Genomic DNA, 454,467 nt, shown 5'->3' with positions numbered 1-454,467 from the left:
GCGAGCCCCGTGGCCCAGAAAGTCGCCGTCCTCGGCACAGGAAAGATCGGCGAGGCACTCCTCAGCGGCATGATCCGCGCCGGCTGGTCGGCCGACGACCTGCTGGTCACGGCCCGCCGCCCCGAGCGGGCCGAGGCACTCCACGCCCGCTACGGCGTCGACACCGTCACCAACGTCGAGGCCGCCAAGTCCGCCGACACCCTCATCCTCGCCGTGAAGCCGCAGGACATGGCCGCGCTCCTCGACGAGCTCGCCCCCCATCTGCCTGCCGACAGGCTGGTGATCAGCGCGGCGGCCGGCATCCCCACGGCCTTCTTCGAGGAGAGGCTGCCGGCGGGCGTCCCCGTCGTACGCGTCATGCCCAACACCCCCGTCCTCGTGGACGAGGGCATGTCCGTCATCTCCGCGGGCACCCACGCCACGGAGGACCACCTCCTCCGCACCGAGGCGATCTTCAAGCCGGTCGGCAAGACGCTCCGGGTGCCGGAGTCCCAGCAGGACGCGGCCACCGCCCTCTCCGGCTCCGGCCCCGCGTACTTCTACTTCCTCGTCGAGGCGATGACCGACGCCGGCATCCTCCTCGGCCTCCCCCGGGACAAGGCCCACGACCTCATCGTCCAGGCGGCCATCGGCGCGGCCGTCATGCTGCGCGACAGCGGCGAACACCCGGTCAAGCTCCGCGAGGCCGTCACCTCGCCCGCGGGTACGACGATCAGCGCGATCCGGGAGCTGGAGCGCCACGGCGTACGGGCCGCCCTGATCGCCGCACTCGAAGCGGCTCGCGACCGCAGCAGGGAACTGGCCTCCGGGCAGGCCTGACGGTTCGAGCGGAACGGCCTCGGAGAATCCCTTTCGATCTCCGAGGCCGTTCTTCGTGTATTCAGGCGGGTGGCATCAGACCGATCGCCGCGTACGCCGCGTCGACGGTCGGCCGGGCCACCTGCCGGGCCCGCTCGGCCCCGGCACGGAGAACCGCGTCCACATATCCCGGGTCGGCGCACAATTCCGCGTGCCGTTCCCGCACCGGCCGCAGCAGTTCCAGCACGGCATCGGCGGTGTCCCGTTTGAGAGCGCCGTACGAGTCGTATCGCTCGGCCAGGTCCGCGGGCTTTCCGCCGGTGCACGAAGCGAGGATCTCCAGGAGATTCGCGACCCCGGGCTGCGACTCCCGGTCGTATACGACCGAGCTGCCGCTGTCGGTCACCGCACGCATGATCTTCTTGCGGACGACGTCCGCCTCGTCGAGCAGATAGACGATGCCGCCCGTCTCCGCGTGCGACTTCCCCATCTTCGTGGTGGGGTCCTGGAGGTCCATGACCCGGGCGGCCACCGCCGGGAGTACGGCCTTCGGCACGGTGAAGGTGTGCCCGTACCGGTGGTTGAACCGCACCGCCAGATCCCGGGTGAGTTCCACGTGCTGGGCCTGGTCGTCGCCCACCGGCACCTCGTCGGCCGAATAGGCGAGGATGTCGGCCGCCATCAGCACCGGATACGTCAGCAGCGAGAGCCGCACGCTCCCGCCCGACGCCTGCTCGCGCGCCGACTTCTCCTTGTACTGGATCATCCGGCGCATCTCGCCGTCGGACGCCGTGCACTCCAGTAGATAGGAGAGCCGGGTGTGCTCGTCCACATGGCTCTGCACGAACATCGTGCAGCGGGCCGGCTCCAGCCCCGCGGCGAGGAGAAGGGTCGCGGCCTGTCGGCTGAGCCTCCGGACCCTGGCGGGATCGTGGTCGACGGTCAGGGCGTGCAGGTCCACGACGCAGAAGAGCGCGTCGGCCTTGTGCTGGTCCGTCTCGACCCACTGGCGTACGGCCCCGAGATAGTTGCCCAGGGTGAGATGGCCGGTGGGCTTGATGCCGCTGAAGATCCGTGTCATGGGGTCTTGCCTCCCTTGGAGAGGGACCACCGCCACGGACAGCAAAAAGGCCGCCGAGGCGGCGGCCGTTGGATGCATGCGCAGGAGTAGGGCCGCCGGTCAGGCGGCCCACCACTGCCGAGTGCTGCGGCACGCATGCTGAGTCATGCGCCGACCGTACGCCTGTGAAACCCCCTTGCGCCACGGGTTTGATGCGTCCTACGGGCTCGTGTAGAGTTCTTCGAGTTGCCACGGCGTCCGCGAGGACGGCGAGGCGGCCACTCACGCCACACCGGCGGCAATCTCTACTGCATGATCCCTGAACGGGATGGATTTCGGCGTGCCGAATTCCGGACCGGGTTCCGATTAGGAGCCGCCGGGGAAATACGCTAAAGTAGTGATCACGCCGGAAGGCGCGAGAAACCCCGCTCCAACAGGGGGCCGGAAACGGAATTCGGACCGGAAACGGACCGAGAAACGGATCTGGTAAGGTTGGAAACACGAAATACCGAAGGGAAGCGCCCGGAGGAAAGCCCGAGAGGGTGAGTACAAAGGAAGCGTCCGTTCCTTGAGAACTCAACAGCGTGCCAAAAGTCAACGCCAGACTATAAAATACCCCGTCCCTGGCCTTCTGGTCGGGACGCGGTTCCTTTGAAAAAGTCCTTCCTTAGGGAAGGCACACAGCGAGGACGCTGTGCACGGCCGGGCTTATTCCGCCTGGCTGTGCCGCTCAACGCGAGTGTCGCACCCGATTACGGGTAAACATTCACGGAGAGTTTGATCCTGGCTCAGGACGAACGCTGGCGGCGTGCTTAACACATGCAAGTCGAACGATGAAGCCTTTCGGGGTGGATTAGTGGCGAACGGGTGAGTAACACGTGGGCAATCTGCCCTGCACTCTGGGACAAGCCCTGGAAACGGGGTCTAATACCGGATAATACCTGCCGAGGCATCTCGGTGGGTTGAAAGCTCCGGCGGTGCAGGATGAGCCCGCGGCCTATCAGCTTGTTGGTGGGGTGATGGCCTACCAAGGCGACGACGGGTAGCCGGCCTGAGAGGGCGACCGGCCACACTGGGACTGAGACACGGCCCAGACTCCTACGGGAGGCAGCAGTGGGGAATATTGCACAATGGGCGAAAGCCTGATGCAGCGACGCCGCGTGAGGGATGACGGCCTTCGGGTTGTAAACCTCTTTCAGCAGGGAAGAAGCGCAAGTGACGGTACCTGCAGAAGAAGCGCCGGCTAACTACGTGCCAGCAGCCGCGGTAATACGTAGGGCGCAAGCGTTGTCCGGAATTATTGGGCGTAAAGAGCTCGTAGGCGGCTTGTTGCGTCGGATGTGAAAGCCCGGGGCTTAACCCCGGGTCTGCATTCGATACGGGCAGGCTAGAGTTCGGTAGGGGAGATCGGAATTCCTGGTGTAGCGGTGAAATGCGCAGATATCAGGAGGAACACCGGTGGCGAAGGCGGATCTCTGGGCCGATACTGACGCTGAGGAGCGAAAGCGTGGGGAGCGAACAGGATTAGATACCCTGGTAGTCCACGCCGTAAACGTTGGGAACTAGGTGTGGGCGACATTCCACGTCGTCCGTGCCGCAGCTAACGCATTAAGTTCCCCGCCTGGGGAGTACGGCCGCAAGGCTAAAACTCAAAGGAATTGACGGGGGCCCGCACAAGCAGCGGAGCATGTGGCTTAATTCGACGCAACGCGAAGAACCTTACCAAGGCTTGACATACACCGGAAACGGCCAGAGATGGTCGCCCCCTTGTGGTCGGTGTACAGGTGGTGCATGGCTGTCGTCAGCTCGTGTCGTGAGATGTTGGGTTAAGTCCCGCAACGAGCGCAACCCTTGTTCTGTGTTGCCAGCATGCCCTTCGGGGTGATGGGGACTCACAGGAGACTGCCGGGGTCAACTCGGAGGAAGGTGGGGACGACGTCAAGTCATCATGCCCCTTATGTCTTGGGCTGCACACGTGCTACAATGGCCGGTACAATGAGCTGCGATACCGCGAGGTGGAGCGAATCTCAAAAAGCCGGTCTCAGTTCGGATTGGGGTCTGCAACTCGACCCCATGAAGTTGGAGTTGCTAGTAATCGCAGATCAGCATTGCTGCGGTGAATACGTTCCCGGGCCTTGTACACACCGCCCGTCACGTCACGAAAGTCGGTAACACCCGAAGCCGGTGGCCCAACCCTTGTGGAGGGAGCCGTCGAAGGTGGGACTGGCGATTGGGACGAAGTCGTAACAAGGTAGCCGTACCGGAAGGTGCGGCTGGATCACCTCCTTTCTAAGGAGCATATGGCCGACTGCGAGCGAATGACTCGCACGGTTGCTCATGGGTGGAACGTTGACTATTCGGCACGGTCGGTTGGTGAGTGTTAGTACTGCTTCGGCGTGGAACACACTTTGTCAACTGGTCGGGCCGGGCACGCTGTTGGGTATCTGAGGGTACGGAACTTAGGTTTCGGATCTTCGCGATGCCGGCCCCGGTGAACTCCACTGCAAGGTGGGGGTGATGGGTGGCTGGTCGTTGCTTGAGAACTGCACAGTGGACGCGAGCATCTGTGGCCAAGTTTTTAAGGGCGCACGGTGGATGCCTTGGCACCAGGAACCGATGAAGGACGTGGGAGGCCGCGATAGGCCCCGGGGAGCTGTCAACCGAGCTTTGATCCGGGGGTGTCCGAATGGGGAAACCCGGCAGTCGTCATGGGCTGTCACCCGCTGCTGAACACATAGGCAGTGTGGAGGGAACGCGGGGAAGTGAAACATCTCAGTACCCGCAGGAAGAGAAAACAACCGTGATTCCGGGAGTAGTGGCGAGCGAAACCGGATGAGGCCAAACCGTATGTGTGTGATACCCGGCAGGGGTTGCGCATGCGGGGTTGTGGGATCTCTTTTTCATGGTCTGCCGGCCATGAGACGAGTCAGAAACCGTATGGATAGGCGAAGGACATGCGAAAGGTCCGGCGTAGAGGGTAAGACCCCCGTAGCTGAAATCTGTACGGCTCGTTTAAGAGACACCCAAGTAGCACGGGGCCCGAGAAATCCCGTGTGAATCTGGCGGGACCACCCGTTAAGCCTAAATATTCCCTGGTGACCGATAGCGGATAGTACCGTGAGGGAATGGTGAAAAGTACCGCGGGAGCGGAGTGAAATAGTACCTGAAACCGTGTGCCTACAAGCCGTGGGAGCGTCGCTGTATGTGCTTGCACATGCAGTCGTGACTGCGTGCCTTTTGAAGAATGAGCCTGCGAGTTTGCGGTGTGTTGCGAGGTTAACCCGTGTGGGGAAGCCGTAGCGAAAGCGAGTCCGAATAGGGCGGTTGAGTAGCGCGCCCAAGACCCGAAGCGGAGTGATCTAGCCATGGGCAGGTTGAAGCGGAGGTAAGACTTCGTGGAGGACCGAACCCACCAGGGTTGAAAACCTGGGGGATGACCTGTGGTTAGGGGTGAAAGGCCAATCAAACTCCGTGATAGCTGGTTCTCCCCGAAATGCATTTAGGTGCAGCGTCGTGTGTTTCTTGCCGGAGGTAGAGCACTGGATAGGCGATGGGCCCTACCGGGTTACTGACCTTAGCCAAACTCCGAATGCCGGTAAGTGAGAGCGCGGCAGTGAGACTGTGGGGGATAAGCTCCATGGTCGAGAGGGAAACAGCCCAGAGCATCGACTAAGGCCCCTAAGCGTACGCTAAGTGGGAAAGGATGTGGAGTCGCAGAGACAACCAGGAGGTTGGCTTAGAAGCAGCCACCCTTGAAAGAGTGCGTAATAGCTCACTGGTCAAGTGATTCCGCGCCGACAATGTAGCGGGGCTCAAGCGTACCGCCGAAGTCGTGTCATTCCAGCATGAAGGGCCAACGCCCGCTGGGATGGGTAGGGGAGCGTCGTGTGCCGGGTGAAGCAGCCGCGGAAGCGAGTTGTGGACGGTTCACGAGTGAGAATGCAGGCATGAGTAGCGATACACACGTGGGAAACGTGTGCGCCGATTGACTAAGGGTTCCTGGGTCAAGCTGATCTGCCCAGGGTAAGTCGGGACCTAAGGCGAGGCCGACAGGCGTAGTCGATGGACAACCGGTTGATATTCCGGTACCCGCTTTGAAACGCCCAATATCGAATCAGGCGATGCTAAGTCCGTGAAGCCGCCCTGGACCCTTCGGGGAAAGGGGAGTGGTGGAGCCGACGAACCAGACTTGTAGTAGGTAAGCGATGGGGTGACGCAGGAAGGTAGTCCAGCCCGGGCGGTGGTAGTCCCGGGGTAAGGGTGTAGGGCGTTGTCCAGGCAAATCCGGACAGCATGAAGCCTGAGACCTGATGCCGAGCCGATTGTGGTGAAGTGGATGATCCTATGCTGTCGAGAAAAGCCTCTAGCGAGTTTCATGGCGGCCCGTACCCTAAACCGACTCAGGTGGTCAGGTAGAGAATACCGAGGCGTTCGGGTGAACTATGGTTAAGGAACTCGGCAAAATGCCCCCGTAACTTCGGGAGAAGGGGGGCCATTTCCGGTGATGGAATTTACTTCCTGAGCTGGGGGTGGCCGCAGAGACCAGCGAGAAGCGACTGTTTACTAAAAACACAGGTCCGTGCGAAGCCGTAAGGCGATGTATACGGACTGACGCCTGCCCGGTGCTGGAACGTTAAGGGGACCGGTTAGCTCCATTTCGGTGGGGCGAAGCTGAGAACTTAAGCGCCAGTAAACGGCGGTGGTAACTATAACCATCCTAAGGTAGCGAAATTCCTTGTCGGGTAAGTTCCGACCTGCACGAATGGCGTAACGACTTCTCGACTGTCTCAACCATAGGCCCGGTGAAATTGCACTACGAGTAAAGATGCTCGTTTCGCGCAGCAGGACGGAAAGACCCCGGGACCTTTACTATAGCTTGATATTGGTGTTCGGTTCGGCTTGTGTAGGATAGGTGGGAGACTGTGAAGCGGGCACGCCAGTGTTCGTGGAGTCGTCGTTGAAATACCACTCTGGTCGTGCTGGATGTCTAACCTGGGTCCGTGATCCGGATCAGGGACAGTGTCTGGTGGGTAGTTTAACTGGGGCGGTTGCCTCCTAAAGAGTAACGGAGGCGCCCAAAGGTTCCCTCAGCCTGGTTGGCAATCAGGTGTTGAGTGTAAGTGCACAAGGGAGCTTGACTGTGAGACCGACGGGTCGAGCAGGGACGAAAGTCGGGACTAGTGATCCGGCGGTGGCTTGTGGAAGCGCCGTCGCTCAACGGATAAAAGGTACCCCGGGGATAACAGGCTGATCTTCCCCAAGAGTCCATATCGACGGGATGGTTTGGCACCTCGATGTCGGCTCGTCGCATCCTGGGGCTGGAGTCGGTCCCAAGGGTTGGGCTGTTCGCCCATTAAAGCGGTACGCGAGCTGGGTTTAGAACGTCGTGAGACAGTTCGGTCCCTATCCGCTGTGCGCGTAGGAATATTGAGAAGGGCTGTCCCTAGTACGAGAGGACCGGGACGGACGAACCTCTGGTGTGCCAGTTGTCCTGCCAAGGGCATGGCTGGTTGGCTACGTTCGGGAGGGATAACCGCTGAAAGCATCTAAGCGGGAAGCCTGCTTCGAGATGAGTATTCCCACCCCCTTGAGGGGTTAAGGCTCCCAGTAGACGACTGGGTTGATAGGCCAGGTGTGGAAGACCGGTAACGGTTGGAGCTGACTGGTACTAATAGGCCGAGGGCTTGTCCTCAGTTGCTCGCGTCCACTGTGTAGGTTCTGAAGTAACGACCGTGTTGCTATCCGGTTGGTTAACTTCATAGAGTTTCGGTGGTCATAGCGTTAGGGAAACGCCCGGTTACATTCCGAACCCGGAAGCTAAGCCTTTCAGCGCCGATGGTACTGCATGGGGGACCGTGTGGGAGAGTAGGACGCCGCCGAACAATTTTTAGCCTCAGGCCCTGGGTCATAGACCCGGGGCCTGAGGCATTTTTGCGTTTAAGGTGACGTCATGCGCTATGACCTCGTCATCTTCGACAACGACGGCGTACTCGTCGACAGCGAGCCGATCGCGAACCGGATCCTCGCCGCGTACCTCACCGAGCTGGGGCACACCACCAGCTATGAGGACTCCCTGCGCGACTACATGGGCGCCGCCGTCCATCGCGTCCACGACCTCGTACTGGAGCGGACCGGGCAGCAGCTGCCGGCCGAATTCGACGACACGCTGCACGCCCGCACCTTCGAGGCCTTCGAGCGGGAGCTCCAGCCGATAAAGGGTGCGGTGGAGCTGCTGGAGCAGCTGGTCGCCGAGGGCGTGTCGTACTGCGTCGCGTCGTCCGGTTCGCACGAACGGATTCGCGTCGGGCACCGGCGCACTGGGCTGGACGAGTGGTTCGAGGACGAGTGGATCTTCAGCTCGGACGATGTCGGCAAGGGAAAGCCGGCGCCGGACCTCTTTCTCCACGCAGCCCGCTCCATGGGCGTCGAGCCGGGCCGGTGCGTGGTGATCGAGGACAGCCCGCGGGGTGTCCAGGCCGCGGTCGCCGCGGGAATGGATGTGTACGCGCTGACCTCCCTCACGCCGAAAGACCGGCTGACCGGGGCGACCGGGCGGTTCGAAAGCCTCATGGAGCTACCGCAGCTCCTCGCGTGAAACCGGGGCGCGGCGAATCGTGTGAGCGAGCTACCCAGGGGTAGCCCCGCGCCGTACTCTCATCGGCCATGACGGATGTGCGCTCGCGGCTGAGACACGGCCGGCTGTCCCTGGCGGTCAGCTTCTTCATCCAGGGCGCGGTCTTCGCTCTCCTGGTGACCCGAATACCGGCGATCCAGACCCGATATGGGATATCCGACGGGCTGCTGCCCGTCTTCCTCGCCGCTGTGCCGGTCCTCGCCGGAATGGGGAGCATCGGCACCGAGCGCCTGGTGGTGAGAGTGCGGCCCGGGGTCGTACTCCGCTGGGTGCAGCCCGTGGTCGGCCTCGCTCTGCTCGCGGCAGGCTCGGGCCACGCGTTATGGCAAGTCGCTCTTGCCCTCGGAGTGTTCGGGCTGTCGGTCGGCGGGCTCGACGCCTCGATGAACATGCTCGGGGTGAGCCTTCAGCACGCGTACGGGCGCAGCATCATGCTCGGCTTTCACGCCGCGTACAGCCTCGGAGGCATTGTCGGGGCGACGCTCGCCTGGGTGGGCGCGCACGAGGGGCTTTCACTGGCCGTGCTCTACGGGCCGGTGGTTGCCATGGCGGTGCCGACGGCCCTTGTCGCGAGCCGCTGGTACGCGGACCGGGAGGGCCCGCGCGTTCCGGTCCTCGGCGACGACCGGCTTTCCGGCCGGATCGAGGGGAGCGCCTCCGACCGCGGCATGCGTTTTCTGCTGCCGCTGTGTCTCGTGATGGCGTTCGCCTATATAGGGGACTCCACCGTCTCCAATTGGAGTGCCAAATACCTCCAGGACGTCCTGCACGGTTCCGATCAGGTCTCGACCGTCCCGTACAACGCCTATATGGCGACGACCCTGCTCGGCCGTGCTGTCGGTGATCTCGGCGTGCGGCGTTTCGGGCCTGTGCGGGTGGTGCGGGCGGGGACGCTTGTCGCCGTGTGCGGATTCGGGGTGGTGGCGACGGCGCCCGGGGCGTGGGTCGGGACGGCCGGCTTCACGCTGCTGGGGCTGGGTTTGAGTGTGATCGTTCCGCAGACGTTCGCCGCGGCCGGGAGGAATGCCGAGGAAAGGCTGGGCACCGGGGCGTCCGACAGGGCCGTCGCCCGGCTCAATATCTTTAACTATGTGGGTTTTCTGGTGGGTTCGCCCCTCGTCGGTGCGCTCGGCGAGGTGTGGAGCTATCGGTGGGCCATGGTCGTGCCCATGATTCTGGTGCTTGCTACTTTCCGGTACGCCCCTTCATTCGGCCCCTCGGCAGCCCGCTACGGTGGCGGGCATGAGCGGCCGAGCACAGCTGATGTGGGACGAGGCGGTAACGGGCTATGACTTCGGCCCCGGGCACCCGATGGATCCGGTGCGGCTCGCGCTGACCATGCGCCTGGTCGAGGCGTACGGCCTCGATCGCGAGCTCCGGGTCGTCGCCGCGCCTCCGGCGGGGGAGTCGACGCTGCGGCTGGTCCACCGCGAGGACTACGTCGCGGCCGTGCGGGCGGCGTCGGCCGATCCGGCCTCGGCCGACGGCTCGTACGGGCTGGGCACGGCCGACGACCCGGCGTTCGCGGGGATGCACGAGGCGTCGGCGCTGATCGCGGGCCAGTCGGTGGCCGCGGCGGAGGCGGTCTGGCGCGGGGAGGCGCTGCACGCGGTGAACTTCGCGGGCGGCCTGCACCATGCGATGCCGGGGGCGGCCGCGGGTTTCTGCGTGTACAACGACGCCGCCCTCGCCGTGGCCCGGCTGCTGGAGCTCGGGGCCGAACGGGTCGTGTACGTGGATGTCGACGTGCACCACGGCGACGGGGTGCAGGCGGCGTTCTGGGAGGACCCCCGGGTACTGACGATCTCGCTGCACGAGGATCCCCGCACGCTCTTCCCGCAGACCGGCTGGCCCGGGGAGACGGGGGCCGCCCGGGCGGAGGGCGGCGCGGTGAACGTGGCGCTGCCGGCCGGGACGGGGGACGCGGGGTGGCTGCGGGCCTTCCACGCGGTCGTCCCGCAGCTCGTGGCGGCCTTCCGGCCGCAGGTGCTGGTGACGCAGCACGGGGCGGACACCCACTTCGAGGACCCGCTGGCGCACCTGGCGGTGTCGCTGGACGCGCAGCGGGCGGTGGCGGAGGCGTGCCACGAGCTGGCGCACGCGCACGCGGAGGGGCGGTGGGTGGCCCTGGGCGGCGGGGGCTACGCGGTGGTGGACGTGGTGCCGCGGAGCTGGGCGCATCTGGTGGGCATCGCGGCGGGCCGGCCGGTGGAGCCCGTGTCCGCCGTGCCGGAGGAGTGGCGGGGGGAGGTCTTCCGGCTCACGCGGCAGTCGGGGCCGTCGCGGATGACGGACGGGGTGGTGCCGTCCTGGCGGGACTTCGACTCCGGGTACGACCCCGGGGACCGGGTGGATCAGGCGATTCTGGCTACGCGGCGAGCGGTTTTTCCGGCGCATGGGCTGTTGCCGTAGGGGGTGCGTTGCCGCCTGCGGCGGGAGCTCCCCCAGCTACCGCTGGGAGGTGCCCCCACGGGCTGGATTTCGCGTACCCGGGCCATGAGCACCGCCCGTTACGCCAAGCGTGGGATCCCGTGCCGAAAGGGCGCGGTGTCCTCCGGGGTGCGGCAGCATCGGGGTGTGTTGAGTGCTCGTACCTTGCGTGCGCATTTGCTGGCCGCCCGGCTGGCCGGGACCGTGGCCACGACGCGGGAGCGGAGTCTGGGCCGGTATCGGATGTTCGTGGCCCGGGACCCGCGGGCACTGATCGGCCTTGAGCCCGAACGCGACTGGCCTTTGGGGGACTTGTTACAACTGATGGGTCGAAGGTGTGGAGTTTCGGCCGATCCTGATCACGCGTCAGGACAGGACGTGATCGACCCCGACCGTACGATCGCGGCACTCGATGCCTTCGCCGACCGGCTCGCGACCGTGGCCGCGGCCGGCGCTCCGGTGCTGTTCGGCACCGGTCACCCCCATCGACTCCTGGGCTTCTACGCCGGGTTGGCCGCGGCGCTCTCGGCGGCTGGGTGCAGTGTTCTCACCCCGGCGCAGGGTCGAAGTGTCGACATAACGACCCGGTTCGGGGTACGCACTTACAACCTTGACTACGTTCGAGGAGTCGCGATGGTGCGTGAACCCGGCGCACGGAGGGGCGCAAGTGAGCCGGGCGCACATACGCATTCCCCGCTCCCGCTTCGGCTGGCGCTGGCCTCGGCGATGGACGCAGGAGAACCGCTGCCTGCCCTGGTCGTCGGGGACCACGGCTGGGTCTGCGGGGCAGGTCAGCTGGGCATTGAGGCCATCGGCCTGGCGGACTCGGACGACCCCGCGCCATTCGTCGGAGAGGCCGAGGGGCGGGTGTCCGTCGTCGTTCCGCTTGATGACACTGTGCGGTCTGATTACTACCGACCGCTTACTCGCTATGTACTCAATCGAGCGTGTCTGTCACAGTAGGCGGCCGATGGCTGCTCCTCTTCCCCACTCGCATCACCCGCCCCTAACCTGGGGAGTGAGCGCGCAGCGACGAGGAGTCACCGGAGGGGAAGCCGGTGCGCGTCATGTGCGGAAGGTTCAGGTGTGTCATGGCTGCTGGCGAGAGGCCTCTCAACGAGGTCGTGTTCCTGACCGTGGCGGAAGTCGCCTCGGTGATGCGAGTGTCCAAGATGACCGTGTACCGCTTGGTGCACAGCGGTCATCTGCCGGCGATCCGGGTGGGAAGGTCGTTCCGGGTCCCAGAGCAAGCGGTGCACGAGTACCTCCGAGAGTCCTACGTGGGGGTGGAAACAGCCTGACGGGGACCTCGGATTACGTTGTTCGCCCGGTGCCGGGTAGGCTGGCCCGATGTAGGTCGTGTGGGCTCGGACGCCCCGCACCGAGTGAATCGATGTAAGCGAGGGTAGTCGTGGGCTCTGTTATCAAGAAGCGGCGCAAGCGGATGGCCAAGAAGAAGCACCGCAAGCTTCTCAAGCGCACGCGTGTTCAGCGTCGCAACAAGAAGTAAGCAGCGCCGCTGTGCTCGTCCCGCAGCCCTTCCACCGCTCAGCGGTGGGAGGGCTGCGGTGCGTTGCGGTGAGTAAATCTTTCGCTACGGCTTGAAATGTAGCTCCGCGCATCGGCTGGTCATCACAGCGCAACAACGACCCGCTACGGTGGCCGCGACAGCACCACTGGCAAGGGGCGGGAAGGAAGGCGCTGATCTTGGGCAAGGTCGTGCTCGTCACCGGAGTCGCACGGCAGCTGGGGGGCCGGTTCGTCCGCCGCATCCTGCGCGAGCCCGATGTGGACCGTGTCATCGGGGTGGACGCGGTGACCCCCGAGCGCGGTCTCGGTGGGGCCGATTTCGTACGGGCGGACATCCGCCATCCCGCGATCGCCAAGGTTCTGGCCGAACAGGGCGTCGACACCGTCGTCCACATGGATGTGAACGGCACCCCTCTGGGCAAGCGCGGCAGCCGGGCCACGGTCAAGGAGACCAACGTCATCGGCACCATGCAGCTGCTCGGTGCCTGCCAGAAGACGCCCTCCGTGAAGCGGCTCGTGGTCAAGTCCAGCACGAATGTCTACGGTTCCGCGCCACGCGACCCCGCGATCTTCACCGAGACCACCCCGCCCAAGTCCCTGCCGAGCGGTGGCTTCGCCAAGGACGTCGTCGAGGTCGAGGGGTACGTCCGGGCCTTCGCCCGCCGCCGCCCCGATGTGGCCGTGTGCGTCCTGCGCTTCGCCAACATCCTCGGGCCCCAGGCCGATTCGCCGCTCGCGGAGTACTTCTCCCTGCCCGTCCTGCCGACCGTCCTCGGCTTCGACCCCAGGCTTCAGTTCGTCCACGAGAAGGACGTGATCGAGGTGCTGCTGATCGCCGCGGGGGAGCCCCGCCGGTCCACCTTCAACAGCGGCACCTTCAACATCGCGGGTGACGGCGTGCTGCTGCTGTCCCAGGCCGCCAGGCGCCTCGGGCGCCCCACCCTCCCCTTCTTCCTGCCGACCGTCACCTGGGTCGGCTCCGCGCTGCGCTCGGTCGGCGTGACGGACTTCTCCCCCGAACAGATCCGGCTGCTCACCCATGGGCGCGTCGTCGGCACCACCGAGATGCGCGAGAGACTGGGTTTCGAACCCCGCTACACGACCGCCGGGGCCTTCGCGGACTACGCGAGCAGCCGCGGCCCCGGGCTGCTGCCGCCTGACACCCTCGCCCGTACCGTCGACCGGATCGCCGCGGCCCTGCCTGCCGGCCACGGCCAGAACTGAGGAGCGCACCCACCATGGCGGACGCGAAGGTCATCCCGTTCGGCGAGGAACCGCGGTCCAAGCGGAAGGGCAAGCGGGTGGGCCGTCCCCGTACGAACCGGACGCAGTCGTCGCTCGCGCCCGTACCGCAGCAGCGCGAGGAGGACCCGGCCGTCCCCGAGGAGGACCCGGCGGCGGAGGCGGAGGCCGCGCGGGAGCAGGGCGACGGCTGGGACCGCAGGCTGGCCCACGGGCTGAACTTCCTGCGGCGGCGCATCACCGGCGAGTACGAGGTCGACGACTTCGGCTACGACGAGGAGCTCGCGGACCAGGTGGTGATGTCCGCGCTCCGCCCGTTCTACGAGAAGTACTTCCGGGTGGAGGTGAAGGGGCTGGAGAACATCCCCGACAAGGGCGCGGCCCTGGTCGTCGCCAACCACTCCGGCACCCTGCCGGTCGACGGGCTGATGCTCCAGGTCGCGCTGCACGACCACCACCCGGCCGGGCGGCACATCCGGATGCTCGCCGCCGACCTGGTCTTCGCCCTGCCGGTCATCAACGAGATCTCCCGGAAGCTCGGGCACACGCTCGCCTGCGTGGAGGACGCGGAGAAGCTGCTGGAGCGGGGCGAGGTGGTCGGGGTGATGCCGGAGGGGTTCAAGGGGATCGGGAAGCCCTTCTCCGAGCGCTACAAGCTCCAGCGCTTCGGCCGGGGCGGCTTCGTCTCCACGGCACTGCGTGCCGGGGCGCCGATCGTGCCCTGCTCGATCGTGGGCGCCGAGGAGATCTTCCCGATGGTCGGCAACTCCAGGACGATGGCGCGGCTGCTGGGCATCCCGTACTTCCCGCTGACGCCCACCTTCCCCTGGCTGGGGCCGCTGGGCCTGGTGCCGCTGCCGACGAAGTGGACGATCCAGTTCGGCGAGCCGATCCCGACGGACGGCTATTCGCCGGAGGCCGCGGACGACCCGATGCTGATGTTCAACCTGACCGATCAAGTACGAGAAACGATTCAGCACACGTTGTACAAACAGCTCGTCCAACGCCGTTCGGTGTTTTTCTGAGCTCGTGTTTTTCTGACGCGTTCCGCCGGTCGCTCCGGGAACGACGGCGGCCGGTGTTCTCCCGAGCTCCTCGATGTGCGAGCTCGGTCCGAGGTGAAGAACACCGACCGCCGGGGGCTTTCGCCTTATTTCTCCGTTTCGCTGCGGATTCCGAGGCCCGGGAGGATGTCCGGGAGGAGCGGCGGGATGGTGATGTCCGGCTGCTTGGTCGCCTTGCTGTCCTTGCCGCTGTGGGCCGGGCCGGAGGCGCCGGGGGTCTGCGGGGGCTGGAGCAGGCCCGTGCCCCCGAGGAGCCCCTCGTGCTCCTGGTGGGTGCCGGGGTCCGCCGAGCGCTGCTGACCGCCGCCGCTGCGCTTGCCGTCGGTGGTCGAGGCCGCGGACGGCGGCGTCGCGGGCCGACTGCTCGCCCCGCCGCCGGTGCCGTGCCGGGGGGTGCCGGCCCTGGGCGCCGCGTGCTTGCCCGTGGGAGGGGGCAGCAGGGAGCGCAGCGGGCCGACTTCATCGTCTATGGCCGCGAAGACCGAGCTGACCTGGTTGCTGACATCGGCCAGTTGGGCGGGGAGCTTCTCCCGCAGCTGGCTCCAGCCCTCGCGGTGCAGCGAGGCGAAGGAGTCGAGCCGCTCCATCGGGCCGAGGGAGCCGTCGCGCTTGTAAGCCGCGTGGAGCAGCCGGTGGCCCTCGGAGACGTCGTGGCGCATGCCGAAGAGCGTCTTGCGGATCTCGCTGAGGGCCTCGGTGTCGAGCGGGCCCGAACGGCCGCGCTCCATCAGCCGGCGCGCCTCGTGGAGCCGGGTCGACGCCTGGTCCAGGAAGAGGCCCCCGCGGGCGGAATCACCGTCGGCCATGCCGAGCCTGATGTCCTCCATGCCGCGCTTCAGGCCGTACAGCGAGTCGCCCGGGAGGGCGTTGGAACTCGCCGCCGCGACACCGCCGAAGGCGCCCGCTGCCACACCCACGGTCAGCCCGCCCGCGGCGAGCCCCTTGGACCAGCGGGACCGGGGCTTCAGCCGGCTCAGCGCGCGGTGCGCGCCCCGCCCTCGGGTCCTGCTGCCGCGCGGCTCGGGGACGGCGGCGGCGGATCCTGAAGCGAACTGGCTCTCCATGGCGGCGATCAGCTGCGCCCGCTGCACGGTTTTGATCTCGGGGTCGAGCTCGGGTGCGGGCAGGCCGCCGAGCTCGCTCGCCAGGGCCAGCAGCTTCCCCCGCTCGGCGTCGTCCGCCGATGGGCCGGGCTGTGTGGCCGCCGCGCCCTGGAGTTCCTGGTCCTCCAGGGCATGGGCGAAGGCGTTCGCCCGCCGGTGCGCCGAAACGTTCGCGATCACAGGCGGCACCTCCTCTCGTCATGACGGTCGACTCCCCTCAAGACCGGGAGGGTTGCACGCCTTGGACGCATCCACTCGATCGAGTGAGGGGATACGGGCATGACGTGACCGCAGGGAGTCTGCATCCCGCACAACGACTGGCGCGGCGGCCGGGTTACGCGCCCTCGACGATGTGACCGCTGGTGAGTGAACAGGCGCACAGAGTTAGCGCGCGTCGTCCGGGAGGAGTCGGGCCAGGGTGCGGACCGCGCGGTACTGGAGCGTCTTGATGGCGCCCTCGTTCTTGCCCATGACGCGGGCGGTCTCGGCGACCGAGAGGCCCTGGAGGAAGCGGAGTGTGACGCACTCCTGCTGCTGGGGGTTGAGCTTGCGGACCGCCTCCAGAAGGGCGGCGTTGGAGAGGGATTCGAGGACGGAGTCCTCGGGGCTGCGCTCGACCTCGTTGGCGTCGAGCATCTCGCCGGTGGTCACCTCCAGCCGGAACCGCGACGACTTGAAGTGGTCGGCCACCAGATTGCGGGCGATGGTCACCAGCCAGGCGCCGAAGTCGCGGCCCTGCCAGGTGAAGGTGCCGATCCGGCGCAGGGCGCGCAGGAACGTCTCGCTGGTGAGGTCCTCGGCCGTGGCCCGGCCGCCCACCCGGTAGTAGATATAGCGGTAGACCGTATCGGCGTACTGGTCGTAGAGCCGGCCGAAGGCCTCGGCCTCGCCGGCCTGGGCGCGCTCGACCAGGTCGAGCATCCGGGCGCTGTCGCTGTCGGCGCTGGGGCGGCGGGTGGTGGTGGACGTACCGGCGCCGGCGCCGCGGCGGGCGCGTCTGCCCACCGCCGCCGCGCTGCCCTCGGCGAGGGCGTAGCAGGGGCCGGCGGGGACGGGTGTGGCGAAGGCGGGGACGGCGTACGCGGTGGGGACGAAGCCGCGCAGACGGTCGAGGACCGTTGCGCGCAGCGTAGCCAGGCCCGAGGCGTCAACCCCGACGTGTGGGTACACGGGACTCCCAGAGGCAGAGCTTCCATCACGTGCAGTACGGAACCGTTCACTCGTCGTAGGGACAAGGGGGTACCGGTTTGCGTCTGAGGAGAATAACGCTTCGTACAGGCAGCGCTACACCGAGTTGCTCAAATCACCGTTTCCGTTCGATCTCTTGCCACTTCGGGATCGATCAAATATCGAACCATGAAAGGAAGTTGACCGAATTCGGTAATGGTGTGGCCGAATGGGCAGCGTGTTGTGGCAATCCGGGTGCGGAAGGACTGGCGGGGGCTGTGTGAGGGTATGACGACAGGATTGCCTGAGGGTGACGAACGGTTACGCGCTGTTGCGGGCGCGTCGGAACCGCCCGTACGCCGGTGGCGGGATACACGCGCCGGGTGTTGACGCGGCCGCGCCGGCGCTCCCGGCGGCCGGTGCCCGGCCCCGGGCGCCGTCGGCCGCGGCCCGTGCCGGTGGCGGCAGTTGGCGCCGGGCTCTACGTCAGCGCCGGCGGCGGTGCAGGGCGATCGCCGCGGCCGCGCCGCCCGCCAGGGCGCCCACCCCGGCGGCCGCCGGGATGCCGACCTTGGCCGCCTTGCGGCCCGTACGGTAGTCGCGCAGGCGCCAGCCGCGCTCGCGGGCGAGCTTGCGCAGGCGGCTGTCCGGGTTGACGGCGTAGGGGTGGCCGACGATCGACAGCATCGGGATGTCGTTGGCCGAGTCGCTGTACGCCGCGCAGCGGGCCAGGTCGAGCCCCTCGGCCGCGGCCAGCGCCCGTACGGCCTCGGCCTTCGCGGGGCCGTGCAGCGGCTCGCCGACCAGCTTGCCCGTGTAGACGCCGCCGATCGACTCGGCGACCGTGCCGAGCGCGCCGGTCAGGCCCAGGCGGCGGGCGATGATCGTGGCGGCCTCGATGGGCGCGGCCGTGACCAGCCAGACCTTCTGGCCCGCGTCGAGGTGGGCCTGGGCGAGCGCGCGGGTGCCCGGCCAGATGCGCTCCGCCATGTACTCGTCGTAGATCTCCTCGCCGATGGACATCAGCTCGGAGACGCGGTGGCCCTTGACGATGGACAGGGCGCTGTTGCGGGCGTCCTCGACGTGCTCGGGGTTCTCCGAGCCGACGACGCGGAAGTAGATCTGCTGCCAGACGAAGCGGGCCAGGTCGCGCTTGTGGAAGAAGTGGCGCTTGTAGAGGCCGCGGCCGAAGTGGAAGAGGGACGCGCCCTGCATCACGGTGTTGTCGAGGTCGAAGAAGGCGGCGGCCTTCACATCGCCGACGACGGGGAAATCCGGCTCCGCGGATTCCGCGCCCTCTGTGGTCTCCGCGCTCTCGGCGTTCTCCAGAGCGGTTTTACGGGCTGCCTCCGCCGCGGCCTCGCCTGCCAGCACGCTGCGTGCGGTGGCGGAGCGCTTGCGGGGAGTGATCCATCCCAGTGCGGCCATGCGGGGAGCATAGCCAGTTTGTTCGGGGTAACGCTTCCGGGTGCGCGGCTCTGGGTGCGGGTTGTCCTGCCGCCTGCAGCGGGAGCTCCCCCAGCTACCGCTGGGAGGTGCCCCCAGCGGGCGCGTCCTCAAACGCCGGACGGGCTGAGAGGTCCCCCTCAGCCGCCCAGTGCCTTCCGCAGCCGCGCCGGGTCCACTCGCCAGAAGTCGTGCTGGGCGCCGTCCACCAGGATCACCGGGATCTGTTCCCAGTACTTGCGGTGGAGCTCCTCGTCCTGGGTGATGTCCTTCTTCTCCCAGCGGGCGCCCAGTTCGGCGCAGACCTCGACGATGACCGCCTCGGCCGCGTCGCACAGGTGGCAGCCGGGCTTGCCGACCAGCGTCACCGTGCTGTCGGCGGGGTTCTTGCGGGCGCTACGGCGCAGCAGCGGGCTCATGGAGGCCATTGTGCCCGGTGCGGCAGGGGTCTCGTCCGGACCGATTTGGGTGCCTGGGTCGACTACCATCATGTGGCGATTTGTTGGTGTCCGGGGGTATGGCGATGAGGAGTGAGGGCGCGTGTCGCCGTCGGTGTACCCCTGGTGCCGGTGTGGTTCCCGTGGCGGTCGCCGTGGGGCGGCCGATGGTTCCCGGATCGGGGCGAAACACCGCGTGACGCCGGTCACTTTGCCCGGACAAAGCGGACACCATCTTTGTGCACGCGTTCACAAAGGCATAGCCTGCGGGGGACGGGGCGGTCCTGGGACGAGGCGCCGCCCGCAGCCCCGCTCTACCCGCAGGAGCACCGTGGCAACTGGCCGAACTCACCGACCGGCGACCCGAAGCCGAGGGATTCCCGAGGCCACCGTCGCCCGGCTACCGCTGTATCTGCGTGCACTGACCGCGCTTTCCGAGCGCTCGGTGCCCACGGTCTCCTCCGAGGAACTCGCGACCGCGGCGGGCGTCAACTCCGCCAAGCTGCGCAAGGACTTCAGCTACCTCGGCTCGTACGGCACCCGCGGTGTCGGCTACGACGTCGAGTACCTCGTCTACCAGATCTCCCGTGAGCTCGGCCTGACCCAGGACTGGCCGGTCGTCATCGTCGGCATCGGAAACCTCGGTGCCGCGCTCGCCAACTACGGCGGCTTCGCCTCGCGCGGCTTCCGCGTCGCCGCGCTGATCGACGCCGACCCGGCGATGGCCGGCAAGCCGGTGGCCGGGCTGCCCGTGCGCCACACCGACGAGCTCGAATCGATCATCAGCGACAACGGCGTGTCCATCGGCGTCATCGCGACCCCCGCCGGCGCAGCCCAGCAGGTGTGCGACCGGCTCGTCGCCGCCGGGGTCACCTCGATCCTCAACTTCGCGCCCACGGTCCTGTCCGTGCCGGAGGGCGTCGACGTCCGCAAGGTCGACCTGTCGATCGAACTCCAGATCCTGGCCTTCCACGAGCAGCGCAAGGCGGGCGAGGAGAACGCGCCGTCCCCCGTGCCGCCCCGCTCGGGCGCGGCGGTGCGCGCGGCGTCGGAGAACCGGAAGGGCCCGGACGGGGATGTCCCCGCCGTGATGCCGGCATGAGCCTTCTTGTCGTCGGTCTGAGCCACCGCAGCGCGCCGGTCAGCGTGCTGGAGCGGGCCGCCCTCGCGCGCGAGGCGCAGGCGAAGCTCCTGCACGACACCCTCGCGGCGGAGCCCGCCACGGAGGCGGCCGTGCTCGCCACGTGCAACCGCATCGAGCTGTACGCCGACGTGGACAAGTTCCACGCCGGTGTGGCCGAGCTGTCCACGCTGCTCGCCCGGCACACGGGCGTCGGCCTGGACGAGCTGACCCCGTATCTGTACGTGCACTACGAGGACCGGGCCGTCCACCACCTCTTCTCGGTGGCGTGCGGGCTGGACTCGATGGTCGTCGGCGAGGGCCAGATCCTCGGCCAGATCAAGGACGCGCTCGCGCTCGGCCAGGAGCAGCACACGGCCGGGCGGCTCCTCAACGACCTCTTCCAGCAGGCCCTTCGGGTCGGCAAGCGCGCCCACAGCGAGACGGGCATCGACAAGGCCGGGCAGTCCCTGGTCACCTTCGGCCTGGAGCGGCTCGCCGCCGGCGCGGTCGTGGCCGAGTGGGCGGTGGGCAAGCGCGCCCTCGTCATCGGCGCCGGTTCGATGTCCTCCCTCGCGGCGGCGACCCTCGCCCGTGCGGGCGTCGCGCACGTGGCGATCGCCAACCGCACGGTGGAGCGGGCCCGCCGCCTGGCGCAGATCCTCACCGAGCCCGGTGCCGCCGGCGTCGCCGACGGCTTCACGGCCTCGGCCGTGGAGATGGCCGCCGTGCCCGGCGAACTGGCGCTCGCGGACATCGTGGTGAGCTGCACGGGCGCCATGGGCGTGGTCCTGACGGTCGAGACCGTCCAGGCCGCGCTGGCGTCCCGCGAGGACGCTCTCTGCGCGGTCGATCCCGCCTGCGCGGACGCGGCCGGCACGGTGCTCGCCCTCCTCGACCTCGCCATGCCGCGCGACATCGACGCCGCCGCCCACCGCCTGGACGGCGTACGGCTCGTCGACATCGAGTCGCTGGCCGAGGCGTCCGCCGACGCCCCTATGGCCGCCGACGTCGACCGGGTGCGCGCCATCGTCTCCGACGAGGTCGCCGCCTTCGGCGCCGCGCAGCGGGCCGCGCACATCACGCCCACCGTGGTCGCGCTGCGCACCATGGCGGCGGACGTCGTCGCGAGCGAGATCGCCCGGCTCGACGGCCGGCTGCCCGACCTCGACGACAAGCAGCGCGCGGAGATCACCCAGACCGTGCGCCGGGTCGTCGACAAGCTGCTCCACGCGCCCACCGTGCGCGTCAAGGAGCTTGCCTCCACCCCCGGCGGCGCCGGTTACGCCGACGCGCTGCGGGAGCTCTTCGACCTCGATCCGCAGGCGGTCGCCGCCGTGAGCCGGGCCGATTCACGGGCCGGTACGCACAACACTGCACGGGAGCCGGCATGAACGACACCCCTTCGACGGCGGACGGGGTGACCGCGGAACAGCAGCGCCCGCTGCGTCTCGGCACCCGTCGCAGCAAGCTCGCCATGGCCCAGTCCGGGCAGGTGGCGGAGGCCGTGCGGCAGCTGACCGGCCGCCCGGTCGAGCTGGTCGAGATCACCACGTACGGCGATGTCTCGCGGGAGTCGCTCGCGCAGATCGGCGGGACCGGCGTCTTCGTCTCCGCGCTGCGCGACGCGCTGCTCGCGGGGGAGATCGACCTCGCCGTGCACTCCCTCAAGGACCTGCCGACGGCCCAGCCCGAGGACCTGGTGCTGGCGGCGATCCCGGTCCGCGAGGACCCGCGGGACGTGCTGATCGCGCGGGACGGCCTGACCTTCGAGACCCTGCCGGCCGGAGCCCGGATCGGCACCGGCTCGCCGCGCCGCATGGCCCAGCTCAACGCCTGGGCCCGCGCGCACGGCCGGGAGATCGAGACGGTGCCCATCCGCGGGAACATCGACACCCGGATCGCCTTCGTCGCCGACGGCGAGCTGGACGCCGTGGTGCTGGCCGCCGCCGGGATCTCCCGGCTGGGCCGCTCCGCGGAGATCTCCCAGTACCTGGAGCCCGACACCGTTTTGCCCGCCCCCGGTCAGGGGGCCCTGGCGATCGAGTGCGCCGTGACCAACGCACCGCTCGCCGCCGCGCTCGCCGAGCTCGACGACCCGTACACCCGGGTCGCCGTGACCGCCGAGCGTTCCCTGCTCGCCGCCCTGGAGGCCGGCTGCTCCGCACCTGTGGGTGCGCTGGCCGACCTTTCCCCGAGCTCTCGACTTCGCTCGAGCAGGGGATACCCCAATGCCGCCGAGCAGGTTGTCACCGAAATGCGCCTGCGCGGCGTCGTCGGCTCGACCGACGGCAAGACGCTGGTGCAGCTGTCCATCACCGGTCCCGTGCCGGCGTCCAGCGAGGAAGCCGTGGCCCTGGGCCGCGAGCTGGCCGCAGCGATGCTCGACAAGGGTGCGGCCGGTCTTATGGGGGAGCGAGCACTTTGAACCCCACCGCCCCGAACCACCCCGTGCACGGGCACGTCACCTTCCTCGGTGCCGGCCCCGGAGACCCGGGACTGCTGACGCTGCGCGCCGTGGAGGCACTGGCGGCCGCGGACGTCCTGATTGCCGATCCGCAGGTGCTCGATGTGGTGCGCGCGCACGCGCGCGCCCATGTGGACATGCCTGCCCAGACGGTTACTGACGAGTCATCAAAAACCGTCGGCACCCCGGAAGTACCTGTCCTTCGGGACACCGCCAATCTTGTCATGACGGCCGCGCGCGGCGGCAAGCGGGTCGTCCGTGCCGTCCTCGGCGACCCCGGCCTCGACGGCAACGCCGGTGACGAGATGCTGGCCTGCGCCACCGAGGGCATCACCTTCGAGGTGGTGCCGGGCGTCGCGACGGCCGTGGGCGTGCCCGCCTACGCCGGAGTGCCGCTGCGCGACGGCAAGGGCGCCGACGTGCGCTTCGTGGACGCCCGTACGGCCTCGGCCACCTGCTGGTCCGAGGTCGGCGCGAGCGAGGTCACCGCGGTCGTCTCCACCACCCTCGACTCGGTGGTGGCCGCGGCCGGCGAGCTGGTCTCCGCCGGGCGCAGGCCCGACACCCCGCTGACCGTCACGGTCGCGGGCACGACCACGCGCCAGCGCACCTGGACCGCCACCCTCGGCACGATCGCCCAGGTGCTCAAGGCCGCGAAGGTGCTGCCGTCCCCGGATGGCGGCCAGCCGGTGATAGCCGTGGTCGGCGAGCGCAGCGCGGCCGCGCAGCGCGACCAGCTCTCGTGGTTCGAGTCCAAGCCGCTCTTCGGCTGGAACGTGCTCGTCCCGCGCACCAAGGAGCAGGCCGCGTCGCTCTCCGACCAGCTCCGGTCGTACGGCGCCGTGCCCAGCGAGGTCCCGACCATCGCGGTCGAGCCGCCGCGCACCCCGCAGCAGATGGAGCGCGCGGTCAAGGGCCTGGTCACCGGCCGCTACGAGTGGATCGCCTTCACCTCGGTGAACGCGGTCAAGGCGGTCCGCGAGAAGTTCGAGGAGTACGGGCTCGACGCGCGTGCCTTCGCGGGCATCAAGGTCGCGGCCGTCGGCGAGCAGACCGCGAAGTCCCTCGTCGAGTTCGGTGTGAAGCCCGACCTCGTGCCGAGCGGCGAGCAGTCGGCCGCCGGGCTGCTGGAGGACTGGCCGCCCTACGACCCGGTCTTCGACCCGATCGACCGCGTCTTCCTGCCGCGCGCCGACATCGCCACCGAGACCCTGGTGGCGGGGCTGATCGAGCTGGGCTGGGAGGTCGACGACGTCACGGCCTACCGGACCGTGCGGGCCTCCCCGCCGCCGGCCGAGACCCGTGAGGCGATCAAGGGCGGCGGCTTCGACGCCGTGCTCTTCACCTCGTCGTCCACCGTGCGCAACCTCGTCGGCATCGCCGGCAAGCCGCACAACGTCACCGTCATCGCCTGCATCGGCCCGGCCACCGCGAAGACCGCGGAGGAGCACGGCCTGCGGGTGGACGTGCTGTCGCCCGAGCCCTCGGTGCACAAGCTCGCCGAGGCGCTCGCGGACTTCGGCGCGGCGCGGCGCGATGCCGCCCTGGAGGCCGGCGACCCGGTCACGCGCCCGAGCGAGCGACGGCCCGGATCGCGTAGAAGGGCACGCAGTTGAGCACGTACGGAACCTTCCCCGGGGCCCGTCCCCGGCGGCTGCGGACGACCCCGGCGATGCGCCGCATGGTCGCCGAGCACCGGCTGCACCCGGCCGACCTGATCCTGCCCGCCTTCGTGCGGGAGGGCGTCAGCGAGCCGGTGCCGATCTCGGCCATGCCGGGCGTCGTCCAGCACAGCCGTGACACGCTGCGCCGGGCGGCCGTCGAGGCGCTTCAGGCGGGAGTCTCCGGGATCATGCTCTTCGGCGTGCCCGAGGACGCCAAGAAGGACGCGGCGGGCACCGCCGGGACCGACCCCGACGGCATCCTCCAGGTCGCCATCCGGGACGTGAAGGCCGAGGTCGGCGACGACCTCGTCATCATGTCCGACCTGTGCCTGGACGAGTACACCGACCACGGCCACTGCGGGGTCCTGGACTCCGCGGGCCGGGTGGACAACGACGCGACGCTGGAGCGCTACGCCGAGATGGCACAGGTCCAGGCCGACGCGGGCGTCCACGTGGTGGGCCCGAGCGGCATGATGGACGGCCAGGTCGGCGTCGTCCGCGACGCCCTGGACCAGACCGGCCACGAGGACGTCTCGATCCTCGCCTACACCGCGAAGTACGCCTCCGCGTTCTACGGCCCCTTCCGCGAGGCCGTCGGCTCCTCGCTGCAGGGCGACCGCAAGACGTACCAGCAGGACCCCGCCAACGCCCGGGAGTCCCTGCGCGAGCTGGAGCTCGACCTCGCCGAGGGCGCCGACATGGTCATGGTCAAGCCGGCCCTGCCCTACCTCGACATCCTCGCCAAGGTCGCGGAGTCGGTGGACGTGCCGGTGGCCGCGTACCAGATCAGCGGCGAGTACGCGATGGTCGAGGCGGCCGCGGCCAACGGCTGGATCGACCGCGACCGGGCCATCATGGAGACGCTCACCGGCATCAAGCGGGCGGGCGCGAACATGATCCTCACCTACTGGGCGACGGAGGTCGCACGGCAGCTCTGAGCGGGTACGGCTGTACGGACCGATGGCGGCTTCCCCGGCGGGGAGGCCGCCATCGGCGTTCCCGCCAGGTGGCGACCATTCGCCTCAGAGCTCTACGTTGTAGCCCATATCGCTCACCACTCGGAGGCGTAGATGAGCAACGACCCGGAACTCGCCGACGACTGGGAGTACACCCTCCAGGTCCCCTCCGACCCGATGGCGCCCTGCATCGCGCGGCGCACCCTGCGCACGATCTTCCAGGAGCACGGCTTCGCCGAACTGGCGGACACCGCCGAGCTGTTGACGTCGGAGCTGGTCACCAACTCCTACCGGCACTCGGACGGCCCCGCGTCCGTGCGCGTGCGGCGGGAGGGGGAGCGGGTCCGGGTGACCGTGTGGGACACCAACCCCAAGCTCCCCGGGCTGAGCAGGGTCGCGCTCCCCGACGACGAGGCGGAACAGGGGCGCGGGCTGGGGCTGGTGATGCGGTGCGCCGACAGCTGGGGAGGGTTCGCGCTGCGGAACCAGCCGCAGGGGCTCGTCGGCAAGCTGATCTGGTTCGAACTGGGGGCGGGACGCGTGGCCCCGCCCCCGGTGAGCCCGTGAACTACAGCTGCTCGGGCGTCCGGATGCCCAGCAGGCCCATGCCCTGATGCAGCGTGCGGGCCGTCAGGTCGCACAGGAAGAGGCGGTTCTCGACGTGCTGCGGGGTGTCGGCCTTGAGGACCGGGCACTCGGCGTAGAACGTCGTGTAGAGCGAGGCCAGCTGGTAGAGGTACCCGGCCAGCTTGTGCGGCTCGTAGGAGGCCGTGACCTCGGCGAGGTTCTCCCCGAACTGGTCCAGGTGCATGCCCAGCGCGCGCTCGGCCGCGGCCAGCGCGAGCTCCGGGTGGGCCACCGGCCGGGCCTCGCCCGCCTTGCGCAGGATCGACTGGATCCGGGCGTAGGCGTACTGGAGGTAGACGCTGGTGTCGCCGTTGAGGGACACCATCTGGTCCAGGTCGAACTTGTAGTCGCGGGAGACGGACGTCGACAGGTCCGCGTACTTGACCGCGCCGATGCCGACCTGGGCACCGCGCTCGGCGATCTCCTCCTCGGTGAGGTCCTGGGCCTTCTCCCGCACGACGGCCGTCGCGCGGTCGATCGCCTCGTCGAGCAGGTCGATCAGGCGGACCGTCTCGCCCTCACGGGTCTTGAACGGCTTGCCGTCCTTGCCGAGCACCGTGCCGAAACCGAGCTGGACGGCCTTGACGCCCTCGGGCAGCCAGCCGGCCCGGCGGGCGGTCTCGAAGACCATCTTGAAGTGCAGGGACTGACGGGCGTCCACCACGTACAGCAGGGTGTCGGCCTTGAGGTTGCCCACCCGGTCGCGGATCGCGGACAGGTCGGTCGCCGCGTAGCCGAAGCCGCCGTCGGACTTCTGGACGATCAGCGGGGAGGGCTTGCCGTCCGGGCCCTTGACGTCGTCGAAGAAGACGCACAGCGCGCCGTCGGAACGGACGGCGACACCGGACTCCTCCAGCAGGCGGCAGGTCTCGGCGAGCATGTCGTTGTAACCGGACTCGCCGACGATGTCCTCGTCGCGGATCTCCACGTCGAGCTTGTCGAAGACCGAGTAGAAGTAGATCTTCGACTCGTCGACGAACCGCTGCCACAGCGCGAGGGTCTCCTCGTCACCGGCCTGCAGGTCGACCACCCGGCGCCGGGCGCGGGCCTTGAACTCCTCGTCGGAGTCGAAGAGCGCCCGCGACGCCTTGTACAGCCGGTTGAGGGAGGACATGGCCTCCTCGCCGGAGACCTCGCCCTCGTGGTCCAGCTCGTGCGGGTGCTCGATCAGGTACTGGATGAGCATGCCGAACTGGGTGCCCCAGTCGCCGATGTGGTGCCGGCGCACGACCTTCTCGCCGGAGAACTCCAGGATCCGCACGACCGCGTCGCCGATCACCGAATTGCGCAGGTGGCCGACGTGCATCTCCTTGGCCACGTTCGGCTGGGCGTAGTCGATGACCGTGGTGCCCGGGGCCTGCGCGAACGGCACGCCGAGGCGGTCGTCGGCGGCGCGCTCGGCGAGGGTCTTCAGGATCGCCTCGTCCGTGATCGTGATGTTCAGGAAGCCGGGGCCCGAGACCTCGACGTCCTTGATCAGCTCACCGGCCGGCAGCTGCTCGACGACCTTCGCCGCGAGCTCGCGGGGGTTGCCCCCCAGCTTCTTGGCGAGCGCCAGCATCCCGTTGGCCTGGAAGTCGGCCCGGTCGCTCCGTCGCAGCAGCGGGTCGGCGGCAGCGGCCTCCGGCAGGGCTGCCGAGAGAGCGTCCGCGATGCGCTGGTGGAGCGAGGAAGCGAGGGAAGGGACCGAGGCCATGGGGTGGGTGCCGTTCCGTTAGAGGGCGTTTTTGGTACACCGAGTATCACACGCACCCGTCACCGCCCGGGCGGCCATTTCGGCCGCCCTCACGCCCACCCTTCCGCCCGCCCTTCCGCCGGCCCGGGAGCAACCCCGGAGCCGCCCCCGCCGTCTGGGACAATGGTCATGCCAGGACCGTAAGGAAGGAAGTGCCGTGGCTCAGGCTCAGAGCACCGAGGCCGATTGGGTCTCCCGTTTCGCCGACGAGGTCATTGCCGAAGCGGAGCGCCGTGCCCCCGGCAAACCGATCGTCGTTGCCTCCGGCCTGTCCCCCTCCGGCCCGATCCACCTGGGCAACCTGCGCGAGGTCATGACCCCGCACCTGGTCGCCGACGAGATCCGCCGCCGCGGCCACGAGGTCCGGCATGTGCTGTCCTGGGACGACTACGACCGCTACCGCAAGGTGCCGAACGGCGTCCCCGGTATCGACGACTCCTGGGCCGGGCACATCGGCAAGCCGCTGACCTCGGTCCCGGCCCCGGCCGGCTCGGAGTACCCGAACTGGGCCGAGCACTTCAAGGCCGCCATGGTGGCCGCGCTCGCCGAGCTCGGCATCGAGTACGACCCGATCAGCCAGACCGAGCAGTACACCTCCGGTGTCTACCGCGAGCAGATCCTGCACGCGATGAGGCACCGCGGCGACATCGACGCGGTCCTCGACCAGTACCGGACGAAGGACAAGGCGACCGGCAAGCCGAAGCAGCAGCAGAAGCCGGTCGACGAGGCCGAGCTGGAGGCCGCCGAGGGCTCCGGCGCGGCCGCCGAGGACGACGGCAGCGGCTCCGGCGCGGGCTACTTCCCGTACAAGCCCTACTGCGGCGTCTGCGAGCGCGACCTGACCACGGTCACCGCCTACGACGACGAGACCACCGAGCTGGCCTACACCTGCGTGTGCGGCCACTCCGAGACCGTGCGCTTGAGCGAGTTCAACCGCGGCAAGCTGGTCTGGAAGGTCGACTGGCCGATGCGCTGGGCCTACGAGGGCGTGATCTTCGAGCCCTCCGGCGTCGACCACTCCTCGCCCGGCTCCTCCTTCGTCGTCGGCGGCCAGATCGTCCGCAAGGTCTTCGGCGGCGAGCAGCCGATCGGCCCGATGTACGCCTTCGTCGGCATCAGCGGCATGGCCAAGATGTCCTCCTCCAAGGGCGGCGTCCCCACCCCGGGCGACGCGCTGCAGATCATGGAGGCGCCGCTGCTGCGCTGGCTGTACGCGCGCCGCAGGCCCAACCAGTCCTTCAAGATCGCCTTCGACCAGGAGATCCAGCGGCTCTACGACGAGTGGGACAAGCTGGAGGCCAAGGTCGCGGACGGCAGCGTGCTGCCCGCCGACGCCGCCGCGTACGCCCGTGCCGCGCGCACGGCCTCCGGTGAGCTGCCGCGCACCCCGCGCCCGCTGCCCTACCGCACGCTCGCCTCGGTCGTCGACATCACCGCCGGCCACGACGAGCAGACCCTGCGCATCCTCAGCGACCTCGACCCGGAGAACCCGGTCACCTCGCTGGAGGAGACGCGGCCGCGGCTCGACAGGGCCGAGCACTGGATCAACACCCAGGTCCCGGCGGAGTCCCGCACGGTCGTCCGCTCCGAGCCCGACACCGAGCTGCTCGGCTCGCTGGACGAGCAGGGCCGCGAGTCCCTGCGGCTGCTGCTGGCGGGCCTGGACGAGCACTGGTCGCTGGACGGGCTGACCACGCTCGTCTACGGCGTGCCGAAGGTGCAGGCCGGGCTGGAGCCCGACGCCAAGCCCACCCCGGAGCTGAAGGTCGCCCAGCGCACCTTCTTCGCGCTGCTCTACCACCTGCTGGTCGGCCGTGACACCGGCCCGCGCCTGCCCACGCTGCTGCTGGCCGTGGGCGCGGACCGCGTGCGCAAGCTGCTGTCCGTGTAACACCGCGTACGAACACGACGACGCCGGGCGGGCCCGAGGGATCGGGCCGGCCCGGCGTCGTCGTGTGTCCGGCTACTTCTTGTTCGCGGCCGCGACCGAGGCCACGACCTGCTTCGCCGCGTCCTGGGCGTTCTTCATCAGGTCGCCCGCGTCGGGGTTCTTGGCGCCCTCGAAGCCCGCGCCGGTGTACTTGACGCTGATCACGACGTTGGCGGTGCGGGTCACGACGATCGCGTTGCGGTAGTCGTCGTTGTCCTTGCGGTAGTCGGTGGCGATGCTGTTCGCCTCGTCGCCGATGCCGCCGACCTTCTCGGTCTTGCCGTCCTTGGCGCCGTCCTCGGTGGCCGCCTTGGTCGTGCGCTGGCCGACGTACGTCGCGGCGAGCTTCTCGCCCGAGCCGAGCGTCGGGTCCGCCGAGAAGCGCTTGAGCGAGATCGTCAGACCGCGGTACTGCAGGTCCTTGGGGTCCTCGCCGTTCAGCCCGTTCCAGAAACAGCTGGCGGAGTCGTTGGGGGCGGTCGCGGGGAGCGCCTCGCCCTCCTTCTTCTTCGCCTTCGGCACCAGGCTGTCGACGGTCTTCTCGTCGACGGACTTGCACACCTCGGGCAGCTTGGCGAACGTCGCAGCCTTCACCGAGGCCGAGGGGCTGGGCGTCACCGAGTGGGACGGCGTCGCCGTCGCCTTCTTGGAGCCGGAGTCGCCGCTCGAGCAGCCGGTGGCGACGAGCATCACCGGTACTGCGGCGCAGGCGAGGATTCGGGCGAGTCGCGGGGCTGTTCGGTGCATGGGTCCTTCACTCGGTCGGTGTCGGGGGCGGGTCGTGTGCGGTCCGGGGCGAGCCGTCCGTGGCCGGGTGCCCTGCTCGGCACGGTACGCGGCGGGGGAGCGCCGGTGGCCGAGGCGGGGCGATACTCGCCGGGCTAATTGCCGAAGTGCCCCGCGTCCAGTTCCCTGGCCAGGCCGTGTGCCTTGCCCTGGAGGTCTTCGCTGGTGGGAATGTGCTGCCGGTCGGCCGACCACTGGTCGTAGGCGATGCTCACGAGGATGTTCGCGGACCGGAAGACCACCGCGATGTCCCGGTGCACGCCCGACCCCGTGCTGACCAGCTTGTCGTCGATGAACGCGTCGTCGCCGAGGTCGTCGAGGACGCGGGGGAGGAAGCGGGGGTCGGCGGAGGGGGAGCCCGGGGCGGAGGGGCCCGTGGCGGCGCCGGGGGAGGGCGAGCCGGTGGCGGCGCCGCCCTGCGGGTGCGTGCCCGCGCTCGCGGAGGGCGAGGGCGAGGGGGTGGAGGGGGACGCCGAAGCGGAGGAGCTGGGGATCTTCGCGGCGGTCGCCTGGCGCGCGTAGAGCTCCTGCGCCCGCTCCTCGTCGCTGACCCCCGGCTGGTACGACACCACGCGCTCGAAGTCGACCGACAGGTGCCGGGTGCCCTCCGGGGTCTCCAGCTTCCAGCGGCAGCCGACGCGGCGGTCGGTGTCGTAGGTGATGGCGGCCTGGCCGCGGTAGAGCTTCCGGAGCTCGGGGTCGCTGTCGTCGTCGCCGGCGGGCAGCATGCGGCGCAGGGTGTCCCGGTTCACATAGCCGCAGGGCTCGGGGAGGCTGCGGTATTTGCCCGGTTCCCCGGCCGGGGCCGTCGAACCGGTGCGGCCGGTCTTCGCGTCGTCGCCCCCGCCGTGGCCGCCGGAGGAGCCGCCGCAGGCGGTGACGACCACCGCGAGCAGTGCCGCAGCCAGTGCGGCGGCCGGTGCGTACGCCCTTCGCTGCACTGTCCGTGGCTCCCTTCGCCCTGCGGCTCGTCGCCCTCGCCCGTCGCGCTCACGCGGGTGCTCGCGCGAAAACGGGTTGCCGCCGGGAAGGCGGCGGCTGGAAGGTATGTCTACCGCACGTGCCGCCCGGTCTGCCGGTTCCCTGTCGTGAATCGTCAGATTTGTCCGGCTTTTGCGTTATCTTGCTTTTACGGGGTTATGAGGAAAACGATGTCCTACACCGAGGTACCCGGCGTCCGTGTACCGATCCGCATGTGGGCCGACCCGGCCACGGTCGAGGGCGTTGCCATGCAGCAACTCCGCAACGTCTCCACCCTGCCCTGGATCGAGGGCCTCGCGGTGATGCCGGACGTCCACTTCGGCAAGGGCGCCACGGTCGGCTCGGTGATCGCGATGCGGGGCGCGGTGTGCCCGGCGGCGGTCGGCGTGGACATCGGCTGCGGCATGTCGGCGGTCCGGACGTCCCTGACGGCGGACGACCTCCCGGCGGACCTGTCCCGGCTGCGCTCGAAGATCGAGGCGGCGATCCCGGTGGGCCGGGGGATGCACGACGACCCGGTGGACCCGGGCCGGCTGCACGGCGTGCCGACGGCGGGGTGGGCGGACTTCTGGCGGCGGTTCGGCGGAGTGGCCGAGGCGGTCAAGTTCCGTCAGGACCGCGCGGTGAAGCAGATGGGTTCGCTCGGATCCGGTAACCACTTCATCGAGTTCTGTCTCGACGAGACGGGCGCGGTCTGGCTGATGCTGCACTCCGGCTCCCGGAACATCGGCAAGGAGCTCGCCGAGTACCACATCGGCCAGGCCCGGAAGCTGCCGCACAACCAGGACCTGATCGACCGTGACCTCGCCGTCTTCGTCTCCGACACCCCGCAGATGGCGGCCTACCGGCACGACCTCTTCTGGGCCCAGGAGTACGCGAAGCACAACCGCGAGATCATGATGGCGCTCTTCCAGGACGTGGTCCGCAGGGAGTTCGTGAAGGCGAAGCCGACCTTCGAGCCCGTGATCTCCTGCCACCACAACTACGTGGCGGAGGAGACCTACGACGGCAAGGAGCTGCTGGTCACCCGCAAGGGGGCGATCCGCGCGGGCGAGGGCGACTTCGGCATCATCCCGGGCTCGATGGGCACCGGCTCGTACATCGTGCGCGGCCTCGGCAACGCGGCGTCCTTCAACTCCGCCTCCCACGGCGCGGGCCGCAAGATGAGCCGCAACGCCGCGAAGAAGCGCTTCTCCACCCAGGACCTGGAGGAGCAGACGCGGGGCGTGGAGTGCCGCAAGGACTCCGGCGTCGTGGACGAGATCCCGGGCGCCTACAAGCCGATCGAGAAGGTCATCGAGCAGCAGAAGGACCTGGTCGAGGTCGTCGCCAAGCTCAAGCAGGTCGTCTGCGTCAAGGGCTGAGGCCCGCGGCCCGCGGGGCGCGTCACGCGTCCTGCGGGTACCAGCGCAGCTCCACCGTGTTGCCGTCCGGGTCGAGGACGTAGACGGACTCCGCGTCGCCGCGGGCGCCGTAGCGCTTGCCCGGACCGTCGACGACGGTGAAGGTGCCCGCGTCGATCACCGCCTGCCAGTCCAGCGGCTCCACCACCAGGCAGATGTGGTCGACGTTGGACTCGCCGCGGGCGCGGTCGACCAGGTCGATGATGGTCGTGGCGGAGACGCGCACCGACGGGAAGGGCGCCTTCCCCGCGCGCCACTCCTCGACGCGGACGGGCTCCAGGCCGAGCGGGCCGCAGTAGAAGGCGAGGGCCCGCTCGACGTCGGAGACGTTCAGGACGAGGTGGTCGAAGCCGGTGACGCGCATGGGAGTTCCTTTCGCACGGGCCGTCCCCCGTGGTGGCCGATGTGCCGAAGGTAGCTCCTGATGATCTTCCCCGTCATCGGTCTCCGGTCCTGCGTCCGAGGTCCCGGGCCCGTTCAGCCCTCGCGGTGCACCTTGTGGTTGGCGGCCTGCGCCCGCGGGCGCACGACCAGCAGGTCGATGTTCACGTGCGAGGGGCGGGTGACCGCCCAGGTGATGGTGTCCGCCACGTCCTCGGCCGTCAGCGGCTCGGCGACCCCGGCGTAGACCGCGGCGGCCTTCTCCTCGTCGCCGCGGAAGCGGGTGACGGCGAACCCGTCCGTCTTCACCATGCCCGGGGCGATCTCGACGACCCGCACCGGCTGCCCGCACAGCTCCAGCCGCAGCGTCTCGGCGATGACGTGCGCGCCGTGCTTGGCCGCGACATAGCCGCCGCCGCCCTCGTAGGTGCCGAGCCCGGCGGTGGAGGAGACGATCAGCACGGTGCCGTCCCCGCTCCGCACGAGGCGGGGGAGCAGCGCCTGGGTCAGGTTGAGCACGCCGAGCACGTTGACCTCGTACATCGTGCGCCAGTCCGCGGGGTCGGCGGTCGCGACGGGGTCGGCGCCGAGCGCGCCGCCGGCGTTGTTGACCAGGACGTCGACGGACTCGAAGTCGTCCAGCCGGTCGGCGAAGGCCAGGACGGCCGCGCGGTCGGTGACGTCGAGCTCGTGGGCGACCGCCTCGTGGCCCGCCGCGGTGAGCTCCGCGGCCAGGGCCTCGATACGGTCCTTGCGGCGGGCGGTGAGGACGACGCGGTGGCCCGCGGCGGCCAGCTGCCGGGCGGTGGCGGCACCGATGCCGCTGCTCGCGCCCGTGATGACAGCGGTGCGGGTGCTCATGGTGGGCCTCCTGGAGTGCGGCGTGCGGGATCCGCTCGCAGGATATGCGGGCGCTGTTCGAGCGGCCGTCCCGGCCGGTGCGCGGGCGGCGTCAGCGGCCGCGCGGCGCGTACATGATGATCGCGACCCCGGCGAGGCAGACCAGCGCGCCGGCCACGTCGTAGCGGTCGGGGCGGTAGCCGTCCGCGACCATGCCCCAGGCGAGGGACCCGGCGACGAAGACCCCGCCGTACGCGGCGAGGATGCGGCCGAACTCGGCGTCCGGCTGGAGCGTGGCGACGAAGCCGTACGCGCCGAGGGCGATCACCCCGGCGCCGATCCACGCCCAGCCCCTGTGCTCCCGCACGCCCTGCCAGACGAGCCAGGCGCCGCCGATCTCCAGGAGCGCGGCGACGAGGAAGAGGGCGATGGAGCGGAAGGTGAGCATGGGAGGCACGCTACGTGCCGGGCGGGGCTGTGAGCGCGTCGACCGGAGCCGGCCGGTGGCCCCGCCCTCCCCTGACGGGGGCACCGGCCGGCCCGTCTACGACCACGGGGCGACCGGCAGGGCGGGAGGCGTCCGGCGCGTCCGAGGGAGACGGCGGCCGGGGGCCGGGGCCACGGGCTCACCCTAGGACGGCGGCGGGCTCTCCGGAAGGCGGCCGGGCGGTCTGCCGCACCGGTGGGTGAGGTCTCGGCCATCGGCGGGTACAGACTCTTCGAGAGTCAACCACCGATCGCCGCACCCGAAGGCGGTCTCCGGCGATTTTCATACCTTCGGGAGCCTGAACCGCGTCCTGACCCTTGTGCGGCGGCGGTGGCCCGTATCTTCGTAGCAGCTGCCCCGGACCTTGGTGGCGACGGTGTGCAAGGCCCTGTTTCCCTGCCGCTGTCTCATGCCGTCCACGCAGGGGGAGCACTCGTGACCGAGTGGCAGAGCGCGTCGCGTATCCGTGTGGTGGGCCGGTGGGGTGTGCTGCGGCTGGCCGGTGAGCTCGACATCGAGTCGGTGCCGGAGGTCGAGGCGCTGCTGGTGCGGCTGCTGGCGCTGGAGAAGCCCGTCGTGGTGATGGACCTGCGCGAGGTGACGTTCTTCGACTGCGCGATCCTGGGCGTGATGTGCAGGGCCCGCACCGGAGTGCTCGCGTCGGGCGGCCGGTTCGCGGTGCTGTGCACCCGGCCGTGGGCGCTGAAGGTCATGCGGCTGGCCGATCTGCTGGAGGTCTTCGGACCGGTGGCCTCGCTGATGGATTTGGCCGATCTCGACGCCCTCGACGGCAGTCCCGACCGGGGCTCCCGGGCGTAGGGTGAAGGCGACAGGCCGCCCGTTCCGGGTGGCGTGTGGGGGTTCGGCCCGGGAAGCGGGTGGCATCTGTGGCTACCAGCACGGGCATGGCCCGCGTGCTGCGCGACATGTCCTCACGCTCGGGCCCCGGACTGATCGGCGGGGACCCGGCGGAGTGCGCCCGGGTCCTGGGTGTGGACGGGGTCGCGGTCTCCCTCGCCACGGACGGGTCGCTGAGCGAGCTGGTGTGGTCCTCCCCGGGTGTCAGCGAGCGCCTGGAGGACGAGCAGTACACGCTCGGCGAAGGGCCGGGAGTGGACGCCCTGGGATCCTGTGCGGTGATCGTCGAGCCGGATCTGGGGCGGGTCCGCCCCGACCGGTGGCCCGCGCTGCTCCCGGCACTGACGGGGCTGGGCGTGGACGCCCTCTTCTGCTTCCCCCTGCGGATCGGCGGCGCGTGCCTGGGCGTACTGACCGCGCAGCGGACCGGCGTGGGCCCGCTGACGGCCGTCGCCATGGACGACGCCCTGATCCTCGCCGCGGCGGTGACCGCGGTGGCGCTGGACGGCGGGAAGCACGCCGCGGCGTTCGCCTCCGCCGAGTCCGGCGCCCAGCTGCACCGGGCCGTCGTCCACCAGGCCAGCGGGATGATCAGCGTCCAGGCGCGGGTGACCGTCGCCCAGGCCCTGGTGCTGCTGCGCGCCCACGCCTATCGGCACGAGCTTCCCCTGATGCGGGTCGCGGAGGAAGTCGTGTCCCGCCGATTGAGCTTCCGACACACTGACGACGGGCCGGACCCGTCTTTCGAGAAAAGGGGATGATGGCCATGGCTAGCCAGCAACGCACGCTGGAGATCCTGGTCGAGGCCGTCGATTCGCTGATCGACGACTTCGATCTGATCGAATTCCTGCACCGGCTCGCCGCTCGTTGCGTCGAACTGCTCGACATCGAAGCCGTCGGCGTGATGATCGTGAACCCCTATGGCGAGTTGCAGGTCATCGCCGCTTCGGACGAGCACACCCGGCTGCTGGAGCTGTTCGCGCTGCAGCACGACCAGGGCCCGTGCGTGGAGTGCTACCGCACCGGTCAGGCGCAGCTGGACATCGATCTGTCGTCCCCCCGGGCGACGTCGGATTTCGGGCCCTTCGCGGCCCGCGCCCGCGCGGCGGGTTTCCGTACGACGCACGCCATTCCCATGCGGCTGCGGCATCAGGTCATCGGTGCGCTGAACCTCTTCGACTCCCGTGGCGGGCGGATCTCCGAGCCCGATGTCCAGCTGGCCCAGGCGCTGGCGGACGTGGCCACGATCGCCATCCTGCAGCAGCGCACGATCGAGCAGGGCAACCTCGACAAGGCGCAGTTGCAGGCCGCGCTCCACAGCCGGGTGGTGATCGAGCAGGCCAAGGGTGTGCTGGCCGAGCGCTGGCAGGTGGGCCTGGACGAGGCCTTCGAGAGCCTGCGGAACTATGCCCGCCCGCGGCAGCTGCGGCTGGTGGATCTCGCCCAGGAGGTGGTGCAGGGCAGCCTGGACACCGACCTGATCGCACCGCGCTGACCGTCGGACGGGACCGGGCGGGCCGGAGCGGTCAGGGCCAGACCAGGCAGTACGGCTGGTGGCCGTTCTCGTGCAGGCGGTGGGAGAAGTCCTGCCACTCGCGGAGCAGCTGGTAGACGGTGAACGCGTCCCGCGGGCCGCCGCGGTCGGGGACGGTGGACCAGATGAAGGCGGCGGCGCCCACCGATTCCTCGCCGATTCCGCGCAACGGGTCGACGACGGTCATCGGGAGCTTGACGACGGCGTAGTCGGGGTGGAGAACGACCAGTTCGAGCGGGGGGACCTTGTGCAGGGGTATGCCCTCGATGCCGGTGAGGACCATCGCGGCCATCGTCTCCGGCTTGATCTTGGTGAACATGCCGCCCATGCCGAGCTCGTCACCGCCGAGCTCTTCGGGGCGCATGGAAATGGGAACGTTGGCCGCGGCGGCGCTGTTGGGCGCCCCGAAGTACTTGTAGGTCACCCCCACTCGGCCACCACTCCTGCTGCTTGCCACGCCGTCTTCTTCGCGGCGGCCCCTGTGACGCCCCCCGCGTGACCTCTGGGCTCGCTCGGGCCCCAGGTCATCGGTGCCCTCGCCCAGTCCGCCACCGCGATGCATATCTCCACCCGACCGCTTTTTTACGCAGCACAGCCCCCGCCGCGCAACCCGATCATCGTCTCAGAGACCTCCCCCGTGAACGGCGTGTGAAACGCCCGAAGACGACTCGGTGCGCGGCTCTGAGACCATGGCTAGCGTGAGCTACCCATATGAAGCCCCAGCTTCACTGAGTTGGGGTGGTTAGGGTACCGTTCCCGTGTGACCCACACCACTGAAGCTGGGCACCCGGAGCACGTTGCAGTCGTGCTCCGGGTAGCAGCAGGGTATACCCGTCAGTCGAAGAAGAAATCCGACAAGTCGGAAGCCAGTCCGCAGACGCAGGACAGGGCCACGGAAAAGAAGGCCCGGGACCGCGGCTGTAAATTCGCGGGTCATTATCGCGATATCGGCGTTTCCGGCTACGACTCGAACGCGAAGCGCAAGAATTTCGAGCGGCTTCTGAATGATTGCCGCGCCCGCAAGATCCAAGAAATCATCGTCTTCAACGTCACTCGGTTCTCTCGCCGGGAGCCGAAGGACGCAATCCCCGTAGTCCTTGAGCTTTTCTCGCTCGGGGTCACGATCACCTCCGTTTCGGAGGGGTCGTTCTCGCCGGACAACACGATGGAACTCATCATGTTGATCATGCGGCTCGATGCGGCGCACCAGGACAGCAAGGACAAGAGCGAATCAATCGCTGGCGCCAAGCGTGTGGCCAAGCAATTGGGCGGGTGGACGGGCGGGGCTCTGCCCTACGGGATGGAGAGCTACCCCGTGCCCGAGAAGAGGATGGTGGACGGCAAGGAGGTCGTCGTCACCATCCGCCTACTCCGTCCCGTCCCTGCAAGCGAGGATAGAACGGACCAGGGCAGCGTGATCCTCCGCATGGTGGACCGCGTCTTCGAATTCAAGGACAAGCCTTGGATGGGGAAGAAGAACGCGCATCCGGCTTCGGTAGGCGCTATCGGTACTTGGCTGAACGTGAATCAGGTGCCGAGTCAAAATGGCGGCGCGTGGCGTACGCCCACCGTGAAGCGTGTCCTCTCGGATCCTCGTCTCGCGGGTTTCGCAGCCGATCCGGTGTATCGAAAGGACAGGGAAGGAAACCCCACCCGGACGATTGAGGGCTACAAGATTCTTCGGGATGAGACAGGCGAGCCCATTTCAATCGGGGAAGCACTCATCCCTCCTCCTCGGTGGTTCGAGCTCCAAGTGTGGCTGGATGGGCGAGAAGGCGTGAAGGGGGTGACCTGGAGTGCGTCGTACCTTTTGACGGCCATGGACAAGCTCAAGTGCGAGTGCGGCCGCCCTTTGACCGGCTCGCCGGGCGTCTACAAGTGCAGCCGGGCGTCCGGTGTGGTGGAAGCCGGCAAGCATGAGGGCGGGCTCACCATCAACCAGGCGGAGGTGGACGAGTACGTGGCCCGCCGGATCATGGCCGTCCTCATGACCGCGGAGGGTAAGCCGGAGACTCTCGCCATCATCGCGGAAGCCACCCTCAGGCTGGCGAAGCTCATGGAGCGGCCCGAGATGAGCGGTGAACGTGCCGCACTCACGGGGGAGCGCGCAGAGATCACCAACTCCATCACCCGTCTCTACGACGACCTCAACTCGGGCATCTACGAGGGCAAGATCGGTAGGGCCCGCTTCCTGGCCGACAAGGAGTCGCTGGAGAGCCGCCTCGCAGCGATCGAGCGTCGGATCGAGGACGTGGGCGGACCGGAGGTGCCCGTGCTTCCGATCGAGGAGTGGACCTACACCGAAGACCCGAATGGTGACCCGTTGGGAGAGGGCTCCTGGTGGAAGAACGCCACCGTCGCCGACCGGCGCATGTTGGTCGGGTTGTTCGTGGACGAAGTCCGCGTGAGTAAGGCGGCAGGCAGGGGCGGTAGTCGCCGTACCTGTCGGGCGGAGGAGCGCGTGGAGCTTCGGATGGCAGGGCAGCGGCGGCAAGGGGAGACCACGGCTGCTGCGTAAGGCGCAGAGGAAGCCCCGAGGGGGAATCCTCCTCGGGGCTTTCGCTTGGCCGTCGTGCAGTGCCTTATCCAGATGCCGCTTCGTACCAGGGGCCGAGAACCTTGATGACCGGTTTTCGGTACGACACCCGCGTGCCGCTCCTCGTGGTGCATGTGACGAGTTCCATGCCGAGTTCCGCCAACGCTCGGCGACCGATGCGCTCAAGAGCCGCCGTCACATTTTGCATGGACTCGGCGAGCTTCCAACTCGTCGATCTGTAGAAGAAGAGGCCGAGAGCCGTGGCATCAGCCAGGCGGAACGTGATCACCGAGTTTGGCTGTGGTCCCCGAAATTCCATTGCCGCGGCATTCCGCTCCGCAAAGGTCGGAGGGCAACCGCATGGCGTGCCTCGCTTGTCCGTGGGGCTCAGAAACTCAGCACCGTCACAGTGGTGCACGAGCTGAGAGCTCTTCCACAGCCGCATTTCGGTGGAAACTGCGGTCGGGGTATCCACGACGATCCTCACCTTGTCCGTGTCGGTGAGGATCTCCAGGCAATCCCCGCCATCGGTTCTCCGTCTCTCGGGTTGTCCTCCCATCAGCCGGGATACCGCCTTGGCTATGTCCGGTTCGCTGGTTGTGACACACCAACTCGGGAGCGAGACAGGAAGGTTGTCCACGATGTGGCCCGAGCGGAGTTGGCCTGCGAGGGCATCAGGCACTCAACACCTCGCGGGCGGTCTCGCGGTTGGTGGCGAGGTCTTGGGCGATTCCGGCGGTGATGAGGGCGGCGCCGGGGGTGTGGCCGGAGCCGGTGTAGCGCCAGTGGGTGTCGGTGATCGCGTCTGGGGTGTCGGGGAGTTGGAGTCCGGCGCGTTCGTGGTCGGCTCGTTCGGTGCGCAGGGCTGTGTAGGTGGTGGAGTAGGCGCGGGATTTGGTGAGGATGTGGCCGCGGTAGCCGAGGGTGTGGGCCCAGGAGCGGAGCCGGAGGGGTTCGTACTCGGGCAGGCCGCCGAGGTGCCAGCAGGTGCGGATGAGGGCCCGGACGTGCGGGGTGGCGGGGACGGTCGCGATGTCGTCCCAGGTCAGGAGCCTGTGGTCGGTGCCGGCTGCGGTGTCGCTGGCGCTTTTGGTGACGTACTTGGCGACGTAGGCGGCGACTGCGTCGTCGGCCAGGCCGAGGGTGTTGTCGGTGGCGCGCAGGGGGCGGGCGTCGAGCTCTGTTCCCCAGCGGAGGGCGTGTTCTCCGGCGGCCGGGCTGTACGGGCTGCGGACGACGACGGAGCGGGCCGCGGCATGGACCGCCGTGGTGAGGAGGTCGGTGGTGGCCCAGGGCGGGGGCGGGGTGTCGGGGCCGTGCGGGCCGTCGAGGCGGACGATGGCGTGGACGTGGACGGCGGCGCGTTTCTGGTACTCGGCGACCTTGGCGAAGGAGAGCCGGGCGTGGTCGGGGAAGCGGGACTGCGCCAGCCCTGCGGCCGAGGCGAGGAGGCGTCGTACGGCGCGGGTGAAGCGGTCCCAGAGCTGTCCGGCGTGTGCGTGCCACAGGACGTGGGCGGGGTAGTCGTAGCAGCCGGGACAGAGCGGTTGCCCGACGAGCCGGTCACCGGTGGCATGGATGGCCAGGCAGCCGAGGGGGCGTCCGTGGTCGCATTCGCCTGCATCGCGCCGGGGGCGGCAGCGCTTCCCGTCCGTGGTGGCGTGGTGGACGGGGCCGAAAGACGGGGCGGTGAGGGTGACGAAGAGCCGGGGGTGTTCACGGACCTTGTCGGGGACGGTTTTGCCGCCGGTGAGTCCGGCGCGCACGAGGTGGAAGGTGTCCCCGGCGTGGAGGCGGGAGCACGGGGCGCAGACGCTCTGACGGCGGTTGCGGCAGCGGACCAGGAGCCGTTCGCCGGGTTCGGCGCGGGTGTCGTAGTGGTGGAGGATCTCGCCCGTGGCCGCGTCGCGGGTGGTGGTGGATCCGGTGAGGTGGACCGGGTGGGCGCAGCCGCCGGTGGCGGTGATCTGCTCCAGCCAGCGGGGGAACTGGGGGTCCTGGGCGAGGCGGATGGCGTCGCGGTCGGTGTCGGAGAGCTGACGCAGGCGCGCCGCGCGTTCGAGGGCGGCGCGCCGGTCAGCCGCGGTGGTCGCGGTGATGGTGGTGATCTCCCGGGGTGAGCCGCTCTGACAGCGGCGCGGATGGTGGCTGGTGGTCCGGGGTCGTCCATGGGGTCGTCCTCTCTGTCAGTGGGCGGGTGTTGGGTTCAGCGGGTGGTGCCGGTGCCGCGGCAGCAGCGGCAGCGCCGCCACCGGCCGGAGCGGGTCTTCCGGCGTCGTTCGCCCTTGCAGATGGGGCACCAGACGGGGCGCATGGGCATGCTGGCCTGCCTCTTCAGTGGGTGTGGGTGAAGCCGGACAGGCACCAGGTCACGAAGCTGTTGATCGTGAAGATCACCGGCGTCTGACCCAGGTAGGTGCCGAAGAGACCGATCAGTACGGCTTCCCACCAGCGCACGTCGCGGGAGCGGACGAGGAGGACGGTGATGATCCCGAGCACCACCACCAGCGGGAAGACGGCGGTGTCCTTCACGTGGCTTCACCCACCCCGGCCATCAGCAGCGCCCGCCGCACGCCCAGGAGTTCCGGGGTGAGGTGCATGCAGGACGCCGCGGTCTTGCGGGCGTCTTCCACCGTCGTCAGGTGGGAGCGGGCCCGGCCCCAGCCGCCATCGGCACCGGTACAGACGGCCACGCCCTTCTCCTCCGAGGTGATCGACTGCGCCACGGTCACCGCGTCCTTATTGAGATCACCGAGGGTCATTTCGGCGGTGCCGGGGTCGTTGACGCGGTGGCAGATGCGGCCGGAGAGCTGGGCGCGCAGGGCGGTGACGCCGGGGCCGAGATCGGAGCCGACCCGCTGCCCGGCCACGACCAGATGCAGGCCGAGGGCCGCGCCGAGCTGGGCGATGCGCAGGAGGTGGACGGAGCACTTCTCCGCCTCCGCCTTGGACTCCTTGGTGCCGTCGGAGAGGTAGAGCTCTGCCAGCTCGTCGACGAGGACGACGACGGGCACGGGGCGGAGCTTGTCGGGCAGTTCCCAGATCGAGCGGACCCCTTCGAACCGGCAGATCTCCATGCGCACTTGCATCTCGGCAACGAGCGCGCCGAGCACTGCCACAGCCTCCTTCCGGCAGGTGGTGAGGGCAGAGAGGCGAGGCTCGAACAGGCCGAGCTCCATACCGCCCTTGCAGTCGATCCCGACCAGAGCGACCGGTTGCGGGGCGAGCTTCACCACCAGCCGGGCAAGGAGCGTGGACTTCCCCGACTGGGTCGCGCCGACGATCAGCCAGTGGGGTACCTGGCGCAGGTTCATCACCCACGCCCCGCCGCTCTCCAGGATCCCGATCAGCGCCGACAGCAACGCCGCAGGCGCGTGCGCCAGGCCGGGCCTCTCAAGCGGGTCTCCGGCGGTGGCGGCCAGGGAGACGAGTCCGCGTTCGGGGGAGGTGACACGTACGGCGTGGACGCGCCAGGCGTGGGCCAGGGCGTCCGCCGCCGCGATGAACGGCCCCGGCGTCTGACCCGGATGCAGCCGCACTTCCAGGCTCAGGCCCGTGCGGGTCGCCCTGGGAAACGAGATCCGCGGAGCGACGGGCCGCAGGGCTTCGCCCTTGACGACCAGGTCACCGACCAGGCCGCGGGACGGGCGGGGCGAGACGGCGAGGTCGTTGAGCTGAGCGACCTTGCGCCAGGTCCGCACCACCCGCACGGCGGTGACGGGGTAGCCGGTGAGGTACCAGAACCACACCGGGTGCCGCTCCCGCACATGGGCGCCGGCGACGACGGCCCAGGCGACGGCCGCGAGTAAGAACGCCAGGGTGATGGGTCCCATCAGGCACCACCCGCCCTCGAAGCAGCAGTGGCCGGGGCGGCGGGGGCGGGGGTGATGGCGGCGGCGCGGAAGCTGATGCCGTGCCGGTCGCCCATGGCCCAGGAGAACGCCTCCAGGCCCGTCACCCGCACCTCACCGCCCTCGACGACGCCCTTGGGCTCGCCGGTGACGGAGATTTCGATGACCGAGATCCGGCGGCCTTCCTGCCGGACCGTGACGGCCACGGTGTAGATCGTGTTGCCCTCCTTGTCCTTCTTGACTTCCTTGGTCTCGAAGCCGGTGAGCTTCGGTTCCGGCGCGACAGCGCACCGCAGTACGCCGAGCCGGGAGACATCAACAGGGATGGACTGCATGGGGTGTTGGCCTCCTTGGCCAATCAGACGCCCTCACCATCAGGACGTCACTCGTGCTGACGAGTGACGACTATGCACCTGTTGTATCCAGCGCGCAAGCACTTATGCTGACGAGTGACGTAAGACCAACGGCCCGTTCACGCAAAGGGAGTTCGACAGTGGGAGAGATCCAGCGACCCGGCGCCCTGTACCAGCAGGTCGCCGCCGAGATCCGCAACGCCATCACCGCGGGCGAGATCCCGCCCGGCGCACCCGTCCCCTCCGAGTCCCAGCTCATGGACCGCTACGGGGTCTCCCGTCCGACCGTGCGCAACGCCGTCGCCGCCCTGCGCTCCGAGGGACTGATCGAGGTCATCCACGGCAAGGGCAGCTACGTCCGCGCCCTGCCCGCACCGGTCAACACCATCAACCGGTCCGTCGCCAGCACCGGCCGCACGTTCAGCGTCCTCGGTGACGAGGTGTGGGAGCCGGTCGAGGAACCGGCTGCCTACCGCACCACCGCCACGGCAGTCACCGGCCCCCAACTGGGCCTGGACGAGGGGGAAGCGCTCTTCGCCTGCGACTGGCTACTGATCGACCCCAAGACCGGCACACGCCTCATGCACCGGATCCTGATCCCGTTCGCCACGGCCGAGGGGACGGGGCTGGGTGAGGCCCCGGACAGCCAGCCGACGGAGATCTACGCGGCCCTCGCCAAGGCCGGGCACAAGCTGTGGTGGTCCGAGACCGTCGGCGCCCGCATCCCCAGGCCCGACGAACGCGCCACCCTCCAGCTCACCGACGCCACCGCCGTCCTCCACACCACCCGCATCACCCACGGCATCGACGACCAGGCGCTGCTTCTCGAAGAGCTCCGCGTCAGCGCTGATCGCGCCCAACTCGCCTACCGCATCACGCCGGACAAGGCCCCTGCCCGCCGCGCCCGCGCCTGAGCTTCTTACCCCTCCGCGGGGATGAGACTCACGTGAGTGATGAGCCTATGCCAACTCAGCAGCCCGAGCCCTCGCGAGGTCGTTGCGGCTGGTCAGGGTGTCGGGGTGGGTGTCACCTAGTACCTGCTCGCGCTGAGCGAGGACGGCCTCGTGCAAGGGGATGGCCCGGGCGAGATCCCCGGCATTCCTGTATGCACTTGCGAGGTTGCTGCGGCTGGTCATGGTCTGGGGGTGGGTGTCGCCGAGCACCTGCTCGCACTGGGCAAGTGTGGCCTCGTATAGGGGGATGGCTCGGGCGAGGTTCCCGGCCTCCTCGTACGCACCTGCGAGGTTGTTGCGGCTGGCCAGGGTGTCGGGGTGGGTGTCGCCGAGCACCTGCTCGCGCTGAGCGAGGACGGCCTCGTGCAAGGGGATGGCCCGGGCGAGATCCCCAGACTCCCCGTACGCACCTGCGAGGTTGCTGCGGCTGGACAGAGTGTCAGGGTGGGTGTCGCCGAGCACCTGCTCGCACTGGGCAAGTGTGGCCTCGTACAGGGGGATGGCCCGGGCGGGATCCCCGGCCTCCTGGTACGCGTATGCGAGGTTGTTGCGGCTGGCCAGGGTGTCGGGGTGGGTGTCGCCGAGCACCTGCTCGCGCTGAGCGAGGACGGCCTCGTATAGGGGGATGGCTCGGGCGAGATCCCCGGCATTCCTGTATGCACTTGCGAGGTTGCTGCGGCTGGTCATGGTCTGGGGGTGGGTGTCGCCGAGCACCTGCTCGCACTGGGCAAGTGTGGCCTCGTATAGGGGGATGGCTCGGGCGAGGTTCCCGGCCTCCTCGTACGCACCTGCGAGGTTGTTGCGGCTGGCCAGGGTGTCGGGGTGGGTGTCGCCGAGCACCTGCTCGCGCTGAGCGAGGACGGCCTCGTGCAAGGGGATGGCCCGGGCGAGATCCCCAGACTCCCCGTACGCACCTGCGAGGTTGCTGCGGCTGGACAGAGTGTCAGGGTGGGTGTCGCCGAGCACCTGCTCGCACTGGGCAAGTGTGGCCTCGTACAGGGGGATGGCCCGGGCGGGATCCCCGGCCTCCTGGTACGCGTATGCGAGGTTGTTGCGGCTGGCCAGGGTGTCGGGGTGGGTGTCGCCGAGCACCTGCTCGCGCTGAGCGAGGACGGCCTCGTATAGGGGGATGGCTCGGGCGAGGTTCCCGGCCTCCTCGTACACGTATGCGAGGTTGTTGCGGCTGGTCATGGTCTGGGGGTGGGTGTCGCCGAGCACCTGCTCGCGCTGAGCAAGTGTGGCCTCGTATAGGGGGATGGCTCGGGCGAGGTTCCCGGCCTCCTGGTACGCGTATGCGAGGTTGTTGCGGCTGGTCAGGGTGTCGGGATGGGTGTCACCCAGTACCTGCTCGCACTCGGTCAGGTCCCTCGCGAGCAGTGGGATGGCACGTGCCATCTGCCCGGCTCGCTGTACGTGGTTGTTTGCCGCGGCGAAGAGTTCGAAGGTGTCTTCGGTAGCACTCCCGGTCGGGATGCTGGCGGCGAGCGCTGTGATGTGCGGCAGGAGCCCTTCCCATTGACGTGTGGCTGAAGGCAGGGGCTCGTCGGGCGAAGGCAGGGCGTACAGCAGGGCCTGCTCCGCCGCCGATCTTCCCGGTGGCATCTGGGCGTCGCCTATGGAGAGGTTCGTGCGCAGGACGGCTTGCAGGAGGCGGTGAATGCTGAGTGTGGAGCCTGCGAGGGTGATCATGTTGTAGGAGTGGAGGACGCCGAGTGCGTCGTCCAGGGCGTCCGGGTCCTCCTCGGGAGCGAGTGGGGTCAGGAGAGCGCGGGGAATGCCGTCGGGGGCGAGCCAGGCCATCGCCTCCAGGACTGTCACGGCCAGAGGGTCGCGCTTGGTGATGGCGGTGAGGGACTGGTCCCAGACCCGGGACACCGTGCGTTGGGGGTCGATGCCGTCGGACCTCTTGGACAGCATCCGTGGCAGGGCCTGCCGGTAGGCGGCCATGTCCTTGCCCGTCTGATGGAGATAGGCGCCGGCCTGTTCCAGGGCAAGCGGCAGATAGCCCAGATCCTGCGCAAGGTACTCGGCCTCCTGGCGCTGTCCGGCGCTGGTTTCTTTGCCGTCGTAGGCGAGGGCGCACAAGAGATCGGCGGACGCGGTGGGGCTGAGCAGGTCCAGGGGCAGGGTGGGGGCGATGGTGTGCCAACTGGTGGCCTTCCGGCTGGTGGCCAGGTGGTGCCCGCCGGGCAAGGCTCCGAGATAGGGGCGCAGAGTGTTGGGGTCTTCCACGTTGTCGAAGATCAGCAGCCAGCCCGGATGCCATTGCAGCCACGTCATGGCCCACGCGATGCGTTCCTCCGTGCTTGCACCGTAAGCCCAGTGCGGGCACAGCCGTCCTGCCAAGGCTGAGAGACCGGCCTCGATCAGCTCGGACGATTCGGCGCTGATCCACCACACCAGGGCGTATCTGTGGCGGTAGTGCAGGGCATAGTGCAGGGCCAGGGTGCTCTTCCCAATGCCCCCCAGACCGTGCACCGCAGCTGGCTGCGTCACCGCGGCATCACCCAACGTGCTCAGCATGGAGTGCAGTAGATCCAGCGTGTCATCACGGCCGACGAACACGCCCGACACCGAAGCCGGAAGATTGGCCGTGCCAGGCGGTGCCTCTATCTCCCGCACCCAGCGCACGGCTTCCGGCGGTAGCGTGACAAAGCGCGCATGGTCCCCCGTGACCGCGAGCTCCACCGCAAGCGCCGCAATCGAACCCTTCCCCGACGCTTCAACCCCGGGTTCCCCAGAGGCGTTGGGTACGGTCACGGCCGGATGGTGTTGTGGTCACCGCTGACCGCAGTCGTGATCGTCTGCGCAGCAATGGACCGCTCACCGGACGCCGTCACCGTCACCGGCCCCGTCGGCACCAGCGCGGACAGCTCCTTCAACAGCTCAGCGTCCTCACGCAGCGCCCGCTTGATCTGCTGCCGCAACGCCGCCGCAGCATCCTCATCGCCCGGCTCCGCGGCCACATCCTGCACCGCCGCCTCCAGTGCTGCACGCTCCTGTGCGCCCCGCCGCCGCCAGACCGCATGCAGCACACGCCGCCCGATATTCGCCGTCGCATCGACAGCGGCATCCTCCGCCCGCCCCAACACACCGACCCCATAGGCACCCAGAGCAGCCGTCAGGTACGGCCCCACCTGATCCATCACCGTGACGATCTCAGTATCCATCCCCACACCTCTTTCCTCGCCCGCCGCGGTGCACCGCCTGGCGCACTCACGGTCCCCCGAGCGTATGAACCTGCCAGACCGCCTGACCAGCAAAACGCCAAAACCGCAGCGCCCAGTTCCCAGACGCAACCGCGATCGGTCGAAACCTTCTTCACTTACTCAAGGGCGCGCCTGCGGCGCGCCGGGCGGCCGGGCCGCCCCGGACCGGGCTGCGGCCTGACGGCCGGTCCCGGCCGGGCGCCCCACCGCCCGCAACCCGGCACACCCGCGACCGCACGAAGACCTTCGACGAACGGCTCGCGAGCGGCAGCGCGCGCCCTCGGGTCGTCCGCACCAAACGCCGTCGAGCAGGCGTGGCACCCTTCACGGCACAGACAACGTGGCCAGGCCGAGTGGGCGGTTGCTGGAAGCACACGCGCGCTTGATCGTCCGGCCGCCCCGCCGTCTCGGCTGGCTTTCCGTGGCCGAGGCCCAAGCTGGCCAGCACCGCAGCACCCGTCGACATCCACGACCAGGTCCACCACGGCCGAGGCCCGCAAAGCCCGATCAGCTCGCCTTCCCGAACCGCGCAGCCAGCCGCGTCACCTCCACGGCCGCCGCCGTCGACAGCTCCAGCCGCACCACACCCGAGCCGTCCGCCGCCGAGCCCGCCCGCAACCGCACCCCAGACGCCTCCACGCCAGCCGACACCAGCGCCTGACCGAGCTCCGCCGCCGCGTCGCGCGCCGCAGCCCAGCCCGTCACGTAGTCGACCCCGCGCACCCACAGCGCCGCGTCCGGGTCGAACTCCTCAGCCCCGAACTCCACGTTGCCGATCTCGAACGCCTCATCACCCGGCCCGGACATCAACTCGCCACCCCTCAAAGAATCTTGACTGATTCTGGATCTTGTCGGGGCATCGCACGAACACACGACGAGTGCCCCGGTACCATCGGCACCGGGGTCCTCGAGATCCCTTCCGGACCACCCCCACCTGCCAAGGAATCAGGGGTGGTCCGGTCTCATGTCTGGTGTGTGCGGTCTTGCTCCGGTAACCACCCGGAGCAAGACCGCAGGCGGTGCACGGACAACACCGCCTCCCTCAAGAACGGGCTGACCTGCCAAGCGGTGGAGACCCGTACCGAGGAATCAAGGACGAGGCCGCCATCCCTCCGAGGAATCGGCCACCGCGCCCGGTCTGGTTGCTGCGCGCGGTCCGGCCCCTGGTTCCGTACGTCACCAAGAGGCCGGACCGCTGGCAGCGGCTGGAGCAGGCAACCGCCGCCATCCCCTCCCGGCACGTTTGACGGCGAGCGTCCGCAGCGCGGCGCGTTGGGGGCCGTGCTGCGGGCGTTCCGTGCCGGGGGAGTTGAGGAGGCGCAGGCGTCCTTCCTGCCTGACGACCGCGCCCTACCTATCGAGGCTGACCGGGCCCTGTCCGGGCTGCCGTCAGCGCGCTTCCCGGCGTGACCGCCGCCAAGTGCGCTGAACTCTGGTCACGGCGTTCGCGTTGACCCTTATCGAAGGGCCGGTCTTGAACACCATCACGACCTCGCTGCGCCCGTGGGAGAGGTGGAGCAAGCGGGCTTCCTTCACCTGCCGCTGCTCGTCTCCGACGGTCACCGTGTCGCCGCGCTGGACCATGTACGCCAGCAAGCGCATCACGCCCACCCTTCACGCGGTGCCGTCACCACGGCCCACACCGACTTCCCGACCCCGTTCCGGCCGCTCACGCCCCAGCGGTCCGACAACTTGGCCACCAGGACGAGGCCCCGGCCGCTCTCCATGCCCTGATCGTTGAGCTGAGGGCGCGTGTCGTCGGCGTCGTCAACCTGGATGCGTACTCCGTTGGGCTGAGGGAGGAACTGCGTCTCGATCTCCCGCCCCGGCGGCACGCGGGCGTGGACGACGGCGTTCGTCATCAGCTCGGAGAGCACCAGGAGCGCCGCGTCCTCGATCGCCGCGAGACCCCAATTCGCCAGGGCACTGCCCAGTTCGCCCCGCGCGCGTCTGACGGACATCGGGCGTGGCGACCAACGCCGCACCACAGCCTGCCCGTTCGTAGAAACAACTGTCTGCTCCATGCCTCACAGCGTCGCGGTTGCGCAGGGGCCGCAATAAGGCCCATTGGGATACCCACAGTGGGTAGCATCACCTCAGGCGGCACCGTAGAGACGACCAGTGCAGGTCACCCGACTCGGAGCACCCGCATGCCTCAGCCTTCGCAACCAGTGGGATTACCGGCGCAGTTGCTGTCCAGCCCGGCCATGGTCGCGGCCTGTCGTGAGCGCGACTTCGGGAAGATCTTCAAGCTTGCCAATCGCGCCGGGTTCAACAATGCGCGCATCTCGCGCCTTGTCGACATGACGCAGAGCCGCATCGGCGAGATCATCGTCGGTCCACGCGGGATCAGGGACATGAACGTCATCGAGCGGATCGCCGATGGCCTGCGCATCCCTGGCCACATGCTCGGGCTGGCCCGCCGGGACTGGGAGCCGCCACCTGTCGCCACCCCCTCGTACCGGCCCGCGGGCGTAGCCCTGTCTGCCCCCGCCGACCCGGTCTGTGCGCTCCCCGGCGCGGATCTGGACAGCATCCTTGCCGTGGCCGCCGGTCCCAGGCTCAGCCCGTCCACGGTCCGTGCGCTCCACTCCTCGATCGAGGACTACTGGCGACGCGACGACGAACACGGCGGTGAGACGCTCCGCCCCGCCGTCGTAGGACAGCTGCGCTACGTCGTGGAACTGCTGAAGGAAGCCGGCGAAGGCGAGTACCGCCGCAACCTCTACGGCGTCGCTGCGGAGCTGGCACGGCTGACCGGCTGGACGTACTTCGACGCCCGGCAGTACAGCCAGGCCCGCACCTACTTCGCCGAGGCACTGCAACTGGCCAAGGCCGTCGATGACCGCCCCTTCATGGCCAACGTGCTCTCGTGCATGAGCCTGCAAGCGACCTACGAAGACCGCCCGGCGGACGCGGTCGCGCTCTCGACCGCGGCCCAGGACTGCGCCCGATGGCACGGCGGTACGCCGCGCGTCATGTCGATGCTGTCCATGAGGGAAGCGTTCGCCCACGCGTCCATGAGCGACCGCTCGGCCACCCACGCCGCGATCAAGGACGCGCACAGCCACTTCGAGCGGATCTCCGACGCGGACGACGATCCGTCGTGGGTCACGTACTTCGATGAGCCCAAGCTGATCGTGGACACCGGCATCGCCCACGGTCGACTCGGGGAAGCCGACGCCGCCGAGCCGCTCGTGGCCGAGGCTCTGAGGCGCGGGCACTCGGGCAATCACCGCGGCCGCGCCTTCCACTCGTTCTGGCTGGCGAACATCCAACTGCAACGCGGCAACCTCGACCAGGCGTGCCACACCGCAGGCGGCGCACTGGAGATCGCTTCAGCTGTCGACTCCGAGAGGGTCACAGGGCACCTCCGGGAGTTCCACGAGTTGCTGGTGCCTCACCGGAAGGCGCCCGCGGTCAGGGCGTTCGAGACGCAGATGCGGGCCGCCCTCCGGTGAGGGCCGGTCAGCGAATCGATTCATCCATGAGCACGTAGAGCAGACCGACGAGTGAGCCGCTGCTGACGATCTCGCGACGGTCGATCATGCCGCGCACCTGCTCCAACGGGATCCACTCGATCCGGTCGGACTCGTTCTTCTCTGTCGGCGGCCCGATGTACGTGGCGCCATCGGCCCGGAACACGTGGTGCTGCGAGTCCGTGATCCCGTTCGCGGGCTCGGCGTAGATCAGCGGCTTGATCGGCCCAGGCCGCCAGCCGGTCTCTTCCTCGACCTCGCGAGCGGCAGCCTCTTCGGGGGTCTCTCCCTCTTCGATCAACCCCATGGGCAGCTCCCACGCCCACGCGTCCGTGATGAAGCGGTGGCGCCACATCATCAGGACCTCACGCCGGTCGTTGACCACCGCCGCCACGGCCAGGTGGCGAAGCCGCACCACGTGATGCTCCCAGCGCCGCCCGTCGGGCTGCTCAACATCGACAAGGCACAGGTTCACCCAGGAATTCGTATAGATCTGTCGTTCGCCATAGGTCTTCCACTGCATGCGTGTTGCCCCTCTCGCCGTCAACGCCCAGCATCCCAGAGGCCGGTGCGAGGGTGGAGGAGTGCGATCAACATCGCTGACTGACGATGAGCGCGGCCGGGATATCCGCGGACCCGGTGCTTGATCAAGGGCGCATCAAGCTGTCTGTGCAGACGGTCCCTAATGCGTCAGGGGTGTGCCGGATACCGGGCCGACCCGGCGCAGATAGCCCGGGACGTACCCTGTCGGCATGGCAGATGAGTACGTAGAAGGGGCTCCCGCGCGCGCCCGCGTGGCCAGCCTCTCCGCGTCGCGAGGAGCGGCGTGGGGCGTGGTGGATGCACGCGGCCAGCAGGTGGCTGGGGACGCGGACCAGGGCAAGCAGCGGACGAATGGAGCAGGTCAGTGAACGAGTCTTCGCAGGTCAGCCCCAAACTACCTTTTGCTTATGAAGCCCCAGTCTCGCAGAAGCTCTTCGACCGTGCCGCTGTCGTGACGCCCGGTGGCGTGAACTCTCCCGTGCGTGCCTTCCGCGCCGTGGGCGGTACGCCCCGGTTCATGGTGTCCGGTACGGGTCCGTACCTGACGGATGCCGACGGCCGTGAGTATGTGGACCTCGTGTGTTCGTGGGGGCCGATGATCCTCGGTCACGCGCACCCCGAGGTGATCGCGGCCGTCCAGGACGCCGTCGCGCGCGGCACGTCCTTCGGCACGCCGGGCGAGGGCGAGGTGGCGCTCGCCGAGGAGATCGTCTCCCGGGTCGAGCCCGTGGAGCAGGTGCGCCTGGTGTCGTCCGGCACCGAGGCGACGATGTCGGCCATCCGGCTCGCGCGCGGCTTCACCGGCCGCGCCAAGGTGATCAAGTTCGCGGGCTGCTACCACGGCCACGTGGACGCGCTGCTGGCCGCGGCGGGTTCGGGTCTGGCGACCTTCGGGCTGCCGGACACGCCCGGGGTGACCGGCGCGCAGGCGGGCGACACGATCGTGCTGCCGTACAACGACCTGGAGGCCGTGCACGCCGCCTTCCACGCGCACCCGGGCGAGATCGCCTGTGTGATCACGGAGGCCTCGCCGGGCAACATGGGCGTGGTCCCGCCGAAGCCGGGCTTCAACGCGGGCCTGAAGGCGGCCTGCGCCAAGAACGGCGCGCTGTTCATCTCGGACGAGGTCATGACCGGCTTCCGTACGAGCAGGGCCGGCTGGTACGGCGTCGACGGCGTGCGGCCGGACCTGCTGACCTTCGGCAAGGTCATGGGCGGCGGCTTCCCGGCGGCGGCGTTCGGCGGCCGGGCCGACGTGATGGGCCACCTGGCCCCGGCGGGCCCGGTCTACCAGGCGGGCACGCTCTCCGGTAACCCGGTCGCGACGGCGGCGGGCCTCGCCCAGCTGCGGCTGCTGGACGACGCCGCGTACGAGAAGGTGGACGCGGTCTCCGCGGAGATCGGCGGCCTGGTGACCGCGGCCCTGACCAAGGAGGGCGTGGCGCACCGGCTCCAGACGGCGTCGAACATGTTCTCCGTGTTCTTCACCGACCGCGAGGTCACGGACTACGACCAGGCGAAGGCGCAGCAGTCGTTCCGCTTCAACGCCTTCTTCCACTCGATGCTGGCGCAGGGCGTGTACCTGCCGCCGTCGGCGTTCGAGTCGTGGTTCGTCTCGACGGCTCATGACAGTGCGGCGATCGAGCGGGTCGCGGCGGCGTTGCCGGCCGCGGCGCGGGCGGCCGCCGAGGCGACGGAATGATGGACGGGATGACCACTGGCATGAGCAACGAAGCCGGCAAGGCCAAGGGCGGCGAGATCACCGTCGTGCACCTGATGCGGCACGGCGAGGTCCACAACCCGGAGGGCGTGCTCTACGGGCGCAAGCCGGGCTACCACCTGTCCGAGCTGGGGCTGCGGATGGCCGACCGGGTCGCCGAGCACCTGGCGGGGCGCGATATCACTCATGTGGTCGCCTCCCCGCTGGAGCGCGCGCAGGAGACGGCGCAGCCGATCGCCAAGGCGCACGGTCTGGACCTGGCGACGGACGAGCGGCTGATCGAGGCGGAGAACGTCTTCGAGGGGAAGACGTTCGGCGTCGGCGACGGCGCGCTGAAGAAGCCGGCCAACTGGAAGTACCTGACGAACCCCTTCCGCCCGTCGTGGGGCGAGCCCTATGTCGAGCAGGTCGTGCGGATGATGGGCGCGCTCGGTGCGGCGCGCGACGCGGCGCGCGGTCACGAGGCCGTCTGTGTGAGCCATCAGCTGCCGATCTGGATCGTGCGGAGTTTCGCGGAGCGGCGGCGGCTGTGGCACGACCCGCGTAAACGTCAGTGCACTTTGGCGAGCCTGACGACGTTCACCTTCAGGGGGGACAAAATCGTGTCGGTCGGCTACAGCGAGCCGGCCCGGGATCTGGTCCCGGCGCATCTGCTCGCGGGCGCCAAGCCGGTAAAGGGCGGGGCCAAGGCATTCGGTGCCTGAGCGTAAGGCCGTCCGGAGACCTTGGCGACCACCGGTCTAAAGCCGGGTAAAGCGCTGTAAAGACCGGCGAAATCGCGCAACCGCCGTACTCGACGCGCCGTCTCACGCAATGTCGTTTTATATGGACGACAAGGTGTATGGAGGCGTGGCGAGTACGGACGGAGACGACATGCGCGAGATCAGCCGACGAGGTCTCCTCGGCATGGGAGTGGGCGCGGGAGCGGCCGCCGCGCTGACCGGCGTCGCCGGTTGCTCCGGTCCCACGGGCTCCGAGAAACACGACCCCTCGGCCAAGGCGAGCGAGCGGGCCAAGGCCAGCCCGATCGGCGACGGTTCCACGGCCGACGCCGGGCCGCAGCCCAACCAGCCGCCCAAGCCGGTGCGGCTGGAGCCGGGGCAGAAGCCGCCGCAGTTCGTGATCTTCTCCTGGGACGGCGCGGGCGAGGTCGGCAACGGCCTCTTCCCGCGCTTCCGCAAGCTCGCCCGGGACCACGGCGCGCACATGACCTTCTTCCTGTCCGGGCTGTACTGCCTGCCCGAGTCGAAGAAGGACCTCTACAAACCGCCGAACAACCCGGTGGGCGCCTCCGACATCGGCTACCTCACCGACGAGCACATCAAGGCGACCCTGGAGAACGTGCGCGAGGCCTGGCTCGACGGCCACGAGATCGGCACCCACTTCAACGGGCACTTCTGCTCCGGCTCCGGCTCGGTCGCCCAGTGGACCCCCGAGGACTGGGAGTCGGAGATCGAGCAGGCCGTCTCCTTCGTCACCGAGTGGCGGACGAACACCGGCTTCAAGGATCTGGAACCGCTGCCCTTCGACTACCGCAAGGAACTCTGCGGCAGCCGCACGCCGTGTCTGCTGGGGCAGGACAATCTCCTGCCGACCGCCAAGAAGCTGGGCTGGCGCTACGACGCGAGCAACCCCGGCGGCACCCAGGTGTGGCCCGGCAAAAGGCACGGCATCTGGGACCTTCCGTTGCAGCAGATGCCTTTTCCCGGCCATTCGTTCGAAGTCCTTTCGATGGACTACAACATCCTCGCCAATCAGTCGAAGAACACCACCAGGGGTCCCTCGGAGCACTACGACCACTGGCGCCGCCAGGCCACCGATTCCTATATCGCGGGCTTCGATCGCGCGTACGAAACGAATCGCGCGCCGTTCTATGTCGGCAACCATTTCGAACAGTGGAACGGCGGCATCTATATGGACGCCGTCGAAGAGGCGCTGAAATACATCGCCGACGAGAAGCGCAAGGACGTCCGGCTGCTGTCCTTCCGGCAGTTCGTCGACTGGCTGGACGCCCAGGACCCGGCCGTCCTCAAGAAGCTGGCCCAGTTCGACGTCGGCGAGAAGTGGCACGCCAAGGGCGACTGAACGCCGGCGGGGGAGGGCGGCGGCCGGTGCGGTGCGGGCCGCTCCTCGTTGCGCATACTCGTTAGAGGGGCCCCGGAGGGGGGTGCGGAAGATCCCTAAACGGACCATGCGAAACTTTTCACATGAGTGCCTGCCGCGCCCTTCGACGCCCCGAATCCCGCCGTCGCACCACCCTGCTGGCCGCCTGCACCGCCCTCGCGGCCCTGACCCTGACCGCCTGTGGCTCGGGTGACAACCCGAAGAGCGGGGGTCAGACCCAGTTCGTGCAGGGCACCGGCGGCGTGAGCGTCGTGAACGACAAGGGTGCCCGGCAGAACGCGCCGGACCTCTCCGGCAAGACGCTGGAGGGCAAGGAACTCGACGTCGCCAAGGACTACAAGGGCAAGGTCGTCGTCCTCAACGTCTGGGGCTCCTGGTGCTCCCCCTGCCGTGGCGAGGCGAAGAACCTCGTCACGGTCGCCAACGACTACAAGGACAAGGGCGTCCAGTTCGTGGGCATCAACACCCGCGACACCGACCCCGCCCCGGCCCTGCGGTTCGAGAAGGAGTTCGAGGTCCCGTACCCGAGCCTCTACGACTCCGGCGGCCAGCTGCTGCTCCGCTTCCCCAAGGGCAGCCTCAGCCCCCAGTCGATCCCCTCGACCGTCTTCGTCGACCGCAACGGCAAGATCGCGGCACGGGCGATCAAGGCGCTGACCGAGGACGAGCTGCGCAAGACGCTCGACCCGCTCGTCGCGGAGAAGTGACCCGGTGACCACCGTCACCCTCGCCGCCGCCGTCGGGGAGATGAACCAGACCGTCCTCACCGGCGCGCTGCTGCTCGCCCTGCCCGTCGCCGTACTCGGCGGGCTGGTCTCCTTCTTCTCGCCCTGCGTACTGCCGCTCGTGCCCGGCTACCTCTCCTACGTCACCGGCGTCAGCGGCACGGACATGGCGGAGGCCAAGCGCGGCCGGATGCTCGCCGGGTCGCTGCTCTTCGTGCTCGGCTTCAGCGCGGTCTTCGTCTCCGGCGGCGCGCTGTTCGGCAACTTCGGCCAGGACCTCCAGCACTACCAGGGCACGATCTCCAAGGTCCTCGGGGTCCTCACCATCGTGATGGGCCTCGCCTTCATGGGCCTGCTCTCCCGCTGGGGCCAGCGGGAGTTCCGCTTCCACCGCAAGCCGACGATGGGGCTGGCCGGGGCGCCGCTGCTGGGCGCGATGTTCGGCGTCGGCTGGACGCCCTGCATCGGCCCGACGCTCGCCTCCGTCCAGCTGCTCGCCTTCAACCAGGGCAGCGCCGGGCGTGGCGCGCTGCTGATGTTCGCCTACTGCCTGGGCCTCGGCCTGCCGTTCATACTCGCCGCCCTCGCCTTCCGGCGCGCTCTCGGCGCGTTCGGCTGGATCAAGCGGCACTATGCGTGGGTCATGAGGATCGGCGGCGCCATGCTCATCACGGTCGGCGTGCTGCTGCTCACCGGCGCTTGGGACCACCTGATCGGCATGATGCGCGAGTGGTCGAACTCCTTCGTTCCCGAGGTCTGATCACATGGCTAAGACAGAGACCACCCCCGCCACCGAGGACAAGGACATCGGCGTCGCCGGTTCCCAGCTGTCCACGGCGCCCGCCGAGGACGGCGGCCAGGCGGTACCCGGTTCGTTCGGCGGCGTGCGCCGCCCCGGCGCCCTGGGGTGGCTGGCCTGGTCGGGGCGGGAGGCCGTCGGCTGGGTGCGCTGGTTCTGGCGCCAGCTGACGTCGATGCGGGTCGCGCTGATCCTGCTCTTCCTGCTCTCGCTCGCCACGATCCCCGGCTCGCTCGTCCCCCAGACGAGCGTCGACGCGGTCAAGGCCGAGAACTGGAAGAAGGCGCACGAGACCGTCGCCTCCGTCTACGACAAGCTCGGGCTCTTCCACGTCTACACCTCGGTGTGGTTCTCCGCGATCTACATCCTGCTGTTCACCTCCCTGGTCGGCTGCATCATCCCGCGCACCTGGCAGTTCGTCGGCCAGCTCCGCGGCCGCCCGCCGGGCGCGCCGAAGCGGCTGACCCGGCTGCCCGTCCACACCACGTGGCACACCGAGGCGGAGCCCGAGCAGGTGCTCGCGGCGGCCCGGACGCTGCTCAAGAAGCGGCGCTTCCGCACGGACGCCTCCGGTGACGCAGTGGCCGCCGAGAAGGGCTATCTGCGCGAGGCCGGCAACCTCGTCTTCCACATCGCGCTGATCGTGATGCTCCTGGCCTTCGCGTCCGGGCAGCTGTGGAAGTCCGAGGGCCAGAAGCTGATGGTCGAGGGCGACAAGTTCTCCAACACCCTCACGCAGTACGACGACTTCAAGTCGGGCTCCCTGTTCACCTCGGACGACCTCGGCCCCTTCGGCTTCACGATGGACAGCTTCGAGGGGACGTACGAGCGCACCGGCCCCCAGCGCGGCACGCCGCGGAAGTACGAGGCCGGGGTCACGTACTGGGACGGCGCGGACGGCGCCCCCAAGAAGGCGACGATCAAGGTGAACGAGCCGCTGGAGACGGCGGGCTCGAAGGTCTATCTGATCGGGCACGGCTACGCGCCGGTCGTCACCGTCCGGGACGGCAAGGGCGAGATCGCCTTCCGCGGCGCGGTGGCCTCGCTGCCGCTGGACGCCAACGTCACGGAGTCCACGGTCATCAAGGTGCCGGACACCCGGGACAAGGACGGCAACAAGACCCAGCTCGGCTTCAAGGGCCTCTTCGTGCCGACGCAGGTCCCGGAGATGCCCATGGTCTCGAAGTTCCCCGCGCTGGACAATCCGCGGCTGGTGCTGACCGCCTACCGCGGCAGCCTCGGCATCGACTCCGGCCTGCCGCAGAGCGTCTACCAGCTCGACGTGTCCAAGATGAAGCAGTACAAGAACGGCAAGCGCCCGTTCGCGCAGAACCTCAAGGTCGGCGACACGATGACGCTGCCGGACGGCGCGGGCACGCTCAAGTTCGAGGGCATCAAGCCCTGGGCCACCTTCCAGGTCTCCCAGCAGCCCGGCAACAGCATGGCGCTCGTCGGCGCGGTCGCCGCCCTCGTCGGCGTGGCCGGGTCGCTGTTCATCCAGCGCCGCCGCGTCTGGGTGCGGGCCGTCCGCGGCGCCGACGGACGGACCGTCGTCGAGATGGCGGGCCTCGGCCGCAGCGAGTCCGCGAAGCTGCCCGAGGAGATCGGCGACCTCGCCGGCGCCCTCCAGCCGGACGCCCCGCCCGTGGCCCCGGAAGAACCCACCGAGTCCGCCCAGCCCGAAGATTCCGCTGATCCCTCCGAAGGAGCGCGTGCGTGACCTCGATCGCTGCCGCAGCCAACGAGAACCTGGCGAACATCAGCAATGTGCTGATCTATTCGGCCATGGCCGTCTACACCCTGGCCTTCCTCGCGCACATCGCGGAGTGGGTGTTCGGCAGCCGCAGCGCGGTCGGCCGCACCGCCGCCGCGCTCACCGTCGAGGCGCAGGCCCCGGCCGCCGCGGCCAAGGCCGCGCAGGGCGGCGGCACCGCCGTCCTGGAGCGCCCCAAGGTCGTCACCCGGTCCGCCGTCGGCAGCCGCGACATCCCCGACGGCCCGGGCGCGGCCGGCACCAGCGAGAAGGGCGACGTCTACGGCCGCATCGCCATCTCCCTGACCGTCCTCGCCTTCCTGCTGCACGCGGGCGCCGTCCTCACCCGGGCGCTGTCCGTGGAGCGGGCGCCGTGGGGCAACATGTACGAGTTCTCCACGACCTTCGGCATGGTCGTCGTCGCGGTCTACCTCGGCCTGCTGGTCGCCAAGAAGAACGTGCGCTGGCTCGGCCTCCCGCTGACCACCACGATCCTGCTCGACCTGGGCCTTGCCCTGTCGGTCCTCTACACCGACAGCGACCAGCTGGTGCCCGCCCTCCACTCGTACTGGCTGTGGATCCACGTCTCCTGCGCGATCCTCTCCGGCGCGGCCCTGTGGGTCGGCGCGTGCTCCACGCTGATGTACCTCATCCGTGACGGCTACGAGGCCCGCCTGGTGATCGGCCGGACCGGTGCCGGCCTGGACCGCTACCTCGCCGAGCTGCCGCAGGACCGCAAGTACGCCCGCCTCAAGGCCAAGATCGCCAGGGGCACGGACAACCCGGTCTCCCGGCTGCCCGCCGCCGCCACGCTCGACAAGTTCGCGTACCGCATCAACGCGACCGTCTTCCCGCTGTGGACCTTCACCATCGTCGCGGGCGCCATCTGGGCCGAGGCCGCCTGGGGCCGCTACTGGGGCTGGGACCCCAAGGAGGTCTGGTCCTTCATCACCTGGGTCGCCTACGCCTGCTACCTGCACGCCCGCGCCACCGCCGGGTGGAAGGGCCGCAAGGCCGCGTACATCGCGCTGGCCGCGTTCGCCTGCTACATCTTCAACTACTACGGCGTGAACATCTTCGTCACCGGCAAGCACTCCTACGCCGGCGTCTGACCGCCCTGTACGCGACGGCCCGCCCTCTTCCCGGAGGGCGGGCCGTCGTGCTTGTCAGCGCCGCGGGCGGGTGCCCTTCTCCTGCTGCGGGGGCGTCTGGTGGGCGTCCGGCAGCTTCGGCTTGGGCAGGTGGGCGACGTCCCACTTGGCCTGGGTGAGCTGCTTCGCGGTGTCACGGGGCAGCGCGGGCGGCTTCGACCTCGGCTGACCGAAGCCGAAGGCGGAGGTGAGGTCGCCGAAGGCGCGCCTGCGCCAGGCGCTGATGTTGGGCTCCTCGACGCCCGTCACCCGCTCCAGGAACCGCAGGCAGGAGGTGTGGTCGAAGGCGTCACCGGCGGCCCAGCCGCCCACCGTCCACGGCGAGACGATCAGGCACGGGACGCGGAAGCCGCCGCCGATCGGCAGGCCCCTGACGAACTCGTCCCGGGTCCCCGCGGGCGGCACCGGCGGTGGCACGTGGTCGAAGAGGCCGTCGTTCTCGTCGTAGTTCAGGATGAAGACGGTCTTCGCCCACACCTTGGGGTTGTCGGCGATGGCCTCGATCTTCTTGGCGACGTAGTCCGCGCCCGCGGCCGGGAGGTAGTCCGGGTGCTCGGTCTGGGTGGACGGGGCGATCAGCCAGGAGACGGTGGGCAGCCGGTCGTGGCGTGCGTCGTCCTCGAAGGTGCCCGCGGGCTGCCGGAGCATGCCGCGCTCGTACAGCGGGTTGCCGGGCTTGGCGTCCTTGAACTGCTGGAACTCCTCCAGCAGGTTGCACTCGTAGTTGTCCTGCTCCTGGTAGACGCGCCAGCTGACGCCCGCCTTCTGGAGCCGCTCGGCGTAGGTGGTCCAGCGGTACGGCTTGGGGGCGTCGTTGCTGATCACCGGGCCGCCATGGGTGCCCGCAGGGTCGATGGTGCCCGTCATCCAGTAGAGCCGGTTGGGCCAGGTGGGGCCGAAGACCGAGCAGAAGTAGTTGTCGCAGAGCGTGAAGTTCTCGGCGAGCGCGAACTGGAACGGGATGTCCTCGCGCGTGTGATAGCCCATCACATACGGCCCGTTGACCCCGTCCGCCTTGCGGTGCGCGGGCAGCCAGCGGTCCATCCTCCCGTGGTTCCACGCCTCGTGCTGGACCTCCCACGCGTGGCTGGTGGAGGGGATCGCCTGGGCGCTCGACCTGTGGGTGTCCAGGCGGAACGGCAGCAGGTGCCCGGCGGGGTTCTGCGCGTCCGGCTGGTGGAAGACCGTACGGCCGTCGGGGAGCTTGAGCGCGTCCGGGTCGTCGAAGCCGCGCACACCGTTGAGAGTGCCGAAGTAGTGGTCGAAGGAGCGGTTCTCCTGCATCAGCAGGACCACGTGCTCGATGTCGCCCAGCGAGCCGCGCCGCGCCGGTCCGGCGGCGGCCGCGCGCTGCACACTCGGCGGCAGCAGCGACAGCGCCGCCGCGCCGCCCACCGCCCCCGCCGCCGCACCGAGGAGTCTGCGTCGGGTCATGTCGGGCATGGCGTGCCCCTCTCCCTGGAGTCGCGTGAGGCCACAGTGTGACCCCACAGACTCTCCCGGCACAGGTGTGTCGAGGGCAGGATGAGGCGTGTGAACGGTGCGTCAAATGGCGGTGAAAAGGCACCAGTTGGGAGAAACGGTCATCGTATCCGCGGTGGACTTCCACCCCATCGGGTGATGCGCCGCTAGCCCGTCCGGCAGCGTTTGATCCAGGGCGTCAGCCCTGCGCGCCGCCGCCGTTCTGGTCGTCGCGCCGCAGCGAGCGGAGGAACTCCGGATTGTCGTCCGGCGCCACCCACCGCTGCCCGCCGTCGCGCCCGCCCTGGCGGGGCCGCCCGTCGCCGCGGCGACGGCCCGCGATCACCCAGGCGACCGGCCCGACCAGCACCCCGCCGAAGAGCAGGATGACGATCACCCAGCCGATCTTCGGCAGGCCGCGCACCTCGTCCTCGGGGGTGTTCAGGCAGTCGATGAACGCGTAGATCCACAGGCCCAGGACCAGCAGTGACGGCAGATACCTGAGCATGGTGGCGGGCTCCCCGAGTGCGGCGGTACGGGCCGAACGCGGCCCCCGTGACGGGTCCAGGGTAGTCCGTGCTTGATACTGGAACGCATGGCTTATGACGATCTTCGCTCGTTCCTCCGGGCGCTGGAGCGCGACGGTGACCTCAAGCGCATCAAGGCCGAAGTCGACCCGTACCTGGAAATCGGGGAGATCGTCGACAGGGTGAACAAGGCCGGCGGGCCCGCCCTGCTCTTCGAGAACGTCAAGGGCGCGGCGATGCCGCTCGCCATGAACGTCTTCGGCACCGACCGCCGGCTGCTCAAGGCGCTCGGCCTGAAGTCCTACGACGAGATCAGCGAGAAGATCGGCGGACTGCTCAGGCCCGAGCTGCCGCACGGCTTCGTCGGGATCCGCGAGGCCTTCGGCAAGCTGGGCGCGATGGCCCATGTGCCGCCGCGGAAGGTCAAGGAGGCACCGGTCCAGGAGGTGGTGCTGACCGGCGACGACGTCGACCTCGACAAGCTGCCCGCGCTCTTCACCTGGCCCGAGGACGGCGGCTCCTTCTTCAACCTGGGCCTCACCCACACCAAGCACCCCGAGACCGGCGTCCGCAACCTCGGTCTCTACCGCCTCCAGCGCCACGACAAGCGCACCATCGGGATGCACTGGCAGATCCACAAGGACAGCCGCAACCACTACCAGGTGGCGGCCAAGCGCGGCGAGAAGCTGCCCGTCGCCATCGCCTTCGGCTGCCCCCCGGCCGTGACCTACGCCTCGACCGCGCCGCTCCCCGGCGACATCGACGAATACCTCTTCGCGGGCTTCGTCTCGGGCAAGCGGATCGAGATGGTCGACTGCAAGACCGTGCCGCTCCAGGTCCCGGCGAACGCCGAGGTCGTCATCGAGGGCTGGCTGGAGCCGGGGGAGATGCTCCCGGAGGGCCCCTTCGGCGACCACACCGGCTTCTACACCCCGCAGGAGCCGTTCCCCGCGCTGACCATCGACTGCGTGACGATGCGGTCGCGGCCGCTGCTCCAGTCGATCGTGGTCGGCCGCCCGCCGACCGAGGACGGTCCGCTGGGCCGGGCGACGGAGCGGTTCTTCCTGCCCCTGCTCAAGATCATCGTGCCGGACATCGTGGACTACCACCTGCCGGAGTCGGGCGGCTTCCACAACTGCGCGATCGTCTCGATCGACAAGAAGTACCCCAAGCACGCCCAGAAGGTGATGCACGCCATCTGGGGCGCGCACATGATGTCGCTGACCAAGCTGATCATCGTGGTCGACAGCGACTGCGATGTGCACGACCTGCACGAGGTGTCCTGGCGGGCGCTGGGCAATACCGACTACGCGCGTGACCTCACGGTCGTCGAGGGCCCGGTCGACCATCTCGACCACGCCTCCTACCAGCAGTTCTGGGGTGGCAAGGCGGGCATCGACGCCACCGCGAAGTGGCCCGAGGAGGGCTATACGCGGGACGGGGGCTGGCCGCACATGGTCGAGTCGGATCCGGAAGTCGCCGATCGGGTGACGAAGCGCTGGAAGGAGTACGGACTGTGAGGAACAGTTCCAACATGGGGAGCGGCGGTGCGGATCCGGGGTTTTCCCGCATCCGCGGGGGTGAGCCGGAGTACGGGCTGTGACATCCGCTGAGGGGGTCCTCTCACCCGGACCCGCACCGTCCACCGGCAGGGTCCGCGCGTTCCTGCGCCTCGTGATGATCGAGCACTCGGTCTTCGCGCTGCCCTTCGCTTACATCGCCGCGCTCACCGCGATGTTCAAGGAGTACGGCGACGTCCACTGGACGCGGCTGCTGCTGGTCACCGTCGCCATGGTGGGGCTGCGCACCTTCGCGATGGCCGTCAACCGGATCATCGACCGGGAGATCGACGCCCGCAACGCCCGTACAGCGGGGCGCGAGCTGGTCACCGGCGCCGTCTCCGTACGGACGGCGTGGACGGGCGCGCTGATCGCCGTCGTGATCTTCCTGGGCGCGGCGGCGCTGCTCAACCCGCTGTGCCTGGCGCTCGCGCCGGTCGCCGTGATCCCGATGGTGGTGTACCCCTACGGGAAACGGTTCACCAACTTCCCGCACGCGATCCTCGGCCTGGCGCAGGCCATGGGCCCGGTCGGGGCGTGGCTCGCGGTCACCGGGCAGTGGTCCTGGGACGCGGTGATCCTCGGGCTGGCCGTGGGCATCTGGATCGGCGGCTTCGACCTGATCTACGCGTGCCAGGACGTGCTGGCGGACCGGGTGCACGGAGTGAAGTCCACCCCGGCGCGCTTCGGCGTCCCGGCGGCGCTGCACGGTGCGCGCGTGTGCCACGTCATCACGACGGGCCTGCTCGTCTGGTACGGCCTCGCGATCGACGCGGGTGTCTTCTGGTGGGTGGGTCTCGGCTTCGCCGCGGCGTCGTTCGTCTATGAGCACTCGGTCGTCCGGCCGCACGACCTGTCCCGGCTGAACAGGGCGTTCTTCACGGTCAACGGCGTGATCGGCATCGTGCTCTTCGTCTTCGCGCTGCTGGACCTCGTCAACCTCGGCCTCGGCTGGTAACCCGCCCGGGGGCCTGCGTACGGGCCCGCTGGCCGCGGGGCGACGCGCCGCTGCGGCTAGGCTCAAGACCGTGGAGCCGTACGAAGAGACAGCCGCACACGTCACCCGGGGCCAGGGACGCAGGCCCTGGGTGGTCGGGGTGTCGGGCGCGTCCGGGACGCCGTATGCCGCCGCCGTGGTGCGGGGGCTGCTGGCCGCCGGTGAGGCCGTGGACCTGGTGGTGAGCCGCGCTTCGCGGCTGACGCTGCTGGACGAGACCGGGATCAAGTTCCGGGACGCGCACTGGCGGGAGGATCTGCGCGACTGGCTGGAGCTGGGCGCCGACGGGAAGCCGCACACGTTCGAGGTGGACCTCGCGGACGTGCGGTACTGGCCGGCCGGGGATCTCGCCGCGGGGCCGTCGTCGGGTTCGTACCCGGTCAAGGGGATGCTGATCGTCCCGGCGAGCACGGCCTGTGTGGCCGGGGTGGCGCTGGGGCTCTCGAAGGATCTGCTGCAGCGCGCGGCGAGCGTGATGCTCAAGGAGCGGCGCCGGCTGGTGGTCGCGGTGCGCGAGACGCCGCTGAGCGGTCAGACGCTCAAGCAGCTGGTGGCGCTCGACGAGGCGGGCGCAGTGGTGCTGCCCGCCTCTCCGGCGTTCTACGCGGGTGCGACGCACATCCAGGATCTGGTGGATTTCGTCGCGGGGCGGGTGCTGGATGCGGCAGGTGTGCCGCACCAGCTGTACCGCCGGTGGAAGGGAGAGCTGGGTGAAGCGCGCTCCCGGTCCGGGGGTTAGCGCTTCTTGGCGCGCGCGGTGCGGGCCGCCTTGGCCTCGGCGCGACGCTCGGCGAACTGATGGGCACGCGAGCGGTTGGCCGTGTCCTGCAGCTCGCGCATACGGGCGTAGGCCATCTCGATCGTGTACACGGGAAGATCACTCCTGAAGGATCGTCGTTGATCTAGCAGATCTTGCGAGAAATCACAGGGTGTTGGCCCCTGTATGCCTTAGATTCTACATGCAAAGCGGCGAGTTCGCTCATTATTTGAAAGGTGCCAGGCAATGGACGCGGTGGACAGGCAGCTCATCCAGGCCCTCCGGGAGAACGGCCGGGCGTCGTACGCGGAGCTGGGCCGGCTCGTCGGCCTCTCCGGGCCGAGCGTCACGGACCGGATCAACCGCCTGGAGGCGGCGGGTGTGATCACCGGCTACCGCGCGACCGTCGACGCCACGTCGCTCGGCCTCGGTGTCACGGCGCTGATCGGCATCCAGCTCTCCGACGCGGCGGACCACGAGGACGTGGCGCGGCGCCTGCGGGACCTGGAGGAGATCGAGGACTGCTGGTTCATCGCGGGCGACGACTCGTACATGCTCAAGGTCCGCGTCGGGGACGTGGACGGCCTGGAGCGCACGATCCGACGGCTGTCGGGCACCAAGGGCGTGAGCCGGACGCGCACGACGATCGTGCTGTCCACGAAGTGGGAGAACCGCGTGGGGGAGCTTCCCGAGGAGGCGTAGGGGGTGCCGGGCCGCCGGAGGGCGGGGGAGTAACCTCGGTGAGGTTGCAGAAGCAGATGGGAGAGGCGGACTCGTGGACGCTGGGCTGAAGCGTGAGCTGGAGGAGAAGGTCCACTCGGGTGTGCGGTTGACCCGTGAGGACGGTATCGCCCTCTATGAGTCCGACGACCTGGCGTGGCTGGGCGGGCTCGCCCATGAGGTGCGGACGCGTAAGAACGGTGATGTCGTCCACTTCAACGTCAACCGTCATCTGAACATGACGAATGTGTGTACGGCGTCGTGTGCGTACTGCTCGTTCCAGCGGAAGCCGGGTGAGAAGGACGCGTACACGATGCGGATCGAGGAGGCCGTCCGCCTGGCGAAGGCGATGGAGAACGAGAACCTCACCGAGCTGCACATTGTCAATGGTCTGCATCCGACGCTGCCGTGGCGGTACTACCCGCGTTCGCTGCGTGCGCTGAAGGAGGCGCTGCCGAGCGTCTCGTTGAAGGCGTTCACGGCGACCGAGATCCAGCACTTCGAGAAGATCTCGGGGATGCCGGCGTCGGAGATCCTGGATGAGCTGATCGATGCGGGTCTTGAGTCGCTGACCGGTGGCGGTGCGGAGATCTTCGACTGGGAGGTCCGTCAGCACATCGTCGACCATGACACCCACTGGGAGGACTGGTCGCGCATCCACCGCCTCGCGCATTCCAAGGGGTTGAAGACTCCGTCGACGATGCTGTACGGGCATATCGAGGAGCCCCGGCACCGGGTGGATCATGTGCTGCGGCTGCGTGAGCTGCAGGATGAGACCGGTGGTTTCCAGGTCTTCATCCCGCTGCGCTACCAGCACGACTTCGTGGACATGAAGGACGGCAAGGTCCGTAACCGTCTCCAGGCGCGGACGAGCATGGCGACGGGTGCGGAGGCGCTGAAGACGTTCGCGGTCTCGCGCCTTCTCTTCGACAATGTGCCGCATGTGAAGGTGTTCTGGGTGATGCACGGTGTGCAGACGGCTCAGCTGGCGTTGCAGCACGGTGCGGACGACATGGATGGTTCGGTCGTCGAGTACAAGATCACGCATGATGCGGACAATTACGGTACGCCGAACAAGCTGACGCGTGATGATCTGCTGGATCTGATCCGGGACGCGGGTTTCCGGCCGGTGGAGCGGAACACGCGGTACGAGGTGATCCGTGAGTATCCGGGTCCGGACGCGTCGCTGCGCGAGTCGCCCCAGCCCATGCGCGTCTGATCCGTACAGCTCGGAGAAGGCCCCGGTGGACACCGTCCGCCGGGGCCTTCCCTGTTGCGGCGCCGCAACGCGCAGAGGCCGGCCGGGTGCCCGCGGGCACCCGTGTGGCGGCCGGTGACGACCGCGGCGACATCACGATGTGGCGCCCACTGGACTGATCGCCTTCCGGTCGTGCTTGACTGGAGAGCGACCCTTTCGGTTGTCGTTGAGAAGAAGGTCCCGTCCGTGAGTAGCCAGAAGTTCGCCTCGCTCCGCTATACCGCCCTGCGGTTCGGCTTGCTCATCGCCTGCTTCGCCGTCGTCTGGGTGCTCTGCTCGCTGCACGCCATCCCGCTCGGCGCGAACAATTCGAACCTCATCTGGATGGTGCTGCTCGCGCTCGTCCTCTCCGCCCCGCTGAGCTGGGTGCTGCTGCGCAAGCAGCGTGACGCGATGTCGGAGCAGATCGTGGAGCGCGTGGACCGCGCCAAGGCCCGCTTCGAGGCCAACGCGAGCCAGGAGGACGGGGCGGCCTGAGCCTTCCTTATCCGGACCGATCGCCCTAATCGGGTGTAAGTCTCCTCACATCACCGCAACGCCCCGCCGTGGAGCAGCCGCTCCACGGCGGGGCGTTGACGTTTTCCGCGCCCCTCGAGTCGCCGTGGACCCAAAGAAGACCTTTGAGGCACCCAAAGCGTCAGTGTTAACGTATTGGACATGAAGACAGCAGCAGCGCACCGATCCCCCATGAGCCCCGCGCTCGTGGCGCGCCTGCACGTCGATCTTTGCCGCTGTGTCTCCGCGGCCTGTTGCCGCCGCTGACGTATGTCGACCCGGCCGGAGATCCCGCAGCACGTACGGACCTCCCTGGCGCCCACGCCCTTTTTCTTGACTTCCGGAGCTTCCGTTGTCCTCGACACCCGTGTCGTCCCAGGCGTCCCTGCGCGGGCGCATACCCAAGGTCCCGTTCTGGGGCCAGATCCTGCTCGGTCTCGTGCTCGGCGCCCTCCTCGGCTGGGCCGCCAAGAGCGGTGACATCCACTGGCTGGAGGTCACCCTCGGCAAGATCGGCGACATCTTCGTCCAGTTGCTGATGGTGGTGATCGCCCCGCTGGTGTTCTTCGCCATCCTGGTGTCGATCACCAATCTGCGGAACGTCTCCAACGCCGCCCGGCTGGCGACCCGCACGCTGATGTGGTTCATGATCACGTCGCTGATCGCGGTCGTCATCGGCCTGGCGATCGGCCTGCTCACCGACCCCGGCTCCGGCACCGGCCTCACCGCGGCCGACGGCAAGATGCCCAAGAAGCACGGCTCCTGGCTGGACTTCCTCACCGGGATCATCCCGACCGACGTCATCACGCCGTTCAGCAAGCTCGAAGTCATGCAGATCGTCTTCATGGCCGTGGTCGCGGGCATCGCGATCCTCCAGGTCGGCGCCAAGGCCAAGCCCGTGCTCGACTTCAGCCAGGCCGCCCTGGAGCTGCTCCAGAAGGTGCTCTGGTGGGTCATCCGGCTCGCCCCGCTCGGCAGCCTGGGCCTGGTCGGCACGGCCATCGCCACCTACGGCTGGGACCTGATCGGGAAGTACGCGACGTTCACCGCCGACATCTACGTCGGCTGCGCCATCGTGCTGTTCGGCGTCTACCCGCTGCTGCTGGCCACCGTCGCCAAGGTCAACCCGCTGCAGTTCTTCAAGGGTGCCTGGCCCGCCATTCAGCTGGCTTTCGTCTCCCGCTCCTCCGTGGGCACGATGCCGCTGACGCAGAAGGTCACCGAACGCCTGGGCGTGCCCAAGGAGTACGCGAGCTTCGCGGTGCCCTTCGGGTCGACGACCAAGATGGACGGCTGCGCCTCGATCTACCCGGCGATCGCCGCGATCTTCGTGGCGCAGGTCTTCGATGTGCACCTGGACGTCCGGGACTACATCCTGATCGCCTTCGTCTCCGTCGTCGGCTCCGCGGCCACGGCCGGTCTGACCGGTGCCACCGTGATGCTGACCCTGACGCTCTCGACGCTCGGCCTGCCGATGGAGGGCGTGGGTCTGCTGCTCGCCATCGACCCGATCGTGGACATGATGCGCACCGCGACGAACGTCGCCGGCCAGTCGGTGATCCCGATCATCGTGGCCTCGCGGGAGAAGATCCTCGACCGCGAGGCGTACGACTCGGCGACGGCCTCGCCGCTGGATCAGGTCGAGCAGCCCGCTCCGGTGCCCGTCGCCGCGGCCTGATGAAGGTGGCCTAAACCTTTCGGTCCGGCTGTTTCGGCCGGATCTTCCCTCCTCGGCGTCCCTCCTCCCCGTAACATTACCTGCCGGTAACGTTACGGGGGCGGAGGGACGTTTGTCGTGAATGCTGCACAGATCGACGCTGCTGAGGCCGGAACGAAGCCGAAAGGCAGGATCAAGCGCATGCCGCGCGCGGTGCGCGAGCGCCAGATGCTCGACGCCGCCGTGGAGGTCTTCGCACGCCGTGGCTACCGCGCGGCGTCGATGGACGAGATCGCCGAGGTCGCCGGCGCGTCCAAGCCGCTGGTCTACCTCTATCTGAACTCGAAGGAAGAGCTCTTCAGCGCCTGCATACGGCGCGAGGCCGAGGCGCTGATCCTGGCCGTGCGCGAAGGGGTCGACCCGGACGCGCCCGCCGACCGGCGGCTGTGGAACGGGCTCCGAGGGTTCTTCGCGCACACGGCCGCGCACCCCGACGGCTGGGCCGTCCTGCACTGCCAGGCCCGTACGCACGGGGAGCCGTTCGCGCTCGAAGTGGCCGCGCTGCGGCAGGAGCTCGTCGACGTCGTCACCCAGCTGATCGTGGCGACGGCCGCGGAGAACGGCTGTGACGCCCCGCTGCCCTGGCAGGAGGCGTCCGGGCTGGCCCACGCGCTCGTGGGCGCCGCCGAGTCGCTCGCCGGGTGGACCAATGGCCGCACGGACGTGGCCCCGGCCGAGCGGGACACGGCGGAGACGCTGATGAACTTCGCCTGGGCGGGGCTGGACAACCTGATGAACGGGCGGCGCTGGGCGCCCGCCCGTTCATAGGTTCCGCTCCGCCCCCGTGTGCCGCAGGGCTCAGCGCTCGCCCTTGCGGCGGCGGGCGGCGAGCAGGCCCGCGCCACCGAGGACACCGGCCGCCGCGAGCGCGCCGCCGATCAGCCCGGGGTCGGTGTCCGAACGCTTCTCGGGCGCCTCGCCCGCGGCGACACCGCCCTTGGGCAGCTTCTTGGTGTCCGGCGTCTTGACGGCCGCGTCCTTCGCGGAGGCATCGCGGGCGGCCTCGCCGTTGCGGCTCTTGACGGTGGTCTGGGTGATCTTGCCGGTCTTCTGGTCGAGGGTGACCTTCAGACCGCCGTCGAGGGTGACGGAGGGGGAGCCCGCGGTGAGCGTGCCGAAGGCGAAGCCGTCCGGGCCGGTGACGACGGCCTTGTAGGAGCCGTCGCCGAGCTTGGTGACGACGGCGTACTTCCCGTCGTTCAGCTTCACCGTGCGGGAGGACTCGCCCTTCTTGTCGTCTTTCTTGTCGTCCTGCTTCTTCTTGTCGTCGCCCTGCGTCTTCGCGGTCACGTTCTGGCCGTCGAAGTGCACGTAGATGCCGTCGGTGTAGGTCTGGCCCTTCGAGAGCACCGCGAAGACCTTGCCGCTGCCGATCTCCTTGAGGTACGCCTTGCCGTCCTTGATCTCGGCCTCCATGCCGCCGCCGATGTCGACGGTCTTCCCCGCCGGCTGCGCGCTGCCCGTCGCGCTCGGCGCCGCGTCCGCGGCGAACGCCGCGGTGGGAACCGCTACGGCGCCCGCGAGGACGGTGGTGGCTATGGCGGTGCGAAGTACGGTGCGAGTGGTGGTGTTCATGTGGCTCCGAGCTCCTTACGGAGTTCTGTGTGCCGCCCGTGCGGCGACCCGACACCAAAAAAGTTATTTCGGGCACACCCGTACACGTATCGGCAAAACGGGCAGGGCTGTGCTGGCCGTAAGGACTAGAGAAGGTCTGGAGCGCATGGGCCCCGAGGCGTAGATTGGCCGCGATTTACCGCTGAGCAGGTCCGTTTGCCGGCCAGGAACAGGAGCCGCACGTGTCCGAACCGCACAGCGCAGCCCCCTCCGTACCCCACCCGCCCCGGACGACGCTGGTGCGCGGCGTCGTCCGCGAGGCCGCCGTGCCGCCGCTCGCCCCGCCCGTGTCCAGCGGCTCCCTCGGGGACCTCCCGTTCGACAACGCCGCCGCGGCCCCCGCCGACCCCGTGCTCAGCCGCAGACAGCCCGACGGGACCTGGCGCGACGTCACCGCCGCCACCTTCGCCGCGGAGGTCCTCGCCACCGCCAAGGGCCTGATCGCGCACGGCCTGCGGCCCGGCGACCGGCTCGCCATCATGGCCCGTACGACCTACGAGTGGACGCTCCTGGACTTCGCGGCCTGGGCCGCCGGGCTGGTCGGCGTCCCCGTCTACCCCACCTCCTCCGCCCACCAGGTCCGCTGGATCCTCCGGGACTCCGGGGCCACCGCGTGCGTCGTCGAGGGCGCGGCCCAGGAGCGGCTGGTCGAGGGCGTCCGCGCGGACCTGCCGGACCTGGCCCACCTGTGGCGCTTCGACGCCGGGGCGATCGGCGCGCTCATGGCCGCCGGACGGGAGTTACCCGCCTCGGCCGTCACCGGGGCCCGCGCCACCCGCACCCCCGCGGACGTCGCCACCCTCATCTACACCTCGGGCACCACCGGCCGCCCCAAGGGCTGCGTCCTCACCCACGGCAACTTCTTCACCGAGGCGGACAGCTCCACCGAGCTGCTCCACCCCCTCTTCAAGGCGACCGCCAAGGCCCCGGCCGCCACCCTCCTCTTCCTGCCGCTCTCCCACATCTTCGGGCGGACCGTCGCCGTGGCCTGCATGCGGGCGCGCGTACGGGTGGGCCACGCGCCCTCCATCCGGACCGACGACCTCCTCGCCGACCTCGCGGCCTTCCGGCCGACGTTCCTGCTCGCCATCCCCTATGTCCTGGAGAAGGTCTACAACACCGGCCGCGCCACCGCCGAGCGGCTCGGCCGCGCCGCCTCCTTCGACCGGGCCGCCCGGATCGCCACGCGCTACGGCGAGGCCGAGGAGGCCCGCCGGCACGGCACCGGCCCAGGACCGGGCCCGGCCCTGCGGGCGGCCCGCGCCCTCTACGACCCGCTCGTCTACCGCCGCATCCGGGCCGCGCTCGGCGGCGAGGTCCGCTACGTCCTCAGCGGCGGCTCGCCGCTCGGCCACCGCCTCGCCGCCTTCTGCGCGGGCGCGGGCATCGAGGTCTTCGAGGGCTACGGCCTGACCGAGACCACCGCCGCGGTCACCGTCACCCCGCCGCTGCGCCCTCGCCTCGGCACGGTCGGCTGGCCGCTGCCCGGCAGCGCCGTACGGATAGCCGACGACGGGGAGGTGCTGCTGCGCGGCGGGCAGGTGTTCTCCGGGTACTGGGACGCCGCGCTCGGCGAGGCCGTCCCCGCGTCGCCCGGCGACTGGTTCGCCACCGGCGACCTGGGCGCGCTCGACGAGGACGGCTACCTCACCATCACCGGCCGCAAGAAGGAACTGATCGTCACCTCCGGCGGCAAGAACGTCGCCCCCGCGCCCCTGGAGGACCGGCTGCGGGCGCACCCGCTGGTCGGCCAGTGCGTCGTCCAGGGCGACAACCGCCCCTACATCACGGCGCTGCTGACGCTCGAGGCGGACGGTCTGGCGCACTGGGTGCGGATGCGGGGGAAATCCGCGGTGCCGATGGAGGACCTGGTGCGGGACCCGGAGCTCCTCGCCGAGCTCCAGGGGGCGGTGGACGACGCGAACTCCCTCGTCTCACGGGCGGAGTCGATCCGGCGGTTCGCGGTGCTCCCGGTGGATTTCACGGAGGAGTCGGGGCACTTGACGCCGTCCCTGAAACTTCGCCGGGCGGTGATCGCCCGGGACTTCGTGAGCGAGGTGGAGGCGTTGTACGAGCGCTGACGCGGGCCTTTCCCCAGCCCCGCCCCTTCCCGCAGCGTCTGATGCTCGGCTCCGCCGAGGCCGGGGCTCCGCCCCGGACCCGTGCCCGGGTGCGGCCCGGCGGTTTGTTCCCCACCCCGCCCCTTCCCGAACTGGGGCTTCGCCCCAGACCCCGAAAGCGGCTTCGCCGCTTGTCCTCAATCGCCGGACGGGCTGGAAAATCCAGCCCGTCCGGCGATTGAGGACGCGCCCGCAGGGCGCTGGGGGTCCGGGGTCTCCCCGGTTTCGGGAAGGGGCGGGGCTGGGGAACAAGCCGCCCGCAGGGCCGCACCCGACCGGGGGTCCGGAGCGGAGCTAGCAGTTACTCCCGGCCGGTTCGCCCGCAAAGCGCCGCGCCAGCCAGTTCGCCGCCGGGATCGATTCCGTGATCGCGCCCAGGACATGCTCGCCCAGCGGCAGCGCATGCCACTCCACCGGCACACCCTTCGCGCACCAGTCCGCGCGCAGCTGTTGCCCGATCGCGTACGGGATCAGCTCGTCGATCACCCCGTGATAGAGGTAGACGGGCCGGTCGGGTGCGTGCGAGCCGAGGTTCGAGGCGCGCAGGACGCGCTGCCAGTCCGGCTCGTACAGCGGGTTCCTGACCGTGACGTCGGAGATCCGCTCGAAGAGCCCGGCGGCCGTGTTGGCGGCGACGCAGTTGTTCTTCAGGTAGTCGACGAGGTGCCGCCCCCGGTCGTTGAGGTACGTGTCGAGCCGGAGCTCGGGGTAGGCCGCGTTCTGGCCGATGGCCGCCATGAGGATGAAGCCCGCACCGATGTTGCCGTTGTTGTGGTCGGCGGTCTTGAGCAGGTCGGCGGGGACGCCACCGGTGGCGGTGCCCTTGAGGTTGAGCTCCGGGGCGTACGAGTCGTGCAGTTCGGCGGCCCAGCTGCCGGCGTGGCCGCCCTGGGAGTAGCCCATGACGCCCACGGGCGAGTCCTTGGCGAGCCCCGCCTCCGGCAGGCGCAGCGCGGCGCGCGCCGCGTCGAGGACGGCCTGGCCCTCGGCCCGGCCGACGATGTAGGTGTGGTCGCCGGGCGTGCCCAGCCCTTCGTAGTCGGTGACGGCGACCGCCCAGCCGCGCAGGGTGAGTTGCTGGATGAGGTTGGCCTCCACCGTGGTGCCGTAGGGGAAGCCCGCCGAGGGGGCGCACTTGTCGGCGAGCCCCACGGTGCCCACCGCGTAGGAGACCAGCGGGCGAGGCCCCGTTCTGCCGTCCTGGGGCACGATCACGGTGCCGGAGACGACATTGGGCGCGCCCTTGGCGGTGGTGGAGCGGTAAGTGATGTGCCAGGCCCTGGTGTTGGTGGGCTGGAAGGGCAGCGGGTGGAAGGACGTGGGCGCGGAGCTGAGGACGTCGCCGGGGGCCGCCGCGGCGGGCCCGTCCGCCGCGGCGCCCGTGCCCGAGAGGCCGAGCGAGAAGGCCAGCGCGGCGACCGTGGCGAGGGCGGTGGATCGCAGGTGCATACGGCACTCCTGACTGTCGGTGGTACCGGGCCGGTCGATGCGACCGTAGTGACGCGGGGGTCAGCAAGGCGGTGACCGGGGAGCTCAGCTTTGCTGACCCGGCCGCCCCCGGCGCTCCAGGAGGCGGTACGCGCCGGGGGTGGTGCCCGTCCAGCGGCGGAACGCCCGGTGGAAGGCGGTGTCCTCGGAGAAGCCCAGCCGCGCCGCCAGCTCGGCGATCGGCTCCCGCCCCTCCGCCAGGCTGCGCACCGCGGCCTCCCGCCGGACCTGGTCCTTCAGCTTCCGGTACGAGGTGCCCTCGTCCTTCAGCCGCCGCCGCAGCGTCGCCGGGCTCACCGCCAGCCGGGCCGCTGTCTGCGCCACTTCCGGCAGCCGGACGGTCCGGCCCTCGCGCATCGCCCGCGCGAGCGAGTGCCGCACCTGTTCGGCGACCGTCGTCCCGTACTCGCGGCGGCTGAGCAGGCCGGCGGGCGCGTGCCGGAGCAGGGCCTCCAGGCTCGCCTCGTCCTGTACGACGGGGGCGCCGAGCCAGCAGGGGTCGAACCCGGCGCGGGTGCGGGGCGCGCCGAAGCGGACGGGGCAGCCGAAGAGGAGGTCGTACTCCCGGGCGTACGGCGGGGCGGGGTGGGCGAACTCCGCCCAGCGCAGGGCGATCCGGCGGCCGATCAGCCAGCCGGCCAGCCGGTGCCAGACGACCATCAGGGACTCGGCGAGGAAGCGGCTCTCGGGGATGTCGCGCAGGTCGCTGCGGACCGTGAACACGACTTCCCCGGGCCGGTGTTCGAGCGCGAGGTCGGGGCCGCCGGGGAAGAGGCCGTAGAAGCGGATCCCGCGCTCCATGGCCGTGCCGAGGTCGCGGCAGCCGGCGCAGGCGTAGCACATCATCGCGAACGTGCCGGGTCTGCTGGGGGAGCGGCCGAGCCCGAGGAACTCGTCGCCGGTGGCCCGCCGCAGCTCCTTGATCAGCCGGGTGAACTGCTCGGGGGTGACCCGGGCCCCTTCGTCGGCGAGGACGGGGGGCGGGATCAGCGCGCTGTTCAGCAGGGAAACGGTGTCGATGCCGAGCCGTCGGGCTCCGCCGAGAGCGGCCTTGACGTGGTGCACGGTGATCGTGCGGCTCATGGGATCAATTCAAGCCGGTTCGGGGATTGCGAGCATGCCGAAGACATCAGTGTGAACAGAAACGAAAGAAAAGGTGCAAAAGAAAAGCTGAATCGAAAGAATCAGGGCAGGAGGGTAAAAAGCAGGAGCCCCGTCCGCTTCCGTCGAAACGGAAGCGGACAAGGCTCCTTGGGTACTGCAAGCGACCGCGATCGGTCGGACGGTCAAGCCGTCGGATCAGCAGATCCGAAGACTAGGCCGGGGTGACGTTCTCCGCCTGCGGACCCTTCGGGCCCTGCGTGACGTCGAAGGTGACCTGCTGGTTCTCCTCGAGGGAGCGGAAGCCAGCGGCGTTGATCGCGGAGTAGTGGACGAAGACGTCGGGGCCCCCGCCGTCCTGGGCGATGAAGCCAAAGCCCTTTTCAGCGTTGAACCACTTCACGGTTCCGGTAGCCATAAGCCCTCCTTGGGCCAAAGGGTTGCCCTGCTCCAGAACCTGCGAGAAGTCTGAAAACTACAAAAGCCTGCGGGGTCACATGCTCCGCAGGCTCTGTACTGCAAGGGAAACCAAACTGCAACTTGCGGCGAGCCTAGCACGCGAGGTTCTTGCTGCGAAAGAGTGGAAGATCACGCTGTTGGATGGTTTTCCGGGTGTCGCAGCCGGAAAAGATCGACGGTCGGGCACCTGCCGACAGGCCCCCCGCCACACCCTTCACGGCGGCGCGGGGCTAGCCTCCGGATGTGGACAATTCAGCCTCGGACCGGCGCAGCGGCCGCCCCCGCGTCGGCCATATCCAGTTCCTCAACTGCCTGCCCCTCTACTGGGGGCTCGCCCGCACGGGCACGCTGCTCGACCTGGACCTGACCAAGGACACCCCGGAGAAGCTCAGCGAGCGGCTGGTCCGCGGCGATCTGGACATCGGGCCCGTCACCCTCGTCGAGTTCCTGCGGAACGCCGACGATCTGGTGGCCCTGCCCGACATCGCCGTCGGCTGCGACGGCCCGGTGATGTCCTGCGTGATCGTCTCGCAGGTGCCGCTGGGCGAGCTGGACGGCGCCCGGGTCGCGCTCGGCTCCACCTCGCGCACGTCGGTGCGCCTCGCGCAGCTGCTGCTCGCCGAGCAGTACGGCGTGCGGCCCGACTACTACACCTGCCCGCCCGACCTGAGCCTGATGATGCAGGAGGCGGACGCCGCCGTGCTGATCGGGGACGCCGCGCTGCGGGCCTCGCTGCACGACGCGCCGCGGCTCGGCCTGGAGGTCCACGACCTGGGGCAGATGTGGAAGGACTGGACGGGGCTGCCGTTCGTCTTCGCGGTGTGGGCCGTGCGCAAGGACTACCTGGCCCGCGCGCCGCACATCGTCGCCGACGTCCACGAGGCGTTCCTCGCCTCCCGGGACGTCTCGCTCGAAGAGGTGGGCAAGGTCGCCGAGCAGGCCGCGCGCTGGGAGGCGTTCGACGCGGAGCTGCTGGAGCGCTACTTCACGACCCTCGACTTCCGCTTCGGGCCGGACCAGCTCGCGGGCGTCACCGAGTTCGCCCGCCGCACCGGCCCGACGACGGGCTTCCCCGCCGACGTCCGGGTGGAACTGCTGAAGCCCTGACCCCCGGAATCGGGGTCAGGGCTTCGAAGCGGGTGACGGGCGGCCGGGTCCCGGTGGAACAGCCGGGGCCCGGCGGGCGGGTCAGGAGGAGGGCACGGGGCCTTCCATCTGCTCACTGATCCACTGGATGCTGCCTTCGCCCATGCCTTCCACGTAGGTCTTGGCATTGTGCTCGCCGCCCTGGATCACCTGCAGGCGGGTGTGGATCGGTCCCTTGTTGCCGTACGTCCTGATGAACTGGTCCACCTTCGGGATGACGCTCTTCTCCTTCGTCCCGTACTGGAACGCGAGGTAGACGTCCTGCCCCGGCTTGTTGGCGGCGATCAGCGCCTTGGCCAGCAGCTCGGGGTTGTTCTCGTTCTTCTCCTGCTCGTGGCCCTTCCACAGCGGGGAGTCCGGGACGATGTCCGGGCCGGAGGCGATCACGGCCTTGAACTTGTCCGGGTGCTTGAGCACGGCCTTCAGGCCCGAGAAGCCGCCGGAGGAGGAGCCCATGAACGCCCAGCCGTCGCGCGACTTGATCGTCCGGAAGTTCTGCTTCATCAGGTCCGGGACGTCCTCGGTGAGCCACGTGCCCATCTTCGGCTGGCCGGGGATGTCACTGCCGTCCCAGTAGAGCCCGCCGTCGTCCGGCTTGGGGTTGAGGACCGGCATCGCGAGGAGGAACGGCTTGCTCTTGCCCTCGGAGTACCACTTGGAGATCGACGACTCCAGCTTCAGGCTGTCGTCCATCCAGTAGTTGGCCGGGAAGCCGGGGCCGCCGGGGAGCGCGATCAGCACGGGGAAGCCGCTCTTGGCGAACTTCGGGTCCTCGTACTCCTTGGGCGCCCACACCCAGACCTTGCCCTTGAAGCCGGACTTCTTGCCGTCGTAGGAGACGACGCCGACGTGCGTGCCGTTGCCCAGCGTGCTGGCGATCTTGAAGCCCGCGTCCGGGCCGGTGGGCATCGACACCTTGGAGTTCGCGGGCTGCTCGCCGCCGGTGCCGCCGGCCTGCCCGCCGCCGCTCGGCACCGAGCCGAAGCTGACCGGCTTGCCCTTGTCGGTGAAGGGCGGGATCTCGAAATAGGTCATGACGGGCCAGGCGATCAGCCCGAGCACGGCTATGGACGCCACCACGATGATCCATCGTTTGGCGCGGCCTGCCCGGCGGTGGCCCTGGGACCGGTAGGCCCCATTGGATGAGTGCGTCATCTCGTCGCTCCGGATGATGCTGCTGCCCCGAAGGACATGACGGTTTGTTCCGTCCTGGTGGATGGGTAAATCCGGCTCCGGGGTTCCTGGGACACCCCGTGAATTGAGTCATAGGCTCAAACGCGGGGTCGTCGGTCCCCCACCGGGGGAGGCGAAAGACCCGATGCAGCCACTGCGTGCGGAAGATCCGCAGGTCATCGGCGCGTACCGGCTGCTGGGGCGGCTCGGGGCGGGCGGCATGGGCCTGGTCTACCTGGGGCGCAGCGCCGGCGGCCGCACGGTCGCGGTCAAGGTCGTGCACCCGCACTTCGCCCTCGACGAGCAGTTCCGGGCGCGTTTCCGGCGCGAGGTGGCGGCGGCCCGGCGGGTGGCCGGGGACGCCCGGCCGGACGGACGGCAGTGGACCGCGCCCGTGCTGGACGCCGACCCCGACGCCGCCGTTCCCTGGGTGGCGACCGGCTATGTCGCGGGCCCCTCGCTCACGGAAGCCGTCCTGGAGACCGGCGCCCAGCCGGAGCCGACCGTACGGGCCCTGGGCGCGGGCCTGGCGGAGGCGCTCGCGGCGGTGCACGCGCTGGGCCTGGTCCACCGGGACGTCAAGCCGTCGAACGTGCTGCTCTCCCTGGACGGCCCCCGGCTGATCGACTTCGGCATCGCCCGCGCGTCGGACGCGACGGCGGCCCTCACCGAGACCGGGGTGTCCGTCGGCTCGCCCGGCTACATGGCACCCGAGCAGATCCTCGGGGCGGAGGTGACGGCCGCGGCGGACGTGTTCTCCTACGGGGCGGTCCTCGCCTACGCGGCCACGGGCGAGCCGCCGTTCCCCGGCGACAACTCCGCGGGCCTCCTCTACCGCGTCGTCCACGAGCCGCCGGTGCTCGGCCCGGCCCTCACGGGCGAGCTGCGCCTGCTGATCGAGTCCTGCCTGGCGAAGTCCCCGGCGGACCGCCCCGCCCCGGCGGACCTGGCCCGCCGCCTGGCCCCGGGGGAGGGCGCGCGCGGCCTGGTCCGGAGCGGATGGCTGCCGGCACCACTGCTGGAACGGGTGACGCGCCGGGCGGTGGAGCTCCTGGATCTGGAAGCGGACGGTTTTTCCCCGACCCCGACCCCGACCCCGACCCTTGCCGAGCCGGGGGAGATCCCCCGGCTCCCCTCCGGGCTCGATGCCCCGCACCGTGGCAGCGGCGAGCCGCGCCCGCGCCACCGGCGCCGCACACTCGCCCTCGTCACCGTCGCGCTTGCCGCGACAGCCGCGGCGCTCGTCTACCTGCTGCCCAGCAACGGCAACAGCAAGGCGAGCAGCACGAAGCCCGCCACCTCCGCGACGGGCGGGGCCGCCGCCTCATCCGTACCGAAGGAGTTCCTCGGCACCTGGACCGGTGACATCCGTCAGTCCGACGGCACCCCCAACGGCACGGTGACCGCCGCCGTCTCCGGTGGCGGCACCGGCGCGTACGTGGTCCGCACGACGTACTCCGCGCTGAACGTCCTGGAGTGCCACAGCAAGGCCAAGCTCCTCTCGGCCACCACCACCGAGCTCACCCTGGAAGAGGTCAGCGACGGCACCCCGGCGCTCGGCTGCACGGGCAACACCTCGAAGATCACGTTCACCCTCACCGGCGGCGACCGGCTCGCCTACGCCTCCGAGGACGCGGCCGGGGGCAGGCCCACGGCGACGCTCACCAGGAGCGGGCAGTGACAGGACCGGTGACGGCGGCCGCCATCAGCCGTGTCACAGGGCTGGCGTACGCTGGATCGGTCGTGTCAAACCCCCTCCGAAGGGACGCCCGGTGACCGAGAACGCCGACCTTCAGTCCGTCCTCGACCGTGCCGCTGCCGGTGGCCGGATCTCTCCGGAGGAGGCTCTCGATCTGTATCGCTCCGCGCCGTTGCATGCTCTGGGTGCGGCGGCCGATGCCGTGCGTCGTAGGCGGTATGCGGGTGTGGAGCACATCGCGACGTACATCATCGAGCGGAACATCAATTACACGAACTCGTGTGTGACGGCGTGCAAGTTCTGTGCGTTCTATGCCCCGCCGAAGAGTGACAAGGTGTGGACGCGTGGTCTGGACGACATCCTGCGCCGCTGCGCGGAGACCGTCGAGCTGGGCGGCACCCAGATCATGTTCCAGGGCGGGCACCACCCGGATTACGGCGTGGAGTACTACGAGGAGCACTTCGCGGCGATCAAGAAGGCGTTCCCGCAGCTGGTGATCCACTCCCTGGGTGCGTCCGAGGTGGACCACATGGCGCGGATCTCCGGGGTGAGCGCGGAGGAGGCGATCCGCCGTATCCACGCCGCGGGCCTGGACTCCTTCGCGGGCGCGGGTGCGGAGCTGCTCCCGGCGCGGCCGCGGACGGCGATCGCTCCGCTGAAGGAGTCGGGCGAGCGGTGGCTGGAGATCATGGAGCTCGCCCACGGCCTGGGTGTGGAGTCGACGTCCACGATGCTGATGGGTACGGGTGAGACGAACGCGGAGCGGATCGAGCACCTGCGGATGATCCGTGAGGTGCAGGACCGTACGGGTGGTTTCCGTGCGTTCATTCCGTACACGTACCAGCCGGAGAACAACCATCTGAAGGGCCGTACGCAGGCGACGTTGTTCGAGTACCTGCGGATCATCGCGGTGGCCCGTCTGTTCCTGGACAACGTGGCGCATATCCAGGGGTCGTGGCTGACGACGGGCAAGGAGGTCGGCCAGCTGTCGTTGCACTACGGCGCGGACGACCTGGGTTCGATCATGCTGGAGGAGAACGTCGTCTCCTCGGCGGGTGCGAAGCATCGCTCCAACCGTATGGAGATCATCGACCTCATCCGCAAGGCGGGGCGGGTGCCTGCGCAGCGTGCGACGACGTACGAGCACCTGGTGGTGCATGAGGACCCGGCGGACGACCCGGTCGACGACCGGGTGGTCTCGCACCTGTCGTCCACGGCGATCGAGGGCGGCACCGCACACCCCGAGCTGAAGATCGTCGCGACCAGCTGACCCGCGGTCATGCTGACCATCCACTCCGCCGAGCTGCTGGTCACCGGCCCCGGCGCGGCCCCGCTGCCCGGCGGGGCCGTCGCCGTGGAGGGCGACCGGATCGCGGCCGTCGGGGCGTACGACGACGTGGCCGCCGCGCATCCGCTGGCCCGCACCCGCAGCTGGCCCGGCGTGCTCACGCCCGGGCTCGTCAACACCCAGGCGGCCGCGCTGCTGGAGGCCGCCTACCACCCCGACCCGCGCGAGGCCGCCGAGCTCGGCGAGGAGCCGCTGACCGGGGACCGGCTGACGGCGCTCGGCCTGGACGACGCCCGCTGGGGCGGCTCCGCCCGGCGCGGTGCCCAGCGGATGCTGCGGCACGGCACGACCGCGGTGGTCGGCCCCTTCACCCGGGCGTCCGTGCGGCTGGCCGTGGCGCGGGCGGGGCTGGCCCAGGTGCGGCGCCCCGTGCCACCCGGACCGGCGGGCCTGGACCCGCTGGCCGCCCTGCCCGAAGGCACCGCGCCGGACACGGCGTTCGCGGGCACGCTCGCACCGGGCGCGCGGGCGGACTTCGCGGTCTTCGACGTACGGGACGTCGCCGCGCTCGCGGTGCGGGGCGCGGGGGCCTGTGTGGCCACGGTGCTCGGCGGGCGGCTGGTGTACCGGGCGCGCTGACGCGCGTCAGTGATCCGTAAAAGCGGTTGCGCCGCACGTCAGGGCGGCGTTAACGGACGTGGATCTTCCGTTTTCACCCTTCAGGATGAGAAGCGCGGGGGCGGTGGGACCGGGGGGTTCCCAGCGGTTCCGGGGAGCGGGGGTCCCCGGGAACCACGTCGCCGGCGCAAGCCGCCGGCGAGCCGCCCCCGTCCAGGTTTCCAGGGGCTCCGCCCTGTGCCCGGGTCCGGTGGGCTTTGTTCCCCTGCCCCGCCCCTTCCCGAAACCGGGGAGACCCCGGACCCCCAGCGCCCTGCGGGCGCGTCCTCAATCGCCGGACGGGCTGATTTCAGCCTGTCCGGCGTTTGAGGACAGCGCGCGAAGCGTGCTTCGGGGTCTGGGGCGGAGCCCCAGTTCGGGAAGGGGCGGGGTGGGGAAAAGCCCGCCGCAGGCGGCAACGGACCCGCACCGTGCCCCGCGTGCCCTGCCGGAGGCGGGCGGTGAACAATGGGGTACGTGACCCGAGCATCCCTGGACAAGCAGCCGCACGAAGTCGCCGCGATGTTCGACGACGTGGCGGCGAAATACGACCTGACCAACGACGTGCTGTCGCTCGGCCAGGCCCGCCTGTGGCGCAAGGCCGTCGCACAGGCCGTGAACGCGCGCCCGGGGGAGAAGGTGCTTGACCTCGCGGCCGGTACGGGCACCTCCTCCATGCCGTTCGTCGCGGCGGGCGCGTACGTCGTGCCGTGCGACTTCTCCGTCGGCATGCTGCGCGAGGGCAAGAAGCGCAACCCGTGGCTCCCGCTCACCGCCGGTGACGCGACCCGACTGCCCTTCGCGGACGGCGTGTTCGACGCCGTCACCATTTCCTTCGGGCTGCGCAACGTGCGGGAGACCGACACGGCGCTGCGCGAGATGCTGCGGGTGACCAAGCCCGGCGGGCGCGTGGTGGTCTGTGAGTTCAGCCAGCCGACGTGGGAGCCGTTCCGCACGGTCTACACGGAGTACCTGATGCGCGCCCTGCCGCCGATCGCGCGGGCCGTGAGCAGCAGCCCGGACGCGTACGTCTATCTCGCCGAGTCGATCCGCGAGTGGCCCGACCAGCCGGCGCTGGCGGCGCGGCTGAAGGGCGCGGGCTGGTCGGACGTGGCCTGGCGCAATCTGACGGGCGGCGTGGTGGCCCTGCACCGCGGTACGAAGCGCCTGGGGTGAGCGGTGGGCGGGCAACGCCCGCCCCGGCCGGACGGCTTCCGGCGCCCGGCTCATAGACTCGACGCATCCAACCCTCCGTCGAATCGGGAGAGCCGACCGTGACCGAGTCCCCCACCGCACACACCGCCGACGTGATCGTCGTCGGTGCAGGCCCGGCCGGCTCCACCACCGCGTACCACCTGGCCAAGGCCGGGCTGGACGTGCTGCTGCTGGAGAAGACGTCGTTCCCGCGCGAGAAGGTGTGCGGTGACGGGCTGACGCCGCGCGCCACCAAGCAGCTCGTGTCGATGGGCATCGACATCTCGGAAGAGGCGGGCTGGCTGCGCAACAAGGGCCTGCGCATCATCGGCGGCGGCGTCCGCCTCCAGCTGGACTGGCCGGAACTCGCCTCCTTCCCCGACTACGGACTCGTCCGCAAGCGCGACGACTTCGACGAGCAGCTCGCGCGGAACGCGGAGAAGGCGGGCGCCCGGCTCCACGAGCGGTGCAACGTCGGCGCGCCGATCATCGACGACCGCACGGGCCGGATCACCGGTGTGCACGCCAAGCTCGGCGAGGACAAGACCCCGGTCACCTTCCACGCCCCGCTCGTCGTCGCCGCCGACGGCAACTCCACGCGCCTGTCGCTGGCGATGGGCCTGCACCGGCGCGAGGACCGCCCGATGGGCGTGGCGGTCCGCACGTACTTCACCTCGCCCCGCCACGACGACGACTACCTGGAGTCGTGGCTGGAGCTGTGGGACCGGCGCGGCCCGCAGGACCGGCTGCTGCCCGGCTACGGCTGGATCTTCGGCATGGGCGACGGCACGAGCAACGTCGGCCTCGGCGTCCTCAACACCTCCGACTCCTTCAAGGAGCTGGACTGGCGCGAGGTCCTCAAGGCGTGGTGCGCCTCGATGCCCGAGGACTGGGGCTACACCCCGGAGAACATGACGGGCCCCATCCGTGGCGCCGCCCTCCCGATGGCCTTCAACCGCCAGCCGCACTACACGCGCGGCCTGCTGCTGGTCGGTGACGCGGGCGGGCTGGTCAACCCGTTCAACGGCGAGGGCATCGCCTACGCCATGGAGTCCGGCCAGATCGCCGCGGACGTCATCGTCCAGGCCCACGCCCGCGCCTCGTACGCCCAGCGCGAGCTCGCCCTCCAGCGCTACCCGAAGATCCTCAAGGACACCTACGGCGGCTACTACACGCTCGGCCGCGCCTTCGTGAAGCTCATCGGCAACCCGAAGGTCATGCAGATCGCCACGCAGCGCGGCCTGACGCACCCGATGCTGATGAAGTTCACGCTGAAGATGCTGGCGAACCTGACCGACCCCACGGGCGGCGACGCCATGGACCGGATCATCAACGGCCTGAGCAAGGTGGCCCCGCGTTCATGACGGACGCCGTCATGACGACGCCTGCATGACGGACGCGCTCGTGACAAACGAGTGAGTTTCACCCTTTCGGGTAACTTTCATGCCGTTTCGGCGTGTCCGCTTTGCGGAAGAAATCAGGCAAGCAACCGCCCGCCGTGCGCCACAGCCCCCGTACGGCGGGCGGTCCTTGTACGAGCGACCGGTTATGCGAAAGGGCCGCCTTCCCCGAGCGGTGGGGAGTGGCGGCCCTTCGTCGTGCGTCCGTGTGCGGGAGCGCGCGTCACATGACGCGGACGGCACCCGTGGGCATGTCGTAGCTGAGGTCGCGCTCGACCACACCGGCGCTGGGGTTCTGCGCGCCGATGAACTTGCCGCCGCCGACGTAGACGGCGACGTGGTAGGCGCTGCCCGCGGAGCCCCAGTAGAGGATGTCGCCGGGCTGGAGGTTGCTCAGCGAGACCTGCGTACCGGCGGTCGACTGGTCCTGCGAGACACGCGGCAGGCTGATGCCGATCTGGTTGTACGCGGCCATCACCAGGCCGGAGCAGTCGTACGAGGACGAGCCGGTGGCGCCCATCACGTAGGCCTTGCCCAGCTGCGCCTGGAGGAAGGAGATCAGCGTGGCCGAGCTGCCGGTGCCGGTCGACGTCGAGGAGGACGACGACGCGGCGGAGGCGGCCTCGTCCGAGGAGCCCGTGGCGGACTTGGCGCTGAGGCTCTTGCGCTCGGTGGCGCGGGAGGCGCGGGCCTCGTCCTGCTCGCGCTTCTCCTTCTCCGCGGCGGCCTTCTTCTCCGCGGCGTCGGCGATGCGCTGGGCCTCGTCCTTGGCCTGCTTGGAGGCGTCCTTGGCCGTGTCGTCGGCCTTGTCCTGCTGCGCGCTCTCCTGGTAGCCGAAGGCGGTCTGCTGGGTGGCAGCGGCGCTCTGCGCGATGGAGGAGGAGATCGTCGCGTTGATCGCCGGCATCTCCATCGTGGCCTCGGTGGGCTTCTCGACGGCGGTGGCGGAACCGGCGCCGGCCACGGCCAGGGTGCTGAGGACGCCACCGGCAACACCCGTGCGCACGACCCACGACTGGGTGGCCGTACGGCGGGGCTTCCGGTGGCTGGTTATATGCGCGTTCGGGGACATGGGACAACGGACTATCAGGCCGCGCAGGTTGAGTTCAATAAAAGTGACGTGCGCCACAATTGGCATGCGCGCGCCGAGAATTCGGACATTTGATCACGGTGGAGTCACGGCGTCCCCGGGTGTGCCGGGCGTGAACAGCCGCCTCAGCACGGCGTTTGACCGCCGGGGATGATCGTCGGCGGGCATATCACCTTTACGGCGAGCGTGTCGAGGCTACCCGGGAAAAGCGGACTCCGAACCTCCCGGAGCGTGGCGCAGCTCACGCCCCGGCGGCCTCCGGCCCCGCGCTCGTGAACCGGAGGGCGGAGCGGCGGGCGAGGGGTCCGCCGACTGCCGCCGCCTCAGTGGGCGGTGCTCCTATATCAGTTGGCGATCACTCGCGCCAATTTGTGTGCAGCAGCCATGTCTTGATAGTGCCACCCCCCTCCGACCAGCGCCGGAGCCGTCAATTGTCACCACTCGTGATCACTCGACCGCTTCGTGTACGAAGATCGGCGCTCATCCGACTTGATGATCGTTCGTCAGGTGGTGGAGATCACAAACGCGGTCGCGCACCCCGTGTCGCAGATCACAGACCGGCGGGCATAGGATGCAGTCGACCCGGGCTTGTGAACTGCCTCACATATGGGTGATCTTCGCGGGGATCCCCATGAGGCGGTGAGCCCGCCGGGGTCCGGTCAGCCAGCAGTCAGCGTCGACTGGAAGGAGCGAGGAGCGGTGAACGCCTACGCGCCCATCCTCGTACTGGGAGCCCTCGGGGCAGGCTTCGCGATCTTCTCCGTGGTCATGGCCTCGCTCATCGGGCCCAAGAGGTACAACCGCGCCAAGCTCGAGGCCTACGAATGCGGCATCGAGCCCACCCCGCAGCCCGCCGGGGGCGGGCGCTTCCCGATCAAGTACTACCTGACGGCGATGCTCTTCATCGTCTTCGACATCGAGATCGTCTTCCTCTATCCCTGGGCCGTCACCTTCGACGCCCTGGGGCTGTTCGGGCTCGTCGAGATGCTGCTCTTCGTGCTCACCGTCTTCGTCGCCTACGCCTACGTCTGGCGCCGCGGCGGCCTGGAATGGGACTAGGGGGCACCACACCATGGGACTCGAAGAGAAGCTGCCCAGCGGTTTTTTGCTGACCACCGTCGAACAGGCCGCCGGGTGGGTGCGCAAGGCGTCCGTCTTCCCGGCCACCTTCGGACTGGCCTGCTGCGCCATCGAGATGATGACCACCGGCGCCGGGCGCTACGACCTCGCCCGCTTCGGCATGGAGGTCTTCCGCGGCTCACCGCGCCAGGCGGACCTGATGATCGTGGCCGGCCGGGTCAGCCAGAAGATGGCGCCGGTGCTGCGCCAGGTCTACGACCAGATGCCCAACCCGAAATGGGTGATCTCCATGGGTGTCTGCGCCTCCAGCGGCGGCATGTTCAACAACTACGCGATCGTCCAGGGCGTCGACCACATCGTGCCGGTCGACATCTATCTGCCCGGCTGCCCGCCGCGCCCCGAGATGCTGCTGGACGCGATCTTGAAGCTGCACAAGAAGATCCAGGGCGAGAAGCTCGGCGTGAACCGCGAGGAGGCCGCCCGCGAGGCGGAGGAAGCGGCCCTCAAGGCGCTGCCGCTGATCGAGATGAAGGGTCTGCTGCGGTGAGCGATCCGAAGAACAACGGCACTTCCCGGTCCAACGGGGTCAACCCCGACAAGGACGTCAACGCCCAGAACCTCCCGGGCCAGCGCGGCGACCAGGGCGAGACCATCCGCGTCCAGCGCGGCATGTTCGGCGCTCGCAACGGCGGCGACACCTCCGGCTACGGCGGCCTCGTCCGCACCGTACGGCTGCCGGGCGAGTCCGCCCGCCCGTACGGGGGATGGTTCGACGAGGTGGCCGACGAGCTCGAAGGGGCCCTGGAGGAACAGGGACTCGCCCCGGAGAACGCCATCGAGAAGACCGTCGTCGACCGCGGCGAGCTCACCTTCCACATCGCCCGCGAGCACCTGCCGCGCGTCGCCCGCACCCTCCGCGACGACCCGGCGCTCCGCTTCGAGCTCTGTACCGGCGTCAGCGGCGTCCACTTCCCCGGAGACAAGGGCCGGGAGCTGCACGCGGTCTACCACCTGCGCTCGATCACCCACAACCGGCTGATCCGGCTGGAGGTCGGCGCCCCCGACAGCGACCCGCACGTGCCCTCGATCGTGGACGTCTATCCCACCAACGACTGGCACGAGCGCGAGACGTACGACTTCTTCGGCCTTGTCTTCGACGGCCACCCGGCGCTCACGCGGATCATGATGCCGGACGACTGGCAGGGCTTCCCGCAGCGCAAGGACTACCCCCTCGGCGGCATCCCCGTCGAATACAAGGGCGCCCAGATCCCGGCTCCGGACCAGCGGAGGTCGTACAGCTGATGAGCACTTCCCCTGCGAGCGCGCGCGACACCACCGAAGGCACCGTATATACGGTCACCGGTGGCGACTGGGACGAGATCGCCGCGGCCGCGAAACAGGCCGACGACGAGCGCATCATCGTCAACATGGGCCCCCAGCACCCCTCCACCCATGGAGTGCTCCGGCTGATCCTGGAGATCGACGGCGAGACCGTCACCGAGGCCCGCTGCGGCATCGGCTATCTCCACACCGGCATCGAGAAGAACCTCGAATTCCGGAACTGGACCCAGGGCACCACCTTCGTCACGCGCATGGACTACCTCACCTCCTTCTACAACGAGACGGCGTACTGCCTCGGCGTGGAGCGGCTGCTGGGCATCGAGGAGCAGATCCCGGACCGGGCCACGGTCGTCCGCGTGCTGCTGATGGAGCTGAACCGTCTCTCCTCCCACCTGGTGGCCATCGCCACCGGCGGCATGGAGCTCGGCGCCACCACGATCATGATCTACGGCTTCCGGGACCGCGAGATGATCCTGGACCTCTATGAGCTGATCACCGGCCTGCGGATGAACCACGCGTACGTACGCCCCGGCGGCCTCGCCCAGGACCTGCCGCCCGGAGCGGTGGACGCGGTGCGCGAGTTCGTGAAGAAGATGCGCAGGAACCTCCCCGAGTACGACAAGCTCGCCACCGGCAACCCGATCTTCAAGGCCCGGATGCAGGACGTCGGTTACCTCGACCTCGCCGGGTGCCTCGCGCTCGGCGCGACCGGCCCCATCCTGCGCGCCGCCGGGCTCCCGCACGACCTGCGCAAGGCACAGCCCTACTGCGGCTACGACACCTACGACTTCGAGGTGCCGACCGCCGACACCTGCGACGCGTACGGGCGCTTCCTCATCCGCCTCGAAGAGATGCGGCAGTCCCTGCGGATCGTCGAGCAGTGCCTGGACCGGCTGGCGCCCGGCGCGGTGATGGTCGCCGACAAGAAGATCGCCTGGCCCGCCCAGCTGGCCCTCGGACCGGACGGCCTCGGCAACTCCCTCGACCACATCAAGAAGATCATGGGCACCTCGATGGAGGCCCTGATCCACCACTTCAAGCTGGTGACGGAGGGCTTCCGGGTGCCGCCCGGCCAGGCGTACGCGGCGGTGGAATCCCCCAAGGGCGAGCTCGGCGTGCACGTCGTCAGCGACGGCGGCACCCGCCCCTACCGGGTCCACTTCCGCGACCCTTCCTTCACCAACCTCCAGGCCATGGCGGCGATGTGCGAGGGCGGCCAGGTGGCCGACGTCATCGTCGCCGTCGCGTCCATCGACCCTGTGATGGGAGGCGTCGACCGGTGAGCGATGTTCAGTTGGGGATGCCCCAGCTTCCGGCTCCCGACTACCCCGCCGACGTACGGGCCCGGCTGGAGGCCGATGCGAAGGAGGTGATCGCCCGCTATCCCGACAGCCGCAGCGCCCTGCTGCCGCTGCTGCACCTCGTCCAGGCGGAGGACGGGCATGTCACCCGCACCGGCCTGCGCTTCTGCGCCGAGGTGCTCGAACTGACCGTCGCCGAGGTCACGGCGGTGTCGACCTTCTACTCCATGTACCGCCGCGAGCCGAGCGGGGACTACCAGGTCGGCGTCTGCACCAACACCCTGTGCGCGGTGCTGGGCGGCGACGCCATCTTCGACGCCCTGCGCCGTCACCTGGGCGTCGAGGGCGGCGGCACCACGGACGACGGCAAGGTCACCCTCGAACACATCGAGTGCAACGCGGCCTGCGACTTCGCGCCCGTGGTGATGGTCAACTGGGAGTTCTTCGACAACCAGACCGTCGAGAGCGCCAAGGCCCTCGTCGACGACCTGCGCGCCGGGCGCACCGCCCGGCCGACCCGCGGCGCACCCCTGTGCACCTACAAGGAGACGGCCCGCATCCTGGCCGGCTTCCCCGACCCGCGGCCGGGCGCCGTCGAGGCGAGCGGCGCCGCCGGGCCCGCCACCCTCGCCGGCCTGCGACTGGCCAAGGGCGGGACCCCGGCCGCCCATGTCGGCCCGCCGCGCGGAGCGCCTGCACCGGACGGACCCACGCATGGGCCGGGGCCCGCGGAGCACACCGAGGAGGGGGAGGAATGACCATGGCACCCGCGAACGGTGGGACCCCCCGCCCCACGGCCGGGGGCGGCACCGACCCGGAGAAGCTGCTCTCGCCCGTGCTCAGCGCCTTCTGGGACCAGCCGCGCTCCTGGACGCTGGACACCTATCTGCGCCACGAGGGCTACGCGGGCGCGCGCAAGGCCCTGGCGATGACCCCCGACGACGTGATCGCCTATGTGAAGGACTCCGGGCTGCGCGGCAGAGGCGGCGCGGGCTTCCCCACCGGGATGAAGTGGCAGTTCATCCCCCAGGGCGACGGCAAGCCGCACTACCTCGTCGTCAACGCGGACGAGTCCGAACCGGGCACCTGCAAGGACATCCCCCTCCTCTTCGCCAACCCGCACTCCCTCATCGAGGGCATGCTGATCGCCTGCTACGCGATCCGCTCCAGCCACGCCTTCATCTATCTGCGCGGTGAAACCGTCCCCGTGCTGCGGCGGTTGCACGAGGCCGTGCGCGAGGCGTACGCCGCGGGCTACCTCGGCCGGGACATCCTCGGCAGCGGGCTCGACCTCGACATCACCGTGCACGCGGGGGCGGGCGCCTATATCTGCGGCGAGGAGACGGCCCTCCTCGACTCGCTCGAAGGGCGTCGCGGCCAGCCCCGGCTCAGGCCCCCCTTCCCTGCCGTGGCGGGCCTCTACGCCTGCCCCACTGTGGTGAACAACGTCGAATCCATCGCGTCGGTTCCCGCGATCCTCAACCGCGGTAAGGAATGGTTCCGTTCGATGGGCAGCGAGAAGTCCCCGGGCTTCACGCTCTACTCCCTCAGCGGCCACGTCGCGGGCCCCGGGCAGTACGAGGCGCCGCTCGGCGTCACCCTGCGCCAACTCCTCGACATCAGCGGCGGCATGCGCCCCGGCCACCGGCTCAAGTTCTGGACCCCCGGCGGCTCCTCCACCCCGCTGCTCACCGAGGAGCACCTCGACGTCCCCCTGGACTACGAGGCCGTGGGGGCCGCCGGTTCCATGCTCGGCACCAAGGCACTCCAGTGCTTCGACGAGACGACCTGTGTGGTGCGGGCCGTCACCCGCTGGACCGAGTTCTACGCCCACGAGTCCTGCGGCAAGTGCACGCCCTGCCGCGAAGGCACGTACTGGCTGGTGCAGTTGCTCCGCGACATCGAGGCCGGGCGGGGCCGCATGACGGACCTGGACAAGCTCGCCGACATCGCCGACAACATCAACGGCAAGTCCTTCTGCGCGCTCGGTGACGGCGCCGCGAGTCCGATCTTCTCCTCGCTGAAGTACTTCCGCGCGGAGTACGAACAGCACATCAAGGGGAAGGGCTGCCCCTTCGACCCCGCGAAGTCCACGGCGTGGGCGGACGGGAACCACCAGGAGGTAACCGCATGACCGTCACCACGCCGGCTTCCTCCGGGGGAGGGAACGCGGCGGTGCCCCCGGACGACCTGGTGTCCGTCACCATCGACGGCATCGCGCTCTCCGTGCCCAAGGGGACGCTGGTCATCCGCGCCGCGGAACTGCTCGGCATCGAGATCCCCCGGTTCTGCGACCACCCGCTGCTCGACCCCGCCGGAGCCTGCCGGCAGTGCATCGTCGAGGTCGAGGGCCAGCGCAAGCCGATGGCGTCGTGCACCATCACCTGCACCGACGGCATGGTCGTACGGACCCAGCTCACCTCGCCCGTCGCCGACAAGGCCCAGCGCGGAGTGATGGAGCTGCTGCTCATCAACCACCCGCTCGACTGCCCCGTCTGCGACAAGGGCGGTGAGTGCCCGCTGCAGAACCAGGCGATGTCCGCCGGCCAGGCCGACACCCGCTTCGAGGGCCGCAAGCGCACCTTCGAGAAGCCGGTGCCGATCTCCACCCAGGTCCTCCTCGACCGCGAGCGCTGTGTGCTGTGCGCCCGCTGCACCCGCTTCTCCCAGCAGATCGCGGGCGACCCGATGATCGAGCTGCTGGAGCGGGGCGCGCTCCAGCAGGTGGGCACCGGCGAGGACGTGCCGTTCCAGTCGTACTTCTCCGGCAACACCATCCAGATCTGCCCGGTGGGCGCGCTCACCTCCGCGGCGTACCGATTCCGCTCCCGGCCCTTCGACCTCGTCTCCTCGCCGTCGGTGTGCGAGCACTGCGCGGGCGGCTGCGCGACGCGCACGGACCACCGGCGCGGCAAGGTGCTGCGCCGCCTCGCCGCGAACGACCCCGAGGTCAACGAGGAGTGGATGTGCGACAAGGGCCGCTTCGCGTTCCGCTACGCCCAGCGGCCGGACCGGCTCACCACCCCGCTCGTACGCGGCGCCGACGGCGCCCTGGAGCCCGCGAGCTGGCCGGAGGCGCTGGAGGCCGCGGCCCGCGGACTGGCCGCCGCGCGCGGTCGGACGGGCGTGCTGACGGGCGGGCGGCTGACGGTCGAGGACGCCTACGGCTACGCCAAGTTCGCGCGCGTGGCCCTCGACACGCACGACGTGGACTTCCGGGCGCGGACGCACAGCGCGGAGGAGGCCGACTTCCTCGCGGCGCGGGTCGCCGGACGGGGCCGTGACCTCGACGGCGAAGGCGTCACCTACGAGACGCTGGAGCGGGCGCCCGCCGTGCTGCTCGCCGGGTTCGAGGCGGAGGAGGAGGCGCCCGGGGTCTTCCTGCGGCTGCGCAAGGCGCACCGCACGCACGGCCAGCGCGTCTTCTCCCTGGCCACCCACACAACTGCCGGTCTGCTGAAGGCGGGTGGCACGCTGCTGCCCGCGGCCCCCGGCACCGAGACCGAGTGGCTGCGGGCGCTGGCGGACGCCGTCGGGCTGGACGCGGCCGGGCGGGCGGCGGCCGAGGCGCTGCGCGCGGACGGCTCGGTGATCGTCGTCGGCGAGCGGCTGGCGGCCGTGCCGGGCGCGCTGACCGCGGCCCTCGCGGCCGCGGGCACCACCGGGGCGGGTCTGGTGTGGATCCCGCGCCGGGCGGGCGAGCGGGGCGCGATCGAGGCCGGTGCCCTGCCGGGCCTGCTGCCCGGCGGCCGCCCGGCCACCGACCCCCGGGCCCGGGAGGAGACGGCGGCCGCCTGGGGCGTCACCGACCTGCCGCGCGGCACCGGCCGGGACACCGGCCAGATCGTCGAGGCCGCGGCCACCGGAGAGCTGGGCGCCCTGCTGGTGGGCGGGGTGGAGGTCGCCGACCTGCCCGACCCGGCACGCGCGCGTGCCGCGCTCGACGCCATCGGCTTCCTGGTGAGCCTGGAGCAGCGGCCGAGCGAGGTGACGGAACGGGCCGATGTGGTGCTGCCGGTCGCGGCGGTGGAGGAGAAGGCGGGCACGTTCCTCAACTGGGAGGGCCGTGCCCGTCCCTTCGAGGCCGCGATCAGACGCGATCAGCTGACGCGCAGTCATGTTCCGACGGACGTGCGGGTGCTGCACATGCTGGCCGACGCGATGGGCGTGGCCCTCGCCCTGCCGGACACCGACGCCGCGCGGACGGAGCTGGACCGGCTCGGCGCCTGGGACGGCGCCCACGCGGCCGCCCCCGCCGAGCCCGGCCGCCCGCCGGCGCCGCCCGGCGCCGGCGAGGCCGTGCTCGCGGGCCACCGGCTGCTGCTCGACCGGGGACGGCTCCAGGAGGGCGACGAGGCGCTGGCCGGCACGCGGCACGCGGCGGTCGCCCGGCTCTCCGCCGCGACCGCCGCCGAGGCGGGGGTGCGCGAGGGCGAGCCGCTGGCCGTGACCGGCCCGGCCGGGACCGTACGGCTGCCGCTGCGGATCACCCCCATGCCGGACCGGGTGGTGTGGCTCCCGCTGAACTCCGTGGGCGCCGGGGTCACCGACGGCACCGGCGCCCGCCCCGGCGAGCTCGTGCGCATCGCCGCGGCCGCCGGTGACGGCACCGGAACCGAAGAACCGGAGGCACAGCAGTGAAGGCATACGCACTGGCCGCCGAGGACCTGTCGATGTTCGGCCGGGACCCGTGGTGGCTGATCGTCGTCAAGGCCGTCTTCTGCTTCGCGTTCGTCATGCTGACGGTGCTGTTCTCGATCGTCTGGGAACGCAAGGTCGTCGCGTGGATGCAGCTGCGCATCGGACCCAACCGGCACGGCCCCTGGGGCATGCTCCAGTCCCTCGCGGACGGCATCAAGCTGATGCTCAAGGAGGACGTGGTCGTCAAGCGGGCCGACAAGGTCGTCTACATCCTCGCGCCGGTCGTCGCGGCGATCCCGGCCTTCATGGCGATCGCCGTCATCCCCTTCGGCCCGGCCGGGAACGAGATCTCGATCTTCGGCCACCGCACCACGATGCAGCTCACCGACCTGCCGATCGGCGTGCTCTACATCCTGGCCACCGCGTCGGTCGGCATCTACGGCATCGTGCTGGCGGGCTGGTCCTCCGGCTCGACCTACCCGCTGCTCGGCGGCCTGCGGTCGTGCGCGCAGATGATCTCGTACGAGATCGCGATGGGCGTCTCCTTCGCCGCCGTGTTCCTCTACTCGGGGTCGATGTCGACCTCGACGATCGTCGACGCGCAGCACGACCGGTGGTACGTCCTGCTGCTGCCGGTCTCCTTCCTCATCTACATCGTGGCGATGGTCGGGGAGACCAACCGGGCGCCGTTCGACCTGCCGGAGTCCGAGGGCGACCTGGTCGGCGGCTTCAACACCGAGTACTCCTCCATCAAGTTCGCGATGTTCATGCTCGCCGAGTACGTCAACATGGTCACGGTCTCGGCGGTCGCGGTGACGCTGTTCCTGGGCGGCTGGCGGGCCCCGTACCCCGTCTCGGCGTTCTGGGAGGGGGCGAACCACGGCTGGTGGCCGATGCTGTGGTTCGTCGTCAAGCTCCAGCTGCTGCTGTTCTTCTTCATCTGGCTGCGCGGCACGCTGCCGCGGCTGCGCTACGACCAGTTCATGAAGCTGGGGTGGAAGGTCCTCATCCCCATCTCGATGGTGTGGCTGATGCTCGTGGCCACCGTCCGGGCGATGCGCAACGAGCACTACGACTTCCAGCGCATCGTGCTCTACGTGGGCGGCGCGGTCGTCGCCATCCTGCTGCTGTCCTTCGTGGCCGACATCTTCCGTGACCGCGGCGCCAAGGCGGAGCAGGAGGCGGAAGGCCCGGGCCCGCAGGGCGAGTTCGACCCGATGGCGGGCGGTTTCCCCGTGCCGCCACTGCCCGGCCAGACCCTGCCGCCGGTGCCGCGCCGGCCGTCGCGCCTCGACCGCGAGCTCATTGTCAGTGGCAGCCCCAATACTGTGAGTGACGGTCCCCGAGACGGAAAGGAGGGCGAGGGTGCCTGACTTCCAGAACCCCGTGGCCGGCTTCGGCGTGACCTTCAAGGCCATGTTCAAGAAGCGGCTGACCGAGCAGTATCCGGAGGAGAAGAAGCACACCGCGCCGCGCTTCCACGGCCGCCACCAGCTCAACCGGCACCCGGACGGGCTGGAGAAGTGCATCGGCTGCGAGCTGTGCGCCTGGGCCTGCCCGGCCGACGCGATCTATGTGGAGGGCGCGGACAACACCGACGAGGAGCGTTACTCCCCGGGCGAGCGCTACGGCCGCGTCTACCAGATCAACTACCTTCGCTGCATCCTGTGCGGCCTGTGCGTCGAGGCGTGCCCCACCCGGGCCCTGACCATGACGAACGAGTACGAACTGGCCGACACCAGCCGCGAGTCGCTCATCTACACCAAGGAGGAGCTGCTCGCGGGCCTGGAGGACCGGATGGTCGACACCCCGCACGCGATCTTCCCCGGCATGACCGAGAAGGACTACTACCGCGGCCTGGTGACGGAGGCCGCGCCGGGCACCGTGCGCCAAGTGGCCCTCTCCAAGGGCGAGGAGCCGCCGCAGGACACCGAGCCCGCGGGCGCCGCGGCCTCCACGCCGTCCGGTGAGGGGGAGGCATGAGCACCACCGTCGCCGCAGCGGGCATGACCTCGACCGGTGAGGCCGTGCAGTTCTGGCTGCTGGGCACCGTCGCCGTCGTCGGCGCGCTGTCCACGGTGCTGATGAGGAAGGCCGTCCACAGCGCCCTGTCGCTCGCCGGCACCATGATCGTGCTCGCGGTGTTCTACCTCGCCAACGGCGCCTACTTCCTGGGCGTCGTCCAGGTCGTCGTCTACACCGGCGCGATCATGATGCTCTTCCTCTTCGTGGTCATGCTGGTCGGCGTCACCGCCGCCGACTCCCTCAAGGAGACCATCAGGGGCCAGCGCTGGCTCGCCGGGCTCTGCGCGCTGGGCTTCGGCATCCTGCTGATCGCGGGCATCGCCAACGCCTCCCTGAAGGACTTCACCGGGCTCGGCCAGGCCAACTCCGGCGGCAATGTGCAGGGTCTCGCGGCGCTCATCTTCACCAAGTACGTCTTCGCCTTCGAGATCACCGGCGCGCTGCTGATCACCGCGGCCGTCGGGGCGATGGTCCTCACCCACCGCGAGCGCACCGAGCGGGCCCCCGGCCAGCGCGAGCGCTCCCAGGCGCGGGTCCGGGCGGGCGAGCAGCTGCCGCCGCTGCCCGCCCCCGGCGTCTACGCCCGGCACAACGCCGTGGACGTCCCCGGCCTGCTGCCCGACGGCACCCCCGCCGAGCTCACCGTCAACCCGACGCTGCGCGCCCGCGGCCAGATCCGCGACGTGTCCGGCGAGGCGCTCCAGGAGCTGGCCGCGCTGGAGCAGCGCTCCGCGGAGTGGGTCGAGGGCGGCCGCACCGAGGGCGCGAAGGAGGCCCGCAAGTGAACCCGGTCAACTACCTGTACCTGGCGGCCCTGTTGTTCACCATCGGCGCCGCCGGTGTGCTCATCCGGCGGAACGCGATCGTCATCTTCATGTGCGTCGAGCTGATGCTGAACGCCTGCAACCTGGCGTTCGTCACCTTCGCCCGGCTGCACGGCAATCTGGACGGCCAGATCATCGCCTTCTTCACCATGGTCGTGGCCGCCGCCGAGGTCGTGATCGGCCTCGCGATCATCGTGTCGATCTTCCGCTCCCGCCATTCGGCCTCGGTCGACGACGCCGGCCTGCTGAAGTTGTAAGGGGACGCTGACGTGGAGAACCTCATCGGACTGCTCGTCGCGGCACCCCTGCTGGGCGCGGGCCTGCTGCTGTGCGGCGGCCCCCGTCTGGACCGGGCCGGGCACTGGATCGGCACGCTGCTCGCGGCGGTGTCCTTCGCGCTGGGCGCCGTGCTCTTCGCCGACCTCCTGGGCAGGGGCCGCGAGGACCGCACGCTGACCTCGCACCTGTTCAGCTGGGTGCCGGTCGGCGGCTTCCGCGCGGACGTCGGCTTCCAGCTGGACCAGCTGTCGATGACCTTCGTCCTGCTGATCACGGGGGTGGGCACGCTGATCCACCTCTATTCGGTCGGCTATATGGAGCACGACGAGCGGCGGCGCCGCTTCTTCGGCTATCTGAACCTCTTCCTCGCCGCGATGCTGCTGCTCGTCCTCGCCGACAACTACCTCCTGCTGTACGTGGGATGGGAGGGCGTCGGCCTCGCCTCGTACCTGCTGATCGGCTTCTGGCAGCACAAGCCCAGCGCGGCCACCGCCGCCAAGAAGGCGTTCCTCGTCAACCGCGTCGGCGACATGGGCCTGTCCATCGCGATCATGCTGATGTTCACCACGTTCGGCACCTTCGCCTTCGGCCCGGTCCTCGCGCACGCGACGGACGCGGGGGAGGGCAGGCTGACGGCCATCGGGCTGATGCTGCTGCTCGCCGCGTGCGGCAAGTCCGCCCAGGTGCCGCTGCAGTCCTGGCTCGGCGACGCGATGGAGGGCCCGACCCCGGTCTCGGCCCTCATCCACGCGGCGACGATGGTGACCGCCGGCGTCTATCTGATCACCCGGTCCGGCGCGATCTTCAACGCGGCGCCGGACGCGCAGACCGCGGTCGTCACGGTGGGCGCGGTGACGCTGCTCTTCGGTGCGATCGTCGGTTGTGCGAAGGACGACATCAAGAAGGCGCTGGCCGGCTCGACGATGTCGCAGATCGGCTACATGATCCTCGCCGCCGGTCTCGGCCCGGTCGGCTATGTCTTCGCGATCATGCACCTGGTGACCCACGGCTTCTTCAAGGCGGGGCTCTTCCTCGGCGCCGGGTCGGTGATGCACGGCATGAACGACGAGGTCGACATGCGGCGCTACGGCGGCCTGCGGACGTATATGCCGGTCACCTTCGTCACCTTCGGCCTCGGCTATCTCGCCATCATCGGCTTCCCCGGCCTGTCCGGCTTCTTCTCCAAGGACAAGATCATCGAAGCCGCCTTCGCCAAGGGCGGTACGGAGGGCTGGATCCTCGGCGGCGCGGCGCTGCTGGGCGCGGCCATCACCGCGTACTACATGACGCGCGTGATGGTCCTGACCTTCTTCGGCGAGAAGCGCTGGCAGCCAGATGCGGAGGGCAACGCCCCGCACCCGCACGAGTCGCCCAGGACCATGACGATCCCCATGGTCGTGCTCGCCTTCGGATCGGTCTTCGCCGGTGGGCTGTTCAGCATCAACGACACCTTCCTGAAGTGGCTGGAGCCGGTCACCGGGCACGCGGAGGGGAATTCACCCGTCAGCGCGCTCACCGTCACCATCGGCACCATGGTCGTCCTCGTCCTCGGGGTGGCGCTCGCCTGGGCGCAGTACGGGCGCCGTCCCGTCCCCGTCACGGCGCCCCGGGGGAACCTGCTCACCCGCGCCGCCCGACGGGACCTGCTCCAGGACGACTTCAACCACGTCGTGCTGGTCCGGGGCGGTGAGCACCTCACCCGCAGCCTGGTCTACGCCGACCACACGCTGGTCGACGGCGTCGTCAACGGCACGGCCGCCTCCGTCGGCGGGCTGTCGGGCCGGATGCGCAGGCTCCAGAACGGCTACGCGCGGTCGTACGCGGTCTCGATGTTCGGCGGTGCGGCAGTGCTCATCGCCGCGACCCTGCTGATGAGGGCGGTCTGATCATGTCTTTTCCCCTGCTGACGGTCACGGCCGCGGTGCCCGCGGCCGGCGCGGTCGTGACCGCCGCCGTCCCGGCCGCGCGCCGCACGGCCGCGAAATGGCTCGCGCTGGCCTTCGCGCTGGCCACGCTCGCGCTGGCGGGCGTGCAGCTGGCGCGGTTCGACCCGGACTCCGGGAAGCCGTTCCAGCTGACCGAGTCGCACGCCTGGATCAAGGACTTCGGCGTCCGGTACGACCTGGGGGTCGACGGCATCGCGGTGGTGCTGATCGCCCTGACGGCGCTGCTGATCCCCTTTGTGATGCTGGCCGGCTGGCATGACGCCGACCCGCTCGAAGGACCCGCGCCCAACCGGCGCTGGCGGCCCACCCAGGGCTTCTTCGCGCTGATCCTGATGGTCGAGGCGATGGTGGTGATCTCCTTCGAGGCCACCGACGTCTTCCTCTTCTACATCTTCTTCGAAGCCATGCTGATCCCGATGTACTTCCTCATCGGCGGTTTCGGCGACCGGGCGGGCGGCCGGTCCGAGGAGGAGGCGGCCGCCCAGCGGTCGTACGCGGCGGTGAAGTTCCTGCTCTACAACCTGGCCGGCGGGCTGATCATGATGGCCGCCGTCATCGGGCTCTACGCCGTCACCGCGCACCAGCTCGGCACCGGCACCTTCTCCCTCCAGGAGATCGTCCAGGCGCGGGCGGACGGCAGGCTGCACTTCGCGACCGTCACCGAACGGGCCCTGTTCCTGGGCTTCTTCTTCGCCTTCGCGGTGAAGGCGCCGCTGTGGCCGCTGCACACCTGGCTGCCGGGCGCCATGGGCGAGGCCACCGCGCCCGTCGCCGTGCTGATCACCGCGGTGGTCGACAAGGTCGGCACGTTCGCGATGCTGCGCTTCTGCCTCCAGCTGTTCCCCGAGGCGTCGAAGTGGGCGACGCCGGTGATCATCGTGCTGTCGCTGATCGGCATCCTGTACGGGGCGCTGCTCGCGGTCGGCCAGCGGGACATCAAGCGGCTGATCGCGTACGCGTCGATCTCGCACTTCGGCTTCATCATCCTGGGCATCTTCGCGATGACCACCCAGGGCCAGGGCGGCGCGACGCTCTATATGGTCAACCACGGCATTTCCACGGCCGCGTTGATGCTGGTGGCGGGCTTCCTGATCTCCCGTCGCGGCTCCCGGCTCATCGGCGACTACGGCGGGGTGCAGAAGGTCGCGCCGGTCCTCGCCGGGACGTTCCTGGTGGGCGGTCTGGCCACGCTGTCGCTGCCGGGGCTCGCGCCCTTCGTCTCCGAATTCCTGGTCCTGGTCGGCACGTTCAGCCGCTATCCGGCGGTGGGGATCGTCGCGACGCTGGGCATCGTGCTCGCCGCCCTGTACGTCCTGGTGCTCTACCAGCGCACGATGACCGGCCCGGTGCGGGAGTCCGTGCGCGGCATGCCCGACCTGCGGGTGCGCGAACTGGTCGTCGTAGGCCCGCTGATCGCCCTGCTGATCTTCCTCGGCGTCTATCCCAGGCCGCTGACGCAGATCATCGACCCGGCGGTCGGCCGCACGATGTCGCAGGTCCACAAGACCGACCCCAAGCCCGATGTTCCGACCGCTCCGACGAACGATGTGGAGGCCGCGAAGTGAGTCACGCAGCATTCGTCCACAGCCTGTGGACGATGTCGGCCGACCCGCCGAAGAAGATCCCGGCCCCGCACATCGAGTACGCCCAGCTGTCACCGACGCTGATCGTCCTCGGCGCCGCCGTCCTCGGCATCCTCGTGGAGGCGTTCCTGCCGCGGCGCCTGCGCCATCCCGTGCAGCTGCTGCTGAGCGCGGTCGGCCTGGTCGCAGGGTTCGCCGCCGTCATCGCCCTGGCCGCCGGGGGCTACGGCACCGGCAAGGCGCACATCGCCGCCATGGGCGCCGTCGCCGTCGACGGCCCGGCGCTGTTCCTCCAGGGGACCATTCTCCTGGTCTCGCTGATCGCGGTGTTCACCTTCGCCGAGCGGCGGCTGGACCCGGCGGCGCACGGCAAGCGCGTCGACTCCTTCGCCGCGCAGGGCTCCGCCGTGCCGGGCGGCGCGGCCGAACAGGCCGCCGTCAAGGCGGGGTTCACCACCACCGAGGTCTTCCCGGTCGCGCTCTTCGCGGTCGCGGGCATGCTCGTCTTCCCCGCCGCGAACGACCTGCTGACCCTCTTCATCGCGCTGGAGGTCTTCTCCCTCCCGCTGTACGTGCTGTGCGGGCTCGCCCGCCGCCAGCGGCTGCTGTCCCAGGAGTCCGCGGTCAAGTACTTCCTGCTGGGCGCCTTCTCCTCGGCCTTCCTGCTGTTCGGGGTGGCGCTGCTGTACGGCTACGCGGGCACGGTCACCTACGCCGGCATCGCCGACGTCGTGAACGGCACGGTCCGTACGGTCGACCCCGCCCTCGCGTCGACCACAGGCAACGACGCGCTGCTGCTGATCGGCGGGGCGCTGGTGCTGATGGGGCTGCTCTTCAAGGTGGGCGCGGTGCCCTTCCACATGTGGACCCCCGACGTCTATCAGGGCGCCCCCACGCCGGTGACGGGCTTCATGGCCGCCGCCACCAAGGTCGCCGCCTTCGGCGCGCTGCTGCGGCTGCTGTACGTGGTCCTGCCGGGGCTGCGCTGGGACTGGCGGCCGGTGATGTGGGGCGTCGCGATCGTCACCATGCTGGTGGGCGCGATCGTCGCCGTGACCCAGACGGATGTGAAGCGGCTCCTCGCCTACTCCTCCATCGCGCACGCCGGGTTCATCCTCGCCGGTGTCATCGCCGTCAGCCCGGACGGGGTGTCCTCCGTCCTGTTCTACCTGGCCGCGTACTCCTTCGTGACCCTGGGCGCCTTCGCGGTGGTGACGCTGGTGCGGGACGCGGGCGGCGAGGCGACGCACCTGTCCAAGTGGGCGGGTCTGGGCCGCCGTTCGCCCCTGGTCGCGGCCGTCTTCGCGGTCTTCCTGCTGGCCTTCGCGGGCATCCCGCTGACCAGCGGTTTCACGGGGAAGTTCGCGGTCTTCAAGGCCGCGGCCCAGGGCGGTGCGACGCCGCTGGTCATCGTCGGTGTGCTGTCCTCGGCGATCGCCGCGTTCTTCTACATCCGGGTGATCGTGCTGATGTTCTTCAGCGAGCCGAAGGCCGACGGGCCGACCGTGGCCGTGCCGAGCGCGCTGACCTCCACGGCGATCGCCGTCGGGGTCGCGGTCACGCTCGTCCTCGGTGTCGCCCCGCAGTACTTCCTGGATCTGGCGGGCCAGGCGGGGGTGTTCGTCCGGTAGGCGCGCTGAGCCGTTACGCCGCCCGGTGTCCCGAGAGGGGCACCGGGCGGTTGTGCGTCAGTGGCCGAGCTTGCCCGGCAGGCCCGGCACCTCGGCGGCGGGCTTGCCGTCCGCGCCCACGGTCTTGGTGAGGGTGTCCTCCTTGCCGGAGGCCCACGCCACTGTGAGCGTCTTGGCGTCCACGCTCTTGATGGTGCCCTTGGCGTATTCGGTGCTGCCGTCCTGGCAGTGGGTGATGTTGATGGTGACCGGCTGCGTGGTGTCCACGACCGTGCCGGAGCAGGCCGTCTTCCCGCTCAGCATCACCATGTTCCCGGAGAAGGACATGATCAGCAGGCTCTTGTCCATGAGCTTGCCCTTCGACCAGCCGCCCTTGAGGTCGGCGGCCTTGACGTTGCCGCCCTTGGCGGCGGCCGGGTCGGCGGGCTTGTCCGGCTGGGCGGCCGGCGGCGTGGCGCCGCCGGTCTTCTTGTCCCCGTCGCTCTGGCTGCTGCAACCCGTCATCAGCACAGCGGCGATGAGCGCCGCCCCCGTGATCTGTACTGCCTTGCGCACGTGCGCTCGCTCCTCCGTAGTGGATCTGGACACGACAAATTAGCAGTCCTGTCCCACCGCTCCGGAGCGGCGTCAGCCGCCGTCCGCGGACTGGTCCCGGCGCAGCAGCAGTTCCTCGGGCAGCGTGAGGCACGGGGCGGTGCCGGCGGTCATGGCCCGGGGGTGCGTGCGGGCGCGATCCTGCCGGTGACCTCGCCGAGGCCGATCCGGGCGCCGTCCGGCCCCGGCGCCCAGGCGGTGAGGGTGACCTCGTCGCCGTCCTCCAGCCAGGGGCCCTTGCCCTCGGTGAGCTCCAGCAGGCAGCCGCGCTGGTCGGGGTCGGGGCCGCTGACCGTGCCGGACGCGAAGAGGTCGCCGGTGCGCAACGAGGCGCCGTTGACGGTCATATGGGCGAGCTGCTGGGCCGCCGTCCAGTACATGGAGGCGAAGGGCGGCCGGGAGACGGTCTCCCCGTTGATGGTCACCTCGATGCGCAGGTCGATGCCGCCCGGTTCCGCCGCGGAGTCGTCGAGGTAGGGCAGCAGCGGGTGGGTGCGCTCCGGCGGCGCGGTGCGCGCCTCGTCGAAGGCGTCGAGCGGGGTGATCCACGCCGAGACGGAGGTCGCGAAGGACTTCCCGAGGAAGGGGCCGAGCGGGACGTACTCCCACGCCTGGATGTCGCGCGCCGACCAGTCGTTGACCAGGCACACGCCGAAGACGTGCGCGCGGAAGTCGCCGAGGGCGACAGGGGTGTTCGGCGGCGCGGGCGTGCCGACGACGAAGCCGACCTCGGCCTCGATGTCGAGCCGCGTCGACGGGCCGAACACCGGACCCTCGGGGGTCTTCCGCTGGCCCTGGGGGCGGATCACGGAGGTGCCGGAGACGACGACCGTGCCGGCGCGGCCGTGGTAACCGATCGGCAGGTGCTTCCAGTTGGGCGTCAGCGCGTCGCCGTCGGGCCGGAAGATCCGGCCGACGTTGGTGGCGTGGTGCTCGCTGGCGTAGAAGTCGACGTAGTCGGCGACCTCGAAGGGCAGGTGCAGCGTCACCTCGTCCAGCGGGTGGAAATGCTCCCCGTCCAGCCAGCCGCGGATCTCGGCGCGGACGGCCTGCCACGTGGCGCGGCCCGCCGCCAGCAGCGGGTTGAGCGTCGGCCGGTCCAGCAGCCCGGCGTACGCGGAGCCGTGCGCGGCGGCCGCGGCCGCCGCGTCGAGGACGTACGCGCCGTAGCGGACGCCGACCCGGCGGTGGTCCGGGGCGTCGGGCGTCGTGAAGACGCCGTACGGGAGGGTGGCCGCGCCGAAGGGATCGCCTTCGGGAAGCTCGCGGGGGCTGTGCTGGGGCATGGGACGCTGCCTCGCTCTCTCCTGGACGCCTGGTGACCGTCCGTGCCCACATTACGTGCTGGCGGCCGCCAGGCAAGGGGTGCCCGAGGGGGATCCGGGGGGCGTGCGCGAGGCGCTCGCGGGGGCCGGGCGCGCCCCGTCCGGACCGCCTTGCGCACCGGCTCCGAACACCCGCCCGGGACCTGGTCCGAACCGCTGTCCGACCGCTCACTAAAGGGCGAGCAATGTCCGGTAATTCCTTGCTGGAAGCGGTAATTCCGAAGTAGCGTCCTTAATCGGGTCACGCACAGTGGGGGGCCGCTGCGGCTGAGTGGCCGAGGGGGATGCTGGTGGCGAGCAGGAGTACGCCCATCGCGGCGGACCGGTCCGTTCCGGGGCTCATCGTGAAGATCGGCGATTACCCTCTGCATCATGGCGGGGTCGGCGCGATCCGCAGTCTCGGCAGACTCGGGATCCCGATGTACGCCATCACCGAGGACCGCTGGACCCCCGCCGCCGTATCCCGTTATCTGCACGGTGGTTTCGTCTGGCCCACCACGGGCCGGGAGCGGCCCGAGGAGCTCGTCGAGGGGCTGCTGCGCATCGGGCGGTCCATCGGCCGCCCCGCGGTGCTGCTGCCCACCGACGAGGAGGCGGCCGTCCTGGTCGCCGAGCACGCGGAGCAGCTGTCCGCGAGCTTCCTCTTCCCGCCGGTGGAGCGGGAGTTGCCCCGCAGACTCGCGAGCAAGCAGGGCCTGCACGAGCTCTGCGTGGAGCACGGGGTGCCGTCCCCCGAGGCCCTCTTCCCGTCCTCGTACGAGGAGATCGAGGAGTACGCCGGGCGCGCCCGCTTCCCCCTGGTGGCGAAGAACCGGGAGGCGTTCGAGCGGCGCAGCAGGCCCGCCGTGCACGGGACCACCCGCATCGCCGGCCCCCGCGAACTGCTGGCCCTCGCGCGCGGCTGGGGCCCGTCGCCGGGGGTGATCCTCCAGGAGTACCTGCCCCGCGAGCAGGCCGAGGACTGGATCGTGCACGCGTACTTCGACGCGGAGAGCACCCCCCTCGCGATGTTCACCGGGGTCAAGGTGCGCTCCTGGCCGCCGCACGCGGGCATGACCGCCAACGCCTACGTCGTGGACAACCCCGAACTGGCCGACATGGCCGCGCAGTTCATCAAACAGATCGGCTTCTGCGGAATCATCGACCTCGACTGGCGCTTCGACCGGCGCGACGGCCGCTACAAGCTCCTCGACTTCAACCCCCGGATGGGCGCCCAGTTCCGCCTGTTCGAGAACGAGGCGGGCGTCGACGTCGTCCGGGCCCAGCATCTCGACCTCACCGGCCGCAAGGTCCCCGAGGGCGAGCAGCTCGCGGGGCGCCGGTTCGTCGTCGAGAACATCGACCTGCCGGCCCTCGCCGCCTACCGGCGCAGCGGATACACCACCCCGCACGCGCCCGCACGGGCGAGCGGCACGGAGCTGGCCTGGGTCGCGCGTGACGACATGAAGCCGTTCTTCACCATGCTCGCCCGGTTCGTCAGGCCGGGCGTTCGGCACCTCTGGCAGCTGTGGCGCTCCAGGCGTGCCGCTGCTCTCGTCGAGTAAGCAACGCCCTGGGAGGGGACTCGTGACACTTCCCGTCGTAGTCATCGGGGCAGGTCCGTACGGACTGTCTACCGCTGCCCACCTGAGGGCGCACGGCATAGCGACCCGTGTGTTCGGCTCGCCGATGGTGAGCTGGAGGGCCCACATGCCCGCCGGAATGCTGCTGAAATCCACCCCCGTGGCCTCGAACATCGACGCACCGCAACCGGGCCACACCCTGCTCGACTTCTGCCGCGACGCGGGGGAGCGGCGCTACGAATCGGACTGGGACGCCATCCCGGTCGAGACCTTCGCCCGCTACGGCCTGTGGTTCCAGGAGCGCCTGGTGCCCGATCTGGAGCAGACGCGGGTGGTGTCCGTGGACCGGCGGTCCACGGGCTTCGAGCTGAAGCTGGACTCCGGCGAGCAGTTCGCGGCCCGTGCCGTGGTCGTCGCCACCGGGCTCAGCGGGCTCGCGCGGCTGCCGGCCGAGCTGGCCGCGGCCGTGCCGGACGGCCCGTCGGTGAGCGGCCCGGTCTCGCACAGCTCGCAGCACGACGACCTGTCGCGGTTCGCCGGCCGCGACGTGGTGGTCGTCGGTGCGGGGCAGTCGGCGCTGGAGAGCGCCGTGCTGCTCGCGGAGGGCGGCGCCGCGTCGGTGCGGGTCCTCGCCCGGCGGCGGGGCGCGGTGCGCTTCGGGGCGGCGCCGGACGGGCAGTCGCCGCTGAAGCCGGACACCCCGTTCGGGCGGGCCTGGTCGCTGTACGCGTTCTCGTACCACGCCGACGGATTCCGCCGGCTCCCGGCGCCGACCCGGAAGTACCTCGTCCAGCGGGTGCTCGGGCCGCTCGGCGCCTGGTGGCTGCGGGATCGCTTCATCGGCCGGGTGCAGGTGTCGGAGGGCAAGCGGATCGTCCGGGCCCGGGTGGAGGACGGTCGTCCGGTTCTGCTCCTCGCCGGGCCCGACGGGTCCACCGAGGGGGAGCTCGCCGCCGACCACGTCCTCGCCGCGACCGGCTACCAGGTCGACCTGGCCGCCCTCGACTTCCTCGGCCACGGTCTGCGGACCAGGCTCGCGGTCGGCGCGGGCGGGCCCCGGCTGGGCCCCGGTTACCGCTCGTCGGTCCCGGGCCTGTTCTTCACGGGCCTCCCGGCGGCGGCGAGCTACGGCCCGGTCATGAGGTTCGTCTGCGGCACGGAGTACGCGTCGCCACGGCTGGCGAGGGCGGTGGGCGCGCTGTCGTAGGCCACGCTGTGCCGGACGGACTGGTTCCGCATGCAGCCGGATCCGGTCCGTCCGGCCTTCGGTCAGGGGTTCCGGGGGCTTGCTCCCGGTGGGTGACCAAGCGCATAACGGGGCACACGTCTGGTCGACCGGGAAGGCGCCCACGGTGATCGACAGCCGACCGGATACGCTGACTTTCGGTGGAGACAGCGACACATCGACAATCCCCGTGTTCGCAGGCAGACAGGAGTACCCCTCGTGACCGTCGTCGGGCCTTTTGGGCTGAGCGTGCGGGACCAGGCTCTTGAAGCCGATGTCCAGGCCGGTTTGGCCGCCGTCGAGGAGGGCCTCCTGGAGGCCACCAAGAGCGACGTGCCCTTCATCACCGAGGCGGCCCAGCATCTCGTCCGGGCCGGAGGCAAGCGGTTCCGCCCGCTTCTGGTGATGCTCGCCGCGCAGTTCGGCGACCCGCACGCCCCGGGCATCGTGCCCTCGGCGGTCGTCGTCGAGCTCACCCACCTGGCCACGCTCTACCACGACGACGTCATGGACGAGGCGGACGTGCGGCGCGGCGTCGACAGCGCCAACGCCCGCTGGGGCAACTCCGTGGCCGTCCTCACCGGGGACTTCCTCTTCTCCCGGGCCTCGTACATCCTCGCCGACCTGGGACCGGAGGCCGTCCGCATCCAGGCCGAGGCGTTCGAGCGGCTGGTCACCGGCCAGATCCTGGAGACGGCGGGACCGCGCGACGGCCGCGACCCCATCGAGCACTACCTCGACGTCATGGCGGGCAAGACCGGCTCGCTGATCGCCGTCTCCACCCGCTACGGCGCGATGATGTCCGGCGCCGACGAGCGCACCGTCGACATCCTCACCCACTACGGGGAGCGGCTCGGCATCGCCTTCCAGCTCGCCGACGACGTCCTCGACATCGCCAGCGACTCCCACGAGTCCGGCAAGACGCCCGGCACCGACCTGCGCGAGGGCATCCCCACGCTGCCGGTGCTGCACCTGCGGGCCCAGGCGGCCGCGACCGGCTCGGCGGACGACCTCCAGCTGTGCGAGCTCCTCGACGGCGACCTCACCGACGACACCCTGCACGCCGAGGCACTGCGCCGCCTGCGCGCGCACCCGGCGCTGGAGCAGGCGCGCCGCGACACGGTGCGCTACGCGCAGGAGGCACGGGCGATCCTCGCCCCCCTGCCGGAGTGCTTCGCGAAGGCGGCCCTGGAAAACCTCTGCGACGCGGTCGTGCACCGGGCTGGTTGACCGGCCCTGGGTTGCGGTCCGTTGCCGCCTGCGGCGGGAGCGCCCTTGGGGGTCCCCCCGGACGGAGTCTGGGGGAGCGTCCTCAATCGCCGGACGGGCTGAATTTTGCGCACCCCGGGGGTCCGGGGGCAGAGCCCCCGGTTTCGGGAAGGGGCGGGGCTGGGGAGAAAGCCCGCCGCAGGCGTGACGCCGGGTCATACCCGAGAGGTACGGGAAAGTGCTCCCCGCGGCTGACGCGCGAGCCGGCCGGCTTTGGTGCAATTGACACTGCGCCACCAACCAGCGGCAGGGCCACAATGAAGAAGGCCCGGGGGGCGCCGACGACGGAGGTATGGGCACATGGCACGGATTGAACCGACCCAGGTTGCCGAAGGCCCGGAGGGCCATCGCACACCGGCCCGCCGCAAGGCGGTCCGCTATGCCGTGCCGGTCGCGGTGGCGGGCCTCGCGGCGGCCACGATCGGGCTCGTCCCGGCGCTGGCGAAGAGCGGCGACCCCGATCTGCCGAAGATCAGCGCGGAGGACCTGATAGCCAAGGTCGCCAAGTCGGATGTCCAGCAGATGTCCGGCTCGGTCAAGGTGACCACCGACCTGGGTCTGCCGTCGCTGCCGGGCGGCGCCTCGCTCGGTGCCCTGGGCGCGGGTCACGACGGGAAGAAGGGCGGCGCGGACGTCTCCCCGCAGGCCAAGCTCACCGAGCTCGCCTCGGGTTCGCACACGCTGCGCGTCGCCGTCGACGGCCCCGACAAGCAGCGCGTGTCGATCGTCGAGCCCGCCGCGGAGTACAGCCTGATCCGCAACGGCGACCAGGTCTGGGCGTACGACAGCGGCAGCAACACCGTCCACCACTCGACCGCCCCGCGCGGGAAGGCCGATGCCGGGCAGCACGCCGGCCCGGAGGAGCTGAAGGGCGCGTCGCCGCAGGAGCTGGCCAAGAAGGCCCTCGCCGCCGTGGACGACTCGACGTCGGTGTCGGTCGGCGGCACGGCCAAGGTGGCCGGGCGGGACGCCTATCAGCTGGTCGTCAAGCCGAAGGCCGAGGAGTCGACGGTCGGCTCGGTGCGGATCGCGGTGGACGCCAAGACCGGTGTGCCGCTGAAGTTCACGCTCTCCCCGAAGAGCGGTGGCAAGGCGGCGGTCGACGCGGCCTTCACCAAGGTCGACTTCGCCAAGCCGGGTGCGAGCACCTTCGACTTCACCCCGCCCAAGGGCGCCAAGGTCACCGAGGACAAGGGCGACGGCGCGCAGCGGGACCACAAGGGCGCGCTTCCGGCCACGCCGGGCGAGATGTCGGGCCTCGACGTGGTGGGCAAGAGCTGGACGTCGATCGCCCAGTTCAAGGCGCCCGCGGGCGCGAGCAAGGACTCCAAGGCCAAGGGCGGCGGCCTCGGGAAGAACGCCGGCGGCGCCGGTGCCCTCCTGGACACCCTCGGCACCAAGGTCTCGGGTCCCTTCGGCTCGGGCCATGTCTTCAGCACCCGCCTCGTCAACGTCCTGATGACGGACGACGGCCGGGTGTACGCGGGCGCGGTGACGAAGGAAGCGCTCATCAAGGCGGCGAAGTAGGCACCCTCCTCGGCCGGCCCGGCGAGGCCGGCCGAGGATGTTCCACAAAAGCGTGACGAAGGGGGGAAGGCGGGTGCCAGGGTCTGCCGAGCGTGCGCCCTCCGCTGCCGGTCGGCGCCATCCGGACGCCGCCGTCCACACCCGCGCCCTCACCAAGCGCTACCGCGGCGGCCAGCTCGCCGTGGACGGGCTCGACCTCACCGTGCCGCGCGGGAGCGTCTTCGGGTTCCTCGGGCCCAACGGCTCCGGGAAGACCACCACCATCCGGATGCTCATGGGCCTCATCGAGCCGACCTCGGGCTCGGCCGAGGTGCTGGGGGAGCCGATGCCCCGCGCGGGCCGTCGGGTACTGCCCAGGGTGGGGGCGCTGATCGAGGGGCCCGCGCTCTACGGCTTCCTGTCCGGGCGGGACAACCTCGTACGGTTCGACGCCGCCGACCCGACCGCCGATCCCCGTACCCGGGCCGCCCGGGTGGACGCGGCGCTCGACCGGGTGGGGCTCGTAGCCGCCGCGGGCAAGAAGGCCCGCGCGTACTCCCTGGGCATGAAGCAGCGCCTCGGGCTGGCCGCGGCCCTGCTCCAGCCGCGCGAGCTGCTCGTGCTCGACGAGCCGACCAACGGCCTGGACCCGCAGGGCATGCGGGAGATCCGCACGCTCGTCAGGGAGCTCGCGGCCGACGGCACCACCGTCTTCCTCTCCTCGCACCTCCTCGACGAGATCGAGCAGGTCTGCACCCATGCCGCGGTCATGGCCCAGGGGCGGCTGCTCACCCAGGGCACGGTCGCCGGGCTGGCCTCCTCCACGCGCGGCCGGCTGGCCGTCACCACCCCCGACACCTCGGACGCCGTCCGCGTCCTCAAGGAGCACGGCGTGACCGATCTCGTCGTCGTGGACGACCGCGTCACCGGCGAACTCCCCACCGGGGAGCCGCCCGAGGGCGCCGCACCGCTCGATCTCGCGGACCTCAACGCCGCGCTCGTCCACGCCCGGGTCCGGGTCCGGGCCTTCGGCACCGAACGCGCCTCGCTGGAGGACGCGTTCGTGGCGCTCACCGGGGAGGGTTTCGATGTCGCGGGCTGATGCCGCGGTCACGGGCGGCACCCGGGCCCCGAGCCCGCTGTGGCAGCTGTCCCTCTTCCGCAGCGAGGTGGGCTCGGTGTTCCGGCGGTGGCGGACGGTCGCCCTGCTCGGGGTGCTCGCGGCCGTCCCCGTCCTCGTCGGCATCGCCGTGAAGATCGAGACCAGGGGCGGCGGCACGGTCGGCCACGAGGGTGGCGGGGGCGGCCCGGCGTTCATCAGCCAGGTCACCAACAACGGCCTCTTCCTGGTCTTCACCTCGCTCGCCGCGACCCTGCCGTTCTTCCTGCCGATGGCGATAGGCGTGGTCGCGGGCGACTCCATAGCCGGCGAGGCGAGCTCCGGGACCCTGCGCTATCTCCTCGTCGCACCCGCCGGGCGGACCCGGCTGCTGCTCGCCAAATACGCGTCGACGCTGGTCTTCTGCCTCGCGGCCACCCTGGTCGTCACCGTGTCCGCGCTGGCGGTGGGGGCGCTGCTGTTCCCCTTGGGCGAGGTCACGCTGATCAGCGGGACGAACGTCTCCTTCGGCGAGGGGCTGCTGCGCGCGCTGGCCATCGCGGGGGTCGTCGCGCTGTCGCTGACCGGCGTCGCGGCGGTCGGGCTGTTCGTCTCCACGCTCACCAACAGCGGGATCGCGGCCATGGCCACGACGGTGGGGCTGCTGATCACGGTCCAGATCCTCGACCAGTTCCCGCAGCTGCACGCGGTGCAGCCGTATCTCTTCCCGCACTACTGGCTGAGCTTCGCGGATCTACTGCGGGAGCCGGTGTATTGGGACCAGCTGCTGGACAATTTGCGCCTTCAGGCGCTGTACGCGGCGGTGTTCGGGTCGGCGGCGTGGGCGAGGTTCACGTCGCGGGATGTGACGGCGTAGTTCGGCCGCGGGCCGTCCGCGCCTGCGGCGGGCTTTTTCCCCAGCCCCGCCCCTTCCCGCAGCGTCGATCTGCGGCTCCGCCGCGTGCGGGGGAGACCCCCGGACCCCCAACGCGCTTCGCGCGTTGTCCTCAAACGCCGGACGGGCTGATTGCCGCCCGGCCGACGTTTGAGGCCGCCCGCCACTGGGGGAGCGACGGGCCCGCAGCCGGAGGCTAGAACGTCAGCTTCCACCCGTTGATGTAGCCGACGTCCTGCGCCGCCACATCCTGGACGCGCAGCTTCCACGTCCCGTTCGCCGTCTCGGAAGACGCGTTCACGGAGAACGTCGCATTGACGTCCGCCGCCGAATCATTCGCGCTGGAGTCCTTCAGCCGGTAGGCGCGCCCGCTCGGGCCCACGAGATCCACGGTCAGGTCCCCGCGGTACGTGTGCTTGATGTCGACCCCGGCCTTGAGCGCGGCCGGCGCGTTGCCGGTCACGCCGCTGACGGTGATCGGGGACTCGATCGCCGGACCCGCGTCGGGGATGTCGACCCGGGCCTTGTTCTCGAAGACCTTGCCGCTCGGCGGGGTCGTGGTGCCGCCGCTCAGCGACCAGACGGCACCCGCGATGGCATCGGAGTTGGTGCCGAGCGCGGTGTCGTTCAGGTTGGCGTACGTGTCGCACGAGCGGTGGTAGCAGGCGTCGAACGCCCGGCCCGCGGTGCCGCCCCACTTCTGCGCCTGGTCGGCGGTCTTGATGTAGTCGGCGCCGCTGAAGAGCCCGCCGACGGGTATGCCGGCGTTCTGGAAGGGGGCGTGGTCCGAGCGGCCGTCGCCCTCGTGGTCGACCTCGGTGGCGATGTTCTTCGCCGCGAACCAGTTCTCGAAGAGGCTCTGGAGGCCCGCGTCGTAGCCGTAGACGTAGTAGCCGGGGTTCGGCGAGCCGATCATGTCGAAGTTCAGATAGGCGTCGATCTTCGACCGGTCGGCGGAGGACAGCTTGTCGACGTAGTTCTGCGACCCGACCATGCCGAGTTCCTCGGCGCCCCACCAGCCGAACCGCAGGTGCTTGTCGGGCTTGTAGCCCTCGCGGGCGACGGCGAGGGCGACTTCGAGGACCCCGGCGGAGCCGGAGCCGTTGTCGTTGATGCCGGGGCCCGCGGAGACGGAGTCGAGGTGCGAGCCGGCGAAGACGACGTGGTCGGTGTCGCCGCCGGGCCAGTCGGCGATCAGGTTGTAGCCGGTGGAGCCGTTGGCGCTGAACTGCTGCACGGTGGTGGTGAATCCGGCGGCGTCCAGCTTGCCCTTCACATAGTCGACGGACGCCTTGTAACCGCTGCGGCCGTGCGCGCGGTTGCCGTTGTTGGCGTTGGCTATCGACTGGAGCTGGTTGAGGTGGGCCTTGACGTTGGCCACGGGGATGGCGGGCGCGCCGGCCTTGGTCTTGACGGGGCCCTTGGCGACGGTGGCGGCGGTGGTCCGCGCGGTGGTGGGAACCGCGTGGGCCGCGCCGGAGGCCGTGCCGAGGAGGGTGGCGGTGAGGGCCGCGCCGGTGGCCAGGAGGGCGACGGCGCGGCTTCTTCGGGCAGGTCCGTTGAGTGGTCCGGTGAGTTCAAGCATGGGGGGCTCCCAACTCATTTTGACGTGGCCATGATGTTGGGGGCCCCTGTGAGGTGCGTCAAGGGCGGATTTCGGACGCCGAACACCGGTTTCCGGATATCGGGCGCCGAACTACCGCCCTTGAGCTGTGGCTTCAGGGGTTTCTGTGACGCCTGTGCCCTCTGTGATTTCTGTGTGAACAGCGGCGTCCCGCTCCGTCCGCTCCGCCTTCTGCCGGGCGGCCCGCAGCTCGGCCCGCGCGGTACGGGCCGTACGCAACGCGTCCCAGGTGAGCAGCGCCAGCGCCAGCCAGATCAGGGCGAAGCCCGCCCATCGCTCCGCGGGCATCGTCTCGTGGAAGACCAGCAGCCCCAGGGCGAACTGGAAGACGGGGGCGAGGTACTGCACCATCCCCATCACCGACAGCGGCAGCCGCACGGCCGCGATGCCGAAGCAGACGAGCGGCAGGGCGGTGATCGCGCCGGTGCCCATCAGGAGCAGGGCGTGGCCGGTGCCCTCGCTCGCGTACGTGCTGTGGCCGCTCGAACCCAGGAACAGCAGGAAGCCGAGGGCGGGCAGGAACTGCACCGCCGTCTCGGCCGCCATCGACTCCACGCCGCCCAGCCCGACCTTCTTCTTCACCAGGCCGTAGGTGCTGAACGAGATCGCCAGCGTCAGCGCGATCCACGGCGGCTTCCCGTACGCGACGGCCATCACCACGACCGCCGCCGCGCCGACCCCGACCGCCACCCACTGCAGGGCCCGCAGCCGCTCGCGCAGGACGAGGACGCCGAAGGCGATGCTCACGAGGGGGTTGATGAAGTAGCCCATAGACGTCTCGACGACGTGCCCGGAGTTCACGCCCCAGATGTAGACGCCCCAGTTCACGGAGATCAGGGCCGCGCCGAGCGCGATCATCATCAGCCGCCTGGGCTGCCGGAGCAGCGGGCGTATCCAGTCCCAGCGCCGGGTCGCGGCGAGCACGACGAGCACGGTGGCCAGCGACCACACCATGCGGTGCGCCAGGATCTCGACGGCTCCGGACGGCTCCAGCAGTGGCCAGTAGAGGGGGAAGAGGCCCCAGATCGAGTAGGCGGCGACGCTGCACAGCAGTCCTGTGCGGGTCTCGTTCCTGGGCGGTTGCATGGGGCGGCTCCTGGGGTGCGGGGGTGGCGGCGACGTTGCGAAGGTAGCGCTGCGGGTGCGCCGGTGTCATGGGTGTATCAGATAACGGTCATGACGCGCCCGCGGGGCACCGGCACGGGCCCGCACCCGGCGATCCCTAGTCGCCCACCGAGCGCAGGCGCTCCACCTCCTGGGTCACGTCGAACGGCAGCACCGTCACCGCCACGTTCGGCAACTGCTCCAGCGCCTTGGCCATTTCGTTGCCGCTGTCGGGGTGGAGCAGGAGGCCGAGCGGCGGGGAGTAGGTGCGGCGGGGGATCAGGAGCGTCAGGGCCGTCTCGCCGTCGGCCGTGGTGCGCGCGGCGAGGCCGGCGACCGCGTGCCGCAGCCGGCGGTCCGGGCAGTCGACCAGTTCCAGCGGCACCGTCGTGCCCGGCGTCGCGTCCCACTTCGCGGCCAGCCGCCGCGCCCGCTCCGCGTCGATGACGAAGTGCAGGGCCCGCACCTCGTCCGGCCGCAGCTCGTGCGCGTACCGCAGCGCCTTGACCGTGGCCAGGTCGAGGTAGTCGACGAGGATGTACACCAGGTGTCGCCGCCAGTGCGGCCGGTCCGTGGCGAGGGCGGGGACGTTGCTCAGGGCCTCTTCCTCCTCGCGGTACTGCCGGTTGATGCGGATCAGCGCCCACACGCCCAGCGGGAAGATCACCACGACCAGCCACGCGCCCTCCGTGAACTTGGTGATCGCGAAGATGATCACGACCAGCGCCGAGACCACCGCCGCGACGAGGTTCACCCCCACCTTCCAGTGCCGGTGGGACTCCTCGGGCCGCCGCCAGTAGTGGGCGGTCATCCCGGCGGCCGCCATGGTGAAGCCGGTGAAGACGCCGATGGCGTAGAGCGCGACGAGCTTGTCGACGCTGCCGCGCGTCACGATCAGCAGCGCGAGCGAGACGACGGTGAGGGAGATGATCCCGCCCGAGAAGGCCAGCCGGTGCCCGCGGCGCGTCAACTGGCGCGGCAGGAAGCGGTCTTCGGCGACGAAGCTGGCCAGGAAGGGGAAGCCGGTGAAGGGCGTGTTGGCGCCCGTGTAGAGGATGAGCGCGGTCGCGAGCTGGACGTAGACCAGCCCGGCCGTGCCGAGCCAGCTGTCGCCGAAGACGAGGTGCGCCTCCTGCGCGATGACGGTCGGATTGCCGTCCTGGTAGGGGACCGCGTGGGTGAAGTGGGCGAGGGTGGAGACGCCGAGCACCATGACGCCGAGGACGCAGCTCATCACGGTGAGGGTGCGCCGGGCGTTGCGGCCCTGCGGCCTGCGGAAGGCCGAGACGCTGTTGGAGATCGCCTCCAGGCCGGTCAGCGAGGAGCCGCCGTTCGCGAACGCGCGCAGCACCATGAACAGCGACGCGCCGTAGAGCCAGCCGTGTCCGGCCGTGCCGAGCGGGAGCACCCCGGAGGCGTGCAGGTCGGCGTGGGGGAGCCCGCCGGTCATGGCGCGGATGAGGCCGATGAGCAGTATCAGCGCGACGGCGAGCATGAAGAGGTACGCGGGGGCCGCGAACGCCCGTCCCGCCTCGCGGAGCCCCCGCAGATTCCCGTACATCAGCAGCACCACCACGCCCACGGTGATGGGCACCTTGAGGTGGTCGATGCCGGTGTAGCCGTCGCCTGTGAGGTGGGCGAGGGAGATCAGCGCGTCGGTGCCGGCGGCCGTCTGCACGGCGACGGTGACGATGTAGTCGACGAGGAGCGCGACGGCGGCGATCTGGGCGACGCGCGGCCCGAAGTTCTCCCGGGCGACGACGTACGAGCCGCCGGCGCGGGTGTAGACGGACACGACGTCGCGGTAGGAGAGCGTGAGGAGCAGCAGGACGAGCAGGATCGCGCCGGTCACCGGCATCAGCAGGGTGAACGCGGCGACCCCCACGACGGGCACCAGGATGCGCAGCATCTCCTCGCTGCCGTACGCGGTGGAGGAGATGCAGTCGGAGGCGAGCACGCCCAGGGCCAGGGGGTTGGACAGCGTCTCGTGGGCGAGCTCCTGGGTGACCAGCGGTCGCCCGAGCAGGCGGCACTTGACCCGGTAGGCGAGCCGGTCGGGGACCTCGGGTACGACTTCGGGGTGGTCGGCCATAGCCGTATCTTCGGGGCTCCGCCCCGGGCCCGGACCCTCAAACGCCGGGCGAGCCGAAAGTCGGCCCGCCCGGCGTCAGGTGACGTGCGTCAGCCGACGACGGTCCAGGTGTCGTTCCCGGCCAGCAGCGCGGCGAGGTCGCCCTTGCCCTTCTGCTCCACCGCCGCCTCCAGCTGGTCGGCCATCTGTGTGTCGTAGACCGCCCGTTCGACGTCGCGGAACACGCCGATGGGCGTGTGGTGCAGCGTGTCGGGGTCCGCGAGGCGCGACAGCGCGAACGCCGAGGTCGGGGACGCCGCGTGGGCGTCGTGGACGAGGATGTCGGCCTCGTTGTCGGGCGTGACGTCGACGACGCGGAGGTCGCCGGTGGCGTGGTCGCGGACGACGCCCTTGGCGTCGTCCGTGCCGAAGCGGATGGGCCGGCCGTGTTCGAGGCGGATGACCGCTTCCTGCGCCTGCTGCTTGTCCTTCAGGACCTCGAACGCGCCGTCGTTGAAGATGTTGCAGTTCTGGTAGATCTCCACCAGTGCGGTGCCGGGGTGCTCGGCCGCCTGTCGCAGCACCTCGGTGAGGTGTTTGCGGTCGGAGTCGACGGTGCGGGCCACGAAGGAGGCCTCGGCGCCGATGGCCAGGGAGACCGGGTTGAAGGGCGCGTCGAGGGAGCCCATCGGCGTGGATTTGGTGATCTTGCCGATTTCCGAGGTGGGGGAGTACTGGCCCTTGGTCAGCCCGTAGATCCGGTTGTTGAAGAGGAGGATCTTGAGGTTGACGTTGCGGCGCAGGGCGTGGATGAGGTGGTTGCCGCCGATGGAGAGGGCGTCGCCGTCGCCGGTGACGACCCACACGCTCAGGTCGGGGCGGGAGGAGGCGAGGCCGGTGGCGATGGCGGGGGCGCGGCCGTGGATGGAGTGCATCCCGTAGGTGTTCATGTAGTACGGGAAGCGGGAGGAGCAGCCGATGCCGGAGACGAAGACGATGTTCTCCTTCGCGAGGCCGAGGGAGGGCATGAAGCCCTGGACGGCGGCGAGGACGGCGTAGTCACCGCAGCCGGGACACCAGCGCACTTCCTGGTCGGACTTGAAGTCCTTCATGGTCTGCGCGGCCTCGGCCTTGGGGACCAGTTTGAGCGCCTCAGTCATCGATGGCCTCCTTGAGGGCTCCTGCGAGCTGCTCGGCCTTGAACGGCATGCCGTTGACCTGGTTGTAGGAGCGGGCGTCGACCAGGTACTTCGCGCGGATGAGGGTGGCGAGCTGGCCGAGGTTCATCTCGGGCACGACCACCTTCTCGTAGCCGGCCAGGACCTCGCCCAGGTTCTTCGGGAAGGGGTTGAGGTGGCGCAGGTGGGCCTGCGCGATCGCCACGCCCTCGGCCCGCAGCCGCCGGACGGCCGCGGTGATGGGCCCGTACGTCGAACCCCAGCCCAGCACCAGGGTCCCGGCGCCGTGGGGGTCGTCGACCTCGAGGTCGGGGACGGTGATGTTGTCGATCTTGGCCTGGCGGGTGCGGACCATGAAGTCGTGGTTGGCCGGGTCGTAGGAGATGTTCCCGGTGCCGTCCTGCTTCTCGATGCCGCCGATCCGGTGCTCCAGCCCCGGCGTGCCCGGCACCGCCCACGGGCGCGCCAACGACTGCGCGTCGCGTTTGTACGGCCAGAAGACCTCGGTCCCGTCCGCCAGGGTGTGATTCGGGCCCGTGGCGAACTGCACCCGCAGATCGGGCAGTTCATGCGCCTCCGGCACCCGCCACGGCTCCGAGCCGTTGGCCAGATAGCCGTCCGACAGCAGGAACACCGGCGTCCGGTAGGTGAGCGCGATCCGGGCGGCGTCCAGGGCGGCGTCGAAACAGTCCGCCGGGGTCCGCGGCGCGACCACCGGCACCGGGGCCTCGCCGTTGCGCCCGTACATCGCCTGGAGCAGGTCGGCCTGCTCCGTCTTGGTCGGCAGACCGGTCGAGGGGCCGCCGCGCTGGATGTCCACGATCAGCAACGGGAGTTCGAGGCTCACGGCGAGCCCGATGGTCTCGGACTTCAGCGCCACACCCGGGCCGGAGGTCGTCGTCACCGCGAGCGCGCCGCCGAAGGCCGCGCCGAGTGCGGCGCCGATGCCGGCGATCTCGTCCTCCGCCTGGAACGTGCGCACACCGAAATTCTTGTGCTTCGACAGCTCGTGAAGGATGTCGGAGGCCGGGGTGATGGGGTACGAGCCCAGGTAGAGCGGCAGGTCCGCCTGCCGGCCCGCGGCCACCAGCCCGTACGACAGGGCCAGGTTCCCCGAGATGTTGCGGTACGTACCGGCGGGGAAAGCGGCCGTGGCGGGGGCGACTTCGTAGGAGACCGCGAAGTCCTCGGTGGTCTCGCCGAAGTTCCAGCCCGCCCGGAACGCGGCGACGTTCGCTTCCGCAATGTCCGGCTTCTTCGCGAACTTCCCCCGGAGGAACTTCTCCGTACCCTCGGTGGGCCGGTGGTACATCCACGACAGCAGGCCGAGCGCGAACATGTTCTTGCTCCGCTCCGCCTCCTTCCGCGACAGCCCGAAGTCCTTCAGCGCCTCGATCGTCAGCGTCGTCAGCGGCACGGGGTGGACGCGGTAGGCGTCCAGCGACCCGTCCTCCAAGGGCGACGTCGCGTAACCGACCTTCGCCATCGGGCGCTTGGTGAACTCGTCGGTGTTCACGATGATCTCCGCGCCGCGCGGCACATCGGCGATGTTCGCCTTCAGCGCGGCCGGGTTCATCGCGACCAGCACGTCCGGCGCGTCACCGGGGGTGAGGATGTCGTGGTCGGCGAAGTGCAGCTGGAACGAGGAGACGCCCGGCAGTGTCCCGGCGGGCGCCCTGATCTCCGCGGGGAAGTTCGGCAGCGTGGAAAGGTCGTTCCCGAACGACGCCGTCTCCGACGTGAACCGGTCACCCGTGAGCTGCATACCGTCACCCGAGTCCCCCGCGAACCGGATGATCACCCGCTCCAGCTTCCGCACCGACTTCGCGCCGGGCCCCACGCCGGGAGCACGCTGGGGGCTGAGGTGTGAAGGCTCCTGCTCTGCCGGCTGCTCTGCCGACGGCGGGGCGGCCCCGCTCGGCTGCTCGCCTGGTTCGGCCTGTTCGGCCGGGCTGCTGACCTGGCTGGTCACTGCTTCGGACCTCCCTCGTGGCGGCGGCTCGCACGCGGTGGTGACGGCCGGCGTTCCCACCGCCATCGTACGGGGGTAAGGGTCGCCTACCTGGGATGGATCACAAGATGCCCGCGCCGTACCGTAGTCGCTTTGCACCGGTAAGTGGTTTTTGCGCCACCCCGATGCCTCTTGCGGAGGGGGAGGCTCCGCTGGGTCTTTTGTCCTAGGACCCCCGCCCCGGCGACCGTCTCACCAGGGCGGCTCTCCCCGACCGGACCGTAGCGGGCCCCTCAGGACCGGAGATAGGTCAGCACGGCCAGCACCCTGCGGTGATCCCCGTCACTCGGCGACAGCCCCAGCTTCAGGAAGATGTTGCTGACGTGCTTCTCGACCGCACCGTCGCTGACCACCAACTGCCGTGCCACAGCGGAATTTGTCCTTCCCTCGGCCATCAGGCCCAGGACCTCCCGCTCCCGCGGGGTGAGCCCGGCCAGCACGTCCTGCTTGCGGCTGCGACCGAGCAACTGCGCGACGACCTCGGGGTCCAGAGCGGTACCGCCACGGGCGACGCGGACCACGGCGTCGACGAACTCCCGCACCTCGGCGACCCGGTCCTTCAGCAGATAGCCCACGCCCCGGCTGCTCCCCGCCAGCAGCTCCGTCGCGTACTGCTCCTCCACGTACTGCGAGAGCACGAGCACGCCCAGCCCCGGGTGCGCCTTGCGGAGCTGCACCGCGGCCCGCACGCCCTCGTCGGTGTGGGTCGGCGGCATCCGTACGTCCGCGACCACCACGTCCGGCAGGGCGTTCTCGTCGGCGAGCTCCTTGATGACCTTCAGGAGCGCCTCGGCGTCGCCGACACCGGCGACGACGTCGTGCCCGCGGTCGGTGAGCAGGCGGGTCAGCCCTTCCCGAAGCAGCACCGAATCCTCGGCGATGACGACCCGCACCCTGTCCTCCACGATTCCCTTGCCCCCATGTTTTGTCGCTGCGTTTGCGTCCAGCATCGCAGCATTTCGGCTGGGGGCGCGGGTCCGTTGCGCCTGCGGCGGGCTCTTCCCCTACCCCGCCCCTTCCCGAAACCGGGGCTCCGCCCCGGACCCCGAAGCACGCTTCGCGCGCTGTCCTCAATCGCCGGACGGGCTGGATTTTCCAGCCCGTCCGGCGATTGAGGACGCGCCCGCAGGGCGCTGGGGAACAAAAAGTCAGCCCCGCCAGGGGAGTTCCGCCGTCACCGTCGTCGGCCCGCCCACCGGCGAGTCGACCACCAGCAGTCCGTCCACCGACCCCAGACGTTCGGCCAGGCCCGCCAAGCCGCTGCCGGAAGCCGTCGACGCCCCGCCCCGCCCGTCGTCCCACACCTGAAGCATCACGCGGTTCTCCGAGCGCCACGCGTCGACCCGCGCCGCACGGGCCCCACTGTGCTTGCTGATGTTCTGGAGCAGCTCGGAGACCGTGAAGTAGGCGATGCCCTCGATGGCCTGAGCCGGGCGGGACGTCAGGTCCACCTCCACCTGCACGGGGACCGTGCAGCGCGCGGCCAGCGCCGAGAGGGCCGGGCCCAGGCCGCGGTCGGTGAGGATCGCCGGGTGGATGCCGCGGGCGAGGTCGCGCAGTTCCTGGAGGGCGAGCTTCACCTCGCCGTGCGCCTCGTCGACCATCTTCGCCGCGGCCTCCGGGTCCTCCTCCAGCTTCTCCTTCGCGAGCCCCAGGTCCATGGCCAGGGCCACGAGGCGGGCCTGGGCGCCGTCGTGCAGGTCGCGCTCGATGCGGCGCAGGTCGGCGGCCGCGGTGTCGACGACCACGCCGCGGTCCTCCTCCAGCTCCCACACCCGCGCCGCCAGCCGGGACGGGCCCAGCAGCCCGAGCACCAGCATCCGGTCGCCGAAGGCGAGACCGCGGATGATCCAGGGGGTGATCAGGACGAGGACCAGGCCGACGGCGCAGGTCGCCCCGATCTCGAAGGGGTTGTCGAGGTAGAGGGCGGTGCCGTCGGCGTCGCCGTACACCTGCATGCCCGGCTGGCCCCAGTAGGTGGGGTACATCCACATGTACGCCGGGTACAGGAACAGTGCCCAGCTCACCGCCCACATGGTCAGCGACACCACGAAGGCCGTGATCGCCCAGGGCAGGTGCACCACGCAGTAGAGCAGGTGCCGCCACGACGTACCGCTCTTGAGCAGTGCCCCCGTCCAGGCGAGCGGACCGCTCCGGCCCTTCGGCGGGCGCACCGGCTCCGGCTCGGCCATCTCCATCCGGAGCAGCCCGCGCGCCCGCGCCCGCTCGGCCGCGCCCAGCAGCCGCGACCCGAGGAGCGCCGCGGCCAGTACCGGCACCCCGACGAAGGTGATCAGCAGACCGGCGCCGAGGGACACCATCGTGATCGCGTAGCTGAAGGTCAGGACCGACATCGGGAGGCTGAGCAGGAGATAGAGGAACTCCCGCCAGGTGCGGGCCTCCACGGGCGCGCGCAGCACGGCGGGCACGCGGTGGGTCGCCGCCCGTCCTTCGTCGATGGCCATCTGTGTCGTCCGATCTGCCAGGGCTCTGCTTGACGTACTCCAGCCTCGCGGAGGGCGAGGGCCGGGACCATGGAGCGAGTAGGTGTCCCGGGGTGGGGTTGTCCCTACCTTCGGGGCTCCGGAGGTCACACCGGGGAGCGGTCGCGCCAGGGAAGCTCCGCCGTGACCACCGTCGGCCCGCCCGCCGGCGAGTCCACGACGAACAGTCCGTCGACCGACCCCAGGCGTTCCGCCAGCCCCGCCAGACCGCTGCCGGAGTCCGTCGACGCCCCGCCCCTGCCGTCGTCGCGCACCTGGATGAGCAGCCGGTCCTCCTTGCGCCACAGCTCGACCTCGGCGGTGCGGGCGGCACTGTGCTTGCTGATGTTCTGGAGCAGCTCGGAGACCGTGAAGTACGCGATGCCCTCGATCGCCTGCGCGGGCCGGGCGGCCAGGTCCACTGACACGCTGACCGGCACGGTGCAGCGGGCCGCCACCGACGACAGGGCCGCGTCCAGGCCACGGTCCGTCAGGACGGCCGGGTGGATGCCGCGGGCGAGGTCGCGCAGTTCCTGGAGGGCGAGCTTCACCTCGCCGTGCGCCTCGTCGACCATCTTCGCCGCGGCCTCGGGGTCCTCCAGCACCTTCTCCTTCGCCATGCCAAGACCCATGGCGAGCGCCACGAGGCGGGCCTGGGCGCCGTCGTGCAGGTCGCGCTCGATGCGGCGCAGGTCGGCGGCCGCGGTGTCCACGACGATGCCGCGATCAGACTCCAGCTCGGCGACCCGCCGTTCGAGCTCGCTGGAGGGGGACAGCAGCCCGCGCACCATGGCCCGGTCCGCGTTCGTCAGCAAGCGCGCGAGGTGGCCGAGCACGGGCCAGGCGACGAACAGCGCGCAGAGGGTGACGCCGAAAGTGAGAACGCCCCATGGCAGTCGTATGAACGAGTAGAGCGTGCTCCGCCAGGCCACCGGGTCCTTCACCGCCGCCCACGTCCAGGAGAGGAACCCCCGGTTCCGGGGGTGTCGCGACAGCGGGCTCGGCTCGTCGATCCGCAGGCCCAGCAGCGCCCGGGACCGGCCCCGCTCCATCCGCCCCACCCACCGTGCCCCCAGCAGCCCGAGCGCCAGCAGCGGCAGTCCGATCACGGTGATCGACAGCGCCGCGCCCGCGTACAGCCACAGCGACACATAGACGAACCCGGCGATCCCCACGGGCAGGTTGAGCAGGAGGTGGGCGACTTCCCGCCACGTCCGCGCGCCGAAGGCGAAGCGGGCGGGTGGCAACCGGTCCTGGTCGTGGTCGGTCCCACCGTCACGGAGGGTCGTGGGGCCGGTGCTCCCGGTGGTGCTTCCGGTGGTGCTGTGTGCGGCACTGCTGGCGGTCATACGCCCAGCCTGCCGGGCCGGGCGGGCCGACGCCATGGGGGTCATGGGTGCGCCCGGGTGGGGATAACCCCACCTCCGGCCGGACAGCGCTGCTCGCCGTGACCTTGTCAGGGCCTAGACTCCCGTGCGTAAAGAATCGTCGAAATGTGCTGGACAGGGAGCGAGGGCGGACGTGCCGGAGGCCACCGTGCGCACCGACAGTGCGGGCGTCCCCGACGTCCAGCTGGCTACTGACTACTTCCACAGCTATTCGGTGGTCGGACTGCTCGCCGTCGTCGGCGTGCTCTTCGTCGCCGTCGCGTTCGCGGCCGGACGGCTGCTGCGGCCCGTGGTGCCGACGCCCGAGAAGCTGCTGACGTACGAGTGCGGCGTCGACCCCGTCGGCGAGGGCTGGGCGCACACCCAGATCCGCTACTACGTCTACGCCTTCCTGTATGTGATCTTCGCGGTGGACTCGATCTTCCTGTTCCCCTGGGCGACGGTCTTCGCCGCGCCGGGCTTCGGGGGTGCCACGCTCGTGGAGATGTTCGTCTTCCTCGGCTTCCTCGCCGTGGGTCTGTTGTACGCATGGAAGAAGGGCGTCCTCGAATGGACGTGACACCGGTGGACCTGCCCGAGCCGCGACGGTTGGGCGCCCTGTCCCGGCTCGCGCCCGAACCCATGAAGGTGGTCCTCAACTGGGGCCGCCGCTACAGCCTGTGGGTCTTCAACTTCGGCCTCGCCTGCTGCGCGATCGAATTCATCGCCGCGTCGATGGCCCGGCACGACTTCATCCGCCTCGGCGTCATCCCCTTCGCCCCGGGCCCCCGCCAGGCGGACCTCATGATCGTCTCGGGCACCGTGACGGACAAGATGGCCCCCGCGGTCAAGCGGCTCTACGAGCAGATGCCGGAGCCGAAGTACGTCATCTCCTTCGGCGCGTGCTCCAACTGCGGCGGCCCGTACTGGGACTCGTACGCGGTGACCAAGGGCGTCGACCAGATCATCCCGGTCGACGTCTACGTCCCGGGCTGCCCGCCCCGCCCCGAGGCGCTGCTCCAGGGCATCCTCAAGCTCCAGGAGAAGATCGCGCAGGAGTCCCTGCGCGACCGCTACGCACCCGGCGCGGGCCCGTCGGCGGCGGCGCTGAAGAGCGGCTTGGTGCCTCAGCCTCAACCGGCGGAAGCCGGGGGTACGGAACGATGAGCGAGCCGACGAATCAGGGCGAGGGCGCGCCGGAGGCTGCTGCCGAGACCTCCGGTGCGATCGCCGCCGATGAGGCGGCGGTCGCGTGGCTGCCGCGCGGCGCCGCGGAGTTGTTCGGCGAGGGCGCGAGCGCCGAGGAGGCGTACGGGCTGCTCACCGTCGACGTGCCCGCCACCGCCTGGCTCACCGCCCTCGAAACGGCCCGCACCACGCTGGGCTGCACGTTCTTCGACTGGCTCAGCGCCGTCGACGAGCCCGGTACGGGCTTTTGCGTCTGCGCCCACCTCGTGGCCCTGCCGGGCCCGGAGGGCGGGGTGCGCCGCCTCGTCGTCCGCACCACCGTGCCGCACGACAAGCCGGTGCTGCCGACCGCGATCGGCGTCTACGCCGGTGCGGCGTGGCACGAGCGCGAGACCCACGAGATGTTCGGCGTGGACTTCACGGGGCACCCCCACCTCGTACCGCTGCTGCTCCCCGAGGGCTTCGAGGGGCACCCGCTGCGCAAGGATTTCGTGCTGGCCGCGCGCGTCGCGAAGGCATGGCCCGGGGCGAAGGAACCGGGCGAGTCCGAGGGGGGCGGCCCGAAGCGCCGTCAGATGCTCCCGCCGGGCGTCCCCGACCCCAACGAGTGGGGCCCTCTCAAGGGCCAGCTCCCCCCTGCCCCGGCCCGCCCGGCCCGCGGAGCGCGCGCGGCGGCCGCGGGCGCACCCGCCGCGGGGGACCGCCCCGTACGGCGGGCCCGCAGCGTCGGCGAGGGCTCGGCGAGCCAGGCCGCCGCCCCGGCCCCGCGCCGCACGCGCAGCGTGAGCGAGGGCTCGGCGAGCCAGCAGCCGACGGAGTCGGCGGAGTCGTCTCCGGCGGCGGAGGGGCGCCCGGCTCGCCGCAGCCGCAGCGCGAGCGAAGGCTCCGCGAGCCAGCAGGCCGCCTCCCCGGCTGCGGACCGCCCTGCCCGGCATACGCGCAGCGCGAGCGACGGCTCTGCGAGCCAGGCCGCTCCCGAGCAGCGGACGCACGACGAAACTTCCGGCGCCGAGCAGGCCGCGGCCCAGCCGCAGCCGGCACCACGCTCGTCCGACGCACCGTGGCACCACGCCCGCCCGGCATTCGACGACACGAAGCCGCCGACGGCGGGTGAGTCGTCGGAACCGGACGCGCCGAGCCAAGCGGGCCCTGCGCCCGGTGCCGTCACGCCGACGGCGGCGGGCGAGCCGTCCGAGCCGGATGCCAGGCCGGGCGACGACGCGGAGCCGCCCGGCGCGGCAGCGGCGCCGGGCGTGGGCGGCGCCCCGCCCGAGCCATCCGCGGCAGCGGACGCAGCGGACGACGCGGATGACGCGAAGACGGAAGACCAGGGACCGGACGCGCCGAGCCAAGCAGGCCCTGCGCCCGGTGTCGTGACGCCGCCCGCGGTGGGCGAGCCGTCCGAGCCGCCCGCCGGGCCGGGCGACGACGTGTCGCCGCAGGCTTCCGCCGAGTCGGGCGGTCGCCCCGACGACGCGGAGCCGCCCGGCGCGGCAGCGGCGCCGCCCGCGGGCGGCACCTCGCCCGAGCCATCCGCGGCAGCGGACGCAGCGGACATCGCGGACGACGCGAAGACAGAAGACCAGGGACCGGGCGCGCAGCGCCCCGATACGGCAGGAGGCGAGGCGCAGTGAGTGGCACTCTCGACGTGGTGCTGCGCCTCGTCGCCGTGTTCGCCGTCTTCCTCGTGCTGCCGCTGGCGATCGGGCAGACCGAGCACAAGGTCATGGCCCATATGCAGGGGCGGCTCGGGCCGATGTACGCCGGTGGGTTCCACGGCTGGGCGCAGCTCGTCGCGGACGGCGTGAAGTTCGCGCAGAAGGAAGACATCGTGCCCGCGGGCGCGGACCGGCGGATCTTCCAGCTCGCGCCGGCCGTCGCCCTCCTGCCGTACCTCCTGGTGCTGGTCGCGATCCCGGTCGGGCCGGGCAACGCCGTGGGCCAGTTCATCGACGCGGGCATCTTCTTCGTCCTCGCCGTCATGGGCGTGGGCGTGCTCGGCTCGCTGATGGCCGGCTGGGCGTCCGCGAACAAGTTCTCGCTGCTCGGTGGCCTGCGGACCGCCGCCCAGCTGATGGCGTACGAGCTGCCGATGCTGCTCACGGCGGCCTCGGTCGCCATGGCGGCGGGCACGGTCTCGCTGCCGGGCATCGTGGACGCCTTCCACTGGTGGTGGGTGCCCTGGCAGATCGTCGGCGGCCTGGTCTTCTTCACGGCCGGACTCGCCGAGCTGCAACGCCCGCCCTTCGACATGCCGGTGGCCGACTCCGAGATCATCTTCGGTGCCTACACCGAGTACACCGGCCTCCGCTTCGCCCTCTTCCTCCTCTCCGAGTACGCGGGCATCGTCGTCCTCTGCGGTCTGACGACGGTCCTCTTCCTCGGCGGCTGGCACGGCCCGTTCGGCGCCGACGGCCTCGGCTGGCTGTGGACCCTGCTCAAGACGCTGGTCCTCGCCTTCGTGGTCATCTGGCTGCGCGTCACCTATCCGCGACTGCGCGAGGACCAGCTGCAGAAGCTGGCCTGGACGGTCCTCATTCCGCTCGCCCTGGCGCAGATCGCGCTCACCGGCGTCGTCAAGGTGGTGATCTCCTGATGACCCATGACAAGAAGCACTGGCCCGGCTCCGGCCTCGCCAAGGGCCTCGCCGTCACCCTCCGCACGCTGACGAAGCGCACGGTCACCGCCCAGTACCCCGACGTACAGCCCGAACTGCCCCCGCGCACCCGCGGTGTCATCGGCCTGTTCGAGGAGAACTGCACGGTCTGCATGCTGTGCGCCCGCGAGTGCCCGGACTGGTGCATCTACATCGACTCCCACAAGGAGACCGTGCCCCCGGCCGCCCCCGGCGGGCGCGAGCGCAGCCGGAACGTCCTCGACCGCTTCGCGATCGACTTCTCGCTCTGCATGTACTGCGGCATCTGCATCGAGGTGTGCCCCTTCGACGCGCTGTTCTGGTCGCCCGAGTTCGAGTACGCGGAGACCGACATCCACGACCTCACCCACGAGCGCGACAAGCTGCGCGAGTGGATGTGGACGGTGCCCGAGCCGCCCGCGCTCGACCCGGCGGCAGAGGAGCCGAAGGAGATCGCGGCCGCCCGCAAGACCGCCGAGAAGATGGCGGCCCAGCGGGAGAAGGAGAAAGAGGAGGGGGAAGCGTGACCGGCACCGCAGCGCTCGCCGCGCAGGCGCACGGCACCCATACGCTCGCCGCGCAGACGCAAGGTTTCCTCTCCACCTCCGGCGTGGAGATCGCCTTCCTCCTGGTCGGCCTGGTCACCCTCGGCGCGGCCCTCGTCACCGTCACCACCAGGCAGCTGGTGCACGCCGCCCTGTGGCTGGTGGTCACCCTCGGCGGGCTCGCGGTCGAGTACCTCCTGCTCACGGCGGAGTTCATCGCCTGGGTGCAGGTGCTCATCTACGTGGGCTCCGTCGTCGTCCTCCTGCTCTTCGGGCTGATGCTCACCAAGGCGCCCATCGGCCGCTCCCCGGACGCCGACTCGGGCAACCGCTACCCCGCCCTCGGGGTCGCAGGAGCCGCGGCCGTCGCGCTGGTGTGGGTGGTCGCCGATGCCTTCCGCACGACCTGGATCGAGCTCGACGGGGCCCCGCAGGGCACCACCAAGGTCTCCGGAGAGTTCCTCTTCCGGAACTGGGTGCTGCCCTTCGAGGCCCTGTCCGTCCTGCTGCTCGCCGCGCTCGTCGGCGCGGTCGTCCTCTCCCGCAGGAAGAACGCACAGGCAGGGGAGAAGCGCTGATGCACCTCGTCTACCCCGCCGTCCTCGCCGCCCTCCTCTTCTGCACCGGGCTCTACGGCGTGCTCGCCCGGCGCAACGCGATCCTCGTCCTGATGTCCGTCGAGCTGATGCTCAACGCCGTCAACCTCAACCTCGTCGCCTTCGACGTGTGGCTGCGCGACACGCTCCACGCGGGCCAGGCGCTCACCCTCTTCACCATCGCCATCGCCGCCGCCGAGATCGGCATCGGACTTGCGATCGTGCTGCTCGTGTACCGCAACCGCGGCACCGCCGACATCGACCGGCTCCGTGACCTCCACGAGGACGCGCCCGGACCCGACGCAGGCCACGGTGACCGCGAGGAGAAGGCGGAGGCCGCCGCGTGACGACCACGACCACCGCCGTACTCGTCCCCCTGCTGCCCTTCCTCGGCGCCGCCGCGGGCCTCCTGCTCGGCCGCCGCGCGCCCGGCTTCGTACGGCCCCTCGCCGTGCTGCCGACCCTCGCCGCGGCCGTCCTCGCCGTCGTCGTCGCCTGGCGGCAGGGCGGGGGCGAACCCCTCGACGCGGCCAGGCGGCTGACGCCCACCGGGTCCGTGCCCATCGACCTCGCGCTGCACCTCGACGGCTTCGCCGTGCTCGTCGCCGTGCTCGTCGGCGTCGTCGCGACCTGCGTCCAGCTCTACTCGACGGCCTATCTGCGCGACGACCCGCGCTACCCCTCCTACGCGGCCCTCGTCTCCCTCTTCACCTCCGCCATGCTGCTCGTCGTCTACTCCGGCGACCTGATGGTGCTGCTGGTCGGCTGGGAGATCATGGGCATCTGCTCGTACTTCCTGGTCGGCCACTACTGGGAGACCGAGGCCGCGCGCAGCGCCTCCCTCAAGGCCTTCCTGGTCACCAAGCTCGGCGACGTCCCCTTCCTGATCGGCATCCTCGCGCTGGCCGCCGACGCCGGGACGTTCCGCATCAACGGCATCCTCAGCGCCGTCGCCTCCGGCTCCATCGGCCACCCGACGCTCATCGCGCTGCTGCTGCTCGCGGGCGTCGCGGGCAAGTCCGCGCAGTTCCCGCTGCACACCTGGCTGCCCGACGCGATGGCGGGCCCCACGCCCGTCTCCGCGCTGATCCACGCCGCGACGATGGTCGCCGCCGGTGTCTACTTCGTCGCCCGGCTCCTCCCCGTCTTCACCGCCTCCTCGGCGGCGCTGGTGGTGCTCGCCGTGATGGCGGCGGTCACCATGGTCGGCTCGGCGCTCGCCGCGCTCGCCCAGGACGACATCAAGCGCGTCCTCGCCTACTCGACCGTCGGCCAGCTCGGCTACATGACCGGCGCCCTCGCCGTCGGCGACCGGGACGCGGCCGTCTTCCACCTCATCACCCACGGCGCGTTCAAGGCCCTCCTCTTCCTCGGCGCGGGCGTGATCATCCACGCCGCCGGCACCAACTCGCTGGGCGCGATGGCCCGCATGGGCGGCCTCGCCAAGCGCATCCCCGACGCGTACTGGACGATGACGGTCGCCCTGCTCGCGCTCGCCGCGATCCCCCCGTTCAGCGGCTTCTTCTCCAAGGAGGCCGTCCTCGGCGCGGCCGAGCACGCCACCGGCGGCGACGCGCACGGCATCCCGCACGCGGCCGGCTGGACCGTCCTCGTCGCCGGGCTGCTCACCGCCCTGCTCACCGCCGGCTACGCCACCCGCCTGTGGCTGCGCGCCTTCCACGGCAAGGGACCCGAGGCCCCCGACCACGGCAGGCAGCCCACCGCCATGAACGCCGTCCTCTGGGTCCTCTTCCTCCCCACCCTCGGGCTCGGCCTGGCCGCGTGGAAGCTCCCCGACTGGTTCGACGGGAACTCCCTCACCCCGACCCTCACCACCTCCGTGCTCGGCACCGGCTGCGCCCTCGCCGGCGCGGCCGTCACCTACGCGGCCTGGCGGCGCACCGCCCCCCTCGCGGCCCGCGCGCCCCTGGGCGCCGTCGCCGCCGACCCGGACGCGGCCCCCTACATCTCCGAGGAAGAGACCATCGCCACCCACGTGGCGGCCTACGGGAACATCGCGGGCGCCCACGACCCGTCCGACCCCGGCCGCCTCCTCCTCGGCCCCCTGCACCGCCACGCGGTCGCCGGCTTCCACCTCGACGCCGTCTACTCCGCCCTCTTCGTACGGCCCGTGCGAGCCGCCGCCGGTCTTGTGCGCTTCCTCGACCGCGAGGTCGTCGACGCCTACGTCCGCGGTGCCGCGGGCGCCCCCCGCCTGCTCGGCGCGGCCGTCCGCCGCGCCCAGACCGGCAATGTGCAGACCTATCTCAGCGCCCTGCTCGCCGGCTCCGTCGTCCTGGCCGTCGCCGCCGTGCTCGTAGCCACCGGAGCCTGACCGTGAGTCATACCGTCATGCAGATCCTCCTCGCTGCGACCGTCGTCGTCCCCCTCCTCGGTGCCCTCGCCGCCCTGCTCCCGGCCCCGCCCGGCCTCAAGGGCAGGAACCCGGACCAGGCCGTGCTCCGCCACGGCGTCACCGTCACGGGCGCCGTGCTCGCGCTGTCCGTCGCCCTGGCCGCGGGCTTCGACCACGACCACCCGGCGCGGATGCAGGCCACCACCGACATCAGCTGGATCCCGGCCCTCGGCATCCGGATCCACCTGGGCGTCGACGGCGTCTCGCTCCCCCTCCTCGTGCTCACCGCGCTGCTGACCTTCCTCAGCGCGCTGTACTCGTACTTCAAAATGCCGGCGGGCCCGTCTCCCAAGGCATTCGTCGCGCTGATCCTCGTGCTCGAAGCCGGCACCCTCGCGAGCTTCGCCGTCCTCGACCTGATGCTGTTCTTCCTGGCGTTCGAGATGGTGCTCATCCCGATGTACTTCCTCATCGCCCGCTGGGGCGGCGAGGGCAGGGAACGCGCCGCGTGGCGGTTCATCCTCTACACCCTGCTCGGCTCGGTCGTGATGCTGCTCGGCCTCCTCCTCATCGGCATCAAGGGCGGCACGTTCGACATGGTGGCACTCGCCACTGACAACGGCTCCGGACTCAGCCACACCACGCAGATCGTCGCCGTTCTGGCCATCGGCATCGGACTGGCCGTCAAGGCCCCGATGTGGCCCTTCCACAGCTGGCTGCCCGACGCCCACACCGCCGCCCCGACCGTCGGCTCGGTCCTCCTCGCGGGCGTCCTGCTGAAGATGGGCACGTACGGCTTCGTCCGCATCGTCCTGCCCATCGCCCCCGGCGGCGCGCACACCTTCGCGCCGTACCTCGCGGCCTTCGCGGTCGTCGGCATCCTCTACGGCTCGCTGGCCTGCCTCGCCCTCGCGCGCCGCGGTGCCAAGGGCGACCTCAAGCGCCTGATCGCCTACTCCTCGGTGGGCCACATGGGCTTCGTCCTCCTGGGCATCGCCACCCTCACCCCCACCGGCGTCAACGGCGCCCTCTTCGCCAACATCGCCCACGGCCTCATCACCGGCCTCCTCTTCTTCCTCGTCGGCGCGATCAAGGACCGCCACGGCACCAGCGACCTCGACGCCCTCTCCGGCGCGACCGGCGCCGCCCTCTACGGCAGGGCGCCGCGCCTCGGCGGCCTCCTCGCCTTCGGTGCCGTCGCCTCGCTCGGGCTGCCCGGACTCGCCGGGTTCTGGGGCGAGATGCTCGCGATGCTCGGCTCCTTCCACCCCGCCGACGGACTCAGCCGCCCCGCCTACCTCGTCTACATGGCGCTCGCCGGCTTCGGCACGCTGCTCACCGCCGCGTACATGCTGGTCGTGGTGCGCCGGGTGTGCATGGGCGGCGACGGCGACGGCAGGCCCGGGGGAGCCCCCGCCCTCACCGACGTCCAGACCTACGAATTCGCCGCCTGGACCCCCCTCGTCGCCCTCACCGTCCTCGCCGGACTCTGGCCCGCGGCCCTCCTCGGCCTCACCGACCCGGCCGTTCAGCAGCTCCTCCGAGGAGGCAACTGATGGTCCCCCTCGCCGGAAGCGTGGTCCAGTCCGTCGACTGGCTCGCCATCGCCCCGCCCACCGTCGCCGCCGTGGCGGCGCTCGTCGTCCTGGTCGCCGACCTCTTCCTGCCCGAGCGGAAGAAGCCCCTCCTCGGCGGGATCGCGATCGGCGGCATCGTCCTCGCCGGGCTCTCCCTGCTGCCGCTCCTCGACGGCGACCGCTCCACCTTCTGCCTCACGTCGGGCACGCGCGCGTGCAGCTACACGGCGGACCACTTCACCCTCGTCGTCCAGTTCCTGGTGCTGGGCGGCGCCCTGCTGACGGCACTGCTGTCCGTCAGCGACCTCGTGGACTTCGAACTCCCCTCGGGCGAGTACTGGTTCCTGCTGCTGTCCTCCGTCGCGGGCGCGGCCCTGCTGCCCGCCTCCCGGGACCTCGCGACCCTCGTCGTCGCCCTCGAAGTGGCGTCCCTGCCCGCCTTCGCCCTCGTCGGCCTGCGCCGCGACGACAGCCGCTCCTCCGAGGCGGCCCTGAAGTTCTTCCTCTCCTCGGTCACCGCCACCGCCGTGATGCTCCTCGGCGTCAGCTTCGTCTACGCCTCCACCGGCACCCTGCACCTGACCCAGGTGGCCGACGCGCTCACCCACGTGGACCCCCGCCTCGACACCCTCGCCAGTGCGGGCGTGGCCCTCACCCTCGTCGGCTTCGCTTTCAAGACCGCGGCCGTCCCCTTCCACTTCTGGGTGCCCGACACCTATGTGGGTGCCCCGCTGCCCATCGCGGCCTACCTCTCCGTCGTCGGCAAGGCGGTCGGCTTCACCGGCCTCATCCTCGTGACGGTCGTCGCCTTCCCGTCCTACGCCGACGTCTGGGGACCCGTCCTCGCCGTCCTCGCCGCGCTCACCATGACCGTCGGCAACGTCGGCGCGCTGCGCCAGCGCCCGGACCGCACCCGCAGCGCCGTACGCCTCCTCGCCTGGTCCTCCGTCGGCCAGGCGGGCTATCTGCTGGTGCCGATCGCGGCCGCCGCGTACACCGACGACCCGGGCCGCGCCATCGGCTCCACCGTCGCCTACGCCCTGATGTACGCGGCCGTGAACCTCGGCGCCTTCGCCGTCGCCGCCCTCGTCGCCCGTACGAACCCGGCGCACCGCGTCACGGACTACCGCGGCCTCTACGCCCGCAGTCCCCTGGCGGCCCTGGCGCTCGGCTTCTTCCTGCTCTGCCTGGCCGGGCTGCCGCCCGGCGTCATCGGGCTGTTCGCCAAGGTCACGGTCTTCTCCGCGGCCGTGGACGCGGGGCTGGGCTGGCTGGCCGTCGTCATGGCCGTCAACGTCGTGATCGCGCTCTACTACTACCTCCAGTGGACGGCGCTGCTGTTCCGCGCGCCGGACGGCGAGGCGGAGCGGGCGGACGGCGAGCGGCCCGCGCGCATCCCGGCGCCGCTGGCCACCGCGACGGCCCTCGCGGCCCTCGTCGGCATCGCCCTGTCCGGCGCCCCGCAGCTCGTCCTGCGCTTCGCCTCGGAAGCGCTGCTGTAGCGCTGCCGCAGGCGCCCGCGCGCTCACCCGTACGGCTCACGCGCCCCTCGCGCGCACAAGGGAACTAGCGGCCTTCGCCTGGCGTTGATCGGGCAGGAAGGTTCCACTGGAGGCTCCACTGCGAAGTGGAAGCGCACCGCAGCAAAGGGTTCCCCTGCCGCACCATTTGGAGGGCGTACCGTGCACCGCCGGCACAACGGGCTCAGGACCGCCGTCCTCCTCGGGGGGCTGTCCGCGCTCATCATCGTCATCGGCAGCCTGTTCGGGCGCATGGGCCTGGTCGTCGCCGTCGTGGTGGCGCTCGGCACCAACGCCTACGCCTATTGGAACAGCGACAAGCTGGCCCTGCGGGCGATGCGCGCCCGGCCGGTCAGCGAGTTCGAGGCGCCGCAGCTCTACCGCATGGTGCGCGAGCTCTCCACGGCCGCCCGCCAGCCGATGCCCCGGCTGTACATCTCCCCGACCGAGGCCCCCAACGCCTTCGCCACCGGCCGCAATCCGCGCAATGCCGCCGTCTGCTGCACCGACGGCATCCTGCGCCTTCTCGACGAGCGCGAGCTGCGCGGCGTCATCGGTCACGAGCTCAGCCACGTCTACAACCGCGACATCCTGATCTCCTCGATCGCGGGCGCGCTCGCCTCGGTGGTGATGTTCCTGGTGAACTTCGCCTGGCTGATCCCCTTCGGCAGATCGGACGACGACGAGGGCCCCGGCATCGTCGGCATGATCATGATCATGCTGCTGGGCCCGATCGCGGCCTCCCTCATCCAGCTTGCCGTCAGCCGCTCCCGGGAGTACGAGGCGGATGCCTCCGGCGCGCGCCTCACCGGCGACCCGCTGGCCCTGGCCTCCGCCCTCCGCAAGCTCGAAGTGGGCACCCAGCGGCTCCCGTTGCCCCCCGAGCCGCGCATCGAGACCGCGAGCCACATGATGATCGCGAACCCCTTCCGCGCGGGCGAGGGGATGTCCAGGCTCTTCTCCACCCACCCTCCGATGGCCGAGCGCATCAGCCGCCTCGAAGGCATGGCGGGCCACCGGTGATGACCGGCCTCTCCGAGGCCGTGCGGCGCCCCTGAGCAGCCTTCAGGCAACCACTCTCAGCCGTGCGAGCGTCCTGCTCGCCAGGAGTCGGGTTCGCGTGGGAGGCTGTTTTTCATGAGGTTCATCCTGAATGTCATCTGGCTGGTCCTCTGCGGCCTCTGGATGGCAATCGGCTATGTGGTCGCGGGTCTGATCTGCTGCGTCCTGATCATCACGATCCCCTTCGGCATCGCCAGCTTCCGCATCGCCGGCTTCGCCCTGTGGCCCTTCGGGCGGACGACGGTCGAGCGCAACGACGCCGGCGCGGGCTCACTGATCGGCAACATCATCTGGTTCGTCTTCGCGGGCTGGTGGCTGGCGCTCGCGCACATCTTCACCGGCATCGCGCTGTGCCTGACGATCATCGGTATCCCGCTGGGCATCGCCAACTTCAAGCTGATCCCGATCTCCCTGATGCCGCTGGGCCGCGAGATCGTCCCGACGGACCGCCCCTTCGCCACCCGCTGAGCCGCACGGCCCGCACACGCCGAGGGCGCGTCCGGGGAGGAGAACTCCCCGAACGCGCCCTCGGTGTACGGCATCCCGCACCACCACGGCCCCGTGGCCGGTGCGGCTAGCGGTAGTTGACGTACTGGATCGCGAAGTCCAGGTCCTTGCCCTTGAGAAGGGCCTGGACCGCCTGGAGGTCGTCGCGGCTCTTGGAGCTGACGCGCAGCTCGTCGCCCTGGACCTGCGCCTTGACGCCCTTCGGGCCCTCATCGCGAATGATCTTGGCGACCTTCTTCGCGTTCTCCTGCGAGATCCCCTCCTCGATCGAGGCGAAGATCTTGTACTCCTTGCCGGAGGCCTGCGGCTCGCCCGCGTCCAGGGACTTCAGCGAGATGCCGCGCTTGACCAGCTTGGTCTCGAAGATGTCGAGGACGGCCTTGACCCGCTCCTCGGCATTCGCGCGCATCTCGATCTTCTCGCCGGACCACGCGATCGAGGCGCCGACGCCCTTGAAGTCGTAGCGCTGCGAGATCTCCTTGGCGGCCTGGTTGAGGGCGTTGTCGACCTCCTGCCGCTCGACCTTCGAGACGATGTCGAAACTGGAGTCGGCCATATTGAGTTGGCTCCTCATACGTAGATCCATCAGGGGGCACGGCCCATGGCCGCTCCGCAAGCCTAGTCACCCGGACCCCGCGCGAGGGGTGATGAATCGAGTGGCGGACCACCCCTGGTCATCGGGTATGGTTTACGTCGTTGCCACGGAGCACCACCGCAAGGCGGAATCCGGGGCGGCAACCCTTGGCGGTGTGCCCGAGTGGCCAAAGGGAGCAGACTGTAAATCTGCCGGCTCAGCCTACCCAGGTTCGAACCCTGGCGCCGCCACATGTGAAGGGCCTTCTCTTTCGAGAGAAGGCCCTTCTGTGTTTTCCGGATGGCGCCGGAACTCAAGAACCCACCCGTGAAATGTGATCTGCCGCACTTTCCCCGGGAGTGGCTCGTCCGGCCCCTCGGCTCAGCCCTCCGCCACGCTCTTCACCGCCTCGTCCACCGGCGTGTCGCCCGCGATCAGCTCCAGCGTCCGCCCCGCCGTGCCGGGTTCGGCCAGCAGCGCCGCCAGGACCGCCGCCACGTCGTCGCGGGAGACCGAGCCCCGCCCCGTCGACCCGGCGAGCGCCACCCGGCCCGTACCGGGCTCGTCCGTGAGGCCGCCCGGCCGCAGGATCGTCCAGTCGAGCCCGGTACGGGCCGTCACGTCCGCGTCGGCCGCGCCCTTCGCGCGGAGGTACGCGGCGAAGACCGGATCGGTGCCCTCAGCGGGCTCGCGGTCGGCACCCATGGAGGAGACCACGACGAAGCGCCGGACCCCGGCCGCCTCCGCCGCGTCGGCGAACAGGGCGGCCGCCGCGCGGTCCACGCTGTCCTTGCGTCCGATGCCGCTCCCCGGGCCCGCGCCGGCCGCGAAGACGGCCGCGTCGGCGGTCTCCAGATGCCGGGCGATGTCCTCGACCGACGCCGACTCCAGGTCGCACACGACCGGTTCGGCACCCGCGGCGAGCAGGTCCCCCGCCTGCTCCGGCCTGCGGATGACGCCCGCGACCTCGTCCCCGCGCGCGGCGAGCAACCGCTCCAGCCGCAGCGCGATCCGACCATGTCCACCAGCGATGACAATGCGCATGATCCGACCGTACGCGGTGCGGCCCGCGCCGCCAGGCGGAAGGGGCGCGAACCGGCCTGACCAGGCGCGCGGGGGCGCGCGACGACCGGTCAGGAGGTCTCGCCGGCGCGCGACGACTGGCGCGGCAGCTCCAGCGCCGACACGGCCGACGAGTCGCAGTACTCCCGCACCGCGCTGGTCCGCGCCACCACGCGCCCCCGGTGCACCACCAGACGGCTGTACGCGAGCGACAGCACGCCCTCGATCCGCCGCCCCCGCACGGCCAGGAGCTCCGCGGGGAAGCCCGCCTCGACCCGGACCGGCGGCAGCCCCATCGCGGCCCGCGCGCCCCCGCTGACGGCCTCGTAGGCCTCCTGCGGGCGCAGCTCGCCGCGCGAGGCCAGCAGGAAGGCGGCCTCCAGGGGGTCGCCGCGCCCGACGGGGTTGGCCGCGTCCCGCAGCGCGCCGCTGCCCGCCGTCACCCGCACCCCGGCGGCCCGCAGCAGCCGCACCGGCGCGCAGCGCGAGACGCGGGCCGCGCGCTGCTCCAGTGCGGCGCAGTCGCCCTGCGGCAGGCACACCACGGTCACCCCGGCGGCCGCGAGCTGCTCGGCGGCCCGCACGGCCTGGTCGTACGGCAGCCGGGCCAGGCCGCCGCAGGGGCCGATCGTGACGCCGGGGCGCAGGCCGCCGGCCATGGCGGCGAGCCGGGCCAGCCGGGCGGGGTCGGCGCCGTCGGTGTGCAGGTCGACGGCGCAGCCGTGCTCGGCGGCGAGGTCCAGGACGGCCTCGGCGTAGCCGGTGGGGTCGGGGTCGAGGTCGGGGCAGCCGCCGACGGCCGCGCCCATCTTCACGGCGTCCCGCAGCATGGCCAGCCCGTCGGCCCCGGCGGCCCCGGTGAGCAGCCGGGGGACCGCGACGGTGGTGAGGTCGGTGAGGCCGCGCAGCGCCCGCCGCGCCTGGAGCACGGCCTCGAGCGAGCGCAGGCCCTGGACGTCGCCGATCCGGACGTGGCTGCGGAGCGCGGTGGCGCCGTGGCCGAGCTGGAGCAGGGCGGCTTCGGTGGCGCGGCGCTGGACGGCCTCGACGGAGCACGGGACGGGGCCGTCGGCGTCCGCGGTGAGCGCGGTGTCGCCGTGGCCGTGGGGTTCGGCCGGGGCGGGCAGCAGCAGATAGCCGCTGAGGTCGACGCGCGGGCCGGGGGCGAGGCTGCCGGAGGTCCCGACGGCTTCGATGCTCCCGCCGCTGAGCCGTACGTCCACGGTGCGGCCGTCGGCGAGCCGGGCGCCGCACAGCACCAGGGCGCTGTCGCCGGGCGCGGCGCCGGGGGACGGGCCGACGGGCGGGGTGTCACCCCCGGGGTTTCTCGGGGGCTGCGGCTGGCTGTCGGGCATCGCGCTCCTCCGGGGTCCGGGGCGTGCATGATCACGCAGCGTGTTCCGAGCCTAGGGCGGGTTCGGAACGGCTTCGAGCAAGCGACGAATAGTCGTACTGGTGTGGTGCGAGAGGGGTGCGGAGAGCCCCTTGGGGTGGCCGCGGGATACGGATTTCACCTTCGGCGGCCAACCGTGTAATGTCTTCCTCGCTCGCCCCAATAGCTCAGTCGGCAGAGCGTCTCCATGGTAAGGAGAAGGTCTACGGTTCGATTCCGTATTGGGGCTCTGGTGTGTGAGGTTCCTCGCCTTCGGGCGAGGATCTCTCTCGCATCAAAGCGGTGTAGCTCAGTCGGTAGAGCAAGCGGCTCATAATCGCTGTGTCACCGGTTCAAGTCCGGTCACCGCTACACGTAGTAGCCGATTGTGGGGTCGGTCCTCCGGTCGGCTACTCTTGTCTGCGTTCATCCGTCCATTCCGTCAAGGAGCACTCACGTGGCTGCCACCGACGTCCGCCCGAAGATCACGCTGGCCTGCGTGGAGTGCAAGGAGCGGAACTACATCACCAAGAAGAACCGGCGTAACGACCCGGACCGTCTTGAGATGAAGAAGCACTGCCCGCGCTGCAAGGCGCACACTGCGCACCGCGAAACGCGCTAAACACAGGCTCGTTCATGAGGCCGTCCCCAGATCTTGGGGGCGGCCTCATGGCGTTATCCACCGCAGTCCACTCAGGAGGTGCCGAGCCCATGGCGCTCGACCAGTCCTTCGTCGGACGGACCTACCCGGCCACCGAGCCCTATGAGGTCGGCCGGGAGAAGATCCGCGAATTCGCCGACGCCATCGGTGACGCCAATCCGGTGTACACCGACCCCGAGGCCGCCAAGGCCCTCGGTCACCCCGACGTGATCGCTCCGCCGACCTTTGTGTTTGCGATCACTTTCCGGGCCGCGGGCCAGGTCGTCCAGGACCCGCAGCTGGGTCTGGACTACGACCGCGTGGTGCACGGCGACCAGAAGTTCGCCTACACCCGCCCGGTCCGCGCGGGCGACCGGCTGACGGTCACCTCCACGATCGAGACGATCAAGTCCATGGCGGGCAACGATGTGGTGACGGTCCGTGGCGAGGTCCACGACGAGACCGGCGAGCACGTCGTGACCGCCCACACGATGCTGGTGGCGCGCGCCACCGAGGAGGCGTGATGGCCGCGAGGATTTCGTACGACGACGTCGAGGTCGGCACCGAGCTGCCCGTGCAGTCCTTCCCGGTGACCCGTGCCACTCTCGTCCGCTACGCGGGCGCCTCCGGCGACTTCAACCCGATCCACTGGAACGAGAAGTTCGCCAAGGAGGTCGGGCTGCCGGACGTCATCGCGCACGGCATGTTCACCATGGCCGAGGCGGCCCGCGTGGTGACGGACTGGACCGGTGACCCGGGCGCCCTCGTGGAGTACGGCGTGCGGTTCACCAAGCCGGTCGTCGTGCCGAACGACGACGAGGGCGCGGTCATCGAGGTCGGCGGCAAGGTCGCGGCCAAGGACGACGAGGCCCGCACGGTCCGCGTCGACCTCCTGGTCAGGAGCGCGGGCCAGAAGGTCCTGGGCATGTCCCGCGCCGTCGTCCGGCTCGCCTGACGGCGAAGCCGGCCGCAGCTGTGAAGTAAGGGGCATCCGCCATGGCGGATGCCCCTTACTTCTTGGTTCCATGGCTTCTTGACTTCATAAGTAATCAATCACTAACTTACGTCCATGGTCAGGATGAGCGCCGATGAGCGCCGCGAGAGCGTCATCCGCGCCGCGATCACCGAGTTCGCGCGCGGCGGCTACAACGGCACCTCCACCGAGGCGATCGCCCGCCGCGTGGGCGTCTCGCAGCCGTATCTCTTCCGGCTCTTCCCCGGCAAGCAGGCGATCTTCCTCGCCGCGGCCGAGCGCTGCCTGGAGCGGACCCGCAAGGGCTTCGAGGAGGTCGCGGAGGACCTCCCGGCCGACGCCACCGCCGAGGACCGTGCGCACGCGATGGCGGCCGCCTACCGGCGGCTGATCTCCGAGGATCCCGACGGCCTGCTGATGCAGATGCAGGTGTATGTCGCGGTCGCGTCGGCCGAGGCCGCCGGTGACCACGCGTTCGGCGATTCCGTCCGGGCCGGCTGGGCGGACCTCTGGGACGCCGTTCATCTGAGCCTCGGGGCCGACCAGGAGGAGACCAGGTCCTTCATGGCGTACGGGATGCTCATCAACACCCTCGTCACGCTCGGCTTCCCCGGTGACCACCGGGTGTGGACCGGCTTCTACGAGTCCGCACGGTCGGCGTGACCTCGTGCCGCCGGGGTGGGCGGCACGGCCGTGGGCGCACAAGTTAGTAAGCGATAACTAATCTTCAGGGGGGAAATCCACCATGCTCCAGCGAACGGCGCGGCGCTCCGGCGTCGTCTGGGCCCTGGTCGTCACCGGTACCGCCGGGTTCATGGCCGCACTCGACAACCTCGTCGTCACCACGGCCCTCCCCGCCATCCGCGAGGACCTCGGGGGAGCGCTCCAGGACCTCGAATGGACGGTCAACGCCTACACCCTCGCGTACGCCGCCCTCCTGATGACCGGCGCCGCACTCGGCGACCGCTTCGGGCGCCGCAGGCTCTTCGCCCTCGGCATCGCGCTCTTCACCGCCGCGTCGGCCGCCGCGGCCCTCGCGCCCGGCATCGACGGACTGATCGCCGCCCGCGCCGCGCAGGGCGTCGGCGCCGCGATCATGACGCCGCTGTCCCTCACCCTCCTCACCACGGCCGTCCCCGCGGAACGGCGCGGCACCGCGTACGGGATCTGGGGCGCGGTCAACGGCCTCGCGGTCGCGGGCGGCCCGCTCATCGGCGGCAGCCTCACCGAACACATCTCCTGGCAGTGGATCTTCTGGCTCAACGTCCCCCTCGGCATCGCCCTCCTGCCGCTCGTCCGGCTGCGCATGACGGAGTCCCGCGCGCCCGGAGCGCGCCTCGACATCCCCGGCACGCTCCTGGCCACCGGCGGCCTCTTCGGCGTCGTCTTCGGCCTGGTCAACGCCGACGCCCACGGCTGGACCAGCGCCCGCGTCCTCACCGGCCTGATCGCCGGGGCGGCGCTCCTGGGCGGCTTCGTGCACCACGGCTTCCACAGCAGCGAGCCGGTCCTGCCGATGCGGCTCTTCGGCAACAGGGCGTTCGCCGCGGTCAACGCGGCCGGGCTGCTGATGTTCCTCGGCATGTTCGGCTCGATCTTCCTGCTCAGCCAGTACCTTCAGGTGGCCTGCGGCTACTCGCCCACCCAGGCGGGCCTGCGGATGCTGCCCTGGACCGGCGCCCCGATGGTCGTCGCGCCCTTCGCCGGCTATCTGTCCGACCGGATCGGCGGCCGCCGGGTCGTCACGGCCGGACTCGCCCTCCAGGCGCTCGGCCTCGCCCTCTTCGCCCTGGTGCTCGCGCCCGGCGTCTCGTACACGGCGCAGCTTCCCGCGCTGATCGTCAGCGGGGTCGGGATGGCGCTGTACTTCGCGCCGGCCGCGAACCTCGTCATGTCCAGCGTCGCCCCCGCGCAACAGGGCATCGCCTCCGGGGCGAACAGCGCCCTGCGCGAGGTGGGCGGAGCGCTGGGCGTCGCGGTCCTCGCCTCCGTCTTCTCCGCGCAGGGCGGGTACGGGTCGGCCGCGAGCTTCGCCGACGGCATCGTGCCCGCGCTGTGGGTCGGGTCGGGGGCGGTCGCCCTGGCGGCGGTGACGACGACGGCGATCCCGCGCCGGCAGCCGGCGCCGGCGGGCTGAAGGCGCTCCCGCCGTGGCTTTCACCGCCCCGGGCCGGTGAAAGCGCAGCGGATACCCTGGGGCCCGTGCAGGAATTCCACGATGCCCCCCTCGCCCCCCTGACCACCTTCCGTCTCGGTGGCCCCGCGACCCGCCTGGTCACCGCCACCACCGACGACGAGGTGGTCACGGCCGTACGCGAAGCCGACGCGACCGGCACCCCGCTGCTGATCATCGGCGGCGGCAGCAACCTGGTCATCTCCGACAAGGGCTTCGAGGGCACCGCCCTGCGCATCGCCACCACCGGCTTCACCCTCACCGGCGCCGACCTCGAACTCGCCGCCGGTGAGAACTGGTCCGACGCCGTGGCCCGCACCGTCGAGGCCGGTCTCGCCGGCATCGAGTGCCTGGCCGGGATCCCCGGCTCCGCCGGTGCCACCCCGATCCAGAACGTCGGCGCGTACGGCCAGGAGGTCTCCGCCACGATCACCGAGGTGGTGGCCTACGACCGCCGGGCCGACGAGGTCGTCACGCTCTCCAACGAGGAGTGCGCGTTCTCGTACCGTCACAGCCGCTTCAAGCAGGACCCCGCCCGGCACGTCGTGCTCCGGGTCCGCTTCCGGCTGGAGGACGCGGGCGGGCTGTCCGCGCCGATCAAGTACGCGGAGACGGCCCGCGCGCTCGGCGTGGAGGCAGGCGACCGGGTACCGGCCGCGACCGCCCGGGAAACGGTCCTGAAGCTGCGCGCGGGCAAGGGCATGGTGCTCGACCCGGAGGACCACGACACCTGGTCCGCGGGCTCCTTCTTCACCAACCCGATCCTCACGGAGGCCGAGCACGCGGCGTTCCTGGAGCGGGTGGCGGAGCGGCTCGGGGCGGACGTCGTCCCGCCGGCCTTCCCGGCGGGGGAGGGCTTCACGAAGACGTCCGCGGCCTGGCTGATCGACAAGGCGGGGTACACGAAGGGGTACGGGGCCGGGGCGGCTCGTATCTCGACGAAGCACACGCTGGCGCTGACGAATCGGGGCGGGGCGACGACGGAGGATCTGCTGGCGCTCGCGCGCGAGGTCCGGGACGGCGTGCGGAGCGCGTTCGGGGTGACCCTGGTCAACGAGCCGGTGACGGTGGGCTGCGAGCTTTAGCCCCCCGGGGCTCCGCCCCGGACCCGTGCCCGGGTGCGGCTCGGTGGGTTTGTTTCCCCAGCCCCGCCCCTTCCCGAAACCGGGGAGACCCCGGACCCCCTGAAGCGGCTGCGCCGCTTGTCCTCAAACGCCGGACGGGCTGAAATCAGCCCGTCCGGCGTTTGAGGACAGCGCGCGAAGCGTGCTTCGGGGTCCGGGGCGGAGCCCCCCACGCGGCGGAGCCGCAAATCGGATGCAGCCGGGAAGGGGCGGGGCTGGGGGAAGCCCCCGGCAGGGCTACGCCGTCAGCCAGCCGTCCACCCCTGCCAGCAACTCATCCCGCACGGACGCCGGCGCCCGCGACGCCCGGATCGACTGGCGGGCCAGATCCGCGAGCTCGGCGTCGGAGAAGCCATGGTGCTCCCGGGCCAGTTCGTACTGCGCGGCCAGCCGCGAGCCGAAGAGCAGGGGGTCGTCCGCGCCCAGGGCTATCGGGACGCCCGCCTCGTAGAGCACCCGCAGCGGCACGTCGGAGGGCTTCTCGTAGACCCCCAGCGCCACGTTCGACGTCGGGCAGACCTCGCAGGCCACCCCGCGCTCGGCGAGCTTGCGGAGCAGGCGGGGGTCCTCCGCGGCGCGGACGCCGTGCCCGACGCGGCCCGCGCGCAGGTCGTCCAGGCAGTCGCGGACGCTGCTGGGGCCCGCGAGCTCGCCGCCGTGCGGGGCGGCGAGGAGGCCGCCTTCCCGGGCGATCTCGAAGGCACGGTCGAAGTCGCGGGCGAGCCCGCGCCGCTCGTCGTTGGAGAGCCCGAAGCCGACGACGCCGCGGTCGGCGTACCGCACGGCGAGCCGGGCCAGCGTGCGCGCGTCCAGCGGGTGCTTCATGCGGTTCGCGGCGACGATGACCCGCATGCCCAGGCCGGTGTCCCGGGACGCGCTGTCGACGGCGTCGAGGATGATCTCCAGCGCGGGGATCAGCCCGCCGAGCCGGGGCGCGTACGAGGTGGGGTCGACCTGGATCTCCAGCCAGCCGGAGCCGTCGCGCACGTCCTCCTCGGCGGCCTCGCGCACCAGTCGCCGGATGTCCTCCGGGGAGCGCAGGCAGGACCGTGCGATGTCGTAGAGCCGCTGGAAGCGGAACCAGCCGCGTTCGTCGGTGGCGCGCAGCTGGGGAGGTTCGCCGCCGCTGAGCGCCTCGGGCAGGTGCACCCCGTACTTGTCGGCCAGCTCCAGCAGGGTCGACGGGCGCATGGACCCGGTGAAGTGCAGGTGCAGGTGGGCCTTCGGCAGCGCACGGACGTCGCGAACGTTCTCCATTGGCAGATCCTGCCGCATGGGCCCGACAACCGGAAGGGACTTTCCCTGAACGGGAACCGGCCGAAAACCTTTGCGGGCCCCCGGCCGCAGCCGGGAGCCCGCGAGGAGGAGAGGCGCTACTTGGCCTCGGCCAGCAGCTTCTGGATCCGGGAGACGCCCTCGACCAGGTCCTCGTCGCCCAGGGCGTACGACAGGCGCAGGTAGCCCGGCGTGCCGAAGGCCTCGCCCGGCACCACCGCGACCTCGACCTCGTCGAGGATCAGGGCGGCCAGCTCCACGGAGGTGGCGGGCCGCTTGCCGCGGATCTCCTTGCCGAGCAGCCCCTTCACGGACGGGTAGGCGTAGAACGCGCCCTCCGGCTCCGGGCAGAGCACGCCGTCGATCTCGTTGAGCATCCGCGTGATCGTCTGGCGGCGGCGGTCGAACGCCTTGCGCATCTCCGCGACGGCCTCCAGGTCACCGGAGACGGCGGCCAGCGCGGCGACCTGCGCCACGTTGGAGACGTTGGAGGTGGCGTGCGACTGGAGGTTGGTCGCGGCCTTGACCACGTCGTTCGGGCCGATGATCCAGCCCACGCGCCAGCCCGTCATCGCGTACGTCTTGGCGACACCGTTGACCACGATGCACTTCTCGCGCAGCTCCGGCACGACCACCGGCAGCGAGCAGAACTCGGCGTCCCCGTAGACCAGGTGCTCGTAGATCTCGTCGGTCAGCACCCACAGGCCGTGCTCGGCGGCCCAGCGGCCGATCTCCTCGACCTGCGCACGGCTGTAGACCGCGCCGGTCGGGTTCGACGGGGAGACGAAGAGCAGGACCTTGGTCCGCTCGGTGCGGGCCGCCTCCAGCTGCTCGACCGAGACGCGGTAGCCGGTGGTCTCGTCGGCGACGACGTCGACCGGCACACCGCCCGCGAGGCGGATCGACTCCGGGTAGGTGGTCCAGTACGGGGCGGGCACGATGACCTCGTCGCCCGGGTCGAGGATCGCGGCGAAGGCCTGGTAGATGGCCTGCTTGCCGCCGTTGGTGACCAGCACCTGGGAGGCGTCGACCTCGTAGCCGGAGTCGCGCAGCGTCTTGGCGGCGATCGCGGCCTTCAGCTCGGGGAGGCCGCCGGCGGGGGTGTAGCGGTGGTACTTCGGGGTGCGGCAGGCCTCCACCGCGGCCTCGACGATGTAGCCGGGGGTCGGGAAGTCGGGCTCGCCGGCACCGAAGCCGATCACCGGGCGCCCGGCGGCCTTGAGGGCCTTCGCCTTGGCGTCCACGGCGAGGGTGGCGGACTCGGAGATCGATCCGATACGGGCCGACACCCGGCGCTCGGTGGGGGACTGGACGGGGGGCTCGGAAGGAGTCGCAGCGGTCATGCAGGCATCGTCGCAGACCGGGCACGGACGGGGCACACGCATTGCCCGCCGCACCCCGGCTCCGCCCGTGCGGCGTCTGAGCCGTGGGTGCTCCGGGTGGCGCTGTTCGACGCGGGCCCCCGGAGCACGTACACTCATCCGTCGTTGGCCCCTCACCGGCACGTCCGCTGCACGCACACCGTGCGTACGACCGGATGCGGTAGGTTGGGGGAACCACAAAGGGTCGTAGCTCAATTGGTAGAGCACTGGTCTCCAAAACCAGCGGTTGGGGGTTCAAGTCCCTTCGGCCCTGCTACACGCATCGTTTCCAGGGTGCGTGCATGCGTACGTACTGAAATGCACCGCCGTGCGGCTCAACCGGGCGCGGCACGGCTCACGACCCGGATTCAGGTGAGGACGTAGTGACGGAAGCCCTTGGCTCCACCGCGACGCCTGAGAGCGGTCGTCCCGAGGACGAGGTGGCCGCCAAAAAGGGCCGCCGTGGTGGGAAGCGCGGGAAGAAGGGCCCCTTCGGCCGCCTCGCGCTGTTTTACCGTCAGGTCGTCGCAGAGCTCCGCAAGGTCGTCTGGCCCACGCGGAACCAGCTGTCGACGTACACCACAGTGGTGATCGTCTTTGTCGTCATCGTCATTGGCCTGGTCACCGTGATTGACTATGGGTTCTCCAACGCCGTCAAGTACGTCTTCGGCTGAACCCGCGCGTAGGGCGGCTGCTTCTCGGAGAGCCGCCCCTTCGCACGTTCCACCCCTTGAAGCCAGGAAGAAGCAGCCACGTGTCTGACCCGAACCTGAACGACGCCGTCGACTCCGCCGACGCGGCAGAGGCCGACGCGGTCGCGGCTGCCTCGGCCGAGGTCGAGGGCGACGCTGCGGCCATCGCTGATGAAGAGGGCGCGCAGGAGATCGTCGAGAACGCCGACGGCGTCGACGAGCTCGACGCCGAGGACTCCGCCGCCGGCGAGCCCGCCGAAGAGGCCGCCCTCCACGTCGAGGACGACGCCGAGTCCGAGGCCGCCGCCGCGGTCGAGGCCGACGAGCTGCCCGCCGAGGAGCAGGCCCCGGTCGACCCCGTCGCCGCGCTCCGCGACGAGCTGCGCGGTCTGCCCGGCGAGTGGTACGTCATCCACACCTACGCGGGTTACGAGAACCGCGTGAAGACCAACCTCGAGCAGCGCGCCGTCTCGCTCAACGTCGAGGACTACATCTTCCAGGCCGAGGTGCCGCAGGAAGAGGTCGTCCAGATCAAGAACGGCGACCGCCGCACCGTCCGCCAGAACAAGCTCCCCGGCTATGTGCTGGTGCGCATGGACCTGACGAACGAGTCCTGGGGCGTCGTCCGCAACACCCCGGGCGTCACCGGCTTCGTGGGCAACGCCTACGACCCGTACCCGCTGACCCTGGACGAGATCGTCAAGATGCTCGCCCCGGAGGCCGAGGAGAAGGCCGCCCGCGAGGCCGCCGAGGCCGAGGGCAAGCCGGCGCCGTCCCGCAAGGTCGAGGTCCAGGTGCTGGACTTCGAGGTGGGCGACTCGGTCACCGTCACCGACGGCCCGTTCGCGACGCTCCAGGCCACGATCAACGAGATCAACGCCGACTCGAAGAAGGTCAAGGGCCTCGTCGAGATCTTCGGCCGCGAGACCCCGGTCGAGCTCAGCTTCGACCAGATCCAGAAGAACTAGCTTCTTCCGGACTTACGCTTCCGAACAGGTCAGATCGGCTGCTCGCAGCCTGTCTGACCTGCTCGGTTTTTGGCCGCAGCATGTTACCCGTTATCGTGGTGCGGTATGCCTGCGCGCACTGTGCGCCGGCAAAAAAACTCTCACTAGGACCCGGAGAGAGCAATGCCTCCCAAGAAGAAGAAGATCACGGGGCTTATCAAGCTCCAGATCAGCGCCGGTGCCGCGAACCCGGCCCCGCCGGTCGGCCCCGCGCTGGGTCAGCACGGCGTCAACATCATGGAGTTCTGCAAGGCCTACAACGCCGCGACCGAGTCGCAGCGTGGCATGGTCGTGCCGGTGGAGATCACGGTCTACGAAGACCGTTCCTTCACCTTCGTCACGAAGACTCCGCCGGCCGCGAAGCTGATCCTCAAGGCCGCGGGCGTGGAGAAGGGCTCCGGCGAGCCGCACACCAAGAAGGTCGCGAAGATCACCCGCGACCAGGTGCGCGAGATCGCCGCCACCAAGATGCCCGACCTGAACGCCAACGACCTGGACGCCGCCGAGAAGATCATCGCCGGCACCGCCCGTTCCATGGGTGTCACGGTCGAGGGCTGATCAGCCACCTCGCAGTAACCGTGGAAGGACCGAGCGCGGTCCGTACCACGACTCCATTCACCACTGAGGAGAAGCAGTGAAGCGCAGCAAGACTCTCCGCGCTGCGGACGCCAAGGTCGAGGCGGAGCGCCTGTACGCCCCCCTCGAGGCCGTCCGTCTCGCGAAGGACACCTCCGGCACCAAGTTCGACGCGACCGTCGAGGTTGCCATGCGTCTGGGCGTCGACCCGCGCAAGGCCGACCAGATGGTCCGTGGCACCGTGAACCTTCCGCACGGCACCGGCAAGACCGCCCGGGTCCTGGTCTTCGCGACCGGTGACCGTGCTGCGGCCGCGGAGGCCGCGGGCGCCGACATCGTCGGCTCCGACGAACTGATCGACGAGGTTGCGAAGGGCCGTCTGGACTTCGACGCCGTCGTCGCCACCCCGGACCTCATGGGCAAGGTCGGCCGCCTCGGCCGCGTGCTCGGTCCGCGTGGTCTGATGCCGAACCCGAAGACCGGCACGGTCACCCCGGACGTGGCGAAGGCTGTCACGGACATCAAGGGCGGCAAGATCGAGTTCCGCGTCGACAAGCACTCGAACCTGCACTTCATCATCGGCAAGGTGTCGTTCGACGAGGCCAAGCTGGTCGAGAACTACGCCGCCGCGCTCGAGGAGATCACCCGCCTCAAGCCGTCCGCCGCGAAGGGTCGCTACATCAAGAAGGCGACCATGACGACGACGATGGGCCCCAGCATCCCGCTGGACTCCAACCGCACTCGCAACCTCCTGGTCGAGGACGAGACGGTCTGATCGACCTCTCGTAGCGAGTAAGCGTCACGGGCCGGGCCCCGCATCCTTCCGAGGGTGCGGGGCCCGGCTTTTTGGTGGCGGGCGGGGGCGATTTGCATCCGAAGACACCCTTCCCGTACCTTGTTCCAGAAGCCAAAGACCGCTGGTCGTTGCTGTGCCTTCCTAGCGAAGGTGTGGTGGCCGAAGGATCCGCTAGCTGCGGGCGACCTGCGCAGGTGATTTGTGGTTGAACTCCCGTGAGAACCCCTGGTTCGAACGGTCGAGTGCACGCCCCGAGCGCCTGCGCCGGGGCGTTTCGTTTTGCCCAGGTCCCTTCGCGTGTCTATGCGGTCCGAATCACCCGGAAGGAGGCCGAGGCTCATGGCGAGGCCCGACAAGTCTGCCGCGGTTGCCGAGCTGACGGACAAGTTCCGCAGCTCGAATGCCGCCGTGCTTACCGAGTACCGCGGTCTCACCGTGGCACAGCTCAAGGAGCTGCGCCGTTCGCTCGGTGAGAACGCCCAGTACGCCGTGGTGAAGAACACGCTGACCAAGATTGCGGCCAACGAGGCCGGGATCACCTCGCTCGACGACCAGTTCACTGGTCCGACGGCGGTTGCCTTCATCACCGGTGACCCGGTGACGTCGGCGAAGGGTCTTCGTGACTTCGCCAAGGAGAACCCCAACCTCATCATCAAGGGCGGTGTCCTTGACGGTAAGGCGCTGACCGCTGATGAGATCAAGAAGCTTGCGGACCTCGAGTCCCGCGAGGTTCTGCTCGCCAAGCTGGCGGGTGCCATGAAGGGCAAGCAGTCCCAGGCTGCCGCGCTCTTCCAGGCCCTGCCGTCGAAGTTCGTCCGCACCGCGGAGGCGCTTCGCGCGAAGGTCGAGCAGGGCGGTGCCGGTACGCCGGCTCCCGTCGAGGCCGAGGCTGCCGCCGAGTAATCCAGGCTCACGCCTGAATTCCTCGCGCCCGTCACGGTCGCAGCGGGCCCGTAGTACGCCCGCCGAAATGTACATCCGGCACCAGCCGAATTAGTGGAAGGACCGCCATCATGGCGAAGCTCAGCCAGGACGACCTGCTCGCCCAGTTCGAAGAGATGACCCTCATCGAGCTCTCCGAGTTCGTGAAGGCCTTCGAGGAGAAGTTCGACGTCACCGCTGCCGCCCCGGTCGCCGTTGCCGCCGCCGGTGGCGCCGCTGCCGCCGCCGAGGCCGTCGAGGAGCAGGACGAGTTCGACGTCATCCTCACCGCCGCCGGTGACAAGAAGATCCAGGTCATCAAGGTCGTGCGTGAGCTGACCTCCCTGGGTCTGAAGGAGGCCAAGGACCTCGTCGACGGCACCCCGAAGGCCGTCATCGAGAAGGCCGACAAGGCCACCGCGGAGAAGGCCGCCGAGGCCCTCAAGGGCGCCGGCGCCTCCGTCGAGGTCAAGTGACCTTCGGAGTCTGCTGACTCTCTCCTGCGCGGCCCGGCGCGTCCGGGCGGCGTATAAGTTTCAAGGGCGATCACCCATGCGGGTGGTCGCCCTTGGGCGTTCCCGCGACGGCTGCCTTGCCCCGGGCGCGGGGGCGAGTATGGTGATCTTCGTTGTCTGCCGGAAGCGCGCGAGAGGGCGGTCGGGCGACGGCCGTGGAGACGCCACGGGAGGCGTCCGGAGGCCGAGGGGCCTTGACGAACGGCACGCCGCGCGCAATTCTCAGGACGCGTCGCCACATCGATCCGCAGCCGAGGCATGGATCGACGGCGAAGAGGGAAGCCTTGCTCCAGGCAATGAGGAACAACAGGATCCCGGAGGGAGAGATTGGTATCGCACCGGTCTCCGGAAATCCGCTCTGGACATCAGTGGGCCAAGTGGCTACACTGACCCTTTGCGCTGCCTGTTAGCTGCTCCCTGCCCGTCACCAGGGGCATGCCCACTGTCGAGCACTGCTGATGGAAACCCGCTGAGCTGGGATTCTCTCGTATGCACGGAGTGGGGCCGGTACGCGCGTAGTGAGTCCGAGCCCTCGGAAGGACCCCCTCTTGGCCGCCTCGCGCAACGCCTCGACTGCCAATACGAACACCGGCGCCAGCACCGCCCCGCTGCGCATCTCTTTTGCGAAGATCAAGGAGCCCCTCGAGGTTCCGAACCTCCTTGCGCTGCAGACCGAGAGCTTCGACTGGCTGCTCGGCAACGCCGCCTGGAAGGCTCGCGTCGAGGCTGCGCTGGACAGCGGTCAGGACGTCCCCACCAAGTCCGGTCTGGAGGAGATCTTCGAAGAGATCTCCCCGATCGAGGACTTCTCCGGGTCGATGTCGCTGACCTTCCGCGACCACCGTTTCGAGCCCCCGAAGAACTCCATCGACGAGTGCAAGGAGCGCGACTTCACGTACGCGGCCCCGCTCTTCGTCACGGCCGAGTTCACCAACAACGAGACCGGCGAGATCAAGTCGCAGACGGTCTTCATGGGCGACTTCCCGCTCATGACCAACAAGGGCACCTTCTGCATCAACGGCACCGAGCGTGTCGTCGTCTCGCAGCTGGTCCGCTCGCCGGGCGTCTACTTCGACTCCTCCATCGACAAGACGTCCGACAAGGACATCTTCACCGCCAAGATCATCCCGTCCCGGGGTGCCTGGCTGGAGATGGAGGTCGACAAGCGCGACATGGTCGGTGTCCGCATCGACCGCAAGCGCAAGCAGTCCGTGACCGTCCTGCTCAAGGCTCTCGGTTGGACGACCGAGCAGATCCTCGAGGAGTTCGGCGAGTACGAGTCCATGCGCGCCACCCTGGAGAAGGACCACACCCAGGGCCAGGACGACGCGCTGCTCGACATCTACCGCAAGCTGCGTCCGGGCGAGCCGCCGACCCGCGAGGCCGCGCAGACGCTGCTCGAGAACCTCTACTTCAACCCCAAGCGCTACGACCTCGCGAAGGTCGGCCGCTACAAGGTGAACAAGAAGCTCGGCGCGGACGCCCCCCTCGACGCCGGTGTGCTGACGGTCGACGACGTCATCGCGACGATCAAGTACCTGGTCAAGCTGCACGCGGGTGAGCTGGAGACGGTCGGCGAGAACGGCACCTCGATCGTCGTCGAGACCGACGACATCGACCACTTCGGCAACCGTCGTCTGCGCAACGTCGGCGAGCTCATCCAGAACCAGGTCCGCACGGGTCTGGCTCGTATGGAGCGCGTCGTCCGCGAGCGGATGACCACCCAGGACGTCGAGGCGATCACGCCGCAGACCCTGATCAACATCCGGCCGGTCGTCGCCTCCATCAAGGAGTTCTTCGGCACCAGCCAGCTGTCCCAGTTCATGGACCAGACGAACCCGCTGTCGGGCCTGACCCACAAGCGCCGTCTGTCCGCGCTGGGCCCGGGTGGTCTGTCCCGTGAGCGGGCCGGCTTCGAGGTCCGAGACGTCCACCCGTCGCACTACGGCCGCATGTGCCCGATCGAGACGCCCGAAGGCCCGAACATCGGTCTGATCGGCTCGCTCGCTTCGTACGGCCGCGTCAACGCGTTCGGTTTCGTCGAGACCCCGTACCGCAAGGTCGTGGGCGGCGTCGTCACCGACGACGTGGACTACCTGACTGCCGACGAGGAAGACCGCTTCGTCATCGCGCAGGCGAACGCCCCCCTCACCGAGGACATGCGTTACGCCGAGTCGCGCGTGCTGGTCCGCCGCCGTGGCGGCGAGATCGACTACATCGCCGGCGACGACGTCGACTACATGGACGTCTCCCCGCGCCAGATGGTGTCGGTCGCGACCGCGATGATCCCCTTCCTCGAGCACGACGACGCCAACCGCGCGCTCATGGGATCGAACATGATGCGCCAGGCCGTTCCGCTGATCAAGGCGGAGGCCCCGCTGGTCGGCACCGGCATGGAGTACCGCTGTGCGGTCGACGCCGGTGACGTCATCAAGGCGGAGAAGGACGGTGTGGTCCAGGAGGTCTCCGCGGACTACGTCACCGTCGCCAACGACGACGGCACGTACAACACGTACCGGGTCGCCAAGTTCTCCCGCTCCAACCAGGGCACGTCCTTCAACCAGAAGGTCGTCGTGGACGAGGGCGCCCGGGTCGTCTCCGGCCAGGTGCTCGCCGACGGTCCGTCCACGGACGAGGGCGAGATGGCCCTCGGCAAGAACCTCCTCGTGGCGTTCATGCCGTGGGAGGGTCACAACTACGAGGACGCGATCATCCTGTCGCAGCGCCTCGTGCAGGACGACGTCCTCTCCTCGATCCACATCGAGGAGCACGAGGTCGACGCCCGTGACACCAAGCTCGGCCCGGAGGAGATCACCCGGGACATCCCGAACGTCTCCGAGGAGGTCCTCGCCGACCTCGACGAGCGCGGCATCATCCGCATCGGTGCCGAGGTCGTCGCCGGCGACATCCTGGTCGGCAAGGTCACGCCCAAGGGCGAGACCGAGCTGACCCCGGAGGAGCGCCTGCTCCGTGCGATCTTCGGTGAGAAGGCCCGTGAGGTCCGTGACACCTCGCTGAAGGTGCCGCACGGTGAGATCGGCAAGGTCATCGGCGTCCGCGTCTTCGACCGCGAAGAGGGCGACGAGCTGCCGCCGGGCGTGAACCAGCTGGTCCGCGTCTACGTCGCGCAGAAGCGCAAGATCACCGACGGTGACAAGCTCGCCGGCCGCCACGGCAACAAGGGTGTCATCTCCAAGATCCTCCCCGTGGAGGACATGCCCTTCCTCGAGGACGGCACCCCGGTCGACATCATCCTCAACCCGCTCGGTGTCCCGTCCCGAATGAACCCGGGACAGGTCCTCGAGATCCACCTCGGCTGGCTCGCCAGCCGCGGCTGGAAGGTCGAGGGCGACGAGGACTGGATGAAGCGGCTCCAGGCGATCGGCGCCGACGAGGTCGCCGCCGGCACCAACGTCGCGACCCCGGTCTTCGACGGTGCCCGCGAGGACGAGATCGCCGGTCTCTTCGAGTCCACGATCCCCAACCGCGACGGTGACCGTCTGGTCCTGCCCTCGGGCAAGGCCCGGATGTTCGACGGCCGCTCCGGCGAGCCGTTCCCGGACCCGATCTCGGTCGGGTACATGTACATCCTCAAGCTGCACCACCTGGTCGACGACAAGCTGCACGCCCGCTCGACCGGTCCGTACTCCATGATCACCCAGCAGCCGCTGGGTGGTAAGGCTCAGTTCGGTGGCCAGCGCTTCGGTGAGATGGAGGTGTGGGCGCTGGAGGCATACGGCGCCGCCTACGCCCTCCAGGAGCTGCTGACCATCAAGTCCGACGACGTCACCGGCCGCGTGAAGGTCTACGAGGCCATCGTCAAGGGCGAGAACATCCCCGAGCCCGGCATTCCCGAGTCCTTCAAGGTGCTCATCAAGGAAATGCAGTCGCTCTGCCTCAACGTGGAGGTGCTGTCCTCGGACGGCATGTCCATCGAGATGCGCGACACGGACGAGGACGTCTTCCGCGCGGCGGAAGAGCTCGGTATCGACCTGTCCCGGCGCGAGCCGAGCAGCGTCGAAGAGGTCTGACGGGTCTGGTCGGGGCTCCCCAGTGGAGCCCCGGCCGTCCCCGGACCCCCAGACCATGATGTAGAGCCCAATAACTCGCTGGCGCGAGGGGGCACAAACCCTGAAAGAGGGATTGACGAACAGTGCTCGACGTCAACTTCTTCGACGAGCTGCGGATCGGCCTGGCGACCGCGGACGACATCCGAACCTGGTCCCACGGCGAGGTCAAGAAGCCGGAGACCATCAACTACCGCACCCTGAAGCCCGAAAAGGACGGACTCTTCTGCGAGAAGATCTTCGGTCCGACCCGGGACTGGGAGTGCTACTGCGGCAAGTACAAGCGTGTCCGCTTCAAGGGCATCATCTGTGAGCGCTGTGGCGTCGAGGTCACGCGCGCCAAGGTGCGCCGTGAGCGGATGGGCCACATCGAGCTCGCCGCTCCCGTCACCCACATCTGGTACTTCAAGGGCGTCCCGTCGCGCCTGGGCTACCTGCTCGACCTCGCCCCGAAGGACCTCGAGAAGGTCATCTACTTCGCCGCCTACATGATCACGTGGGTGGACGAGGAGCGCCGCACGCGCGACCTGCCCTCGCTGGAGGCCCACGTCTCCGTCGAGCGTCAGCAGATCGAGCAGCGCCGCGACGCCGACCTGGAGGCCCGCGCCAAGAAGCTCGAGGCCGACCTGGCCGAGCTCGAGGCCGAGGGTGCCAAGGCCGATGTGCGCCGCAAGGTGCGCGAGGGCGCCGAGCGTGAGATGAAGCAGCTGCGCGACCGTGCGCAGCGCGAGATCGACCGCCTCGACGAGGTGTGGAGCCGCTTCAAGAACCTCAAGGTCCAGGACCTCGAGGGCGACGAGCTGCTCTACCGCGAGCTGCGCGACCGCTTCGGCACCTACTTCATGGGTGCGATGGGCGCCGCGGCGCTGCAGAAGCGCCTGGAGTCCTTCGACCTCGACGAGGAGGCCGAGCGCCTCCGCGAGATCATCCGGACCGGCAAGGGCCAGAAGAAGACCCGTGCGCTCAAGCGCCTCAAGGTCGTCTCCGCCTTCCTGCAGACGCGCAACAGCCCCAGCGGCATGGTGCTCGACTGCATCCCCGTGATCCCGCCGGACCTGCGTCCGATGGTGCAGCTGGACGGTGGCCGCTTCGCGACCTCCGACCTGAACGACCTGTACCGCCGTGTGATCAACCGCAACAACCGCCTCAAGCGTCTCCTTGACCTCGGTGCCCCCGAGATCATCGTGAACAACGAGAAGCGGATGCTGCAGGAGGCCGTCGACGCGCTGTTCGACAACGGCCGCCGCGGTCGCCCGGTCACCGGTCCCGGTAACCGCCCGCTGAAGTCCCTCAGCGACATGCTGAAGGGCAAGCAGGGTCGATTCCGTCAGAACCTGCTCGGCAAGCGAGTCGACTACTCGGCCCGTTCCGTCATCGTCGTCGGTCCGCAGCTGAAGCTGCACCAGTGCGGTCTGCCCAAGGCCATGGCGCTGGAGCTCTTCAAGCCGTTCGTGATGAAGCGCCTGGTCGACCTGAACCACGCGCAGAACATCAAGTCGGCCAAGCGCATGGTCGAGCGCGGCCGCACCGTCGTGTACGACGTCCTCGAAGAGGTCATCGCCGAGCACCCGGTGCTGCTGAACCGTGCGCCCACGCTGCACCGCCTCGGCATCCAGGCCTTCGAGCCGCAGCTGGTCGAGGGCAAGGCCATCCAGATCCACCCGCTCGTCTGCACCGCGTTCAACGCGGACTTCGACGGTGACCAGATGGCCGTCCACCTGCCGCTCTCCGCGGAGGCGCAGGCCGAGGCCCGCATCCTGATGCTGTCCTCGAACAACATCCTCAAGCCGGCCGACGGCCGTCCGGTCACCATGCCGACCCAGGACATGGTGCTGGGCCTGTTCTTCCTCACCACCGACGAGGCGGAGCGCAAGGTCATCGGCGAGGGCCGGTCCTTCGGCTCCACCGCCGAGGCGATCATGGCGTTCGACGCCCGGGAGCTCTCGCTCCAGGCGAAGGTCGACATCCGCTTCCCGATCGGCACCGTCCCGCCGCGTGGCTGGACCCCGCCGGTGCAGGAGGAGGGCGAGCCGGAGTGGCAGCAGGGTGACACCTTCCGCCTGCGCACCACGCTGGGCCGCGCGCTCTTCAACGAGCTGCTGCCCGAGGACTACCCGTTCGTCGACTACTCGGTGGGCAAGAAGCAGCTCTCCGAGATCGTCAACGACCTGGCCGAGCGCTACCCCAAGGTCATCGTGGCGGCGACGCTCGACAACCTGAAGGCGGCGGGCTTCCACTGGGCGACCCGTTCCGGCGTCACCGTGTCGGTCTCCGACATCGTCGTTCCCGAGGCGAAGAAGGAGATCGTCAAGGGCTACGAGGCGCAGGACGAGAAGGTCCAGAAGCAGTACGAGCGCGGTCTGATCACCAAGGACGAGCGCACGCAGGAGCTCATCGCGATCTGGACCAAGGCGACCAACGAGGTTGCCGAGGCGATGAACGCGAACTTCCCCAAGACGAACCCCATCTTCATGATGGTTGACTCGGGTGCCCGAGGAAACATGATGCAGATGCGTCAGATCGCCGGTATGCGTGGTCTGGTGTCGAACGCGAAGAACGAGACCATCCCGCGACCCATTAAGGCGTCGTTCCGTGAGGGTCTGTCCGTGCTGGAGTACTTCATCTCCACCCACGGTGCCCGTAAGGGTCTCGCGGACACCGCCCTGCGTACCGCCGACTCGGGTTACCTGACCCGTCGTCTGGTGGACGTCTCGCAGGACGTGATCATCCGCGAGGAGGACTGCGGCACCGAGCGCGGCCTCAAGCTGCAGATCGCGGCCAAGGGTGCCGACGGCGTGCTCCGCAAGGCGGACGACGTCGAGACCAGCGTCTACGCCCGCATGCTGGCCGAGGACGTCGTCGTCGACGGCAAGGTCATCGCGCCGGCCAACGTCGACCTGGGCGATGTCCTCATCGACCAGCTCGTCGCCCACGGCGTCGAGACGGTCAAGACCCGCTCGGTCCTCACCTGCGAGTCCGCGGTCGGCACCTGTGCCTTCTGCTACGGCCGCTCGCTGGCCACCGGCAAGCTGGTCGACATCGGTGAGGCCGTCGGCATCATCGCGGCCCAGTCCATCGGTGAGCCGGGTACCCAGCTGACGATGCGTACCTTCCACACCGGTGGTGTGGCCGGTGACGACATCACCCAGGGTCTGCCCCGTGTCGTCGAGCTCTTCGAAGCCCGTACGCCCAAGGGTGTCGCCCCGATCTCGGAGGCGGCCGGCCGCGTCCGCATCGAGGAGACCGAGAAGACCAAGAAGATCGTCGTCACTCCGGACGACGGCTCCGAGGAGACCGCCTTCGGCATCTCCAAGCGTGCCCGTCTGCTGGTCAGTGAGGGTGAGCACGTCGAGGTGGGCCAGAAGCTCACCGTGGGTGCCACCAACCCGCACGACGTTCTGCGCATCCTGGGTCAGCGCGCCGTCCAGGTCCACCTGGTCGGCGAGGTCCAGAAGGTCTACAACTCGCAGGGTGTGTCGATCCACGACAAGCACATCGAGATCATCATCCGGCAGATGCTGCGCCGCGTGACGATCATCGAGTCCGGCGACGCGGAGCTGCTGCCGGGCGAGCTCGTGGAGCGCTCGCGCTTCGAGGGCGAGAACCGTCGTGTGGTCACCGAGGGCGGTCACCCCGCCTCCGGCCGTCCGCAGCTGATGGGTATCACCAAGGCCTCGCTGGCGACGGAGTCGTGGCTGTCCGCGGCCTCCTTCCAGGAGACGACCAGGGTCCTGACGGACGCGGCGATCAACGCCAAGTCCGACTCCCTGATCGGCCTCAAGGAGAACGTCATCATCGGTAAGCTCATCCCGGCCGGTACGGGCCTGTCCCGTTACCGCAACATCCGGGTGGAGCCCACCGAGGAGGCCAAGGCCGCGATGTACTCGGCCGTCGGTTACGACGACATCGACTACTCGCCCTTCGGCACCGGCTCCGGCCAGGCGGTCCCGCTGGAGGACTACGACTACGGTCCGTACAACCAGTAAGTCGCAAGTCGAGCGCGCAGGGCGGTCACCCCTTCCGGGGGGTGGCCGCCCTGCGGCGTGTTGTCACTCTCACTCGTTCGGCCGGTAGAGTGATCGTCATCTTCGCCGACGGCCCCGTCGCCCGTGCTGGGCCGGGGAAACGGGCCCCGAGCCCCGACGTGCCCCGCGCGTCGGGGTGTCCACCGCGTGTGCATTTGTTTTGACCGCAGCCCATGCGCTAGGTACGCTCTGACCTTGTGCCTGGGGTGTCCCTGGGCTCTCGTGCGTGCCTTTAGACCGTGCGGGAGACCCGGACCGTAACGGTCCGAGACACCGAAATCTGCGCCTAGCCGTCTTCGGCGGTGGTCTGCAGCATTCGACACACCCGACCGCGTGGGTCGGTGGTAGCTCCCAGGTTAGTTTTATCGTGATCGGCACACAGAAACCGGAGAAACGGTGCCTACGATCCAGCAGCTGGTCCGAAAGGGCCGGCAGGACAAGGTCGAGAAGAACAAGACGCCCGCGCTCGAGGGTTCGCCCCAGCGTCGTGGCGTCTGCACGCGTGTTTTCACGACCACCCCGAAGAAGCCGAACTCGGCGCTCCGTAAGGTCGCGCGTGTGCGTCTGACCTCCGGCATCGAGGTCACCGCTTACATTCCGGGTGAGGGTCACAACCTGCAGGAGCACTCGATCGTGCTCGTGCGCGGTGGCCGTGTGAAGGACCTGCCGGGTGTTCGCTACAAGATCATCCGCGGCTCCCTCGACACGCAGGGCGTCAAGAACCGTAAGCAGGCTCGCAGCCGCTACGGCGCCAAGAAGGAGAAGTAAGAATGCCTCGTAAGGGCCCCGCCCCGAAGCGCCCGGTCATCATCGACCCGGTCTACGGTTCTCCTCTTGTCACCTCCCTGATCAACAAGATCCTGCTGCACGGAAAGCGCTCCACCGCCGAGCGCATCGTGTACGGCGCCATGGAGGGTCTGCGCGAGAAGACCGGTAACGACCCGGTCATCACCCTCAAGCGCGCCCTCGAGAACGTCAAGCCGGCTCTTGAGGTCAAGTCCCGCCGTGTCGGTGGCGCCACCTACCAGGTGCCGGTCGAGGTCCGTCCGGGCCGCGCCTCCACCCTCGCGCTCCGCTGGGTCGTGGGTTACTCCCGCGCCCGTCGCGAGAAGACGATGACCGAGCGCCTCATGAACGAGCTCCTGGACGCCTCCAACGGTCTGGGCGCTGCGGTCAAGAAGCGTGAGGACACGCACAAGATGGCCGAGTCCAACAAGGCCTTCGCGCACTACCGCTGGTAGTCGCTACCCCCATCGAGAACCGAGAGAAGACTGAGCCATATGGCCACCACTTCGCTTGACCTGGCCAAGGTCCGCAACATCGGGATCATGGCCCACATCGACGCGGGCAAGACGACCACCACCGAGCGGATCCTGTTCTACACCGGTGTTTCTTACAAGATCGGTGAAGTCCACGACGGCGCTGCCACGATGGACTGGATGGAGCAGGAGCAGGAGCGCGGCATCACGATCACGTCTGCCGCGACGACCTGCCACTGGCCGCTGAACGACGTCGACCACACCATCAACATCATCGACACCCCGGGCCACGTCGACTTCACCGTCGAGGTGGAGCGTTCGCTGCGCGTCCTCGACGGTGCCGTGACGGTGTTCGACGGCGTCGCCGGTGTTGAGCCGCAGTCCGAGACCGTGTGGCGTCAGGCGGACCGCTACGGCGTTCCGCGTATCTGCTTCGTCAACAAGCTCGACCGCACCGGTGCCGAGTTCCACCGCTGCGTCGACATGATCGTCGACCGCCTCGGTGCGGTTCCGCTGGTCATGCAGCTGCCGATCGGCACCGAGGCCGACTTCAAGGGCGTGGTCGACCTCGTCCAGATGAAGGCGCTGGTCTGGTCCGCCGAGGCCGCCAAGGGCGAGATGTACGACGTCGTCGACATCCCGGACACCCACACCGAGGCTGCCGAGGAATGGCGCGGCAAGCTCCTCGAGGGTGTCGCCGAGCACGACGACGCCATGATGGAGCTCTTCCTCGAGGGCCAGGAGCCCACCGAGGAGCAGCTGATGGCGGCCATCCGCCGCATCACGCTGGCCTCCCGTGGCAGCGCCGACTCCGTCACCGTCACCCCGGTGTTCTGTGGCACCGCGTTCAAGAACAAGGGCGTTCAGCCCCTGCTCGACGCGGTCGTGCGCTACCTGCCGTCGCCGCTGGACATCGAGGCTGTTGAGGGCCACGCCGTCAACAACCCCGACGAGGTCGTCAAGCGCAAGCCGTCCGACGACGAGCCGTTCGCGGGTCTTGCGTTCAAGATCATGAGCGACCCGCACCTCGGCAAGCTCACCTTCGTCCGGGTTTACTCGGGCCGCATGGAGACCGGCACCCAGGTGCAGAACTCCGTGAAGGGCAAGAAGGAGCGCATCGGCAAGATCTACCGGATGCACGCGAACAAGCGTGAGGAGATCGAGTCGGTGGGTGCCGGTGACATCGTCGCCGTCATGGGTCTGAAGCAGACCACCACCGGTGAGACCCTCTGCGACTCGTCGAAGCCGGTCATCCTCGAGTCCATGGACTTCCCGGCCCCGGTGATCCAGGTCGCCATCGAGCCGAAGTCCAAGGGCGACCAGGAGAAGCTGGGTGTCGCCATCCAGCGTCTCGCCGAGGAGGACCCGTCCTTCCAGGTCCACACGGACGAGGAGACGGGCCAGACCATCATCGCGGGTATGGGCGAGCTGCACCTCGACGTGCTGGTCGACCGTATGCGCCGTGAGTTCCGCGTCGAGGCGAACGTCGGCAAGCCGCAGGTCGCGTACCGCGAGACGATCCGCAAGGCCGTCGAGCGCATCGACTACACGCACAAGAAGCAGACTGGTGGTTCCGGCCAGTTCGCCAAGGTGCAGATGGCCATCGAGCCCCTCGAGGGCGATGGCTACGAGTTCGAGAACAAGGTCACCGGTGGCCGTATCCCGCGGGAGTACATCCCGTCCGTGGACGCGGGTTGCCAGGAGGCCATGGAGTTCGGCGTGCTGGCCGGCTACCCGCTGACCGGCGTGAAGGTGACGCTGCTCGACGGCGCCTACCACGACGTCGACTCGTCCGAACTCGCCTTCAAGATCGCCGGTTCCATGGCGTTCAAGGAGGGTGCTCGCAAGGCGTCCCCGGCTCTTCTCGAGCCGATGATGTCCGTCGAGGTCACCACCCCCGAGGACTACATGGGCGATGTGATCGGTGACATCAACTCCCGCCGTGGCCAGATTCAGGCCATGGAGGACCGTCACGGCGCCAAGCTCGTCAAGGGCCTGGTTCCGCTGTCGGAGATGTTCGGCTACGTCGGAGACCTCCGCAGCAAGACCTCGGGTCGCGCAAGCTACTCGATGCAGTTCGACTCCTACGCCGAGGTTCCGCGGAACGTCGCCGAGGAGATCATCGCGAAGGCCAAGGGCGAGTAACCGCGTCCCTGCACGCAAAGCTCACGCTTTAGGCTTTACACCGACTGTCGGGGCATTCCGCTGCGTACCGTAAGGAACGTGTTCCTTTCGATGCGTGGCGGCTGCCCCGGCGGACGGCACCCCAGCAAAGATCACCTGGCGCCGATGAGTAAGGCGTACAGAACCACTCCGTAGGAGGACCCAGTGGCGAAGGCGAAGTTCGAGCGGACTAAGCCGCACGTCAACATCGGCACCATCGGTCACGTCGACCACGGTAAGACCACTCTTACCGCGGCGATCACCAAGGTGCTGCACGACGCGTACCCGGACCTGAACCCCTTCACGCCGTTCGACGAGATCGACAAGGCGCCCGAAGAGCGTCAGCGCGGTATCACGATCTCGATCGCTCACGTTGAGTACCAGACCGAGTCGCGTCACTACGCCCACGTCGACTGCCCCGGTCACGCGGACTACATCAAGAACATGATCACCGGTGCCGCCCAGATGGACGGCGCGATCCTCGTGGTCGCCGCGACCGACGGTCCGATGCCGCAGACCAAGGAGCACGTGCTCCTGGCCCGCCAGTCCGGCGTTCCGTACATCGTTGTCGCCCTGAACAAGGCCGACATGGTGGACGACGAGGAGATCCTGGAGCTCGTCGAGCTCGAGGTTCGTGAGCTCCTCAACGAGTACGAGTTCAACGGCGACGACGCTCCGGTCGTGCAGGTCTCGGCGCTCAAGGCGCTCGAGGGCGACAAGGAGTGGGGCGAGAAGCTCCTCGGCCTGATGAAGGCCGTCGACGAGCACATCCCGCAGCCCGAGCGTGACGTCGACAAGCCGTTCCTGATGCCGATCGAGGACGTCTTCACGATCACCGGTCGTGGCACCGTCGTCACCGGTCGTATCGAGCGTGGTGTCCTGAAGGTCAACGAGACCGTCGACATCATCGGCATCAAGACCGAGAAGACCACCACCACGGTCACCGGCATCGAGATGTTCCGCAAGCTGCTCGACGAGGGCCAGGCCGGTGAGAACGTCGGTCTGCTCCTCCGTGGCATCAAGCGCGAGGACGTCGAGCGCGGCCAGTGCATCATCAAGCCGGGTTCGGTCACGCCGCACACCGAGTTCGAGGCCACGGCGTACATCCTGTCGAAGGACGAGGGTGGCCGTCACACCCCGTTCTTCAACAACTACCGTCCGCAGTTCTACTTCCGTACGACTGACGTGACCGGTGTTGTGACCCTCAAGGAGGGCACGGAGATGGTCATGCCCGGCGACAACGCCGAGATGTCCGTCTCCCTGATCCAGCCCGTCGCCATGGAGGAGGGCCTGCGCTTCACCATCCGTGAGGGCGGCCGCACCGTCGGCGCCGGCCAGGTCACCAAGATCAACAAGTAAGTCTTCTTGCTTGCAGGTCTGACCCAGACGGTCCGAAAGGGCCCGCACATCTTCGGATGTGCGGGCCCTTTTGCCTTTCCCCGCGCTTACTGCTGGTACGGCAGGATCTGCCGCAGCAGGCCCTTGGGGTGGCCGCGGCGGCGCCACTCGCGCGGGTAGCCGATCGAGACCTCCTCGAAGCGCACGCCGTCGTACCAGGTGGTGCGGGGGATGTGCAGGTGTCCGTAGACGACGGCCGCGGTGTTGAAGCGCCGGTGCCAGTCGCGGGTCAGCACCGTGCCGCACCACTGGGCGAACTCGGGGTACGTCAGGACGTCCGTGGGTTCGCGCACCAGTGGCCAGTGGTTGATCAGGACCAGGGGCACGGACGGGTCGTGCGCGGCGAGGCGGGCCTCGGTGGCCGCCACCCGGGCGCGGCACCAGTCGTCGGCGGCCGGGTAGGGGTCCGGGTGCAGCAGGTACTCGTCCGTGCACACCACGCCCACCGCGTGGGCCTGCTCCAGGGACTCCCGCTTGGTGGCCGCGGTCGGGGTGCGGAAGGTGTAGTCGTAGAGCGTGAACAGCGGGGCGACCGCCACGGGCCCGCCCTCGCCCTCCCACACCGGGTAGGGGTCCTCGGGCGTCACCACGCCGAGGCCGCGGCAGAGCTCCACCAGGTGCTGGTAGCGCTCCTGGCCGCGCAGCGAAACGGGATCGGACGGGGGCGTCCACAGCTCGTGGTTGCCCGGGGCCCAGATCACCTTGGCGAAGCGGGAGGCGAGCAGCTTCAGGGCCCGCTCGACGTCCGAGATCTCCTCGGCGACGTCACCGGCCACGATGAGCCAGTCCTCGTCCGTGACGGGCCGCAGGGACTCCATGATCGGTACGTTGTCGGCCATGCTGATGTGCAGGTCGCTGACGGCGAGGAGCCGCCGGCCGGGTTGGGGTGATCCGGGAATCGTCGACGGCATCGCAGCAACGTAGCAAGGGTGCCCGGGCACGGCAACGATCTACGTCACGGCGGGAAATCGCTCGTACCGGGGAAAGGCGCCGCCCCCGGAGGGTGAATTCCGGGGGCGGTCGTGGGCCCGCGCCTCAGCCGTTCTGCGGGCGCCAGACCCAGGGGCTCGCGTCCGTTCCCATGGCGACCACGCACAGCTGGTGGCCCGCGTCGGTGAGCACCGCGGCGGTGCCCACGGCGACCTGGTCGGGGGCGGTCGTGGGCGAGGCGTCGCCGGATGCGGCGTCCACCACCTGGAGCTTCCCGTCGACGGCCCGGCCGAGGACGATCACGGTGTCGTTGCCGCCGCGCGCGGGCAGCGTGTGGGCGTCGAGCGGGCCGTACCCCGCGAACTCCTTGAGCTCGGTGCTCGCCACGTCCTCGGAGCCGGGCTTGAAGCGGTGGACGACCGGCTGGACGGCCTCAGGGGTGCGGTAGACGACCGCGAGACGCCCGTCGGGGTCCAGGGTGGCACCGGGGAGCCCGCCGGGCTGCGGGAGGCCCTTGAGGGGCATCGCGCGGACCGGCTTGTCCGGGGCGTCCTGGCTCCAGTGGTGCACGGTGTCCCGGCCGGTGCCGAAGACGTGCACCCGCTTGTCCTGGTCCAGGACCACCGTCAGGCCGTCCTGGATCTCCTGGCCGTGCAGGCTCTGCCACTTCCCCCACTTGCCGTCGGCCTCGCGGACGCGGCTGGAGACGCCCTTGCCGGCGTTGCGGACGAAGAGGTGCACCCGGCCGTCCGGGGTGGCGATCGCCGCGGGCATGCCCACGCGGCGGCCGCGGTCGGGCTTGTGCTCGGGGTTGCCGAGCGGCTTCCAGTCCTTGAAGGCGCCGTCCGGGGAGCCCTGCTCCAGGACCACGATCTCGCGGGTGTCCGGCCGCCCCTGGCCCGCCAGCGCGGAGAACCGCAGGGCGAACAGCAGCCGGCGCCCGGCCGTGTCCTTGACGGAGGCCAGGGCGGGGGCGAGGGGGCCGCCGCCGAGGTTCTGCGGCTCGCCCCAGCGGCCGCTCCCGGCCGAGGTCTCCTGCCAGCGCACGGCCTGGGTGCCGAGCACGCCGTACGCCTCCAGGCGGCCCGACCTGTCCGTGTCGGGGGCCGTCGTGGCGCCCTCGTAGCGGTAGTGGGTGGAGCGGATCCAGCCCTTGCGGTTCTTGATCGGGCGGTCGCCGCCCTGGCCGTAGTCGCCGCAGCCCGCGGGGTTGCCGCACTCCCACTTGGGGTCGCCGCCGTACGCCTCGACCAGGCGGTGCTTCTGCTCCACGACCTCGGGCGGCAGGTTGTGCGGCCAGCGCTGGTTGTAATAGCCACGGAAGGACGTGGTCACGAAGCGCGGGGGGTGCCCGTCGCGCTTGGTGGCGTCGGCCACCCACTGCGACATCGCCTTCCAGGTGAAGAGCGCGGTCGGCGTGTGGTCGCGGTGGTCGGAGCAGGCGCCGTAGTCGTTGTCCTTGGGGTGCGTGGCGTCGTGGACCTGGTAGTCGGGGTCCGGATCCATCGTGTGGATCACGGACGGCTTGAACCGGTCCATGATCGTGGCCAGCGTGTCCACCAGCGTGCCGTGGCCGTACTTGCTGACGGTGGTGCACGGCGAGCCCGTGGCGACCAGGCTCTGCATCTCGCCGTCCGGGCGCTCCCACAGCAGCGGCAGGCGCATGTCGTGGGCGGAGAGCATGGCGATGTTGAGGAAGATCAGCTGGGCCCGGCGGTTGCCGTTGGCCAGCTCGTCGGTCTCCGCCTTGACGCCGTTGCCGAGGTCCAGCACGGACTTCTTCCAGCCCGTGAACTTGTCGAGACCCAGCATCTCCGCGTACGCCTGGCGGAGCCCCTGGTGCCGGGCCGAGGAGTAGGCGGCCTTGTCGGGCTTGCCCTTGGGCATGCCCTCGATCCAGTTCTGGCCGACGGCCTCGCCCGCCGTCACATAGACCGACACGACCGGCACCCCGGACTGCACGATGTGCTGGGCGTCGGGGTTCATGAAGAACAGGTCGTCGTCGGGGTGCGCCATGACCTGCAGCAGCAGCGGGCTCTTCACACTGTTGAACGACTGCGTGGCATGGGGATCCACGGCCCTTATGGGGCTGGGGGAGGCCTTGGGCTTGTGGCCGCCGTCCCCGCCGCCGCTGCACCCCGCGGCCACCGCCACCGTGGTGGCGGCCAGGCCCGCGAGCGCGGTCCGGCGGGATATCACCATGCGCTGTGAGGTGTTCAACTAAGTGACTCCGTCTCGTTGTGCAGCACGCAGTCCCCGGCTGCCCCAGCGTGTTAGGGGACGTGATGGGGATCGCGCGGGTTGCTCAAGACCACGGCAAACCACGGCAAAGGCGGGTAAGGCCAGGAGGCCCGGGGGGCCGACGCGGCGTGCGGGTCGGACGGCCTCCGGCGGGCGGCCTGGGCCTACGCGACCATAGTGTCCCGTATGTCGGCGGGGTGGTTTGACAACTGAGCCGGTCGGGGTACCTTCTTCGGCTGCGATTGGCGCCCCTTCGGGCGCGTATGGCACACTGTTCAGGTTGCTCGGTTGTGAGCTGATGCTTGCGCGCCTCCCGCCGGGAGGACTGGAAGCGAGTCCCGCAGTACTCGTCACCCCTTTTGAGGGGTGGAAGTACGGGAATCTTCCGGGAAGCGCCAGCGCGGCCCCGGCCAGGCGCTCGGTGGGTGCCCTTCCCCCACAACCCCCTTCACCGGGAATTTCCTTATGGGAAATTTTCAGGAGGGGGCGCGACACGCCCGACCGCGTGGGTCGGAGAAGGGCGGCGTTCCGCAAGGGTCGCAGCACACCGGGTCCCAGAGCGTTACGAGAGACAGGACTACGAAGTAGCCATGGCGGGACAGAAGATCCGCATCCGGCTCAAGGCCTACGACCACGAGGTCATCGACTCCTCGGCGAAGAAGATCGTCGAGACGGTGACCCGCACTGGTGCGTCGGTCGCAGGCCCGGTGCCGCTGCCCACTGAGAAGAACGTGTACTGCGTCATCAAGTCGCCGCACAAGTACAAGGACTCGCGCGAGCACTTCGAGATGCGCACGCACAAGCGCCTCATCGACATCCTCGACCCCACGCCGAAGACGGTTGACTCGCTCATGCGCCTCGACCTGCCGGCGGGCGTCGACATCGAGATCAAGCTCTGAGGTGACGCGCGAGATGGCAAAGAACATTAAGGGCGTCCTGGGCGAGAAGCTCGGCATGACCCAGGTCTGGGACGAGAACAACCGGGTCGTCCCGGTGACCGTCGTCAAGGCCGGGCCCTGTGTCGTCACCCAGGTCCGCACCAACGACCGCGACGGCTACGAGTCGGTCCAGATCGCCTTCGGCGAGATCGACCCGCGCAAGGTGAACAAGCCCCTCAAGGGTCACTTCGCCAAGGCCGACGTCACCCCGCGCCGCCACCTGGTGGAGCTGCGTACCGCTGACGCCAGCGAGTACACGCTCGGCCAGGAGATCACCGCTGCCGTGTTCGAGTCGGGCGTCAAGGTCGACGTCACCGGCAAGAGCAAGGGCAAGGGCTTCGCCGGTGTCATGAAGCGTCACAACTTCAAGGGCCTCGGCGCCGGTCACGGCACCCAGCGCAAGCACCGCTCGCCCGGTTCCATCGGTGGCTGCGCCACCCCGGGCCGCGTGTTCAAGGGCCTCCGCATGGCGGGCCGCATGGGCAACGAGCGGGTCACCACCCAGAACCTGACCGTCCACGCCGTTGACGCGGAGAAGGGCCTGCTCCTGATCAAGGGCGCGGTTCCTGGTCCGAACGGCGGCCTCGTCCTGGTCCGTACCGCGGCCAAGGGGGCCTGAGGTAACGATGAGCACCATTGACATCCTTTCGCCGGCAGGCGACAAGGCCGGGACCGTCGAGCTCCCCACGGAGATCTTCGACGCGAAGGTCAGCATTCCGCTGATCCACCAGGTCGTTGTCGCGCAGCTGGCCGCGGCCCGTCAGGGCACGCACAAGACCAAGACCCGCGGCGAGGTCCGAGGCGGCGGCAAGAAGCCGTACCGCCAGAAGGGCACCGGTCGCGCCCGTCAGGGTTCGACCCGCGCGCCGCAGTTCGCCGGTGGTGGCGTCGTGCACGGTCCCGTGCCGCGTGACTACTCGCAGCGGACCCCGAAGAAGATGAAGGCCGCCGCCCTGCGCGGTGCCCTCACCGACCGGGCGCGCCACTCCCGCATCCACGTCGTCTCCGGCGTGGTCGAGGGCGAGGTCTCCACGAAGGCCGCCAAGACGCTGTTCGGCAAGATCTCGGAGCGCAAGAACCTGCTCCTGGTCGTCGACCGCGCCGACGAGGCCGCGTGGCTGTCCGCCCGCAACCTGCCCCAGGTCCACATCCTGGAGCCGGGCCAGCTGAACACGTACGACGTGCTCGTCTCGGACGACGTGGTCTTCACCAAGGCCGCTTTCGAGTCCTTCGTGGCCGCGAAGACGGCCGGCGAGCTCGAAGGGAGCGACGCCTGATGAGTGAGGCGACTGTCGCCGTGGTCACCAGCAAGACCTACACGGACCCCCGTGACATCCTGGTCAAGCCGGTGGTTTCGGAGAAGAGCTACGCGCTTCTCGACGAGAACAAGTACACGTTCATCGTCGACCCGCGCGCGAACAAGACCCAGATCAAGCAGGCCGTCGAGGCGGTCTTCTCGGTCAAGGTCACCGGGGTCAACACGATCAACCGTCAGGGTAAGCGCAAGCGCACCAAGACCGGTTTCGGCAAGCGCGCCAACACCAAGCGCGCCATCGTGACCCTCGCCGAGGGCGACCGAATCGACATCTTCGGCGGCCCGGTCTCCTAACGGAGTCCGAGTCGTCCGGAATCGGACGAGGACTGAGAAATGGGTATCCGCAAGTACAAGCCGACGACCCCGGGCCGTCGTGGCTCCAGCGTCGCCGACTTTGTCGAGATCACGCGGTCCACGCCGGAGAAGTCGCTGGTCCGCCCGCTGCACAGCAAGGGCGGCCGTAACAACGCCGGTCGTGTGACCGTTCGCCACCAGGGTGGTGGCCACAAGCGCGCCTACCGCGTGATCGACTTCCGTCGTCACGACAAGGACGGCGTGCCGGCCAAGGTCGCTCACATCGAGTACGACCCGAACCGCACCGCGCGCATCGCGCTGCTGCACTACGCAGACGGCGAGAAGCGCTACATCATCGCCCCCGCGAAGCTCCAGCAGGGTGACCGGATCGAGAACGGCCCCACGGCCGACATCAAGCCGGGCAACAACCTGCCGCTGCGCAACATCCCGGTCGGTACGACGATCCACGCGATCGAGCTCCGCCCCGGTGGTGGCGCCAAGTTCGCCCGCTCTGCCGGTTCTTCCGTGCAGCTGCTGGCGAAGGAGGGCCAGTACGCCCACCTGCGCATGCCGTCCGGTGAGGTCCGCCTGGTCGACGTCCGCTGCCGCGCCACCGTCGGCGAGGTCGGCAACGCCGAGCAGTCGAACATCAACTGGGGCAAGGCCGGCCGTATGCGCTGGAAGGGCGTTCGCCCGACCGTGCGTGGTGTGGCGATGAACCCGGTCGACCACCCGCACGGTGGTGGTGAGGGTAAGACCTCCGGTGGTCGCCACCCGGTCTCCCCGTGGGGTCAGAAGGAGGGTCGTACTCGTTCTCCCAAGAAGGCGAGCAACAAGTACATCGTCCGCCGCCGCAAGACGAACAAGAAGCGCTAGGAGCGGGTTTAGATGCCGCGTAGTCTCAAGAAGGGGCCCTTCGTCGACGACCACCTCATCAAGAAGGTGGACGCCCAGAACGAAGCCGGCACCAAGAACGTCATCAAGACCTGGTCCCGTCGCTCCATGATCGTGCCGGCCATGCTCGGCCACACGCTCGCGGTGCACAACGGCAAGACGCACGTCCCGGTGTTCGTCACCGAGTCGATGGTCGGCCACAAGCTCGGCGAGTTCTCGCCGACCCGCACCTTCCGCGGCCACGTCAAGGACGACCGCAAGTCGAAGCGCCGCTAGGCGGGGTGTGAACGACTATGACTGACACCGAAGGGACAACCATGGAAGCCAGGGCCCAGGCGCGGTACATCCGCGTCACGCCCATGAAGGCCCGCCGCGTGGTGGACCTCATCCGTGGCATGGATGCCACGGAGGCTCAGGCGGTCCTGCGTTTTGCCCCGCAGGCCGCGAGCGTGCCGGTTGGCAAGGTGCTGGACAGCGCCATCGCCAACGCTGCACACAACTACGACCACACCGACGCCTCTTCGCTGGTCATCAGCGAGGCGTACGTCGACGAGGGCCCGACCCTGAAGCGGTTCCGTCCGCGCGCCCAGGGCCGTGCCTACCGGATCCGCAAGCGGACCAGCCACATCACCGTGGTCGTCAGCAGCAAGGAAGGAACCCGGTAATGGGCCAGAAGGTTAACCCGCACGGGTTCCGGCTCGGCATCACCACGGACTTCAAGTCCCGTTGGTACGCCGACAAGCTGTACAAGGACTACGTCAAGGAAGACGTTGCCATTCGTCGCATGATGACGAAGGGCATGGAGCGCGCCGGTATCTCGAAGGTTGAGATCGAGCGCACCCGCGACCGCGTCCGCGTCGACATCCACACCGCTCGTCCGGGCATCGTCATCGGCCGCCGCGGCGCCGAGGCCGACCGTATCCGCGGCGAGCTGGAGAAGCTGACCGGCAAGCAGGTCCAGCTGAACATCCTCGAGGTCAAGAACCCCGAGGTGGACGCTCAGCTGGTGGCCCAGGCCGTCGCCGAGCAGCTGTCCTCCCGCGTCTCCTTCCGTCGCGCCATGCGTAAGAGCATGCAGTCGACGATGAAGGCCGGCGCCAAGGGCATCAAGATCCAGTGCGGTGGCCGTCTCGGCGGCGCCGAGATGTCCCGCTCGGAGTTCTACCGCGAGGGCCGCGTGCCCCTGCACACGCTCCGCGCGAACGTCGACTACGGCTTCTTCGAGGCCAAGACCACCTTCGGCCGCATCGGCGTGAAGGTCTGGATCTACAAGGGCGACGTCAAGAACATCGCCGAGGTCCGCGCCGAGAACGCCGCCGCGCGTGCGGGCAACCGCCCGTCCCGCGGTGGCGCCCAGGACCGCCCGGCCCGTGGTGGCCGTGGTGGCGAGCGTGGCGGCCGCGGCCGCAAGCCGCAGCAGAACGCCGGCGCCGAGGCCCCCAAGGCCGAGGCCGCTGCCGCTGCTCCGGCTGAGTCCACCGGAACGGAGGCCTGACCGACATGCTGATCCCTCGCAGGGTCAAGCACCGCAAGCAGCACCACCCCAAGCGACGCGGTATGGCCAAGGGTGGCACTGAGCTCGCCTTCGGTGAGTACGGCATCCAGGCCCTGACCCCGGCCTACGTGACCAACCGTCAGATCGAGTCCGCTCGTATCGCCATGACGCGTCACATCAAGCGTGGCGGCAAGGTGTGGATCAACATCTACCCCGACCGTCCGCTGACGAAGAAGCCGGCCGAAACCCGCATGGGTTCCGGTAAGGGTTCTCCGGAGTGGTGGGTCGCGAACGTCCACCCCGGTCGGGTGATGTTCGAGCTGTCCTTCCCGAACGAAAAGGTCGCTAAGGAGGCGCTCACCCGCGCCGCCCACAAGCTTCCGATGAAGTGCCGCATTGTTCGGCGCGAGGCAGGTGAGTCGTGATGGCCGCTGGTATCAAGGCGACCGAGCTGCGTGAGCTGAACGGCGAGGACCTCGTCGCGAAGCTCCGTGAGGCCAAGGAAGAGCTGTTCAACCTCCGCTTCCAGGCGGCGACCGGGCAGCTCGAGAACCACGGTCGGCTCAAGTCCGTCCGTAAGGACATCGCCCGGATCTACACCCTGATGCGCGAGCGCGAGCTGGGCATCGAGACGGTGGAGAGCGCCTGATGAGCGAGAAGAATGTGACTGAGACGAACGAGCGCGGCTTCCGCAAGACCCGTGAGGGTCTCGTCGTCAGCGACAAGATGGACAAGACCGTCGTCGTCGCCGTCGAGGACCGCGTCAAGCACGCGCTGTACGGCAAGGTCATCCGCCGTACGAACAAGCTCAAGGCGCACGACGAGCAGAACGCTGCCGGCGTCGGCGACCGCGTCCTCATCATGGAGACGCGTCCGCTGTCGGCGAGCAAGCGCTGGCGCATCGTCGAGATCCTCGAGAAGGCCAAGTAGGTAATTCCCGCAAGGGAATTCCAATAATTACCGTCTGAGGGGGTTTCCCCTCGGATAAGTTCCGCCAGGCTCGGCGTGGGGCCTCATTCACTTGAGGCCCCCGCCGGGAACCGGCAGACGATCAGGAGATAGACGTGATCCAGCAGGAGTCGCGACTTCGGGTCGCCGACAACACTGGTGCCAAGGAGATCCTTTGCATCCGTGTTCTCGGTGGTTCGGGTCGTCGCTACGCGGGCATCGGTGACGTCATCGTCGCCACCGTCAAGGACGCGATCCCCGGTGGCAACGTGAAGAAGGGTGACGTCATCAAGGCCGTCATCGTTCGCACCGTCAAGGAGCGCCGCCGTCCGGATGGCTCGTACATCCGTTTCGACGAGAACGCCGCTGTCGTTCTCAAGAACGACGGTGACCCCCGCGGCACCCGTATCTTCGGCCCCGTGGGCCGTGAGCTGCGCGAGAAGAAGTTCATGAAGATCGTCTCGCTCGCGCCGGAGGTGCTGTAACCGATGAAGATCAAGAAGGGCGACCTGGTCCAGGTCATCACCGGTAAGGACAAGGGCAAGCAGGGCAAGGTCATCGTGGCCATGCCCAGCGAGAACCGCGTCCTCGTCGAGGGTGTCAACCGGGTCAAGAAGCACACCAAGGCCGGCCAGACCGCCCGTGGTTCCAAGACCGGCGGCATCGTGACGACCGAGGCCCCCATCCACGTCAGCAACGTTCAGCTGATCGTGGAGAAGGACGGCAAGAAGGTCGTCACTCGTGTCGGTTACCGCTTCGACGACGAGGGCAACAAGATCCGCGTTGCCAAGCGCACCGGTGAGGACATCTGATGACTGCCACCACCAACGCGCCGCGTCTCAAGCAGCGCTACCGTGACGAGATCTCCCCGAAGCTCCGTGAGGAGTTCTCGTACGAGAACGTCATGATGATCCCCGGCCTGACCAAGATCGTGGTCAACATGGGTGTGGGCGACGCCGCCCGCGACTCCAAGCTGATCGAGGGCGCCATCCGCGACCTCACCACGATCACCGGCCAGAAGCCGGCCGTGACCAAGGCCCGCAAGTCGATCGCGCAGTTCAAGCTGCGCGAGGGGCAGCCGATCGGCTGCCACGTCACCCTCCGCGGTGACCGCATGTGGGAGTTCCTGGACCGTACGCTGTCGCTCGCGCTGCCGCGCATCCGCGACTTCCGTGGTCTGTCCCCGAAGCAGTTCGACGGTCGGGGCAACTACACCTTCGGTCTCACGGAGCAGGTCATGTTCCACGAGATCGACCAGGACAAGATCGACCGCGTCCGGGGTATGGACATCACCGTGGTCACCACGGCGACCAACGACGACGAGGGTCGCGCCCTCCTTCGTCACCTCGGCTTCCCCTTCAAGGAGGCGTAAGCGAGATGGCGAAGAAGTCTCTTATTGCCAAGGCTGCCCGCAAGCCGAAGTTCGGTGTGCGCGCGTACACCCGCTGCCAGCGTTGCGGCCGCCCGCACTCCGTTTACCGCAAGTTCGGCCTGTGCCGCGTGTGCCTTCGTGAGATGGCTCACCGTGGCGAGCTGCCGGGCGTGACCAAGAGCTCCTGGTAATTCCCTACTTGGGAATCCAGGGCTCTCGGTAAGCATCAAGGATGGCGGGTGCCCCGCCTTTCCCTCCCGTAGAGTGGAAGGGTTGGGCGCCTGCCGCCCATGACCGTCTTACTACGCCGTAGGTCCCCGCGCCGCACCCGTCCCGACTCAGCTCGGGGAGAGGGATGGCGCAGATAGGAAACCACGGCGAGAGAGGCCGAAGGCCAAACATGACCATGACCGATCCGATCGCAGACATGCTGACCCGTCTGCGAAACGCTAACTCGGCATACCACGACACCGTGTCGATGCCGCACAGCAAGATCAAGTCGCACATCGCGGAGATCCTCCAGCAGGAGGGCTACATCACCGGCTGGAAGGTCGAGGACGCCGAGGTCGGCAAGTCCCTGACCCTCGAGCTGAAGTTCGGCCCGAACCGCGAGCGCTCGATCGCCGGCATCAAGCGCATCTCGAAGCCGGGCCTGCGGGTCTACGCAAAGTCCACCAACCTGCCGAAGGTCCTCGGCGGCCTGGGCGTGGCGATCATCTCCACGTCCCACGGTCTCCTGACCGGCCAGCAGGCCAGCAAGAAGGGCGTGGGTGGGGAAGTCCTCGCCTACGTCTGGTAACCAGGGAACGGAGGAATAGCCAATGTCGCGTATTGGACGGCTGCCCATCCAGGTTCCCGCTGGTGTGGACGTCACCATCGATGGCCGTACGGTGCATGTGAAGGGCCCCAAGGGTTCCCTCGCGCACGCCGTTGCCGCGCCCATCGAGATCGCTAAGGCCGAGGACGGCACTCTTGTCGTCACCCGCCCGAACGACGAGCGTCAGAACAAGGCCCTGCACGGCCTGTCCCGCACGCTGGTGGCGAACATGATCACCGGCGTGACCGCGGGCTACAGCAAGGCTCTTGAGATCAGCGGTGTCGGTTACCGCGTCCAGGCGAAGGGCTCCAACCTGGAGTTCGCCCTGGGCTACAGCCACCCGATTGTGATCGAGGCCCCCGAGGGCATCACCTTCAAGGTGGAGTCCCCGACCAAGCTCAGCGTCGAGGGCATCGACAAGCAGAAGGTCGGCGAGGTCGCGGCGAACATCCGCAAGCTGCGGAAGCCCGACCCGTACAAGGCCAAGGGCGTCAAGTACGCCGGCGAGGTCATCCGCCGCAAGGTCGGAAAGGCTGGTAAGTAAGCCATGGCATACGGTGTGAAGATCGCCAAGGGCGACGCTTACAAGCGTGCCGCCAAGGCCCGCCGCCATGTCCGCATTCGCAAGAACGTGTCGGGTACGGCGGAGCGTCCGCGCCTCGTCGTGACCCGCTCGAACCGCGGTATCACCGCTCAGGTCATCGACGACATCAAGGGTCACACCCTGGCGTCGGCGTCGAACCTGGACGCGTCGATCCGTGGTGGCGAGGGCGACAAGTCCGCGCAGGCCAAGCAGGTCGGTGCCCTGGTCGCCGAGCGTGCGAAGGCTGCCGGTGTCGAGGCCGTCGTGTTCGACCGTGGTGGCAACAGGTACGCCGGGCGCATTGCCGCTCTGGCTGACGCCGCCCGCGAAGCCGGGCTGAAGTTCTAAGCCCCGGTTCCGGAGCTAGCGGACGTAACAGAGAGAGGTAAATCCAATGGCTGGACCCCAGCGCCGCGGAAGCGGTGCCGGTGGCGGCGAGCGGCGGGACCGGAAGGGTCGCGACGGTGGCGCTGCCGCCGAGAAGACCGCGTACGTTGAGCGCGTTGTCGCGATCAACCGCGTCGCCAAGGTTGTCAAGGGTGGTCGCCGCTTCAGCTTCACCGCGCTGGTCGTGGTGGGCGACGGTGACGGCACCGTAGGTGTCGGATACGGCAAGGCCAAGGAAGTTCCCGCGGCCATCGCCAAGGGCGTGGAAGAGGCCAAGAAGAACTTCTTCAAGGTCCCCCGCATCCAGGGCACCATCCCGCACCCGATCCAGGGCGAGAAGGCGGCGGGCGTCGTCCTGCTCAAGCCTGCTTCCCCCGGTACCGGCGTTATCGCCGGTGGCCCGGTGCGTGCGGTGCTCGAGTGCGCCGGCGTCCACGACATCCTGTCGAAGTCGCTCGGTTCTTCGAACCCGATCAACATCGTGCACGCCACGGTGACCGCGCTTCAGGGCCTTCAGCGCCCCGAGGAGATCGCGGCCCGTCGTGGCCTGCCGCTGGAGGACGTCGCCCCCGCCGCACTGCTGCGGGCGCGTGCAGGGGCGGGTGCGTAATGGCTCGCCTCAAGGTCACGCAGGTCAAGTCCTACATCGGTAGCAAGCAGAACCACCGCGACACCCTTCGTTCGCTTGGTCTCAAGCGCATGAACGATGTGGTCGTCAAGGAGGACCGTCCCGAGATCCGCGGCATGGTGCAGACCGTCCGCCACCTCGTGACGGTTGAGGAGGTCGACTGACATGGCGGAGCAGAACCCGCTGAAGGTCCACAACCTCCGGCCCGCCCCGGGCGCCAAGACCGCCAAGACCCGTGTGGGTCGTGGTGAGGCGTCCAAGGGTAAGACCGCAGGTCGTGGTACCAAGGGCACCAAGGCCCGTTACCAGGTTCCGGAGCGCTTCGAGGGTGGGCAGATGCCCCTCCACATGCGTCTCCCGAAGCTCAAGGGCTTCAAGAACCCGTTCCGTACCGAGTTCCAGGTCGTGAACCTGGACAAGCTGGCCGCGCTCTACCCGCAGGGTGGCGAGGTCACGGTGGCCGATCTGGTCGCCAAGGGTGCGGTTCGCAAGAACCAGCTCGTCAAGGTCCTGGGCCAGGGCGAGATCTCCGTGGCGCTGCAGGTGACGGTTGACGCCGTCTCCGGCTCCGCCAAGGAGAAGATTGCCGCTGCCGGCGGCAGCGTCACCGAGCTCGTCTGAGCTCGTTGAACTGACAACCGGGGATGTCCCAAAAGGGGCATCCCCGGTTGGTCGTTCCAAGGGGGGCACGGTCGCCGGTAAGGTGGCGTGCACTGTTAACCTCCGCGCGGACTGTCATGCATGGCGACCCGTGCGGATTTTGACTGATATGTATTCGTCGATCCTCAAGACCGTCTCCTCTCACGTCGCTGCGTGAGAGGCGCAGGAGGCACCGTGCTCACCGCGTTCGCCCGAGCGTTCAAGACGCCCGACCTGCGCAAGAAGCTGCTGTTCACGCTGGGCATCATGGTGCTCTTCAGGCTCGGCGCGCACGTGCCGGTGCCGGGCGTCAGTTATGCCAACGTCCAGACGTGTATGGACCAGGCCAAGAGCGGCCAGGGCCTCTTCGGCCTCGTGAACATGTTCAGCGGCGGCGCGCTGCTGCATGTCACGATCTTCGCGCTCGGGATCATGCCCTACATCACGGCGAGCATCATCCTGCAGTTGCTCACTGTCGTCATCCCACGGCTGGAAGCCCTCAAGAAGGAGGGACAGTCGGGGCAGGCGAAGATCACGCAGTACACGCGTTATCTGACCGTCGCCCTCGCCATCCTCCAGGGCACCGGTCTGGTGGCCACCGCGAGCAACGGTGCGCTGTTCAGCGGCTGTGCGGTCGGCAACCAGATCGTTCCCGACAAGTCGATCTTCGCCACGGCCATGATGGTCATCACCATGACCGCGGGCACCTGCCTGATCATGTGGCTCGGTGAGCTGATCACCGACCGCGGCATCGGCAACGGCATGTCGATCCTGATGTTCACGTCCATCGCGGCGGGCTTCCCGAGCGGCCTGTGGGGCATCAAGCTCGCGGGCAAGCTGATGGGCGGCTGGCTGGAGTTCGGGCTCGTCATCGTCTGCGGCCTGGCCATGGTCGCGCTCGTCGTCTTCGTCGAGCAGGCCCAGCGCCGCATCCCCGTGCAGTACGCGAAGCGCATGATCGGCCGCCGGTCCTACGGCGGCACCTCGACCTACATCCCGCTCAAGGTGAACCAGGCGGGCGTGATCCCGGTCATCTTCGCCTCGTCGCTGCTGTACATCCCGGCGCTGCTGGTGCAGTTCACCGGCTCCAAGGCGGGCTGGGCGACGTGGGTCAACTCCAACCTCGTCAAGGGTGACCACCCCATCTACATGGTCACGTACTTCCTGCTGATCGTTTTCTTCGCCTTCTTCTACGTCGCCATCTCCTTCAACCCCGAAGAAGTTGCCGACAACATGAAGAAGTATGGTGGGTTCATTCCGGGCATCCGGGCCGGTCGTCCCACCGCGGAGTACCTGAGCTACGTGCTGAACCGCATCACGTGGCCCGGCTCTCTCTACCTGGGGCTGATCGCCCTGGTGCCCACCGTGGCACTGGTCACACTCAAGGCAAACCAGAACTTCCCGTTCGGGGGAACCAGCATCCTGATCATCGTGGGTGTCGGTCTGGAGACTGTGAAGCAGATCGAGAGCCAGCTTCAGCAGCGCAACTACGAAGGGTTCCTCCGCTGATGCGAATCGTCCTCGTCGGGCCGCCCGGCGCCGGCAAGGGTACGCAGGCCGCGTACCTCGCCAAGAATCTCGCGATCCCGCACATCTCGACGGGTGACCTTTTCCGGGCGAACATCAGCCAGGGCACGCCGCTCGGGCAGAAGGCACAGGAGTACATGCGTGCCGGCCAGCTCGTGCCGGACGAGGTCACCATCGGGATGGCCAAGGACCGCATGGAGCAGCCGGACGCCGCGAACGGCTTCCTGCTCGACGGCTTCCCGCGGAACCTCGTCCAGGCCGAATCCCTGGACGAGATCCTCAAGGCCGACGACCTCCGGCTGGACGCCGTCCTGGACCTGGAGGTCCCGGAGGACGAGGTCGTCAAGCGGATCGCCGGTCGCCGGATCTGCCGCCGGGACAGCAGCCACGTCTTCCACGTGATCTACAACGCGCCGAAGACCGAGGGCGTCTGCGACGCCTGCGGCGGCGAGCTGTACCAGCGTGACGACGACCACGAGGACACGGTCCGTGACCGCCTCGAGGTCTACCACACGCAGACCGAGCCGATCATCGACTACTACAAGGCCCAGGGCCTGGTGGTCACGATCTCGGCACTCGGTCCGGTCGCCGAGGTCACGGAGCGCGCGATGGCCGCTCTGGACCGCGCGAACGCCTGAGACACGGTCCTCCTACGGCCGCGATGCCCCACCGGGCATCGCGGCCGTAGTGTTGTCCGAGAAATTTTTGTTTGCGGCACCATCCGTACGCGGCACCAAGAGAGGCAGCACCCCATGGTGGAGATCAAGACTCCCGAGCAGATCGCGAAGATGCGCGAGGCGGGGCTGGTCGTCGCCGCCATTCACGCGGCCACCCGGGAGGCGGCCGTGCCGGGTGCGACGACCAAGGACCTGGACGAGGTCGCCCGCAAGGTGCTCGCCGAGCACGGCGCGAAGTCGAACTTCCTCGGTTACGGCGGCTTCCCCGCGACGATCTGCACCTCGGTGAACGAGGTCGTCGTCCACGGCATCCCGGACACGAAGACCGTCCTGAAGGACGGCGACATCATCTCCATCGACGCGGGCGCGATCATCGACGGCTGGCACGGCGACGCGGCCTTCACGGCCTTCGTGGGCACCGGTCACGCTCCGGAGCTGATCGAGCTCTCCCGGGTGACCGAGGAATCGATGTGGGCCGGCATCGCGGCCGTGAAGAACGGCAACCGCCTGGTGGACATCTCCAAGGCCATCGAGGGCTACATCCGCCGCCAGCCCCGCCCGGCCACCGGGAAGTACGGGATCATCGAGGACTACGGCGGGCACGGCATCGGCTCCGAGATGCACATGGACCCGCACCTGCTGAACTACGTCTCCCGAAAGCGCGGCAAGGGCCCCAAGCTGGTCCCCGGCTTCTGCATCGCGATCGAGCCGATGGTGAGCCTCGGCACGGCGCGTACGCACGTCCTGGAGGACGATTGGACGGTCCTCACGGACGACATGACCTGGTCCTCCCACTGGGAGCACTCGGTCGCCGTGACGGAGCAGGGACCGCTGGTCCTGACCGCGGTGGACGGCGGCAAGGCGAAGCTGGCGGAGTACGGCATCGTGGCCGCCCCGGATCCTCTCGCGTAAGGACCGCGAGGGGTTCCGCTTAAGGATCTCTGCGGCTGGGCAGTCACCCCTGGATTAGTCTTTCGGGTTGCCCTGACGTAGACTGACGCGTCGGCTCTCGTGTATCCGCATGCCTGCGTTCGTACGGCATGTTCGATCACGAGAGTTGATCAAGGTAGCCGATTCGAAAGGCGAAGCGTGGCCAAGAAGCAAGGTGCCATCGAGATCGAGGGCACCGTGATCGAGTCTCTGCCGAACGCAATGTTCAAGGTGGAGCTCCAGAACGGTCACAAGGTCCTCGCGCACATCAGCGGCAAGATGCGGATGCACTACATCCGTATTCTCCCGGATGACCGGGTCGTCGTGGAGCTCTCTCCCTACGACCTGACGCGTGGCCGGATCGTCTACCGCTACAAGTAGATCTTGTCGACGCCCCCTCTCGCGGGGTGGCGGCACTGACCCGGAGAACCTGACATCCCATGAAGGTCAAGCCGAGCGTCAAGAAGATCTGCGACAAGTGCAAGGTGATCCGCCGCCACGGCCGGGTCATGGTCATCTGCGACAACCTGCGCCACAAGCAGCGCCAGGGCTGACGCAGAACCTGCACTTCGCAGTTACTTCGCGCGACGCATAGCAATACGTACATACGCAGGGCCCGTCCAGCCACGGCTGGCGACACCTCCGGCGGGGGCCGGGGACTCGGAACGTACCACCGCTCTTGATCAAGAGCGGTCGGCGGTCGAGAGCGGCACTGTGGAAGACCCCCGAGAATCAACTGGAGCCAGTCAATGGCACGCGTTTCCGGTGTTGACATCCCGCGCGACAAGCGCGTGGAGGTTGCACTCACCTACGTCTTCGGTATCGGCCGCACCCAGTCGCAGGCGACTCTCGCCGCGACCGGTGTGAACCCGAACGCCCGCGTTCGTGACCTTCCCGAAGAGGACCTGGTCAAGATCCGCGAGTACGTGGACGCCAACCTCAAGACCGAGGGTGACCTCCGTCGCGAGATCCAGGCCGACATCCGCCGCAAGGTTGAGATCGGCTGCTACCAGGGTCTGCGTCACCGTCGTGGCCTGCCGGTCCACGGTCAGCGCACCAGCACGAACGCTCGTACCCGCAAGGGCCCGCGTCGCGCGATCGCCGGCAAGAAGAAGCCGGGCAAGAAGTAGTCCTCAGCGGACGCTCACCAGCGGTCTTCGCTGTAGGACCGATCACCTCCACTCCACAGGAGTAAGACATGCCCCCCAAGGGACGTCAGGGCGCAGCCAAGAAGGTGCGTCGCAAGGAAAAGAAGAACGTCGCTCACGGCCACGCGCACATCAAGAGCACGTTCAACAACACCATCGTTTCGATCACGGACCCGTCCGGCAACGTGATCTCCTGGGCCTCCGCCGGCCACGTCGGCTTCAAGGGCTCCCGCAAGTCCACTCCGTTCGCCGCGCAGATGGCCGCCGAGTCGGCTGCCCGTCGCGCGCAGGAGCACGGCATGCGCAAGGTTGACGTCTTCGTCAAGGGCCCGGGTTCCGGTCGCGAGACCGCCATCCGTTCGCTCCAGGCGACCGGCCTCGAGGTCGGCTCGATCCAGGACGTCACCCCCACGCCGCACAACGGCTGCCGTCCGCCGAAGCGCCGCCGCGTCTGATCCGCGATCGGCGATGGGCTTCTCCGCGTGAGCGGAGGTGACCTGCGCCGCCGCGTCTGACGCAGCGCCGCTCTCGCGGTTGCCTTGAAGGTCTGGGCGGTACGGCTCTTCGGAGCCGTACCGCCCGTACCCTTGTAGTACCTCAGGACATCAAATAGTGGGTGTCCATGACTGAAGGATGCTTCGCATGCTGATCGCTCAGCGCCCCTCGCTGACCGAAGAGGTCGTCGACGAGTTCCGCTCCCGGTTCGTGATCGAGCCGCTGGAGCCGGGCTTCGGCTACACCCTCGGTAACTCCCTGCGTCGTACGCTCCTCTCCTCGATCCCGGGTGCGGCTGTCACGTCCATCCGCATCGACGGTGTCCTGCACGAGTTCACCACCGTGCCGGGCGTCAAGGAGGACGTCACCGACCTCATCCTGAACATCAAGCAGCTGGTCGTCTCCTCGGAGCACGACGAGCCGGTCGTGATGTACCTGCGCAAGCAGGGCCCCGGCCTGGTCACCGCCGCGGACATCGCCCCGCCGGCCGGTGTCGAGGTCCACAACCCGGACCTGGTCCTGGCGACGCTGAACGCCAAGGGCAAGCTGGAGATGGAGCTGACCGTCGAGCGCGGTCGCGGCTACGTCTCCGCCGTGCAGAACAAGCAGGTGGGCCAGGAGATCGGCCGTATCCCGGTCGACTCCATCTACTCCCCGGTGCTCAAGGTCACGTACAAGGTCGAGGCGACTCGTGTCGAGCAGCGCACCGACTTCGACAAGCTGATCGTCGACGTCGAGACCAAGCAGGCCATGCGCCCGCGTGACGCCATGGCGTCCGCCGGCAAGACCCTGGTCGAGCTGTTCGGTCTGGCCCGCGAGCTCAACATCGACGCCGAGGGCATCGACATGGGCCCGTCCCCGACGGACGCCGCCCTGGCCGCCGACCTGGCGCTGCCGATCGAGGAGCTCGAGCTCACCGTTCGGTCGTACAACTGCCTCAAGCGCGAGGGCATCCACTCCGTGGGTGAGCTCGTCGCCCGCTCCGAGGCCGACCTGCTCGACATCCGCAACTTCGGTGCGAAGTCGATCGACGAGGTCAAGGCGAAGCTGGCCGGCATGGGCCTGGCGCTCAAGGACAGCCCGCCCGGATTCGACCCGACCGCCGCCGCCGACGCCTTTGGCGCCGACGACGACGCGGACGCGGGTTTCGTGGAGACCGAGCAGTACTGAGCCGTAGGGCTCGCTCAAACTTCTGGTGGGCAACCGCCCACCGGGACCTGACATCGGTACCTGATACGGCCGGTGCAGAGAATCAAGGAGAAACACCATGCCGCGTCCCACCAAGGGTGCCCGTCTGGGCGGCGGTGCCGCGCACGAGAAGCTGATGCTGGCGAACCTCGCCAAGTCGCTCTTCGAGCACGGCCGCATCACCACCACCGAGGCCAAGGCCCGTCGCCTGCGCCCCGTGGCCGAGCGTCTGATCACCAAGGCGAAGAAGGGCGACATCCACAACCGTCGCCAGGTTCTTCAGACGATCACGGACAAGGGCATCGTGCACGTGCTCTTCACCGAGATCGCTCCGCGCTTCGCCGAGCGTCCGGGTGGCTACACCCGTATCACCAAGATCGGCAACCGTCGTGGCGACAACGCCCCGATGGCCGTGATCGAGCTCGTCGAGGGCGAGATCGCGAAGAAGGCGACCGTCGCCGAGGCCGAGGCCGCCACCAAGCGTGCGGTCAAGGAGTCCGAGGCTGCTGCCGAGGCTCCGGCCGAGGAGTCCAAGGACGCCTGACGCATCTGATGCGTGCAGTGGACGGGTCCGCTCCCTTCGGGGGCGGGCCCGTCCCGCATTTTCTGAAAGAGGAACGCGGTGAGTGACGAAGTTGAGCCCGGCTTTGTGCGGGTGCGGCTGGATCTGTCGTACGACGGCAAGGACTTCTCCGGCTGGGCCAAGCAGCGCTCGGGCCTGCGCACCGTGCAGGGCGAGATCGAGTCCGCCCTCCGTACGGTGACGCGGTCGTCCGAGACCTATGAGCTGACGGTCGCGGGCCGTACGGACTCCGGGGTGCACGCCCGTGGCCAGGTCGCGCACGTCGACCTGCCGGCCGAGCTGTGGGCCGAGCACGAGGAGAAGCTGCTGCGCCGGCTCGCCGGACGGCTGTCGCACGACGTACGGGTGTGGAAGGTCGCGGAGGCGCCGGCCGGTTTCAACGCCCGCTTCTCGGCGATCTGGCGGCGGTACGCCTATCGGGTGACCGACCACGTGGGCGGTGTCGATCCGCTGCTGCGCGGTCATGTCCTGTGGCACGACTGGCCGTTGGACGTCGACGCGATGAACGAGGCCTCGCGCGCGCTGCTCGGGGAGCACGACTTCGCCGCGTACTGCAAGAAGCGCGAGGGCGCGACGACCATCCGCACGCTCCAGCGCTTGAGTTGGGAGCGCGACGCGTCGGGTGTCGTCACCGCGACTGTGAAGGCGGACGCTTTCTGCCACAACATGGTGCGCTCGCTGGTGGGCGCGCTGCTGTTCGTCGGCGACGGGCACCGGCCGGTGGACTGGCCGGGCAAGGTGCTCGCCGCGCGGGTCCGCGATTCGGCGGTGCACGTGGTGCGGCCGCACGGGCTGACGCTGGAGGAGGTCGGCTACCCGGCCGACTCCGAGCTCGCCGCCCGCAACCGCGAGGCGCGCAACAAGCGAACGCTGCCGGGCGCGGGTTGCTGCTGATCCGGACGCAACAGTGGGTTAGGTCAAGGGAGTTGGCCTAACCCACTGATTGAGCGTCAGGCGCCTTCGGGGGCCGGGCAGTTGACCGCGAGGTCGCTGTTGACCGTCAAGTACGGCTTGATGCCGTCGACCACCGGATAGATGTCGGTCTTGTTCCGGTCGACGATGTCGCCGACGAGGCGGGCGACGCGGATCGGCTCGGCGTCGGGGGTCGGGCGCAGGGCCAGGTCCCAGACGGTGTTCTCGTCGCCGCCGCGGGCGTGCCGCAGATCCGCGTACGACAGGCTGAAGGTGAAGGCCGTCTCGTTGACGACCGTGACCTCCGCCGTCACCGTCGATGCCGCCTCGATGCGCGGGGTGGCGACGACGACGGGGTTGCTGTCGGCGGTGAACCGCGTGCCGTGCAGGGTGCCTTCGACCGTCAGTGCGTTGTTGCCCTGCCGGACCGTGCGGGCCTCGGCGTGCTGCTCGCGATTCCAGGCGCGCAGCGCGAGGAAGCCGTCGACGGTCGGATAGGCCACCCACCAGGTGAACGGCGAGCCCGGCAGCGGCTCCAGCTCCACCAGGCCGCGGCCCTCGGCGAGGTGCGAGACGACCCGGCGGCGGGCGCCGTCGTCGCCCCGTACGACGTGGAAGTCCCAACGGCCTTCGCCCAGGCGGAGTTCGCGGCGGTCGAGCACCGCGGTGTACGCGCCCTTGCCGTCGGCCGTGGCCTTCAGCGGCACGCTGATCGGCTTGCCCTCCTTGCGGCGGGTGACCGTCAGGGACAGCTTCTCGCCGGACAGGCCCTTGCGGTCGACGGAGACGACGATGTTGCCGTCGGCGTCGACGCGGCAGGACGCGGTGCAGCGCAGCGGCTTGCGGACGATCTCCTTTATGGCCGCCTTGACCGCCGGGGTGGCGGGCTTGGCCACCGAGCGGCGCAGCGGGCGGATGAGCTTGCCCGCGGTGCGGCGCAGCACCTTCGACAGCGGCACGGGCGCGGGCTTGCGGGGCTCGCCGGGGGCGCTGCCCGCGGGGGCCGGCGCGGTGCCGGTGTCGCCGCCGAGGCTCTCGATGAGGTCCTCGTAGGCGCGGGCGATGGCGTCGGGCTGATAGCGCTCGGCGGAGATCCGGGCGGCCTTGCCCATGGCGTGCCGCAGTTCGTCGTCCTCGATCAGCTTGAGCAGGCCCTTGGCGATGGCGTCGCTGTCGAGGTTGGTGACGAGCAGGCCGTCCTTGCCGTCGCTGATGATCTCACCGGGGCCGTGCGGGCAGTCGGTGGCGACGACGGGCACGCCACAGTTCATGGCCTCCACGATCGTCATGCCGAAGGACTCCTCGCGGGAGGTCACGGCGGCGATGGAGCCCTTGGCCCACTCGGTCTCGATGGGGGAGTGGGGGCCCATGAGGCGGACGTGCTCGTTGAGACCGAGCTTGTCGATCTGCTCGCGCAGCTTGGCCTGCTGGGGGCCGCGGCCGTAGATCCGCAGCTTCCAGTCGGGGCGGGTGGCGGCGACGGTGGCCCACGCCTTGACCAGCAGGTCGTAACGCTTGACGGGGATCAGCCGGCCCGCGGCGACGACCAGCTTGGCGTTGCCGTCGGAGGGCTCGACCTCGGACGGCGGGACGCCGTTGGGCAGGGCGATCAGCTTGGTCTTCACGCCGAGGAAGTGCTCGCGGTGGGTGACCGCGTCGGCCTCGGAGACGGCGGTGTGCGCGTCGAGCTTCGGGATGGCGCGGTCCTGGGCGGCGCGGATGTTCGGCTCGTGCGTGCCGTAGATCCGGTGCTCCTGGCCGATCTTGAGGTAGCGGTCCGTGCCGAACTCGGCGAGATACATCACCAGGCCGGGGCGGGTGGCGATCACGACGTCGGCGTCGGTGCGGGCGAGGTGCTCGGCGACGCGCTTGTCGGTGAGCGCGCTGAACTGCGCGCCCTTCGCCTCGACGGGCGGGATCAGCGTGCTGTCCTGCTGGAGCAGGCCGTTGTCCCGGTCGGCGCCGGTCTCGGCGCGGGTGTCGATGAGGTGGACCAGCTTGACCTTGCGGTGCAGGGGGAGCTTGGGCGTGCCACCGGTTCTGTGGATCGACACGATCTCCACGTCGTGCCGGGCCGCGAGCGCGCCGGCGACGTTGAACGTGGAGCGGATCGTGCCGCCGATGCCATAGGCATTCTGCAAAAGGAAAGAGATCTTCATGGCGGTGTGTGCGCGGCACGTTCGGGTGCCGCGTCCGTCCTTCCCCCTGGCCTGGGTGTCCGGGTCGTCCCCTGTGTGCGGACCGCTGGGCCAAGTGTTGGTCGAGTGCGGCCCGATCCGTCGGTAAAGACCGTTGGGAGGGGTATCGGTTGCTTGCGAAGCCTACATTGTGGCTTGAGTCACAGGTCGTGGGTCAAGTGGGGAGATCGTCCCCGCGGCCCGTGCGCCGGGGGCGCTCGGACAGCCGTCCAGAGGGTAACCGGGCCGCCGGGCGTGGCGAGCGGACGGACCCCGCGGGCGCTGGGACGCTGGGGGTGTGAAGGCGATGGTGGCGGTCTCCGCGGTCGTGGCCCTCGGGCTGGTGACCGGGTGTGGTGTCGGTGACGGCGGCGCCGCGGGCGAGCCCCGCAGGGCGTCCCCGTCCCGTGCGGACAGGGGTGAGGGCAAGGAGGCGCTCGACACCGTGACGATGCTCGGCCCGGACCGGCTGAGACATGTGGAGCTGGGCGCGCACGAGGTGCCCGGCTTCCAGATCGAGAGGGCGGGCGAGGGCGCGGCGGGCGCGGGCAGACCCCGTACGGACAGCGAGCCCTGCCGGCCGCTCGCCGACGCGCTGGGCTCCCAGCTGCGGCCCGCGCCGGCCGCGACGGTGGTGCGGACCTTCGCCAAGACGGGCGAGGACATGGACTTCGAGGGCCTCATGGGCATGATCCGCGTCTCGGCGTACGAGGGGGACGGCGCGGCCGACACCCTCCAGGCCCTGAGGACGGCGGCCACCGCCTGCGCGGACGGCTTCCGGATGCGCACGGGCGAGGGCGAGCCGCAGGAGTTCGAGGCGGTACGGACGCTGTCGCCGCCGTCGCTGGGGGACGAGGCGGTGGCCTTCCGCCTGGAGAACGTGGCGGAGCGCGCGCCCAGTCTGATCACTGCCGTGCGGTCCGGGAACGTGCTGGCGATGTTCTTCGCGACGAGCCTTTCCGATCCGGACGGGGTGGAGATTCCTTCTGAGCTTGTGCGTGCGCAGGTGGCGAAGCTTCGGGGGATGGCGGGGGAGGTGTCATCCCAGACCTCTGCCGCTCCGGGGGAGGACGACGACGAGGACGCGGATCCGTCGGGCTGATCGTGTGCGGGTGCGTCGGCTGACGCGAAGCGCCTGCGGCGGGCTTTGTTCCCCACCCCGCCCCTTCCCGAACTGGGGCTTCGCCCCAGACCCCGAAGCACGCTTCGCGCGCTGTCCTCAAACGCCGGACGGGCTGAATCAGCCCGTCCGGCGTTTGAGGACGCGCCCGCAGGGCGCCCCCGCCGCAGGCGGCAACCGGCCCGCGGCCGGGGGTCTGGGGCACGCGCCCCAGTTTCGGGAAGGGGCGGGGTAGGGGAACAAGCGCCCGCCGGGCCGCACCCGGGCACGGGTCCGGGGCGGAGCCCCGGCCTCGGCGGAGCCGAGCATCAGACGCCGAGGGAAGGGGCGGGGCTGGGGAGAGAAACCCGGGGCTACGCCGTGGGGTGGGATCTCACCGAGTCCGCCGCCTGGGCCTGGGCCCGGTACATGATGCGGCGGAACGTGTAGTCCGACACGTCGCGCCCGGCCTGCAGCGCCGCCGTGTCGCCGGAGTCGACCGCCTTGCCGTTCGCGAAGCCCGCCACGGTGAAGTACGCGTAGCGCCCGATCGCGTTGGCCGTCAGCCGGCACGCCGTCGCGCGGCAGAACTCGGGGTCGTTGTCGCCGGGGAGGGAGGCGATGTTCCCCGCGAACTGCTCCTTCGCCTTGTCCGCAGCCGCCTTGTCGTCGAAGACGGCGACGCCGACCGTGACCGCGAGCCCGTCCCGTACGTACGTGGCGCGCAGCACCTGGCGGCAGCCGTTGTCGGTGAGGACGGAGCCGAGCGCGCCCTGGGTCGCGGAGGCGCAGTCCGTCGTGGTGGCGGTGGCGGTCCGCTCGTACGTGCGCTTGTCGAGGACCGGCTTGGTGTGGGGGAAGAGGGTCTTCGTGCTCAGGGGCGCCTTGTCCTTGTCGGCGCCCGCTATGAAGTCGAGGGGGTTCGGCGGGGGCGGCGGGGCGCTCTCGGAGAAGGAGGGTTCCGGCGCGCCGGAGGAGCTGGGCAGCTTCTCGGGCGCGGGCAGGCCGGACTGCTTGCCGCCGCCGTGCGAGCCGGTGACCGCGAAGGCCACGGCCGTGGCGACGGCGGTCGCGGCGAGCGCGCCGCCGCCACCGAGGAGGAGCCACTTGCGGCGGCGGCCGCGGGCCGCGGTGTCGTCGGCGAGCGCCGACCAGTCCGGGGTCTGCGGGGCGCCGGAGGCGGGGCCCCAGGGCGGGGGCGGCGGGGTGGGCTGTGGCGGCGGGGGCGGGCCCCACTGCGGAGTCGGCCGATGGGGTTCCCCCGGGGCCCCGTGCGGCCCTCCCTGCCCAAAGCTCATGGCGTGCATCGTAAACCGGTTGGTCGCACCCCTGGCGGGCGGCGACAATCCCACTCATGGGACATGTCGAAGCAGCGCACCTGGAGTACTACCTTCCGGACGGCCGGGTGCTGCTCGGTGACGTCTCCTTCCGGGTCGGGGAGGGCGCCGCGGTCGCCCTCGTCGGTGCGAACGGCGCGGGCAAGACGACCCTGCTGCGGCTGATCTCCGGGGAGCTCCAGCCGCACGGCGGCACGGTCTCGGTCACCGGCGGGCTCGGGGTGATGCCGCAGTTCGTCGGGTCGGTGCGGGACGGTCGTACGGTCCGTGACCTGCTGGTCTCCGTGGCGCAGCCGAGGATCAGGGAAGCGGCGCGGGCCGTGGACGAGGCCGAGGACGCGATCATGACGCGGGACGACGAGGCCGCGCAGATGGCATACGCGCAGGCCCTGTCCGACTGGGCCGAGGCGCGGGGCTACGAGGCCGAGACCGTGTGGGACATGTGCACGATGGCCGCGCTCGGCGTCCCTTACGAGAAGGCGCAGTGGCGCGAGGTGCGCACCCTCTCCGGCGGTGAGCAGAAGCGGCTGGTCCTGGAGTCGCTGCTGCGCGGCACGGACGAGGTGCTGCTGCTCGACGAGCCGGACAACTACCTCGACGTGCCCGGCAAGCGCTGGCTGGAGGAGCGGCTGCGCGAGACGAAGAAGACCGTCCTCTTCGTCTCCCACGACCGTGAGCTGCTCGCCCGCGCCGCCGAGAAGATCATCAGCGTCGAGCCGGGCCCGGCCGGGTCGGACGTGTGGGTGCACGGCGGCGGCTTCGCCACGTACCACGAGGCCCGCAAGGAGCGCTTCGCCCGCTTCGAGGAGCTGCGCCGCCGCTGGGACGAGAAGCACGCCCAGCTGAAGAAGCTGGTGGTCAACCTCCGGCAGGCCGCCGCGGTCAGCCACGAGATGGCCTCGCGCTATGCCGCCGCCCAGACCCGGCTGCGGAAGTTCGAGGAGGCCGGTCCGCCGCCGGAGCCGCCGCGCGAGCAGGACATCCGGATGCGGCTGCGCGGCGGGCGCACCGGCGTCCGGGCCGTGACCTGCGAGAAGCTTGAGCTCACCGGTCTGATGAAGCCCTTCGATCTGGAGGTCTTCTACGGCGAGCGGGTCGCGGTGCTCGGCTCGAACGGCTCCGGCAAGTCCCACTTCCTGCGGCTGCTCGCCGGTGACGACGTGGCCCACACGGGCACGTGGAAGCTGGGCGCGCGCGTGGTGGCCGGACACTTCGCCCAGACCCACGCCCACCCCGAGCTGCTGGGGCGCACGCTCGTCGACATCCTGTGGACCGAGCACGCGAAGGACCGGGGCGGGGCGATGTCCGTGCTGCGCCGGTACGAGCTGGAGAAGCAGGGCGACCAGGCCTTCGAGAAGCTGTCGGGCGGGCAGCAGGCGCGCTTCCAGATCCTGCTGCTGGAGCTGGCCGGGACGACGGCCCTCCTGCTGGACGAGCCGACGGACAACCTCGACCTGGAGAGCGCGGAGGCGCTGCAGGACGGCCTGGAGTCCTACGACGGCACGGTGCTCGCGGTCACACACGACCGCTGGTTCGCTCGCGCGTTCGACCGCTATGTGGTCTTCGGCTCGGACGGCACGGTCCGGGAGGTCCCGGAGCCGGTCTGGGACGAGGCGCGGGTGGTGCGCAAGCGGTAGCCGCCCGGGCGCCGCACCGCCTCCGGGGCCTTGGAGCCGTACGGGTGGCCGGGTCCGGCAGCCGGTGGGACCATGTTGTTTTGACCCCGCCGGTGGGCGACCGGTACTCTACGAGTTCGTTATGCGTATTGGCTTGGTCGTTCTCACGCGAGGGGCCCTTACGCTTGCTCATCGGGCCGATAATGACCGGCGCGCGTTCGGGTTGCGTCCCCGGATCGCCGCCAGTGTCGGTTGACCGCCCGGAGAGACGTGTCAGGACCCACACTCAGAAGCGAAGGCTACGACCGTGCGTACGTTCAGCCCCAAGCCCGGCGATGTCCAGCGCCAGTGGCACATCATTGACGCGCAGGACGTTGTCCTGGGCCGTCTGGCCTCTCAGGCCGCCAACCTCCTGCGTGGCAAGCACAAGCCTGTGTATGCCCCGCACATGGACATGGGTGACTTCGTCATCATCATCAACGCCGACAAGGTGCACCTGTCCGGCAACAAGAAGACCCAGAAGCTGGCGTACCGCCACTCCGGCTTCCCGGGTGGTCTCCGTGCCGTTCGTTACGACGAGCTGCTCGACAAGAACCCCGAGAAGGCCGTCGAGAAGGCCATCAAGGGCATGGTTCCCAAGAACTCCCTCGGCCGTCAGATGCTCTCGAAGCTGAAGGTCTACTCGGGCAGCGAGCACCCGCACGCCGCCCAGCAGCCGGTTCCGTTCGAGATCACCCAGGTCAAGCAGGGCTAGTCCCGGCCACCGCCGACCAGACAGAAAGTATCTGAGGAGAATCGTGGCTGAGACCACCGCCGAGACCCCCGTCATCGACGACGAGGTTGGCGTCGAGGAGTACACCACCGAGACCGAGATCGTCGAGTCGGAGTACACCTCCGAGTCGCTCGCGTCCCGTTTCGGTGACCCGCAGCCGGCCGCCGGCCTGGGTCGTCGCAAGAACGCCATCGCCCGCGTCCGGATCGTTCCGGGCACCGGCAAGTGGAAGATCAACGGCCGCACCCTTGAGGACTACTTCCCCAACAAGGTGCACCAGCAGGAAGTCAACGAGCCCTTCAAGGTGCTCGAGCTCGACGACCGCTACGACGTCATCGCCCGCATCGCGGGTGGCGGCGTGTCCGGCCAGGCCGGCGCCCTGCGCCTCGGTGTGGCCCGCGCGCTGAACGAGGCGGACGTGGACAACAACCGCGGCCCGCTGAAGAAGGCCGGCTTCCTGAGCCGCGACGACCGTGCGGTCGAGCGCAAGAAGGCCGGTCTGAAGAAGGCCCGCAAGGCTCCGCAGTACAGCAAGCGCTAAACAGCACCTGCTGCTTCTGCTCGAACGCCCCGGCGGCACGCTCCGTGCCCGCCGGGGCGTTCGGCTATCGGCGGCACGGGGCGTATACCTGGATGTACCCGGGCGCAACGCTCCGGTCCCGGACTCGACACCTTTCTTCTTTGGCGGGGGCCCCTCCCGGGCCCCGCACCCCCGCGTTTTTTCGGAGGACACCAGTGGGACGACTCTTCGGTACGGACGGTGTGCGCGGTGTGGCCAACGCCGATCTGACAGCCGAGCTGGCGCTCGGCCTGTCGGTCGCCGCGGCGCATGTGCTCGCCGAGGCGGGTACGTTCGAGGGCCACCGCCCCGTGGCCGTGGTGGGCCGGGACCCGCGCGCGTCCGGGGAGTTCCTGGAGGCCGCCGTGGTGGCCGGGCTCGCCAGCGCGGGCGTGGACGTCCTGCGGGTGGGCGTGCTGCCCACGCCGGCCGTGGCGTACCTCACCGGGGCGCTCGGCGCGGACCTCGGCGTGATGCTGTCCGCCAGCCACAACGCCATGCCGGACAACGGTGTCAAGTTCTTCGCCCGCGGCGGCCACAAGCTCGCCGACGAGCTGGAGGACCGGATCGAGCAGACCTACCGGGCGCACGCCTCCGGCGAGCCCTGGGACCGGCCCACCGGCGCCGGTGTCGGCCGGGTCCGCGAGTACGACCAGGGCTTCGACAACTACGTCGCCCACCTCATCGGTGTGCTGCCCAACCGCATGGACGGCCTCAAGGTCGTCATCGACGGCGCCCACGGCGCGGCCGCCCGTGTCTCCCCCGAGGCGTTCGCGCGGGCCGGCGCCGAGGTGATCACCATCGGCACCGAGCCCGACGGCCTCAACATCAACCACGAGTGCGGCTCCACCCACCTGGACAAGCTGCGCGCCGCCGTGGTCGAGCACGGCGCGGACCTGGGCGTCGCCCACGACGGTGACGCCGACCGCTGCCTGGCCGTCGACGCCAAGGGCAACGAGGTCGACGGCGACCAGATCCTGGCCGTCCTCGCGCTCGCGATGCGCGAGGCGGGCTCGCTGCGCAAGAACACCGTCGTCGCCACCGTGATGTCCAACCTCGGCTTCAAGCTCGCCATGGAGCGCGAGGGCGTCGACCTCGTCCAGACCGCCGTCGGCGACCGCTATGTGCTGGAGGAGATGAAGGCCCACGGCTTCGCCCTCGGCGGCGAGCAGTCCGGCCACGTCATCGTCCTGGACCACGCGACGACCGGCGACGGCACCCTCACCGGCCTGATGCTGGCCGCTCGCGTCGCGGCGACGGGGCGGTCCCTGGCCGACCTCGCCGGTGTCATGGAGCGGCTGCCGCAGATCCTCATCAATGTGCGGGATGTCGACAAGTCGCGCGTGAAGACGTCCCAGGAGCTCTCTGAGGCGGTCGCCGCGGCGGAGGCGGAGCTGGGCTCCACGGGCCGTGTGCTGCTCCGCTCCTCGGGCACGGAGCCGCTCGTTCGCGTCATGGTCGAGGCGGCGGACATCGAGCAGGCGCGCGCGGTGGCGGAGAGCCTGGCGGATGTCGTGAAGTCGGCGCTGGGCTAAGGCTTTTCTTCCCCAGCCCCGCCCCTTCCCGAAACTGGGGCTTCGCCCCAGACCCCGGAGCACGCTTCGCGCGCTGTCCTCAAACGCCGGACGGGCTGAAATCAGCCCGTCCGGCGTTTGAGGACGCGCCCGCAGGGCGCTGGGGGTCCGGGGTCTCCCCGGTTCGGGAAGGGGCGGGGTGGGGGCTAAAGCTTGCGCAGCGACAGACGCTGCACCTTGTGGTCCGGACCCTTCCGGAGGATCAAGTTCGAGCGCCCCCGAGTAGGCGCCACATTCTCCAGCAGATTCGGCTTGTTGATCGTGCGCCAGTTCCGCCGCGCGTAATCCAGCGCCTCTTCCTCCGGCACCTGCGTGTACTGCCGGAAGAACGAGTGCGGATTCTGAAACGCCGTCAGGCGCAGCTTCTTGAACCGCTCGTAGTACCACCGCTCGATGTCCTCCGCCCGCGCGTCCACGTAGACGCTGAAGTCGAAGAAGTCGGCGAGTCCCACCCGCGTGCGCCCGTCCTTGCCCGGGAGCGCGGGCTGGAGGACGTTGAGGCCCTCGATGATCAGGATGTCCGGGCGGTGCACGGTCAGCCGCTCGCCGGGCACGATGTCGTAGATCAGGTGGGAGTAGACGGGCGCGGTCACCTCGTCCTTGCCGGCCTTCACATCGGCGACGAAGCGGGTGAGGGCGCGGCGGTCGTAGGACTCGGGGAAACCTTTCCGCGACATCAGGCCCCGGCGGTGCAGCTCCGCGTTGGGCAGCAGGAAGCCGTCCGTGGTGACCAGCTCGACGCGCGGGTGCTCGGGCCAGCGGGCCAGCAGCGCCTGGAGGAGGCGTGCGGTGGTCGACTTGCCGACCGCGACGCTGCCCGCGACGCCTATGACGAAGGGCGTGCCCGGCTGTGAGCCGTGGCCGCGGGTCCCGGCCTCGCCCAGGAACGTGTTGAGCGTCCCCCGCAACTGGCTCGTGGCCCCGACGTAGAGGTTGAGCAGCCGGGACAGCGGCAGATAGACGTCCCGGACCTCGTCCAGGTCGATGACGTCGCCGAGCCCGCGCAGTCGCTCGACCTCCTCCGCGGTCAGTGGCAGCGGGGTGTTTTCGCGCAGGGCGCTCCACTCCGTGCGGGTCAGGTCCACATACGGGGAGGAGTCGGCGCGGCGGCGCTGCTGCTGCTCTGAGGTGGTCGGCACGGGCCCATTGTGCGCGGGTGGCGCGCGCGGCTCACTTCCGGGTGGTGGATGCGGGTGTTCTCGTCGGGTTTGGGTGACTCCTGCGGCGCCGGACGGTGAAGTTCCGCGGAGACCCTGTACCTACTGGCGGGTCAGTACTACGGTCCCACCCACCTCCGGCCACCGCATCCCGCTAGGAACGCCGTGTTCGTTCTCCTCGCCCTACGGAACACCGTCAGGGTCTCCCTGCGCCACTTCCTGCGCCGTCTCGCGCGCCGTCTGCGCCCCGCCCCCGCCGTACGGGGGGTGCCGGTCCCGCGCGACGACTTCGCCGCCCTGGTCTCCGGCGAGCTGGCCGCCGAGCTGCCCGACGAGGATCTCGGCCAGGACCTGGACGACTGCCTGGACCGCTATGAGCTCGGCAGCAAGCCGCGCTGCGAGGAGGTCGAGTACCTCGAACTGGTCCAGGACGCGATCGACCGCATCGAGCGGGGGCGTTGAGGGGCGTACGGGGGCGCGCGGGCACTCCGGTGCGACCGCGTTGCGCCATTGGGGGCACCCGCCCGCCCCTGGGCCGTACGCTGCTGCGCATGTGCGGAATCGTTGGCTATGTGGGAGGGCAGTGCGCCCTCGACGTCGTATTGGCCGGGCTGAAGCGCCTGGAGTACCGCGGCTATGACTCGGCCGGGGTCGCCGTGCTCGCCGACGGCGGGCTCGCGGCGGCGAAGAAGGCCGGCAAGCTCGCCAATCTGGAGAAGGAGCTCTCGGACCGCCCGCTGCCGTCCGGCCCCACCGGCATCGGCCACACCCGCTGGGCCACCCACGGCGGCCCCACCGACGCCAACGCCCACCCGCACCTCGACAACGCGGGCCGCGTCGCCGTCGTCCACAACGGCATCATCGAGAACTTCGCCCGGCTGCGTGCCGAGCTGACCGACCGCGGGCACGAGCTGGCGTCCGAGACCGACACCGAGGTCGTCTCGCACCTGCTGTCCGAGGCGTTCTCCTCCTGCGGCGACCTGGCCGAGTCGATGCGGCAGGTGTGCCGCCTGCTGGAGGGCGCGTTCACGCTGGTCGCCGTGCACGCCGACGAGCCGGACGTGGTCGTCGGCGCCCGCCGCAACTCCCCGCTGGTCGTCGGCGTCGGCGACGGCGAGTCCTTCCTCGCCTCCGACGTCGCCGCCTTCATCGCCCACACCCGTGACGCCATCGAGCTCGGCCAGGACCAGGTCGTGGAGCTGCGCCGCGACGGCGTGACCGTCACGGACTTCGACGGGGCGCCCGCGGAGGTCCGCGCGTACCACGTGGACTGGGACGCCTCCGCCGCCGAGAAGGGCGGCTACGACTACTTCATGCTCAAGGAGATCGCCGAGCAGCCGAAGGCCGTCGCGGACACCCTGCTCGGCCGCGTCGACGCGGCGGGCACCCTGTCGCTGGACGAGGTGCGCATCCCCGCCTCCGTGCTGCGCGAGGTCGACAAGGTCGTCATCGTGGCCTGCGGCACGGCGTACCACGCGGGGATGATCGCGAAGTACGCCATCGAGCACTGGACCCGGATCCCGTGCGAGACGGAGCTCGCGAGCGAGTTCCGCTACCGCGACCCGATCCTCGACCAGCGCACGCTGGTGATCGCGATCAGCCAGTCCGGCGAGACCATGGACACCCTGATGGCCCTGCGGCACGCGCGGGAGCAGGGCGCGCGCGTGCTCGCGATCTGCAACACCAACGGCTCGACCATCCCCCGCGAGTCGGACGCCGTGCTCTACACCCACGCCGGGCCCGAGGTCGCGGTCGCCTCCACGAAGGCGTTCCTGACCCAGCTGGTCGCCTGCTACCTGGTGGCCCTGTACCTGGGCCAGGTGCGCGGCACGAAGTGGGGCGACGAGATCCGGTCGGTCGTGCGCGAGCTGTCCGCCATCGCCACGCAGGTGGACGAGGTGCTGGAGACCATGGAGCCCGTACGGGAGCTGGCGCGCTCCCTGGCCGACAAGAACACCGTCCTCTTCCTCGGCAGGCACGTCGGCTACCCCGTGGCCCTGGAGGGCGCCCTGAAGCTCAAGGAGCTCGCCTACATGCACGCCGAGGGCTTCGCCGCCGGCGAGCTGAAGCACGGCCCCATCGCGCTGATCGAGCGGGACCTGCCGGTCGTCGTGGTCGTCCCCTCGCCGCGCGGCCGCTCGGTGATCCACGACAAGATCGTCTCCAACATCCAGGAGATCCGCGCCCGGGGCGCCCGCACGATCGTCATCGCCGAGCGCGGCGACACGGCCGTACGTCCCTACGCCGACCACCTCATCGAGATCCCGCCGACTCCCGTGCTGCTCCAGCCCCTTGTGGCCACCGTCCCGCTCCAGGTCTTCGCCTGCGAGCTCGCCACCGCGCGCGGCAACGAGGTCGACCAGCCGCGCAACCTCGCGAAGTCGGTGACCGTCGAATGATCGTCGGAGTGGGCATCGACGTGGCCGAGATCGAGCGCTTCGACGCGGCCCTGCGCCGCACGCCGGGCATGGCGAGCCGGCTCTTCGTCGAACGCGAGCTGTATCTGGCGAGCGGCGAGCGGCGTGGCATCGCCTCCCTGGCGGCCCGCTTCGCCGCGAAGGAAGCGGTGGCCAAGGCTCTGGGCGCCCCGGGCAATCTGCTCTGGACGGACGCGGAGGTCACTACCGAACCGACGGGCCAGCCCCGCCTGGTGGTGACGGGCACGGTCGCGGCCCGCGCGGAGGAACTGGGCGTACGCTCCTGGCACGTCTCGCTGAGCCATGACGCGGGGGTGGCTTCGGCGGTGGTGATCGCGGAGAAGTGAGGTCGGGCCCCGGCTTGCTTCGGGGGTCCAACTGTCCCTTGTACGCGTGTCGGTGGGCGGGGGTACGGTTCTGATGGACGAGTCGGAACGGAGCACCGTATGCCCCCGCACTTTGACGAGTACACCGGAGCGCGTGTCGCGCGCGTCCGTAAGGTCCGGCGGTTGACCCAACGCGAGTTGGCGGACCTGTCCCATGTCTCCTACAGCACGCTCACGAAGGTCGAGCAAGGGGCGCTGCCCGCGAGCCCTTCGGTGGTCGGGGCGCTGGCCCGCGCGCTGTCCGTGCCGGTCACGGAGCTGACGGGCCAGCCCTATCTCGACGAGTTGCGGCAGGATCAGCTTGACGGCCTGATCCAGCCGATCCGCGAGGCGCTGAACGTCTACGACCTCGGCCCCGACCCGGACGTCATCCCGCGCCCTCCGGAGGAACTGGCGGCGCACGCCGACCGGTTGTGCGCACTGGTCCGGGCGACGGACATCAAGCGGGTGGCGGCCGAACTCCCGGGCCTGATCGGCGAGGTCACGACGGCGGCGCACCTGTCGCCGGGCGAGCAGGAGTGGCGGCTGCTGGCGGGCGTCTATCGCACGGCTTACGACGTCACGACGAAGCTGGGCTACCCCGACCTGTGCACGGTCGCCCTGGACCGCATGGACTGGGCCGCCCAGCGCGGCTCGGACGCGATCCTCGGAGGCATGCGTCAGTACTTGCGGGCCCTCGCCTATCTGCGCGCCAGCGACTACCGGACCGGCAAGCGGCTGGTACGGCTGGGCATGGCGACACTGGAGCAGGCGGACCCGGGGCGGGTGCGTGACGTGGTCACCGGCCAACTCCACCTGGGGGCAGCCGTCCTCGCGGGCCGCGACAAGGACGAGGAGACCGCCTCCGGCCACCTCGACAAGGCGCAGCGCATCGCGGAGCGGACCGGCCCGGCCGAGAAGGTGCACTGGCTGTCCTTCGGCCCGGCGAACGTCGGCGTCCACCGGGTGAGCGTCCTCACCGAGCTCGACCAGCACGCGGAGGCCGTGCGGACCGCACAGACCACGGTGATGCCGGACGACTGGCCGGCCTCCCGGCGTGCGCATCACTACGCTGAAGTCGCCCAGGCCCAGATGTGGACGGGCCGTACGGAGGCGGCCTTCAAGAACCTGCAGCTGGCCCGGAAGGTCGCGCCCCAGCAGACGCGCTACCACCCGACGGTGCGGGAGACGTACGCGGGCCTGGAGTCGGCGAAGCGGCGCATGCCGGAGACCTTCGGCAACTTCGGTGCGTGGCTCGGTATGTGACTGAGAGTCAATCCATGGCCGGGGCTATCAGGAACGTCTGACAGTTCCGGCCCTGGTGCGTCGGCACGATGTGGGGGTGAGTGACCCCCGCGGCCGCGTGAACGACCCGGGGGCATGGTCAACGCCAGCTAGGAGCGTCAACATGCCGAAGCTTATCCACCGGGCCATCCACTGGGCGAGGGCCAGATTCGGCGCACGTACGCCCGAACTCGCCGTGCCGGAGCCCGAGCCGACGGCCCGCCCCGCGGCGGCCCCGCAGAGTGAACTGTGCGGCGTCTACGTCTGGGCCACCGCCCACGGGATCGACATCAAGCCCAGCTCACCCCTGCGCTCGTGCGACTGCGCCTCGCATCAGCCGTCCGAACTGAGCGCGAAGGTGGCGGAAGCGAACAAGCTGAGCCGCCAGGGAAGAGGCGAGCCCGCCCCGGGCACGCCGTGGCCGTAACAGGGCCCCTGCCCGGCTGTCAGCGCGGCACATCCCCCAACGACTCCAGCAGCACCCGGAGTTCGTCCGCCAGCGCGTCGCGGCGGGAGGTCGTCAGGGCGGACAGCAGGCGGTTCTCCGTCGCGATGTGGTCCGGGAGCGCCTTGTCGATCAAGGCGCGCCCCGCTTCGGTGAGGGTGACGTACACGCCGCGGCCGTCCGAGTCGTTCGGGGTGCGGATCACGAGCGCGCGGGCCTCCAGGCGGTCCAGGCGCTGGGTGATCGCGCCCGAGGTGACCATCGACGCCCGCATCAGCTCCGCGGGCGTCAGCCGGTGCGGGGGGTCGCTGCGCCGCAGGGTCGCGAGGACGTCGAAGGACGCGATGTCGAGGCCGTGCGTGGCGAACGTGCGGCGCAGCTCCGTGTCGAGGAGCCGGGAGAGCCGCTGGAGGCGGCCGATGACGCCCATGGGGGAGGTGTCGAGTTCGGGGCGCTGCGCGGCCCACTGTTCCAGGATTCGGTCCACTTGATCTGCCACGCCCCCAGCCTAGCCACTGTCTCACCACTAAGAGAGATTGCTTAGCGCTAAGCAACGCGTTACGGTGGCTTAGTGCTAAGCAATCGCATCGGGATCGTCCTCGTGACCGCCTTGGCGCCCGCCGTCTGGGGCTCCACCTACCTCGTCACCACCGAGCTGCTGCCGCCCGGCCGCCCCCTCCTCGCAGGGGTGATCCGCGCGCTGCCCGCCGGGCTCGCCCTCGTCGCCGTCACCCGCCGCCTGCCGCGCGGCTCGTGGTGGTGGCGGGCGCTCGTGCTGGGCGCGCTCAACATCGGCGCGTTCTTCGCGCTGATCTTCGTCGCCGCCTACCGCCTGCCGGGCGGCGTCGCGGCCACCCTCGGCGCGCTCCAGCCGCTGCTGGCCGCGGTTCTCGCCGCCGGACTGCTCGGGCAGCGGCTGACCACCCGTACGGTGATCACCGGCGCGGCGGGCGTGGCCGGCGTCAGCCTGCTCGTGCTCCGGGCCGACGCGCGGCTCGACGCACTCGGGCTCGCGGCGGCGCTCGGCAGCGCCGTCGTCATGGCCACCGGGGTCGTCCTCAGCAAGCGCTGGGCCTCGCCCGCGCCGCTGCTCGCGACCACCGGCTGGCAGCTCGTCGCGGGCGGCCTGCTGCTGCTCCCGGTCGCGCTCTTCGTCGAGGGGCCGCCCCCGGCGTCGCTGACCGGCGAGAACCTGGCCGGTTACGCCTACCTCGCGGTCGTCGGCGCGGGCCTCGCCTACCCCCTGTGGTTCCGGGGGATACGCGCCCTGCCCCCGACCGACGTCACCTTCCTCGGCCTGCTCAGCCCGGTCGTCGCCACGGCCCTCGGCTGGCTGGCCCTCGGCCAGGACCTCACCCCGGCGCAGTCCCTCGGCGGGCTCGTCGTCCTCGCGTCCCTCGTCGTGGCGCAGATCCGCCGCCGTCCGCGCGCGGAAGCGGCGCCCCTTCCCGTACGGGACGACGCCGCCGCTGTCTCATCCACCCGTTGAACCAAAGGAGTTCAAAGCCATGCGCATCACCGTCTTCGGAGCGGCCGGGAACGTCGGGAGCCGCGTGGTCGCGGAGGCACTCTCCCGCGGCCACGAAGTGACCGCTGTCGTACGGGATCCGGCCCGCTTCCCTCATCTGCCCGCAGGGGCCGAGGCGCGGACCGGTGACGCCGCGGACGCCGACGACGTGGCCGCCCTGAGCGCCGGGCAGGACCTCGTGATCACCGCGACCCGCCCGGCGCCCGGCCGCGAGGGCGAGCACGCCGCCACCACGCGGGCCCTGCTGGCCGGGCTCGCCAGAACCGGCGTACGGCTGCTGGTCGTCGGCGGCGCGGGCAGCCTGACCGTGCCGGGCGGCGGCGGCAGAGTGGTGCGGGACGACCCGGCGTTCGCCCCCGCGGCCATCCGGCCCATCGCGCAGGCCGGCACGGAACAGCTGGCGGTCTGCCGCGCGGAGACGACGGTGGACTGGGCCTACCTCAGCCCGGCGGCCCTGCTGGAACCGGGCGAACGCACGGGCACCTACCGGCTGGGCACGGACGAGCTCCTGGTCGACGCCGAGGGCAACTCCGCGATCTCCATGGAGGATCTGGCGGTGGCCCTGCTGGACGAGGCGGAGCGGCCGAAGCACCGGCGGACGCGGTTCACGGTCGCGTACTGAATGGCCTGTCGGCCGGGCCGGAGCGCTGGATAGCCTGTGAATCGTGCATCCAGCGAGGGAACGCATCGCGGCGGTCATCGGGCGACGGACGCAGGGCAGCGGCTATCTGCTGGCCCCACGTCTCGTGCTGACGGCCGCCCACGTGGCGCGGGATTCCCTACAGGCGGTCGTCCCCGGCGGCGTCGGCCCCGTGGCCTGCCGGACGCTCTGGACCCGTGGCGACGACAAGGGCGACGTCGCCCTTCTCCTCGCCGAGCGGGACCTGGTGCCGCCACAGGCAGCGGCCGCCTTCGAACCGGTGGTCTGGGGCCGGGTCGGCGACCTGCGCGTCTGGCGCGACGCCCAGACGATCGGCTTCCCGCAGGCAGCCCGGGACGCGCACGACGAGCTCGACACCGAACAGCTCGTCGGCACCCTCAAGCCCGGCAGCCAACTGCTCGGCGGCCGCCATGTGCTGGACAGCGACCACGGCGCCCCGGCCGCGCTCGCGGACGGCGGGTCGCCGTGGGCGGGGATGTCCGGCGCGGCCGTCTTCGTGGGCGGCCTGCTGTGCGGCGTCGTCTGCGAGGACCCGGGCGGCTGGCGGCACGGGCGACTGGCGGTGACGCCCATGTTCCGCATCTGGTCCGACCCGGAATTCCTGGACCTCTGCGCGGAGCACGGACACAAGCCGGTGTCGCGTGCGCTGGCTTCTTCCTTGGAGGTGGAGGAGGAGACGTTCGAGCGGCGGCTGCGGGAGTATCTCGCGGAGCGGGCGGGTGAGTTGACGATCGTCGGGTTGACGCTGTCGGACGCAGAAGGAGAGGTGTGGCCGCTCGACGCGGCGTATCTGAGCCTGGAAATGACCGGCGGGGAGCGGCCCGCCACCCCACTGGGGCGGAGCACGCACTGGGTGAAGGATGCCGACTGGATCGCGGAGCTGAACACCGCGGCGGCCTCTCCCCGCCGCGCCGAAGCCGCCCTCGCCGGACAGCGCCGCGTCCTCCTGCGCGGCGCCGCCGGCTCCGGCAAGACGACGCTGCTGCAATGGCTCACCACGATCACCGCGACGGACGAACTCCCACCGGGCCTCGACCACTTCCGCGGCTGTGTGCCCCTACCGCTCCCGCTGCGCACGCTCGTGAGGCACGGCAACCTGCCGGACCCGGAGGAGTTCCTGCGCACCGCCGCCCGCCCGCTGGCCGGGCAGCCCGCCGCCCGGGGCTGGGTGACGCGGCGGCTGGCCGAGGGCAGCGTCCTGTTGCTGATCGACGGCGTGGACGAGGTCCCCGAGGCCGACCGCCGCCGCACCCTCGCCTGGATCAAGGAGCTGCTGGCCGCCTACCCGGACGCCCGGTATGTGATCACGACGCGCCCCTCCGCCGTACGGGAGGGCTGGCTCGCGGACGCCGGTTTCACGGAGCTGGAGCTGCTGCCGATGAGCCGTGCCGACGTCGCCGCCTTCATCGACCGCTGGCACACGGCGGCGGGCCAGCACCGGAACGAGCAGCTCCGTACCTTCCGCGCGGCGCTCGCCAAGGCGGTGGTGGCCAAACCGGACCTCGGCCGCCTCGCCACCAACCCCCTGATGTGCGCGCTGATCTGCGCCCTCAACCGCTCCCGGCGCGGCAACCTCCCGCACGGCCGGATGGAGCTCTACCGCGCCGCGCTGGAACTGCTGCTCGTGCGCAGGGACCGCGAACGCGAGATACCCGGCCCGGATCTCGACCAGGCGCAGCAGGTGGCGCTGTTGCAGAAGATCGCGTACTGGCTGATCCGCAACAGCCGCTCCGAGATCGAGTGGCACAAGGCGGTGCAGATCATCGACGGCGCGCTGCCGTACATGCCGTCGATCGCCGCGCGCGGTGACGCGGCGGGCATCCTGCACCATCTGGTGCTGCGCAGCGGCCTGTTGCGGAAGCCGACGACGGAGACACTGGACTTCATCCACCGCACGTTCCAGGACTATCTCGGTGCCCAGGCGGCCGTCGACGAATGGGACTGGGGCGTCTTGGTCGAGCACGCGCACGACGACCAGTGGGAGGACGTGCTCCGCATGGCGGTCGGCCACGCGACGCCGCGCGGGCGGGCGGAACTGCTGGGGATGCTGCTGGACCGGGCGTCCAAGGACGAGCCGCACCGGCAGCGGTTGCGGCTGCTGGCGGCGGCCTGCCTGGAGCACGCGACGGAACTCGATCCCGCCGTGCGCAGACGGGTGGCCGACGCGGCACTGCGGTTGATCCCGCCGCGCGACACGCAATCGGCGAAGGTACTGGCGAGAGCGGGCCGGGTCATTCTCGACCTGCTTCCCGGGCCGGACAGCGAGCGGTTGCAGAAATTCGGCAACAAGTCGGACGAGGTCGCCCACGCGGTCGTCGTGGCGGCGACGACGGTGGCGGATGTCAGGGCCGTTCCCTTGCTGGCCGAATACGCCGATCACCGGCACCTCGGGGTGCGCGCCCAGCTCGCCTGGGCGTGGGACCGCTTCGACACCGAGCATTACGCGGACGAAGTGATAGCCAGACTCGCCTATGCGGGCGAGGGAATGGACGACCTGGAATTCGTGGTGCAGTCGAAGGCACAGATATCCGCGCTCAGGAGGCTCGGCGGACGGCCGTGGGTGCGGTGCGTCGGAGCGCTGACCGCCGACGATCTGGCCGACCTGGGCACGCCGGTGCTCAACACGCTGTCGTTCCGCTCGAATCCGGAGGTCATCGATCTCCGCGCGCTGAGCTCCTGCCCGCCGCTGCTGGCACTGGGCATCGTGGAATCACAGGGGTGGTCCCATCTGCGCACGGTGAACAGCGAGGCCCTCCACACGCTGAACCTCGCGGTGAGCCACGGCCCCGGTGACCTCGACGCCGTGTCGGACATGGCGGGCCTCGAAGTGCTCACCCTCGACTGGCCCCCGATGGAGCCGGGTCCGGGCTCGGCGATCTCCCTGCCGCCGGGCCTCCAGTACCTCCGGCTGGGCTGGGGTCCGTCGGCCGAGCTGCGGCTGAGGGACGTGGGCCACTGCCGTGCGCTGACCTCGGTGTCGTACTTCGGCATGGACGCCGCCGCGCGCGGGCGCCTGGCCCTGGAAGACCTCCCGGCGCTGCGGGAACTGAGGGTCACGGACGAGTCCTTGACCTCCTGGGCCTTCACCGAGCCACTGCCGCAGGTCGAGCGGCTGTTCCTCGAGGAGCCCCGCCATCTCGCCGGGCTGGTTCATCTGGCGCGTGTTTTTCCCGGTCTCACGGAACTCTGGTTCTACTGCGGGTCCTCGACGGAAGTCCTGGACGTGGCGCATCTGGCGGGACTGGAATCCTGCCGCGTTTCCGTCGAACACAGCGGCCCCGTCCTCAACGCGCACTGCCTCCCGGCCGGAGCGGAACTCACGGTGTCCGCGGCCCAGCGGCATGCGTAGTGCCGCCGGGCCCGGAACACCTCACCCCACCACATCCCGCCAGACCCCCCGCAGCGCCTCCGCCACCGCCGATGCCGTCAGCGGGGCCCGGCCCAGGGAGCGGGCCGCGAGGCCGTGGAGGTAGGCGCCTGTCGAGGCCGCGTCGTAGCCCGTCAGGCCCGCGGCCAGGAGGGCGCCCGTCAGGCCCGAGAGGACGTCGCCGCTGCCCGCCGTCGCGAGCCACGGGGTGCCCGTGGGGTTGACGCGGACCGGGCGGTGGCCGGAGGCGACGGCCGTGGTGGAGCCCTTGAGCAGGGCGGTCGCGCTGTACCGCTCGGCGAGGGCGCGTACGGACACCAGGCGGGCGGACTCGACGCGTTCGCGGGTCTGGCCGAGGAGGACGGCGGCCTCGCCGGCGTGCGGGGTGAGGACGGTCCCGGCGGAGCGGGCGCGCAGGGTCTCGGGGGAGAGCAGGCGGAGCCCGTCCGCGTCGATCAGGACGGGGACGTCCGAGGCCAGGACGTCCTCCAGCGCCTGGCGCGCCTCCGCGCCGTCACCGAGGCCGGGGCCGACGACCCACGCCTGTACCCGCCCCGCCTTCGACGGCGGGCCCGCGGAGACGAGCGTCTCGGGGAAGCGGGCGATCACCGCCTCCGCCGCGGGGCCGACGTAGCGCACGGCGCCCGCGCCGCCGTGCAGCGCGCCCGCCACGGCGAGGACCGCGGCGCCCGGGTAGCGGGCCGAGCCCGCGACGATGCCGACGACACCGCGCCGGTACTTGTCGCTCTCCGCCTCCGGGCGCGGCAGCAGCCAGGCGACGTCCGCGTGCTGGAGCGCCTCGGCGTCGGGCGCGGACGGCAGCCGCAGGCCGATGTCGACCAGCCGCAGCGCGCCCGCGTGCTCACGGGCGGGGTCGAGCAGGAGGCCGGGTTTGTACGCGCCGAAGGTGACCGTCGCGTCCGCGTGGACGGCCGCGCCGTGCACCTCGCCGGTGTCCGCGTCGACACCGCTCGGCAGGTCGACGGAGACGATCAGCGCGCCCCCGGCGTACGCCGCCCGCATCAGCGACTCCGCCTCCGGCCGCAGCCCGCCCTTGCCGCCGATGCCGACGATCCCGTCCATGACGAGGTCGGCACGGCGCACGGCCCGGTCGGCGGCCTCCGCGGAGGCGATCCGTCCGCCCGCGGCCCGCAGCGCGGCCAGACCGCCCGCGTGCGTGCGCTCGGGGGAGAGCAGGACGGCGGTCACGCCCGCGCCGCGGCGGGCCAGCCGGGCGCCCGCGTAGAGCGCGTCCCCGCCGTTGTCGCCGCTGCCGACGAGCAGCGCGACGCGCGACCCGTACGTACGCCCCAGCAGATCCGTGCAGGCGGCCGCGAGCCCGGCGGCGGCGCGCTGCATCAGGGCGCCCTGGGGGAGCTGTGCCATGAGCGCGCGCTCGGCGGCCCGTACGGTCTCGACGCTGTACGCAGTCCTCATGCTCCCCAGTGTCGCCTTCGGGCCTTCCGCACGCCGCCGCATTGCCGCGGATCCGGCACCCTGGGCGCACGGAAACGGACACCTGAGAGACTGACGGGGATGAACGAGACACCGATGCGCGCCCGTGCCCTGGTCGACCTGGCCGCCCTGCGGGCCAACATACGCACGCTGCGGGCCCGTGCGCCCAAGGCGCAGCTGATGGCTGTCGTCAAGGCGAACGCGTACGGCCACGGCGCGGTCCCCTGTGCCCGTGCGGCGCGCGAGGCGGGCGCGGCGTGGATCGGTACGGCCACGCCGGACGAGGCGCTCGCGCTGCGCGCTGCCGGTGACCGGGGCCGGCTGATGTGCTGGCTGTGGACGCCGGGCGGGCCGTGGCGGGAGGCCGTCGAGGCGGACATCGACGTGTCGGTGAGCGGCCTGTGGGCCGTGCGCGAGGTGAGCGACGCGGCCCGCGCGTGCGGCCGCACCGCCCGCGTGCAGCTGAAGATCGACACCGGCCTCGGGCGCAGCGGCTGCCAGCCCGACGACTGGCCGGAACTGATCGCCGCCGCCCGCGCCGCGGAGGACGAGGGCCTGATCAAGGTCACCGGCGTGTGGTCGCACTTCGCGTGCGCGGACGAGCCCGGCCACCCGTCCATCCAGGCGCAGCTGCGGGTCTTCAAGGACGCGGTGGGCTATGCCGAGCGGCAGGGCATCGAGCCGGAGGTGCGGCACATAGCCAACTCCCCGGCGACCCTCACGCTCCCGGAGAGCCACTTCGATCTCGTCCGCACCGGCCTGGCGATCTACGGTGTCTCGCCGAGCCCGGAGGTCGGCACGCCCGCCGACCTGGGCCTCACGCCCGTGATGACGCTGTCCGCGTCCCTCGCCTCCGTCAAGCGCGTGCCGGGCGGGCACGGTGTCTCATACGGGCATCACTACGTCACGCCGGGTGCCACTACTCTCGCCCTCGTTCCCGTCGGCTACGCGGACGGGATCCCGCGGGCCGCCTCCGGGACCGGGCCCGTGCTGATCGGGGGCAAGTGGCGGACGGTCGCGGGCCGGGTGGCCATGGACCAGTTCGTGGTCGACCTGGGCGGCGACAGCGCGCGGGTGGGCGACGAGGCGGTGCTGTTCGGACCGGGCGACCGGGGCGAGCCGACCGCGGAGGACTGGGCGCGGGCGACCGGGACCATCGCCTATGAGGTCGTCACGCGCATCACCGGCCGGGTGCCTCGCGTCTACGTCGGTGAGACGGTGGACGAGGGCACCGATGTGAACGAGAACGTGAACGAGAACGTGAACGAGAGCACGGACGTGATCGGGCAGGAGAGCTAGGACACGGGGGGCACGGCATGAGCGACAGCGCGAATACCGACGGGACGGGTGTGGCCCGAGTGGCCGACGTGGCGGGCCTGGGTGCCGCCGCGGTCGATGCGGCCGGGGCCGCCGGGTGGCGGCGGGGCGCGGGTGTCGCCGGCGCCGCGATCGGTGTGGTGGCCGCCGGAGCCGCGGTCGGGGTGGCCGTGGAGCGCCTGACCGTCGGGCGCGGAGTGCGCCGCAAGGCGCGGCTCGCACTGGACTCGATGGGCCCGTACGGAACGCTGCGGGGCCGGCCGGGCCGGGCGGTCGCCGAGGACGGCACGGAGCTGTACTACGAGGTCGACGAGGTGGAAGACGCTTCCGCCGATGCCCCTGCTGATACGCAGGAGCCGCTGCTGAAGCGGATCTTCGGGCGGCGCACGCCCCCTCCGGTCACGGTGATTTTCAGCCATGGCTACTGCCTCGGCCAGGACTCCTGGCACTTCCAGCGGGCCGCCCTGCGCGGAGCCGTGCGCACGGTCTTCTGGGACCAGCGCAGCCACGGCCGCTCGGAGCGCGGCCGCTCCCAGCTGGACGGGAGCGTTCCGGTCTCCGTCGACCTGCTCGGCCGCGACCTCAAGGCGGTCATCGACGCGGCCGCGCCCGAGGGGCCGCTGGTGCTCGTGGGGCACTCCATGGGCGGCATGACGATGATGGCGCTGGCCGCGCAGTACCCCGGGCTGATCGCCGAGCGCGTCGTGGGCGCGGCCTTCGTCAGCACGTCCTCGGGCGGACTCGCGGCCAACACGTACGGGCTGCCGGCCGCGGGCATGAGCGTGGTGCGCCGGGTGCTGCCGGGCGTCTTCAAGGTGATGACCGCGCAGCCGGAGCTGGTGGAGCGCGGCCGGCGGGCCACCGCCGACCTCTTCGCGGGCCTCATCCGGCGCTATTCGTTCGGCTCCCGCGAGGTGGACCCGGCCGTCACCCGCTTTGCGGAACGCCTCCTGGAGGCGACCCCGGTCGACATCGTCGCCGAGTTCTACCGGGTCTTCGCGGAGCACGACAAGGCGCAGGCGCTCTGTGCGTTCGCCGACCGCCCTGTCGTCGTCATCGGGGGCGAGAAGGACCTGATGATTCCGAGCGCGCACTCGGAGGCGATCGCGGAGGTGCTTCCGGGCGCGCGGCTGGTGCTTCTGCCCGGGGTCGGGCACATGGCGATGCTCGAGCAGCCGGAAGTGGTTTCCGGCTGCTTGATGGAACTGCTGGAAGCCGCCGGGGCCGATGCGGGCGCTTCGCGCGAGCAGGTCCCGGCTGTGCGCCGCCGCGTCTGAACGGGGGCTTGTCCCGGCCCCGGCTCAGGCCGCCGGGCGGTTCCGGTCCTGCTCGGGCTCGGGCGCCTTCGGAGGTGTGGACACCGCGTCCGCCGCCGCGCACGCCGCCAGCAGATCTCGCATCGACAGGGGCCGCTCATCGGACCGCTCCTCGCGGCGGTCGGCAGCAGGCGCAGGCTCGGCGGCGGATTCTCGGGCCGTCATGAGTGCCTCCTGAGGCAGCTGGGCAAGGTTAGGTAGACCTAACCGTGTCTCTGCCTTCCATGTGACCACGCCGGAGACCGCCCGCGCAACATGTTGCCGACGGCCTGTCGGAATGAAGCGTCGTTCGGCGACGGGCCCCGTACCATCGACGGGTATGAACGCCCCGCATGACATCTCCACTGCCAACATCGCCCACCTCACCGTCAAGTCCGCCGAGGACATGCGGGACTTGGGCCGCAGGCTGGCCGCGCTGCTGCGGCCCGGCGATCTGGTCCTGCTCACCGGTGAGCTGGGCGCGGGCAAGACGACGCTGACCCGCGGGCTGGGCGAGGGCCTGGACGTGCGCGGCGCGGTCACCTCGCCCACGTTCGTGATCGCCCGCGTCCACCCGCCGCTCGGCTCCGGCCCGGCCCTCGTCCACGTCGACGCCTACCGCCTGAACGGCGGCCTGGACGAGATGGAGGACCTCGACCTGGACGTCTCCCTGCCGGAGTCGGTCATTGTCGTCGAGTGGGGCGACGGCAAGGTGGAGGAACTCTCGGACGACCGCCTGCACGTGGTGATCGAACGAGCGGTCGGCGCGGACGCGGACCTCTCCGAGCACGCCGACGACGTACGCGGCGTCCGCTTCGAGGGCGTGGGCGACCGCTGGGCGAACGTGGACCTGGGCGCGCTGTAGCGTCCGGCCCGTCCGGCGTTTCAGGGGTCCGGGGCGGAGCCCCACATGAGAGGCAGCGGGGCCGGGAAAAGGAACCCGACAGGGTGAACGGCGGACCCTTAGGGGACCACCACCACACTCGCCCCGCTCACCGCGAACTCCCACATCGCCCGCCCATCCGCGGGCTGCTCCCGGATGCCACCCGTCTTCTGCGTGCCCGACGGCTTCGGCGACGACCCGTCGACCGCCGCGCTGAAGCCGAAGACGACACCGGCCGCGTCGCGGTGGAAGCGCACGATGTGCTCGATGGGGACGCCGTCCGACCCGCTGCCGGTGGGCGCCCGCGAGGTCACCTTGTAGGCGCCCGGCAGCGGGTTCACCGTGCTGGGCGCGACCTCGAAGGAGCGGCCTGCCTGCCCGCCCGCGCCGACCAGCCACACCCGCTTGGCCGCGAGCGCGTACACGACCCGCTTGCCGGTGCCGGAGTTCGCGGGGACGGCCGTGGCGGCGTCCTGCGCGGGCTTGTCCTTGCCCGCGGAGTCCTGGCCGGGCGAGGACTTGCCCGAGCCGGACGGGGAGGCGTGCGCGGCCGCGTGCGGGCGGCCGGGCGCGGCGTCCGCCTGATAGGCGAGAAACCCGACCCCGGTCAGCGCCACCACGGTGAGCGCGGCCACCATGGCTCCCGAGCTGCTGCGTGCCACGCTGAGCACCCTTTCGTCCTGCGTACGGCTATGCGGCTGACCGTAGCACCCGCGTACGCCCCCGCCGCGCCCTCCGCGTGGGCAGGCGCGGGCACCGTCCGCCCCATGGCGCGCCGTAGGCTGTCAGTGTGCTGCTGCTCGCTCTTGATACCGCAACCCCCGCCGTCACCGTCGCCCTCCACGACGGCGACAAAGTCATCGCCGAGTCGCGTCAGGTGGACGCGCGCAGGCACGGTGAGCTGCTGCTTCCCGCAGTCGACCGGGTGCTCGGCGAGGCCGGCCGCGTGCTGGCCGACGTGACCGGCATCGTCGTCGGCGTCGGCCCCGGTCCGTACACGGGCCTGCGCGTCGGCATCGTGACCGCCGCCACCTTCGGTGCCGCGCTGTCCGTCCCCGTCCACGGGCTGTGCTCGCTCGACGGGATCGCGTACGCGGCGGGGCAGCAGGGGCTGGAGGGCGAGTTCGTCGTGGCGACGGACGCCCGCCGCAAGGAGGTCTACTGGGCGCGGTACAGCGACGCCCGTACCCGCGTCACCGAGCCCGCCGTGGACCGCCCCGCCGACCTCACCGAGCCGCTCGCCGGGCTGACCGTCGTCGGCGCGGGCGGAGTGCTCTACCCGGACGCGTTCACGGACGTACGGACCGACATGCCCGAGCACCAGTCGGCGGGCGCGCTGGCGTCGCTGGCGGTGGAGAAGCTGCGGACGGGCGGGGAGTTCCTGCCGGACCAGCCGCTCTACCTGCGCCGTCCGGACGCGCAGGTGCCCGCGAACTACAAGGTGGTCACCCCGAAGTGACCGAGACAGTGCGTATCCGCGAGATGCGCTGGTGGGACATCGGGCCGGTGCTGGAGCTGGAGCGCGTGCTCTTCCCGGACGACGCCTGGTCCAAGGGCCTGTTCTGGTCCGAGCTGGCGCACGCCCGCGGCGCGGGCGCCAACCGCCGCTACGTGGTCGCCGAGGACGCCAAGGGCAACGTCGTCGGCTACGCCGGCCTCGCCGCGATCGACGGTACCGGCGACGTACAGACCATCGCCGTCGCCTACGAGCACTGGAGCACCGGCCTCGGCGCCCGGCTGCTCGCCGAGCTGCTCACCACCGCGACCGACTTCGAGTGCCGTGAGGTCCTCCTGGAGGTGCGCGTCGACAACACGCGCGCCCAGCGGCTCTACGAGCGCTTCGGCTTCGAGCCGGTCGGCGTCCGCCGCGGCTACTACCAGCCCGGTAACGTCGACGCGCTCGTGATGCGCCTTTCCGATCCGAACTCCGCAGTGCAAGGAATGACCCATGGCTCCCAGAGCTGACGAACCCCTCGTCCTCGGCATCGAGACCTCCTGCGACGAGACGGGCGTGGGCATCGTCCGGGGCCACACCCTGCTCGCGGACGCCATCGCCTCCAGCGTCGACGAGCACGCCCGCTTCGGCGGCGTGGTCCCCGAGGTCGCCAGCCGCGCCCACCTGGAGGCGATGGTCCCGACCATCGAGCGGGCGCTCAAGGAGGCGGGGGTCAGCGCCAAGGACCTGGACGGCATCGCCGTCACCGCGGGCCCCGGCCTCGCCGGCGCGCTGCTGGTCGGGGTGTCGGCGGCCAAGGCGTACGCGTACGCACTCGGCAAGCCTCTTTACGGCGTGAACCACCTGGCCTCGCACATCTGCGTGGACCAGCTCGAACACGGCGCGCTGCCCGAGCCGACGATGGCCCTGCTGGTCTCCGGCGGCCACTCCTCGCTGCTCCTGGCGCCCGACATCACCTCGGACGTCCGCCCGCTGGGCTCGACGATCGACGACGCGGCGGGCGAGGCGTTCGACAAGGTCGCCCGCGTGCTGAACCTCGGCTTCCCCGGCGGCCCGGTCATCGACCGGTACGCGCGCGAGGGCAACCCGGACGCCATCCGCTTCCCGCGCGGCCTGACCGGCTCCCGGGACCCGATCTACGACTTCTCCTTCTCCGGTCTCAAGACCGCCGTGGCCCGCTGGATAGAGGCCAAGCGCGCGGCGGGCGAGGAGGTGCCGGTCGCGGACGTGGCGGCGTCCTTCCAGGAGGCGGTCGTGGACGTCCTGACCCGCAAGGCCGTGCGCGCCTGCAAGGACAACGGCGTCGACCACCTCATGATCGGCGGCGGCGTCGCCGCGAACACGCGGCTGCGCGCCATGGCCGCCCGCCGCTGCGAGGACGCGGGCATCACGCTGCGCGTGCCGCGCCCGAAGCTGTGCACGGACAACGGCGCGATGGTCGCGGCGCTGGGCTCGGAGATGGTGGCGCGGGGGCGGGCCGCCTCCGCGTGGGACCTCTCGGCGGACTCCTCGCTGCCGGTGACGGAGACGCACGTACCCGCGCCTGAGGGCGCTCATGGGCACTCGCACTCCCACTCCCACGCGCATGATCACGACCATGTGCACGAGCTGAGCAAGAAGAACCTGTACGAGTCGTGAGCCGGTAGCGGGTTGTCCACACCCGGTTGTCCACAGCCCTGCCCGGGCCCCCTGGGGAACACCTATTCTGGAGGCCGGGCAGGGCGGACGGGGAGGAGCCGGACATGGATTGGCTCTGGTGGGTATTGATCTTTTTCGGCGTCGGAGGCTTCACCAAGGCCGCCGACATGGGCCGCACGGCCCTGCGCACCCGCCACGAGCGCAAGCTGGAGCTCCTGGAGACCGAGCGCCGGGAGCATGAGGCGCTCGAATCCGCGTCCAAGCCCCCGGAGCCGGTCTGCGGCTGCACCCACCACCTGGCCAAGCACGACAAACAGGGCCGCTGCCACGAATCGGTGGAGGTCCCGGTCGCCTGGGACGCGGAAAAGAAACCGACGAGCTACGAGCCGGGCCAGTGCAACTGCCAGCAGTACATAGGCCCGCAGCCGCTCACGACGTTCTACGCGGAGGATCTGACGGATCTGGCGTAGGGGAGCCCAGCCTCGGCGAGCGCCTGGTCCAGGATGCGCCCGAGCTCTGAGGTCGCCGCCAGGGCCTCTTCAACCGTTTCGGCCTGATCGGCCGTGGCTTCGAGACAGCGAAATCTTGCTGCCCGCTTCGGGTGTCGCTCGATGGCGACGTACACCGCCCACTGGCCGACGAGTCGGCGCATCGGCCCCGCGTTTCCCGTGCTGTGTGCCTCGCACAGGGCTTCGGCGTACTCGGCGTCGAAGGTCGCCAGCGAATCGGGCATGACCTGGGCGACGGCCGTCCGCAGCGCTTCGGGAGTGTTCGCGGGTCGTGGGATCAGTGGGGCGTCAGGCGTCAGCATGGCCCTCCGCCCGGTCGGGGAGAGGGCTGATCTCCGCGACCGCGGCGTGGGCCTCGTCCGGGGTGTCCGCCCGGGCGACCGCGGTGCGGAGGTCCTCGGGGGTGGGGCCGTCCGCCGGGCCGGTGGTCATACGAGCCTCCGGCGGTTGTTGACCTCCGAGACGTGCGCGCGCAGATAGGCGCGCAGCGTCGTGACCCGGAGCGAGGCGGCGGGGCACTCCCACTCGCGGCCGCCGCCGGGCGGGCGCAGGTGTACGAAGTCGCCTGTGTGGTCCATGACTTGACCGACCCGGTCGGTGCGGGTGTCGATGACGTATGCCCCACGCGGCGGAATTTCTCTGTTCACGCTACCTAGGGTTACGGGGCGTGGCTAGCCTTCGTAAGTGACGGTCACGGGACGTTGTGTGTACGTACCGTTCTGGCACTGGGGAAGGGCGGGCGTGTTGACGGGTATGAGCTCTCTGCCGCCGATCAACTGGCGGTATTGCGGTCACCAGATGAAGCTGTGGCGGACACTTGCGGAGGTGTCCCGAGAGGAACTGGCCGAGGAATCCAGCTACGGCTGCGAGACCATCAAGTCGATGGAGCAGGGGCGACGGAGGCCAACGCTGCGGGTGCTTGAAGTGGCGGACAGGCTGTGCGGCGCGCACGGGCTATTGGTGGCAGCGCACGACTATCTGGGTCCCGAGCCGGTCGTGTCGCGGTACGACGACTTCTTCCGGTATGAGGCCGAGGCGATCGCCTACAGCTCGTACGAGCCGCTACTCATTCCGGGTCTGCTTCAGACCGAAGAGACGATGCGGGCGCTGTTCAATGGCGCTTGGCCTCCGCCGGATGACGAGGCGATCGAGGGGTTGGTGAAGGCCAGGCTGGGACGGCAGTCGCTGCTGAAGGAGCAAGGTAGGGCGTTCGTGTTCCTCATCGCGGAGGCGCCCTTGCGCCACCCCCTTGCTGGCCCGGAGGCTCACAAGTGCCAGCTCGGGCACTTGCTGGATGTCGGCCAGCAACGCAACGTAGCGATCCAAGTTCTTCCGGCCGGCAGCGTGGTGGTCAGCGCCTCCTTCGTTCTGCTGGAGCTGCCCAGCCTTCAGTGGATCGTCTACGAGGAGGCGCACTGGACCGGGTTGCTGTACGAGGAGTCCGAGAAGGTCAGCCACTTCACGAGGCAGCACGCTGCTATCGGCCGGATGGCACTTCCTCCTGCCGAGTCCGAACGGTTCATCAGGAAGTTGGTGGAGGGGCTATGAGTGATGAGCTGGCCTGGTTCAAATCCAGCTACACGAACGAGAATGGTGGCAACTGCGTTGAAATCGCGCTGGCTTGGGGCAAGTCCAGCTACAGCGACACGGAAAGCGAATGCGTAGAGGTCGCGGCTCGCCCGCACGCCGTGCACATCCGGGACTCGAAGCGAATACCCGGGCCCCAACTGGTCACCCCCGCAAGCGCCTGGGTCGAATTCGTCGCGTACGCGGCAACCACTTGAGCTCCGGGCTCCGGACCCCGAGCTCTGCCTCTGAGGAATGGATGGTGGGTATAACCCACCCACCCACCCTCCCCAACCCCCGCGCGCACCACACGAGTTAACTTCCAGTGATCGGGTTGCGACGGCCCGTCGCCACGCTCTAGCGTTCGCAGCAACAAAGCGACCCCGGCAGGTGTTAGCAGCACCGACCGGGGTCTGACCTACAAGATCACCGAAGGCTGATCTCATGGCTTACGCCGACTCTAACGGCGCTGCGCGCCACGCGCACGTACACCCGCAAGCCACTCCCGGCTACGGCAAGCGGAGCGCCCCCGACCAGGAGCCCCGCCGCGCAGGCGACTTCGCACACCTGCCCGCCCGCGAGGCCCTGATCGCCGCATTTGTCGACCGCCTGCCCGAGGGCGCGGCCATGGATGCGAAGACTCTGGCCGTGAACATCCCCGCGTACGGCCAGGCCGCGTGCCGTACGGCCATCCGCCGCCTCGCGGAGGCGGGTCACCTGCGGATGGTGAAGGAGCACCGCAAGGGTGACGGCGGCAGCATGCACTGGGTGACGCGGACGTACTTCTCGCGCACGGCGCGGGGCGACGCGTGGTGGGAGACGTTCCTGAGGGGAGACGTCGTCCCGGAGGCGCGCCACGAGCCACCGGCGCGCTCGGAGGCGTACGACGCGCTCGCGTCCCTGGGCCGCACCGACCCCCGGATGACGCTGTCGGCGGCGGACTGCCGCGAGCTGGAGGAACTGGCCACGGAGTGGCTGGCGAGGGGCGCGTCACCGAGGGACCTCGTACGCGAACTCACGGCGGGACTGCCCCCGTTGGTGCACTACGCGCGCGGCATGGCCCGTACGCGCCTGATCGACAAGATGCCACCGGAAAGGGCGGAACCGACGCTCGCCGATAAGCCCATGCGGCTCATGGAATGCGCGGTCTGCCACGACCCGGGCCGCCCGGAAGCGCTCCCCGGCGGCGTCTGCCGTGCCTGCCGGGGCGAGGACCGTCCCGAGCCGGCGCACGCCGTACGGGCCGCGCAGGTCCGCGACTACGCGGCAGAAATCCGAGCGGGCATCCGCGCACGCGAAAGGAGCAGTAGGTGACGTTGCTGCACGTGCCCCCTGATGTCGGGGCACCATGGAGGGGAGGAGGCGACACCATGACCCCCAGCACTGCTGACCGCCGGCCCCAGATGAGCATCGAAGAGTTCGAGGAACTCGCCCACTCGGCGCCCGAGACCGTGTGGCTGGAATTCATCAACGGAAAGCTTGAGGTCAAGCCGGTGCCGGACGGAGATCACGGGGAGATCATCATGTGGCTTCTGGAGCAGTGCATGGTGCAGCGCACTGGGCTGCGTCTCTATCCAGAGCAAGGTCTCAAGATCGAAAACTACCGCGCGGGGCGGGCCCGGGCGGATGGCTCCCTCGCGCCCAAGGGCAACTTTGCGGGGCAAGGCGAGTGGGCCAATCCCGACGGTGTTCTGATGACCGTCGAGGTGACTTCACATGACTCGGACACCGATCGCCGTGACCGGAAGGAGAAGCGCGACGGTTACGCCGCCGTCGGCATCCCGGTCTACCTCCTCGTCGACCGTGACGAGTGCATGGTGACCGTCTACAGCGAGCCCAGGAACGGGAAGTACTTGAGCCGGAAGTCGCATCCGTACGGCGAGACCGTCGTGCTCCCCGAACCGGTCGGCATCACCCTGGCGACGGAGGAGCTCAAGGACTACACCCACTGACAGGTCGCGTCGGGGTGGCGGGAAGCGGACGATGGACGTATGGGCATCCCCTCGGCAACCGGAGGTGGCGGGCGATGGCCAAGTTCATGGACGTCCATCACGGCATGAAGGGCATCACGGCCGAGCAGCTGTCGGCCGCGCACAAGGCCGATCAGGCGATCGAGCGCGAGGAGGGCGTGCATTTCGAGAGGGCGTGGGCGGACCCGAAGTCGGGAACGGTCTACTGCCTGTCGGAAGCGCCCTCGGCGGAAGCGGTCAAGAAGGTCCACGCGAAGGCGGGCCACCCGGTGGCAGAGGTCCACGCGGTCCCGCTGTCGGTGTAGGGCTTCAGCTCTCCAGCAGGAAGGCGGTGTCCAACACCGGGTATGGATCCGGGAGTCGAACCTTGCCGCCGAGTGCGGTGGTCGTCGTTGTCCGGTAGTGGCTGAGAGCCGGGTTGTCCACGTCACTTACGGGCTCGGAGTGCACGTACACCCGGCTGGTCTGGCAGTGAACGATGACGTAGACCGGCACTCCGGCAGAGGCGTAGCTGCGGTACTTGGGGCCGGTGTCCAGTTCGGGGCTGGTGTTGGTGACCTCACCCACCAGGTCGACGAGAGCGATCGGATGCCAGCCCCCATGCTCCTTACGGTGGGCCTCATCCGCCTCGGTCGGTTTGCGATGCAGCACGTAGAAGTCGGGGATCACCAGGGCGTACGTACCTTCGACCGGCAGGCCGATGCGGAATCCGGCGCCGGTCCCCATCCATCGGCAACCCGTCATGCGGAGTCGGCGGTGCAGCTCGCACACAACTGTGGTGTGACGGTGGTCCGGTGGTTGTGGGACCAGCACCGTGCCCTCGACGTACTCAGGGCGGATCGGCATCCCGGCTGCTTCTTCGAACCTGATCAGCAGGCCGGCGGGATCAGTCGGATCGATGGCCGTTTTCCTCTCGCCATTGCCGCCGGGTGTACCGCTACGCCCGGACCGGATGCCCCAGCAGCATCGTCGGGGCTCCCGCCGCGCGCGTAAGTACGATCACACAGGAGTTCACCCCTTCGAGTTTCAGCTTCTTGCGCAGATCCTCCGGCTCCACCGCCGAGCCGCGCTTCTTGATGACCGCGACGCCGATCTCCCGTTCGCGCATCAGCTTTTTGAGGTGCTTGAGGTTGAAGGGGAGCACGTCCGTGATCTCGTACGGCGTCGCGTACGGCGTCGGGCGGAGTTCGTCGCTCGTCACGTAGGCGATCGTCTCGTCGATCAGGCCGCCGGTGAGGTCCTCGGCGACCTCGGCGACGAGGTGGGCGCGGATGGCGGCGCCGTCCGGTTCGTAGAGGTAGCGGCCGACCGGGCGGACCGCGGGGTCGGGGAGGCCGCGGCCGGGGAGGGTCGCGCCCGACGGGAGCAGCGTCGCCCGGCGCGTGCCCGGGGCGGTGCCGAACCACAGCACCGCTTCCTTGACGTCGCCACCGTCGGAGATCCACTCCGCTTCGGCCTCGTCCGGGATGGCCTCGTGCGGGATGCCGGGTGCGATCTTGAGCGCGGCCCGGGGAGCGGCGAGGGCCGCCTGGACCGCCCAGGACAGCGGGGGCGAGTACGCCTCCGGGTCGAAGATCCGGCCGCGGCCGCCACGGCGCGCCGGGTCGACGAAGACGGCGTCGTACGAGGAGGTGTCGACCTCCGTGACGTCCGCGCAGCGCACCTCGATGAGGTCGGCCAGGCCGAGCGCCTCCGCGTTGGCCTGTGCGACCGCGCAGGCCAGCGGGTCGCGATCGACGGCGAGGACGCGTACGCCCGCGCGGGCCAGCGCGAGCGCGTCGCCGCCGATGCCGCAGCAGAGGTCGGCCACCGAGCGCACGCCGAGCGCGGCGAAGCGGGCGGCGCGGTATTCGGCGACGGTCTTGCGCGTCGACTGCTCGACGCCGTTGGGGGTGAAGAACATCCGGTACGCGTCCTCGGCCCCGAACTTCGCCACCGCCCGCTGCCGCAGCCGCGCCTGGCCGAGCGCGGCGGAGACCAGCTCGGCGGGGTGCTCACGGCGCAGCCGGGTGGCCGTCGCCAGCTCCTGCGACGGGTCGTGGTCGCGCAGCTCGGCGAGGAGGTGGCGGCCTTCCTCGGTGAGGAGGGAGGCGAAGGCTTCGGTCGGGGAGTTCGGTGCGGGCACGGGGCCATTCTCGCCGACGGGCGGGGGCGTCCACGAAAAGCAGGCCCTGGTCGCCGCACTCGAACGAGTGAACAAGAATCGGATAGGTGAGTTCTTCCATATCCGGCCCCCGGGTCGTCATCGCGCTGTTGCTCGCCGGGCTGCTCTCCGGGTGTTCCGGATCGTCGTCCGGGCCGGAGAAGCCGGAGAAGCCGGAGAAGGCCGGCCCGTCGGCCACTGGGCGGGCGCCGAGTGCCGCGCCCTCCGCCGACACCGGCGCGTACCGCCGCTGGGGGCTGGACGCACCGCTCGCCGCGCCGCCCGCACCGCCCGCGGCGAAGGTGACGGACGGGATGAAGCCGGGGGAGACGCCCAAGATCGTGCGGCGGGTGGCCACCAAGGACAAGGTCGTCTTCGTGACCTTCGACGACGGGGCGGAGAAGGACCCGGAGTTCGTGAAGATGACGAAGGACCTGAAACTGCCCTTCACGATGTTCCTGACGGACGACATCGCCCGCGCCGGCCGCGGCTACGGCTACTTCGAGCAGCTGAAGGACGGTGGCAACACCATCCAGAACCACACCCTCTCCCACCCCAACCTGCGCACGCTCCCGCCCGCGGCCCAGCGCCACGAGATATGCGGGCAGCAGGAGGTCCTGGAGAAGAGGTTCGGGGCCAGGCCGCCGCTGTTCCGCCCGCCGTACGGCAACTACAACGACGCGACCCTCACGGAGGCCGGGAGCTGCGGGGTGAAGGCGGTCGTGCTGTGGGAGGCGACGATGCAGATCAACGACATGCGCTACGCCGAGGGCGACAAGCTGCGCCCCGGTGACATCGTCCTCGCGCACTTCCGCGGTCCGCAGGAGCTCAAGGGCACCTCGATGACCAAGATGGTGACGAACATGCTGCGCAGCATCCAGAAGCAGGGTTACACGGTGGCCCGCCTGGAGGATTACGTCTGAGGACCACGTCCGGCGGGGTGAGGATTACGCCCCGCGGAGCGGGGAAGATCCTCCCGGCGAACGTCCGTCGTCGACGCGCGCGCCGCAGGCGAATTGGCACTCCGCTTGACCGAGTGCTAACCGCGTCATAGTCTCGCTTCCGTTGGCACTCTCCACCCGGGAGTGCCAGACACGGCGACGGGCAGATCCGGCACCCGCGACGACGGATCCGACCTGGTCGCCACCTCAGACAGTTAACCCCGTGAGATCTCCGAAGGGGGAGGTCGGATCGTGACGACCGCCAGCTCCAAGGTTGCCATCAAGCCGCTCGAGGACCGCATTGTGGTCCAGCCGCTCGACGCCGAGCAGACCACGGCCTCTGGCCTGGTCATCCCGGACACCGCGAAGGAGAAGCCCCAGGAGGGCGTCGTCCTGGCCGTGGGCCCGGGCCGCTTCGAGGAGGGCAACCGTCTTCCGCTCGACGTGACCGTCGGCGACGTCGTGCTGTACAGCAAGTACGGCGGCACCGAGGTGAAGTACAACGGCGAGGAGTACCTCGTCCTCTCGGCTCGCGACGTTCTCGCGATCGTCGAGAAGTAATTCACCCGAAGCTTTTGATCTGCGCCCCGTGCTCCCGCTCTTCACCGGCCGGGTGCCCGGGGCGCAGTTCGTTCGAGCGATAGGCGGCCACTGTTGCGTGGCCGAGGATCGCAACGAGAGGACTTGAAGCAACCATGGCGAAGATCCTGAAGTTCGACGAGGACGCCCGTCGCGCCCTCGAGCGCGGCGTCAACAAGCTGGCCGACACGGTCAAGGTGACGATCGGCCCCAAGGGCCGCAACGTCGTCATCGACAAGAAGTTCGGCGCCCCGACCATCACCAACGACGGTGTCACCATCGCGCGTGAGGTCGAGCTCGACGACCCCTACGAGAACCTGGGCGCCCAGCTCGTCAAGGAGGTGGCGACCAAGACCAACGACATCGCGGGTGACGGCACCACCACCGCGACCGTCCTGGCCCAGGCGCTGGTCCGCGAGGGTCTGCGCAACGTCGCCGCCGGCGCCTCCCCGGCCTCCCTGAAGAAGGGCATCGACGCCGCGGTCAAGGCCGTCTCCGACGAGCTGCTCGCGACCGCCCGTCCGATCGAGGACAAGTCCGACATCGCCGCCGTCGCCGCGCTCTCCGCGCAGGACAAGCAGGTCGGCGAGCTCATCGCCGAGGCGATGGACAAGGTCGGCAAGGACGGTGTCATCACCGTCGAGGAGTCCAACACCTTCGGCCTGGAGCTGGACTTCACCGAGGGCATGGCCTTCGACAAGGGCTACCTGTCCCCCTACATGGTCACCGACCAGGAGCGTATGGAGGCCGTCCTCGACGACCCGTACATCCTGATCCACCAGGGCAAGATCTCCTCGATCCAGGACCTGCTGCCGCTGCTGGAGAAGGTCATCCAGGCCGGCGCCAGCAAGCCGCTGCTGATCATCGCCGAGGACGTCGAGGGCGAGGCGCTCTCCACCCTGGTCGTCAACAAGATCCGTGGCACCTTCAACGCCGTCGCCGTCAAGGCGCCCGGCTTCGGTGACCGCCGCAAGGCGATGCTCGGCGACATGGCCACCCTCACCGGTGCCACCGTCATCGCCGAGGAGGTCGGCCTCAAGCTCGACCAGGCCGGTCTGGACGTGCTGGGCACCGCCCGCCGCGTGACCATCACCAAGGACGACACGGTCATCGTCGACGGTGGCGGCAGCCACGAGGACGTCGTCGGCCGCGTCAACCAGATCAAGGCCGAGATCGAGTCCACGGACTCCGACTGGGACCGCGAGAAGCTCCAGGAGCGCCTCGCCAAGCTCGCCGGTGGCGTCTGCGTCATCCGCGTGGGTGCGGCCACCGAGGTCGAGCTCAAGGAGAAGAAGCACCGTCTGGAGGACGCCATCTCCGCGACCCGCGCCGCGGTCGAGGAGGGCATCGTCTCCGGTGGTGGCTCCGCTCTCGTCCACGCCGCCAAGGTGCTGGAGGGCGGCCTGGGCAAGACCGGCGACGAGGCCACCGGTGTCGCCGTGGTCCGCCGCGCCGTCGTCGAGCCGCTGCGCTGGATCGCCGAGAACGCCGGCCTCGAGGGCTACGTCATCACCTCCAAGGTGTCGGAGCTCGAGAAGGGCCAGGGCTTCAACGCCGCGACCGGCGAGTACGGCGACCTGGTGAAGGCCGGCGTCATCGACCCGGTCAAGGTCACCCGCTCCGCCCTGGAGAACGCCGCGTCCATCGCGTCGCTGCTGCTCACGACCGAGACCCTGGTCGTCGAGAAGCCGGCCGACGAGGAGCCCGAGGCCGGTCACGGCCACGGCCACTCGCACTGACGCCACGCGCGCAACGGCCGAGGCCCGGCACCCCTTCGGGGGCGCCGGGCCTCGGCCGTTCTCATGAAGCTCCCGCGGGCCCCTACTTCGGCCCGTACTTGCGGCCCGTCGTGGACGACGCCCGGGACACCGCGCCGCGCGGCGCCAGCCGCATCAGACCCGTGAGCGCCTTGTAGCGCGGGTCCGGCACGGAGAGCGTCTTGCCGTGCGCCAGGTCCCGCAGTGCGGCCGCGACCACCTTGTCCGCGTCCAGCCACAGCCAGCCGGGGACGTTGTCCGTGCCCATCCCGGCCCGCTGGTGGAACTCCGTGCGCACGAAACCGGGGCACAGGGCCATCAGCCGTACGCCCGTGCCGGCCAGGTCGCGCGCCACGCCCTGGGTGAACTGCACGACCCACGACTTGCTCGCGCCGTACGTGCCCCGCGGGGTGAAGGCGGCCACCGACGCCACATTGATCACCGCGCCCCTGCGGCGCTCCCGCATCCCCTCGGCCGCCGCCGACGTCAGCCGCAGCACCGCCTCGCAGTGCACCTTGAGCATCCGCAGCTCGTCGGCCATCGACACTTCGAGATACGCGCCCTTGTTACCGAAACCGGCGTTGTTGACCAGCAGATGCACCGGGCGGGCGCCGTCGCGGAGCCGGGCCTCGACGGATTCGATGCCCTTGTCCTCGGCCAGGTCCGCGGGGAGGACCTCGACCTCCACGCCGTGCCGGTCGTGGAGGTCGGTCGCCTGCTCGTGGAGGCGCTCCTCATCGCGGGCGACGAGGACCAGGTCGTGGCCGTCGGCCGCGAGCTTGCGCGCGAAGGCGGCGCCGATCCCGGCGGTCGCCCCTGTGATCAATACAGTCGTCATACAGGCACGTTAGAGCCCGGGGGCGCTCCGTGCCGGTCCACTGCACTCTTTTGACGGTCCGAAGGGCACGGTCACAGGGCCGCTCGATACGCGAGGGCCTTCTCGCGGGCCTCGGGGTGCAGCGCGTCGCCAGCTGCCAGGACATCCGGCAGCAGGGCCCTTTCGGTGGTGCGCGCGCGGAAGAGGAACGAGACGGTCACGGCGTGATCCGGGCGGTGCACGACGGTGACAGGATCACCCGCACGGACCTCCCCGGGCTCTATCACCCGAAGGTAGGCGCCCGGGGCGGCCTCCTGCGTGAACCGCTTGATCCAGCCCTCCTCGCCCAGCCAGGTGGCGAACGTACGGCAGGGGATGCGCGGCGACGTCACCTCCAGCAGCAGATCCGGGCCGACGCGCCAACGCTCGCCTATGAGCGCGCCGTTGACGTCGATCCCGCTGGTGGTGAAGTTCTCGCCGAAGGCCCCGTCGGGCAGCGTGCGGCCGAGCTCCCGCTCCCAGCGGTCGAGATCCTCGCGGGCGAACGCGTACACCGCCTGGTCGTCCCCGCCGTGATGGCGCAGGGCGACGATCGTGTCCCCGGCGAGACCGCTGCCCGCGATGCCCTTGGGGCCGGGCGCGGCCACGGCGACCGGGCCGTCGGCGGGGCGCTTGTCGATGCCGGTGGCCAGGCCGGGCGCGAAGCCGGGGAGGCCCTCGTCGGTGCGGTCACGGCCGAGGTTCACGGAGAGCAGCTGCATGAAGAAAGGTTAGGCGACGTCACCCAAAGCAGCGAATGGAATTTTACGATCACCCCCAAGGTGGGCTTATGCTCGAAGAATGATCGAGGCTCGTCATCTGAGGGTGCTGCGCGCGGTTGCCGCCACCGGTTCGTTCTCGGCCGCTGCCCGCGAGCTGGGCTGCACCCAGCCCGCCGTCAGCCAGCAGATGAAGGCCCTGGAGCAGTCCACGGGCACCCCGCTGCTGATCCGCACGGGGCGCGAGATGCGCCTCACCCAGGCGGGCCAGGCGCTGGTCCGGCACGCCTCCGGGATCCTGGCCGGGCTGACCGCGGCCGAGGAGGAGATCGCCGCGATCGCCGGGCTGCGGGCGGGACGGGTGCGGATGGTGTCCTTCCCCAGTGGCAGCTCGACGCTGGTGCCGGGCGCGCTCGCGCGGATGCGGGCCGCGCACCCCGGCACCCGGGTCTCCCTGGTCGAGGCGGAGCCGCCGCGTTCGGTGGAGATGCTGCGCGACGGCGACTGCGAGATCGCGCTGGCCTTCCGCTACCCCGAGGTGCGGGGCGCCGACCCCGCCGCGGCCGCGGAGTGGGACGACCTGGTCGTACGGCCGCTGCTCACCGACCGCCTCATCGGTGTGGTGCCCGAGGGGCACCGGCTGGCCGGGGCGGACCGGATCGGGATCACGGACCTCGCCGAGGAGCCGTGGATCGCGGGCTGCCCGCGCTGCCGCAAGCACCTGGTCGAGGTGTGCGAGAGCGCCGGGTTCACGCCCCGGATCGACTTCGCGACGGACGACTACCCCGCGGTCTTCGGGCTGGTCGGGGCGGGGCTCGGGGTGGCGGTGATGCCGGAGCTGGCGCTGGAGTCCGTACGCCCCAAGGGTGCGTGCACGGTGCCGGTCGAGCCGGTGGTGCAGCGCGAGATCGTGGCCCTCACGCTGCCGGACCTGGCGCGGGTGCCGGCGGTGGCGGCGATGCTGGAACAGCTGGCGACGGCGGCCGAGCGCGCGTAGGCGGCCGCCCTCGGCCGGGGTCCCGCTCGGGGAGAGCGCTAGGCCCCGGTGGGCGTCACCGCGATGACCCGGTGTCGCGCGCGGCCCATCAGCTCCTCGCGCTCGTCCTCGGTGAGGCCGCCCCAGACGCCGTAGGGCTCCCGCACCGCAAGTGCGTGTGCCGCACATTCCGCGCGCACGGGGCAGCGCATGCACACCTCCTTCGCCGAGGTCTCGCGCGCGCTGCGGGCCGCGCCGCGCTCACCCTCGGGGTGGAAGAACAGCGAGCTGTCGACCCCGCGGCACGCCGCCAGGAGCTGCCAGTCCCACAGGTCGGCGTTGGGACCGGGAAGGCGGGAGAAATCTGCCATGGCTATCCCCTCGAAGCGATCCGCCGGGGCGATCCGCCGGAGGATCCGGCGGGAGCGGCCCGGCACGAGCGGTCTGATGCGGACGCACTGCCTGTGCTGTTTACGTCTGCCGTGGGAGCAGATGTAAATATGACTGATTGCGAATCTAGTCATAGACACCGGCAAATGGGAAGAAAGACTGCTCCGCCTGGGCAAATGGGGCATAGCTTGTGCGCCGCAAAGGGCGCCCCCAATGCGCCCTGCTCCGTGTCCGCGCCCTCACGTAGAGTGCCGAACGTGGCCGACCGAGCCCGTAACTCTTTCGGGTGACCGTCGTTGAGAGGGCGGAGGCGGTTGACGGATGAAGCAGTCGGGCAGATGTCCGAGACTGCCGGAGAGCGTCGATCGCGCAGGTGACGATCAGTACCAGCCTGGAGGCTCAAGGTGACGCGCATCAGCTGCGGAGGACGGCCATGACATCCGTCCTCGTCTGCGACGATTCCCCGCTTGCCCGAGAGGCGCTCCGCCGTGCGGTGGCGACCGTGCCCGGCGTCGAGCGTGTGACGACGGCGGCCAACGGCGAGGAAGTCCTCCGCCGCTGGGGCGCCGATCGTTCGGACCTCATTCTGATGGACGTACGGATGCCCGGACTCGGCGGTGTCGAGACGGTCCGCCGGCTGCTCTCCGCGGACCCCGGCGCACGCATCATCATGCTCACGGTCGCCGAGGACCTCGACGGCGTCGCGCTCGCGGTCGCCGCCGGGGCGCGCGGCTATCTGCACAAGGACGCCTCGCGCGCCGAGTTGCGGGCCACCGTGACGCAGGCGCTCGCCGACCCGACCTGGCGGCTCGCCCCGCGGCGGCTGCGCTCGGCGGAGATGGGTGCCGCGCCCACTCTCACCGCGCGGGAGATCCAGGTGCTGGAGGGGATGAGTCACGGCCGTTCCAACGCGGAGATCGGACGTGAGCTGTTTCTCTCCGAGGACACCGTGAAGACCCACGCACGGCGGCTGTTCAAGAAGTTGGGCGCCTCGGACCGGGCGCACGCCGTGGCCCTCGGATTCCGCTGGGGCCTGGTCCGCTGAGCCGGGAGTGGCGCGCAGCGCCGTGAGGTCGCGGTGCGCGCCACCCGGGTAGGTGACCGTGCCGTGACCTCATCGCGCGGCCGTCCAGCGCCGAAACTCCGAGGGATGCCGCATCCTTGGAGTGTGACCCCTCCCCGGCCGGAGGCCGAGGCTTCTCACTCGGCCGGCGATGACCCCATGACGGACAAGCCCTGTCCTGTGCCACGCGGCACCGGCACAAGCTATCGGTGGAGTCGTGAGGGCGGGGGCGGGTATACCCGGAAGGGGGAGACGCGAGACGTGAGTACGAGGACACCTACGCGTAACGGTTCGATGCACGACTATGAAGGCGGTGCCGTGGATCGCTTGGCGTCAAGGCACCATGGACCGATGTGCGACGACGACACGACGGGGTCCCCCGCGGCTGCCGCCCCCGGGGAGATCGGCGCACTCGTCACCCTCGCGGTGGAGGGGGACCGGCGGGCCACACACGATCTGCTCGCACTCGTGCACCCCCTCGCGCTGCGCTACTGCCGCACCCGGCTCTCGCGGCTGCCGGGTGACGCCCGGCACTTCGTGGACGACCTGGCGCAGGAGGTCTGCCTCGCGGTGCTCTGCGCCCTGCCGCGCTACCGCGACACCGGCCGTCCCTTCGAGGCGTTCGTCGTGGCCATCGCCGCGCACAAGGTTGCCGATCTCCAGCGCGCCGCCATGCGCCACCCGGGCAGCACGGCGGTGCCCTCCGACGAGATGCCGGAGCAGCCCGACGACTCCCTGGGTCCCGAGGAGCGGGCGCTGCTCAGCAGCGACGCCGAGTGGGCCAAGAAGCTCCTGGCCAACCTCCCGGAGAACCAGCGCGAGCTGGTGCTGCTGCGCGTCGCCATCGGGATGACCGCCGAGGAGACCGGGCAGATGCTGGGCATGTCCCCGGGCGCTGTCCGGGTCGCCCAGCACCGGGCGCTGAGCAGGCTGAGGGCGCTCGCCGAGCAGTGAGGAGGGGGAGCCGGAGCACCCGGCACCCCCTCTTCGTAGGAATATCCAAGTGATGCGGGACTCAGCCGTCGTGGAATGGGACACCTGTGACGGCCGTTAGCATGGGAGTCCGCGCTGGGGCAAGACCATTGGGAAGGTGTCATGACTGACAACGTCGACGGAATGCCCGGGAAATTCGCGATGCTCGGTCTGACATACGACGACGTCCTGCTGCTGCCGGGCGCCTCAGAGGTCCTGCCGAACGGCGTCGACACCTCCTCCCGGGTCTCGCGCAACGTCCGGGTGAACATCCCGCTGCTGTCCGCGGCGATGGACAAGGTGACCGAGGCGCGCATGGCGATCGCCATGGCCCGCCAGGGCGGCGCCGGTGTCCTGCACCGCAACCTCTCCATCGAGGACCAGGCCAACCAGGTCGACCTGGTCAAGCGCTCCGAGTCCGGCATGGTCACCGACCCGATCACGGTCCGCCCGGACGCCACGCTGGCCGAGGCGGACGCGCTGTGCGCGAAGTTCCGCATCAGCGGCGTGCCGGTCACCGACCCGGCGGGCAAGCTGCTCGGCATCGTCACCAACCGCGACATGGCCTTCGAGTCCGACCGCAGCCGTCAGGTGCGCGAGGTCATGACCCCGATGCCGCTGGTCACGGGCAAGGTCGGGATCTCCGGCGAGGACGCGATCGAGCTGCTCCGCCGCCACAAGATCGAGAAGCTGCCGCTGGTCGACGACGCCGGTGTGCTCAAGGGCCTCATCACGGTCAAGGACTTCGTCAAGGCCGAGAAGTACCCCAACGCCGCGAAGGACTCCGAGGGCCGTCTGGTCGTCGGTGCCGCCGTGGGCGTCGGCGACGAGGCGTACGAGCGCGCCCAGGCGCTGGTCGAGGCCGGGGCCGACTTCCTGGTCATCGACAGCGCCCACGGCCACAGCCGCGGCATCCTCGACATGATCTCCAAGGTCAAGTCCAACATCAACGTCGATGTCGTCGGCGGCAACGTCGCCACGCGCGACGGCGCCCAGGCGCTGATCGACGCGGGCGTGGACGGCGTCAAGGTCGGCGTCGGCCCCGGCTCGATCTGCACCACCCGCGTCGTCGCCGGCATCGGCGTGCCGCAGGTCACCGCGATCTACGAGGCCGCGCGGGCGTGCCACGCGGCGGGCGTCCCGCTGATCGGCGACGGCGGTCTGCAGTACTCGGGCGACATCGCCAAGGCGATCGCCGCCGGTGCGGACACGGTGATGCTCGGCTCGCTGCTCGCGGGCTGCGAGGAGTCGCCGGGCGAGATGGTCTTCATCAACGGCAAGCAGTTCAAGTCGTACCGCGGCATGGGCTCGCTGGGCGCGATGCAGTCGCGCGGCCAGGCCCGCTCGTACTCCAAGGACCGCTACTTCCAGGACAACGTCCTCTCCGAGGACAAGCTCGTCCCCGAGGGCATCGAGGGCCAGGTCCCCTACCGCGGCCCGCTGTCCTCGGTCGCCCACCAGCTCATCGGCGGCCTTCGCGCCTCCATGGGCTACGTCGGCTCGGCGAACGTCCAGGAGCTCAAGGACAAGGGCACCTTCGTCCGCATCACGGCGGCGGGCCTCAAGGAGAGCCACCCGCACGACATCCAGATGACGACGGAAGCGCCGAACTACTCGCGTCGCTGAGGTCGGGTGTCCGGCCGGGGGTCCGGGGGTTGCCCCCCGGGCGGAGCGGTCAGATGACGACGGAAGCGCCGAACTACTCCCGACGGTAGTAGTACGTGGTTCAAGAAGCCCGCGACCGCTCAGGCCGCGGGCTTCGCCACGTCAGGGATACTGGATGCGGCAGACGTAGAAGGAAAGGCCACACAACGTGACTGAGATCGAGATCGGGCGCGGCAAGCGCGGCCGCCGGGCGTACGCATTCGACGACATCGCCGTCGTCCCGAGTCGCCGTACCCGCGACCCGAAGGAGGTCTCGATCGCCTGGCAGATCGACGCCTACCGCTTCGAGCTGCCGTTCCTGGCCGCCCCCATGGACTCGGTCGTCTCGCCCGAGACCGCCATCCGCATCGGCGAGCTGGGCGGCCTGGGCGTGCTCAACCTCGAGGGCCTCTGGACCCGCTACGAGGACCCGGAGCCGCTGCTCGCCGAGATCGCCGAGCTGGACGAGACCGCCGCGACCCGGCGCCTCCAGGAGATCTACGCGGCCCCCATCAAGGAGGAGCTGATCGGGCAGCGCATCAAGGAGGTCCGCGACTCCGGTGTTGTGACCGCCGCCGCGCTCTCCCCGCAGCGCACCGCGCAGTTCTCCAAGGCCGTCGTCGACGCGGGCGTGGACATCTTCGTGATCCGCGGCACGACCGTCTCCGCCGAGCACGTCTCCGGTGCCGCCGAGCCGCTGAACCTCAAGCAGTTCATCTACGAGCTCGACGTCCCGGTCATCGTCGGCGGCTGCGCGACGTACACCGCCGCGCTGCACCTGATGCGCACGGGCGCGGCGGGCGTCCTCGTCGGCTTCGGCGGCGGTGCCGCCCACACCACCCGTAACGTCCTGGGCATCCAGGTCCCGATGGCGACCGCGGTCGCCGACGTGGCCGCCGCCCGCCGGGACTACATGGACGAGTCCGGCGGCCGCTATGTGCACGTCATCGCCGACGGCGGCGTGGGCTGGTCCGGCGACCTGCCCAAGGCCATCGCCTGCGGTGCGGACGCCGTGATGATGGGCTCCCCGCTCGCCCGCGCCACCGACGCGCCGGGCCGCGGTTTCCACTGGGGCATGGAGGCCGTCCACGAGGACGTGCCGCGCGGCAAGCGCATGAACCTGGGCACGGTCGGCAGCACCGAGGAGATCCTCACCGGTCCCTCGCACACGCCGGACGGGTCGATGAACATGTTCGGCGCGCTGCGCCGGGCCATGGCGACCACGGGCTACAGCGAGCTCAAGGAGTTCCAGCGGGTCGAGGTGACGGTCGCGCCGTCGCAGCACGACAACCGCTGACCTTCAGCAGGACAGCAGGACAGCAGGGCCCGGACCGCTTCGGCGGTCCGGGCCCTGCGTGCTTCCCGCGGTGTCGCCGGCCCCGCGGTGTCACCGACAGCGAGCGGACCGCTGTGAGCTCCGTATAAAAGTTCGACGGTAAGGAATAATGGCAACTTATGGCGCAAAGCAAGTCGTTCAGCGGCAGGGACATGGGGATCGACCTCGGCACGGCGAACACGCTGGTGTACGTGCGGGGCAAGGGGGTAGTGCTCAACGAACCATCAGTTGTCGCCGTCAACGCCGAGGACGGCAGCGTGCTGTCGGTCGGTCATGAGGCCAAGGAGACGATCGGCCGCACCCCCTCGAACATCGTCGCGGTCCGCCCGCTGCGCGACGGCGTCATAGCCGACTTCGAGATAGCCGAGCGGATGATGCGGCACTTCATCAAGAAGGTGCTGGGCAACCGCCGTTTCACCCGCCCGCGCGTCGTGGTGTGCGTCCCGTCCGGCATCACCGGTGTCGAGCGGCGCGCGGTCATCGAGGCCGCGTCCCGGGCCGGGGCCCGTCAGGTGCACCTGGTGGAGGAGCCGATGGCGGCGGCGATCGGCGCGGGGCTGCCGGTCAGCGAGCCGACCGGCTGCATGGTCGTCGACATCGGCGGCGGCACCACCGAGGTCGCGGTGATCTCGCTGGGCGGCATCGTCACGGCCCGCTCCGTGCGGACCGCCGGTGACGCGATGGACGTGGCGATCACCTCGTACGTGAAGAAGAAGTTCTCCCTCGCCATCGGGGAACGCACCGCCGAGGAAATCAAGATGAGCATCGGCTCGGCCTCGCCCACGGGCTCCTGGACCGCCGCCGGGCTCACCGCGCTCGCCAAGCAGCTGGAGAAGAACGACGGCCTGGAGGACGCGGGCGGCGACCCGGAGGAGACGCAGGGGCTGCTGCCGCCGGACCGCTTCACCATTCGCGGTCGCGATCAGGTCAGCGGTCTGCCGAAGACGCTGGAGCTGACGGCGGACGAGATCCGGCACGCGCTGACCGAGCCCGTCGACGCCATCGTCATGGCGGTCCGCCAGACCCTGGACGAGACGCCGCCGGAGCTGGCGGGCGACATCATGGACCGCGGCATCGTCCTCACCGGCGGCGGCGCGCTGCTGCGCGGCCTGGACGTACGGCTGAGCAAGGAGCTCGACATCCCGGTCATCGTCGCCGACGAGCCGCTGGACTGCGTCGCCGTCGGCACGGGGCGCTGCGTGGAGGACTTCGCGTCGCTGAAGACGGTCCTGGACGCGCAGCCGAACCGTCTGCTGGGCACCGGAAGGCTGTAGGGACCGGGGTTCGCCGGACGGGCTTGATCCGGTCGGCCTCGGCCCGATCAGGCCCTCACAACCGGTGGGCCGCACCCGCCGGCGTCGCTCCCCGTGTGTCCAGCAGCAGTTGTGCCTTCACCGCCAGCCCCTGGAGGTCGTACGTGCGGTGGTGCTGGAGCAGCACCGTCAGGTCCGCCTCCGACGCCGCCTCGTAGAGGCAGTCCGCCCGCGGCACCGGCTGGCCGAGCACCCGCCACTGCGCCACGTACGGGTCGTGGTAGCTGAGCTGGGCGCCCAGCTCGATCAGCCGGGAGCCGATCTCGCGGGCGGGGGAGCCCTCCTGGTCGGCGATGTCCGCCTTGTAGCTGACGCCGAGCAGCAGGACGCGCGCGCCGCGCGCGGACTTGCCGTGTTCGTTGAGGAGCGTGGCGCAGCGCTGGATGACATAGCGCGGCATCCGCCCGTTGACCTCCTGCGCGAGCTCGACCATGCGCAGCGGATAGCCGAGGCTGCGGCCTTTGTAGGAGAGGTAGTTGGGGTCGACGGGCACACCGTGACCCCCCACCCCGGGCCCCGGGCGGAAGGCCTGGAAGCCGAAGGGCTTGGTCTCCGCGCACCGCACGACGTCCCACATGTCGACGCCGATGTCATGGCAGAAGACCGCCATCTCGTTCGCGAGTGCGATGTTGACGTGCCGGTAGTTGGTCTCCAGCACCCGCACCGCCTCCGCCTCGCGCGGCCCGCGCGCCCGGACGACCTTCTCGCAGATCCGCCCGTAGAAGGTGGCGGCGGCCTCCGTGCAGGCCGAGGTGAGGCCGCCCAGCACCTTGGGGGTGGTGGTGTAGTTGTGCCGGCGGTTGCCGGGGTCGGTCCGGCTGGGGGAGTACGCCAGGTGGAAGTCGCGCCCGGCGCGCAGCCCGGAGCCGGCCTCCAGCAAGGGACGCAGGTATTCCTCCGTGGCTCCTGGGTAGACGGCCGATTCCAGGAGCACCGTGGTGTGCGGGCGCAGCCGCGCCGCGAGCGTGCGGGCCGCGTCCCCGACGGGCGTCAGGTCCAGCGCCCGGTCCTCGCCCAGCCGGGTGGGGACGCAGATCACGGCCGTACGGACCCTGCCGAGCTCGGCGTCCGCGGTCGTCGGCCGGAACCCGGCGGCGAGCATCCGGCGGACGTCGGCGGCGGTGAGGGTGCCGTCCACGTCCTCCGAGGGCAGCCGCCCGGCCCGCAGCTCGGCCACGGTGTCCGGGTCGGGGTCGTAGCCGATGGTGGCGATGCCGGCGGCGGTGGCTGCCCGGACGAGAGGGAGGCCGAGGGGGCCCAGACCGATGACGGCGAGATCTGCGGGCATGGCGAGGCGGTCCTTCCCGAGGGGCGATCCCTGGACGGCCCTGGAGGGGGTACATCAGGTTAAGCGGATATATGACTGTTATGAGGGATTGCGGCGGCGTGGCTCGCGCCCGGGCGGCTCCGGCACGGCCAAAGTGACCGATCTGAGGCAGCATCGAAGGAGACAGCGGCTTCGACGGAGGTCCGGACAGCGGCTTCGGCAGAGGCGGAAGCACGGCCGTGCGAGCGGCGGTGGCCGAAGCGGACCGGCTAATCGGTGAACGGCAGTGACAGCGGTCGAGCGGGAGGCAGCGGTGAGGACAGCGACACTCGGGCCGGTCGAGCGCGGCGAGGCGCTCGCCCGGATGGCGGAGCGGGAACTGGACATCCTGGTGGTCGGCGCCGGAGTCGTCGGCGCGGGCACCGCGCTGGACGCGGCCACCCGCGGGCTCTCGACCGGCCTGGTCGAGGCGCGCGACTGGGCGGCGGGCACCTCGAGCCGGTCCAGCAAGCTCATCCACGGAGGGCTGCGCTATCTGGAGATGCTCGACTTCGCGCTCGTGCGCGAAGCGCTCAAGGAGCGCGGGCTCCTGCTGGGGCGGCTCGCTCCGCACCTGGTGAAGCCCGTCCCCTTCCTCTACCCCCTCCAGCACCGCGGCTGGGAGCGCCTCTACGCGGGCTCGGGGGTCGCCCTCTACGACGCCATGTCGGTCTCCTCGGGCCACGGCCGCGGCCTGCCCACCCATCGCCACCTCACCCGCAAGCGCGCGCTGCGGGTCGCCCCGTGCCTGCGCAAGGACGTGCTGGTCGGCGCGTTGCAGTACTACGACGCCCAGATGGACGACGCCCGCTACGTCACCACCCTCGTGCGCACCGCCGCGGCCTACGGTGCCGACGTGGCCAACCGGGCGCGCGTGGTGGGCTTCCTGCGCGAGGGGGAGCGGGTCGTCGGCGCCCGGGTGCACGACCTGGAGCAGGGCGGCGAGTTCGAGATCCGGGCCCGGCAGATCGTCAACGCCACGGGCGTGTGGACCGACGACACGCAGAAGCTGATCGCCGAGCGCGGGCAGTTCCACGTACGGGCGTCCAAGGGCATCCACCTGGTCGTGCCGAAGGACCGCATCCACTCCAGCACGGGCCTGATCCTCCGCACGGAGAAGAGCGTGCTCTTCGTGATCCCCTGGGGCCGGCACTGGATCATCGGCACGACCGACACCGACTGGGACCTGGACAAGGCGCACCCCGCGGCCTCCAGCGCGGACATCGACTATCTGCTCCAGCACGTCAATTCCGTGCTCGCGGTGCCGCTCACCCGCGATGACGTGCAGGGCGTCTACGCCGGGCTGCGCCCGCTGCTGGCGGGGGAGTCGGACGCGACGAGCAAGCTCTCCCGCGAGCACACCGTGGCGCACCCGGTGCCGGGGCTGGTGGTCGTGGCGGGCGGGAAGTACACCACGTACCGGGTGATGGCCAAGGACGCCGTCGACGAGGCGGTGCACGGCCTCGCGCAGAAGGTGGCGGAGTGCGTCACGGAGGACGTGCCGCTGGTGGGTGCCGAGGGCTACCGGGCGCTGTGGAACGGCCGCGCGCAGATCGCCCGGCGCACCGGTCTGCACGTGGCGCGCGTCGAGCACCTGCTCAACCGGTACGGCTCGATGGTGGACGAGGTGCTGGAGCTCGTCACCTCCGACCCGACCCTGGGCGAGCCGCTCGCCGGTGCGGACGACTACCTGCGGGCGGAGGTCGTCTACGCGGCCTCGCACGAGGGCGCGCGCCATCTGGACGACGTCCTGACCCGCCGTACCCGGATCTCCATCGAGACCTTCGACCGCGGCACCCGCTCCGCGCGGGAGGCCGCCGAGCTGATGGCGCCCGTGCTGGGCTGGGACCACACCCAGGTCGAGAAGGAGATCGAGCACTATGAGAAGCGGGTGGAGGCGGAGCGCGAATCGCAGCGGCAGCCCGACGACCTGACGGCGGACGCGGCCCGGCTGGGAGCACCGGACGTACAGCCGATCTGAGCGGCCGGTCTTGAACAGCGGGCCCTGAACAGCCGGTCCGAGCGGAACCGATCGTCTTCGTGTGGGTGAGTCGGGAGTGTCGTTGTTGACGTCATAACTGAGGGAGTGTCGCCTGCGGATGCGTACATACGGTTCGTTAACAGGGCACCCATGAGCATCCCGTGACAGCTCGGCCGGTCCGGGAACCGCTCCGGCCGAAAGCAGGTCCCTCAGTGAAGACGGGGCGGAGCGGCACACTGCTGTGCCACCGTCAGCACCGGTGCGGTGACGGCGCAGGTCGGACGGGGTGCGCGCGGCGGTGACCGGTGTGCGGTGCGGAGCGGTGGCGGGGCGTCGGCATGCGGCCATCATCCGGGGGCCCGCGGACCCTGGCCTTCCACCGGTCCGCGGATGAGAGACAATGGTGGCTCTGCCAGGGTGGGTTGGTCGCAGAGCTGATTGCCAGAGGGGACGCATGTCGGAGGCGGAGCAGACGCAGGGCACGGCAGGGCGCCTCCTGGCCGGGCGGTACCGCCTCGGGGACGTCCTCGGGCGCGGCGGCATGGGCACGGTCTGGCGGGCGACCGACGAGACCCTGGGCCGTACGGTCGCGGTGAAGGAACTGCGGTTCCCGGCCAACATCGACGAGGACGAGAAGCGCCGCCTGATCACGCGCACGCTGCGCGAGGCCAAGGCGATCGCGCGCATCCGCAGCGCGGGCGCCGTCACCGTCTACGACGTGGTGCACGAGGACGACCGGCCGTGGATCGTCATGGAGCTCATCGAGGGCCGCTCGCTCGCCGACGTCATCCGTGAGGACGGGCCGCTGAAGTGGCGGCGCGCCGCGGAGGTCGGCCTGGCCGTCCTGGACGTGCTGGGCGCCGCGCACCGCCAGGGCATCCTGCACCGCGACGTGAAGCCGTCCAACGTGCTGATCGCGGACGAGGGCCGCGTGGTGCTCACCGACTTCGGTATCGCGCAGGTCGAGGGCGACCCGTCGGTCACCTCCACGGGAATGCTGGTCGGCGCGCCCTCGTACATATCACCGGAGCGGGCGCGCGGCCAGAAGCCCGGCCCCCCGGCGGACATGTGGTCCCTGGGCGGCCTGCTGTACGCGGCGGTCGAGGGCGCCCCTCCGTACGACAAGGGTTCGGCCATAGCCACCCTCACCGCCGTGATGACGGAGCCGCTGGGGCCGCCCCGCAACGCGGGACCGCTGGCGGATGTCATGTACGGGCTGCTCGCCAAGGACCCCGAGAAGCGGCTGGACGAGGCGGGCGCGCGGGCGCTGCTGACCGGTGCCGTCAACGCGCCGGACGAGCGGCTGCCGAAGCCGCCCGCGCCGGAGCCCGAGCTGGACGCGACGCAGGCGATCGCCATTCCGGCGATCCCGGAGGCGGCCTCGCGGTCTGCCTCGTCGCGGTCGGGCGGGAAGGCGTCGGCGAAGCCCTCGGGCAAGCCGTCCCCGAAGAAGTCCGGTGCGTCCGCCGACGGCCCGTCGAAGCCGTCGGCCGCGAAGCCCGCTGTCGTGGGGCACTCCGGTGCCGCCGCCCAGATCTCCCGGGACGGCGCGCCCGGAGCCGGCGGCGGTCTGCAGCGGGTGACGTGGGAGCGGGCCTCGGTCATGGAGGTCGTGCCGCGCCGCACCCTGGTGATCGTGGCGGTCGTCGTCGTGCTCGCCGTCGTCGGCACGGTGCTCGCCTTCGCGGTGGGCAACGACGGGAACGGCGGTGCGGACAAGGGCGGTAAGAACGGCAAGGCCGTCAAGTCCGCGTCCGCGTCGGTGCCGGGTGGCCTCCCGGGCGCGGCGGATCAGCCGGCGCCCGGCAACGCCAAGCGCGGTGCCGAGGCCGGCTACGAACGGGTCGAGAACGACGCGTACGAGTTCGAGATCGACATGCCCAAGGGCTGGCGGCAGACCGGCACGGCGGGCGACCACTCCGGTGCCGTCTACAGCGCCAAGGGCGGTTTCCCCCGGCTCCAGGTCGACTTCGGGCCCGAACCGCAGTCGGACGCCGCCAAGGCATGGCGCGAGCTGGAGTCCGGCGCGAAGCACAGCATGAAGAACTACAAGGGCCTCGGCATCAAGGAGGTCCGCGGCTGGGACGGCCACGACTACCCGACCGTGGCCGACTGGTCCTTCGAACGCGACCAGGACGGCAAGCGCGTCCAGGTCCTCAACCGTGGCTTCAAGGCGGACGACGAGCACGGCTACGCCATCATGATCACGTGCGAGAAGGCCGCGTGGAACGGCGCGGAGTGCACCTCCCTGCGCGACACGGCCTTCAGGACGTTCACGCCGGAGGACTGACCCCGTCCCGGCCGGGAAGCGCGTGACCCGAGGGAGACCGGTCCGCTCCCCGGGCCCGTGGGGCAGAACAAGACGGCGTACGCGGCGACGTACTGAGCCGTACGGCCCCGAAGGGGTGGGTTCGGCACGTATCGTGAGTTGTCGTGGACGGTACGCAACCACAATAGGCAGCAAGATGACCGGTGTTGACGGCCGCTCGACCGTCATCCGGGCGACGGTGCGGATCACGCGCGTGGGGAGGCGTCGTGGACGATTACGCGGGACGGGTGCTCGCCGACCGCTATCGCCTGCCGCTGCCGCCGTCCGATGTGTTCGAGCTCGTGGAGACGCGCGCCTTCGACACCTACAGCGGCCAGGAAGTCCTCATCCGGCAGATCCCGTTGCCGGAGGTCGTGGAGGCCGAGGTCGAGGGCGAGGGCGAGGAGGTCCGCGGCACCGGACCCGCCGCTTCCGCGCACCAGGGGCCCGCGCACAAGGGGCCCGCCCGCCGGGGGCCCGGCGACTCCGCGGTGCGCCGCGCGCTCGCGGCCGCCACCGCCGCCGCGCAGATTCCCGACCACCCCAGGCTCGACCAGGTCTTCCACGTCTTCGCGGAGGGGAGCAGCCTGTGGATCATCAGCGAGCTCGTCTCCGCCCGTCCGCTCGCCGCGCTCCTCGCCGAGCGTGCCCTCTCCCCGCATCGCGCCGCCGAAGTCGCCGCCGACGTCCTCACCGCCCTGCGCGCCCTGCACTCCCACGGCTGGACCCACCGCAACATCACCACCCGCACGGTCCTCATCTGCGACGACGGCCGCGCCATTCTCACCGGCCTGGCGGCGGGCGCGGCGGAAGAGGCCCTGTGCGGCTACGACCCGGTGCCGGAGGGCATGGCTCCGGCGACAGGCACGGGTGACGGGGCGGTGCCCGGCGCACGTCCGGGTGCGCCCGGCCCCGGTGGCGGAACTCCCGGGCGCGCTGCGGGAGCCTCTGGCGGCGCTTCGCGGCCGGCGGGTGGCGGCCCCGGGCCGGGCGCGGCGAGTGGTCCCGCGCAGGGTTCCACGCAGACCGGACCGTCGGCGTACGGCGCCTCCGGCGGTGGGAGCCGGGTGCCGAGACCGGGCGCCGCGGGGCACCCCCAGGGCGGGTCCGCGTACCGCGACCAGGGCGCCGCGGGCGGATTCCTGCCGGGCGGTACGCCGCCCCGTCCCCGGGCGCCGCAGGACGGCTCCGGGCCGTCGCAGCAGCCCGGTGCAGGCGCCCCCGCGCGAGGGCCCCAGGACCCCCGGGCGGCACGGGCCGGAGCCATCGCCGCATACCGCGCGGGCGCGCGCGCCGCGGCGGCGCGGGCGGCCGCGGAGAACGCCGCGCACACCCCGACGGGCACCTCCACCTGGGGCGGCGGCAGCGCCGCCAGCGGCACGGCCCCCGCGGCAGGCCGCATGCCGTCACCGCGCCCGGTCCCGGGTGCCCCCCGCGCCTTCGGCCCGGCGTCCCCGGAGGGCGCGGCGGCGCTTCCCGCGCCCCGCGCGAAGGGCTCCGCTCCGGCCGGCGACGGTGAGGGCGGCCCGGCCGCCTCCCCGGCCGGTGCCACTCCCGGCGGCTGGGGAGGCGAGGGCTCCGCGGCAAGCGCGTACGCCGCCGAACGGGCCCGTCAGGCGCGGATGGTGGTGGTCGGGGCCGTCACCGAACGCTGGTCGCCCGAGCAGGCGTGGCCGGTGCAGGAGAGCTGGCAGCTCGCCCCCCCGGTCGGGCCCGCCGCCGACCTGTGGGCCCTGGGAGCCCTGCTCTTCCGCGTCGTGCAGGGCCATGCCCCGTACCCCGAGGACAGCACGGCGGACCTCCTCCAGCTCGTCTGTGTGGAACCGCCCGCGTACGCCGAGGAGTGCGGCGCGCTGCGGCCGGTGGTCGAGTCCCTCATGCGCAAGGACCCCGCAGAGCGGCCGGAGTTCGAGGAGCTGCGCGGCTGGCTGCGGTCCCTCATCCGCTCGGCACCCGAACCCGACATCGGCAGCCGCACCGTCACCGTGCCCTCGATCGGGCCGGGAGTCCCCGCCGATCAGCACCGGCTGCCGGTCATCCGGCGCAAGGGCGAGCTCGTGCGCCGCAGGCGCGGCCGTCCGGTCACGGCGGTGGACTCCGCGGCGGCCGCGCACGGGCGGCACAAGAAGACCGCCAAGGACCAACTCCAGCCGCGCGCCCGGGCCCACACCACCGGGCACCTCCAGGAGCAGCGCGTCAGCACCCGGCGCGGCCCCCTCAGCCTCGGGCGGTTACTGCTGGGGCTGATCCTGCTCGTGCTGATCGGAGTGGTGCTGTACGCCGTGCTGTTGATGCCCGGCGCCGACAAGAGCGAGGGGAAGGCGCCGACGGAGCACACCGGCACGACCGGTGCCCCGAGCGCGGTCCCCAACGCCCCGGCCACCGAGGGCAAGGCGGGCCAGGCGTCCGTGGGCTCGGACGGGCCGTCCACCGAGGCCGAGGGTCTGGCGAAGGGATTCGCCCTGCGCCAGGATCCCAAGGGCTTCACCGTGGCCGTCGCCAAGGAGTGGCAGCGGCGCGGCGAGAACGACCGGGGCCAGGTGGTTTATTTCGGTGGCGACTGCCAACTGGTCGTCGTGCCCGGGCGGGACAAGGTCACCGAGTTCGGCAGCGACCCCATGGCCTACCAGCAGGACAAGGAACCGGAACTCGACGCCTACCGCTCGTCCTCCTGGTCGGGCGCCTCCGGCCTGCGCCGCATCGACGTCGGGCAGCGCGCGTCGGCGGAGGGCACGTTCAACTGGAACGACAGCAGCGGTCGGCAGGTCTATGTGCGCAACTCCGCGATGATCCTGGGCGGCCGCTATCACGTGCTCCAGGTGATCGGCCCGATGAACGAACAGCGCACGGTCGACGGGTACTTCGACCAGGCCACCGCCACCTACCGGACCCGCTGAGTCACCCGTCGGAGAAGCGCTCGCGCAGCCGGTGCTTGAGTACCTTGCCGAGAGTCGTGTCGCGGGGCAGCGCGTCGACCAGCTCCAGCTGCTCGGGGACCTTGTGCACCGCCAGCCCCGCGCCCCGCAGATAGGTGCCGATGCCGTCGAGCGTGAGCGGCGCCGCTCCGGCGGGCTGCTGGACGACGGCACAGACGCGTTCCCCGCGCGCCGGATCGGGGAGTCCGATCACGGCGGCGTCCTCGACGGCCGGGTGCGCCTGGAGGAGTTGCTCCACTTCCCGGGCCGAGATGTTCTCGCCCTTGCGGATGATGACGTCCTTGGCGCGCCCGGTGAGCACGAGATGCCCGGTGGCGGTGAGACGGCCGCGGTCGCCGGTGCGCAGGAAGCCGTCCGCGTCGAACGCCTCGGCGGTCTGCGCCGGATCGAGGTAACCGCGGCAGACCGCCTCGCCGCGCAGCCGTACGTCCCCGTCCACGCCCGGTGGCACGGGAAGTCCGGCGGCGTCGACCACCCGGATCTCCATGCCCGCGGCCGGGCGGCCCTCGGTGGTGGCGAGATTCTCCGGGGTGTCGTCCGGGTCCCCCATGGTGATCATGGGGGCTTCGGTCATCCCGTAGCCATGGGTCAGCCGGCAGCCCAGCTCGCGGACGACCTCGTGGTACAGCCCGGGCGGCTTGGGGGCTCCGCCTCCCGCCATGAGGCGGAGCGTGGGGACGATCCTGTGGCTCGGGTCCTTGCGCTGTTCGGCGAGGAACATCGAGTAGAAGGCGGTGGAGCCGCCCGCGATGGTGACGCCGTGGCGCCGGTAGGCGTCCAGCGCGGCGGGGAGCGCGAAGTGCTCCACGAGGAGCGCGGGGAAGCCGCACAGCAGCATCATCACGGTGTAGTCGGGGCCCGCCACGTGCGCGTAGGGGAAGGCCATCGAGCCCATGTCCGCCGGGGTGGGCCGCAGCGCGCGGGCGAGACGGGCTCCGGCGGCGATCAGGGTGCGGTCCGTGTGCAGGACGCCCTTGGGATCGGCGGTCGTGCCGGACGTCCAGTAGACCCAGCGGACCGCGGTGCCGTCGTGGGGCGGTGGCGGAAGGACCGCCGGGTCCCCTTGCGGGAGCGTGTCGTACGCCGTGAACACCAGCGGCGGGGTGGGCAGCCGGAGCGCAAGCCTGAAGGCCATGGCCGCGTGGTCGTAGCCCCGCCACACGCCGGGAGTCGCGAAGAAGCCCGCCTCGGTGGCCCGCAACGCGTGACCGGCCTCGCGGTCGCGGTAGAAGGGGACGAGAGGCGTCTGCACGGCGCCCAGGCGGGCCAGGGCGAAGGACAGCACGACGGTCTCGATGCGCGTGGGCAGCTGCCAGGCGACCGTGTCGCCGGGACGGACCCCGAGCTCGTACAGCCCTGCCGCCGTCCGCTCCGCCTGCTCGCGCAGGGCGCCGAAGGTCAGCCGCCGGTCCGCCCCGGTGGAGTCGGGATCGTCGCCCTGGACGAGCGCGAGGGCGTCGGGGGTGCGTGCGGCGCGGCGCCCGAGCAGCTCCCACAGGGTGCGGGAGGCGGTGAGGTCGTCATCGGTACCGGTCATGGAGGCTCCCCGCTTCCGCTGCCCCGGCGTCAGGCATGGCGCGAAGCGTAGGGCGCCACGGCTTGTCGGTCCAGAGCGCGCGGGCTAGCCTCGATTCTGACGGAGCGTCAGATAAGCTGGAGGGCCGCCGTGGAACTGCCCCGCATCGTCAGCGTCGACGACCATGTGATCGAACCGGCCCACCTCTTCGCCTCCTGGCTCCCCGCCCGCCACCGCGACCGCGGCCCCCGCCCGGTCACCACCGGGATCGGCGAACTCGCCTACACCGGCGGCAAATACGTCGTCACCATGGACCCCGACGGCCCGCCCGCCGACTGGTGGATCTACGAGGACCTCGCCTTCCCGTACAAGCGCAACATCGCCGCCGTCGGCTTCGACCGCGACGACATGACCCTGGACGGCATCACCAGGCAGGAGATGCGGCCCGGCTGCTGGGACCCGGCGGAGCGCCTCAAGGACATGGACCTCAACCACGTCGAGGCCTCCCTGTGCTTCCCGACCTTCCCCCGGTTCTGCGGCCAGACCTTCGCGGAGGCCCGGGACAAGGAGGTCGCGCTCGCCTGCGTGCGGGCCTACAACGACTGGATGGTCGAGGAGTGGTGCGGCGACAGCGGCGGCCGGCTCATCCCGCTCTGTCTCATCCCGCTGTGGGACATCGGTCTCGCCGTCGCCGAGATCCACCGCAACGCGGCGCGGGGCGTGCGCGCCGTGACCTTCAGCGAGATCCCCACCCACCTGGGCCTGCCCAGCATCCACTCCGGCCACTGGGACCCCTTCTTCGCCGCCTGCCAGGAGACGGACACCGTCGTCAACATGCACATCGGATCGTCCTCGCAGATGCCCGCCGCCTCACCGGACGCCCCGGTCGCGGTGCAGGCGACCCTGTCCTTCAACAACGCCATGGCATCGCTGGCCGACTTCCTCTTCAGCGGCGTGCTGGTGCGCTTCCCCCGCCTCAAACTCGCCTACAGCGAAGGCCAGATGGGATGGATCCCGTACGCCCTGGAGCGCGCCGACGACGTATGGCGCGAACACCGCGCCTGGGGCGGCGTGCGGGACCTGATCCCCGAACCGCCCTCCACCTACTACTACCGGCAGATCTTCTGCTGCTTCTTCCGCGACAAACACGGCATCGCGTCACTCGATGCGGTGGGCCGCGACAACGCCACCTTCGAGACCGACTACCCCCATGTCGACTCGACCTTCCCCCACACCAAGGACGTCGCACTCGACCACGTGCGTGGCCTGGACGACGAGACCGTCCACAAGCTGATGCGCGGCAACGCCATCCGCATGCTCGGACTCGATCTCGACCGGACGGGCAGGTGACCGCCCATGGACCTCAGCGGCACGGAAGAAGAGGAAGCCTTCCGGCACGGGCTGCGAGCCTGGCTGCGCGAGACACTGCCGAAGCTGCCGCCACGGCCGCCCGCCACGGACTGGCCGGCCCGGCGCGCCTTCGACTGCGCCTGGCAACGGGCCTTGTACGACGCCGGTTACGCGGGACTGCACTGGCCCTCCGACGCCGGTGGCCGCGGCGCCGGCCCGACGCAGCACCTGATCTTCCTGGAGGAGACCGAACGGGCCGGCGCCCCCTATGTGGGCGCCAATTTCGTCGGCCTGCTGCACGCAGGGCCCACCATCGCCGCGGAAGGCACCGCCGCCCAACGGGCCCGCTGGCTCCCGCCCATCCTGCGCGGCGACGAGATCTGGTGCCAGGGCTTCTCGGAACCCGAGGCGGGCTCCGACCTCGCCGCCCTGCGCACCCGCGCCGTCCTCGACGGTGACTCCTACGTCGTCACCGGCAGCAAGCTCTGGACCTCGCACGCCGAGGTCGCCGACTGGTGCGAACTGCTCGTCCGCACCGACCCCTCGGCCCCGAAGCACCGGGGCATCACCTGGCTCGCCCTGCCGATGGACGCCCCCGGCGTGACCGTACGGCCCCTGCGGACCCTCGCCGGGTCCGACGAATTCGCCGAGGTCTTCCTCGACGGCGTGCGGGTACCCGTCGGCAACCGGGTCGGCGCGGAGAACGACGGATGGCGCGTCACCATGGTCACCCTCGCTTTCGAACGCGGCACGGCCTTCGCGGGCGAGGTCGTCGCCTGCCGCCGCACCCTCACCCGGCTCGCCCGCGCGGCCCGCGCGAACGGCCGCTGGGACGACGCCGTCCTCCGCCGCCGCCTGGGGCGGCTCAACGCCGAGTTCACGGCGCTGTGGCGGCTCACCCAGTGGAACGTGAGCGAGGCGGACCACGCGGCACGCACCGGTGGCAGCGGGGTCCCGGGCGCGACCGGCTCGGTCTTCAAACTGCGCTACTCCGAAGCGCGCCAGGAGCTGTACGAGGCCGCCGCCGGGGTCCTGGGCCCGGAGTCCCTCGACGCCGGCCGGGCCTGGACGGCGGACCGGCTCTCCTCGCTCTCCTACACGATCGCCGCGGGCACCTCCCAGATCCAGCGGAACGTCGTCGCCGAGCGCATCCTCGGCCTCCCCAGGGCGTGGTGACCGTGGACTTCCGGCTGGGCGACGACCAGCGCGCCCTGCAGGCGGGTATGCGCACGCTCCTGGCGGCCCGGTACCCGCGCGAGAAGCTGCGGGCCGCGGTGGACGCTCCGCCCGCCCTCGACGGGGCGCAGGGGGCGCCGGAGGCTCATGGCGCCGCGGACCCCGGCCCGGACCGGAAGGTGTGGCGCGCGCTCGGGGAAGCCGGCTTCTTCGCGCTGCGGCTGGCCGAGAAGGACGGCGGATCGGGCCTCGGCCTGCCCGAAGCCGTACTCCTCTTCGAGGAGGCGGGGCGGGCCCTGCTGCCCGGCCCCCTGGCCGCCACCCACCTTGCCGCGGGCCTGGTACCCGGCGCCGCCGACGGCACCCGGATCGTCACCGCCCTGGACGGGCCGGGCGTCGCCGAACACCTCACGTCCTCGGACGCCGTGCTGCTGCTCACCAGCGACACCGCCCGGCTGCTGCCCATGGAGGCCGGTGCGGGGCCACGCGCCTTACGGGCCCGCCCCTTCCGCTCCGTCGACCCGCTCACGCCCCTGCACCGCGTGGACCCGCCACCTCCCGTGTGCCCAGGCGTCATTGACACATCCGCCGATGCCGCACGCCTGCGTCGCGAAGCGGCCTTGCTGACCGCGGCCCAGCAACTCGGCAGCGCCCGGGGCGCCATCACGCTCGCCGTCTCCCACGCCCGGCGCCGCACCCAGTTCGGCCGCCCGGTCGGTGCCTTCCAGGCCGTGCAACATCTGTGCGCGCAGATGCTCGTACGCACGGACCTCGCTCGCGCGAGTGTCTACGCCGCGTCACTGACCGAGGATCCCGCCGAGATCGCCGCCGCGAAGCTGCTTGCGGACAGTGCTGCTATCCGCAATGCCCGTGACTGTCTGCAAGTGCACAGTGGCCTGGGCTTCACATGGGAAGCTGACATTCATCTGCATCTCAAACGTGCCTGGGTCAGGGCATTTCAGTGGCAGTCGACCGAAGAATCGGAGGAATTCCTTGCGAATGAACTGTTGATGGACGCCGCTGAGGAAAATGCGCCAGATGTTTGGTGGGGCACCGAAGGCGGCGAAAATGTCCTGGCTTAATCGGCATGGGTGAAATGCCGGTCATGTCATACATAACCGATCACAGAACGTCGATATCAGGCTGTGTCCTATGTGTTACTCGTCACTGGGTGGAGTCGGTCCCGCCCTCGGGTACTCTCCCTTGGATGCGAGTGGTTCAGAGGCGCAGCAAGCCAGGTGTTGTCCATGTGGCGACGCCGGGTGAGAAAATGTCTGACGCTCGTGTCGGAACGGGGCCTGTGGCCCTCCGATGTTCGAGTCTCCGCAACGCGCGTCGCACAGTATGCAGTACGCATACTCCTTTGCGCCGGAATATGCCCGAAGCGCTTGTTGGGGTGACTGTGCGTCAACCATGCTGTCTCGGAGCGGGATCACGTTCCGTGACCCCTCGGAGACGCGAGGCGTTGTGTCCGCCGGTTCGGATGGTGTGAGCGGTGCAGGTGCTTCAGATGCAGATGGAGGTCCGGGCCGATCCCGCGGAGGTGGGACGGGCCCGTAGGTGGGCAAGGTCCCGACTGGCCGGTTCCGGCATAGGCGTCGATGAGCCCCTGGCGGAGACGCTGATCCTGCTCATCTCGGAACTGGTCACCAACGCCGTGGTGCACACCGGCTGTCCGGCCGTGCTGCGCATGCTCTTCCCGGACGCGGGCGGCTCCTCCGGTGCGGCCGGGTTCTGCGCGGGCACCGTGCGCGTGGAGGTCGCCGACATCAGCGCCCGCCCCCCGCGCCCACGGCGGGCCGAGGGCGACGACACCGGCGGCAGGGGCCTGGAGCTGGTGGACGGCCTCGCCGACCGCTGGGGCTGGCAGCCCGAGGGCGCGGGCAAGCGGATCTGGTGCGAGGTCGACCGGGGACAGACTCCGTGGGTCGGCGCTTTCGAGTCGCCACGCGCCGTCACAAATCGGGCTTAGTCGACAAAGTCCAGACCAGGTGTTGACGTGAAGTGTCCACGTGATCACCCTTGGACGCAGCGATTCGTTGCGAGGGGACGTCGAGGAGCCCGTTCGTACTGGGCTGCTTGGCGAGTACGGGTCGCGGTCCGGCGCGAACAGGGCTTGCGCGCCGGAGCCGGCGGCGGCGTGCGGTGCCGTGCTCGGGGTGCGCATCGGCGCGCCGCCGCCCGCCCACCTCTTCGTGGGCCTCATTCGACGCCATGGAGCTCCGGTCTCTCCATGAGCCCATCAGGTTCGTCATGCGGCCTGGACGGCCCCCGCGTGGGGGCGAGTTCCCGCGGTTCTTTCAGCTGGGGAGCGTGACCGGTCCTCGGCGGTCAGAGGACCGCGACCGGCGCGACCGGTGAGCCGGCCCCACCCGTGAAGGGCTCCGGCGTGGCACTGAGCAGGAAGGCGTAGCACCCCTCTTCCGCGCACGCCTGCGACAGCTCCTCCAGATTCCAGTTCTGCCCTTGCGGCATCCCCATCTCGACCAGATCGAGGGCGTGCACCGGAAGCCACAGTCCGGTGATCTCCGGCGGGATGATCTCGAACGTCAGGGTGTCGTTGGCGACCGCGGCGACATCCCGCGCGCGGAACCACTCCGGCGTGCGGAACGACAGTCCGGGCGACGGATGGCCGTACGCCTGCCGGTCACCCGCCAGATACGCCTGGATCTGGCCCGTCCGCACCAGCACGATGTCCCCCGGCCGGACCGTCACCCCCGCGAGCTCCTCCGCGGCGTCCAGGTCCTCCGGGCTGACGGCGTACCCGGTGGCGAGCCGCTCGACCCCGTGGGTGCGGGCGACATCGAGCAGGACCCCGCGCGAGACGACGTGCCTCACCTTCTCGATCCCATGGCACGCCGCGCCCCCATGGGCGGTGACCGAGCTCGCCGGGCGGCCGTTGTAGATCTTGCCGCCGTGCGAGATATGGGCGAGCCCGTCCCAGTGGGTCCCCGCCTGAAGGCCCATGGTCACGACGTCGTCGCTGGTGGCGACGGTGTCCGGGCCGAACATCTCCACGTTGATCGCGACCATCGTGTGCAGGGGGTTCACCCTGCCGGGGATCATCCCGGTCTGTATCCCCTCCTGTTGCAGGGGTACGGCCAGTGGGACGCGGCGGCCCGTGCGTACGGTCGAGACGGCGTCACGGACGACGGCGTCGGTGATCAGATTGAGGGTTCCGATCTCGTCGGCCTCGCCCCAACGGCCCCAGTTGTTGACGCGCTTGGCCACATCGTAGAACTCCGCCGGCAATGACATGCGTCCCCTCCCCGGATCCGGGCCCCGCCGGGTCTTGTGCCCGCGGCCGCCCTGCTCAAAAATCTAACGGTCCGTCAGAAACCTGGAAGGGGTGCCGCATGGGTGACTTCTTGACCGGCAAGGTGATCGCCGTCACCGGTGCCGGCCGGGGCATCGGGCACGCCGTCGCCCTGGCCTGTGCGGCCGAGGGGGCGAGCGTCGTCGTCAACGACTACGGGGTCTCCGTCGACGGTGCGGAGCCGACGAGCGATGTCGCCACGGCGGTGGTCAAGGAGATCGAGGCGGCCGGGGGCCGGGCGACCGCCCTCGCGGACGACGTGTCGACCATGGCGGGCGGCCGCAGGGTCGTCGACACCGCGGTGGCCCGGTACGGGCGGCTCGACGGGGCCGTGTGCGCCGCGGGCATCCTCCGCGAACGCATGCTGTTCAACATGACCGAAGAGGAGTGGGACCCGGTCATCGCCACCCACCTCAAGGGGACCTTCACCGTCTTCCGCGCCGCCTCCGCGCTCATGCGCCGCCAGGGCCACGGCGCGCTCGTCGGCTTCACCAGCGGCAATCACCAGGGCAGCGTGGCCCAGGCCAACTACTCCGCCGCCAAGGGCGGCATCATCTCGCTCGTCCGCAGCGCCGCCCTGGGCCTGCACAAATACGGCGTCACCGCCAACTGTGTCGCCCCCGTGGCCCGTACGCGGATGTCGGCCGAGGTGCCGATGGAACTGACCGGGATCGGCGATCCCGAGGACGTCGCCGCCATGGTGGTCTACCTCCTCAGCGACCGGGTGCGCGAGCACGGCATCACCGGGCAGGTCTATACGGTGGCCGGCCCCAAGATCGCGGTATGGGCCCAGCCGCGCGAACTGCGCGCCGCCTACGCCGATGGCGCCTGGACCCCGGAGAAAATCGCGGACCACCTCCCGGGCACCGTCGGCAGCGACCCCATGCCCCTGCTCGCCAAGCTGGAGGCCATGGCCAAAGCAGCCGCCGCCCATGACCGCCCCAACGCGTGACCGCGTGCGCGCAGGGCGCCTGGGGGCGGGATGCCCGCCCCTGGCGACGAACACCATCCGGGCACCACGGACCGCGATCACGTATCCCCCTCGTGCCGAGTGAGCGCGCAAGGGCTACGCGGTGAGAGGACAGAGCGTGGACTTCGCATTCGGGCCGGAGGACGAGGCATTCCGGGAAGAGGCGCGTGGCTGGCTCGCCGAACACCTCGCCACCGAGCCCGCCCCCACGCCCCGCGCCTGGGAGCGTGAGCTCGGCGCCGGTGGCTGGATCGGCCTCGCCTGGGACCCCGCCCACGGCACCTACGGCAATCGCACCACCACCCTGACCGGACAGGTCGTCTGGGCCGAGGAGTGCGCCCGGGCCCAAGCGCCCGCCCGTCTCGGCCACATCGGCGAGAACCTCCTCGCCCCTACGCTCCTCGCCCACGGCACCGCCTCCCAGCGCGACCGGTTCCTCCCCGCCATCGCCCGGGGCGAGGACATCTGGTGCCAGGGCTACAGCGAGCCCGGCGCCGGCTCGGACCTCGCCGCCCTCCGTACCTCCGCCGTCCTCACCGACGATGGCGGGACCTACCGGATCACCGGACAGAAGATCTGGACCTCCTACGCCCATGAAGCGGACTGGTGCTTTCTCCTCGCCCGCACCACCGAGGGGTCGCGCAGGCACCACGGACTCTCCCTGCTGCTCGTGCCGATGGACCAGCCCGGCCGGATCGAGGTCCGGCCGATCCGGGACATGTCGGGGACCGCCGACTTCGACGAGGTGTTCTTCGACGATGCCGAGACCGACGCCGAACACGTTGTCGGCGGGGAGGGCAACGGCTGGCGGGTCGCCATGGACCTCCTCGGCCGGGAGCGTGGTCTCTCCACCCTCGCCCAGCAGATCGGCTTCGCGGCCGAGCTGGAGGACGTCGTCAGCCTCGCCCTGGAAACGGGTGCCGCAGCGGAACCGGTGACGCGCGACCGGATCGTACGGCACTGGGCGCAGTTGCAGACCATGCGCTGGAACGCCCTGCGCACCCTGGGAACAGCCGGTGACCCCGGAGCCCCCAGCGTCGCCAAGCTCCTGTGGGGCCGCTGGCACCAGGAACTCGGCGAACTGGCGATGCTGATACGCGGCCCGGCCGCCACCCTGGGGCCGGTCGCCTGGGATGCCGATCGTCCCTATGAACTCGACGCACTGCAACGCCTGTTCCTCTTCTCCCGTGCCGACACCATCTACGGCGGATCGGACGAGATCCAGCGCACCGTCATCGCCGAGCGCGTGCTCGGCCTGCCGAAGGAGCCGCGTCCATGACGGCGTACGGACTGTGGATCGACGGCTCCTGGCACGCACCGGAAAAAGGGCACTATGCAGTTGTCAATCCGGCGACCGAGGAGGTCGTCGGGGAGGCCCCGGAGGCGACTCCCGCCGAAGTCGCCGACGCCGTGGCCGCCGCGCGGGCCGCCCGAGACGGCTGGTCCCGTACGGATCCGCGCGAGCGCGCGGCCGTCCTGGACCGGACAGCGGAACTGATCGGTGAACACGAGGAGGAACTGCTGCCCATCCTCCAGGCGGAGACCGGTGCGACGACCCGCGTCACCACCACCCTGCAACTTCCCGCGGCGGTCGACCGGTTCCACCGCTACGCCCGGGGCGCCCTCGAACCGGACGTCGTCCCGCTCGCGCCCCGCCCCGTCAAGGGGACCCCACTGGCCCCAGGCGGCCTGCTGGGCGCCGCCGCGGTCCGGCGCCCCGTGGGCGTCGTCGGCTGCATCACCTCCTACAACTTCCCGGTCGTCAATCTGGCGGGCAAGGTCGCACCCGCCCTGGCCATGGGGAACGCGGTCGTCGCCAAGCCGGCGCCGCAGGACCCGCTCTGCTGCCTCGCGCTGGGCCCGATCCTCAAGGAGGCGGGCCTCCCGGACGGCGTCTTCAACATCGTCACGGGCTCGCACCCCGCCACCGGCGAAGCGCTCGTGTCCCACCCCGATGTCGACATGATCAGCTTCACCGGGTCCACCGCTGTGGGGAAGAGGATCGCCGAGGCCGCGGGGAGGTCGATGAAGCGCACCCTGATGGAACTGGGCGGCAAGGGCGCGGCCATCGTCCTGGAGGATGCCGACGAGAAAGTGCTCAAGTCGGCGATCGGGGCGGTCGGTTCGGTCTGGTCGTTCCACAGCGGGCAGATCTGCACGGCGCCGACCCGGGTGCTCGTCCACCGGTCGTCGTACGAGAAGGTCGTCACCGGTCTCTCACACTACGCGCGGGCACTGACAATCGGGAGCCCTGTGGATAACTCCACGATCGTGGGCCCGTTGATCTCCGCCGCCCAGCGCGACCGCGTCGAGGCATACATCGCCGGGGCCCGCGCGCAAGGCGCCCGCATCGCTGTCGGCGGCACCCGTCCCGGCCTCGACCGCGGCTTCTACGTCGCACCCACCTTGATCACCGACGCCACCCCGGACATGACCGTCGCCCGCGAGGAACTGTTCGGACCCGTCGTCGTGGCCCTTCCCTTCGACGACGAGGACGAGGCGGTCCGCATCGCCAACAGCACCTCCTACGGCCTCTACGACTACGTCTTCAGCGCCGACGCCGGCCGCGCCTGGGCCCTCGCCGCCCGGCTGCGCTGCGGAAACGTCGGGATCAACACGGTCCAACGGCACCCCGAGACACCGTTCGGCGGCTTCAAGGAGAGCGGGGTCGGCCGGGACGGCGGCTCCTTCGGGCTGCACGCGTACAGCGAGCTCCAGTCCGTCGTCTGGCCCGCCTGAACCGCCCGGCCCGCACATACCCGAGCCACCGAGAGGACGGAGCAGCCATGAGAGGTGTCATTTTCGACGGCGAGCGCCCCCAGGTCGTCGACGACCTCGACGTCCGCGAGCCGGGCCCCGGCGAGGTGCTGGTCGCCGTGGCCGCCGCCGGTCTCTGCCACAGCGATCTGTCCGTCATCGACGGCACGATCCCCTTCCCGGTCCCGGCCGTGCTCGGGCACGAGGGCGCGGGTGTGGTGGAGGAGGTCGGCACCGGGGTCACCCATGTGGCGCGCGGCGATCACGTCGCACTCTCCACCCTCGCCAACTGCGGCACGTGCGCCGAGTGCGACCGCGGCCGGCCGACCATGTGCCGCAGGTCGATCGGCATGCCCGGCAGGCCCTTCTCCCGGCGCGGGGGCAAGCTCTACCAGTTCGCCTCCAGCTCGGCCTTCGCGGAGCGCACGGTCGTCAAAGCGGTCCAGGCGGTCAGGATCCCCGCCGACCTGCCACCGGCCTCGGCGGCCGTCATCGGCTGCGGCGTCCTGACCGGCGTCGGCGCGGTCCTCAACCGGGCCAGGGTCCGCCAAGGGGACTCCGTCGTCGTCATCGGCGCGGGCGGCGTCGGCCTGAACGTCCTCCAGGGCGCGCGCATCGCCGGAGCCTCCGTCATCGTCGCCGTCGACGCGAACCCTGAAAAGGAGGCCGTGGCCCGGCAGTTCGGGGCGACGCACTTCGTCGACGCCTCCGCCCCGGAGGGCACCCGGGCCGCCGTCCGCGCGATCCTGCCCAGCGGTGCGGACCACGCGTTCGAGTGCGTCGGGGACACCGGGCTCGTACGGCAGGCGGTCGACCTCCTCGACCGGCACGGCCAGGCGGTGCTGCTCGGGGTGCCACCCGCCGCCGCGGAGGCGTCTTTCCTCGTCTCGTCCCTCTATCTGGACAAGTCGATACTGGGCTGCCGCTACGGCTCGTCCCGCCCCCAGCACGACATCGCCCTCTACGCCCGGCTGTACGGGGAGGGCCGCCTCCTGCTGGACGAACTGGTCACCACCGCCTACCCGGTCGAGGACTTCGCGAAGGCCGTCGCCGACACCCTGCGAGGGCGCGTGGCACGCGCCGTGCTGACCTTCGGCTGACCCCTGTGCGGATCACCGGCGGGAGCCCGCCGGTGCCGCCCGGAACGTGCGCCGGTACGCGGTCGGCGACACACCCAGCGCGGCCTGGAGGTGCTGCCGCATGGACGCCGCCGTGCCGAACCCCGCGTCCCGCGCCACCTGGTCCACGGAGAGATCGCTGTCCTCCAGCAGGTGCCGTGCCCGCTCCACCCGCTGCTGGGTCAGCCATTGCCCGGGACTGATCCCGACCTCCTCCCGGAAGCGGCGTGTGAAGGTCCGCACGCTCATCGCCTCCTGCTCGGCCATGTCCCGCAGCTGGATGGGCTCGTGCAGCCGCCCCAGCGCCCACGCGCGTGCCGCCGTGGTCGTCGCCAACTGCGGCTCCGGCACGGGCCGGTGGATGTACTGCGCCTGGCCGCCGTCGCGGTGCGGGGGCACCACACTGCGCCGGGCCACGTCATTGGCCACCGCGGTCCCGTGGTCGCGCCGCACGATGTGCAGGCACAGGTCGATGCCGGAGGCCACCCCCGCGGAGGTCAGCAGATCGCCGTCGTCGACGAACAGCACATCGGCGTCCACCCGGACCGACGGGAACAGCCGCTGGAAGTGGTCGGTGCTGCTCCAGTGGGTGGTGGCCGGGCGCCCGTCGAGGAGCCCGGCGGCCGCCAGGACGAACGACCCGGTGCAGATGGACACCAGGCGCGTGCCGGGGCGTATGTGCGCGAGGGCGGCGGCCTGGGCGTCCTCGAGCTCGCCCTCGGTGTAGGGGCGGCCGAGTTCGTACGACGCGGGGACGATGACGGTGTCGGCCTCCGCGAGAGCCTCCGGGCCCCGCTCGACGGTGATCGTGAAGTCGGCGTCGGTGGAGACCGGGCCCGGCTCGAGCGCACACGTCACCACCTCGTACAGCGGCTCGCCGGACGCCGTCCTGGCCTTGCCGAAGATGCGGTACGGAATGGAGAGTTCGAAGGGGATGACGCCCGCCAGGGCGAGCACCGCGACGCGGTGCGGCCGTACGCCCGGCCTGCTTTCCGTACGCCCGGCATCGGTGGTCTGCGGCATTTCCATTCGTCCCCCCAAGCGCTTCCCGGGCGGTCTCCCGCCCGTCTCCGACCAGTCTGCGGCCCACCACTGACAATCCCCGGCCCACACCGACAAGGCTGCCGCAGACCTGCGGCTTCCCGGACCATGATGGCCCGATCCTTTCGAATGCTGTCCTTTCGGCCACTCGTTCGCGACCCGGGCGCTCCCGATGCTGATGACGTGACCCAGACAACTCCTCGTCCCGCACGCCCGGCGAGCCGCTCGGGGCGCGGCGGGCGCCGGACCCGTATCCACCGCGCCTGGTTCGTCGCTCTCGTCACCTTTGTGACCATCATCGGCGCGGCCGGTTTCGCCTCCCTGCCCGGCCTGCTGATCGATCCGCTGCACGCGGAGTTCGGCTGGTCGCGCGGCACCATCGGCTTCGCGGCGTCCGTCAACCTCGCCCTCTACGGGCTCACCGCACCCTTCGCCGCCGCCCTCATGGACCGCTTCGGCATCCGCAGGGTCGTCGCCTGCGCCTTGACGGTGATCGCGACGGGCGCGGGGCTGACCGTCTTCATGACGGAGAGCTGGCAGCTCGTCCTGTGCTGGGGTGTGCTCGTCGGCCTCGGCAGCGGCTCGATGGCTCTCGCTTTCGCGGCGACCGTCACCAATCGGTGGTTCGTCGCCCGGCGCGGACTGGTCACCGGCATCCTCACCGCCGCGGGCGCCTCCGGGCAGCTGATCTTTTTGCCGCTGCTCTCCTGGATCGTCGAACACCACGGCTGGCGGCCCGCGGCCCTGATCGTGGCCGCCGCCGCGCTCGCCGTCGTCCCGTTCGTCTGGCTGCTGCTGCGCGACCACCCGGCGGACGTCGGCCTTGCCGCATATGGGGCGCAGGTCTGCGCTCCGAAGCCCGCGCCCGTGTCCGGTGCGGCCCGGCGTGCGGTGAAGGCCCTGGTGAACGCGGCCCGCACGGGCCCCTTCTGGCTGCTCGCGGGCACCTTCGCGATCTGTGGCGCGTCCACGAACGGGCTGGTCAAGACCCATTTCGTGCCCGCCGCCCACGATCACGGCATGCCGGTCACCGCTGCCGCCGGCCTGCTCGCGGTGATCGGCGTCTTCGACGTCGTCGGGACGATCGCCTCCGGCTGGTTCACCGACCGGTTCGAGGCGCGCAGGCTGCTCGCCGTCTACTACGGGCTGCGGGGCGTCTCCTTGATGTTCCTGCCGATGCTGATGGCGCCGTCCGTCCATCCTCCGATGATCTTCTTCATCGTCTTCTACGGGCTCGACTGGGTCGCCACCGTGCCGCCGACCATCGCGCTGTGCCGTGAGCACTACGGTGACGACAGCGCGATCGTCTTCGGCTGGGTGCTTGCGTCCCACCAGGTGGGTGCCGCCCTGGTCGCGTTCCTGGGCGGTGTGGCCCGCGATGCCTTCGGCTCGTACGACCTCGTCTGGTACGCGTCCGGAGCGCTGTGCGCGGTGGCCGCGCTGATGGCCCTGATCATCCGGAGGAGGCCGGCCCGGATTCCGGCGGCCGTCTGACCGGCTGCCTCCGGAGCGCTCCTGTGTGATCCCTCTTGCGATCGGTGTCCGCGGTCTTGCGCCGGTCACGGCCTCGAGGTGTTGTTGACTCGTGTCTGCCGGGGCCTTCGTCCCTCCGGGGTGCGGGGCCGCACAGGCCCTTATTCGGGCCAAGGCGGGCCAATCGGTAAGAATGGTCCGCCGGGCGGCCCGTGCCGGTGCGGTGCGTTTCCGGACCTCCTTGTCGGTGGAAGCCGACGGTCCGGTGGACAGGGCACTGGTCACGGTCCACGCGCGGAAGCAACCTCCCGGCCTCTGGGGGAATCTTTCTTGGGGAGAGGGGCGGTTATGACACAGCAGGCCGAGCCGGACGCGATCCCGGTCGAGGCGGCGGCGCAAGAAGCGGAAGCCACACCCGAGGAGTCCGCTCGGGCGCCGAAGCGGGTGATGCACGCGGACGGTTTCGGCGCGGCGTTCTGCGCGTCGATGGCCGGGCTGTGCGCGGAGGCGGTGATCGGCGGGACGATCGCCGTCCTGGTGATGCTCGCGCGTGAGCACGACGGGCTGCCGCACAACGTGGCCGTGATCATCGCTGCGGTTCTCGGTATCGCGTTCTTCGCCGTCCTGGTCAGCGGTTTCGTGACGGGCATCGCGGTGATGCCCGCGCTGGCGCTCGCACGGCGCGCCGCACGGCGCGCGGGCCGGGCCGAGCGCCTGCGCTGGGACCTGGCCGCTGTGCCGGTGGTGGCCGCCCTGGTGGTGGCCGCGTTCGGAGGTGTGGCGGCGCTCGGCAGCCGCGCGTTCGCCCCCGCGCTGTCCTACGCCCTGTGGTGGGCCTGCCTCACGGCCGGACTGCTGCCCGCCACCCTGATCGCCGCCGTCGCCGGCCGCCGCGTCCGCAAGGGCCGCGCCAGGGGTCTGGTCCGCAGGATCGCGCGCGACGGGGCGCTCGCGTGGCTGGCGATCGCCGTGCTGGGCGCGGGCGCGTACGGCACCGGCCTGGTGAAGGTGTACGAGCCGCCGCGGCTGCACAAGTCGGATCTGGCCGGCACCTGGACCGACGGCCACGGAGGCACGGTCAAGCTCGACTCGGACGGCGGCGCCGTCGCCGAGGGCCTCGACAACTACGTCTGGGACGAGACGGGCAAGGACAGGCCGAAGGACTGCGACGGCTCCGGGAACTGGAAGGCCGTCCGGGAGGGCGGCAAGATCGAGAGCGTGGCCCTGCGCATCAAGTCCTGCGAACTCAGCCGCGACTGGAGCGTCGGCGGCACGCAGAAGAAGCCGCGGATCTACCACGAGATCGGCAAGCCGGGCTCCGGCAAGCGCTACGTGCTGACGAAGGTGGTCCGCCACAAGAAGTAGCCCGGCGGGCCATCACTCAAGGGGCGACCGTCGCGAACGCGCCCCGGTGGAAGAGCAGCGGCCGCGCTCCCGCCGCGCTCCCGTCCGCCCCGAGCGCCTCGACGCTCCCGACGACGATCAGGTGGTCCCCGCCCGGGTGCGCGGCGTGGACCGCGCAGTCGACCCAGGCCGGAACGTCCGCGAGGCGCGGTGATCCGGTCGCGGGGGACGGCCCGTGCCGCACTCCCGCGAACTTGTCGGCCGTCCGCGTGCCGCTGACCGCGAAGGCCCGGCAGAGCTCCTCCTGTCCTGCGCCGAGGATGTTGACGCAGAAGACCCCGGCGCGGGCGATGCGCGGCCAGGTGGAGGACGTGCGGGCCACCATGAAGACGACCAGCGGCGGGTCGAGGGAGAGCGAGGCGAAGGACTGGCAGGAGAAGCCCGCGGGCGGCTCCCCGTCCAGGCCCGGCGCCGTGACGACGGTGACGCCGCTGGCGAAGTTGCCGAGCACGCGGCGGAGCTCGGCCGGCGATGGCGGAACTCGCTCGTCCGCCCGGACGGCACGCAGCTCCGGGCGAGGCAGGGGGTCGACGGGCCGCGGTTCCGGGCGGGGCGGGCCGTCGGCCCGCGGTGGTGCGGAGGTCGGCGCTCCGGTCGACCGCAGATACCGCACGGCGGCCGCCGCCATGCCCGCGTGTCCCATCATGACCCCATTAAAACTGACGATCTGTCAGGCTGGAAGGGTCGCGTACGGGCTATCGCCCCCGGAACCGCGGGGCGCGGCGCTCCACGAAGCTCGCCACGCCCTCCCGCGCGTCCGCCGTCGTCATGTTGATCTCCTGCGCCGCGGCCTCGGCGGCGAAGGCCGCCGTCCGGTCGGCGTCGAGCGAGGCGTTGACCAGCTGCTTGGTCAGGGCGAGGGTGCGGGTCGGCCCGGCCGCCAGCCGCTGCGCCCAGGCACGGACCGTCGGGGCCAGATCGCCGTCCGGCACCACCCGGTTCACCAGCCCCAGCCGTTCCGCGTCGGCTGCGCCGAGCGCGTCGCCGAAGAACATCAGCTCCTTCGCGAGCCGCGGGCCCACGAGCCGGGGGAGGAGATAGGCGCCGCCGCCGTCGGGGACCAGGCCGCGGCGCACGAACACCTCGATGAACTGGGCCGATTCGGCCGCCACCACGAGATCGCAGGCCAGCGCGAGATGGGCGCCGAGGCCGGCGGCGATGCCGTTCACGGCGGCGATCACGGGCTTCTCGCAGTCCAGCACCGCGCCGATCAGCCGCTGCGCGCCGAGTCGGATCACGCGGGCGACATCGCCCGGCACGGGCTCGCCGGGCCGCGCCGGAGAAGCCGCGCGAAGATCGGCCCCGGCGCAGAAGGCCCTGCCCGTCGCGGTGACGACCACGGCCCGCACGGTCGGGTCCGCGGAGGCTTCAAAAAAATCTGAAATCAGTTGTTCCCGCTGGTCAGCGGTGATGGCGTGGAGGGCTTCCGGGCGGTTCAGCGTGATCCACAGGACGCCGTTGTCAGTGGCGTGGAGTATCACTGAGGCATCGGAGCGGACGGGCCCGGGGGGCTCGGTGGGCCCGTCCGCTCCGGTGGTGTCGGCAGGCGTTTCACGGGGGGAGACGGACATGGGGGAACTCCTGGTTCTCCGGGCCGCCGCGCGCGGCTCAGCGGCAGAAGGCCAGCGCATCCAGGGCCACGGCGCCCTGGCCGCGGTCCAGCACCACGAGGGGGTTGATGTCCAGCTCGGCGAGTTCGCCGTCCAGCTCCAGGGCCATGCGCTGGACGCGCAGTACGGTCTCCACGAGCGCGTCCACGTCGGCCGGTGGCGCCCCCCGGACCCCGTCCAGCAGGGCGCTGCCGCGCAGTTCGCCGAGCATCGCGCGGGCGCGGTCCTCGTCGAACGGCGGTACGCCCACGGCGGTGTCGCGCATCACCTCGACCAGCACCCCGCCCAGCCCCACCGTCACGGTGGGGCCGAAGAGCGGATCCGGCGAGATCCCGACCGCCATCTCCACTCCGTGCCCGACGAGTTGGCAGACGAGGATGCCGTCCAGCGGCAGGCCCTCGTAGCGGGCGATGTCGGTCAGCTCGCGGTAGGTGTCGCGGACCTGGCTCGCCGAGGTCAGGCCGATCCTGACCAGGCCGAGCTCCGTCTTGTGGGCGAGCTGCGGGCCCGAGGCCTTCATCACGACGGGGTAGCCGACGAGCCCGGCCGCCCGCACCGCGGCGGCGGCGCTGGTCACCAGCTGCTCCCGGGGGACGCGGATGCCGTACGCGCGCAGGAGCTGCTTCGCCGCGTGTTCGCTGAGCTGCTCGCCCGGCCGCATGAGGGCCTGTGCCTTGCGGGCGGAAGGGGAGAGGGTGCGCGGTGCTTCCTCGAACGGGGAGCGGTAGTGGGCGACGAAGCTGTGGTGGTCGAGGTAGGCGCGCACGGCGGTGACGCAGTTGGCGAAGGTGCGGAAGGTGGCCACGCGCGAGGAGCCGAGGAGCGCGCCGCGGTAGGCGTCCTCGGTGCCCACCGGGGAGCCCCAGACCACGCAGACGAGCTTGTCCGTCTCCTCCGCCGCCGCCACGAGGTCCCGTACGAGGGTGTCGCTCATGGGCGGGAAGGGGCCGGGTATCGGGCAGATGAGGACGCCGACGGAAGGGTCGTCGAGCAGGGCGTCGATGATCTTGCGGCCGCGCCAGTCGCCGACCGGGTGGCCGCCGCTGTCGACGGGGTTGGTGACGGAAAGGTAGTCCGGTATCCACTGGTGGAGCTCGTGCTGCTTCGTGGCGGGGAGGGCGGGCAGGTCGAGGCCGGCGGCGGTCGCCAGGTCCGCGAAGTGGGCGCCCGTGCCGCCGGATATCGAATAGACGGCGACTCCGGCGGCCCGCGGCGGGCGGGCGCGGGCGAGCAGGGCCGAGGTGTCCTGGAGCTCGTCGAGACCGTCGACGCGGATCACGCCGAACTGCCGCATGGCCGCGTCCACCACGTCGTCCGCGCCGGTCAGCTTGCCGGTGTGGGAGGCGGCCGTGCGGGCGCCGGTCTCGGTGCGGCCGACCTTGACGGCGACGACGGGCACCTTGTGCCGGGCCGCCCGGTCGGCGGCGAGCAGGAAGGAGCGGCCGTCCTTGAGCCCCTCCACATACGCGGCGATGGCCCCGACCTCCGGCCGTGTGGCGAAGTAGGAGATGAAGTCCGCGCACTCCAGGTCGGCTTCGTTGCCGGTGGGGGCCCAGTGCGAGAGCCGGACGCCGAGTTCCTGGAGGGAGAAGACGGGGCGGCCCTGGTGGCCTGACTGGGTGACGAGCGCGATCGCCGGGCCGTCGAGGTCGGTGCGGAAGTGCTCGAAGGCGTTGAGGTTGGTGTTCGGGCCGAGCAGCCGGACCCCCGCCCGCCGGGCCGCGGCGGCGAGCCGGGCCTGGGCGGCGGCGCCCTCCGGGCCGGTCTCCGCGAAGCCGGAGGCGAACGCGACGGCGAACGCCGCCTTGCCGTCCGTGGAGTCGCCCCCGGAAGCGGCCAGTTGCTCGATGACGGGAAGGGGGTCGCCCACGAGGAGGACGGCGAGGTCGATCCGCTCGGGCAGTTCGGCGACGGAGGGATGACAAGGACGGCCGAAGACCGTCCTGCGGGTGGGGTGCACGGGGTGGAGCCGGGCGCCGACCCGCTCGGCCCAGGCGACGAGCTGCCGGGTGATGCCGGTGTTGGGCCGCCCCTCCGCGTCCGAGGCACCGACGACGGCGACGGTCTCGGGCCGGAAGAACCGGTCCAGGTCGGGCACGTCCGAGCGCAGTGGGCGCCCGCTGACGTCGAGGTCCTCGGCGTCGTCGGCCAGACCGTGGACGGCCGGGCCGCGGCGTTCGCCGCAGGCCGTCACGCGGGCCGGGCGGGAGGTGGTGGTGAGGGTGCCGTGAGTCGATCCAAGCATCGTTCTCGTCCACTCCTGCTCAAGGGCCGACGTGCTGACGTAAGGTCAGGCTACCGATCTGACGTCACGTCAGGAAAGATGTGCGGGATGCCCGGAGGGAAGCGGGAGGGGCGCAAGTAGCCCATGAATCCCAGGGGGTTGAGGTATTGGCCGCAGAGATTCGTCATGATGTGCCCGAGGTGGACGCGTTCACGCGGCCCTACTGGGACGCCGCCGCGCGGGGCCGGTTGCTGATACGCCGCTGCCGCGCCCGGGGGTGCGGCAGGGCGCATCACTATCCACGGGAGATCTGCCCGCGCTGCTGGAGCGAGGACGTCGTCTGGGAGGAGGCGACCGGCCGTGCCACGCTCCACACCTGGTCGGTCGTCCATGTGAACGACCTGCCGCCGTTCGGCGAGCGGCTGCCCTACGTGGCCGCCGTCGTGGACCTCGCGGAGGGGCCGCGCATGGCGACCGAGGTCGTCGACTGCCCCGAGGACCGGCTGCGGATCGGCATGGACCTCCGGGTGACGTTCCGCGCGCTGCCCGAAACCCCGCTGGAGATACCGGTCTTCCGCCCGTGTTGAATGCCGGACATGAAGGAAGCGAAGCCATTGGCACCGGCCTGGATCGGCGAGTTCGACCTGCTGCTGCGTCCGTGGGAGGACGGTGACCTCGACGCCGTGCTCAGGGGCATATCGGACCCCGAATTCCGCCGCTGGAACGCCATCACCGTGCCATCGCCGGACGAGGAGGGCGCGCGGACCTTCCTGGAACGCCGCGCAGCCGGGTGGGAGCAGGGCGACTCGGTGGCGTTCGCGGTCACCGCCCAGGCGGAGGGGCCGGACGTCGTCGTGGGCAGCGTGGGCCTGGCGATGATCGACCACGTCCAGCGCAGCGCCCGGGTCAGCTACTGGATCCTGCCCGAGTTCCGGGGCCGGGGCTATGCCTCCCGGGCCCTGGAGGCCCTCACCCGGTGGGCGTTCCACGAGGAACTGCGGCTGCACCGGCTGGAGCTGGGGCACGCCCTCGGCCACGGGGCCTCCTGCCGGGTGGCCGAGCGCTGCGCGTACGGCCTCGAAGGCACGCTGCGGGGTGCGATGCCGGGCAGCGACGGCGGGATGTGGGACATCCACCTCCACGCCCGGATCGCCACCGACCCGGAGCCCGGCCTCAGGGCCAGAGCAGCTCGGTGACCCAGCCGCCGTCCCGGGCGCGGCGGTAGAGGAGGCGCACGTGGCGGCGGTGGGCGTCGCCCTGGAAGAACTCGACCTCGTCCGCCTCCAGGACGTACAGCGTCCAGCTGTCCACCGCGGCGTCGGGCTCCCGCAGGGCCCGTTCCCATGCCGCCTCCGAGGCGCGTGCCAGCTCGGCGCAGGAGGCGAGCGGCTCGCTCTGCCGTCCCACCAGCGCGGCCGCCAGGGCGCCGGTGGAGCGCTTGGCCAGATCGGCCCGGCTCTCCTGGGCGTCCATGGCCGTCACAGCGCCCCGCACCCGGACCTGGCGGCCGACCGCCGGCCAGTAGAAGCCCAGTGCCGCCTCGGGCCGGACGGCCAGCTCCCGGCCCTTGCGGCTCGTGCGGTGGGTGGCGAAGTGCCAGCCGCGCCGGTCCGCGTCGTGGAGCATGACGGTCCGTACGGACGGCATGCCGTTCGCGTCGGCGGTCGCCAGGGTCATCGTGTGCGGCTCGGGCGTCCCGGCCTCGGCGGCCTCGCGCAGCCACTGCTGGAAGAGGGGCAGGGGCTCGGCGGGGGCGGTGGCCGGATCGAAGTGCGGCAGCTCGGTGTCCCACACCCGGAGGGAGCGCAGCAGTGCGCGGAAGGACTCCTGGCGGCTGTCGGCCGTTTCATCGCTCATGGTGCCCATCCAACCCGCCATCGAGGCTTCGTCCGAATCTCCCGCTGTGGGGGAGCGGCCGTCAGTCGCGCGCCAGGATCAGCGTCCCCGACGAGCAGAACCAGCCGCCCGTCCCCGAGACGACGGCCAGCCGCGGCAGGGCTCCGTCGCGCCGCCGCACCTGGCGGCCCTCCTCCGCCTCGCCCCTGAGCTGGCGTGCCGCCTCCACCAGGAGGAAGAGGCCGCGCATGCCGGGGTGGCAGGCGGACAGACCGCCGCCGTCGGTGTTGACCGGCAGCCCGCCGCCGATCGTCAGCCGGCCTCCCCCGACGAACGCGCCGCCCTCGCCCTTCGCGCAGAAGCCCAGGTCCTCCAGTGTCACCAGCGTCATGTAGGTGAAGGCGTCGTACAGCTCCGCCAGGTCCATCTCCTGCGGGGTGACGCCCGCGCGCCGGAAGGCGAGTTGCCCGGAGACCGCCGCCGGGGACACCGTGAGGTCGTCCCACTCCGACAACGTCGAGTGGGAGAGCGCGGTTCCGGCGCCCAGCACCCACACGGGTGACTTCGCCGTACCGGCCACGTACTCCTCCGCCGCGAGGAGCACGGCGCAGCCGCCGTCGGACCGTATGCAGCACTGCAGTTTGGTGAAGGGGTCGGCGATCACCGGTCCGCCGAGCACGTCGTCGACCGTGATCGGATCGCGGTACATGGCGTGGGGATTGAAAAAGGCGTTGGCGCGGGTTTGAACCGCGACGTCGGCAAACTGTTCACATGTGGTGCCGTACTGATGCATGTGGCGGCGGGCGGCCATCGCGTACTTGGCGATGAGCGTGTGCCCGTACGGAGCCTCGAACTGCGCGGGGCCCCGGCCGCCGAAGGAAAGGGCGGCGGTACGGCGGCCCGCCCTGAGGTCGGCGCGGGCGGTGGAGCCGTAGACGAGCAGGACCGCGTTGGCGTGGCCCAGGGCGATGGCGTCGGCCGCGTGCGCGGCCATGACCTCCCAGGTCGCGCCCCCGACACCGGTCGAGTCGGCCCACGTGGGCCGCAGGCCCAGATAGTCCGCGACCTCCGTGGGGGCGAGCGTGCCCAGCCCGGCGGAGGCGAGTCCGTCGACGACATCCCGGCCGAGGCCGGAGTCGGCGAGGGCGCGGCGGGCGGCCTGGGCGTGCAGGGCGTACGGGGTGGCGTGGTCGACACGGCCGCAGTCCGAGAGGGATACACCGACGACGGCGACCTTGCGTGGGCGGTCCGGCATGAATCTGACGGTACATCAGTTCAGGGCTGGGAAAGTGCGGTTGCGCTGCCTACGATGACGGCCCGTCGGTTCCGGTAGGAGGCCGCCCATGGATGCCGCGTTGAGCGACGAGCAGCACGAGATCCGGCGCACCCTGCGCGAACTGCTGCTCAAACGCTGCGGGCCGGACGAGGTCAGAGCGGCGGTCCGCACGCCGGCCGGTCATGACGAAGCCCTGTGGCGGCTGCTCGCGGAGCGGCTCGGCCTGCCGGGCCTTGCGGTGGAACCCCGCTACGGCGGAGCGGGCTGCGGGCTCACGGAAATGGCACTGGCCTGCGAGGAGACGGGCCGCGTACTGCTGCCGTCCCCGCTCTTGGCCACGGCCGGACTGGCGGCACCGCTGATCGCCGCCCTGGGCACGCGGACGCAGCGCGCGGAGCTGCTGCCGCCGCTCGTCTCCGGAGAGCTGACGGGAGCGCTGGTGCTGCCGGGCGGCCACCTGGCGGCCGCGCTCGGGCTGACCGGAGCGAACGGCGGACTGTGGGCCGGAGGCGGCCGGGCGGGCGGCATCCAGGCGCGGCCGGCCGGTGACGGCCCGGGCTGGCGGCTGTACGGCGAGGCGGCGCAGGTGCTCGACGGGCACAGCGCGGGCCTGCTGCTCGTCGCGGCCCATGCGGGCGGCTACGCGCGCGGCAGGACGCTCCTGTTCGCCCTGCGGCCGCAGCGGGCGCGGGGTGTGACCCGTACCCGGCTGACCACGCTGGACGAGACCAGGCCGCAGGCCCGCGTCGAACTGCGCGATGCGGCGGCCGACCTCCTGGGGTCCGACGCGGACGGCGGTGCCGATGTGGAGGGCGCGCTCGCCCGGCTGGGCGGCGGTGTGGCGGCGGCCGTGGCCGCGGAAGCGGTGGGGGCGGCGGACCGGGTGCTGGAGCGGACGGTGGAGTACGTGTGTTCCCGGGAACAGTTCGGCAGGCCGATCGGATCCTTCCAGGCGGTCAAGCACCGGTTGGCCGACCTGTACGTGGCGGTGCAGACGGCACGTTCGGCGGCGTACTACGCGGCGTGGGCGGCCGGTGCCGGACCGACGGCGGGCGGCACGGGCGCGGCGGTCGCCGGAGGGCTCGCGCTCGCGCAGGCGCTGGAGGCACAGCGGACGGTCGCGGGAGAGGCCGTCCAGTTGCACGGTGGCATCGGGGTGACGTGGGAGCACGACGTGCAGCTGTACTTCAAGCGGGCCGCGTCGGACGAGCTGCTGTTCGGTCCCGTGCACCGGCTGAGGGAACGCGCCGCGGAGAGTGCCGGGCTGTTTGCCGCCCGGGTCGAGCGGGAAGCGGTGGCGCTGTGACGGCCGCGGTGGAACGAGTGGTGCAAAGGGTTTCCTCGACCCGTGCGTTCGCGTGGATCGCGCCGCACTTCGTGCCGGCGCTGGATCGGGCGGTGCACCGGTTGTCGGGCGGAAGGACGTTGCTCAGCGCGCGTCTGCTGCCGAGCGTTGTCCTCACGTCGACGGGCGCGCGCAGCGGACAGCAGAGGCGCACACCGCTCGCCTGCATGCGGGAAGGTGATCCCGCCGGCGCCTGGGTGCTGATCGGCAGCAACTTCGGCAGGCCCGGCCACCCCGCCTGGACGGCGAATCTGCTGGCGAACCCCGATGCGGAAATCAGCTGGAAGGGGCGGGACATCCCCGTACGGGCACGGCTGCTGAGCGGCACGGAGCGGGCGGCCGCGTGGGCGGCGGTGGTGAGGTTCTGGCCTCCGTACGCGCGCTACCAGGCGCGCGTGGAGCGTGAGATCCGGCTGTTCCGGCTGGAGCCGCGCTAGCGACGCGGTCGGTGGGGGAGGGAGACGGCCGTGCGGGGGTGGGGGATGTCACTGCGGCGGGCCGCTCCGGCCCGAGCCGGGAGTGGCCCGCCGCTGCGATGACAGGACGTGCGAGGCGCTGAAGCGCTTACTTGGTCGGCTTCTTGCCGGTGATGCCCAGGTGGACGAGCAGCGCGAGGTTCGGCTTGAGCTCGGCCTGCTTGACGCCCCAGCTCTGGAAGCCCTTCTGGTGCGAGGCCACCGCGGCCAGCATCGCGACGAGCGAACCGGCGACGGCGGCGGGGTTGACGTCCTTGTCGACCTTGCCCTTGGACTGGAGCTCCTTGACGGAGTCCGTCAGGGAGTTGGTGACGGCGTTGAGGATCTTCATGCGGATCTTGTAGAACCGCTTGTCGCCCTCGGCCGCCCCGAGATCGACGACGCGCAGGATGGCGTCGTGCTTGCGCCAGAAGCCGAGGAAGCCGTCGACCAGCTCCTCCGCGGCCTGCCAGCCGGACTTGCCGACCCAGGAGCGCCCGGCGACGAGATCGGTCAGGCTCGCGCCCTCCTTCGCCATCTCCTCGGCGATCTCCAGGACGGCGCCTTCGACGTCCGGGAAATACTGGTAGAAGGTGGCGGGCGAGGTGCCGGCCTTGCGCGCGACGTCGATGACCTTCACATCGCGGTACGGCGAGGAGCTGAGCATTTCACTGAGGCAGTCGAGCAGCTTCTGCCGCGTCGCCTGTCCGCGTCGGCCGGCCACGCGGCCGTCGACGGTGCGTACTTGTCCTGTCATGCCGTCAGCTTACCGAGGGGTGATCGGAGCGCGATTCGGCCGCATGCAAATGGGGGGAGGGGTGCGAGGTGGTACGTAAGGCCAGCTCAGGCCGTATGTGAGGGTCGCCGCGAGAGCCGGGGTGGATTGGCCCGTACCGGTGAATCGTCCTATCGACAGGCTGTGGACAAGGCCCGCCGGAGCGCTCTTCGCACAGTTATCCACAGGCCGCGTGGAAACCTTCGCACCCCGATAACGTGGCACTCGGAACACCTCGTCGGGCAGGGGCGAGCCTCGCGGGGACAGCGGAGAGTCACGGGACGGAAGTGAGGGGTACGACGCGCGGGGCGGGACGTTCCGCATGTGGTGGAGACACGGCGAAGCGCGACCCGGGTTCGCAACCGCGCCCGTCGCCAGGAAGAATCGGTATGCGTACCCCGGAGATAATTCGCGGTGAGACGCTGCACGGGGCTGAAACCCTTCAAGCCCCCACGGGGAGGTGGCAGGCCAGTGGTGGAGCAGCTTACGCAGCACGACCCGAGACGGATCGGCCCGTTCGAGGTGCTCGGCCGACTCGGCGCCGGCGGCATGGGGCTGGTCTATCTCGCCCGCTCGGCGTCCGGCCGACGGGTCGCGATCAAGACGGTGCGCACGGAGCTCGCGGAGGACCAGCTCTTCCGGGTCCGCTTCACCCGTGAGGTGGAGGCGGCCCGCGCGGTCAGCGGCTTCTACACCGCCGCCGTCGTCGACGCCGACCCGCGCGCCGCCGTGCCCTGGCTGGCCACCGCCTATGTGCCCGCGCCCTCGCTCGAAGAGATCATCAACGAGTGCGGGCCGCTCCCGGCCCAGGCCGTACGGTGGCTGGCCGCCGGTGTCGCGGAGGCGCTCCAGTCCATCCACGGCGCGGGCCTGGTGCACCGCGACCTCAAGCCGTCGAACGTCCTGGTCGTCGAGGACGGCCCCCGGGTCATCGACTTCGGCATCGCCTCCGGCGTCTCCAACACCCGGCTGACGATGACCAACGTCGCCGTCGGCACGCCCGCCTATATGTCACCCGAGCAGGCGCGCGACTCCCGCAGCGTGACGGGCGCCAGCGACATCTTCTCGCTCGGCTCGACCCTGGTCTTCGCCGCGACCGGACACGCGCCCTTCCACGGCGCGAACCCGGTCGAGACGGTCTTCATGCTGCTGCGCGAGGGCCCGGACCTGAGCGGGCTGCCCGACGAGCTGCGCCCGCTCATCGACTCCTGCATGCAGATGGCCGCGGAGCACCGCCCCACCCCGGCGGACCTCCAGGCGGAGCTGGCCCCGCATCTCTTCGCCTCCGGCGGGGGCGACGACAGCGGCACGGCCTCGGCCTGGCTGCCGGACAACGCCGTCACCCTCATCGAGCAGCGCCGGGCCGGACACCGCCCCGCACCGGCGGTCGCGAGGAGCGGCGGCCGCAACCGCTCCGGGGTGCCGCCCCGACCCGCGCAGCCCCCGACGCCGTCCCGCGCGCCCGCTCCCTCGTACGCACCGCCCGCCGGTGCGCGCAGCGGGCCCGCCTGGGGCGACGGACACCCGGGCGGTGCGGAGACCGGGCGCTCCGGCATGGTCGGCGCCCCCGATCCGCGCGGCGTGCCGGGCGGGCTGCCGGACGGCCCCGCCGTGGCCGGTGCGCACGGCCGGCACGCGGGGGCGCCCGCCGCGCCCGCGCACGACGGCTCCGTGCGGCTCGCCGGGTCACAGGTCCCGATCGGGCCGGGCCCGCGCGTCGCCGACGTGCGCGAGCCGCAGGCCCACCCCGGCACGGGGCACGCGACCGGATGGGTGCGGCCGCCGGCCGGGATGACGGGCGCGGCGCCCGCCTCCGTGCCCGCGCAGTCCCCCGCCCCCTCGCCCGACAGCGGCAACGCGCAGGGCGACCAGGGCCGTTGGCGGCCCTGGCGGTTCCGCATGTCCAACGACGTGTGGGGCACGCCGACCGTCGCAGGGGACCTGCTCTACGTGACGTCGTTCGAGGTCCACGCGCTCGATGTGGCCAGCGGGCGCAGGCAGTTCAAGACGCGTGACGTGGCCTGGGCCATGGCCGTGGCCGACGGCCGCATCCACGCCTCCGACGGGCCCACGCTCTACGCGCTGGACGCGGCCGACGGCGCCGAGCGCTGGCGGCTGGCCACGGACGGCTGGGTGTATTCGCTCCGGGCCGACCGGGGCACGATCGTCACCGGCACGCGCGGCGGCGGCGTGCAGGCGTGGGAGGCGGCCAACGGCGAGCTGCTGTGGGAGATGGGCGGCCTCCAGACCGACTTCGAGACCCCGGACTGCGGCCCGTTCGTGCAGGACGGCACGGTGTACGTCTGGGCCGACGGGCGGCTGCGCGCCCTGGAGGCCCGCACGGGCACCGAGCGCTGGTCGTATCCCGTGGGCGACGCCGCCTCCTGCGGCGGTGTGCCGGTGCGGCTGCTGCCCGCCCCGGACGGCGTTGTGTACATCGCGGCCGGCACGCGGGTCCTCGCGATCGACGTGGCGCGCGGAGACGTGCGCTGGCGGTTCGAGGCACCGGCGGTCTTCCTGAGCCCGCCCGCGTTCGCACCGGGCCCGGCGGTGACGGGCGGCGGCGTCTACGTCGCCGACTACCTGGGCACGGTGTACGCGCTGGACGCGGCCACCGGCCGTGACCGCTGGCGCATCGCCACGGAGCCCCGGCAGTCCACGGAGCCGGTGCTGGTGGCCTCCGGGGCCGTGCACCTGGGCAGCGGCGGCGCGCTCTACACGCTGGACGCGGTCACCGGCACGCCCAGGTGGCGCTTCGCGGCCGGTGGTGACGTGGTGGGCGCACCGGTGGTCGCCGACGGCCGGGTCCACTTCGGCTCCGCGGACCACTGTCTGTACACGGTGGACGCGGCGGGCGGGCAGCTCCGCTGGAAGCTGGCCACCGGCGGCGAGATCACCGGGTCGCCCGTGGCCATGGGCGGCGTGGTCTACGCCTGTAGCAAGGACCGCTGTGTGTACGCGCTGGACGCGGCCAAGGGGACGGGGCTGTCCCGGCGTTGAGGATGCCTTCCCCGTCCGGCTGCTTGCCGGACGGGGCGGTGCGCTCTTTCCGACCGCCGGCCGGCCCTGACGGAGCGGCCTGTTCGTCCGTCCGCGTGAGACCCGCCGCATGCGCCCGCCGCCCATGGGTCAGCGCAGGCGGTATGTCCGGTCGCGGGTGGTGAAGAGCTGTTCCTGGTGGGCCGGTGGCAGGTTGCCGAGGGAGATCAGGTGCGGGGCCAGGGCCAGGGCCCGGTCGCGGGCGGCTTCCTTGGCCGCCCACAGGGCCCGTACGGTTCCCTGGACGGCCTCGGTGGGGCAGGACGCGATGACTCGGGCGGCGCGCAGGGCCGCGGGCACGGCCCCGCCCGGCGGGGTCAGTTCGGAGACGAGGCCGATCTCGTAAGCGCGCCGCGCGGAGAGGCGTTCTGCGGTGCCCATCAGTGCCGTGCGGGCGGCCTCGCCGAACGGCATCCGCTGGGCCATGTGGATCGACTCGTACGCGCTGACCATGCCGTAGGTGGTGTGCGGGTCGAAGAACGTCGCGTTCTCGGCGGCGACCACGAACTCCGCCTCGCCGAGCAGATAGAACGCCCCGCCGCAGGCCAGCCCGCCGACCGCGGCGATCACCGGCTTCCACAGGTCGGCGGCCTTGGGACCGACCGCGAGGAGCGGGTCGTCGACGGAGTAGGGCGAGCCGGGCTGGGGCACGGTCACCGACCGGTCGATGCCCGAGCAGAACGCCCGGTCCCCGGCGCCGGTGAGCACGATGGCGCGCACGCCGTCGTCGTGGCGGAAGCGGCGCCATACGGAGCCGAGCGCGGCGGCCGTGGCCAGGTCGATCGCGTTGTGCCGGGCGGGACGGTCGAGGGTGACGAGCGCGACGCCATCCTCTCCCGTCTCCGTGCGGACCGGTGGGCCCTCGGCCGTCATGAGCGCTCCAGCAGCCAGCAGGGCACCGTCACACCCTCGGTGAGCTCCGCGAAGACGACGCGCACGGGCGCGCCGATGCGCAGCCGGGCCGGGTCGACGGAGTCGGGCGGCGCGTCGGGGGCGGCGACCACATTGCCGACGAGGCGGATGAGCGGGGCGTCGGCGAGTTCCACGACCACGACGTTGTACGGGGCGCGTTCGGCGTAGGCGGGCAGGAGGGGCGGGTGGGGCAGCACGAAGGACCAGATGCGGCCGCGACCGCTCATCCTGCGCCACTCGACGGCGAAGGACTGGCAGCGCGGGCAGCAGGGCCGGGGCGGGAAGCGCAGCCGCCCGCAGCCGGCGCACGCCTGGATCCGCAGCTCACCGCGGGTGGCGAACTCCCAGAAGGGGGCGCTGTCCTCGTCCGGCGCGGGCACGAGGAGGCCGTTGTCAGTGGTGCCCTTCATGATGGAGGACATGAAGACTCAACTCCTCAGCAGCAGCGCCGAAGTGGGGACGCCCTCGCCCGCCGTGACCAGACAGGTCGTGGCGCCGGGCACCTGCGCGGTGGAGCGGCCGCGGAGTTGCCGGACGCCTTCGTTGATGAGGTTGAAGCCATGGACGTAGGCCTCGCTGAGCCCTCCGCCCGCCGTGTTGAGCGGAAGGCGGCCGCCGGTCTCCAGCGCGCCGTCCTCGGTGAAGGCCGCCCCTTCGCCGCGCGCGCAGAAGCCGTAGCCTTCGAGGGAGAGCAGCACCAGAGGGGTGAACGCGTCGTAGATCTGGGCGACTTCGACGTCCTGGGGGCCGAAGTCGGCCGTTTTCCACAGGTGCCGCGCGGCGGTCCAGGCGGGTCCGGACAGCGGGTCCTCGTTCCAGTAATTGACCATGCCGTGGTGCTGGGCGGGCAGGCCCTGGGCGACGGAGTGGATGAGGACGGGAGCGTCGCGGCAGTCGCGGGCCCGCTCGGCGGAGGTGACCACGCAGGCGAGCGCGCCGTCGGTCTCCAGGCAGTTGTCGAAGAGGCAGAGCGGTTCGCTGATCCAGCGCGACGACATGTACGTCTCACGGCTCAGCGGGCGTCCGTGCATCATCGCGGCGGGGTTCTGGTTGGCCCGGTTGCGGCACGCGAGCGCGACGTTGAAGAAGTGGTCGCGTGTGGCGCCGTACTCGTGCATGTAGCGGCGGGCGAGCATGGCGATCTCGTCGACGGGGCGCAGCAGGCCGTACGGCCTGGTCCACTGGGCGGGCGTGGGCAGCTGGACGGCGGTGTTCCGCCAGGGGCGGGGGCCGGAGCCGCGCTTGCGGGAGCGCCAGGCCACACCGACGGTCGCCTGTCCGGTGGTGATCGCGGCGGCCAGGTGGGCGACGGTCGCGCAGGAGCCGCCGCCGCCGTAGCCGACCTTGGAGAAGAAGGTCACGTCGCCCGCGCCGATGGCCTTGGCGACCTCGACCTCGTCGGTCTCCTCCATGGTGTAGGAGGCGAAGGCGTCGACCTGGGAGGGAGGGATGCCCGCGTCGTCGAGCGCCGCCAGGATCGCCTGGCAGGCCAAGGTCTTTTCCGATGAGGGAAGTTGGCGGGCGAAGGGGGTCTGTCCTATGCCGACGATCGCAGTGGAGTCCTTGAGTGCCGCCGCCATCGTCACCTCCACGCTGTGGGTGCTTTCGCTGCTGACAGCGCGGAAGGCTATCGCTAATCTGACGTTTAGTCAGCCAGTGGGGAAGGGGGTGCGATGCGCGGGGATCTGGAATTCATGTCCATACCCCGGCTGGTCCGCACGGCCGCCGCGCGGTACGCCGGCCGTGAGGCGGTGGCCTGTGGCCGGACCCGGATCAGCTATGGACAGCTCGCCGCCCGCGTCGAGCGCGCCGCGGCGGGCTGCCTCGCCGCGGGCGTCCAGGCGGGCGACCGGGTGGCCGTCTGGGCCCCGAATACCCTCGACTGGATCGTCGCGGCCCTGGGCGCCGTCTCGGCGGGCGCGGTCCTCGTCCCCCTCAACACCCGGCTGAAGGGCGGCGAGGCGGTCCAGGTGCTGAAGCGCACACGGGCCGAGCTGCTCTTCGTCACCGGCACCTTCCTCGGTACGTCCTATGTCGCCGCGCTGCGCCGAGCGGCGGGGCGGGGCGGCGGGGGCGGGAGGAAGGGCGACGGTCCGCCGCTGGCGGGGCTGCCCTGCCTGCGGCACGTCGTGGTGCTCGCCGAGGACGCGCCCGCGGAGTTCCGTACGTGGAAGGAGTTCCTGGCCGCGGGGGACGCGGTGCCCGCCTGGGCGGTACGGGCACGGGCCAACGCTGTGGCGCCCGACGCGCCTTCCGACATCGTCTTCACCTCCGGCACCACGGGTGAGCCGAAGGGGGTGGTCACCACCCACGCCCAGAGCCTGCGGGCCTTCGGGGCCTGGGCGGACCTCGCCGGGCTCAGGGCGGGGGACCGGTATCTGATCGTCAACCCCTTCTCGCACACCTTCGGTTACAAGGCGGGCGTGCTCGCCTGCCTGATGCGGGGCGCGACGATGGTCCCGCAGTCCGTCTTCACAGCGGACGTGGTGGCGGCGCACGTCGCCGCGGAACGCATATCGGTGCTGCCGGGGCCGCCCACGCTCTTCCGGTCGCTGCTCGACCACCCGGCGCGGGAGATGTACGACCTGTCGTCCCTGCGGGTGGTGGTGACGGGCGCGGCGACGGTGGACCGCGGGCTGATCCACCGGTTGCGCGCCGAGCTGGGGCCGGTGACGGTGCTGACCGCCTACGGGCTGAGCGAGGCCACCGGGCTGGTCACGATGTGCCGGCGGGGCGACGCGGACGAGACCGTGGCCGGTACGTCCGGCCGGGCCGTCCCGGACACCGAGGTCAAGGTGGTCGGGGCGGACGGGAAGGCGCTGCCGCCGGGGGAGCCCGGAGAGATCCTGGTGCGTGGCTACCAGGTGATGTCGGGCTACTTCGAGGACCCCGGGGCGACCGCCAGGGCCGTCGACGCCGAAGGCTGGCTGCACAGCGGGGACGTCGGCACGCTGGACGACGCGGGCAATCTCCGCATCACGGACCGGATGACCGACATGTTCGTGGTCGGAGGCTTCAACGTCTACCCGGCCGAGGTGGAGCGGGTGCTTGCGCGGCACCCGGGCGTGGTGGACGCGGCGGTCATCGGGGTGCCGGATCCGGACGGACGGCTGGGCGAAGTGGGCAAGGCGTTCGTCGTCCGGCGGGGCGGGGCGGACTCGCCGACGGAGGAGGAGCTGATCCTTTGGGCGCGTGAGGAGTTGGCGAACTACAAGGTGCCGAGGGGAGTGGCGTTCGTGCGGGCGCTGCCGCGCAACGCGGTGGGGAAGGTGCGTAAGGGAGAGCTGCGGGGGATGGAGGGCGGTGAGGAGTGACCCGCGGTCTCGCCCTGTCCCATCAGGGGCGTACCCCTGGCCGTCGTCCTCCCGCACCGGGTGTCCGACCCGGTCTCGCTCAAGAGCCTCGCTCAAGAGCCCCGTTCGAGAGCTCCGTTCAAGAGCCCCGCTTCTCGATCGCCGGACGGGCTTGACGTGCTCGTGCCGGGCTCGGATCAAGCCCGTCCGGGTACGGCTAGCGCAGCCCGCCGAAGGTGATGTGGTCGTCGGCGCCGCCCGTCGTGTGGTCGTCCGCGCCCAGGGTGCTGTGGTCGTCCGCCCCGCCGGTGGTGTGGTCGTCGTGCGGGCCGGCGTGCCCGCCGCGCACGGAGAGCGGGGTGGAGATCGTCGAGTGGTCGTCGGCCGCGGCCGGTACCGCGGCGGCGACGGCGGCAGCCACCGCCAGGGCGGCTATGACGGCGGCCTTCTTCGTGCGCGTGGTCGTGCTGTTCATTTCGACTCCTCTGGATCGGGGGTGGCATTGCAGTGGTGATGCGCGCTCGGCGCCTGCGGTCCTGACGGATTGAGACGTCGCTGAAATATGACCGCAGGGGCCGGCGTCGACGGCTCCCCCTCCGTGCTGCCGACGCCGGCCCCTGTCAGTCCCCCGTTGGTCTGTCCCCCCGTTGGGACTTCCCGTATTCAGTTGTCGCGCGGAACTTCCCCCGTCGAGCGGCCCGGCGAGCTCCCCCGTGGGACTCCCCTGGCGGAGAGTCCCCGTAGCTTTCCGGGCCTGGTCGCTCTGTTCCTCGTGAACGTTCCCCCGTTGAACGTTTCCCCCGTGGGGCCGTCCCCCGTTTTCGGCCGGCCCCTTCGAACGTTCTCGTTCGCGCATCCCCCGTTGCGCTTTCCCCCGTTGAACGTTTCCCCCGTGCGGCTTCCCCCGTGGTCCTCTGTGTGAGGCCCCCTCCGTTCTTCCCCCCCGTGCGGCGTTTCCCCCGTGATCAGGGCCGGGCCCTCGTCCGTTCGCCGTCCGTCCCCCCGGACGGTCCCCCGTCGAACGTCCCCCGTAGGGCCCTTCCCTGGTGGCCGGGCCGCGGCCCCCGTGTTCCCCCGTGCTTTCCCGCGGCCCTGTGGTCCCCCCTGACGTCCCGTGCTCGTCCGGGACGGGCGTCGCCGCCCGGACGAGCACGGGCGGATCAGCTCTGGGTGAGCGGGTTGTCCGTCACGTGGTCGTCCATCATGATCAGCGGCTCACCTATGGTGGCGTGGTCGTCCGGCGGCGGAGCGAATTCCGGAGTGAGTTCCGGGGCCGCGGCCAGGGTGCTGCCGCCGCCTCCGCCCGTCACGTGATCGTCCTGCGGTGTGGCCACGACTGGCTTGAGCTTCCGCTCATCGCTCATGTCGATCAACTCCGTTGCTCAGTGCGAGTCTTTTGGTGTGAAGGGGAGGTGATCCTCGGGGACTGCAGAACCCGCCCGGCGACTCCCCCGAGGATCGCCGGACGGGCATGAGGGCTGATCAGGTTGATCACCCCTAGGTGAGGTTTCACCTACGACCCGCCTGCCCCCCGACGCGACGGATCGACATGAGTAAGACTGCCGCGTGCCGATAAACGATCGATGAACGGGCACGTGACAGCGTTGTTCGGGGGTGTGGTGGGGGTGCGGATCGCTTCGCGGGGGCCTGATGCGAGGCCCGCTCCGCGAGGCCGCTTCGCGGCGTGCGCGGGGGGTTCGGGCGGATCTTTCCCCACCCCGCACCTTCCCGAAACCGGGGCGCCGCCCCGGACCCCCTCGCACGGAGAGCCCGGAAGGCGGTTCGCGCCCGGAAGCGGGGGCTCCGGACCGGGGCTCCGCCCCTGACCCCGGTCCTCGAGCGCCGGACAGGCCGAAGAGGGTGCCCCGGCCCGAACGGACCGGGGCCCGCCCCCTACGCCGCTGCCACCACCCCCGCCAGCAAGCCCCTCACGTCCGCCTCCTCCGACGCCCCGAGCTGCTCGTATATGGCGAGCGCCTCCGTCCAGCAGGCGCGGGCGCGGCCCGGCTGGCCCAGGGCGTCCAGGGAGCGGCCGAGGAGGGTGAGGACGTTGCCGCGGCGCCAGGCGCCGCCGATGCCGCGGAGCTTGAGCGCCTGCTCGGCGTGGTGGGCGGCCGCGGCCGGGCGGCCCGCGCAGAGGTGGACGTTCGCCATCCGGTAGTGCGTCATGCCCTCCCACAGCCGCTGCCGGTTGTCGCGGAACACCGGCAGGGCCTCGGAGAGACGGTTCAGCGCCTCCTCGTAGCGCCCGGCGTGGGTGAGGGCGACCCCGAGCGCGTAGAGGCCGTTGGCGACCCGCCAGGAGGCACCGGTCTCGTGGTAGAGGGCGAGCGCCTGCTCGGCCAGCTCGACGCCGGACACGACGCGGCCGGTGTCGAGGCGGACGCGGGCGAGGTTGCTCAGCGCGCTGGCCTCGCCCGGGCGGTTGCCGTCGGCGCGGAAGGCGGCGAGGGACTGGCCCAGATACAGCTCGGCGTCCTGGTAGCGGTGTTCGTAGATGGCGATGATGCCGCGGTAGTTGGCGGCGTAGCAGCAGGGGATGGCGTCCCCGCAGGCGCGCCCGAGCAGCATCGCGAGCCGGCCGTGCTCGTCGGCCTGCTCGAAGCGGCCGCCGATGCGGTCGACGTGGGCCAGTACGGTACGGGCGCGCGCCTCCGACCGGGTGTCCCCGGCCTCGCGGGCCGCGGCCAGCAGGGCGGTGGCGGCCTGCTCGTACTGCCGGGAGTCGGCGCCGGACTCCGCGAGGTCCTTCGCCGCCAGCAGCAGGTCGACGGCGCGCCGCAGGGTGTCACCGCTCGCGCCCGCCTGCTGGCGTACGCAGGCGAGCAGGCAACCGGCCTCGGCGAACAGCCAGTCGCTGGCCGCCGCGCCGTCGCCGAAGGTGAGCCCGGGGTGCGTGGTGGGCGCGAGGTGGGCCAGGAGCTGGTCGCCGGGCCGTTCCAGGACGTACGCCCCGGCGGCCGTGACCAGGTAGAAGTCCAGCAGCCGGGACATCGCGGCGCAGCGTTCGGCCGGTGGCTGTTCGTCGCGCTCGGCGCACGCACGCGCGTAGAGGCGGACGAGGTCGTGGAAGCGGTAGCGGCCCGGGGCCGCGGATTCGAGGAGCGAGGTGTCGACGAGCGACTCCAGGAGCTCCTCGGTGGCGTCGACGTCCAGGTCGAGGACGGCGGAGGCGGCGGCCAGGGAGATGTCGGGCCCGTCGGCGAGGCCGAGGAGGCGGAAGGCGCGGGCCTGCGCGGGCTCCAGCTGGCCGTAGCCGAGTTCGAAGGTGGCCTTGACCGCGAGGTCGCCGGCGCGGAGCTCGTCCAGGCGGCGGCGCTCGTCGGCGAGCTTGCGGGCCAGGACGGAGACGGTCCAGGTGCGGCGGGCGGCGAGGCGGGAGGCGGCGATGCGGATGGCCAGCGGCAGGAAGCCGCAGGCGGCGACGACGTCCATCGCGGCGTCGCGCTCCGCGTTGACCCGCTCGTGCCCGACGATGCGGGTGAAGAGCACCAGGGCCTCGTCCGGGCTCATCACGTCGAGGTCGACGAGGTGGGCCCCGGCGAGGTCCACCATGCGGGCGCGGCTGGTGACCAGCGCGGCGCAGCCCTCCGTGCCCGGCAGCAGCGGCCGGATCTGGGCGGCGTCGCGGGCATTGTCGAGCAGGGCGAGGACGCGGCGGCCGTCCAGGGCGGTCCGGAAGAGCGCGGCCCGCTCCTGGAGGCCGTCGGGGATCGCGGAGTCCGGGATGCCCAGCGCCCGCAGGAAGGACCCGAGGACGGCCTCCGGCTCGGCGGGCACCGGCCCGGCCCCCTGGAGGTCCACGTACAGCTGGCCGTCGGGGAAGTGGTTCCGGGCCGCGTGCGCCACGTGCACGGCCAGCGTCGTCTTGCCGACGCCGCCGATGCCCGCGACCGCGGAGACGGCCATGATCCGGCCCTCGGCGGTGGACAGTTGGTCGCTGAGCTCGTCCACGAAGGCCGCGCGGCCGGTGAAGTCGGACACCGTCGCCGGGAGCTGCGCGGGCCGGATGAACGTGGGGCCCGCGTGCGGCCGGTCGTCGTGCGAGAGGTGCAGGGTGAGGTCGGCGTCGGCCTGGAGGATGCGCTGCTGGAGCTCGGCGAGCTCGGGGCAGGGGTCGACGCCGAGCTCGTCGGCGAGGAGCTTGCGGGTGTCGGCGTAGACGGCGAGGGCCTCGGCCTGCCGGCCGCTGCGGTAGAGGGCGAGCATCAGCAGCTCCCGCAGCCGCTCGCGCAGCGGGTGGGCCGCGGTCAGGGCGGTCAGCTCGGAGACGGCCTCGGCGTGGGCGCCGACCTCCAGGTCGAGATCGAGGCGGGTCTCGATGAGGGTGAGCCGCCACTCCTCCAGCCGGGCGCGCTGCGTCTCGGCGTACGGGCCGGGCAGGCCGGCCAGCGGCTCGCCGTCCCAGACGTCGAGCGCCTGGTTGATCAGCTCGCGGGCGCGGGCGCGGTCGCCCGCGGCGCGCGCCTTCTCGGCCTCGGTGGCGAGGTGTTCGGCCTTGTCGATGTCGAGGCAGCCGTGCTCCACCCGGATCGCGTAGCCGCCGGACTCGCTGACCAGGGCGTCGGCGTCGGGGCCGAACGCCTTGCGGAGCCGGGAGGCGTAGGTGCGCAGCGCGGCGAGGGCGGCGTGCGGGGGTTCGTCGCCCCACAGCGCGTCCACCAGCTCGGGCGCGGTGGCGGTGCGGCCGCCACGCAGCAGCAGGGCGGCGAGGAGCGCCCGCTGCTGAGGCGAACCGGTGTGCAGCAGTTCCCTGCCGCGCCGGGCCCGCACGGGCCCGAGCACGGTGAAGCGCAGATGGTGCCCGTGCCCTGTGTCGCCGGCCATTGTGACCCCCTGCCTGTCCTGCTCGGTCGCACCGGCCAGTCTGCCTTGTCCGTGGCCTCTACGTCAGCAGCGGTCCGGCCTCTCCACAAGGCCTGCAAGAGACGGCTCCGCCACAGTGCTGACGGATCGTCAGTTCGTCGCTAACGTGTCAGCCATGGTGAGCTTCCCCAGGATCATCTCGGTGGACGACCACACGGTCGAGCCCCCGCACGTCTGGCGGAACCGGCTTCCGGCGAAGTTCCACGACGTCGGACCACGTGTCGTGCGCGCGCCACTGAAGGAAATGACCTTCACCGGAGGGCGGTTCGCCCCGGTCATGGGAGCCCCCGGGGACGACGGGCCGGTGGCGGACTGGTGGATCTATGAGGATTTGCACCGTCCGCTCACCCGGCTGGATTCCGCCGTCGGATGCTCCAGGGACGACATCAAGCTGGAGGCCGTCACCTACGAGCGGATGCGCCCGGGGTCCTACAGCGTCCCGGAACGTTTGGCCGATATGGATCGCAACCATGTCCAGTCCGCGCTCTGCTTCCCGACCTTTCCGCGTTTCTGCGGACAGACCTTCACCGAGGCGAAGGACCGCGAACTGGCCCTGCTGTCCGTCCGCGCCTACAACGACTGGATGGTCGAGGAGTGGTGCGGCCCGGACGCGCACGGGCGCCTGATCCCCCTCGCGATCGTCCCGTTGTGGGACGCCGGGCTCGCCGCGCGGGAGGTGCGGCGCAACGCGGCCCGGGGCGTGCGCGCCGTCTGCTTCTCGGAGATACCGCCGTACCTCGGTCTGCCGTCCGTCCACACCGACGCCTGGGACCCCTTCCTGCGCGCCTGCGCGGAGACCGGGACCGTCGTCGCCATGCACATCGGCTCCTCCTCGCGCATGCCGTCCACCTCCGACGACGCGCCGCCCGCCGTCAGCTCCGCCCTCACCTTCGCCAACTGCTGCTTCTCCATGGTGGACTGGCTGATGTCGGGCGCCTTCGAGCGCTTCCCCGGGCTGCGGATCATGTACGCGGAGGGGCAGATCGGCTGGATCCCGTACATCCTGGAGCGCGCGGACGCGGTCTGGGCCGAGAACCGCGGCTGGGGCGGCATCGCCGACAAGGTCCGCCGCCCGCCCTCCGAACTCTTCGCCGCCCACGTCCACGGCTGCTTCTTCGACGACCCGGTCGGCCTGCGCAACCTCGACGCGATCGGCCCGTCGAACGTCCTCTACGAGACGGACTACCCGCACTCCGACTCGACGTGGCCCCGCTCGCGCGAGGTGGCGCAGGAGCAGATGGGGCACTTGGCGGCGGATGTGGTCGAGGCGATCGTACGAGGCAACGCTGTCACGTTGCTGGGCCTGAGCGAGGACGGCTTGTGGGCAGGCTGAATTCCGGTCCGGGGCAGGGAGGGCGAGTGGGCGACGGAGTGGACGTGCTGCCCGCCGGGCGGCTCGCGTACGGGATGCAGGTGCCCATCACCTCGCTGAGCACCCTCTACGCCGAGCCCTGGGAGGTCGAGGCCGGGCCCGCCGAGCTGCGGGACGTCGCCCGCGCCGCCGACCGCCTCGGCTTCGCCTACCTCGCCACCTGCGACCACGTCGCCGTACCCGCACGGCTCGCGGCCGCCATGGGCACCACCTGGTACGACCCCGTGGCCACCCTCGCCCATCTCGCCGCCGTCACCGGACGGACCCTGCTGCTCAGCCATGTCTCCGTGGCCGCGCTGCGGCACCCGCTCGTCCTGGCGAAGCAGTACGCCACCGTCGACCGGCTCTCGGGCGGCCGCCTGGTCCTGGGGGTGGGGGCCGGGCACGTACGCGAGGAATTCGACGCGCTGGGCGTCGAATTCCGGCGGCGCGGGGCGATCCTGGACGAGACCGTCGATGCCCTGAAAACGGCCCTGGGCCCCGAGGAGTTCCCCGAATTCCGCGGCTCCCGCTTCGCCTTCCGCGGCCTGGGCCAGGCCCCCCGCCCCGTACGCACGCCGCGCCCGCCGATCTGGGTCGGCGGCTCGTCCCCCGCGGCCCTTCGCCGCGCGGCGCTCCGGGGCGACGGCTGGCTGTCGCAGGGCGACTCCCGCGAACAGCTCCCCCTCCGCGTCGCCGAGCTCCGCCACCTGCGCGCGGAGGCGGGACGCGAGGGCCCGTTCGCCATCGGGGCGATCACGGAGGCGCTGTACGTCGGCACGCCCGGCTGGGACGTCGGCCCGCGCACGCTGTCCGGCCGCCCGGGGACGCTGGCGGAGTCGCTGCGGGTGTACGGGTCGCTGGGGGCGGACCAGATCCAGGTCCGCTTCCGGAGCCGGTCGCTCGGTGAACTGCTCGACCAGATGGAGCGGTTCGCGTCCGAGGTCGCCCCACTGCTGGACGAATGACGCCGCTCTTCGCGCCGACCAGTCGCTCCGACCGAAGGGGGACCACGACATGCGCCTGAACGACCGCGTCATCCTCATCACCGGCGCCGCCCGTGGCCAGGGCGCGGAGGAAGCGCGCCTTTTCGCCGCCGAGGGCGCGAAAGTCGTCCTCGCCGACGTGCTCGACGACCAGGGCCGGGCCGTCGCGAAGGAAATCGGCCCCGGCGAAGCCGCGTACGTGCACCTCGACGTCGGCGAGGAAGCCGACTGGGCCGAGGCCGTGGCCACGGCCAGGCACACCTTCGGGAAACTCGACGGACTCGTCAACAACGCCGGAATCATCCGCTTCAACGAGCTGGTGAACACCTCGAAGGACGAATTCATGGAGGTCGTCCGGGTCAATCAGCTCGGTACGTTCCTCGGTATGCGCGCCGCCGTGCCGGAGCTCGCGGCGGCGGGCGGCGGGACGATCGTCAATACCGCCTCCTACGCCGCGCTGGCGGGAATTCCGTACGTCGGGGCCTATGCCGCGACCAAGGCCGCCGTCGTCGCCATGACCCGCGTCGCGGCACTGGAACTCGCCGACAAGGCGATCCGGGTCAACGCCCTCTGCCCGGGCGCGATCGACACCGCGATGACGAACCCGGCACTGCTCGACCCCACCGCGGACGCCGGGCGGGCCGCCGCCGGATCCGCGGAGCTGTACCGCAAGGTGGTGCCGCTCGGGCGGATCGGACAGCCGGCGGAGGTGGCCCGCACGGCGCTCTTCCTGACCGCCGACGACTCCTCGTACGTCACCGGGCAGCGGTTCGTCGTGGACGGCGGATGGCTGGCGGGGACGCGGTTGTTCTCCTGACACTTCCTGGCCGGTCCGCCGTGGGTACGTTCTCTTGACGCTCCCTGCCGCCGATGCCAGAGTCTGTTCATCTGACGGCTCGTCAGAAATCTAGGGACGGTGAACCCCCTTGGAATTCGGGATCTTCGTGCAGGGTTACGTTCCGTCGAGCAGGTCGCGGACCGACCCCGAGGCCGAGCACCACGCGCTGCTGGAGGAGACCGAGTACGTCATCGAGGCGGACCGGTCCGGCTTCAAATACGCCTGGGCGTCCGAGCACCACTTCCTCGACGAGTATTCCCACCTCTCCGCCAACGACGTCTTCCTCGGCTATCTCGCGCACGCGACCGACCGCATCCACCTCGGCTCGGGGATCTTCAACCCGCTGCCCCAGGTCAATCACCCCGCCAAGGTCGCCGAGAAGGCCGCCATGCTCGACCATCTCTCCGGCGGGCGCTTCGAGTTCGGCACCGGGCGCGGCGCGGGGAGCCATGAGATCCTCGGATTCCTCCCGGGCGTGACCGACATGGATGTCACCAAGGAGATCTGGGAGGAGACCATCGCCGAATTCCCCCGGATGTGGCTCCAGGACGAATACCCGGGATTCCGGGGCAAGCACTGGTCGCTGCCGCCGCGGAAGATCCTGCCCAAGCCGTACGGGCCCGCCCACCCCGCCATGTGGTACGCGGCCGGGTCGCCCTCCTCGTACGCCATGGCCGCCCGCAAGGGGCTCGGCGTCCTCGGATTCAGCGTGCAGAAGGTCTCCGACATGGAGTGGGTCGTCGACTCCTACAAGACGGCCATCAAGGACGCCAAGGCCGTCGGCGCCTTCGTCAACGACAACGTGATGGTCACCTCCACCGCGATCTGCGCCGAGACCCACGAGGAGGCTGTGGCCACGGCGGTGAGTGGGGGACTCCACTACCTTCAGTCGCTCCTCTTCCGTTATCACGACACGTTCCCTCGTCCCGAGGGGATCCCTCGATGGCCCGAGCTGCTGCCGGAGTACACGGAGGAGATCATCGAACTCCTCATCGCCGAGGAGCTGATGATCTGCGGCGACCCCGACGAGGTCCTCCGCCAGTGCAAGCGCTGGGAACAGGCGGGGGCCGACCAGCTCTCCTTCGGGCTGCCGATCGGGGTGCCGCGGGAGGACACGCTGCGGACGATCAGGCTGATCGGGGAGCGGGTGATTCCGAAGATCGATACGGATCCCGTCCATCGGACTACGCGTATGCGCATGGGGTGACCGGTGCGTGGTCGCGCCGCTCCGGGGTGCGCGAATTCAGCCCGTCCGGCGTTTGAGGACGCGCCCGCAGGGCGCTCCCGCCGCAGGCGGCAACGGACTCGCTGCCGGGGGGTCTGGGGCACGAGCCCCAGTTGCGGGAAGGGGCGGGGCTGGGGAACAAAACCACCCGCCCCGCCGCGTCGTCGTCCCGTCGAAGAGACAGAGGTGACCGACCATGCTCGACCATCTCATCCGCCGTGCCACCGTCGTCGACGGCACCGGAGGCGCCCCCTACGTCGCGGACATAGGCATCCGGGACGGGCGAATCGCCGTCATCGGGCGCCCCGGGAGAACCCTCGCCGGGCGCGTGGGGGAGCGGGCGCGGACCGAGGAGGACGCGAGCGGGCTCGTCCTCGCCCCCGGCTTCGTCGACCCCCACACGCACTACGACGCCCAGCTGTTCTGGGACCCGTACGCCACCCCGTCCATGAGCCACGGCGTCACCACCGTCGTCGGCGGCAACTGCGGCTTCACGCTCGCGCCGCTGAACCCCGCGCGGCCCGCCGACGCCGACTACACACGGCGGATGATGAGCAGGGTCGAGGGGATGTCCCTCGCCGCGCTGGAGCAGGGCGCGCCCTGGAGCTGGTCGTCGTTCGGCGACTACCTCGACGCGCTGGACGGTCGGATCGCCGTCAACGCCGGTTTCATGGTGGGGCATTGCGCGCTGCGCCGCTATGTGATGGGCCCCGACGCCGTGGGCGGGGCGCCGGGGGAGGGGCAGCTGGAGTGGATGACCGCGATCCTCCACGACGCGATGGACGCCGGCGCCTGGGGTCTGTCCACGACGCGCTCGACCACCCACTCCGACGGCGACGGCAGGCCCGTACCGTCCCGGCACGCGGAGCCCGAGGAGCTGATCGCGCTCGCCCGCGCCGTCGGCGCGCACGAGGGCACCCAGCTGGAGGCCATCGTCACCGGCTGTCTGGACCGCTTCTCGGACGCCGAGACCGACCTCCTGGTGGAGCTCACGGCCACCGCCGGGCGGCCGCTGAACTGGAACGTCCTCACCATCGACGCCGCCGTCCCCGGCCGTGTGCCCCGCCAGCTCGCCGCGAGCGAGCGGGCCCGGGCGGCGGGCGGCCGGATCGTCGCGCTGACCATGCCGATCCTCACGCCCATGAACATGTCGCTCGGCACGTTCTGCGCGCTCAACCTGCTGCCCGGCTGGGGCGAGGTCCTCTCCCTCCCCGTGCCCCGCCGCATCGCCGAGCTGCGCAAGGAGCCGGTACGGGCCGAGCTGCTGCGCCGGGCGCGCAGCGAGGAGGCCGGGGTCTTCCGGCGGCTGGCCGACTTCGGGCGCTACGTCATCGGTGACACCTACGCCAAGGAGAACGAGGGCCTCACCGGCCGGGTCGTCCGGGACATCGCCGCCGAGCGTGGCCTGGACCCGTTCGCCTGCCTGGTGGAGATCTGCGCCGCCGACGATCTGCGCACGGTCCTGTGGCCGATGCCCACCGACGACGACCCCGACAGCTGGGAGCTGCGCCGCCGCACCTGGGAGCACGAGGACGTGCTGCTGGGCGGCTCCGACGCCGGGGCGCACCTGGACCGGATGTGCGGGGCGCCGTACACGACGCGCTTCCTCGGCGACTGCCTGCGCGGGCGGAAGCTGGTGCCGCTGCCCACGGCCGTACGGATGCTCACCGACGACCCCGCGCGGCTCTTCGGCCTCCGGGGCCGCGGCCGGATCGCGGAGGGCTGGTACGCCGACCTCGTCCTCTTCGACCCCGCCCGCGTCGACGCGGGCCCCGCGACGCTCGTCCACGACCTGCCCGGCGACGGGCCGCGGCTGGACGCGCGGGCGGTGGGCGTGGTGAGCGTACGGGTCAACGGCGTGGAGACCGTACGGCACGACGTGGTGACGGGGCAGGTGCCCGGGAGGGTGCTGCGGTCGGGACGGGACACGGAGACGGTGGACACGAAGTCCTGAGGGTGACGGGAGGCGGGAAGGCGACGAGAGGGCGACGAGAGGGCGACGGGAAAAATTGGAATCGGGACAAAAGGTGCGGCGCTGCGGTTATCGCAAGGGGCTCGGAGGAGGGTTACTCCTGGGTGTTACCTGGCGTAAGTGTCGTGCCGCCTTTCAAAGCCAGGTCAACTCGCGCGACTGGGTGGAACATTCAAGGCATCCATACTGGATCGCGCTCCTCCGGTTGCGGAAACAGCAGCATTTAACGTCCTGTTCATGGTTCAGACAGCCCCACGGCCCAGGGCCGGAGACACGGTAACGAGCGTCGGCGACCGGCGCGCCAAGGGCCTCAGCGGGAACTCCGTCGGGCTGCTGGGCAGCGCCGTCATCGGGATCTCGACGGTCGCCCCGGTCTACTGTCTGACCTCGACCCTCGGCCCGACCGTCGGCCAGGTCGGCGTGCAGATGCCCGCCGTCTTCCTCGCGGGATTCCTGCCGATGCTGCTCGTCGCCTTCGCCTACCGCGAGCTGAACAAGGCCGTGCCCGACTGCGGCACGTCCTTCACCTGGACCGTGCAGGCCTTCGGGCCCCGGATCGGCTGGATGTGCGGCTGGGGCCTGGTCATCGCGACGATCATCGTGCTGTCCAATCTCGCGGGCGTCGCGACCTCCTTCTTCTACCTGCTCCTCGGCCAGGTCACCGGCAGCGGCACCGTCGCCGACCTGGACGGCAACCGGCTCGTCCACGTCCTGACGTGCCTCGCCTTCATCGCCGTCGCGACCGCCATCAGCTATCGCGGGATGACCGCCACCAAGGGCGTGCAGTACGCGCTGGTCGGCCTCCAACTCGCCGTCCTCGCCGTCTTCGTGACCATGGCGCTCGTCAAGTCCCGCACCGGCGGGCTCCCCGGCTCCATCGACTTCTCCTGGACCTGGCTCAACCCCTTCGCCGTCCAGTCCTTCGCCGCCTTCACCGCCGGGCTCTCCCTCTCGATCTTCATGTTCTGGGGCTGGGACGCGTGCCTCACGGTCAATGAGGAGACCCAGGGCAGCGCCAAGACCCCCGGCCGGGCCGCGCTCATCTCCATGGTCGTGCTCGTCGGCTCGTACCTGCTGACCGCCGTCGCCGCCCAGATGTTCGCCGGCGTGGGCGCCGAAGGGACGGGCCTCGGCAACCCCGACACCGCCGACAACGTCTTCGCCGCCCTCGCCGACCCCGTGCTCGGCACGGCCCTCGGCGTCCTGCTCTTCATCGCGGTCCTCGCCTCGGCGGCCGCCAGCCTCCAGACGACGTTCCTGCCCGTGGCCCGCACGGTCCTGGCCATGAGCACCTACCAGGCACTCCCCCCGTCCTTCGCCCGCATCCACCCCCGCTTCAAGTCCCCCGGCCGCGCGACCGTCGCCGCCGGTGTCGCCACCGGCGTCTTCTACGCGGTGATGAGCTTCCTCAGCGAGAACGTCCTCATCGACACGATCTACGCCCTGGGCCTCATGATCTGCTTCTACTACTCGATCACGGCCTTCGCCTGCGCCTGGTACTTCCGCCACGAGCTGCGCCGTTCCCTGCGGGACGCGCTCTTCAAGGGCGTCTTCCCTGCGCTGGGCGGTGTGCTGCTGGCGGCGGTCTTCGGCAAGACGCTGTACGACATGTGGAACCCGGCGTACGGCAGCGGCAGTTCGGTGCTGGGCGTGGGCTCGGTGTTCGTGATCGGAGTGGGCCTGCTGCTGCTCGGAGTGGTCCTGATGCTCTTGATGCGACGCAGGAGCCCGGCGTTCTTCAGGGGCGAGGTTCTGACGCGGTCGACGCCGGCGTTGGTGGTGGAGGAGTAAGCGAGGCCTCGGGGGCAGTCCGACTCCCTGCTGATTCACTAGGGTCGGCGCATGTCCGAGACGGAGCACAGCGTCGGCGAGGTGCCGACCAAGCGCGTCAGCCTTTCTCTGCCCGAGAGGCGCCCGCAGGTCGCTGATGAGGCGGAGCCCGAGCTGCGCGGCCAGATCCTGGACGAGTATCTGGCCGACTACGAGCGCCGCAAGGGCCCGGTGTCCGAGCGTGAGCAGGAGCGGGCGCGGCAGGTCTTCGACGAGGTCTTCGCCGAGGAGGGGCCGAGGCCTGCCTCACGTTGAGCCACGAGGGGGCGCTGGTTCGGTGATCGCCCTGCGGCAGCAGCGGCCCGTCGTCATGCTGACTTCCGACGTGGACGACATGACCAAACTGTGCGGTGACCGAGTCCGGCTCGTCGCCGTGTGATCACCGGCGGTGCCGACGGGGCAGCGGTGGTCGGAGCGACAGCCTTATGGTCCGACCAGCTCAGCCTGGAGTTTCGGTTCCACGGTCGTTCCGCCTCCGCCGACCACCTGTGCCGAGTTGGCGTCGAGTCCCGTGTTCTGGAACACCATGAGGGAGATGGTGTCGCCGGCCTTCAGCGGAAGGATCGTGGTCACGTCCTGAGAAACCCCGGCAGGGTTGTTGTCCGAGGCGTTGTCCTGGTGGGTCGCGACGTTGGTGCCGTTGACGATGACGTGGACGACGCGAATGGCGTTTCCGGCCGGCCTGTACTCCCAGTGGATCTCCCCGTGAATGAGGTAGTGCCCGGCGGTGTGGACCACCAGACTCGACGTCGCCGGATCGAACATCGAGTCCGTGTCGTAGTCGGCAGCAGTGAAATGGATCTGAGTCGTGACGCCGGTCGGGATGATCTGACTCGCCCCGGCGAAGACGCTCGCTCCACTGTGTGGCGTGGTCCCGGCGGGTCCGGCAGGCCCTGCGGGTCCGGTGGCTCCATTGGCCCCAGCGGGTCCGGCAGGCCCCGCAGGCCCCGCAGGCCCCGCGGGTCCGGGCCGTCCTGCCGGTCCGGCAGGGCCTGCGGGCCCAGCGGGTCCGGGTGGTCCGGCAGGGCCGGGCGGGCACTTGGTCCCCTTGCAGTGGGATCCGTCGGGGTCCGGGCCGTTCGCATAGGCATGAGCGCCGGTGACCAGCACGGCCAACGCGGTTGCCAAGGTGAACATGGAAATCCGCTGGCGCAAGGAAAGAGATCTCGGATTCTTCTCGGTGCTGGTCACGTGATACGCGCCCTTTCGATGACGCCAAGCATGAGGAGGCCTGCGACGCCGAATCAGCGCGACGATGCGACAGGTACGTTGTTTTCCTGAATAGCCCACCGGACGGAAGTCCGCCACCGGATGCCGGCTCCTCCAGGTCGCCAACCGGCGCCCGGCGCTTCCGAGGCTGCACCCGGACGGCCACCGTGGACGTGCGCGTGTCGTGAGTCGGTGCGTGACTGGATTGGGCGCCGCGCCGGTGGAGAGACATAAGACGCTCCTGGCGAGCACTCCGCTCCGCGACCCGCGCCATCGATCCAGGGAGGCCGCTCATGCCCGAAGTCACCGGTCCGTACAAACCCGGCACACCCTGTTGGGTCGATCTGATGGTCCCCGACCAGCAGGCGGCCCTCGACTTCTACCGCGATCTCTTCGGCTGGCAGGGCGAGGTCGGGCCGCCCGAGACCGGGGGCTACGCGGTCTGCTCCATGAACGGCAAGCCCGTCGCCGGCATCATGGCCGCGATGAACCCGGACGGCAGCACGCCCGACCCGATGCCGCCGACCGTGTGGACCACCTACCTCGCCACCGCCGACGTGGACGCCACCGAGAAGGCGATCACGGGCAACGGCGGCCAGGTGGCGATGCCGGGCATGGATGTCCTCCAGCTCGGCCGGATGGCCGTCGTGGGCGACCCCACGGGCGCCGTCTTCGGCATCTGGGAGGCCCGGGAGTTCCCCGGAGCGAGCCTCGTCAACGAGCCGGGCGCGATCATCTGGAACGAGCTCAACACCAGTGACCCCAAAGCCGCCTCGGCCTTTTACGCCAAGGTGCTGGGCGTCACCGCCGCGCCGACGGAGGGCATGGAGGGCTACTTCTCGCTCTCGGTGGACGGCCGCACGGTCGGCGGCATGCAGAGCCTGTCCAACATCCCGGGCCTGCCGCCGGACGCGACCTCGCACTGGCTGACGTACTTCGCGGTCGACGACACCGACAGCACGGTCGACGCGCTGGTCCGGGCCGGAGGCAATGTCCTCAAGCCGCCGTTCGACATGATGGCGGGCCGGATGGCCGTCGTGCAGGACCCGCAGGGCGGCGTCTTCGCGATCATCAACGCGTCCGGGCCCGAGGCGGCCTGAGGACGCCCCCGCGCGTCGAGCGCGTCAGGCGAAGCTGACGCGCTCCAGCCAGAAGTCGAGCAGCTGCTCGTCGCCGAAGATCTCCATGCCTTTGCTGCGGGGCGGGCGGCGCTTGTAGACGAGCAGCAGGAGGTCGGTCAGCGGGCCCCGTACGGCCACCGCCGCCTTCTCGTGCGCGCGGCGCCAGGCGATCGCGTCGCCGGTGAGGTCCACCACCCACTCCGCCGCTTCCGTCTCCGGCGCGGTGTCCGTGGCGTGGAAGTGGATGGTCCGGCCGGGGCCGAGCAGTTCGCGCATCCACGGGTGCACGTCGAAGTGCATCGGCAGCGAGCAGAACTCCATCCACTCGTCGAGGGCGTCGACGGCGACCTCTTCGTCGACGTCGAACTCCACGCCGAGGGCGAGGGCCGCGTCGGCTCGGTGCACGGCCGTCTCATGCGTGAACCGGCGCGCGTAGAACCGTGCGCTCCCACCAGGCACCGGAGTCCACACCACGGCCTCCGGCCCGGCCTCACGCAGCGCCTCCACCAGCCGCTCGGCCCCCTCCACGAGCCACGGCCCGACCACGCCGGGGTCCTCGTCGGTGTAGGCCGAAAGATCCCGGAACTGCTCGTCGGACACCGGCCCCGCCGCCCGGCTCCGCACGGCTGCCTCGGCCCACCGGTGCACACCGCCGAGGTGACGCACGAGCTGCCCGACGTTCCATCCGGGGCAGGACGGCACGGGGACGGTGAGATCCGCGCCGTCGATGTGGGACTTCAGCAGGTGTGCCTGCGCGAGGATTTCGGAGCAGTAGCGGTCGTAGCTCAGGAGAGGCATGGACCAACGGTAGTCGGCGGTCACACGCCTGAGGAGATGGAGAACGAGCCGGGGGCGAAGGCGGCGGTCCAACCTTTTCCGGCTGCCCTGCGGCCCGCTTACCGGGCGAGGCGGCCGAGATCGATATCGATCGCGAAGGGGACGGTAACCTCGATACGCCCTCGGTGGATTCCCGTGGCGACGTAGGACTGTGTCGTATCGTCCAACTCGTACGAGTGAACGACGGGAAGGCTGTTTTCTTCTTCGATGCGCCAGAAATGGCGGATACCGGCGCGGGCGTACTTGAATGGTTTGGTTTCCCGGTCGCGGGACCGCGACTCGTCGGACACGACCTCGACGATCAGCGCGACTTCTTCGGGAAGGAACCGGGTGCGGTTCGGGTCGTAGGAGACCGTCGCGGCGATGACGTCGGGTTCAGGACGGTTCTTGTTGTTCAGGCGTACGGTCATCTGTGCCTCGACGGTGTGCGCCTCGGGGGCCTGGTCCTCCAGAGCGGCAGTCAGCCGGCGGATGACACGGCCGTGCCAACTACGCTGTGGCGTGGTCCTGAGAACGAAGGCTCCATCAATGAGTTCGGTGTGGCGGGGGAGCTCAGGGATGTGGTCGAGATCGTCGGATTCCCATCCGCTGTCACGGGGCGGGTAGAACCATTCCGGCAGTGCGGCGGTCATGAGATCTTTCTTTTCCTGGCGGAGGTGCCTGTTCATCACGCCGGACGATGCTGGTCGGTCTGGATCTCGCGGATGAATGAGGCCCAGGCTGTGGTCGGTACGGTGAAGGTGGGGCCGTTGCTTTGCTTGGAGTCGCGGACCGCGACGCGTTGCGACCGTGGTGCAAGTCCCGCGACTTCGACGCAGTTCTGCCCGGCGTTGCTGTACGAGGACTTGACCCAGGAGCTCCCCGATGAGGCCGAAGGGATCAGGACGGGGTGTATGTCAGGCATCGTTGATCTCTCGCGATAGCTGCTGCAGGAAACGTGGGGTCTGCTCAGGAGGCAGCGCCGAGGCGCGAAGGGCGTTGAACTTCCGCGAGAACCGTCCGACCTCGCGTGGTTTGTCCGACATGGACATGGCTCCCCAAGGCACGTCGACCTGGACCGTCGGGGGCAGTGTCCCGCCCAGGTCGAGGATGGTGAAGTCGGTCGCAAACCGATACCCGATCTGGTCCGTTCGCAGGATCTGGACCGTCACGTTCTCAAGCTCCGAGAGGGCGGCGATCTCCGTGTACTGCTCGCGCATCACGTCCTGGTCCCCGGCGACGTGGCGTAGCGCCGCTTCTCCCAGGATCGCCCAGAGGGCCACGGGATCTTCCTGCCGGGTCAGCAGTTCCTTGCGCATCATGCGTAGGCGGACGCTCTGCTCGATGTACTCGCTCGTGAACTCGTCGTGCACCTTCTCCATTTCGAAGACGGCGGTGGCGTACCGCTCGGTCTGGAGCAGGCCGAGCACGAGTGTCGGGTGCCATGCCTTGATGGCGCGTGCGACCGACTCGACGCCGACGAACGTTCGTACCGTCGAATGAACCGTGCTCGCGAAAGCTGTCCACTCCTGGCTTCCTGACTCTCGGTGCAGCTGGATGAGCGCTTCGACGTGGCCCTCATCCGTCAGGTCGTACCGCTTGAGCAGGTTCCGCAGGTGCCCTGCCTGCTTGAGAGGAATGCTGCCGGTCTCGACACGTTGAAGCTGAGTCTCGCTGAACCCCAGACCCTTGACCGCCTGCTCAAGCGTCAGTCCCGCCTCGTTGCGCAACCGGCGCAGTTCGATGCCGAGTTCGATTCGCCGCGCTGTCGGCCCGATTCGTGCTCCCACCCTCATCGCCTTCCGTGGTCGCCGACTGCTGGACCGGTCATGGCGCCCTGTGTTCGTCTCGCGCACGCAGCTGTTCCCGTCGCTAGCGCCTCTGGCCTCGTCGTACGCGCTGTTGTTGCCCTCATGCACGCCCCTGTTGCCGCTGTGGCATTTGCCGTTTTGGAGGCTAGCGCGGATTCAACGCAGATTCGCTTGAATCCTAACTTCGCCATCCTGGAGGGTGGTTCATGCCGCCAGAGCGGCGACGGCACCCCCTCGTAGCGCTCTCGAAGGAGCCCCCCCATGCCCTACTTCCCGTACACCGGCTACACCGGCGGCGGACTCACCTACGTACGCCCACCCGCCCCGCTCGCCACCCAAGCGCCGATCGCCATCGAGGACGTCATCCGCGAAGCCACCGCCATGGACCGATGGCTGCCCGCCCCCAGTCGCGTCCGTGACCTGACCGGCCGGCTTCGCGAATTCATCGGGCAGGCGGCTCCCGCCCTGGAGAAAGCAGCCAGCCGGCGGGACGCGGACGACCCGGCCCGCCGCGACGCCCTCGCGGCAGCGAAAGAAGCTCGCTATCGCCTCGGGATCGGCCCCGGTAACGGCTACGCCTCCGCGATCACCTTCGCCAGGAGCCTCGGGCGCGCCGCGGAAGCACTGCTCCAGTGCCGACAGCAGCTGGAAAGGCCAGTCCCCGTCGCCGGAACATCCGGCTTCGCCGTCATCGTCGTCACCGACTCCGAAACCTGCGACGTATGCGTGGAGTTCGGGCGCGCCCGCCACGACGCGGAGCTGCGCTACGACTGGTCGGCAATGAAGCGCGCCGACGCGCTCCTGGGCGCGCATCGGCGCGACGTACACCGGACGGCTCGATAGGTCTTGATGGAGGCGCGCAAGTTCGCGCAAGTCGGTCGCGGGGCCGGGCAGCGCCGATGCAAGCTCGTCACGGACATCGCCACTCCACGCACAGGAGGCAGGGCATGACTCTGCACAAGCTGGGCAAGGACCCCGAGAGCCCGGAAGGCAAGTCGCCGACGGTGTACTACGACGACCGGACGGACAGCTACATCCTTCAGGGGTGGCGGGTGCTCGACGCGGAACGGCTCCGCCAGATGGACATTCCCGAGCATGAGACCGTGATCGAGTTCCCGAAGCGCATGATGCAGTTCTTCCCGGAGGTGAACGGTGGCAGCACCGACGCTTGAGGAACTCCTCTCCCGGTGCGAGCGATCCGCCGTCCACCTTGAAATGCGCGATGGCTATATGCGCGACGACCCCCTGTTCCTGGCCTGGCAGGCAGGGCGCCGGGACGACCCCGCGGACCGGGCATCGTGGTGGCGCCCCTGGCTGACCCTCATGCAGGAGACGACAGCGCGGGGCGTGGACGTGCGCCGGGCGCGGGTGATCAGCGAACCGGTATCGGACTATGTCCAGTTCGAGTACGACATCACGTTCGCCAACATCGCGTCCGGTGAACAGGTCCGCTGGTTGCCTCGCCGCCTGGCGACGGGAATTGCCCTGCCGGGCAATGATTTCTGGCTGCTGGACGACACCGTGTTGTCGGTGAATCACTTCGGTGGTGACGGGCAGTTCACCGCTGAGGAAGTGGTGACCGACTCCGCCACGGTCAAGCTCTGTGCTGAGGCGTTCGAGTCCGTGTGGGGCAGGGCTGTGCCCCACACGGAGTACCGGCCGGCCTGATCGCCCCATGTCCTCCTCATCCAGTGTCCGGCAAGCCCGGCAAGCCCTCGGCCAGCGCCTGCGCGAGATCCGGAAGGATTCCGGTCTGACCGCGCGGGCGCTGGCCGCGCTGGCGGGATGGCATGAGTCGAAGTGCTCCGCGACCAGGCAGAGGATTTGATCGCCACAGCCCGCAACATCGAAAGCCTGCGGCACTGTTCACGCCCTGGCGGTCGATGATCTCGCACCGCAGGGACGCCTACTTCGCTTTCGCCGGAGTGGTGGAGGCGGCCGGAGGATTCGTGTACGCACGGAACGTGACCGGCCCTGACGAGGCACCCGATTCCGAATGGGCGGCCGTCCGGTGACGCCGCCGAGCGCGGCCCGCCAGGCACTGTCCCGGGCGATCGCCGCACATGGGAAGAACGGTGCCCTTCTGATCAGCCGTGATCTCGGTGAAACCGCTGACGGCCCCGACCTGCCGCCAGGATCGCAGGCGTACGAACCGTGCCGATGCCCGCCGCACCGCACCGGCCGGGGGTGCCCCGACACCGCCGCACCCCGGGAGGATCTCCCCCGCGACTTCAGCAAGGAGATCAGTGCGGGCAAGAGAAACAACCCTGCCCCGAGCGCCGCGGCAACCCTGGTCAGATCTGGGTCACATACGGAGTGAAGTCGACGAGTACAACATCCCGTTCGCCCCTGCGCGGCCGGTCGCCCCTGCGCACCGGGCTGACGTAGTGGCTGACCCGTGGGTCGTGTATCGCGAAGGAGTCCAGCGGGTCCTCCAGGGTGAATTCGGCCTGGAGGAGACCCCTCGACACTTCCTCCGGTCGCAGACCGGCGCACCGCGGCGGCGCGATGACGTTCACTCCTCCGGTCACGTTGTCCCTGCTGATCAGGTGCACGAAGGTGAATGGTTCACCGTCCTGGTGCAGGACGTCCGGCGAGGGGACCGCCACGTCGCCCGGGTTGTCCACGGACAGTTTGATGAAATGGACGCCTACGCGCAGGGGGACATTGCCGAAGTGCTTCAGCCACAGGGTCCGGTCGGCGTCGAACAGGATGATCTTTCGCAGTAGCGGGTTCTCCCGGACGTGCGTGGCGATGTCGCCGAAGTGGCGCCGCATGCCGGCGTATTCGGGGTTGTGGTCGCCCTGGTAGTACTCCGAGGCCCGGCCGGTCCCCGGCCCGGGGTCGGCCGGTAGCCAGGTCAGGCTGCGCTCCCACGGGAGAAGTACGGCACTTCCGTACTGCCGGAACCTGTTGGCCGCCTCGTCATAGGGGTCGGCGGGCAGGTCGGCGAAGGACCGCCTGATCTCATCGAACAGTGAGGCGGTGTCCGGTGAGTCGGTACGGAACCCGTCGATCGCGCTCAGGACGTCTTGGCGGTGGTATCGCGCGAACCCCAACTCCGCCAGTCCCGGCCCGGAACTCCCGGGCAGCGTAGGGGACATGACCGAGCCGGTGCCATTGAGCCATCCGGAAGAATCGCGCATAACAGTTCTCTCCCGTCCAGTAAGGCACGAGGTGCGGGGGAATGCAGCGCCGGTACGGCGGCCTCGAAACGGCCGCGCGCCGCTCCTGTGGTCAGACACCCGTCGGCTTCCAGGGTAGATCGACGAGACTGATGCCGCACAGTGGGGGACATGCGCTGTGGGGCGCTACCGCTCCGGCCGCGCAATCCGTCCGGCGGGTCACGCACCCGGCCGTCGCGACTCCCTCGCGGCAGCGAAAGAAGCTCGCTGGGAGCACCCTCGGAACCTTGGGGCCTACGCTTGGCGCTGCACGCAACTCCCCGAGGAGTAAGGCCCATCAGATGCTCCCCGAGATCACAGAGCACACGTGCACCCGCTGCGGCCGGGCCGTCAAGGGAATCTTCGGGCGCTGGGCTTGCACGTCCTGCAAGACGAGCTCTCCCTACATCGAGCCGCCCGTCGAATACGCGGCGCAGCTCGACAACGGCCCGGCTCCCCGGAGAGATCCGATAAGGCACCACGTGTGCGGGGAGATCGGCTGCGTCTGCCCCCGGTTCGACGGGCAGCGGCGCTAGTCGGGCGGAATACGGCGCCCCTCGAACCGCCGGGCCGACTCCTGGATGTGGGCCAGCCTGCGGAGGCTGAGCAGTACCGGTTCGTGCAGCACGGTCAGTGCGACGGCTGCCTCGATCTGCCCGGCCGTCGTGGGCTGTTCCTCCACCGTGTCCAGGTCGGCGACGGCGAGCTCGGCGGCGAGGCGGCCGTACGGGAGCAGGTGCGCGGTGTCGCAGGGGTAGCCGAGGCGGACGAGCGCGGCGACGGAGGCGACGAGTGTGCCGAGGGAGGGGGAGGGCTCGTCGTGGATGCCGGGCCAGCCCAGTTGCTCCAGGAGCGCGTCCACCGAGCGGCGTGCGATCCCGGTCGCCTCGTCGTCCTCGGCGGGGTCCGGGGCGTGCGGCAGTGCCCGGGTGGCCGCGCCGAGCCGCATGTGGTGGTCCAGCGACGTGTCCTCCGCGGCGGCGATCACCTCCCGCGCGACGGCCACCGGCATCTTGCCGATCTGGATCAGCGCCCGCACCAGACGCAGCCGGCGCAGGTGCTCCTCGCCGTACGCGGCCTGGGTGGCGGTGACCCGGTGGCCGGGCTGGAGCAGCCCCTCCCGCAGGTAGTACTTGATCGTCGCGGTGGACACCCCGCTGCGCTCGCTCAGTTCGGCCAGTCGCATCCTCTTGCACCCTCCTTTGGATACTGGCACTATCCAAGCATGGATAGTGGCGCTATCCAATGAGTGGAGCGGGGGTTGCGGCATGGGTGCGGCACCGATAGCGGAGCGGGTCACGACGGCGGCCGAGGGGGACGTGGTGGTCTTCCTCATCGGGATACGGATCAACCGGTGGCGGTCGGTGCGCCATTGGCTGCCCACCCTTACGGCCATGCCGCGCATGCTCAAGGAGCTGGCGCGCGAGGAGGGCGGCGGGCTGCTGGGATACAGCCTGAACACGGGCGGGCCCCGCCGGTACATGGTCGTCCAGTACTGGGAGTCGCGCGAGAAGCTGCTCGCCTACGCGTCGGCCCCGGACCGGCGGCACCGCCCCGCCTGGGCGGCGTTCAACCGCCGCGCGCGGAGCGGCGCGGGGAGCGTCGGCATCTGGCACGAGACGTACATCGTGCCGGCGGGCTCGTACGAGGCGATCTACTCCGGCATGCCGCCGACCGGGCTCGGCGAAGCCCACGGAGTCGAGCCGGTCGGGCGGCGGGGTGAGCGGGCCGCGGATCGGCTCGCGGGCTAGCCGGCCTGCTTGGAGCAGGTCTGGTCGGCGGCGGGCAGCTTGCCCGTGGCCAGGTACTGGTTGACCTTGCCGTCGACGCAGGAGTTCCCGTAGAGGCCGTAGAGCGCGTGCCGGTTGGCGCCTTCGAGGGTGACCAGCTTGGAGCTCGGGAGCAGGCCGTGCAGGGCGACGGCGCCCTTGTGCGGGGTGCGCGGGTCGCCGGTGGCGGAGACGATCAGCGCCTTGGTGTCGTGCTTCACCTCGGTGGGCTCCTCGCGGGGGCGGTCCCAGAAGGCGCACGGGCCGATGTTGTCGGCCAGCGCGCCGACGCGCGGGTACGCGGCTCGGCTGCGCTCGATGTCGCGCCAGTAGACCTCGGGGTCGCGTGGGGCCGCCCTGTCCCCGCAGATGATCGCGGACTGCACGCTGCCGTGGTGCGACTGCTCGCCGGTCAGCCCGAGCCGCAGGATCGCGGCGAACTGCGGCGACAGCCGGGTCGGCTGCTGCCCTGCCGCGGCCTTGTTCAGCACGGAGACCTGCTCGGCGAGGGATGCCCGGGAGGCGTCGGTGTCGCTGTCGACACCGGCGAGCAGGACGAACGGGACCTGGGTGTCGTCCAGCCGGTAGGTCTCCGGCGCGGTGCCTACGGTCAGCGGGCCGCGCGCGGATGTCCTGATGATGCGATCGATGGTGGCGAGGACCTGCGCGCGGGTGCGGCCGAGGCCGTAGGTGTCGTCGCGGGCGGCGGCCCACGTGGCCCAGTCGGCTAGCGCCCGCTCGTTCTCGCCGACGGCCCCCCGGAGTAGCCGGGGACCGTACTCGCGCGGGTCGATGGCACCGTCCAGGACCACGCGGTCGGTGCGGCCGGGGAACATCTGGGTGTAGACGGTGCCCAGGTAGGTGCCGTACGAGTAGCCGAAGTAGGAGATCTTCTTCTCGCCGAGCGCGCCGCGGATGACGTCCATGTCGCGGGCCGTGTTGCGGGTGCTGACGTGGGGCAGCACGGAGGCGTTGGTGGCACGGCACTTGGCGGCCAGGTCCTTCTGGAGGGCGACCTGGCGCTCGAAGCTCGCCTGGCTGAGACCGGCCGAGAAGAGATTGGTGCCGACGGGCCAGCCGCAGTCCAGCGGGGTGCTGCGGCCGACGAAGCGCGGGTCGAAGCCGACGATGTCGTACCGCGGGCCGGTCTTCTTCATCCACGCGCGGAATTCCGGCGGGGAGTCGAGGGCGGTGCCGCCCGGACCGCCGTTGTTGAGCAGGATCGAGCCGATGCGGTGCCGGGTGTCGGTGGCCTTGAGCCGGGATATCGCGACCGTGATCGTACGGCCCTCGGGGGCGGCGTAGTCGAGCGGCACGGTGACGTCCGCGCACTGCACGCCGGCCTTGTCCAGATCGCGGCCCATGGTGTCGTCCGGGCCCTTGGCGCAACTGCCCCAGCCCGGGCGCTGATCGTGGTAGCGGTCGAGTCCGGCCCCGGATCCGGGCGCGGTGGGGGCCGCCGTGGCCGTGACGGTGGGGGCCGCGCCCAGACAGGCGGCGAGGGCGAGGGCCACGGCCGCACCGCGTCGCGTGACGGGGGTGGGTGTGATCACGAAGTCTCCTTGAGGCGCCGGGTGTTGCGGTCGGGGGTACGTGCCGTATGCGTCGCGTCCCGCGTATGTGTCACACCGTCAGACGCTAGACGGAGCGGCTTCCCCACTCACTACGGCTGTCCCCCCGCTCTCGATGGGGGCCACCCCCACCGGCGGCCCGTCACACCTGGGGTCAAAGGCACGGGGCCGCCCCTGACCGGGCTCGCGGCTGGAGAGTCCGGGCGGGGGCGGCGTGTGGGGTCCGGCGGTGTGGGAGATTCGCGTTCTCGTCGGTTCTTCACCATTCGGATGATCCGAGAAACGCGCGTCACTCGAAGGGGTAAGCGGATTCCTTCGATAGGGGACGCCGCGGCCGTATGGAGTGAAGTCGGCCGTCGCGACGGCCCGTTCGCCCGCACAGGGAAGGGCACGGCCGAAGCGTCCTCGGCCGTGCCCCGGGTCCCGCTTACGGCCGTGCCTCAGGTCTCCACGCAGCTCGCGGCCGCGGAGTGGAAGCGGGCGGCGGCGTCGAGGTTGCTCTCGCACAGGCGGGGCGCGCTGCTGAGGAGTTGGAGGCTCTCGCCCGAGAGCATCCCGGTCACCCCCTCGGTCCTGGCCGCGGAGCCGTCGTGGGCGAGCGCGGCACCGGCGCCCCCGAGCACCACTGCGGCAGCCAGGGCGCCTGCGGTGACAGTCCTACGGATACGAGCACGCATGAGACGTCTCTTTTCGTGAAGGGTGATCCAGCCGCGCACCCGACCGGGAAAGCGCATATCGGGCGTCGCGCCCCAATCTTCGGGGGTCGACGGTGCTCAAGCCCCCGCAACGCCCCGTAAGGGTCCCCCTCCTAGCCGCATCCGGCCCGCCGGACCCGCCCCTACTCCCGTCCCAGGAAAATCGGGTTCGTCATCGCCGCCATCGCCCCCGGAAGCCCCGACGCCCCGCCGTCCCCGGCCGGATGCCGGACCTCCGCCCGTACGTACGCCGCGTACGACGGCGTCGTCCGCCATTCCACGCGGCCGTCCGCCGGGACGGGGGTGCTGAACAACTGCCCCTGATCCGTCACGAACGACGCCGTGCAGCCCGTCACCCCCGCCACCTCCAGCCGCACCGTCACCTCCGTACCGCCGTCCACGCCCAGCCGTTCGCCGATGCCCGCGTGGGCCCCGCGGCCGCCCGTCGCCGTGAACGACAGCCGTACCGCCGAGGATTCCGCGATCCAGCTGCGCCCCGAGCGGATCGCCTCAAGCAGCGCGGGGCGGGACAGGTTGTCGGCGAGGACGACCGTCTGGGGGAGGCCCACGACCTGGGGTTCGCGGTGGGCGTCGCTGTTGCCCATCGCGGGCAGCCAGGGTCTTCCGTGGCGTACGGAGGCGACGAGCGTGTTGTCCCACTCCGCGATCGTGACCTCGTCGTCCGGGGTGAACGGGCCGTTCCACACCTCCACCGCGTCGGCGTCGGCGAACCCGAACTTCCAGCCGCAGCCGACGCACGTCGCGTGCGGATGGGCGGGGACGACCAGGCCGCCCGCGCGGTGGATCGCGCGCGAGAAGCGGCCGAAGGCGTTGTCGCGGGCGCGGTAGCGCCAGTCGACGAAGACGCCGGGGTCGGTGCCGAGGGCGACCACGTGGCCGTTGCGGGTGGTGACCTCCTCGCCGGTGAGGATCAGCAGGTCGTCACCCCACAGCCCCTCCCAGGCGCCGTGCGAGGACGTCGTGTTGTGCTCGGTCGTCGTGATCCAGTCCAGCCCGGCGGCGCGCGCCGCGGCGGCGATCTCGGCCGGGGTGCGCTTGCCGTCGGAATGGACGCTGTGCAGGTGGTTGTCGCCCCGGTACCAGGCCCGGCCCCGCCCCTTGGCGCGCTGCGGCGGGTGGACCGGCGCCGGCGTCCGCCCGGCCGGCCCGTAGCGCAGCGTCACCGTCACCTCGTACGCCAGGCCCTGCGGCGCGACCGTGTACGGACCCAGGACCACATGCCAGGTCCCGGCCCGCACGGGACCGGCGAGATAGCCCGGCGTGGCCCGCTCGGCGCCGATCGCGAACTCCGTGCGCGCCCCGCCCGACCAGCCCCGGAAACCGCGCCCGCCCAGCTCCGTGCCGCGCTCGTCGAAGACGCCGATGTCACAGGCGTTGCCCTGGGTGCCGGGCGGGACGGACGGCCGGTCGTACGCGTAGGACACCGCCAGCTCGCGGACCCCGTGCGGCACCTCCACGGGGAGGTACACATAGTCCGGCGCGCCCGTCGGCAGGCGGCCGGTGACCGTGCGGGACTCCTCGCCGTCGGTACGCGCGTCGGCGTGGGCGAACGTCACGCCGTCGAGCGTGAGCGCGCCCGCGGCTCCCGCGGTGATCTTCAGCAGTTCGCGTCGGTGCATCAGTGCCTCCGGCAATGAGGGAGGGCCGCCAGGGACACCGTTGTACGCCCGGGTGGCGCGCGGGGGAACGGGTGCGGGCGGGTGGATTGCGGGCCGCGTACGGTCCCGGGAGGGCCGTACGGGGAAGGCGGGATTACGACAGTCGCATGGCGGAACCGCCCGGTCGGTCCCCATGACGCCCGGTTGGGCATACGGTGACCACAGCCGGACCCCGGGGGTGACCCACGTCACCCCGCGCCAGCCACAGCCACGACGGAGGTGCCCCGGATGCGGATTGCCACCACGGTCTTTCTCACGGACGAGACGATCAGCCCCGTCCGGCTCGCGCGCGAGCTGGAACAGCGCGGCTTCGACGGTCTCTACCTCCCCGAGCACACGCACATCCCGGTCAGCCGCGACACGCCCGCGCCGATAGGGGGCCCGCTGCCGCGCGAGTACGGCCGCGCGCTCGACCCGATCGTGGCGCTCGGCCAGGCGGCCGCGGTCACCGAGCGGATCACCCTCGGCACGGGCGTGGCGCTGGTCGCCCAGCACGACCCGGTCCACCTCGCCAAGCAGGCCGCCACGCTCGACCACGTCAGCGGCGGCCGCTTCACCCTCGGCATCGGCTTCGGCTGGAACAAGGAGGAGGCCGCCGACCACGGCGTCCCCTGGGCGAAGCGGCGCGAGATCGTCCGTGACCGGATGGCGCTGATGCGGGCGCTGTGGACGGACGAACCGACGGCCTACGAGGGCGAGTTCGGCTCCGTCCGCGCGAGCTGGGCCCACCCCAAGCCGGTGCGCCCGCCGCGCGCCCGTAAGCACGCCGGCCCCCTGGCCGGCCCGCGGGTCCTCATCGGCGGCGCGGCCGGACCGAAGCTCTTCGCGCACATCGCCGAGTACGCGGACGGCTGGCTGCCCGTCGGCGGCAGCGGCCTGCGCGAGTCGATGCCGCAGCTGCGGGCGGCGTGGGAGGAGGCGGGGCGGCCCGGCGAGCCGGAGGTCGTGCCGTACGCGGTGCGGCCTTCCGCGGGGAAGCTCGCGCATTTCGCGGAGCTCGGGCTGAGGGAAGTGGTGGTGGGGCTGCCGTCGGCGGGCGAGGGGGAGGTGCTGCGGGCGCTGGACGCCCATGCGGACTTTTTGTGACGGGGGTGGGTGCGGCTTTCGTTGCCGCCTGCGGCGGGCCTTCCCCCACCCCGGACCCCCGGTCGGGTGCGGCCCGGCGGGCTTGCTTCCCCTACCCCGCCCCTTCCCGAAACGTGGGGCTCTGCCCCAGACCCCGGAGCACGCTTCGCGCGCTGTCCTCAATCGCCGGACGGGCTGAAATCAGCCCGTCCGGCGATTGAGGACGCGCCCGAAGGGCGCTCCCGCCGCAGGCGGCAATGGGCCGGCAGTCGGGGGTCCGGGGCGCGAGCCCCGGTTTCGGGAAGGGGCGGGGTGGGGGAAAGCCCGCCGCAGGCGCAAGAGACCCGCACTTTCACACCCCGGCCGGGTTACTGACGGTGCCCCAGAGCCGCTCGCGACCCCGTCGCATACGCTCGGGCCATGACTTCCAGTGCGTACCGACCCTCGCCGGCAGGACCGACCGCTAACGCGATGCGGCGAGCGCTCAAGCGCGCGCGTGACGGCGTGGCGTTGGACGTCAGCGAGGCCGCCGTGCTGCTGCAGGCGCGAGGCGCGGATCTCGACGACCTCTGCGCGTCGGCCGCGCGTGTCCGGGACGCCGGTCTCGAAGCCGCCGGGCGCCCCGGTGTCATCACGTACTCCAAGAGCGTCTTCATCCCCCTCACCCGCCTCTGCCGCGACAAGTGCCACTACTGCACCTTCGCCACCGTGCCGGGCAAGCTGCGCCGCGCGGGACACGGGATGTTCATGTCCCCGGACGAGGTGCTGGCCATCGCCCGGCGCGGCGCCGAACTCGGCTGCAAGGAAGCGCTGATCACCCTCGGCGACAAGCCCGAGGACCGCTGGCCGGAGGCCCGCGAGTGGCTGGAGGCGGAGGGCTACGACGACACCATCGCGTATGTGCGGGCCATGGCGATCCGCATCCTGGAGGAGACCGGGCTGCTGCCCCACCTCAACCCGGGCGTCATGACCTGGACGGACTTCCAGCGGCTCAAGCCGGTGTCCCCGTCGATGGGGATGATGCTGGAGACCACGGCCGAGCGGCTGTGGAGCGAGCCCGGCGGTCCGCACCACGGCTCGCCGGACAAGGAACCGGCCGTCCGCCTGCGGGCCCTGGAGGACGCGGGCCGCAGCTCCGTGCCCTTCACCAGCGGACTGCTGCTGGGCATCGGGGAGACGCCGGAGGAGCGCGCGGAGTCGCTGTTCGCGCTGCGCCGCGTCTCTCGCGCCTACCACGGCATCCAGGAACTCATCATGCAGAACTTCCGCGCCAAGCCGGACACGGCGATGCGCGGCATGCCGGACGCGGAGCTGGACGACCTGGTCGCCACCGTCGCCGTCGCCCGGCACATCATGGGACCGTCCGCCTGCCTCCAGGCGCCGCCCAACCTCGTGGACGACGAATATGCGCGGCTCATCGGCGCGGGCATCGACGACTGGGGCGGCGTCTCGCCGCTCACCCCGGACCACGTCAACCCCGAGCGCCCCTGGCCGCAGATCGAGGAGCTCGCGGAGAAGTCGGCGGCCGCGGGCTTCCGGCTGAAGGAACGTCTCGCCGTCTACCCCGAGTTCGTCAAGCGCGGCGAGCCCTGGCTGGACCCCCGGCTGCTGCCGCACGTCCGCGCCCTCGCCGACCCGGAGACGGGCCTGGCCCGCGAGGACGCCGTGGTGGAGGGCCACCCCTGGCAGGAGCCGGAGGACGTCTTCGTCTCCGCGGGCCGTACGGACCTGCACCGCACCATCGACGAGGAGGGCCGGACCGGCGACCGGCGCGAGGACTTCGACGAGGTGTACGGCGACTGGGAGGCGCTCCGCGAGGCCGCCGCACCCGGCATGGTCCCGTCCCGCATCGACGGCGACGTGCGCGCCGCGCTGTCGCAGGCCGCCGACGACCCGACCGGGCTCACCGACTCCGAGGCGCTCGCCCTGCTGCACGCCGACGGGCCCGCGCTCGACGCGCTGTGCCGCGTCGCGGACGACCTGCGCCGCGCGACGGTCGGCGACGACGTCACGTACATCGTCACGCGCAACATCAACTTCACCAACGTCTGCTACACCGGCTGCCGCTTCTGCGCCTTCGCCCAGCGCCGCACGGACGCCGACGCCTACACCCTGTCCCTGTCGCAGGTCGCCGACCGGGCCCAGCAGGCGTGGGACGTGGGCGCGGTCGAGGTCTGCATGCAGGGCGGCATCCACCCCGACCTGCCGGGCACGGCCTACTTCGACATCGCGCGGGCGGTGAAGGAGCGCGTCCCCGGCATGCACGTGCACGCCTTCTCGCCGATGGAGATCGTCAACGGCGCCACCCGCACCGGCATGTCGATCCGCGAGTGGCTGACCGCCGCGAAGGAGGCCGGGCTCGACACCATCCCCGGCACCGCCGCCGAGATCCTCGACGACGAGGTCCGCTGGGTCCTCACCAAGGGCAAGCTGCCCACCGCGACGTGGATCGAGGTGGTGAGGACGGCGCACGAGCTGGGCATCCGCTCCTCCTCCACGATGATGTACGGGCACGTGGACCAGCCCCGCCACTGGCTCGGCCACTTCCGCCAGCTCGTGCGCATACAGCAGGAGACGGGCGGCTTCACGGAGTTCGTGACCCTGCCCTTCATCCACACCAACGCCCCCGTCTACCTCGCGGGCATCGCCCGCCCCGGCCCGACCATGCGCGACAACCGCGCGGTCACGGCCATGGCGCGAGTGCTCCTGCATCCGCATATCACCAACATCCAGACGAGCTGGGTCAAGTTGGGCGCGGACGGGGCGGCGGAGATGCTGCGCTCCGGGGCGAACGACCTGGGGGGCACGCTGATGGAGGAGACCATCTCCCGCATGGCGGGCTCTTCTTACGGTTCGTACCGCTCTGTCCAGGATCTCGTCGCCATCGCGGAGGCGGCGGGGCGGCCTGCGCGGGCGCGGACGACGCTTTACGGGGAGGTGGCGGCGGAGCGGTTGGCTGCGGCGGAGGCTTCGGATGGTCATCTGCCGGAGTTGCTGCCGGTGCTCGAGGATTGACCGGGGTGGGGTGCGGCCCGGTTTGCGCCTGCGGCGGGGCTTGTTCCCCACCCCGCCCCTTCCCTCAGTGTCTGATGCTCGGCTCCGCCGAGGCTGGGGCTCCGCCCCGGACCCGTGCTCGGGTGCGGCCCGGTGGGCTTTGTTCCCCTACCCCGCCCCTTCCCGAAACCGGGGAGACCCCGGACCCCCAGCGCCCTGCGGGCGCGTCCTCAATCGCCGGACGGGCTGGAAAATCCAGCCCGTCCGGCGATTGAGGACAGCGCGCGAAGCGTGCTTCGGGGTCTGGGGCGAAGCCCCAGTTTCGGGAAGGGGCGGGGCGGGGAGAAAGCCCGCCGCAGGCGGCAACGCGCGCACGCCACGGTTGCCGTTTTGTTGAAGTGCGTCTACCTCGTCGCGACACTCCGCCACATAAAGTTCCCGCATGTCTTGGCCTCAGAACCCCCAGCAGCCGCACAACCCTCGCCCGTATCCGGAGGCCACGGCTGTCGATCAGCCCGCGGTGGTACCGCCGTCCGCCGCCCCCGACGTGCACTCGCAAGCGACCGTTTTCGCACAGCCCGTGGTGACCCCGCCACCCCCACCGGCTCCGCCGGCCCCCGCTCCGCAGGGCGGCAACAAGACGCTGTTCGCCGTCGTCGGCGGGGTCGTGGCGCTGGCCGTCATCGGTGGCGGAGCGTTCTTCCTGCTCAAGGACGACAAGAAGGACGACAAGAAGAGCGACCAGAGCGTCATCGCCCCCGATCCCGCGCGGAAGAAGGACGTGCTGCCCACCCCCGACAACAGCGCGGCGCCCGAGGGCACGCAGCCCGTGGTCGCCGGGTGGCAGACGCAGACCGCCAGGGAGTACCGCTTCCGGTACGACGTGCCGGGCAAGGATGCCAAATGGAACCTCCTGCCGCAGGACACGATGACGTCGTACGTCGACGAGGCGGGCAAGCCGCAGATCACGATGCGGGACGTGGCCCACTTCCGCGAGGGCGGCTGCTCCTCCGCCGCCAACCCCAACGCGTTCGGCGAGACGGGCAAGGGCCAGCTGGCCACGGTCGGCACCATGGGCGGCGACACGTCGCTGAGCATTCAGGAGAACGCCCGGAACTGGGCGGGCAACTGGGGCTTCTTCGCCTACGGCGGCAAGACGAACAAGCCGAAGATCGAGGTCTCCGAGGCCAGGCCGTGGAAGCACAACGGCATCGACGGCTGGACCGCCACGGCGAAGGTGACCGTGACCAACCGCCCGAGCCAGTGCGTTCCGGCCACGGCGATCGTCAAGAGCATCGTGGAGAAGCAGCCGGACGGGAAGTTCCACAGCTGGGTCGTCTACGCCGATCAGGGCGTTCCCGACGCGCTGCCGGAGACCGAGATCGACAAGATCATGGCAACGGTACGGCCGGTCAAGGGCTGAGAGCCCCACAGCGCGGGCAACTACAGTGCTGTGCCGTCGGACACCGAACATGATGCGAAACATGATGCGAAGCCAGGAGGCCAGGACGTGACCACGACCGCCGGTTCGACCCCCGCGCTGTGGAGCCGGGCGGAGCAGCAGGACTTCCGTGCCCGGGTGCGCGGCTGCCTGCTCGGCGGGGCGATCGGCGACGCGCTCGGCGCGGGGATCGAGTTCGACTCCCTCGCCGCGATCCGCGCTGCCCACGGTCCGGAGGGCGTCACCGACTACGTGCCCGCGTACGGGCGGCGCGGCGCGGTCACCGACGACACCCAGATGACGCTCTTCACCGTGGACGGGCTGATACGCGCCCACGTACGGCGGGACACCGGCGCCTGGCACCCGCCCACCGACGTCCACCGCGCCCACCTCCGCTGGGCCGCCACGCAGCGCGACTGGGGCCCCGACGAGCGCGAGCCGGACGCCGGCTGGCTGGCGCGCGAGGAGTGGCTCTACGCGCGGCGGGCGCCCGGCAACGCCTGTCTGTCCGGCCTCGCCGACACCACGATGGGCACCCTGGAGGCGCCCAAGAACCCCGGCTCCAAGGGGTGCGGGGCGGTGATGCGCTCCGCGCCGTTCGGGCTGCTGGTGGGCTGGGAGCCGGAGCTCGTCTTCCAGCTCGCCGCCGAGTGCGCCGCGCAGACGCACGGCCACCCCTCGGGCTATCTGGCGGCGGGCGCCTTCGCCGTCATCGTGCACGGCGCGGCACGCGGCGACGGCCTGGACGGCTCGGTCCAGCGGGCCCTGGCCGTCCTGGCGGCCCACCCCGGCCACGAGGAGACCAGCGGCGCCCTCCAGCAGGCGCTCGGCGCGGTGCGGCAGGGCATGCCGTCGCCGGAGCGGGTCGCCTCGCTCGGCGAGGGCTGGGTGGCGGAGGAGGCGCTGGCCATGGGCGTCTACTGCGCGCTGGTCGCCGAGGACGTACGGCACGGGCTGCTGCTCGCGGTCAACCACGGCGGGGACTCCGACTCCACGGGGTCGCTGTGCGGGAATCTGCTCGGTGCGCTGCACGGTGAGACGGCGCTGCCCGCGGGGTGGGTGGCCGAGCTCGAGGGCCGGGCGACGGTGCTCCAGCTCGCGGACGACTTCGCGATGGAGCTGACGCAGGGGGCGAGCTTGCACAGTCCCGGGGTGCCCGAGTCCGCCTGGCTCACCCGCTACCCGCGCTAGGAGGGAGCCGGGCGGGCCGGCTCCCGTGACCCCGGAGACGGCCGTGCCCTCCCGGCCGGAGTGGCGAGAGGGCACCGCACGGTGGAGCTGGGTTGTGGCCGGGTGGATCAGACGTCGGCGTCGGTAACGGTCGTCACGAACGCGGACCACGCGGCCGGGGTGAAGCTGAGCGCCGCGCGCTGCGGCTCCTTGGAGTCGCGAACCGCGATGGTCCGGGGGAGGGGGGAGGCGACCTCCACGCAGTCGCCGTTGGCCAGCGAGTACGAAGACTTACGCCACGTGGTGTTTCCCTGCTGGATCGCCATGATTGCTCCATGCCTTGGTGAGTTGCTGTCGATATCGCCTTGGCGGGAAGGCCGGTTGTCGTGCCGGACTTCCCAGGCGCCACCGACGGTACGCGCCAACATCAGCTGATGATTGGCCCATTCACTCGACCGGATGGCATATCCCGGAACGCTTCCCCAACTCGCCATTGCGCGTGTACCGTGCGGCCCTTTCGTAAATCAGTCGGTCGCCCACTCCTCGCCGACCCGCTCGATGAACTGCCGTGAGTGTTCGGCATTGAGTGCCTGCATACGCAAATGCTCATACATCACGCTGTACGTCTGGACATCATTCGGCTTCTCCAGATACAGGTCGCTGGTGATCCCCTCCAGATAGACGGTGCTGGCGTCCTGCGGGTCGTTGAATTCGAGGATGCAGAACTTGCCGTACATCCCCGGGTGCGCGCCCACGTCGTACGGCAGCACCTGCACGGTGATGTGCGGCTCCATGCTGAACTCGACCAGTTTGCACATCTGTTCCTGCATGATGGCGCGGTTGCCCACGATCCGGCGCAGCGCGGACTCGTCGATGACGGCCCACAGGCGCAGCGGGTTGTCGGGGTCGGTGATGCGTTCCTGCCGTCGCATCCGCACCTGCACGCGGCGCTCGATGTCGGCCGCGGTCGCCTCCGGCCACGACCCCTCGGTCACGGCGCTGGCGTAGTTGGGGGTCTGCAACAGGCCCGGCACCAGCGACGCCTCGTACACCCGCAGCGAGGCGGCGTCGGTCTCCAGGCCGATGTAGACGCTGTAGGGAATGTCGCCGAAGGCGTGCCACCAGCCTTGCTGGCGCGACTCCTTCGCCATCTGCATCAGCGAATCGACGATGCGGTGGTCCTCGACCCCGTACACCCCGCACAGATCGCGGACGTCGCGCTGGCTGATGCTCCGTCGGCCGTTCTCCAGCCTGCTGATCTTCGACTGCGAGACCAGTAGCCGTTCGGCCACTTCCTCGGCCGTCATGCCCTTGAGTTCGCGGAGCTTGCGCAGCTCCTGCCCCAAGCGGCGTCGCCTAACGGTGGGATTGACACTGGACGCCACGGGACGCACCTCCGGCTCCGTCATGCTCTGTCTCCTGACCTCGCAGCCTGCCACCACTGGCCGGGGCGGCGCTGGAAAATGCCGACACAGAGTCCACCGGCGGTGACGCGCGGCAAGGGCTGTGACATGCGGCGGGGCGGCGAGTCGGAGATGCGCGCGCGGGGCGGCGGACCGGCCGCCATCCCGGGCGACGGGCCCACCACCCCGCGCGGTTCCGCGGCTCCCGAACCGGGCCGGAGGACTGCGGTGCGGTCGGTGGAGCTGATGGAGCTGAGGGTGTGTCAAGTGCGCCGAGGCCGTACCCCGGTTCGTGCCGAGGGTGTCACCGGGGCCGCCGGCGGTACCGGCCGCGGCATCGCCGCGATGCCGGACGCCCGGCGGCTTTGACGATTCACCGGCTGGGGGACCGGTTCGGCTCAGGAGACGCCCGCACGGGCCATCACGGCCGCTCCGTGCGCCACCTGCTGGGCGGAGACCCCGGAGGGCTCCACCGCGGCCCGGACGGACGTCGTACGACGCCCGGAGCCATTGCCACTGCCGGCCGTGGCCGGCTGTCGCCGCGGCTGCGCCGCGACGCCGTTCTGCACGTCCATGACGGCGTGGGCCACGAGCCCGCCCATCGGGTCGTGCCTGATCAGATCCCGGAGCCTGGAGCGGGACGACCGCCCCTCGTTACCGGGGTAGAGATGCTTGCCGAGACCCACCGCGTGGGCCAGCGCGGCCAGGGCCGCGGTCCGCGGGTCCGGCGGGACGCCGGTGCGGATCGCGCTGTCCAGCCGGGCCCTGATCTCCCGGCTGATGGCCGTGTCCGTCGCCTGATAGCGGGTCGTCGGCAGTACCCCGCACATCTGGCCCGCCACGGCATGCACCATGCCGCACCGCTCCAGGTGCGTGAGATACGTCTGGCGCAGCCCCAGCCGGGGCCCGCCGATCCAGTGGACGGCGCGGACCGGGCTGCCACGGCGACGCAGCAGCTCCAGCGCGGAGTCCAGTGTCGGATCTCCTGTGGGCCGTGGCATCACCACGGCGATACGATCCCCGTCTGGGGCTATCCGTCCGGCCAGGGCCAGCTCGACGAGCTGTGCCCCGGCGAGACCGAGGTCGAGCGACTGCGGCTGCGCCGTGGTTCCCGTGGCCGGGTCCAAGGCGAGCAGCAGAAGCTCCTCCGGAATTGTTCTGCGGCTCCTGCCCATCCATGCCTCCCCGCGTGGATGAGTGACAGGGTGACCCCTCTCACATTGGTCTGTCGAGAGTGCGTGGTGGCTTCGGGTGGGAACCGGTAGGTATGTCGTCTCGTCTAGCACGTCGGTGAGGCCAGTCGAAGCCCTTTGACGGTGCGGTTGCGCGGTGGCGTGGCGGCGACGAAGGACACTGGTAAGCGTTGTGAAGGTCCGGCGGCGGGGCGCTTGTCCCGTGACGGCGTATGGCGTGGGAATTCGAGGAGGCATCGGTGGCGGGCGAGTCCCCCGACAAGTCGGAGCAGCGGAAGTCGTCGGGGGAGACGACTGGCGGCGAGCGCGACCCGCGGCTGGGGGTTTTCCGGGAATCGGAAACCTCCGCCGCGGCTGACGCGCGGCCTTCGAAGCCCGCGGAATCCCCCGTGCGCACGGATATCGACGAGAAGCCGCCCGTTTCACCGGGCGAGGACGCGGGCAAGGCGGCCGTGCGCGGCGGTGACGCGCGCCTGAAGGCGGCCGTCGCGGCGTGGGTGGCCGACGCGGCGTCCGACGACGACGCGGACGCTGTCGCGGGTGCCGCCGAGGGTGCGGGTGCGAAGCCCGCGGGCTCGGCCGCGGCCGGGTCCGCTGCCGCGGAGGCCCCCGGGGGCGGTGCCGACAGTTCCGGCGACGCCGGCACGAAGTCCGCTGCCGCGGACGGCGGCGCGGGCTCGAAGGCCGACGGCGGTGCCGCGGTGTCCGGCGGACCCGCGAAGCCCGCCGCCGACCGGGCCACGGCCGTGTTCGGCGCGGTGCGCCCCAAGGCGGAGGACGGCGCGAAGGAGGGGGACGCGGCGAAGCCCGCGCCCGCCAACGGTTCCGGCGCCGCGAAGCCCGCCGCCGACCGGGCCACGGCCGTGTTCGGCGCGGTGCGTCCGAAGGCCGACGGCGACAAGGCGGCCAACGGTTCCGGCAGCGGTTCCGCCAATGGCTCCGGCGACGGCGCCGGGAAGCCCTCCTGGGTCCGGGCGACCGACGGTGCCGAGAGCCCGAGGGCCGACGGCGAGGCCAAGGGTTCCGGCGATGCCGCCGCGAACGGTGACAAGCCCGCCGCCGACCGTGCCACCGCCGTCTTCAAGGCCGTACGGCCCAAGGCCGACGGTGAGCCGAAGGCGGGCGCCGACCAGGCCACCGCCGTCTTCGGCATGGTGAAGCCGCCCGCAGAGGCCCCCGCCAAGGCCGGCTCCGACGATCAGCCGACCGCGCTGATCAAGGCCCCCGAGGCGCCCGCGAAGCGCCCGGCCGAGTCCGATTCCGAGCGGACCAGCCAGTTCGTGCCGCTGAAGTCCCTGGACGGTGCCGCCGCGAAGCCCGGCGCCAAGCCGGCCATACCCGTCACGGTCGCCCCGCCCGCCGACCCGCCGAAGGCGGCCCCCAAGGCGGCGGCGCCCAAGCCCGGGCCCGAGCCCAAGGCCGAGCGGCCCGAGCCGGAGGCGCCGCAGCAGCCCGCCGCGCCGCTCGACCTGCTCGCCCAGCTGACGAACACGCCGCCGCCCCCGCCGACCCCGGTCCGCAGCACCCTGCGCCGGGTGAAGATCTACACGCCGATCGTGGCGCTGCTGGCGATCGTCTTCTGCGTGGTGCAGGCGTTCCGCCCGCTGCCCGCCCCGAAGCTCATGACCGCCGCGGACAAGGCCACGTACACCTTCCAGGGCGAGAAGTTCGCCATGCCGTGGCCCGACCAGGGCCAGGCCGCGGCCAAGATCGCGGGGGTCGGCAGCCTGGGCACGTACGGCGAGGAGAAGCCCACGCCGACCGCGAGCGTCGCCAAGGTGATGACCGCCTACGTGATCCTCAAGAACCACCCGCTCAAGAAGGGCGAGAAGGGTCCCGACATCACGGTCGACGCGCAGGCGGAGCAGGACTCCCACGCCAAGGACGAGTCGCTGGTGACCCTCAAGCAGGGCGAGAAGGTCTCGGAGTACGACCTGCTCCAGATGCTGCTCATCCCCTCCGGCAACAACGCCGCCCGCCTGCTGGGCCGCTGGGACGCCCAGTCCAAGGAGGCGTTCGTCGCGAAGATGAACGAGGCGGCGAAGTCGCTGGGCATGGGCAACACGACCTACACCGACCCCAGCGGCCTGGACGAGACGACCAAGAGCACGGCCGTCGACCAGCTGAAGCTGGCCGAGGAGGTCATGAAGGACGACGTCTTCCGCGAGATCGTGGCCAAGCCCAACACCAACGTCGCCGGTGGCCAGCACCTCAACAACAACAACGACGAGCTGCTGCTCAAGCCGGGCGGCCTCGGCATCAAGACGGGCTCCAGCTCCCCGGCCGGCGGCACCCTGATGTGGGCCGCCAAGCGGACCATCGACGGCAAGGAGCAGCTGATCCTCGGCGTCACGATGGACCAGCACTTCAAGGGCGGTCCCGACGTCAACGCCGAGATGAGCCTGAAGCTGGTCAAGAAGGTCAGCTACAAGATGATCCAGGACGTGCAGTCCGCGCTGACCTCGGCGAAGCTGGTCGGCAAGGGCGACGTCGTCGGCTACGTCGACGACGGCCTGGGCGGGAAGACCCCGGTCGTCGCCACCCGCGACCTCAAGGGCGTCGGCTGGCCCGGCATGACGGCGAAGCTCACCGTCGGCAAGGGCGCCAAGCCCGTGCCGCACGCCGCGAAGGCGGGCACCGAGGTCGGCGAGCTGACCGTCGGCGAGGGCGCGAGCGCCCAGAAGGTGCCGGTGGCCCTGCAGAAGGACCTGGCGGAGCCCGCCTTCGGGGCGAAGCTGACCCGCCTCGGCTAGACCGCCCGGCGGGCCGGACGCGCGGCTCCTGGTCTGTACGAGTACGTACGGGCCGGGAGCCGTTTCTCGGTGAAGGCCGCACCGGCCCGGCGTGCTAGCGTCGCGAGGGTTTGAGCACGGCCGGAACGCCGTGCCGCTACCCGTGGCAACCGGGACAGCGTGAAGATGGGGGAAGACCTCGGGGGAGACGGGGAGAGCAGCAGTGACCACCGTGGGGCCGACGCGCGCCGGGAAACCGGAGGAGCCGTCCGGCAAGAAGGCCGAGGACACCCCCTCCCGGATACGGGTACCGGCGCGCCCGCCGAACGACGGCCGCGAGAGCGCGCGCGCACGCCTGCTGCGCGCCGCCCGCACCCTCGCCGGGCGGCCGGTGCTGACCACGCTCCTCGTGGCCGCGCTGCTGCACGTGCTGTGGGTGCTGGTGTTCGCGAACAGCGGCGGGGACCTGGCCGCCCAGGACGCCTGGGCGGAGTTCGCGCTCCAGCACCCGTCCTCGGCGTACAACCTCTCCTGGTACGGCGGCATGCACCCCGTCTCGTACAGCGCGATCTCGCCGTACCTGATGGCCCAGCTCGGCGTCCGGCCCACCATGATGATCGCGGGCACGGTGTCCGCCGGGCTGATCGCCCTGCTGCTGGTGCGCAGTCGCGTCGTGCGGCGGCCCCTGTGGCCCGCCCTCTACGGCGCCGTCGCGCTGACCTGCAACGCGATCTCCGGGCGGGTGACGTTCGGGCTCGGCATGATGTTCGGGCTGGCCGCCGTGGCCGCGATCTTCGCGTGGCCCACGCGGTGGCGCACCGAGGGCAGGTACAAGTGGGGGCGCGCCGCGCTCGCCGGGGCGGCGGCCGCGCTGGCCACCGCGTCGAGCCCGGTCGCCGGCCTCTACGTGGGCATCGTGGCGGCCGCGCTGTGGCTGGGCAGGCGCCGCCCGGCGGCCTACGCGCTGGGGCTGCCCCCGGTCGCGGTGGTCGCCCTGTCGGCGTGGCTGTTCCCCTTCTCCGGCCAGCAGCCGATGTTCTTCCCCTCGGCGATCCTGCCGCTGCTCAGCGGGATCTTCGGGGTGGTCTTCGTCCCCAGGGAATGGCGCACCGTCCGCATCGTGTCGGGGCTCTACATACTCGGCGTGCTGCTGGTCTGGCTGATCCCGTCGCAGATCGGCACGAACATCGCCCGGCTCGGCATGGTCTTCGGCGGGATCGTCCTCGTCGCCGCCCTGACGGAGCGGAAGGTCCCGCCGCGCTCGGAGCTGCTGCGCTCGGCCCGGAACTGGACCGCGCTCGTCCTCGCCGTGCTCACCTGCACGATCTGGCAGGCCGCCAACGCGATCGGCGACATCCTGCACACCACGCCCGCCGCCTCCTGGGCGCGGGAGCTCGCCCCCCTCGTCGACCGGCTCCAGAAGCTGGACGCCGACAAGGGCCGCGTCGAGGTCGTCCCCGCCCGCAGCCACCGCGAGGCGTCGGCCCTCGCCCCGTACGTCAACCTGGCCCGCGGCTGGAACCGGCAGGCGGACCGCGAGCGCAACCCGCTCTTCTACGAGCCCGACCTGCTCAACCCCTCCAGCTACCGCGCCTGGCTGGACCGATGGGCCGTGCACTTCGTGGTGCTGCCCACCGGCGAGCCCGACGATGCCGCCAAGGCCGAGGCCAAGCTCGTCGTCAAGGGCCAGCCGTACCTGCGCGAGGTGTGGAACGACGACAACTGGCGGGTCTACGAGGTCGAGGCGCCGACCCCGCTCGCCGACCCGCCGGCCGTCGTGGACCGCGTCGAGGCCAACGAGGTCACGATCACCGTGAAGTCCGCGGGCCCGGTGCTCATCCGGATCCCGTACTCCCCCTGGCTGAGCGTCGTCGGCAAGGACGGCAAGGCGGTCCAGCCGCCGAAGCCGGGCCCGGACGGGGAGCCGGCCGTCAATGTGAACGGCTGCCTGATGAAGCAGGTGCAGGAGCCGCGGGGTGTGCAGCCGGAGGACGACTGGACGATGCTCTACGCTCCGCGGGCCGGCACGTATCGGATCGCTTCCCCGTACAAGCTGCCGCGCGGCACGGGCTGTCCGGCGGAAATGGCGCGCTGATTCTTTGACCGCGGGTCGGGCGGCGCCTGCGGCGGGCTTCTTCCCCAGCCCCGCCCCTTCCCGAAACTGGGGCTCCGCCCCAGACCCCGAAGCACGCTTCGCGCGCTGTCCTCAATCGCCGGACGGGCTGATTCAGCCCGTCCGGCGATTGAGGACGCGCCCGCAGGGCGCTGGGGGTCCGGGGGTCTCCCCCGGTTTCGGGAAGGGGCGGGGCTGGGGAAACAAACCCACCGGCCCGCACCCGAGCACGGGTCCGGGGCGGAGCCCCGGCCTCGGCGGAGCCGAGCATCAGACTGGGGGCACCTCCCAGCGGTAGCTGGGGGAGGGAAGGGGCGGGGTGGGGAAAGCCCCCGGCAGGGCTATGAGCCGCCGCAGACGCGGTCCCCCCGCGGCGCGATCCCCTTGCGCACTGTTTCCAGGTCCCGCAAGACGCGGCTCAGCTTCGAAGAACTCGGCGCGCTCAAGTAATCGAGCACGCCGTGCTGAAAAGCGAACCGCATCCGCGGCGGCATCGAGTCGGAAGCGTCGAGGCACAGAGCCGAAGCGCCGCGCAGCTCCCGGTCGATGTGCGCGTTCAGCTGCTCGTCGGCCGGGAAGGACAGCGGCGGGCGGCCGGGGAAGAAGGGGAAGAACGGGCGGAAGGGGTTCCCCGGGCGGTCGTGGTCCGGCTCGGACCACACCCGCTGCGCCTCGTCGGTGGTGAGGAAGCGCATCAGCTCCCTCGCCTGGGGGCTGTCGTGGAGGAGCGCCGCGTAGTCCGCCGAGACCTCGCGCGCGGTGGAGCGCGGGTCCGCGCCGGGCAGCAGCCGCGGCGTGGGGACGAAGTCGGCGTGCCGGTCCTGCGGATAGCCGCTGCGGATGAACGTGCCCTGGTGTTCCAGCGCGCAGGCCCCGGGCCCGGAGGAGCGGAAGAGGCCCCGCGTGTAGTCCTCGGCGAGCGCGGTCCGCGCCGGACCCGCGGTGAAGACGGAGCCGAAGGTCCGCCAGGCCCTGGCCACCACGTCCGAGTCCCATTTCAGTGCGCCGTTCGCCAGCTGCTCGTACGCCCGCGTGCCGCTCTGCTGGAGCAGGATGTCCTCGATCCAGTCGGTGCCCGGCCAGCCGGAGGTGTCGTCGCCGCCCATGCCCGCGCACCAGTGGGCGCCGTCGGCGGCGAGTGCGGTCAGGTCCCGGGGCGGGGCGGCGGCGTCGTACCAGGCGATGCTCTTCAGATCGGCCTTGACCGGTACGGCGTAGACGCGGCCGCCCGCGCGGGACGTCCACTGCGGCCCGTACGCGTCCAGGGCGCTCTTCGGCAGGACGCCGTCGAGGGGCGTGAGCACCTTCCGCGCGGCGTAGTCGGCGGCCTCGCCGCGGCTGGGCAGGATGGCGATGTCGGGCGGGTCGCCGGTGCGCTCCCGGGAGAGCAGCACCTCGCGCAGGGCGGTGGTGCCCTGGTAGCTGACGCTGATCGCGCGATGGGTGCCGCTGGAGAAGGCCTTGAGGACCTTCTCGAACCGCTGCTTCTCCGGACCGGACCAGGAGGCGAGGACCGTCACCCTGCTGCGGTGCTCGTCCTGCCGGTCGCCGTAGGCCATGCCGCCGATCGTCACGAGCCAGAAGGCGAGCACGACGGCGGTGACCGGCTGCGTACGGGCCCCCACGCCCAGCAGCGCGCTCATCGGGCTCTCGGCGGGCCTGTCCGGGCCCTGGTGCCGGAAGCGGTATTCGTCGATGCGCGGCTGGAGCCCGATCAGGACCAGCGCGGCGATCAGCACGCCCGTCAGCGCGATCCAGCCCGTGGCCGCGGCCCGCCACTGCGTGCCCCGCAGGGCGCCGTTGACCCAGTGCAGGGTCCCGGCGCCGATCCCGCCGTGCGTCCGGTCGTGCTCGATCCGCGCGGCCGCCGCGTGCAGCCGGCGCTGGATCTGGACGGCGAGGACGGTCAGCGCCGGCACCAGCGCGGCCAGCAGCGCCGTGCCCGCGGCCAGGGCCGGGTTGACGCGGCGGCGGAACCGGCGGCGCAGCGTGCGCTGGGTGTCGACCAGCAGCCACGCCAGCCCTCCGCAGAGGACGAAGGCCACGGTCCAGGCGAGGGTCAGCAGCCAGCCGAAGGACACCTGCTGTCCCAGCACACCGCGCTGTGCGGCCTGGACCGCTTCGAGGCGGTCGACGATGCCGCTCTCGGGGCGCAGCAGCGTCGACCGGGCGCTCGCCACATAGGCGTCCCGCAGCACGTCGTCGGTGCCGCTGCGGACGGCCTGCTGGATGAGGTAGCCGTACGAGGAGACGAGTCCGGAGGCCGTGCGCAGGGTCTGCTGCGCGTCGTCGCCCGCGACGGTGCTCATGGCGGCCTTCTCCAGCGCCTGGTTGGCGGCGTTGAGCTGGGCCCGGTACTCCTCGCCCGCCCCCTCGACCGGCCCGGCCGGACCGGTCAGGCCGGCCTTCGCGGCGGTGAACGACGCCTCCAGCGAGGTCTCGGCCGCCGCGACTTCCACGATCGCGGGGGTCGTCCGGCCGTTCACCGCGGGGGAGTTGCGGCTGACGCCGTAGTACGCGGTCAGCAGCGCCGCGCACGCGATCACCGTCCCGACGAGGAGGGCGGCGAGGCGCCGTATGAGATACGGGCGGGTGCCGGACGTGCCGCTCATGCCGACGGGCCGGAGGGCGGCGGGGAGAAGCGGTGCCCGCACTGCGTGCAGACATTGGCGCCGGCCGCCGAGCGGCGGGTGCAGTCCGGGCACACCCGGTCCGGAGCCTCCTCCGGCGGCGGGGAGGGCCGCGCCGCCTCCGTCCACTGGGTGCTGTGATCGGCCGTCACCCAGGCCGCGTTGAGGTCACCGGCCGACAGGCCGGGCCGCACCCGCACCTCGCCCCGCGCCGGGTCGGCGACCGTCACCAGGCGCCGCAGTCTGCGCAGCGTCTTCTCGTCGCCCAGCTCGTGCGCCAGGCGTACCGCCCGCCCCCACGCGGCCTCCGCCGCGTCCGGCTCGCCGCGCTCGTACGCCTCGCACCCGGCGTTCACGGCCCGGCCCAGCTCCGCGTGCCCGTCGTAGTGGGCGACGCGCGGGTGGACGCGGGTGGACAGGGCGCGGTCGTCGGTCCACTGGACCGTGAACGGGCAGGGGTCCGGCAGCGCGACGGGTGCCGCGGCCGCCCCGGGGCCGGCCGTCACCAGGGCCACGGACGCCAGCCGGACCTCCTCGCCCAGCGGGTCGCCCTCCGGGTCGGCCGTGACGCAGAGGTGGAAGTCGCGGGACTCGTCGCCCCACGCCCCCGTCGGGAACTCCCAACTGCGCTTCCCCGTGCGCACGCCCTCCGCCGTGAGGTCCAGCTCGGTGGGGAAGACCTGCTTGACGAAACGGAGTTCGCTGCCGTCGCGCACGCTGACCCGGATCCGTACGTCCGGCAGCGCCTTGGCCATGGCGCCGGTCATCATCGTCCGGAACTCCGCCTCCAGGTCGGAGTCCTCCACGACCGCGTCGGCCATCCCGTGCAGCCGCGCGGCGATCGCGCGGAGCTCGTTGGCCGCCCACTCCTCGCCGATGCCCCGCGCGTCACACCGGAACCGGCCCGCGCACGCGGACAGGACGCGCTCCAGCTCGCCCGGCCGGTCGTGCTCGTTGCGCCCGTCGGTCAGCAGCAGGGCGTGCCGGATCGGGGTGTCCTGCGCGGCGAGGAGGGCGTGCGCGCAGTCCAGCCAGGTGGCGATCGCGGTGCCGCCGGCGGCCACCAGGCCGGAGGCGACATGGGCGGCGTCGGCCCGGGAGTCGGGACCGGCGACCGCCATCCGCTCGGTCCGCGGATAGACGACCCGGGCCCGGTCGGTGCCCTCGACGAGCGCGAACCGGGTGCCGTCGCGCAGCACGTCGACGGCCGCGGCCGCCGCCCGCCGGGCCGCAGCGATCTTCGTGCTCGGCGAGCTCATCGACCCCGAGCAGTCGATGACGATGACCTCGGCGGACTCGGCCCGCCGGGCGAGCGGCCCCAGCCCTTCGGCCTCGACGGTCAGGATCGCGTGCGCCGGCACGGTGCCGGAGCCGGCCGGCAGATAGTGGTTCCGGCCCAGAAGCGCGGTCAGCGCGGGCCCTCCCGGTCCGCCGCCGGCGCCGTTCGCTCGGTCCATCTGTCTCCCCCTGGTCAGACGCGGGTCGTCGGACGGACGCGGTTGGCCAGGTCGACCAGCGCGCCGAGACCGTCCGGGGTGCGGGCCTGCTGGGCGAGGCCGCGCAGCTTCTGTTCGAGCCGGGTGCGGATGGTGAACTCCTCGTCGTCCGTGCCGAAGAGCGTGCCCCCGCACCGCTCGGCCGCCGGCGTCGAGTCCGCCCGGATCCAGTCCAGGGCCACCTCCAGCAGCTCGGCCTCCAGCCGGTCGCGGGCCGGGCCCGCGCGGTGGCCCTCGTCGAGATACAGGCGCGGCAGCCGCACCAGCGCCTCGGTGAGGTCGGCCGCCCCCGGCAGGCTCCGCGCGCCGTCGGAGCACAGCCGCCCGGCGAGGATCCGCACGCACGCCGTGCGGGCCGCGTCGTGGTGCCGGGAGACCTCCGGCACGCCGTTCAGCAGCTGCACGGCGCCCCTGCGGTCCCCGGCGGCGAGCCGCAGCCGCGCGAGGCCGAACGCGGCGCTGCCCTGCGACCGGTTCCGCTGCCAGACGGCCTGGTAGTAGCGCTCGGCGGTGGCCGCGTCACCGCGGTGCTCCGCGCAGTAGCCCAGCGCCAGCTTCGGCGCGTACTCGCCCGGCAGGTCGGCGTAGACGCGGTCGAACTCCCGTTCCGCCGCTGCCGGTTCGCGCCGGGCCAGGTGCAGCAGCCCCTGGTGCCAGCTCAGCCGCCAGTCGTACGGAGCCGGGGCGCCCACCGCCGAGCGGGCTGCCGCCAGCCGCTCCGCCGCCGGGTCCGGCTCGCCCAGCTCCAGATGGGCCCGGCACTGCCGCAGCGGGATCTCCGCCGAGCCGCGCCCCGACGCGTACAGCTGCTGGATCAGCCGGCGCGGCCCGCCTGCCGTCGGCTGCCCGAGCAGCGGGGCGCCCGGGTCCGCGGGGTCCGGATAGGGCACCGGCAGGACCACGGGCACCCGGTCCGGCTCGGGCAGTCCGCTGTCCAGGACCGGCCGCCGCACCCCGCTCAGCCAGCGCTCCAGCGGCGGTACGCGCCCCAGCGACGCGTCCAGCAGGGCGGCCGTCGGCGCGAACAGCGCGGAAGGCTCGGGGTGTTCGCGCTCGGTGCGCAGCGCGCGGATCTCCCGCAGTACGCCGCGCAGCTGCTCCGCCATGTCGCGGGCGGAGGCGTAGCGGGCGCGCGGGTCCTCGGCGGTGGCGCGGGCGACGGCCCGTTCGTAGGACTCGCCGCCCAGGCCCGGCGGGCGGTCGCCGGGGGACGCCTCGTCGGACAGCGCCCGCAACGTCATCCCCACGCTGAAGAGGTCCGAGCGCGGGGACAGGCCCTCGGCCCGGTGGCGCACGACCTCGGGCGCGATGAAGCCGCGCGCGCCCAGGATGGTGCCGTCGTGGTCCCCGATCCTGCGGACCGCGCCCAGGTCGATGAGCTTGACCCGGTCCTCGTGGTGCATGACGTTGTTGGGCTTGAGGTCGCAGTAGACGAGGCCCTCGCGGTGGAGGTGGCCGAGCGCGTCGAGGACGCGGCAGCCGTACGCGAGGACGTACTCGAAGACGCGCGGCCCGCCGAACGGGCCGTCCCCGCCCGCTATCCGGTCCTTGACCTGCGACAGCTGCATGCCGCCGACGAACTCCATGACGATGTAGCCCGTGCGCCCGTCGTCCTCGGCCGCGCCCCGGGCCGGGTGGGTCACGTAGTTGATGATGCGGACGATGCCGGGGTGGTCGAGGCGGGTGAGCGACCGCCGCTCCTCGCCCGCGAGGTGGAGGGCGACGGGGTCGCCGGTGTGGATGAGGCCCTTGAGGGCGACCGGGTGGTTCTCCAGCCGGGTGTCGTGGGCCAGATAGACCCAGCCCAGGCCGCCGTTGGCGAGGGCGCCGACGACGCGGTACTGCTCGCCCACGAGGTCGCCCGCGGCCAGGCGCGGGGTGAAGTCGAAGGGGTGCCCGCAGTGGGGGCAGTAGCCGGTGGCGAGCGCGGGCTGGCCGGCGTGCGGGCGGCCGACGACGGCCGTGCAGCCCTCGTGGCCGCAGGTCTTGCCGCCGAGCGGCATCTGAGGGTCCGTCACGACGAGCGCCTCGGGGGAGGGGGTCCGTACGAAGGGCAGGTCGAGCAGGCCGTCGCCCGCGGGCTCCACGCTGAAGAGCGCTTCGGTGGCGATCCGCCGCCGGGTGCCGGCGGTGGGCGGGCTCTCCGCGGGCGCGCGCCGCGCGGGAGGGCGCAGCCGCCGCCCGGTCACCCGGCAGAAGCCCGTGCCGTCGGCGGAGCAGCCCTCGCAGTCCGGGCGGTCGCAGTCGGGTGGCCGGGCTCCGCCTTTCGCGGTCATGGCCGGTCGCCCCCTCGTGGGCGGTGGGTGTGCTGCCGTACGGCCTTCGCGAAGAGCTCCACCGCCCGCTCGGCCTCGGCGAGTTCGCAAGGAGCCTGGAAGAGGAGGTTGTGGGCCGCGCGGTAGAGCGGGGCCGCCGCCTGCTCCTCCTCCAGGCTGCGGGCCGCGAGCAGGGCGAAGAACGCCTCCAGCCGCCCGCGCAGTTCGTTGCGGCGCGCGATGCCCGCCTCGGCCCGGCCGATCGCCTCCTCGACCCTCAGCAGCCCCGACTCCACCGCGCTCTCGAACGCCGCGAGCTTCGGCAGGAAGCGTCTGCTGCCCAGCTCCGGGTCGCAGCGCAGCCCGGTCAGGTCGAGCCGCAGCCCGGCCGCCTCCTGCGGCACGGGGCGCACGGGCGCGACCAGGGCGACCCTGTCGTACGCGGCGCGCTCGCGGCGGGCGATGTGCTCGATGCGGTCACGCACCCGGTCGAGCCGCGCGGTGATCTCGTCCTTGCTCGGGTCGGCCATCCTCAGCGCCAGCTCCAGGCTCTGCGAGTCGGGGTTGCGGAAAACGAGCAGCAGGCGGGCGCCCCGGGCGGCCAGCAGGTCGGTGAACTCGACGAGCGCGACGGGATCGGCCGCGTAGTCGACCCCTTCCGCGACGATCGTCAGCGGCACGGCACGGATGTCACCGAACCGCCCCACCGCGCAATCCCCGCCCCCGGTGCGCAGTCCGAGCCGGTCGGCGACCCGCTCGGCGAAGAGCGCGACGGTCTCCCCGGACACGTCGAGCGCGAGATCGACACTGCCGACGGGCGGCACGGTGTCGTCGAGTGCCCGGGTGACGACGTGCCCGTTGGTGCCCCCGCCCGGGGGCCCGGGGGAGCGGGGGGAGGGGACGCGAGGGGTGTGCGCGACGCCCGGGAGGGGAGGGTCCGCCACCACCTCGCGGTCGGCCAGGGCGACCGCCCGGCTGAGGGTCGCGGCGCGGGCCGCCTCGCCTTTCTTGATGACGATCGCCTCGATGCGGCGCGTGCCCTCGGCGGAGCGGAACCAGCGGGCCAGCCAGCGCGCGAACTCCCGGTCGCGGGGCGCCCCCGACGGCACCGGCGGAAGGCTGTTGCCGCGCCGGCCCGTCACATGGTCGCCGATGAGCGGGAGATACCGCACGACGGTCTCGATGGGGATCATGTACGACAGGTGCAGCTTGCCGTCCGGCGCGGCCGAGGACCGGTCGTCGTAGCGGCTGACGACCATGCCCAGCACCCGGTGCGTCTCCGCGTCGGTCACGGCCGCCCCGCTGAACCCGGGCCGCACCGTCTCCTCCGGCGTCGCCGGGAAGAGCTGCACCCACTCGCCGCGCGGCCCGCTCGGACCCGCGATCGTGGCCCGGAACCACACCCCGTCGGCCAGCCCCTTCGTCCGTGGGAAGCCGCACATCCGCACGGCCCGCCCGGGCGACGGCGCCACGCGGTGCAGCGGCGCCGCGTGCCGGGCGTCCTGCGGTTCGGCGAGCCTGAGCAGGGCCACGTCGCCCCGGGAGTCCGACAGCTCCGGCACCCAGCACCGCTCGGCGACCCGGGCCCGCACGGCCGGCGCCCCGGCCACGCCGACGAGCTCCGCGACCACCTCGGCGGTGGGCTGCGGCCCGCCGTCCCAGGGGATGACATGGGCACAGGTCAGGACGGAGTCCGCGCCGACCAGGATGCCCGCGCCCAGCATGTCGCCGCCGGGCGTGGAAATGCGAACCCGCCAAGTCTCCTCGAACGTATGGCCGTTGACGGGGACCTCGGTCTCCTCCCCCATGGGCGCAGAGCATACGCGCGACCCGGCCCGAAGTGACCCCTTGTGACCCAGGGGTCACCGTTCTGTGTGGTGGAGGTCCGGACCTGCGTCCGCACGCCGCGGGGCGCGACGGGCGGCGTACGCGTCGGGTGCGCGCCGGGCCGCCGGCCGTCCCGGGACCGCCCCGGGTCACCCGTTCGCCGCATCCGGGGCAGGTTCCTCCGGTAGCCGTGCGGTCACCCCCGGTGACCTGCCGTTACGCCTTCCGGGCGGTTCGGCGGGCCGGGCCGGGGGCGGCCCATCCGATGCGATGTCGAGGTGCGGCGGCCCCGGAACGCGGTTTCGCTCGGCACATAGGAGCGCGGAACTCCCCCCACGCCTTCGGTGGCACATCGGTGTGCCGCGTCCGCGTTCTCGGAGGACAGGCATGCGTACTGCACGAGTGCTCGCCGGGGCCGCTCTGACCATCGTGGCCCTCGGGCCGACGGGCGCGCCCGCGCTCGCCGGGGACTTCGGGAAACTCGAGGTCTCTCCCAGCCCCGCCCAGCCCGGCACCCTGGTCACGGTGAACACCACCGCTTGCGGCTCCGACGGCTCGGGCTCGGGCACGGGCGACGCCAGCGCGGTCGGCGGCCCGGCCTCGTTCGCCCTGAAGCCGGACACGCGCAAGGAGGCCGCCGTCGGCCAGTTCTCGGTCCCGGCCAAGGCGAAGTCCGGCACGTACGGGATCGGCGTCAAGTGCCACAACGGCAAGGAGGCGACGGGCGACCTGATGGTCGGCAGCGGCAGCGGCAGCGGCAGTGGCGGCGCCAGCAGCAGCCCCGGCATGGGCGCCATGGCCACGATGCCGCCCAAGGGCGGCGTGAAGACCGGTGTCGGCTCCACGAGCGAGAACTCGGGCCTGACCGAGATCATGGCCGGAGCGGCTGTCCTGGCGACGGCGGCGGTGGGCGGTACGTGGTTCTTGCGGCGGCGTGGGGGACGGGCCTGAGCTTTCCGCTGGGTGCGGTTGCTCTGCCGGGTGCGGCTTGTCGGCGCCTGCGGCGGGCGGCCTCAATCGCCGGCCGGGCTGGTTTGGGTCGGCCTTCGTTGTCGGGTGCGGGGCCGTGCCGCTCCGGGGTGGTTCGGGACTGCTTCGCTTTACGTCCCGAACCACCCCTGCGCGTCCCGCCCCCTCCCGTCGCAATCAGCCTGTCCGGCGTTTGAGGACAGCGCGCGGAGCGTGCTTCGGGGTCTGGGGCGGAGCCCCAGTTTCGGGAAGGGGCGGGGATGGGGAAACAACCCGCGGCGCGGTGGAGGAGCCCTGATGGGCGAGACACGGAAGACCCGCCACGCCCGAGCGCGCACCGTCCACGCGGAGCGAGCCCGGGCAGCCCGCGCGGCATGCGCACCCCGAACCCCATACCCCCGCCACTCCGCCGCCGTGGACGCCCGCCGCAAAGCCACCGTCGCCACGGCCCTGGCCATAGCCCTGTGCACCGGCAGCTGGCTCATCCAGCACGGGGCCGGAGCCCAGGGGCCGCCCCCGCAGCCGTCCGCCGCCGAGGCGTTCTCACCGGCCTCGCCCAGCGCGCCCGTACCGCGCATGGGGCCCAGCGTGCCGCCGCTGCCGCCCTCGCCGCCGACCCGCGTCCGCATCCCCGAGATCCAGGTCGACGCCCCGACGCGGCCCCTGTCCCTGCTGCCGGACGGCAGCCTCGCCAGCCCGCCGGACGACGACCGCAACCTCGCCGGCTGGTACGCGGGCGGCGCCACGCCGGGAGCGACCGGCACCGCGATCGTCGCCGGGCACGTCGACACGGCCGTCGGCCCCGCCGTCTTCTACAGCCTGGGCGCCCTGAAGAAGGGCCAGGCCGTGGAGGTCGCCCGCGCCGACGGCCGTACCGCGGTCTTCACGATCGACGCGATCGAGGTGTACGGCAGCGCGGACTTCCCGTCGCAGAAGGTCTATGGCCCTTCCGCCCGGGCCGAGTTGAGGCTGATCACCTGTGGCGGGGGCTTCGACGAGGACGCCCACGAGTACCTGGGCAACGTCGTCGTCTACGCCCACCTCACTTCGGTGCGGGAGCCCTATCCGCAGGCGTGGCCGGCCGGTCCCGCACCTCTCGCGCCCATGCGTTCAGTCCTGCGATGAAGCCCGCGCGGTCGCGCGGCGACAGGCTGTCGAGCGCGCGCAGCAGCGGCTGGGATCGGGTGGCGATGAACGCCTCGACCGCCGGCAGGCGGTCGTCGGCGACGGCCACCAGCGTGCGGCGCCGGTTCGCGGGGTCCTCGCGCCGCTCGACCAGCCCGGCCCGGTCGAGCGCGCCCACCAGTTCACTGGTGGTCGACAGCGACAGCCGCAGCCGCCGCGCCAACTCGCTGACGGCCAGCGGCTGTTCCGCGAGCAGCTGTGGCAGCACCGCGCCGTGCCGCGCGGTGAGGCCGTGGGTGTCGAAGACCGCGCGCAGCTCGTCGGGCATCTCGGCGGGGGCCTGGCGGATGTAGGGCGCCAGCAGGGGGACCAGGCCGATGGCCTCGGTCTCCTCCGGGGTGGGGAGCCGGTGTGGCCCGGGTTCGGCGGCGTGCTGCATACTGAGATTGTAGATGCTTCGTAAATCCAAACCATTCGGGAATCCGAACTTCTGGACAGGGGGGCTCCACCATGCCGGTCATCGGTTACCAGGACGCGATCAACGACGCCCTGGAGCGCATGGACGACCTCGGATACGAACGCGGGGCCCAGGGCGACCTCGCCAACCACGGCCCCATGGGCGCGGAGGCGCTCGCCGTACTCGGCCACGGCGACGAGGTCGCCGCCTGGGTCGAGGGCTACCGCTCCGTCATGCCCCACCACGAGGTGCCCGCCCCGCGCTTCGCACTCGACCCCGCCGACGAGACCTCCTGGCGCCCGGCCCTCGGGGACTTCTCCCGCGCCGGCGACTGGGAACGGCTCTTCGCGCGCGAACTCGCCGACGCCGCCTGGCGCGACGTGCTCGTCCGCTGGTGGCCCCGGCTGCTGCCCGGACTGCTCGCGGGCCTCACCCACGGCGTGATCCGCACCGCCCACGCCGTACGCTCCCTCGCCGCCGCCCCGGAGCCCACCCCCGGCCAGCTCACGGAGCTGGCCCGGGGCCTCGCCTACTGGGCGGCCCGGTTCGCCCACCTGCCCGGCGAGGTCCGGATGCGGGGCACGCAGGACCTGGCGGGGGCCGTGGCGGCACTGCCCCGCACACCGCACGCGGGCGACTTCCGCGTCGGCTCGGCGGCGGGGCGGCTGGCCCACCCGGACCGGCTGCCCGGCTACGCGGAGGCGCTGGACGCGCTCGCCCCGACGCGCCCGCAGTGGCTGCTCACCGAGATGACCACCGAGTTCGCCGGGATCTACCTCGCCCATCCCGAACTTCCGCCCGCGCCCCTCGTCCACGGGGTCACCGCGCCCGCCGCCGTACGCCTCGTGCTGCCCCACCTGCCCGACGAACTCCACGAGCCGTCACTCGCCGCGCTCTGGCACGTGCACACCGCGCTGCTGCTCGCCTTCACCGGCGACCGCGGCGCCGAGGCCTCCGCGGCGTCCCGGGCCGCGGAGGCGGACGTACCGCCCTTCGGCGAACTCATCGCCCGAGCGGTCGCCCACGGCGACGAACACGTCCTCAAATTCACGGAGGCGTGCGCGCGCGAGCATGCGCTGAGGCCGGACGCGCGCTTCGGGGCCGCGGTGGAAGTCGCACAGCGGCGCATCGAGCCTCGGCCGATGGCGGGGTAGGGGTTCGCTGCTGGGTGCGGTGCCGTTCGCCTGCGGCGGGCTTGTTCCCCAGCCCCACCCCTTCCCGAAACCGGGGAGACCCCGGACCCCCGGACCCCCGGACCGCGCTTCGCGCGGTGTCCTCAAACTCCCCCAGCTACCTCCCCCAGACTCCGTCCAGGGGTGTCCCCAGAGGTGCCCCACGGGCTGCAATCAGCCCGTCCGGCGTTTGAGGACGCTCCCCCAGACTCCGTCCGGGGGGACCCCCAAGGGCGCTCTCGCCGCAGGCGGCAACGGGTCCGCGGCCGGGGGTCTGGGGTACGCGCCCCAGTTGCGGGAAGGGGCGGGGCGGGGAACAAGCCCGCCCGGCTACCCCTCCGCTCGCAGGCCCGCCAGCAGGTCCAGGATCGGTGGTCCGTACTTCGCCAGCTTGCCCTCGCCCACCCCGCTGATCCCCGACAGCTCCTCCAGAGAGGAAGGCGACACCGTCGCGATCTGCCGCAGCGTCGCATCGTGGAAGATCACATACGCGGGCACCCCGAGCTCCTTGGCCGTGGCCCCCCGCCACGCCCGCAGAGACTCGAAGACCGGCACGAGCTCCGCCGGCAGATCGACGGGCGCGCTCTTCTTGCCCGTGCCCGACGAGGAACGGGACGCGCTCTTCGCGGCGCGAGCCGGCTCGCGCCGCAGCCGCACCTCGCGCTGTCGGCCCAGCACCTCCGCGCTCGCGTCGGTGAGGACCAGCGTGCCGTAGTCGCCCTCGACGGCCAGCAGCCCCTGCGCCAGCAGCTGGCGGACCACGCCCCGCCACTCGGCGACGCTCAGCTCGGTGCCGATGCCGAAGACCGTCAGGCCGTCGTGGTCGTGCTGGATGACCTTCGCGGTCTTCTTGCCCAGCAGGATGTCGATGATCTGGCCCGCGCCGAACTTCTGCCGCCGCTCCCTGGCCAGCCGCAGCACCGCGGAGAGGAACTTCTGGGCGGCGATGGTGCCGTCCCACGTCTCGGCGGGCGTCAGACAGGTGTCGCAGTTGCCGCAGGCGGTGCTCTGCTGGCCGAAATACGCCAGCAGTTGCACCCGGCGGCACTCGACCGTCTCGCACAGCGCCAGCATCGCGTCGAGGTGCGCGCCGAGCCTGCGGCGGTGGGCGTCGTCGCCCTCGGAGCCGTCGATCATCTTGCGCTGCTGGACGACGTCCTGGAGCCCGTACGCCAGCCAGGCCGTGGACGGCAGCCCGTCGCGCCCGGCACGGCCGGTCTCCTGGTAGTAACCCTCGACGGACTTGGGCAGGTCGAGGTGGGCGACGAACCGGACGTCCGGCTTGTCGATGCCCATGCCGAACGCGATCGTGGCCACCACGACCACGCCGTCCTCACGCAGGAAGCGCGCCTGGTTCGCGGCGCGGGTCCGCGCGTCGAGCCCCGCGTGGTACGGCAGGGCGTCGATGCCGTTCTGCGCGAGGAACGCCGCCGTGTCCTCCACGCCCTTGCGGGACAGGCAGTAGACCACGCCCGCGTCACCGTCGTGCTCGCTGCGCAGCAGCTCCAGCAGCTGGCGCTTGGGCTCGTCCTTCGGGGCGATGCGGTACTGGATGTTCGGCCGGTCGAAGCTCGCCACGAAGTGCCGGGCGTCCTGGAGCTTCAGCCGCCCCGCGATCTCCGTGTGCGTGGCCTCCGTGGCGGTCGCGGTCAGCGCGATGCGCGGCACGTCCGGCCAGCGCTCGTGGAGCTGGGACAGCGCCAGGTAGTCCGGCCGGAAGTCGTGGCCCCACTGCGCCACACAGTGCGCCTCGTCGATGGCGAACAGGGAGATCTTGCCCCGGTCGAGCAGCCGCAGCGTCGCCTCGACCCGCAGCCGCTCCGGCGCCAGATAGAGCAGGTCGATCTCACCCGCGAGGAACTCCGCCTCGACCATCCGCCGCTCGTCGAGATCCTGCGTGGAGTTCAGGAAGCCCGCCCGGACACCGAGCGCGCGCAGCGCGTCGACCTGGTCCTGCATGAGCGCGATCAGCGGCGAGATCACGACACCCACACCGGGCCGCACGAGCGCCGGGATCTGATAGCAGAGCGACTTGCCGCCACCGGTGGGCATCAGGACGAGGGCATCGCCACCTGCGACGACGTGCTCGATGATCTCTTCCTGATCGCCCCGGAACGCGTCATAGCCGAAGACGCGCTGAAGACAGCCGAGCGCTTCGCTGGTACCGGCGGGACGGGAGGTCTGGGTGGGGTCGGCCATTTTTGCAGTCTACGAGGGTTCGCTTACCCGAATGGGTGATGTGGACAAGTGGGGTACGCCTCGGGGCTCCGCGATCCTGGGTGCGGATCCGTTGCCGCCTGCGGCGGGAGCTCCCTGCGGGAGCGTCCTCAATCGCCGGACGGGCTGAATTCCCGCACCCCGGGGGTCTGGGGGCGGAGCCCCCAGTTTCGGGAAGGGGCGGGGCTGGGGAAAAGCCCGCCGCAGGCGCAACGGACCTCACGCCACCTCGATACCGAAATCCTGCACGAGATCGGAGAGCCCGCCCCGATACCCCTGCCCGCCCACCACGAAGTCCCAGTCACCGTTCGCCCGCCGCCGGAAAGAGCCGAGCACCAGCGCCGTCTCCCCAGGCCGTCCGTCCGAGACCTCCAGCCGCCCCAGCTCGGAACCCGACGCGTCCGACAGCCGGATCCGCGCGTCCGTGAACTCCGAGAGGTCGGCGTCCGGATCGACGGCCGGGTCGATCGCGGCGACGAGGACCAGCCGGTCCGAGGCCGCGGGCAGGGCGTCGAAGGTCACGCGGAGGGCCGCCTTGTCCCCGGCGGACGGGGGCACCGCGCGCACGGACCCGTCCGGGGTGGCCGGATTGTTGTAGAAGACGAAGTGATCGTCGCTGAGCACCCGCGTGCCCTCGCAGACGAGCGCGCACACGTCCAGGGCGACCCGGCCGGACCACGACATCCCCAGGACGTTGTGATCACCGGCCGCGGGCTCGGCCGGGGCCGCCACGGGACGGGCCGCGGCCGCCGCGGCGCCCGGGCCGCCGCCCAGCCGGCCGCGCAGCCCGTGCCGGCCGAGCAGACCGACCAGCTCCTCGCCGGAGACCAGGGTCAGCGGCTTGCCGTTGGCGAAGGTGTACGAACCGGGGCCGAACCCCGAAGTCGTCACCAGCACGCCCTTGTTCGCGCCGGCGCCCTGCACGGTCCCGTACAGATCGCGCACCGCGGTCGGCGGCACCGTCTTGCGGTACCGCTTGACCTGCACGATGATCCGGCCGCCGCTGATCGGGTCCGGGTCGAGCGCCTCGACGTCCACGCCGCCGTCGTTGGAGCGCGTCGTCATCACGGCCTGCATCCCGCGGGCCCGGAACAGCTGGGCGACCAGCCCCTCGAACTCGATCGGGTCCATCTCGTAGAGATCCGGGTCATCACCGCCGCCGTGCGACACCACGCCCCGGCCCACCTCGTCGGGCATCCGCCCCGGCCGCACGGCCGCGAGCTGGTCGGGGCGGGCGGACAGCTGGCCGCCCAGCCCGTCGACGAGGCAGTCGACGGCGCTGACCTGCTCCAGGTGCAGCCCCTCGAAGACCCCCCGCGCCACGGAGACCGTGGCCAGGACGATCTGCGCGCGCCGCCCGGTGACCGGATCGTGGTCGTCGACGAAGCCGTTGAGCGATACGGACTCCAGCGCCCCGAACTCATCGGCAGCGAACAGCTCACGCACCGTCAGCAGCACGCACTGCGCCAGCACATCGCGGTACACGGCCCGGCGCTGGGCGGCGGGCCGGGCCGTCTCCTTGTCCTGGTCGGCGGTCGGCATGTACCGCACCGCCTTCGCCTCCGGCACGATCTCGTACCCCGGCAGCTCCGACGTCAGCACCAACTGCCGCGCGCCCGGGTCGTACGCGGCGGAGATCTGGTGCGGGAACTCCTGCGGCCAGGCGGAGGAGGCGTAGAGCGCGGCGGAGAAGTAGTCGACGACCGCGTCCGGGTCGCGCCCGCGCAGCGCCTCGGTCATCTCCGCGACGCCCGCGTTGTACCGCCGCGTCTCCGCGAGCTGCCCGGCGGCCCACTGGTCGTACTGCTGCCGGTACGCGGCCAGCTGCTGCTGCCGCTGTGCCTCGGCGGCCTGCGCGGCCTGCCAGTCGCGCTCGAACTGCTGGCGCGCGAAGCGGTACTGACCGGGATCGGGCATCGCCACCGGGTGCGTGAGGTGCCCAGGCTGGAACGGTTCGACCTCCTCGGGCCTGCGGAGCGCCGCCGCGGTGAACGCCGGTTCGGCGCACCCGGCCACCAGCAGCCCGGTCAACTCCGCGACCCGGCCCTCCAGCTCCTCCGTACGGCGCATGGCCTCGGCCTCGCGCCGCTGCCGGTACGCCGCGCGCTGCTCCCGGTCGAGCCGAGCGGTCTCGCGCTCGTACGCCCGCTGCTGCCGCTCCTGTTCCCGCTGAGCCTGCATCTGTTCCCGGTGTGCGGCTTCACGCTGGCGCTGCTGCTGACGCTGCGCCTCGGCCCAGATCCCTATCAGTCCGTTGGAGCGACGACTCATGCGGAAACATGCCCTCCCCTCGGGGCGCCCCTGCGCCCCGGACCGCGTACTGGCCCCACAACCAGCGGTGAGGAATCCGACTTTAGTCGAATTCAGCTGATCCGATTCGGCCGGGTGTGATCTTCGCGCGGCGCGGCGCCACTCGCACAAGCGAGTGATGTGCGGATTTATGGGTACGTGCTTACTTCATGAATATGCCGAACCGTACGAGGCTTTGCGCCGCCGTGGTCGCCACCGCCCTGCTGACAGCCGGCCCGCTCGCCCTGTCCGCCCGGGCCGCGGACGCCCCCACGGCCCCCGCCGTCACGGCGGCCCAGCAGTCCCGGGCCGAGGTCCGGGTCAACTCCTTCTTCCGGGAATACCGGGAGGCCGTCCTCCACAAGGGCCACTCGACCCCCGCCCAGGTGCGCGCCCGCTACCTCGCGCCCGACCTGGACAAGCGCCTCGACGCCTGGGCCCTCCAGCACGACGCCGACCCCGTCTTCCGTGCCCAGAACGTCCCCGCCTCCTGGGCCACCCGCTACGAGGGCAGCGGGGCCGGCCACTCCACGGTCGTCCTCACGGAGCGGTGGTCGGGCGGCGCGAAGCAGGAGGTCTGGTTCTCCGTCCGCCTCCAGGACCTCGTCATCAACGACCTCAAGGACCCGGCGTCGTAAGCGGTTTGCGGATCCGTGGGGCGGCGGGAGGTTTACCGAACTCTCTTCACGCTTGTGGAGGAGAGAACCGGTTTCCCCTGGTCATCAGACGTTGCGATGAGCCACTTTGGTCCGCAGACGCCGCCACGTCGACGGATTGGTCAGGTCGGACCACTCCGTGCTGCCCGCTTTCCATTTGGAGGAACTGACATGGCCAGCAACCGCAGGGCCCGCCTTCTCGCTCTCGTGACCGCCGTCCCGTTCGCCGCCGCGCTCATCGCCGCCGGAGCCGGTTCGGCATCGGCCGCGGAATCCATCGCGCCGCCCCACAGCGTCATGGTGACCACCCATCAGCTCGGAGGCGGCGACCACGGCAAGGGCGGTGGCGACCACGGCAAGGGCGAGGGCCACGGCCATGGCAAGGGCGAGGGTCACGGCAAGGGCGGTGGCCACGGCAAGGGCGACGACTGCGACCAGGGCAAGGGGCATGGCAAGGGTGGCGGCCACGGCAAGGGCGAGGGTCATGGCAAGGGCGGCGGCCACGGCAAGGGCGAGGGTCATGGCAAGGGCGGCGGCCACGGCAAGGGTGGCGGCAAGGGCGACGACTGCGGTGACTCGCACTCGTAGCGCACAGCCTCATCGGTGAACCGCACGACGAAGCCCTTCCGCCCGATCGGGCGGAAGGGCTTCGTCGTGCTGCGCTGTGCCCCCGGGCAGATTCGAACTGCCGACACCCGCTTTAGGAGAGCGGTGCTCTATCCCCTGAGCTACGGAGGCGGGGCAGCCGTCAGTGTAGCGGGTGGGCCGGGGGTGGGGTCAGGTGGTCGCGGCCCAGGAGATCGTGTGGTCCGTCGCCATCAGTGTCGCGATGACGATCAGGTCCGCCGCCCCCAGCGCGAGGCCGAGCGTCGCGCGGCCCTTGCGGGTCGTGCCGCGGGTCAGGGCCAGGGTCGCGAGGGTCAGGGCGATCGGGCCCAGGACCAGGTTGAAGATGAGCAGCCCCAGCAGGCCAAGAACGAAGGACCAGACGGCCATGGTGTCCGGCCGGCTGCGGGAGGGGCGCGGGGCGGGGGAGTTGTGCGGGGCCGGTGCGGTCGGGCGGCGCCGGGTGGTCAGGGTCGTCGTCATCGTCAGCGCTCCCTCGTCCGTTCACGGACCGCGAAGGCCAGCAGCCAGGCGGCGATGGCGCCCGCCGCCGGGAGCAGCAAGGGGAGCGGGGTGTGTGCCGCGGCGCCCACCAGGACTCCCAGCAGGAGGACGGCCGCTATCAGGAAGATCATTTCCGGTCCTTCCTCAAGCGTTGGGTGAACAGTTGGGATGACAACTGTTCACTGAGTGGAGCGTACCGCGCCTGGCGTCATCCGGCAAACAGTTGTTAACTGAACTCCATGAGCAACACCCTCGGCGTCCGGCAGGCCCAGAAGCAGAAGACCCGGCAGGCCCTCCTGGAGGCGGGTCTCGGCCTGCTGGAGGAGCAGAGCCTGAGCAGCCTCGGGCTGCGCGAGGTCACCCGGGTCGTGGGGGTGGCACCCGCCGCCTTCTACCGGCACTTCCGGGACATCGCCGACCTCGGCGTGGCCCTGGTCGAGGAGTCGCTCGGCAGTCTGCACGTGATGATCCGCGCGGTCCTGAGCGAGCAGGCGGACGCCGAGGAGGTCATCGACCGCAGCGTGGAGGTGGTGGCCGCGCATGTGCGGCTGCACCCGGCGCACGTGCGGTTCGTCGCGCGCGAACGGCACGGCGGCGTACGGGCCGTGCGCGAGGCCATCGCGGCGGAGCTCGCCCGGTTCGGGGACGAGGTCGCGGAGGCGCTCGCCACGCAGGAGGTCTCCGACGGGTGGAGCGCCGAGGACGTGCGGATGCTCGCCGGGCTGTACGTCGACCACCTGGTGATGACCGCGTCCGCCTTCCTGGAGGCGGCCCCGGAGGAGGAGCGGCGCATCGCGGACACCGCGCGGCGGCAGTTGAGGCTCATCAGCCTGGGGCGCGGGCACTGGCGGGACGCCTGAGGGCCGGTCAGCGCCCGCCCACCGTCACGGCCACCCGCCATGTCCCGGATCCGCGTCCGCTCAGCACCTCGATGTCCACCCCCGCCGCCGAGCACCGCTGCCCGGCGACGTAAGGGGCGTCGCTCAGCGGGGCGTTGACGTTCAGGTCGCCGGCGTAGCAGCCGATGCTGCCCGGGGTGGCGTCGGAGGTGCGCACGGGGCCGGCGCCCGAGGCGATGTCCGTGGCGACCGTCGAGACGAGCACGCCGGAACGGCAGACCGTGTGGTCCAGGGGGCCCGGCGCGCGGACCTCCAGGGTGATCGCGCGGGTGCGGGAGAGCGGGACGACGGCCAGCTTGGGGCCGCCGGGGACCGAGGTGGGGGTCAGGGTCAGGACGCGCCGGCCGGGGCCCGTCAGGCAGTGCACCTGGTCGGGGGCCAGCCAGCCCAGCTTCCACTTGTGCCAGGCGAGGAAGTCGTTGGACGGCCCCCAGTCCTCGTCCATCGGGTCCCAGTGGCCCACGGGCGTCTTCACCCGGCCGCCGTCCTCGGCGCTCGTGTAGTAGAGGTCGGGCAGGCCGAAGCTGTGGCTGTTCTCGTGGTTGAGGACGCGGAACGGGCTGTCGCCGGTCTGCCGGCTCCAGATGAACGAGACGTTCTTGAAGGGGGTCCCGTCGTCGGTGGTGAGCCCGGTGGGGGCGCCCGCGAAGGTCACCGAGCGGACGTCCTGGGTGGCGGGCGGCCCGGCGCCCGGGGCGACCAGCACATTGATGAGGTCGAACTGCCGGAAGTCGACCGTCCGGTCGACGGCGGCGAGGATCTCCTTCGCGATCGCGTGGTAGCCGTTCTCGCTCCCGCTGTCGAAGGGCGCGCCGCGCGTGATGCCGTACGTGGCGTACGGGCGCGACATCCGGATCCAGCGCGGCACAGGCGTCGAGCGGTAGTCCAGCCGGCCGTACGAGCTGGCCCGGTAGAAGTCCGCGACCGCCGGGAAGAACTCGGCGTAGCGCTCCCAGGGGGTGATCCCGGCGGTCGCGTCGGGGAAGTCGACGAAGAGGGTGACGGCCCGGACCGTGCCGTGGGAGCGGGCGAAGCCGGACGGGGTGTGCGCGGACTCGGAGACGCTGTCGGTGACGCCGGGGAGCGCGCAGGGTCCGGACGGGCGGTCGGCGCCGCCCGCCGCGGCGGAGCGGGAGTCGGGCCCCGCGGTGACGACGGCACCGGCCGAGCCCTCCCGGGCGGGCAGCGGCACGGTGAGGGCGAGCGTGGTCAGCACCATGACCGCGATGGCCAGGGATCTCATGCCGGTGCACCTCCGGGGCGCGCGGCCCGCCGTCCGGCCGCTCTGTGATCACCCTGTGCCGCCGCGCGCCCGCGCGCTTCTCGGGCTGCGGCAGATGGGGGCACCGCGAATGTGACCGGGGTCACGCGAGAAGCGGAAACAACCGGGGATCGATTCCCCGTTTAAGCCTTCGTCCGACCGAAACGGGGAATCGCTCCCCGCTTGTGGTCCGGAACACAGAGCAGGCTCGTGGAGACGTGACAGCGGTCACAGAGAGGAGTGCCACAGTGGCCACCACCACCCAGCCCCGCCTCCGTGCGGACGCCCTGCGCAACCGGGAGCGGATCATCGCCGCCGCGCGCGAGGCGCTCGTCGAGCACGGCGACGAGAGCTCGCTCGATGAAATCGCTCGACGCGCCGGGGTCGGGAATGCCACGCTGTATCGGCACTTCGCGGACCGCTCCGAGCTGATCCGCCACGTCACCCTCTTCGTCCTCGGCCGCCTCGCGGACCGGGCGGAGTCCGCAAGAGCCGAGGAGCCCGATGCTTTCCACGCGCTGAGGCGCTTCGCCCACGCCGCCGCGGACGAGCGGGTCGGGGCGCTGTGCACGCTGTTCGCCGAGAGCATCGACCCGACGCACCCGGACCACGTCGTGGCCAGCGGCCGCCTCGACCGGGCGATCGAAGCGCTGATGGACGCGGCCCGCGCGTCGGGCCAGCTGCGCGACGACGTCGCCGTCGGGGATCTGATGATCGCCCTCGCCCAGCTGACCAGGCCTCTTCCGGGCAAGGGCTGCTCGACCTTCGACCAGTTCGTGCACCGGCACGTCCAGCTCTTCCTCGACGGGCTGATGAACCCCGCCCGTTCCGAACTCCCCGGCTCCGCGGCCACGTTGGAGGAACTGCGCCGCGAGCACTGCTCCGGGTGAGCCCCACAGACTTCGTGGCCGTCCTCGCGCCACGCCACTCGCCGTCCCGCACCACGCAACACTGAGGTAGGCAATCCATGCCACAGACAACCGCCCCCGACCCCAGGCGCTGGAAAGCGCTGATATTCATCGCCCTGGCCCAGCTGATGGTCGTCCTCGACGCGACCATCGTGAACATCGCGCTGCCCTCCGCCCAGGCCGACCTCGGCATCTCGGACGGCAACCGGCAGTGGGTCATCACGGCCTACGCGCTGGCCTTCGGCGGGCTCCTGCTCTTCGGCGGCCGGATCGCCGACCTGTGGGGCCGCAAGCGCACCTTCGTCATCGGTCTGATCGGCTTCGCCGTCGCCTCCGCGCTCGGCGGCGCCGCGATGAACACCGGCATGCTGCTGGGCGCCCGCGCCCTGCAGGGCGTCTTCGGCGCGCTGCTCGCGCCGGCCGCGCTGTCGCTGCTCGCCGTGACGTTCACCGAGGCGAAGGAGCGCGCCAAGGCGTTCGGCGTCTTCGGTGCCATCGCCGGTGCGGGTGGTGGCGTGGGCCTCATCCTCGGCGGCGTCTTCACCGAGTACCTCAACTGGCGCTGGACGTTCTTCGTGAACATCCCCTTCGCCGTCGTCGCCGCCGCCGGTGCGATCGCCGTGATCCACGAGCCCGCCGACAGCCGCAACCCCTCGAAGCTGGACATCCCCGGCGTCGTCCTGGCCACCCTCGGCCTGGTCTCGCTGGTCTACGGCTTCACCCGCGCCGAGTCCGACGGCTGGGCCGCCGGTGCCACCGTCGGCCTGTTCATCGCCGCCGCCGTGCTGCTGGCCTCCTTCCTGGTGGTCGAGTCCAAGGTGAAGTCGCCGCTGCTGCCGCTGCGCGTGCTCGCCGACCGCAACCGCGGTGGCGTCTACGCCTCGCTCGGCCTCGCGGCCATCGCGATGTTCGGCCTGTTCCTGTTCCTGACCTACTACATGCAGGTCGCGCTGGCCTACAGCCCGGTCAAGACCGGTCTCGCCTTCCTCCCGATGATCTTCACGATGATCCTCGGATCGACGCAGATCGGCGCGCGCCTGATGACCCGTGTGGCGCCGCGCTGGCTGATGGGCCCGGGCTTCCTGCTCGCGGGCATCGGCCTGCTCTGGCTCACCCGGATCGACCTGGGCACCTCGTACACCACGGGCATCCTGCCCGGCCTGCTGCTGATGGGCCTCGGCATGGGCACGGCCTTCATGCCCGCCATGAGCCTGGCCACGCACGGCATCCAGCCGCGCGACGCCGGTGTCGCCTCCGCGATGGTCAACACCTCGCAGCAGGTCGGCGGCGCCATCGGCACCGCGCTGCTCAACACCATCGCGGCCAGCGCCAGCACCGCGTACGCCAAGTCCCACCTGTCCGAGGCCGCCCGGGGCGCCGCGGGGCAGAAGCTGCTCGTCCTCCAGTCGAGCGTGCACGGCTACTCCGTGGCCATCTGGTGGGCGGTCGGCATCCTCGCCCTGTCCGCGGTGATCGCGTTCGTCGCGATCAACACGGGCCACCAGGGCGGGTCCGCCGCGCAGTCCGGTGACGACGAGTCCGCCGAGGACTTCGTCCCCGTGATGGCGCACTGACGCGAGCCGCGATACGCGAAGGCCCCCTGCCCCTCGGCGAATTCCAGGGGTCGTTGCAACACAGTGATCAACTGGCTGTGGCCAGAAGCTTAGCGAGACGCTCGGCTGGGGTTTCCCAGCCGAGCGTTTTGCGTGGGCGGCTGTTCAGTTCGATGGCTACGGCCTTGAGGTGCTCAGGGTCGTGGCCGGACAGGTCGGTGCCCTTGGGGAAGTACTGCCGTAGCAGGCCGTTCGTGTTCTCGTTCGAGCCGCGCTGCCAGGGGCTGCCGGGATCGCAGAAGTAGACGGGCATGTCTGTGGCGGTGCTGAACTGCTGGTGCAGGTGCATCTCGGAGCCCTGGTCCCAGGTGAGTGAGCGTCTGAGCTGGGCGGGCAGGGCTGAGACGGTGTGTATGAGCGCGTCGCGCATCTGGGCGGGCTGGCGGCCGTCGGGCAGGTGGACCAGGGCGACAAAGCGGCTGGACCGCTCGACCAGCGTCCCGATCGCGGACTTGTGCGCCTTGCCGATGATGAGGTCGCCCTCCCAGTGTCCGGGGACCGCCCGGTCGGCTGCCTCTGCCGGACGCTCGCTGATCATCACCATGCCTGTCGACATGCGCGGCTGGCGCTTGTGGGACTGGCGGTGCGGCCGACGTATGGCCCGTCCGGTGCGCAGAGCGCGGGTCAGCCCGCGCCGGAGTTCTCCGCGGCCCTGGACGTAGAGGGCCTGGTAGATCGTCTCGTGGGTCACGTGCATCTCCGGCTGGTCGGGGAAGCGTGCCCGCAGAGCCTGGCAGATCTGCTCAGGGCTCCACCGTGTCGACAGGTGGTCCTGGATGAAGTCCCGCAATTCCGGGTTCTGGCCGATCTTCCCGGGCTTCGGACGGGGCCGGCGGGCATCAGCACGGGCCTGTGCGGCGTGAGGCCGGTAGGCCCAGCCGGAGCCGCCCCTGTGCAGCGGTATGCCGTTGCGGCGTATCTCCCGGCTGATTGTTGAGGGGCTGCGGCCCAGCTCGGCCGCGATGGTCCGGATGGACGCCTTCTCCCGCCGCCGGTCAGCGATATGGATGCGCTCGGACTCCCGCAGATAGCGGCCAGGGCCTGCCGAAGACGGCTCCCGGTGGACCGGGGGACGCGCCTTCGACAAGCCCTTGTGAGCATGGCGGCCGTTGCGCCACACCTTGCCGGTCCGCGGGTTGATACCCACGATCCGGCACGCCTCTTTGTTGCTGTAGCCCTGCCGCATGAGCTGGAAGTATGCCGTCCGCTCAGCGATCAGCTTCTTCCGTCCCTGCGGCCTCCGGTCCTCCCGGATCTGATGGTCCATCGCAATCCCCTGAGCTGGGGTGTTGCAACGACCACTAGAACCTAAGCTCCGGGCAGGGGGCCTTCGTCGTACGCGGCTCAGCGCAGCCAGGGCAGATCCGCGCCCGTGGTCGGCTGGAGGCCGGCCGCGACGGTGCGGCAGATGTCGCCGAGCTGGACGACCTGCTCGGGCGTGAGCCGGTCGAAGACGGCGCCGCGGACCGCGGCCGCATGGCCCGGCGCGGACTTCTTCAGCATGTCGAAACCCTCGTCCGTGAGGACGGCCAGCTGGCCGCGCTTGTCGGAGGGGCACTCCTCCCGGCGGACCCAGCCGTTCTTCTCCAGGCGGGCGACGGCGTGCGAGAGGCGCGAACGCGTGATCTTGGCGCTCTGGGCGAGTTCGGTCATCCGCATCCGGCGGCGCGGTGCCTCGGAGAGCTGGACCAGCAGCCCGTAGTAGACGTGCGGCATCCCCGCGTCGCGCTGGAGCTGCCGGTCGAGATGGTCCTCCAGGAGCGTGGTGGCGTGCATGTACGCCCGCCAGGTGGCCTGCTCCTCCTCGCTGAGCCAGCGCGGCGGCCCGTCGTCCCGGCTCCGGGCCGTGCCGCCCTGTGTGTCCTTTACAGGTCGATCGGTCATGACATCCACTGTTTCACCCGCCGGCTTCCTCGGAGTCCCACTTCTTGAAGTTTAAATAAGACAGAACTAAACTGGAGTATCGCTTGAGAGTTCAAGCAATGTCTCCAGGAGGGCACCATGCAGGCAACCGGCGAGCGCATGCCCGCGCTCTACCTCTCCCATGGCGCACCGCCCCTCGCCGATGACGAACTCTGGCCCGGCCAGCTCGCCGCCTGGTCCGCCGGACTGCCGCGGCCGACCGCGATCCTCATGGTCTCGGCCCACTGGGAAGAGGCGCCGCTCGCCCTCGGCGCCACCACGACGGTGCCGCTCGTCTACGACTTCTGGGGCTTCCCCGAGCACTACTACACCGTGCGGTACGCCGCTCCGGGCGCGCCGGAGCTCGCCGACCGGGTGCGCAGGACGCTGCGGGGCGCCGGAACGCCCGTACAGGACATGCCGGACCGCGGGCTGGACCACGGGGCGTACGTCCCGCTGGTCGAGATGTTCCCCGAGGCGGACATCCCCGTGCTCCAGATCTCGCTGCCCACGCTCGACCCGCGGCGGCTGCTGGACATCGGGCGCAAGCTCGCGCCGCTGCGCGACGAAGGGGTGCTGATCGTCGGCAGCGGCTTCTTCACCCACAACCTGGCCGCGCTGCGGCACGCGGGATCGGGGCCGCCCGCCTGGTCGGCGGAGTTCGACGCGTGGGGGCGCGAGGCGCTGGAGGGGCAGGACGTCGACGCGCTGCTGGACTTCGAGAACAAGTCCCCGGCGGGCCGGCTGGCCCACCCGCGCACGGAGCACTTCGCACCGCTCTTCGTCACCCTGGGCGCGGCCGAGGGCGACCTCGACCGCCAGCGCACCGCGATCGACGGGTTCTGGATGGGGCTGGCGAAGAGGTCGGTGCAGTTCGGCTGAGCATGACCACCGGTCGGTGCCCGTGCCTCAGTGCTCGTGCCAGTAGAAGACGTAGTACGAGGCGAGGCCCATCCCCAGGCCCAGCAGCAGTCCGATCTCGATGGAGCGCAGCACCGAGTCCCCGCTGAGGCTGTAGAGGAAGCCCATGCTGACGCCGAAGAGGCTCCCGTACGCGATCGCGCGGACCTCTGTGATCATCTTCTTCCGCTCGCGGATCAGGACGTATCCGGCGCCCGCGGAGACCAGCGCGACGACGATCCCCATGAGCCAGGAACCGAGCGTCGAGTAGCCGTTCTGGCCCGACAGGAAGACCGCGTACAGGCCGAGCACGAAACCGCCGGTGGCCGGGACGGCCCAGGACAGGCGTGACGCGTGGCCCTCGCCCGGGAGGTGGGTGCCGCGGGCGACCGGGCCGGGGCCTTCGTGGCCCCGGTGGTGGCCGGGCATGATCGAGTGTGTCGGCATCGCGGGCTCCTCTCGCCTGTGCGTCACCCCCGTGTCGGCTCCGCGGCCGGCGGTGGCGCGCACCGCTCGCTTGTCCCACCAGGGCACACCCGCGTACGGGCGGCGGCAACTCGATCACGCCACGCCCCGGAATCCCGCCTTCCGGCCTTCTGGGTGTCCCGGGCGCGAGGGCGGGCAACCGTGGGCGCTTCCGGGTCGTCTTGAAGGGTGAGCGGGTGCCGGGGGCGTCAGGGCCGACGGCCGCGGACCACGCTTCCCGGCCGTCCAGGTGTCACCCTCCGTACCGCTCTGACCTGCGCTTCCCTGGGTCTTCGGAGCACTCTCCCGCGCTGTGGCCGGACAGGGTACTGCATGATCACAAAAAATAAGACGATCCATGGGAATTCTGTCCGGATTCCAGTCGTTCTTTCCTTCGGACGGGGCACCCCGTGAAAGGGTCCGCCCTCAAGGGGAGTCCCATCCGTCCCGCGACCGACTCATCGCAAGGGAGCACGCATGGCAACCCGTGCCGTCGCCCGTCGTCAGACCGCCGCAAAGGGCGCTGAAGGGGCACGCAGCGTTCGCGCCGCTGGCGGGGAAATCGCCGACCGCGACCTGGTCGGCATGTATCTCGAAGAGATCGCGCGTACGCCCCTGCTCGACGCCGCCAAGGAGGTCGAGCTGTCCCAGACCATCGAGGCCGGGGTCTACGCCCAGCAGCTCCTCGACGGCGCCGTCGACGCCGAGGGGGCCGGAGCGGCGGGTGCGGACCGCGTGGAGCTGGAGGCGATAGCCGCCGAGGGCGCCCGCGCCAAGGATGTCTTCATCAAGTCCAACCTCCGCCTCGTCGTCGCCGTCGCCCGCCGTTACCCCCGCAGCGGTCTTCCCCTGCTCGACCTCATCCAGGAAGGCAACGCCGGCCTGGTGCGCGCGGTCGAGAAGTTCGACTACGCCAAGGGGTTCAAGTTCTCCACGTATGCCACGTGGTGGATCCGTCAGGCGATCACCCGGTCCATCGCCGACCAGTCGCGCACGATCCGGCTGCCCGTCCACCTCGTGGAGGAGCTCGGCCGGATCCGCCGCGTCCAGCGCGAGTTCAACCGGGAGAACGGCCGCGATCCCGAGCCCGCCGAGATCGCCGCCGAGCTGGACACCACCCCGGCCCGCGTCAGCGACGTGCTCGACTGGGCCCGCGACCCGGTCAGCCTGAACATGTCCGTGGACGACGAGGGCGAGACCCAGTTCGGAGACCTCCTGGAGGACACCTCCGCCGTCTCGCCCGAGCAGTCCGTGATCGCCCTGCTCCGCAGCGAGGAGCTGGAGGACCTCATCGGCCGCCTCGACCAGCGCACCGCCTCGATCATCAAGGCGCGCTACGGCATCGAGGACGGCCGCGAGCGCACCCTGACCGAGGTCGGCAAGCAGCACGGCCTCACGCGTGAGCGCATCCGGCAGATCGAGAAGCACGCCCTGCTGGAGCTGAAGAAGATGGCTCACGACACGGGTTTCGACGCGGCGGCGTAAAAGGGCATAACCTCATAGACCGGGCCCCGGCGCCACCCCCCCTGCGCCGGGGCCCTTCTCTTTGCCCTCTGCCCGTACGGGCACGGTGGACTCGCGGCTCGCTCGGACAGCTCCTCGTCGTGGGGGTGCAGGGCGTAACCCTCAGGCCGCCTGGAGGACCCGGGCCCGCTCGTTGAAGTCGGCCACAAGGGGGTGCTTGCCGAAGGGGATCATGCGCCGCTGCAGATCCTGGACGGCTTCCACGCTGCGGGACGACTTCACCCGGCGGGCGAGATCGAGCGTGTGGACTCCCGCGGCGTGGGCGGCTTCGAGGTCCCGGCGTTGCAAGTGGGTGACGGCGAGGGCGGCTTGGGACATGGCTCCGCGGCGGGCCCGGTTCTGCTTGCGGGCGTGTGTGATCGATGCGCGGGCGTGCTCCTCGGCGTGATCCGGCTGGTCGATGTCCCGGAAGGCGTTGGCCCACTCGCCGCCGAGGTATGCGGGGTCGATGAACTTGGCCCACTCGGGCTCGTTGGCCGTGTCGACTTTGGCGAAGCTCTGTTCTGCCTGGTTGATGGCTTGCACGGTGGCCTTCTTGTCGCCGAGGACGGCGTGCGCCCTGGCTTCAAGCGTCCAGAGGTCGGCGAGGCAAGCGGGGGAGCTGGTACGGATGAGCCCCTGGCGGCCGGCTTGGGCGAGGCGCTTGCCTTCATCCGGGTGGCCGAGCAGCGTCGCTTGGTCCGCCATGCCTGCGAGCACGTGAGCACCGAGTGCCGGATCCTTGGACTCCTCGGCCAGGCGGAGTGCCTGGATCAAGTATCGCTGTGCTGTGCCGTGTTCGCCGGAGTCGAAGGCCATCCAGCCGAGAAGGTAGGTCTGTTCGGCAGCGGCCGAGCACAGCGCGTGCCGTACTTCCTCGGTGTGAGCGCGCCGCAGCAGCGGGTAGACGTGCTGGTTCATGTAGGCGGTGAGCGCAAGCCGACCGCTCCCGCCTCCCTGGAAGATGTCCATTTCCTGGAACGCGCCGAACATGTTCTTCACGGCCGTCACGTCTTCGAGCCGGACTTGCCGCCCCGGTTCGGGCTGCTGATCAAGGGTGTTGAGGAGCCAGTCACGAGACGGCCCTACTGCTGCGACCGCCGCGAAGGGTGCCCCCGCGAGGAAACTCCGCCTGTCCACGTCCGCTCTCCCTAGCTCGGTGACAGCTTCGACCGTCACAGCCCACGATGAGCTGTAGACGAGCGCCCGGTCAATGTCCGGCGACTCGCCCAACCCGAGGTCGTAGGTCGTGACCCGGTACCCGAAGCGCGCCGAGAAAAGGTCGGCGAGGATGGCCGGCACGGGGTGCCGGGGCACCTCCCCCAGGGTCACCCAGCGCCGGACGCTGGACGTGTCGGAGGAGACATGGGGGTGTCCCCACTCCGCCGCGCGGGACCGAACCCGACGGGCGAGTTCGCCCTTCGACCACCCCGAACGACTGATCCAGTCGGCGAGCTTCGTGTTCGAATTCTTCACTGCGACCATCCAGAAGATCGACAGGTGTGGTGGATTCACCACGGTTCACCACCACTCCGGAAGCTACCCGCTGAAGGGCTCCGGTTGTTGGCTGTGTGTGCGACAGGAAGCGAATGCGGAGGCTGACTATATGGGCAGCGGACGGTACGCGGTGGACACCCGGACGAACAGGCTCGGGGAGCGCATGGGCAGTGAAGGCCCGTACGTACAGCTGCGACCGGTCGGCGGCGGCAGGGAATGGGACTGCCCGTCGGGCAAGCTGCGTGAGCCCACGGAGGCCGAGTTGAAGAAGGCGGCGGTCCTGGACACCCCGGTGGGTGGGCGGAAGCCGCGGCTCAATGAGCCCCCGCCCGGTCATACGCCCTCGTTCCCGTGAAGCGGAGACGGCCAGGCGGGTTGCACGATCCATCGAACCAACTGCGAAGGAGTGAACCATGGGAAATCGTGGCGGAGGTTCCGGTGACGGACAGGGCGGAAGCCGGCAGGACGACAGCAACAGCGGTGCCAAGCACGGTGGCGGCTCGGACGAGGGTGGCAACACGTCCGACGGATCCGGCCCCGCGACGGGTGAGTAGGCGGCGCACGTGACCACACGCAAGGAGGAGGCGGGCCCCGCGGGGCTCGCCTCTGCGCTCGTGGAAGCGGGCGCGCTGACTTCCGACTGGCTGCCGGCGTTCCAGGCAGTCCCCCGCGAGCTGTTCGTGCCCGACCGCATCTGGCCGGGCATCGCGGACGGCACCCGGCAGACGGCGCTGGTCGACCGCGCCAGGGACCCGGAAGCATGGTTCCGGGCGGTCTATTCCGACGTGCCGCTCACGACGCAGTGGGACGACGGACGGCACACCGGGGACGGGCTGGGGACCACTCCGACGAGCTCCAGTTCCATGCCGCGCATGGCCTTCTCCATGCTCGCCGACCTGGACGTACAAGAAGGCCACCGCGTCCTTGAGATCGGTACGGGCACCGGTTGGAACGCGGGTCTTCTCGCGCACCGGATCGGCGGCGCGAACGTGCTCAGCGTCGAGTACGACGCGGACGTGTCGAAGGCCGCCCTGCGGAACCTTCGGGCCGCCGGCCTGGCACCTCTGCTGCTCGTGGGGGACGGACGCCCGGGCCACGCCGAGAGCGCCCCGTTCGACCGGATCATCGCCACGTGCTCGGTCGGGGAAGTGCCTCGCGCGTGGATCGAGCAGACCCGTCCCGGAGGGGTCGTCGTCGCGCCGTGGGGGACCGACTACGGCGGCGAGTGCGTCGTGCGCCTGGTCGTCGGCGGGGACCGCACGGCGAGTGGTCCCTTCACCCGCTCCAGTGCCTTCATGCGCCTGCGGCAGCAGCGCACGGAACGCCCGCCGTTCGACGCCTACTTCAGGGGTCGGGAGTGGCCCGCGGACGGCGTCAGGAGCGTGACCACGCCGGCCCCCGCCGACATCGGAGGATGGCTCGAACAGTTCGTGATCGGGCTGCACGTGCCCGGGGCGTTCTGGCGCGCCGAGCGGTACGACGACGGCACGTACACGCTGTGGACGTACAGCACCGATACCGAGTCGTGGGCTTCGGCCGACTACGAACCAGGGGCGAGTGAGTACGCCGTGGTCCAGTCCGGCCCGCGCCGGCTGTGGGACGAGACGGAAGCCGCCTTCCGGTGGTGGGAGGAGCACGACCGCCCCGGCTTCGACCGCTTCGGGCTCACCGTGGACGGCGCCGGGGAACGGGCCTGGCTCGACTCCCCGGACAACCCGGTACCCCGCCGGAACCCCGGAGGCGGCCCGGGGATCCGGCGGCGGTGATCGCGTCAGGCGGCGACCGGGATCTCTTCCTGCGCCACCGGCTGTGGCGTCGGCCTGTTGAGGCCCTTCAGGAGGACGACCGAGGCCGCCGTGACCGCCGTGCCCGCCGCGATCGCGACGAGGTAGAGGAGCGGGGCCCCGATCAGCGGGATCACGAAGGCGCCGCCGTGCGGGGCGCGGAGCGTGCAGCCGAAGGCCATCGAGAGGGCGCCGGTCACCGCGCCGCCCGCCATCGCGGAGGGGATCACCCGCAGCGGGTCCGCCGCCGCGAACGGGATCGCGCCCTCGGTGATGAACGACGCGCCCAGCACCCAGGCCGCCTTGCCGTTCTCGCGCTCGGCCTTGGTGAAGAGCCGGCCGCGCACGGTCGTGGCCAGCGCCATCGCCAGCGGCGGGACCATGCCCGCCGCCATCACCGCGGCCATCACCTTGAGGCTGCCCTCGTTGGGGTCGGCGAGGCCGCCGACGGCGAAGGCGTACGCGCACTTGTTGAGCGGCCCGCCGAGGTCGAAGCACATCATCAGGCCGAGGACGACGCCGAGGACGACCGCGTTGGCGCCGGACAGGCCGCTCAGCCAGTCGGTGAGCGCCTTCTGGAGCGAGGCGACCGGCTTGCCGACCACCAGGAACATCAGGAAGCCGACCACCGCCGACGAGATCAGCGGGATCACCACCACCGGCATGATGCCGCGCAACACGGGCGGTATGCGCACCCGTTGCACGGCCGTCACCACTCCGCCCGCGAGCAGACCGGCGATCAGGCCGCCGAGGAAGCCCGCGTTGACGGTCAGCGCGATCGAGCCGCCGACGAACCCGGGTACGAGTCCGGGGCGGTCGGCCATGCCGTAGGCGATATACCCCGCCAGCACCGGCACGAGGAAGGCGAACGCGGCGCCGCCCGTCTGGAAGAACAGCGCGGCCCAGCTCGCCGACTCCGTCCAGACGAAGTGCTCGGCGACGGAGGGCGCCTTGTTGATCTGGTACCCGCCGACGGCGAAGGCGAGCGCGATGAGGAGGCCGCCCGCGGCGACGAACGGAACCATGTAGCTGACGCCGGTCATCAGCCAGGCGCGCAGCCGGGTGACGAAGCCGTCGCCCGTCCCGGCCGCCGTGTCCATGGGGGCCTGTGCGGCCGCCGCCGGGGCGAGCGCGGCCTTCTCCCGCAGTTCGGCGATCAGTTCGGCGGGCCGGTTGATGCCCGCCTTCACGCCGACGTCGACGCTGGGCTTCCCCGCGAAGCGGTCCCGGTCCCGTACCTCGACGTCGTGCGCGAGGATCACGCCGTCCGCCGCGGCGATCGCCTTCGGGTCCAGCTTGGTGAAACCGGCCGACCCCTGGGTCTCGACGGCGAGTTCGACACCGGCGGTGCGCGCGGCCTGCTCCAGGGCCTCGGCGGCCATATAGGTGTGGGCGATGCCGGTGGGGCAGGAGGTGACGGCGACGATGCGGAAGGGGGTGGACATCCGGGACGAGGGCTCGGGTGCCTCGGGCTCGGGACGCGCGACCTCCTCCGGCGTCACGTCACCCCGTACCAGCGCCGCCGCGGCCTCCGCGTCCGCGACCGCGCGCAGCGCGTCCGTGAACGCCGGGTCCATCAGCTGCCGGGCGAGGCTCGACAGGATCGTCAGGTGGTCGCTGTCCGCGCCCGCGGGGGCCGCGATGAGGAAGATCAGGTCCGCCGGGCCGTCCGGGGCGCCGAAGTCGATCCGGCCGGCGGACCGGCCGAAGGCGAGCGTCGGCTCGGTGACGTGCGCGCTGCGGCAGTGGGGGATGCCGATGCCGCCGTCGAGACCGGTCGGCATCTGCGCCTCGCGCGCGGCGACATCGGCGAGGAAGCCGTCGAGGTCGGTGACGCGGCCGAGGGCCAGCATGCGTTCGGCGAGGGAACGCGCCGCCGCTTCCTTGGTGTCGGCGGACAGGCCGAGGTCGACCAGTTCCGCGGTGATCAGCTCACTCATCGCGGGCTCCTTTGCTCGCGGTCACGCGCTGCGGACGCTGTGGGGGAGGGGGTGGGGAAGGGTTCGGCGGAGTCACGTCGTCGGCTCCGTCAGGGGGCGGGAGAGGGGGATCTCCGACGTCACCGTCACCGCCGTCGGATCCAGATCCGACGGCGCCGGCATCGCGCTGCCCGGCAGTTGGACCGCCGCCGCGCCGTGGGCCAGGGCGGAGGCGAGGGCCGCGGGGCCGAAGCCGCCCGCCGTGAGGAAGCCCGCGAGGGAGGCGTCGCCCGCGCCGACGTTGCTGCGGACGGCGGCCACGCGCGCGGTGCCGAAGTACGTGCCGGAGTCGTCGACGAGCAGCTGGCCGTCCGCGCCGAGGCTGGCCAGGACGGCCCGGGCGCCCGCGGCCCGCAGCTCCCGCGCCGCCTCGACGACGTCGCCGACCGTGGTCAGCGGCCGGCCGGTCGCCTGGGCGAGCTCCTCGGCGTTGGGCTTGACGACGTCGGGGCGCATCCGCAGCGCGGCGGTCAGGGCCGGGCCCGAGGTGTCGAGGGCGATCCGCGCCCCGGCGGTGTGCGCGCGGGACACCAACTCCCCGTACCACTCGGGCGCGAGCCCGCGCGGGAGACTGCCGCAGCAGGCCGTCCAGTCGGCTCCGGCGGACCGAGTCTCCACGGTCGCGAGCAGTGACTCGGCCTCGTCGGGGGTGAGTTCGGGGCCCGGGGCGTTCACCTTGGTGAGGGTGCCGTCGGGTTCCGCGACGGAGATGTTGACGCGGGTCGAGCCGCTCCGTACGGGCAGGCCCGCGGATTCGATGCCGTGGTCGGTGAGCAGCCGCAGCAGCAGCTCGCCCTCCGGACCGCCCACCGGCAGGACGGCGACGGTGCGGTGCCCGGCGGCGGCCACGGCGCGGGAGACGTTGACGCCCTTGCCGCCGGGGTCGACGCGGTCGGTGGCGGCGCGCAGGACGGCGCCGCGCTCCAGCCGCGGTATCTCGTACGTCCGGTCCAGGCTGGGGTTGGGGGTGACGGTGAGGATCATGCGCGGACCACCGCCGGACCCGCTTCCTCGATTGCCCGCGCGTCGTCGTCGGCGAGCCCCGCGTCGGTGATCAGCAGGTCCACCGCGGAGAGGTCGGCGAAGCGGGCGAAGTGCCGCTGCCCGTACTTGCCGGAGTCCGCGAGGAGCACGACCCGGCGGGCGGCCGCGGCCGCGGCCCGCTTGACGGCCGCCTCGGCCAGGTCGGGGGTGGTGAGCCCGCCGTCGAGGGAGAAGCCGTTGGTCGCGAGGAAGGCGACGTCGGCGTGGATCTCGCCGTACGCGCGCAGGGCCCAGGCGTCGACCGCGGCCCGCGTGCGGTGCCGTACGCGCCCGCCGATCAGGTGCAGCGCGATGCCTGGGTGGTCGGCGAGGCGCGCGGCGACCGGCAGGGCGTGGGTGACGACGGTGAGCGTGGACTCCAGCGGCAGCAGCGCGGCGAGGCGCGCGGCGGTCGTGCCCGCGTCGATGATCACGCTGCCGTCGGCGGGCAGTTCGGCGAGCGCGGCGCGGGCGATGGCGTCCTTCTCGCCGGCGGCCGTGGCCTCGCGCTCGGCGAGGTCCGGCTCGAAGTCGAGCCGCCCGGCGGGGATGGCACCCCCGTGCACCCGGCGGACGAGCCCGGCCCGGTCGAGCGCCTTGAGGTCGCGCCGCACGGTCTCGGCGGTGACCTGGAACTCCTCGGCGAGCGAGGGGACGTCCACGCGCCCGGTCTCACGGGCGATCCGCAAGATCTCTTGCTGCCGCTCCGGTGCGTACATGTTTTGTGTCCGTTCGATGCCCGGGTCTGTGGTTGTCGGGCACGTTACCGCGAGTAGAGCGGAAAAGTAAACGGAAGCGGGCGTGAAGTGGGCGCACACGGAAAAACGCCGGGCGGGCTGGAAGATCCAGCCCGCCCGGCGTCCGAAGACGTGTGCCGATGCCTACGCGGTCACCAGCTCCGGCTCGGAGGCAGGCGCGCCCTCGGCGGACCGCTGTCTGCGCGGCAGCAGGAACATCAGGCCGAACACGAGCACCAGCCCGCCCGCGACCCACCACATGGAGTGGACGAACGCCTCCCCGAAGATGTCCGACACCGCCCGCGTGCGCGGATCCGCGTCGTCCACCACCCCGAAGAACGCCACCGAGACCAGGCCGAGCCCGATCGCGTTGCCCAGCTGCTGCGTCGTGTTGATCAGCCCGGACGCGGAACCGGCGTGGTCGCGCGGCACCTCCGAGAGCACCGCGTCGGTGATCGGGGCGACGATCAGGCCCATGCCCGCGCCCATCACGACCAGCGGCAGCGCCATCTGCCAGGACTTGATGCCGGCGCCGTAGCGGTCGGCCTCCCAGATGTACGTGAGCACGCCCGCCGCCATCACCAGCGCGCCCGCCTGGAGCACCTTGCGCCCGAACCGCGGCACCAGCTTCTGCACGGACATGCCCGCCGCGGCGGAGACGGCCAGCGAGAACGGGACGCCCGTCAGACCCGCGCGCAGCGCCGACCAGCCGAGGCCGATCTGCATGTACAGCGTCCAGACCAGGAAGAAGATGCCGGAGGTCAGACCGAAGGTCAGCTGCACGCCGATGCCCGCCGCGAAGCTCTTGACCTTGAACAGCGACAGCTCGACCAGCGGCGCGCCGTCCTTGGCGGACTTGTGGCGCTCGTACAGGACGAAGGCCGCGAACACCGGCGCCGAGAGCGCCATCGAGACGAAGCCCCACACCGGCCAGTCGTGCTCCCTGCCCTGCGTCAGCGGGTAGAGCAGCATCAGCAGCCCGGCGCTGGCCAGGGCCACGCCGACGAGGTCGAGCTTCAGCGCACGCGGAGCCTTGGACTCGATGATGAAGCGGCGGCCGAGGAGCAGACCTGCGATGCCGACCGGGAGGTTGATCAGGAAGATCGGGCGCCACTCCAGGCCGAAGAGGTTCCACTGGGTGAGCAGCGCGCCCAGCAGCGGGCCGGATACCGCGCCGAGGCCGACGATCGCGCCGAACATCCCGAAGACCTTGCCGCGCTCGTGGGCGGGGAAGGTGACGTGGATGATCGACAGCACCTGGGGCACCATCATCGCGGCCATCAGGCCCTGGAGCACCCGGGCGGCGACCAGCAGCTGCGGGTCGCTGACGATGCCGCACAGCATCGAGGCGAGCGTGAAGCCGCCCATGCCCAGCAGGAACATCCTCTTGCGGCCGTAGATGTCACCCAGCCGTCCGCCCGTGATCAGGCCGATCGCGAAGGCCAGCGCGTATCCCTCGCTGAGCCACTGCAGAACGCTGAACGAGGCGCCGATGTCCCGCTGGATGCTCGGCATCGCGATGTTGACGATGGTGACATCGACCAGGTCCATGAAGGACGCGGTCATCACGACCGCGAGCGCCAGCCAGCGGCGGCGGTCTGCAGGTGGTGAGTCGGTGGACATCAAGAGAAGCCCTTTCCTGGGTGAGCGGGGGGAACGCCTCCGACGTTAGAGGGCATGTAGGACAGAATGTGTCCCACTTCGCTGGCAGGCTGGGTGACATGACCGACACCCCGGCACGGCTGCTGACCCTGCTCTCCCTGCTCCAGACCCCGCGCGAGTGGCCGGGCAGCGAGCTCGCCGAGCGGCTCGGTGTCACCCCGCGCACGATCCGGCGGGACATCGAGCGGCTGCGCGACCTCGGCTACCCCGTGCAGGCCACGATGGGCGCGGTCGGCGGGTACCGGCTGGCCGCGGGGGCCGCGATGCCGCCGCTCGTCCTCGACGACGAGGAGGCCGTCGCCATCGCGGTGGGCCTGCGCGCGGGCGCGGGCCACGCCGTCGACGGCATCGAGGAGGCGTCGGTGCGGGCCCTCGCCAAGCTGGAGCAGGTGCTGCCGTCCCGGCTGCGGCACCGCGTGGCCACGCTCCAGGCCGCGACCGTCCCGCTGACCTGGGGCGACTCGGGGACTGTCGATCCGCGGACGCTGACCGTCATGGCCGCGGCCGCCACCGGCCACGAACGGCTGCGGTTCGCCTACCGCACCGGCGACGGCACACAGACCCAGCGGCTGGTCGAGCCGCACCGGCTGGTGAGCACGGGGCGCCGCTGGTACCTGGTGGCGTACGACATCGACCGCGACGACTGGCGTACGTTCCGGGTGGACCGGGTCAGCGAGCCGTTCGCCACGGGCGCGCGCTTCACCCCGCGCGAGCTGCCGGCGGCGGACGCGGCGGAGTTCATGAGCCGCTCCATGACGCGCCTCCAGCCCACGTACCGCGTGGTGGCCACCCTGCACGCCCCCGCGTCCTTCGTCGCCGCGCGCTTCCCCGGCGCGCTCGGCACGCCCGAGCCGCTCGACGACGACCGGTGCCGGCTGGACTTCACGACGGCGGACTCCCTGGAGTGGGTGGCCTTCCGGCTGGCCCTGATCGACTGCGAATTCGAGGCGCACGAGCCGGGCGAACTCGTGGCGCACCTGGCCGAGCTGGGCGCCCGCATCTCGCGGGCGGCCGGGTCGGCGCCGCGCTGAGCAGGCGTTCTCCCGGCCGTACCGACGCAGCGCCACGGGCCCCGTGCCACCTGTCCTCCAGGTGGCACGGGGCTTCGCCGTACGGGCGCGGCGGGATTTGACGGGGTCGGCTCCCGCTCCGCATCATTCCACTAAGACGTTAGTGAAACGAGGGTGCGGAATGATCGTGTTCCGGATAGATCGGCGCAGTGGCGTCGCCACCTATCTGCAACTCGCGCACCAGGTCAGACAGGCCCTCCGGCTGGGCGTCCTGGAGTCGGGGGACCGGCTGCCCACGGCCAGGGAAGTGGTCGCGGCCACCGCGATCAACCCCAACACCGTGCTGCGGGCCTACCGGGAGCTGGAGCGCGAGGGGCTCGTCGAGCCACGGCCCGGACAGGGCACGTTCGTCCGCCGCTCGCTGTCCCGGCCCGCGGCCGCGGCGGACTCACCGCTGCGCGCGGAGTTCACCGACTGGGTGGCACGGGCCCGCGACGCCGGGCTGGAGCGGGAGGACATCGCGGCTCTCACCGACGCCGCCCTCGACGAACGCTTTCCCGCACCACCCCCGTCCCACCGATCACCGCAGTCCATGGAGGAAGACACGTGACCGACCCGATCGCCTCTACGGCCCTTCGGGCGACGCGGCTCGGCCGTAGGTTCCGCAGCGGATGGGCGCTGCGCGACTGCGACTTCGACCTGCCCGCAGGCCGGATCACCGCGCTCGTCGGCCCCAACGGAGCCGGCAAGAGCACGCTGTTCCACCTCGCCACCGGTCTCCTGCGGCCCACCACCGGCGAGATCAGCGTCTTCGGCGCCGACCCGGTGACCGCCGAGGCCCGCGACCGCACGGCCTTCCTCGCCCAGGACAAGCCGCTCTACCCCCGCTTCACCGTCGACGAGACCCTCCGCTTCGGCCGCGAGCTCAACCGGGACTGGGACCAGGCCACCGCCGAACGCATCGTCCGCGCCGGGAACATCTCCCTCGACGCCCGCGTCGGCACGCTCTCCCCGGGCCAGTGCACCCGTATCTCCCTCGCCCTCGCCTTCGGCAAGCGGCCCGGCCTGCTGCTCCTCGACGAACCCCTCGCCGACCTCGACCCGCTCGTGCGCATCGAGGCCATGGGGCTGGTCATGGCCGAGGTCGCCGAGCGCGGCATCACCGTCGTGCTGTCCTCGCACGTCCTGTCCGAGCTGGAGAACGTCTGCGACCACGTGCTGCTCCTCAAGCACGGCGGCGTACGCCTCCAGGGCGACGCCCAGCAGCTGTGCGACGACCACCTCCTGCTCACCGGCCGCGCCGACGGCTCGCGCGAGAACGGTCTGCCGCCCGGGCTGGACGGCGCCACCGTCGTGGAATCGACCGTCACCGGCCGCCAGGTCACCGCCCTCCTCCGTACGGACGGCCACCCCGTCGGCGCCTCCGCCGACGACCGGTGGGTCACCGAAATCCCCTCCCTGGAAGATCTGTTGCTCGCCTATCTCCGCTCCGCCCCCGCCGGTACCGCCACCACGGAGGCCGCCGCGTGAAAGGCGCCCTCTGGCTGGCCTGGCGCCAGCAGCGCACCCTGATCCTGGTCGGCGCGGTGGTCCTCGTCGCCTGCGCGGCGTGGGTCGCGTTCCAGCGCGCGGACATGACGGCCTTCATCAGTGACCACCGCATCCCGCACTGCGCGGGCTGGGACGCCGACGAGTGCTCGGGTCTCGACATCGAGCAGGCGCAACGTCTGCTGGACGACAACGTCGGCGCCCTCCGCGCGCTCGGCACCCTCAGTGCCGCGCTGCCCGTGCTCATCGGCGTCTTCTGGGGCGCGCCCTTGCTCGGGCGCGAGCTGGAGAGCGGCACCTGGAAGCTGGCCCTCACCCAGGGCGTCAGTATCCGCCGCTGGTTCGCCACCCGCTTCACGCTGGCCGCCGTGTGCGCGGTCGTCGGCTCGACGGTCCTCGCCGCCCTCGTCGCGTGGTGGTGGTCGCCGATCTCCAACATGCTGAACGGCCTCTACTGGCACGACGGCTACATCTTCAACGCCACCGGACCCGCCGCGATCGCCTGCGCCCTCTTCGGCCTCGCGGCGGGCACGGCGGCCGGGCTGCTGCTGCGCCGCACGCTGGCCGCGATGGGTGCCGTGCTCGCCTTCGTCGTCGGCGTGCGGATCCTGCTCAACACCTTCCGCTCCGACTGGATCTCGCCCATCGCCCTGACCAGCCGGGGCAGCGCGCCGCGGCCGTACATCGGCACCGGCTGGTCGACCGGGGAGTTCGGCTTCATCGACGCCACCGGCCACAAGGACGCCATCGCCGACGCCTGCCCATGGGGCCCCGGCCTGCCCGACCTGAAGACGTGCATGGCTCAGAAGGGCTACGTCGGCCGCTATCAGAAGGTCTATCCCAGCAGCGACTTCTGGGTCCTCCAGTGGATCGAGACCGCGGTCTTCCTGGGGCTGGCCGCCGCTCTGATCGCGCTGATCTGCGTCGTCCTGCGCCGCCGCGCCGTCCTCTGAGGGCCGGCCTCACGCACGCAACTCACATCCGCATACGTAACCGCATACGCATACGTCGGAGGTCCCTTCCGTGACGTCGTCCAAAGCCATGCTCAAAAACCGCAGCAACCTCACCCACAAGGTCCGTTACGCGGTGACCAACCCGGCGCGCATCGCGCCGTATCTGAAGCGCACGGCCCGCGACAGCTGGCTCCGGCTGAAGCACCCGGACCACGTCGACTACTACCGCGCGGTCATGGCCTCCGACACCGCGCGCAACCCCGAGGCGGCCGTCGGCAGCCGCAGCCACGACCGCTGGCTGGCGCTCGGCGAGATGCAGTTCGACTACCTCATGGAGCACGGGCTCGCCCCGCACCACCGCATGCTCGACATCGGCTGCGGCAACCTCCGCGCGGGCAGGCTCTTCATCGACCACCTCGACGCCGGCCACTACTACGGCATCGACATCTCGCCCGACATCCTCATATCGGCCAAGGAGACCCTCACGACCTACGGTCTCCAGGAGAAGCTGCCCCACCTCACCATCACCCAGAACCTCACCCTCGACTTCCTCCCCGACGCCCACTTCGACGTGGTGCACGCCCACAGCGTCTTCTCGCACTCGCCGATCGAGGTCATCGACGAATGCCTCGCGCACGTCGGGCGGGTGCTCGCGCCCGGCGGCTTCTTCGACTTCACCTTCGACCGCACGGAGGGCGCGGAGCACCAGGTGCTGCGGGAGGACTTCTACTACCGCACGCAGACGCTGATCGCGCTGGCCGAGAAGCACGGGCTGCGCGGCCGGTTCATGGAGGACTGGGAGAAGCGGCCGCACGGCCAGTCGAAGATCAGGGTGAGCGCGGGCTAGGCCCGGGGCCCGGGCCCGCCTCAGCCGCCGTACAGGTCGCGGTACGAGGGGAACACCCCGCCCGGGCCGTCCACCCCCTCCGCCGCGAGCACCGCCTTCACCACCGAGCGGGTCAGCACGTCCGCCCCCGCCGCCAGGAGCTCGTTGAGCGCGCCCGCCGCCGGCAGGACCGTGCTGCCGAACAACTCCTCCCCGGACAGCGGGCGCTCCCCGGTCGCCAGCGCGAACACCGTGTCCCCGTCGCTCAGCAGATGCACGGGCCGCACCGCGCGGGCCAGACCGTCGTGAGCCGTGCCCGCGAGCTTCTGGGCCTGGGCACGGGTCAGCGCGGCATCGGTCGCGACGACGGCGAGCGTCGTGTTGAGCGGCGGCCGCACGGAGGAAGCCGCACGCTTCGCGGACTCCTGCCGCGCGGCCGCCAGCGCCTCCTGGGCGGCACGGTGCCGCTCGGGCGCCGGGACGTCGACCAGCCCCTGCGCCAACTGCCCGTACAGCGCACCCGTCGTGGGCTCGACCACCGAGCCCGCCGCGTTGACGACGGCCAGCGCCGCGACCGTCGTGCCCGACGGCAGGACGACGCTCGCCGTCCCGACGCCACCCTTCACGCCCCCGGCCACCGCGCCCGTACCGGCGCCGACCGTGCCCTGCTCCACGGGCGCCCCCACCTCCGTACGCGCCGCCGCCTCGGCCGCGAGCCTGCCGAGCGCGGCATCGGGGCGGGCCCGCCAGTCGCCACCGCGGCCGAGGTCGAACAGGGCGGCGGCCGGGACGACGGGCACGACCTGCGCCGGGTCGGGACCGACCCGGAAGCCGCGGCCCGCCTCCTCCAGCCAGGCCATCACGCCCGAGGCGGCATCGAGGCCGAAGGCGCTGCCGCCCGACAGCACGATCGCCTCGACGTGCTGCACCAGGTTCCGCGGGTCGAGGGCGTCGGTCTCCCGCGTCCCCGGCCCGCCGCCCCGTACGTCGACGGCGGCGATCGCGCCCCCCGCGGCGGTCAGCACCACCGTGGTGCCGGTCAGGGCGCCGTCCCCGACGCGCTGCGCGTGCCCGACGCGCAGTCCGGGCACATCGGTCAGGGCGTCGAGGAGGCCGGGGGAGGGGTGCTGTGCGGTATGGGCATCAGTCATGGCCCATGCGTATCACTTCCCTTCGGCTGTGTCTGTGGCCTCTGCCGCCGCCGCGTCCGCCGCCGCCCGCCGCGAGGTCAGGGTCACCCCCACCGCGACCGTGGCCGTCGCCACCGCACCGGCCAGCAGGACCGCGGCACGCCCCGCGAACGTGCAGGCCAGCACGAGCACGGCCGACACCGGCAGGACCAACTGCTGCGCCAGGCCCCGCTTGTGGTGCCGGGAGTGGATCAGCCACACCGAGAACATGAACAGTGCCGTGGCCACGGTGACCGCGCCCGACGCCGCGAACGTCGAGATGTGCGCCTTGCCGACGGCCTCCTCGATCGCCACCTCGATCCCCGCCCCGATGGCCGCCGCCGAGCCGAAGACGAGGTAGTGGCCGTAACCCCACAGAAAAGCCTGACGGTTGGAGGCCAGGTGGAGATGGATGGGCACCGCGAAATAGATCCAGTACGCCGCGAAGATGATCAGCAGCCCGCCGCCCGCGATCGGCAGCAGCGTGCCCAGCGCCTCGTGCTCGTCCACCGCCGACTGGACGGCGACCGTGGCCGCCGACACGGTCTCGCCCAGCACGATGATGGTGAACAGGCCGTACCGCTCCGCGATGTGGTGCGGATGCCAGCCCGTCGTCTGCCGGTGCTCGGCGATCGCGGGCACCGACATCTCCGCGACCGCCATGACCAGGAAGAGCCACGGTTTGGCGTGCTGGGGCAGGAACAGCAGCCCCAGCCAGCCGACCTGACACAGGCTCACCCCCACCGCGTACAGCAGCGCCGTCCGCCGCTCCTCGCCCGTACAGGAGTGCGCGGCCCGCAGCCACTGGGTGACCAGCGCCAGCCGCATCACCAGATAGCCGAACCAGACCACCGTGAACTCGCTGTGCTCGAAGGCCCGGGGGATGCCCGCCGCCAGGATCAGCACCCCGGCCATCTGGACCAGCGTCACCACGCGGTACAGCACGTCGTCCGTGTCGTACGCGGAGGAGAACCAGCTGAAGTTGACCCACGCCCACCAGATCGCGAAGAACATCATCAGGTAGCCGAGGAGGCCGGTGCCCTGATGGCCCTCGGCGAGCGCGTGCACCAGTTGTCGGCCGGCCTGAGCCACCGCGACGACGAAGCACAGGTCGAAGAACAGCTCCAGCGGTGTGGCCGTGCGGTGCGCCTCGTCGCGGCCGCGGGCGGCCATCCGGCGCAGCACGTGACCACTGCCGTGAGGGACGGGGGAGGGCTCGCTCATGGTCTGAGGGAGCGCCCTTCGGGTGCACCTTCAGATGCCGGACGGGCCGGGGCGTGGCGCTCGGGGCGTGGGTCCGGCGCCGGCAGGGCATATGTGGGCAGCGTCACATCGCTCATGCGGCGATTGTCGCCGCTGCCACAGCCGTGCGCGCGGCGGAGGCGCCGTGGGCCGGGCGGCCCGACCGTACCCTTGACGCATGAGCACCGCCCCCGAACCCGCCGCCGAGCCCACCCCGCCGCGTCGGCCCGCCGCGCTGATCTTCGACGACCCGCTGTCGCAGCAGTCCTCGGACGACACGGACCGCGGCTGGGGCGAGCGGCCGGCCGGTGGCGACAGCGCCGCCGACCTGGCCCGCTTCCTGGACGAGAAGCCTCCCCACCACATCTGAGCCCCGCCGCGGGCCCGCCGTGCGGTCAGCGCTGGGCCGGGACCGTCTCCGGCTCCGGGCCGCGGCGCTGCTCGATCAGCGCGTCGCGGATCTGCTCCAGCAGCTCGATCTCGGTCACCTTGGCCGACGGCTCCGCGGGCTTCCTGGCCGCCTGGCGGTCCTGCCAGCGCTTCATCGGCAGCAGCATCAGGAAGTAGACGACCGCGGCGGTGATGACGAAGGTCAGCGTCGCGCTGAGCACCGTGCCCCACTGGATGTAGACACCGGCGGTCACCTCGCCCGCGGAGTTCCTCGAGCAGGGTCCCTTGAGGCAGGCCGCGTAGTTGCCCAGGTCCTTGGTGCCGAAGGCGCCGACGACCGGGTTGATCACGCCCTTGACCACCGAGTTGACGATGTTGGTGAACGCCGCACCGATGACAACGGCGACCGCGAGGTCTATGACGTTGCCCCGCATCAGGAATGCCTTGAAGCCACCAAGGACACCTGTTTTCTTCTCGCTCACCGAGCAGCCTCTCTGTATCTGCGCCTGCACTGTCTCCGTCTGTGCCGGAATGGCAGGTTCCGTAACCTCCGGACGATTTTGCCAGGTCTGGGCGGTCTGTCGGGACGATCATGCGAAGCGGTAGTGCGCGAGTGTCGGCAGGCACAGTGTCACCGCCCCGGCGGCAGTGACGACCGCCACGGCGGCCAGCCGTCGTCGTCGCCGGGTCGTCCGCCATGGCCCGCACCACCTTCTCCCCACCCGGACCGGTGCGAATTGCGGGAGGCCGCGGGTGGGTGGGGGCGTGCGGGGGCATGGGGGCGGGGTGTCGGAGAGCGGGTGCGCCGTGGGGGAGGGCGTGGGGGAGAGCGCGAATGGGGGCATGGTGGGTCACCGCCTTGCGGGTTCGTGGGGTGGGTGACTTCACGATCCCGTGCTTTTCGTGATCCCGCTGGGGGCTGTGGACTACCGCCGGGTTGTGGACAACTCGGCCACCCGCCGGGGGTTTTCTTCCCCCACCCCGCCCCTTCCCGAAACTGGGGGCAGGCCCCCAGACCCCCGAAGCACGCTTCGCGCGCTGTCCTCAATCGCCGGACGGGCTGAATTCAGCCCGTCCGGCGATTGAGGACGCGCCCGCAGGGCGCCCCCGCCGCAGGCGGAGACGGACCTTCACCCAAGTCGCAAGCGGAAGGCCGCCAAGGCCGCTATCGCGTCAGGTCGCGCACAGACAAGACCGCTCCGCCGTCTCCGGCAGGGCGCACACCGCCGCGAAGAGGACCTCGCGCAGGCGGCCCACGTTCTCGCCGAAGACGCGCATGACCTCGTCGTGCGAGACGCCGTCGCCCGTCTCCGCGCCCGCGTCGAGGTCGGTGACCAGCGACATGGAGGTGTAGCAGAGGCCGAGTTCGCGGGCGAGGACCGCTTCCGGGTGGCCCGTCATGCCGACCACCGACCAGCCCTGGGCTGCGTGCCAGCGGGACTCGGCGCGGGTCGAGAAGCGCGGGCCCTCGATCACCACCATGGTGCCGCCGTCCACCGGGTCCCAGCCGTGCCCGCGGGCGACGGCCAGGGCGACCGCGCGCCCGTCGGGGCAGTAGGGGTCGGCGAAGGTCGTGTGCACCACGTCGGGCACCGAACCGTCCGGCAGTGGCTCGCCGTCGAAGAAGGTCTGCGTCCGGTTCTTGGTGCGGTCCACGAGCTGGTCCGGCACGAGCAGCGTGCCCGGCCCGTACTCCGGCCGCAGCCCGCCGACCGCGCAGGGGCCGAGCACCTGGCGCACGCCGATCGAGCGGAGGGCCCACAAGTTGGCCCGGTAGTTGATGCGGTGCGGCGGCAGGTGGTGGCCGCGTCCGTGGCGGGGCAGGAAGGCGACCTTCCGCCCGGCCAGTTCACCGATGAAGAGAGAATCGCTCGGCGATCCGTAGGGCGTCTTGACCGTGACCTCGGTCACGTCCTCCAGGAAGGAGTAGAACCCCGACCCGCCGATCACGCCTATGTCCGCCTGTGCGGTACCCATCTCGACCATGCGGCCCACCCTAGCGGCGCACCCGGGAACGACAGGAGCCCGCGGCCCCTCGGGGAGGGGTGCGGGCTCCGATGCGCCGGGGTGGTGCGTCAGGCGGCCGACGAGCTGCTGCTCGACGTGGACGCGCTCGACGACGAGGCCGAGGACGCCGAAGAGGTCGAAGAAGAGGCCGACGAGGAGTCCGAGCCGTTCTTCGGGGCGGACGAGGGCGTGGACGCCTTCGCCGGGCTGCTGCTGGACGACGAGCCGCGGCTGTCGTTCCGGTAGAAGCCGGATCCCTTGAAGACGATGCCGACCGCGGAGAACACCTTCTTCAGGCGTCCGTCGCAGCTCGGGCAGACGGTCAGGGCGTCATCGGTGAACTTCTGCACCGCCTCGAGGCCCTCGCCGCACTCGGTGCACTGGTACTGGTAAGTCGGCACTTGCTCCTCCTGGCACTCTCACTCAATGAGTGCTAACGACGCTCCATAGTGCAGTATTCCGGCCCGTCAGTCCACCGATACGGGCTCGCGGTGACCGACCCCACGTGCGGCGATGAGCGATTCGCCCTTCGGCGACAGCGCCTTGCGCAGCGTGAGGAGGACCGCCAGGGCCACGGTCGTGCCGACCAGCGGGATCAGGAATCCGGCGCTCGCGGTGTGGGAGTCGATCACCCGGCCGCCGATGCTGGCACCGGCCGCCTGGCCGAGGCCCACCGCGCCGGTCAGCCAGGTGAAGGCCTCCGTGCGGGCGGTCGGCGGGACCAGCGAGTCCACCAGCGTGTAGCCGGTGATCAGCGCCGGGGCGATGCACAGACCGACGAGCAGGCCGAGCCCGCCCAGCAGCGGCAGCGCGTGCGCGGCCCACAGCGGGGTGGTGGCCAGCGCCAGCAGCGGGTAGGCGATCAGCAGGCGGCGCTGCGGGGTGACGCGCCAGGCGATGGCACCGCAGATGAGGCCCGCGATCATGTTCCCGGCCGCGAACGTGCCGTACATCAGGCCGTTGAGCCCCGGCTCGCCGAGCTCCTTGGTGAAGGCCGTCATCGACACCTGCATGCCGCCGAAGACGGAGCCGATGCCCAGGAAGGCGATCGCCAGGACGCGGACGCCGGGCACGGACAGCGCCGACGCGGCCTTCTCACGGCTCCCGGAGGCCGAGCGGCTCGGCTCGGGCTGGGTGCGCCGCTGCGAGGCGAAGAGCAGGCCGCCGACGAGCGTCAGCACCGCCTCGGTGATCAGACCCGCGGCCGGGTGGACGCCCGTGGACAGCGCGGTGGCCAGCACCGGGCCGATCACGAACGTGAACTCGTCGGTGACCGACTCGAAGGCCGCCGCCGTGGACATCAGCGGCGAGCCCTCCAGCTTCGCCGCCCAGCGCGCCCGGACCATCGGGCCTATCTGCGGGGTGGACGCGCCGGCGGGCACCGCCGCCGCGAACAGGGCCCACAGCGGTGCGCCCGCCAGCGCCAGGGTGATCAGCAGGGAGATGGCCGCGGCGTGCACGACCACGCCGGGCACCAGCACCCTGCCCTGCCCGAAGCGGTCCGCGAGCTTGCCGCTCTGCGGGGCGAACAGCGCCATCGCGACACCGGCGGTCGCCGAGACGGCGCCCGCCGTGCCGTACGAGCCGGTGGTGTGCTCGACCAGCAGCAGGATGCCGATGGTCAGCATCGCGAAGGGCTGCCGGGCCAGAAAGCCGGGAAGCAGGAACGTCCAGGCGCCGCGCGTGCGCAGCAGCTGTCCGTATCCGGGTCGCGCCTCGGCGTGGTCGTTGACCGTGGATGCCACGGCCGGGCCTTTCCGCCGCCTGGTAGCGCGCACCGGGACGGGGACACCGCACGGAGCGCGCCGAGAGCTGTCCTCTCGCGCAGGACCGTGGTAGATGCCGTGCCGGCCGCCTTGTGCTGCGCGACCGCGGCCGCCGTGCGGTCGCGCCAGCCCTGCATCAGGCAGAGTTGGTTCGGTCAAAGAAATGCGAAATAACGAGGTTACTTCCCCTTTAGCGTACCGGGTGTCCCCAGCCAGCCCGCAAGCTTGCCTCCCTCGCTCACGGCCCGCAGCCGCTTCTCCGCCGCGTCGCGCACCGGGTCGGTGGCCACCACCAGCAGCTCGTCGCCCAGGCGCAGCACGGTCGTGGGCCCCGGTACGAAGCTCTTGCCGTCGCGTACGACGAGGGTGACCGCGGCCCCGGCGGGCAGCCGCAGCTCCCCGACCTCCACGCCGTGCATCTTCGACCCCTCGGGGACCGACACGGACAGCAGGTGGCCGCGCAGGCGCTCCAGGGGCGCCGATTCGATGCCCAGGTCCTCGGGCTCCGTCTCGCCCAGCCGCAGCCGTCTGGCGAGCCAGGGCAGCGTCGGGCCCTGCACCAGGGTGTAGACGATCACCAGCACGAAGACGATGTTGAAGATCGTCCGGCTGTCGTCCACTCCGGCCACCATGGGAATGGTGGCCAGGACGATCGGCACCGCCCCGCGCAGCCCCGCCCAGGACAGCAGCACCTTCTCCTGCCAGGCCGTACGGAAGGGCGCCGTGCTCAGGAACACCGACACAGGACGGGCGACCATGGTCAGCACGAGGCCGACGATGAGCGCGGGCAGGATGTCGTCGCCCAGTTCGTGCGGGGTGACGAGCAGGCCGAGCAGGACGAACATGCCGATCTGGGCGATCCAGCCGAGCCCCTCGGCGAAGCCGCGGGTGGCGGGCCAGTGCGGCAGTTTGGCGTTGCCGAGTATCAGCGCGGCCAGATAGACGGCCAGGAAGCCGGAGCCGTGGGCGAGCGCGCCGCCCGCGTAGGCCGCGGTCGCGATGGCCATCACGGCGATCGGATAGAGGCCGGAGGCGGGCAGGGCCACGTGCCGCAGGCCGTACGCGCCGAGCAGGCCGATCGTGAGGCCGATGGCCGCGCCGATCGCCAGCTCCAGGGCGATCTTGCCGACCAGTACGTACCAGTGGTCGACCGGTCCGGCCGCCGAGAAGGCGACGACGAGGATGACGACGGGGGCGTCGTTGAAGCCCGATTCGGCCTCCAGGACACCCGTCAGCCGGGCGGGCAGCGGAACGTTCCGCAGCACGGAGAAGACGGCGGCCGCGTCCGTGGAGGACACCACCGCGCCGATGATCAGGGCCTGCCGCCAGTCCATGCCGGCCAGGTAGTGCGCGGCCGCGGCGGTGATGCCCACGCTGAGGGCGACGCCGACGGTGGACAAAAGGGCAGCCGAGGGGAGCGCGGGTCTGACCTCGTGCCACTTCGTGCCGAGACCGCCCTCGGCGAGGATCACGACCAGTGCGGCATAGCCGATCACCTGGGTCAGGCCGACGTCGTTGAAGTGGACGCCGATGCCGTCCTGGCCGATGGCGACGCCTATGCCCAGATAGATGAGCAGGCTGGGGAGCCCGCTGCGCGAAGAGATCCGTACCGCCGCCACCGCGATGAGCAGCACGAGGGAGCAGATCAGCAGGAGTTCGTTGAGGTGGTGGACAGTCAGGGGCCGGTCCCTTCACGAGTCTTTCCACGGATATCGGCCGGAACGTTCCTCCGGCCGACCGGAACTTCATTTCCTAACCTAATATTTTACGGGTTCTTGACGCGTGATAGCGGCCACAGCGACGCATGTCACTGTCCCGCCGGACTCCGCGTCCGGGCGCCCGGAGCGCTGCGCCTATGGTTGCTTCAGCACTCCAGGACCACCCTGCCCCTCTAAGGACAGCGATGCCCGCCAACAAGACCGGCCCTTCCGGCAAGAAGTCCGGTAAGAAGAAAGGCCGCCGCGGCCGCCTGCTCGTGATCACTCTCGTGCTGCTGCTCGTGGCGGGCGTCGGCTTCGGCGCGTACTGGAGCGTCAGTACGGTCCGCGCCTCCTTCCCGGAGACCAGTGGCACGCTCCAGCTCAAGGGGCTGTCCGGACAGGTGAAGGTCGCGCGCGACGCGCACGGTGTCCCGCAGATCTACGCGGACTCCGCCGAGGACCTCTTCCGCGCCCAGGGCTTCGTCCAGGCGCAGGACCGGTTCTGGGAGATGGACGTCCGCAGGCATCTGACGGCGGGCCGCCTCTCCGAGATGTTCGGTGACGGGCAGGTGGAGACCGACGCCTTCGTGCGGACGATGGGGTGGCGGAAGGTCGCGCAGGAGGAGTACGACACCAAGCTCTCGGCGACCACCAAGAAATACCTCCAGGCGTACTCCGACGGGGTCAACGCCTATCTCAAGGACCATCAGGGCAAGTCGCTCTCCGTCGAGTACGCGGCCCTTTCGTTCCAGAACGACTACAAGCCCGAGCAGTGGACCCCGGTCGACTCCGTCGCCTGGCTGAAGGCCATGGCGTGGGACCTGCGCGGCAACATGCAGGACGAGATCGACCGTTCGCTCGCCGCGACCCGGCTGAGCCCCAAGCAGATCGACCAGCTCTACCCGGCGTACCCGTACGACCGGAACAAGCCGATCGTCGAGGGCGGCGCGGTCGACCCGGCCACCAAGGCGTTCGACCCCAAGGCCACCCCGTCCGAGAGCACGCAGACCGGCGGCGCGAACGGCACCGCCGGTACGAACGGCACCACGGGCACGGCCGGCAAGCCGGGCGGTACGGCCGCGGGCGGCGCGAACGGCACCACCGGCGGGACGAACGGCACGACCGGAGGCACCACCGGGACCACCGGCGGCGCGGGCGCGGCCAACCCCACCACCGGCGGCAGCGCCGGGGGCGGTCTGCGCAGCGGCCTGTCCTCGCTCTCCAACACCCTCGACAAGATCCCGGCGCTGCTCGGCCCCTCCGGCAACGGCATCGGGTCCAACTCCTGGGTCGTCTCCGGCAAGTACACGACCACCGGCAAGCCGCTGCTCGCCAACGACCCGCACCTGGCACCGCAGATGCCCTCGCTCTGGTACCAGATGGGCCTGCACTGCACCAAGGTCGGCGCCGCGTGCCCGTACGACGTGGCCGGCTACACCTTCTCCGGCATGCCCGGCGTGGTCATCGGCCACAACCAGGACATCGCCTGGGGCATGACCAACATGCGCGCCGACACCTCCGACCTCTACCTGGAGAAGGTCACCGCCGACAGCTACCTCTACGACGGCAAGCAGGTCCCCTTCGCCACCCGCAAGGAGACCATCAAGGTCGCGGGCGGCAAGGACCGCGAGTTCACCATCCGCTCCACCAACAGCGGACCGGTGGTCTCCGACCGCAACAGCGAGCTGGGCAAGGTCGGCCAGGACGCGCCCGTGCAGGACCCCGCGCCCGACCGTGCCGAGGGCTACGCCGTGTCGCTGCGCTGGTCGGCGCTCGACCCCGGCAAGAGCATGGACGCCCTGCTGGACCTGAACCGGGCCAAGAACTTCAAGGACTTCCAGCAGGCCGCGTCGAGCCTCCAGGTGCCCTCGCAGAACCTCATCTACGCCGACACCCAGGGCAACATCGGCTACCAGGCGCCCGGTGGCATCCCCGTCCGCAAGGGCGACGGCCGCTACCCCGCCCCCGGCTGGGACCCCGCCTACAAGTGGACCGGCACCGTCCCGCAGGCGGAGATGCCCTGGGACTACAACCCCAAGCGCGGCTACATCGTCGCCGCGAACCAGGCCGTCGCCGACAAGAACTACCCGAACAAGCTGACCTCGGACTGGGGCTACGGCGCCCGCAGCCAGCGCATCAACGACCTCGTCCAGTCGAAGATCAAGGACGGGGGCAAGATCTCGACGGACGACATGCAGAAGATGCAGATGGACAACACCAGCGAGATCGCCAAGCTGCTGACCCCCTACCTCCTCAAGATCGAGCTCAAGGGCGACAACGAGCGCGAGACGAAGTACGTCCGCGAGGCGCAGAAGCTCCTCGAGGGCTGGGACTACACCCAGGACGCCGACTCCGCGGCCGCCGCGTACTTCAACGCCGTGTGGCGCAACACCCTCAAGCTCGCCTTCGGCAACAAGCTGCCCAAGGAGCTGCGGGTCAAGGGCCAGTGCCTGCGGGTCCGCCCGGCCAACGACTCCGGGCCGCAGGAGGACCTCGACGGCAACACCCGGCTCGTCCAGGAGTGCGGCGAGCGCGACCCCGACTCGGCGCAGCCCGACGGCGGCGACCGCTGGTTCGAGGTCGTCCGGGGCATCCTCGACAAGCCCGACGACCAGTGGTGGAAGACCAACGGCACCCGCTCCAACCCCGGCGCGCGCAACCGTGACGAGCTGCTGGCCCAGGCCATGAAGGACGCCCGCTGGGAGCTCACCTCCAAGCTCGGCAAGGACGTCAACTCCTGGAGCTGGGGCCGGCTGCACCAGCTGAACCTCAAGAACCAGACGCTCGGCAAGGACGGCCCCGCCGTCGTGCGCTGGCTGCTCAACCGCGGCCCCTGGAACCTCGCCGGCGGCGAGGCCGCGGTCAACGCGGCGGGCTGGAACGCCGCGGGCGGCTACGACGTCGTCTGGGTGCCGTCGATGCGGATGGTGGTCAACCTCGGCGATCTCGACAAGTCGCGGTGGATCAACCTCACGGGCGCGTCCGGGCACGCGTACAACGCCCACTACTACGACCAGACGGACAAGTGGGCCAAGGGCGAGCTGCTCCCCTGGGCGTACAGCCCCGACGCGGTGAAGAAGGCGACGGACGCGGAGCTGACGCTCAAACCGTAGCGCTGGGTGCCTGAGCCGGACGGGCTGATTGCGAGGACCATGGTCCTCGCAATCAGCCCGTCCGGCGTTTGAGGACAGCGCGCGAAGCGTGCTTCGGGGTCTGGGGCGGAGCCCCAGTTTCGGGAAGGGGCGGGGTAGGGGAGAAGCCGCCGGAGGCCCTACCGGGCACCCCGGAAGCGGCGGACTCCGGAAGGCGTCACCACCGCGTCCACCGGCTGATCATGCGGCTCCGCCGGGACCTGGTCGACCACCTCGGTGTCGTACAGCAGCACCACGCGCGCGGGAGCGCACCCGGCCGCCGTCAGACGGGCGAGGACGCGGTCGTACGAGCCGCCGCCCCGCCCCAGCCGCAGACCGCGGCCGTCCACCGCCAGCCCCGGCAGCAGCACCGTGTCGGCGGAGGTCACGGCGGACGGCCCGAGCCGTTCGCCGTCCGGCTCCAGGAGGCCGCGGGAGGCGCGTACGAGGTGGCCGGGGCCGCGGTAGAGGCCCCAGTCGAGATCGTTGTCGGGCAGCAGGACCGGCAGCAGGACGCGCACCCCCCGCTCGCGCAGGGCGTCCAGCAGGGCGCGGGTCCCCGGCTCGCTCCCCACGGAGACGTAGGCGGCCACGGTTTCGGCCTCCGCGAGCTCCGGGAGGTCCAGCGCACGACGGGCCACAGCGGCCTCCGCGGCCCGGCGGTCATCTATGGTCAACCCTGCTCTCACCGCGAGGAAAGACCGCCGCAACTCCGCCTTGCCACCCTCGTTTTTGATCACTGTTCGTGCAAACTCCTTGTCCCGGGTCATACTCGGTGGAGCCTCATCTTCCGCACATTCCCAACCGTTAGTGTTCGGCTCATGACTCATTCGCGTCCTCGGATCAGCAAGGCTGTCATCCCTGCCGCCGGTCTCGGAACCCGCTTCCTGCCGGCGACCAAGGCCACGCCCAAGGAGATGCTGCCGGTCGTCGACAAGCCGGCGATCCAGTACGTGGTGGAGGAGGCCGTCCTCGCCGGGCTGTCGGACGTCCTCATGATCACGGGGCGCAACAAGCGGCCGCTGGAGGATCACTTCGACCGCAATTACGAGCTGGAGGAGGCCCTGCGGCGCAAGGGCGACGAGTCCCGGCTCGCGCGGGTGCAGGAGTCCAGCGACCTGGCCACGATGCACTACGTCCGCCAGGGCGACCCCCGGGGCCTGGGGCACGCCGTGCTGTGCGCGGCCCCGCACGTCGGCAACGAGCCCTTCGCCGTCCTCCTGGGCGACGACCTCATCGACGCCCGCGACCCGCTGCTGTCCCGCATGGTCGACATCCAGCGCAAGCACGGCGGCAGCGTGATCGCCCTCATGGAGGTCGACCCCTCGCAGGTCCACCTCTACGGCTGCGCGGCCGTCAAGCCCACCGACGTCGACGACGTCGTGGAGATCACCGGCCTGGTGGAGAAGCCCGAGCCCGCCGAGGCCCCCAGCAACTACGCCGTCATCGGCCGCTACGTCCTCGACCCGGCCGTCTTCGACGTCCTGCGCGAGACCGCGCCCGGCCGCGGCGGGGAGATCCAGCTCACCGACGCGCTCCAGGCCCTCGCCGCCGAGCCGGGCCTCGGCGGGCCCGTGCACGGCGTGGTCTTCAAGGGCCGCCGCTATGACACCGGTGACCGCGGTGACTATCTGCGTGCCATTGTCAGACTGGCATGCGAGCGTGAAGATCTAGGACCGGACTTCCGGGCCTGGCTTCGCCGTTACGTCACCGAGGAGATGTAGCACCTTGAGCGCAACCACCGACACATCCGCCGCCGGATCGCCCTCCGACCCGGCCGCGGCCGAGGATCGCCTCTGGTCGGTGGACGAGCACCTCGACGACATCCTCAAGCGGATCCGGCCGCTGGAGCCGATCGAGCTGCAACTGCTGGACGCCCAGGGCTGCGTGCTCGTCGAGGACGTCACCGTGCCCGCCGCCCTGCCGCCCTTCGACAACAGCTCCATGGACGGCTACGCGGTCCGCACGGCGGACGTCGAGGGCGCGAGCGTGGAGTTCCCCGCGGTGCTCACCGTGATCGGCGACGTGGCCGCGGGCAGCGGCGAGCCGCCCGCCGTCGGCCCCGGCGAGGCCGCCCGCATCATGACCGGCGCCCCCCTGCCGCCGGGCGCCGAGGCCGTCGTCCCCGTCGAGTGGACCGACGGCGGCACCGGCGGCGGGCCCGCCACCACCATGGCCGCGCACAGCGCCGCCCCGGACGGCGCCACCGGCGAGGTCCGCGTCCACCGGCCCGTCGCCGCCCGCGCCCACGTCCGCGCCCGCGGCAGCGACGTGGCCGCCGGATCCCTCGCCCTGCGCGCCGGCACGGTCCTCGGCCCGCCCCAGATCGGCCTGCTCGCCGCGATCGGCCGGGCCACCGTGCGGGTGCGGCCCCGCCCCCGCGTCGTCGTCATGTCGACCGGCAGCGAGCTCGTCCAGCCGGGCACGGAGCTGACCCCCGGCCGCATCCACGACTCCAACAGCTTCGTCCTCACCGCCTGCGCCCGCGACGCCGGTGCCATCGCCTACCGCGTCGGCGCCGTCGACGACGACGCCCAGACGCTGCGCTCCACCCTGGAGGACCAGCTCATCCGGGCCGACATGGTGGTCACCAGCGGAGGCGTCAGCGTCGGCGCCTACGACGTGGTCAAGGAGACCCTCTCCGGGCTCGCCGGTGACGAGGGCAGCGTCTCCTTCCGCCGGCTGGCCATGCAGCCGGGCAAGCCGCAGGGCTTCGGCCGCGTCGGCCCCGACCGCGTCCCGCTGCTCGCCCTGCCGGGCAACCCCGTCAGCTCGTACGTCTCCTTCGAGCTTTTCGCGCGGCCCGCGATCCGCGCCCTCATGGGGCTCGACCCCTTCGACCGCACGACCGTGCGCGCCGTGTGCGCCGACACCGTCGCCTCCTCCCCGAAGGGCCGCCGCCAGTTCCTGCGCGGCCGGCACGAGGACGGCACGGTCGAGGTCGTCGGCGGCGCCGGGTCCCATCTGGTGAAGGCCCTCGCCGACGCCAACGCCCTCATAGTCGTCCCGGAGGAGACCACCTCCGTGGAGGCGGGCACCGAGCTCGACGTGATCCTCCTCGACTGACCGCACCGTCCGCCGCTCTGCCCCCGCTCGCTGCCCGATACGGTGTCTGCCCGAACGGACCGGACCAGGAGAACGATGAGCAGCGCCCAGGACCCTCTTTCGCGGCCGACCGGCCTCACCCACCTCGACAGCGCGGGCGCGGCCCGGATGGTCGACGTCTCCGCCAAGGACGTCACCACCCGCACCGCGCGCGCGAGCGGCCGGGTGCGCGTCTCGCCGCGCGTCGTGGAACTGCTGCGGGGCGAAGGCGTCCCCAAGGGCGACGCGCTCGCCACGGCCCGCATCGCGGGCATCATGGGCGCCAAGCGCACCCCCGACCTGATCCCGCTCTGCCACCCGCTGGCCGTGTCGGGCGTCAAGGTCGACCTGACCGTGGCCGACGACACCGTCGAGATCCTCGCCACGGTGAGGACCACGGACCGCACGGGCGTGGAGATGGAGGCCCTGACCGCCGTCACGGTGGCCGCCCTCACGCTCGTCGACATGGTCAAGGCCGTCGACAAGGGCGCCGTGATCACGGACGTCCGGGTGGAGGAGAAGACCGGCGGCAAGTCGGGCCCGTGGACCCGGGCGGAGCGGGAAGGGACGGGCCGGTGAACCAGGAGCCGTACCGGGCGCTGGTCGTCACCGCCTCCAACCGCGCCGCCGCCGGGGTCTACGCCGACCGGGGCGGCCCGCTGCTCGTCGCCGGTCTCGAGGCCCTCGGGTTCGCCGTGGACGGCCCGCGGGTGGTCCCCGACGGCGACCCCGTCGAGGCCGCCCTGCGGGACGCCGTGCGGCAGGCGTACGACGTGGTGCTGACCACCGGCGGCACCGGGATCTCGCCCACCGACCGCACCCCCGAGGCCACTCGCCGCGTCCTCGACCACGAGATCCCCGGCATCCCCGAGGCCATCCGGGCGGAAGGGCTGGCGAAGGTCGCCACGGCCGCGCTCTCCCGGGGCCTCGCGGGCGTCGCGGGCCGCACCCTGATCGTGAACCTGCCCGGCTCCACCGGAGGCGTCCGCGACGGCCTGGCCGTACTGGGGCGGATCCTCGTCCACGCCGTGGACCAGCTGCACGGCGGCGACCACCCGGGCGGGAGCGGGGCGCCGAGTGCGGCGGGCGGTGCGCCGCGGCCGCCGCGTCCGCCCGCGGACGGCCCCCGGACCCCGGCATGAGCGCCTGGCCCGCCGAGCTGCGGGACGGTGATGTCCTCCTGCGCCCGATCAAGCTGCGCGACCAGCACGCCTGGCGGGAGGTCAACCGCCGCAACCGCGACTGGCTGCGCCCCTGGGAGGCCACGATCCCGCCGCCCCCGCCCGGCGGGCCGGCCGCCCAGCGCCCCACCTACCGGCAGATGGTCCGCCACCTGCGGGCCGAGGCCCACGCGGGGCGGATGCTGCCCTTCGTCATCGAGTACCAGGGGCGGCTGGCCGGTCAGCTGACCGTGGCGGGCATCACCTGGGGCTCGATGTGCTCGGCCCACATCGGCTACTGGGTCGACGCGGCCGTCGCGGGCCGCGGCGTGATGCCGACCGCCGTCGCGCTCGCCGTCGACCACTGCTTCCACCACGTCGGGTTGCACCGGATCGAGGTGTGCATCCGGCCGGAGAACCTCCCCAGCCGCCGGGTGGTGGAGAAGCTCGACTTCCGGGAGGAGGGCCTGCGCCCGGGGTACCTCCACATCGACGGCGCCTGGCGCGACCACCTCGTCTACGCGCTGACCGCCGAGGAGGTCCCGGGCGGGCTGCTGGCGCACTGGCACCGGTCCCGGCCGAGCACCTCGCACAAATAAAATAAATGTTCGAATTTAACTGTCAATTGACAGTATTCGAGAGGTTCCGGTCCCAACAATCACAAAAAAAGTTCGAGATATCAGCCGGATCGTGCGACACACCGGGCCAATTGGCGGAATCCCTCGCGTGCGCCCCTCTACGGTGTGAAGTGTGAGCAGCAGCGGCCTCATCTACGCAGTCATCGTCGGGGCCTGGGCCGCCTACTTGGTGCCGATGTGGCTCCGTAGGCAGGACGAGCTCAATGAAGCCCGTCCGACGGAACGCTTCAGCACCGCCATCCGGCTGCTGTCCGGACGGGCGGGCATGGAGCGCCGTTACGCCAAGGGTCTGGAAGGGCGCGCGACCGACGACGCGCAGGACTCGGGCGACCCCGTGGACGCCCGCGGGTCCGAGCCGGAAGCGCCGACCGAGACGGTCGACGTCCGGCCCTTCGGCGCGCCCGCGCAGGCGCCGGCCGGTGCGCCCCCCGGGGTGCCCCATCCCTCCCTGTCGGCCGCCGAGCGCGCCCGGCGCTCGAAGGTGCTCGCGCGCCGTCGCCGCACCACGGTGGTGCTCTTCCTCGCCTTCACGCTCGGCGCGGTCGTCGCGGGCGTCGGCGGGCTGGCGTTCCTGTGGGCCCCGGCCGCGCCCGCCCTGCTGCTCAGCGCGTACATCGTCTACCTCCGTACGCAGGAGCGCCGCCGGTTCGCCTTCACCATGGACCAGCGCCGGGCCGAACTCGCCGCGCAGCGGCTCCGCGAGGGCCGGCCCCGCCCTCGCCAGGCGGCGCCGGACCCCGTGACCGCCGCCGCGCCCCTCGATGACACCGTCACCCACCCGGCGCCCGCGCCCGCCCCGCCCGCCGAGCCCTCGGCCACGGCGGGCCGCCGCGCGCTGGTCGAGCAGACCGACCACGCGGAGTGGGTCGACCAGCAGCGCGACCGGGGCACGGGCGAGGGCTGGGAGCCGGTGCCCGTGCCGCTGCCGACCTACGTCACCGCGCCGGTCGCCCCGCGCGCCGGTGACAGCGTCGACCTCGGCGCCCCGGACACCTGGAGCTCGGCCCGCTCCAGCACCGCGGAGCCGACCGGCCGCCGCCCCTCGGAGGACCGCCGGTCCGGCCGCCCCCGCCGCCGTCCCCGCGAGCGCGGCCGCACTCCGCTGTTCGACCAGTACGCCGACGACGACCGTCCGCGCGCGGCCAACGAGTGACCTCCGGGCCCCTTCCCGGCCCGCGTCGCTGACCAGCGGGGGAGCGGATTTCTGAGCACCCGGATGGAGGTGCTAGAGTTTCACTCGTTGCAAGGGCCTGTGGCGCAGTCCGGTAGCGCACCTCGTTCGCATCGAGGGGGTCAGGGGTTCGAATCCCCTCAGGTCCACCGCAACAACTGTTCTCGAGTTCGCTCAGGAGCAGTTGACGAGAACCCGTCCGATCGTTCCGATCGGACGGGTTCTCTGCTTTTCCGGGGACGCCCGGGCGCGCGCCGTGAGTTGGGCGGGCTAGAGCTTCGCCGCCACCGTCCGGGCGATCCGTACGATGTCGCCCGACGGCTCCGTCGGGCAGGCGGGGCGGTCGCGGGTCCAGTGGTCCTCCAGGGTGAACCAGTCGACCGGCTTCGGCTTGCGGTGGGTCGCGAGCGCCGTGTCCAGGGACGTGAAGTACGTCTTCCAGCGCAGCCGGTAGAGGCCGCCGACCAGGCCCGACCACTCGCGGTTGGCGTAGTCGTGCAGCTTGCCCCGGTCGGCCGACGCGCGGGGGCCCCAGGTGGTCAGCAGGGAGAGAGCGTCGTACTCCAGGCGGTCGCGTTCCGCGCCGGTCGTGCCCCAGGCGCGGGCGTCGGCGATCCAGCGGCCCAGCAGGTGGTCGCCGTCGGTCGCCACGGCCTGTTCCAGCAGGGACATCCAGTCGAGCCACTCGTGGGTCAGGTCGCGGAAGCGGGCCCGGTTCCCGGCGTCGTAGGCGGCCTTCAGGCGCGGCAGGAGGAGGCGGGCGCGGTTGGCGACGCACTGCCGGGTCACGTCGAGCAGGTCGTAGCGGTAGGCGGTGCTCCGGCGCAGCGCGGGGGCGACGGCGAGGAGTGCCGGCAGGGCGCGTTCGAATTCGGCCGCGTCGTAGCGCAGTTGCCCGGGCGACCAGGCGGCGGCGTGGGTGGCGGCCAGGTCGGGGCGGGCGGCGAAGAGGCTGTCGGCGGGCTCGCTCCAGCCGTCCGCGCGGCTGGTGCCGTACGCGGTGCGCCGCAGGACGTCCCAGGCGCGCACGGCGTGGGCGTCGGCGGCGCCGTAGCGGTAGCGGGGCCACTGCTCGAACCAGGACCGCAGGTCCACCGGCCCGTCCGTCCACGGCAGGTCGCCGAAGAGGGCCAGGGCGGCGGGGTTGTTGTCGGCCGCCTCGGGCATCAGGGCGATGCCGCGCAGCGCGCTGCCCTTCTTCGTGCGCCACCGGTCGTAGCGGGCCGCCCAGTCCCGGGTGTTGGCGCCCATCGCGGTGTGGCCGCCGAAGTTCCAGATCGACCCGAAGGCGTACGGCGTGCCGGCCCAGTCGGCCTCCCGGTCGGTGACGTCGGCGTTGCGGTCGGAGAGCCCGTCGAGGATCAGCATCCGGGATCTGTCGACGGCGTCGACGATCTCGCGGCGCGGGTTGGTCTGCCAGCCGAGGATGGCCCAGGTGGCGTGCGGGTGCGCGGTGCGCAGCGCCTTCTCCACGGCCCGCGCGGCGGCGCCGACCGGTACGTTCCCGGGGTCGCCGCCCTCGTGCAGCAGGTCCATCTTGTACATCGACGTCGCCCCGAACAGCTCCTGCTGCACCCGGTAGAAGGTCCGGGCGACCCGGCCGAAGTGCGCCGTGCGCGGGTCGAGCCAGTCGGGGCGGCGGAAGCCTCCCCAGTCGCCCTGCGGGACCGTGCGGGCACCGGGGTTGCGCCGGGCGAACCCGGGCGGCACGGTGCCGAAGTAGCCCGGCAGGACAGGCGTCATGCCCAGCTCGCGCAGCCGCCGCACGATCCTCCGCGCCAGGGCCGCGCGCCGGTCCAGGAGCGCGGGGGAGACGGGACCGCCGAAGGACGCCATGTTCTGCAGCAGCCACCACGGCTGGTGGGCGGGGCCGGGCAGCCACTGGCGCAGCTCGGCGTCGCTGTGGCCGAACTCCGCGAACGTCCGGTGGTAGACGGCGTCGGCGCCCGCGTAGACCAGCACCTCGTTGAATCCGTGCAGCGCCAGTACATCGATTTCGCGCTCCCAGTAGTCCCACCCTCTGTACGGCCCGGCGTAGCCGTCGTTGGTGTCGTTGAGCACGAAGCGGTGGGCGACGTTCGCGGCCTTCGTCAGAGGGGTACGGACGCCGGGTAGGCGGTCGGGGAGGGCGGTCTGCGCACCGTTCCAGGAGAAGTGGGCGTGGGCCGTGTGTCGGAGGTACCAGTGGAAGCCGGTGAGCTGCACCGCCGGGGTGCTGCCCTCCACCAGGAGCGTGCCCGGCCCGCCGGAGACGCGGAAGACGTCCGCGCCGCCCTTGCGGGGCACGGCGCGGAAGGCGACCTGGGAGTGGTGGCGGGGCAGCAGCCGGGCGAGGGCCGCGGCGGCGCCGGAGCCACCACCGGCCCGGCCCCCGGCGGCCGCGGAGGGCGGCCCCGCCGCGCCGAGCGCGGCGGATCCGGCGAGAGCGCACAGGAGCGTACGACGGGCGACATGCATGAGTGACCTCCACCGTGGCACCGCGGCGACCGGACAGGACCACTTGAGCGCGGTGATCCTACGATCCGACGAGCGCCACACGGCAAGGGCGCGGTCGGCAATCCAGCCACGCCGGTTACATTTGGCACGAATGGCCCTGTCGGGCCGCCCCGACCTGCTACGCCGCCCCCGACCGTCCGACCCGAGGAAGCCCGTGCGCACGGTGCGCCCACTGACCGCGACACTCGGCGTCCTGGCCCTCGGGCTGCTGGGCGCGCTGTGCGGCTGCGCCGAGCCGGGCGGGCTCAAGGTGACGGGCCCCGCGCCGAGCCCCTCGCCCGGCACCGGGACGGTCTCCGTGTCCGAGGGCGCGGGCCGGCCCCCGCTGCGCCGTCCCGCCGCGTTCACCGCCTCCGGCACCGTCCGCCTGACCGGGCTGCGCTGGAGCACCTGGGGCGGGGCGACCGCGGAGGGCACCGGCAAGGTCGGCGGCAGCTGGTGCGCGCCCGCCTGCGCCACCACGCCGTACGAGGCCAGGGTCACGCTCGGCGGCCTCGTGCGGCAGGACCGTTCCGCCTACTACAGCCGTGCCACGGTCGACGTCGCGGGCCTGCCGGCCGAACAGCAAGCGGAGCTGCGCGACCTGCGGCTCCACGTCCCCCAGCGTTAGCCGCCGAGGAGCCGAGGACCATGGGACTGCGTACGAAGATCGGCGTGGCCATCACCGCCACCGCCGCCCTGGTCGCCGTCATCATGGGCCTCGTCGTGCACCACCGCACCGCCCTCACCCAGCTCGACACCGCCCGCGACTCCATCGACTCCCGGCTCGGCGCGGCCGTCGAGGACCACGCCGCGGGCTTCGACCGGCCCCGGACGCTCATCAACCCCGACCGGATACCCGGGCCGCTGCGGAAGGCCATCGACAGGGGCAAGCGCGCCACCTATCTGGACCGCAGCGGCCCCGAACCGACGCTCTGGGCGGGCAGCCGCCTCGGCAACGATGTCATCGTCCTCAAGCACCCCTACACCCGGCAGATCGGCAACCTCGAGGACCTCGACGAGATCCTCTGGCTGGCCGGCGGCCTCGGCACCGCCTTCGCCTGCGTCGTCGGCGTGGGCCTCGCGACCGTGGCCGGCCGCCGCCTCAACGCCTCCGCCCGCACCGCCGAGCGGATCGCCCAGGGCGACCTCACCGCACGCCTGCGACCCCGCGGCGGCCGGGACGAGATCGCCCGGCTGACCGTCGCCGTCAACACCATGGCCGACGCCCTCGCCGCCCGCCTCCAGGCCGAGCGCGAGGTGACCTCGAACATCGCGCACGAACTGCGCACCCCCGTCGCCGGTCTGGTGGCCGCCGCCGCCCTCCTGCCGCCCGGCCGCCCCGCCGACATGGTCAGGGAACGGGCCCAGCGGGTGAGCGGGCTCATGGAGGACGTCCTGGAGGTCGCCCGCCTCGACGGCTCCGCCGAGCACGCCGAGACCGACGTACGGGCGCTCGGCGAGCTGACGCGCCGGGCGGTGCGCGCCACGGCCGTACCGGACGGAGCGGCGGTCGACGTGCGCGTCGTACGTGACAGCCTCGTCCGCACCGACGGGCGGCGCGTCGAACGGATCCTCGCCAACCTCGTCACCAACGCCTTCCGGCACGGCGGCGCGCCGGTCGTCGCCGAGGTCGACGGCGGCGTCGTCCGCATACGCGACAGCGGGCCGGGCTTCCCGCCGCGGCTGCTCAAGAGCGGGCCGCAGCGCTTCCGTACGGGCTCCGGCAGCGGCCTCGGGCTGGGGCTGACCATCGCCGCCGGGCAGGCACGGGTCCTGGGCGCCCCGCTGACCTTCGCCAACCCCGAGGGCGGCGGCGCGGAGGCGGTCCTCGACCTCACCGCCGCGGTGCGCGAGGGCGAGCCGGAGCCCGACGGGAGCCCGTGAACGTGCGGCCCGGCCCGGCAGGGGCAACAGTGGAAGCCACCACCTCCGCCGACGCACGGGAGCGGCCACGATGGACGAGCACGTCCTCTTCATGAACCTCGACGGCCCGCACGAGGGCCAGGGCGCCCTCGACGCGCTCCGCCAGGCGTACGCCGACGGCGACATCAAGCTGCGCGAGGCCACGGTGATCACCCGGGACGCGGACGGCAACCTCGACTTCCCCGCCAGTGAGGACAACACCGGCACGGCCCGCGGCTTCGCCGTCGGCAGCCTGGTCGGCGGGCTCGTCGGCATCCTCGGCGGCCCGCTCGGCATCATGATCGGCTTCGGCGCGGGCGGCCTCATCGGGGGCGCGCGCGACGCGCGCGAGGCGACGGCCGCCAACGCGGCCGTCGAGATGCTGGCGGCGGAGGTCCCGCCGGGGAGCACGGTGCTCATCGCCGAGGCCGGCGAGGACCGCCCGGACGTCCTGGACACGGCGCTGGAACCGTTCGGCACGGGCCTGGAGCGGTACCCGGCGGACCGGGTGCGCGAAGTGGTCGAGGCGGCCATCGCGAACCGTCCGCCGCACGACGAGTGAGCGCGGCGCCGCCCCGCCGACCTGGCGCTATCCCAACGGCTTGGTGAAGCAGCGGCTGCGCGGCGAATCGCGGTACAGGCCGAATTTCGGCACCGCGGGGACATAACCCGACGACGTGTACAGGGCGATGGCCTCCGGCTGCATGATCCCCGTCTCCAGGACCATCCGCACCCGTCCCGCGGCCGTCGCGTCCTCCTCCAGGTCCGCCAGTATCCGCCGCGCCAGACCGCGCCCCCGCGCGCCCCGCACCACGTACATCCGCTTCAGCTCCGCGTCCCCGTCCGCGTACCCCTCGCTGTTCGCCTCGTGCGCGCGCCAGCCGCCGGTGGCGACCGGCGTGCCGTCGTCCTCGTACGCGATGAGATATAGGCCACGCGGCGGGTCGAAATGGGCGGGCTCCAGGGGAGTGATGTCGCCCTGCTCCCCATAGCGCTCCGCGTACTCCAATTGCACCTGGTCATTGAGCTTCACGGCGTCCGGGTGGTCGAAGGCGACGGGAACGATGCGCATTCAACGGATCGTACGGCCGGGCGGCCGCCCGGGGCAGGGCTGTGGTGGAAGTCGGTATCGTGCCGGAATGCTCACCGTGACCTCCGTGAATGTGAACGGCCTGCGCGCCGCCGCCAAGAAGGGCTTCGTCGACTGGCTGGCCGCCACCGGGGCCGACGTCGTCTGCCTCCAGGAAGTGCGCGCGGAGGCCCACCAGCTCCCCGACGACGTGCGCGAACCCGCGGGCTGGCACACCGTGCACGCCCCGGCGGCCGCGAAGGGCCGCGCGGGCGTCTCCGTCTACTCGCGGCGCGAGCCGGACGCGGTGCGCGTCGGCTTCGGCTCGGCGGAGTTCGACGGCAGCGGCCGCTATGCGGAGGTCGACCTGCCCGGCGTCACGGTCGCCAGCCTCTACCTCCCCTCGGGCGAGGTCGGCACGGAGCGCCAGGACGAGAAGGAACGCTTCATGGCCGAATTCCTCCCCTACCTCGTCGCGCTGCGCGCGCGGGCGGCGGCGGACGGCCGCGAGGTGCTGGTCTGCGGCGACTGGAACATCGCCCACACCGAGGCCGACCTCAAGAACTGGAAGGCCAACCGCAAGAGCGCGGGCTTCCTCCCCGAGGAGCGCGCCTGGCTGACCGAGGTCTTCGCGGAGTACACGGACGTGGTCCGCGCCCTCCACCCGGGCGTCGAGGGCCCGTACTCCTGGTGGTCCTACCGGGGCCGCGCCTTCGACAACGACTCGGGCTGGCGCATCGACTACCACGTGGCGACCCCGGCGCTGGCCGAGCGGGCGCGCAAGGCCGTGGTGGAGCGGGCCGCGAGCCATGACCTCCGGTGGTCGGACCATGCGCCGGTGACGGTGGCGTACGCCGTGTAGTCGGCGGGGGCCTTGGCTGCTCGCCGCTGTCGGGTGCAGGTCCGTTGCCGCCTGCGGCGGGAGCGGCCTGCGGCCGCGTCCTCAATCGCCGGACGGGCTGAATTGCGCACCCCCGGGGGTCTGGGGGCGAAGCCCCCGGTTTCGGGAAGGGGCGGGGTGGGGAACAAAGCCCGCCGCAGGAGCGACGACCCGCACCCCCCAACTACCCGCAACCCCCGGTAACTTACCCGCCGCGCACCCCTATCGCTCGCGTGAGCGCTCGCTTACTCTCGCGACTGTGCCAGTGGACGCTGGCGTGATGGAGCGGCTTCGGGAGGCGGCGGCATGGCCGAGGGCGAGCGCCAGCGCGAGCACGTACGGGTGGCGGTGATCGGGTCCGGATTCGGCGGGCTGGGGGCGGCGGTGCGGCTCCGCCGCGAAGGGATCACCGACTTCGTGGTCCTGGAGCGCGCCGGCTCCGTGGGCGGCACCTGGCGGGACAACACCTATCCCGGCTGCGCCTGCGACGTGCCCTCGCACCTCTACTCCTTCTCCTTCGCCCCCAACCCCGAGTGGCCGCGCAACTTCTCCGGCCAGCCCCACATCCGCGCCTATCTGGAGCGGGTCACCGACACCTTCGGCATCCGTCCCCACCTGCGCCTCGACTCCGAGGTGCTGGACATGCGCTGGGACGCGGACCGGCTGCTGTGGGAGCTTCAGACCGCCTCGGGCCCGCTCACCGCCGACGTCGTGGTCTCCGCGACCGGCCCGCTCTCCGAGCCGAGCGTCCCCGACGTGCCGGGCCTGGACACCTTCCCCGGCAAGGTCTTCCACTCCGCACGCTGGGACCACGGCTACGACCTGCGGGGCAAGCGCGTCGCCATGGTCGGCACGGGTGCCTCGGCCATCCAGATCGTGCCGGAGATCCAGCCGGAGGTACGGCGGCTGACGCTCTTCCAGCGCACCCCGGCCTGGGTGGTGCCGCGCGCCGACCGCAGGATCTCCCACGCCGAGCAGTGGCTGCACGCCAAGGTCCCCGCCACCCGCCTGCTGCGCCGCGGACTGCTGTGGGGGATAAGGGAGTTACAGGTCGGGATGTTCACCAAGCGGCCGTCCGACCTGCGGATCCTGGAGCGGCTCGCCGCCTCCCACCTGCACAGGGCCGTCAAGGACCCGGCGCTGCGGGCCGCCCTGACCCCCGGCTACCGCATCGGCTGCAAGCGCATCCTGCTCTCCAACGACTACTACCCCGCGCTCACCCGCCCCAATGTGGACCTGGTGACCGCCGGGCTCGCCGAGGTGCGCGGCTCCACGCTGATCGCCTCCGACGGCACGGAGACGGAGGCCGACGCGATCGTCTTCGGCACCGGCTTCCGGGTCACCGACCAGCCCATCGGCCGGCTGGTCACCGGCGCCGAGGGCCGTACGCTCGCCGAGGAGTGGAAGGACGGCATGGCCGCGCTGCGTGGCGCCACCGTCGCCGGTTTCCCCAACTTCCTCCAGATCATCGGCCCCAACACGGGCCTCGGCAACAGCTCGATGATCCTCATCATCGAATCGCACCTCAACTACCTCATCGACTACATGCGGCAGTTGGAGGTCCTGGGCGGCCCCTCGCACAAGGCGGCGCTCGACGCCCGCCCGTCCGCCGTGGGCACCTGGAACCGCAGACTCCAGGCGCGGCTGGCGCGTTCGGTCTGGAACACCGGCTGCGACAGCTGGTACCTCGACGCGGGCGGCCGCAACACCACCGCCTGGCCGGGCTCCACCGCCGAGTTCCGGAAGGCCACCCGCCAGGTGGACCTCGGCGAGTACCAGGTGCTGCGCGTGCCGAGCACCGCCGGCCGCGCTCGCTCCGCCGCGGAGGCCGCCCGGTGAACCGCATGCCGCTGGAGGGACAGGTCGCCGTCGTCACCGGTGCCGCGCGGGGCATCGGCGCCCAACTGGCCCGCAAACTCTCGGCACGCGGCGCCCGCGTCGCGCTGGTGGGCCTGGAGGAGGACGAGCTGCGCCGCGTCGCGTCCTCGCTCCACGAGGACGCCGCGCACTGGTACGCCGACGTCACCGACCACGGGGCGATGACGCGGGTGGCCCGCGAGGTCAAGGCCCGGTTCGGCAAGGTCGACATCGTCGTCGCCAACGCGGGCGTCGCCTCCGGCGGCCCGCTGGAGGGCTCCGACCCCGGGGCGTGGCGGCGCGTCGTCGAGGTCAACCTCATAGGCAGCGCCGTCACCGGCCGCGCCTTCCTGCCCGTACTCGCCGAGAGCCGCGGCTATCTGCTCCAGATCGCGTCGTTGGCGGCGATCAGCCCGGCGCCGATGATGACCGCGTACTGCGCGTCGAAGGCGGGCGTCGAGGCGTACGCGCACTGTCTGCGCGCCGAGGTCGGCCACCGGGGCGTACGGGTCGGCGTCGGCTATCTGAGCTGGACGGACACCGACATGGTGCGCGGGGCCGACGAGGACCCGGTGATGCGGGAGGCGCGGACGCGGCTGCCGTGGCCCGCGAACCGCACCTACCCCCTCGGCCCGGCCGTCGACCGGCTGGTCGCGGGCATCGAACGGCGCTCCGCGCACGTCTACGCACAGGGGTGGCTGCGCGCGCTGCAGCCCGTGCGCGGCCTGCTGCCCGCGCTGATCGCCGTGGGCGGCCGCCGCGAGATGCGCCGTCTCGGACCCGAACTGTCCGGGAGGCGCACGGGACTTGTGGGTGCCGGGGGAGCGGCCGACGAGAGGGCGCGGCAGGGCGATAGCGGAGGGTAGTCGTACGATATGCGGGCCGTGAGGGTGCGTGCCACGCTGTTCCGGGGGCGGTTCAACGCCCTCCCACACCCCCCACGAGGAGTGAACAGCATGGGCATCAAGGACGAGATGCAGGCCAAGGCCCAGCAGGCCAAGCAGAAGATGCAGGGCAAGCAGGACGAGGCGAAGCAGCGCGGCCAGAGCGAGCAGGAGCGCCTGCGCCAGCGCGCGGAGCAGGCCAGGCAGCAGGGCCAGCAGTCCTTCGACGACATCCAGGACGACGACCTCACCTAGTCGGCTGCGCCTGGCAGAGCGGGTCCGGGGTTCCCCCCTGGGCCCGCTTTCGTTGTTTTCCGGGGGTGCCCCGGGCCCCGCGCGCGGCCTGCGGCCGCGTCCTCAATCGCCGGACGGGCTGATCTCAGCCCGTCCGGCGATTGAGGACAAGCGGCGAAGCCGCTTTGGGGGTCTGGGGGCTTGCCCCCAGGTCCGGTTCGCCTACCTGGGCGGGAGCTGGGGCCGCCGACGGTCCGGCGCGTCCGAGTAGTCCGGCGGCTCGGCGCAGCCGTGCCGTTCCAGCAGGTCGAGCGCGAGCCGTACGGCGTCGTCCATCTGCTTGTGGCGGCCCTCCGCCCAGTCCAGCGGGGTGCGGTCCACCTCGATGTCCGGCTCGACGCCGTGGTTCTCCACGCCCCAGCCGTAGGCGTCGAACCACGCCGCGTTCATCGGCACGGTGATCGACGAGCCGTCCCCGAGCCGGTGCCGGCCGGTCATCCCGACGACCCCGCCCCAGGTGCGCAGGCCCACCACCGGCCCGATGCCCTGGAGTTTGAAGGCGGCGGTGATCATGTCGCCGTCGGAGGAGGTCATCTCGTCGGCGATGGCCACGACCGGGCCGCGGGGCGCGTTGCTCGCGTACGACACCGGCTGCGCGCCGCGCGTCAGGTCCCAGCCGACGATGGTGCGGGTCAGCTTCTCCACGACCAGCTCGCTGATGTTGCCGCCCGCGTTGCCCCGCACGTCGACGATCAGCGCCGGGCGGGACATCTCCATCCGCAGGTCGCGGTTGAACTGCGCCCAGCCGGAGCCGCCCATGTCGGGGATGTGGAGGTAGCCGCACTTGCCGCCGCTCAGCTCCCGTACGACCGCGCGCCGCTTGGCGACCCAGTCCTGGTAGCGCAGCGGCCGCTCGTCGACCAGCGGGACGACGGCGACGCGGCGCGGGTGCCCCTCGGGCCCGGCGGGCCGGAAGGTCAGCTCGACGGTCGTGCCGCCCGCCGCGGCCAGCAGCGGGTACGGGCCCGCCACCGGGTCCACGGGCCGCCCGTCGACGTGGGTGAGCGCCGAGCCCTCCCTGATGCCCGAACCGGCCAGCGGGGAGCGGGCCTTGGAGTCGGAGGAGTCGCCGGGCAGGATGCGCCGCACGGTCCAGGAGCCGTCCTTGTCGTGCACGAGGTTGGCCCCCAGCAGGCCGATGGCGCGCTGGTAGTGCGGCGGGCCCTCGTTGCGGCGGGCGGGGACCACATAGGCGTGCGAGGTGCCCAGCTCGCCGAGCAGCTCGCGCAGCAGGTCGGCGAAGTCGTCGGGGGAGGCGACGCGTTCGACCAGCGGGCGGTACTGCGCGAGGACCGCGTCCCAGTCGATGCCGCACATCCCCGGCTCCCAGAAGTACGCGCGGACGATCCGCCCCGCCTCCTCGTACGCCTGCCGCCACTCGGCCGCCGGGTCCACGTCGTGCAGGATGCGCCGCATGTCGATGTAGACGGTCGAGTCGGAGTCGCCGACGTCACCGGAGGGCACGGCCCGCAGCTCGCCCTCGTCGTTGATCACCAGGCGGGTGCCGTCGCCGCTGACCGCGAACCAGTCCAGGGAGCTGGTGAGTTCGGTGCGCTTGGCCTTGGCCAGGTCGAAGTGTTCGAGCGTGGGGCGGCCGGAGGTGTCGGCGGGGTTGGCGAAGGTCTCGCCGAGGGCGCCGGAGATCGGCCAGCGCAGCCACACCAGGCCGCCGCCGCTGACGGGTTCGAGCGCGGAGTACTTCGAGGCGGCCACCGGGAAGGGCGTCACCCGGCTCTCCAGCCCCTCCACCTCGATGAGCGTCGCCCCTTCCGCGCTGCCGCTGTCGTCGGAGTCGAGCCCTCCGGCCGCGGGCCTGCCCTCCGTCGTCAGCGCGAAGGGCGAGGGCGTCGCCGAGGACAGCGGCACGAGATAGGGGCGGCAGCCCAGCGGGAAGGAGAGGTCGCCGGTGTGCACGTCGTAGACCGGGTCGAAGCCGCGCCACGACAGGAAGGCCAGATAGCGGCCGTCGCGGGTGAAGACGGGCTGCTCGTCCTCGAAGCGGCCGTTGGTGACGTCGACGACCGTCCGGTCCGACAGCCTGGCGATCTTGATCTGGCGCAGCGAGCGGCCGACGCCGGGGTGCGACCAGGTCAGCCACGCCGAGTCGGGGGAGAACGCCAGGTCGCGCACGGGCCCGTTGGCGGAGCGGATGAGCTCTTGGACCTCGCCCTCGCCCTCGGGGGAGGTGTCCACGAGCAGCAGCCGCCCGTCGTGCGCGGCGACGGCCAGCCGCTCGCCGTCCGGGGCGGCGATCAGCTCCTGCACCCGGCCGATCCGGCCCGCCGCCAGCCGCCGCGGCTCGGCGGGCCCGGTGGCGCGCGGCAGCTGCGCGATCTCGATCGCGTCCTCGCCCTCGGCGTCCGTGACATAGGCGACCTGGCCGGTCGAGCCGAGCATCTCCGGCAGCCGGACCCGTACGCCCGGGGTGTCGGCGATGGTCCGGGCCGGTCCGTCGCGGTGCGTCAGCCAGTAGAGGCTGCCGCGCACCTCGACGGCGCTGGCGCGGCCGGTGGAGTCCACGGTGAGCGCCTCGACGTTGGTGGCGGCCTGTACCTGGTACGGGCGGCGTCCGGCGCGCGGCCCGCCCAGGCGCACGTCCAGCCTGCGCGGGACGCCCCGCGGCCCGAGGTCGTCCACCAGCCACAGCTCGCCCGCGCACTGGTAGACCACGCGCGAGCCGTCGGTGGACGCGTGCCGGGCGTAGAAGTCGCCGTGGTCGGTGTGGCGGCGCAGGTCCGAGCCGTCGGGCAGGCAGGAGTAGAGGTTGCCGACGCCCTCGTGGTCGGAGAGGAAGGCGACGCGGTCGGCGACGAACATCGGCGAGTCCAGGTGGCCGCGCAGGTCCGGCACCAGCCGGGTGCCGTGCAGCCACAGCCGCCCCGTGGCGCCGCCGCGGTAGCGCTTCCAGGCGGCGGGCTCGTGCGGCGGCTTGCCCGTCAGCAGCAGCGTCCGGCACTCCGTCCCGCCGATCGCGATGTCCGAGGCGGGACCCCACGGCAGCCGCCCGCCGGGCCCGCCGTCGGTGGGCAGCCGGTAGGCCCAGGAGAAGTAGGAGAAGGGCTGGCCGTGCGAGGAGACGGCGAGGATGTCGCAGTGGCCGTCCTGGTCGGGCGGCGCCCAGCCGCAGACGCGGGCGTCGGTGCTGCCCCAGTAGGTGAGCCGGCGGGCGGGCCCGCCGTCGACGGGGGCCAGGTGGATCTCGGGGTCGAGGCTGCGCCAGGTGGTGAAGGCGATGTGCCGGCCGTCGGGGGAGAAGCGGGGGTGCCCGACCCGGGTCCGGTCGACGGTCAGCCGCCAGGCGCGAGCGGCGTCCTTCGCGCCGTCGGCGTCGAGGGGGGCGATCCAGAGGTCGTCCTCGGCCGTGAAGCAGAGCAGATCGCCGTGCAGATGAGGGAACCGCAGATACGCATCACTCACCTCCTCATCGTTTCGGCCCCGGGGGGCCACGGCAACTCGGTCCGTGATTCGGCCCGCGATTGCGTCCGTGATTCCGTCCGTGATGGAGAACACCATCGAAACGACGCCGTTTCGCAGGGCCGGGACGTACGCTCGTGATGTACGTGTACGAAACCGTTTCGTTCAAGTGAGCCGGAAGGAGTGGCGCATGCCGAAGGACCCACCCGAGCCGACGCTGCCACGCCGCACCCGGCTGACGCCCGAACGGGAAGGCGAGCTCTACGGCGCCGTCCTGGAGATCCTGCGCGAGGTCGGCTACGACGCCCTCACCATGGACGCCGTGGCGGCCCGTACGCACTCCAGCAAGGCCACCCTCTACCGCCAGTGGAAGGGCAAGCCCGAGCTGGTCGCGAGCGCGCTGCGGCACCAGAAGCCGGTCAAGATCTCCAGTATCGACACCGGCACCGTCCGCGGTGACCTCCAGGCCATGCTGTGCGCCGCCGACGACGCGCAGATGGAGAAGGACGCCGCGCTGATGCGGGGTCTGGGCCACGCGATCCACACCAACCCCGACCTCCGCCGCGCGCTGCGTGAACTGCTGATCGAGCCCGAGCTCCAGGGGCTCCACGCGGTGATGCGACGCGGGGTCGAGCGGGGCGAGCTCGCCGCCGACAACCCCGCGCTCGACTACGTCGGGCACATGATGGTCGGCGCTTTCGTCACCCGCCACCTGATCGAGGACCGGACCGCGGACTCCGCGTATCTGGCCCGCTACATCGACGCCGTGATGGTCCCCGCACTCGGCCTCTGATCCGATCACCCCCCAACCTGACGCGCCGCTCTCGTCGTCGGGCCGGTACCTCACGCCCTGTTACGCCAGATCTCGACACGACGGGAGCACAACGCCTCGTGGCCACGTTCCTCTACAGACTCGGCCGGCTCGCCTTCCGGCGCCGCTGGTACGCAGCCCTCATATGGGTGCTGCTGCTGGTGCTCGCCGGCGCGGGCGCCGCCACCGCGTCCAAGTCCACCAACAACGACTTCTCCATCCCGGGCACCGAGGCGCAGGCCGCCTTCGACCTGCTGGAGCAGCGCTTCCCGGGCCAGACCCCGGACGGCGCGAGCGCCCGTGTCGTCTTCAAGGCCCCCGACGGCCAGAAGATCACCGACGTCAAGAACCAGGCCGCCGTCGAGAAGGCCGTCGCCGAGCTCGCCGGGCCCCAGGTGGCCTCTGCGGCCGACCCGTTCAAGGCGAACGCCGTCAGTAAGGACGGCACGACCGCGTACTCCTCGGTCACCTACAAGGCCAAGCCGCAGGACCTCACCGACGCCTCGCGCGACACGCTCAAGGGCGCCGCGCAGCACGCCCGGGACTCCGGGCTGACCGTCGAGACCGGCGGCAGCGCGCTCCAGTCCATGCCCGAGGGCGGCTCGGAGATCATCGGCATCGCGGTGTCCGCGGTCGTCCTGCTGATCACCTTCAGCTCGCTGGTCGCCGCGGGTCTGCCGCTGCTCACCGCGATCATCGGCGTCGGCATCGGCGTCTCCTCGATCGCCGCGCTCGCGCCCGTGCTCGACCTGTCCAGCAACACCTCGACGCTCGCCATGATGATCGGCCTCGCGGTCGGCATCGACTACGCGCTCTTCATCGTCTCCCGCTACCGCGCGGAGGTGGCCGAGGGCCGCGAACGCGAGGAAGCGGCCGGACGGGCCGTCGGCACGGCGGGCTCCGCGGTGGTCTTCGCCGGTCTCACCGTGGTGATCGCGCTGGCCGGCCTCGCGGTCGTCAACATCCCCATGCTGACGAAGATGGGCCTGGCCGCCGCCGGGACCGTCGCCATCGCCGTGCTCATCGCGCTCACCCTCATCCCCGCCCTGCTCGGCTTCGCCCCCCGCAAGGTGCTGGCCCGCAAGGACCGCAAGCGCGACGGCCGTCCCGCGGCCACGGACAAGCCCAACATGGGCACCCGCTGGGCCCGCTTCGTCCTGCGCAAGCCGGTCTGGGTGCTGGCCGCCGGTGTGCTCGGCCTGGGCGCGATCGCCGTGCCCGCCGCCTCCCTCCAGCTCGGCCTGCCCGACGACGGGGCGCAGCCCAAGAGCAGCACGCAGCGCAAGGCGTACGACATGCTGGCCGACGGCTTCGGCGCCGGCTTCAACGGCCCCCTGATGGTGGTCACCGACGCGGCCAGGGCGAGCGACCCCAAGGCCGCCGCCGAGTCCGTGATCACGACCATCAAGGGCCTGCCCGACGTCGCCATGGTCACCCCGGCCAACTTCAACAAGGCCGGTGACACCGCGACGATCACGGTGATCCCCAAGTCCAAGCCGACCGGCACCCAGACCGAGGACCTCGTCCACGCGATCCGCGACAAGGGCGGCAAGATCACCTCGGACACCGGCGCCAAGGTGCTCGTCACCGGCTCCACGGCGATGAACATCGACGTCTCGCAGAAGCTCAACGACGCCCTGCTGCCCTACCTGGCACTCGTCGTCGGCCTGGCCTTCCTGCTGCTGATGGTCGTCTTCCGCTCCGTGCTCGTCCCGCTCAAGGCCGCCCTCGGCTTCCTGCTGTCCGTGGTCGCCGCCCTCGGCGCGGTCGTCGCGGTCTTCCAGTGGGGCTGGCTCGGCTCGCTCTTCGGCGTCGAGGAGACCGGCCCGATCATGAGCATGATGCCGATCTTCATGGTCGGCGTCGTCTTCGGCCTCGCGATGGACTACGAGGTCTTCCTCGTGACCCGGATGCGGGAGGCGTTCGTCCACGGCGAGCGCCCCGGCCAGGCGATCGTGACCGGCTTCAAGCACGGCGCGCGGGTCGTCACCGCCGCCGCCGTCATCATGATCAGCGTCTTCGCGGGCTTCATCGGCTCCTCCGAATCGATGATCAAGATGATCGGCTTCGGCCTGGCCATCGCCGTCTTCTTCGACGCCTTCGTCGTCCGCATGGCCATCGTCCCCGCCGTCCTCGCCCTGCTCGGCAAGGCCGCCTGGTGGCTGCCCGGCTGGCTCGGCAAGATCCTCCCGAACGTCGACGTCGAGGGCGAGCAGCTGCAGAAGCAGCTGGTGGCCCCGTCGGTCGACCCCGACGAGGAGCGCGAGCCGGTCCGCGTCTGACGGCCGCCCCGCACGACCCGGCCCGGTGGTGGGCCCCCGCACCAGGGGGCCCACCACCGGGCCTCTTCGCGCCCCCGAGCGCTCCCGCCCGCCTGCCCGCCCGGCTGTGGTGTGCGCCATGCCGGGGAACCGTTGGTCCCCGTACGGGCGTTTTCTCTAGTCCACACACCTGTGGGCGCGATCGGGGGCGCGTGTGATGGAAAGGGCTCCGCGTTGAACCTGCTCGATGTGCTTCTCATGCTGATCGTCCTCGCCTACGCCGTATCCGGCTTCCGGCGGGGCCTGATCGCCGGCCTCGTGCTGTTCGCCGGCTTCCTCGGCGGCGCGGTGCTCGGCGTCTGGGCGCTGCCCTACGCCCTGGAACCCTTCGACGCCGGCACCGGGACGGCGGCCGTCGTCGCCGTCCTGGTCGTCCTGATCCCCGCCGCGATCGGGCACGCGCTGGCCGGGCACCTCGCCTGGCGCCTGCGCCGCCATCTGACCTGGGCACCCGTGCGCGGCATCGACGGCATAGGCGGCGCCGCCGTCAACTCCCTGGCCGTCCTCCTCGTCGGCTGGGTCGCCGCCAGCGTCCTCGTCTCGGCGAACTCCACGCTGCTCACCCGCGAGATCAAGGACTCCACCCTGCTCGGCGCGGTCCAGAAGGCCATGCCCGAACAGGCCCCCACCTGGTTCAGCCGCACCACCGACGCCCTGGCCGGCGCGGGCTTCCCCCAGGTCTTCAACCCCTTCGAGAACGAACCCGCCACCGGCGTCGCCAAGCCCTCCGGCGACGCGGTCACCGGCGCCGCCACCCGCGCCGCCCGCGAGAGCGTCGTCAAGGTCGAAGGCGTCGCCGACGTCCGCGACGGCCGCCGCGGCCAGGAGGGCAGCGGCTTCGTCTACGCCGCGCACCACGTGATGACCAACGCCCACGTCGTCGCCGGGGTGACCAGTCCGACCGTGCGCGTCGGCGGCGTCGGCCGCACGTACCAGGCCAAGGTCGTCCTCTTCGACCCCCGCACCGACGTCGCGGTCCTCGACGTACCCGGCCTCGACGCCCCCGTCCTCCCCTTCGACAAGACCGCCAAGCGCGGCGACGCGGCCGTCGTCGCCGGCTTCCCCGAGAACGGCGGCCTCGACCTGCGCGCCGCGACCGTGGCCAACGAGGTCCGCGCCAAGGGCCAGGACATCTACGGCGACGGCGTCACCACCCGCACCGTCTACTCCCTGCGCTCCACCGTCCGCCCCGGCAACTCCGGCGGCCCCCTCCTCACCCCCTCCGGCAAGGTCTACGGCGTCGTCTTCGCCCGCTCCACCTCCGACCCGGAGACGGGCTACGCCCTCACCGCGGACCAGGTCGCGACGGCGGCGTCCCAGGCGTCGACGGCGACGACGCCGGTGAGCACGGGGAGCCGGGCGGCGCTTTAGTCTTCGGAGCCGTTCATCCGCCCCAGCGGCAAGTGGCAGCGCAGGCGGTGGCAGACGCGGCCGAGCTCCTGCATGTGGCCGAAGGCCGACCGCAACCCGACACCCGGCCCCGCGCCGAGCGCGCGTCGCGCGTCGTCCAGCGCTGATGTGGCCTCGCACCGTTCGGTGGTACCTCGCTCCATGCCGCCGACACGGTCCTCGATCTCCGGCACGAGGCACATCGCGTAGCCCCGCAGCCGTACGGTCAGCTCCTCCACGTCCTCGGCGCGCGGCAGGACGGCGGACGGCGCCAGCGCGCGGCCGACGGCCCGGGTCAGGTCGTGCCGCATCCCGGCAGTGAGGCGAACGGGTTCCGGAGTCGTCCGGGTGGGGCCCATGCTGCTGTCTCCCTCGCGAAGATCGGATCGCACGTCGAGGTAACTACGGCAAGGGGTCCAGCCGGTACCGTGAGAGGGAGGCGTGAACGTGAAAGCCATGAAAGTCGGCGGGAGTTGAAGCATGGCGACAAGCCCACGCACCCCGAACGCCGGACTGGCGAGCCTGCTGGGCCAGGCGAAATGGTCGCGGACCCAGTTCGCGATGGCGGTGAACCGCATCGGATCCGAGGCCGGACTGACGCTGCGCTACGACCAGTCGGCCGTCTCGCACTGGCTTTCCGGCACGATGCCGCGAGCAGAGGTCCGGCCCGTCGTGCTCGAAGCCCTGGCCCGTCGCCTGAAGCGGCCGGTCACCCGTGCCGAGGCCGGGTTCGCAGGTCCCGGGACGGATCGCGGCGGGAGCGACCTCGAAGACCTCATCGACGTCGGACGGGCCGACATGGACCCCTCTCGGAGGGGCGTTCTCACCGCGGGGGTGTACTCGGCGGCTCTGGCAGTTCCCCTCTTCCCCGACCTCGCGGGACGTACGGACCACACGGCCACCGGCCGCACCGTACGCATCGGCGAGGGCGAAGTCGCCACCGTCCGCACCATGACGGAGAAGATCGCCGACATCCTCGACGAGCTCGGCGGCGGGCACGCACGCCCGATGGCGGCGGCCTTTCTGGTCAATACCGTCGCCTCGTACCTCAGCGCGTCCGCCCCGGAGAAGGTCCGCAAGGACATGCTGTCCGCTGCCTCCGACCTGGTGTACCTGACGGGCTGGATGGCGATGTACGAGCGCGAACACGGCCTCGGGCAGCGCTACTACGTCAAGGCCCTGAAGCTCGCGGGGGCGGCGGAGGACCACATCACGTACTGCCGCACCCTGCGCGGAATGAGCCTCCAGGCATCGAACCTCGGCCATGGCGCCAAGGCATTGCAGCTCGCCGACGCCGCCGCGCAGGCATCACCGAAAGCCGGGCCCCGGTTGCGGGCCTTCCTGGCCGGGCAGCAGGCGCACGCCGCGTCGATGACCGGCGACCGGCACACCGCGTTCGCCCGGCTGCACGAGACGGAGACGGCCCTGTCGAAGGCGGACTCCCGGCGTGAGGCGATCGGCGGCTACGACGCCAGCGCGTACCAGTTCCACGTCTCCCACGTGCTCTACGAATGCAAGGATCTCGCAGGGTCTGTGCTGGCCCTGCGCGAATCCCTCAAGGTCCAGCCCCGGCAGGAGCGCCAGGGCCGCGTCCACTCCAACGCCCTGCTCGCACAGCGCCAGTTCGAGCTGGGACATCTGGAGGCCGCCTGCGCCACCTGGCACGCTTTCCTCGACGACTACGCCCAACTGTCGACGGCGCGGGGTGACGAGCACTTCGCGACGATGCGGCGGCGTATTCGGTCGTACGGAAAGAACGTCGCGGTACGGGAGTTGACCGAACGGGCCGGAGAGGTCGCGCGCGCCAAGGCGTGATCCGGAGAGGGTGTCTTGTGATGTTGCGGAACGTGCCCGGCTTTGACGAGCTACTGCACGGGTGCGAACGGTCGGCGGTCCACCTGGAGATGCGGGATTCGTACGCGGTGGACTACGAGGAATCCGGGTTCGCCGCCTGGAAGGCGGGACACCGCCTGGATCCCGCCGACCGCGCGTCGTGGTGGCGCCCCTGGCTGGATCTCGTGTCCGAGACCGTCGACCGCGGGGTGGTGATCCGCCGCGCCCGCGTCGTCTCCGAACCGGTCAGCGAATACATCAGGTTCGAGCACAGCGGCTCGTTCACCAACATCGCGGCAGGCGAGAGCGTCCGCTGGTTGCCCAGACGGCGCGCTTCGGACCTCTGCCTTCCCGGCAACGACTTTTGGGTCTTCGACGACCACCTGGTGAGGTTCAATCACTTCACCGGCGACGGATCGTCGATGGGCGGAGAAATGCGCGATGAACCAGCGGTCGTGAAGCTCTGCTCATCGGCGTTCGAGGCTGTCTGGAACCGGGCGGTCCCGCATGAAGAGTTCCGCCTGTAAACACCTGCGGGGGACGTTTCGGGAGAACTCCTCCCACGCGCACATCCTTGCGGTACGTTCCGTGAACAAGCGACCCCCGGCGGTGTTGGAGCACCGGTCGGGGGTCTACACCCACGAGGACCTGCTATCGGAGTCCCCAGAATGTTGAAGCATGCTATCGCCCCTGCGGGCTTCTTCACGCAGGTGTCGAACGAGATCATCCGTCATCCGCGCCTGTCGGCCGAAGCCGTGCGCCTGTTGACGTGGCAGCTCTCGCTGCCGGATGGCGTGGATCAGTCGCTTTCGCAGACCGCGGAGCGCGCCGGAATCAAGAAGACGGCTTTCATGCGGGCGAAGCGGGAGCTGATCGCCGAGGGGTACGTCCACGAGTGGCGCTGTCAGGGACGGGACGGCCGGTGGTCGAGGCCCCAGTTGGTCTCGAACGTGCCGTTGACGGCGGAGGAGGCCGCGGCGGTGCACGGCGGGCGGCCGACGGGCGAGGAACCGGCTGTCGGTGAACCGGCGGTTCGGTCCGTCGGCCGTTCCCAAGAAAAGACCGAGGAGAAGACTTCCCACCCTCCCCACCCGCTGGCCGAGCGAGGCGCGCAGGCGCTCGCCGCCGTGGCGTACGCCGAAAGGCGACTGAGGCTGACCGCCCGGGACGTGGCCCGGCTCGCCCCGCTGGCAGGCGAGTGGCTGCTGCGCGGCGCGACGGTGAAGCAACTCCGCGCCGAGCTGACCGACGGCCTCCCGGACCACATCCGTTCCCCAGCCGGGCTCCTCCGCGACCGCCTGACCCGCAAGATGCCGAACCCGGCACCCGAACCCGCACCCCGCCCGCAGCCCCTGCGCGCCTGCTCCGGCGGCTGCGGCCGCATGATCCGTCCGGTCGCGGACGAGACCGCGTGCCGGGACTGCCGCGTGGAATCCGCCGAATCCGCCGACGACACGTCCGGCGCGGTGGCGGCCACACAACGTGGAATGGCGGCGATCCGTGAGGCGTTGCTCGCCCGCCTGCCCGATCCGGCTACGTAGTCGGCGGATCGGACAGGCCCCGTAGAACCTCCGCGAGGTCCTTTCATTCGCCTGCCTGGTGGTCAGGTTCGATAGTCACTGAAGGGAGCGGAGTGCCCCAGGGCGAGGTCTCGCCACGCGAGGTATTTTCCGAGGTCCGGCGACTGGATCAGCTCCCGATTGATCTGGGTGCCGTCCGGCCGGTAGTTGAGATGGACCACCGTCGTCTCGTCGAACAGCCAGAAGTCCTGGTCGGGCAGGCCGGGGTTGGCCTGGTCCGTCAGATCCACGATCCGATAGTCCTCGCCGGCTTCGACATTCCCGGGGATGGCCCACGCGAACAGATACCGGTTGTAGTCCGTGAGCGGCCTGCGGACCACCTTGGCGCGCTTCATCTTCCGGCCCGCTGCCGCGTGCCCTTGGATGGTCCGGTGCCAGGCGGTGTTGAAGCCCTCCGGCTTGGGTTCACCGGCAAGGAAGTCGCGAACCGACTCGGCCTCTGCGGGCATGGTGTAGACCTGATGGACCTCCAACCGGAACGCGGAGCGCTTGAAGTTGCGGAAGTACGCCTTCCATTCGTCACCGTCCACGAGGACGGGCTCACAACCATCCACGGACACAGGCAGTCTCCTTCAGAAAGGGCTGGTATCGATCTCGCGTCCGGCACGGCCCGGATGCGGAAGCCGGGCTCCTCACCTTGAGGTGATGGGGCATCCCAGGTCGGGGCACGCAGAGTTGGGCGTGCAGGTCACCACGGCGATCGACAGGAAGGACGGTCGGGCCAGGTAGTGGCCGTACGACACGTCGCCGCCTCCGGCGAGGCGCTCCGCGACGGCGGTCTCCGTGTCGGGGAAGCGGCCGCCCAGGGCGGCGGTCAGCCGTTCTCCCAGCCAGGTGCTCGCCTCGTGGGGGTCCGCCCAGGTTCCCCGGACGATCCGGGCCGGCTTGAGGAGCCAGTGGGCGGTCTGCATCGGGGGTGTCTCGGACAGGGCGAACGCGGGGCTTTCCGGGCGCCGGGCGCCTTCCTTGTCGAAGACCGCTTTGTCACCGGCCCAGAGGTAGCCATGGAAGTGCAACTGCTCTCCTGCGTAAGCGGACTTGAGGCGGCCACCGGTCGTGGCGGTGGCCGCCGTTCGGAGAATCAGGCGGAGAGGCCGAAGCGGGCGGGATCGATACCGGCGGCGTCCAGTTCGGCGGCGGTGAACCTCAGCGGTTCGGCGCCGGGTCGCTTGCTGTCGCCGAGGGCGTAGGCGTCCGTGCCGATACGGGCGAGGGTTACGCAGGATTCGCCGTCCGGGTGCGTGTTGCCGCCGCATGCTTTGCTGAATTGGGCGCCTTCGAGGGGCAGGCCGTACAGGTCGGTTTCGTTCCGCATGGAGCGCCTCCTGGTCGATGGGATCCGGTCGATCCGTGGGCCAGGATTTCTCGCAACGGGACTGATTCCTAGAGGGTTTCCTGTTCCCGCAAGAACTCGTCCCGGATGCCGGCCACCAGGGCTCGCATCTCGATGCCGGAAACAGCCTCTCGCTCGAACCCGTCGAACTTGCTCACGTATAGCGCGATGTCCCGGGGATCCGTGGCAACTACCTCGGCATGCACTGTCTCCACCGTCACCAACCGATCGTCCTTGATGGAGAAGGAGTGACTTGGGAAGTCATGTTGTGGTGCTGCCAGTGTCACCACGCGAATATCCACATTGGGCAGTCGAGAAGCGGAGATGACCCGGTCCAACTGTCCGGCCATCACCAGCGGTGGCACGATCTGCCACCGAAGAACCGGCTCGGTGATGACGAACCGGAAGGTCTTGGCAGTGTTGTAGAGGACGCTCTGACGGGCCAGTCGGGCGCCGATGCCGCGAGCCAACTGCTCCTCTCCCATCCCCTTCCGGCCCAGTACGGCCTGTACGTATTCGGGTGTCTGGAGCAATCCTGGGATGAGTGATGGCTGGAACAGGCGCAGTACAGTCGTTTGTGACTCCAGTGCCTGCACCTGTTGCTGCTTGCGGTGGAAACCCAGCCTGCGATAGAGGCGCCATGCGGTGATCTCAGTGGCCGCTGCCCGAGCTGCGGCCATGTATTCGGCCTTCACTTCGGCTGATACGCCCAGAGCGGTGAGGATCTGCTCGGTGTCCACGACGCTGGGGGCCGCGCTGCCATTCTCGATCTTCGACAGCTTGGACCTGGACATGGCGGCGCTGCGGGCCACGGTCTTGGCCTCCATTCCGGAGGCTTCCCGTAGTGCCCGCAGCGCAGCACCGAGTTCAGAGCGATTCACTTGCCGTGCTTTGCCCACCATTCCGTAAAGGGCTCGGCGTGTGCCATGGCGTTGTCGCGATACGACGTGAATTCGGGGAGCCGTTCATCTCCATGAAGATCGGCCCCGAGGAACTTTCCGTCGGCGTAACTCATAGACGCCACCGTCCGGTTGTCGAACATCCAGAAGTCCGGTGCGTCGGGGATCGGATTCTCCTGTTCGGTGGTGTCGAGAATGAAGAATTCCTCACCGGCCTGAAGGTTGCGGCAGTACCCCCAGGCGAGTTCGAATCGGAGGTAGTCCGTGAGCGGCCGGGCCAGGATGTGCACCCGGTACATCCGCTTGCCGGCATCTGTGGCGTTCCGAACCGTTGTGACCCAGTCCGCCGACCTGAACGACTCGGGCGGCTCCGCACCGGCCAGGAACGCCTGATAAGCCTCGACGCCACCCGACTTGCTGTAGTCGTCCAAGGTTTCCAGGCGGAACGCCTCCTCCTCGAAGGCTGAGAACCACTCAGTAAGTGTCCTGGATGAGGTTGTCACGGATCACCTTTCGGATCAGTTCGACTGGGATTTCCGCGATGGTCTCGTCGGGCGGGATCTGTAATCCGTGGTCGGCCATCAGGGTGCCTTGCACTGCGACCGTCCCCCGGTCTGTGAGGTAGAGCGTCGGACAGTCGCCATCGTCGCAACCGCCAGCCAGACGTGTCAGTTTCACTGATACCCCTCTGCCAGGCCGTGAGCCTTGTCGAGCCAGATGCGGCCACTGGTAGTGACGCGTCCGATGCTCTCGGTCCCCGTGGGGTGGCGGCAAGGGTTTCGAGTTTCCGTTACTGGAAACCGTGCCGCTGTCGGCCGGAGGCGCGAGGTGCCCCCTCCCCGGGCAGCCCCCTCTTGACCTCAAGCCCACTTGAGGAATCAAAGTCCTCAAGCATGACGATCAAGCACCCCACCCCCCGCCTCCACGAGATCATCCGGCCCCGCACCGGGACCTTCCTGCTCAGTCGTTGGGGCACCGGCACCCCCGACCGCACGCGTGCCGCCGCCGAGGCCATCGCCGAGGAGTGGACGACCGGGGCGAAGCCCGAAGGGCATCTCGCTCAGCACATGTATCTCGATGTCGACGGCACCGGAATCCTGCATTACGCGCAGTGGAGGAGCGACGAGGAGCATCTGGAGTTCGCGCGGGCGCTGCGGCCCGCGGTGATCAGCCGGGTCGACCGGCTCGTGCCCGGGATCGAGCGGCCGGGGCTTCGGCGCACGCGGCTGCACCGGAGCGTCGTGACGGACGCGACGAGCGCGGCGGGGATCCTCGCCGTCACCACGCTCGCCACCCCGGACCCGGAGCCGCGGCCCGGCGCGCTGGCCGCGCACGTGCACGCCGGCACGGACGGCGGCCCGGCCGTGGAGCTCGCGGAGTGGGCGGACCTGGCGGCGTACGAGGCGGCGGCGGGGGAGCGGCCGGGCGCGGACGTCCGGCTGTACACCTACTACCGGGCTGTCTGAGAGGGCTCAGACGGCGATCCGCTCCTGTTCCTCCTCGCCCTCCTCCAGCAGCCGGGCCGCCATCGAGTCGAGGGCCCGGTCGAGGAGGGCGCGGTCCTCGGGGTCGGTGATGTCCCAGTCCTCCAGGCGGGTCGACAGCCAGGACCGCCACGCCGCGCCGAGTCGTTCGATCTCGGCCTCGCCGGCGGGGGTCAGGGACAGCCGGTCGCCGTCGACGCGGGCGAGGCCGGCCTCCGCCGTACGGGTGAAGGCCGGTTCGAGGACCTCGGGCGGCATGCGGTGCGCGACGGCCACCGAGCGGAGCGTCGCCTCGCCGCGCACGCGCAGCCGCCAGTGGATCTGGCCCAGCGTCCACGCCTCGGCGGGGCCCAGCGAGCTGCCCGACTCGGCGAGGACGCGGCGGCTCACGGGCGGGCCCTCCTCCTTGCGCATGACGCTCGCCACGGCCCGTTCCAACTGCCGCTCCGCCTCGGCGGAGTCCGGCGCCGCGAAGCCCTCGCCCATGTCGGAGGCCCCGGCCCGGGCGCTGTCGCGCAGCGGCACCTCCTTGAGGAACCACGCGACGACGAAACCGGCGAGGGCGACGGGCACGACCCAGAAGAAGACGTAGTTCACGGTGTCCGCGTAGGCGGCGATGACCGGTGCCGCCTGGGCGTGGGTCAGCTGCTTGAGGCCCTGCGGGCTCTGCACGGCGGCGGGTGGCACGCCCGGTGAACGGGTCAGCGCGTCAAGGAGGTTGGGCCGCAGCCGGTTGCTGTAGAGGGTGCCGAAGATGGCCGTGCCGAAGGAGCTGCCGAGCGTGCGGAAGAAGGTCACGCCGGAGGTCGCCGTGCCCAGCTCGTGGTACGCCACCGTGTTCTGCACGGCGATCGTCAGCACCTGCATGGCCAGCCCGATGCCGACGCCGAGTACGAACATGTAGAGGGACTCCAGCCAGGGCCCCGTCGACGCGTTCATCGTCGACATCAGATAGAGGCCGAGCGCCATCACGGCCGTACCGGCGATGGGGAAGGCGCGGTAGCGGCCCGTGCGGCTGACGACGATGCCGGAGAGCATGGACGCGCCGAGCAGCCCGGCCACCATGGGCAGCGCGCGGACGCCGGACATGGTGGCCGAGACCCCGTCGACGTACTGGAGGTAGGTGGGCAGGTACGTCATCGCGCCGAGCATCGCGAAGCCGACGATGAAGCTGAGCACGGAGCAGACGACGAAGACGGGGTTGCGGAAGAGGTGCATGGGCAGCATGGGCTCCTTGGCCCGCAGCTCCACCAGTACGAACAGCCCCAGCAGCACCACCGACCCCGCGAACAGGCCGACGATGACGGCCGAGCCCCACGCGTACTCGTTGCCGCCCCACTCCAGGCCCAGCACCAGTCCGGACGCGCCGAGCGCGACCAGCACGATGCCGAGGTAGTCGATGACCGGCCGGACCGCCGAGCGGACGACCGGGATCGTACGGGCCGCCATCGCGACCATGACGATCGCGACGGGGACGTTGACGTAGAAGCACCAGCGCCAGGTCGCGTGGTCGGTGAAGATCCCGCCGAGCGTCGGTCCGACGACCGTGGTCACGCCGAAGACGGCGCCGAGCGCGCCCTGGTACTTGCCGCGCTCGCGCAGCGGGATGACGTCGGCGATCAGCGCCATGGCGGTCACCATCAGACCGCCGCCGCCGATGCCCTGGAGGGCGCGGGCGGCGATCAGCATGAGCATCGAGTTCGCGGCGCCCGCGAAGACGGAGCCGCCGACGAAGACCACCGCGCTGAGCTGGAAGACGACCTTCCGGCCGAAGAGGTCGCCGAACTTGCCGACCAGGACGGTGGAGACCGTCTCCGCCAGCAGATAGGCGGTCACCACCCACGCCATGTGCCCGCCGCCGCCCAGGTCCGCGACGATCGTGGGCAGCGCGGTGGAGACGATGGTCTGGTCGAGGGCCGCGAGCAGCATGCCGAGCACGATGGTGACGAACACGAGATTGATGCGGCGCCTGCTGAGCACGGGCGGTGCGGCGGGTTCGGCCGGGGGCGCGGCGGCGGCCGTGGACATGGTGACTCCCTCCTCCTGCCTCCCGGGGCTCCGAGGCCGGGCGAGCTCCCCCGAAGCTCAGCATTCGGGCACGCGCCCGCTCCCGCCACCGCTGGCGGCGCACGGGTGAGCGAGGGCGCGTGGGAACGGGACGCCCCGCCCGGTGCCCGTTCCCGACCGGTAGATCACGGTTGCGGTGCCCCGGTCTACGCGCATTGACCGCCGCGTTGCACCATGGTGGAGGGTTTTGTAGCGATCGCACAGTGGAGCAGGAGAACAGTGGTGGACGTCCAGGGCACGGTGGCGGACGGTTTCGAACCGGTCCGGGACGCCTTCGCGGAGAACTTCGCCCGGCGCGGGGAGCGCGGTGCGGCCGTCGCCGTCTACCGGGACGGCCGCAGGATCGTCGACCTGTGGGGCGGCACCAAGGACGCCGACGGCTCGTCCGAGGAGCCGTGGACGCCGGGCACCGCCCAGGTCGTACGGTCCGCCACCAAGGGCGTCGCCGCCGCCGTGCCGCTGCTGCTGCACCAGCGCGGGCTCGTCGACCTGGACGCGCCCGTCGGCACGTACTGGCCCGAGTTCAAGGCCGCGGGCAAGGAGCGCGTCCTCGTGCGCCACCTGCTCTCGCACCGCGCCGGGCTGCCCGTGCTCGACCGGCCGCTGAGCCCGGCCGAGGCCATCGACGGCATCAGCGGGCCCGCCGCCGTCGCCGCGCAGGCGCCCGCCTGGGAGCCCGGCACCGCCCACGGCTACCACGCCCAGACCTACAGCTGGCTCCTCGGCGAGCTGGTCCGCCGCGTCACCGGCCGGACGGTGGGCGCCTGGGTCGCCGACGAGATAGCCGGGCCGCTCGGCGCGGACCTCTGGATCGGCCTGCCCGCCTCCGAGCGCGAGCGCGCCGGGCGCATCGCGGACGTCGAGCCGCCCGCCGAGCCCGCCGCGGCCGGCCTGCGGCTGCGGCCCAAGAAGGCCGTGTCGGACGCCTACCGCGACCCGCGGTCCCTCACCCGCCGCGCCTTCGCGGCCATCGAGCCCCTGGCCGACGAGAACGACCCCGCCTACCGCGCCGCCGAACTCCCCGCCTCCGCGGGCATCGCCACCGCCGACGGGCTGGCCCGCTTCTACGCCTCGCTGCTCGGCGGCCTCGACGGCGCGCGGCGGCTGTTCGCCCCGGCGACGCTCACCCTGGCCCGCACGGAGGAGTCGGCAGGACCGGACCGCGTCCTGGTCGTGGGCACCCGCTTCGGCCTGGGCTACATGCTCCACGGCCCCGCGTCGCCCCTGCTCGCCCCCGGCTCCTTCGGCCACCCCGGCCGCGGCGGCTCCCTCGGCTTCGCGGACCCCGAGTCGGGCATCTCCTTCGGCTACGTCACCAACGGCATGCAGAAGAATGTGACCGCCGATGCGCGGGCTCAGGCGCTTGTGCGGGCGCTTGCGCTTGCGCTGGCGCTGAGCTCCGGAGTCTGACTGCGGGCCGTCTGCCGCCTGCGGCGGGGGCGGCCTGCGGGCGCGTCCTCAAACGCCGGACGGGCTGAATTTGCGTACCCGGGCCGCAGAATCAAGGCTACGGTTCGCGAAACCAGCCCGTCCGGCGCTTGAGGACACCGCGCGGAGCGCGGTCCGGGGTCCGGGGCGGAGCCCCGCCCCACCCACCGGGCAGAAGCGATTGCCGAAACCCCGAGCGGGTAGCGATCCCGCATGGCAGCAGCAGCACGTTTTGACGGCTACGCGGCACTGATCACCGGCGCGGGGCAGGGCATAGGCGCGGCCACCGCGCGCCGCCTCGCCGCCGAGGGCGCGCGGGTGCTCGTCACCGACCTGGACGGCGAGCGCGCCGAGGGGACCGCCGCCGCGCTCCGGGCCGACGGTCTGGCGGCCGAGTCCTCCACCTGTGACGTGGGCGACCGGGAAGCGGTCGAGGCGGCCGTCGCCACCGCGGTCGACCGCTTCGGACGGCTCGACGTGCTGGTCAACAACGCCCTGTCCTGCCACCCCGACGAAGCACTCGTCGAGGACTCCTCCGACGAGGAGTGGTTCCGGGACCTCGACATCACCCTGACCGGCGCCTTCCGGTGCGTACGGGCCGCCATGCCGCACCTGGCCGCCGCGGGCGGCCGCGCGTCCGTCGTCAACATCGGCTCCGTCAACGGCGAGCAGGACTTCGGCAACCACGCCTACAGCGCCGCCAAAGCGGGCCTCGCGGGCCTCACCCGCACCCTGGCCGGGCACTGCGCGGCCCGCGGCGTACGGGTCAACCTCATCGCGCCCGGCACCGTCCACACCCCCAAGTGGTCGGGCCGGGAAGAGGCGTTGGAGCGCGCCGCGCCGTACTACCCGCTCGGCCGCGTCGGCCGCCCCGAGGACATCGCGGCCGCGGTGGCCTTCCTCGCCTCCGCCGACGCCTCCTGGATCACGGGCGTGACCCTGCCGGTCGACGGCGGCATCCTCATCGGCAACGCGGGACTGCGCGGCGCCCTGCGCGGGGTGTGAACCAGCGCTACGGCACGAGCCAGGGCTTCTCCGGCAGCGGGCGCCCGGTCTCCAGGAACGTCTTCAGGTTGGACAGCACCGCCGCCCAGCCCCTGGCCGCCGCGTCGCGCTCGGCCTCGTCCGCGAGGTTCTCGTGGGTCACCGTGAGCCGGACGATCTCCCCGTACGGCTCGATCCCGAACGTCACCCGGGACGGCCCGGCCGCGGTCTGCACACCCGGCTCGGCCCACGTCGTCACCAGCCGCTTCGGCGGCACGCTCTCCACGACCGTGCCGACGACGTCGGCGGCGTGCGAGCCGTCGGTGCGCCGGTGCTCCCACGACGAGCCCGGCTCCCAGTCCGACACATTGCTGTGCCCCCAGTACTCGGCGGTCAGGTCCGCGTCGGTGAGCGCCCGCCATACGCTCTCCGGCGCGCTCTCGATGTAGGTGACGTACGTGAAGGCCGGCCTGTCGGTCATGGCGTCCTCCGCTCCTCGTTCCGGCGCGCCTCTCCCAGGGTCTGCCCGATCCGTTCGTGCCGCCACGGCTGTGCGCGGGGCCCCGGAAAAGCGGCTCCGCCCGCGACCCGCGTGCCGTCCCCAGCACTCTCACAGGCCCGTTCCCTACGATGGCGCGGTGACCAGTGACACCGCGACCCAAGCCCCGCAGGGCCAGACGGCAGACGAGCGGCAGCCTCCGTGGCAGCGCAGACTCGGCCTGTTCGGCTATGCGCGGGGGCCGCAGCCGGACGTGCGGGAGCGGCTCGTGCCGTCGTTCCCCGAGCCCGGTACGCGGGTGTGGGTACGGCTCGGCGCGACGCCGGGCCGGGCGCGGCTGCTCGCGCGCTGGTCGGGGTGGACCGGGCCACTGCTCGTCGCCCTGTTCGCCGGGATCATCCGCTTCTGGAACCTGGGCAGCCCCAAGGCGGTGATATTCGACGAGACGTATTACGCGAAGGACGCCTGGGCCCTGTGGAAGTACGGCTACGAGGCGAAGTGGCCGGACAACATCAACGACCAGATCATCGCCGGGCACGACCAGATCGCCGACGCCCCCGGATATGTGGTGCACCCGCCGGTGGGCAAGTGGGTCATCGGCCTCGGCGAGTGGCTGTACGGGCTGAACCCTTTCGGCTGGCGTTTCATGGTCGCCGTGCTCGGCACGCTGTCGGTGCTGATGCTGTGCCGCATCGGACGCAGGCTGTTCCGCTCCACCTTCCTCGGCTGCCTCGCGGGCGCCCTGCTCGCCGTGGACGGCCTGCACTACGTGATGAGCCGCACCTCGCTGCTCGACTCGGTGCTGATGTTCTTCGTGCTCGCGGCGTTCGGCTGCGTCCTGGTGGACCGCGACAAGTCGCGGGCCCGTCTCGCCGCCGCGCTGCCCGTGGACGCGGACGGCATCGCCCGCCCGGACGCGGCCGTCGGCGGCGGGCTCCGGCTCGGGTGGCGGCCGTGGCGGATCGCCGCCGGCGTGTGCCTCGGGCTGGCCTGCGCCACGAAGTGGAACGGCGCCATCTACCTGGCGGCCTTCGGCCTGCTGATCGTGCTCTGGGACATGGGCTCGCGCCGGGTCGCGGGCGCCCGCCACCCCGCCCTCGCGGCCCTCCGGCGCGACACCCCGTGGGCGTTCCTGGCGACCGTACCGGTGGCCCTCGCCGTCTATCTCGCGTCGTGGACCGGCTGGTTCGTCAACAGCGGCACGTACAGCGAGAAGGACGGCTGGCAGCACAGCGGCTTCTACCGGCACTGGGCGGAGACCGGCGGCGGCCACAGCCCGGACGGGTTCCTGGCCGGTATCCTCAACCCGCTGCGCAGCCTCTGGCACTACGAGCACGAGGTGTGGAAGTTCAACACCAACCTCTCCTCGCCGCACACCTACCAGTCCAACCCCTGGAGCTGGCTGGTCCAGGCCCGCCCGGTCTCGTACTTCTACGAGTCCCCGGCGCCCGGCCGGGACGGCTGCCCCAAGGACGCGGCCGACAAGTGCGCGCGCGAGGTGCTCGCGCTGGGCACGCCCCTGCTGTGGTGGGCGGCCTGCTTCGCGCTGCTGTACCTCGTCTACCGGTGGGGGTTCCGGCGCGACTGGCGGGCGGGCGCGGTGCTGTGCGGGGTCGCGGCGGGCTATCTGCCGTGGTTCATGTGGCAGGAACGCACGATCTTCGTCTTCTACGCGGTCGTCTTCGTGCCGTTCCTGTGCCTGGCCCTGGCGATGATGATCGGGGCGATCCTCGGGCCGCCGGGGTCCACCGAGCGGCGCCGGGTGCTCGGCGCGATCGGGGCGGGCACGCTGGTCCTGCTCATCGCCTGGAACTTCGTCTATTTCTTCCCCCTCTACACCGGCCACCCCATCCCCATCGAGGCGTGGCGCAACCGGATGTGGTTCGACACCTGGATCTGACGACACCACAAGTGACGCCCAGTCAGCTCCGGACCGGTGGATTCCGGCCATCCGGGCCCGGCTGTCACCGCTGTCCCGTAAAGTCGCCACCCAGAGGTTTTAATCATCTGATTAAAACCTGGGTGGGGACCTGTAGGGGGCTGGGACATGCACAAGGGAGCGAAGGTCGCGGTAGGGGTCGTGGCCGCGGCACTGGCGGGGGCCGCGGGGCTCGGCGCGTACAACGTCGTGAGCGCGGTCACGGACACGTCCGGCAGTCAGGCCGAGGCGGCGCCCGTGAAGACCGGGCCGCCCACGGACTCCGAGGTCGACAGAACCGCGCGCGACTTCCTCGCGGCATGGGAGTCGGGCGACACGCAGAAGGCCGCGGCCCTGACCGACAACGTCGAGGCGGCCACCACCGCCCTCACCGGCTACCGCGAGAGCGCGCACGTCGAGAAGGTCAGCCTCAGGCCCGGCACCGCGACGGGCGCCAAGGTGCCGTTCTCCGTCACCGCCGAGGTCGTCCACGGCAAGCAGCGCGACACCTGGACCTACGAATCCTCCCTCGGTGTCGTCCGCGGCAAGTCCACCGGGCACGTCCTCGTCGACTGGCAGCCCACCGTCGTCCACCCGCAGCTCGGCCGCGGGGAATCGCTCGCCACGGAAGTGAGCGACGCCCCGCAGATCACCGCGGTCGACCGCGACGGCACGGCGCTCGACGCCAAGGACCACCCCTCGCTCGCGTCCGTACTGCCGGAGCTGCGCAAGCGCTACGGGCTGATGGCCGGCGGCGAACCGGGCGTCGAGGTGCGGGCCGTGGACCCCGCGAGCCCCGGCAAGGCGCCGAGGACCCTCCATGTCGTCTCCAAGGGCAGGCCCGCGCAGCTGCGCACCACGCTGGACGCGGGCGTGCAGCGCGCCGCCGAGGCCGCCGTCGACCGGCAGGCCGACGCCTCCGTCGTCGCCGTGAAGCCCAGCACCGGCGAGATCCTGGCCATCGCCAACTCCAGGAAGACCGAGTTCAACGCCGCGCTCATGGGCCAGACCCCGCCCGGCTCCACGATGAAGATCGTCACCTCGGCGATGCTCCTGGAGCAGGGCAGGGCGAGCTTGAACAAGCCGGTGCCGTGCCCGAAGTACGCCACCTACGGCATGAGGTTCCACAACGTCGAGGAGAGCGAGAACACCGGCGCCACCTTCGCCCAGGACTTCGCCGCCTCCTGCAACACCGCCTTCGTCTCCCTCGCCGGTGAGGTCCCCGACGGCGCGCTCACCGCCGAGGCCAGGGACGTCTTCGGCATCGGCCAGGAGTGGAAGACCGGCCTCCCGACCTTCGACGGCAGCGTCCCCGCCGACGCCGACTCCGGCAAGGCCGCCGCGATGATCGGCCAGGGCCGGGTCCAGATGTCGCCCCTGAACATGGCCTCCGTCGCCGCGACCGTACGCGCCGGGACCTTCCACCAGCCCTACGTCGTCGCCCCCTCCCTCGACAACCGCAAGCTCGCGGAGGCGTCCCGCCCGCTGCCCGCCGCGGTCGCCCAGCAGCTGCGCTCGATGATGCGGCTCACCGCCGTCTCCGGCACGGCGAGCCGGGCGATGTCCGGCCTCGGCGGCGACATCGGCGCGAAGACGGGCTCGGCGGAAATCGACAACCAGGCCAAGCCGAATGGGTGGTTCACGGCTTATCGAGGTGATGTGGCGGCAGCTGCGGTCGTCCCGCAGGGCGGGCACGGGGGCGACTCGGCGGGGCCGATCGTGGCGGCGGTGCTTCGGGCTGGGTGAGGCGCTTTCCGCTGGGTGCGGTTCGCCTGTCGGGTGCGGGTTTGTTGCGCCTGCGGCGGAGCGCCCTGCGGGCGCGTCCTCAATCTCCCCCAGCTACCGCTGGGAGGTGCCCCCACGGGCTGGATTTGCGCACCCCCGGGGGTCTGGGGGCGGAGCCCCCAGTTTCGGGAAGGGGCGGGGCTGGGGAAAAAGCCGCCGCAGGCGGCAACGGATCCGCACCCGAAGGGTGACCCGTACAACAGCGCCGCCCCAACACGCGCCGCTAACGTCACCACCATGAACCCCCCGTCCAACACGCCCGCATGACCCCGGTCGTCGCAGCCGCCGTCCTCATCGCCGCTGTCACCCACGCCAGTTGGAACGCCATCGCCCACGGCATCAGGGACCAGTTGCTCGCCTTCACGCTCGTGGGCGGCGGTGGTGCGGTCTGCGGGCTCGTCCTGCTGCCGTTCGCACCGGCGCCCGCCGGGGGCGCGTGGCCGTACCTCGCCGCCTCGGCCGTGCTGCACGTCGTCTATCAACTGCTTCTCATGCGGTCCTTCACGCTCGGCGACTTCGGCCAGATGTACCCGATCGCCCGCGGCAGCGCGCCGCTCGCCGTCACCGTGCTCGCGGCCGCCTTCGCCGGCGAGGTGCCGAACGGATGGCAGCTCGCCGGGGTCGCCGTCGCCTCGGCCGGTCTGGTCGGCGTCGCCCTGTGGGGCATCCGCGGCAGCGGTACGAGTACGAGACCGCACTGGCCGGCGATCACCGCGGCGCTCGCCACGGGCCTCGCGATCGCCTCGTACACGGTCGTCGACGGCCTCGGCGTCCGCGCGTCCGGCTCGCCGCTGGGCTACATCGCCTGGCTGATGATCCTCGAAGGGCTCGCGATCCCCGCGTACGCGCTGTCCGTCCGCCGGGACCTGCCCACCGCGCTCCGCCCTTACGCGGTACGGGGGTTGCTGGGCGGCCTGCTGTCCGTCTTCGCGTACGGCCTGGTGCTCTGGGCCCAGACCCGCGCGGAGCTCGCCCCCATCGCCGCCCTCCGCGAGTCCTCGATCATCGTGGGCGCGGCGATCGGCGCGGTGGTCCTGAAGGAACGCTTCGGAGGCCCGCGGATCGCCGCGGCGGGCTTGATGGTGGTTGGCATCGGCTTGATGCTCACGGGGTGACGGGCGGGTTGAACGGGCTGCGGTTCGAGAGTTCCAGCCCGTCCGGCGATTGAGGACGCGCCCGAAGGGCGCTCCCGCCGCAGGCGGCGGACCGGCCCGCGGCCGGGGTCCGGGGCGGAGCTCCTCTCGGGCGCCCCGGAACAACCCCCGTCCGGCGGGAGGACGAGACGCGGCCGCGACCCTGAGAGGATGGAGCAGTGACCGGAACGCTCGTACTCGCAGGTACCCCCATCGGTGACGTCGCGGACGCACCTCCCCGGCTCGCCACAGAGCTCGCCGCCGCCGAGGTGATCGCCGCCGAGGACACCCGGCGGCTGCGCCGTCTCACCCAGGCGCTCGGCGTGCACACCACCGGCCGGGTGGTGTCGTACTTCGAGGGCAACGAGTCGGCCCGTACGCCCGAGCTCGTCGAGGCGCTGGTCGGTGGCGCGCGGGTGCTGCTGGTCACCGACGCGGGCATGCCCTCCGTCTCCGACCCCGGCTACCGCCTGGTCGCCGCCGCCGTGGAGAAGGACATCAAGGTCACGGCCGTGCCGGGCCCCTCCGCGGTGCTGACGGCGCTCGCGGTGAGCGGCCTGCCGGTGGACCGGTTCTGCTTCGAGGGGTTCCTGCCCCGCAAGGCGGGCGAGCGGCTCGGCCGTCTGCGCGAGGTCGCGGACGAGCGCCGGACGCTGGTCTACTTCGAGGCGCCGCACCGGCTGGACGACACCCTCGCCGCCATGGCCGAGGTGCTGGGCGCGGACCGCCGGGCCGCGGTCTGCCGCGAGCTGACCAAGACCTACGAAGAGGTCAAGCGCGGCCCCCTGAAGGAGCTGGCCGCCTGGGCGGCCGAGGGCGTGCGCGGCGAGATCACCATCGTGGTGGAGGGCGCTGCCGAGCCCGGCCCGCAGGATCTGGACGCCACCGAGCTCGTGCGCAGGGTGCGGGTGCGGGAGGAGGCGGGGGAGCGCCGCAAGGAAGCCATCGCGGCCGTGGCCGCGGAAGCAGGCCTACCCAAAAGAGATGTGTTCGATGCCGTCGTAGCGGCAAAAAACGCCGCCCAGCAGGGCCCATCAGAGGGTAAAGGGCTATCGTGAAAAGCAAAGCTTAGGCCTCGCTGCCAGGCACTTTGGACAGTGCGCCGCCAAGTTTGCCCCAATTCGGGACAGGCCTGGTGCGTCTTCGCCGGGAAGGGCGTTCCCTGTACGTGGGACGTCCGATCCCGGAGAGACTTGTCCTCAGGACAAGAGGAGCTGCCATGAGCGAGATCGCAGGAACCTCGAGCGGTGTCCGGCCGATAGCCACCCGGCCCCCGGTGCCCGCGGAGGGCACATCCGAGCCCGCGCACGAGTCGTACGCCTTCGCGTGCATGCGCTGCGGACACGGCTGGGAGCAGTCGTACGAGATCCAGCACCACACGGACGCCGACGGTCGGCCCTTCGTGATCTATTACGCGGACGGGCAGCGCGTGCCGTCCCCGCTGACCAACCCCACCTGCGAGAACTGCGGCGAGCACGTCGTGCGCATCATGCGGTCCGGCCGGGTCTCCCAGATCGCCGAGGTGCTGCACCGGCCCGCCAACTCGGCCGTGCCCGTCACCGCCAAGGCCCCCGCGGCCGCGCCCGCCGAGCCCGGCGACGAGACCCCGGAGCACGCCGAGCACCACTGGCACCTGTCGGACCTGCTGCACCCCTTCCACCACCGGAAGTGAGCCCGGTCCGCCGCGATCTCTAGAATCGCGTGCATGGCGGCGACAGCATCGAACAGCGGCAACTCCGGCGGCAAGCGGAACCAGAACGACAAGGACGTCCCTCCGCCGCTCCCGGAGCCGCTGGCGGTGCCCGTGGCCGACTCCCACACCCATCTGGACATGCAGGGCGACTCCGTCGAGGACGCCTTGGCGAAGGCCGCGTCCGTCGGTGTGACCACGGTGATCCAGGTGGGCTGCGACGTGGCGGGCTCCACGTGGGCGGCCGAGACCGCCGCCGCTCATGACGCCGTCTGGGCCGCGGTGGCCCTGCACCCCAACGAAGCCCCCCGCATCGTGCTCGGCGACCCCGACGGCTGGTCCCGGCAGGGCGCCCGCGAGCCCGGTGGCGACGCCGCCCTGGACGCGGCCCTGGAGCGCATAGACGCGCTGGCCGCGCTGCCGCACGTCCGCGGCGTGGGCGAGACCGGCCTCGACTACTTCCGCACCGGCCCGGAGGGCATGGCCGCCCAGGAGCGCTCCTTCCGCCGCCACATCGACATCGCCAAGCGCCACGGCAAGGCCCTGGTCATCCACGACCGCGAGGCCCACGCCGACGTCCTGCGGGTCCTCGAGGAGGAGGGCGCGCCCGGGACGGTCGTCTTCCACTGCTACTCCGGCGACGCCGAGATGGCCAAGGTCTGCGCCGAGGCGGGCTACTACCTGTCGTTCGCCGGGAACGTCACCTTCAAGAACGCCCAGCACCTGCGCGACGCACTCGCCGTGGCCCCCCTCGACCGGATCCTGGTGGAGACCGACGCGCCGTTCCTGACCCCGATGCCGTATCGCGGACGGCCCAATGCGCCGTACCTCATTCCGGTCACTTTGCGCGCGATGGCCGGCTACCGCGGCATCGCGGAGGACGCCCTGGCCACGGCGGTCGCCGAGAACACCGCAAGGGTGTTCGGTTACTGACGCATGAGTGTGCGACACAGTGTGACAATCTGACTTTGGAGAGTGACGCTCCCTCCGCTACAGTCCCGGGCCGATAGCTCGACCCAGGGGAGTGTCGCGTGACTCATGCACCGGGCAGCCCCCGTGCCGCACTCCGCGGTGCGGCGGAAGCACCGCTTTTCGACCTGTACGACCCGTACGAGCCCGCCGTGCCGTACGGGACCTACACCCCGTACGGGCCCTTCGACGAGCCCACCGACCACTACGGGATATACGACCCCCCGGTCACCGGCCCCTACGACCCCTTCCTGCCCGAGCCCCGGGAGGCCGGGCCGTACGAGCCGCAGGACCTCCAGGAGCTGCCGCACCTGCCCCGCCAGCCCCTGGCCCCGGAGGCACCCGCCGGGCCCGCCGCCGATCCGGACGTCCCGGGCGGCCCCGAAGGCCCGGAGCCGCCCCGCGGCGACCGCGCCGCCGCCCGCCGGGCCGCCGGGCGGCGCAAGCGGACCGGCGAACGCCCCGACGCCCTGCGCCGCCTGCTGCCCCAGGCCCTCGTCGTGGCCTTCCTCGCCGGAGGCACGTCCTCCTTCGTCGCGGCCGACAAGACCATCCGCCTGGACGTCGAGGGCAGCACCCGCACCCTGCACACCTTCGCCGACGACGTCGACGAGCTCCTCGCCGACCAGCACGTCGCCCTCGGCGCACACGACGCCGTCACCCCGGGGCACCACCACGACCTCGCCGCGGGCGACGAGATCACCGTCCGCTACGGACGCCCCGTCGCCCTCACCCTCGACGGCCGGCACCACCAGGTGTGGACCACCGCCCGCACCGTCGACGACGCCCTCCGCGAGCTCGGCGTCCGGGCCGAGGGCGCGTACCTCTCCACCGCCCGCACCGCCCCCATCTCCCGCCACGGCCTCGACCTCGACGTGCGCACCGAGCGCACCGTCACCTTCATGGCCGACGGCCGCGAACGCACCATCCGCACCAACGCCGCCACCGTCCACGAGGCCGTCGAAGCGGCGGGCATCAGCCTGCACGGCCAGGACACCACCTCCGTCGACCCCGACAGCTTCCCCCGCGAGGGCCAGACGATCTCCGTCATGCGGATCACCGGCAGCGAGGAGGTCCGCGAGACCCCCATCGACTTCGACACCGAGCGCCACGAGGACCCCACGCTCTACAAGGGCACCGAGGTCGTCAGCCAGCGCGGCGAGAAGGGCGTCGAGCGCACCACGTACGCGCTGCGCATCGTCAACGGCGTCAAGCAGAAGCCCAAGAAGATCGCCGCCGAGACCGTCCGCGAACCCCGCACCGAGATCGTCAAGGTCGGCACCAAGCCCCGCCCCACCGGCGTCCAGGGCGCCGAGGGCCTGAACTGGCACGGGCTCGCCCAGTGCGAGGCCGGCGGGCGGCCCGGCGCCGTGGACCCGTCCGGCACCTACGGCGGCCTCTACCAGTTCGACGTCCACACCTGGCAGTCACTCGGCGGCGCCGGCCGGCCCCAGGACGCGCCCGCCTCCGAGCAGACCTTCCGGGCCAAGAAGCTGTACGTCTCCCGGGGGGCGAGCCCGTGGCCCGTGTGCGGCCGTAAACTTCACGGGTGAGCTCCAGCCCCAGCACAGACGATTCCGGCGCCCTGCTCGGCCCCGCAGACATCCGCGAGCTGGCCGCAGCCTTGGGGGTACGCCCCACCAAGCAGCGCGGCCAGAACTTTGTGATCGACGCCAACACGGTCCGGCGCATCGTCCGCACCGCCGAGGTGCGGCCCGACGACGTCGTCGTCGAGGTCGGACCCGGGCTCGGGTCGCTGACCCTCGCCCTGCTGGAGGCCGCCGACCGGGTCACCGCCGTGGAGATCGACGACGTGCTCGCCGCCGCCCTCCCGGCGACCATCGCCGCCCGGCTGCCCGCCCGCGCCGACCGCTTCGCACTCGTGCACAGCGACGCCATGCAGGTCACCGAGCTGCCCGGCCCCGCGCCCACCGCGCTCGTCGCCAACCTGCCGTACAACGTCGCCGTCCCCGTCCTGCTGCACATGCTGGCGCGGTTCCCCAGCATCGAGCGCACCCTCGTCATGGTCCAGGCCGAGGTCGCCGACCGCCTCGCCGCTGCCCCCGGCTCCAAGGTCTACGGCGTCCCCTCCGTCAAGGCCGCCTGGTACGCCCACGTCAAGCGCGCCGGCTCCATCGGCCGCAACGTCTTCTGGCCCGCGCCGAATGTCGACTCGGGGCTCGTCTCGCTGGTGCGGCGCGCGTCGCCGATCGAGACGACGGCGACGCGCGAAGAGGTCTTCGCGGTGGTCGACGCGGCGTTCGCACAGCGGCGCAAGACGCTTCGGGCGGCTCTGTCCGGCTGGGCGGGGTCCGCTGCCGCGGCGGAGGCGGCGCTGGTTGCCGCGGGGATTTCGCCGCAGGCGCGCGGCGAGGCGCTGACGGTGGACGAGTTCGTGGCGATCGCGGAACACAAGCAGTAGCCCGTTGCCGCCTGCGGCGGGCTTGTTCCCCACCCCGCCCCTTCCCGAACTGGGGCTCTGCCCCAGACCCCGAAGCACGCTTCGCGCGCTGTCCTCAAACGCCGGACGGGCTGGATTCGCTGGCTACGGTCCGCGAAATCAGCCCGTCCGGCGTTTGAGGACGCGCCCGCAGGGCGCTGGGGGTCCGGGGTCTCCCCGGTTTCGGGAAGGGGCGGGGCTGGGGAAAGAGACCTGCCCACCCACCGTCGTACCATCACCAACCCAACGACCCGAGGAGCCAGCCGAAGTGACCGCGTCCGTCACCGTCCGCGTACCCGCGAAGGTCAACGTCCAGCTCGCCGTGGGCGGCGTGCGCCCGGACGGATTCCACGACCTCGCCAACGTCTTCCTCGCCGTCGGCCTGCACGACGAGATCACCGTCACCGAGGCCGACGAGCTCACGATCACCTGCGCGGGACCGGACGCGGCGCAAGTTCCCCTCGACGCCACCAACCTCGCGGCGCGCGCGGCGCTCGCCCTGGGCGCGCGCCACGGCCGCGAGCCCAGGGTGCACATCCACATCGCGAAGGACATCCCCGTCGCGGGCGGCATGGCGGGCGGCAGTGCCGACGGCGCGGGCGCGCTGCTGGCCTGCGACGCGTTGTGGGGCACGGGCGCGTCCCGCGAGGAACTGCTCGACATCTGCGCGGAGCTGGGCAGCGACGTGCCGTTCAGCCTGGTCGGCGGGGCGGCGCTCGGCCGCGGCCGGGGCGAGATCCTCACGCCCCTCCCCGTCGGCGGCACCTTCCACTGGGTCTTCGCCGTCGCCGACGGCGGGCTCTCCACGCCGGCCGTCTACGCCGAGTGCGACCGCCTGAGGATCGCCTCCGGCACGGGCGCCACGTCGGCCGACGTGCCCGACCCCGAGCCGTCGCCCGCCCTCCTCGAGGCCCTCCGCACCGGCGACCCGGCGGCCCTCGCCGCCTCCGTCTCCAACGACCTCCAGGCCGCGGCGGTCTCCCTCCGCCCCTCCCTGACCGCGACGCTGTCGGCGGGTACGGAAGCAGGCGCGCTGGCCGCGATGGTCTCCGGCTCGGGCCCGACGACGGCATTCCTGGTACAGGACGCCGAATCCGCGGAGAAGGTCGCCGCCGCCCTGCGAGCGTCCGGCACGTGCCGCGCGGTACGCGTCACTTCGGGCCCGGTGGCGGGGGCGACCGTGCTGTAACCCCGTTCACCCGTGCGGGGAGAATTCCTTCGAATTGGTCTTGTATGCGGCTTGCCCGGCCTAGCCTCCGTTGGTACCGACAGAGGTACGAAGGGGCAAGGGCGCCGTGATGGGCGAACTCTCCCAGCCGCCGATGGCGTGGCGGCTGTCCGGAAACCAGGTCAAGCTGTGGCGCACCGAAGCGAACGTCTCTCGCGAGGAGCTCGCGGAAGAGGCGGGGTACGGTCCGGAAACCATCAAGTCCATGGAGCAGGGGAGGCGGCGGCCGACCCAGCATCTCCTTGAGATCGCCGACGAAATGTGCGGCGCGAAGGGGAAGTTGGCGGCGGTGCATCCATATCTGGAGCCGGACCGGTTCGTCAGCAGGGTGCGCGAGTACATGAGTATCGAGGCCGAAGCGATCGCCCAGCACTGGTATGACGTGCTGCTCATTCCCGGTCTGTTGCAGACCGAGGAGTACGCGCGCGTGCTCATGGCCAGCCACTGCCCGCCCGTGGACGATGACACGGTCGAGGCGCGAGTGCTCGGCCGGGTGCAGCGTGGAGAACTGCTGAGGAAGCCGACCACGCTGTTCAGCTTCGTGATCCACGAGGTTGCCTTGAGGGGGCTCGTGGGCGGGCCGAAGGTGATGAAGGGGCAGCTCAACCGCCTCCTGGAATTGGGCGAGTTGCGCAACGTATCCATCCAGGTGTTGCCCCTCGGCCAAGGTGCCGGTCCCGCGGTCGGCGGCTCGTTCTCTGTGCTGGAGGTCCCTGATCACAGGTGCTACGGCTATCAAGAGGCGCAGGGCATGAGCATGTTGTATACGGATCTGGAGAAGGTGGGCGAGCTCGTGAAGCGCCATTCCATGATCCGCATGCGCGCGCTCGACGCCGAAGGTTCAGCCCAACTCGTCAGAAGGGTGGCAGAAGAACTGTGAGCAGCGAACCGGCATGGTCCAAGTCCAGCTACAGCCAGACCGAGGGCGATCAGTGCGTTGAAGTCGCCGCCCTCTCCCACGCCGTCCATATACGTGACTCCAAGCGCAAGGACGGCCCCAGAATCACCATAGGCGCCCGCGCCTGGGAAGCCTTCATCACCTACGCCGCCACCGCAGCCGGAGGGTAGGCCGCCGCCCCGGTATGGGTGCGGACCCGCACCCATACCGGGAACTCCGGCAAGACGCTACGCGTCCTCCGCCAATTCCAGCCAGCGCAGCTCGAGTTCGTCACGCTCGCCCGCCAGCTCGCGCAGCTCCGCGTCCAGCTTCGCCACCGCCGAGAAGTCCGTCGCCTGCTCCGCGATCTTCGCGTGCAGCTTCGTCTCCTGGTCGCTGATGCGGTCGAGGCGGCGCTCGATCTTCTGGAGCTCCTTCTTCGCCGCGCGGGAGTCGCCGGCCGACGAGACCTTCTGGGGCACCGGAGCGGCAGCGGGAACCGCAGCCTCGATGACCCGCTGCCGCCGCTCGAGGTATTCGTCGAGGCCGCGCGGCAGCATCCGCAGTGCCTGGTCGCCGAGCAGCGCGTAGACGCGGTCGGTGGTGCGCTCGATGAAGTAGCGGTCGTGGCTGATGACGACCATGGAGCCCGGCCAGCCGTCGAGGAGGTCCTCGAGCTGGGTCAGCGTCTCGATGTCGAGGTCGTTGGTGGGCTCGTCGAGGAAGAGGACGTTGGGCTCGTCCATCAGCAGGCGCAGGATCTGGAGGCGGCGGCGCTCACCGCCGGAGAGGTCGCCGACGGGCGTCCACTGCTTCTCCTTGGTGAAGCCGAACTTCTCGCACAGCTGCCCGGCCGTCATCTCCCGGCCCTTGCCGAGGTCGACCCGGTCCCGCACCTGCTGGACGGCCTCCAGGACCCGCTTGGCGGGGTCGAGTTCGCCGACCTCCTGCGAGAGGTAGGCGAGCTTCACCGTCTTGCCGACGACGATCTTCCCGGCCGCGGGCTGCCGCTCGCCCTGCGTACGGGCCGCCTCGGCGAGCGCGCGCAGCAGCGAGGTCTTGCCCGCGCCGTTGACGCCGACGAGACCGATGCGGTCGCCGGGGCCGAGCTGCCAGGTCAGGTGCTTGATCAGCTCCTTGGGCCCGGCGTGCACGGAGACGTTCTCCAGCTCGAAGACGGTCTTGCCGAGCCGGGAGTTCGCGAACTTCATCAGCTCGGCGGTGTCGCGCGGCGGCGGCACGTCGGCGATCAGCTCGTTGGCCGCCTCGATGCGGAACCGCGGCTTGCTCGTACGCGCCGGGGCACCGCGCCGCAGCCAGGCGAGCTCCTTGCGCATCAGGTTCTGCCGCTTGGTCTCCTCGGTCGCGGCGATCCGCTCGCGCTCGGCCCGGGCGAAGACGTAGTCGCTGTAGCCGCCCTCGTAGTCGTGGACGTCACCGCGCTGCACGTCCCACATGCGGGTGCAGACCTGGTCGAGGAACCAGCGGTCGTGGGTGACGCACACCAGCGCCGAGCGGCGGGCCCGCAGGTGGGAGGCCAGCCAGGAGATGCCCTCGACGTCGAGGTGGTTGGTGGGCTCGTCGAGGACGATCATGTCCTGCTCGGCGATCAGCAGCTTCGCGAGCGCGATCCGGCGCCGCTCACCACCGGAGAGCGGGCCGATGACGGTGTCCAGGCCCTGCTCGAAGCCGGGCAGGTCCAGCCCGCCGAACAGCCCCGTGAGCACGTCGCGGATCTTGGCGTTGCCCGCCCACTCGTGATCGGCCATGTCGCCGATCACCTCGTGCCGGACGGTGGCCTTCGGGTCGAGGGAGTCGTGCTGCGTGAGCACGCCGAGGCGCAGGTGTCCCGCGTGGGTGACACGGCCCTTGTCGGCGGTCTCCAGCTTGGCGAGGATGCGGATGAGCGTGGTCTTGCCGTCGCCGTTGCGGCCGACGACGCCGATCCGGTCACCCTCGTTGACACCGAGGGAGACGCCGTCGAGGAGTGCACGGGTGCCGTACACCTTTTCGACGGCTTCCAGATTGACGAGGTTGGTGGCCATTCCGCTCCTTGCTGAGTGGGTCTCCTCCCAGGATCCCATGCCGGTCGTTACGGCCGATCGGGTGCGGGTCCGTTGCCGCCTGCGGCGGGAGCGGCCTGCGGCCGCGTCCTCAATCGCCGGACGGGCTGAAATCAGCCCGTCCGGCGATTGAGGACAAGCGGCGCAGCCGCTTTGGGGGGCCGGGGTCTCCCCGGTTTCGGGAAGGGGCGGGGCTGGGGAACAAGAACCGTTACAAGCGCACCGCATCCACCGGCCGGGAACGGAGCGCCACCCACGCCGGCACCAGCGTCGCCGCCAAGGTCACACCGAGCCCCGAAGCGACCACCGTCACAAAGATCGACGCCGGACCCGACGGCAGCCAGGATCCCGATACCGCCATCCCGAAGGGAACCAGCGTCGTCGCCGCCGCGACAGTTCCCAGCAGCAGCCCCACCACCGCCACCAGCGCGCCCTCCACCGTCATCATCCGCAGCACCTGCCCCCGCGTCGCCCCCGTGAGGCGCTGGAGCGCGAACTCGCCCTTCCGGGAGCCCACGGCGACGGCCGTCGTGTTCACGACGGAGAGCACCGTGTAGCCGACGAGCATCGCGATGATCAGGTAGTTGACCGACGCCTGGGTCCGGTTGTCGCGCGCGTGGGCCGCGGTCACCGCGTCGCGGCCGCTGATCCTCATGCCCGGCCCCACCGCGGCGGCGAGGTCCGCACCGGCCCCGCCCCGGACCAGGATCTGCGAGGGCAGCCCCGTGGTCGTGTGCGGAGCGAGCAGTTCCGCGCTGGTGAGCGCCGTCTCGAAGCCCTCGCGGCCCTTGAAGAGGGCCACGACGCGTACGTCCACGACGGCCCCGTCCCCCAGCCGCAGCCGCATCGCGTCGCCCACCCCGCGGTGGATCCGGTGCGCGACGCTCTCCGGCAGCGCGACCGCCGCACCGCGCAGAGCGGTCAGGCTGCCCGCGCTCGGAGTGATCGCGAGGGTCTGTGCGACGCCGTCCGCGCTGACGCCCTGCAGGGGCAGGCCCTTCTTGGGCTCGTCGCTGTCGTGCGGTTCGGTGTAGCCGGTGCCGGTGACGTACGCGCTCGCCGCGGTGACACCCGGCAGCGCGCGCACCCGGTCGAGCAGCGCCGGGTCCACGCCGCCCGCCGCCGAGGTGATCACCGAGTCGGCCCGCAGGTTCTCCGTGAACGCCTCGTCGGTCGCGGCGGCCGTGGTGGTCTGGAGGTAGAGCATGCCGGTGGCGATGCCGCTGGCCAGCATGACCGGGGTCGCGATCGCCGCCGTCTTGGCCGTACGGGCACGGCAGTTGAGCGCCGCCAGCCTGCCGGGGGCGCCGGTGAGGAGGCGTACGGGCCAGTGGAGCAGCACGGTCACCGCCTTGGTGAACCACGGGCCCAGCAGGGCCAGGGCGATCGCGCAGCACATCACCGTCGGTCCCGCCGTACTGGCCGCCATCGGGCCGCGCAGGACGAGCGAGGTGACCAGGGTCAGTGCGACCGTGCCCGCGAGGAACAGCAGCCCGGCGACGACGCGTACGGGATGCAGCCGGTCCTTGCGTACGGCCGCCTCGCCCAGCGCCTCCACGGGCTTGGCCTTGACCGCCCGCGTGCTGCCGAGCAGCCCGCCGGCCACGGCGGTCAGCAGCAGCGCCCCGTACGCGGGCATGGCCGGGATCCAGCCCTGGCTGAATTCGACGGTCTCGGCGATCATGCCGCTGTCGACCAGTGTGTCGTAGAGCCACCGCCCCGCGACCGGTCCCGCGGGCCAGGCCGCCGCGGCGGCGAAGGCCATGACCATGAGGGTCTCGCCCAGCAGCATGCGCCGCAGTTGGCGCGGGCTCGCGCCGATCGCACGCAGCAGGGCGAGTTCCCGGCTGCGCTGCTGTGCGGACAGGGCGACGGTTCCGGCCACGACGAACACCGCGACCAGCACGACCAGTCCGCCGACCGCCCCGGAGAGCGCGATCAGGTCCTCGCCGCCCTGGAGCACCTCGGGGTGCTCGACGGCACCCCGGTCGTCACCGGTCAGCAGGGTGACGCGCTGACCCGCGAGTGCCGCGGCGATGCCCTTGCGCACGGTGCCGAGGTCCGCGCCGGGCGCGAGGGTGACCGCGATGTCGGCGACGGAGTCCGCCCGGCCGGAGAGCGCGGCCGCGTCCGGAGCGGAGAAGAACAGCGTGGCCCGGGGCACGTCCCGCGCGGTGGCGACACCGCTCACGCGGTACGCGGCGGAGCCGCCGTGCGCGGCGATCCGTACGCGGTCCCCCACGCCGACCCCCGCGCGGCGGGCGAGCCCCGCGTCGAGTACGACCTCTCCCTCGCCCGGCGCGTGGCCCGAGGAGAGCGCGTACGGCGTGAGCGCCGCGGACTCCCACCCGTGCGCTTCCGCCTTCGCGGGTGCCCCGCCGCCGAGCACCGTCGCGTCGAAGGTGCGCTCCCCGACGGCCGTACGCACCCCGGGCACGGCCCGCACCTTGTCGGCCGACCCGGCCGGGAGCTCGACCCGTTCGGGAAGCGTCGTGGTCTTCTTGTGCTTCTTGCCCGTCTGCACCACGTGCGTACGGTCACCGGTGACCAGGATCTGCGCGCCCGCGAGGCGCTGCGGCGGGACGTTGTTCCGAATGCCGGTCTCCATGAGACCGCCGCAGGCCATGACCAGCGTGGCGCCGATGAAAAGCGCGAGGAACGTGGCGGTGAAACCACCGATCCGATACCGCAGCGAACGCGCCGCGAGCTTCCCCATCATCGATGGCCACGCCCCTTTTCCCCACTGTCCGACTTACGGCTCCACGCTAGGGAGGCGCGACGCTCTGTGACATGGGAGCAGCGGGTCGGTGGGGGGTGGGGCTATCCCTACCCTGTCCGCGCTTTCCGCTGGGTGGACTTCCAGCCCGGGGTGCGAAATCAGCCCGTCCGGCGTTTGAGGACGCTCCCGTAGGGAGCTCCCGCCGCAGGCGGCAACGGACCCGCAGCCGGGGGGGGGCTGGGGCACGAGCCCCAGTTTCGGGAAGGGGCGGGGTGGGGAACAAGCCCGCCGCAGGCGCGATCGCATGGCCTGAAAGCGCCGCCGAAGAGCACCGCGCAACGGTCTCGTCACGGCCTGCCGTAAACCCTCAATCCGCGCCTGTCACCTCAGAATCTGGTGATACAAAAGACATCCGCTCGCCTGCCGCCCGACTGGCGGGATGCGCGTCCGATTCGCTCCTTCCCGGTGGATTTTCGGTCATTTTCGGCCACCGGGAGCGCGGGGGAGACCGGCCGGACGCCGCACCCGCGTAAAGAGGAAAGCTGATGTCACAGCCGCCCCAGCCGCCCAACCAGCCGCCAGGGGTTCCCCCGGCGCAGCCGGGCGGAGGCTTCGGAGCGCCGAACCCCTCGTACGGCTACCCGCCCCAGCAGCCGCCGCAGGGCCCGCCGCCGGGGTACGGCTACCCGCAGGCGCCGCAGACACCGCCCCCGCCGCCAGGCTTCCAGAAGCCCTCGACGCCGCCCCCGCCCGGGGCACCGGCGACCCCGCCGCCCCCGCCGGGCGCCCCGCAGGGCGCACCCCAGGGCCCGCCGCCGGGCGGCTACGGCTACCCCGGCCAGCCCGGCCAGCCCGGTCAGGGATTCGGCGCGCCCGGCCAAGGCTTCGGTGCCCCCCAGCCGCCCCAGTTCGGCGCGTACCCGCCCGGTCCGCCCAGCCCCGCCGGCCCCGGTGGCGGCAACGGCCGTGGCAAGCAGCGCATGGTGGTCATCGTGTCCGCGGCCGTCGCGCTGGCGCTCGTCGTCGGCGGTGGCATCTGGTACGCCACCTCGGGCGGCGGCAAGGACGACACGGCGAGCAAGGACGGCAACAGCACCCAGGGCGGCGGCAAGGGCGGTGGCGGCGACAGCGGTCCCAAGCCCAAGGCCGTCGACGGCAAACTGCTGTTCAGCGTGCCCTCGCAGGACGTCAAGGACATGGTCAGCGCCAAGGGCCTGTGGGCCACCGACCAGGTCGTCGCCAAGGCGGACGTCTACAAGGTCACCGGCTACGGCCTGTCCGGCGGCAAGAAGTGGGAGATCCCGGTCGACGGGGCGATCTGCTGGGCCAACCCGCAGGCGACGGCCGACGGCAAGGCCGTCATCCTGGTCAGCGATGGCAAGCAGACCGACGACAAGCCGTACGGCGGCCCCTGCACCCAGGTCGTCGCCCTCGACCTGAACAAGGGCACCAAGCTCTGGCAGAAGTCCGCCAAGACCGGTGACAAGGACCTCACCTTCAGCGAGGTCACCATCGGCGGCGGCACCGTGGCCGCGGGCGGCATCGGTGGCGGCGCCGCCTGGTCGCTGGACGACGGCAAGGAGCTGTGGAAGCCCAAGGCCGACGGCGACGACTGCAAGGACGCCGGTTACGGCGGTGGCGGCAAGCTCGTCGCCGTGCGCCGCTGCGGCGACTACCAGCGGCCGCAGATCAGCATCCAGACCCTCGACCCCAAGTCGGGTGCGGTCAAGTCCGAGTACAAGATGCCGTCCGGCCTCAACTACCCGCACATCGCGTCCACCGACCCGCTGGTCGTGGCCGTCTCCGCGGGCGACTCCACCGGCAACGGCGCCTCGGACTTCATGGTGATCGACGACAGCGCCAAGGAAGGCAGGCTGAAGTCCAAGATCTCCACGGGCAACGGCACCTACGAGCCCAAGTGCCCGTCCACCGAGGTCGAGGGCTGCACCAAGATCTCCATCACCAAGGACTCGCTCTACCTGCCGACCAAGCAGCACTCCTCCGGCGACTCCGACCAGCCCGGCCAGGTCAACGAGATCGTCGCCTTCGACCTGGCCAACGGCCAGACCAAGGGCAAGACCGAGGGCGTGCCCGGCGCCCAGCTGACCCCGCTGGGCACCGACAAGGACGGCTTCGCGATCGGCTACCAGAACGCGACGTACAAGGGCGGCGGGCAGGTGCTGCGCATCGACCCGAAGACGTACAAGGCCGATGTGCTGCTGAAGAACGCCGACGACTCGGCCAAGTTGGAGCAGGACCTCTCGCCGCAGTTCAAGGAGGGACTGTGGGCGCAGGGCCGGCTCTTCCTCGGCTCGGAGTACGTCCACAAGCGGTCGCTCGGCCTGGACCGGGAGAACCTGCTGGCGGTCTTCGGCGGGAACTGACCCCACCGTGCGGAACGGCCGGTACCGGAAGTTGACGCCGGTACCGGCACCCACGCGGCCGACCCGCTGTCGTCGTGTTGACGCCGTAGTCGTTTCCGATCGGTTGACGCACGATGAAGCACGCCGAAAGTCGTATCCCTGCCCGTCACGCCTCCGTGCCTGAACGATCCGTTTCAGTCTCGAAGTACACGTGATTGGCAGGGATTTCGGCATTCCGGGGGACTTCTCACCGGTAAGGGGCGCGGAACGTCGAACAAGCGTGTAGCTTCCGGGGAACAAGAGGGCCGACGAGAGACGTACGCGGGCGACAGGGGGCAAGCGCATGGGCGTGCGGCTCATGGTGGTCGACGACCACCGACTGCTGGCCGAGGCGCTCGCCTCGGCCCTGAAGCTGCGCGGGCACCGGGTGCTGGCCGCCGCGGCGCCGAGCGCGGGCGCGGCCGACCTGGTGGTCAGCCGCGCCCCCGAGGTGTGCCTGCTGGGCACCGCCACCCCCGCCGAGCCGGGGGCCTTCGACCCGGTCGTCCGGATCAAGCGCGAGCGCCCGCAGGTGGCCGTCGTGGTGCTCGGCCCCGTGCCGAGCCCGCTCGGCATCGCCGCGGCCTTCGCCGCGGGCGCCTCGGGCTATGTGCGGCACAACGAACGCATCGAGGGCGTCGAGCGGGCCATGATGAAGGCCCGTGCCGGAGAGGCCGCGGTGGACCCGCAGCTGCTCCAGGGCGCCTTCGCCGAGCTCCTCAACCCCGCGGCGCAGCCCGACGACGAGGGCGCCCGGCTGCTCCAACTGCTCACCCCGCGCGAGGTCGAGGTGCTCGTGCGGGTCGCCGAGGGCGAGGACACCCGGCTGATCGCGGCGGGCATGGGAATAGCTCCCAGCACCGCGCGCACACATGTGCAGCGCGTCCTGATGAAGCTGGGCGTGGGCTCCCGGCTGGAGGCGGCGGCCCTCGCGGCCCGTACGGGGCTGCTCGACCGCGCCGCGGGCGCCACGGCCGCGGCCACTGCCGCCGCGGCCCGCGTCATCGCTCCCCGGCCTCCGGCGGGGCCGCAGGGCGGAGCCTGAACCACAGCAGGAAGAAGGCCCCGAGCGCGAGCATGCCCAGGCCCGTCCAGAGGTTGATGTTGATGCCCTGGGCCTTCTCCAGATCCGCGTCCGAGGCGGCGATCCCGGCGCCGGTGACGATGACGCCGTACACCGCGAACAGCGCGCCGATGATCAGCCGCAGGTCGAACAGCCGGTGCTTCGCTTTCATGACAACTCCCCGGAAATCAGAAGGAGAACGGGACGTAGCAGACGGCGGCGAGGACGACCGCGCCCCAGCCGAGCAGCGCGGGCCTGCGGTACCACGCGTCGTCGCCCTCGGCGGGCGGCTCCGCGGCGCCGGGCGCGGCCGTGCCGTGGACCAGCCCCGCCAGCGAGGCGGCGGGCTTGGGCGCCGTGGCGTACGAGACGGCGACCGTCACCACCGCGCCGGCCGCGAACGCGACGATCGCGGAGACGAAGTTGGCGCCCTGGTCGGACGGGATCGCGACAACTCCCTGCTTGTACAGCCAGAAGTAGTTGACCATCGCCGCGACCGTGCCGGACAGCAGCCCCCAGAAGCCCGCCGCGGCCGTGGCCCGCTTCCAGAACATGCCGATGATGAAGACGCAGAACAGCGGCACGTTGAAGAACGAGAACAGCGTCTGGAGGTAGTTCATGATGTTGCCGAACGACGAGGCGATGAACGCCGTCCCCATGCCGGCCAGCACCCCGATCGCCGTGATCCACCGCCCCGTCGCCAGATAGTGCGCGTCGGGCCGGTCCTTGCGCACGTAGGCGGCCCAGATGTCGTTGGTGAAGACGGTGTTGAAGGACGAGACGTTGGCCGCCATGCCCGCCATGAAGGCGGCGAGCAGCCCGGTGACCGCGAGCCCCAGCACGCCGTTCGGCAGCAGGTCGCGCATCAGCACCGGGATCGCGTCGTTGTAGCTCAGGCCGCTGCCCGCCCGGCCCAGCGCCGGTTCCATGGCGACCGCGATCAGGCCCGGCAGCACCACGGCCAGCGGGATGAGGAGCTTGGGGAACGCGGCGATGAGCGGGGTGCGCCGGGCGGCGCCGAGGTCCTTCGCGGACAGCGCGCGCTGCACCTCGGCGAAGTTGGTGGTCCAGTAGCCGAAGCTGAGGACGAAGCCCAGCCCCAGGACGATGGTCAGCCAGTTGGCGCCCAGCGGATTGGCGTGGCCGATGCCCGTGCCGCCCCAGGCGCTCAGGAAGTCGTCGCCGTGGCTGTCCGAGAGGGTGTGCGACAACCCGTGCCAGCCGCCGACCCGTTGGAGGCCGACGACCGTCAGGGGTATCAGCGCGGCGAGGATGACGAAGAACTGCAGCACCTCGTTGTAGATCGCCGAGGAGAGCCCGCCGAGGGTGATGTACGCGAGGACGAAGAGGCCCGCCACCACGATCGCCACCCACTGCGGCCACCCCAGCAGCGCCTGGAGCACCAGCGCCAGCGCGTAGAGGTTGACCCCCGCGATCAGCACGGACGACACCGCGAAGATGACGGACGACAGCAGGTGCGAGGACGGCCCGAAGCGGTGCAGCAGGAACTCCGGTACGGAGCGCACCTTCGAGCCGTAATAGAACGGCATCATCACCAGACCCAGGAAGACCATGGCCGGTATCGCGCCGATCCAGTACCAGTGGACCGTGTAGGCCCCGTACTGTGCCCCGTTGGCGGCCATGCCCAGGATCTCGGTGGCGCCGAGGTTGGCGGCGACGAAGGCGAGGCCGGTCACCCAGGCGGGCAGCGAACGGCCCGAGAGGAAGAAGTCCAGGCTGGTGCGGACCGAGCGGCGGGCCGCGAGCCCGATGCCCAGGACCACGGCGAAGTACAGGACGAGGATCGTGTAGTCGAGCCCGTTGACGGGAAGGCGCAGCCCTTCGGCCAGTTCGCGCATGGGTCCACCTCATCGCTCGCTGTTGACGGCGTTGTTGGGTCATGCTTCCTTGTGTTGAGTTGTGTGTGAAGGTGTCTGGTAAAGGTGTTCGGACTGTTCGGTGAGAGAGGTTCCGGATGAAGCGGACGGCCACCCGGCTCGCGGACGGGCGCGAGCTCTTCTACTACGACCTCCGCGACGACACCGTGCGCGACGCCCCCGACCTCCGGCGCCCCGCCCCCGTCGCCACCACCTCCGAGGTCCGCCGGGACCCCCTCCTCGGCGACAGCGTGGTCATCGCCTCCCACCGCCAGGGGCGGACCCACCACCCGCCGCCCGACGACTGCCCGCTGTGCCCCTCGCGCGAGGGCCGGTCCACCGAGATCCCCGAACCCGACTACGACGTGGCCGTGTTCGAGAACCGCTTCCCCTCCCTCGCCGGGGATTCCGGCCGCTGCGAGGTCGTCTGCTTCACCCCCGACCACCACGCCTCCTTCGCCGACCTCGACGAGGAACGCGCCGCGCTCGTCCTCACCGCCTGGACCGACCGCACCGCCGACCTGGCCGAACTCCCCACTGCCGCCCAGGTCTTCTGCTTCGAGAACCGCGGCTCCGAGATCGGCGTCACCCTCGGCCACCCGCACGGCCAGATCTACGCCTATCCGTTCACCACCCCGCGCACCGAGCGCATGCTCGCCTCCGCGGCCGGGCACCACCGGCGCACCGGCGGGCAGAACCTCTTCGACGCCACCGTGGCCGCCGAGCGCGCCGACGGCCGCCGCGTCGTCCTCGACACCGGCCACTGGACGGCCTTCGTGCCGTACGCCGCGCACTGGCCGTACGAGGTCCACCTGTACCCCCGGCGCCGGGTCCCCGACCTGCCCGCGCTGGACGACGCCGCCCGCACAGAGTTCCCACAGGTCTACCTGGAACTCTTGCGGCGCTTCGACCGGATCTTCGACCTGCCGGAGCCCACGCCGTACGTCTCCGCCTGGCACCAGGCGCCGTTCCACCACCCCCACAGGAGTGAATTCGCCCTTCACCTAGAGCTTTTCACCGTCCGCCGGGCTCCCGGCAAGCTGAAGTTCCTCGCCGGTTCCGAATCCGGCATGAGTGTGTTCATCAACGACGTGCCGCCCGAGGCCGCGGCCGAGCGACTGCGAGAGGTAGCGAGCACATGAGCACATACCTGGTCACAGGCGGTGCCGGATACATCGGGAGCGTGGTCACCGCGCACCTGCTGGCCGCCGGGCACACCGTGACCGTCCTCGACGACCTCTCCACCGGGCACCGCGCGAGCGTCCCCGAAGGCGCCCGCTTCATCGAGGGCCGTGTGCAGGACGCCGGGAATTGGCTGGACAGCTCCTACGAGGCGGTGCTGCACTTCGCCGCCCACTCCCAGGTCGGCCAGTCCGTCGCCGACCCCGAGCCGTACTGGCGCAACAACGTCGCCGGCACCGCCGACCTCCTCGCCGCCATGCGCGACGCGGACGTCCGCACCCTCGTCTTCTCCTCCACCGCCGCGACCTACGGCGAGCCCGCCACCGTCCCGATCACCGAGGACGCCCCCACCGGCCCCACCAATCCCTACGGTGCCACCAAGCTCGCCGTCGACCACATGATCGGCGGCGAGTGCGCCGCCCACGGCCTCGCGGCGGTCTCCCTGCGCTACTTCAACGTCGCCGGCGCCTACGGGCACCACGGCGAGCGGCACGCGCCCGAGACCCACCTCGTCCCGATCGTCCTCCAGGTCGCGCTGGGCGAGCGCGAGTCCGTCGCCGTGTACGGCGACGACTACCCCACCCCCGACGGCACCTGCGTCCGCGACTACATCCACGTCGCCGACCTCGCCGAGGCCCACCTCCTCGCCCTGTCCGCGGCCCGCGACGGCGAGCACCTGATCTGCAACCTCGGCAACGGCAGCGGCTTCTCCGTCCACGAGGTCATCGAGACCGCCCGCAAGGTCACCGGCCACCCCGTCCCGCAGACCGCCGCCCCGCGCCGCCCCGGCGACCCCGCCGTCCTCGTCGCCTCCGCCGCGCGGGCCGCCGAGACCCTCGGCTGGCGGCCCCGCCGCACCGAACTGTCCGAAATCATCGCGGACGCCTGGGAGTTCGCCCGCCGGGCCGCTGCCGAGTGAGCGCCGACGCCTCGGCCGACGCCTTCCGGCGGGCCTTCGGACACCCGCCCGCCGGGGTCTGGGCGGCCCCCGGCCGGGTCAACCTCATCGGTGAATACACCGACGTCAACGAGGGGTTCGTGCTCCCGTTCGCCCTCCCGCACGCCGTACGGGCCGCGGCCGCGCCCCGCGACGACGGCCTGCTGCGCCTGCACCGGGGCGACGACGCTCGCACCGGATGGCTGGAACTCTCCGGCGCCGACCTGCGACCGGGACACACCGAGGGCTGGGCCGCCTACCCCGCCGGCGTGCTGTGGGCCCTGCGCGAGGCGGGCCACGACCTCGGCGGCGCCGACCTCCGCATCGACGGCGAGGTGCCACAGGGCGCCGGGCTGTCCTCCTCGGCAGCCCTGGAGTGCGCCGTCGCGCTCGCCCTCACCGAAGCGGCCGGCCTCGCGCTGTCCCGGCAGGAGATCGCCAGGATCTGCCGGCGGGCGGAGAACGACTTCGTGGGCGTCCCCTGCGGGATCATGGACCAGACCGCCTCAGCCTGCTGCGTCACCGGACACGCCCTGTTCCTGGACACCCGCGACCTCGCGCGGCGGCACGTACCACTGGACCTGGCGGGCGCGGGGCTGCGGCTGCTGGTCGTCGACACCCGCGTGAAGCACGCGCTGGCCGACGGCGCGTACGCGAAGCGGCGCGCCGGTTGCGAGGCGGGGGCACGCGCGCTGGGCGTACGCGCGCTGCGCGACGTGCCCCACGACCGGCTGGGGGACGCCCTCGACCGGTTGCCGGACGCGGACGCGCGGGCCCTGGTGCGCCATGTCGTCACCGAGAACGAGCGCGTCCGCCGGGTCGTCGCGCACCTCGACGCGGGCGACGTCCGGGCCGTCGGACCGCTCCTCACGGCCGGGCACGCCTCGCTCCGCGACGACTTCCGGGTCTCGTGCCCGGAGCTGGACCTGGCGGTCGCGGTTGCGAATTCCTCGGGGGCGCTGGGGGCGCGGATGACCGGGGCGGGGTTCGGGGGATCGGTGGTGGCGCTGGTGGAGTCGGAGCGGGCGGCGGCCGTGGAGCGGGCCGTCGCGGATGCCTTCGCGGCGGCCGGGTTCGCGCGGCCGCGGGTGTTTCCGGTGGTCGCGGGTCCGGGCGCGCGCCGTGAGGCGTAGGCCGGAGCTGAAAACCGGCGGGGACATGGACAACATCGAGTCGTTCCGTGTCGTTCACTGCCCCAATACTGAACAGAAAGCTCACCATAAACACGCGGGTCAGGCAGTTTTGCCAATCGGCTCCCGTCGCCGGACCCCCGCCGTACGCTGATGCACAGCGCCGGTGGGGGCCGACGCTGATCAGGGGGCGAGACAGTCAGGTACGACGCCCGGGGGCGGGGTAGTTGTCATGGCACGGCGGCGGCCGTGCGCGCGTGGCGACCCCGGCACCGGGCGCCGTACCCGCACTGCCCGCCTTCCGGAATATGGGGGTGGCTGTGGCACGAATTCGGGTTCTGGTGGTCGACGACCACCGCATCTTCGCCGAGTCGCTCGCCGCTGCCCTCGCGGCCGAGCAGGATGTGGACGTCTCGGCGGCCGGCAGTGGTCCGGCGGCGCTGCGCGCCCTGGAGCGCGCGGCGGGCGAAGGGCGCCGCTTCGACGTGCTCCTGGTCGACGCCGATCTGGGCACGGTGGCCGCGGACGGCGTGCCGGGGCAGCGCGTGCCCGTCCACGACGGCGGGCACGCCGAGGGCGTCGTCGACGGTATCTCCCTGGTGGCGGGCGTCCGCACCGGCCAGCCCGCCGTGCGGACGGTGGTGCTCGCCGAGCGCGACGACCCCAGACGGGCCGCCGCGGCGCTCCAGGCGGGCGCCAGCGGCTGGGTGGCCAAGGACTGCTCGCTGTCCCGGCTGCTGGCCGTCATCAGGGGCGTGCTGAGGGACGAGACGCATCTCCCGCCGGCCCTGCTGACCGGGGTGCTGCGGGAGCTCACGGCCGCGCGCAAGCACCGCACCGAGAGCGAGCGGCTCGTGGAGTCGCTGACCCCGCGCGAGCGCGAGGTGCTGCGCTGCATGGTCGCCGGGCTCGGCCGCAAGGCCGTCGCCGAGCGCCTCTACCTCTCCCCGCACACGGTGCGCACACACATGCAGAACGTGCTGGGGAAGCTGGGCGTGCACTCCACGCTCGCCGCGGTCGCGCTGGCCCGCCGGGCCGGGGTGGGGCCGGTCGACCTAGCCGGGCACATTGTCGAACGGGGCAGTCAACTGACGTAGCAGATCGGCCAGTTCGCTGCGCTGCCCGCCCGACAGGCGGGCGAGGATGGCGCGCTCCTGGGCGAGCAGCCCGGCGAGCGCCTCGTCCGCGCGGTCGCGCCCCTCGGCGGTGAGCCGCACCAGCACGCCCCGGCGGTCGCTGGGGTCGGGCAGCCGCTCGACGAGGCCGCGCTTGGCGAGCCGGTCGATGCGGTTGGTCATGGTGCCGGAGGTGACCAGCGTCTGGGTGAGCAACTGGCCGGGGGAGAGCTGATAGGGGGCGCCCGCGCGGCGCAGGGAGGTCAGCACGTCGAACTCCCACGGCTCCAGCCGGTGCTCGGCGAAGGCCAGCCGCCGGGCCCGGTCGAGGTGGCGGGCGAGCCTGCTGACGCGGCTGAGCACCTCGAGCGGTTCCACGTCGAGGTCCGGGCGCTCGCGGCGCCACGCTGACACAAGTCGATCGACCTCGTCCTCCATGGCGATCAGTGTAGTTGGTCTGTCGACATGAAGTCTCTTGACGTCAAGATACTTGGGGTGGATGCTGGGTGTACAGGCGCGCGGATCCTGTAAGCGCCGGCCGTCGGGCGCCCCCCGACCCGGCCCGCGCGCCCCGCCGTCCCCCAAGGAGGCTCCACCGATGCACAGCGCACCCACGGCGACCGGCTGGGACCCGCGGCAGTACCTCCGCCACTCCGGCCACCGCACCCGCCCCTTCCACGACCTCCTCGCCCGCGTACCCGAGCCGCCCCGCGGCCCCGCCCGCATCGTCGACCTCGGCTGCGGACCCGGCAACGTCACCGCCCTCCTCGCCGAGCGCTGGCCCGACGCCCACATCACCGGCCTCGACAGCTCCGCCGAGATGCTCGCCGAGGCCGCGGCCCACGCCGGTCCCACCGCCGGTGGCGGCCGGCTCGACTTCGCCCGCACGGACCTCGCCGGATGGGTGCCCGAGGAGACGTACGACCTGATCGTCTCCAGCGCCACGTTCCAGTGGGTCCCGGGGCACGCCGACCTCTTCCCGTCCTGGACCGCCGCCCTCGCACCCGGCGGCACCTTCGCCTTCACGGTCCCCGGCAACTTCACCGCACCCAGCCACGTACTGCTCCACGAGCTCTGCGAGAGCCCCCGCTGGCGCGACCGCCTCGCGGGCCTCCACCGGGCCGGCCACATCCTCGAACCCGCGGGCTACCTGGAGAGGCTCGCGGGCCTGGGGCTCACGGCGGACGTGTGGGAGACGGCATACATGCAGCTGCTGAGCGGCACGGACCCCGTCCTCGACTGGACGAAGGGCACGGCACTGCGGCCGGTCCTGGCGGCGCTCGCGGACGACGCGTCCGCGACGGAGGAATTCCTCACGTCGTACGGGGCGCTGCTGCGCGAGGCGTATCCGGCGGGGCCGGGGGGCACGGTCTTCCCGTTCCGCCGCGTCTTCGCGGTGGCGCGCCGCGATTGATCTTTCCCCGGCGCCCCCGGGGCGCGGGCTAGGCCCGGCGGTGGCCCACCAGGCGCGGCTTGGGCTCCAGGCCGTCCAGGCCGTGCCACGCCAGGTTCACCAGGTGCGCCGCCACCTCCGCCTTCTTCGGCTTGCGCACGTCCAGCCACCACTGGCCCGTCAGGGCGACCATGCCCACCAGCGCCTGGGCGTACAGCGGGGCCAGCTTCGGGTCGAAGCCGCGCGCCTTGAACTCCAGGCCCAGGATGTCCTCGACCTGGGTGGCGATGTCGCTGATCAGCGAGGCGAAGGTGCCCGTGGACTGCGCGACGGGCGAGTCGCGGACCAGGATGCGGAAGCCGTCCGTATACGTCTCGATGTAGTCCAGCAGGGCGAAGGCCGCCTGCTCCAGCAGCTCCCGGGGGTGCCCGGCCGTCAGCGCGCCCGTCACCATGTCGAGCAGCTGCCGCATCTCGCGGTCGACCACCACCGCGTACAGCCCCTCCTTGCCGCCGAAGTGCTCGTAGACCACCGGCTTGGAGACCCCGGCCTTCGCCGCGATCTCCTCCACCGAGGTGCCCTCGAACCCCCGCTCGGCGAAGAGCGTGCGACCGATGTCCAGCAGCTGCTCACGGCGCTCCGCGCCGGTCATCCGCACCCGGCGGGTGCGACGGGTCCCCGAAGCAGAGGCCCGGTTCTTGTCACTGGTGGAATTGCTGTCGATCGCCACGCTGTCAATCATGCCGCGTGAACGGCAGTTTCCTTCCGTCGGGAGTCGATGCGGTCCGCATCCGGCCAGCGCACGTCGTACGCCCAGCCGGCCTTCTCGAACCAGCGGATGATCCGGGCGCTCGAGTCCAGCTGCCCCTTCAGCACACCGTGGCGGGCCGAGGTCGGGTCGGCGTGGTGCAGGTTGTGCCAGGACTCGCCGCAGGACAGCACCGCCAGCCACCACACGTTGCCCGACCGGTCCCGCGACTTGAACGGGCGCTTGCCCACCGCGTGGCAGATCGAGTTGATCGACCATGTCACGTGGTGCAACAGCGCCACCCGCACCAGTGAACCCCAGAAGAACGCCGTCAGAGCGCCCTGCCATGACCACGTCACCAATCCGCCGACCAGCGGCGGCAGCAGCAGCGACACCGCCGTCCACAGCACGAACTGCCGCGACACCCGCCGGATCGCCGGATCCTTGATCAGATCCGGTGCGTACTTCTCCTGCGACGTCTGCTCCTCGTCGAACATCCAGCCGATATGTGCCCACCACAGGCCCTTCAGCAGCGCGGGCACCGACTCGCCGAACCGCCACGGCGAATGCGGATCCCCCTCCGCGTCCGAGAAGCGGTGATGCCGGCGGTGATCCGCCACCCAGCGCACCAGTGGCCCCTCCACCGCCATCGACCCCATGATCGCCAGCGCGATCTTCAGCGGCCGTTTCGCCTTGAACGCCCCATGAGTGAAATGCCGGTGGAAACCGATCGTGATGCCGTGGCAACCGATGTAGTACATCGCCACCATCAGCCCGAGATCGAGCCAGCTCACCCCCCAGCCCCACGCCAGCGGAACGGCGGCGAGCAGGGCGATGAACGGAACGACGATGAACAGCAACAGCGCGAGCTGCTCCACCGAGCGCTTGCTGTCACTGCCGAGAGTGGCGGACGGGAGCGGGGTTTCCTGGGCCATCGGCGCTTCTTCGATCACGTCGGGGCTTGCAGTCATGAGATCCCTCAGGGGGCTCGGGACACGGCTACGGGACCGTAACCTACGGCTTCGTAAGTATGGCAGGGCAAAGCTCCGGAGCAAGAGGGCTGTGGACAACCGCGCGTCGGGCGGCGACCTATGCTGGTGACCGTCGGACAGCGCGGTCCGCGAACCCTCCAGACGTGCCAGAAACTCTGCAAGGAGCCGCACCTGTGAGCAGTGCCGACCCCATCAGCCTCGCCGCCGAGGAAACCCCGCGGAACGACGCCGAAGCACAGCGCAGCGCCGCCCTGCGCGCCGACATCCGGCGCCTCGGCGACCTCCTCGGCGAAACCCTGGTCCGCCAGGAGGGCGAAGAGCTCCTCGCCCTCGTCGAGCGCGTCCGGGCCCTCACCCGCACCGACGGCGAGGCCGCAGCCCGGCTCCTCGGCGACACCGACCTGGAGACCGCCGCCAAGCTCGTCCGCGCCTTCTCCACCTACTTCCACCTCGCCAACGTCACCGAGCAGGTGCACCGCGGCCGCGAGCTCCAGGCCAAGCGCGACGCCGAGGGCTCGATACTCGCCCGCACCGCGGACCAGCTCAAGGACGCCGACCCCGACCACCTCCGGCAGACCGTCGAGAACCTCGGCGTACGCCCCGTCTTCACCGCCCACCCCACCGAAGCCGCCCGCCGCAGCGTCCTCAACAAGCTCCGCCGCGTCGCCGAGCTGCTCGACGCGCCCGCCGCGGCCACCGGGGACAAGCGCCGCACCGACCTGCGCCTCGCCGAGAACATCGACCTGCTCTGGCAGACCGACGAGCTCCGCGTCGCCCGCCCGGAGCCCACCGACGAGGCCCGCAACGCCATCTACTACCTCGACGAGCTGCACGCGGGCGCCGTCGGGGACGTCCTCGAGGACCTCGCCGCCGAGCTCGACCGCGTCGGCGTCGCCCTCCCCGCCACCACCCGCCCCCTCACCTTCGGCACCTGGATCGGCGGCGACCGCGACGGCAACCCCAACGTCACCCCCCAGGTCACCTGGGACGTCCTGATCCTCCAGCACGAGCACGGCATCACCGACGCCCTCGAACTGGTCGACCTCCTGCGCAGCGCCCTCTCCAACTCCATCCGCAACAGCGGCGCCACCGAGGAACTCCTCTCCTCCCTCCAGCGTGACCTCGAACTCCTCCCGGAGATCAGCCCCCGCTACAAGCGCCTCAACGCCGAGGAGCCCTACCGCCTCAAGGCCACCTGCGTCCGCCAGAAGCTCGTCAACACCCGTGAGCGCCTGGCCCGGGACACCCCCCACCAGGAAGGCCGCGACTACCTCGGCACCGGCGAACTCCTCGCCGACCTCCAGCTGATCCAGGACTCCCTGCGCGCCCACCGCGGCCGCCTCATCGCCGACGGCCGCCTGGAGCGCGCCCTGCGCACCCTCGCGGCCTTCGGCCTCCACCTGGCCACCATGGACGTCCGCGAACACGCCGACGCCCACCACCACGCCCTCGGCCAGCTCTTCGACCGGCTCGGCGAGGAATCCTGGCGCTACGCCGACATGCCCCGCGACTACCGCCGCAAGCTCCTCGCCAAGGAGCTCCGCTCGCGCCGTCCGCTCGCCCCCATGCCGGCCCCCCTGGACGCCGACGGACAGAAGACCCTCGGCGTCTTCCACACCGTCCGCCAGGCCCTCGAACGCTTCGGCCCCGAGGTCGTCGAGTCCTACGTCATCTCCATGTGCCAGGGCGCCGACGACGTCTTCGCGGCGGCGGTGCTGGCACGGGAGGCCGGGCTGGTCGACCTGCACGCCGGCTGGGCCAGGATCGGCATCGTCCCCCTCCTGGAGACCACCGACGAGCTCAAGGAAGCCGACCGGCTCCTCGACGAGATGCTCGCCGACCCCTCCTACCGCCGCCTCGTCGCCCTGCGCGGCGACGTCCAGGAGGTCATGCTCGGCTACTCCGACTCCTCCAAGTTCGGCGGCATCACCACCTCGCAGTGGGAGATCCACCGCGCCCAGCGCCGCCTCCGCGACGTCGCCCACCGCTACGGCGTACGGCTGCGCCTCTTCCACGGCCGCGGCGGCACCGTCGGCCGCGGCGGCGGCCCCACCCACGACGCGATCCTCGCCCAGCCGTGGGGCACCCTCGAGGGCGAGATCAAGGTCACCGAACAGGGCGAGGTCATCTCCGACAAGTACCTCATCCCGGCGCTCGCCCGCGAGAACCTGGAACTGACCGTCGCGGCCACGCTCCAGGCCTCCGCGCTGCACACCTCGCCGCGCCAGTCCGACGAGGCGCTCGCCCGCTGGGACGCCGCCATGGACACCGTCTCCGACGCGGCCCATGACGCCTACCGGCGGCTGGTCGAGGACCCGGACCTGCCCGCGTACTTCTTCGCGTCGACGCCCGTGGACCAGCTCGCCGAACTCCACCTCGGCTCCCGCCCCTCGCGCCGCCCCGACTCCGGCGCCGGGCTCGACGGCCTCCGCGCCATCCCGTGGGTCTTCGGCTGGACGCAGTCCCGCCAGATCGTCCCCGGCTGGTACGGCGTCGGCTCCGGCCTCAGGGCCGCGCGCGAGGCCGGGCTCGACACCGTCCTGGACGAAATGCACGAGCACTGGCACTTCTTCCAGAACTTCCTCTCCAACGTGGAGATGACGCTCGCCAAGACGGACCTGCGCATCGCACAGCACTATGTCGACACGCTCGTCCCGGAACCGCTGAAGCACGTCTTCGACACGATCAAGGCGGAGCACGAGCTGACCGTGCAGGAGGTTCTGCGCATCACGGGGGAGGGGGAACTCCTGGACTCCAGCCCGGTGCTGAGGCAGACGTTCCATATCCGGGACGCGTATCTGGATCCGATCTCGTATCTGCAGGTGACTCTGCTGCACCGGCAGCGGCTCGCCGCGGAGCGGGGTGAGGTGGCGGATCCGACGCTGTCGCGGGCGCTTCTGCTGACGGTCAACGGTGTGGCGGCGGGCCTTCGTAACACCGGCTGACGCCGGGTCTTTCCCCTACCCGCCCCTTCCCGAACTGGGGCTCCGCCCCAGACCCCGAAGCACGCTTCGCGTGCTGTCCTCAAACGCCGGACGGGCTGATTCAGCCCGTCCGGCGTTTGAGGACGCGCCCGCAGGGCGCTTCCGCCGCAGGCGGCGAACCGGCCCGCAGCAAGGGGGCTACGAGTTGTACGTCCCCTGCGCCCGCTCCAGGCCGTCCACAATCAGTGTCTCGACCGCGTCAGCGGCCCGGTCCACCTCGAACGCCAATTCCTTGCGCTCCGTCGACGAGAAGTCCTTCAGGACGAAGTCCGCCACCTGCATACGGCCCGGCGGGCGGCCGATGCCGAAGCGCACCCGGCAGTAGTCCGGGCCCATCGCCTTGGTGATCGACTTCAGGCCGTTGTGGCCGTTGTCGCCGCCGCCCAGCTTCAGCCGCAGCTGACCGAAGTCGATGTCCAGCTCGTCGTGGACCGCGACGATCCGCTCCACCGGCACCTTGTAGAAGTCCCGCAGCGCGGCCGTCGGCCCGCCCGACAGATTCATGAACGACATCGGCTTCGCGATGACCACCCGGCGACTCGACGGCCCCGGCGCGCCCAGCCGGCCCTCGACCACCTGGGCCCGCGACTTGTGCGCCTTGAACTTCGCCCGCATCCGCTCCGCCAGCAGATCGGCCACCATGAAGCCGACGTTGTGGCGGTTCGCCGCGTACTCGGGGCCCGGGTTGCCCAGCCCCACGATCAGCCAAGGGCTCGTATCGTCCGTCATCCGAACATTCTCCTCCATAGCCAACCGCCGCCCCACTCGGGAAGAGCGGGACGGCGGCAGGGAAGAACGAGGGAAGCCTGGATCAGGCCTCGGTGCCCTCGGCCTCGGCGGCCTCGGTCTGGGCGCCCATCACCTGGAGGACGACGGTGTCGCCGTCGACGGCCAGGGTGGTGCCGGCCGGCAGGACGACGTCCTTGGCCAGAACGGAGGCACCGGCCGACAGGCCCGCGATGTTCGCGACGACGGCCTCGGGGAGGTGGGTGGCCTCGGCCTCGACGGTCAGGGTGTTCAGGATGTGCTCGAGCAGGTTGCCGCCCGGGGCCAGCTCGCCCTGGGTCTGCACCGGAACCTCGACCGTGACCTTCTCGCCCTTGGCGACGACCAGCAGGTCGACGTGGACCAGGAAGCCCTTGAGCGCGTCACGCTGGACGGCCTTGGGGATGACCAGCTCGGTGCGGCCCTCGATGTCCAGGGAGAGCAGGACGTTCGGGGTCTTGAGCGCCATCATCATGTCGTGGCCCGGCAGGGTCACGTGAACCGGCTCGCCACCGTGACCGTAGACAACGGCCGGGACCTGACCGGCGACACGGGCGCGGCGGGCGAAGCCCTTGCCGAACTCGCGGCGGATCTGTGCGGGGATCTTGACCTCGGACATACGCACTCCTCGTAGGAAGAAAAAGGATCTGACGGCCGTTACCCGGCCCACGACAGACCTGCTACGAAGAGCGCGTCGATAACGGACCGCCGCACCGAAAAAGTGCGGCCTCCCTCGCCGAGCAACTTGTGCAGTGTACCCGGCGGGGAGGCCGCCCAGAAATCGATCAGTCAGGAGGGCGTGACTACGCCTGCTCCTCGAAGAGGCTCGTCACCGAACCGTCCTCGAAGACCTCGCGCACCGCGCGCGCGATCGTCGGGGCGATCGACAGCACCGTGATCTTGTCGAGCTCCAGCTCACCCGGCGTCGGCAGGGTGTTGGTGAACACGAACTCGCTCACCTTGGAGTTCTTCAGACGGTCCGCGGCCGGGCCCGAGAGCACACCGTGCGTGGCCGTCACGATGACGTCCTCGGCACCGTTGGCGAACAGGGCGTCCGCGGCGGCGCAGATCGTGCCACCGGTGTCGATCATGTCGTCGACCAGGACGCACACGCGGCCCTTCACATCACCGACGACCTCGTGCACCGTCACCTGGTTGGCGACATCCTTGTCACGGCGCTTGTGGACGATCGCCAGCGGCGCGCCCAGACGGTCGCACCAGCGGTCGGCGACGCGCACGCGGCCGGCGTCCGGGGAGACGACCGTCAGCTTGTCGCGGTCGACCTTCGCACCCACGTAGTCGGCGAGGATCGGCAGCGCGAACAGGTGGTCCACCGGGCCGTCGAAGAAGCCCTGGATCTGGTCCGTGTGCAGGTCGACCGTCAGAATCCGGTCCGCACCCGCCGTCTTGAACAGATCGGCGACCAGGCGCGCCGAGATCGGCTCACGACCACGGTGCTTCTTGTCCTGGCGCGCGTAACCGTAGAACGGCACGACCACGGTGATGGAGCGGGCCGACGCGCGCTTCAGCGCGTCGATCATGATGAGCTGCTCCATGACCCACTTGTTGATGGGAGCCGTGTGGCTCTGCATCAGGAAGCAGTCGGCACCGCGGGCCGACTCCTGGAAGCGGACGTAGATCTCGCCGTTGGCGAAGTCGAATGCCTTGGTCGGGACCAGGCCTACGCCCAGCTGGTGCGCGACCTCCTCGGCAAGCTCGGGGTGGGCGCGGCCGGAGAAGAGCATCAGCTTCTTCTCGCCGGTCGTCTTGATCCCGGTCACAGCACAGTCTCCTTGGATGTCGCTTTGTGTGCGCTTATCACGGTACGCCCCGCACGACGCGGCCCGTGTCACGGTCACTGTTCGGCGTCGGTCTCCCGACCGTCCTGCTGAGCGGCGGAAGCGGCCTGTGCGGCTGCGCTTCCCGGGCGCTTACGAGCCACCCAGCCCTCGATATTCCGCTGCTGTCCACGTGCGACGGCCAGCGAACCCGGGGGCACATCCTTGGTGATGACCGAGCCGGCCGCGGTGTACGCGCCGTCCCCGATCGTGACCGGAGCCACAAACATATTGTCCGAGCCGGTCCGGCAGTGCGAGCCGATCGTCGTGTGGTGCTTCTTCACACCGTCGTAGTTCACGAAGACGCTCGCCGCGCCGATATTGGTGAACTCGCCGATCGTGGCGTCGCCGACGTAGGAGAGATGCGGCACCTTGGTGCCCTCGCCGATCACGGCGTTCTTCATCTCCACATACGCGCCGGCCTTGGACTTCGTCCCCAGCTGTGTGCCGGGGCGCAGATAGGCGTACGGGCCGACGTTCGCGCCCTCGCCGATCAGCGCGCCGTCCGCGACGGTGTTGTCCACCACCGCGCCCGCGCCGACCGTGGTGTCCTTCAGCCGGGAGTTCGGGCCGACCTCGGCGCCGGTGGCGATGTGCGTCGCGCCCAGCAGCTGGGTGCCCGGGTGGACGACCGAGTCGCGCTCGAACGTCACCGTCACGTCGACCAGCGTCGACGCCGGGTCCACGACCGTCACGCCGTCCATCATCGCCACGTGCAGCAGCCGCTCGTTGAGCAGCTTGCGCGCCTCGGCGAGCTGGACGCGGTTGTTGATGCCCAGGATCTCCCGGTGGTCACCCGCCACGGCCGCGCCCACCCGGTGCCCGGCCTCGCGCAGGATGCCCAGGACGTCCGTCAGATACTCCTCGCCCTGGCTGTTGTCCGTACGGACCTTGCCCAGCGCGTCGGTGAGCAGCTGCGCGTCGAACGCGAAGACGCCGGAGTTGATCTCCCGGATCGCGCGCTGCGCGTCGGTGGCGTCCTTGTGCTCGACGATCGCGGTCACGGCGCCGGTGGCGGCGTCCCGCACGATGCGGCCGTAGCCGGTGGAGTCCGGGACCTCGGCGGTCAGCACGGTGACGGCGTTGCCGTCGGCGGCGTGGACGTCGCTGAGCTTGCGCAGCGTCCCGCCGGTGAGCAGCGGGGTGTCACCGCAGACGACGACCACGGTGCCGTCCAGCACGACGCCGCTGTTGCCGAGCTCCTCCAGCCCCATGCGCACGGCGTGGCCGGTGCCGTTCTGCTCGTGCTGCACGGCGGTGCGGACGGTGGGGTCGATCTCGGCCAGGTGCGCGGAAACCTTCGCGCGCTCGTGGCCGACGATCACCACGAGGTGCTCGGGGTCCAGCTCGCGGGAGGCGGCGACGACGTGCCCGACGAGGGAGCGGCCGCAGATGGCATGGAGGACCTTGGGGGTCGCCGACTTCATGCGGGTGCCCTCACCCGCTGCGAGGACGACGACGGCTGCCGGGCGGTTGGCGCTCACGGGTGTGCCCTTCGGCTTCGGGTGGTGGACATCCGAAGGATACCGGTGCGTTTGAAGGCCGAAACGCGGGCGGGCCCCGACCTGGGGGTCAGGACCCGAGTATTCGAACTTTGAGCTCCCCTGCCAGGACTCGAACCCGGAAAGGCGGCACCAAAAGCCGCAGTGTTGCCAATTACACCACAGGGGATGGTAAAGCGGGTTAAACTGGACATTCCGTCAAGTCGACCGCTTGGCACACAACACTATGCCGTACCACCAGCCTTCGATGCGACGGTATAGATCGGCGCCCTTCAGGACTCGCACGACGAGGCATCCCCGGTAGTCCTCTCCGACGTTCTTGCGGACGGTCTTCGGGTTGTGTTTCTTGAGCGTGGTTTTGTCGAGGCTCGTGACGTCGATGCCGACGAGGTCCGCCCAGAATTTCTCGGCGCCCGCTACGTCGGCGGACTCGTGGATCATCACGCGGTACCGCAGGCGCTCCGGCTCGACGTGCAGCAGCTCGAGCCATGCGAGATAGACGGTGATCATGCTGGGGTCGCTGTTGATGAAGACGGTCACTTCCTGGGGCCGGTGCGCTTTGCGCTTCGAGCCCTCCGACCAGTACAGCCCGACGCCGACCAGGAACAGCTCCCGGTCGGTCATCCGGCCTATCTCGCGAACCGCGGCCTCTTTCGTCTGCTGGCGCACCAGAGCGCGGGTCTTGCGATACGGCTCCCAGCGCGCCTCCGACATCGCCTGCATCTGCTCCGCCGTCTTCTGCGGCTTGGGAAGATCCCTCACCCACAGCGACACCGAGCTCTTCGCCACCCCCAGCTCCGCGACGATCTCGTCGTACGTCCTGCCCGCCAGCCGTAGCTCGCGGGCGCGTGCCTGTAGTTCCGTCTTCGCTTGCATGGGCCCAGCCTCGTCGCGCACACCTCCACATGTCCCGAAAACATGCCCGATTAAATAGTTCGAGGGATAACAGTGCATTTCCACCCTCTTCGCACGCGCATCGTGCTGCCGCACGGACGGGAAAACCGGTGGCGGGCGCCCGTAGTCTGGGTGGTATGACCACAACGGGGGCAATCGCGGAGGCAGGCGCGCGGGGCGCGCCCGGGGGGCCGTGGTGGTGGGAGCGGCGTCGGGGTTTCGTGCTGGACGTGACGCTCGCGCTGGTGTCGGCGCTGGAGTGCACGGCGGAAGGGATCGGCTTCGCCAAGGACGCGGGGCTGCCCGCGGCGGTCGGCTTCGCCATCGGGCTGCCGGCCGGGGCGTCGCTGGTGCTGCGGCGGCGGTGGCCGATAGCCGTGGTGCTGCTGTCGATCGCGATCACACCGGCCGAGATGGGTTTCCTGCTGGGCATCGTCGGGCTGTACACACTGGCCGCGGCCGATGTGCCGCGGCGGCTGACGGTGGTGCTGGCCGGGGCGTCGGTCGCGGGGACGTTCGTGGTGACGTTCGTGCGCTTCCACCAGGACATGACGGAGGACGGCTACCGGCCGGGCATGTGGCTGATCGTGGTGTTCTCGGCGCTGATGGCGCTGGGTCTGTCCGCGCCGCCCGTGCTGCTCGGCCTGTACGTGGGGGCGCGCCGCCGCCTCGTCGAGAGCCTGCGCGAGCGGGCGGACGGGCTGGAGCGCGAGCTGGCGCTGCTGGCGGACCGGGCGGAGGAGCGCGCGGTGTGGGCCCGCAACGAGGAGCGCACGCGGATCGCGCGGGAGATGCACGACGTGGTGGCCCACCGGGTGTCGTTGATGGTGGTGCACGCGGCGGCGTTGCAGGCGGTGGCGCTGAAGGACCCGGAGAAGGCGTCGAAGAACGCGGGTCTGGTGGGTGACATGGGCCGCCAGGCGCTGATGGAGCTGCGGGAGATGCTGGGGGTGCTGCGGACGTCGTCGGACGGCGCGGTGGCCGCGCAGTCGTCGGCGGCGGAGTCGCAGCGGCTGGCGGAGGTCGCGGCGGCGGCTTCGGCGCGGGTGTCGGTGAGTGCGGCGGCCGCCGGGGCGGACGAGGCCGCGGGCGGTGACGGTCCGTGTCTCGACGGGCTGGAGGACCTGGTGGGTCAGTCGAGGGCCGCGGGCATGGCGGTCGAGCTGTGCGTGGAGGGCGAGGAGCGTTCGCACGGCGCGCGGGTGGAGAGCACGGCCTACCGCGTGGTGCAGGAGGCGCTGACGAATGTGCACAAGCACGCGCCGGGTGCGAAGGCGATCGTGCGGGTGGCGCACCGGGAGGACGAGGTGGCGCTCCAGGTGGAGAACGGTCCTTCGGACGGCGGCGCGGACGTCGGTCTGCCGAGCGGCGGCAACGGCCTGGTCGGGATGCGGGAGCGGGTCTCGGCGCTGGGCGGGGTGTTTGTGGCGGGTGTGACGGATGTGGGTGGCTTCCGGGTCTCCGCGGTGATCCCGTCCGGGGAGGGGCGGATGGCGGCCTGAAATAGGCCGGTTCCTGCCCTGTTTTTGGCTGATTCCCGACCCCGCCGGGTGTGGCCCGGCGCCGCCGGGGCCGGGCGCCCCGCGGTGCTCCGGGCCGCGCTACGCGCGCGGTCCCGCCGAGAGGCGGGAGGGGCGGGCGCCGGTGACGAGGGCGCCGATGGCGTGGTCGATGTCGGAGCCGAGGTACCAGTCGCCGGTGTGGTCGAGGCTGTAGACCCGCCCGTGCGTGTCGATGGCGAGCAGCGCCTGGCCGTCGGCCTCCTGGCCGAGGGGGCACACCTCGGCGCCCAGCGCGCGGCCGAGGTCGGCGACGGTGCGGGCGAGGTGGAGGCCGTGCAGCGGGTCGATGTGGAAGGGCGTCGGCGCGATGTGGCGGCCGGGCCCCGGGGCGGTGATGTGGAGCCCGCCGAATTCGGCCCAGGCCTCGACCGCGGCGGGGAAGACGGTGTGCCGGTGGCCGGCGGGGGAGGTGTGGGCGCGCAGGGCGTCGGCCCAGTTCTCGGCGGCCTTGATGTCCCAGCGGCCGGGCTGCCAGCCGGCCTCGCGGAGGGCGGCGTCGACGGCGACGGGGAAGCGGGTGGCGGCGGTGCGTTCGAAGGCGCGCATGGGGTCAGCCCTTGCCGTTGGTCGGGGCGGCGGGGTCGACGCTCCGTACGCCGAAGTGGGCGAGGAGAGCCGTACAGGAGCGGCAGGGGGGCGCGTAGCCGCCGTGCCGGGGGTCGCCGTCCTCGCGGATGTGCCGGGCGGTGAGTTTGGAGTGTTTCAGGGCGCGTTTCGCTTCCCCGTGGGTGAGCGGTTTGCGGGCGGCGCGTTTGCTCCGGCCCGCTTCGAAGGCGCTGAGGTAGCGGGTGAGGAGCACGGCTTCGGGGCAGCGGCCGGTGAAGCGTTCGCGCCGGTCGCTGGTGAGCGTGTCGAGGAAGTCCTGGACGAGCGGGTGGAGCGTCGGCGGCTGGTCGGCCTTGCCCGCGGTGCAGGTCAGGGTCTCGCCGCGGACGGAGAGCGCGGCCGCGACGGCGGGCAGGATGCCGTCGCGGCGGTGCAGCAGCGCGGGCGGTCTGTCCGCGTCGTCGGTGGCGCTCCAGGTGAGCCGGGGGTCTCCGGGTGCGGAGGCGCGTTCGTTCACGGGCTGGCGGTCCTGAGTCGTGTGCATGGTGGTTCTTCCCTCCCGTGCAATCCCCCTGTTGCGGGGATCAGCCTGCCAAATGGGGTGGCGGGTGTGGAAGTCAGGTCGGGGTTGGATGCGTGCCGTGTGGTGTTCATGTGTCGCGTGATCACTATGGGATGTGGTGCCTGGCGGTGATCGCCGGGGTCGGGGTCGTGCGGTGCGGTGGGTGTGGTCCGGTGCGCGGACCCCGCCTTGCGGCACCGCTTAGGCTGTGCGCACGGGGTGTTCTCGGCCATGGGGACACCGACCGGCCGGGCCGCCCCGTGGCGCGGCCGGTGGCCCGGTGGCCCGCGGTGTCCGCCGCACTTGTCCGGGCGTCAGGTGACAGAGTCAGCAGGGGGCAACCGCCATGACGACAGGTCGGCTCGGGCAGCACGCCGCGCCACCGAACACGGCCTATGCCGGGCAGGTCGTGCACTTCCCGGATCCGGTCCGTGCCGCGCGCTACCCGAAGGGCGTGCGGGTGGACGAGGACGGTTTTCCGGATTTCTCGCCGTACGCCCGGGCGGCCGCGGAGATCGCGGAACCGCCGGAGGGTTTCGGCGTCGACGAGCTGCGGCTGACGGACTACGTGTCGGCGAACGCGGCGCAGCACGCGGCCGGGCACGAGCTGTGGGCGAGCCTGCCGTGTGTGGCGACGCCGCACGGCTGGACGTGGCACCACGTGGCGGGCACGCGCCGGCTGGAGCTGGTCCCGGTCGAGGTGAAGGTGCTGCTGCGGCACCACGCGGGGCTGGCGACGGCGGCCGTGGACCAGGACAAGCGGGGTACGCGGCCGTTGCAGGAGACGCGCCCGGTGCACTTCGCGCTGCCGCAGCGGGATCTGGCGGTGACGGAGGAACAGGTCCAGGGCGTCGAGGAGGATCTCGGCTACCGGCTGCCCGGTGCGTACCGCGCCTTCCTGAAGGCGGCGGGCGGCTGCGCGCCGGTGGGTGCCGCGCTGGACGCGGAGCTGGGGCTGCTGATCGACCAGCCGTTCCTCACGGTGCGGGACGAGGCCGCGGTCAATGACCTGGTCTATGTGAACAAGTGCCTGCGCGATCACTTCACCAAGGACTATCTGGGTGTCGGTTTCGTGCAGGGCGGTGTGCTCGCGGTGAAGGTGAAGGGCGAGGCGCTCGGCACGGTGTGGTTCTGCCCGTTCGACGACGCCCGCGACCAGGACGGCTGGACGGTGCAGGAGCGGGTGGAGCGGCTGCTGCTGCCCTGCGGCGAGGACTTCGACGCGTTTCTCTCGCGGCTGGCCGGCGGCCCGCCGGAGCTGGAGACCGTCGCGAACCTGATGGTCGACGGTGGCTTCGCGTACGCCGTCCCGGTGGAGGGGTGAGCGCGGGATGGTGACGTTCGCGCAGGCGCAGGAGCGCGCGGAGCGCTGGGTCAACGGCGATGTGCCGGCGTATCAGCACCGCGAGGTGCGGGTGCGGGAGTTCGATCTGGGTTTCGTGGTCTGGGCGGAGGACCGCGAGGACGGTCCGAGGTCGGACGGCGGCCTGGCCCGCCTGGTGATCGCCCGGGACAGCGGCGAGACGACGCTGTGGCCGGGGCTGCCGGTCGGCGAGGTGATCCGCCGGTACGAGGAGGAGTACGGGGCCGTGGACGAACAGGTGCCGGCGGCGTCGGACGCGCCGCCGAAGCGGCTCGATCTGGAGGCGACGTCCTTCCTGCTGAGCCCGCCGCAGTGGTTGCAGGACGCGGCGGACGCGATGGGCATCCCGGACCGGCGGTCGACGTCGGGTGCGGGTGCGGCTTCGCCGCCTTCGGCCACGTCGGGTGTGTCTCCCCTGCCGGGGGTCCCGGCTGCGCCGGGCTCGGATTCGTCCGCGGGTGTTCCGGCGGGTGCGGCTTCCAGGCCAGGGGCTCCCGCTTCGGCGGGTACGGGCTCCGGTATGTCCGCCGATGCTTCGGCGCGGCCGGACGCGGGGGCGGCTTCGTCGCCTTCGGGCACTTCGGGTTTGTCTTCCGCGCCGGGAGTTCCTGATTCGGCGGGTACGGGTTCCGGTGGGTCTTTGTCCGCGGGGGGCGCCGGAGCGTCGGCCTGGTCGGACGCGACGTCCGGGCCCGGGACGGACGCGTCCGACGGCAGGGGCATGGCCTCGGCGACTCCCGGGCTTCCGGACGCGTCTCCCGCGCCGGGTGCCGGTTCCGACGGCCCTTCCGGCGCTTCGGTGTGGCCGGACGCCGACCCCTCGGCGACTCCTTGGGCCGGGGCCGACACGAACGCGGGTGAGGACGACGGGGACCGTTCCGTCGGGCTGCCCGCCACGGTGCTCGCTCCCGCTCTGTCGGGTACGGACGAGGACGACTTCCCGGCTCCGGGCGTCCAGCCCGAGGCCAAGACGGCGCTGATGCCCGCGGGCAGCGCGCTGCCGCGCACGGCGATCGCCCCGGCGATCGAGGACCCGGCGGGCCCGGCCACGCCGGGCGCGCGGGCCCCGGGTGCTCCGGGAATGCCAGGCGCGCCTGGCGGCCCGGGCACGCCCGGGCAACCTCCGTACACTCCCGGTGCTCCCGGTGCTCCCGGTGCTCCCGGTGCTCCCGGGGTCCCGAGTGCCCCGAGCGCCGGCGTGCCGCGGCCTCCGGGTGTGCCCGGTCAGCCCCCCCACGCTCCGGGTGTCCCCGGGGCGCCGGGGGTCGGTGGGCCCGTACCGCCCGCGGCTCCGGGTGCGCCCGGGACCGGTGGGGCGCACGCGGCGGCCACGATGCTTGCAGAGCCCGGTGGCCCCGGTGGCCCCGGTGGTCCCGGTGTGCCCGGTGCTCCCGCGCGGCCGGGCGCGGGTGGGGCGCAGGTTCCGCATGCTCCTGGTGCGCCCGGTGTTCCGGGGCAGCCTCCCGGTGCGCCTCGTGTTCCCGGCGCTCAGGTCCCGGCCGCTCCGCAGGCCCCCGGCATCCCGGGTGCCCCGCAGGCTCCCGGTGCCCCGGGAGCTCCCCGGCCTCCGGGCGCCCCACAGGGCCCCGGTGCCGCGTACGCCGCGACGATGCTGGCCACCCCGGGTACCCCCGGCGTGCCCGCCGCTCCGGGCGCTCCCGGCGCTCCGGGACGGCCTCCCGCCGCCCCGCAGCCTCCCGGGCAGCCCCCGCAGGGTCCCGGTGGGGTGCATCACGCCGCCACCATGCTCGCCGGGCCCGGTACGCCGGGCGGCGGCGGTGGTTCCGTACCGCACGCTCCCGGCGCTCCGGGTGTTCCCGGGCAGCCGCCCGCGGCCGGCGGGCCCGGCGGCGCGCACCACGCGGCCACCATGCTCGCGGGCCCCGGCACGCCCGCCGCGCCGCAGGGGCCGGGACAGGGTTACGGCTATCCGCAGCAGCCGCCGGCCGGGGTGCCCACGGTCGGGCCCGGGTACATGGCGGTGTTGCGCTATCGCGCGGCCGACGGTTCCGAGCAGCAGCTCATCCGGCGCAGCGCGCCGGGGACGCCGCACCCCGAGTGGCAGATCCTGCACGAGCTGCGGGCGATGAACGTGCCGCCGCAGCAGGTGCTGGAGCTGCACACGGAGCTGGAGTCGTGTGATCTGCCGGGTGGTTACTGCGCCCGCATGGTGCGGGAGACCTGGCCGCAGGTGCGGATCAGCCACACCGCCGCGTACGGCCGGGATCTCGCGACCCGGCAGCAGGGCATGCGGCATCTGATTGAGCATCAGGGCGAGCTGCACCAGGTCGCCGACGGCCCGGCGCGGCCCGCGCCGAACCGGGTGCCGCTGTCGGCCCCCGGTCAACTTCCGCCGGTGGGGCCGGACGTCATGGCCCGGGAGCTGGCGGAGTCGTTCGGCCCGCAGGGCGTGTTCCGGTTCGAGCAGCGCGCGGTGTCGCGGCAGGGCGTGCCGGACGTCGTGGCGCAGACGCTCGTCTGGGCGGGTCTGCCGGTGGACTTCGGCCCGTTCTTCTGGGGTCAGGCGCAGCCGGGCCGTCCGGTGCCGACGCTGGCGGAGCTGGCGGCGGAGCGCGGGGTGCGTCCGGCGCCGGATGCCGGGTCGTATCTGGTGATGGGCAGCGACTACGGTCGTCAGCTGTGTGTGCAGTACGGCACGGCGCACATCGTGGCCGTACCGATGGAGGCGGGGCCGGACGGTGGTTCCGTGCCTCCTCAGTTCGTCAACACGAGCCTGCCGCAGTTCGTTCGCTCTTTGGCGCTGCTCGGCAAGATGTGGCGCTGGCGCTACGGTCTGACGCCGGAACAGGCGGGCCGCTGGACCGCGGACTTCCAGGAGCAGCTGGCGGCGCTGGATCCGGCCGCCATGGCGTCACCGGAGAATTGGTGGGCGGTGCTGGTGGAGCAGATGTGGGACGGTCTCTTCTAGGGGCCGGCCGATGTGTCGACGGCGCGGGGCGTTCGACCCTTGGAGAAAGGGGCGGGCGCCCCGCGCCGTAGGCCGGTGCGACCTTGTGGGAGGAAGCGGGCGGAGTGTCGGGTTCTGGGCACTCGCGTCGTCCAGGAATGATGTGCGCCGGACCGCGTCGCATACCGGTTGTCCGGGATATAAGGGGCTTCGAGGATGAGTTCATCGGTATCTCCTGACGGTTTCACCGTGGTACGGGGCCGTGGTTACCGCCCTGAACAGGTGGAGCGCGCCCTCGCCGAGTGCGCGCGGCGGCGGGACGAGTCGTGGGAGCGCGCGGCGCGGCTGACGGTGCTCGCGCGCGAGATGGAGGACGAGGTCGCGCGCCTGAGGCAGCTGGTGGAGCAGCTGCCGCCGCAGACGTACGAGTCGCTGGGCCACCGGGCGCAGGGCCTGCTGTACACGGCGCAGGCCGAGGCGGCGGGGCTGCGGGAGCGGGCGGAGGCCGCGGCGACGTCGCTGATGGACGCCGCGGACGCGCACGCGCGGGCGGTGCGGGACGCGTCGCACGAGTACGGCACGGAGGTGCGCGCCGAGGCGGAGGACTGGGCCCGGCAGGCGGGTCTGGCCGCGCTGTCGGTGGCCGACGACGTCCGTGCGGTGGCGCAGCGGGAGGCGAAGGCGCGGCGCACCGAGGCGGTGGCGGCGCTCAAGGAGATGCGGGAGCGCACGGCCGACGCGCTCGCCGAGCAGGAGAAGGACCACGCGGAGCGCTGGGACGCGGCGGGCCATGAGATCGCCGAGCGCGAGGCCGGTCTCGACGTCCGCGTCGCGGCGATGGAGGAGTACGGGCGCAACGCCCTGGCCGAGGCGCAGCGGCGCTACGCGGAGGCGGAGGAGGCCGCGCGCCACGGCCAGGAGGACGCGGAGGCACAGGCCGCGGCGCTGATCGCGCAGGCACGGGTGCGCGAGGAGCGGATCGTACGGGACACGGAGCGGGTGCTGCGCGAGCACGAGGAGCGACGCGAGGAGCTGCGGTCGCACATGGCGCATGTGCGGCATTCTTTGGCGGCGCTCACGGGTAAGCCGGTGGCTGACGCGGCGGATTGAGTGGGTGCGGTTGTCTTCCGGGTGCGGGTTTGTTGCCGCCTGCGGCGGAGCGCCCTGCGGGCGCGGCCTCAATCGCCGGCCGGGCTGAAATCAGCCCGTCCGGCGATTGAGGACAGCGCGCGGAGCGTGCTTCGGGGTCTGGGGCGGAGCCCCTCACGCGGCGGAGCCGCATATCGGATGCAGCCGGGAAGGGGCGGGGCTGGGGAAAAATCAGCCCGCAGTCGGGACGCTCGGCTTCGCCGAGGCCGGGTTCTCGGTCACCACATCTAGGCCGAGCGTCAGCATCTGAATCCGACCGTCCGCCGTGGCGATGCGCAGCGTGAACGATCCCTGCTTCGCGTCCGCGAACAGATCCGGCAGGGAGACCAGACCCTTCTCGTCCGTCGGCGCGAGAGAGATCGTGCGGACCTTCTTGCCGTTCTCCTTGAAGTAGGGGCCGTCGGTCGCGTCCGTCTTGCCGTTGGTCGCCATCACGGTGGCGGTCAGGGCGACGCCCGCGAGCGGCTTGCCCTTGGCGAGTGCCTGGAGCTGGATCGTGTCGAAGGCGGCGTTGGGCAGGGCCTGGAGGGGCTTCTCGCCGACGCGCTGCACGCTGTCCACCTTGGCCGGCTTGACCGTCGCGGCGAAGTCCATGGGCGTGATGTCCCGGCCCTCGACGGTGGCGCGCACGAAGAACCGCCCCGCCTGGTCGCCCGCGATGACGCTCGGTGCGGCGGCGATGCCGTCCTTGCCGGTGGTGGTGGTGAAGACGATGCCGGTACCGGGGAAGCGGGCCTTGGTGTCGTCGATGGGCTTGATCTCGAAGCGCACGCGTACGCCCGCGGTCGGCTTCCCGCCGTCGGTGAGGGTCCGTACGCGAGCCTGCTCGCCGAACGTCTCGCCCACCGTCGCCGACCACTGCGCGTCCCCGACCCGCTCCAGGCGGGCGGTGGCAGGCGCCGGAGGCGTCGGCTTGTCGGGCTTACCGGGCTTGCTCGGCTCCGTGGGCTTGCTCGGCTCCGACGGCTTGGGCTTGCTCGGGGTGCTCGGCTTCTGGCCCGGCTGCTGCGAGGGCCGCGACGTGCCAGGAGTGCTGGGCGCGCTGGGGGCGTTGCCCGACGGGACGCGCGGCGTGGACGGGTTGCCGGGGGCGTCGGGCAGTGCGGAGACGTCGCCGTTCTGGTACGCGCGCATCCACGCGGTGACGCTTTTGACGTATTCGCGGGAGTTGTTGTAGCTGAGGATCGCCTTGTCGAGATCACCCGGCTTGTTCAGGTCCCGGCCGCCGGCGCACAGATAGCGGGCGGTGCCGAGGGAGGCGTCGTAGATGTTGTTGGGGTTCTTGTAGCCGCCGTTGCCGTCCGAGCCGATGTTCTTCCAGGTGGAAGGTATGAACTGCATGGGGCCGACGGCGTGGTCGTACTGTGTGTCGCCGTCCCAGAAGCCGCCGTCGGTGTCCTTGACGAGGGCGAATTCGCGGCCGGTCAGCGCCGGGCCCAGGATCGGCTTGTCGGTGGTGCCGTCGGGGTTGAGATGGGTGCCGTAGATGGTGCCGTGTTCGGACTCGACCTTGCCGATGCCGGCGATGAGCTGCCAGGGGATGTGGCAGTTGGGCAGCTCGGTGCGCGCCTGGGCCTCGGCCTTCTTGTAGGCGTCGAGGGCGGTGGCGGGGATGCCGGTGGTGCCGTCGGGGGTGTTGCCGCCCGGGCCGGGCGTGCCGGGGAGGCCGCCGGGGGAGTGGGGTCTGAGGTCGGGCAGGGCGAGGTTGGGGGTGCCGTGCGGCAGCGACTGGGGGTTGTCGGGGCCGGGGGTGGGCTCGTCGGCGTCGGCGGTGTTGTGCGGAGGGCTGACGCCGACCGCCGCGGTCAGGCTGGCGACGAGCAGGGCCGTGCACAGGCCCTGTCGGGAGACGCTGGCGGCGCGCGTGGGAAGAATCTTCACGGGCTGCTTCCTTCGGAGACCGGCGGCGGGTTCGAAGGGGGTGGCACGTCGCCCCCCTCGGCCATCAAAGCCGAACACTAATTCCCTCTGACCGCAATTGTCTTGCCGCGGGTCAGGCTTCACGTATTCTCCGCGCTCCGTTTCCCGTCGGTGGTCGACCGATGAACGATTGTGTTCGCTTTTCTCATGCTTCGTCCGTTTATATGGACTTGTCGACCCTGAGGGACCGGGCGCGCGCAACGGCCCGACCCTTAGGGGATGTTCCTTCGCGCCTCCTCCTCGCCCCCGCCCCTCGGTCGTACCGCAGCAGGAGGAACGCCGCCCGATCGCTCCCTAGCCTTTCCAGTGACGGCCGAAGCGTGCCGGGGTGGGGTTAGCCCCACCCCGAAGACACGGACAGCCACCAATGTGGCCGTGGCCGGATTCCAGCAGGCTGAGTACGTACCTCAGTGACGCGCGCACCGGGCGCGGCTGACACAGCAGACATAGGAGACCCACCGTGACAACCGCCGTATCGATTCCCAGGACCGGGGGCAGTGGAGGGCATGCGGCCGTCGCGGCGAGGGCCCGTCAGGTCGTCAAGGCGTACGGCGCGGGGGAGACCCGCGTCGTCGCGCTCGACCACGTCGACGTGGACATCGCCAAGGGCCAGTTCACCGCCATCATGGGCCCCTCGGGCTCCGGCAAGTCGACCCTGATGCACTGCCTGGCCGGTCTCGACACCGTCACCTCCGGCGAGATCTTCCTCGACGAGACCCAGATAGTGGGGCTCAAGGACAAGAAGCTCACGCAGCTGCGCCGGGACCGGATCGGCTTCATCTTCCAGGCGTTCAACCTGCTGCCGACGCTGACCGCCCTGGAGAACATCACGCTCCCCATGGACATCGCGGGCCGCAAGCCGGACCGTGAGTGGCTGGACCGGGTCGTCCAGACCGTGGGCCTGGCGGGCCGCCTCAAGCACCGTCCCAACCAGCTCTCCGGCGGCCAGCAGCAGCGCGTGGCCGTGGCCCGCGCCCTCGCCGCCCGCCCGGAGATCATCTTCGGTGACGAGCCGACCGGAAACCTCGACTCGCGGGCCGGTGCCGAGGTGCTCGGCTTCCTCCGCCAGTCGGTGGACGAGCTCGGCCAGACCATCGTCATGGTCACCCACGACCCGGTCGCCGCCTCCTACGCGGACCGGGTGCTGTATCTGGCCGACGGCCGGATCGTCGACGAGATGTACAGCCCGACCGCCGACGCGGTCCTGGAGCGGATGAAGCACTTCGACGCCCGTGGACGGGTGTCGTGACCATCTTCAAGACCTCCGTGCGCAACTTCCTCGCGCACAAGGGACGCATGGCGCTGTCCGCCGTCGCGGTCCTGCTGTCGGTGGCGTTCGTGTGCGGCACGCTCGTCTTCACCGACACCATGAACGCCACGTTCGACAAGCTCTTCGCCTCGACCGCCTCCGACGTCTCGGTCGGCCCGGTCAAGAACGACGACGCCCAGCAGACCGGCAAGCCGCAGACCCTGCCGGCCTCGCTGCTGGCGAAGCTCGGCAAGGTCGACGGCGTCGCCAAGGTCGAGCCGCACGCCACCAGCCAGCAGATCACCGTCGCCGACCGCGACAACGAGAGCATCGGCCCCAGCTCCGGCGCCCCCACCGTGGGCACCAACTGGGACGAGAGCCAGAAGAAGTCCGTCGAGATCACCAGCGGCCACGAGCCGCGCGGCGCCGCCGAGACCGTCCTGGACTCCGACACCGCCGACAAGCACGGGGTGAAGACCGGTGACACGCTCCGCGTGATCGCCGCCCCGGGCGACTTCACCGTGAAGGTCGTCGGCATCGCCACGTACAAGTCGACCAACCCCGGTGCCGCGGTCCTCTACTTCGACACCGCGACGGCCCAGGCCAGGCTGCTGGGCAGCACCACCGAGTACAGCGGCTACGGCCTGACCGCCGCCTCCGGCGTCAGCGACGAGCAGCTCAAGGAGCGCGTCACCGCCGCCGTCGGCACGGGCTACACGGTGCACACCGCAGCGGAGACCAAGGAGGAGAACAAGAAGGACATCGGCTCCGTCCTCGACGTGATGAAGTACGCGCTGCTGGGCTTCGCCGGCATCGCCGTCCTCGTCGGCATCTTCCTGATCGTCAACACCTTCTCCATGCTGGTCGCCCAGCGCACCCGCGAGATCGGCCTGATGCGGGCCATCGGCTCCAGCCGCCGGCAGATCCTGCGGTCCGTGCTGGTGGAGGCGCTGCTGCTCGGCGTCGTCGGCTCGGTCCTGGGCATCGGCGGCGGCATCGCGCTGGCCGTCGGCCTGATGAAGCTCATGGGGTCCATGGGCATGAAGCTCGACATGGGCGAGCTGACCGTCAACGCCACCACGCCGATCGTGGGCCTCGCGCTCGGTGTGATCGTGACCGTGCTGGCCGCCTTCCTGCCCGCCCGCCGGGCCGGGAAGATCTCCCCGATGTCCGCCCTGCGCGACGCGGGCACCCCGGCCGACGGCAAGGCGGGCAAGGTGCGGGCCGCGATCGGCCTGCTCCTGACCGGCCTCGGGGCGCTCGCCCTGGCCGGCGCCGCCAACGCGGACAAGGCGACCGCGGGCGGCGGCCTCATCGCGCTGGGCATCCCGCTCACCCTGATCGGCTTCGTGGTCGTCGGACCGCTGCTGGCCGGGCTGGTCGTCCGCGTCATCAGCGTGGTCGTGCTGCGGGTCTTCGGGCCCGTCGGCCGGCTCGCCGAGCGCAACGCGCTGCGCAACCCGCGGCGCACCGGCGCCACCGCCTCCGCCCTGATGATCGGCCTCGCGCTGGTCGCGGCCCTGTCGGTCGTCGGCTCCTCGATGGTCGCCTCGGCCACCGACCAGCTCGACAAGTCGGTCGGCGCGGACTTCATCATCCAGGACCAGGGCAACAACCCGATCACCCCGGCGACGGAGAAGGCCGTCACGTCGGCCGGTCACATCGACCACTTCACCCGCTACGTCGGTGTCATCGCCAAGGTCACCACGCCCGACGGGAAGACCGCGACCCAGCGGCTCAACGCGACCGACCCCACCTACCCCGAGGACCTGCGCTCGGAGACGGTCCAGGGCAAGCTGAAGGACGCGTACGCCAAGGACGCGATGTCCGTGCCCGAGGGCTACGCCAAGGACCACGGCATCAAGGTCGGCGACCGGCTCACCGTCGTCATGACCGACGGCCGCCCCGCGAAGCTCAAGGTCAACGCCATCACCTCGGACGACACCAGCATCGACAAGGGGGCGATGTACCTCGACATCGCCACCGCGAAGAGCTACCTGCCCGCCGACAAAATGCCGCTGACCGGCATGATCCTAGCCAAGGCCGCCGACGGTCAGACGAAGGAGGCCGCGGCGTCGCTGAAGGCCGCGGTCAAGGACTACCCGCAGATCAAGGTCCGCGACCAGTCCGACTACAAGAAGCTCATCAAGGACCAGGTCGGCCAGCTGCTCAACATGATCTACGGGCTCCTCGCCCTCGCGATCATCGTGGCCGTCCTGGGCGTCGTGAACACCCTCGCCCTGTCGGTCGTCGAGCGCACCCGGGAGATCGGCCTGATGCGCGCGATCGGCCTGTCGCGCCGTCAGATGCGCCGCATGATCCGCCTCGAATCGGTGGTCATCGCCCTCTTCGGCGCGCTGCTCGGCCTCGGCCTGGGCATGGCCTGGGGCATGGTCGCCCAGAAGCTGCTGGCGCTGGAGGGCCTCGGGGTGCTGGACATCCCCTGGCCGACCATCGGCACCGTCTTCATCGGCTCCGCGGTGGTGGGCCTGCTGGCCGCGCTCGTCCCGGCGTTCCGGGCGGGCCGGATGAACGTCCTGAACGCGATCGCGACGGACTAGCGGGCCGCCGCCCCTACGACGGGGTACGGCCGGTACGGGTCGGGGGGCCCGGAACCGGCCGTACCCCCACCAACGGGCCCGGCCCGTACGCGCCACGGGGGTGCGCGTACGGGCCGGGCCTTTTCCCACGCCCTTTCCTACAGTGGGCGGATGGCGATCAAGGCGTACGCGGCGCTTCTCCGCGGCATCAACGTGGGCGGCCACAGGAAGGTCCCGATGGCGGACCTGCGCGCCCTGCTCACCGGGCTCGGGCTCGGTGACGTCCGCACGCATCTGCAGAGCGGGAACGCCGCTTTCACCGGCGTCGAGGGCGACGAGCGGGAGCTCGCCGCGCGGATCGGCCGGGCGATCGAGGACCACTTCGGCTTCGCCGTGGACGTCCTGGTGCGCGACCACGCCTACTTGAAGGCGGTGGCCGACGCGTGCCCCTTCCCGGCGGCGTCCCTGCAACCCAAGCAGCTCCACGTCACGTACTTCGCGGACCCCGTCACGGCGGCCGACTTCGCGAAGGTCGACGGCGAGCGCTTCCTCCCGGAGGACTTCCGCCTCGGCGACCGGGCGCTCTACCTCTACGCCCCGGAGGGCCTTGGCCGTTCGAAGCTGGCGGATGCGCTGGGGAGGGCGGCACGGGGCGTGGCGACGACGCGCAACTGGAACACGGTCAGCAAGCTGGTGGAGTTGACCGGGGCGTGAGCTCGGGCGACAAGTGCCCGTCCCGGAAAGGTGGTTCGCGCCGGAAAGAGCCACTTAGCGGCCCATGAGCCGCTAGGGTCTCCGACAAGCGCACTGCGGTGCGCTCCCCTCCCAGAGGAGTCCCCCTGAGCTCGGGCTTCTCGCCCAGGGGGCCCGATCCGGGTCTCCTCCGGAGCGGCCACCGGCAACGGCCGCACCCGCTGGAGGGGAGCGTCCATGGCGCGCCACCGCAAGAAGCCTCTGCACGAGCGGATCGCCTCGGTGATCCGGGAACTGTGGAGGTGGATGCGGGGCCGGTGACTAATCTGGACTAGCCCGCCCCCAGAAGGATTAGGGGCGGACTGACAGTCCCGGTTCGGTCCTCGCTCGGGAAATGCCGTCCCGGGCGGGGGCCAGTCTTTCTTTACGGAAGTACCCTGCGTTCTCCCACGCCAGCCGGTAATCAGCCCGTCCCCAAAGCCACTAGGGGCGGACCAAGAGTCCCGGCTCGGCGCTCGCCCGTGTTAGCCGTCACGGGTGAGGGTCGCTCCTCTGCCCACAGTAGCG

At 70.9% G+C, this 454,467-nt stretch carries 411 protein-coding genes, 7 tRNA genes, 3 rRNA genes and 1 pseudogene; 274 read left to right on the top strand and 148 right to left on the bottom strand.

All coding sequences use genetic code 11. From position 1 onward, the window contains the following. Positions 1–9 precede the first annotated feature (9 nt). Complete coding sequence (gene proC, locus DXZ73_RS21085; RefSeq protein ID WP_116212658.1) at positions 10–819, top strand: pyrroline-5-carboxylate reductase; 810 nt, start codon at positions 10–12, stop codon at positions 817–819. A gap of 61 nt (positions 820–880) precedes the next feature. Here proC and trpS read toward each other — a convergent pair whose 3' ends face one another. Then, positions 881–1,879: a tryptophan--tRNA ligase gene (gene trpS / locus DXZ73_RS21080; protein ID WP_116212657.1), complete on the bottom strand. Its 999-nt coding sequence runs from the start codon at positions 1,877–1,879 to the stop codon at positions 881–883. A 744-nt stretch (positions 1,880–2,623) separates the two neighbouring features. Between trpS and DXZ73_RS21075 the strand changes: the two genes are divergently transcribed. The 11 genes from DXZ73_RS21075 to DXZ73_RS21025 all read left to right on the top strand — a co-directional run bounded on the left by DXZ73_RS21075 (position 2,624) and on the right by DXZ73_RS21025 (position 14,719). Then, positions 2,624–4,147: ribosomal RNA gene (locus DXZ73_RS21075) — 16S ribosomal RNA — on the top strand. 279 nt (positions 4,148–4,426) lie between these two features. After that, a 23S ribosomal RNA gene (locus tag DXZ73_RS21070) occupies positions 4,427–7,550 on the top strand. Positions 7,551–7,623: 73 nt separating this feature from the next. Further along, a 5S ribosomal RNA gene (gene rrf / locus DXZ73_RS21065) occupies positions 7,624–7,740 on the top strand. Together the 16S, 23S and 5S rRNA genes form the textbook arrangement of a ribosomal RNA operon. Before the next feature lie 68 nt (positions 7,741–7,808). Next, complete coding sequence (locus tag DXZ73_RS21060; protein ID WP_116212656.1) at positions 7,809–8,453, top strand: HAD family hydrolase; 645 nt, start codon at positions 7,809–7,811, stop codon at positions 8,451–8,453. A 68-nt stretch (positions 8,454–8,521) separates the two neighbouring features. Continuing rightward, a complete protein-coding gene (locus DXZ73_RS21055; protein ID WP_116212655.1) occupies positions 8,522–9,784 on the top strand; it encodes an MFS transporter in 1,263 nt (420 codons plus the stop codon). Next, a complete protein-coding gene (locus DXZ73_RS21050; protein WP_116212654.1) occupies positions 9,735–10,904 on the top strand; it encodes an acetoin utilization protein AcuC in 1,170 nt (389 codons plus the stop codon). The genes DXZ73_RS21055 and DXZ73_RS21050 overlap by 50 nt, the downstream gene beginning before the upstream one ends. Before the next feature lie 165 nt (positions 10,905–11,069). Continuing rightward, positions 11,070–11,885: a phosphatase gene (locus tag DXZ73_RS21045; RefSeq protein ID WP_116215747.1), complete on the top strand. Its 816-nt coding sequence runs from the start codon at positions 11,070–11,072 to the stop codon at positions 11,883–11,885. Positions 11,886–12,013: 128 nt separating this feature from the next. After that, positions 12,014–12,223 (top strand): helix-turn-helix domain-containing protein, encoded by a 210-nt coding sequence (locus DXZ73_RS21040; RefSeq protein ID WP_031145511.1) that lies wholly within the window; start codon positions 12,014–12,016, stop codon positions 12,221–12,223. A gap of 110 nt (positions 12,224–12,333) precedes the next feature. After that, positions 12,334–12,432: a 30S ribosomal protein bS22 gene (locus tag DXZ73_RS21035; protein WP_003948845.1), complete on the top strand. Its 99-nt coding sequence runs from the start codon at positions 12,334–12,336 to the stop codon at positions 12,430–12,432. Positions 12,433–12,629: 197 nt separating this feature from the next. Next, on the top strand, positions 12,630–13,676 hold the full coding sequence (locus DXZ73_RS21030; protein ID WP_116212653.1) for an NAD-dependent epimerase/dehydratase family protein: 1,047 nt from the start codon (positions 12,630–12,632) through the stop codon (positions 13,674–13,676). 14 nt (positions 13,677–13,690) lie between these two features. Then, positions 13,691–14,719 carry a lysophospholipid acyltransferase family protein gene (locus DXZ73_RS21025; RefSeq protein WP_116212652.1) on the top strand — a complete coding sequence of 343 codons (1,029 nt, stop codon included), beginning with the start codon at positions 13,691–13,693 and terminating at the stop codon, positions 14,717–14,719. Positions 14,720–14,844: 125 nt separating this feature from the next. Here DXZ73_RS21025 and DXZ73_RS21020 read toward each other — a convergent pair whose 3' ends face one another. The 4 genes from DXZ73_RS21020 to DXZ73_RS21005 form a co-directional block, all read right to left on the bottom strand. Beyond that, on the bottom strand, positions 14,845–16,041 hold the full coding sequence (locus DXZ73_RS21020) for a DUF5667 domain-containing protein (RefSeq protein ID WP_116212651.1): 1,197 nt from the start codon (positions 16,039–16,041) through the stop codon (positions 14,845–14,847). 204 nt (positions 16,042–16,245) lie between these two features. Continuing rightward, positions 16,246–17,031 (bottom strand): ECF subfamily RNA polymerase sigma factor, BldN family, encoded by a 786-nt coding sequence (locus tag DXZ73_RS21015; RefSeq protein ID WP_116212650.1) that lies wholly within the window; start codon positions 17,029–17,031, stop codon positions 16,246–16,248. A 483-nt stretch (positions 17,032–17,514) separates the two neighbouring features. Further along, positions 17,515–18,456, bottom strand: a complete 942-nt coding sequence (locus DXZ73_RS21010) for an HAD family hydrolase (RefSeq protein ID WP_116212649.1) — start codon at positions 18,454–18,456, stop codon at positions 17,515–17,517. Between the two features lie 158 nt (positions 18,457–18,614). Then, positions 18,615–18,902: a glutaredoxin family protein gene (locus DXZ73_RS21005; protein ID WP_425315919.1), complete on the bottom strand. Its 288-nt coding sequence runs from the start codon at positions 18,900–18,902 to the stop codon at positions 18,615–18,617. Between the two features lie 340 nt (positions 18,903–19,242). Here DXZ73_RS21005 and DXZ73_RS21000 point away from each other — a divergent pair, with 340 nt between their 5' ends. The 6 genes from DXZ73_RS21000 to DXZ73_RS20975 all read left to right on the top strand — a co-directional run bounded on the left by DXZ73_RS21000 (position 19,243) and on the right by DXZ73_RS20975 (position 25,685). Continuing rightward, the gene (locus DXZ73_RS21000) at positions 19,243–20,013 is read left to right on the top strand and encodes a redox-sensing transcriptional repressor Rex (protein WP_116212648.1); all 771 of its coding nucleotides are present in this window, start codon (positions 19,243–19,245) and stop codon (positions 20,011–20,013) included. Continuing rightward, the gene (locus tag DXZ73_RS20995) at positions 20,010–21,425 is read left to right on the top strand and encodes a glutamyl-tRNA reductase (protein ID WP_116212647.1); all 1,416 of its coding nucleotides are present in this window, start codon (positions 20,010–20,012) and stop codon (positions 21,423–21,425) included. The genes DXZ73_RS21000 and DXZ73_RS20995 overlap by 4 nt, the downstream gene beginning before the upstream one ends. Continuing rightward, a complete protein-coding gene (gene hemC / locus DXZ73_RS20990) occupies positions 21,422–22,459 on the top strand; it encodes a hydroxymethylbilane synthase (protein ID WP_116212646.1) in 1,038 nt (345 codons plus the stop codon). The genes DXZ73_RS20995 and hemC overlap by 4 nt, the downstream gene beginning before the upstream one ends. Further along, positions 22,456–24,114, top strand: a complete 1,659-nt coding sequence (locus DXZ73_RS20985) for a uroporphyrinogen-III synthase (protein WP_116212645.1) — start codon at positions 22,456–22,458, stop codon at positions 24,112–24,114. Before hemC ends, DXZ73_RS20985 begins: the two co-directional genes overlap by 4 nt. Beyond that, entirely contained in the window at positions 24,111–25,100 is a 990-nt protein-coding gene (gene hemB / locus DXZ73_RS20980; RefSeq protein WP_116212644.1) for a porphobilinogen synthase, read from the top strand. Before DXZ73_RS20985 ends, hemB begins: the two co-directional genes overlap by 4 nt. Before the next feature lie 132 nt (positions 25,101–25,232). Further along, positions 25,233–25,685, top strand: coding sequence for an ATP-binding protein (locus tag DXZ73_RS20975; protein WP_116212643.1), 453 nt, complete (start codon positions 25,233–25,235; stop codon positions 25,683–25,685). A 1-nt stretch (position 25,686) separates the two neighbouring features. Here the strand turns inward: DXZ73_RS20975 and argS are convergent, their stop codons facing one another. Next, positions 25,687–27,441 carry an arginine--tRNA ligase gene (argS, locus tag DXZ73_RS20970; RefSeq protein WP_116212642.1) on the bottom strand — a complete coding sequence of 585 codons (1,755 nt, stop codon included), beginning with the start codon at positions 27,439–27,441 and terminating at the stop codon, positions 25,687–25,689. A gap of 196 nt (positions 27,442–27,637) precedes the next feature. On the opposite strand from argS, the gene lysS reads away from it, so the two are divergent. After that, a complete protein-coding gene (lysS, locus tag DXZ73_RS20965) occupies positions 27,638–29,371 on the top strand; it encodes a lysine--tRNA ligase (RefSeq protein WP_116212641.1) in 1,734 nt (577 codons plus the stop codon). Positions 29,372–29,443: 72 nt separating this feature from the next. Here the strand turns inward: lysS and DXZ73_RS20960 are convergent, their stop codons facing one another. Both DXZ73_RS20960 and DXZ73_RS20955 read right to left on the bottom strand, forming a co-directional pair. Next, positions 29,444–30,157 (bottom strand): DUF3558 domain-containing protein, encoded by a 714-nt coding sequence (locus DXZ73_RS20960; RefSeq protein WP_116212640.1) that lies wholly within the window; start codon positions 30,155–30,157, stop codon positions 29,444–29,446. 134 nt (positions 30,158–30,291) lie between these two features. Beyond that, complete coding sequence (locus tag DXZ73_RS20955; RefSeq protein ID WP_116212639.1) at positions 30,292–31,137, bottom strand: hypothetical protein; 846 nt, start codon at positions 31,135–31,137, stop codon at positions 30,292–30,294. A gap of 210 nt (positions 31,138–31,347) precedes the next feature. Here DXZ73_RS20955 and DXZ73_RS20950 point away from each other — a divergent pair, with 210 nt between their 5' ends. After that, a complete protein-coding gene (locus DXZ73_RS20950) occupies positions 31,348–32,541 on the top strand; it encodes an RtcB family protein (RefSeq protein WP_116212638.1) in 1,194 nt (397 codons plus the stop codon). Between the two features lie 22 nt (positions 32,542–32,563). Here DXZ73_RS20950 and DXZ73_RS20945 read toward each other — a convergent pair whose 3' ends face one another. The 3 genes from DXZ73_RS20945 to DXZ73_RS20935 form a co-directional block, all read right to left on the bottom strand. Beyond that, entirely contained in the window at positions 32,564–32,944 is a 381-nt protein-coding gene (locus DXZ73_RS20945; RefSeq protein ID WP_116212637.1) for a VOC family protein, read from the bottom strand. A gap of 113 nt (positions 32,945–33,057) precedes the next feature. Continuing rightward, the gene (locus DXZ73_RS20940) at positions 33,058–33,822 is read right to left on the bottom strand and encodes an SDR family NAD(P)-dependent oxidoreductase (RefSeq protein ID WP_116212636.1); all 765 of its coding nucleotides are present in this window, start codon (positions 33,820–33,822) and stop codon (positions 33,058–33,060) included. Between the two features lie 91 nt (positions 33,823–33,913). Next, the gene (locus tag DXZ73_RS20935; protein ID WP_116212635.1) at positions 33,914–34,249 is read right to left on the bottom strand and encodes a YnfA family protein; all 336 of its coding nucleotides are present in this window, start codon (positions 34,247–34,249) and stop codon (positions 33,914–33,916) included. 474 nt (positions 34,250–34,723) lie between these two features. Here DXZ73_RS20935 and DXZ73_RS38255 point away from each other — a divergent pair, with 474 nt between their 5' ends. The 3 genes from DXZ73_RS38255 (at position 34,724) to DXZ73_RS20920 (ending at position 36,641) form a co-directional block, all read left to right on the top strand. Beyond that, positions 34,724–35,107: an STAS domain-containing protein gene (locus DXZ73_RS38255; RefSeq protein WP_162890268.1), complete on the top strand. Its 384-nt coding sequence runs from the start codon at positions 34,724–34,726 to the stop codon at positions 35,105–35,107. Between the two features lie 68 nt (positions 35,108–35,175). After that, positions 35,176–35,907 carry a GAF and ANTAR domain-containing protein gene (locus DXZ73_RS20925; protein ID WP_116212633.1) on the top strand — a complete coding sequence of 244 codons (732 nt, stop codon included), beginning with the start codon at positions 35,176–35,178 and terminating at the stop codon, positions 35,905–35,907. Between the two features lie 5 nt (positions 35,908–35,912). Beyond that, positions 35,913–36,641 (top strand): GAF and ANTAR domain-containing protein, encoded by a 729-nt coding sequence (locus tag DXZ73_RS20920; protein ID WP_338059131.1) that lies wholly within the window; start codon positions 35,913–35,915, stop codon positions 36,639–36,641. A gap of 31 nt (positions 36,642–36,672) precedes the next feature. Here DXZ73_RS20920 and DXZ73_RS20915 read toward each other — a convergent pair whose 3' ends face one another. Continuing rightward, positions 36,673–37,242, bottom strand: coding sequence for a hypothetical protein (locus DXZ73_RS20915; protein WP_116212631.1), 570 nt, complete (start codon positions 37,240–37,242; stop codon positions 36,673–36,675). A gap of 198 nt (positions 37,243–37,440) precedes the next feature. Here DXZ73_RS20915 and DXZ73_RS20910 point away from each other — a divergent pair, with 198 nt between their 5' ends. Continuing rightward, positions 37,441–39,198: a recombinase family protein gene (locus DXZ73_RS20910; protein ID WP_205519197.1), complete on the top strand. Its 1,758-nt coding sequence runs from the start codon at positions 37,441–37,443 to the stop codon at positions 39,196–39,198. Between the two features lie 64 nt (positions 39,199–39,262). Here DXZ73_RS20910 and DXZ73_RS38250 read toward each other — a convergent pair whose 3' ends face one another. From DXZ73_RS38250 to DXZ73_RS20885, 5 genes are all read right to left on the bottom strand, one after another. Continuing rightward, positions 39,263–39,898: a hypothetical protein gene (locus tag DXZ73_RS38250; protein WP_162890267.1), complete on the bottom strand. Its 636-nt coding sequence runs from the start codon at positions 39,896–39,898 to the stop codon at positions 39,263–39,265. Then, a complete protein-coding gene (locus DXZ73_RS20900) occupies positions 39,891–41,261 on the bottom strand; it encodes a replication initiator (RefSeq protein WP_116212628.1) in 1,371 nt (456 codons plus the stop codon). The genes DXZ73_RS38250 and DXZ73_RS20900 overlap by 8 nt, the downstream gene beginning before the upstream one ends. A 289-nt stretch (positions 41,262–41,550) precedes the next feature. Further along, entirely contained in the window at positions 41,551–41,748 is a 198-nt protein-coding gene (locus DXZ73_RS20895) for a hypothetical protein (protein ID WP_116212627.1), read from the bottom strand. Continuing rightward, entirely contained in the window at positions 41,745–43,049 is a 1,305-nt protein-coding gene (locus DXZ73_RS20890; protein WP_116212626.1) for an FtsK/SpoIIIE domain-containing protein, read from the bottom strand. The genes DXZ73_RS20895 and DXZ73_RS20890 overlap by 4 nt, the downstream gene beginning before the upstream one ends. After that, a complete protein-coding gene (locus tag DXZ73_RS20885) occupies positions 43,049–43,402 on the bottom strand; it encodes a hypothetical protein (RefSeq protein WP_116212625.1) in 354 nt (117 codons plus the stop codon). Before DXZ73_RS20885 ends, DXZ73_RS20890 begins: the two co-directional genes overlap by 1 nt. Before the next feature lie 158 nt (positions 43,403–43,560). Between DXZ73_RS20885 and DXZ73_RS20880 the strand changes: the two genes are divergently transcribed. Then, positions 43,561–44,334, top strand: a complete 774-nt coding sequence (locus DXZ73_RS20880; protein WP_116212624.1) for a GntR family transcriptional regulator — start codon at positions 43,561–43,563, stop codon at positions 44,332–44,334. Between the two features lie 45 nt (positions 44,335–44,379). Here DXZ73_RS20880 and DXZ73_RS20875 read toward each other — a convergent pair whose 3' ends face one another. The 5 genes from DXZ73_RS20875 to DXZ73_RS20855 all read right to left on the bottom strand — a co-directional run bounded on the left by DXZ73_RS20875 (position 44,380) and on the right by DXZ73_RS20855 (position 49,543). Next, entirely contained in the window at positions 44,380–46,896 is a 2,517-nt protein-coding gene (locus DXZ73_RS20875) for a tetratricopeptide repeat protein (protein ID WP_116215745.1), read from the bottom strand. 233 nt (positions 46,897–47,129) lie between these two features. Continuing rightward, entirely contained in the window at positions 47,130–47,543 is a 414-nt protein-coding gene (locus tag DXZ73_RS20870; RefSeq protein ID WP_116215744.1) for a hypothetical protein, read from the bottom strand. Between the two features lie 546 nt (positions 47,544–48,089). Further along, entirely contained in the window at positions 48,090–48,389 is a 300-nt protein-coding gene (locus tag DXZ73_RS20865) for a hypothetical protein (RefSeq protein ID WP_240351430.1), read from the bottom strand. 582 nt (positions 48,390–48,971) lie between these two features. Beyond that, positions 48,972–49,184: a hypothetical protein gene (locus DXZ73_RS20860; RefSeq protein WP_162890266.1), complete on the bottom strand. Its 213-nt coding sequence runs from the start codon at positions 49,182–49,184 to the stop codon at positions 48,972–48,974. Beyond that, positions 49,184–49,543 carry an ATP-binding protein gene (locus DXZ73_RS20855; RefSeq protein ID WP_116212622.1) on the bottom strand — a complete coding sequence of 120 codons (360 nt, stop codon included), beginning with the start codon at positions 49,541–49,543 and terminating at the stop codon, positions 49,184–49,186. Before DXZ73_RS20855 ends, DXZ73_RS20860 begins: the two co-directional genes overlap by 1 nt. 189 nt (positions 49,544–49,732) lie before the next feature. Between DXZ73_RS20855 and DXZ73_RS20850 the strand changes: the two genes are divergently transcribed. Further along, positions 49,733–51,043 carry a hypothetical protein gene (locus DXZ73_RS20850; RefSeq protein WP_116212621.1) on the top strand — a complete coding sequence of 437 codons (1,311 nt, stop codon included), beginning with the start codon at positions 49,733–49,735 and terminating at the stop codon, positions 51,041–51,043. 7 nt (positions 51,044–51,050) lie between these two features. Here DXZ73_RS20850 and DXZ73_RS20845 read toward each other — a convergent pair whose 3' ends face one another. Further along, positions 51,051–51,584, bottom strand: coding sequence for an NUDIX hydrolase (locus tag DXZ73_RS20845; RefSeq protein ID WP_116212620.1), 534 nt, complete (start codon positions 51,582–51,584; stop codon positions 51,051–51,053). A 384-nt stretch (positions 51,585–51,968) separates the two neighbouring features. Here DXZ73_RS20845 and hemL point away from each other — a divergent pair, with 384 nt between their 5' ends. The 7 genes from hemL to ccsB all read left to right on the top strand — a co-directional run bounded on the left by hemL (position 51,969) and on the right by ccsB (position 59,837). Further along, positions 51,969–53,306 carry a glutamate-1-semialdehyde 2,1-aminomutase gene (gene hemL / locus DXZ73_RS20840; RefSeq protein WP_116212619.1) on the top strand — a complete coding sequence of 446 codons (1,338 nt, stop codon included), beginning with the start codon at positions 51,969–51,971 and terminating at the stop codon, positions 53,304–53,306. Positions 53,307–53,326: 20 nt separating this feature from the next. Then, a complete protein-coding gene (locus DXZ73_RS20835; protein ID WP_116215742.1) occupies positions 53,327–54,028 on the top strand; it encodes a histidine phosphatase family protein in 702 nt (233 codons plus the stop codon). Between the two features lie 169 nt (positions 54,029–54,197). Next, positions 54,198–55,409, top strand: coding sequence for a hypothetical protein (locus DXZ73_RS20830; protein ID WP_116215741.1), 1,212 nt, complete (start codon positions 54,198–54,200; stop codon positions 55,407–55,409). A 122-nt stretch (positions 55,410–55,531) separates the two neighbouring features. Beyond that, positions 55,532–56,155, top strand: coding sequence for a TlpA family protein disulfide reductase (locus DXZ73_RS20825; protein ID WP_116212618.1), 624 nt, complete (start codon positions 55,532–55,534; stop codon positions 56,153–56,155). A gap of 40 nt (positions 56,156–56,195) precedes the next feature. Continuing rightward, positions 56,196–56,933 carry a cytochrome c biogenesis CcdA family protein gene (locus tag DXZ73_RS20820; RefSeq protein ID WP_116215740.1) on the top strand — a complete coding sequence of 246 codons (738 nt, stop codon included), beginning with the start codon at positions 56,196–56,198 and terminating at the stop codon, positions 56,931–56,933. 4 nt (positions 56,934–56,937) lie between these two features. Then, positions 56,938–58,692: a cytochrome c biogenesis protein ResB gene (resB, locus tag DXZ73_RS20815; protein ID WP_116212617.1), complete on the top strand. Its 1,755-nt coding sequence runs from the start codon at positions 56,938–56,940 to the stop codon at positions 58,690–58,692. Further along, positions 58,689–59,837 (top strand): c-type cytochrome biogenesis protein CcsB, encoded by a 1,149-nt coding sequence (ccsB, locus tag DXZ73_RS20810; protein ID WP_240351429.1) that lies wholly within the window; start codon positions 58,689–58,691, stop codon positions 59,835–59,837. Before resB ends, ccsB begins: the two co-directional genes overlap by 4 nt. Positions 59,838–59,891: 54 nt before the next feature. On the opposite strand, the gene DXZ73_RS20805 is transcribed toward ccsB, so the two are convergent. Next, complete coding sequence (locus DXZ73_RS20805; RefSeq protein ID WP_116212615.1) at positions 59,892–61,319, bottom strand: alkaline phosphatase family protein; 1,428 nt, start codon at positions 61,317–61,319, stop codon at positions 59,892–59,894. A 217-nt stretch (positions 61,320–61,536) separates the two neighbouring features. After that, positions 61,537–61,845, bottom strand: coding sequence for a PLDc N-terminal domain-containing protein (locus tag DXZ73_RS20800; protein ID WP_116212613.1), 309 nt, complete (start codon positions 61,843–61,845; stop codon positions 61,537–61,539). Between the two features lie 87 nt (positions 61,846–61,932). On the opposite strand from DXZ73_RS20800, the gene DXZ73_RS20795 reads away from it, so the two are divergent. From DXZ73_RS20795 to DXZ73_RS20785, 3 genes are all read left to right on the top strand, one after another. Further along, positions 61,933–63,384: a menaquinone biosynthesis decarboxylase gene (locus tag DXZ73_RS20795; RefSeq protein WP_116212611.1), complete on the top strand. Its 1,452-nt coding sequence runs from the start codon at positions 61,933–61,935 to the stop codon at positions 63,382–63,384. A 79-nt stretch (positions 63,385–63,463) separates the two neighbouring features. Then, positions 63,464–64,381: a menaquinone biosynthesis prenyltransferase MqnP gene (gene mqnP / locus DXZ73_RS20790; protein ID WP_116212609.1), complete on the top strand. Its 918-nt coding sequence runs from the start codon at positions 63,464–63,466 to the stop codon at positions 64,379–64,381. 70 nt (positions 64,382–64,451) lie between these two features. After that, positions 64,452–65,159 (top strand): UbiX family flavin prenyltransferase, encoded by a 708-nt coding sequence (locus DXZ73_RS20785; RefSeq protein WP_116212607.1) that lies wholly within the window; start codon positions 64,452–64,454, stop codon positions 65,157–65,159. Here the strand turns inward: DXZ73_RS20785 and DXZ73_RS40105 are convergent. Continuing rightward, positions 65,156–65,290 (bottom strand): hypothetical protein, encoded by a 135-nt coding sequence (locus DXZ73_RS40105; protein ID WP_275898584.1) that lies wholly within the window; start codon positions 65,288–65,290, stop codon positions 65,156–65,158. The two genes, DXZ73_RS20785 and DXZ73_RS40105, sit on opposite strands and share 4 nt — an antisense overlap. A 133-nt stretch (positions 65,291–65,423) precedes the next feature. Between DXZ73_RS40105 and DXZ73_RS20780 the strand changes: the two genes are divergently transcribed. The 5 genes from DXZ73_RS20780 to DXZ73_RS20755 all read left to right on the top strand — a co-directional run bounded on the left by DXZ73_RS20780 (position 65,424) and on the right by DXZ73_RS20755 (position 70,135). Continuing rightward, on the top strand, positions 65,424–65,879 hold the full coding sequence (locus DXZ73_RS20780; RefSeq protein WP_116212605.1) for an Lrp/AsnC family transcriptional regulator: 456 nt from the start codon (positions 65,424–65,426) through the stop codon (positions 65,877–65,879). A gap of 73 nt (positions 65,880–65,952) precedes the next feature. Then, positions 65,953–67,116, top strand: a complete 1,164-nt coding sequence (mqnE, locus tag DXZ73_RS20775; RefSeq protein WP_116212603.1) for an aminofutalosine synthase MqnE — start codon at positions 65,953–65,955, stop codon at positions 67,114–67,116. Between the two features lie 225 nt (positions 67,117–67,341). Continuing rightward, positions 67,342–67,632, top strand: a complete 291-nt coding sequence (locus tag DXZ73_RS20765) for a DUF4229 domain-containing protein (RefSeq protein ID WP_116212600.1) — start codon at positions 67,342–67,344, stop codon at positions 67,630–67,632. A 370-nt stretch (positions 67,633–68,002) separates the two neighbouring features. Further along, positions 68,003–69,328, top strand: a complete 1,326-nt coding sequence (locus DXZ73_RS20760) for a dicarboxylate/amino acid:cation symporter (protein WP_116212597.1) — start codon at positions 68,003–68,005, stop codon at positions 69,326–69,328. Between the two features lie 180 nt (positions 69,329–69,508). Continuing rightward, entirely contained in the window at positions 69,509–70,135 is a 627-nt protein-coding gene (locus DXZ73_RS20755) for a TetR/AcrR family transcriptional regulator (protein ID WP_116212595.1), read from the top strand. A gap of 30 nt (positions 70,136–70,165) precedes the next feature. Here DXZ73_RS20755 and DXZ73_RS20750 read toward each other — a convergent pair whose 3' ends face one another. Then, a complete protein-coding gene (locus DXZ73_RS20750) occupies positions 70,166–70,942 on the bottom strand; it encodes a hypothetical protein (RefSeq protein WP_116212593.1) in 777 nt (258 codons plus the stop codon). Between the two features lie 221 nt (positions 70,943–71,163). Between DXZ73_RS20750 and DXZ73_RS20745 the strand changes: the two genes are divergently transcribed. After that, on the top strand, positions 71,164–73,062 hold the full coding sequence (locus DXZ73_RS20745) for an AMP-dependent synthetase/ligase (protein WP_116212591.1): 1,899 nt from the start codon (positions 71,164–71,166) through the stop codon (positions 73,060–73,062). Positions 73,063–73,395: 333 nt separating this feature from the next. On the opposite strand, the gene DXZ73_RS20740 is transcribed toward DXZ73_RS20745, so the two are convergent. The 3 genes from DXZ73_RS20740 to DXZ73_RS20730 all read right to left on the bottom strand — a co-directional run bounded on the left by DXZ73_RS20740 (position 73,396) and on the right by DXZ73_RS20730 (position 76,108). After that, positions 73,396–74,550, bottom strand: a complete 1,155-nt coding sequence (locus DXZ73_RS20740) for a lipase family protein (protein ID WP_116212589.1) — start codon at positions 74,548–74,550, stop codon at positions 73,396–73,398. An 84-nt stretch (positions 74,551–74,634) separates the two neighbouring features. Next, positions 74,635–75,672: an AraC family transcriptional regulator gene (locus DXZ73_RS20735; protein WP_116212587.1), complete on the bottom strand. Its 1,038-nt coding sequence runs from the start codon at positions 75,670–75,672 to the stop codon at positions 74,635–74,637. Positions 75,673–75,904: 232 nt separating this feature from the next. Then, positions 75,905–76,108, bottom strand: a complete 204-nt coding sequence (locus DXZ73_RS20730) for a cold-shock protein (protein WP_030067036.1) — start codon at positions 76,106–76,108, stop codon at positions 75,905–75,907. Between the two features lie 284 nt (positions 76,109–76,392). Between DXZ73_RS20730 and DXZ73_RS20725 the strand changes: the two genes are divergently transcribed. Continuing rightward, complete coding sequence (locus DXZ73_RS20725) at positions 76,393–77,256, top strand: menaquinone biosynthetic enzyme MqnA/MqnD family protein (protein WP_116212585.1); 864 nt, start codon at positions 76,393–76,395, stop codon at positions 77,254–77,256. Between the two features lie 81 nt (positions 77,257–77,337). Here the strand turns inward: DXZ73_RS20725 and DXZ73_RS20720 are convergent, their stop codons facing one another. Continuing rightward, positions 77,338–78,450, bottom strand: coding sequence for an alpha/beta hydrolase (locus DXZ73_RS20720; RefSeq protein WP_116212583.1), 1,113 nt, complete (start codon positions 78,448–78,450; stop codon positions 77,338–77,340). Between the two features lie 163 nt (positions 78,451–78,613). Here DXZ73_RS20720 and DXZ73_RS20715 point away from each other — a divergent pair, with 163 nt between their 5' ends. From DXZ73_RS20715 to DXZ73_RS20695, 5 genes are all read left to right on the top strand, one after another. Continuing rightward, entirely contained in the window at positions 78,614–80,149 is a 1,536-nt protein-coding gene (locus tag DXZ73_RS20715; RefSeq protein WP_116212581.1) for a serine/threonine-protein kinase, read from the top strand. Between the two features lie 91 nt (positions 80,150–80,240). Next, positions 80,241–81,437 carry a cyclic dehypoxanthinyl futalosine synthase gene (gene mqnC, locus DXZ73_RS20710; RefSeq protein ID WP_116212579.1) on the top strand — a complete coding sequence of 399 codons (1,197 nt, stop codon included), beginning with the start codon at positions 80,241–80,243 and terminating at the stop codon, positions 81,435–81,437. Between the two features lie 9 nt (positions 81,438–81,446). Then, complete coding sequence (locus DXZ73_RS20705; protein WP_116212577.1) at positions 81,447–82,094, top strand: amidohydrolase family protein; 648 nt, start codon at positions 81,447–81,449, stop codon at positions 82,092–82,094. Positions 82,095–82,589: 495 nt separating this feature from the next. Further along, the gene (locus tag DXZ73_RS20700) at positions 82,590–83,288 is read left to right on the top strand and encodes a demethylmenaquinone methyltransferase (RefSeq protein WP_116215738.1); all 699 of its coding nucleotides are present in this window, start codon (positions 82,590–82,592) and stop codon (positions 83,286–83,288) included. A gap of 98 nt (positions 83,289–83,386) precedes the next feature. Further along, a complete protein-coding gene (locus DXZ73_RS20695) occupies positions 83,387–84,670 on the top strand; it encodes a geranylgeranyl reductase family protein (protein ID WP_116212575.1) in 1,284 nt (427 codons plus the stop codon). Positions 84,671–84,929: 259 nt separating this feature from the next. Here DXZ73_RS20695 and DXZ73_RS20690 read toward each other — a convergent pair whose 3' ends face one another. Next, positions 84,930–85,778: a C40 family peptidase gene (locus DXZ73_RS20690; protein WP_116212573.1), complete on the bottom strand. Its 849-nt coding sequence runs from the start codon at positions 85,776–85,778 to the stop codon at positions 84,930–84,932. A gap of 717 nt (positions 85,779–86,495) precedes the next feature. Between DXZ73_RS20690 and DXZ73_RS20685 the strand changes: the two genes are divergently transcribed. Genes DXZ73_RS20685 through nuoN form a run of 14 tightly spaced genes read left to right on the top strand, consistent with a single transcriptional unit; the run spans position 86,496 to position 102,447 of the window. Further along, positions 86,496–86,855: an NADH-quinone oxidoreductase subunit A gene (locus tag DXZ73_RS20685; RefSeq protein ID WP_058047631.1), complete on the top strand. Its 360-nt coding sequence runs from the start codon at positions 86,496–86,498 to the stop codon at positions 86,853–86,855. Positions 86,856–86,868: 13 nt separating this feature from the next. Further along, complete coding sequence (locus DXZ73_RS20680; protein ID WP_116212571.1) at positions 86,869–87,423, top strand: NuoB/complex I 20 kDa subunit family protein; 555 nt, start codon at positions 86,869–86,871, stop codon at positions 87,421–87,423. Continuing rightward, positions 87,420–88,178 (top strand): NADH-quinone oxidoreductase subunit C, encoded by a 759-nt coding sequence (locus DXZ73_RS20675; protein WP_116212569.1) that lies wholly within the window; start codon positions 87,420–87,422, stop codon positions 88,176–88,178. Before DXZ73_RS20680 ends, DXZ73_RS20675 begins: the two co-directional genes overlap by 4 nt. Further along, entirely contained in the window at positions 88,178–89,500 is a 1,323-nt protein-coding gene (locus DXZ73_RS20670) for an NADH-quinone oxidoreductase subunit D (protein ID WP_116212567.1), read from the top strand. The genes DXZ73_RS20675 and DXZ73_RS20670 overlap by 1 nt, the downstream gene beginning before the upstream one ends. A gap of 17 nt (positions 89,501–89,517) precedes the next feature. Further along, entirely contained in the window at positions 89,518–90,276 is a 759-nt protein-coding gene (nuoE, locus tag DXZ73_RS20665; protein ID WP_116212565.1) for an NADH-quinone oxidoreductase subunit NuoE, read from the top strand. Continuing rightward, on the top strand, positions 90,273–91,652 hold the full coding sequence (gene nuoF, locus DXZ73_RS20660; protein WP_116212563.1) for an NADH-quinone oxidoreductase subunit NuoF: 1,380 nt from the start codon (positions 90,273–90,275) through the stop codon (positions 91,650–91,652). Before nuoE ends, nuoF begins: the two co-directional genes overlap by 4 nt. Beyond that, a complete protein-coding gene (locus DXZ73_RS20655) occupies positions 91,649–94,159 on the top strand; it encodes an NADH-quinone oxidoreductase subunit G (RefSeq protein WP_116212561.1) in 2,511 nt (836 codons plus the stop codon). The genes nuoF and DXZ73_RS20655 overlap by 4 nt, the downstream gene beginning before the upstream one ends. 32 nt (positions 94,160–94,191) lie before the next feature. Beyond that, a complete protein-coding gene (nuoH, locus tag DXZ73_RS20650) occupies positions 94,192–95,532 on the top strand; it encodes an NADH-quinone oxidoreductase subunit NuoH (protein WP_116215737.1) in 1,341 nt (446 codons plus the stop codon). Further along, a complete protein-coding gene (nuoI, locus tag DXZ73_RS20645; protein ID WP_116212559.1) occupies positions 95,525–96,142 on the top strand; it encodes an NADH-quinone oxidoreductase subunit NuoI in 618 nt (205 codons plus the stop codon). The genes nuoH and nuoI overlap by 8 nt, the downstream gene beginning before the upstream one ends. Continuing rightward, positions 96,139–96,969, top strand: coding sequence for an NADH-quinone oxidoreductase subunit J (locus DXZ73_RS20640; protein WP_116212557.1), 831 nt, complete (start codon positions 96,139–96,141; stop codon positions 96,967–96,969). Before nuoI ends, DXZ73_RS20640 begins: the two co-directional genes overlap by 4 nt. Further along, positions 96,966–97,265: an NADH-quinone oxidoreductase subunit NuoK gene (gene nuoK, locus DXZ73_RS20635; protein WP_116212555.1), complete on the top strand. Its 300-nt coding sequence runs from the start codon at positions 96,966–96,968 to the stop codon at positions 97,263–97,265. Before DXZ73_RS20640 ends, nuoK (DXZ73_RS20635) begins: the two co-directional genes overlap by 4 nt. A 12-nt stretch (positions 97,266–97,277) precedes the next feature. Then, positions 97,278–99,173: an NADH-quinone oxidoreductase subunit L gene (gene nuoL / locus DXZ73_RS20630; protein ID WP_116212553.1), complete on the top strand. Its 1,896-nt coding sequence runs from the start codon at positions 97,278–97,280 to the stop codon at positions 99,171–99,173. A 2-nt stretch (positions 99,174–99,175) separates the two neighbouring features. Next, positions 99,176–100,798, top strand: a complete 1,623-nt coding sequence (locus DXZ73_RS20625) for an NADH-quinone oxidoreductase subunit M (RefSeq protein ID WP_116212551.1) — start codon at positions 99,176–99,178, stop codon at positions 100,796–100,798. Further along, on the top strand, positions 100,795–102,447 hold the full coding sequence (nuoN, locus tag DXZ73_RS20620; protein WP_162890265.1) for an NADH-quinone oxidoreductase subunit NuoN: 1,653 nt from the start codon (positions 100,795–100,797) through the stop codon (positions 102,445–102,447). Before DXZ73_RS20625 ends, nuoN begins: the two co-directional genes overlap by 4 nt. A gap of 57 nt (positions 102,448–102,504) precedes the next feature. On the opposite strand, the gene DXZ73_RS20615 is transcribed toward nuoN, so the two are convergent. Both DXZ73_RS20615 and DXZ73_RS20610 read right to left on the bottom strand, forming a co-directional pair. Next, a complete protein-coding gene (locus DXZ73_RS20615; RefSeq protein ID WP_116212547.1) occupies positions 102,505–103,002 on the bottom strand; it encodes a hypothetical protein in 498 nt (165 codons plus the stop codon). Between the two features lie 149 nt (positions 103,003–103,151). Then, positions 103,152–104,327 (bottom strand): fumarylacetoacetate hydrolase family protein, encoded by a 1,176-nt coding sequence (locus DXZ73_RS20610; RefSeq protein WP_116212544.1) that lies wholly within the window; start codon positions 104,325–104,327, stop codon positions 103,152–103,154. A gap of 323 nt (positions 104,328–104,650) precedes the next feature. Between DXZ73_RS20610 and DXZ73_RS20605 the strand changes: the two genes are divergently transcribed. The 6 genes from DXZ73_RS20605 (at position 104,651) to DXZ73_RS20580 (ending at position 111,904) form a co-directional block, all read left to right on the top strand. Further along, the gene (locus tag DXZ73_RS20605) at positions 104,651–105,910 is read left to right on the top strand and encodes an ATP-grasp domain-containing protein (RefSeq protein WP_116212541.1); all 1,260 of its coding nucleotides are present in this window, start codon (positions 104,651–104,653) and stop codon (positions 105,908–105,910) included. A 22-nt stretch (positions 105,911–105,932) separates the two neighbouring features. Next, a complete protein-coding gene (locus tag DXZ73_RS20600; protein WP_116212539.1) occupies positions 105,933–107,135 on the top strand; it encodes an NAD(P)-binding domain-containing protein in 1,203 nt (400 codons plus the stop codon). A 237-nt stretch (positions 107,136–107,372) separates the two neighbouring features. Continuing rightward, the gene (locus DXZ73_RS20595) at positions 107,373–108,383 is read left to right on the top strand and encodes a polyprenyl synthetase family protein (RefSeq protein ID WP_116212537.1); all 1,011 of its coding nucleotides are present in this window, start codon (positions 107,373–107,375) and stop codon (positions 108,381–108,383) included. A 339-nt stretch (positions 108,384–108,722) separates the two neighbouring features. After that, entirely contained in the window at positions 108,723–109,949 is a 1,227-nt protein-coding gene (locus tag DXZ73_RS20590) for a LolA family protein (RefSeq protein WP_116212535.1), read from the top strand. Between the two features lie 73 nt (positions 109,950–110,022). Continuing rightward, positions 110,023–111,030: an ABC transporter ATP-binding protein gene (locus DXZ73_RS20585; protein ID WP_116212532.1), complete on the top strand. Its 1,008-nt coding sequence runs from the start codon at positions 110,023–110,025 to the stop codon at positions 111,028–111,030. Then, a complete protein-coding gene (locus tag DXZ73_RS20580) occupies positions 111,017–111,904 on the top strand; it encodes an ABC transporter permease (protein ID WP_116212530.1) in 888 nt (295 codons plus the stop codon). Before DXZ73_RS20585 ends, DXZ73_RS20580 begins: the two co-directional genes overlap by 14 nt. Before the next feature lie 214 nt (positions 111,905–112,118). Here DXZ73_RS20580 and DXZ73_RS20575 read toward each other — a convergent pair whose 3' ends face one another. The 8 genes from DXZ73_RS20575 to DXZ73_RS20540 all read right to left on the bottom strand — a co-directional run bounded on the left by DXZ73_RS20575 (position 112,119) and on the right by DXZ73_RS20540 (position 123,742). Further along, complete coding sequence (locus DXZ73_RS20575) at positions 112,119–113,507, bottom strand: M28 family metallopeptidase (RefSeq protein WP_116212528.1); 1,389 nt, start codon at positions 113,505–113,507, stop codon at positions 112,119–112,121. Between the two features lie 111 nt (positions 113,508–113,618). Next, positions 113,619–114,632, bottom strand: coding sequence for an EamA family transporter RarD (rarD, locus tag DXZ73_RS20570; protein ID WP_116212526.1), 1,014 nt, complete (start codon positions 114,630–114,632; stop codon positions 113,619–113,621). A 136-nt stretch (positions 114,633–114,768) separates the two neighbouring features. Further along, positions 114,769–116,742, bottom strand: coding sequence for an APC family permease (locus DXZ73_RS20565; RefSeq protein WP_116212524.1), 1,974 nt, complete (start codon positions 116,740–116,742; stop codon positions 114,769–114,771). A gap of 89 nt (positions 116,743–116,831) precedes the next feature. Further along, the gene (locus DXZ73_RS20560; RefSeq protein ID WP_116212522.1) at positions 116,832–117,881 is read right to left on the bottom strand and encodes a 2-oxoacid:ferredoxin oxidoreductase subunit beta; all 1,050 of its coding nucleotides are present in this window, start codon (positions 117,879–117,881) and stop codon (positions 116,832–116,834) included. Further along, positions 117,874–119,871, bottom strand: a complete 1,998-nt coding sequence (locus DXZ73_RS20555) for a 2-oxoacid:acceptor oxidoreductase subunit alpha (RefSeq protein ID WP_116212520.1) — start codon at positions 119,869–119,871, stop codon at positions 117,874–117,876. Before DXZ73_RS20555 ends, DXZ73_RS20560 begins: the two co-directional genes overlap by 8 nt. A 272-nt stretch (positions 119,872–120,143) precedes the next feature. Then, a complete protein-coding gene (locus DXZ73_RS20550; RefSeq protein ID WP_116212517.1) occupies positions 120,144–120,815 on the bottom strand; it encodes a response regulator transcription factor in 672 nt (223 codons plus the stop codon). Positions 120,816–121,058: 243 nt separating this feature from the next. Further along, positions 121,059–122,375, bottom strand: coding sequence for a sensor histidine kinase (locus DXZ73_RS20545; protein ID WP_116212515.1), 1,317 nt, complete (start codon positions 122,373–122,375; stop codon positions 121,059–121,061). Positions 122,376–122,500: 125 nt separating this feature from the next. Further along, positions 122,501–123,742, bottom strand: a complete 1,242-nt coding sequence (locus DXZ73_RS20540; protein WP_205519196.1) for a sensor histidine kinase — start codon at positions 123,740–123,742, stop codon at positions 122,501–122,503. A 172-nt stretch (positions 123,743–123,914) separates the two neighbouring features. Between DXZ73_RS20540 and DXZ73_RS20535 the strand changes: the two genes are divergently transcribed. The 12 genes from DXZ73_RS20535 to DXZ73_RS20480 all read left to right on the top strand — a co-directional run bounded on the left by DXZ73_RS20535 (position 123,915) and on the right by DXZ73_RS20480 (position 135,707). Continuing rightward, positions 123,915–124,340, top strand: coding sequence for an NADH-quinone oxidoreductase subunit A (locus DXZ73_RS20535; protein ID WP_205519195.1), 426 nt, complete (start codon positions 123,915–123,917; stop codon positions 124,338–124,340). Continuing rightward, on the top strand, positions 124,331–124,927 hold the full coding sequence (locus DXZ73_RS20530; protein ID WP_116212513.1) for an NADH-quinone oxidoreductase subunit B: 597 nt from the start codon (positions 124,331–124,333) through the stop codon (positions 124,925–124,927). Before DXZ73_RS20535 ends, DXZ73_RS20530 begins: the two co-directional genes overlap by 10 nt. Further along, entirely contained in the window at positions 124,924–126,582 is a 1,659-nt protein-coding gene (locus tag DXZ73_RS20525) for an NADH-quinone oxidoreductase subunit C (protein ID WP_116212511.1), read from the top strand. Before DXZ73_RS20530 ends, DXZ73_RS20525 begins: the two co-directional genes overlap by 4 nt. After that, the gene (locus DXZ73_RS20520) at positions 126,579–127,544 is read left to right on the top strand and encodes a complex I subunit 1/NuoH family protein (RefSeq protein WP_116212509.1); all 966 of its coding nucleotides are present in this window, start codon (positions 126,579–126,581) and stop codon (positions 127,542–127,544) included. The genes DXZ73_RS20525 and DXZ73_RS20520 overlap by 4 nt, the downstream gene beginning before the upstream one ends. Further along, positions 127,544–128,110 (top strand): NuoI/complex I 23 kDa subunit family protein, encoded by a 567-nt coding sequence (locus DXZ73_RS20515; RefSeq protein WP_116212507.1) that lies wholly within the window; start codon positions 127,544–127,546, stop codon positions 128,108–128,110. The genes DXZ73_RS20520 and DXZ73_RS20515 overlap by 1 nt, the downstream gene beginning before the upstream one ends. Then, positions 128,107–128,706, top strand: a complete 600-nt coding sequence (locus DXZ73_RS20510; RefSeq protein WP_116212505.1) for an NADH-quinone oxidoreductase subunit J family protein — start codon at positions 128,107–128,109, stop codon at positions 128,704–128,706. The genes DXZ73_RS20515 and DXZ73_RS20510 overlap by 4 nt, the downstream gene beginning before the upstream one ends. After that, entirely contained in the window at positions 128,706–129,071 is a 366-nt protein-coding gene (nuoK, locus tag DXZ73_RS20505; protein ID WP_116212503.1) for an NADH-quinone oxidoreductase subunit NuoK, read from the top strand. The genes DXZ73_RS20510 and nuoK (DXZ73_RS20505) overlap by 1 nt, the downstream gene beginning before the upstream one ends. Beyond that, positions 129,068–131,059, top strand: coding sequence for an NADH-quinone oxidoreductase subunit L (locus tag DXZ73_RS20500; protein WP_116212501.1), 1,992 nt, complete (start codon positions 129,068–129,070; stop codon positions 131,057–131,059). The genes nuoK (DXZ73_RS20505) and DXZ73_RS20500 overlap by 4 nt, the downstream gene beginning before the upstream one ends. Before the next feature lie 17 nt (positions 131,060–131,076). After that, positions 131,077–132,636, top strand: coding sequence for a complex I subunit 4 family protein (locus DXZ73_RS20495; protein WP_116212499.1), 1,560 nt, complete (start codon positions 131,077–131,079; stop codon positions 132,634–132,636). Beyond that, complete coding sequence (locus DXZ73_RS20490) at positions 132,636–134,159, top strand: NADH-quinone oxidoreductase subunit N (protein ID WP_116212497.1); 1,524 nt, start codon at positions 132,636–132,638, stop codon at positions 134,157–134,159. The genes DXZ73_RS20495 and DXZ73_RS20490 overlap by 1 nt, the downstream gene beginning before the upstream one ends. Positions 134,160–134,339: 180 nt before the next feature. Next, positions 134,340–135,200: a zinc metalloprotease HtpX gene (gene htpX / locus DXZ73_RS20485; protein ID WP_116212495.1), complete on the top strand. Its 861-nt coding sequence runs from the start codon at positions 134,340–134,342 to the stop codon at positions 135,198–135,200. A 114-nt stretch (positions 135,201–135,314) separates the two neighbouring features. Then, positions 135,315–135,707, top strand: a complete 393-nt coding sequence (locus DXZ73_RS20480; RefSeq protein WP_116212493.1) for a YccF domain-containing protein — start codon at positions 135,315–135,317, stop codon at positions 135,705–135,707. A gap of 106 nt (positions 135,708–135,813) precedes the next feature. On the opposite strand, the gene DXZ73_RS20475 is transcribed toward DXZ73_RS20480, so the two are convergent. Further along, positions 135,814–136,302, bottom strand: a complete 489-nt coding sequence (locus DXZ73_RS20475; RefSeq protein WP_116212491.1) for a YajQ family cyclic di-GMP-binding protein — start codon at positions 136,300–136,302, stop codon at positions 135,814–135,816. 187 nt (positions 136,303–136,489) lie between these two features. Here DXZ73_RS20475 and DXZ73_RS20470 point away from each other — a divergent pair. Next, positions 136,490–136,571: transfer RNA gene (locus tag DXZ73_RS20470), tRNA-Tyr, on the top strand. 130 nt (positions 136,572–136,701) lie between these two features. On the opposite strand, the gene DXZ73_RS20465 is transcribed toward DXZ73_RS20470, so the two are convergent. Next, a complete protein-coding gene (locus DXZ73_RS20465; RefSeq protein ID WP_116212489.1) occupies positions 136,702–137,364 on the bottom strand; it encodes an NAD(P)H-binding protein in 663 nt (220 codons plus the stop codon). A gap of 89 nt (positions 137,365–137,453) precedes the next feature. Beyond that, on the bottom strand, positions 137,454–138,737 hold the full coding sequence (locus DXZ73_RS20460) for an amidohydrolase family protein (protein WP_116212487.1): 1,284 nt from the start codon (positions 138,735–138,737) through the stop codon (positions 137,454–137,456). Between the two features lie 194 nt (positions 138,738–138,931). Between DXZ73_RS20460 and DXZ73_RS20455 the strand changes: the two genes are divergently transcribed. From DXZ73_RS20455 to DXZ73_RS20420, 8 genes are all read left to right on the top strand, one after another. Then, positions 138,932–139,004 (top strand) — tRNA-Thr (locus tag DXZ73_RS20455). 49 nt (positions 139,005–139,053) lie between these two features. Next, positions 139,054–139,126: transfer RNA gene (locus tag DXZ73_RS20450), tRNA-Met, on the top strand. Between the two features lie 85 nt (positions 139,127–139,211). After that, a complete protein-coding gene (rpmG, locus tag DXZ73_RS20445; RefSeq protein WP_087927546.1) occupies positions 139,212–139,376 on the top strand; it encodes a 50S ribosomal protein L33 in 165 nt (54 codons plus the stop codon). Positions 139,377–139,465: 89 nt separating this feature from the next. Then, positions 139,466–139,918: a MaoC family dehydratase N-terminal domain-containing protein gene (locus DXZ73_RS20440; protein ID WP_116212485.1), complete on the top strand. Its 453-nt coding sequence runs from the start codon at positions 139,466–139,468 to the stop codon at positions 139,916–139,918. Continuing rightward, positions 139,918–140,349 carry a MaoC family dehydratase gene (locus DXZ73_RS20435; RefSeq protein WP_116212484.1) on the top strand — a complete coding sequence of 144 codons (432 nt, stop codon included), beginning with the start codon at positions 139,918–139,920 and terminating at the stop codon, positions 140,347–140,349. The genes DXZ73_RS20440 and DXZ73_RS20435 overlap by 1 nt, the downstream gene beginning before the upstream one ends. A gap of 114 nt (positions 140,350–140,463) precedes the next feature. Beyond that, positions 140,464–141,030, top strand: coding sequence for a TetR/AcrR family transcriptional regulator (locus tag DXZ73_RS20430; RefSeq protein WP_205519194.1), 567 nt, complete (start codon positions 140,464–140,466; stop codon positions 141,028–141,030). Positions 141,031–141,112: 82 nt separating this feature from the next. Next, on the top strand, positions 141,113–142,504 hold the full coding sequence (locus DXZ73_RS20425) for a DHA2 family efflux MFS transporter permease subunit (protein WP_116212482.1): 1,392 nt from the start codon (positions 141,113–141,115) through the stop codon (positions 142,502–142,504). A 65-nt stretch (positions 142,505–142,569) separates the two neighbouring features. Then, a complete protein-coding gene (locus DXZ73_RS20420; RefSeq protein WP_116215733.1) occupies positions 142,570–143,625 on the top strand; it encodes a UDP-N-acetylmuramate dehydrogenase in 1,056 nt (351 codons plus the stop codon). 276 nt (positions 143,626–143,901) lie between these two features. Here the strand turns inward: DXZ73_RS20420 and DXZ73_RS20415 are convergent, their stop codons facing one another. Continuing rightward, entirely contained in the window at positions 143,902–144,921 is a 1,020-nt protein-coding gene (locus DXZ73_RS20415; RefSeq protein ID WP_205519193.1) for an adenosine deaminase, read from the bottom strand. A 116-nt stretch (positions 144,922–145,037) separates the two neighbouring features. Continuing rightward, the gene (locus tag DXZ73_RS20410; RefSeq protein ID WP_116212478.1) at positions 145,038–146,282 is read right to left on the bottom strand and encodes a pyridoxal phosphate-dependent aminotransferase; all 1,245 of its coding nucleotides are present in this window, start codon (positions 146,280–146,282) and stop codon (positions 145,038–145,040) included. A gap of 219 nt (positions 146,283–146,501) precedes the next feature. Between DXZ73_RS20410 and DXZ73_RS20405 the strand changes: the two genes are divergently transcribed. The 13 genes from DXZ73_RS20405 (at position 146,502) to tuf (ending at position 163,680) form a co-directional block, all read left to right on the top strand. Then, positions 146,502–146,574 (top strand) — tRNA-Trp (locus DXZ73_RS20405). 109 nt (positions 146,575–146,683) lie between these two features. After that, entirely contained in the window at positions 146,684–146,974 is a 291-nt protein-coding gene (gene secE / locus DXZ73_RS20400) for a preprotein translocase subunit SecE (RefSeq protein ID WP_116212476.1), read from the top strand. A gap of 80 nt (positions 146,975–147,054) precedes the next feature. Next, on the top strand, positions 147,055–147,960 hold the full coding sequence (gene nusG, locus DXZ73_RS20395) for a transcription termination/antitermination protein NusG (protein ID WP_116212474.1): 906 nt from the start codon (positions 147,055–147,057) through the stop codon (positions 147,958–147,960). Between the two features lie 162 nt (positions 147,961–148,122). Continuing rightward, a complete protein-coding gene (rplK, locus tag DXZ73_RS20390) occupies positions 148,123–148,557 on the top strand; it encodes a 50S ribosomal protein L11 (RefSeq protein ID WP_116212472.1) in 435 nt (144 codons plus the stop codon). Positions 148,558–148,633: 76 nt separating this feature from the next. After that, positions 148,634–149,350: a 50S ribosomal protein L1 gene (rplA, locus tag DXZ73_RS20385; protein ID WP_116212470.1), complete on the top strand. Its 717-nt coding sequence runs from the start codon at positions 148,634–148,636 to the stop codon at positions 149,348–149,350. A 360-nt stretch (positions 149,351–149,710) separates the two neighbouring features. Next, positions 149,711–150,274, top strand: coding sequence for a 50S ribosomal protein L10 (gene rplJ, locus DXZ73_RS20380; RefSeq protein ID WP_116212468.1), 564 nt, complete (start codon positions 149,711–149,713; stop codon positions 150,272–150,274). Between the two features lie 110 nt (positions 150,275–150,384). After that, complete coding sequence (rplL, locus tag DXZ73_RS20375) at positions 150,385–150,768, top strand: 50S ribosomal protein L7/L12 (protein ID WP_116212466.1); 384 nt, start codon at positions 150,385–150,387, stop codon at positions 150,766–150,768. Between the two features lie 587 nt (positions 150,769–151,355). Then, on the top strand, positions 151,356–154,838 hold the full coding sequence (gene rpoB / locus DXZ73_RS20365; protein WP_116212464.1) for a DNA-directed RNA polymerase subunit beta: 3,483 nt from the start codon (positions 151,356–151,358) through the stop codon (positions 154,836–154,838). Between the two features lie 122 nt (positions 154,839–154,960). Continuing rightward, a complete protein-coding gene (locus DXZ73_RS20360) occupies positions 154,961–158,860 on the top strand; it encodes a DNA-directed RNA polymerase subunit beta' (protein WP_116212462.1) in 3,900 nt (1,299 codons plus the stop codon). 435 nt (positions 158,861–159,295) lie between these two features. Continuing rightward, a complete protein-coding gene (rpsL, locus tag DXZ73_RS20355) occupies positions 159,296–159,667 on the top strand; it encodes a 30S ribosomal protein S12 (protein WP_003948652.1) in 372 nt (123 codons plus the stop codon). A gap of 2 nt (positions 159,668–159,669) precedes the next feature. Continuing rightward, positions 159,670–160,140, top strand: a complete 471-nt coding sequence (gene rpsG / locus DXZ73_RS20350; protein ID WP_030368420.1) for a 30S ribosomal protein S7 — start codon at positions 159,670–159,672, stop codon at positions 160,138–160,140. Between the two features lie 39 nt (positions 160,141–160,179). Continuing rightward, complete coding sequence (gene fusA, locus DXZ73_RS20345; RefSeq protein ID WP_116212460.1) at positions 160,180–162,303, top strand: elongation factor G; 2,124 nt, start codon at positions 160,180–160,182, stop codon at positions 162,301–162,303. Between the two features lie 183 nt (positions 162,304–162,486). Continuing rightward, positions 162,487–163,680, top strand: coding sequence for an elongation factor Tu (gene tuf / locus DXZ73_RS20340; protein ID WP_116212458.1), 1,194 nt, complete (start codon positions 162,487–162,489; stop codon positions 163,678–163,680). An 86-nt stretch (positions 163,681–163,766) separates the two neighbouring features. Here tuf and DXZ73_RS20335 read toward each other — a convergent pair whose 3' ends face one another. Both DXZ73_RS20335 and DXZ73_RS20330 read right to left on the bottom strand, forming a co-directional pair. Continuing rightward, on the bottom strand, positions 163,767–164,630 hold the full coding sequence (locus DXZ73_RS20335) for a metallophosphoesterase family protein (RefSeq protein WP_116212456.1): 864 nt from the start codon (positions 164,628–164,630) through the stop codon (positions 163,767–163,769). Positions 164,631–164,754: 124 nt separating this feature from the next. After that, complete coding sequence (locus tag DXZ73_RS20330; protein WP_338059130.1) at positions 164,755–166,869, bottom strand: PIG-L family deacetylase; 2,115 nt, start codon at positions 166,867–166,869, stop codon at positions 164,755–164,757. Positions 166,870–167,480: 611 nt separating this feature from the next. Between DXZ73_RS20330 and rpsJ the strand changes: the two genes are divergently transcribed. The 31 genes from rpsJ (at position 167,481) to truA (ending at position 184,642) form a co-directional block, all read left to right on the top strand. Beyond that, positions 167,481–167,789 carry a 30S ribosomal protein S10 gene (gene rpsJ, locus DXZ73_RS20325; protein WP_003948644.1) on the top strand — a complete coding sequence of 103 codons (309 nt, stop codon included), beginning with the start codon at positions 167,481–167,483 and terminating at the stop codon, positions 167,787–167,789. A 13-nt stretch (positions 167,790–167,802) separates the two neighbouring features. Further along, positions 167,803–168,447 (top strand): 50S ribosomal protein L3, encoded by a 645-nt coding sequence (gene rplC, locus DXZ73_RS20320; RefSeq protein WP_116215731.1) that lies wholly within the window; start codon positions 167,803–167,805, stop codon positions 168,445–168,447. Positions 168,448–168,454: 7 nt separating this feature from the next. Beyond that, positions 168,455–169,105 (top strand): 50S ribosomal protein L4, encoded by a 651-nt coding sequence (gene rplD / locus DXZ73_RS20315; protein ID WP_116212452.1) that lies wholly within the window; start codon positions 168,455–168,457, stop codon positions 169,103–169,105. Further along, positions 169,105–169,437: a 50S ribosomal protein L23 gene (gene rplW / locus DXZ73_RS20310; protein ID WP_116212450.1), complete on the top strand. Its 333-nt coding sequence runs from the start codon at positions 169,105–169,107 to the stop codon at positions 169,435–169,437. Before rplD ends, rplW begins: the two co-directional genes overlap by 1 nt. Before the next feature lie 39 nt (positions 169,438–169,476). Next, a complete protein-coding gene (gene rplB, locus DXZ73_RS20305; RefSeq protein ID WP_116212448.1) occupies positions 169,477–170,313 on the top strand; it encodes a 50S ribosomal protein L2 in 837 nt (278 codons plus the stop codon). 12 nt (positions 170,314–170,325) lie between these two features. Next, positions 170,326–170,607: a 30S ribosomal protein S19 gene (gene rpsS / locus DXZ73_RS20300; protein WP_030368412.1), complete on the top strand. Its 282-nt coding sequence runs from the start codon at positions 170,326–170,328 to the stop codon at positions 170,605–170,607. A gap of 41 nt (positions 170,608–170,648) precedes the next feature. Then, complete coding sequence (gene rplV / locus DXZ73_RS20295) at positions 170,649–170,996, top strand: 50S ribosomal protein L22 (RefSeq protein ID WP_004571827.1); 348 nt, start codon at positions 170,649–170,651, stop codon at positions 170,994–170,996. Further along, positions 170,996–171,826 (top strand): 30S ribosomal protein S3, encoded by an 831-nt coding sequence (rpsC, locus tag DXZ73_RS20290; protein ID WP_116212446.1) that lies wholly within the window; start codon positions 170,996–170,998, stop codon positions 171,824–171,826. Before rplV ends, rpsC begins: the two co-directional genes overlap by 1 nt. 5 nt (positions 171,827–171,831) lie before the next feature. Further along, a complete protein-coding gene (rplP, locus tag DXZ73_RS20285) occupies positions 171,832–172,251 on the top strand; it encodes a 50S ribosomal protein L16 (RefSeq protein ID WP_116212444.1) in 420 nt (139 codons plus the stop codon). Next, positions 172,251–172,475, top strand: coding sequence for a 50S ribosomal protein L29 (rpmC, locus tag DXZ73_RS20280; RefSeq protein WP_116212442.1), 225 nt, complete (start codon positions 172,251–172,253; stop codon positions 172,473–172,475). The genes rplP and rpmC overlap by 1 nt, the downstream gene beginning before the upstream one ends. After that, positions 172,475–172,756 (top strand): 30S ribosomal protein S17, encoded by a 282-nt coding sequence (gene rpsQ / locus DXZ73_RS20275; RefSeq protein WP_030026328.1) that lies wholly within the window; start codon positions 172,475–172,477, stop codon positions 172,754–172,756. Before rpmC ends, rpsQ begins: the two co-directional genes overlap by 1 nt. A gap of 134 nt (positions 172,757–172,890) precedes the next feature. Further along, complete coding sequence (gene rplN / locus DXZ73_RS20270; RefSeq protein ID WP_030368406.1) at positions 172,891–173,259, top strand: 50S ribosomal protein L14; 369 nt, start codon at positions 172,891–172,893, stop codon at positions 173,257–173,259. Between the two features lie 3 nt (positions 173,260–173,262). Further along, positions 173,263–173,586 (top strand): 50S ribosomal protein L24, encoded by a 324-nt coding sequence (rplX, locus tag DXZ73_RS20265; RefSeq protein ID WP_116212440.1) that lies wholly within the window; start codon positions 173,263–173,265, stop codon positions 173,584–173,586. Further along, positions 173,586–174,146, top strand: coding sequence for a 50S ribosomal protein L5 (rplE, locus tag DXZ73_RS20260; RefSeq protein ID WP_116212438.1), 561 nt, complete (start codon positions 173,586–173,588; stop codon positions 174,144–174,146). Before rplX ends, rplE begins: the two co-directional genes overlap by 1 nt. Before the next feature lie 5 nt (positions 174,147–174,151). Beyond that, positions 174,152–174,337 (top strand): type Z 30S ribosomal protein S14, encoded by a 186-nt coding sequence (locus DXZ73_RS20255; RefSeq protein ID WP_030368403.1) that lies wholly within the window; start codon positions 174,152–174,154, stop codon positions 174,335–174,337. A gap of 209 nt (positions 174,338–174,546) precedes the next feature. Then, complete coding sequence (gene rpsH / locus DXZ73_RS20250) at positions 174,547–174,945, top strand: 30S ribosomal protein S8 (protein WP_116212436.1); 399 nt, start codon at positions 174,547–174,549, stop codon at positions 174,943–174,945. Positions 174,946–174,967: 22 nt separating this feature from the next. Next, entirely contained in the window at positions 174,968–175,507 is a 540-nt protein-coding gene (gene rplF, locus DXZ73_RS20245) for a 50S ribosomal protein L6 (protein ID WP_116212435.1), read from the top strand. A gap of 3 nt (positions 175,508–175,510) precedes the next feature. Next, positions 175,511–175,894 (top strand): 50S ribosomal protein L18, encoded by a 384-nt coding sequence (gene rplR, locus DXZ73_RS20240; protein WP_116212433.1) that lies wholly within the window; start codon positions 175,511–175,513, stop codon positions 175,892–175,894. A gap of 46 nt (positions 175,895–175,940) precedes the next feature. Further along, positions 175,941–176,543, top strand: a complete 603-nt coding sequence (rpsE, locus tag DXZ73_RS20235; protein ID WP_116212431.1) for a 30S ribosomal protein S5 — start codon at positions 175,941–175,943, stop codon at positions 176,541–176,543. Beyond that, positions 176,543–176,725 carry a 50S ribosomal protein L30 gene (gene rpmD / locus DXZ73_RS20230; RefSeq protein WP_030368398.1) on the top strand — a complete coding sequence of 61 codons (183 nt, stop codon included), beginning with the start codon at positions 176,543–176,545 and terminating at the stop codon, positions 176,723–176,725. The genes rpsE and rpmD overlap by 1 nt, the downstream gene beginning before the upstream one ends. Before the next feature lies 1 nt (position 176,726). Next, positions 176,727–177,182, top strand: a complete 456-nt coding sequence (gene rplO, locus DXZ73_RS20225) for a 50S ribosomal protein L15 (RefSeq protein ID WP_116212429.1) — start codon at positions 176,727–176,729, stop codon at positions 177,180–177,182. A gap of 213 nt (positions 177,183–177,395) precedes the next feature. Beyond that, positions 177,396–178,709 (top strand): preprotein translocase subunit SecY, encoded by a 1,314-nt coding sequence (gene secY, locus DXZ73_RS20220; protein ID WP_116212427.1) that lies wholly within the window; start codon positions 177,396–177,398, stop codon positions 178,707–178,709. After that, positions 178,709–179,365 (top strand): adenylate kinase, encoded by a 657-nt coding sequence (locus tag DXZ73_RS20215; protein WP_116212425.1) that lies wholly within the window; start codon positions 178,709–178,711, stop codon positions 179,363–179,365. Before secY ends, DXZ73_RS20215 begins: the two co-directional genes overlap by 1 nt. 114 nt (positions 179,366–179,479) lie before the next feature. After that, positions 179,480–180,316, top strand: coding sequence for a type I methionyl aminopeptidase (gene map, locus DXZ73_RS20210; RefSeq protein ID WP_116212424.1), 837 nt, complete (start codon positions 179,480–179,482; stop codon positions 180,314–180,316). Positions 180,317–180,493: 177 nt separating this feature from the next. Further along, the gene (infA, locus tag DXZ73_RS20205) at positions 180,494–180,715 is read left to right on the top strand and encodes a translation initiation factor IF-1 (protein WP_003956442.1); all 222 of its coding nucleotides are present in this window, start codon (positions 180,494–180,496) and stop codon (positions 180,713–180,715) included. A 59-nt stretch (positions 180,716–180,774) separates the two neighbouring features. Next, entirely contained in the window at positions 180,775–180,888 is a 114-nt protein-coding gene (gene rpmJ / locus DXZ73_RS20200; RefSeq protein ID WP_003956441.1) for a 50S ribosomal protein L36, read from the top strand. A gap of 195 nt (positions 180,889–181,083) precedes the next feature. Next, positions 181,084–181,464 (top strand): 30S ribosomal protein S13, encoded by a 381-nt coding sequence (gene rpsM / locus DXZ73_RS20195; RefSeq protein ID WP_116212422.1) that lies wholly within the window; start codon positions 181,084–181,086, stop codon positions 181,462–181,464. A gap of 68 nt (positions 181,465–181,532) precedes the next feature. Further along, positions 181,533–181,937 (top strand): 30S ribosomal protein S11, encoded by a 405-nt coding sequence (gene rpsK / locus DXZ73_RS20190; protein WP_003956432.1) that lies wholly within the window; start codon positions 181,533–181,535, stop codon positions 181,935–181,937. 187 nt (positions 181,938–182,124) lie between these two features. Beyond that, positions 182,125–183,147: a DNA-directed RNA polymerase subunit alpha gene (locus tag DXZ73_RS20185; protein WP_004946635.1), complete on the top strand. Its 1,023-nt coding sequence runs from the start codon at positions 182,125–182,127 to the stop codon at positions 183,145–183,147. 97 nt (positions 183,148–183,244) lie between these two features. Continuing rightward, positions 183,245–183,709: a 50S ribosomal protein L17 gene (rplQ, locus tag DXZ73_RS20180; RefSeq protein WP_030368392.1), complete on the top strand. Its 465-nt coding sequence runs from the start codon at positions 183,245–183,247 to the stop codon at positions 183,707–183,709. A gap of 78 nt (positions 183,710–183,787) precedes the next feature. Next, entirely contained in the window at positions 183,788–184,642 is an 855-nt protein-coding gene (truA, locus tag DXZ73_RS20175; RefSeq protein ID WP_116212420.1) for a tRNA pseudouridine(38-40) synthase TruA, read from the top strand. A 56-nt stretch (positions 184,643–184,698) separates the two neighbouring features. Here the strand turns inward: truA and DXZ73_RS20170 are convergent, their stop codons facing one another. After that, positions 184,699–186,819, bottom strand: a complete 2,121-nt coding sequence (locus DXZ73_RS20170; RefSeq protein ID WP_116212418.1) for a glycosyltransferase — start codon at positions 186,817–186,819, stop codon at positions 184,699–184,701. Between the two features lie 316 nt (positions 186,820–187,135). Here DXZ73_RS20170 and DXZ73_RS20165 point away from each other — a divergent pair, with 316 nt between their 5' ends. Continuing rightward, positions 187,136–187,939 carry a hypothetical protein gene (locus DXZ73_RS20165; RefSeq protein ID WP_116212416.1) on the top strand — a complete coding sequence of 268 codons (804 nt, stop codon included), beginning with the start codon at positions 187,136–187,138 and terminating at the stop codon, positions 187,937–187,939. Positions 187,940–188,310: 371 nt separating this feature from the next. Here DXZ73_RS20165 and DXZ73_RS20160 read toward each other — a convergent pair whose 3' ends face one another. Next, positions 188,311–189,234, bottom strand: coding sequence for a hypothetical protein (locus DXZ73_RS20160; protein ID WP_338059129.1), 924 nt, complete (start codon positions 189,232–189,234; stop codon positions 188,311–188,313). Positions 189,235–189,290: 56 nt separating this feature from the next. On the opposite strand from DXZ73_RS20160, the gene DXZ73_RS20155 reads away from it, so the two are divergent. The 4 genes from DXZ73_RS20155 to glmM all read left to right on the top strand — a co-directional run bounded on the left by DXZ73_RS20155 (position 189,291) and on the right by glmM (position 193,755). After that, positions 189,291–190,910, top strand: a complete 1,620-nt coding sequence (locus DXZ73_RS20155) for an ABC-F family ATP-binding cassette domain-containing protein (protein ID WP_205519192.1) — start codon at positions 189,291–189,293, stop codon at positions 190,908–190,910. 286 nt (positions 190,911–191,196) lie between these two features. Beyond that, the gene (gene rplM / locus DXZ73_RS20150; RefSeq protein ID WP_116212410.1) at positions 191,197–191,643 is read left to right on the top strand and encodes a 50S ribosomal protein L13; all 447 of its coding nucleotides are present in this window, start codon (positions 191,197–191,199) and stop codon (positions 191,641–191,643) included. 43 nt (positions 191,644–191,686) lie between these two features. Next, positions 191,687–192,202 carry a 30S ribosomal protein S9 gene (gene rpsI / locus DXZ73_RS20145; RefSeq protein ID WP_116212408.1) on the top strand — a complete coding sequence of 172 codons (516 nt, stop codon included), beginning with the start codon at positions 191,687–191,689 and terminating at the stop codon, positions 192,200–192,202. Positions 192,203–192,396: 194 nt separating this feature from the next. After that, positions 192,397–193,755 carry a phosphoglucosamine mutase gene (glmM, locus tag DXZ73_RS20140; RefSeq protein ID WP_116212406.1) on the top strand — a complete coding sequence of 453 codons (1,359 nt, stop codon included), beginning with the start codon at positions 192,397–192,399 and terminating at the stop codon, positions 193,753–193,755. Between the two features lie 185 nt (positions 193,756–193,940). On the opposite strand, the gene coaA is transcribed toward glmM, so the two are convergent. Then, entirely contained in the window at positions 193,941–194,933 is a 993-nt protein-coding gene (gene coaA / locus DXZ73_RS20130; protein WP_116212404.1) for a type I pantothenate kinase, read from the bottom strand. 183 nt (positions 194,934–195,116) lie between these two features. On the opposite strand from coaA, the gene DXZ73_RS20125 reads away from it, so the two are divergent. The 5 genes from DXZ73_RS20125 (at position 195,117) to DXZ73_RS20105 (ending at position 199,444) form a co-directional block, all read left to right on the top strand. Beyond that, positions 195,117–195,413 (top strand): hypothetical protein, encoded by a 297-nt coding sequence (locus DXZ73_RS20125; protein WP_240351427.1) that lies wholly within the window; start codon positions 195,117–195,119, stop codon positions 195,411–195,413. A gap of 89 nt (positions 195,414–195,502) precedes the next feature. Further along, positions 195,503–197,350: a glutamine--fructose-6-phosphate transaminase (isomerizing) gene (gene glmS / locus DXZ73_RS20120; protein WP_116212402.1), complete on the top strand. Its 1,848-nt coding sequence runs from the start codon at positions 195,503–195,505 to the stop codon at positions 197,348–197,350. After that, a complete protein-coding gene (locus tag DXZ73_RS20115) occupies positions 197,347–197,715 on the top strand; it encodes a holo-ACP synthase (RefSeq protein WP_116212400.1) in 369 nt (122 codons plus the stop codon). The genes glmS and DXZ73_RS20115 overlap by 4 nt, the downstream gene beginning before the upstream one ends. A 99-nt stretch (positions 197,716–197,814) precedes the next feature. Continuing rightward, the gene (locus tag DXZ73_RS20110) at positions 197,815–198,999 is read left to right on the top strand and encodes a helix-turn-helix domain-containing protein (protein WP_116212398.1); all 1,185 of its coding nucleotides are present in this window, start codon (positions 197,815–197,817) and stop codon (positions 198,997–198,999) included. 142 nt (positions 199,000–199,141) lie between these two features. Then, complete coding sequence (locus DXZ73_RS20105; protein WP_116212396.1) at positions 199,142–199,444, top strand: hypothetical protein; 303 nt, start codon at positions 199,142–199,144, stop codon at positions 199,442–199,444. Positions 199,445–199,463: 19 nt separating this feature from the next. Here the strand turns inward: DXZ73_RS20105 and DXZ73_RS20100 are convergent, their stop codons facing one another. Continuing rightward, the gene (locus tag DXZ73_RS20100) at positions 199,464–199,961 is read right to left on the bottom strand and encodes a MarR family winged helix-turn-helix transcriptional regulator (RefSeq protein ID WP_116212394.1); all 498 of its coding nucleotides are present in this window, start codon (positions 199,959–199,961) and stop codon (positions 199,464–199,466) included. A 102-nt stretch (positions 199,962–200,063) separates the two neighbouring features. Here DXZ73_RS20100 and DXZ73_RS20095 point away from each other — a divergent pair, with 102 nt between their 5' ends. From DXZ73_RS20095 to DXZ73_RS20085, 3 genes are read left to right on the top strand one after another with little or no spacing between them, the layout of a single operon-like run. After that, a complete protein-coding gene (locus tag DXZ73_RS20095) occupies positions 200,064–200,951 on the top strand; it encodes an EamA family transporter (protein ID WP_240351426.1) in 888 nt (295 codons plus the stop codon). Positions 200,952–200,970: 19 nt separating this feature from the next. After that, a complete protein-coding gene (locus tag DXZ73_RS20090) occupies positions 200,971–201,612 on the top strand; it encodes an NAD(P)-dependent oxidoreductase (protein ID WP_116212390.1) in 642 nt (213 codons plus the stop codon). A 43-nt stretch (positions 201,613–201,655) separates the two neighbouring features. After that, positions 201,656–205,000, top strand: a complete 3,345-nt coding sequence (locus DXZ73_RS20085; protein ID WP_116212388.1) for a serine protease — start codon at positions 201,656–201,658, stop codon at positions 204,998–205,000. Positions 205,001–205,021: 21 nt separating this feature from the next. On the opposite strand, the gene DXZ73_RS20080 is transcribed toward DXZ73_RS20085, so the two are convergent. After that, a complete protein-coding gene (locus DXZ73_RS20080; RefSeq protein WP_116215729.1) occupies positions 205,022–206,455 on the bottom strand; it encodes an NAD(P)H-hydrate dehydratase in 1,434 nt (477 codons plus the stop codon). Positions 206,456–206,554: 99 nt separating this feature from the next. On the opposite strand from DXZ73_RS20080, the gene alr reads away from it, so the two are divergent. Both alr and DXZ73_RS20070 read left to right on the top strand, forming a co-directional pair. Then, complete coding sequence (gene alr, locus DXZ73_RS20075) at positions 206,555–207,772, top strand: alanine racemase (RefSeq protein ID WP_116212386.1); 1,218 nt, start codon at positions 206,555–206,557, stop codon at positions 207,770–207,772. A gap of 17 nt (positions 207,773–207,789) precedes the next feature. Beyond that, on the top strand, positions 207,790–209,067 hold the full coding sequence (locus DXZ73_RS20070; RefSeq protein ID WP_116212384.1) for an alpha/beta fold hydrolase: 1,278 nt from the start codon (positions 207,790–207,792) through the stop codon (positions 209,065–209,067). Positions 209,068–209,091: 24 nt separating this feature from the next. On the opposite strand, the gene DXZ73_RS20065 is transcribed toward DXZ73_RS20070, so the two are convergent. Next, entirely contained in the window at positions 209,092–209,271 is a 180-nt protein-coding gene (locus tag DXZ73_RS20065; protein ID WP_116212382.1) for a hypothetical protein, read from the bottom strand. Between the two features lie 154 nt (positions 209,272–209,425). Between DXZ73_RS20065 and tsaE the strand changes: the two genes are divergently transcribed. Beyond that, the gene (gene tsaE / locus DXZ73_RS20060) at positions 209,426–209,950 is read left to right on the top strand and encodes a tRNA (adenosine(37)-N6)-threonylcarbamoyltransferase complex ATPase subunit type 1 TsaE (protein WP_240351425.1); all 525 of its coding nucleotides are present in this window, start codon (positions 209,426–209,428) and stop codon (positions 209,948–209,950) included. 98 nt (positions 209,951–210,048) lie between these two features. Here tsaE and DXZ73_RS20055 read toward each other — a convergent pair whose 3' ends face one another. Continuing rightward, on the bottom strand, positions 210,049–210,630 hold the full coding sequence (locus DXZ73_RS20055; RefSeq protein WP_240351424.1) for a hypothetical protein: 582 nt from the start codon (positions 210,628–210,630) through the stop codon (positions 210,049–210,051). A 128-nt stretch (positions 210,631–210,758) separates the two neighbouring features. Here DXZ73_RS20055 and tsaB point away from each other — a divergent pair, with 128 nt between their 5' ends. From tsaB to DXZ73_RS20035, 4 genes are all read left to right on the top strand, one after another. Then, positions 210,759–211,427 carry a tRNA (adenosine(37)-N6)-threonylcarbamoyltransferase complex dimerization subunit type 1 TsaB gene (gene tsaB / locus DXZ73_RS20050; RefSeq protein WP_116212376.1) on the top strand — a complete coding sequence of 223 codons (669 nt, stop codon included), beginning with the start codon at positions 210,759–210,761 and terminating at the stop codon, positions 211,425–211,427. A gap of 23 nt (positions 211,428–211,450) precedes the next feature. Next, on the top strand, positions 211,451–211,933 hold the full coding sequence (gene rimI / locus DXZ73_RS20045) for a ribosomal protein S18-alanine N-acetyltransferase (protein WP_116215728.1): 483 nt from the start codon (positions 211,451–211,453) through the stop codon (positions 211,931–211,933). Further along, positions 211,917–213,062 carry a tRNA (adenosine(37)-N6)-threonylcarbamoyltransferase complex transferase subunit TsaD gene (gene tsaD, locus DXZ73_RS20040; RefSeq protein ID WP_116212374.1) on the top strand — a complete coding sequence of 382 codons (1,146 nt, stop codon included), beginning with the start codon at positions 211,917–211,919 and terminating at the stop codon, positions 213,060–213,062. Before rimI ends, tsaD begins: the two co-directional genes overlap by 17 nt. A gap of 104 nt (positions 213,063–213,166) precedes the next feature. Next, the gene (locus DXZ73_RS20035; protein ID WP_116212371.1) at positions 213,167–213,532 is read left to right on the top strand and encodes a hypothetical protein; all 366 of its coding nucleotides are present in this window, start codon (positions 213,167–213,169) and stop codon (positions 213,530–213,532) included. On the opposite strand, the gene DXZ73_RS20030 is transcribed toward DXZ73_RS20035, so the two are convergent. The 3 genes from DXZ73_RS20030 to DXZ73_RS20025 are packed head-to-tail and all read right to left on the bottom strand — an operon-like array spanning position 213,502 to position 214,218. Next, the gene (locus tag DXZ73_RS20030) at positions 213,502–213,873 is read right to left on the bottom strand and encodes a DUF6247 family protein (protein ID WP_116212369.1); all 372 of its coding nucleotides are present in this window, start codon (positions 213,871–213,873) and stop codon (positions 213,502–213,504) included. The genes DXZ73_RS20035 and DXZ73_RS20030 overlap by 31 nt on opposite strands. Next, a complete protein-coding gene (locus DXZ73_RS38245; protein ID WP_162890264.1) occupies positions 213,860–214,003 on the bottom strand; it encodes a hypothetical protein in 144 nt (47 codons plus the stop codon). The genes DXZ73_RS20030 and DXZ73_RS38245 overlap by 14 nt, the downstream gene beginning before the upstream one ends. Further along, positions 214,000–214,218, bottom strand: a complete 219-nt coding sequence (locus DXZ73_RS20025) for a hypothetical protein (RefSeq protein WP_116212367.1) — start codon at positions 214,216–214,218, stop codon at positions 214,000–214,002. Before DXZ73_RS20025 ends, DXZ73_RS38245 begins: the two co-directional genes overlap by 4 nt. A 37-nt stretch (positions 214,219–214,255) precedes the next feature. Here DXZ73_RS20025 and DXZ73_RS20020 point away from each other — a divergent pair, with 37 nt between their 5' ends. The 5 genes from DXZ73_RS20020 (at position 214,256) to DXZ73_RS20000 (ending at position 217,412) form a co-directional block, all read left to right on the top strand. After that, positions 214,256–215,119: a helix-turn-helix domain-containing protein gene (locus DXZ73_RS20020; protein ID WP_240351423.1), complete on the top strand. Its 864-nt coding sequence runs from the start codon at positions 214,256–214,258 to the stop codon at positions 215,117–215,119. Beyond that, positions 215,116–215,355, top strand: a complete 240-nt coding sequence (locus tag DXZ73_RS20015; protein ID WP_116212364.1) for a DUF397 domain-containing protein — start codon at positions 215,116–215,118, stop codon at positions 215,353–215,355. Before DXZ73_RS20020 ends, DXZ73_RS20015 begins: the two co-directional genes overlap by 4 nt. Positions 215,356–215,581: 226 nt before the next feature. Beyond that, positions 215,582–216,451, top strand: coding sequence for a hypothetical protein (locus tag DXZ73_RS20010; RefSeq protein ID WP_116212361.1), 870 nt, complete (start codon positions 215,582–215,584; stop codon positions 216,449–216,451). A gap of 56 nt (positions 216,452–216,507) precedes the next feature. Continuing rightward, entirely contained in the window at positions 216,508–217,089 is a 582-nt protein-coding gene (locus DXZ73_RS20005) for a Uma2 family endonuclease (protein WP_116212359.1), read from the top strand. Positions 217,090–217,163: 74 nt separating this feature from the next. Continuing rightward, positions 217,164–217,412 carry an SCO4226 family nickel-binding protein gene (locus DXZ73_RS20000; RefSeq protein ID WP_116212357.1) on the top strand — a complete coding sequence of 83 codons (249 nt, stop codon included), beginning with the start codon at positions 217,164–217,166 and terminating at the stop codon, positions 217,410–217,412. 4 nt (positions 217,413–217,416) lie between these two features. On the opposite strand, the gene DXZ73_RS19995 is transcribed toward DXZ73_RS20000, so the two are convergent. Beyond that, a complete protein-coding gene (locus DXZ73_RS19995; protein ID WP_116212355.1) occupies positions 217,417–217,953 on the bottom strand; it encodes a Uma2 family endonuclease in 537 nt (178 codons plus the stop codon). Between the two features lie 91 nt (positions 217,954–218,044). Then, positions 218,045–219,232 (bottom strand): THUMP-like domain-containing protein, encoded by a 1,188-nt coding sequence (locus DXZ73_RS19990; protein WP_116212354.1) that lies wholly within the window; start codon positions 219,230–219,232, stop codon positions 218,045–218,047. 86 nt (positions 219,233–219,318) lie between these two features. Between DXZ73_RS19990 and DXZ73_RS19985 the strand changes: the two genes are divergently transcribed. The 3 genes from DXZ73_RS19985 to groL all read left to right on the top strand — a co-directional run bounded on the left by DXZ73_RS19985 (position 219,319) and on the right by groL (position 222,509). After that, the gene (locus DXZ73_RS19985; RefSeq protein WP_240351422.1) at positions 219,319–220,173 is read left to right on the top strand and encodes a polysaccharide deacetylase family protein; all 855 of its coding nucleotides are present in this window, start codon (positions 219,319–219,321) and stop codon (positions 220,171–220,173) included. Positions 220,174–220,443: 270 nt separating this feature from the next. Beyond that, positions 220,444–220,752 carry a co-chaperone GroES gene (groES, locus tag DXZ73_RS19980; RefSeq protein ID WP_116212352.1) on the top strand — a complete coding sequence of 103 codons (309 nt, stop codon included), beginning with the start codon at positions 220,444–220,446 and terminating at the stop codon, positions 220,750–220,752. A gap of 134 nt (positions 220,753–220,886) precedes the next feature. Further along, positions 220,887–222,509 (top strand): chaperonin GroEL, encoded by a 1,623-nt coding sequence (groL, locus tag DXZ73_RS19975; RefSeq protein WP_116212350.1) that lies wholly within the window; start codon positions 220,887–220,889, stop codon positions 222,507–222,509. 82 nt (positions 222,510–222,591) lie between these two features. Here the strand turns inward: groL and DXZ73_RS19970 are convergent, their stop codons facing one another. Both DXZ73_RS19970 and DXZ73_RS19965 read right to left on the bottom strand, forming a co-directional pair. Continuing rightward, the gene (locus DXZ73_RS19970; RefSeq protein WP_116212349.1) at positions 222,592–223,365 is read right to left on the bottom strand and encodes an SDR family NAD(P)-dependent oxidoreductase; all 774 of its coding nucleotides are present in this window, start codon (positions 223,363–223,365) and stop codon (positions 222,592–222,594) included. Between the two features lie 71 nt (positions 223,366–223,436). Then, positions 223,437–224,105 carry an MOSC domain-containing protein gene (locus tag DXZ73_RS19965; RefSeq protein WP_116212348.1) on the bottom strand — a complete coding sequence of 223 codons (669 nt, stop codon included), beginning with the start codon at positions 224,103–224,105 and terminating at the stop codon, positions 223,437–223,439. Between the two features lie 79 nt (positions 224,106–224,184). Between DXZ73_RS19965 and DXZ73_RS19960 the strand changes: the two genes are divergently transcribed. Continuing rightward, entirely contained in the window at positions 224,185–225,099 is a 915-nt protein-coding gene (locus DXZ73_RS19960) for a LysR family transcriptional regulator (protein WP_116212346.1), read from the top strand. A 38-nt stretch (positions 225,100–225,137) separates the two neighbouring features. Here DXZ73_RS19960 and DXZ73_RS19955 read toward each other — a convergent pair whose 3' ends face one another. Next, positions 225,138–225,449, bottom strand: coding sequence for a WhiB family transcriptional regulator (locus DXZ73_RS19955; protein WP_116215726.1), 312 nt, complete (start codon positions 225,447–225,449; stop codon positions 225,138–225,140). Between the two features lie 452 nt (positions 225,450–225,901). Between DXZ73_RS19955 and DXZ73_RS19950 the strand changes: the two genes are divergently transcribed. The 5 genes from DXZ73_RS19950 (at position 225,902) to DXZ73_RS19930 (ending at position 231,757) form a co-directional block, all read left to right on the top strand. After that, the gene (locus DXZ73_RS19950) at positions 225,902–226,513 is read left to right on the top strand and encodes a response regulator transcription factor (protein WP_003948568.1); all 612 of its coding nucleotides are present in this window, start codon (positions 225,902–225,904) and stop codon (positions 226,511–226,513) included. Positions 226,514–226,882: 369 nt separating this feature from the next. Further along, positions 226,883–227,485: a sigma-70 family RNA polymerase sigma factor gene (locus DXZ73_RS19945; RefSeq protein WP_116212344.1), complete on the top strand. Its 603-nt coding sequence runs from the start codon at positions 226,883–226,885 to the stop codon at positions 227,483–227,485. A 141-nt stretch (positions 227,486–227,626) separates the two neighbouring features. Then, on the top strand, positions 227,627–229,129 hold the full coding sequence (guaB, locus tag DXZ73_RS19940; RefSeq protein ID WP_116212342.1) for an IMP dehydrogenase: 1,503 nt from the start codon (positions 227,627–227,629) through the stop codon (positions 229,127–229,129). A gap of 187 nt (positions 229,130–229,316) precedes the next feature. Further along, positions 229,317–230,444 (top strand): GuaB3 family IMP dehydrogenase-related protein, encoded by a 1,128-nt coding sequence (locus DXZ73_RS19935; RefSeq protein WP_116212340.1) that lies wholly within the window; start codon positions 229,317–229,319, stop codon positions 230,442–230,444. Between the two features lie 158 nt (positions 230,445–230,602). After that, complete coding sequence (locus DXZ73_RS19930; protein WP_116212338.1) at positions 230,603–231,757, top strand: rod shape-determining protein; 1,155 nt, start codon at positions 230,603–230,605, stop codon at positions 231,755–231,757. A gap of 55 nt (positions 231,758–231,812) precedes the next feature. Here the strand turns inward: DXZ73_RS19930 and DXZ73_RS19925 are convergent, their stop codons facing one another. Beyond that, positions 231,813–233,084: a nucleotide sugar dehydrogenase gene (locus tag DXZ73_RS19925; protein ID WP_116212337.1), complete on the bottom strand. Its 1,272-nt coding sequence runs from the start codon at positions 233,082–233,084 to the stop codon at positions 231,813–231,815. A 292-nt stretch (positions 233,085–233,376) separates the two neighbouring features. On the opposite strand from DXZ73_RS19925, the gene DXZ73_RS19920 reads away from it, so the two are divergent. The 3 genes from DXZ73_RS19920 to DXZ73_RS19910 all read left to right on the top strand — a co-directional run bounded on the left by DXZ73_RS19920 (position 233,377) and on the right by DXZ73_RS19910 (position 240,288). Further along, positions 233,377–235,083 (top strand): glycerol-3-phosphate dehydrogenase/oxidase, encoded by a 1,707-nt coding sequence (locus DXZ73_RS19920; protein WP_116212335.1) that lies wholly within the window; start codon positions 233,377–233,379, stop codon positions 235,081–235,083. 454 nt (positions 235,084–235,537) lie between these two features. Continuing rightward, entirely contained in the window at positions 235,538–237,373 is a 1,836-nt protein-coding gene (locus DXZ73_RS19915; protein ID WP_116212333.1) for a protein kinase domain-containing protein, read from the top strand. A gap of 245 nt (positions 237,374–237,618) precedes the next feature. Then, complete coding sequence (locus DXZ73_RS19910) at positions 237,619–240,288, top strand: protein kinase (protein ID WP_116212331.1); 2,670 nt, start codon at positions 237,619–237,621, stop codon at positions 240,286–240,288. Position 240,289: 1 nt separating this feature from the next. Here DXZ73_RS19910 and DXZ73_RS19905 read toward each other — a convergent pair whose 3' ends face one another. After that, the gene (locus DXZ73_RS19905; protein WP_116212330.1) at positions 240,290–241,864 is read right to left on the bottom strand and encodes a class I adenylate-forming enzyme family protein; all 1,575 of its coding nucleotides are present in this window, start codon (positions 241,862–241,864) and stop codon (positions 240,290–240,292) included. 129 nt (positions 241,865–241,993) lie between these two features. Between DXZ73_RS19905 and DXZ73_RS19900 the strand changes: the two genes are divergently transcribed. The 4 genes from DXZ73_RS19900 (at position 241,994) to DXZ73_RS19885 (ending at position 246,341) form a co-directional block, all read left to right on the top strand. Continuing rightward, entirely contained in the window at positions 241,994–243,193 is a 1,200-nt protein-coding gene (locus DXZ73_RS19900) for an amidohydrolase family protein (RefSeq protein ID WP_116212329.1), read from the top strand. 6 nt (positions 243,194–243,199) lie between these two features. Continuing rightward, positions 243,200–244,369 (top strand): acyl-CoA dehydrogenase family protein, encoded by a 1,170-nt coding sequence (locus DXZ73_RS19895; RefSeq protein ID WP_116212328.1) that lies wholly within the window; start codon positions 243,200–243,202, stop codon positions 244,367–244,369. 2 nt (positions 244,370–244,371) lie between these two features. After that, complete coding sequence (locus tag DXZ73_RS19890) at positions 244,372–245,451, top strand: acyl-CoA dehydrogenase family protein (RefSeq protein ID WP_116215725.1); 1,080 nt, start codon at positions 244,372–244,374, stop codon at positions 245,449–245,451. 413 nt (positions 245,452–245,864) lie between these two features. After that, entirely contained in the window at positions 245,865–246,341 is a 477-nt protein-coding gene (locus DXZ73_RS19885; protein WP_116212327.1) for an ATP-binding protein, read from the top strand. Positions 246,342–246,700: 359 nt separating this feature from the next. Here the strand turns inward: DXZ73_RS19885 and DXZ73_RS19880 are convergent, their stop codons facing one another. Continuing rightward, positions 246,701–247,627, bottom strand: coding sequence for a cyclase family protein (locus DXZ73_RS19880; protein WP_116212326.1), 927 nt, complete (start codon positions 247,625–247,627; stop codon positions 246,701–246,703). Positions 247,628–247,725: 98 nt separating this feature from the next. Here DXZ73_RS19880 and DXZ73_RS19875 point away from each other — a divergent pair, with 98 nt between their 5' ends. From DXZ73_RS19875 to DXZ73_RS19860, 4 genes are all read left to right on the top strand, one after another. Then, positions 247,726–248,637 carry an SDR family oxidoreductase gene (locus DXZ73_RS19875; protein ID WP_116212325.1) on the top strand — a complete coding sequence of 304 codons (912 nt, stop codon included), beginning with the start codon at positions 247,726–247,728 and terminating at the stop codon, positions 248,635–248,637. Between the two features lie 136 nt (positions 248,638–248,773). After that, positions 248,774–249,934 carry an acyl-CoA dehydrogenase family protein gene (locus tag DXZ73_RS19870; protein WP_116212324.1) on the top strand — a complete coding sequence of 387 codons (1,161 nt, stop codon included), beginning with the start codon at positions 248,774–248,776 and terminating at the stop codon, positions 249,932–249,934. Continuing rightward, positions 249,931–251,394 carry an aldehyde dehydrogenase family protein gene (locus tag DXZ73_RS19865; RefSeq protein ID WP_116212323.1) on the top strand — a complete coding sequence of 488 codons (1,464 nt, stop codon included), beginning with the start codon at positions 249,931–249,933 and terminating at the stop codon, positions 251,392–251,394. The genes DXZ73_RS19870 and DXZ73_RS19865 overlap by 4 nt, the downstream gene beginning before the upstream one ends. A 47-nt stretch (positions 251,395–251,441) precedes the next feature. Further along, a complete protein-coding gene (locus DXZ73_RS19860) occupies positions 251,442–252,512 on the top strand; it encodes an alcohol dehydrogenase catalytic domain-containing protein (protein ID WP_116212322.1) in 1,071 nt (356 codons plus the stop codon). 12 nt (positions 252,513–252,524) lie between these two features. On the opposite strand, the gene DXZ73_RS19855 is transcribed toward DXZ73_RS19860, so the two are convergent. Beyond that, positions 252,525–253,553: a GlxA family transcriptional regulator gene (locus DXZ73_RS19855; RefSeq protein ID WP_116212321.1), complete on the bottom strand. Its 1,029-nt coding sequence runs from the start codon at positions 253,551–253,553 to the stop codon at positions 252,525–252,527. 201 nt (positions 253,554–253,754) lie between these two features. Here DXZ73_RS19855 and DXZ73_RS19850 point away from each other — a divergent pair, with 201 nt between their 5' ends. Both DXZ73_RS19850 and DXZ73_RS19845 read left to right on the top strand, forming a co-directional pair. Next, entirely contained in the window at positions 253,755–255,065 is a 1,311-nt protein-coding gene (locus DXZ73_RS19850) for an MFS transporter (protein WP_240351421.1), read from the top strand. Between the two features lie 327 nt (positions 255,066–255,392). Beyond that, complete coding sequence (locus DXZ73_RS19845; protein ID WP_116212319.1) at positions 255,393–256,409, top strand: hypothetical protein; 1,017 nt, start codon at positions 255,393–255,395, stop codon at positions 256,407–256,409. A gap of 16 nt (positions 256,410–256,425) precedes the next feature. On the opposite strand, the gene DXZ73_RS19840 is transcribed toward DXZ73_RS19845, so the two are convergent. Genes DXZ73_RS19840 through DXZ73_RS19830 form a run of 3 tightly spaced genes read right to left on the bottom strand, consistent with a single transcriptional unit; the run spans position 256,426 to position 260,303 of the window. Further along, a complete protein-coding gene (locus tag DXZ73_RS19840; protein ID WP_240351420.1) occupies positions 256,426–257,094 on the bottom strand; it encodes a flavin reductase family protein in 669 nt (222 codons plus the stop codon). A gap of 49 nt (positions 257,095–257,143) precedes the next feature. Continuing rightward, the gene (locus DXZ73_RS19835; protein ID WP_116212317.1) at positions 257,144–258,019 is read right to left on the bottom strand and encodes an enoyl-CoA hydratase/isomerase family protein; all 876 of its coding nucleotides are present in this window, start codon (positions 258,017–258,019) and stop codon (positions 257,144–257,146) included. A gap of 37 nt (positions 258,020–258,056) precedes the next feature. Then, positions 258,057–260,303: an acetate--CoA ligase family protein gene (locus tag DXZ73_RS19830; RefSeq protein WP_116212316.1), complete on the bottom strand. Its 2,247-nt coding sequence runs from the start codon at positions 260,301–260,303 to the stop codon at positions 258,057–258,059. Between the two features lie 179 nt (positions 260,304–260,482). Between DXZ73_RS19830 and DXZ73_RS19825 the strand changes: the two genes are divergently transcribed. Beyond that, positions 260,483–260,869 (top strand): Zn-ribbon domain-containing OB-fold protein, encoded by a 387-nt coding sequence (locus tag DXZ73_RS19825; protein WP_338059128.1) that lies wholly within the window; start codon positions 260,483–260,485, stop codon positions 260,867–260,869. A gap of 9 nt (positions 260,870–260,878) precedes the next feature. Beyond that, positions 260,879–261,478, top strand: coding sequence for a GNAT family N-acetyltransferase (locus DXZ73_RS19820; protein WP_240351419.1), 600 nt, complete (start codon positions 260,879–260,881; stop codon positions 261,476–261,478). Here the strand turns inward: DXZ73_RS19820 and DXZ73_RS19815 are convergent. Together DXZ73_RS19815 and DXZ73_RS19810 are read right to left on the bottom strand one after the other, a co-directional pair. Continuing rightward, the gene (locus tag DXZ73_RS19815) at positions 261,456–262,139 is read right to left on the bottom strand and encodes a pyridoxine/pyridoxamine 5'-phosphate oxidase (RefSeq protein WP_116215723.1); all 684 of its coding nucleotides are present in this window, start codon (positions 262,137–262,139) and stop codon (positions 261,456–261,458) included. The genes DXZ73_RS19820 and DXZ73_RS19815 overlap by 23 nt on opposite strands. 61 nt (positions 262,140–262,200) lie before the next feature. Further along, complete coding sequence (locus DXZ73_RS19810; protein WP_116212314.1) at positions 262,201–263,373, bottom strand: thiolase C-terminal domain-containing protein; 1,173 nt, start codon at positions 263,371–263,373, stop codon at positions 262,201–262,203. A gap of 88 nt (positions 263,374–263,461) precedes the next feature. On the opposite strand from DXZ73_RS19810, the gene DXZ73_RS19805 reads away from it, so the two are divergent. Then, positions 263,462–264,700 carry an acyl-CoA dehydrogenase family protein gene (locus DXZ73_RS19805; protein ID WP_116212313.1) on the top strand — a complete coding sequence of 413 codons (1,239 nt, stop codon included), beginning with the start codon at positions 263,462–263,464 and terminating at the stop codon, positions 264,698–264,700. After that, positions 264,697–265,176: a nitroreductase family deazaflavin-dependent oxidoreductase gene (locus DXZ73_RS19800; protein WP_116212312.1), complete on the top strand. Its 480-nt coding sequence runs from the start codon at positions 264,697–264,699 to the stop codon at positions 265,174–265,176. Before DXZ73_RS19805 ends, DXZ73_RS19800 begins: the two co-directional genes overlap by 4 nt. A 127-nt stretch (positions 265,177–265,303) precedes the next feature. On the opposite strand, the gene DXZ73_RS19795 is transcribed toward DXZ73_RS19800, so the two are convergent. Then, positions 265,304–265,951 (bottom strand): TetR family transcriptional regulator, encoded by a 648-nt coding sequence (locus DXZ73_RS19795; RefSeq protein WP_116212311.1) that lies wholly within the window; start codon positions 265,949–265,951, stop codon positions 265,304–265,306. 489 nt (positions 265,952–266,440) lie between these two features. Here DXZ73_RS19795 and DXZ73_RS19790 point away from each other — a divergent pair, with 489 nt between their 5' ends. Beyond that, complete coding sequence (locus DXZ73_RS19790; protein ID WP_205519191.1) at positions 266,441–268,969, top strand: serine/threonine-protein kinase; 2,529 nt, start codon at positions 266,441–266,443, stop codon at positions 268,967–268,969. 129 nt (positions 268,970–269,098) lie between these two features. Here DXZ73_RS19790 and DXZ73_RS19785 read toward each other — a convergent pair whose 3' ends face one another. Genes DXZ73_RS19785 through DXZ73_RS19775 form a run of 3 tightly spaced genes read right to left on the bottom strand, consistent with a single transcriptional unit; the run spans position 269,099 to position 271,500 of the window. After that, positions 269,099–269,881: an enoyl-CoA hydratase/isomerase family protein gene (locus tag DXZ73_RS19785; protein ID WP_116212310.1), complete on the bottom strand. Its 783-nt coding sequence runs from the start codon at positions 269,879–269,881 to the stop codon at positions 269,099–269,101. Next, on the bottom strand, positions 269,878–270,342 hold the full coding sequence (locus DXZ73_RS19780) for a Zn-ribbon domain-containing OB-fold protein (RefSeq protein ID WP_116212309.1): 465 nt from the start codon (positions 270,340–270,342) through the stop codon (positions 269,878–269,880). The genes DXZ73_RS19785 and DXZ73_RS19780 overlap by 4 nt, the downstream gene beginning before the upstream one ends. A gap of 6 nt (positions 270,343–270,348) precedes the next feature. Next, the gene (locus DXZ73_RS19775) at positions 270,349–271,500 is read right to left on the bottom strand and encodes a lipid-transfer protein (protein ID WP_116212307.1); all 1,152 of its coding nucleotides are present in this window, start codon (positions 271,498–271,500) and stop codon (positions 270,349–270,351) included. A 93-nt stretch (positions 271,501–271,593) separates the two neighbouring features. Here DXZ73_RS19775 and DXZ73_RS19770 point away from each other — a divergent pair, with 93 nt between their 5' ends. Continuing rightward, a complete protein-coding gene (locus DXZ73_RS19770; RefSeq protein WP_116212306.1) occupies positions 271,594–273,234 on the top strand; it encodes a FadD3 family acyl-CoA ligase in 1,641 nt (546 codons plus the stop codon). A gap of 196 nt (positions 273,235–273,430) precedes the next feature. Here the strand turns inward: DXZ73_RS19770 and DXZ73_RS19765 are convergent, their stop codons facing one another. From DXZ73_RS19765 to DXZ73_RS19755, 3 genes are all read right to left on the bottom strand, one after another. Then, positions 273,431–273,688 (bottom strand): hypothetical protein, encoded by a 258-nt coding sequence (locus DXZ73_RS19765; RefSeq protein WP_116212305.1) that lies wholly within the window; start codon positions 273,686–273,688, stop codon positions 273,431–273,433. A 685-nt stretch (positions 273,689–274,373) separates the two neighbouring features. Further along, positions 274,374–274,577, bottom strand: coding sequence for a hypothetical protein (locus tag DXZ73_RS19760; protein WP_116212304.1), 204 nt, complete (start codon positions 274,575–274,577; stop codon positions 274,374–274,376). 529 nt (positions 274,578–275,106) lie between these two features. After that, positions 275,107–278,040 (bottom strand): AfsR/SARP family transcriptional regulator, encoded by a 2,934-nt coding sequence (locus DXZ73_RS19755; RefSeq protein ID WP_116212303.1) that lies wholly within the window; start codon positions 278,038–278,040, stop codon positions 275,107–275,109. Between the two features lie 154 nt (positions 278,041–278,194). On the opposite strand from DXZ73_RS19755, the gene DXZ73_RS19750 reads away from it, so the two are divergent. From DXZ73_RS19750 to DXZ73_RS19715, 8 genes and pseudogenes are all read left to right on the top strand, one after another. Further along, positions 278,195–279,412, top strand: a complete 1,218-nt coding sequence (locus DXZ73_RS19750) for an amidohydrolase family protein (protein ID WP_116212302.1) — start codon at positions 278,195–278,197, stop codon at positions 279,410–279,412. A 74-nt stretch (positions 279,413–279,486) separates the two neighbouring features. Next, positions 279,487–280,398 (top strand): TIGR03619 family F420-dependent LLM class oxidoreductase, encoded by a 912-nt coding sequence (locus tag DXZ73_RS19745; protein ID WP_116215721.1) that lies wholly within the window; start codon positions 279,487–279,489, stop codon positions 280,396–280,398. A gap of 49 nt (positions 280,399–280,447) precedes the next feature. Continuing rightward, positions 280,448–281,233 (top strand): SDR family NAD(P)-dependent oxidoreductase, encoded by a 786-nt coding sequence (locus DXZ73_RS19740; protein ID WP_116212301.1) that lies wholly within the window; start codon positions 280,448–280,450, stop codon positions 281,231–281,233. A 109-nt stretch (positions 281,234–281,342) separates the two neighbouring features. Further along, positions 281,343–282,461, top strand: a complete 1,119-nt coding sequence (locus tag DXZ73_RS19735; protein ID WP_116212300.1) for an LLM class flavin-dependent oxidoreductase — start codon at positions 281,343–281,345, stop codon at positions 282,459–282,461. A gap of 214 nt (positions 282,462–282,675) precedes the next feature. Next, positions 282,676–284,433 carry an N-acyl-D-amino-acid deacylase family protein gene (locus DXZ73_RS19730; RefSeq protein WP_116212299.1) on the top strand — a complete coding sequence of 586 codons (1,758 nt, stop codon included), beginning with the start codon at positions 282,676–282,678 and terminating at the stop codon, positions 284,431–284,433. 255 nt (positions 284,434–284,688) lie between these two features. Next, the gene (locus DXZ73_RS19725; RefSeq protein ID WP_116212298.1) at positions 284,689–286,242 is read left to right on the top strand and encodes an APC family permease; all 1,554 of its coding nucleotides are present in this window, start codon (positions 284,689–284,691) and stop codon (positions 286,240–286,242) included. A 51-nt stretch (positions 286,243–286,293) separates the two neighbouring features. Continuing rightward, the gene (locus tag DXZ73_RS19720) at positions 286,294–286,536 is read left to right on the top strand and encodes a hypothetical protein (protein WP_116212297.1); all 243 of its coding nucleotides are present in this window, start codon (positions 286,294–286,296) and stop codon (positions 286,534–286,536) included. Between the two features lie 28 nt (positions 286,537–286,564). Further along, positions 286,565–286,660 (top strand): annotated as a pseudogene (locus DXZ73_RS19715) (DNA-binding protein); the annotation flags it as partial. Positions 286,661–286,704: 44 nt separating this feature from the next. Here DXZ73_RS19715 and DXZ73_RS40300 read toward each other — a convergent pair. Then, a complete protein-coding gene (locus tag DXZ73_RS40300; protein ID WP_240351418.1) occupies positions 286,705–287,046 on the bottom strand; it encodes a hypothetical protein in 342 nt (113 codons plus the stop codon). A gap of 737 nt (positions 287,047–287,783) precedes the next feature. Here DXZ73_RS40300 and DXZ73_RS19705 point away from each other — a divergent pair. Next, the gene (locus DXZ73_RS19705) at positions 287,784–288,590 is read left to right on the top strand and encodes a VOC family protein (RefSeq protein WP_116212295.1); all 807 of its coding nucleotides are present in this window, start codon (positions 287,784–287,786) and stop codon (positions 288,588–288,590) included. Between the two features lie 24 nt (positions 288,591–288,614). Here the strand turns inward: DXZ73_RS19705 and DXZ73_RS19700 are convergent, their stop codons facing one another. From DXZ73_RS19700 to DXZ73_RS19685, 4 genes are all read right to left on the bottom strand, one after another. Further along, on the bottom strand, positions 288,615–289,409 hold the full coding sequence (locus DXZ73_RS19700; protein ID WP_116215720.1) for a maleylpyruvate isomerase family mycothiol-dependent enzyme: 795 nt from the start codon (positions 289,407–289,409) through the stop codon (positions 288,615–288,617). A 98-nt stretch (positions 289,410–289,507) separates the two neighbouring features. After that, positions 289,508–290,080, bottom strand: coding sequence for a Uma2 family endonuclease (locus DXZ73_RS19695; protein ID WP_116212294.1), 573 nt, complete (start codon positions 290,078–290,080; stop codon positions 289,508–289,510). A gap of 35 nt (positions 290,081–290,115) precedes the next feature. Then, complete coding sequence (locus DXZ73_RS19690) at positions 290,116–290,352, bottom strand: DUF397 domain-containing protein (RefSeq protein ID WP_116212293.1); 237 nt, start codon at positions 290,350–290,352, stop codon at positions 290,116–290,118. Beyond that, positions 290,345–291,223 carry a helix-turn-helix domain-containing protein gene (locus DXZ73_RS19685; protein WP_116212292.1) on the bottom strand — a complete coding sequence of 293 codons (879 nt, stop codon included), beginning with the start codon at positions 291,221–291,223 and terminating at the stop codon, positions 290,345–290,347. The genes DXZ73_RS19690 and DXZ73_RS19685 overlap by 8 nt, the downstream gene beginning before the upstream one ends. Positions 291,224–291,499: 276 nt before the next feature. Between DXZ73_RS19685 and DXZ73_RS19680 the strand changes: the two genes are divergently transcribed. The 4 genes from DXZ73_RS19680 (at position 291,500) to DXZ73_RS39520 (ending at position 293,066) form a co-directional block, all read left to right on the top strand. Continuing rightward, positions 291,500–292,081, top strand: coding sequence for a DUF6415 family natural product biosynthesis protein (locus DXZ73_RS19680; RefSeq protein ID WP_116212291.1), 582 nt, complete (start codon positions 291,500–291,502; stop codon positions 292,079–292,081). A 104-nt stretch (positions 292,082–292,185) separates the two neighbouring features. Next, positions 292,186–292,410, top strand: a complete 225-nt coding sequence (locus DXZ73_RS19675) for a hypothetical protein (RefSeq protein ID WP_116212290.1) — start codon at positions 292,186–292,188, stop codon at positions 292,408–292,410. 43 nt (positions 292,411–292,453) lie between these two features. Next, positions 292,454–292,906, top strand: coding sequence for a DUF6879 family protein (locus DXZ73_RS19670; protein ID WP_240351760.1), 453 nt, complete (start codon positions 292,454–292,456; stop codon positions 292,904–292,906). A 7-nt stretch (positions 292,907–292,913) separates the two neighbouring features. Then, the gene (locus DXZ73_RS39520; RefSeq protein WP_425315850.1) at positions 292,914–293,066 is read left to right on the top strand and encodes a helix-turn-helix domain-containing protein; all 153 of its coding nucleotides are present in this window, start codon (positions 292,914–292,916) and stop codon (positions 293,064–293,066) included. 466 nt (positions 293,067–293,532) lie between these two features. Here the strand turns inward: DXZ73_RS39520 and DXZ73_RS19660 are convergent, their stop codons facing one another. Beyond that, positions 293,533–294,342 (bottom strand): 2OG-Fe dioxygenase family protein, encoded by an 810-nt coding sequence (locus DXZ73_RS19660; RefSeq protein WP_162890262.1) that lies wholly within the window; start codon positions 294,340–294,342, stop codon positions 293,533–293,535. A 592-nt stretch (positions 294,343–294,934) separates the two neighbouring features. After that, positions 294,935–295,588, bottom strand: a complete 654-nt coding sequence (locus tag DXZ73_RS19650) for a MerR family transcriptional regulator (protein ID WP_116212286.1) — start codon at positions 295,586–295,588, stop codon at positions 294,935–294,937. An 82-nt stretch (positions 295,589–295,670) separates the two neighbouring features. Between DXZ73_RS19650 and DXZ73_RS19645 the strand changes: the two genes are divergently transcribed. Beyond that, positions 295,671–296,153: a DUF4188 domain-containing protein gene (locus tag DXZ73_RS19645; RefSeq protein ID WP_116212285.1), complete on the top strand. Its 483-nt coding sequence runs from the start codon at positions 295,671–295,673 to the stop codon at positions 296,151–296,153. Here DXZ73_RS19645 and DXZ73_RS19640 read toward each other — a convergent pair. The 3 genes from DXZ73_RS19640 to DXZ73_RS19630 all read right to left on the bottom strand — a co-directional run bounded on the left by DXZ73_RS19640 (position 296,150) and on the right by DXZ73_RS19630 (position 300,077). Beyond that, positions 296,150–297,724, bottom strand: coding sequence for an alpha/beta hydrolase (locus DXZ73_RS19640; RefSeq protein WP_116212284.1), 1,575 nt, complete (start codon positions 297,722–297,724; stop codon positions 296,150–296,152). The genes DXZ73_RS19645 and DXZ73_RS19640 overlap by 4 nt on opposite strands. Positions 297,725–298,182: 458 nt before the next feature. Next, the gene (locus DXZ73_RS19635; RefSeq protein WP_162890261.1) at positions 298,183–298,419 is read right to left on the bottom strand and encodes a hypothetical protein; all 237 of its coding nucleotides are present in this window, start codon (positions 298,417–298,419) and stop codon (positions 298,183–298,185) included. Between the two features lie 161 nt (positions 298,420–298,580). Beyond that, positions 298,581–300,077 (bottom strand): CehA/McbA family metallohydrolase, encoded by a 1,497-nt coding sequence (locus tag DXZ73_RS19630; protein WP_116212282.1) that lies wholly within the window; start codon positions 300,075–300,077, stop codon positions 298,581–298,583. 267 nt (positions 300,078–300,344) lie between these two features. On the opposite strand from DXZ73_RS19630, the gene DXZ73_RS19625 reads away from it, so the two are divergent. The 4 genes from DXZ73_RS19625 to DXZ73_RS19610 all read left to right on the top strand — a co-directional run bounded on the left by DXZ73_RS19625 (position 300,345) and on the right by DXZ73_RS19610 (position 306,807). Further along, complete coding sequence (locus DXZ73_RS19625) at positions 300,345–301,202, top strand: LLM class F420-dependent oxidoreductase (protein ID WP_116212281.1); 858 nt, start codon at positions 300,345–300,347, stop codon at positions 301,200–301,202. A 399-nt stretch (positions 301,203–301,601) separates the two neighbouring features. After that, the gene (locus DXZ73_RS19620) at positions 301,602–304,196 is read left to right on the top strand and encodes a bifunctional FO biosynthesis protein CofGH (RefSeq protein WP_116212280.1); all 2,595 of its coding nucleotides are present in this window, start codon (positions 301,602–301,604) and stop codon (positions 304,194–304,196) included. Positions 304,197–304,617: 421 nt separating this feature from the next. Then, the gene (locus DXZ73_RS19615; protein ID WP_240351417.1) at positions 304,618–305,598 is read left to right on the top strand and encodes a hypothetical protein; all 981 of its coding nucleotides are present in this window, start codon (positions 304,618–304,620) and stop codon (positions 305,596–305,598) included. A gap of 87 nt (positions 305,599–305,685) precedes the next feature. Then, on the top strand, positions 305,686–306,807 hold the full coding sequence (locus DXZ73_RS19610; RefSeq protein ID WP_116212279.1) for an ADP-ribosylglycohydrolase family protein: 1,122 nt from the start codon (positions 305,686–305,688) through the stop codon (positions 306,805–306,807). Positions 306,808–306,914: 107 nt separating this feature from the next. Here the strand turns inward: DXZ73_RS19610 and DXZ73_RS19605 are convergent, their stop codons facing one another. The 3 genes from DXZ73_RS19605 to DXZ73_RS19590 all read right to left on the bottom strand — a co-directional run bounded on the left by DXZ73_RS19605 (position 306,915) and on the right by DXZ73_RS19590 (position 309,364). Further along, on the bottom strand, positions 306,915–307,112 hold the full coding sequence (locus DXZ73_RS19605; RefSeq protein WP_116212278.1) for a DUF397 domain-containing protein: 198 nt from the start codon (positions 307,110–307,112) through the stop codon (positions 306,915–306,917). A gap of 198 nt (positions 307,113–307,310) precedes the next feature. Then, positions 307,311–308,171: a helix-turn-helix domain-containing protein gene (locus tag DXZ73_RS19600; RefSeq protein ID WP_116215718.1), complete on the bottom strand. Its 861-nt coding sequence runs from the start codon at positions 308,169–308,171 to the stop codon at positions 307,311–307,313. A gap of 416 nt (positions 308,172–308,587) precedes the next feature. Then, on the bottom strand, positions 308,588–309,364 hold the full coding sequence (locus tag DXZ73_RS19590) for a GOLPH3/VPS74 family protein (RefSeq protein ID WP_116212276.1): 777 nt from the start codon (positions 309,362–309,364) through the stop codon (positions 308,588–308,590). 230 nt (positions 309,365–309,594) lie between these two features. Here DXZ73_RS19590 and DXZ73_RS19585 point away from each other — a divergent pair, with 230 nt between their 5' ends. Then, positions 309,595–312,135, top strand: coding sequence for a D-alanyl-D-alanine carboxypeptidase (locus tag DXZ73_RS19585; protein ID WP_240351416.1), 2,541 nt, complete (start codon positions 309,595–309,597; stop codon positions 312,133–312,135). A 202-nt stretch (positions 312,136–312,337) separates the two neighbouring features. Next, positions 312,338–314,209 carry an MFS transporter gene (locus DXZ73_RS19580; protein ID WP_116212275.1) on the top strand — a complete coding sequence of 624 codons (1,872 nt, stop codon included), beginning with the start codon at positions 312,338–312,340 and terminating at the stop codon, positions 314,207–314,209. Between the two features lie 359 nt (positions 314,210–314,568). On the opposite strand, the gene DXZ73_RS19575 is transcribed toward DXZ73_RS19580, so the two are convergent. From DXZ73_RS19575 to DXZ73_RS19560, 4 genes are read right to left on the bottom strand one after another with little or no spacing between them, the layout of a single operon-like run. Continuing rightward, positions 314,569–316,839: an ABC transporter substrate-binding protein gene (locus DXZ73_RS19575; RefSeq protein WP_162890260.1), complete on the bottom strand. Its 2,271-nt coding sequence runs from the start codon at positions 316,837–316,839 to the stop codon at positions 314,569–314,571. Next, complete coding sequence (locus DXZ73_RS19570; RefSeq protein WP_240351415.1) at positions 316,836–318,314, bottom strand: VWA domain-containing protein; 1,479 nt, start codon at positions 318,312–318,314, stop codon at positions 316,836–316,838. The genes DXZ73_RS19575 and DXZ73_RS19570 overlap by 4 nt, the downstream gene beginning before the upstream one ends. Positions 318,315–318,328: 14 nt before the next feature. Next, positions 318,329–320,629, bottom strand: a complete 2,301-nt coding sequence (locus DXZ73_RS19565; RefSeq protein ID WP_116212273.1) for a serine/threonine-protein kinase — start codon at positions 320,627–320,629, stop codon at positions 318,329–318,331. Continuing rightward, positions 320,626–322,416 carry a S1 family peptidase gene (locus DXZ73_RS19560; protein WP_116212272.1) on the bottom strand — a complete coding sequence of 597 codons (1,791 nt, stop codon included), beginning with the start codon at positions 322,414–322,416 and terminating at the stop codon, positions 320,626–320,628. The genes DXZ73_RS19565 and DXZ73_RS19560 overlap by 4 nt, the downstream gene beginning before the upstream one ends. A gap of 406 nt (positions 322,417–322,822) precedes the next feature. Between DXZ73_RS19560 and DXZ73_RS19555 the strand changes: the two genes are divergently transcribed. Both DXZ73_RS19555 and DXZ73_RS19550 read left to right on the top strand, forming a co-directional pair. Then, positions 322,823–323,386, top strand: a complete 564-nt coding sequence (locus DXZ73_RS19555) for a hypothetical protein (RefSeq protein WP_116212271.1) — start codon at positions 322,823–322,825, stop codon at positions 323,384–323,386. A gap of 315 nt (positions 323,387–323,701) precedes the next feature. Continuing rightward, positions 323,702–324,529 carry a class F sortase gene (locus DXZ73_RS19550; protein WP_116212270.1) on the top strand — a complete coding sequence of 276 codons (828 nt, stop codon included), beginning with the start codon at positions 323,702–323,704 and terminating at the stop codon, positions 324,527–324,529. On the opposite strand, the gene DXZ73_RS19545 is transcribed toward DXZ73_RS19550, so the two are convergent. Continuing rightward, complete coding sequence (locus DXZ73_RS19545) at positions 324,447–324,968, bottom strand: MarR family winged helix-turn-helix transcriptional regulator (RefSeq protein WP_116212269.1); 522 nt, start codon at positions 324,966–324,968, stop codon at positions 324,447–324,449. The two genes, DXZ73_RS19550 and DXZ73_RS19545, sit on opposite strands and share 83 nt — an antisense overlap. A gap of 71 nt (positions 324,969–325,039) precedes the next feature. On the opposite strand from DXZ73_RS19545, the gene DXZ73_RS19540 reads away from it, so the two are divergent. Then, complete coding sequence (locus DXZ73_RS19540; RefSeq protein WP_116212268.1) at positions 325,040–326,140, top strand: questin oxidase family protein; 1,101 nt, start codon at positions 325,040–325,042, stop codon at positions 326,138–326,140. A gap of 348 nt (positions 326,141–326,488) precedes the next feature. Here the strand turns inward: DXZ73_RS19540 and recQ are convergent, their stop codons facing one another. Both recQ and DXZ73_RS19530 read right to left on the bottom strand, forming a co-directional pair. Then, positions 326,489–328,357 (bottom strand): DNA helicase RecQ, encoded by a 1,869-nt coding sequence (recQ, locus tag DXZ73_RS19535; RefSeq protein ID WP_116212267.1) that lies wholly within the window; start codon positions 328,355–328,357, stop codon positions 326,489–326,491. A 237-nt stretch (positions 328,358–328,594) separates the two neighbouring features. Beyond that, entirely contained in the window at positions 328,595–330,646 is a 2,052-nt protein-coding gene (locus DXZ73_RS19530; protein ID WP_205519190.1) for a restriction endonuclease, read from the bottom strand. 188 nt (positions 330,647–330,834) lie between these two features. On the opposite strand from DXZ73_RS19530, the gene DXZ73_RS19525 reads away from it, so the two are divergent. Next, complete coding sequence (locus DXZ73_RS19525) at positions 330,835–331,302, top strand: hypothetical protein (RefSeq protein WP_162890259.1); 468 nt, start codon at positions 330,835–330,837, stop codon at positions 331,300–331,302. A 189-nt stretch (positions 331,303–331,491) separates the two neighbouring features. Continuing rightward, positions 331,492–331,908, top strand: coding sequence for a hypothetical protein (locus DXZ73_RS38815; RefSeq protein ID WP_205519189.1), 417 nt, complete (start codon positions 331,492–331,494; stop codon positions 331,906–331,908). A 77-nt stretch (positions 331,909–331,985) separates the two neighbouring features. Here DXZ73_RS38815 and DXZ73_RS19515 read toward each other — a convergent pair. The 3 genes from DXZ73_RS19515 to DXZ73_RS38240 all read right to left on the bottom strand — a co-directional run bounded on the left by DXZ73_RS19515 (position 331,986) and on the right by DXZ73_RS38240 (position 332,561). Further along, a tRNA-Arg gene (locus tag DXZ73_RS19515) sits at positions 331,986–332,058 on the bottom strand. Between the two features lie 39 nt (positions 332,059–332,097). Next, positions 332,098–332,409 carry a hypothetical protein gene (locus DXZ73_RS19510; RefSeq protein WP_116212265.1) on the bottom strand — a complete coding sequence of 104 codons (312 nt, stop codon included), beginning with the start codon at positions 332,407–332,409 and terminating at the stop codon, positions 332,098–332,100. Positions 332,410–332,411: 2 nt separating this feature from the next. Continuing rightward, positions 332,412–332,561: a hypothetical protein gene (locus DXZ73_RS38240; RefSeq protein ID WP_162890258.1), complete on the bottom strand. Its 150-nt coding sequence runs from the start codon at positions 332,559–332,561 to the stop codon at positions 332,412–332,414. Positions 332,562–332,669: 108 nt separating this feature from the next. On the opposite strand from DXZ73_RS38240, the gene DXZ73_RS19505 reads away from it, so the two are divergent. After that, positions 332,670–333,290 carry a TetR family transcriptional regulator gene (locus DXZ73_RS19505; protein WP_116212264.1) on the top strand — a complete coding sequence of 207 codons (621 nt, stop codon included), beginning with the start codon at positions 332,670–332,672 and terminating at the stop codon, positions 333,288–333,290. 7 nt (positions 333,291–333,297) lie between these two features. Here the strand turns inward: DXZ73_RS19505 and DXZ73_RS19500 are convergent, their stop codons facing one another. After that, positions 333,298–334,572: a M6 family metalloprotease domain-containing protein gene (locus DXZ73_RS19500; RefSeq protein ID WP_240351414.1), complete on the bottom strand. Its 1,275-nt coding sequence runs from the start codon at positions 334,570–334,572 to the stop codon at positions 333,298–333,300. Between the two features lie 266 nt (positions 334,573–334,838). Between DXZ73_RS19500 and DXZ73_RS19495 the strand changes: the two genes are divergently transcribed. After that, a complete protein-coding gene (locus tag DXZ73_RS19495; RefSeq protein WP_116212263.1) occupies positions 334,839–335,480 on the top strand; it encodes a TetR/AcrR family transcriptional regulator in 642 nt (213 codons plus the stop codon). 77 nt (positions 335,481–335,557) lie between these two features. Then, the gene (locus DXZ73_RS19490) at positions 335,558–337,072 is read left to right on the top strand and encodes an MFS transporter (protein ID WP_116212262.1); all 1,515 of its coding nucleotides are present in this window, start codon (positions 335,558–335,560) and stop codon (positions 337,070–337,072) included. A gap of 67 nt (positions 337,073–337,139) precedes the next feature. Here the strand turns inward: DXZ73_RS19490 and DXZ73_RS19485 are convergent, their stop codons facing one another. Both DXZ73_RS19485 and DXZ73_RS19480 read right to left on the bottom strand, forming a co-directional pair. Continuing rightward, complete coding sequence (locus DXZ73_RS19485; RefSeq protein WP_116212261.1) at positions 337,140–338,378, bottom strand: IS30 family transposase; 1,239 nt, start codon at positions 338,376–338,378, stop codon at positions 337,140–337,142. A 77-nt stretch (positions 338,379–338,455) separates the two neighbouring features. Further along, entirely contained in the window at positions 338,456–338,887 is a 432-nt protein-coding gene (locus tag DXZ73_RS19480) for a MarR family winged helix-turn-helix transcriptional regulator (protein ID WP_240351759.1), read from the bottom strand. Positions 338,888–339,112: 225 nt separating this feature from the next. On the opposite strand from DXZ73_RS19480, the gene DXZ73_RS19475 reads away from it, so the two are divergent. Further along, a complete protein-coding gene (locus DXZ73_RS19475; protein WP_116212259.1) occupies positions 339,113–339,895 on the top strand; it encodes a dioxygenase family protein in 783 nt (260 codons plus the stop codon). 27 nt (positions 339,896–339,922) lie between these two features. Here DXZ73_RS19475 and DXZ73_RS19470 read toward each other — a convergent pair whose 3' ends face one another. Continuing rightward, positions 339,923–340,360: a hypothetical protein gene (locus DXZ73_RS19470; protein WP_162890256.1), complete on the bottom strand. Its 438-nt coding sequence runs from the start codon at positions 340,358–340,360 to the stop codon at positions 339,923–339,925. Between the two features lie 495 nt (positions 340,361–340,855). On the opposite strand from DXZ73_RS19470, the gene DXZ73_RS19465 reads away from it, so the two are divergent. Next, a complete protein-coding gene (locus DXZ73_RS19465) occupies positions 340,856–341,863 on the top strand; it encodes a sigma-70 family RNA polymerase sigma factor (RefSeq protein ID WP_116212257.1) in 1,008 nt (335 codons plus the stop codon). A 141-nt stretch (positions 341,864–342,004) separates the two neighbouring features. Here the strand turns inward: DXZ73_RS19465 and DXZ73_RS19460 are convergent, their stop codons facing one another. Continuing rightward, positions 342,005–343,357 (bottom strand): transcriptional regulator, encoded by a 1,353-nt coding sequence (locus DXZ73_RS19460; protein WP_116215713.1) that lies wholly within the window; start codon positions 343,355–343,357, stop codon positions 342,005–342,007. A gap of 130 nt (positions 343,358–343,487) precedes the next feature. On the opposite strand from DXZ73_RS19460, the gene DXZ73_RS19455 reads away from it, so the two are divergent. Both DXZ73_RS19455 and DXZ73_RS19450 read left to right on the top strand, forming a co-directional pair. After that, positions 343,488–343,733 carry a hypothetical protein gene (locus tag DXZ73_RS19455; protein WP_116212256.1) on the top strand — a complete coding sequence of 82 codons (246 nt, stop codon included), beginning with the start codon at positions 343,488–343,490 and terminating at the stop codon, positions 343,731–343,733. 208 nt (positions 343,734–343,941) lie between these two features. After that, positions 343,942–345,144, top strand: coding sequence for a methyltransferase domain-containing protein (locus DXZ73_RS19450; protein WP_205519188.1), 1,203 nt, complete (start codon positions 343,942–343,944; stop codon positions 345,142–345,144). A gap of 5 nt (positions 345,145–345,149) precedes the next feature. Here DXZ73_RS19450 and DXZ73_RS19445 read toward each other — a convergent pair whose 3' ends face one another. The 4 genes from DXZ73_RS19445 to DXZ73_RS19430 all read right to left on the bottom strand — a co-directional run bounded on the left by DXZ73_RS19445 (position 345,150) and on the right by DXZ73_RS19430 (position 350,524). Continuing rightward, positions 345,150–347,102 carry a PTS fructose transporter subunit IIABC gene (locus DXZ73_RS19445; protein ID WP_116212255.1) on the bottom strand — a complete coding sequence of 651 codons (1,953 nt, stop codon included), beginning with the start codon at positions 347,100–347,102 and terminating at the stop codon, positions 345,150–345,152. 72 nt (positions 347,103–347,174) lie between these two features. Next, positions 347,175–348,125: a 1-phosphofructokinase gene (gene pfkB, locus DXZ73_RS19440; protein WP_116212254.1), complete on the bottom strand. Its 951-nt coding sequence runs from the start codon at positions 348,123–348,125 to the stop codon at positions 347,175–347,177. Further along, on the bottom strand, positions 348,122–348,883 hold the full coding sequence (locus DXZ73_RS19435; RefSeq protein WP_116212253.1) for a DeoR/GlpR family DNA-binding transcription regulator: 762 nt from the start codon (positions 348,881–348,883) through the stop codon (positions 348,122–348,124). Before DXZ73_RS19435 ends, pfkB begins: the two co-directional genes overlap by 4 nt. Before the next feature lie 162 nt (positions 348,884–349,045). Continuing rightward, positions 349,046–350,524 (bottom strand): MFS transporter, encoded by a 1,479-nt coding sequence (locus DXZ73_RS19430; RefSeq protein WP_116212252.1) that lies wholly within the window; start codon positions 350,522–350,524, stop codon positions 349,046–349,048. 98 nt (positions 350,525–350,622) lie between these two features. Between DXZ73_RS19430 and DXZ73_RS19425 the strand changes: the two genes are divergently transcribed. The 5 genes from DXZ73_RS19425 to DXZ73_RS19405 all read left to right on the top strand — a co-directional run bounded on the left by DXZ73_RS19425 (position 350,623) and on the right by DXZ73_RS19405 (position 354,921). Further along, positions 350,623–351,594 carry a helix-turn-helix transcriptional regulator gene (locus DXZ73_RS19425; RefSeq protein ID WP_116212251.1) on the top strand — a complete coding sequence of 324 codons (972 nt, stop codon included), beginning with the start codon at positions 350,623–350,625 and terminating at the stop codon, positions 351,592–351,594. 160 nt (positions 351,595–351,754) lie between these two features. Beyond that, the gene (locus tag DXZ73_RS19420) at positions 351,755–352,183 is read left to right on the top strand and encodes a GntR family transcriptional regulator (RefSeq protein WP_116212250.1); all 429 of its coding nucleotides are present in this window, start codon (positions 351,755–351,757) and stop codon (positions 352,181–352,183) included. Continuing rightward, positions 352,180–353,103, top strand: coding sequence for an ABC transporter ATP-binding protein (locus DXZ73_RS19415; RefSeq protein ID WP_116212249.1), 924 nt, complete (start codon positions 352,180–352,182; stop codon positions 353,101–353,103). Before DXZ73_RS19420 ends, DXZ73_RS19415 begins: the two co-directional genes overlap by 4 nt. Further along, positions 353,100–354,074 carry an ABC transporter permease subunit gene (locus DXZ73_RS19410; RefSeq protein WP_116212248.1) on the top strand — a complete coding sequence of 325 codons (975 nt, stop codon included), beginning with the start codon at positions 353,100–353,102 and terminating at the stop codon, positions 354,072–354,074. Before DXZ73_RS19415 ends, DXZ73_RS19410 begins: the two co-directional genes overlap by 4 nt. 88 nt (positions 354,075–354,162) lie before the next feature. Further along, positions 354,163–354,921 (top strand): class I SAM-dependent methyltransferase, encoded by a 759-nt coding sequence (locus DXZ73_RS19405; protein WP_116212247.1) that lies wholly within the window; start codon positions 354,163–354,165, stop codon positions 354,919–354,921. A gap of 20 nt (positions 354,922–354,941) precedes the next feature. Here the strand turns inward: DXZ73_RS19405 and DXZ73_RS19400 are convergent, their stop codons facing one another. Together DXZ73_RS19400 and DXZ73_RS19395 are read right to left on the bottom strand one after the other, a co-directional pair. Next, entirely contained in the window at positions 354,942–356,051 is a 1,110-nt protein-coding gene (locus tag DXZ73_RS19400; protein ID WP_116212246.1) for a P1 family peptidase, read from the bottom strand. Between the two features lie 12 nt (positions 356,052–356,063). Beyond that, a complete protein-coding gene (locus DXZ73_RS19395) occupies positions 356,064–357,293 on the bottom strand; it encodes a low temperature requirement protein A (protein WP_116212245.1) in 1,230 nt (409 codons plus the stop codon). A gap of 196 nt (positions 357,294–357,489) precedes the next feature. Here DXZ73_RS19395 and DXZ73_RS19390 point away from each other — a divergent pair, with 196 nt between their 5' ends. Continuing rightward, entirely contained in the window at positions 357,490–357,681 is a 192-nt protein-coding gene (locus DXZ73_RS19390) for a hypothetical protein (RefSeq protein WP_116212244.1), read from the top strand. A 25-nt stretch (positions 357,682–357,706) separates the two neighbouring features. Here the strand turns inward: DXZ73_RS19390 and mscL are convergent, their stop codons facing one another. From mscL to DXZ73_RS19365, 5 genes are all read right to left on the bottom strand, one after another. Continuing rightward, positions 357,707–358,183 (bottom strand): large conductance mechanosensitive channel protein MscL, encoded by a 477-nt coding sequence (gene mscL, locus DXZ73_RS19385; RefSeq protein WP_116212243.1) that lies wholly within the window; start codon positions 358,181–358,183, stop codon positions 357,707–357,709. 691 nt (positions 358,184–358,874) lie between these two features. Continuing rightward, on the bottom strand, positions 358,875–359,687 hold the full coding sequence (locus tag DXZ73_RS19380) for an S-methyl-5'-thioadenosine phosphorylase (RefSeq protein WP_205519187.1): 813 nt from the start codon (positions 359,685–359,687) through the stop codon (positions 358,875–358,877). 89 nt (positions 359,688–359,776) lie between these two features. Continuing rightward, positions 359,777–360,109 carry an FmdB family zinc ribbon protein gene (locus tag DXZ73_RS19375; RefSeq protein ID WP_116212242.1) on the bottom strand — a complete coding sequence of 111 codons (333 nt, stop codon included), beginning with the start codon at positions 360,107–360,109 and terminating at the stop codon, positions 359,777–359,779. 66 nt (positions 360,110–360,175) lie between these two features. Continuing rightward, the gene (locus DXZ73_RS19370; RefSeq protein ID WP_116212241.1) at positions 360,176–361,453 is read right to left on the bottom strand and encodes an MFS transporter; all 1,278 of its coding nucleotides are present in this window, start codon (positions 361,451–361,453) and stop codon (positions 360,176–360,178) included. Positions 361,454–361,653: 200 nt separating this feature from the next. Beyond that, positions 361,654–363,153: a potassium/proton antiporter gene (locus tag DXZ73_RS19365; RefSeq protein WP_116212240.1), complete on the bottom strand. Its 1,500-nt coding sequence runs from the start codon at positions 363,151–363,153 to the stop codon at positions 361,654–361,656. A gap of 224 nt (positions 363,154–363,377) precedes the next feature. Between DXZ73_RS19365 and DXZ73_RS19360 the strand changes: the two genes are divergently transcribed. After that, on the top strand, positions 363,378–366,287 hold the full coding sequence (locus tag DXZ73_RS19360) for a penicillin acylase family protein (RefSeq protein ID WP_205519186.1): 2,910 nt from the start codon (positions 363,378–363,380) through the stop codon (positions 366,285–366,287). Positions 366,288–366,445: 158 nt separating this feature from the next. Here DXZ73_RS19360 and DXZ73_RS19355 read toward each other — a convergent pair whose 3' ends face one another. Next, positions 366,446–367,075 carry a 5-formyltetrahydrofolate cyclo-ligase gene (locus DXZ73_RS19355; RefSeq protein WP_116212239.1) on the bottom strand — a complete coding sequence of 210 codons (630 nt, stop codon included), beginning with the start codon at positions 367,073–367,075 and terminating at the stop codon, positions 366,446–366,448. Positions 367,076–367,126: 51 nt separating this feature from the next. Here DXZ73_RS19355 and galU point away from each other — a divergent pair, with 51 nt between their 5' ends. The 7 genes from galU to DXZ73_RS19320 all read left to right on the top strand — a co-directional run bounded on the left by galU (position 367,127) and on the right by DXZ73_RS19320 (position 372,507). After that, positions 367,127–368,029 carry a UTP--glucose-1-phosphate uridylyltransferase GalU gene (gene galU, locus DXZ73_RS19350; protein WP_116212238.1) on the top strand — a complete coding sequence of 301 codons (903 nt, stop codon included), beginning with the start codon at positions 367,127–367,129 and terminating at the stop codon, positions 368,027–368,029. A gap of 79 nt (positions 368,030–368,108) precedes the next feature. Beyond that, a complete protein-coding gene (gene glp / locus DXZ73_RS19345) occupies positions 368,109–369,371 on the top strand; it encodes a gephyrin-like molybdotransferase Glp (RefSeq protein WP_240351758.1) in 1,263 nt (420 codons plus the stop codon). A 75-nt stretch (positions 369,372–369,446) separates the two neighbouring features. Beyond that, the gene (gene moaC / locus DXZ73_RS19340) at positions 369,447–369,968 is read left to right on the top strand and encodes a cyclic pyranopterin monophosphate synthase MoaC (RefSeq protein ID WP_116212236.1); all 522 of its coding nucleotides are present in this window, start codon (positions 369,447–369,449) and stop codon (positions 369,966–369,968) included. Then, positions 369,965–370,531, top strand: a complete 567-nt coding sequence (locus DXZ73_RS19335) for a MogA/MoaB family molybdenum cofactor biosynthesis protein (RefSeq protein WP_205519185.1) — start codon at positions 369,965–369,967, stop codon at positions 370,529–370,531. Before moaC ends, DXZ73_RS19335 begins: the two co-directional genes overlap by 4 nt. Beyond that, positions 370,528–371,148 (top strand): GNAT family N-acetyltransferase, encoded by a 621-nt coding sequence (locus DXZ73_RS19330; RefSeq protein WP_116212234.1) that lies wholly within the window; start codon positions 370,528–370,530, stop codon positions 371,146–371,148. The genes DXZ73_RS19335 and DXZ73_RS19330 overlap by 4 nt, the downstream gene beginning before the upstream one ends. 151 nt (positions 371,149–371,299) lie before the next feature. Next, entirely contained in the window at positions 371,300–372,340 is a 1,041-nt protein-coding gene (locus tag DXZ73_RS19325) for a hypothetical protein (RefSeq protein ID WP_116212233.1), read from the top strand. Between the two features lie 93 nt (positions 372,341–372,433). After that, a tRNA-Ala gene (locus DXZ73_RS19320) sits at positions 372,434–372,507 on the top strand. A gap of 121 nt (positions 372,508–372,628) precedes the next feature. Here DXZ73_RS19320 and DXZ73_RS19315 read toward each other — a convergent pair. Further along, positions 372,629–374,815 carry an alpha-N-acetylglucosaminidase gene (locus DXZ73_RS19315; RefSeq protein WP_116212232.1) on the bottom strand — a complete coding sequence of 729 codons (2,187 nt, stop codon included), beginning with the start codon at positions 374,813–374,815 and terminating at the stop codon, positions 372,629–372,631. 193 nt (positions 374,816–375,008) lie between these two features. Between DXZ73_RS19315 and DXZ73_RS19310 the strand changes: the two genes are divergently transcribed. The 3 genes from DXZ73_RS19310 (at position 375,009) to DXZ73_RS19300 (ending at position 377,300) form a co-directional block, all read left to right on the top strand. Continuing rightward, positions 375,009–375,464: a hypothetical protein gene (locus tag DXZ73_RS19310; RefSeq protein WP_116212231.1), complete on the top strand. Its 456-nt coding sequence runs from the start codon at positions 375,009–375,011 to the stop codon at positions 375,462–375,464. 20 nt (positions 375,465–375,484) lie between these two features. Next, positions 375,485–376,720 (top strand): sensor histidine kinase, encoded by a 1,236-nt coding sequence (locus tag DXZ73_RS19305; RefSeq protein ID WP_116212230.1) that lies wholly within the window; start codon positions 375,485–375,487, stop codon positions 376,718–376,720. Between the two features lie 70 nt (positions 376,721–376,790). Then, positions 376,791–377,300 (top strand): DUF1269 domain-containing protein, encoded by a 510-nt coding sequence (locus DXZ73_RS19300; RefSeq protein ID WP_116212229.1) that lies wholly within the window; start codon positions 376,791–376,793, stop codon positions 377,298–377,300. 27 nt (positions 377,301–377,327) lie between these two features. On the opposite strand, the gene DXZ73_RS19295 is transcribed toward DXZ73_RS19300, so the two are convergent. Further along, positions 377,328–377,810: a GNAT family N-acetyltransferase gene (locus DXZ73_RS19295; protein ID WP_116212228.1), complete on the bottom strand. Its 483-nt coding sequence runs from the start codon at positions 377,808–377,810 to the stop codon at positions 377,328–377,330. Between the two features lie 67 nt (positions 377,811–377,877). On the opposite strand from DXZ73_RS19295, the gene DXZ73_RS19290 reads away from it, so the two are divergent. The 4 genes from DXZ73_RS19290 (at position 377,878) to DXZ73_RS19275 (ending at position 381,683) form a co-directional block, all read left to right on the top strand. After that, positions 377,878–378,669: an exodeoxyribonuclease III gene (locus DXZ73_RS19290; protein WP_116212227.1), complete on the top strand. Its 792-nt coding sequence runs from the start codon at positions 377,878–377,880 to the stop codon at positions 378,667–378,669. Positions 378,670–378,993: 324 nt separating this feature from the next. After that, positions 378,994–380,526 (top strand): flavin-containing monooxygenase, encoded by a 1,533-nt coding sequence (locus DXZ73_RS19285; protein WP_116212226.1) that lies wholly within the window; start codon positions 378,994–378,996, stop codon positions 380,524–380,526. After that, on the top strand, positions 380,523–381,410 hold the full coding sequence (locus DXZ73_RS19280; protein WP_116212225.1) for an SDR family oxidoreductase: 888 nt from the start codon (positions 380,523–380,525) through the stop codon (positions 381,408–381,410). The genes DXZ73_RS19285 and DXZ73_RS19280 overlap by 4 nt, the downstream gene beginning before the upstream one ends. Positions 381,411–381,500: 90 nt before the next feature. Beyond that, positions 381,501–381,683 (top strand): hypothetical protein, encoded by a 183-nt coding sequence (locus tag DXZ73_RS19275; protein WP_116212224.1) that lies wholly within the window; start codon positions 381,501–381,503, stop codon positions 381,681–381,683. A 201-nt stretch (positions 381,684–381,884) separates the two neighbouring features. Here the strand turns inward: DXZ73_RS19275 and DXZ73_RS19270 are convergent, their stop codons facing one another. Further along, on the bottom strand, positions 381,885–385,139 hold the full coding sequence (locus DXZ73_RS19270) for a S41 family peptidase (RefSeq protein WP_240351413.1): 3,255 nt from the start codon (positions 385,137–385,139) through the stop codon (positions 381,885–381,887). A 187-nt stretch (positions 385,140–385,326) separates the two neighbouring features. Here DXZ73_RS19270 and DXZ73_RS19265 point away from each other — a divergent pair, with 187 nt between their 5' ends. From DXZ73_RS19265 to DXZ73_RS19255, 3 genes are all read left to right on the top strand, one after another. Then, positions 385,327–385,929 carry a TetR/AcrR family transcriptional regulator gene (locus DXZ73_RS19265; RefSeq protein WP_116212222.1) on the top strand — a complete coding sequence of 201 codons (603 nt, stop codon included), beginning with the start codon at positions 385,327–385,329 and terminating at the stop codon, positions 385,927–385,929. 98 nt (positions 385,930–386,027) lie between these two features. After that, on the top strand, positions 386,028–388,229 hold the full coding sequence (locus DXZ73_RS19260) for an MMPL family transporter (RefSeq protein WP_116212221.1): 2,202 nt from the start codon (positions 386,028–386,030) through the stop codon (positions 388,227–388,229). 213 nt (positions 388,230–388,442) lie between these two features. Then, positions 388,443–389,639, top strand: coding sequence for a MarP family serine protease (locus DXZ73_RS19255; RefSeq protein ID WP_116212220.1), 1,197 nt, complete (start codon positions 388,443–388,445; stop codon positions 389,637–389,639). Here DXZ73_RS19255 and DXZ73_RS19250 read toward each other — a convergent pair. Then, positions 389,636–390,016 carry a DUF6415 family natural product biosynthesis protein gene (locus DXZ73_RS19250; protein WP_162890255.1) on the bottom strand — a complete coding sequence of 127 codons (381 nt, stop codon included), beginning with the start codon at positions 390,014–390,016 and terminating at the stop codon, positions 389,636–389,638. The two genes, DXZ73_RS19255 and DXZ73_RS19250, sit on opposite strands and share 4 nt — an antisense overlap. A gap of 121 nt (positions 390,017–390,137) precedes the next feature. Between DXZ73_RS19250 and DXZ73_RS19245 the strand changes: the two genes are divergently transcribed. The 3 genes from DXZ73_RS19245 to DXZ73_RS19235 all read left to right on the top strand — a co-directional run bounded on the left by DXZ73_RS19245 (position 390,138) and on the right by DXZ73_RS19235 (position 393,031). Then, positions 390,138–391,472 carry a hypothetical protein gene (locus DXZ73_RS19245; protein ID WP_116212218.1) on the top strand — a complete coding sequence of 445 codons (1,335 nt, stop codon included), beginning with the start codon at positions 390,138–390,140 and terminating at the stop codon, positions 391,470–391,472. A 20-nt stretch (positions 391,473–391,492) separates the two neighbouring features. After that, positions 391,493–392,017: a DUF6879 family protein gene (locus tag DXZ73_RS19240; RefSeq protein ID WP_116212217.1), complete on the top strand. Its 525-nt coding sequence runs from the start codon at positions 391,493–391,495 to the stop codon at positions 392,015–392,017. Positions 392,018–392,158: 141 nt separating this feature from the next. After that, entirely contained in the window at positions 392,159–393,031 is an 873-nt protein-coding gene (locus DXZ73_RS19235; RefSeq protein WP_116212216.1) for a hypothetical protein, read from the top strand. 62 nt (positions 393,032–393,093) lie between these two features. Here the strand turns inward: DXZ73_RS19235 and DXZ73_RS19230 are convergent, their stop codons facing one another. The 6 genes from DXZ73_RS19230 to DXZ73_RS19205 form a co-directional block, all read right to left on the bottom strand. Continuing rightward, the gene (locus DXZ73_RS19230; protein WP_116212215.1) at positions 393,094–393,630 is read right to left on the bottom strand and encodes a DUF6879 family protein; all 537 of its coding nucleotides are present in this window, start codon (positions 393,628–393,630) and stop codon (positions 393,094–393,096) included. 72 nt (positions 393,631–393,702) lie between these two features. After that, positions 393,703–394,086, bottom strand: a complete 384-nt coding sequence (locus DXZ73_RS19225; protein ID WP_116212214.1) for a hypothetical protein — start codon at positions 394,084–394,086, stop codon at positions 393,703–393,705. 65 nt (positions 394,087–394,151) lie between these two features. Continuing rightward, positions 394,152–394,385 carry a DUF397 domain-containing protein gene (locus DXZ73_RS19220; RefSeq protein WP_116212213.1) on the bottom strand — a complete coding sequence of 78 codons (234 nt, stop codon included), beginning with the start codon at positions 394,383–394,385 and terminating at the stop codon, positions 394,152–394,154. A gap of 68 nt (positions 394,386–394,453) precedes the next feature. Next, positions 394,454–395,284: a helix-turn-helix domain-containing protein gene (locus tag DXZ73_RS19215; protein ID WP_162890254.1), complete on the bottom strand. Its 831-nt coding sequence runs from the start codon at positions 395,282–395,284 to the stop codon at positions 394,454–394,456. After that, a complete protein-coding gene (locus DXZ73_RS19210) occupies positions 395,281–395,805 on the bottom strand; it encodes a DUF6879 family protein (RefSeq protein WP_116212211.1) in 525 nt (174 codons plus the stop codon). Before DXZ73_RS19210 ends, DXZ73_RS19215 begins: the two co-directional genes overlap by 4 nt. Further along, positions 395,777–395,980: a hypothetical protein gene (locus tag DXZ73_RS19205; protein ID WP_116212210.1), complete on the bottom strand. Its 204-nt coding sequence runs from the start codon at positions 395,978–395,980 to the stop codon at positions 395,777–395,779. Before DXZ73_RS19205 ends, DXZ73_RS19210 begins: the two co-directional genes overlap by 29 nt. Before the next feature lie 215 nt (positions 395,981–396,195). On the opposite strand from DXZ73_RS19205, the gene DXZ73_RS19200 reads away from it, so the two are divergent. After that, entirely contained in the window at positions 396,196–396,768 is a 573-nt protein-coding gene (locus DXZ73_RS19200; RefSeq protein WP_116212209.1) for a hypothetical protein, read from the top strand. Positions 396,769–396,774: 6 nt separating this feature from the next. Here DXZ73_RS19200 and DXZ73_RS19195 read toward each other — a convergent pair whose 3' ends face one another. Then, positions 396,775–398,814, bottom strand: a complete 2,040-nt coding sequence (locus tag DXZ73_RS19195) for an MDR family MFS transporter (protein ID WP_116212208.1) — start codon at positions 398,812–398,814, stop codon at positions 396,775–396,777. A 258-nt stretch (positions 398,815–399,072) separates the two neighbouring features. Between DXZ73_RS19195 and DXZ73_RS19190 the strand changes: the two genes are divergently transcribed. After that, positions 399,073–400,263 carry a serine hydrolase domain-containing protein gene (locus DXZ73_RS19190; RefSeq protein ID WP_240351411.1) on the top strand — a complete coding sequence of 397 codons (1,191 nt, stop codon included), beginning with the start codon at positions 399,073–399,075 and terminating at the stop codon, positions 400,261–400,263. Between the two features lie 231 nt (positions 400,264–400,494). Then, entirely contained in the window at positions 400,495–401,286 is a 792-nt protein-coding gene (locus tag DXZ73_RS19185) for an SDR family NAD(P)-dependent oxidoreductase (protein WP_116212206.1), read from the top strand. Positions 401,287–401,293: 7 nt separating this feature from the next. Here DXZ73_RS19185 and DXZ73_RS19180 read toward each other — a convergent pair whose 3' ends face one another. Beyond that, entirely contained in the window at positions 401,294–401,746 is a 453-nt protein-coding gene (locus DXZ73_RS19180) for an SRPBCC domain-containing protein (protein ID WP_116212205.1), read from the bottom strand. A 157-nt stretch (positions 401,747–401,903) separates the two neighbouring features. Here DXZ73_RS19180 and DXZ73_RS19175 point away from each other — a divergent pair, with 157 nt between their 5' ends. From DXZ73_RS19175 to DXZ73_RS19125, 11 genes are all read left to right on the top strand, one after another. Then, the gene (locus DXZ73_RS19175; RefSeq protein ID WP_240351410.1) at positions 401,904–403,664 is read left to right on the top strand and encodes a dolichyl-phosphate-mannose--protein mannosyltransferase; all 1,761 of its coding nucleotides are present in this window, start codon (positions 401,904–401,906) and stop codon (positions 403,662–403,664) included. A gap of 147 nt (positions 403,665–403,811) precedes the next feature. Further along, positions 403,812–405,428 (top strand): penicillin-binding transpeptidase domain-containing protein, encoded by a 1,617-nt coding sequence (locus tag DXZ73_RS19170; protein ID WP_116212204.1) that lies wholly within the window; start codon positions 403,812–403,814, stop codon positions 405,426–405,428. A gap of 302 nt (positions 405,429–405,730) precedes the next feature. Next, a complete protein-coding gene (locus DXZ73_RS19165; protein WP_116212203.1) occupies positions 405,731–406,582 on the top strand; it encodes a DMT family transporter in 852 nt (283 codons plus the stop codon). Between the two features lie 197 nt (positions 406,583–406,779). Continuing rightward, the gene (gene rsmI / locus DXZ73_RS19160; RefSeq protein WP_116212202.1) at positions 406,780–407,658 is read left to right on the top strand and encodes a 16S rRNA (cytidine(1402)-2'-O)-methyltransferase; all 879 of its coding nucleotides are present in this window, start codon (positions 406,780–406,782) and stop codon (positions 407,656–407,658) included. 161 nt (positions 407,659–407,819) lie between these two features. Then, the gene (locus tag DXZ73_RS19155; RefSeq protein WP_116212201.1) at positions 407,820–408,272 is read left to right on the top strand and encodes a hypothetical protein; all 453 of its coding nucleotides are present in this window, start codon (positions 407,820–407,822) and stop codon (positions 408,270–408,272) included. 33 nt (positions 408,273–408,305) lie between these two features. Continuing rightward, positions 408,306–409,223 (top strand): TatD family hydrolase, encoded by a 918-nt coding sequence (locus tag DXZ73_RS19150; protein WP_116212200.1) that lies wholly within the window; start codon positions 408,306–408,308, stop codon positions 409,221–409,223. Between the two features lie 98 nt (positions 409,224–409,321). Then, positions 409,322–410,812, top strand: coding sequence for a resuscitation-promoting factor (locus tag DXZ73_RS19145; RefSeq protein ID WP_116212199.1), 1,491 nt, complete (start codon positions 409,322–409,324; stop codon positions 410,810–410,812). Continuing rightward, the gene (rsmA, locus tag DXZ73_RS19140) at positions 410,809–411,681 is read left to right on the top strand and encodes a 16S rRNA (adenine(1518)-N(6)/adenine(1519)-N(6))-dimethyltransferase RsmA (protein WP_116212198.1); all 873 of its coding nucleotides are present in this window, start codon (positions 410,809–410,811) and stop codon (positions 411,679–411,681) included. The genes DXZ73_RS19145 and rsmA overlap by 4 nt, the downstream gene beginning before the upstream one ends. A gap of 286 nt (positions 411,682–411,967) precedes the next feature. After that, a complete protein-coding gene (locus DXZ73_RS19135) occupies positions 411,968–412,888 on the top strand; it encodes a 4-(cytidine 5'-diphospho)-2-C-methyl-D-erythritol kinase (protein ID WP_116212197.1) in 921 nt (306 codons plus the stop codon). Positions 412,889–412,997: 109 nt separating this feature from the next. After that, complete coding sequence (locus tag DXZ73_RS19130) at positions 412,998–413,807, top strand: helix-turn-helix domain-containing protein (protein WP_240351756.1); 810 nt, start codon at positions 412,998–413,000, stop codon at positions 413,805–413,807. After that, entirely contained in the window at positions 413,804–413,995 is a 192-nt protein-coding gene (locus tag DXZ73_RS19125) for a DUF397 domain-containing protein (RefSeq protein ID WP_116212196.1), read from the top strand. Before DXZ73_RS19130 ends, DXZ73_RS19125 begins: the two co-directional genes overlap by 4 nt. A 57-nt stretch (positions 413,996–414,052) precedes the next feature. Here the strand turns inward: DXZ73_RS19125 and DXZ73_RS19120 are convergent, their stop codons facing one another. Together DXZ73_RS19120 and DXZ73_RS19115 are read right to left on the bottom strand one after the other, a co-directional pair. After that, entirely contained in the window at positions 414,053–415,849 is a 1,797-nt protein-coding gene (locus tag DXZ73_RS19120) for an ABC-F family ATP-binding cassette domain-containing protein (protein ID WP_116212195.1), read from the bottom strand. Between the two features lie 229 nt (positions 415,850–416,078). Beyond that, positions 416,079–418,586 (bottom strand): ABC transporter permease, encoded by a 2,508-nt coding sequence (locus DXZ73_RS19115; protein WP_240351409.1) that lies wholly within the window; start codon positions 418,584–418,586, stop codon positions 416,079–416,081. Between the two features lie 545 nt (positions 418,587–419,131). Between DXZ73_RS19115 and DXZ73_RS19110 the strand changes: the two genes are divergently transcribed. Both DXZ73_RS19110 and DXZ73_RS19105 read left to right on the top strand, forming a co-directional pair. Next, positions 419,132–420,970 carry a PQQ-binding-like beta-propeller repeat protein gene (locus DXZ73_RS19110; protein WP_116212194.1) on the top strand — a complete coding sequence of 613 codons (1,839 nt, stop codon included), beginning with the start codon at positions 419,132–419,134 and terminating at the stop codon, positions 420,968–420,970. Between the two features lie 322 nt (positions 420,971–421,292). Beyond that, on the top strand, positions 421,293–422,033 hold the full coding sequence (locus tag DXZ73_RS19105) for a response regulator transcription factor (protein WP_116212193.1): 741 nt from the start codon (positions 421,293–421,295) through the stop codon (positions 422,031–422,033). On the opposite strand, the gene DXZ73_RS19100 is transcribed toward DXZ73_RS19105, so the two are convergent. Both DXZ73_RS19100 and DXZ73_RS19095 read right to left on the bottom strand, forming a co-directional pair. Beyond that, on the bottom strand, positions 421,990–422,223 hold the full coding sequence (locus DXZ73_RS19100) for a hypothetical protein (protein ID WP_116212192.1): 234 nt from the start codon (positions 422,221–422,223) through the stop codon (positions 421,990–421,992). The two genes, DXZ73_RS19105 and DXZ73_RS19100, sit on opposite strands and share 44 nt — an antisense overlap. Before the next feature lie 16 nt (positions 422,224–422,239). Beyond that, positions 422,240–423,910 carry a sodium:solute symporter family protein gene (locus DXZ73_RS19095; protein WP_116212191.1) on the bottom strand — a complete coding sequence of 557 codons (1,671 nt, stop codon included), beginning with the start codon at positions 423,908–423,910 and terminating at the stop codon, positions 422,240–422,242. 116 nt (positions 423,911–424,026) lie between these two features. Between DXZ73_RS19095 and galT the strand changes: the two genes are divergently transcribed. The 4 genes from galT (at position 424,027) to DXZ73_RS19075 (ending at position 428,274) form a co-directional block, all read left to right on the top strand. Then, positions 424,027–425,070, top strand: coding sequence for a galactose-1-phosphate uridylyltransferase (gene galT, locus DXZ73_RS19090; RefSeq protein ID WP_116212190.1), 1,044 nt, complete (start codon positions 424,027–424,029; stop codon positions 425,068–425,070). Then, a complete protein-coding gene (gene galE / locus DXZ73_RS19085; protein WP_116212189.1) occupies positions 425,067–426,029 on the top strand; it encodes a UDP-glucose 4-epimerase GalE in 963 nt (320 codons plus the stop codon). Before galT ends, galE begins: the two co-directional genes overlap by 4 nt. Continuing rightward, positions 426,026–427,180 (top strand): galactokinase, encoded by a 1,155-nt coding sequence (gene galK / locus DXZ73_RS19080; protein WP_116212188.1) that lies wholly within the window; start codon positions 426,026–426,028, stop codon positions 427,178–427,180. Before galE ends, galK begins: the two co-directional genes overlap by 4 nt. A gap of 317 nt (positions 427,181–427,497) precedes the next feature. Then, positions 427,498–428,274 (top strand): response regulator transcription factor, encoded by a 777-nt coding sequence (locus DXZ73_RS19075; RefSeq protein ID WP_116212187.1) that lies wholly within the window; start codon positions 427,498–427,500, stop codon positions 428,272–428,274. Here DXZ73_RS19075 and DXZ73_RS19070 read toward each other — a convergent pair. Beyond that, complete coding sequence (locus tag DXZ73_RS19070) at positions 428,233–428,730, bottom strand: MarR family winged helix-turn-helix transcriptional regulator (RefSeq protein ID WP_116212186.1); 498 nt, start codon at positions 428,728–428,730, stop codon at positions 428,233–428,235. The two genes, DXZ73_RS19075 and DXZ73_RS19070, sit on opposite strands and share 42 nt — an antisense overlap. A gap of 160 nt (positions 428,731–428,890) precedes the next feature. On the opposite strand from DXZ73_RS19070, the gene DXZ73_RS19065 reads away from it, so the two are divergent. Then, a complete protein-coding gene (locus DXZ73_RS19065) occupies positions 428,891–429,706 on the top strand; it encodes a trans-aconitate 2-methyltransferase (RefSeq protein WP_116212185.1) in 816 nt (271 codons plus the stop codon). A 28-nt stretch (positions 429,707–429,734) separates the two neighbouring features. On the opposite strand, the gene DXZ73_RS19060 is transcribed toward DXZ73_RS19065, so the two are convergent. After that, the gene (locus tag DXZ73_RS19060; protein WP_162890253.1) at positions 429,735–430,427 is read right to left on the bottom strand and encodes a TetR/AcrR family transcriptional regulator; all 693 of its coding nucleotides are present in this window, start codon (positions 430,425–430,427) and stop codon (positions 429,735–429,737) included. Further along, a complete protein-coding gene (locus tag DXZ73_RS19055; RefSeq protein WP_205519184.1) occupies positions 430,424–431,404 on the bottom strand; it encodes an acyl-CoA desaturase in 981 nt (326 codons plus the stop codon). The genes DXZ73_RS19060 and DXZ73_RS19055 overlap by 4 nt, the downstream gene beginning before the upstream one ends. A 212-nt stretch (positions 431,405–431,616) precedes the next feature. Between DXZ73_RS19055 and ppc the strand changes: the two genes are divergently transcribed. Then, positions 431,617–434,370 carry a phosphoenolpyruvate carboxylase gene (gene ppc / locus DXZ73_RS19050; protein WP_240351755.1) on the top strand — a complete coding sequence of 918 codons (2,754 nt, stop codon included), beginning with the start codon at positions 431,617–431,619 and terminating at the stop codon, positions 434,368–434,370. 177 nt (positions 434,371–434,547) lie between these two features. Here the strand turns inward: ppc and pth are convergent, their stop codons facing one another. The 6 genes from pth to DXZ73_RS19020 all read right to left on the bottom strand — a co-directional run bounded on the left by pth (position 434,548) and on the right by DXZ73_RS19020 (position 439,390). Next, complete coding sequence (gene pth / locus DXZ73_RS19045; RefSeq protein WP_116212183.1) at positions 434,548–435,138, bottom strand: aminoacyl-tRNA hydrolase; 591 nt, start codon at positions 435,136–435,138, stop codon at positions 434,548–434,550. Positions 435,139–435,220: 82 nt separating this feature from the next. Continuing rightward, positions 435,221–435,793 (bottom strand): 50S ribosomal protein L25/general stress protein Ctc, encoded by a 573-nt coding sequence (locus DXZ73_RS19040; RefSeq protein ID WP_116212182.1) that lies wholly within the window; start codon positions 435,791–435,793, stop codon positions 435,221–435,223. Positions 435,794–435,977: 184 nt separating this feature from the next. Next, positions 435,978–436,955: a ribose-phosphate diphosphokinase gene (locus DXZ73_RS19035; RefSeq protein ID WP_116212181.1), complete on the bottom strand. Its 978-nt coding sequence runs from the start codon at positions 436,953–436,955 to the stop codon at positions 435,978–435,980. Positions 436,956–437,029: 74 nt separating this feature from the next. Then, complete coding sequence (glmU, locus tag DXZ73_RS19030) at positions 437,030–438,496, bottom strand: bifunctional UDP-N-acetylglucosamine diphosphorylase/glucosamine-1-phosphate N-acetyltransferase GlmU (protein WP_116212180.1); 1,467 nt, start codon at positions 438,494–438,496, stop codon at positions 437,030–437,032. 115 nt (positions 438,497–438,611) lie between these two features. Further along, a tRNA-Gln gene (locus DXZ73_RS19025) sits at positions 438,612–438,683 on the bottom strand. Positions 438,684–438,712: 29 nt separating this feature from the next. After that, complete coding sequence (locus tag DXZ73_RS19020; RefSeq protein WP_116212179.1) at positions 438,713–439,390, bottom strand: hypothetical protein; 678 nt, start codon at positions 439,388–439,390, stop codon at positions 438,713–438,715. Between the two features lie 155 nt (positions 439,391–439,545). Between DXZ73_RS19020 and DXZ73_RS19015 the strand changes: the two genes are divergently transcribed. Then, entirely contained in the window at positions 439,546–440,910 is a 1,365-nt protein-coding gene (locus DXZ73_RS19015) for a sensor histidine kinase (RefSeq protein WP_116212178.1), read from the top strand. Between the two features lie 99 nt (positions 440,911–441,009). On the opposite strand, the gene DXZ73_RS19010 is transcribed toward DXZ73_RS19015, so the two are convergent. Together DXZ73_RS19010 and DXZ73_RS19005 are read right to left on the bottom strand one after the other, a co-directional pair. Beyond that, positions 441,010–441,516, bottom strand: a complete 507-nt coding sequence (locus tag DXZ73_RS19010) for an SUKH-3 domain-containing protein (protein WP_116212177.1) — start codon at positions 441,514–441,516, stop codon at positions 441,010–441,012. Between the two features lie 4 nt (positions 441,517–441,520). Further along, complete coding sequence (locus DXZ73_RS19005; RefSeq protein ID WP_116212176.1) at positions 441,521–442,060, bottom strand: YwqJ-related putative deaminase; 540 nt, start codon at positions 442,058–442,060, stop codon at positions 441,521–441,523. Between the two features lie 364 nt (positions 442,061–442,424). On the opposite strand from DXZ73_RS19005, the gene DXZ73_RS19000 reads away from it, so the two are divergent. The 3 genes from DXZ73_RS19000 to DXZ73_RS18990 all read left to right on the top strand — a co-directional run bounded on the left by DXZ73_RS19000 (position 442,425) and on the right by DXZ73_RS18990 (position 447,459). Continuing rightward, a complete protein-coding gene (locus tag DXZ73_RS19000) occupies positions 442,425–443,402 on the top strand; it encodes an HNH endonuclease (protein WP_116212175.1) in 978 nt (325 codons plus the stop codon). 7 nt (positions 443,403–443,409) lie between these two features. Next, a complete protein-coding gene (locus DXZ73_RS18995) occupies positions 443,410–446,370 on the top strand; it encodes an SUKH-4 family immunity protein (RefSeq protein WP_116212174.1) in 2,961 nt (986 codons plus the stop codon). A gap of 195 nt (positions 446,371–446,565) precedes the next feature. Continuing rightward, on the top strand, positions 446,566–447,459 hold the full coding sequence (locus DXZ73_RS18990) for a cellulose-binding protein (protein WP_116212173.1): 894 nt from the start codon (positions 446,566–446,568) through the stop codon (positions 447,457–447,459). Between the two features lie 210 nt (positions 447,460–447,669). Here DXZ73_RS18990 and DXZ73_RS18985 read toward each other — a convergent pair whose 3' ends face one another. Beyond that, the gene (locus tag DXZ73_RS18985; RefSeq protein ID WP_116212172.1) at positions 447,670–449,379 is read right to left on the bottom strand and encodes a lytic transglycosylase domain-containing protein; all 1,710 of its coding nucleotides are present in this window, start codon (positions 449,377–449,379) and stop codon (positions 447,670–447,672) included. 499 nt (positions 449,380–449,878) lie between these two features. On the opposite strand from DXZ73_RS18985, the gene DXZ73_RS18980 reads away from it, so the two are divergent. The 3 genes from DXZ73_RS18980 (at position 449,879) to DXZ73_RS18970 (ending at position 453,921) form a co-directional block, all read left to right on the top strand. Then, on the top strand, positions 449,879–450,667 hold the full coding sequence (locus tag DXZ73_RS18980) for an ABC transporter ATP-binding protein (protein ID WP_116212171.1): 789 nt from the start codon (positions 449,879–449,881) through the stop codon (positions 450,665–450,667). Further along, positions 450,664–453,228, top strand: coding sequence for an ABC transporter permease (locus DXZ73_RS18975; protein WP_116212170.1), 2,565 nt, complete (start codon positions 450,664–450,666; stop codon positions 453,226–453,228). Before DXZ73_RS18980 ends, DXZ73_RS18975 begins: the two co-directional genes overlap by 4 nt. 150 nt (positions 453,229–453,378) lie before the next feature. Next, the gene (locus DXZ73_RS18970) at positions 453,379–453,921 is read left to right on the top strand and encodes a DUF1697 domain-containing protein (protein WP_116212169.1); all 543 of its coding nucleotides are present in this window, start codon (positions 453,379–453,381) and stop codon (positions 453,919–453,921) included. The last annotated feature ends 546 nt before the right edge of the window (positions 453,922–454,467 follow it).

It is taken from the genome of Streptoverticillium olivoreticuli subsp. olivoreticuli (genome assembly GCF_003391135.1).
GTDB classification, from domain to species: Bacteria; Actinomycetota; Actinomycetes; order Streptomycetales; family Streptomycetaceae; genus Streptomyces; species Streptomyces blastmyceticus.
This window is presented reverse-complemented; position numbering and strand designations above follow the sequence as displayed.

What these genes read in the sequence shown, in the direction of transcription:
- trpS (WP_116212657.1), bottom strand. Translation starts at nt 1,879, where the DNA reads ATGACACGGATCTTCAGCGGCATCAAGCCCACCGGCCATCTCACCCTG.
- DXZ73_RS21060 (WP_116212656.1), top strand. Translation starts at nt 7,809, where the DNA reads ATGCGCTATGACCTCGTCATCTTCGACAACGACGGCGTACTCGTCGAC.
- DXZ73_RS21055 (WP_116212655.1), top strand. Translation starts at nt 8,522, where the DNA reads ATGACGGATGTGCGCTCGCGGCTGAGACACGGCCGGCTGTCCCTGGCG.
- DXZ73_RS21050 (WP_116212654.1), top strand. Translation starts at nt 9,735, where the DNA reads ATGAGCGGCCGAGCACAGCTGATGTGGGACGAGGCGGTAACGGGCTAT.
- DXZ73_RS21040 (WP_031145511.1), top strand. Translation starts at nt 12,014, where the DNA reads ATGGCTGCTGGCGAGAGGCCTCTCAACGAGGTCGTGTTCCTGACCGTG.
- DXZ73_RS21025 (WP_116212652.1), top strand. Translation starts at nt 13,691, where the DNA reads ATGGCGGACGCGAAGGTCATCCCGTTCGGCGAGGAACCGCGGTCCAAG.
- DXZ73_RS21010 (WP_116212649.1), bottom strand. Translation starts at nt 18,456, where the DNA reads ATGGCCGCACTGGGATGGATCACTCCCCGCAAGCGCTCCGCCACCGCA.
- DXZ73_RS21005 (WP_425315919.1), bottom strand. Translation starts at nt 18,902, where the DNA reads ATGGCCTCCATGAGCCCGCTGCTGCGCCGTAGCGCCCGCAAGAACCCC.
- DXZ73_RS20995 (WP_116212647.1), top strand. Translation starts at nt 20,010, where the DNA reads ATGAGCCTTCTTGTCGTCGGTCTGAGCCACCGCAGCGCGCCGGTCAGC.
- hemC (WP_116212646.1), top strand. Translation starts at nt 21,422, where the DNA reads ATGAACGACACCCCTTCGACGGCGGACGGGGTGACCGCGGAACAGCAG.
- DXZ73_RS20975 (WP_116212643.1), top strand. Translation starts at nt 25,233, where the DNA reads ATGAGCAACGACCCGGAACTCGCCGACGACTGGGAGTACACCCTCCAG.
- argS (WP_116212642.1), bottom strand. Translation starts at nt 27,441, where the DNA reads ATGGCCTCGGTCCCTTCCCTCGCTTCCTCGCTCCACCAGCGCATCGCG.
- DXZ73_RS20960 (WP_116212640.1), bottom strand. Translation starts at nt 30,157, where the DNA reads ATGCACCGAACAGCCCCGCGACTCGCCCGAATCCTCGCCTGCGCCGCA.
- DXZ73_RS20950 (WP_116212638.1), top strand. Translation starts at nt 31,348, where the DNA reads ATGTCCTACACCGAGGTACCCGGCGTCCGTGTACCGATCCGCATGTGG.
- DXZ73_RS20945 (WP_116212637.1), bottom strand. Translation starts at nt 32,944, where the DNA reads ATGCGCGTCACCGGCTTCGACCACCTCGTCCTGAACGTCTCCGACGTC.
- DXZ73_RS20940 (WP_116212636.1), bottom strand. Translation starts at nt 33,822, where the DNA reads ATGAGCACCCGCACCGCTGTCATCACGGGCGCGAGCAGCGGCATCGGT.
- DXZ73_RS20935 (WP_116212635.1), bottom strand. Translation starts at nt 34,249, where the DNA reads ATGCTCACCTTCCGCTCCATCGCCCTCTTCCTCGTCGCCGCGCTCCTG.
- DXZ73_RS20920 (WP_338059131.1), top strand. Translation starts at nt 35,913, where the DNA reads ATGGCTAGCCAGCAACGCACGCTGGAGATCCTGGTCGAGGCCGTCGAT.
- DXZ73_RS20915 (WP_116212631.1), bottom strand. Translation starts at nt 37,242, where the DNA reads ATGCATCGCGGTGGCGGACTGGGCGAGGGCACCGATGACCTGGGGCCC.
- DXZ73_RS20890 (WP_116212626.1), bottom strand. Translation starts at nt 43,049, where the DNA reads ATGGGACCCATCACCCTGGCGTTCTTACTCGCGGCCGTCGCCTGGGCC.
- DXZ73_RS20885 (WP_116212625.1), bottom strand. Translation starts at nt 43,402, where the DNA reads ATGCAGTCCATCCCTGTTGATGTCTCCCGGCTCGGCGTACTGCGGTGC.
- DXZ73_RS20875 (WP_116215745.1), bottom strand. Translation starts at nt 46,896, where the DNA reads ATGCTGAGCACGTTGGGTGATGCCGCGGTGACGCAGCCAGCTGCGGTG.
- DXZ73_RS20870 (WP_116215744.1), bottom strand. Translation starts at nt 47,543, where the DNA reads ATGGATACTGAGATCGTCACGGTGATGGATCAGGTGGGGCCGTACCTG.
- DXZ73_RS20865 (WP_240351430.1), bottom strand. Translation starts at nt 48,389, where the DNA reads ATGTCCGGGCCGGGTGATGAGGCGTTCGAGATCGGCAACGTGGAGTTC.
- DXZ73_RS20860 (WP_162890266.1), bottom strand. Translation starts at nt 49,184, where the DNA reads ATGCGCTTGCTGGCGTACATGGTCCAGCGCGGCGACACGGTGACCGTC.
- DXZ73_RS20855 (WP_116212622.1), bottom strand. Translation starts at nt 49,543, where the DNA reads ATGTCCGTCAGACGCGCGCGGGGCGAACTGGGCAGTGCCCTGGCGAAT.
- DXZ73_RS20850 (WP_116212621.1), top strand. Translation starts at nt 49,733, where the DNA reads ATGCCTCAGCCTTCGCAACCAGTGGGATTACCGGCGCAGTTGCTGTCC.
- DXZ73_RS20845 (WP_116212620.1), bottom strand. Translation starts at nt 51,584, where the DNA reads ATGCAGTGGAAGACCTATGGCGAACGACAGATCTATACGAATTCCTGG.
- DXZ73_RS20835 (WP_116215742.1), top strand. Translation starts at nt 53,327, where the DNA reads ATGAGCAACGAAGCCGGCAAGGCCAAGGGCGGCGAGATCACCGTCGTG.
- DXZ73_RS20830 (WP_116215741.1), top strand. Translation starts at nt 54,198, where the DNA reads ATGCGCGAGATCAGCCGACGAGGTCTCCTCGGCATGGGAGTGGGCGCG.
- DXZ73_RS20825 (WP_116212618.1), top strand. Translation starts at nt 55,532, where the DNA reads ATGAGTGCCTGCCGCGCCCTTCGACGCCCCGAATCCCGCCGTCGCACC.
- DXZ73_RS20820 (WP_116215740.1), top strand. Translation starts at nt 56,196, where the DNA reads ATGAACCAGACCGTCCTCACCGGCGCGCTGCTGCTCGCCCTGCCCGTC.
- resB (WP_116212617.1), top strand. Translation starts at nt 56,938, where the DNA reads ATGGCTAAGACAGAGACCACCCCCGCCACCGAGGACAAGGACATCGGC.
- DXZ73_RS20805 (WP_116212615.1), bottom strand. Translation starts at nt 61,319, where the DNA reads ATGCCCGACATGACCCGACGCAGACTCCTCGGTGCGGCGGCGGGGGCG.
- DXZ73_RS20800 (WP_116212613.1), bottom strand. Translation starts at nt 61,845, where the DNA reads ATGCTCAGGTATCTGCCGTCACTGCTGGTCCTGGGCCTGTGGATCTAC.
- DXZ73_RS20795 (WP_116212611.1), top strand. Translation starts at nt 61,933, where the DNA reads ATGGCTTATGACGATCTTCGCTCGTTCCTCCGGGCGCTGGAGCGCGAC.
- DXZ73_RS20780 (WP_116212605.1), top strand. Translation starts at nt 65,424, where the DNA reads ATGGACGCGGTGGACAGGCAGCTCATCCAGGCCCTCCGGGAGAACGGC.
- DXZ73_RS20755 (WP_116212595.1), top strand. Translation starts at nt 69,509, where the DNA reads ATGCCGCGCGCGGTGCGCGAGCGCCAGATGCTCGACGCCGCCGTGGAG.
- DXZ73_RS20750 (WP_116212593.1), bottom strand. Translation starts at nt 70,942, where the DNA reads ATGAACACCACCACTCGCACCGTACTTCGCACCGCCATAGCCACCACC.
- DXZ73_RS20740 (WP_116212589.1), bottom strand. Translation starts at nt 74,550, where the DNA reads ATGCACCTGCGATCCACCGCCCTCGCCACGGTCGCCGCGCTGGCCTTC.
- DXZ73_RS20735 (WP_116212587.1), bottom strand. Translation starts at nt 75,672, where the DNA reads ATGAGCCGCACGATCACCGTGCACCACGTCAAGGCCGCTCTCGGCGGA.
- DXZ73_RS20730 (WP_030067036.1), bottom strand. Translation starts at nt 76,108, where the DNA reads ATGGCTACCGGAACCGTGAAGTGGTTCAACGCTGAAAAGGGCTTTGGC.
- DXZ73_RS20720 (WP_116212583.1), bottom strand. Translation starts at nt 78,450, where the DNA reads ATGACGCACTCATCCAATGGGGCCTACCGGTCCCAGGGCCACCGCCGG.
- DXZ73_RS20715 (WP_116212581.1), top strand. Translation starts at nt 78,614, where the DNA reads ATGCAGCCACTGCGTGCGGAAGATCCGCAGGTCATCGGCGCGTACCGG.
- DXZ73_RS20705 (WP_116212577.1), top strand. Translation starts at nt 81,447, where the DNA reads ATGCTGACCATCCACTCCGCCGAGCTGCTGGTCACCGGCCCCGGCGCG.
- DXZ73_RS20690 (WP_116212573.1), bottom strand. Translation starts at nt 85,778, where the DNA reads ATGTCCCCGAACGCGCATATAACCAGCCACCGGAAGCCCCGCCGTACG.
- DXZ73_RS20680 (WP_116212571.1), top strand. Translation starts at nt 86,869, where the DNA reads ATGGGACTCGAAGAGAAGCTGCCCAGCGGTTTTTTGCTGACCACCGTC.
- DXZ73_RS20670 (WP_116212567.1), top strand. Translation starts at nt 88,178, where the DNA reads ATGAGCACTTCCCCTGCGAGCGCGCGCGACACCACCGAAGGCACCGTA.
- nuoE (WP_116212565.1), top strand. Translation starts at nt 89,518, where the DNA reads ATGCCCCAGCTTCCGGCTCCCGACTACCCCGCCGACGTACGGGCCCGG.
- nuoF (WP_116212563.1), top strand. Translation starts at nt 90,273, where the DNA reads ATGACCATGGCACCCGCGAACGGTGGGACCCCCCGCCCCACGGCCGGG.
- DXZ73_RS20655 (WP_116212561.1), top strand. Translation starts at nt 91,649, where the DNA reads ATGACCGTCACCACGCCGGCTTCCTCCGGGGGAGGGAACGCGGCGGTG.
- nuoH (WP_116215737.1), top strand. Translation starts at nt 94,192, where the DNA reads ATGTTCGGCCGGGACCCGTGGTGGCTGATCGTCGTCAAGGCCGTCTTC.
- DXZ73_RS20640 (WP_116212557.1), top strand. Translation starts at nt 96,139, where the DNA reads ATGAGCACCACCGTCGCCGCAGCGGGCATGACCTCGACCGGTGAGGCC.
- DXZ73_RS20625 (WP_116212551.1), top strand. Translation starts at nt 99,176, where the DNA reads ATGTCTTTTCCCCTGCTGACGGTCACGGCCGCGGTGCCCGCGGCCGGC.
- DXZ73_RS20610 (WP_116212544.1), bottom strand. Translation starts at nt 104,327, where the DNA reads ATGCCCCAGCACAGCCCCCGCGAGCTTCCCGAAGGCGATCCCTTCGGC.
- DXZ73_RS20605 (WP_116212541.1), top strand. Translation starts at nt 104,651, where the DNA reads ATGCTGGTGGCGAGCAGGAGTACGCCCATCGCGGCGGACCGGTCCGTT.
- DXZ73_RS20590 (WP_116212535.1), top strand. Translation starts at nt 108,723, where the DNA reads ATGGCACGGATTGAACCGACCCAGGTTGCCGAAGGCCCGGAGGGCCAT.
- DXZ73_RS20580 (WP_116212530.1), top strand. Translation starts at nt 111,017, where the DNA reads ATGTCGCGGGCTGATGCCGCGGTCACGGGCGGCACCCGGGCCCCGAGC.
- DXZ73_RS20575 (WP_116212528.1), bottom strand. Translation starts at nt 113,507, where the DNA reads ATGCTTGAACTCACCGGACCACTCAACGGACCTGCCCGAAGAAGCCGC.
- rarD (WP_116212526.1), bottom strand. Translation starts at nt 114,632, where the DNA reads ATGCAACCGCCCAGGAACGAGACCCGCACAGGACTGCTGTGCAGCGTC.
- DXZ73_RS20565 (WP_116212524.1), bottom strand. Translation starts at nt 116,742, where the DNA reads ATGGCCGACCACCCCGAAGTCGTACCCGAGGTCCCCGACCGGCTCGCC.
- DXZ73_RS20560 (WP_116212522.1), bottom strand. Translation starts at nt 117,881, where the DNA reads ATGACTGAGGCGCTCAAACTGGTCCCCAAGGCCGAGGCCGCGCAGACC.
- DXZ73_RS20545 (WP_116212515.1), bottom strand. Translation starts at nt 122,375, where the DNA reads ATGGCCATCGACGAAGGACGGGCGGCGACCCACCGCGTGCCCGCCGTG.
- DXZ73_RS20540 (WP_205519196.1), bottom strand. Translation starts at nt 123,742, where the DNA reads ATGACCGCCAGCAGTGCCGCACACAGCACCACCGGAAGCACCACCGGG.
- DXZ73_RS20530 (WP_116212513.1), top strand. Translation starts at nt 124,331, where the DNA reads ATGGACGTGACACCGGTGGACCTGCCCGAGCCGCGACGGTTGGGCGCC.
- DXZ73_RS20525 (WP_116212511.1), top strand. Translation starts at nt 124,924, where the DNA reads ATGAGCGAGCCGACGAATCAGGGCGAGGGCGCGCCGGAGGCTGCTGCC.
- DXZ73_RS20515 (WP_116212507.1), top strand. Translation starts at nt 127,544, where the DNA reads ATGACCCATGACAAGAAGCACTGGCCCGGCTCCGGCCTCGCCAAGGGC.
- nuoK (WP_116212503.1), top strand. Translation starts at nt 128,706, where the DNA reads ATGCACCTCGTCTACCCCGCCGTCCTCGCCGCCCTCCTCTTCTGCACC.
- DXZ73_RS20495 (WP_116212499.1), top strand. Translation starts at nt 131,077, where the DNA reads ATGCAGATCCTCCTCGCTGCGACCGTCGTCGTCCCCCTCCTCGGTGCC.
- DXZ73_RS20490 (WP_116212497.1), top strand. Translation starts at nt 132,636, where the DNA reads ATGGTCCCCCTCGCCGGAAGCGTGGTCCAGTCCGTCGACTGGCTCGCC.
- DXZ73_RS20480 (WP_116212493.1), top strand. Translation starts at nt 135,315, where the DNA reads ATGAGGTTCATCCTGAATGTCATCTGGCTGGTCCTCTGCGGCCTCTGG.
- DXZ73_RS20475 (WP_116212491.1), bottom strand. Translation starts at nt 136,302, where the DNA reads ATGGCCGACTCCAGTTTCGACATCGTCTCGAAGGTCGAGCGGCAGGAG.
- DXZ73_RS20465 (WP_116212489.1), bottom strand. Translation starts at nt 137,364, where the DNA reads ATGCGCATTGTCATCGCTGGTGGACATGGTCGGATCGCGCTGCGGCTG.
- DXZ73_RS20460 (WP_116212487.1), bottom strand. Translation starts at nt 138,737, where the DNA reads ATGCCCGACAGCCAGCCGCAGCCCCCGAGAAACCCCGGGGGTGACACC.
- DXZ73_RS20440 (WP_116212485.1), top strand. Translation starts at nt 139,466, where the DNA reads ATGGCGCTCGACCAGTCCTTCGTCGGACGGACCTACCCGGCCACCGAG.
- DXZ73_RS20435 (WP_116212484.1), top strand. Translation starts at nt 139,918, where the DNA reads ATGGCCGCGAGGATTTCGTACGACGACGTCGAGGTCGGCACCGAGCTG.
- DXZ73_RS20430 (WP_205519194.1), top strand. Translation starts at nt 140,464, where the DNA reads ATGGTCAGGATGAGCGCCGATGAGCGCCGCGAGAGCGTCATCCGCGCC.
- DXZ73_RS20425 (WP_116212482.1), top strand. Translation starts at nt 141,113, where the DNA reads ATGCTCCAGCGAACGGCGCGGCGCTCCGGCGTCGTCTGGGCCCTGGTC.
- DXZ73_RS20415 (WP_205519193.1), bottom strand. Translation starts at nt 144,921, where the DNA reads ATGGAGAACGTTCGCGACGTCCGTGCGCTGCCGAAGGCCCACCTGCAC.
- DXZ73_RS20410 (WP_116212478.1), bottom strand. Translation starts at nt 146,282, where the DNA reads ATGACCGCTGCGACTCCTTCCGAGCCCCCCGTCCAGTCCCCCACCGAG.
- rplK (WP_116212472.1), top strand. Translation starts at nt 148,123, where the DNA reads ATGCCTCCCAAGAAGAAGAAGATCACGGGGCTTATCAAGCTCCAGATC.
- rplJ (WP_116212468.1), top strand. Translation starts at nt 149,711, where the DNA reads ATGGCGAGGCCCGACAAGTCTGCCGCGGTTGCCGAGCTGACGGACAAG.
- rplL (WP_116212466.1), top strand. Translation starts at nt 150,385, where the DNA reads ATGGCGAAGCTCAGCCAGGACGACCTGCTCGCCCAGTTCGAAGAGATG.
- rpsG (WP_030368420.1), top strand. Translation starts at nt 159,670, where the DNA reads ATGCCTCGTAAGGGCCCCGCCCCGAAGCGCCCGGTCATCATCGACCCG.
- fusA (WP_116212460.1), top strand. Translation starts at nt 160,180, where the DNA reads ATGGCCACCACTTCGCTTGACCTGGCCAAGGTCCGCAACATCGGGATC.
- DXZ73_RS20335 (WP_116212456.1), bottom strand. Translation starts at nt 164,630, where the DNA reads ATGCCGTCGACGATTCCCGGATCACCCCAACCCGGCCGGCGGCTCCTC.
- rpsJ (WP_003948644.1), top strand. Translation starts at nt 167,481, where the DNA reads ATGGCGGGACAGAAGATCCGCATCCGGCTCAAGGCCTACGACCACGAG.
- rplC (WP_116215731.1), top strand. Translation starts at nt 167,803, where the DNA reads ATGGCAAAGAACATTAAGGGCGTCCTGGGCGAGAAGCTCGGCATGACC.
- rplD (WP_116212452.1), top strand. Translation starts at nt 168,455, where the DNA reads ATGAGCACCATTGACATCCTTTCGCCGGCAGGCGACAAGGCCGGGACC.
- rplW (WP_116212450.1), top strand. Translation starts at nt 169,105, where the DNA reads ATGAGTGAGGCGACTGTCGCCGTGGTCACCAGCAAGACCTACACGGAC.
- rplB (WP_116212448.1), top strand. Translation starts at nt 169,477, where the DNA reads ATGGGTATCCGCAAGTACAAGCCGACGACCCCGGGCCGTCGTGGCTCC.
- rpsS (WP_030368412.1), top strand. Translation starts at nt 170,326, where the DNA reads ATGCCGCGTAGTCTCAAGAAGGGGCCCTTCGTCGACGACCACCTCATC.
- rplV (WP_004571827.1), top strand. Translation starts at nt 170,649, where the DNA reads ATGGAAGCCAGGGCCCAGGCGCGGTACATCCGCGTCACGCCCATGAAG.
- rpsC (WP_116212446.1), top strand. Translation starts at nt 170,996, where the DNA reads ATGGGCCAGAAGGTTAACCCGCACGGGTTCCGGCTCGGCATCACCACG.
- rplP (WP_116212444.1), top strand. Translation starts at nt 171,832, where the DNA reads ATGCTGATCCCTCGCAGGGTCAAGCACCGCAAGCAGCACCACCCCAAG.
- rpmC (WP_116212442.1), top strand. Translation starts at nt 172,251, where the DNA reads ATGGCCGCTGGTATCAAGGCGACCGAGCTGCGTGAGCTGAACGGCGAG.
- rpsQ (WP_030026328.1), top strand. Translation starts at nt 172,475, where the DNA reads ATGAGCGAGAAGAATGTGACTGAGACGAACGAGCGCGGCTTCCGCAAG.
- rplX (WP_116212440.1), top strand. Translation starts at nt 173,263, where the DNA reads ATGAAGATCAAGAAGGGCGACCTGGTCCAGGTCATCACCGGTAAGGAC.
- rplE (WP_116212438.1), top strand. Translation starts at nt 173,586, where the DNA reads ATGACTGCCACCACCAACGCGCCGCGTCTCAAGCAGCGCTACCGTGAC.
- DXZ73_RS20255 (WP_030368403.1), top strand. Translation starts at nt 174,152, where the DNA reads ATGGCGAAGAAGTCTCTTATTGCCAAGGCTGCCCGCAAGCCGAAGTTC.
- rpsH (WP_116212436.1), top strand. Translation starts at nt 174,547, where the DNA reads ATGACCATGACCGATCCGATCGCAGACATGCTGACCCGTCTGCGAAAC.
- rplF (WP_116212435.1), top strand. Translation starts at nt 174,968, where the DNA reads ATGTCGCGTATTGGACGGCTGCCCATCCAGGTTCCCGCTGGTGTGGAC.
- rplR (WP_116212433.1), top strand. Translation starts at nt 175,511, where the DNA reads ATGGCATACGGTGTGAAGATCGCCAAGGGCGACGCTTACAAGCGTGCC.
- rpsE (WP_116212431.1), top strand. Translation starts at nt 175,941, where the DNA reads ATGGCTGGACCCCAGCGCCGCGGAAGCGGTGCCGGTGGCGGCGAGCGG.
- rpmD (WP_030368398.1), top strand. Translation starts at nt 176,543, where the DNA reads ATGGCTCGCCTCAAGGTCACGCAGGTCAAGTCCTACATCGGTAGCAAG.
- rplO (WP_116212429.1), top strand. Translation starts at nt 176,727, where the DNA reads ATGGCGGAGCAGAACCCGCTGAAGGTCCACAACCTCCGGCCCGCCCCG.
- DXZ73_RS20215 (WP_116212425.1), top strand. Translation starts at nt 178,709, where the DNA reads ATGCGAATCGTCCTCGTCGGGCCGCCCGGCGCCGGCAAGGGTACGCAG.
- map (WP_116212424.1), top strand. Translation starts at nt 179,480, where the DNA reads ATGGTGGAGATCAAGACTCCCGAGCAGATCGCGAAGATGCGCGAGGCG.
- rpmJ (WP_003956441.1), top strand. Translation starts at nt 180,775, where the DNA reads ATGAAGGTCAAGCCGAGCGTCAAGAAGATCTGCGACAAGTGCAAGGTG.
- rpsM (WP_116212422.1), top strand. Translation starts at nt 181,084, where the DNA reads ATGGCACGCGTTTCCGGTGTTGACATCCCGCGCGACAAGCGCGTGGAG.
- rpsK (WP_003956432.1), top strand. Translation starts at nt 181,533, where the DNA reads ATGCCCCCCAAGGGACGTCAGGGCGCAGCCAAGAAGGTGCGTCGCAAG.
- DXZ73_RS20185 (WP_004946635.1), top strand. Translation starts at nt 182,125, where the DNA reads ATGCTGATCGCTCAGCGCCCCTCGCTGACCGAAGAGGTCGTCGACGAG.
- rplQ (WP_030368392.1), top strand. Translation starts at nt 183,245, where the DNA reads ATGCCGCGTCCCACCAAGGGTGCCCGTCTGGGCGGCGGTGCCGCGCAC.
- DXZ73_RS20170 (WP_116212418.1), bottom strand. Translation starts at nt 186,819, where the DNA reads ATGAAGATCTCTTTCCTTTTGCAGAATGCCTATGGCATCGGCGGCACG.
- DXZ73_RS20160 (WP_338059129.1), bottom strand. Translation starts at nt 189,234, where the DNA reads ATGAGCTTTGGGCAGGGAGGGCCGCACGGGGCCCCGGGGGAACCCCAT.
- DXZ73_RS20155 (WP_205519192.1), top strand. Translation starts at nt 189,291, where the DNA reads ATGGGACATGTCGAAGCAGCGCACCTGGAGTACTACCTTCCGGACGGC.
- glmS (WP_116212402.1), top strand. Translation starts at nt 195,503, where the DNA reads ATGTGCGGAATCGTTGGCTATGTGGGAGGGCAGTGCGCCCTCGACGTC.
- DXZ73_RS20115 (WP_116212400.1), top strand. Translation starts at nt 197,347, where the DNA reads ATGATCGTCGGAGTGGGCATCGACGTGGCCGAGATCGAGCGCTTCGAC.
- DXZ73_RS20110 (WP_116212398.1), top strand. Translation starts at nt 197,815, where the DNA reads ATGCCCCCGCACTTTGACGAGTACACCGGAGCGCGTGTCGCGCGCGTC.
- DXZ73_RS20105 (WP_116212396.1), top strand. Translation starts at nt 199,142, where the DNA reads ATGCCGAAGCTTATCCACCGGGCCATCCACTGGGCGAGGGCCAGATTC.
- DXZ73_RS20090 (WP_116212390.1), top strand. Translation starts at nt 200,971, where the DNA reads ATGCGCATCACCGTCTTCGGAGCGGCCGGGAACGTCGGGAGCCGCGTG.
- DXZ73_RS20080 (WP_116215729.1), bottom strand. Translation starts at nt 206,455, where the DNA reads ATGAGGACTGCGTACAGCGTCGAGACCGTACGGGCCGCCGAGCGCGCG.
- alr (WP_116212386.1), top strand. Translation starts at nt 206,555, where the DNA reads ATGAACGAGACACCGATGCGCGCCCGTGCCCTGGTCGACCTGGCCGCC.
- DXZ73_RS20070 (WP_116212384.1), top strand. Translation starts at nt 207,790, where the DNA reads ATGAGCGACAGCGCGAATACCGACGGGACGGGTGTGGCCCGAGTGGCC.
- DXZ73_RS20065 (WP_116212382.1), bottom strand. Translation starts at nt 209,271, where the DNA reads ATGACGGCCCGAGAATCCGCCGCCGAGCCTGCGCCTGCTGCCGACCGC.
- tsaE (WP_240351425.1), top strand. Translation starts at nt 209,426, where the DNA reads ATGAACGCCCCGCATGACATCTCCACTGCCAACATCGCCCACCTCACC.
- rimI (WP_116215728.1), top strand. Translation starts at nt 211,451, where the DNA reads ATGCGCTGGTGGGACATCGGGCCGGTGCTGGAGCTGGAGCGCGTGCTC.
- tsaD (WP_116212374.1), top strand. Translation starts at nt 211,917, where the DNA reads ATGGCTCCCAGAGCTGACGAACCCCTCGTCCTCGGCATCGAGACCTCC.
- DXZ73_RS20035 (WP_116212371.1), top strand. Translation starts at nt 213,167, where the DNA reads ATGGATTGGCTCTGGTGGGTATTGATCTTTTTCGGCGTCGGAGGCTTC.
- DXZ73_RS20030 (WP_116212369.1), bottom strand. Translation starts at nt 213,873, where the DNA reads ATGCTGACGCCTGACGCCCCACTGATCCCACGACCCGCGAACACTCCC.
- DXZ73_RS38245 (WP_162890264.1), bottom strand. Translation starts at nt 214,003, where the DNA reads ATGACCACCGGCCCGGCGGACGGCCCCACCCCCGAGGACCTCCGCACC.
- DXZ73_RS20015 (WP_116212364.1), top strand. Translation starts at nt 215,116, where the DNA reads ATGAGTGATGAGCTGGCCTGGTTCAAATCCAGCTACACGAACGAGAAT.
- DXZ73_RS20010 (WP_116212361.1), top strand. Translation starts at nt 215,582, where the DNA reads ATGGCTTACGCCGACTCTAACGGCGCTGCGCGCCACGCGCACGTACAC.
- DXZ73_RS20005 (WP_116212359.1), top strand. Translation starts at nt 216,508, where the DNA reads ATGACCCCCAGCACTGCTGACCGCCGGCCCCAGATGAGCATCGAAGAG.
- DXZ73_RS20000 (WP_116212357.1), top strand. Translation starts at nt 217,164, where the DNA reads ATGGCCAAGTTCATGGACGTCCATCACGGCATGAAGGGCATCACGGCC.
- DXZ73_RS19995 (WP_116212355.1), bottom strand. Translation starts at nt 217,953, where the DNA reads ATGCCGATCCGCCCTGAGTACGTCGAGGGCACGGTGCTGGTCCCACAA.
- groL (WP_116212350.1), top strand. Translation starts at nt 220,887, where the DNA reads ATGGCGAAGATCCTGAAGTTCGACGAGGACGCCCGTCGCGCCCTCGAG.
- DXZ73_RS19970 (WP_116212349.1), bottom strand. Translation starts at nt 223,365, where the DNA reads ATGACGACTGTATTGATCACAGGGGCGACCGCCGGGATCGGCGCCGCC.
- DXZ73_RS19965 (WP_116212348.1), bottom strand. Translation starts at nt 224,105, where the DNA reads ATGCAGCTGCTCTCCGTGAACCTCGGCCGTGACCGCACCGACGAGGGC.
- DXZ73_RS19960 (WP_116212346.1), top strand. Translation starts at nt 224,185, where the DNA reads ATGATCGAGGCTCGTCATCTGAGGGTGCTGCGCGCGGTTGCCGCCACC.
- DXZ73_RS19955 (WP_116215726.1), bottom strand. Translation starts at nt 225,449, where the DNA reads ATGGCAGATTTCTCCCGCCTTCCCGGTCCCAACGCCGACCTGTGGGAC.
- DXZ73_RS19950 (WP_003948568.1), top strand. Translation starts at nt 225,902, where the DNA reads ATGACATCCGTCCTCGTCTGCGACGATTCCCCGCTTGCCCGAGAGGCG.
- DXZ73_RS19945 (WP_116212344.1), top strand. Translation starts at nt 226,883, where the DNA reads ATGTGCGACGACGACACGACGGGGTCCCCCGCGGCTGCCGCCCCCGGG.
- guaB (WP_116212342.1), top strand. Translation starts at nt 227,627, where the DNA reads ATGACTGACAACGTCGACGGAATGCCCGGGAAATTCGCGATGCTCGGT.
- DXZ73_RS19930 (WP_116212338.1), top strand. Translation starts at nt 230,603, where the DNA reads ATGGCGCAAAGCAAGTCGTTCAGCGGCAGGGACATGGGGATCGACCTC.
- DXZ73_RS19925 (WP_116212337.1), bottom strand. Translation starts at nt 233,084, where the DNA reads ATGCCCGCAGATCTCGCCGTCATCGGTCTGGGCCCCCTCGGCCTCCCT.
- DXZ73_RS19915 (WP_116212333.1), top strand. Translation starts at nt 235,538, where the DNA reads ATGTCGGAGGCGGAGCAGACGCAGGGCACGGCAGGGCGCCTCCTGGCC.
- DXZ73_RS19905 (WP_116212330.1), bottom strand. Translation starts at nt 241,864, where the DNA reads ATGACCGGTACCGATGACGACCTCACCGCCTCCCGCACCCTGTGGGAG.
- DXZ73_RS19895 (WP_116212328.1), top strand. Translation starts at nt 243,200, where the DNA reads ATGGACCTCAGCGGCACGGAAGAAGAGGAAGCCTTCCGGCACGGGCTG.
- DXZ73_RS19880 (WP_116212326.1), bottom strand. Translation starts at nt 247,627, where the DNA reads ATGTCATTGCCGGCGGAGTTCTACGATGTGGCCAAGCGCGTCAACAAC.
- DXZ73_RS19875 (WP_116212325.1), top strand. Translation starts at nt 247,726, where the DNA reads ATGGGTGACTTCTTGACCGGCAAGGTGATCGCCGTCACCGGTGCCGGC.
- DXZ73_RS19865 (WP_116212323.1), top strand. Translation starts at nt 249,931, where the DNA reads ATGACGGCGTACGGACTGTGGATCGACGGCTCCTGGCACGCACCGGAA.
- DXZ73_RS19860 (WP_116212322.1), top strand. Translation starts at nt 251,442, where the DNA reads ATGAGAGGTGTCATTTTCGACGGCGAGCGCCCCCAGGTCGTCGACGAC.
- DXZ73_RS19855 (WP_116212321.1), bottom strand. Translation starts at nt 253,553, where the DNA reads ATGCCGCAGACCACCGATGCCGGGCGTACGGAAAGCAGGCCGGGCGTA.
- DXZ73_RS19845 (WP_116212319.1), top strand. Translation starts at nt 255,393, where the DNA reads ATGACACAGCAGGCCGAGCCGGACGCGATCCCGGTCGAGGCGGCGGCG.
- DXZ73_RS19840 (WP_240351420.1), bottom strand. Translation starts at nt 257,094, where the DNA reads ATGATGGGACACGCGGGCATGGCGGCGGCCGCCGTGCGGTATCTGCGG.
- DXZ73_RS19835 (WP_116212317.1), bottom strand. Translation starts at nt 258,019, where the DNA reads ATGTCCGTCTCCCCCCGTGAAACGCCTGCCGACACCACCGGAGCGGAC.
- DXZ73_RS19830 (WP_116212316.1), bottom strand. Translation starts at nt 260,303, where the DNA reads ATGCTTGGATCGACTCACGGCACCCTCACCACCACCTCCCGCCCGGCC.
- DXZ73_RS19820 (WP_240351419.1), top strand. Translation starts at nt 260,879, where the DNA reads ATGAAGGAAGCGAAGCCATTGGCACCGGCCTGGATCGGCGAGTTCGAC.
- DXZ73_RS19815 (WP_116215723.1), bottom strand. Translation starts at nt 262,139, where the DNA reads ATGAGCGATGAAACGGCCGACAGCCGCCAGGAGTCCTTCCGCGCACTG.
- DXZ73_RS19810 (WP_116212314.1), bottom strand. Translation starts at nt 263,373, where the DNA reads ATGCCGGACCGCCCACGCAAGGTCGCCGTCGTCGGTGTATCCCTCTCG.
- DXZ73_RS19805 (WP_116212313.1), top strand. Translation starts at nt 263,462, where the DNA reads ATGGATGCCGCGTTGAGCGACGAGCAGCACGAGATCCGGCGCACCCTG.
- DXZ73_RS19795 (WP_116212311.1), bottom strand. Translation starts at nt 265,951, where the DNA reads ATGACAGGACAAGTACGCACCGTCGACGGCCGCGTGGCCGGCCGACGC.
- DXZ73_RS19785 (WP_116212310.1), bottom strand. Translation starts at nt 269,881, where the DNA reads ATGACGGCCGAGGGCCCACCGGTCCGCACGGAGACGGGAGAGGATGGC.
- DXZ73_RS19780 (WP_116212309.1), bottom strand. Translation starts at nt 270,342, where the DNA reads ATGTCCTCCATCATGAAGGGCACCACTGACAACGGCCTCCTCGTGCCC.
- DXZ73_RS19775 (WP_116212307.1), bottom strand. Translation starts at nt 271,500, where the DNA reads ATGGCGGCGGCACTCAAGGACTCCACTGCGATCGTCGGCATAGGACAG.
- DXZ73_RS19770 (WP_116212306.1), top strand. Translation starts at nt 271,594, where the DNA reads ATGCGCGGGGATCTGGAATTCATGTCCATACCCCGGCTGGTCCGCACG.
- DXZ73_RS19765 (WP_116212305.1), bottom strand. Translation starts at nt 273,688, where the DNA reads ATGAACAGCACGACCACGCGCACGAAGAAGGCCGCCGTCATAGCCGCC.
- DXZ73_RS19760 (WP_116212304.1), bottom strand. Translation starts at nt 274,577, where the DNA reads ATGAGCGATGAGCGGAAGCTCAAGCCAGTCGTGGCCACACCGCAGGAC.
- DXZ73_RS19755 (WP_116212303.1), bottom strand. Translation starts at nt 278,040, where the DNA reads ATGGCCGGCGACACAGGGCACGGGCACCATCTGCGCTTCACCGTGCTC.
- DXZ73_RS19750 (WP_116212302.1), top strand. Translation starts at nt 278,195, where the DNA reads ATGGTGAGCTTCCCCAGGATCATCTCGGTGGACGACCACACGGTCGAG.
- DXZ73_RS19745 (WP_116215721.1), top strand. Translation starts at nt 279,487, where the DNA reads ATGCAGGTGCCCATCACCTCGCTGAGCACCCTCTACGCCGAGCCCTGG.
- DXZ73_RS19740 (WP_116212301.1), top strand. Translation starts at nt 280,448, where the DNA reads ATGCGCCTGAACGACCGCGTCATCCTCATCACCGGCGCCGCCCGTGGC.
- DXZ73_RS19730 (WP_116212299.1), top strand. Translation starts at nt 282,676, where the DNA reads ATGCTCGACCATCTCATCCGCCGTGCCACCGTCGTCGACGGCACCGGA.
- DXZ73_RS19725 (WP_116212298.1), top strand. Translation starts at nt 284,689, where the DNA reads ATGGTTCAGACAGCCCCACGGCCCAGGGCCGGAGACACGGTAACGAGC.
- DXZ73_RS19720 (WP_116212297.1), top strand. Translation starts at nt 286,294, where the DNA reads ATGTCCGAGACGGAGCACAGCGTCGGCGAGGTGCCGACCAAGCGCGTC.
- DXZ73_RS40300 (WP_240351418.1), bottom strand. Translation starts at nt 287,046, where the DNA reads ATGTTCGATCCGGCGACGTCGAGTCTGGTGGTCCACACCGCCGGGCAC.
- DXZ73_RS19705 (WP_116212295.1), top strand. Translation starts at nt 287,784, where the DNA reads ATGCCCGAAGTCACCGGTCCGTACAAACCCGGCACACCCTGTTGGGTC.
- DXZ73_RS19700 (WP_116215720.1), bottom strand. Translation starts at nt 289,409, where the DNA reads ATGCCTCTCCTGAGCTACGACCGCTACTGCTCCGAAATCCTCGCGCAG.
- DXZ73_RS19695 (WP_116212294.1), bottom strand. Translation starts at nt 290,080, where the DNA reads ATGACCGCCGCACTGCCGGAATGGTTCTACCCGCCCCGTGACAGCGGA.
- DXZ73_RS19690 (WP_116212293.1), bottom strand. Translation starts at nt 290,352, where the DNA reads ATGCCTGACATACACCCCGTCCTGATCCCTTCGGCCTCATCGGGGAGC.
- DXZ73_RS19685 (WP_116212292.1), bottom strand. Translation starts at nt 291,223, where the DNA reads ATGAGGGTGGGAGCACGAATCGGGCCGACAGCGCGGCGAATCGAACTC.
- DXZ73_RS19680 (WP_116212291.1), top strand. Translation starts at nt 291,500, where the DNA reads ATGCCCTACTTCCCGTACACCGGCTACACCGGCGGCGGACTCACCTAC.
- DXZ73_RS19675 (WP_116212290.1), top strand. Translation starts at nt 292,186, where the DNA reads ATGACTCTGCACAAGCTGGGCAAGGACCCCGAGAGCCCGGAAGGCAAG.
- DXZ73_RS19670 (WP_240351760.1), top strand. Translation starts at nt 292,454, where the DNA reads ATGCGCGATGGCTATATGCGCGACGACCCCCTGTTCCTGGCCTGGCAG.
- DXZ73_RS39520 (WP_425315850.1), top strand. Translation starts at nt 292,914, where the DNA reads ATGTCCTCCTCATCCAGTGTCCGGCAAGCCCGGCAAGCCCTCGGCCAG.
- DXZ73_RS19660 (WP_162890262.1), bottom strand. Translation starts at nt 294,342, where the DNA reads ATGTCCCCTACGCTGCCCGGGAGTTCCGGGCCGGGACTGGCGGAGTTG.
- DXZ73_RS19650 (WP_116212286.1), bottom strand. Translation starts at nt 295,588, where the DNA reads ATGCGACTGGCCGAACTGAGCGAGCGCAGCGGGGTGTCCACCGCGACG.
- DXZ73_RS19645 (WP_116212285.1), top strand. Translation starts at nt 295,671, where the DNA reads ATGGGTGCGGCACCGATAGCGGAGCGGGTCACGACGGCGGCCGAGGGG.
- DXZ73_RS19635 (WP_162890261.1), bottom strand. Translation starts at nt 298,419, where the DNA reads ATGCGTGCTCGTATCCGTAGGACTGTCACCGCAGGCGCCCTGGCTGCC.
- DXZ73_RS19630 (WP_116212282.1), bottom strand. Translation starts at nt 300,077, where the DNA reads ATGCACCGACGCGAACTGCTGAAGATCACCGCGGGAGCCGCGGGCGCG.
- DXZ73_RS19625 (WP_116212281.1), top strand. Translation starts at nt 300,345, where the DNA reads ATGCGGATTGCCACCACGGTCTTTCTCACGGACGAGACGATCAGCCCC.
- DXZ73_RS19620 (WP_116212280.1), top strand. Translation starts at nt 301,602, where the DNA reads ATGACTTCCAGTGCGTACCGACCCTCGCCGGCAGGACCGACCGCTAAC.
- DXZ73_RS19615 (WP_240351417.1), top strand. Translation starts at nt 304,618, where the DNA reads ATGTCTTGGCCTCAGAACCCCCAGCAGCCGCACAACCCTCGCCCGTAT.
- DXZ73_RS19605 (WP_116212278.1), bottom strand. Translation starts at nt 307,112, where the DNA reads ATGGCGATCCAGCAGGGAAACACCACGTGGCGTAAGTCTTCGTACTCG.
- DXZ73_RS19590 (WP_116212276.1), bottom strand. Translation starts at nt 309,364, where the DNA reads ATGGGCAGGAGCCGCAGAACAATTCCGGAGGAGCTTCTGCTGCTCGCC.
- DXZ73_RS19585 (WP_240351416.1), top strand. Translation starts at nt 309,595, where the DNA reads ATGGCGTGGGAATTCGAGGAGGCATCGGTGGCGGGCGAGTCCCCCGAC.
- DXZ73_RS19575 (WP_162890260.1), bottom strand. Translation starts at nt 316,839, where the DNA reads ATGAGCGGCACGTCCGGCACCCGCCCGTATCTCATACGGCGCCTCGCC.
- DXZ73_RS19570 (WP_240351415.1), bottom strand. Translation starts at nt 318,314, where the DNA reads ATGGACCGAGCGAACGGCGCCGGCGGCGGACCGGGAGGGCCCGCGCTG.
- DXZ73_RS19565 (WP_116212273.1), bottom strand. Translation starts at nt 320,629, where the DNA reads ATGACCGCGAAAGGCGGAGCCCGGCCACCCGACTGCGACCGCCCGGAC.
- DXZ73_RS19560 (WP_116212272.1), bottom strand. Translation starts at nt 322,416, where the DNA reads ATGGGGGAGGAGACCGAGGTCCCCGTCAACGGCCATACGTTCGAGGAG.
- DXZ73_RS19555 (WP_116212271.1), top strand. Translation starts at nt 322,823, where the DNA reads ATGCGTACTGCACGAGTGCTCGCCGGGGCCGCTCTGACCATCGTGGCC.
- DXZ73_RS19550 (WP_116212270.1), top strand. Translation starts at nt 323,702, where the DNA reads ATGGGCGAGACACGGAAGACCCGCCACGCCCGAGCGCGCACCGTCCAC.
- DXZ73_RS19545 (WP_116212269.1), bottom strand. Translation starts at nt 324,968, where the DNA reads ATGCAGCACGCCGCCGAACCCGGGCCACACCGGCTCCCCACCCCGGAG.
- DXZ73_RS19540 (WP_116212268.1), top strand. Translation starts at nt 325,040, where the DNA reads ATGCCGGTCATCGGTTACCAGGACGCGATCAACGACGCCCTGGAGCGC.
- recQ (WP_116212267.1), bottom strand. Translation starts at nt 328,357, where the DNA reads ATGGCCGACCCCACCCAGACCTCCCGTCCCGCCGGTACCAGCGAAGCG.
- DXZ73_RS19530 (WP_205519190.1), bottom strand. Translation starts at nt 330,646, where the DNA reads ATGAGTCGTCGCTCCAACGGACTGATAGGGATCTGGGCCGAGGCGCAG.
- DXZ73_RS19525 (WP_162890259.1), top strand. Translation starts at nt 330,835, where the DNA reads ATGAATATGCCGAACCGTACGAGGCTTTGCGCCGCCGTGGTCGCCACC.
- DXZ73_RS38815 (WP_205519189.1), top strand. Translation starts at nt 331,492, where the DNA reads ATGGCCAGCAACCGCAGGGCCCGCCTTCTCGCTCTCGTGACCGCCGTC.
- DXZ73_RS19510 (WP_116212265.1), bottom strand. Translation starts at nt 332,409, where the DNA reads ATGACGACGACCCTGACCACCCGGCGCCGCCCGACCGCACCGGCCCCG.
- DXZ73_RS38240 (WP_162890258.1), bottom strand. Translation starts at nt 332,561, where the DNA reads ATGATCTTCCTGATAGCGGCCGTCCTCCTGCTGGGAGTCCTGGTGGGC.
- DXZ73_RS19505 (WP_116212264.1), top strand. Translation starts at nt 332,670, where the DNA reads ATGAGCAACACCCTCGGCGTCCGGCAGGCCCAGAAGCAGAAGACCCGG.
- DXZ73_RS19500 (WP_240351414.1), bottom strand. Translation starts at nt 334,572, where the DNA reads ATGAGATCCCTGGCCATCGCGGTCATGGTGCTGACCACGCTCGCCCTC.
- DXZ73_RS19490 (WP_116212262.1), top strand. Translation starts at nt 335,558, where the DNA reads ATGCCACAGACAACCGCCCCCGACCCCAGGCGCTGGAAAGCGCTGATA.
- DXZ73_RS19485 (WP_116212261.1), bottom strand. Translation starts at nt 338,378, where the DNA reads ATGGACCATCAGATCCGGGAGGACCGGAGGCCGCAGGGACGGAAGAAG.
- DXZ73_RS19480 (WP_240351759.1), bottom strand. Translation starts at nt 338,887, where the DNA reads ATGCACGCCACCACGCTCCTGGAGGACCATCTCGACCGGCAGCTCCAG.
- DXZ73_RS19475 (WP_116212259.1), top strand. Translation starts at nt 339,113, where the DNA reads ATGCAGGCAACCGGCGAGCGCATGCCCGCGCTCTACCTCTCCCATGGC.
- DXZ73_RS19470 (WP_162890256.1), bottom strand. Translation starts at nt 340,360, where the DNA reads ATGCCGACACACTCGATCATGCCCGGCCACCACCGGGGCCACGAAGGC.
- DXZ73_RS19465 (WP_116212257.1), top strand. Translation starts at nt 340,856, where the DNA reads ATGGCAACCCGTGCCGTCGCCCGTCGTCAGACCGCCGCAAAGGGCGCT.
- DXZ73_RS19455 (WP_116212256.1), top strand. Translation starts at nt 343,488, where the DNA reads ATGGGCAGCGGACGGTACGCGGTGGACACCCGGACGAACAGGCTCGGG.
- DXZ73_RS19445 (WP_116212255.1), bottom strand. Translation starts at nt 347,102, where the DNA reads ATGAGTGAGCTGATCACCGCGGAACTGGTCGACCTCGGCCTGTCCGCC.
- pfkB (WP_116212254.1), bottom strand. Translation starts at nt 348,125, where the DNA reads ATGATCCTCACCGTCACCCCCAACCCCAGCCTGGACCGGACGTACGAG.
- DXZ73_RS19435 (WP_116212253.1), bottom strand. Translation starts at nt 348,883, where the DNA reads ATGTACGCACCGGAGCGGCAGCAAGAGATCTTGCGGATCGCCCGTGAG.
- DXZ73_RS19430 (WP_116212252.1), bottom strand. Translation starts at nt 350,524, where the DNA reads ATGTCCACCGACTCACCACCTGCAGACCGCCGCCGCTGGCTGGCGCTC.
- DXZ73_RS19425 (WP_116212251.1), top strand. Translation starts at nt 350,623, where the DNA reads ATGACCGACACCCCGGCACGGCTGCTGACCCTGCTCTCCCTGCTCCAG.
- DXZ73_RS19420 (WP_116212250.1), top strand. Translation starts at nt 351,755, where the DNA reads ATGATCGTGTTCCGGATAGATCGGCGCAGTGGCGTCGCCACCTATCTG.
- DXZ73_RS19405 (WP_116212247.1), top strand. Translation starts at nt 354,163, where the DNA reads ATGCTCAAAAACCGCAGCAACCTCACCCACAAGGTCCGTTACGCGGTG.
- DXZ73_RS19400 (WP_116212246.1), bottom strand. Translation starts at nt 356,051, where the DNA reads ATGACTGATGCCCATACCGCACAGCACCCCTCCCCCGGCCTCCTCGAC.
- DXZ73_RS19395 (WP_116212245.1), bottom strand. Translation starts at nt 357,293, where the DNA reads ATGAGCGAGCCCTCCCCCGTCCCTCACGGCAGTGGTCACGTGCTGCGC.
- DXZ73_RS19390 (WP_116212244.1), top strand. Translation starts at nt 357,490, where the DNA reads ATGAGCACCGCCCCCGAACCCGCCGCCGAGCCCACCCCGCCGCGTCGG.
- DXZ73_RS19380 (WP_205519187.1), bottom strand. Translation starts at nt 359,687, where the DNA reads ATGGTCGAGATGGGTACCGCACAGGCGGACATAGGCGTGATCGGCGGG.
- DXZ73_RS19360 (WP_205519186.1), top strand. Translation starts at nt 363,378, where the DNA reads ATGCCCGCCAACAAGACCGGCCCTTCCGGCAAGAAGTCCGGTAAGAAG.
- DXZ73_RS19355 (WP_116212239.1), bottom strand. Translation starts at nt 367,075, where the DNA reads ATGACCCGGGACAAGGAGTTTGCACGAACAGTGATCAAAAACGAGGGT.
- galU (WP_116212238.1), top strand. Translation starts at nt 367,127, where the DNA reads ATGACTCATTCGCGTCCTCGGATCAGCAAGGCTGTCATCCCTGCCGCC.
- moaC (WP_116212236.1), top strand. Translation starts at nt 369,447, where the DNA reads ATGAGCAGCGCCCAGGACCCTCTTTCGCGGCCGACCGGCCTCACCCAC.
- DXZ73_RS19330 (WP_116212234.1), top strand. Translation starts at nt 370,528, where the DNA reads ATGAGCGCCTGGCCCGCCGAGCTGCGGGACGGTGATGTCCTCCTGCGC.
- DXZ73_RS19315 (WP_116212232.1), bottom strand. Translation starts at nt 374,815, where the DNA reads ATGCATGTCGCCCGTCGTACGCTCCTGTGCGCTCTCGCCGGATCCGCC.
- DXZ73_RS19305 (WP_116212230.1), top strand. Translation starts at nt 375,485, where the DNA reads ATGGGACTGCGTACGAAGATCGGCGTGGCCATCACCGCCACCGCCGCC.
- DXZ73_RS19300 (WP_116212229.1), top strand. Translation starts at nt 376,791, where the DNA reads ATGGACGAGCACGTCCTCTTCATGAACCTCGACGGCCCGCACGAGGGC.
- DXZ73_RS19295 (WP_116212228.1), bottom strand. Translation starts at nt 377,810, where the DNA reads ATGCGCATCGTTCCCGTCGCCTTCGACCACCCGGACGCCGTGAAGCTC.
- DXZ73_RS19290 (WP_116212227.1), top strand. Translation starts at nt 377,878, where the DNA reads ATGCTCACCGTGACCTCCGTGAATGTGAACGGCCTGCGCGCCGCCGCC.
- DXZ73_RS19285 (WP_116212226.1), top strand. Translation starts at nt 378,994, where the DNA reads ATGGCCGAGGGCGAGCGCCAGCGCGAGCACGTACGGGTGGCGGTGATC.
- DXZ73_RS19275 (WP_116212224.1), top strand. Translation starts at nt 381,501, where the DNA reads ATGGGCATCAAGGACGAGATGCAGGCCAAGGCCCAGCAGGCCAAGCAG.
- DXZ73_RS19265 (WP_116212222.1), top strand. Translation starts at nt 385,327, where the DNA reads ATGCCGAAGGACCCACCCGAGCCGACGCTGCCACGCCGCACCCGGCTG.
- DXZ73_RS19250 (WP_162890255.1), bottom strand. Translation starts at nt 390,016, where the DNA reads ATGGGCCCCACCCGGACGACTCCGGAACCCGTTCGCCTCACTGCCGGG.
- DXZ73_RS19245 (WP_116212218.1), top strand. Translation starts at nt 390,138, where the DNA reads ATGGCGACAAGCCCACGCACCCCGAACGCCGGACTGGCGAGCCTGCTG.
- DXZ73_RS19240 (WP_116212217.1), top strand. Translation starts at nt 391,493, where the DNA reads ATGTTGCGGAACGTGCCCGGCTTTGACGAGCTACTGCACGGGTGCGAA.
- DXZ73_RS19235 (WP_116212216.1), top strand. Translation starts at nt 392,159, where the DNA reads ATGTTGAAGCATGCTATCGCCCCTGCGGGCTTCTTCACGCAGGTGTCG.
- DXZ73_RS19220 (WP_116212213.1), bottom strand. Translation starts at nt 394,385, where the DNA reads ATGCGGAACGAAACCGACCTGTACGGCCTGCCCCTCGAAGGCGCCCAA.
- DXZ73_RS19200 (WP_116212209.1), top strand. Translation starts at nt 396,196, where the DNA reads ATGACGATCAAGCACCCCACCCCCCGCCTCCACGAGATCATCCGGCCC.
- DXZ73_RS19195 (WP_116212208.1), bottom strand. Translation starts at nt 398,814, where the DNA reads ATGTCCACGGCCGCCGCCGCGCCCCCGGCCGAACCCGCCGCACCGCCC.
- DXZ73_RS19185 (WP_116212206.1), top strand. Translation starts at nt 400,495, where the DNA reads ATGGCAGCAGCAGCACGTTTTGACGGCTACGCGGCACTGATCACCGGC.
- DXZ73_RS19180 (WP_116212205.1), bottom strand. Translation starts at nt 401,746, where the DNA reads ATGACCGACAGGCCGGCCTTCACGTACGTCACCTACATCGAGAGCGCG.
- DXZ73_RS19170 (WP_116212204.1), top strand. Translation starts at nt 403,812, where the DNA reads ATGCACAAGGGAGCGAAGGTCGCGGTAGGGGTCGTGGCCGCGGCACTG.
- DXZ73_RS19165 (WP_116212203.1), top strand. Translation starts at nt 405,731, where the DNA reads ATGACCCCGGTCGTCGCAGCCGCCGTCCTCATCGCCGCTGTCACCCAC.
- DXZ73_RS19155 (WP_116212201.1), top strand. Translation starts at nt 407,820, where the DNA reads ATGAGCGAGATCGCAGGAACCTCGAGCGGTGTCCGGCCGATAGCCACC.
- DXZ73_RS19150 (WP_116212200.1), top strand. Translation starts at nt 408,306, where the DNA reads ATGGCGGCGACAGCATCGAACAGCGGCAACTCCGGCGGCAAGCGGAAC.
- DXZ73_RS19130 (WP_240351756.1), top strand. Translation starts at nt 412,998, where the DNA reads ATGGGCGAACTCTCCCAGCCGCCGATGGCGTGGCGGCTGTCCGGAAAC.
- DXZ73_RS19120 (WP_116212195.1), bottom strand. Translation starts at nt 415,849, where the DNA reads ATGGCCACCAACCTCGTCAATCTGGAAGCCGTCGAAAAGGTGTACGGC.
- DXZ73_RS19115 (WP_240351409.1), bottom strand. Translation starts at nt 418,586, where the DNA reads ATGATGGGGAAGCTCGCGGCGCGTTCGCTGCGGTATCGGATCGGTGGT.
- DXZ73_RS19110 (WP_116212194.1), top strand. Translation starts at nt 419,132, where the DNA reads ATGTCACAGCCGCCCCAGCCGCCCAACCAGCCGCCAGGGGTTCCCCCG.
- DXZ73_RS19105 (WP_116212193.1), top strand. Translation starts at nt 421,293, where the DNA reads ATGGGCGTGCGGCTCATGGTGGTCGACGACCACCGACTGCTGGCCGAG.
- DXZ73_RS19100 (WP_116212192.1), bottom strand. Translation starts at nt 422,223, where the DNA reads ATGAAAGCGAAGCACCGGCTGTTCGACCTGCGGCTGATCATCGGCGCG.
- DXZ73_RS19095 (WP_116212191.1), bottom strand. Translation starts at nt 423,910, where the DNA reads ATGCGCGAACTGGCCGAAGGGCTGCGCCTTCCCGTCAACGGGCTCGAC.
- galT (WP_116212190.1), top strand. Translation starts at nt 424,027, where the DNA reads ATGAAGCGGACGGCCACCCGGCTCGCGGACGGGCGCGAGCTCTTCTAC.
- galE (WP_116212189.1), top strand. Translation starts at nt 425,067, where the DNA reads ATGAGCACATACCTGGTCACAGGCGGTGCCGGATACATCGGGAGCGTG.
- DXZ73_RS19070 (WP_116212186.1), bottom strand. Translation starts at nt 428,730, where the DNA reads ATGGAGGACGAGGTCGATCGACTTGTGTCAGCGTGGCGCCGCGAGCGC.
- DXZ73_RS19065 (WP_116212185.1), top strand. Translation starts at nt 428,891, where the DNA reads ATGCACAGCGCACCCACGGCGACCGGCTGGGACCCGCGGCAGTACCTC.
- DXZ73_RS19060 (WP_162890253.1), bottom strand. Translation starts at nt 430,427, where the DNA reads ATGATTGACAGCGTGGCGATCGACAGCAATTCCACCAGTGACAAGAAC.
- DXZ73_RS19055 (WP_205519184.1), bottom strand. Translation starts at nt 431,404, where the DNA reads ATGACTGCAAGCCCCGACGTGATCGAAGAAGCGCCGATGGCCCAGGAA.
- pth (WP_116212183.1), bottom strand. Translation starts at nt 435,138, where the DNA reads ATGACGGACGATACGAGCCCTTGGCTGATCGTGGGGCTGGGCAACCCG.
- DXZ73_RS19040 (WP_116212182.1), bottom strand. Translation starts at nt 435,793, where the DNA reads ATGTCCGAGGTCAAGATCCCCGCACAGATCCGCCGCGAGTTCGGCAAG.
- DXZ73_RS19020 (WP_116212179.1), bottom strand. Translation starts at nt 439,390, where the DNA reads ATGCAAGCGAAGACGGAACTACAGGCACGCGCCCGCGAGCTACGGCTG.
- DXZ73_RS19015 (WP_116212178.1), top strand. Translation starts at nt 439,546, where the DNA reads ATGACCACAACGGGGGCAATCGCGGAGGCAGGCGCGCGGGGCGCGCCC.
- DXZ73_RS19010 (WP_116212177.1), bottom strand. Translation starts at nt 441,516, where the DNA reads ATGCGCGCCTTCGAACGCACCGCCGCCACCCGCTTCCCCGTCGCCGTC.
- DXZ73_RS19005 (WP_116212176.1), bottom strand. Translation starts at nt 442,060, where the DNA reads ATGCACACGACTCAGGACCGCCAGCCCGTGAACGAACGCGCCTCCGCA.
- DXZ73_RS19000 (WP_116212175.1), top strand. Translation starts at nt 442,425, where the DNA reads ATGACGACAGGTCGGCTCGGGCAGCACGCCGCGCCACCGAACACGGCC.
- DXZ73_RS18995 (WP_116212174.1), top strand. Translation starts at nt 443,410, where the DNA reads ATGGTGACGTTCGCGCAGGCGCAGGAGCGCGCGGAGCGCTGGGTCAAC.
- DXZ73_RS18990 (WP_116212173.1), top strand. Translation starts at nt 446,566, where the DNA reads ATGAGTTCATCGGTATCTCCTGACGGTTTCACCGTGGTACGGGGCCGT.
- DXZ73_RS18970 (WP_116212169.1), top strand. Translation starts at nt 453,379, where the DNA reads ATGGCGATCAAGGCGTACGCGGCGCTTCTCCGCGGCATCAACGTGGGC.